We start from the raw sequence: 358,065 nt of genomic DNA on the forward strand, positions 1-358,065 counted from the left end.
GGTAGTGTGGGGTTTCCCCATGTGAGAGTAGGTCATCGTCAAGATTAAATTCCGAAACCCCTATCTGCGTATGCAGGTAGGGGTTTTGTTTTGTCCGCAGGAAAGTTCGTACAGCAGTACCGGATAGGTCCACGCTGTCACAGTCTCCCGACAATGCTAAGGTTCGGCCCTAGCATTTGTATTTTCCAAGGAAGCCTTTATGCCGGACGCGACACCCCTCAGTGCTGGTTTTATGGTGGTTCACGGCAACCGCCTGGACGAGTTGCGCAGCCTGGTGGTTAGCTGGATGCGGCGTTATCCGCTGGCTCCCCTGGAGGATGAGATCGCGCTGGTACAGAGCAACGGCATTGCGCAATGGCTCAAGCTTGCACTGGCCGAAGATGCTGAAGAAGACGACATGGGCGGCTGTGGAATCGCCGCTGCCATTGATGTGCAGTTGCCCGGTAGTTTCATGTGGCAGCTCTATCGCATGGTGCTTGGTCGCGACGAAATTCCGGCGAAGTCCCTGCTCGATAAAGCCCCATTGACCTGGCGTTTGATGCGCCTGCTTCCGCAACTGATCAATCAACCGCACTTCGAGCCCTTGCAGCGCTTCCTTACCAATGACACGGACCTGCGCAAACGCTATCAGCTCGCTGAGCGGCTGGCGGATCTCTTCGACCAATACCAAGTGTATCGAGCTGACTGGCTCGAAGACTGGGCAGAAGGCCGTCATCAGTTACGCAACGGTAGAGGCGAAGCCAAACCGCTGCCGCCAGCGAATTGCTGGCAGGCAGAATTGTGGCGTGCGTTGTTGCTGGATGTCGGTGAAGAAGGCATGGCGCAGAGTCGTGCAGGTGTCCATCAGCGGTTTATCGAACGTATCAACAACCTCGACGTAGCGCCCAATGGGTTGCCCTCCCGAGTGATCGTGTTCGGGATTTCCTCTCTGCCAGCTCAAGCCCTGGAAGCGTTGGCCGGATTAGCTCGATTCAGCCAGGTGCTGCTATGCGTGCATAATCCGTGTCGTCACCATTGGGCGGACATCGTCGCCGATAAAGACCTTTTGCGGCATCAATACAAACGACAAGCCCGCAAAAGCGGCATGCCGGTTGTGCTCGACCCGCAAACCCTTCATCAACATGCCCATCCATTGCTCGCCGCATGGGGCAAGCAGGGGCGCGACTATATAAACTTGCTCGACAGCTATGATGATCCAAATAGCTATCGCTCGGCGTTTCGCGACGGGCGCATCGACTTGTTCAGCGACAGCCTGCCACTGAACATGCTCAATCAGTTGCAGGATGACATCCTCGAGTTGCGTCCACTGAACGAGACTCGCGAACGTTGGCCAGCCGTAGATCCGCATACAGATCAGTCGATCCGTTTTCACATCGCTCACAGTGCACAACGTGAAGTAGAGATCCTTCACGATCAGTTGCTCGCGCGCTTCAGCGCCGATCCACAATTGCGTCCTCGCGATGTGATTGTGATGGTCCCGGATATCGACAGCTATGCACCGCACATTCGTGCGGTGTTTGGTCAACTCGAACGTCATGATCCGCGCTTCATCCCCTTCACCCTGGCTGATCAGGGGCAGCGGGGCCGTGATCCGTTACTGATCGCCGTCGAGCATCTGCTCAAGTTGCCCGACAGTCGATTCCCTGTCAGCGAAATCCTCGATCTGCTCGACGTTCCGGCGTTACGCGCCCGCTTTGGTGTAGAGGAGCGCGACCTGCCGACCCTGCACCGCTGGATTGAAGGCGCAGGCATCCGTTGGGGCATGAATGCCGAACAGCGTGCGGGCCTCGGTTTGCCACAGGCGCTTGAGCAAAACAGTTGGCGTTTTGGCCTGCGACGCATGTTGCTTGGTTATGCCGTAGGCAGTGCCAGTGCTTGTGGTGGAATCGAGCCTTATGACGAGATCGGTGGTCTGGACGCCGCACTTATCGGCCCATTGGTTGCGCTGCTGGATGCGTTGGAAATTGCCCATCAGGAACTCATGCAGCCGGCATCGCCTCAGCAGTGGAGCGTGCGCTTGCAGGCATTGGTGTCGCTGTTCTTCCTGGCCAGCAACGAACATGACGACTTCTTGCTGAGTCAATTGGAAGAATTGCGGGAAGCCTGGCTCGAGAACTGTGAGTCGGTAGGTCTACAAGACGAACTGTCGCTGACCGTAGTCCGTGAAGCCTGGCTTGCGGGTCTCGATCAGGGGCGATTATCCCAACGCTTTCTCGCCGGTGCGGTGAATTTCTGTACCTTGATGCCGATGCGGGCGATTCCCTTCAAACTGGTGTGCTTGCTGGGAATGAACGATGGCGATTACCCGCGTGCACAGCCACCCCTCGATTTCGACCTCATGGGCAGTGACTACCGCCCTGGCGATCGCTCACGACGCGAAGATGACCGCTACTTGTTGCTGGAAGCGCTGTTGTCGGCACGAGACCAGCTATACATCAGCTGGGTCGGCCGCAGCATTCGCGATAACAGCGAACGCCCTGCTTCGGTGTTGATCGGCCAGCTCCGTGACCATCTGGCCAGCGGTTGGCGATTGACCGGGTCCGACGAAGACTTGCTTGAAGTCATTACTCAGGAACATCCGCTGCAACCTTTCAGCGCTCGTTACTTTCATGAAGGCGATGACCTGTTCAGCTACGCCAACGAGTGGCAGGTGCTTCACCACTTGACCGAGCAAGTGACTGAATGCGAGATCCTTGATCCTCATGTTCAGGAGGAGCCACTGAGTCTCGGTCAACTCCAGGACTTCCTGCGCAACCCGGTGCGGCATTTCTTCAGCCAGCGGTTGAAGGTGTTCTTCGAGGCCGCCGAAGTGCCTTTGGCGGATGAAGAGCCCTTTGTACTCGACGCTCTGCAACGCTATAGCCTCAGCGACAGTTTGCTTGAAGCAGCACTGGCTGATGCGGACAACGCCGACCAGGCACTTGAGGCGCAGGCCCGGCGTCTGCAAAACAGTGGCCTGTTACCCATGGCCGGATTTGGCGAATGCCTTCAGCGCGAACTGATCGAGCCGCTGCCGGATCTGCTGCAGCGCTATCAGCAGCTTCTGGCTCTGTGGCCAACGCCATTGACCAGCGCTCTGCCGGTGAATCTGGAGTTGCATGACCTGCGTCTTGAAGGTTGGCTCAGTGGCCTGCATCAACGTGCCGATGGTGGCTTGTTGTCCATCACCACGATCCCCAACAGCATCGGTTCGATCAAGTCGCGCAAATGGCATCGCCTGACGCGGCCTTGGGTCAATCATCTGGTCGCCTGCGCCAGTGGTCTGGCGATGACCACGGCTTTGGTGGCCAGTGATGACAGTCTGGTGCTCGCACCAATGGAGGCGGACTCCGCGCAACGGATTCTGGGTGACCTGTTGCTGGCCTGGCAATCGGGTATGCGTCAGCCATTGCCGATCGCGGTCAAGACTGCCTTCGCCTGGCTGGGTCAAACCGAACCGGTCAAAGCCGAAGCGGCGGCTCGCAAGGCTTATGAAGGTGATGGATTGACCACTGATGGTGAGCGGCGCGAAAGCGTGGCGCTGGCTCGTCAGTTCGCTGACTACGATGCCTTGGTTGCCGACGAGACATTCGTTGACTGGTGCAACGCTCTGTACCGGCCATTGCTTGAAGCCCCTTGGCGTTCGATGTCCAGTGAGGAGGCGCGCCCATGACCGGCAAAACACCTTTGGCCCTGGCATTTCCGCTGCGGGGCAGCCAACTGATCGAAGCCAGCGCCGGGACGGGCAAGACTTTCACCATTTCTGCGCTGTATCTGCGCCTGGTCCTAGGCCATGGTGGCGAGGACAGTGGTTTCGGACGCGAGCTGTTGCCTCCGCAAATCCTTGTCGTGACCTTTACCGATGCCGCCACCAAAGAATTGCGTGAGCGAATTCGTACCCGTCTGGCGGAAGCCGCCCGGTATTTCCGCGATGAAACACCGCCACCTGACAGCCTGATTGCCGACCTGCGTGAGCAGTACTTGCCCGAACAATGGTCCGGTTGCGCAAACCGCCTGGACATCGCCGCTCAGTGGATGGATGAAGCGGCGGTTTCGACGATCCACAGTTGGTGCCAGCGTATGCTGCGCGAACACGCATTCGACAGTGGCAGCTTGTTTACCCAGACCCTGGAAACCGATCACAGCGATTTGCTCGGGGAAGTCCTGCGCGACTACTGGCGGCTGTTTTGTTATCCGATGCAAGGCGATGCGCTGAATTGGGTGCGTAACAATTGGGGTGGTCCGGCGGCATTGTTGCCACGGGTTCGCGGCCTGTTTGCCAGCGAGCGGGACAACGTCGAAGGCAAGGAGCCTGCTGAACTGATCACTGAGTGTTTGCAGGAGCGGCGGGCTGCGCTACTGGAACTCAAGATGCCCTGGCGTCAATGGGCGAATGAGTTGCTCGCCATCTGCCATGAGGGTGTCACCAGCAAGAGTGTCGACGGCCGCAAGATGCAGCCGCGTTACTTCGAACCCTGGTTCGAGAAGATCAAAGCCTGGGCCGAGGACGAAACCCTTGAGCAACTGGACATCGGAACCGGCTTCACGCGCCTGACCCCCGACGGCATGGCTGAAGCCTGGAAGAAAGGCGATGTTCCCAATCATCCAGGCCTGGACGCCATGCCTGGCCTGAAGGCCTGTCTTGATGGCTTGCCGACGCCTGACGCTGCCGTTTTAAAACACGCCGCCCATTGGGTGGGTGCACGCTTCGAGGAAGAAAAACGCCGCCGCGCGGAAATGGGTTTCGACGACATGCTTTTGCGCCTCGATGCTGCCTTGCAAGCCGAGGGTGGCGAGCGCCTGGCAAGCTTGATCCGTGAGCAATTTCCGGTGGCGCTGATCGACGAGTTTCAGGATACCGACCCGGTGCAGTACCGGATCTTCGAGAGCATCTATCGCATCGAGGACAACAATCCGGAAAGCGGCCTGTTCCTGATCGGCGACCCGAAGCAGGCGATCTATGCCTTCCGCGGTGCCGACATCTACACCTACCTGCGCGCCCGTCAGGCGACCGCTGGCCGCCTGCATACCCTGGGCACCAACTTCCGTTCGAGTCATGGCATGGTCAACGCCGTAAACCATGTCTTTGAGCGCGCCGAGACTCGTGAGGCCGGACGGGGGGCCTTCCTGTTCCGTGAAAGCAATGGCGATAACCCGGTACCGTTTTTGCCGGTCGAATCCCAGGGCCGCAAAGAGGTTTTGCACATCGACGGTCAGGTGGTGCCCGCGCTGAACATCTGGCACTTGTCTGCCGAGCAGCCGTTGTCCGGTGCGGTGTACCGGCAACAGCTGGCCGCCGCGTGTGCCAGTGAAATCACCGCATTGCTCAACGGTGGGCAACAAGGTCGTGCGGGGTTCGTACGGGACGGCGACTTCAAAGGCTTGCTGCCGGCGGATATCGCGATCCTGGTCCGCGATGGCAAGGAAGCGCAGGCCGTACGTGCCGAGCTTTCCGCCCGGGGAGTGCGCAGCGTTTATCTGTCGGACAAGGATTCGGTGTTCGCCGCCCAGGAAGCTCACGACGTGCTGACCTGGCTCAAAGCCTGCGCCGAGCCGGATATCGAACGACCACTGCGGGCCGCATTGGCCTGCATCACACTGGACCTGTCGTTGGCGGAGCTGGAACGGCTCAATCAGGACGAGTTGGCCTGGGAAGCGCGGGTCATGCAGTTCCGCCGTTATCGAGAGATCTGGCGCAAGCAGGGCGTGTTGCCCATGTTGCGATGCTTGCTGCATGACTTCCAACTGCCACAGGCACTGATTGCACGCAACGATGGCGAGCGGGTGTTGACCAACCTTTTGCATCTCTGCGAGTTACTGCAACAGGCGGCCGCCGAACTGGATGGCGAACAGGCTCTGATCCGTCATTTGTCCGAGCATCTGGCGCTGTCCGGTCAGGCCGGCGAAGAGCAGATCCTGCGTCTGGAGAGTGATGAACAACTGGTCAAGGTCGTGACCATCCACAAGTCCAAGGGGCTGGAATATCCCTTGGTGTTTCTGCCGTTCATTTGCTCGGCGAAACCGGTGGATGGCAGTCGGTTGCCGCTGCATTACCACGATGCCATGGGCAAGGCTCAGGTGTCCTTGAGCCCGACCGCCGAGTTGATTGCCCTGGCCGATGATGAACGACTGGCGGAAGACCTGCGCTTGCTCTATGTGGCCCTGACCCGCGCGCAGCATGCCTGCTGGCTGGGGGTGACGGACCTGAAACGCGGCAGTAACAACAGCTCGGTGCTGCACCTGTCGGCGCTGGGTTACCTGCTGGGTGGCGGCGCGGCCTTGACCGAGCCGGCGGGGTTGAGGCGTTGGCTCGAAGACTTGCAGCAGGACTGCCCTGCACTGAGTTACAGCGAAATGCCCGAAGCCACGGGCGAGCACTACCATCCGCCGCAAAACGAAGCAGCATTGCGCGCGCCGCTGGTTCCCAAGCGCAAGGCCAGCGAAAACTGGTGGATCGCCTCCTACAGCGCCTTACGCATGAGCGACATTCTGAGCATCGGCAGTGACGAGGCGCCGGAGAGCCCGCAGGCGCAGAAGCTCTTCGACGACGAGCGTCTCGATCCGCAGGCGCCTCGGGAAATGGCTGCGGGTGGCGCCGATATCCATCGATTCCCCCGTGGCCCGAACCCCGGCACCTTTCTTCATGGCTTGCTCGAGTGGGCGGGCGACGAAGGTTTTTCTGCCACGCCGCAAGCCGTGGAGGACGCCATCGCCCGTCGTTGCAACCGTCGTGGCTGGGAAGGCTGGATCACCACGCTGAGCGATTGGCTGCAGCATCTGCTCAAATCACCGCTGCCTGTGGGAGCTGGGCAAACCCCGGTGATTTTCGAGCGCCTGACCCAATACCAGGTTGAAATGGAATTCTGGTTCGCCAGCCATAAGGTCGATGTACTCAAGCTCGATGCGTTGGTGCGCGAACATACGCACAATGGAGTTGCCCGGGTGGCCGCCGAGCCGGTGCTGCTCAATGGTATGTTCAAGGGCTTTATCGACCTGACGTTCGAACACGAGGGCCGCTACTACGTCGCTGACTACAAATCCAACTGGCTGGGCATTGATGACTCGGCCTACACCGGGCAGGCCATGGAACAGTCGATCCTCGACAACCGCTACGACCTGCAATACGTCTTGTACCTTCTGGCCCTGCATCGTCAACTCAAGGCCCGGCTTGCCGATTACGACTACGACCGGCATGTCGGAGGTGCGTTGTACCTGTTCCTGCGCGGTACGCGTGCACCCAGCCAGGGCGTGTATTTTGCCCGTCCGCCGAGGGAGCTGATCGAGCGACTGGACCGACTGTTTCAGGGGAAAGCAGAACCGAAGGCCGAACCGGCATGGGAACAGGGAGTATTGCTATGAGCCGCACCTTCGCCGATTTGCTGCCCACCTCGTTAGCCGCTGAAAGCCTGGCGAACCTCGACCCCTTGAACAGTGCGGACGACTTGCTGCTGTTGCTCACGCGCTGGGTCGAACGTGGCTGGTTGCGGGCGCTGGACAAAGCCTTCGTTGCTTTCCTCCATGAACTGGCACCGGACGATGACCCGCTGGTGTTGCTGGCGGCGGCATTGACCAGTCATCAACTGGGCCACGGGCATGTCTGCCTGGATCTGTTCGAGACATTGAAAGAACCTGACTTCGCCCTGTCACTGCCACCGGAAGGCGATCTGCACAGTGGCGCGATGTTGCTGCCGTCACAGATGCTGGAGACCCTGGACGGTGCCCATTGGTGCAAGGTGCTGGCTTCGGGCAGCCTGGTCGCATTGGCCGCTGACAGGCGTGAGGCCGTGCAGCAGCGGCCGTTGGTGTTGTCGGGAAAGCGCCTGTACTTGCGGCGCTACTGGGCCTACGAGCGGCGTATCGATCATTCGCTGCGTCAACGCCTGGCCGAACAAGAAGCAGTGCCGAGTGATTTGCTCCAGCGCCTTACCGGCTTGTTCGGTGCGGCCAGGCCCGGTGAGGTCATCGATTGGCAGAAACTGGCGTGTGCCCTCGCGACTCGCAGTGCCTTCAGCATCGTCACCGGCGGTCCGGGCACCGGCAAGACCACGACCGTCGTGCGCTTGCTGGCCTTGCTCCAGGCGCCCGCAGTGGAGGCTGGCAAGCCGCTGCGCATTCGTTTGGCCGCGCCGACCGGCAAAGCCGCGGCGCGATTGACGGAATCCATCAGTCAGCAAGTCAGAACCTTGAAAGTCGCTGAAGCCATACGCAACAAAATTCCCTCGGATGTCACCACCGTTCACCGCCTGCTCGGCAGTCGCCCCGGTACGCGACATTTCCGTCATCACGCGGGCAATCGCTTGCCGCTGGATGTATTGGTGGTGGACGAGGCCTCGATGATCGACCTGGAAATGATGGCCAACCTGCTTGATGCCCTGCCGTCGCACGCCCGCCTGGTGTTGCTCGGAGATAAGGACCAGTTGGCTTCGGTGGAGGCCGGTGCGGTGCTCGGCGATTTGTGTCGGGATGCCGAGGCCGGATGGTACAGCCCGCAGACCCGTCAGTGGCTGGAGGCGGTCAGTGGCGAAAGCCTGGAGGCCAGCGGGTTGCAGGAGGATACCCAAGGCACTCATCCATTGGCGCAACAAGTGGTGATGCTGCGCCACTCGCGACGGTTCGGCGAGGGCAGCGGAATCGGCCAGTTGGCGCGTTGGGTCAATCAGCAGCAGCCCGAAGAGGCGCGTAAGTTGCTGGCGGCTCGAAGCCACGACGATGTATTTTGCCTGCCCCTCAAGAGTGAACAGGATCGGGCACTGGAGCGTTTGTTGCTTGAAGGTCATGGCGACGGGCCGCAGGGTTATCGGCATTACTTGAGCCTGCTGCGAAACCAGCGGCCCGAGCTCGACACGCCGCTGGAGGATTCGCGCTGGATGGATTGGGCTCGACAAATCCTGCAAGCCTTCGATGCTTTCCAGTTGTTGTGCGCGGTCCGCAAAGGGCCGTGGGGTGTAGAAGGATTGAACCAGCGAGTGACCGAGGCGTTGCTCAAGGCCCGGCTGATCGACAGCGACCAGCAGTGGTATGAAGGGCGACCCGTGCTGATGACGCGCAATGATTACGGACTGGGTCTGATGAACGGCGATATCGGCATTGCGCTCAAACTTCCCGAACATGATGGACCTGAAGCGGGTAAACAGGTACTTCGGGTAGCATTCCCGCGCAATGACGGGCAGGGCGGGGTACGTTTCGTTCTGCCGAGCCGGCTCAATGATGTCGAAACCGTTTATGCCATGACGGTACACAAATCCCAGGGCTCGGAATTTGCCCATACTGCGCTGATTTTGCCGGATGCCCTGAATCCGGTGCTTACCAAGGAGCTGATCTATACCGGGATTACCCGGGCCAAGCACTGGTTCACATTGATCGAACCGCGGGCCGGTGTATTTGAAGAAGCAGTGCGGCGAAAGGTCAAGCGCTTGAGCGGGTTGATGCTGGAGCTCAAAGAAGTTATCGATGCGCCCGATTGAAGGACGCGTCTGTATCTGTAGGAGCGAGCTTGCTCCGGGCGGCGTTCCGACGATGGACTCAAGAGCGCCGCGTTTATCCAGTAAACACGCGTTTTGAAATGCGACAAAAGTAAAGTTACCGACCGGTTCGGAAAGCCCGCCTGGTTTCAATCATTTTTACTGGCAAGGCCTTTCACTCCTTTATCGATACGCAGTAGGCGTCAATGACCCACATGAAAAAAATAATAAATTACTGCCGGAATTCTTTTTGGAAGCGATGGCTTCGCCAACGCAAATACAAATTGGCTGGCGGGGTGTCATCGCTTAACGCGAGAACTACTTTGGTTCTTGAAGAAGGTGTCTCGCTGGGGCATTTGGTCATCGAGGCCAGGCGTTTGAGCATCGGGGCCCATACCTATATTCGCAGCGGTTGTGTGCTGTCCACGGTAGCTTCAATTGGGCGGTTTTGTTCTATTGGCAATAACTGCCATATCGGGCAGGAAAAAAACACTCACCCTTCAAACTGGGTAAGCTCCCATCCCTTTCAGTACACCGATACAGGGCTGTCCTACGAGCCTGTCATCGCTGATGTCACTATCGGCGATGACGTATGGATCGGGCACAGCGCCATGATCATGGAGGGCGTCACGGTCGGTACGGGCGCCATTATCGCTACCCGTGCATTGGTTGCTCATGATGTTCCGCCCTATGCGATAGTCGCTGGCGTGCCGGCGAAAGTGGTCAAGTATCGGCATCCTCCAGAAATCACTTCCAGGTTGTTGAACAGCAAGTGGTGGGAATGTGAAGTCGAGTTTCTTCAGAACTTGCGTCTGGATGACCCGGATGCCGCTTTGCCGGAATTGATAAATAAGCGCCACGATAATCTGGCCAGCTACCAGCAGATCGAAGTAACCCGCAAGGGATGCCGTTCAATGCCTTCCATGCCCCGTGGCGAAGACAGTATCGAGTCCAGGCAAGCGCTCAATCAACAAACCGCAACTCCCGCGTTTCACCCAACAACAGTGGGCCATTCAGTTCAGTCACCTCGCGTATGTAATCCCACAGCAGGGTAATCCGCTTGAGCTTGCGCAGGTCTTCGCGGCAGTACATCCAGAACTGCCGGGTGATATTGATTTCGTCCGGCAACACTGGCAGCAGGCGAGGGTCCTGAGCCGCGAGGAAGCAGGGCAGGATCGCCAGTGATCGCCCTTGCTGCGCCGCCACGAACTGGGCTATCACGCTGGTACTGCGCAGATTGGCGCTGGCGCCGGGCAGGACGTTGGCCAGGTACAACAGTTCCGAGCTGAATGCCAGATCGTCGACATAACTGATGAATGAATGCTTGCCCAGGTCGGCCGGGCGGCGGATGGCCGGGTGTTTGTCCAGGTATTCCTGGGTCGCGTACAGCTGGAGTCGGTAGTCGGTCAGTTTGCAGCAGACGTACGGGCCATGTTCCGGGCGTTCCAGGGCGATAACGATATCCGCCTCGCGCTTGGACAGGCTGATGAAGTGCGGCAGCGGCAGGATGTCCACCGAGATCGCCGGGTAGGCATCCACAAAATGGCTTAGCTGTGGGGTGATGAAGAAACTGCCGAAACCTTCGGTGCAGCCCATGCGCACGTGACCGGACAGCGCCACTCCGGACCCTGAAACCTGTTCACAGGCCATGTGCAGCGTGCTTTCGATCGATTCGGCATAACCCATCAAACGCTGACCTTCAGCGGTCAGCACAAAGCCAGTGGTCCGGGACTTCTCGAACAATAACGTGCCCAATGAGGCTTCCAGCGAACTGATGCGTCGGGACACAGTGGTGTAGTCGACCGCCAGGCGCTTGGCTGCGGTGCTGGCTTTACGGGTCCGGGCGACTTCAAGGAAAAACTTGAGGTCATCCCAGTTCAACGAGCCTAACGAGGTGATATTTTTTTGCATGTTGGACCGGCTTTTATGTGCGTTCTTATCAGAAGTTTGCACATCTATACTCCAGAAACAGCCCGATAACCAATCGCGGCGCAAGGCTCCTCTCAAGGCGGCTATCCCGCCTTGACTCCCTGATAGCTCTCTTCCACAAGAATAACGCCCAGGAGACCCCCATGAACGCACCGATCACATCTAACGAAACCACCGTACAAAAGGTCAAATTATTGATCGATGGCGAGTGGGTCGAATCCAAGACCACCGAATGGCACGACATCGTTAACCCGGCTACCCAGCAAGTGCTGGCCAAAGTGCCATTCGCTACCGCTGAAGAAGTCGACGCAGCAATCAGTGCGGCCCATCGCGCCTTCCAGACCTGGAAGCTGACACCGATTGGCGCGCGGATGCGCATCATGCTCAAGCTCCAGGCACTGATTCGCGAACACTCCAAGCGCATCGCCGCGGTGCTGAGCGCCGAGCAGGGCAAAACCATTGCCGACGCCGAAGGCGACATTTTCCGTGGCCTGGAAGTGGTTGAGCACGCCTGCTCCATCGGCAGCCTGCAAATGGGTGAGTTCGCTGAAAACGTCGCGGGTGGTGTCGATACCTACACCCTGCGTCAGCCGATCGGTGTGTGTGCCGGCATCACCCCGTTCAACTTCCCGGCGATGATCCCGTTGTGGATGTTCCCGATGGCCATCGCCTGTGGCAACACCTTCGTCCTCAAGCCGTCCGAACAGGACCCGATGTCGACCATGCTGCTGGTGGAGCTGGCCATCGAAGCCGGCATTCCGGCCGGTGTGCTGAACGTCGTGCACGGTGGCAAGGACGTGGTGGACGGGCTCTGCACCCACAAGGACATCAAGGCCGTTTCCTTCGTCGGTTCGACGGCGGTCGGTACTCATGTCTATGACCTGGCCGGCAAACACGGCAAGCGCGTGCAATCGATGATGGGCGCGAAGAACCATGCCGTGGTGCTGCCCGATGCCAATCGCGAACAAGCGTTGAATGCGCTGGTGGGTGCCGGTTTCGGCGCGGCCGGGCAGCGCTGCATGGCCACGTCGGTCGTGGTGTTGGTGGGCGCGGCGAAGCAATGGCTGCCAGACCTGAAGGCGCTGGCGCAGAAACTCAAGGTCAATGCCGGCAGCGAGCCAGGCACCGACGTCGGTCCGGTGATCTCGAAAAAGGCCAAGGCGCGAATTCTCGATCTGATCGAGAGCGGCATCAAGGAAGGCGCGAAACTGGAACTGGACGGTCGCGAGATCACGGTTCCCGGTTACGAGAAAGGCAACTTTGTCGGCCCGACCTTGTTCTCCGGCGTGACCACCGACATGCAGATCTACACCCAGGAAATCTTCGGCCCGGTACTGGTGGTACTGGAAGTCGCCACCCTCGATGAGGCCATTGCTTTGGTCAACGCCAACCCGTTCGGTAACGGCACGGGCCTGTTCACCCAGAGCGGTGCGGCGGCACGCAAATTCCAGAATGAAATCGACGTCGGCCAGGTGGGTATCAATATCCCGATTCCGGTGCCGGTACCGTTCTTCAGCTTCACCGGTTCCCGTGGTTCCAAACTCGGCGACCTCGGCCCGTATGGCAAGCAAGTGGTGCAGTTCTACACTCAGACCAAGACCGTCACCAGCCGCTGGTTTGATGACGACAGCGTCAACGACGGTGTGAACACCACCATCAACTTGCGTTAAGGAGCCGGACATGAAAATCGCTTTTATCGGTCTGGGCAACATGGGCGCGCCGATGGCGCGCAACCTGATCAAGGCCGGTCACTCGCTCAATCTGGTCGACCTGAACAAAGCCGTGTTGGCGGAGTTGGAACAATTGGGCGGCACCATCAGCTCCTCGGCCCGTGACGCGGCAAAAGGTGCAGAACTGGTGATCACCATGCTGCCGGCCGCCGTGCATGTGCGCAGCGTCTGGCTGGGTGAAGACGGCGTACTCGCCGGTATCGGCAAAGGCGTGCCGGCGGTGGATTGCAGCACCATCGATCCGCAGACCGCCCGTGACGTGGCCGCCGCTGCGGCCAAACAGGGCGTGGCCATGGCCGATGCGCCGGTCTCCGGCGGTACGGGCGGTGCGGCAGCCGGGACGCTGACTTTCATGGTCGGTGGCACTGCGGAACTGTTCGCCACCCTGCAACCGGTGCTCGCGCAGATGGGCCGCAACATCGTCCACTGCGGCGAAGTCGGCACAGGGCAAATTGCCAAGATCTGCAATAACCTGCTGCTGGGGATTTCCATGGTCGGCGTCAGCGAGGCCATGGCCCTGGGCGATGCCCTGGGTATCGACACCAAAGTGCTCGCGGGCATCATCAATAGCTCCACCGGGCGTTGCTGGAGTTCGGAGATGTACAACCCGTGGCCGGGCATCGTCGAAACGGCTCCGGCTTCGCGCGGCTATACCGGTGGTTTCGGTGCCGAATTGATGCTCAAGGATCTGGGCCTGGCCACGGAAGCGGCACGTCAGGCGCACCAACCGGTGGTGCTTGGCGCGGTGGCCCAGCAGCTGTATCAGGCGATGAGTCTGCGGGGCGAAGGCGGCAGCGACTTCTCGGCGATCATCAATAGCTATCGCAAGCCGTTGTAACTGGCTGAAAACCTGTGGGAGCGAGCCTGCTCGCGAAAGCGGTCTGTCAGTCACATTGATGCTAAATGTGCCGGCGCATTCGCGAGCAGGCTCGCTCCCACAGGGTATTGAATAGGCGCATCGACATTTGCCGGGAAATCACGTCGGGTGATCTCCCGGCTTTTTTATGTCTGAAAGATCTCGCTCAGGTTCGTTCGCTCATCCGCACACTGGCAAAAGTCGATTCATTTCTCGCCTGCTCGAGGGCCGTCAGCGGCCGGGCCGATGCCGGCTGAGCAATGGCAAGCACCGCCGGCCTGCGACTCATTTCCGAACCGGCCCGCTCATCGCTCGGTGGAACGCCGAAGTGCTCGCGATAGCATTTGGAAAAGTGTGGCGTGGACACGAAACCGCAGACCGTCGCCAGCTCAATAAGCGACATCGATGTTTGCTTGAGCAATTGCCGCGCCCGGATCAGGCGCAATCTGAGGTAGTAACGCGATGGCGTGCAGTTCAGGTATTTCTGGAACAGCCGCTCCAGCTGCCGACGTGACAGGTCCACATACTCGGCCAGATTATCCAGGTCGATCGTCTCCTCGAGGTTGGCCTCCATCAACGCGACGATTTCTTGCAGCTTGGGCTGATGAGTGCCCAGTACGTGCTTGAGCGGTACGCGCTGATGGTCCTGCTCGTTGCGTATGCGCTCGTAGACAAACATCTCCGAAATGGCGGCCGATAATTCACGGCCATGATCGCGACCGATCAGGTGCAGCATCATGTCCATCGGCGCGGTCCCGCCGGAGCTTGTGAACCGGTTGCGGTCGAGGGTAAACAGACTGGCGCTCATGCTGACCCGCGGAAAAGCTTCCTGCATGGCTGCCAGAAATTCCCAATGCACGCTGCACTCGTATCCGTCGAGCAGACCGGCTTTGGCCAGTGCCCAGCTACCGGTACATATACCCCCCAGGCGCCGGGATTGACGCGCCAGGGCTTTGAGCCAGGTGATGTGCTCGCGGGTGACCACGCTCTGGATACCTACACCACCGCAGACGATCACCGTGTCTGCCACCCCCGGCTTGTCCCAGGAAGCATCGGGGGTGATCGGCACGCCGTCACTCGCCCAGACGGGCTGGCCGCCGGGGCTGAACGTATGCCAGCGATACAACTCCTGCCCCGATAACTGATTGGCCATGCGCAATGGCTCCACGGCGGAGGCCAGGGAAATCAGGGTGAATTGATCCAGCAGCAGAAAACCGACGCATTGGGTCGGCTTGCCGTCCAACGGGGTGGACCTTGATGACATCGTGGCCATGTCCTTACGAAAAGCGATGACGGCCAGCGGCACGGTAGCGTGGAACGCCATGCCGCTGGTATGCGCAACCGGTATCTCTCCCGGGTTATCCCACGGACGTCGCGCTTGCAGGCTGCGCAGGATGGCGCGAGGTGACCAGGCCGATAAAGGAAATTGCCAGTGCCAGGCCGATGGTCGTCGTCACTTCGGTACGGTGTTGCGGCGAGACCATCATCACTGCCAGCGCAGCGCAAATGAACACGATCACCAACCATGTCAGCCAAGGGAACAGCCACATGCGGAAGGTCAGTTCGACGTTCTGTCGACACAACATCCGGCGCATGCGCAACTGCGACACTGCAATGGCCAGGTACACCACCAAGGCAATCGCGCCGGAACTGGCCAGCAGGAACTCAAACAACCCGGCAGGCATGAAGTAGCTCCAAACGGTAATCGCTGCACCCAGCACGGTACTGGCGATGACCGCCGCCCGTGGCACGCCTTCGGAGGAGGTCGCCTTCAGCGCTTTCGGCGCATCCCCGCGCCGTCCCAGCGAGTACAGCATGCGCGAGGCGATGTAGATCGATGAGTTCATGCAACTGGCCACGGCGATCAGCACCACTACGTCCACCATGAACTTGGCGTGGGGAATGTTCATGATTTCCAGCGCTCGCTGGTAGGAACCCACCTCGGCCAGCAGCGGATCGTTCCAGGGCACCACGGAGATGACCACGAAAATCGACAACAGATAGAACACGCCAATACGCCAGATCACCGAACGCGTGGCCTTGGCGATGTTCTGCGAAGGATTGTCGGATTCGGCGGCGGCGATGGTGACCGCCTCGGTACCGATGAAGCTGAACATGATCGTGATGAAGGCGCCGACGACCGCCGACAGGCCATTGGGAGCGAACCCGCCGTGTTCGGCCATCAGGCCGCTCAAGCCGCTGACTTGCCGATCGGGAATCCAGCCCATCAACACCGCGAAACCCACGCCGATGAAACCAATGATTGCCACGACCTTGGCCATGGCGAACCAGAATTCGAATTCGCCGTACTTGGAGACACTGAACAGGTTGGTGATCACCAACGCAATGATCGACATCAGGGCGAACAGCCAGGCATCAATCTGGGGAAACCACTGGTTCAGCACATGACCGGCGGCCAGCGCTTCGATCGGGATCACCAGCACCCAAAACCACCAATAGAGCCACCCGATGGTGAAGCCCGCCCAACGGCCGATGGCCTGGTCGGCATAGGTGGAGAACGAGCCGGTGTCGGGATTGGCCACCGCCATTTCACCGAGCATGCGCATGACCAGAACGACCAGCAGACCCGAGAACAGATAGGCCAGCAATACGGCGGGGCCAGCGGCCGCGATGGCATGCCCCGAGCCTACGAACAAACCGGCGCCGATAATCCCGGCGATAGACAACATGGTGACGTGACGAGGCTTGAAGCCCTGCGCCAATTGGCCACTGGAATCCTTTGAGCTCGGGCTAATCATTATTTTTCTTCTCTGGTGAACGACATTTGAGCGTGCTGATGGGGGCGGGAGAGTGTCACGGTTGCCGGATGCCCTTTCTGAACGCCGCGCTCTCCAGGCGCCGCCATTCTTGTCAGACCCATCATCGCGATGAGGTTGTATCGGTGAAAAGCAGCGCCACCTTACCCGGCTTGTCCGACAAACCAGTTTCCTGATTGCGCCACCTCGGTGTCTGATATCGACACGGACAAGCTTTGCGTTCGTTATGAAAACCAATGGGTCACCGAGTGGCAAAAAGCAATCACCTGTTTTTTTCGAGCGTTCTGCCGATGTAGCGGCGAAGCGTATAGCGCGGGTGTTTTGAGCAGGGAGGGGGGGAGCAGGAGGGGATCCGAGTGCGGCTATGGAGTGCGTATTGCGCAATGAGTCGTTACTCGGGTAACGACTCATTGCGGGTGTCGCTTTTGTAACCGGGTGTCGTTTTGCTCAGGGATCAGGCAAACACAAAATACTTGCGCACGGTTTCCACCACTTCCCAGGTGCCTTTCATCCCCGGCTCGATGACGAAAATATCACCGGCGCGCAGGTGGATCGGCGCCATGCCTTCCGGGGTAATGATGCAGTAGCCTTCCTGGAAGTGGCAGTATTCCCACTTCACGTATTCCACATACCACTTGCCCGGCGTGCAGATCCAGGTGCCCATGATCTTGCTGCCGTCTTCGCTGGTGTAGGCGTTGAGGTTGACGGTATGCGGGTCGCCTTCGAGTTTTTCCCATTTGCAGGCGTCGAGTACGGGCAGCGGGTGGGTGTCGCGAAGAACGGTAATCGGTGCGGTCATGATGACTCCGGGCGTTGGTGGAGAGCTGAAGCCGCACCCTATCGGGCTTGGCCCGGTATCAGTTGTCTGTGCTCGACACTGAGGTATCCAGAAGCGCTCGATCATTTGCGCACCCCATGAAAAACGCCCCGGCATTCATCGAATGCCGGGGCGTTTTATTTTGCGGGGTTACTGAGCCACTGGCAGGTTTCGATGCCTGGCCATGCGCAACCGGTAGCAACCGTAGATGAGCAGCACCCACACCGGCATGGCGTAGACCGAGGCGCGTACCGGCGGAATCATCCAGATGACGCAGATGATCACGGCCATGAACGCCAGGCACAGGTAATTGGTGTACGGCGACCAGAACGCCTTGAAGCCGGGCACGATGCCGCGCTGGCCCATGGCCTTGCGAAACTTCAGGTGCGTCAGGCTGATCAGCGCCCAGTTGATCATCAGGGACGCGACTACCAGGGCGAACAGCAACTCCAGCGCTTCGTGCGGAGCGATGAAGTTGACCAGTACAACCAGCATCGTAATCAGCGCCGATACGCCCAGCGCCAGCAATGGCACGCCCTGCTTGTTAAGTTTCATCAGCACCTTGGGTGCGTCACCTTGCTCGGCCAGGCCGTAGAGCATGCGGCTGTTGCAGTAGACGCCACTGTTGTAGACCGACAGCGCCGCGGTGAGCACCACGAAGTTGAGGATTTGCGCGGCGGTGTCGCTGCCGATCAAGGCGAAGATCTGCACGAACGGGCTGCCGCTGTAGGCATCGCCCGAAGCGCCCAGGGTTTGCAGCAGTTGGTCCCACGGATACAGCGACAGCAGCACGGTGAGTGCGCCGACGTAGAAGATCAGCACCCGGTAAACCACCTGGTTGATGGCCTTGGGAATGACCTTGCGCGGTTCGCTGGCTTCAGCGGCGGTGATGCCGACCAGCTCCAGGCCGCCGAAGGAGAACATGATGAACGCCATCGCCATCAGCAGGCCGCTGTAGCCGTTGGGGAAGAACCCGCCGTGGTCCCACAGGTTGCTCACCGAGGCCTGCGGGCCGCCGGTGCCACTGAACAGCATGTAACAGCCCAGGACGATCATGCCGATGATGGCCACGACCTTGATGATCGCGAACCAGAATTCCATTTCACCGAACACTTTGACGTTCAGCGTGTTGATCAGGTTGACCAGCACAAAGAACACCGCGGCGCTGACCCAGGTCGGCACCTCTGGCCACCAGAACTGCACGTACTTGCCGACGGCCGTCAGCTCGGCCATGCCCACCAGCACATAGAGCACCCAGTAGTTCCAGCCGGACAGGAAGCCGGCGAAGCCGCCCCAGTAGTTATGGGCAAAGTGGCTGAAGGAGCCGGCGACCGGTTCCTCGACAATCATCTCGCCGAGCTGGCGCATGATCAGGAACGCGATGAAACCGGCAATCGCGTAGCCGAGGATCATCGACGGTCCGGCGGACTTGAGCACGCCGGCGGAGCCCAGGAACAGTCCCGTACCAATGGCTCCACCCAGGGCGATCAGTTGAATATGTCGATTTTTCAACCCCCGCTTGAGCGTCCCCTGTTGCACTATTTCATCCGCCATCTGGTTCCCTTCTGGTTGTTGTGGCCAGGCCTGATTTCAAAGGTCGAATATTACTCTGGCTCACCTCTTCGTCATACCGCCGCGCATTGCCGTGAACGCAGGTTTTCAAGGGGTTTCACGGCTGTTTGCGGTATGTAGGGCCTGAAGCAAGGCTTTGGCATAGCCTGGCAGGTGATCGAACGAGCGTGCGCACAACAGCAGTTTGCGCTGTGCCCATGGCTCTTTCAGCGCGAAGCTCTTCAAGGGTTGATCGACCGTCCGGCGTCGCAAGGCGGCCAACGGCACAATGCCGAGCCCGGCACCGTGAGCGACCATGCGCATCACTGCGTCGAAGCCTTCGGCACGGATGCGGATCTGCATGCGCAGGCCAGCGTGCAGGGCCTGTTCTTCCAGGTACACGGCCAAGGCGCTGTTGGCGGTCAGGCCGACAAAGTAATGCTGCAAGGTATCGGTGAAGCTCGGCGCTTCGCCTTCACCCAGGGGATGCCCGGGCGGCATGATCAGCACCAGCGGATCGTCGCGAAAGGGCAGGGTGTCGAGGGTGTGGGTGTCGACTGCATCGGAGACGATCCCCAGGTCCGCCGCACCCTGGCGCAAGGCGTGGGTGATGCGCGCGCTGGGCAGTTCCTGCAGATCGATGTCGAGGTTGGGATGGTCGCGCAGGAAATCGGCGAGCACTTCCGGCAGGTACTCGGTGATTGCCGTGGTGTTGCACAGCAATCGCACCTGGCCTTTAACGCCGTTGGCGTATTCGGCGAGGTCCTGCTGCATGCGCTCGGCGTGTTGCAGCAGGGTGCGGGCGTGCCGGGCCAAGGCCTTGCCGGCAGGTGTAGGCGTGACGCCGCGCCGCCCGCGCTCCAGGAAGTCGATACCCAAGGAGGCTTCCATGGCCCGGATGCGCGCACTGGCGGCTGCCAGGGACAAATGGCTGCGGGCGGCGCCGGCGGTGATGTTGCCAGTGTCGAGGATGTTCAGGTAGAGGCGCAGGTCGGTGAGGTCGAAGTGCATCGGTACAACCTTGAAAGTGATGTTGTCTGGGCGGGCGTCTTCGCGAGCAGGCTCGCTCCCACATTTGAAATGCATTCCCCTGTGGGAGCGAGCCTGCTCGCGAAGGGGCCGGTAGCCTCGGCCTAAATTTCAGCCTCTTGGCGGGTGAGAGGCACCCTCAGTATATGGCAGATTTTCAACCGACCCTGCCGGGCTCACCATAGCCCCATGAATACACTCACCGCGTTCTACCAAAACCTCGGTCTGGCCCTTTCAATACTGGTCATCGCCACCTTCCTGCTGGCCGGCATGATCAAGGGCGTGATCGGTCTCGGCCTGCCGACCATCGCCATGGGCTTGCTCGGTCTGGCTATGGCACCGTCGCAGGCTGCGGCGCTGTTGATCATTCCGGCAACGCTGACCAATGTCTGGCAACTGGCATTCGGTGGTCATTTGCTCGGGCTGATCAAGCGGCTGTGGCCGATGTTGCTGGCCATTTTCATCGGCACCGGTGCGGGCACCCTGTGGATCGGCATGGCGGGTGGGCACTGGGTGGTGCGGGGATTGGGGGCGGCGTTGTTGCTCTATGCATTGAGCGGGCTGTTCCTGCCGGCCTTGCGTGTCAGTGGGCGCAACGAAGCCTGGCTCGGTCCGTTGTGCGGGGGACTGACCGGTGTGATCACCTCGGCCACCGGCGTGTTCGTGATTCCCGCGGTGCCGTACCTCCAGGCGCTGGGTTTGAGCCGGGATGAACTGGTGCAGGCGCTGGGACTGTCGTTCACCGTCTCGACCCTGGCCCTGGCCGGCGGGTTGTTATGGCGCGGCGCCCTCGGTGGTGGTGAGTTGAGCGCGTCGCTGTTGGCGCTGATCCCGGCAGTGCTCGGCATGTGGCTGGGGCAGTGGTTGCGCCAGCGGATCAGCGCCGTGTTGTTCAAGCGCGTGTTCTTTATCGGCCTGGGGTTGCTCGGCGGCCATCTGTTGATCAGCGGCTAGCGGACGAGGCGCTGATCATCTCGATGGCGCGGATCTCGAAATCCCGCTCCAGGTACTCATCGCGCTGCTCAAGAAACTGCTTCATGTGAGGCAGGTTCGAATGCACATCGAGGTGGGCCTGGGACTGCCAGATCTCGTAAAAGATAAACAGGGTCGGGTCCTGTTTGTCGCGCAGCATGTGGTATTCGATGCAACCCGGTTCGGCACGACTCGCTTCCACATGACGACTGAAAAACGCTTCGAAGGCGTCGGATTTTTCCGGGCGGGTCTTGGCGTGCAGGATGAAGCCTTGCATTTCACTCATGAACAATTCTCCTCAAGTCAGAATTGGCCCCAGTCTAAGACAACAATCCCGTCCTGATTCGTGCGTATGGGTCAAATGAATTTTGTCCCGCGAGTGCTTATTCCGCGCGAGGCCGATCGTTACGCTGCCGCCATCCATTTCTGACCTTCCCGAGACCTCTCATGAAAAAAGTACTGTTGCTCAATGGCGGCAAAAAATTCGCTCACTCCGATGGCCGCTACAACGCCACCCTGCATGAAGCCGCGTTGAGCGTGCTGGACCGTGGTGGTGTGGACGTCAAAGCCACGTTCATCGACGAGGGTTACGACGTTGCTGAAGAAGTCGCCAAATTCCTCTGGGCCGACGTGATCATTTACCAGATGCCTGGCTGGTGGATGGGCGCGCCGTGGACCGTCAAGAAATACATCGACGAAGTCTTTACCGAAGGTCATGGCAGCCTCTACGCCAGCGACGGCCGCACCCGTTCCGACGCCTCGCAGAAGTACGGCAGCGGCGGCCTGATTCAGGGCAAGCAGTACATGCTGTCGTTGACCTGGAACGCACCGCAGCAAGCCTTCGACGACCCGACCGACTTCTTCGAAGCCAAAGGTGTGGACGCGGTGTACTTCCCGTTTCACAAAGCCAACGAATTCCTCGGCATGACCGGTTTGCCGACGTTCCTCTGCGTGGATGTGATGAAGCGCCCGAACATCGAAAGCGATGTGGTGCGTTATGAACAGCATTTGACCGAGGTGTTTGGCCTTAAGGCGTAACGCTCGGCTACTATCGAAAGCATGACCCAAAAAAACCGTCGCTGAATTTTCGATAAGGAAAGCAGGTGAAAGCCAGATCCGATGAGTTGCAGATTTTCGTCTGCGTGATTGAGTGCGGGTCGATTTCGGCGGCGGCCGAGCAGGTCGGGCAAACGCCGTCGGCGGTCAGCCGCACGCTGTCGCGGCTGGAGGCCAAGCTCGATACGACGTTGATCAATCGCACCACGCGGCGCATGGACCTCACCGAGGAAGGCAAGTATTTCTTCGAGCACGCCAAGCTGATTCTTGATCAGATGGACGAACTCGAAGAGCGCTTGTCCTCCCGCCAGCAAACACCGTCCGGGCGCTTGCGCATCAATGCCGCCTCGCCGTTCATGCTGCACGCCATCGTGCCCTACATCGATGAGTTCCGCGGGCTCTACCCCGATATCCAGCTCGAACTCAACAGCAACGACCTGATCATCGACCTGCTCGAACAGAGCACCGACATCGCCATCCGCATCGGCACGCTGACCGACTCGACCCTGCACGCCCGCTCCCTGGGCTGCAGTCCGTTGCACATCGTCGCCAGCCCGGCGTACCTGGAAAAGCACGGTACACCGACGGCGGTGGCGGATCTGTCCGGCCATTCGCTGCTGGGCTTCACGCATAACGAAGGCCTCAACCAATGGCCGCTGCGCCATGTGCAGGGTGATCGCTGGCCGATCCAGGCGTCGCTCGGTGCCTCCAGCGGCGAGACCATCCGCCACCTGGCGCTGGAGGGCCAGGGCATCGCCAGCCTGTCGCACTACATGACCATCGAGGACATTCGTGCCGGGCGCTTGAAAGTGTTGCTGGCGGAGTTCAACAGTGGTTATCGCCAGCCCATCAACGCCGTGTACTACCGCAACTCGCAATTGGCGCTGCGAATCCAGTGTTTCCTGGACTTCATCCAGAGCAAGTTGGCGCTTTATGCGAGCTCGGATTTCAAGGACTGATTCGTGATCCCTGCGCAAGAGTGAATTGGGTCAGCGGGGATTTTTCGTCACGGATCTCTCCCTGATACTCGTTGCATCACTTATCAACGCAGGGAGTTTCTCCATGAACGTATTCGTTACCGGCGCTGCCGGTTTTATCGGCGGCTCTATCGCCACAGGCCTGATCAAGGCCGGTCACAACGTCACCGGTCTGGTGCGCAACGCCGAACAAGCGGATGAGCTGAAAGCGCTGGGTATCACGCCAGTGATCGGCACGCTGGATGACAGTGCACTGCTGGCGGACCAGGCCCGGTCCGCCGACGCCGTGATCAACGCCGCCAGCAGCGACCATCGCGGCGCGGTGGAAGCTTTGCTCAATGCCTTGCGTGGCTCCAACAAGGTATTTCTGCACACCAGCGGTTCAAGCATCGTCGGCGATGCGTCGGGCGGCCAATCCAGTGACGTCATTTACTTCGAAGACAACCTGCCGGAGCCGACCGTGGACAAGGCCGCGCGGGTGGCAATCGATAACCTGATCCTCGCTGCGGCGAAGGACGGGGTGAACTCGGCGGTCATTTGCAACACCCTGATCTACGGCCACAGCCTGGGTGTCCATCGCGACAGCGTGCAACTGCCGCGCTTGCTGAAACAGGCGCGTAAAAGTGGCGTGGTTCGCCATGTCGGCACCGGCCAGAACATCTGGTCCAACGTGCACATCGAAGACGTGGTGTCGCTGTACCTGCTGGCGCTGACCAAGAATATCCCGGGCACGTTCTACTTCGTCGAAAGCGGCGAAGCGTCGTTCATCGACATGACCACTGCCATGGCGCAGGCGTTGAACCTGGGCGAGCCGCAAGACTGGCCGCTCAAAGACGCCGAGGCTGAGTGGGGCTACGAGATGGCCAACTATGGCCTGGGTTCCAACAGCCGTGTTCGCGGCAAGCATGCGCGGGAGTTGTTGGGGTGGGTGCCCAAACGCACGTCGGTGGTTGAGTGGATTCTTCACGAAATGGTGTGAGTTCGCTGTAGTCCGCGTTGCCACCTTCGCGAGCAGGCTCGCTCCCACATTTAATATCATCGCTCACGGATTTTGTGTTCGACGAAGATCCACTGTGGGAGCGAGCCTGCTCGCGAAGGCATTTCTGAAGTTCCAACAACTGGCCGGGCTGCCCTCGATTCCGTAACATCCGCACACTCTTTCTCGCTATTCCCTGCGGTCCCCCATGAAACCAAAACACCTGCGCGCCGATGTCCTGGCCGGCCTCACCACGTCTTTTGCCCTGTTGCCCGAATGCATCGCTTTCGCGCTGGTGGCCCATCTCAACCCGCTGATGGGGCTGTATGGCGCGTTCATCATTTGCACGCTCACCGCGCTGTTCGGTGGCCGGCCGGGGATGGTGTCCGGGGCTGCGGGGTCGATGGCGGTGGTGATTGTCGCGCTGGTGGTGCAGCACGGTGTGCAGTACTTGCTGGCCACTGTGTTGCTGGGTGGTTTGATCATGTCCGCCTTCGGTTTGCTCAAGCTCGGCAAACTGGTGCGCATGGTGCCGCACCCGGTGATGCTCGGTTTCGTCAACGGCCTGGCGATCATCATCGCGCTTGCGCAGTTGGAACATTTCAAGCGTGGTGATGCGTGGCTGAGCGGCGCGCCGCTGTACATCATGATTGGCCTGGTGGCTGTCACCATGGCGATTGTCTACGTGCTGCCGCGCCTGACCCGCGCGGTGCCGCCCGCACTGGCGGCGATTCTGGGGGTGGGCCTGGCGGTTTATCTATTGGGCCTGCCGACCCGCACCCTCGGCGACATGGCACACATTGCCGGCGGCTTGCCGACCTTTGCGTTGCCGGACATTCCGTGGAATCTGGACACCCTGCGCATCATTGCCCCTTACGCGATCCTGATGGCCTTGGTCGGCCTGCTGGAAACCCTGCTGACCCTGAACCTCACCGATGAAATCACCGAGAGCCGCGGTTATCCGGACCGAGAGTGCGTGGCGCTGGGGGCGGCGAATATGGTGTCCGGTGCCTTGGGCGGCATGGGTGGCTGCGCGATGATCGGCCAGACCGTGATCAACCTCAGTTCCGGTGGGCGAGGTCGTGTGTCCGGTGTGGTGGCCGGGGTGTCGATCTTGTTGTTCATCCTGTTTCTGTCGCCGCTGATCGAGCGCATTCCACTGGCAGCGCTGGTCGGGGTGATGTTCGTGGTATCGCAGCAAACCTTCGCCTGGGCTTCGCTGCGGGTGGTGAATAAGGTGCCGCTCAACGACGTACTGGTGATCGTCGCCGTGACGGTGATCACCGTGTTCACCGACCTGGCCACGGCGGTGCTGTGCGGGATCATCATTGCCGCGCTGAACTTTGCCTGGCAGCAGGCTCGCGAACTCTACGCAGACAGCCACGTTGAAGCCGATGGCAGCAAGCTTTACCGGCTGCATGGCACGCTTTTCTTCGCTTCGACGACACCGTTCCTCAATCAGTTCGACCCTGCCAACGACCCGTCGGTGGTGACGATCGATTGTCGTCATTTGAGTTTCGTCGACTACTCAGCCATTGCCGCACTCAAGACGCTGCGCGAGCGCTACGAAAAAGCCGGCAAACACCTGCGCGTGCTGCACTTGTCCGAGCGCTGCAGGAAACTGCTCAAGCGTGCTCGGGTGGACCACGATTGACGGCGCCCGGCGATGAAAATTCGCCGGTCCGATTTTCATTATTTGCGACACGGCATATCCCTCAGCGACATCACTTGCCTCTCTACGAAAATTACTTTCACCTCGTTTGATAATCACGCCTCGAAATGTTTTAAGAGTTTCACAACTATTTTGACGTGACCCTCTCGAGGAGTACCGCATGACCCTGTCCTTCGGCTATTGGCTGTTGGTGTACGCCGCCATCGCCATCATCGCGCTGATCGTGTTGATCGCCCGTTACCGACTCAATCCGTTCATTGTTATCACCCTGATTTCCATCGGTCTGGCGCTGGTGGCGGGGATGCCGCCGTCCGGCGTGGTCGGGGCTTATGAGGCCGGAGTCGGCAAGACCCTGGGGCATATCGCGCTGGTGGTGGCGCTGGGTACGATGCTCGGCAAGATGATGGCCGAGTCCGGCGGTGCCGAGCAGGTGGCGCGGACCTTGATCGACCGTTTCGGCGAGAAGAACGCGCATTGGGCGATGGTCTGTATCGCGTTCCTGGTGGGCCTGCCGCTGTTCTTCGAGGTCGGTTTCGTGTTGCTGGTGCCGATTGCGTTTACCGTGGCGCGGCGGGTCGGCGTGTCGATCCTGATGGTCGGTTTACCAATGGTTGCCGGGCTCTCGGTGGTGCACGCACTGGTACCGCCGCACCCGGCGGCAATGCTGGCGGTGCAGGTCTATCAGGCGTCGGTGGGGCAGACCTTGCTCTACGCAATTGCGATCGGCATTCCCACGGCGATCATCGCCGGTCCCCTGTACGCCAAATTCATCGTGCCGCGCATTCAGTTGCCGGCGGAAAACCCGCTGGAGCGCCAGTTCCTCGAACGTGAACCGCGTGACAGCCTGCCGGGGTTCGGCATCACCATGGCGACCATTCTGTTGCCGGTGGTGCTGATGTTGATCGGCGGTTGGGCCAACCTGATTTCTACACCGGGCACCGGTTTCAACCAGTTCCTGCTGTTCATCGGTAACTCAGTGATCGCACTGCTGCTGGCGACCTTGCTGAGCTTCTGGACCCTCGGCCTGGCCCAGGGTTTCAACCGCGAATCGATCCTCAAGTTCACCAACGAATGCCTGGCGCCGACTGCCAGCATCACCCTGTTGGTGGGCGCTGGTGGCGGCTTGAACCGGATTCTGGTGGATGCTGGTGTCACTGACCAGATCGTCGGCCTGGCCCACGAATTCCATCTGTCGCCGCTGTTGATGGGCTGGCTGTTCGCCGCGCTGATGCGCATCGCCACCGGTTCGGCCACAGTGGCCATGACCACCGCCTCGGGCGTGGTCGCGCCAGTAGCGATTGGCCTGGGTTATCCACATCCGGAGCTGTTGGTGCTGGCGACCGGCGCCGGCTCGGTGATTTTTTCCCACGTCAACGACGGCGGCTTCTGGTTGATCAAGGAATACTTCAACATGACGGTGGCCCAGACCTTCAAGACCTGGACCGTGCTTGAGACCCTGATCTCGCTCGTCGCCTTCGGCCTGACCGTTGGCCTTTCCTACCTGATTTAGCCCTGATTTAGCCGGAGTAGCCTGCCATGGACATCCTTTACCAGATTCGCGCCCGCCAGGATTCTTTCAGCGCCGGTGAAGGACGCATCGCCCGTCTGATGCTCGACGACGTAGGATTTGCCGCCTCCGCCAGCCTCGATGAGCTGGCGCAAAGGGCGGAAGTCAGTACCGCCACTTTGTCGCGTTTCGCTCGTACGGTCGGCTGCCGGGACTTGCGTGACCTGCGCCTGCAACTGGCCCAGGCCAGCGGTGTCGGCAGCCGGTTTCTCGACCCGGCGGGGACCCCAGAGCAGTCGGCATTCTATGGACAGATTGTGGGGGATATCGAATCGACCCTGCGCCAGCATCTGGCAGCGTTCGATGAGTCACGTTTCGCCGATGCGGTGAAACTGTTGGGCAAGGCGCGGATGATTCATGCCTTCGGCATGGGGGGCTGCTCGACCCTGTGCAGCGATGAGCTACAAGTGCGCCTGGTGCGGCTCGGCTACCCGATTGCGGTGTGCCATGACGCGGTGATGATGCGAATCACCGCCGCCAGCCTCAGTGCCGAGCACGTGGTCATCGTCTGCTCATTGACCGGCATCACCCCCGAGTTGCTCGAAACGGTGGAACTGGCCCGCAATTACGGCGCACGGATCCTGGCCATCACCCGCGGTGACTCGCCGCTGGCGCAACTGGCTGACATCGTGTTGCCACTGCAAAGTGCCGAAACCTCCTTCATCTACAAACCGACGGCGGCACGCTACGGCATGCTGCTCGCCATTGATGTGCTTGCCACCGAGCTGGCACTGGCCAATCCTGAAGACAATCAAGAGCGTCTGCGGCGGATCAAACTCGCCCTGGACGATTACCGCGGCGGCGACGATCACCTGCCGCTGGGAGACTGACATGCAGTACGACACGCTGATCCGCAACGCCCTGATCATCGATGGCAGCAACAGCCCCGGTTACCCCGCCGACGTGGCGCTACTCAACGGTCGCATCGAGCGCATCGGCGACTTGCGCGATGCCCGCGCCGCTGAAGAAATCGATGCGAAGGGTCACGTGCTGGCGCCTGGGTTCATCGACGTGCACACCCACGACGACACCGTGGTGATCCGCCAGCCGCAGATGCTGCCCAAGCTCAGTCAGGGCGTGACCACGGTGATCGTCGGCAACTGCGGGATCAGCGCCTCGCCGGTGAGTCTGCGCGGCGATCCGCCGGACCCGATGAACCTGCTCGGCACATCCGCTGCGTTTGTTTACCCTAAATTCAGCGATTACCGTGCCGCTGTCGAAGCGGCGAACACCACGCTGAACGTTGCCGCCCTGGTCGGTCATACCGCGTTGCGCAGCAATCACCTCGATGACCTGTATCGCACCGCCACGCCTGATGAAATCACCGGCATGCGTGAGCAACTGCGCGAAAGCCTGGAGGACGGGGCACTGGGCTTGTCCACCGGTCTTGCCTACGCCAGCGCCTTCTCGGCGTCCACCGATGAAGTCATGCAACTGACCGAAGAGCTCACGGCTTTCGGCGCGGTGTACACCACCCATTTGCGCAGCGAATTCGAACCGGTGCTGGAGGCCATGGACGAGGCGTTCCAAATCGGCCGCCACGCGAAATCCCCGGTGATCATTTCCCACCTCAAATGTGCCGGCGCCGGTAATTGGGGGCGCAGTCCGCAACTGCTGACATCGCTAGAAGAAGCGGCGAAAACCCACCCCGTGGGCTGCGATTGCTATCCCTATGCGGCAAGCTCCTCGACCCTGGACCTCAAGCAAGTCACCGATGCCCACCGCATCACCATCACCTGGTCCACGCCCCATCCGGAAATGGGTGGCCGCGACCTGATAGACATCGCCGCGCAATGGAACCTGTCCTTGCTCGATGCGGCCCGCCAACTGCAACCGGCCGGCGCGGTGTATTACGGGATGGACGAAGCCGATGTGCGAAGGATCCTCGCGCATCCGTTGTCGATGGTCGGCTCCGATGGCTTGCCGGAAGATCCGTTCCCACATCCACGGCTGTGGGGGGCATTCCCGCGAGTGCTCGGACATTTCAGCCGAGACGTAGGACTGTTTCCGCTGCACACCGCCGTGTACAAGATGACCGGGCTGTCGGCAGCGCGATTCGGCTTGAAGGGCAGGGGCGAGATCCGTGAAGGGCATTGGGCAGACCTGGTGTTGTTCGACCCGGCATCCATTCGTGATGTGGCCGACTTCAATGACCCGCAACGGGCAGCCGAAGGCATCGAAGGCGTGTGGGTCAACGGTGTGCTGAGTTACCGCGACGGTCAGGCGAACGGACGCAGGGAAGGGCGGTTTCTGGCGCGGGAAGGGGATTTGCGCGACGGCTTTCTGAGCGTTTTGGGGGGTGCGTCACAGTGATGGCATATTGAGATTAAAGAATGCCTGCACCAAGCCGATTCGCTGACGTACCGCCCGGCTACACTGTGGGCTACTTCTGTCTGGGAGCAACTCGATGAGCTTCGGCAAAACCACTCCGATCCTGCGGATCTTCGATGAAAACAAGGCGGTTGAGTTCTACGTCGACTTCCTTGGATTCAAGATCGACTGGCAGCACCGCTTCGAAGCCAACTTCCCGTTGTACCTGCAAGTGTCCCGTGGCGAATGTGTATTGCACCTGTCCGAACATCACGGCGACGCGACACCAGGCTCGGCCCTGCGCATCGAGACCGATGAACTGGAAGCCTTTCAGCAGCAGCTGCTGGCCAAGGATTATTCATTCTCCCGCCCGCAGATCCAGGCGATGCCGTGGGGCAGCCAGGACATGACCATCAGCGATCCGTTTGGCAATCGGTTGGTGTTTACCAATGCGATTAGCGTGTAAACGTTAGACCGCTTTCGCGAGCAGGCTCGCTCCCACAGGGTGTTCATTGAACCTGTGGGAGCGAGCCTGCTCGCGAATGGGCCTTTCATTCAATGCAGATTGAGCGTCAGACCCGGAAGTGACTCACCATCATCTGCAACTGATTCCCCAACCGCGCCAGTTCGACACTGGACTTGGCCGTCTCATCGCTGGCCGCAGCGGTCTGTTCCGAAACATCGCGCACATTGATGATGCTGCGGCTGATCTCTTCGGCCACGGCGCTTTGCTGCTCGGCTGCGGCGGCGATTTGCTGGTTCATCGACTGGATGTTGGACACCGTGCGGGTGATGCTTTCCAGTGACTCGCCGGCCTTGCGGGTCAGGGCCACGCTGCTGTCGGTGAGAACGCGGCTGTTGTTCATCACTGCCGAGACTTGTTGCGTGCCGTTTTGCAGACCGGCGACCAGGCCTTCGATTTCTTCGGTGGATTTTTGCGTGCGCTGGGCCAGGCCACGGACCTCGTCGGCCACCACGGCAAAGCCACGCCCGGCTTCACCGGCACGGGCGGCTTCGATGGCGGCGTTGAGCGCCAGCAGGTTGGTCTGTTCCGCCACTGCCTTGATCACGTCCATGACACTGCCGATCTTGTCGCTTTCCTGTTGCAGCACGCTCATGGCCTCAGTGGAACGCACCACTTCGCTGGCCAGGCGCTCGATCTGTGCAATCGCTTCGTTGACGACCTTGTCACCTTCGCGGGCTTCACCGTCGGCAGCGGCGGCGGCCTGCGAGGCCTGTTCGGCGTTGCGCGCAACTTCCTGAACCGTGGCCGTCATCTCGTGCATGGCAGTGGCCACCTGGTCGGTCTCGACCTTCTGGCTGTTGACCCCGGCGCTGGTTTGCTCGGTCACGGCCGACAGCTCTTCGGCGGCGCTGGCGATCTGGGTGACGCCGTCGCGGATACCGCTGATCAGGTCGCGCAGGGTCACGCCCATGCGTGCAATGCCTTGCTGCAATACACCGAGTTCGTCGCGGCGGGTCACCCTGACGTTATGGGACAAGTCACCGCTGGCGATGCGATCGACCACGGCCAGGGTATCGCGCAACGGGCCGGTGATCTGGCGGGTGATGAGGACGGCGGCAATGATGCCTACCAGCAGCGCCAGCAATGTGCTGACCAGTTGCAGGGTGCGCGCCTTGGCGCTTTCGGCATCGCGGCGGTCGAGCTGGATCTGATACAGCTGCTCGCTCAGGGAGACGATGGCAGCGCCCTCGTCGGTCATTTCCTTGCGCGCTTGCACCACATCGATGTTCGCGGTTTTGTAAGCCTGCAAGGCGTTGCGGTAGTTGCCCAGCGCGGTGACCAGTTTAGGCAGGGCGTCTGGTTGCACGTCGGCGAAATGCACGCTGAGCGGTTTCAGGCTGGCGATGGCGGCGTCCAGTTGGGTGACGGCTTTCTGCTCGGTCTCGGCGTTGGTGGAAGCGGTGTAGCCGCGCACTTCGTAGCGGGCCAGCAGGAACGCTTCCCGGGCGGCGGTGATGGCCTGGAACTGTTCGAAACGCTGATCGCCGGGCGGCAGTTGTTGCACACCGGTGTTCAAGGCGTTGATCAGCGTGTTGGCGGTTTCGGCATTGGCGGTCATGACATCCCGTGCGCTGTTGCCGGCGCGGTAGGCGCCACGCATTTTGTCCAGCGACGTCTTGTAGGCGTCGATGACGGCACCTTGCTCTTTGAGCAACTTGAGGTTTTCCGGGCTCTTGAATTTCACCAGCAGGGCCTGCTGTTGCGCGGAAAAGGCTTCCAGGCTGGTCTGGACGGTCTGGGCTGTGGTTTCGTCGCCGTTGGTCAGCATGTATTGCAGGCGAACCACACGCAGTTTGGTCAGCCCGGCATTGAGCTGGGTGATGTCGCTCATCCAGTTGCTGCGGTCAATCAAGCTGCCGAGGCTGGTCCAGCCGGTGAGGGCGAGGACGCAGGTCAGGGCCAGGACCAGGCCGAATCCCAGGCCCAGTTTCAGGTTCACGCTGATATTGCCGAACCAGCTATTCATCAAAATTCCTCCAGGAACGTGGTGCTTCTTTATCGTCGGTTGGCTGGAAGATTGTTGTTTTTAGGTGCCAGCAAGGTGTGTAGAAGGTCTGTATCGGCCGCGATCACCAGAGCTGAAAGGATTTTGTGGCCAGTTCTGTAACAAGACTTTTGCGTCTTTTGTGCGGCCCTTAAGCTTTTTTTCACAATCGTTTCACTGCCTGCCCACGCCCGTCTCTGTACCCTCAGCCCATCCAACGAAGTGGTGTATGCCGGCGAGGCGGCTTGATGTGGAATTGAGACTGAGTCTGTTCGGTATAAATCGCTCGATCGATCTGAGCCGTTTGGCCCGGCATCGCAAAGCAGTCGTGGTGCTGGCCTCGGCGCTGCTGGTGATCCCGTTGACCGTGTTCTTACTTCGTCCTGCCGCCGTGCCGGACCTGGCCCATGGCAACGTCGCCGGTGCCCGGGCGTTGCAGACAGGATGGGCCAAGGGTGACATCATTGTGCTGGTGCGCCATGTCGAGCGCTGCGATCACTCCCCGGCGCCTTGCCTGAGTGGCAACGACGGGATTACCGATCGCTCGCGCAGTGTGGCGGTGGACGTCGGCGCGCAGTTCGAACATTTGGGTATCGACAAGGCTGACATCTACAACAGCCCGATGATGCGCACGGCGCAGACCGCTGGTTTCATGTTCAACAAGGTCGGTGTGGGTGACGAGTGGTTGGTGAACTGCAAGGGCACCATGTTGCGCGACGCACTGGCGCACAAGGTCGCCGGGCGCAACCTGATCCTGGTGACCCATAGCGAATGCATGTCGGAACTGGAGAAAGACCTCAAGTTGCCGGCCTCGACCCTGGGGTACGGCGCTTCGCTGTTTATCGATGCCGAAACGCTGCAGAAGCCGCACATGCTCGGTTACATTGAAGCCTCGGACTGGCGTTCGATGACCTCTAAATAAATTCACTCTATGGATCAGGACACACGATTTTGACTTCCACCCGCTCCCGTTTTTACTGGATGAACTTCGGTATTCCGCTGGTCTGTGCCGCCGTAGTGTTCCTGATGTTCGACATGACAAAAATCGACATCGCCTTCAGCGATCTTTTTTTTGATCCGGTGACGCAGACCTTTCCGCTGGAACACGTACATCTGTTCGAAAAGATCACCCATAAATGGGCGCGGATCATCCCGAACTGGACCGGCGAAATTGCGATCATCGGTGCCTTGGTGTCGTTTCTGTGGCCGCGGCTGAAGGCGGAGAAACACACGAAGTTCATCGCGTTCCTGGAAAAAATCAGAGTCGCGCCCGTGCTGCGGTTTGCCACCAAACACCGGCGGGATTTTCTTTACGTGGTGTTCGCGTTTTCCATCTGTACCGGTGTCATCCATTACCTCAAGAGCCATACCAGCGTGTACTGCCCGATTGAAACGACGCAGTACGGGGGCAAAATCGAGCACAAGGAATGGTACGAGAATTTCGATTTGCTGAAGGAGGCCGGTGATGGCCGCTGCTGGCCCGGTGGGCATGCCTCCGGTGGCTTTACCATGTTGGCGCTGTACTTCGTCGCGCGCCGTTATCGCTGGCGTTATTCCAAGGCGCTGATGTACGGCTCGCTGGGGTTGGGTTTCGTGTATGGCACGACGCGGGTGCTGCAAGGCTGGCACTACATGTCCCACACCTTCTGGTCCGGAATCTTCGTGTGGTTGGCTTGTTTGCTGACGGCGCTGGCGTTTTATGGGCGGGCGCGGCTGGAGCAACCTGTGTTGAAAAAGCATGAAGGAACGCAGTTGGGGGCTCAGGCTGAGTCTGTGAACTGAAATATTTGTTGCATGGCGAAACCCGTCTCCTGAGTAAGGGGGCGGGTTTTTTGTTGTCTGGGATATCGCTTTCGCGAGCAGGCTCGCTCCCACAATGGATTGATGTCGTTCACGAAACCTGTGAATGACGATGTTCCTGTGGGAGCGAGCCTGCTCGCGAAGAACGATAACGCGGTCGTTCAGACTGAGTCCTGCGACTCACTGACCGACGAAGTAATATGCCTGCTGCCCCACCTTCATCGTCTTGAGCACCTTCAATGGTGCGACAGGTTCAGCATTGCCGGACAGGATCGCGACATGATCGGGCGATGCCCTCAGAAATTCATGAAGCTGCGCCTCGGTATCGAGCCCCTTGAGCAGGCTGCGGGTATAGAACACGCTGGCGCCGCCCACCCGTTCATTGGCCTGGAACAGCGCGACCTGTTGCCCATGGGCCTGCATCGACTGGATCTGTTCGATCAGGGGCAGGAAAGACAATTTGCGATCGGCATGGGGCAGCGCCCATTGCGCGGCCGCGAGGTAGCCACCGATGACCACGGTCAGCGTGCCGATGGCCAGGCCGTGGCGGTATCCGGCGAGGCGACCCAGCCAGGTCGAAGAGCCTTCCCGGGCCTTCAGGCGTTCGAACAGCACACTCGCGTATTCGGCCGCGATGACCGCAGCGGCGGGTGTCATCGACATCAGGTATACGGTGCGTTTGCTCGACGCCAACGTCAACATCACAAACTGCGCCAGTACCCACAGGGTGAAGAACAGCAAGTAACGGTTGGCCACCAGGCTTTTGCGAAAGTGCCACAGTCCCAGGTACACCAGAATGTTCCAGGGCAGAAATGCTTGCGGCAGTTTGGCCAGGTAGTAGTAGAACGGTTCGTAATGCCCGGCCTCGACGAAGGCGCCGCTGAACCGACCGACACTGTTGGTCAGCAACACGTCGGTCACCGCCTGGATGCCGTCGCGCCGATACAACACGGCGAGCCAGATCATCAGAGGCACCAGCCCCAGCAGCGTCAGTAGCCCTGGCCGCAACCAGTTCGCCAGCTTCACGCGTCTGTCCATCACGCTCTCGGCCAACAGGCACGCGAAGATCACCACTCCCGGCATGGCCAGGCCCAGTACGCCTTTGCTCAACGTGGCGACCGCGATGCCCGAGGCAAACAGCAAACCGTTGCCGACGCCCGCCTGACGTTGCCCGGCAAAAAACGCCAACAGGGCCATGCTCACGCCGAGGGCGAGCAGCGCATCCTCGCCGACACCGCGCACGTTGCTCCAGTAACTGGCCATGGTCGCCAGCAAAATGGCGGCGGTCCATGCAACGGTGACGGGCCGGCCATAGCGGCGCAGCATCCCGTACAGCAGCATCACGCTGAACAGCCCGGCAAACGCCGATGTCAGGCGCACGGCCCAGGGTGTGCCGCCCAATTCACGGATCGCGGCGGCATCGAGCCACAGGCTCAGGGGTGGTTTTTCCAGAAACGGTTCGCTGAACAGGCGGGGCGTCACCCAATCGTTTTCCAGCTGCATTTCCATGGCGATCCCGGCGACCCTGGGTTCGGTGGAGCCTTGTAACTGGTGATTGCCCAAGGCAAAGAAAAACAGCATCGCGGCAAGCAGCAAGAGCGAAGTGGCGGGGCGCGACATGGGCTTCTGGTGACCGAAGGAGGACCGGGAAAGCCCAGCATACGAGGCGATAACTTAACGAATCGTGAACGGCGAGTGAAACTTACGAAAGCTGTCGCGACCAGAGCTCGTCCGGGTTTTCGTAAACCTTGCTGACCAGCGCCGTCAGCACATGATCCTGCCAGCGCCCGGCAATGTTCAGGTACGCCTTGGCATACCCCTCGCGCTCGAAACCCAGGCGCTCCAGCAACCGCGCGCTGCGTTCGTTACCGGGGATGTAGTTGGCCATGATCCGGTGCAGGTTCATGGTTTCGAACATATAACCGATGCCCGCCTCGAGCGCTTCCTGCATCAGGCCCTGGCCCTGGCGGGATTGGCAAATGTGGTAGCCGAGATAGCACGCCTGAAAGGCCCCGCGAACGATACCGCTGAAATTGCACGCGCCGATCATCTGCTCGCTGTCGCGATCCAGCACCGCAAAATGCACCGCGTACCCTTCGTCGAAGGCCATTTCCTGCTGCGCCAGGCGCGAACGTATTTTTTCCGGGCTGTAGTAATCGTCCGGCCGAACCGGCGACCACGGTGCGAGATGTGCCTGGTTGCGTCGATAGAAATCGCTTTCCAGCACGGCCTGGCTGGGGCTCAGGATCGCCAGCGTCAGGCGTTTGCAGGGCAGGGTGAGGATCGTCATCTGGCGCTCCGGGCGCTATGCCCTATCGGTGGAGAGAGTGACGAGCAATCTACAGGCAAAAAAAAGCCCGCGGGAGGGCGGGCAAACCGTAGTTTCTTGAATGAGCGAGGCAAATGTACAGGGTGGGGCATTAAGGTGGGGTGAAGAAAAGTTCATGTCTCGGTCGATGAGCCAGGCTCAAGGCAAATGATCCGCCGCAAAGTCGGCGTCTGAACGTGCGCGTAACGTCCCCTTGCGGCAGGCTTGCTGGAAGCGTTCGAAGTCGCGTTCGTTCTGCTCGGTATAGCCTTGGGCATACGTGTAGAGCGCATCGGCCAGTGCGTCGCCTTTGCCGATGTAGCCGCTGATCACCGCGGCGTGCCCCGATGACTTGGCATGCGCGCGGGCCAATGCCCGCCCGCAAAGCCGCCCGTAGGCGGCAAAGGCTTCGCCATCGAAGGTTTCCAGTTCGGCCGAGATTTTCATGTCGCGCAATTGCCTTACATAAAAATGACGTCCGCTGGGGCCGGTGGTCCAACCGAGGAACAAATCACTGGCCGATTGCATGAGCCGCTGGCCATCGACGACGCGCTGGCCTTCATGTCGTACCCGTGACTTACGTTTAACGTAATTGGCCAGCACCGAGGGGCGTGCTTCCTTGAATTGCAGGAACAACGGGAAGTTCTGCCCGTCAGTCAGCAGGGCCACCAGGCAGCGGGTGCCGACGCTACCGACGCCCACCACTTTGAATGCCATGTCCTGAACCTCGAAGCGTGACAACAGTTCACGGCGATCGGCTTGCAGCGTGACGCGGTAATCGCGCATGAGTGTGTCGAACAGCGGTCGCCAGTCGGACAACCGCAGCCAGTCATCGTCGGCATCGAGCAGCGTGGTGCTGTTATGCAGGTGGAAGATTTCCGGCAGGTCATCGCGAATGATCAGGCGACCTTTGGCGTCGCGCTCGCTTATTTTGGGCAACAGTTCGGCGTGGGTGCGCCGCTCGGCTTTTTCGATGGCGCGCTGCACATGCTCCAGCGTGCTTTTGTTTGCCTGCTGCAGCAGATCGTCATAGCTGATGGATTCGTACCAGGTTTCCAGCGCGCTCTGTTCGGCGCACTCAAGCAGGGTCTTCTGATAGGCCCTCACCACTTCATGACAGATCGCTTCTTCAACCGAACCGCCATGACGCAGGTCGCGGGCGGCCACCAGAAAACTCGCGACCAGGCGTTTCAAATCCCACTCCCAAGGTCCGGGATGGGCTTCGTCAAAGTCGTTGACGCTGAACAGCAGATTGCGTTCGGGTGTGGCAAAGCCACCGAAATTCATCAGGTGACAGTCGCCGCAGATCGGCGACACCAGCCCCATGTCCGGTGTTCCCGCCAAGTCGTGTGCATGCAGCAATGCATTGCCCCGGTAAAAGGTAAACGGCGACACGAGCATGCGCCCGTAACGCAACTCGACCAGCGACTTGACCCGCCCCTGACTCGACGCCTTGATCAACGGAATCGGATCGCGATTGGCTTTTCCCAGCGAAGCCTGAGCGCTGCGCGGGCACTTCTTGCGCGCGTCCTTGCCTTGTTTGAAATCGTCTTTGAGGGAGGTCATGGGGGCTCATTTCGGCGGTTGTTTTAGGTGATTGCCGATTGAGTGTAGAAGGGCAGGGAGCAGGTGTGGTCAACGGCTGGCGAGGGACACGTGATAATCGTGGGCAACAAAAAAGCCGTAAAGCGTTGGCTTTACGGCTTTTTCGAGTCTTCCCGGGAAGACGAATTGGTGGAGCCGGGGGGATTTGAACCCCCGTCCGCCAGTACTCCGCTGTCGGTACTACATGCGTAGCCGTGTCTATTAAGTTAACCCTCAGCGACCCGACGGGCAGGGTGCTTTGGGCGAGTTGTGTAAGTTTTAGCCGCTTCGTCCACAACGTACTGCACGGCGATTCTGTTCTATATGACAATCATTTCGGGTTTACAGACATCCCCTAATGATTGCTGGACCCGAAGGTACCAGAAGCTCAGGATCTAAGGCTGCTTACGCAGCGATAGCGAATTCCTGGCCGTAGTTTTCGTCATTGGCAACTATAAGAAGTTGCAACAGTGGATTTACGAGTTCTGTTACCAACTCGGCATGCACCTAAAGTTTCGCAACCGGCGTCGAATCCTAAACGGCCCCGAACTCATTGCTCGTGAATCAAATGAGCAACAAGCCTGTACAGTCTACGTCAATGTGGCCCGGAAGGCCAACCCGAAGGTTGGCCTTGAGCCAAGAGTTACTTTCCGCCTTTGCTCGCGTTCTTGAGGTCCTGGATGGTTTGGTTGGTCTCGGCAATGCAATCATCAATACCTTGTTTGGTGCCTTTTGCCTGGTCGGCTTGGGCTTTCTCGACAGAGTCCGCTACCTGGTCAGTCATTTCGGGAGGAATCTGTGCCTTTGCGTTTTCGATGGTTTTCAGATTGAGCGCGCATTGATCTTTTTCGGCGGCAAACGAGGGGGAGGCCAGCATTGAGGCAGTAACGAACAGACCAAACAGTACAGAACGTTTCATGAGTATCTCCTTGAACTGAGTGGCCAGGCATCGCTGGCCATCAGGTCGGGCTGCCGAGTATTGGGAAAGGCCCGCATTGGCGGGACTTGATCGGTGGACTGCGGCGACACGTCAGGGTTCTGTTTTTCTGTGTTGATACCCGCAAGAAACTACTCAGCAGGCGCCTGAATGCGCCTTCCTTGAGGCCTTGTCATCAGGTCACCCTGGCCTGGGTAACGCGGTCCACCAGATAGACTAGCCCGTGGTAGTCGATTCCGCCGTGTTGTGTCAGGCCGATCTCACAAGTACGACTGGTGGATATTCCCTCGCTGCAATACTGCACCGCCTCCTTGAGTGTGCGCAGCGAATGGGCGTTCAACTGCGGCGTGGTGAAGCCCTTGTCGCCAGCGAAGCCGCAGCAGTGAATGCCTTCCGGAATGACCACGTTTTTGCTGCACTTGCGCGCCAGGTCGATCAGCGCCTGGCTTTCCCCCAGGTGTTGGGTGCTGCAGGTCACGTGTACGGCGATCGGTGCCTCCTGAGGTGTGAACTCCAGGCGATCCACCAGGTGCGTGCGGATGAATCGCACCGGGTCGTACAGGTCGAGGCGGGTTTCTCCCAGGTCTTGAATCAGGCGCAGGGTGCACGGGCTGGTGTCGCAGTAGATGGGGTCGAGGCCCCCTCGGCTGGCGTGGAGCAATGCGCCGATCAGCTCCTGGCGTTTGTGCTCGGCCTGTTCGGCGTAGCCCTTGGAGGCGAACGGCTGGCCGCAGCAAAGATTGTCCAGATTGTCCGGAAAGACTACTTGGTAACCGGCTTTTTCCAGCAGTCCGCGAGTTTTGTCGTACAGCGACATTTGTTCCTTGTCGCCGGCAGCCGGGCCCATGGCGCGTGAAACGCACGCGGCCAGGTATACCACTCGCGGTCGCTCGTCCGTCACGGGCGGGCTGAAGCGGATCGCCCGTTCAGGCTGCGGCATGGCGTTGGTCCACTGCGGGATTTGCCCTTTGGACAGTCGGGTCACGGCAGCGGAAAGCGTTGTCAGCCGCGGTGCCCCCAGCAACATCCGGGCACCGTTTGCCACATGCAGGGTCAGTCGCGCGCCCTGCAGCGCCGTGGCGAAATTTCCTTCGATCCAGTTGGCGGTTTTCGTATGGGTTGCGTGCTGGCCGCGAAGCTTTTTCACCAGCTCGCCGGTGTTAATTCCTACCGGGCAGCGTTGAGCACAAAGACCCGTCGCGGCACAGGTTTCGATGCCCTGGTATTCGTAGGCGGCTTCAAGTTCCCGGGTATCGACCCCGGCGCGTTTTTTCGCCTGGATGTCCCGCCAGATCACGATGCGCTGGCGCGGGCTCAGGGTCAGGCCTTTCGATGGGCAGACCGGCTCGCAGAAGCCGCACTCGATGCACTTATCCACAATCTCGTCGGCGGCCGGCAAAGGTTTGAGGTGCTTGAGGTGGATCTGTGGATCCTCACTGAGGACCACGTCCGGGTTGAGGATGCCGTTGGGATCGAGCAGGCGTTTGAGTTGCCACATCAATTGGTAGGCGTCGCTGCCCCATTCCAGTTCGACGAAAGGCGCCATGTTGCGCCCCGTGCCGTGTTCAGCCTTGAGCGAACCGCCAAACTCCACGGCCACCAACTGTGCCACGTCGTCCATGAACGCCTGGTAGCGTGCGATTTCTTCCGCGCTGTTGAAGCCTTGGGTGAAGACGAAATGCAGATTGCCTTCCAGGGCGTGTCCGAAAAGAATCGCTTCGTCATAGTGATGTTTGTCGAACAACTCGATCAGGCGATTCACGCCGATGGCCAGTTGTTCCACCGGGAAGGTCACGTCCTCGATGATCACCGTGGTGCCGGTCTTGCGCACTGCGCCGACGGCGGGGAAGGTGTCCTTGCGGATCGCCCAGAGGCGGGCGTTTTCCGTTGGGTCTTCAGTGAAGTCGACTTGTTTCTCCACCGGGAACGAAGCCAGTGACGCCATGATCTGCGCCAGTTGTTCCTGTAGCAACGTAGACGATGCCGCGCGGGATTCGATCAGCAAGGCGCAGGCATTGTTCGACAGGTGCTGTACGAAAGCGGGCATTCCGGGTTTGTTCTGCACCGAGCGCAGGCTGCGGCGGTCCAGCAGTTCCACGGCTGACACCGGCTGGCTTTTCAGCACGGTGACTGCATTGCAGCAAGTTTCCACGTTCGGGAAGACGATCAGCGCCGAGGCCTTGTTCGGATGGTCGATCACCGTGTCGTAGGTCACTGCGCTGATGAAGCCGAGGGTGCCTTCGGAGCCCACCAGCAAGTGGCTCAAGATATCCACAGGCTCGTCGTAATCCACCAGGGCGTTGAGTGACAGGCCGGTGGTATTTTTCAGACGGTACTTGTGGCGAATTTTTGCAGCGAGTTCGGTGTTGGCGCGTGTTTCGCGACCCAGTGTCGCCAGGCGTTCCAGCAGCGATGCATGGCTTTGCCGAAACGCAGAGACACTGGCGGCATCTTCGGTATCGAGACGGCTGCCATCGGCCAGTACCAGACGAATCCCGGCCAGGGTGTGATAGGTGTTCTGCGCGGTGCCGCAGCACATGCCGCTGGCATTGTTGGCGACGATGCCGCCGATTTTGCAGGCGTTGATCGATGCCGGGTCCGGGCCGATCTTGCGCCCGAACGGTGCCAGCCAGGCATTGGCCTGGGCGCCGATCACGCCCGGTTGCAGGCGGATTTGCATGCCCTGGCCTCGGATCTCGCGACCGTTCCAGTTATCCCCAAGGACGATCAACACCGAATCGCTGATGGCCTGGCCGGACAGGCTGGTGCCGGCGGCGCGGAAGGTCACCGGAACCTGATCGCGTTGCGCCAGTTGCAGCAGCGCCACCACTTCATCTTCGGACTCGACACGGATCACCAGTTGCGGAATCAGGCGATAGAAACTGGCGTCGGTCCCGAACGCCAAAGTCGACAACGGGTCGTCGAAGCGACGTTCCCGGGGGATCAGTTGCTGCGCATCGCGCAAGAAAGCGGCCGGTAGACTCATTGGTCCTCCAGGATCAACACCACCAAATCCTTCGGGCCATGGGCGCCGTAGGCCAGCACCTGCTCGATGTCGGCAGTCTTCGACGGACCGGACACCAGCAAAGCGTTGGTCGGCATGCCCTGGGCCCATTCGTATTCCTGCTGCACCTGATAGAAGTTATCGCGGATTTCGCTGGCCTTGAGCAAAGCGAAATGCACCGGTGGCGCCAGGCTCATCAAGCGCGGTTCTTCCCGTGTTGGCCAGAGAATCAGGCTACCGGTCGCCGCGATTGCGCCCAGGGTAGAGGTCAGGCTGGCCGGGGTGTCATTGAACAGCTCGGCTTTCCATTCTTCTACCGGACGGTCGTAGGCCTTGAGTGTCGGCAGGTTCGGATTTTTCGCCCAGTGCCGAGTGACGCATTGACCGTGAGGTGTCGTCGGTGCGATCAACAGGCTCGGCAGCTGACGATCCAGCAGCAGTTTCGCCAGCAAGGCCGGCCAGTCTTCACCCGAAGTCAGATGGATTTCCGTGTGCACCGCTTCCATCAGTTTGCGTAGTTGCGGGATGCGTTGTTCTGCGGTGTAGGTGTAAGGCTCGGTGACCAAATCGACATCGAAGTTGTCGGCCACGGGTGTAGTGCCTGTCAGACTTTTACGCAATTTGCCGAGGATATTTTGCTTGGCGCTCATCAACGATCTCCCTGTTTGGCCAGATGCTCGCGAGCCATGTCATGCAGTGAGCGGGCGGCGGGTTTCGGCGCGCTGTGGTTCTGTGTCCATGGGCCGACATTACTTGGCGTGAGTGCGCGCAGGCGCGTGGCGAAGAAACCGAACAGGCGATACAGCATCGGTGAGCTGTTGAGCCTGGCCCAGGCATTCCAGATGAACCGTTCCTTGCGCGAGTACTTGCTGCCCTGGCCGCGCATCGCTTGATGCGGGCTATCGGGTGCCTTGACGTTCTCTTCGCGCAGACGCCGCAGCAGGGAAGGGATCGGAATCTTGACCGGGCACACTTCGCCGCAGGCACCGCACAGCGAAGAGGCGCTTGGGTGGTCAGGGACTTTCGCCAGGCCGACCATGTGCGGGGTGATGATTTTTCCGATAGGGCCGGGGTAGACCTCGCCGTAGGCATGGCCACCGATTCGGGTGTAGACCGGGCAATGATTCATACAGGCGCCGCAGCGGATGCAGTTCAGGGTCTGGCGCAATTCGCTGTCGGCAAACGCCTGGCTGCGACCGTTGTCCAGCAGCACCAGATGCACTTCTTGCGGGCCGTCGAGTTCATGTTCCTTGCGCGGGCCGGAGATCATGTTGACGTAGGTGGTGATCGGGATGCCCAGGGCCGAACGGGTCAGCAACGACAACAGCGGAACCACGTCGCGCAGGTTTTCCACGACTTTTTCGATACCGGTGACGGCAATGTGCACCGGTGGCACTGTGGTCGTCATGCGACCGTTGCCTTCGTTTTCCACCAGCAGCAGGGTGCCGGTTTCGGCCACGGCGAAGTTGACGCCGGAGACGCCGATGTCCGCTTCGAAAAATTTCTGCCGCAGGACCCTGCGACCGATCTGAATGAGTTGGTCAACGTCCTTGGTGTATTCCACGCCAAGTTTGTCGTGGAACAAGGACGCGACCTGGCCGGCGTTCTTGTGGATCGCCGGCATAATGATGTGTGAAGGCTTCTCGTGGTCGAGCTGGACGATGTACTCGCCCATGTCCGATTCCAGGCATTCAATGCCCTGTTCAGCGAGGACATGGTTCATCTCCATCTCTTCGCTGACCATCGATTTGCCCTTGATCACTTGCCGCCCCTCGTGAGCGCGGATGATCGAGAGGACGATGCCATTGGCTTCGTCCACCGTTTCCGCCCAGTGCACTGTCACACCGTTGCGGGTCAGGTTCTGTTCCAGTTGCTCAAGCAGGTCGGGCAACTTCGATAACGCACGGGCGCGGACAGCATTGCCCAGTGCTCGCAGATGTTCTCTTTCATGGGCATCGCTGAAAGCCGTTGCCCGTTTTGTCATCAGTGAATCCATCGCCTTGCGAAAGTTGTTTCGCAATTGCGCATCACCCAGCGCCTCGTGAGCTCGGGTGCGAAAATCTTCTTCTACGGCGACCGTAGGAATAATCGCGGAAGCGTTCATTGTGCGCCTCCGGTTCTTTCCCAGAGAAAGCTGGCCAGGTGTTGGCCGCGCAACGCTTCCTTCTGTTTCTCCAGCGAACCGTTGATGTTCATCAGGCAACCGCAATCGGCACTCAATACCTTGTGCGCGCCGGATTCCTTCAACGATCGGGTCTTGTCAGCCACCATCGCCCCGGAAATGTCCGGCATACGGACGCTGAATGTCCCACCGAAGCCACAGCACTCACTTTCGTGATCGTGATTGACCCGTTCCACATTGCTCAGCTGCGACAACAGCTCGCGCCCGTGCAGGTGGGTGTTCATTTCACGGCGTGCCGAACACGACGTGTGCAACGCCACTTTCACCGGTTCCCCGCTGTCCTTGAGCTGTACCTTGCAGACAAACAGCAAGAACTCGGCGAGTTCATAGGTCCTGGCAGCCAGTGCTTGAACCTGTTTCAACATGTGCGGCTCGTCCTTGAACAAATCGGCATAGTGCTCGCGCAACATGCCGGCGCAGGAACCGGAGGGCACCACCACCGGATAATCCCCGGCGAACAGCGCCAGTTGCGAGCGCGCGACGGTCCTGGCCTGTTCGGTGTAACCCGAGGTGTAGGCCGGTTGTCCGCAGCAGCTTTGCCCTTGCGGGTACTCGACACGGATGCCTTCGCGCTCCAGCAAGTGGATCGCATCCATTCCGGCTTCCGGGTAGAACAAATCCACTACGCAGGTCCCGAACAGGTACACCCGTTGCGGTTTCTCGCTGGGGTATTGCCGAGGCTCGGGCAGTGGCGGGGCGACGCGGGTCGCATTCGGCACGGCGTTGTAAAAAAGCTCGCTCATCAGGCGTGTCTCTCGGCCGGTTGTCCGTCCGTTGAGGCTGCTGACTATAGCGATGCACGCTTTCAGCAGCCTTACAGACCAGGTGTGAATTGCTGACGCCGAAGTGGTGGTCCGGCGTCGGTTTTTTCAGATTGGCTGTAGGACTCAGTGCACCAGCATGCCGGTGAACCAGTAGGCCTGAGCCAGGGTGATCAGGCCGACGATGGTGGCGAAGAACAGGCTGTGCTTGAGCGTGAAGCGGAACAGATCCGATTCCTTGCCCACCAGGCCGGTCGCGGCGCAGGCCACGGCGATCGATTGTGGCGAGATCATCTTGCCGGTCACCCCGCCGCTGGTATTCGCCGCCACCAGCAAGGTGTCATTGACACCGATCTGGTGCGCAGTCGTCGCTTGCAACGAACTGAACAGTGCATTGGACGAGGTATCAGAGCCGGTCAGGAACACGCCCAGCCAACCGAGGAACGGCGAGAAGAACGGGAAAGCTGCGCCGGTGGCTGCCAACACCAGGGCCATGGTCGAGGACATGCCCGAGTAGTTGGTGACGAAGGCGAAGGCCAGCACCATGCCGATGGACAGAATCGGCCAGCGCAGTTCGTAGAAGGTTTCTTTTAAAGTGGTCAGACCAGTTTTTATGTTGATCTTCAGGATCAGCATCGAGATCAGCGCCGAGAAGAAAATCGCCGTACCGGTCGCGGAAATCGGATCAAGCTTGAACACCGCCGGAATGGCAGTCGGTGCGGCAACAATCGGCGCAACCTTGATCACCATCTGGTCCAGATGCGGTATGGCGAAGTTGAACACCCAGCTGTACATCGAACCGCCGGCGGCAAACATCGCCTTGAATGGTTTCAGGGTCCAGATAGTGACCAGCACGGTGAGGATCAGGAACGGCGACCAGGCCTTGAAAATTTCCCCCAGGCTGTAGGGCGAAGCCACGGTGCTGCGCTTCTGGCCGAAGCCACCGGCGCTGGCACTCACGACGGAAGCGGAGACGGCACCGACGATGTGTTGGCCGGCGGCACGTTTCGGCTGCCAGATTTTCAGGAACAGCGTCAGGGAAACCAGGCTGACGAGGGCCGACGTGATGTCAGGCAGTTCCGGGCCAATGAAGTTCGAGGTGAAGTACTGGGTCACGGCAAAGCTCAAGCCGGCCACCAGTGCGGCGGGCCATGTCTCGCGGACGCCACGCAGGCCATCCATCATGAACACCAGCCAGAACGGTACGAATAGCGACAGCAGCGGCAGCTGGCGGCCGGCCATGGCGCCGATCTTGAACGCGTCGATACCGGTCACCTGCCCGGCCACGATGATCGGAATGCCCAGGGCGCCGAACGCGACGGGGGCCGTGTTCGCGATCAGGCACAAGCCGGCGGCGTACAGCGGGTTGAAGCCCAGCCCTACCAGCAGTGCGGCGGTAATCGCCACCGGCGCACCGAAGCCGGCTGCACCTTCGAGGAAGGCGCCGAAGCAAAAGCCGATCAGCAGCACTTGCAGGCGCTGGTCGTCGGTAATCGACAGCACTGAGCTGCGGATCACTTCGAACTGGCCACTCTTGACCGTCAGCTTGTAGAGGAACACGGCCGCCACGATGATCCAGGCAATCGGCCACAAGCCATAGGCGAAGCCATATCCGGCGGCAGCGAATGCCATGTCCACCGGCATCTGGAAGGCAAAGATTGCCACCAAAATCGACAAGGCCAGTGTGATGCTGCCGGCCACGTGCCCTTTCAGGCGGAACACGGCCAGGGCCAGAAAGAAAAACACGATGGGAATGACGGCTGCGAGCGCGGATAAACCGAGGCTGCCGAGAGGGCTGTAGAGCTGTTGCCAGGTTTGCATATGGGGTGGCCCCTAATTGTTGTTGGTCAGGCACTGATCAGCGTTCTTGGATAATTGGTAATACCAATTTACAATCGCTGTTGGCTAGGGTAAAAGCCTTGTAGGCGGTGTGTCAATTTGCCGCCCTAAAACTTTTGTCGAATGCGTGATCCATTAGAGCATCCGGGGCGCACGGGTAATTGCTTACCGACAGGTGCCGACGCGCGGCGAATGGGCCAGAATAGAGCCCCGGCGAGCCGTCGGGTCGTGGAGAAATCGAGTTATGGGCTTTGATCAGATTCGTCAGCGCCGTTTGTCTGACGATATTGTCGAGCAGCTGGAGGGCATGATCCTCGAGGGCACGCTGAAGGCGGGTGAACGCCTGCCGGCGGAGCGGGCATTGGCCGAGCAGTTCGGTGTATCGCGTCCTTCGTTGCGCGAAGCGATTCAGAAACTGGTTGCCAAGGGTTTGCTGGTCAGTCGCCAGGGCGGCGGTAATTATGTGGTGGAATCGCTGGGCACGACCTTCAGCGATCCACTGCTGCAATTGCTGGAAAGCAATCCCGAGGCCCAGCGTGATCTGCTGGAATTTCGGCACACGCTGGAAGCGTCCTGCGCTTATTACGCTGCATTGCGCGCCACGGATGTTGATCGCGAGCGACTGACCGCGGCGTTCAACGAATTGCAGGACTGTTACTCACGGCACGATGAAGTCAGTCGGGCGGAAGAGGGCGCGGCGGATGCGAAATTCCATCTGGCGATTGCCGAAGCCAGTCACAACGCGGTGCTACTGCACACCATTCGTGGCTTGTTCGACCTGCTCAAGCGCAATGTGGTGACCAACATTGGCGGCATGTACAAGCAGCGTACTGAAACCCGCGACATGCTGATCACGCAGCACCGGGAATTGTATCTGGCGATTATCGAGGGCCGGGCGGAGGAGGCGCGGGAAGTCTCCAGCCGTCACATCCTGTATGTGCAGGAAGTGCTGGAAGAGGTGCGTCAGGAAGTGCAGCGCATGGCCCGGGCGGAGCGGCGCAAGGGGATGTAGTCAGTTTGAGTTGCGTTGAAGCATTCGCGGGCAAGCCTCGCTCCTACAGACGGGCGCATCTGTGGGGGCGAGGCTTGCCCGCGAAGAGGTAAGAAGAGACGTTAGTCCTCTTTGCCCTTGTTCCGCACCGCGCGCTGCAACTCGCGGCCGGCGTCGCGTTCGCGCTCGGTATCTCGCTTGTCGTATTCCTTCTTGCCCTTGCCCAGAGCGATCTCGCACTTGACCATGTGCTTGCTCCAGTACCAGGACAGGCAGACGCAGGCGTAACCCTTCTGCTGTACGGCGGCGGCCAGCTTTTCCAGCTCGCGCCGGTTGAGCAGCAATTTTCGGGTGCGGGTCGGATCGGCAATGACGTGGGTACTGGCCGTCGTCAGCGGCGTGATGTGGCTGCCGAGCAGCCAGGCTTCGCCGTCCTTGAGCAGTACATAACTGTCAACCAGTTGCAGCTTGCTTGCCCGCAAACTTTTTACTTCCCAGCCGGCCAGGACCAGACCAGCCTCGAACCGATGCTCGATGAAGTAATCGTGTCGCGCCTTTTTATTTTGCGCGATGGTCCCTGTGGGGTGTTTCTTCTGTTTAGCCATAGGGGCGGCATTATAGGGAGTTGCAAGCGAGTCGGCTACGGTGATGCTGCGTGCTTGAGCAGGTTGATTGAATCCCGGACAATGCGCGCTCTTTTTTGAACGCTTGGTCGTAATATCGATGTCGACAGACAAGGTTTCTGTCCACGGCAGTTGGGCTAGCCGCTGGGTTTTCATACTCGCCGCGACCGGTTCGGCCGTGGGGCTGGGCAGCATCTGGAAGTTCCCTTATATGGTCGGCGTCTATGGCGGCGGCGCTTTTGTGCTGATGTTTCTGGCGTGTATCGCACTGATCGGCATTCCGGTCATGTTGGCGGAAACCTTGATCGGTCGGCGTGCCAGGCAAAGTCCGGCCAACGCCTTGAAAGTGTTGGCGCTGGAAGCCGGACATTCGGCCAAATGGTCCTGGGGCGCCTTTGCCGGGATGATCACGGCGTTACTGATCCTGTCTTTCTACAGTGTGGTCGGCGGCTGGTCGCTCGATTACATCATCGATATGGGGCGTGGCGACTTCCAGGGTGCGACACCGGAGCAGGTGGGGGCGTACTTTGGCAGTGTCATTGCCGACCCGTGGCGCCTGACACTTTGGCACACGATTTTCATGCTGCTGTCGGTGGTTGTGATCGCCAAGGGGGTGGTCGCCGGGCTTGAGCGCAGCCTGCGAGTCATGATGCCGATGCTGTTCGTGATGGTGATTGTGTTGCTGGGCTACAGCATGACCACCGGATATTTCATGGAGGGCGTGCATTTCATGTTCGACTTCCATCCGGAAAAAGTCCTCGACGGCTTATTGCCGGCCATGGGGCACGCGTTCTTTTCCCTGAGCGTGGGCGTGGGGTCGATCATGATCTACGGTGCCTACATGCCGAAGAACTCGTCGATTTCCGGGACCATCGTCGGTGTGGCGCTGCTCGATACTTTTGTTTCCCTGGTGGCCGGCCTGGCATTGTTTCCGATTGTGTTCGCTGCGGGTCTGAACCCGAGCGAAGGGCCTGGGCTGATGTTTGTGAGCCTGCCGTTTGCCTTCGGTAACGTAGCATTCGGTCAGTTGATGGGCGTAGTGTTCTTCGTGCTGGTAGCGATTGCAGCCTGGAGTTCGGCGATCTCGCTGCTCGAGCCGATGGTGGCTTACCTGGTCGAGCGGACAAAAATCAGGCGCGCCTGGGTGACCTTCTGGCTGGCATTCACCTGTTGGTTTGTTGGTCTGGGCACGGTGTTTTCCTTCAATATCTGGAAGCAGGCCAGGTTTTTCGTGAGCGAAGGCGGTTTGTTCCACCTCTATCAATGGGGTGCTACGGGCGGGCTGGATTTCTTCGGTGTGATCGATTTCTTTACCTCGCGGATCATGTTGCCACTCGGTGGTTTGTGTTTCGTGGTGTTTGCGGGCTGGGTGATGAGGCGGGAAGCGGTGCACGACGAACTGTCGATCCGTCATCCTGCGTTGTTCGCCCTGTCTTTGTTCTTGATGCGCTATGTGGCGCCCATCGGCATTCTTGTAGTGTTTGCCGCCCAGCTGTGGAAGTGACGCTGACATGACGACACACATTTCACGTTCGGCCTTGCTGCCGTATCCGGCACAAGCCCTGTATGACCTGGTCAACGACGTGGCGCGATACCCGGAGTTTCTGCCGTGGTGTTCTACTGCCGAAGTGCTGGAAAGCTCGCCCGAGCATATGCGTGCCAGCGTTGGCGTGGCCAAGGGCGGACTCAGCCAGCATTTCGTGACGCGCAATACCCTGGTTCCAGGGAAGTCGATCGAGATGAACCTTGAGGAAGGCCCATTCACTCAACTGCATGGCAATTGGGTATTCAAGGCATTGACCGACAAGGCCTGCAAGATCAGCCTGGACCTTTCGTTCGATTATGCCGGGCCTATTGTTCGCGCGACCTTGGGACCGTTGTTCAATCAGGCGGCCAATACGCTGGTGGATGCATTCTGCCAGCGGGCCAAGCAAATATATGGCTGAGGCCGTGATCGAGGTCGAGGTGGTCTATGCCGCCGTTGATCGTCAGGTGCTTTTATCGGTGCAAGTACCGCCAGGATCAAGCGTTCGGGCGGTATTGCTTCAATCCGGTATTGGCAAAGCATTTCCTGAGCTGGATTTGGCGGTGTGTCCCGTGGGGGTCTTCGGCAAGGTGATCGCCGATCCGGACAGTCGCGCTGTTCAGGCGGGGGATCGTATCGAGGTCTACCGGCCGTTGCTGGCGGATCCGAAGGAAGTTCGTCGGCTACGTGCGGCCAAGGCTGCCGAGGCTCGGAGTCAGTGAGTCGAGTAAACGCCGGATAAAAAAAACCCGGACATGCCGGGTTTTTATTGAGTCGAAAATTATTGCGGCTTGGTATCCAATGGTTCTGGTGTCGGGACTGGAACAGTTTCTACACCGTCCACTTCCTTCTGGATCTGATCCAGCAGCGAACCCGGTTTCACTGGTTTTTCCGGTTTTGGCTGCTCGGCCTTTTCAGCCGGTGCGGTGACGTTAGTGCCGCTGTCCTTGCCGAGGATAGCCTCGTCGCGGCTCACGCCGGGCATGAAATCACCGGAGAGGCTGACAAGTTGATCATTTGGGTTGAAGATAACGCTGATGCGTTCCTGTTGGCGTTCACCGCCCCCCGGTTGCAGGCTGTACAGGTAATCCCAGCGATCGGCATGGAACGTGTCGGTCAACAGAGGGTTGCCCATGATAAACCGTACTTGCTTGCGGGTCATTCCCGGGCGTAACTGGTCTATCATGTCCTGCGTGACGACATTGCCCTGCTGGATGTCGATTTTGTAAACCCCGGGGAATGAACAACCGGCGAGTGCGAGCAGTCCCACAAAGGTGAAACTGGTTAGCAAGAGCTTGGTGTTTTGCATCGGTGGGCGACTTCCACTATCTTGGCTGGGACAACGTAAACGCCGATCATACCCGCATTAAGAGAAGCTGCGAAGCAGCATCGCGAGAAAGCTGACCATGGTTGAAAATAGCGAACTACGCAAAGCCGGCCTCAAAGTGACCCTGCCACGGGTCAAAATTCTGCAAATGCTCGATTCCGCCGAGCAGCGCCACATGAGTGCCGAGGATGTCTACAAGGCACTGATGGAGGCTGGCGAGGACGTCGGTCTGGCCACGGTTTACCGTGTACTGACTCAGTTCGAGGCAGCTGGCCTTGTGGTGCGGCACAACTTCGACGGAGGCCATGCGGTTTTCGAGCTGGACGACGGCAAGCATCACGACCATATGGTCAACGTCGAGACCAGTGAAGTGATCGAATTCTTCGACGAAGAAATCGAGCGCCTGCAGAAAGCAATCGTCGACAAGTATGGCTTCGAGATGGTTGATCACAATCTGGTGCTGTACGTACGCAAGAAAAAGTAAGCATGTCGCGCGAACACAAGGTTCGCGAAACGAACGAAGGCGACCCCAGGGTCGCCTTCGTGCTTTCTGCTCTACCTCAAGCTTTTGCGGCTACTACCATTTTTTTGGCGTGAGCCAGGGATTCCTTGGTCAGATCGATGCCACCCAGCATTCGAGCCACCTCTTCGACGCGATCGTTCCTGCTCAATTTGGAAACCGCAGTTCGGGTGGCATCCTCACCTCGTACTTTGTGCACAAATAGATGTTGATGACCTTGCGCCGCTACTTGTGGCAAGTGGGTTACGGTCAGTACCTGCCCTCGCTCACCAAGTCTGCGCAGCAACTGGCCGACGATCTCTGCGGTCGGACCGCCAATGCCCACGTCCACTTCGTCGAACACCAGGGTTGGTACGCGAGAGGTTTGTGCGGTGATCACCTGGATAGCCAGGCTGATCCGCGACAGCTCACCACCCGATGCGACTTTCGCCAGGGCTTTGAGCGGTTGCCCCGGGTTGGCGCTGACCAGCAGCTCTACCTGCTCGAGCCCGTTAGGCAGCAGTTCGTCGCCGCTGTTGGGGCGCAGTTCGATGGTGAAGCGACCGCCGGGCATGCCCAGGCGCTGGATTTCCTGTTCTACGGCGCTGGCCAGGCTGCTCGAGGCCTGGTGACGCAAGTCGCTTAGCTCGCGGGCCTTTTCCTGATAGTGGCGGGCATAGGAAGACAGCTCATCGCTCAGCCGCTCGATGGATTCATCATTGGCATTCAGGGTTTCGATTTCATCCAGCAGCTTTTGCTGCATCTCGGCGACTTCGGTCGGCTGGATGCGGTGTTTGCGCGCCAGGGTGTAGATCGAATCGAGACGTTCCTCCAGATATTGAAGGCGCGACGGGTCGGCGTCGAAGTTGTCGAGGAAGCGATTCAACTCGCCGACGGCTTCTTCCACCTGGATCTGCGCGCTGGTCAGCAGGCTACTGGCCTCGCCCAGTGCGCCGATCGAGTTGTTCACGCTCGACAGGCGGTTGAGGCTGGCAGTCAGCGCGTTGAGCACATTGCCTGAATCACTTTCGCTGCATTGCTCGACCACTTGCCGGCAGATACCCAGCAGGGTTTCGGCGTTGGTCAGGTTTTTGTGTTCCTGCTCGAGTTGTTCCAGTTCATTGTCGCCAAGACCCAGGTTTTCCAGTTCTTCCAGTTGGTAGCTGAGCAGTTGGTGGCGAGCGCGCTGCTCGTCACCGGAATTGGAGAGCCGTTCCAGTTCCTGGCGCGTCTGGCGCCAGCGTTGGGCGGCCAGATATACCTGGCGGGCAAGGTCCGTCGCGCCGGCATACTCGTCGAGCAGGCGGCGGTGGGTGTCGGTCTTGAGCAGGGATTGGTGTTCGTGCTGGCTGTGAATATCGATCAGCAGTTCGCCCAGTGCCTTGAGGTCGCCCAGCGGGCAGGGCGTGCCGTTGATGTAGCCGCGCGAGCGCCCTTCCGCCGTGATCACCCGGCGCAGGATGCACGGTCCATCGTTCTCGAGGTCACGTTCGGCGAGCCAGGCACTGGCCTCCGGGATGTCGACCAGGTCGAAGGTCGCCAGGATGTCGGCCTTTTCTGCGCCGGGACGGACAACGCCGCTATCGGCGCGATCGCCAAGGGTAAGGCCCAGCGCGTCGAGCATGATCGACTTGCCGGCGCCGGTTTCTCCTGTGATCACGCTCATCCCGCGATCGAGTTCGAGATCGAGATGTTCAACGATGGCGTAGTTATGTACGGACAGGTGCACCAGCATAAAGGCCGCTCCCAGGCATTAGGTCTGGTTATTTATACAGTGTTTTGTTTCGGGCTGACAATGCCCCCCTTTAGCTCGATTCGCTTGATCCGACGAAATCCTTAGTGCGCCCTGGAATGACAATGCAGGTGTTTTTTGTAGGGTTAATGCGTGGACACCCCTTGAAGGTTGATTTTGCGGCCCCATATAGCTGGGCAGAAGCGCGAGTCAGGCTCGCGGACGATCTTGAAAGGAGAATTCTATGGCTGACGAACAGACAGTGGATACGCAAAACCCAGACGCCAACCAGGCGCCCGAGGCTTCGGGTGAAGACCTGGCGGCTCGTGTACAAGTGCTCGAAGAGCAACTGGCAGGCGCGCAGGATCAAGCTTTGCGTGTGGCCGCCGATCTGCAGAACGTCCGCCGTCGTGCCGAGCAGGATGTAGAAAAAGCTCACAAATTCGCGCTGGAAAAATTTGCTGGCGACTTGCTGCCGATCATCGACAGCCTGGAGCGTGGCCTGGAGTTGTCCAACCCGGATGACGAAAGCATCCGCCCAATGCGCGAGGGCATCGAGCTGACCCTGAAAATGTTCCAGGACACCCTGAAGCGTTATCAGCTGGAAGCGATCGATCCGCATGGCGAACCGTTCAACGCCGTCCTGCATCAGGCAATGGCCATGCAGGAAAGCGCCGACCTCGAGCCGAACAGCGTGCTCAAGGTGTTCCAAAAGGGCTATCAGCTCAATGGCCGCCTGCTGCGCCCGGCGATGGTCGTGGTCAGCAAAGCGCCTGCGCCAGTTTCGCCTTCCATTGATGAGCAGGCTTGAAATTAGCCGCAAGGCCCCCATTTAGAAGTCAAGCGTTTAAGTGCTACCGCAGTTAGCCACCACTGCTGCGGCAACCAAATCCAAAGTTTCGGGAGAGTGAACATGGGCAAAATTATCGGTATCGACCTGGGGACTACCAACTCCTGCGTCTCCGTGCTGGAAAACGGCAAGGCAAAAGTTATTGAAAACGCCGAAGGCGCGCGTACCACGCCGTCGATCATCGCTTACGCCAACGATGGCGAAATCCTGGTCGGCCAGTCCGCCAAGCGTCAGGCAGTAACCAATCCGCACAACACCCTGTACGCGGTGAAGCGTCTGATCGGTCGTCGTTTCGAAGAAGAAGTGGTACAGAAAGACATCCAGATGGTCCCTTACAAGATCGTCAAGGCTGACAACAACGACGCCTGGGTTGAAGTGAACGGCCAGAAAATGGCGCCGCCACAAATCTCGGCTGAAATCCTGAAGAAAATGAAGAAGACCGCCGAAGACTACCTCGGCGAGCCTGTGACCGAAGCGGTGATTACCGTTCCGGCCTACTTCAACGACAGCCAGCGTCAAGCCACTAAAGACGCCGGCCGCATCGCGGGCCTGGACGTAAAACGTATCATCAACGAACCAACCGCGGCCGCTCTGGCCTACGGTATGGACAAGGCCAAGGGCGACCACACCGTGATCGTTTACGACCTGGGTGGCGGTACTTTCGACGTTTCCGTGATCGAAATCGCTGAAGTCGACGGTGAGCACCAGTTCGAAGTGTTGGCCACCAACGGCGACACCTTCCTGGGTGGTGAAGACTTTGACATTCGTCTGATCGACTACCTCGTCGACGAGTTCAAGAAAGAAAGCGGCATGAACCTCAAGGGTGACCCGCTGGCGATGCAGCGCCTGAAAGAAGCCGCTGAAAAAGCCAAGATCGAGCTGTCGTCCGCTCAGTCGACCGACGTGAACCTGCCGTACATCACTGCAGATGCCACCGGTCCTAAGCACTTGAACGTGAAAATCTCCCGCGCCAAGCTGGAAGCGCTGGTAGAAGACCTGGTTCAACGCACCATCGAGCCATGCCGCATCGCGCTGAAAGACTCCGGTATCGACGTTGGTTCGATCAACGACGTGATCCTGGTTGGCGGTCAGACCCGTATGCCACTGGTTCAGAAGCTGGTGACCGAGTTCTTCGGTAAAGAAGCCCGTAAAGACGTGAACCCGGACGAAGCCGTTGCCATGGGTGCTGCGATTCAGGGCGCCGTTCTGGCCGGTGACGTGAAAGACGTTCTGCTGCTGGACGTCAGCCCGCTGACCCTGGGTATCGAAACCATGGGTGGCGTGATGACCGCGCTGATCGAGAAAAACACCACGATTCCTACCAAGAAATCGCAAGTGTTCTCGACTGCCGACGACAATCAGGGCGCCGTGACCATTCACGTGCTGCAAGGTGAGCGTAAGCAAGCGGCGCAGAACAAGTCCCTGGGCAAGTTCGACCTGGCCGAGATTCCACCAGCGCCACGTGGCGTGCCACAGATCGAAGTGACCTTCGACATCGACGCCAACGGCATCCTGCACGTAGGTGCGAAAGACAAAGCCACCGGCAAGACTCAGTCGATCGTGATCAAGGCCAACTCCGGTCTGTCCGACGAGGAAATCGAGCGCATGGTGCGTGATGCCGAGGCCAATGCCGAGGAAGACCGCAAGTTCGAAGAGCTGGCCGCTGCCCGTAACCAGGGTGATGCACTGGTTCACTCGACGCGCAAAATGGTCGCTGATGCTGGCGACAAGGTGAGCGCTGAAGAGAAGACTGCAATCGAAGCTGCCGTAGTTGCCCTGGAAGCCGCTGTAAAAGGCGACGACAAGGCCGCTATCGAAGCCAAGGTTGAAGAGCTGTCCAAGGTCTCCGCGCCAGTGGCTCAGAAGATGTACGCCGAACAGGCTCAGCCTGCTGAAGGGGCGGCACCGCACGACGACAAGGCGGAAAAGGCTGACGACGTTGTCGACGCCGAGTTCGAAGAAGTCAAAGACCACAAGTAAGTTGTTGGTCGGCCGGTTGACTGCCTTTGGGCGGTGACTGGTAGGATGTCGCCGCGCGGGAGCTTGCTCCCGCGTTGGCGTGTCTGGAACACGCGAATTTTTACAGCATGCGACAAGGTTCGGGTGCTGGTGGCATGGCCGGGAATGCTCCTGCTTTCCGAGCTGAAAGTGCCAGATTGAAACAAAGACCAGGATCGTTGAATTGACGTGAGTTGGGTCCGGGCCTGTATTGGGGCTCAACGAGTTTGGCGAAGCTCAGGAGAGGTTGGCCGAACGTCCTCAAGAGTGCAGAAGACATATGGCAAAGCGTGACTATTACGAAGTATTGGGTGTTGAGCGAGGCTCAAGCGAGGCGGACCTGAAAAAGGCCTACCGCCGCCTGGCGATGAAGCACCACCCGGACCGTAATCCCGATGACAAAGCGTCGGAAGAGATGTTCAAGGAGGCCAACGAGGCCTACGAAGTGCTGTCCGATTCCAGCAAGCGTGCGGCGTACGACCAGTACGGCCATGCTGGCGTCGACCCGAGCATGGGTGGCGGCGGTGCCGGTTTTGGTGGTCAGAACTTCTCTGACATCTTTGGCGATGTCTTCAGTGACTTCTTCGGTGGCGGTCGCGGTGGTTCCCGTGGTGGCGCGCAGCGCGGCAGCGATTTGCGCTACACCCTGGAGCTGGATCTGGAAGAGGCGGTGCGCGGTACGACCGTGAATATCCGTGTTCCGACACTGGTCAACTGCAAGCCATGTGATGGCTCGGGTGCCAAGAAAGGCTCCTCGCCGGTCACCTGCCCGACCTGTGGCGGTATCGGCCAGGTGCGCATGCAGCAAGGCTTCTTCTCGGTGCAGCAGACCTGCCCGCGCTGCCATGGTCAGGGCAAGATCATTTCCGATCCGTGCGATTCCTGCCACGGCGAAGGTCGTGTCGAAGAGTACAAGACCCTGTCGGTGAAAGTGCCGGCGGGCGTCGATACCGGTGACCGCATTCGCCTGTCTGGCGAAGGTGAGGCGGGTGCTCAGGGTGGGCCTACAGGCGACCTGTACGTGGTGATCAATGTGCGCGAGCACTCGATCTTCCAGCGTGACGGCAAGCACCTGTTCTGCGAAGTGCCGATCAGCTTTGTCGATGCGGCGCTGGGTGGCGAGCTGGAGATTCCGACCCTGGATGGTCGGGTCAAGCTGAAGATCCCTGAGGGTACTCAAACCGGCAAGCAGTTCCGTGTGCGTGGCAAGGGCGTTGCGCCTGTGCGTGGCGGCGGTGCGGGTGACTTGATGTGCCGTGTAGCGGTTGAGACGCCGGTCAACCTGAGCCGTCGTCAACGCGAAATGCTGGAAGAGTTCCGCAGTTCGCTCGCGGACGACAACAGCCACTCACCGAAAACCACGGGCTGGTTCGAAGGCGTGAAGCGCTTCTTCGGCGATTTGTAAGGAGGCAGGCATGCGACGTATAGCTGTGATGGGCGCCGCCGGGCGCATGGGCAAAACCCTGATCGAAGCCGTGCATCAAGCACCGGGCGCGGGTCTGACGGCGGCGGTGGATCGTCCGGACAGCACGCTGGTCGGCGCTGATGCCGGTGAGCTGGCTGCGCTGGGTCGTATCGGTGTGCCATTGTCCGGTGACCTGGATCGTGTCGTTGACGAATTCGATGTGTTGATCGATTTCACGCACCCGACGGTGACCCTGAAGAACCTCGCCTTCTGCCGCAAGCACGGCAAGGCGATGATCATTGGCACCACCGGTTTCAGTGTTGAAGAAAAGCAGTTGCTGGTCGAGGCGGGCAAAGATATCCCGATCGTCTTCGCGGCCAACTTCAGCGTGGGTGTAAACCTCTGTCTGAAGCTGCTCGACACGGCTGCTCGAGTGCTGGGTGATGATGTCGATATCGAGATCACTGAAGCTCACCATCGGCATAAAGTCGATGCGCCGTCGGGAACGGCGGTGCGTATGGGTGAAGTGATTGCCGATGCACTGGGTCGTGACCTGAAGAAGGTGGCGGTTTACGGTCGTGAGGGCCAGACCGGTGCTCGTGAGCGCGAAACAATCGGTTTCGCCACTGTTCGCGCCGGTGACATCGTCGGGGATCACACTGTGCTGTTCGCCGCCGATGGCGAGCGTGTCGAGATCACTCACAAGGCATCCAGTCGCATGACCTTTGCCAAGGGCGCGGTACGTGCCGCGTTGTGGCTGGATGGGCGTGAGCCTGGCCTCTACGACATGCAAGACGTGCTCGACCTGCGTTAAGATGCGCCCGAAACCGGGCTCTAACCCAAGGTTTGAGCCCGGTTTTACTCCGCCAAGCGACGACCTGTCGCATTCTCCGGCCTTTCGGGCTCATTGGCGGTAGACCAAAAAAGCCTTTTTCTGTAAGCTACAGCTTTAGTGTGTCCACTAAAAGCGCGCAGAATAATTCAGTGAAGAAGCGGGGTGACGTGTCCATACGTCACTCCGCTTTTTTACAACCTGCGATCGCCCTTTCAGGCTTTATTTACGGGAGGTCTTCTTGACTAAGCCAGCCATACTCGCCCTTGCTGATGGCAGCATTTTTCGCGGCGAAGCCATTGGAGCCGACGGTCAGACCGTTGGTGAGGTGGTGTTCAACACCGCAATGACCGGCTATCAGGAAATCCTTACCGATCCTTCCTACGCCCAACAGATCGTTACCCTGACTTATCCGCACATCGGCAACACCGGTACCACGCCGGAAGACGCCGAATCGAACCGCGTCTGGTCTGCCGGCCTGGTCATTCGTGACCTGCCACTGGTGGCGAGCAACTGGCGTAACACGATGTCCTTGTCCGACTACCTGAAAGCCAACAATGTTGTGGCAATCGCTGGTATCGACACCCGCCGCCTGACGCGCATCCTGCGTGAAAAAGGTGCGCAAAACGGCTGCATCATGGCCGGTGACAACATTTCCGAAGAAGCCGCCATCGCCGCCGCCCAGGGTTTTCCTGGTCTCAAGGGCATGGACCTGGCGAAAGTCGTCAGCACCAAGGACACCTACGAGTGGCGCTCGACGGTCTGGGACCTGAAAACCGACAGCCACGCGACCATCGAAGCGTCTGAGCTGCCATATCACGTCGTGGCCTACGACTACGGCGTCAAGGTGAACATCCTGCGCATGCTGGTCGAGCGTGGTTGCCGCGTGACCGTGGTGCCTGCTCAAACCCCTGCGGCTGATGTGCTGGCACTGAATCCGGACGGCGTGTTCCTGTCCAACGGTCCTGGTGATCCGGAGCCTTGCGACTACGCGATCCAGGCGATCAAGGATGTGCTGGAAACCGAGATCCCGGTGTTCGGTATCTGCCTCGGTCACCAACTGCTCGCCCTGGCCTCCGGTGCCAAGACCCTGAAAATGGGCCACGGCCACCACGGTGCCAACCACCCGGTCCAGGACCTGGATACCGGCGTTGTGATGATCACCAGCCAGAACCACGGTTTTGCGGTTGACGAAGAGACCCTGCCAGCCAACGTCCGCGCGATCCACAAATCGCTGTTCGACGGCACCCTGCAAGGTATCGAGCGGACCGACAAGAGCGCCTTCAGCTTCCAGGGTCACCCGGAAGCCAGCCCTGGCCCGAACGACGTAGCGCCATTGTTTGATCGCTTCATCAATGAGATGGCCAAGCGACGCTGATCGCTCGCCCTGATGTAGCAAAGCTTGAGGGCGGTCCCGACACCGGCGGCCCCCTCAAGTCTTCAGAGATTGAACAAGACGGCTTGCCGACTGACCTGCGGATTTGAGTGACAAACCCATGCCAAAACGTACAGACATTAAAAGCATCCTGATTCTCGGCGCTGGCCCGATCGTGATCGGCCAGGCCTGCGAATTCGACTACTCCGGCGCCCAGGCCTGTAAAGCCCTGCGCGAAGAGGGTTATCGCGTCATCCTGGTGAACTCCAACCCGGCCACCATCATGACCGACCCGGCCATGGCCGACGCCACTTACATCGAACCGATCAAATGGCAAACCGTTGCCAAGATCATCGAGAAAGAACGTCCGGACGCACTGCTGCCGACCATGGGCGGCCAGACCGCTCTGAACTGCGCCCTGGACCTGGAGCGCGAAGGCGTTCTGGAGAAGTTCGGCGTAGAAATGATCGGTGCCAACGCCGACACCATCGACAAGGCTGAAGACCGCTCGCGTTTCGACAAGGCGATGAAATCCATCGGCTTGGCGTGCCCGCGCTCCGGTATCGCCCACAGCATGGAAGAGGCCAATGCGGTCCTCGAGAAGCTGGGCTTCCCGTGCATCATCCGTCCGTCCTTCACCATGGGCGGCACCGGTGGCGGTATCGCTTACAACCGTGAAGAGTTCGAAGAAATCTGCGCCCGTGGTCTGGACCTGTCGCCGACCAAAGAGCTGCTGATCGACGAATCGCTGATCGGCTGGAAAGAGTACGAGATGGAGGTTGTCCGTGATAAGAAGGACAACTGCATCATCGTCTGCTCCATCGAAAACTTTGACCCGATGGGCGTGCACACCGGTGACTCGATCACCGTGGCGCCGGCACAGACCCTGACCGACAAGGAATACCAGATCCTGCGTAACGCCTCCCTGGCGGTACTGCGCGAGATCGGTGTGGAAACCGGTGGTTCCAACGTCCAGTTCGGTATCTGCCCGAACACTGGTCGCATGGTTGTCATCGAGATGAACCCGCGCGTATCCCGTTCCTCGGCGCTGGCTTCGAAAGCCACCGGTTTCCCGATCGCCAAGGTCGCGGCCAAACTGGCTGTGGGTTACACCCTGGACGAACTGTCGAACGACATCACCGGCGGCAAGACCCCGGCGTCTTTCGAGCCGTCCATCGACTACGTCGTGACCAAGCTGCCACGTTTCGCCTTCGAGAAATTTGCCAAGGCTGACGCGCGCCTGACCACCCAAATGAAGTCGGTCGGTGAAGTCATGGCCATCGGCCGGACCTTCCAGGAATCCCTGCAGAAAGCCCTGCGCGGTCTGGAAGTCGGTGTTTGCGGCCTGGACGAGAAGGTTGATCTGAGCAACCCGGAAAGCATGAGCATCCTCAAGCGCGAGCTGACCGTGCCGGGCGCCGAGCGTATCTGGTACGTGGCGGATGCAATGCGCGCCGGCATGAGCGTTGAAGATATCTTCGGCATGACCATGATCGATCCTTGGTTCCTGGTGCAGATGGAAGATCTGATCAAGGACGAAGAGAAGGTCAAGACCCTGGGTCTGACCAGCATCAATCGTGACCTGATGTTCCGCCTCAAGCGCAAAGGCTTCTCCGATCAGCGTCTGGCCAAGCTGCTGGGCGTGACCGAGAAGAGCCTGCGTGCTCATCGCCACAAGCTGGAAGTGTTCCCGGTCTACAAGCGCGTCGATACCTGCGCGGCCGAGTTCGCTACCGACACCGCTTACCTGTACTCGACGTACGAAGAAGAGTGCGAAGCTGCACCATCGGGTCGCGACAAAATCATGATCCTGGGCGGCGGTCCGAACCGTATCGGTCAGGGCATCGAGTTCGACTACTGCTGCGTACACGCTGCACTGGCTCTGCGTGACGATGGTTACGAGACCATCATGGTCAACTGCAACCCGGAAACCGTTTCTACAGACTACGACACCTCCGATCGTCTGTACTTCGAGCCGGTAACCCTGGAAGACGTACTGGAAATCGTCCGTGTCGAGAAGCCAAAAGGCGTGATCGTCCAGTACGGCGGCCAGACTCCGCTGAAACTGGCTCGCGCCCTGGAAGCCGCCGGCGTGCCGATCATCGGCACCAGCCCTGACGCCATTGACCGTGCCGAAGATCGCGAGCGCTTCCAGCAAATGGTCCAGCGCCTGAACCTGCGTCAGCCGCCAAACGCCACCGTACGCAGCGAAGACGAAGCGATTCGTGCCGCTGCCAAGATCGGTTATCCGCTGGTGGTGCGCCCGTCCTACGTGTTGGGCGGTCGTGCGATGGAAATCGTTTACGAAGAAGAAGAGCTCAAGCGCTACCTGCGTGAAGCGGTTCAAGTGTCCAACGACAGCCCGGTGCTGCTGGATCACTTCCTCAACTGCGCCATCGAAATGGACGTGGATGCGGTCTGCGACGGCAAGGACGTGGTGATTGGCGCGATCATGCAGCACATCGAGCAGGCCGGCGTTCACTCCGGTGACTCCGCGTGCTCGCTGCCACCGTACTCGTTGCCTGCGCACATCCAGGACGAGATGCGCGAACAGGTCAAGAAAATGGCCCTGGAGCTGGGTGTGGTCGGCCTGATGAACGTACAGTTGGCCCTGCAAGGCGAAGACATCTACGTCATCGAAGTCAACCCGCGCGCTTCGCGTACCGTACCGTTCGTGTCCAAGTGCATCGGTGTTTCCCTGGCGATGATCGCAGCGCGCGTGATGGCCGGTAAAACCCTGAAAGAGCTGGGTTTCACCAAGGAAATCATCCCGAATTTCTACAGCGTGAAAGAAGCGGTGTTCCCGTTCGCCAAATTCCCTGGCGTTGACCCGATCCTCGGCCCAGAGATGAAGTCCACCGGTGAAGTGATGGGTGTGGGTGACACCTTCGGTGAAGCGTTCGCCAAGGCGCAAATGGGCGCCAGCGAAGTGCTGCCGACCGGTGGTACCGCGTTCATCAGCGTCCGTGACGACGACAAGCCACTGGTTGCAGGCGTGGCCCGTGATCTGATCAACTTGGGCTTTGAAGTGGTTGCCACTGCCGGTACTGCCAAGCTGATCGAAGCCGCAGGTCTGAAAGTGCGCCGCGTGAACAAGGTGACCGAGGGTCGTCCGCACGTGGTCGACATGATCAAGAATGATGAAGTCACTCTGATCATCAACACTACCGAAGGTCGCCAGTCGATCGCTGACTCCTATTCCATTCGTCGCAATGCCCTGCAGCACAAGATTTACTGCACCACCACCATTGCTGCTGGCGAAGCGATCTGCGAAGCACTGAAGTTCGGTCCCGAGAAGACCGTGCGCCGCTTGCAGGATCTACACGCAGGATTGAAGGCATGAGCATAACGAAGTACCCAATGACTGTTCAGGGCGCTCGCGCCCTGGAAGAAGAGCACGCTCACCTGACCAAGGTCGTTCGTCCGAAGCTCAGCCAGGACATCGGTACGGCCCGCGAGTTGGGTGACTTGAAGGAAAACGCCGAATATCACGCTGCTCGCGAGCAGCAGGGTATGGTCGAGGCGCGGATCCGTGACATCGAAGGTCGCATGCAAAATGCGGTGGTCATCGACGTCACGACCATTCCTCACACCGGTAAGGTGATTTTCGGCACGACTGTCGAGATCGCCAACGTCGAGACAGATGAGAGTGTCACGTACCAGATCGTGGGTGAAGACGAAGCTGACATCAAGCTCGGCAAGATCTCCGTCGGCTCGCCCATTGCCCGTGCCTTGATTGCCAAGGAAGAGGGAGATGTGGTCGCCGTCAAAACGCCAGGTGGCGTTATCGAGTACGAGATTGTCGAAGTTCGCCACATCTAAAGGCAGGCGCCCGCTCCGTGCGGGTGCCGTGCTTTGGCAGCTGGCCCAGATGTTATGGGTCGGCGGTCTGTGGCTGTTGCATATCGGTCTGCTGCCGGTGCTGGGGAAAATTGGCCTGGCACCGCTGCTGATCGACGAAATCGCAGGCATGCTGAATGCGCTGATGGTGGGATTTGCCGCAGCGTGCGTGGTTTTTCAGGCTTTGGTGCTGATTCAGGCCGAGGGCCTTGCCAGTCTATGGCGGGATATTCGCGGGCAACTGTTGTTGGTGGCGCTGTGTGCGTGTGCGATGTACTTCGCGGTGCGTATCGGTTGGCCGCAGGCAGTGCGTTGGCAGGTATTCAGCTATCTTGTCCTGGGTTTTTCCGGGCTGCTGCTGGTGTTGCAGCCGGTGCCGGGATGGAGTGGCAGGGTGCGCGAAGCACACCCTTGACCCTTGTCATCACTTGAAGCGATGGACGTTCGACAGCTGCTTGTTGACGCTGAAGTTTTTGCGGTAAATCAGTGCCATCTTGCCGATGACCTGAACCAGATCCGCTTTGCCGACCTTGCACAGTTCTGCAATGGACGCCAGGCGCGATTCGCGATCCAGGATGTTGAGCTTGATCTTGATCAGCTCGTGATCCGCCAAAGCGCGTTCAAGTTCGGCTAGCACACCTTCAGTCAAACCGTTGTCAGCCACAATCAAAACCGGTTTCAGATGGTGGCCAATGGATTTGTACTGTTTCTTCTGCTCTTGAGTGAGCGGCATAATCTGACCCTTTCGTCTGGATTCTGTAAAATGGCGGCCATTTTACCCGAGGGTTCGTGGATCCGCCCAACTAATCACGACCCTTATTATCGAGGTGCCCAATGGCGCGTTCCAAGACAAGCCTTGGTTGGCTGAAAAGACATGTCAATGATCCCTATGTGAAGCAGGCACAGAAGGATGGCTACCGCTCGCGTGCGAGTTACAAGCTTCTGGAGGTACAGGAGAAATACAAGCTGATCCGTCCGGGTATGACCGTTGTCGACCTGGGGGCGGCGCCCGGTGGCTGGTCGCAGGTCACTAGCCGTCTGATCGGTGGTCAGGGGCGTCTGATCGCCTCGGACATCCTGGAAATGGACAGCATTCCGGACGTGACTTTCATCCAGGGTGACTTCACCCAGGACGAAGTGCTCGCCCGGATCCTGGAGGCCGTGGGTAATTCGCAGGTGGACCTTGTGATTTCCGATATGGCCCCCAATATGAGTGGTACGCCTGCCGTAGATATGCCAAAAGCCATGTTTCTTTGCGAGCTGGCTCTTGATCTGGCTGCTCGGATACTCAAGCCGGGTGGTAATTTCGTGATCAAGGTTTTTCAGGGTGAAGGGTTTGATGCTTACGTGAAGGACGCTCGTCAGAAATTCGACAAGGTCCAGATGATCAAGCCGGACTCTTCCCGTGGCAGTTCCCGCGAGCAATACATGCTGGCTTGGGGCTACCGCGGCCGGAGTGAATAAAGCGGGTTTTTTTTGCGGGGCGATAGGTTTTTCGTATTTCGCCTTGTGGGAATTAGCGAATATTGTGTAGGAAGTGTTTCACAAAGGGTTACAGACGGCGCCTGCCAAGTTGTAGGTAATGTAGTAAGTTAGGCCGGTGAATATCATGCGAAGCGCGCGCCATTAGCGGAGCTTGCTTCAGAGGGTAGTTAATTGAACGATATGGCAAAGAATCTGATCCTGTGGTTGATCATCGCGGCTGTCCTGGTGACGGTGATGAACAACTTCTCCAGCCCTAACGAGCCGCAGACCCTCAACTATTCCGACTTCATCCAGCAGGTCAAGGATGGCAAGGTCGAGCGCGTGGCGGTTGATGGCTACGTGATTACCGGCAAGCGCAACGATGGCGACAGTTTCAAGACCATTCGTCCGGCAATTCAGGACAATGGCCTGATTGGCGATCTGGTGGATAACCACGTCGTGGTCGAAGGCAAGCAGCCTGAACAGCAAAGCATCTGGACTCAACTCCTGGTCGCGAGCTTCCCGATCCTGGTGATCATTGCCGTGTTCATGTTCTTCATGCGGCAAATGCAGGGCGGTGCCGGTGGCAAGGGCGGGCCGATGAGCTTCGGCAAGAGCAAGGCGCGCCTGCTCTCCGAAGATCAGGTCAAGACTACTTTGGCTGACGTTGCCGGTTGCGACGAAGCCAAGGAAGAGGTTGGTGAGCTTGTCGAGTTCCTGCGTGATCCGGGCAAGTTCCAGCGCCTGGGCGGTCGCATTCCTCGCGGCGTGCTGATGGTGGGGCCACCGGGTACCGGTAAGACCTTGCTGGCCAAGGCCATTGCCGGCGAAGCCAAAGTGCCGTTCTTCACCATTTCCGGTTCCGACTTCGTTGAAATGTTCGTCGGTGTCGGGGCCAGCCGTGTTCGCGATATGTTTGAACAGGCGAAGAAGCACGCGCCATGCATTATCTTCATCGATGAAATCGACGCCGTTGGTCGCCACCGTGGCGCCGGCATGGGCGGCGGTCACGACGAGCGCGAACAGACTCTCAACCAGTTGCTGGTGGAGATGGACGGCTTCGAAATGAATGACGGCATCATCGTGATCGCTGCGACCAACCGTCCTGACGTACTGGACCCTGCGCTCCTGCGTCCGGGTCGTTTCGACCGTCAGGTTGTGGTCGGTCTGCCGGACATCCGTGGTCGTGAACAGATTCTCAAGGTCCACATGCGCAAAGTGCCAATGGGTGACGACGTCGCTCCGGCAGTGATCGCTCGTGGTACTCCTGGCTTCTCCGGTGCTGACCTGGCCAACCTGGTGAACGAGGCGTCGTTGTTCGCCGCCCGTGCCGGCAAGCGCATCGTTGAAATGAAAGAGTTCGAATTGGCCAAGGACAAGATCATGATGGGCGCCGAGCGCAAATCCATGGTCATGTCCGAGAAAGAAAAGCAAAACACTGCTTACCACGAGGCGGGGCACGCTATCGTCGGTCGGGTCGTACCTGAACATGATCCGGTGTACAAAGTATCGATCATCCCGCGCGGCCGGGCATTGGGCGTGACCATGTTCCTGCCGGAAGAAGATCGCTACAGCCTGTCCAAGCGTGCGTTGATCAGCCAGATCTGTTCGCTGTACGGTGGCCGTATCGCCGAAGAGATGACCTTGGGCTTCGACGGTGTCACCACCGGTGCGTCCAACGACATCATGCGTGCCAGCCAGATTGCCCGGAACATGGTGACCAAGTGGGGTCTTTCGGAGAAGCTCGGTCCGTTGATGTACGCCGAAGAAGAGGGCGAAGTGTTCCTCGGTCGCGGCGGCGGTGGTCAGAATGCAAGTTTCTCGGGTGAGACGGCGAAGCTGATCGACTCCGAGGTGCGCAGCATCATTGATCAGTGCTACGGCACGGCGAAGCAGATCCTCACGGACAACCGTGACAAGCTCGACGCCATGGCTGATGCGCTGATGAAGTACGAGACGATTGACGCCGAGCAGATTGACGACATCATGGCGGGGCGCACTCCTCGTGAACCTCGCGACTGGTCGGGTGGTGCCGGTACTTCTGGAACGCCTCCGGCGGTACAGGATGAGCGTCCACAAACACCTATCGGCGGCCCGGCTGCTGACGTTTAAGGTTTGAAATGACTTCTGTTCAGTCCTCGACCCGGTTGCCTTGTGGCAATCGGGTTCTTGATTTGGCCCAGACGCATGTCATGGGTATTCTCAATGTCACTCCCGATTCTTTCTCCGATGGCGGTCAGTACAGCCAGCTCGATGCGGCCTTGCGCCACGCCGAAGCCATGGTGGTGGCTGGAGCGACGCTGATCGATGTCGGGGGTGAGTCGACGCGTCCGGGCGCCAGGGCGGTTTCGCCCCTGGAAGAGCTTGAGCGCGTTGCTCCGATCGTCGAGCGAATCCATCGCGAGCTTGATGTGATCATATCGGTCGATACCTCCACGCCAGCCGTCATGCGCGAAACCGCGCGTCTGGGGGCCGGGTTGATCAACGATGTTCGTTCGTTGCGTCGCGATGGCGCGCTGGATGCTGCGGCAGCCACGGGGTTGCCGGTCTGTCTGATGCATATGCTCGGTGAGCCGGGTGACATGCAGGATGACCCGCAATATCAGGACGTTACGAAAGAGGTGGGCGAGTTTCTTGCCGGACGCATGGCTGAATGCGCCTTGGTGGGGATTCCGGCTGAACGAATCATTCTTGATCCAGGTTTCGGTTTCGCAAAAACCTTGCAGCACAATCTAAGCTTGTTTAAGCATATGGAGGCTCTGCATGCCTTGGGGCGGCCCCTATTGGTCGGGGTTTCGCGCAAGAGCATGATAGGTCAGGCACTGAATCGCCCTGTGGATGAGCGCCTGTATGGTGGGCTCGCCCTCGCGGCGCTGGCTTCGCAAAAGGGTGCGCGCATATTGCGCGTTCATGATGTAGCCGAAACAGTCGATGTGGTGAAGATGATCGCCGCAGTGGATTCAGCCGAATAAGAATGATGGAGCACTTATGACTAGAAAATATTTTGGTACTGACGGCATTCGTGGTCGAGTCGGCGAATACCCGATTACTCCTGACTTCATGCTCAGGCTCGGCTGGGCTGCGGGTATGGCGTTCCGCAAGATGGGTGCCTGCAAGGTGCTGGTCGGCAAGGACACCCGGATTTCCGGGTATATGTTTGAGTCGGCGCTTGAAGCCGGTCTGACATCGGCGGGTGCTGATGTGATGCTGCTCGGCCCCATGCCGACGCCGGCTATTGCCTATCTGTCGCGTACGTTCCAGGCTGAGGCCGGTATTGTGATCAGCGCCTCGCACAACCCGCATGATGATAACGGCATCAAGTTTTTCTCTGGCAAGGGCACCAAGCTGCCGGATGAGCTGGAGCTGATGATCGAAGAGCTGCTGGACACGCCGATGACCGTGGTCGAGTCGAGCAAAATCGGCAAGGTCTCGCGAATCAACGACGCGTCCGGCCGTTATATCGAGTTCTGCAAGAGCAGCGTGCCGACCGGTACCAATTTCTCTGGTCTGAAGATCGTTCTCGACTGTGCCCATGGTGCGACCTACAAAGTCGCACCTAGCGTGTTCCGTGAGCTGGGCGCCGAAGTCGTGGTCATGTCCGCCCAGCCTAACGGTTTGAACATTAACGAGAACTGTGGCTCGACCCACATGGGGCAGTTGCAGGCGGCCGTGCTGGCTGAACACGCTGATATGGGTATCGCTTTCGATGGCGATGGTGACCGCGTACTGATGGTCGATCATACCGGTGCAATCGTTGATGGTGATGACCTGCTGTTTATCATTGCCCGCGATCTCCATGAGCACGGCAAGCTGCAAGGCGGCGTGGTCGGTACGTTGATGAGTAACCTGGGTCTTGAGTTGGCGTTGAAGGACCTTGCGATTCCATTTGTGCGGGCCAACGTCGGCGACCGTTATGTAATGGCGGATCTGATCGAACGCAACTGGTTGGTAGGTGGTGAGAATTCGGGGCATATCGTTTGCTTCCATCACACTACCACCGGTGATGCGATCATTGCGGCTTTGCAGGTTCTGATGGCGCTGAAGACGCGTTCCGAAGGGCTGGCTCAGGCCCGCCAGGCGCTGCGTAAGTGCCCTCAGGTGCTGATCAATGTGCGCTTCGGTGGCGGTGCAAATCCTCTCGAGCATGCGTCGGTCAAGGAGGCCAGTGAGCGTGTGACCAAGGCCATGGAGGGTCGCGGGCGTGTGCTGTTGCGCAAGTCCGGCACAGAACCGCTGGTGCGTGTGATGGTCGAAGGTGAAGACGAAAAGCAGGTTCGCGCTTATGCCGAAGAGCTGGCAAAACTGGTTACTGAAGTTTCTGCCTGAATTCGGCTTGCCAGCCATGATTGTGTTGGGTAACATCTGCGCCCACTTTGACCGACGAGGTACAGCATGCGTCGCCCTATGGTAGCTGGTAACTGGAAGATGCACGGTACCCGCGCCAGCGTCGCTGAGCTGATCGATGGCCTTCGAGAGTTGGCCTTGCCGAGCGGTGTTGATGTAGCGGTATTCCCATCTTTTCTGCATGTCAATCAAGTGATTGATGGCGTGAAAGGAAAGTCGATTTCGGTCGGCGCGCAGAATTCTGCGGTGGAATCCGGGCAAGGTGCGTTGACCGGTGAGATCGCGCCGAGTCAGTTGGTGGATGCAGGTTGTTCCCTGGTGCTTGTCGGGCACTCCGAGCGCCGCCAGATTATGGGCGAGCAGGACGGAATGTTGATCCGCAAGTTCGCAGCGGCACAGGCGTGCGGCTTGATTCCGGTGCTGTGCATAGGGGAGACCCTTGAGCAACGCGAAGCCGGGAAGACACTTGAGGTTGTCGGGCGTCAGCTGGATAGCGTCATCGAGGCATTGGGTGTCGATGTTTTTGCAAATGCAGTAATTGCTTACGAGCCGGTCTGGGCCATTGGCACCGGGCTGACTGCTTCGCCGCAACAGGCGCAGGATGTGCACGCAGCCATTCGCGCTCAGTTGGCGGGAAAAAATTCTGAAGTCGCACAAGGTGTGCGGCTTCTATACGGCGGCAGCGTGAAGGCGGCCAATGCGGTCGAACTGTTCGGCATGCCGGATATCGATGGGGGCCTCATTGGCGGGGCTTCCCTGAATGCAGATGAGTTCGGTGCGATTTGTCGCGCCGCGGGAAACTGAAAAAATGCTGGAAACAGTCGTAGTCGTTTTTCATCTGCTGGGTGCGTTGGGCGTAGTTGCTCTGGTATTGCTGCAGCAGGGTAAGGGTGCGGATGCTGGCGCGTCTTTCGGAGCAGGTGCTTCAAATACTGTGTTCGGAAGCCAAGGTTCCTCTACCTTTCTTAGTAAGTTTACTGCTATACTTGCCGCAGGTTTTTTTATAACCAGCTTGGGGTTAGGTTACTTTGCTAAAGAGAAGGCTCATCAGCTGACTCAAGTAGGTCTCCCAAACCCAGCGGTGTTGGAAGTTCCAAAGCAACAACCGGCTTCTGATGATGTCCCGGTGCTTCAAGAGCAAAAGTCGGCTACTCCAGCGACTGACGTGCCTCCAGCTCAAGAGCAGAAGTAAGAAGGGTTTCAAACGTAGTATTGCCGAGGTGGTGGAATTGGTAGACACGCAACCTTGAGGTGGTTGTGCCCATAGGGTGTAGGGGTTCGAGTCCCCTTCTCGGTACCAATTAGTCAGGAGAGCCCGCTGTTGCGGGCTTTCTTGCAGGTGGAAGGTTACATTGACCCTGTTAGGGATCGGTCGTATACTTCCGCCCCAGCTTTGTCGCGGGGTGGAGCAGTCTGGTAGCTCGTCGGGCTCATAACCCGAAGGTCGTCGGTTCAAATCCGGCCCCCGCAACCAGTTTAAGGAGCCCCTTTTAAGGGGCTTTTTGTTAGCTGGACACTTTCAACGCCGCTGTTCGACGGCGTTTCAAGGATGGGCGCTTCGCCCATTTTTTTATTTTGCATAGCATGCACATACATGCACTAGGGGGTTCAGGTGTCGAGCAAGCTAGAAGAGTTGCAGGCCTTGCTGGCCCCGGTGGTCGTGGCCCTAGGCTATGAATGCTGGGGTATTGAGTTTTCGGCTCAAGGTCGTCACTCAATGTTGCGCGTTTATATCGATAAAGAGGGCGGTGTACTGGTGGACGATTGCGCCATCGTAAGCCGTCAGATCAGCGGCGTCCTGGATGTTGAAGATCCAATCTCCGTTGAATACACCCTTGAAGTTTCCTCGCCTGGCATGGAACGCCCGCTGTTCACTCTTGAGCAGTTTGCAAAATTTGCCGGTGAACAAGTGAAGATCAAGCTGCGCTCGCCTTTTGAAGGACGACGCAACTTTCAGGGCCTTCTGCGCGGTGTAGAAGAGCAGGATGTCGTGGTGCAGGTAGATGACCATGAATTCCTGTTGCCGATCGATATGATCGACAAGGCCAACATTATTCCCAGTTTTGACTGAGACGCGGATCCCGCGGATCCAATGGCTTGCGAAAGGCGAGGCGTACGATGAGCAAAGAAGTACTGCTGGTTGTTGAGTCGGTATCCAATGAAAAGGGTGTACCGGCAAGCGTGATTTTTGAAGCGTTGGAGCTGGCTCTGGCCACTGCTACCAAAAAGCGCTTCGAGGACGAAGTTGATCTGCGTGTGGAAATCAATCGCCACACTGGTGCCTACGAGACTTTCCGTCGCTGGACGGTCGTCGAAGAGGCAGACCTGGACGATCCAGCCATCGAAACCTGGCCGAGCAAGGTCGCGGAAACGCACCCTGGCGCCAAGGTCGGCGACGTCGTTGAAGAAAAAATCGAGTCCATCGAGTTCGGTCGTATCGCGGCACAGACTGCCAAGCAAGTCATTGTGCAGAAAGTTCGTGAAGCCGAGCGCGCTCAGGTTGTTGACGCTTACCGCGAGCGCCTGGGTGAAATCATCTCCGGCACCGTGAAGAAAGTGACCCGCGACAACGTGATCGTTGATCTGGGTAACAACGCCGAAGCGTTGCTGGCTCGTGAAGACATCATTTCTCGCGAAACCTTCCGGGTTGGCGTGCGCCTGCGTGCACTGCTCAAGGAAATCCGCACCGAGAACCGCGGCCCGCAGTTGATCCTGTCGCGTACCGCGCCGGAAATGCTGATCGAGTTGTTCCGCATCGAAGTGCCGGAAATCGCTGAAGGCCTGATCGAAGTCATGGCTGCGTCCCGTGACCCGGGTTCGCGCGCCAAGATCGCCGTTCGCTCCAAGGACAAACGCATCGACCCGCAGGGCGCTTGCATCGGTATGCGCGGCTCGCGCGTCCAGGCAGTGTCTGGTGAGTTGGGTGGTGAGCGTGTCGATATCGTCCTGTGGGACGACAATCCGGCTCAGTTCGTGATCAACGCCATGTCCCCGGCCGAGGTTGCGGCAATTATCGTTGACGAAGATGCCCATGCCATGGACATCGCCGTCGGCGCAGACAATCTGGCTCAGGCCATCGGTCGCGGTGGTCAGAACGTGCGTCTGGCCAGCCAGTTGACTGGCTGGACCCTGAACGTGATGACCGAATCGGACATCCAGGCTAAGCAGCAAGCAGAAACCGGCGACATCCTGCGCAACTTCATCGACGAGCTGGAAGTCGACGAAGAGCTGGCGCAGGTGCTGGTTGATGAAGGCTTCACCAGCCTGGAAGAGATTGCCTACGTACCGTTGGAAGAAATGCTCAACATCGACGGCTTTGACGAAGATATCGTCAACGAGCTTCGCGCTCGTGCCAAGGATCGTTTGTTGACCAAAGCCATCGCTACTGAGGAAAAGCTGGCAGACGCCCATCCGGCCGAAGACCTGCTCTCGCTTGAGGGTATGGACAAGGATTTGGCGATGGAACTGGCGGTGCGCGGCGTAATTACCCGCGAAGACCTGGCCGAGCAGTCTATTGACGATCTGCTCGACATCGACGGCATTGACGATGATCGTGCCGGCAAGTTGATCATGGCCGCCCGAGCCCACTGGTTCGAGTAATTAGGCGCGGCCTGAGGAGAGAAGTGCATGACGCAAGTCACGGTGAAACAACTGGCCGATGAGGTCAAAACACCGGTAGAGCGCCTGTTGCAGCAGATGCGTGAGGCAGGTCTGCCGCACACCGCCGCCGAAGAAAGTGTGACTGACAGTGAGAAGCAATCCTTGCTGACTCACTTGAAAAGCAGCCACAAGGCGAAAGTGGAAGAACCACGCAAGATCACGCTGCAGCGTAAAACCACCAGCACCCTGCGGGTTGCTGGCAGCAAAAGCATCAGTGTTGAAGTACGCAAGAAGAAAGTCTTCGTACAGCGCAGCCCGGAAGAAATCGAAGCCGAGCGCAAGCGTGAACTGGAAGAGCGTCGCGCAGTAGAAAATGCTGCTCGTCAGAAGGCTGAAGAAGAAGCCAAGCGTCGCGCCGAAGAAGAAGCGCGTCGCCAGCCTGCTGCTGCGCCGACCGCTCCGGCCGAACCTGTTGCCGCACCTGTTGCAGTGGCCGAGCCTGTGCGTGAAAGCGCGCCGGTCGTGGCTGTCGCACCGGTTGCCGATACCCGCAAGCGTGACGAACCACGCCGTCCGGACAAACCACGTGCCGACGATAACAATCGTCGTGGTGGTGGCGATGGCGAGCGCAAAAACGCTCCGCATCGTGCTTCGGTCAAGGAAAAAGCGCCGGCTCCACGCGTTGCCCCACGTACTACCGACGAAGAAAGCGATGGCTTCCGTCGTGGTGGTCGCGGCAAGGCCAAGCTGAAGAAGCGCAACGCCCACGGTTTCCAGAGCCCAACCGGCCCTGTCGTGCGCGAAGTGAAGATCGGCGAGACCATCACTGTGGGCGATCTGGCCCAGCAGATGTCGGTCAAGGCTGCTGAAATCATCAAGTTCATGTTCAAACTGGGTACTCCAGCGACCATCAACCAGGTACTGGATCAGGAAACTGCCCAACTGGTTGCTGAAGAACTGGGCCACAAAGTGACCCTGGTCAGCGACACCGCCCTGGAAGATTCCCTGGCCGAGTCCCTGAAGTTTGAAGGCGAGGCCGTTGCCCGTGCGCCGGTCGTGACCGTAATGGGCCACGTTGACCACGGTAAGACTTCCCTGCTCGACTACATCCGTCGTGCCAAGGTAGCGGCTGGCGAAGCCGGCGGCATTACCCAGCACATCGGTGCATACCACGTTGAAACCGACCGTGGCATGGTGACGTTCCTCGACACCCCTGGCCACGCCGCGTTTACCGCCATGCGTGCCCGTGGTGCCAAGGCGACCGACATCGTGATCCTGGTGGTTGCAGCGGACGACGGCGTAATGCCGCAAACCATCGAAGCTGTTCAGCACGCTCAGGCTGCTGGCGTGCCGCTGGTGGTTGCTGTGAACAAGATCGACAAGCCGGGCGCCGATCTCGATCGCATCCGTAGCGAACTGTCGGTACACGGCGTGACGTCGGAAGAGTGGGGCGGTGACACTCCATTCGTACCGGTTTCGGCGAAGATGGGTACCGGTGTCGACGAATTGCTCGAAGCCGTATTGCTGCAAGCCGAGGTTCTGGAACTGACCGCTACCCCATCGGCTCCTGGCCGTGGTGTTGTCGTCGAATCCCGTCTGGACAAGGGCCGCGGCCCGGTGGCTACCGTTCTGGTTCAAGACGGTACTCTGCGCCAGGGCGACATGGTCCTGGTCGGTTCGAACTACGGTCGCGTTCGCGCCATGCTCGACGAGAACGGCAAAGCCATTAAGGAAGCCGGTCCAGCCATCCCTGTCGAGATCCTCGGCCTGGACGGTACTCCGGACGCTGGCGACGAGATGAGCGTTGTGGCCGACGAGAAGAAAGCCCGTGAAGTGGCTCTGTTCCGTCAAGGCAAGTTCCGCGAAGTCAAACTGGCTCGTGCTCACGCAGGCAAGCTGGAAAACATCTTCGAAAGCATGGGCCAGGAAGAGAAGAAGACGCTCAACATCGTCCTCAAATCCGACGTCCGTGGTTCGCTGGAAGCGTTGAACGGTGCCTTGAACGGCCTGGGTAACGACGAAGTGCAAGTGCGTGTTGTCGGTGGCGGTGTCGGTGGTATCACCGAGTCCGACGCCAACCTGGCACTGGCCTCCAACGCTGTACTGTTCGGCTTCAACGTGCGTGCCGATGCCGGCGCTCGCAAGATTGTCGAGCAGGAAGGCCTGGATATGCGTTACTACAACGTGATCTACGACATCATCGAAGACGTCAAGAAAGCGTTGACCGGTATGCTCGGCAGCGATGTTCGCGAGAACATCCTGGGTATCGCCGAAGTGCGTGACGTGTTCCGTTCGCCTAAGTTTGGCGCGATCGCCGGTTGCATGGTTATCGAAGGTGTTGTGCACCGTAACCGTCCAATCCGTGTACTGCGTGAAGACATCGTTATCTTCGAAGGCGAGCTGGAATCCCTGCGCCGCTTCAAGGATGACGCTTCCGAAGTGCGTGCCGGCATGGAATGCGGTATCGGCGTGAAGAGCTACAACGACGTCAAAGTCGGTGACAAGATCGAAGTCTTCGAGAAGGTGCAGGTTGCTCGCAGCCTCTAATTCGCGTACTTCAAGGGCCACGATGAGCCGCTGCATGCAGATGCGCGGCACAGCGTCAGGACTCTAAACGCAACGCCCGGTCTGGCTTTTGTCAGGCCGGGCGTTTGCCGCTTTCAGACCCTTCGGGTTTCACCGTGGGGCAGTAACAGGTAACAAGACATGGCAAAAGAATACAGCCGTACCCAACGTATCGGCGATCAGATGCAGCGTGAGCTGGCACAGCTGATCCGTCGTGAAGTCAAAGACCCGCGCGTCGGCCTGGTCACCATTACCGCAGTGGAAGTCAGCCGTGACGTCGGTCACGCCAAGATTTTCATTACCGTGATGGGGCAGGACAACGCCGAAGATATCGCGCAAAGCATCAAGGTGCTCAATTCCGCCGCCGGCTTCCTGCGCATGCAGTTGGCTCGCGAGATGAAGCTGCGTAGCGTCCCGCAGTTGCACTTCCACTACGACGAAAGCGTCGTGCGCGGTGCGCATCTGTCGGCACTGATCGAGCGCGCAGTAGCGGAAGACAATCAGCATCCGGTTGCGGCAGAAGCCGAAGACACCAAGGAGTAATCGGTGGCTCAGGTCAAACGTATCCGTCGTAACGTCAGCGGTATCATCCTGCTCGACAAGCCGCTTGGGTTCACCTCCAACGCGGCCTTGCAAAAGGTCCGCTGGCTGCTGAACGCCGAGAAGGCTGGACATACCGGCAGTCTCGATCCGCTGGCCACCGGTGTGTTGCCGTTGTGCTTCGGTGAAGCCACCAAGTTTTCGCAATACCTGCTCGATTCCGACAAGGGTTACGAAACCCTGGCTCAACTGGGCAAAACCACCACCACGGCGGATGCCGAGGGCGAAGTTTTGCAGGAGCGCCCGGTGACCGTTGGTCGCGCCGATATCGAGGCTGTACTGCCGAATTTTCGTGGGCAAATCAATCAGATACCGCCGATGTACTCTGCCCTCAAGCGTGATGGCCAGCCGCTGTACAAGTTGGCTCGCGCAGGCGAAGTAGTGGAGCGCGAACCGCGTTCTGTTACTATTACGCGCTTGGAATTGCTGGCCTTCGAAGGTGATACTGCGCGGCTTGCGGTGGATTGCAGCAAAGGCACCTATATCCGCACGCTGGTGGAGGATATCGGTGAGCAACTCGGTTGTGGCGCTTATGTCGCGGAACTGCGACGTACCCAGGCCGGGCCTTTCACGCTGGCGCAGACCGTCACCCTGGAAGAGCTGGAAGCGGTACATGCCGAAGGTGGCAATGAAGCGGTCGATCGCTTCCTGATGCCATCGGACAGCGGCCTGCTGGATTGGCCGCTGCTGCAGTTCTCGGAAGCGAGCGCGTTCTACTGGCTCAACGGCCAGCCGGTACGCGCCCCGGATGCACCGAAGTTCGGCATGGTACGGGTACAGGATCACAATGGTCGCTTCATCGGTATCGGTGAAGTGAGCGAAGACGGGCGTATCGCGCCACGTCGACTGATTCGGTCAGAATGACCGAACGAGGGTGGCTGTTAACAGGCACGGTCACTACTCATTTTTAGATACGGGGATTTGTCCCTGGCCTGTTGAAGCTGTTTCTTTGAAACAGTTTCCTGATAAAAGGATTGCCTCATGGCTCTCAGCGTTGAAGAAAAAGCTCAAATCGTTACCGACTACCAGCAAGCTGTTGGTGATACTGGTTCGCCAGAAGTGCAAGTTGCACTGCTGACCGCCAACATCAACAAACTGCAAGGTCACTTCAAGGCCAACGGTAAAGATCACCACTCCCGTCGTGGTCTGATCCGCATGGTTAACCAGCGTCGTAAGCTGCTGGACTACCTGAAAGGCAAAGACGTGAGCCGTTACAGCGCTCTGATCGGTCGCCTGGGTCTGCGTCGCTAATAAGCGATTGCGCTAGAGGTTGGTTGTCTGTCGTGCGTCAGCGGGTTTCCCGCCGGCGCATGGCAGGCTCCCAGCCTCAAGTTTTATCTGGCTTTCTGCTTTACCTGAGTGACACCTGGACAAACCGACCGGGCCGATTCCCGGCATTGCCCAAGAATTTCGCAAGAAACCCGTTTCCCCAAGAGCCACAAAAGAAGGTAGGACACCGTGAACCCGGTAATCAAAAAATTCCAGTTCGGTCAGTCGACCGTTACCCTCGAGACTGGCCGTATCGCCCGTCAGGCCTCCGGCGCAGTATTGGTCACCGTTGACGACGACGTCAGCGTATTGGTGACCGTAGTCGGTGCCAAACAAGCCGATCCGGGCAAGGGTTTCTTCCCTCTGTCTGTTCACTACCAGGAAAAGACTTACGCTGCCGGTAAGATCCCTGGCGGTTTCTTCAAGCGTGAAGGCCGTCCTTCCGAGAAAGAAACCCTGACTTCCCGACTGATCGACCGTCCGATCCGTCCGCTGTTCCCTGAAGGCTTCATGAACGAAGTGCAGGTTGTCTGCACCGTCGTTTCCACCAGCAAGAAGACCGATCCGGACATCGCTGCGATGATCGGTACCTCGGCTGCCCTGGCCATCTCCGGCATTCCTTTCGATGGTCCGATCGGCGCTGCCCGCGTTGCCTTCCACGAAAGCACCGGCTACCTGCTGAACCCGACTTATGAGCAACTGGCTGCTTCGAGCCTGGACATGGTCGTTGCCGGTACTTCGGAAGCCGTTTTGATGGTTGAATCGGAAGCCAAAGAGCTGACCGAAGACCAGATGCTGGGCGCCGTACTGTTCGCTCACGACGAGTTCCAGGCTGTTATCCAGGCCGTCAAAGAGCTGGCCGCCGAAGCTGCAAAACCAACCTGGACCTGGGCTCCGCAAGCCGAAGCCACCGAACTGCTGGGCGCTATCCGCTCCGAGTTCGGCGAAGCGATCTCCCAGGCCTACACCATCACCGTCAAGGCCGACCGTTACGCTCGCCTGGGCGAGTTGAAGGATCAGGTCGTTGCCAAGCTGTCCGGTGAAGAAGGCCAGCCTTCCGCCAGCGACGTTAAAGCGGCTTTCGGTGAAATCGAATACCGCACCGTTCGCGAAAACATCGTTAACGGCAAGCCACGTATCGACGGTCGCGACACCCGCACCGTACGTCCGCTGAACATCGAAGTCGGCGTTCTGCCGAAGACCCACGGTTCGGCACTGTTCACCCGTGGTGAAACCCAGGCTCTGGTAGTCGCGACTCTCGGCACCGCCCGTGACGCACAGCTGCTGGACACCCTGGAAGGCGAGAAAAAAGACCCGTTCATGCTGCACTACAACTTCCCTCCGTTCTCGGTGGGCGAGTGTGGTCGCATGGGTGGCGCTGGTCGCCGCGAAATCGGTCACGGCCGTCTGGCCCGTCGTTCGGTTCAGGCCATGCTGCCGGCCGCTGACGTGTTCCCGTACACCATTCGCGTTGTATCGGAAATCACCGAATCCAACGGTTCGAGCTCCATGGCTTCCGTTTGCGGTGCTTCCCTGGCGCTGATGGACGCTGGTGTGCCAATGAAGGCACCGGTTGCCGGTATCGCCATGGGCCTGGTTAAAGAAGGCGAGAAATTCGCTGTCCTGACCGACATCCTGGGCGACGAAGACCACCTGGGCGACATGGACTTCAAGGTAGCCGGTACCGCCAAGGGTGTGACCGCGCTGCAGATGGACATCAAGATCAAGGGCATCACCGAAGAAATCATGGAAATCGCTCTGGGCCAAGCCCTGGAAGCGCGCCTGAACATCCTCGGTCAGATGAACCAGATCATTGGCCAGTCGCGTACCGAACTGTCGGCCAACGCACCGACCATGATCGCGATGAAAATCGACACCGACAAAATCCGTGATGTCATCGGTAAAGGCGGCGCGACCATTCGTGCGATCTGCGAAGAAACCAAGGCTTCGATCGACATCGAAGACGACGGTTCGATCAAGATCTTCGGCGAAACCAAGGAAGCGGCTGAAGCTGCACGTCAGCGCGTTCTGGGCATCACCGCCGAGGCCGAGATCGGCAAGATCTACGTCGGTAAGGTTGAGCGCATCGTCGACTTCGGCGCATTCGTTAACATCCTGCCTGGCAAGGACGGTCTGGTTCACATCTCGATGCTGAGCGACGCTCGCGTTGAGAAAGTGACCGACATCCTGAAAGAAGGCCAGGAAGTGGAAGTACTGGTACTGGACGTGGACAACCGCGGCCGTATCAAGCTGTCCATCAAAGACGTAGCCGCAGCCAAGGCTTCGGGCGTTTAATCTGCCCTCAAGCCTGACTGTTCCAACGTTGTAAAAAAGGCCCTGCAGTGAAAACTGTGGGGCCTTTTTTTGCCTGCGGAAAAACGAAACGGTGGACGAAGTTGCCGGTAGGGCTTGGCGATGCTAGGTTTAGCCCACTGCCCGTGTAGCTCAGTCGGTAGAGCAGCGCACTCGTAACGCGAAGGTCGCAGGTTCGATTCCTGTCTCGGGCACCAGCGACACTCTGTTTTCAGATGATCCCGAATGGTTCTGAAGGCCAGAAAAGCCGGGCTTCAATCGGTTTTTTTGCGTCAGAGAGATCCTTGATGATCCAGATCCATCTTCCATTCCCCAGATCAGCGAGAACGCCATGACCGTTAAAGAATTGACTCAAGAAGCCAGACACGAAGAAGCCCTCAGGAAGTATGTGCTGGACGCGCCTGAATTGATGGACGAGATCAAGGACTTGCCAGCCGATGATCAGAAGGACCAGATCCAGTGGGCGTTTGAGGATGAAGCAGAAGCCCAGGGCTTGCAGCCGTGGGAACTGACGCTCAAGTACACCTCGAGCCCGGAAGAATACGAGGCCGAGCGCCTGAAGCTGCACAAGGAAGCGGCCGAGGTGTTGGGCGTCGAGTGGGAAGAGTACTGCGAGATGAACAATCTGGTGGTCTGATGCAAAAACGCCAGCCTTATCGAGGCTGGCGTTTTTTATTGCGCGCTGATCTCAGAGACTCAAGCGCATCGACAAGTCGACAGCTTTCACGTCCTTGGTCATCGCACCAATCGAAATGTAATCCACACCGGTTTCGGCGATCGGCAGCAACGTACTTTCGTTGATCCCGCCACTGGCCTCCAGTTTTGCCTTGCCGCCGTTCAGGCGTACGGCTTCGCGCATATCATCCAGGCTCAATTCGTCGAGCATGATGATATCGGCGCCGGCCGCCAAGGCCTCTTTGAGCTCGGCCAGGCTTTCCACTTCGATCTCCACCGGTTTGCCCGGTGCGATTTTGTGTGCAGCCGCGATAGCCTGGGAGATCCCTCCGCAAGCGGCGATATGGTTTTCCTTGATCAGGAAGGCGTCATACAGGCCGATGCGGTGGTTGTGGCAGCCGCCACAGGTCACCGCGTACTTTTGCGCCAGGCGCAGCCCTGGCAGGGTCTTGCGGGTGTCGAGCAATTTCACCTGAGTCTGGGCCACGAAGTCTGCCAGGTACTGCGCGCGAGTGGCCACGCCGGACAACAGTTGCAGGAAGTTCAGTGCACTGCGTTCACCGGTCAGCAGCGAGCGAGCGGGACCTTCGAGGTGGAACAGCACTTGATTGGGCTTGACCCGTTCCCCATCGGCGACCTGCCAGTGCACCGCTACTCGCGGGTCCAGTTGCCGAAACACGGTATCCACCCAGGCCGTACCGCAGATGACGGCGGCGTCGCGGGTAATGATGGTGGCTTTGGCCAGGCGTTCGGTCGGGATCAATTGCGCAGTGATGTCGCCACTGCCGACGTCTTCGAGCAACGCACGGCGCACGTTGGCTTCGATTTCGGCGGTCAAATCGGCGAGACGTAGATTCGGCATAACGGGCTCCACAAACAAAGTGGCTCGATTATAGGGCCATGGCGGGAGGCAACCCAAGGCATCCGCGATGTTCCTGGCATCCTGTAGCCTGCATTTGGTCGATTCCCGCGAGCCAGCCGGCGCCTGTGCGAACGCGGGTTCAGAGTCTTCTGGCACAAGAGGGGCCTTTGCAAGATAATTCGCCTTGCAATTGACGTCATGACTTTGACGAATCGAGGAATCGCCGTTTCAGGAGGCCGGATGTACAACGACGGGAATGTAGTGCCTTTGCGCAAGGCGACTACCGATCATGCGACTCGCTCGTCGCTCGCCCGCCTGCCCATGATTCTGCTTCAGGTTCGCGACAAAGCTGTGCAACAACTGCGGCAAGGTTTGCAGGAACTCTTCGACAATGCCGATGACACCCTCTTCGAAATGGCTGACCGGGCTCGCAATGACGTCGAGCAGAATGTTTTCTTCCAGGCGATGCGGGACCTGCGTCTGAAGCGCAAAAGCATCGAGCGGTTCTTTTTCGAACAATTCTTCGAAGCGTTCATTAGCCTCACTCAATACAGCGCCACGCACAGGGTATTGCCTCAGGCATCGTCCGCCGGGGCGGGCATCCCGTTGCTCAGTGACGAATGGGAACGTGATGTAGCGGTGGAGGCGATGGTCAATAAAGTGTTGGATCGCGACGGCCTGGCCCTCGACCAGCTCACTGCCCGTCTCAGTACCCTGCTGGGCAGGTCGCTGATGGAGCAGCACAATCCCATGGGGCCGACCCTGCTCTGCGCGTTTTTCTTGCAGGCCTGGCGTAACCTGGGAGTGGAGATCAAGGTCAAGCTGATCCTTCTCAAGCTGTTTGACCGCTATGTGCTGAGCGGGACCGATCAGCTATACGCACAAGCCAACCAACTGCTGATCGCCACCGGTGTACTGAACGGCCTCCAGCCCGCTCGGGCATGTCGGATAGTGGATAGGCTCGCCAGTGACCTGATCGAGCCTGACTCGCTTGAACGTCGTCGTAGTGAATGGTTGGAACAACGGACACATGATGTCGAGGAAAGCCGTGCCCAAACCGCAATGGCCCGTCGCCGTGTCGAATGGGTGTTAAACCAGGCACTGATCGGCAAGGTCTTGCCGCGAAGCGTGGTGGTGTTCGTTCACGAGGCCTGGAGCAAAGTGTTGCTGCTGGCCTTTCTCAAACATGGCGATCAGTCGACGCAATGGCATGTCGCTGTGCAGACGATGGAACAGTTGATCTGGAGCGTCCAGCGCCATGAGGAGCCTGACGCACGCTCACGCTTGTTGGTGCTGGTACCGGACTTGCTCAAAGGGTTGCGCGAGGGATTGCGTGGCTCGGCATTCGATCCGTTTACCGCCAGCGAATTTTTCACCGAACTGGAGGGTTTGCACCTTCAGTTGTTTGAGCCTGACCCGCAAAGCACCCATGCAAACCCGGCGATGGTCGAAGTGCTGGAAGAAGTCGTTTTGCCGTGCGCTGACGATGGCCCGTTCCGCCTCAATCGCGGCAAGTGATCGCGTCTGGAGGGGCTATCGCGGCATACTGGGCACCAACACAGTCGTCGTTGAAGGAATCGGTATGCAGTTGGACCCCGCGAGCGGTTGGTGTCAGGACGTACGTTTGTGTCCCTCACCCAACTTCAATGCGCGCCCCACGGGCGAAATTTCCCTGCTGGTGATTCACAACATCAGCCTGCCGCCGGCGCAATTCGCCACCGGCAAGGTGCAGGAGTTTTTCCAGAATCGCCTGGATGTCACTGAGCACCCTTACTTTGAAGGGATAGCCGACCTGCGGGTGTCTGCGCACTTTTTGATCGAGCGTGACGGCACCGTCACCCAGTTTGTCTCTTGTCTTGAGCGCGCCTGGCACGCCGGGGTGTCGAGTTTCGAGGGTCGGGAAACCTGTAACGATTTTTCCGTGGGCATCGAGCTTGAGGGCACGGATGATCTACCGTTCACCGATGCCCAGTACGATGCATTGATTGCCCTGACCCGACAGCTGCAAAGCGTTTTCACGGCCATTACTCCGCAGCGTATCTGCGGGCACAGTGACATTGCGCCGGGACGCAAGACCGATCCGGGGCCGGCATTCGACTGGACACGCTATCGTGCGGCCCTGGCCAAGGCCGCTGGGGAAAAAGAGGAACGACAATGAGTTTTCTGGTGTTGCTGCTGGCGGTGTGGATCGAGAAGTTCTCGGCCCTGCGCCATCAGGTTCAGCGAGATGGCGGTTGGGTGCGCGAGTTACACAAGCTTGAGTCCAGCCCGCGCCTGGCGAAAAGTCCATGGCTGGTTTTGGTCGTGCTGGTATTGTTCCCGGTCGCGCTATTGGGGTTGCTGCTGCTGGTGCTGGACCCGGTGGCCTACGGTCTGCTGACGCTGCCGGTGCACCTGCTGGTGGTGATTTACAGCCTGGGGCGGGGCGATCTGCTGGGGGGGCTGGGGCCGTTTCGCGATGCCTGGCGCCGGGAGGACTTGCAAGCCGCGGCCCTTGTCGCCAAACGCGACCTCGATATCTGCGCCGACAGCGGTGAGCAACTGCTGGAGCGAGTCGAAGGGCATTTGTTGTGGGAGGCCTACCAGAGTTTTTTCGCGGTGATTTTCTGGTACTTCCTGCTGGGGCCGGTCGCCGCCCTCAGCTACCGGCTGCTGGCCCTGGCTGAAGAGCATGGGCAAAACCCCATGGTAGTCGAGCGCGCTGCTCAACTGCGTCATGCTTTCGATTGGGTGCCGGTACGCTTGCTGGCGGCGAGTTTTGCCCTGGTCGGCAATTTTGTCGCAGTCAGTCGGGTGATGTTGCACGAGCTGCTGAACTGGAACATCAGCGCCGCTCAATTGATCGAGAAGGCCGGGCTGGTGGCCGCCGAAATCCCGGCACCGGTGGTCGGACCGGAAGGCATCATCAACCTTGACCGGATCTGGGAGTTGCTGCTGCGGGCGGCAGTACTCTGGTACGCGGGGTTTGCATTGTGGACGGTGTTGCCGTAACCCGTTGAAGCATATTCCATTGTGGCGAGGAAGCAGGCTCCCTCGCCACAGGGCGTTCATCAGTCCGACGATCTGCGTCCGCCGTTAACCTTATGTTACAAAACCCTCCCTTGATTTGAGCTATATAGAGACAGCGCCCAATAGTGGCTATCTGCTGTCGAGCTGCGCCTGCCAATAAAAATAAGAAATCAAAGGGAGACTTCCAGTGAAGAGCTTGCTCTATCCCGCCGTCGCGCTGATGAATCGCCTGAGCTTCGGCATGAAGTTCAGCCTGATCAGCGTTTTGTTCCTGGTGCCGATGCTGGTGACCAACTTTTATCTGGTGCGCGATTCCTATCGCGAATTCCAGGGCACCCGGGTCGAATTGCAGAGCCTCGACCTGTTGGGCAACGGCCTGACGCTACGGCGTGACCTGGAAACTCTGAACAACCTGGTGCTGATCAATGTCACCCTCGGTCAGTCCGGCAAGGCTGGTAACGTCGAATCGCAGATCAGCACCCTGGGACAAAGCGTGCTGAACCGCTTGCAGGGCCTGACGGCGATGACCACCGACCCGGAGCAAATCGCGGTTTTTGAGGGCAAGCGCGATGAAATGATCGCTGCGTTCAAGGCTCAACAGGCCGAAACCTCCCTGCAAAGCAAAAGTGCCTTGATCGCAAAGTTGCTGGGCAATGCGCAGATTTTCAGTCAAATCATCGCCAGTCAGGCAGGCTTGAGTCGCGATACCCAGAGCGACATGCGCCAGTTGAGCGAACTCATCACCAGCGTCACCCCGGCGGTCACCCAGCTACTGGGCGAAGGCCGTGCAATGGGCTCTTACTCGTTGGGGCAGGGCTTTCTCAATTCATCGTCTAGCACCCGTTTCGATGAACTGCTGGCGCAGATCGAAAAACTCCAGGGCGAATATGGCCTGAAGTTGCAGGATGCGCTGGCGTCCAGCAAAGCCGCACGAGAAACCCTGGCCGCGCAGGCCGACACCAGCAAGGCGACGCTGAAAAAAGCCAGTGAGTTGTTCGAAGAGCAAGTGGTCATGGCCGACACGCTGGATGCGCCGTGGCAGACTTTTTACGGTCAGGTCTCCGGCCTGATGGACCAGACTTACCAGCTCAACGAAGCCACCCTGAAGTTTCTTGGTGCTCAATTGCAGCAGCGCCTGGAGCAGAACCGCACCCACATGATCTTGCAAGCCGTGGCGTTGTCGGTGGTGTTCGTATTGATCTTTTACCTGTACGGCGGCTTCTATGCCTCAACCCGCACCACGCTCAAACGCCTTGGCGGGGTGATGGATAAAGTGGCGGCCGGGGACATGACCGTCACGTTCAGCGCCAACAGTCGTGATGAGTTGGGCGAGTTGGGTGAGGTGTTCAACGGCACCGTTAAAAAAATCCATGACCTGATCGAGCGAGTGGGACACACCGTCAGCGAGGTCGAGCGTCAGGCCGGGCAGGTGGAGAACGTTTCCGCGCAAAGTAACCAAGCCGTGACCGGGCAGCGCACGCAGATCGAGCAGGTCGCCACGGCAATGAACCAGATGTCCGCCACCTCCCTGGAAGTCGCGCGAAGTGCCGCCGCGGCGGTCAACAGTGCCCACAGTGTCAACGACGAAACCATCAGCGGCCGCGGGCTGGTGCAATCCCAGCAGGGCAGCATTGCCGCGCTGGCCAGCGAGATCGATCAATCGGTGCTGGTGATCAATCAGCTGGCCAGCGACAGCCAGTCCATCAGCCGTGTGCTGGAAGTGATCAAGAGCATTGCCGAACAGACCAACCTGCTGGCACTCAATGCCGCGATCGAAGCGGCACGGGCCGGGGAGCAGGGGCGTGGTTTCGCGGTGGTGGCGGACGAGGTCCGGACGCTGGCCAAGCGTACCCAGCAGTCGACCGAGGAAATCGAGCAGATGATCGCCAAACTCCACGGTGGAGTCGGCGCGGCGGTGAAGGCCATGGGTGTCAGCCATGAGATGGCCAACGGCACTGTAAGTCAGTCGGAGAAGGTCCAGCTGGCGCTGGAAAACATCCTCGGCGCGGTGGGGATGATCGTCGACCAGAACCAGCAGATCGCGGCGGCCGTGGAGCAGCAAACCGCCGTGGCCCATGACATCGATCAGAACATCGTCGAGATCAACCGCGCCGGCGAGCGCACTGCCGAAGGTGCGCACCGGACCGAAGATGCCAGCCGTGCGTTGTCGGCGCAGGTGGTGGAGCTCAAGCAACTGATCAGTGCGTTCCGGGTTTAACAGGCACCGCGGTAAAAAAGTGGGAGCGAGCCTGCTCGCGAAAGCGGTTAGTCAGTCACATTGATGTTGGATGTGGTGACGCCTTCGCGAGCAGGCTCGCTCCCACAGGTGTTTTGTGTTGTCGGTGATTACCAGTTGAACAAGTCGCAAGCATTGGCTGTGCTCGCGGCGGCCAACTGCTGCGGCGTGACCGCCATGATCCCGGCCAGCGCTTCACAGATCGCCGGCAAGTGCGCCGGGCTGTTGCGTTGCCCGGCAAACATGGCGGGCGCCATGTCCGGTGAGTCGGTCTCCAGTACCACCGATTCCAGCGGCAACTCGGCCAGAACGCGGTGCATGCGCAGTGCCTGTGGCCAGGTGGCGGCACCGCCCAATCCCAGTTTGAAACCGAGCTTGATGTATTCCCGGGCCTCTTCGCGACTGCCGGCGAAGGCGTGAATGATGCCGGCACGCTTCAGGCGAAACCGTTTGAGCGTGGCAATCACCGCCGCATGGCTGCGCCGTACATGGATCAGCGCCGGCAGATTGAAATCCGCTGCCAGTTGCAGTTGTGCGTCGAACAGCGCTTGTTGGTCTTCACGGTCGAGGGTTTCGATGAAGTAGTCGAGGCCGATTTCGCCCACCGCGCACAGTTGCCGATGACCGGCGAGCCGGGTCAGCCAATCCCCGAGTTCCGCCAGGTCTTCGGGGCGGTGATCGTCCAGGTACACCGGATGCAAGCCGAACGCGGCATGCAGGTCGGGATCGCTTTGCACCAGATCCCAGACCCGCTGCCAATTGCCTTGATAAACCCCCAACACCACCATTTGTCGCACCCCGAGGGCGCGGCTCTCGGCCAGCAACGCCTGACGGTCGGCGTCGAAGTCCGGGAAATCCAGATGGGTGTGGGTGTCGATCAGCTCCACGGTTCAGTCCTGGCGAATACGCTGCTTGAAGGTGCGGGCGATGGCCTGCACGCCGGGTCGGTAATCGGACTGCTCGATGGCGGCCAAGGCCAGTGCCAGGGCTTTGTCAGCGATCAATTGATGCTGCTGGGCCATGGCATTGACCGGCAACGGCAGAAAGTCCAGCAGCTGGGTATCGCCGAATGTGCCGAGGCGCAATGGGCGGGTTTTCAAAGGGAAGTCATGCAAGGCATCGAACACGCCCTGGAGTAATACGTAAGACGTGGTCACCAGTGCCTCGGGCAAGTGCCCTACACGCTGGAGCAGTTCTTCCATCAACTGTTTGCCACATTCACGACTGAACGATTCACCATGTTCGATCAGGACTACACCGTTGTACCCGGACAGCGCCTCTTTGAAACCGGCGGCCCGTTCCTGGCTGATGCTCAGTTCCGGGCGGGCGCCGATCAAGGCGATCTGTTTGGGCAGCGGGTCGAGCAGGCTACGGGTCAGGTGCAGGCTGGCTTCGCGGTCGTCACTGATCACCGAGCAGAAGTGTTCCGGCTCCATGACCCGGTCGATGGCAATAATGGGAATGCCTTTGGCCTGCAACTGGCGATAGCTGTCGTCGCCGGGCGGCAGGCAACTGGCGACGATCAGCGCGTCACAGCGCCGGGCGCGGAACAGTTTCAGCAGTTGCCGTTCGCTGTCCGGTGCATCGTCGGAACTGGCGATCAGCAACTGATAACCGCGAGCCCGTGCGCCTTGTTCCAGCAGTTTGGCGATTCGCGCGTAACTGGGGTTTTCCAGATCCGGCAGAATGAAACCCAGCGTGCGAGTGTGGCGACTGCGCAGACCGGCGGCCTGGGGATTGGGCGTGAAGCCATGCTGATCGACCACCGCGCGCACGCGCTCGACGGTGGCACTGCTGATGCGTTGCTGTTCGGCCTTGCCATTGATGACATAGCTGGCGGTGGTAACGGACACACCGGCCAACTGGGCGATATCACTGAGTTTCAACCCGTTATTTCCTTGTTTTTGCGAGCATGCCCGACATTTTCGTCAATCCTAACCGATTCAGGCAGTCGACCATTGTCGTGACGCATCCGACAATTGGACTTCATGCGGGCGAGATTATCGAGTAACGTGCCAATCATGCTAGATTAAACGTTTCAGCAGGCGTATTTTCTAGATAATTGGTCCCTTTGGCCGGTTCTGCCGCAAAACCGCCAAATACTGTCTTCAGACAAGCGCGTAAGCTGAATCATTCAAAACAATACCTGGTGCCCACAGGCGCCAAAAAGGAGAAAGCATGCTCGAGCTCACTGTAGAGCAGATATCCATGGGCCAGTCGGCTGTGGATAAGTCAGCCGCCTTGCAGTTGCTGGCCCGGCATCTGGTTGCCGACGGCCTGGTCGCCGAGGGTTACCTCGCCGGTTTGCAGGCACGCGAAGCCCAGGGCTCGACCTTTCTCGGTCAGGGTATTGCCATTCCCCACGGAACACCGGAAACCCGCGACCTGGTGTTCACCACCGGCGTGCGCCTGATGCAGTTCCCCGACGGCGTGGATTGGGGTGACGGGCAGATCGTTTATCTGGCGATCGGCATTGCCGCCAAATCCGATGAACATCTGCGCCTGCTGCAATTGCTGACCCGAGCCCTCGGCGAAACCGATCTGGGCCAGGCACTGCGTCGCGCCGGTTCCGCCGAAGCCTTGTTGAAACTGCTGCAAGGCGCGCCGCAGGAACTGGCGCTGGATGCGCAAATGATTGGCCTGGGCGTTGCCGCCGAAGATTTCGAAGAGTTGGTCTGGCGCGGCGCACGTTTGCTGCGCCAGGCCGACTGCGTCAGCAATGGTTTTTCCGCTGTGTTGCAACAGGTCGAGGCGTTGCCGCTGGGCGATGGCCTGTGGTGGCTGCACAGTGAACAAACGGTCAAGCGCCCAGGTCTGGCCTTCGTCACCCCCGACAAACCCTTGCGTTACCTCGGCCAGCCGCTGAGTGGGCTGTTCTGTCTGGCCAGCCTTGGCGAAGCCCATCAAGCCTTGCTCGAACGCCTGTGCGCGTTGCTGATCGAAGGCCGCGGCCATGAATTGGGGCGCGCCACCAGTTGCCGCGCAGTGCTGGAGGTGCTCGGCGGTGAACTGCCGGCTGACTGGCCGAGCGCGCGTATCGCACTGGCCAACGCCCACGGTTTGCATGCACGTCCGGCGCAAATCCTCGCTCAATTGGCGAAAAGCTTTGAAGGCGACATTCGTATCCGCATCGTTGATAGCCAGGACAGTGCAGTGTCGGTGAAGAGTCTGAGCAAGTTGCTCAGCCTCGGCGCCCGTCGCGGACAGGTGCTGGAAATCATCGCCGAGCCGAGCATCGCCGCCGATGCATTGCCGGTGTTGTTGAAAGCCATCGAAGAAGGCCTCGGCGAAGAAATCGAGCCATTGCCTGCGGTGAACCCGCCACGGGAAGACGTCGTCGAAGTGGCCGAAGTGCTGTTGGCCCCCGCGTCCGGCAGTTTGTTGCAGGCGATTGCTGCCGCACCGGGCATTGCTATCGGTCCGGCGCATATTCAAGTGCTGCAACACATTGATTACCCGCTGCGCGGAGAGTCCGCCGCCATCGAGCGCGAACGTCTCAAGCAGGCGCTGGCGGATGTACGTCGTGACATTGGCGGCTTGATCGAGCGCAGCAAGGCCAAGGCCATCCGCGAGATTTTCGTCACCCACCAGGAAATGCTCGACGACCCGGAACTGACCGATGACGTCGACACCCGGCTCAAGCAGGGTGAAAGCGCGGAAGCCGCGTGGATGTCGGTGATCGAAGCCGCAGCCCGGCAACAGGAAGCGCTGCAGGATGCGTTGCTGGCCGAGCGCGCCGCCGATTTGCGTGATATCGGTCGTCGCGTGTTGGCACAGTTGTGTGGTGTCCAAAGCCCAAGTGAGCCTGAGCAGCCTTACATTCTGGTGATGGACGAAGTCGGCCCGTCCGATGTGGCGCGTCTTGATCCGACCCGCGTCGCCGGCATTCTCACCGCCCGGGGTGGCGCCACCGCCCACAGCGCCATCGTCGCCCGGGCACTGGGTATTCCGGCACTGGTCGGCGCCGGCGCGGCGGTGCTGCTGCTGGCATCGGGCACACCATTGCTGCTCGATGGCCAGCGCGGTCGTTTGCACGTGGATGCCGATGCGACGACCCTGCAACGTGCCATCGAAGAGCGTGACACCCGCGAACAGCGACTCAAAGCCGCTGCCGAACAACGTCATCAACCGGCGCTGACCACCGACGGGCACGCGGTCGAAGTGTTTGCCAACATCGGTGAAAGCGCCGGCGTTACTAGCGCGGTGGAGCAGGGCGCCGAAGGCATCGGCCTGTTGCGCACCGAACTGATTTTCATGGCCCACCCGCAAGCACCGGACGAAGCGACCCAGGAAGCGGAATACCGCCGTGTGCTCGATGGCCTGGCCGGACGTCCGCTGGTGGTGCGCACTCTCGATGTTGGCGGTGACAAACCACTGCCCTATTGGCCGATCGCCAAGGAGGAAAACCCCTTCCTCGGTGTACGCGGCATTCGCCTGACCTTGCAGCGGCCGCAGATCATGGAGGCGCAGCTGCGCGCCCTGCTGCGGGCCGCCGACAACCGCCCGTTGCGCATCATGTTCCCCATGGTCGGCAGCGTTGATGAGTGGCGCCAGGCCCGGGACATGACGGAACGCCTGCGTCTGGAAATTCCGGTGGCGGACTTGCAGCTCGGGATTATGATCGAAGTGCCATCAGCCGCCTTGCTGGCACCGGTACTGGCCAAAGAGGTCGATTTTTTCAGTGTCGGCACCAACGACCTGACCCAATACACCTTGGCCATCGACCGTGGCCATCCGACCTTGTCGGCTCAGGCTGATGGCTTGCATCCGGCGGTGCTGCAACTGATCGACATCACCGTGCGCGCGGCCCATGCCCATGGCAAATGGGTTGGCGTATGCGGCGAATTGGCGGCCGATCCGCTGGCGGTGCCGGTGCTGGTCGGCCTTGGCGTGGATGAGCTGAGCGTGGGGGCGCGCAGCATTGCCGAGGTCAAGGCGCGGATTCGTGAATTGAGCCTGGGCCAGACCCAAACCCTCGCCCAAGCGGCACTCGCCGTGGGCAGCGCCAATGAAGTGCGCGCATTAGTGGAGGCCCTGTAATGGCCAGGATTTTAACGTTGACCCTCAACCCGGCACTGGATTTGACCGTGCAGTTGCCGCAACTGGAACCCGGTCAGGTCAACCGCAGCGATGCCATGCACACCCACGCCGCCGGCAAAGGCGTGAACGTGGCGCAAGTGCTGGCGGACCTGGGGCATCAACTGACCGTCAGCGGTTTCCTCGGCGAAGACAACCAGCAGGCGTTCGAAACCCTGTTCGCCAAACGCGGTTTTACCGATGCGTTCATCCGCGTGCCGGGCGAGACGCGCAGCAATATCAAACTGGCGGAAAGCGATGGCCGCATCACCGACCTCAATGGTCCGGGGCCGCAGGTTAGTGCGGCGGCGCAGCAGGCGTTGCTCGATCGACTCGACCAGATTGCGCCGGCCCATGACGCTGTCGTCGTCGCCGGCAGCCTGCCCCAAGGTGTCAGCCCGCAGTGGTTGCAGGCGTTGGTGCTGCGCTTGAAAAACCTCGGTTTGAACGTTGCCCTCGACACCAGCGGCGAGGCCCTGGCGGCCGCGCTCAAGGCCGGCCCGTGGCTGATCAAGCCCAACACACAAGAACTGGCCGAGGTGCTGGGTGGCGAGGTGATTTCGGTGCTGGCCCAGGCCGAAGCGGCGAGCCGCTTACACGCCCAGGGCATCGAACACGTGGTGATTTCACACGGTGCCGAGGGCGTGAACTGGTTCAGCGTCGGCTCTGCGCTGCATGCCACGCCGCCCAAGGTCAGCGTCGCCAGTACGGTGGGCGCGGGTGACGCGTTGCTCGCGGGCATGCTCCACGGGTTGCTCAGCGCCGACACGCCCGAACAGACCTTGCGTACTGCCACAGCGATTGCCGCGATGGCGGTGACCCGGATCGGTTTCGGCATCGACGATGCGGCGTACCTGGCGCAGCTCGAACAGGGTGTGCGCGTGCGTCCCCTGACAGAACAATAAGAGGGTTGGTCATGAAGTTAGCCATTGTTACTGCCTGCCCGAACGGCATGGTCACCAGTGTGCTGTGCGCCCGTTTGCTGGATGCGGCGGCCCAGCGACAGGGCTGGAGCACCAGTGTCGAAGTCAACGATGCGGCACATCCCGAGCGGCAAATGTCGGCGGCCACGATTGAAGCTGCCGAGTGGGTGTTGCTGGTGACCAGTGCACCGGTGGATATGTCGCGGTTCGTCGGTAAACGCGTCTTCCAGAGTACGCCGGCTCAAGCCCTGCAAGATGTCGAAGCGGTGCTGCGGCGCGGCACTGAAGAAGCTCAGGTTTACGCTGCCCCCGACGTCATCGCCGAGCCTGTGACCCTCGCTGAAAACACCCCGCGTCTGGTGGCGATTACCGCGTGCCCGACCGGTGTCGCCCACACCTTCATGGCTGCCGAAGCCTTGCACCAGGCAGCCAAGCGTCTGGGCTACGACCTGCAAGTGGAAACCCAGGGCTCCGTGGGCGCGCGCAATCCCCTGAGTACGCAAGCGATTGCCGATGCCGACGTGGTGCTGCTGGCTGCAGACATCGAAGTTGCCACCGAGCGTTTTGCCGGCAAGAAAATCTATCGTTGCAGCACCGGCATTGCCCTCAAGCAAGCCGAAGCGACGCTGAACAAAGCGCTGGCCGAAGGCGCGCAGGAAAGCGCGGCCACCGGTGCGAAAGGCCCGGTCAAGCAAGAGAAGACCGGGGTCTACAAACACCTGCTGACCGGTGTGTCGTTCATGTTGCCGATGGTGGTGGCGGGCGGTCTGATGATCGCCCTGTCATTCGTGTTCGGCATCACCGCGTTCAAGGAAGAGGGGACGTTGGCGGCAGCGCTGATGCAGATCGGTGGCGATACGGCGTTCAAGCTGATGGTGCCGTTGCTGGCGGGCTACATCGCCTATTCGATTGCCGACCGACCGGGCCTGGCCCCCGGGATGATCGGCGGCCTGTTGGCGAGCACCCTTGGCGCCGGTTTCATTGGCGGGATCATTGCCGGGTTTATCGCCGGTTACGCCGCCCAGGCGATCAATCGTTATGCGCGGTTACCGCAAAGCCTCGAGGCACTGAAGCCGATCCTGATCATTCCGCTGCTGGCCAGTTTGTTCACCGGTCTGGTGATGATCTACGTGGTCGGCAAACCGGTGGCCGGAATGCTTGCCGGGCTCACGCATTTCCTCGACAGCATGGGTACCACCAACGCGATTCTGCTCGGCGTGCTGCTGGGCGGCATGATGTGCGTCGACTTGGGCGGGCCGATCAACAAGGCCGCTTATGCGTTCTCGGTCGGGCTGCTGGCATCACAGAGTTATGCGCCAATGGCGGCGACCATGGCGGCGGGCATGGTGCCGCCGATTGGCCTAGGGATCGCCACGTTCATTGCCCGGCGCAAGTTTGCGCAAACTGAACGCGAGGCCGGTAAGGCCGCGTTGGTGCTGGGCTTGTGTTTTATCTCCGAAGGCGCGATCCCGTTTGCCGCCAAAGACCCGCTGCGGGTGATTCCGGCAAGTATTGCCGGTGGTGCGCTGACCGGTGCGTTGTCGATGTATTTCGGCTGCAAGTTGATGGCGCCCCACGGCGGTTTGTTCGTGATGATGATTCCGAATGCGATCAACCATGCCCTGCTGTATTTGCTGGCGATTGTCGCGGGGAGTTTGTTGACGGCGGTGGTGTATGCGCTGGTCAAGCGGTCTGAGGTGGTGGAGTTGGCAGTTGACCCCGTCAGTGCCTGACACCGACCCCCTTGTGGGAGCGAGCCTGCTCGCGAAGGCGGTCTGTCAGTAAAGTAGAAGTAGACTGACACGACGCCTTCGCGAGCAGGCTCGCTCCCACAGAGATCGCGTTTTCACACGGGCGTCATGCGCACGTGCTTCAGTTTTCCTTTTTCAGGGAGAACACCATGAGCGAATTCGACCTCGGCCGTCGTCGAGTCATGCAAGCCGTCGGCGCCGGGCTGTTGTTGCCGGGGTTGGCACCGGCGGTGATCGCTTCGGTCAAGGATCGGCCGCAACTCACCGACGGTGTGCAGTCGGGTGACCTGCTCGGCGACCGCGCAATGATCTGGAGCCGCTGTGATCGTCCGGCGCGAATGGTGGCGGAGTGGGACACCCGCAGCCTGTTTCCCAACCCCCGGCGATTCGTTTCGCCCCTGGCCGATGCCCGCACCGACTTCACGGCTCGGGTGGAGCTCACTGGGCTGCCCGCCGATCAGGCGATTTTCTACCGTGTGCAATTTGAAGATGCCCAAAGCGGCGTCACCAGCGAGCCCTGGTTCGGCCATCTGCGCAGTGTGCCCCAGACCCGCCGCGACATTCGTTTTGTCTGGAGCGGCGACACCGTCGGCCAGGGCTTCGGCATCAACCCGGACATCGGCGGCATGCGCATCTACGAAGCCATGCGCCTGCGTCTGCCGGACTTCTTTATCCACAGCGGCGACACCATCTACGCCGACGGTCCCGTGCCTGAGCAGATCGTCACCGAAGGCGGCCGGGTATGGCGCAACCTCACCAGCGAGGCCAAGAGCAAAGTCGCCGAGACCCTGGATGATTACCGTGGCAATTACCGCTACAACCTGATGGACGAAAACATTCGCCGCTTCAACGCCGAAGTGCCGCAGATCTGGCAATGGGACGACCACGAAGTGGTGAACAACTGGTCGCCGGGCAAACAACTGGACCAGCGGTACAAGAGCAAAGATATCCACAGCCTGGTGGACCGCGCGCGCCAGGCCTGGCTCGAGTACGCACCGATGCGCTTGCAGAGCGCCGATGGTGGCGGGCGGATTTATCGCCAGCTCAGTTATGGGCCCTTGCTGGATGTATTCGTGCTCGACATGCGCAGTTATCGTGGCGCCAATGATGACAACCTGGGTGCCACCAAACCTTTCCTTGGGCGTGAACAACTGGATTGGCTGAAGGCTTCGCTGAAAGCCTCCAAGGCCCAGTGGAAAGTCATTGCCGCCGACATGCCCATCGGCCTCGGCGTCCCCGATGGCGAGGTCAGCCCCGGTGTGGCGCGCTGGGAAGCGGTGGCCAATGGCGACCCCGGACCGGCTCAGGGGCGAGAGCTGGAAGTCGCCGAGCTGCTGGGTTTCTTGCGGGCGCAACAGGTGCGCAATTTCCTGTTCCTGACGGCGGATGTGCACTACTGCGCGGCGCATCATTACCACCCGGATCGCGCCGCCTTCCAGGATTTCGAACCGTTTTGGGAGTTCGTCGCAGGCCCCTTGAATGCTGGCAGCTACGGGCCTAATCCGCTGGATGAAACATTCGGCCCCGAGGTGGTGTTCCAGAAGGCACCGCCCGCGCAAAACATGTCGCCGTTTGCCGGGTTTCAGTTTTTTGGCGAAGTAAATATTGAAGGGCAGAGCGGGGAATTGAGCGTGGTGTTGCGGGATCTGGATGGAGTGGCGGTGTTTGAGCAGAAGTTGCAGCCGGCATAACAACACCGACCCTCTGTTGTAGGAGCTGGCTTGCCAGCGAAGGCGGCTTCACATCCAACGAAATGGTTGAACGTTCTGGTCCCTTCGCTGGCAAGCCAGCTCCTACAAGGGAAATGCGTTGTATCAGTAAACGTCGCGGCGGTAGCGACCCTGTTCGATCAGGCGCTCCACTTCCGCGACACCGAGCAGGTCGTTGAGTACTTGATCGACGCCAGCGGCCATCCCCTGCAAGCTGCCGCAGATATAGATCACGGCCCCCTCCGCCAGCCATTTCTTCAGTTCAGCGGCCGACTCGCGCAGGCGATCCTGTACGTAGATTTTCTCGGCCTGGTCCCTTGAGAAGGCCAGGTCCAGGCGCTGCAGATCGCCGGAAATCAACCATTCTTCCAGCTCGTCGCGACACAGGTAATCGTGTTCCCGATTGCGCTCGCCGAACAGCAACCAGTGACGTTGTTGACCCTCGGCAATCCGCGCCTTGAGCAGACTGCGCAGCCCGGCCAGTCCGGTGCCGTTGCCGAGCAGGATCATCGGCACCGGTTCGTTCGGCAGGTGGAAGCCGCTGTTGCGCCGAACCCGCAGGCTGATGTTGGAGCCCACCGGCGCGTGTTCCGTGAGCCAGCCGGAGCCGACGCCCAGGCGGCCATCGGGGTGCAGTTCCTGGCGCACGATCAGTTCCAGGATGCCGTCGGCGGCAATCGAGGCAATGGAGTATTCGCGCATGGCCAATGGCACGAGGGCGTCCACCAGCGCTTGCGCGTGCAGGCCGACCAGATGACTGCGGTTCTCGGGCAGTTGTCGGCGGGCGAGGGCTTGTTCCAGCGGTTGCGACAACCCATCGAGTGCAATCGTGGCTCGACCATCAATCCCCAGGCCATCGAGGAAATGCTCGATCGCCCATGGGCAATTGCGCGGCAGCACTTCCACCAGGTCACCGGCCAGCCAACTACTGGTGGTCGGCGCGGTGAGGCCCAGCAAGTAAACGGGCGAACCGCTGCTGTCCGGGTTGAGCAGCTCGCGACGGTTCAGGGTCCAGTTGTCGTAGCTCGGCGCTTGCCAGGTGTCCACGGGCGCCTGGCCGGTCAACAGACCGAGTTGCTGTTGCCAGTGACGCAAGGCATAGGGGTCGCCACTGTCGACCTCCACAGGGGCGAACAGGGTCTTGCCGCCGTGTTCGCCCAGCCAGGTGTGCAGGCGTCGGGCGAAGCCGCAGAAGTGCTGGTATTGCCGGTCACCCAGACCGAGCACGGCGTAGTTCAGGCGCTCCAGGCTCAACGTCCGGCCCAGGACCTTGCGCTCGAAACCCCGGGCACTGTCCGGCGCTTCGCCGTCGCCGAAGGTGCTGACCACGAACAGCGCGTTGCTCGAATTCCGCAGGTCCTGTTCGCTGACACTGGCCAGCGGCTGCACCTTCACCGGCAGGCCGGCAGCCTGTAATTGGCCGGCGGTCTGCCACGCCAGTTGCTCGGCAAAACCGCTTTGGCTGGCGAAGCCGATCAGCCACGACGGCGCATCGCTGCCCGGTTGGGCGAGGCCTTGGCGGGCGTCCTTGATCTGGCGCTTTTTGCGGCGACGATCGAGGTACAACATCCACCCGGTGATGAAAAACAGCGGCATGGTCAGGGCAGTGATCGTCAGGATAATGCGCCCGACGATGCCGAAGTAACTGCCGACGTGCAGCGCGTAGAGACTGGTCAGCAGTTGTGCCTTGAAACTCTTGTCGCTGTAGCGGTCATGCCGCTTGATCACGCCGGTGACCGGGTCGAGGGTGATCTGGTTCAGCGCGCGGTCGTGGGGAGAGTCTTTCAGCAGGTAATAAACCGTCGCCGGTTGCCCCGCCACCGGTGGCATGCGGGTGTTGTAGAAACTCAGCCCGGGGCCGGCCGCGCTATAGATGCTGCTCCACATGGCCGAGTAATCGGCGGTCGGAGCCGGGCCGTTTGGCGCCGGGCCACGACCGCCGCGAACGCGTTCGTTCTGCGGCGAATCGGAGAGAAGTCGTGTCAGGCCCTTGTTGTACCACTCGTAGGACCAGGACAAACCGGTCAGCGCTGCCAAGAGGTAAAACACCAGGCACCAGGTGCCCGCGACCGAGTGCAGGTCCCAGTTGAAGCTGCGACCCTTTTTCTTCCAGTCGAGGGTCAGCCAGGCGCGCCAGCTTTTCCACTGGCGGGGCCAACGCAGGTACAGGCCGGAGAGGCAGAAGAACACCAGGATCAGCGTACAGGCGCCGGTGATCTGGCGACCGGTGTCGCCCATGGCAAGGAAGCGGTGCAGTTGCAGCATCAGGCCGAAGAAGTCCTGGCCGGTGGCGTCGCCCATCAATTCGGCGGTGTACGGGTCGAAGAAGCGCATTGGCCCACGGCGCTCCCCCGGCGGCGGGGCGAAGAACACGCGTGCGGCGATGTCGCTGTCGATATCCACCGAAAGCATTGCGACTTTGTTCCCGGTGGCCGCTTCGATTTTCTCCACCAGTTCGGCGGGCGGCAGTACACCGGCGACCTGCTTGTGCACCTGCAACACGGAAGGGTTCAGCGCGTACAGGATTTCGTCCTGAAACGATACCGTCGCCCCGGTGATGCCCATCAGGGCCAGGACGAGCCCTGCGCTGATGCCGAAAAACCAGTGCAACTGGAACAGGGTTTTCTTCAACACGTCGCTCGCCTTGTTCGTTCAAAAATAGTCATCACGGCGCGCATTATGATGCCGTGGGTTGTCGAGAAACATTCTTTTTTACATACAAAAACTGTGGGAGCGAGCCTGCTCGCGATGGCGGCCTTACATCCAGCATAAATGGCGAATGTTATGACCTCATCGCGAGCAGGCTCGCTCCCACAGGGATTGTGTTGCACCGCCTGGCCTTTGTAGGAGCGAGCCTACTCGCGATGAACTCGAGAACGACGCGGGGTGTCAGGTTCCACGGATTATCGTTGACGACCATCGCAAACAGGCTCGCTCCTACAGGGGGCGGGTTTCACCCTTCTATCAGAAGTGGAAGTTGGTGCTCAGCAACGCAGTACGGCCCGCCGCCTGGTTGGCGAAGTGAGTCGAGAAAGCCTTGTCGTAGTAGGTTTCGTCGGTCAGGTTCTGCACGTTCAGTTGCAGGTCGATGTTTTTGCTCAGCTTGTAGGCCGCCATCGCATCGTAACGAACGTAGGAATCGACCATGGTGGTGTTGGCCGCGCTGCCGAACACATCGTCGACGTAGAACGCACCGCCACCGACGGTCAGCTTCGGCGTGACCTGATAGGTCGTCCACAGGCTGGCGCTGTTTTTCGGCGTGTTAGGCAGTTCGTTGCCGTTGTTGGCTTTGTTGGCCGGCAGGTCACCACCATCGACTTGCTCGCTGTCCATGTAGGCGTAGCCGGCGAAGACTTGCCATTTGTCGGTGAGCCTGCCGGTGGCCGACAGCTCGAAACCTTGAACGCGGGTTTTGCCGACGTTTTCGAACGACGTGGTGTTGGTTTGCACACGAGCGTTTTCTTTCTCGGTGCGGAAGATATCGGCCGTCAGCGACAGGCGATCATTCATCAGATCCCACTTGGTACCGATTTCGTAGTTCTTGGTGGTTTCCGGCTCCATGTCACTGCTCAGCTGGTTGCCGTTGCGATCAGGCGTGCCGCTCAGCGGGTTGCCGTCCATGCCTTCGCCGAGAGTGGAGCCCGGTGGTGTGGCGGACGTGGCGTAGGACGCATAGATGCTGCCGTTTTCCGCCGGCTTGTAGACCACGCCGAACTGACCGGTGACGAACTCGCTGGTGTCATCGCCCTTGGCCGGTATGCCTTTGTTGACCACCGTTGCCCCGGTACCGTCAAAGGTGCGGTACTCGGTATCGAAATGGTCGTAACGCAGGCCCATGTTCACCAGCCACTGCTCGGACAACTCCAGGGTGTCGAACACATACAGCGCATAGGTGTTGGCCTTGGTGTCGGTGCCGGCGTAGTTGCGCGAGATTGCACCGTTCCACGGATCGTTCGGGTTCGGGTTAGACAACGAGGTGCAGTTGTAACCACTCGGTGCGCCAATCAGCGCCGGCGAGCAGTTGGTGGTGGCGCCCGCTGTGCCAGGCGTGGTGTCGGTATCGACGTTGTACGAGGATTTCCTGCTTTCCTCGCGGCTCAACTCGATACCGGTGGCGAAGCTGTTCTTGAACCCGGCGATATAAACATCACCAAACAGATCGGTCTGGTTGGTGGTGGTCTCGGTGTTGCTCACGCGTGTGTTCGCACGGCGCCAGACGCTGCCATTGTTGACGTTGCCCTTGCTGTCGTCCGGCTGGGTCAGGATGTAATCCTGCATGCTGGTGCCGTGGCGCAGGGTGTTCTTGATGGTCAGCGCGTCATTCAGGTCGTGCTCGATGGAAATGGTTGCGGTGTCGGTGCGGCCCTTGCGGAAGTCGCGGTCATTCAAACCGTAGAAGTTGCTGCTGTTGCCGCCGTCGTCAGGTTTGTCCGGGTTGGACTTGGTGCGGGCGGCGGAGCCTGCGGTCGGGATCGAGTACGGAATGCCCGAATCCGGCAAGTCGTTGCTTTCCAGATGGTAGTAATCGAGGTTGACGCGGGTGTCGGTGCCCAGACCAAAAGCCAGGGAAGGTGCCACGCCCCAACGGTCGTAATTGACGCTTTGGCGACCGGCGACATTGCTCTCGTGGCTCATCAGGTTCAGACGGCCGGCAGCGGTGTCGGAGAACTGATAGTTGCCGTCCATGGTGTAACGCTGGGTCTGGTCCGAACCCCAGGTGAAGCCACCGTCGAGGGAGTCGCCCAGGTGCGCTTTCTTGCTCACCAGGTTGATGCTGCCGCCCGCCGCGCCCCGGCCGCCAATGGCGGAGTTCGGGCCCTTGCTGACTTCAATGGATTCAACGGCGAAGATTTCGCGGCTCTGCGAACCGGTATCGCGCACGCCGTCCAGGTAGGTGTCGCCCTGGGCATCGAAGCCGCGGATGAACGGACGGTCGCCCTGCGGGTTGCCGCCTTCACCGGCGCCGAAGGTGATGCCTGGAACGGTGCGCAATGCGTCCTGCATGTTCAGGGCGCCGGTGTCCTTGAGGACTTGTTGCGGGATGACCGTGATCGAACGCGGTGTGTCGACCAGCGGTGCGGTGTACTTGGGCGAGGAGGCTTTTTCGACGTTGTAGGTTGTCTCGTCCCGGGCTTCGCCGTTGATGGAGGTAGCGCCCAGCGAAATCGTGTTGCCCGGCGCTTTCTCTTCGGTTTTTTCAGCCGCGAAAACCATGTGGCCCGCAGAGCCGGCAGTGATTGCCACGCCAATGGCAGAAGCGAGCAGGCGTGGTGAACTGACCGGTGATTGTGGGTGTAGACGTGACATTTGATTCCCCTCCCCAAGGATTTGAGGCGGCGGAATATAGGGTAGACGCGTCTCTGTATCAATTGCGAAACTTTGCTATTTGCATCGAATTTACATTCTTTACAATTTGGCCTTACGGTTTTTACTGTTTCATCCGTCCAGCGGGTTTTACACAGGCAATAAGAATCAATACCATTAGTGCTCCTTGTTTTCAGGCGTCCTTCCCATGCTGCTGCACATTCCCGGCTTGTTCGATAAAGAAGAGGTGCGGCGCATTCGCGAGGCTCTCGAACAGGCCGATTGGGCCGATGGCAAGATCACCGCCGGCTATCAGTCGGCCAAGGCCAAGCACAATCTGCAGCTTCCGGAAGGTCATCCGCTGGCCAAGGAAATCGGCGCGGCCATGCTGGATCGGCTGTGGAAGAATCCACAGTTCATGTCAGCGGCGCTGCCACACAAGGTCTTTCCCCCGTTACTGAACTGTTACACGGCCGGTGGTAGTTTCGACTTCCACATCGACAATGCCGTGCGCCAGCCAAAGGGCAGCATCGAACGGGTGCGCACCGATCTGTCGGCGACCCTGTTTTTCAGTGAGCCACAGGATTACGACGGCGGCGAACTGGAAATCCAGGACACTTTCGGTACGCAGCGTGTGAAGTTGCCGGCCGGCGACATGGTGCTGTACCCCGGCACCAGTTTGCACAAGGTCAACGCGGTGACCCGTGGCGCACGCTACGCCTCGTTTTTCTGGACCCAAAGCCTGGTGCGCGAAGACAGTCAGCGTGCGCTGTTGTTCGAGATGGACGGTGCGATCCGGCAACTGACCCAGGATGTGCCGGACCACCCTTCGCTGATCCGCCTGACCGGCACCTATCACAACCTGCTGCGCCGCTGGGTCGAGGTATGAGTTTTCAATTGCGCCGCGAAGAGGTGCTCGACGGCGAACGCCTCAAAGCCATGCTCGATGAAAGCCCGGCCCGTGCCGCCCAGGCGATTCTGATGGCGGCTCGTGAAGGGCTCGTCGATGCCCAGGCGTTGCTCGGGCAAATCCTGCTGGATGGGCGAGGGATTGCGCAGGACCAGCCACTGGCGTTGCGCTAGTTCGAGATTGCCGCCCGACAAGGGCACCTGATGGCGCGCAACATGCTGGGCCGGTGTCATGAGCATGGTTGGGGTTGCGTGGCCGATGCTTCGGTCGCTGCGCGGCATTACCGGGTCGGGGCAGAAGCCGGGCTGGATTGGGCGATGTACAACTACGCCAACCTGCTGGCGACGGGGCGTGGTGTCGTTGAGGATCAGCCACAGGCATTAAGTTTCTATCAACGCGCTGCTGATCTTGGCCACGCTAAATCGATGAATCTGCTGGGGCGATATCTGGAAGAAGGGCGTATTTGCCCGGTAGATACAGAAGCTGCCCGCGACTGGTATCGACGCTCGGCAGTCGGTGGGGATTTTCGCGGGCAGTTCAGTTATGCCGCGATACTGGCGGATGAAGGGAACATTGATGAGGCACTCGTGTGGCTACGCAAGGCATTGGCCGGCGGCAATATGAATTTCCTGCGGGTAGCGAGCCAGACATTGTCGTGCGCAACCGATCCGCAAATCCGCGCGTTGGCAACGGCATATGTCCAGCGCTACGCCGAATTGGAGCTGGAAACCACACCCCTGTAGGAGCTGGCTTGCCAGCGAAGGCGGCGTAAAGTTCACCATCGATTCGCCAGCAAGCCGGCTCCTACAGGTTGGGCATCTTTTCAATTCCAGGCAAAAAAAAGCCCATAACACGTCATGGGCTTTTTGCTTTCTGCGTGTAGCGCTTACACGTAGAAGGATTTCAGCGGCGGGAAGCCATTGAATTCCACGGCGCTGTAACTGGTGGTGTAGGCACCGGTCGACAGCCAGTACAGGCGATCACCGATGGCCAGGTTCAGCGGCAGGCCGTACTTGTAGTTTTCGTACATGATGTCGGCACTGTCGCAGGTCGGGCCGGCAATCACGACTTCTTCCATTTCGCCTTTCTTCTCGGTCCAGATCGGGAACTTGATGGCTTCGTCCATGGTTTCGATCAGGCCGGAGAACTTGCCCACATCCGTGTACACCCAGCGCTCTACAGCGGTACGGGATTTACGCGCAACCAGCACCACTTCACTGACCAGGATGCCGGCGTTGGCGATCAGCGAGCGGCCCGGTTCCAGGATGATTTCCGGCAGGTCGTCACCGAAGTCTTCCTTGAGGAAACGGATGATTTCTTCGGCGTAGGTTTCCAGGCTGTTGGTGCGGGTAATGTAGTTGGCCGGGAAGCCACCGCCCATGTTGATCAGCTTCAGGTGGATGCCGTCTTCTTCTTTCAAGCGTTCGAAGATCACTTTGACCTTGGCGATCGCCGCGTCCCAGACGCTGATGTCGCGTTGTTGCGAGCCAACGTGGAACGAGATGCCGTAAGGCACCAGGCCCAGGTCGCGGGCGAGGATCAGCAGGTCCATGGCCATGTCGGTCTGGCAGCCGAATTTGCGCGACAGCGGCCAGTCGGCAGTGGTCGAGCCTTCGGTCAGGATGCGCACGTAGACTTTTGCACCCGGTGCCGCCTTGGCGATGTTGCGCAGGTCAGCTTCGGAGTCGGTGGCGAACAGGCGCACGCCCTTCTCGTAGAAGTAGCGGATGTCCTTGGATTTCTTGATGGTGTTGCCGTAGCTGATGTGGTCGGGGCTGACGCCACGGCCCAGTACTTTGTCCAGCTCATAGATAGAGGCGATGTCGAAGCTCGAGCCTTTCTCTTTGAGCAGGTCGATGATTTCCACGGCCGGGTTGGCCTTGACCGCGTAGTAGACCTTGGCGAATTCGAAACCGGCGCGCAGGTCGTCATAGGCCTGGCTGATCATCGCGGTGTCGATCACCACGAACGGGGTTTCTTGCTTGTCGGCGAATGCCTTCATCTTCTGAAAGGTTTCGCGCGCGAAATAGTCTTCGACCTGGATCGACATACTTGGGAGCTCCTAATGGCAAACGAGTAAAAACAATGGGTGCAAATGAACGTCCTCCGTATCCCCACTTTGGTTCGCCTACTTCCCAAGGCATGTCGCCGAAAGCAAAAAGGCCATGGGAAGTGCAGCTTTTCCCTTGGCCTTGCTGTCTCGTCGTCAGTACTTGAGCCGGATGGATCGTTTCCAGCATGGACGTTCGGCGCGAACTTTAGGGCGTGAGGGGCTTGAGATCAACAAAAAATGTCGCGTTTTTGCACGCTTCTGACGTGCGTCACGGAGATCACTCTTTGTAGCCGACCGAGATGACGGGCAGATGTTCCCCGATAATTTTCAGGTGTTAAAAATATCTGCACGTTCGACGCTTTTGCGTGCCAAGTCGTCGATAAGTACGATGGCTTCAACATCGGCGACGTTGGCCGCGAGAAGGTAGACTGAAAGAGGTTTAGGTTGTTTTGCGGGCTATTTCTGACGGTGTTTCAGGCAGTCAGGTGTTGATATTCTTTTCCGCCTTGTAACAGATGAAAAAAACACTCAGATCCTGTGGGAGCGAGCCTGCTCGCGAAGGCATTTTCACAATCAACATCATTGTTGACTGAAATTGCGCATTCGCGAGCAGGCTCGCTCCCACAGGTTTTGCATTTTTACGCCACTACAGCCTCGGCCGGCGACACGATATGGGTCTTCATCCCTCGCGAGCGACCGGAGCTCAAGTAAGCCGCAATCGATTCCTGAGTGACTTCGCCGAGGAACACCCGCTCGGCATCCATCACCGGCAACCACGCCCGATTGAACTCGTACATCCGCGACAACAGGATGCGCAAATGCTCGTCGTACGCCGCCGTGGCGTTGAACTCGCGCAGGTATTGGCCGCATGTGCCGGTCTGGCGGTGCAGGTCGCGACGCCTTACATAACCCAGGGCTTTGTTCTCGGCGCAGGTGACCACTACATAACGCCGGTCATGCTCGTCCATCAACTCCAGCGCTTCGGCCACCGGCGTTTCCGGGCGGACGGACGGCGCGTTGTCCGCCGCGTCTTCGGCCTTCACCAGCAGCAGGCGCTTGAGTGTGCTGTCCTGGCCGACGAAGTTGCTGACGAAGTCATCCACCGGGTGCGCCAGCAGGGTATCCGGGTGGTCGATCTGCAGCAGTTTGCCGGCGCGGAAAATCGCGATCTTGTCGCCCAGCTTGATCGCCTCGTCGATGTCATGGCTGACCATGATCACGGTCTTGTTCAGCGCCCGTTGCATTTCGAAGAACTCGTTCTGGATCATTTCGCGGTTGATCGGGTCGACGGCGCCGAAGGGTTCATCCATCAGCAACAGCGGCGCATCGGCCGCCAGCGCCCGAATCACGCCGATCCGCTGTTGTTGGCCGCCGGATAATTCCCGTGGGTAGCGATGCAGGTATTGCTTGGGCTCAAGCTTGATCATGCTCATCAACTCGCGGGCGCGGTCGTGGCATTTCTGTTTGTCCCAGCCCAGTAGCTTCGGTACGACCACTATGTTCTCTTCGATGGTCATGTTCGGGAACAGGCCGATCTGCTGGATCACATAGCCGATGTTGCGCCGCAGAGTCACGGCGTCGAGGTCGGTGGTGTCTTCACCATTGATCAGGATCTTGCCCGAGGTCGGTTTGATCAGGCGGTTGATCATTTTCAGGGTGGTGCTTTTGCCGCAACCCGATGGCCCGAGGAACACGCAAATCTCGCCTTCATTGACGGTCAGGCTCACCGAGTCCACGGCTTTCACGTCCTTGCCGTTGCTTTGGAAGGTCTTGCTGAGGTTTTGAAGTTCGATCATTTCAGGAGTCCTTTTGGAGTCAGCGAGCGTTGCAGCGCTTGCAGAAGCAGGTCGGCGAAGATGGCCAGCAGGCTGACCAGTACGGCGCCGACGATCAGCATCGACATGTCGCTGCGGCTGATGGAAGCGAGGATGAGCACGCCCAGGCCGCCAGCGCCGATGGTGGCGGCGATGGTCATGACGCCGATGTTCATCACCACGGCGGTACGTACCCCAGCAAGAATCACTGGTACGGCGATGGGCAGTTCGACCCTGCGCAGGCGCTGGCCGAAGGTCATGCCGATGCCGCGCGCGGCTTCGCGAATGCCCGGTTCGACGCTGGTCAGGGCCAGGTAGGTGTTGCGCATGATTGGTAGCAGTGAATACAGAAAAACCGCAGTGATCGCCGGCATTGGGCCCAGGCCCTGGCCGAATGTCGAATAGAACGGCAGCAGCAGGCCGAACAGGGCAATCGACGGCACGGTCAGCAGCACCGTGGCGCTGGCCTGCAAGGGGCCGGCAAGTGTCGGAAAGCGTGTCATCAGAATGCCCAGCGGCACACCGACGACAATCGCCAGGGTGACGGCGATGCCTACCAGAGTGATGTGCTGCCAGGTCAGGTGCAGCACCTGTTGCCAGTCGAGATGGGAAAAGGCGTTCAAGAATTCCATGACTTTTCCTCCTTAATTGAATGGATGCTGGCGCAGGAAGTCGGCGGCAACAGTGGAGGGGCTTTCATGATCGACATCCACCCGCGCATTGAGCTGGCGCATGGTGTCGTCATCGAACAATTCGGCCAGTGGTTTGAGTTGCTCGGCCAATTGCGGGTGAGCATCGAGAAACGCCTGGCGCACCACGGGGGCAGCGGTGTAGTCCGGGAAGTAATGCTTGTCGTCTTTCAGCAACTTGAGCTTGAAAGCGTTGAGGCGTCCGTCGGTGGTGTAGACCAGTCCGGCAAACACCTGGCCGTTGCGCAGGGCGGTGTAGACCAGCCCGGCGTCCATCTGGCGGATGTTTTGGCGTGTCAGGTTCATCCCATACAGCTGCACCATGCCGCCAAGTCCGTCGGAGCGATTGGCGAATTCGGTATCGAGCGCCACCAGGTGATGGGTCTTCGCCTCATCACGCAGCACTTTGTTCAGCTCGCTGATGGTGTTGATTTGCGGGTATTGGTCAGCGACGTTCTTCGGTAGTGCAAGGGCGTAGGTGTTGCTGAATTTCGACGGAGTAAGCCAGACCAGGCCTTTTTTCGCGTCGAGTGCTTTCACCCGGGCGTAGGACTGTTCGCTGTCGAGTTTTTCAGTGACGTGGTTGTAGGCCACCAGCGACACGCCGGTGTATTCCCAGAGCATGTCCAGTTGGCCGCTCTCGTGGGCGCTGCGGGCCAGGTTGCTGCCCAGTCCACCCGTGACCTGTGCGTCGTAACCCTTGGCACGCAGGTACTGCGAGGTGATTTCCGCCAGAAGGGTCTGTTCGGTGAACACCCGGGCGCCGATGCGGATCAGCGGTTTTTCAGCGGCTTGGGCAAATCCCGCGAACAGCAGGACGCAGCCTAGTAAAAAGCTTGATGTCTTCATGAGAATTCCTTTGCCGGGGCTTAAGACGGGCGCAAGCCGCGTTCGAGCCAGAGGCGGCTGGCCATTGTCACCAGGCCATCGAGCAGCAGGGCCAGCAGCGCCGTGCAGGCCGCGCCGAGCAATAGTTGCGGCTGATTGTTCAGGGCAATGCCTGGGAAAATCAGGCTGCCGAGGCTGTTGGCGCCGATCAGGAACGCCAGCGGCGCGGTCCCGACATTGATCGCCAGCGCCACGCGCACGCCGCCGATGATGATCGGCACGGCGTTGGGCAGTTCGACTTTCCACAGCACCTGGCGCGGGGTCATGCCGATGCCGACGGCGGCTTCCTTGAGCGAACCCTGAACGTTTTTCAGGCCTTCATAGGTGTTGCGCACGATGGGCAACAGCGAGGCGAGGAACAGGGCGAAGATCGCGGGACCACTGCCAATCCCGAGCACGCCCAGGGCGATGGCCAGCACCGCCAGCGGCGGAATGGTATTGCCGATGTTGAAGATCTGCATGAAGCGTTCGGCACGCGCGACCCGGGTCGGACGGCTGAGGAAGATACCGGCGGGGAGGCCCACGACAAGGGCGGCCAGCATGGAGACGAGGACGAGAAGCAGATGAGCTTGCAGGTAGAACAACAGATCGTCGCGGTAATGTTCGATCGTGTCGATGCCGATCCAGTGGATCAGCAGGGCCAGAAGGGCGATTACCAGCGCGCCTCCTATCAGCCCTTTGCCATGGTGGATAGCCACAGGCGGACTCCTTTTTTCAGTCGGCGAACGCAGTCCCGTGTGGCAGGCCATCATTGGCTGCCGGGCAAGACGTTCGCGAGAAGCAGCTCAATCCGAGCGCGTTCTACTGTAGGAGCGAGCTTGCTCGCAAAAAAAACGCCCAGACAACGCGGACATTCAGATACCCAGCGTTATCGTTGACGTTCATCGCGAGCAGGCTCGCTCCTACTGAGGGCAGACGCACAGCAATCGAGCCATGAGCACAGCCTCGTCAGGCCGTTTTGCAGGTGTTGCAGGCCCCCGACGAGTGGTCGTAACAGGGGAGTGGACGTCTCCGTGCTTTAAAAGGTTCCCATCTGAAGCAGCATTTGGCCACCCCTAATGTGCTCAACGGTTCGGTTCTTCGATCAACTTGGGCTATAATCTGCGCCCTTTTTTGAATCACCTGCCAGGCGATTTCCCATGACCAAACAGGCCGCCGAAGTCGCGAAACGCCGCACTTTCGCCATTATTTCCCACCCCGACGCCGGTAAAACCACCATCACCGAAAAGCTCTTGCTGATGGGCAAGGCGATTGCGGTAGCCGGTACGGTGAAGTCCCGTAAATCCGATCGCCATGCCACTTCCGACTGGATGGAGATGGAAAAGCAGCGGGGTATCTCGATTACCACGTCGGTCATGCAGTTCCCGTATCGCGAGCACATGATCAACCTGCTCGACACCCCGGGCCACGAAGACTTCTCCGAAGACACCTACCGTACCCTGACTGCGGTGGACTCGGCGTTGATGGTGCTCGACGGCGGTAAGGGCGTAGAGCCACGGACCATTGCCCTGATGGACGTCTGCCGTCTGCGTGATACGCCGATCGTCAGCTTCATCAACAAACTTGACCGTGACATCCGCGACCCGATCGAACTGCTCGACGAAATCGAAGCCGTCCTGAAGATCAAGGCCGCGCCGATCACCTGGCCGATCGGTTGCTACCGTGATTTCAAAGGCGTGTATCACCTCGCCGACGACTACATCATTGTCTACACCGCCGGTCACGGCCATGAGCGCACCGAAACCAAGATCATCGAGAAGCTCGACTCCGATGAAGCCCGCGCGCACCTGGGCGACGAGTACGAGCGCTTCATCGAGCAGCTTGAGTTGGTGCAAGGGGCCTGCCACGAGTTCAACCAGCAGGAGTTCCTCGACGGTCAGTTGACCCCGGTGTTCTTCGGTACCGCACTGGGCAACTTCGGGGTGGATCACGTTCTCGACGCCGTGGTGGACTGGGCCCCGCGCCCGCTGGCGCGCGTCGCCAACGAACGTACCGTGGAACCGGTGGAAGAGAAGTTTTCGGGCTTCATCTTCAAGATCCAGGCGAACATGGACCCCAAACACCGCGACCGTATCGCCTTCATGCGCATCTGCTCCGGCAAGTACGAGAAAGGCATGAAGATGCGCCACGTGCGTACCGGCAAGGACGTGCGCATCGGCGATGCGCTGACGTTCTTCTCCTCCGAGCGTGAGCAACTGGAAGAAGCCTTTGCCGGCGACATCATCGGTTTGCACAACCACGGCACCATCCAGATCGGCGACACCTTCAGCGAAGGCGAAACCCTGGGTTTCACCGGCATCCCGCACTTCGCCCCGGAACTGTTCCGCCGCGTGCGCCTGAAGGACCCGCTGAAATCCAAGCAACTGCGTCAGGGCCTGCAACAACTGGCCGAAGAAGGCGCGACCCAGGTGTTCTTCCCCGAGCGCAGCAACGACATCATCCTCGGCGCCGTCGGTGTGCTGCAGTTCGATGTGGTCGCCAGCCGCCTGAAAGAGGAATACAAGGTCGAATGCTCCTATGAGCCGATCACTGTCTATTCCGCGCGCTGGGTTGATTGCAGCGACAAGAAGAAGCTCGAGGAATTCTCCAACAAGGCGGTGGAAAACCTGGCACTGGACGGCGGCGGTCACCTGACCTACCTCGCCCCGACCCGGGTCAACCTGGCACTGATGGAAGAGCGCTGGCCGGACGTGAAATTCCGTGCGACGCGTGAGCATCACTAAACGCTGAGTTGCCGTACCCAAAACCCCGTTGCGAAAGCTGCGGGGTTTTTTATTGCCCGATCAACCTGTAGGAGCTGGCTTGCCAGCGAAGGCGGCCTGCCAGTCCCATAAGTGTCGACTGAAAGATCGCTTTCGCGAGCGGGCTCGCTCCCACAGGGGAAGTGGCGTTAGTGGGTTTGGTTATAGGTCTTATTCAAAACCAGTCTCGGCATCCACCGCATTCCGTCCCTTCGCCAGCGTCCTATCTGGAGAACCCGGCAGATCGGAACTAGATTTCACTCAGCGCCAGACAGGCACTTCAAGAAAGGATGGATTCGGCTATGAACAGGTTGCTACGTGTTTTATTGCTGTTGAAGGTCTTGGTCATGTTGTCCCTCGGCAGTGCGGCGGTGCTGGCCGAATGTGAGAATCACGATACGCAGGCGTCGAGCGGTCAGGCGGGGCAGGGTGAGTTGATGATTGCCGCGTCCGACTCCGAGGCGGGCGACAAGGGACAGGGTGGCAGCGAAGGCGACGATGATTCGACCACCGATGAGCCAGACTCCGATGATTCGGATGAAGGCGATAGCCAGACGTAGATTCGAGACAAAAGAAAACCCCTTCTGCCTCGACTGATGCGCAATCGGAGTGGAAGGGGTTTGGTTAACGCAAATCCCTGTGGGAGCGGGCTTGCCCGCGATGGCGGCGTGTCAGTGACAGTATCGCTGACTGACACTCCGCTATCGCTGGCAAGCCAGCTCCCACAGGTTTTTCACATCATTGTTACGCCGCGCCGTCGAGGAATTGCTCGGCGTAATGGCACGCTACCTGGCGGGTGTCGAGCTTGCGCAAGGCCGGCTCTTCGGTGCTGCAACGCTCGGTGGCGTAGGGGCAGCGCTTGTGGAAAGCGCAACCCGGCGGCGGGTTCAGCGGGTTGGGCAACTCGCCGACGATCTTGATTTTCGGCTTGGACGGGTCCGGGTGGATGGTCGGAGTGGCCGACAACAATGCCTGGGTGTACGGGTGCAGGGGGCGGGCATAGATGTCGTTTTTCGGACCGATTTCTACCGGGCGACCGAGGTACATCACCATCACGTCATCGGCCACGTGTTGCACCACGGCCAGGTTGTGGGAGATGAACACGTAACCGGTGTTGAACTCTTGCTGCAGGTCCATGAACAGGTTCAGCACCTGGGCCTGGATCGACACGTCCAACGCGGAGGTCGGTTCGTCCGCCACCAGCACCTTGGGTTGCAGCATCATGGCGCGGGCCAACGCGATCCGCTGGCGCTGACCGCCGGAGAACATGTGCGGATAACGCTGGTAGTGCTCGGGACGCAAGCCCACCTGCTTCATCATCGCTTGCACTTTCTCGCGACGTTCCGCAGCGCTCAAATTCGTGTTGATCAGCAGTGGCTCAGCCAGTTGATCACCAATCTTTTGCCGCGGATTGAGCGAAGCGTACGGGCTCTGGAACACCATCTGCACGTCTTTGCGCAGTTGCTTGCGCTGGGCCTTGTCGGCACCGGCGACTTCCTGGCCGGCGATTTTCAGGGAGCCCGAAGACGGCTCTTCGATCAAGGTCAGGGCGCGGGCCAAAGTGGATTTGCCGCAACCCGACTCACCTACGACAGCGAGAGTCTTGCCGGCTTCCAGTTCAAACGACACACCGTTAAGTGCGCGGACGGTGGCGTGACCCTTGAACAGTCCACGGGACACTTCGTAGTGACGGGTCAGGTCGCGGGCGGTAAGTACGACGGCCATTACGCCACCTCCTGGTTCAACGGATAGAAGCAGCGGGCGAGGCTGTTGCTTTTCGGGTCAAGGGTTGGACGCTGCGCGCGGCAGTTGTCCTGCACGTACGGGCAGCGTGGCGATAGCAGACAGCCCTGCGGACGGTCGTAGCGGCCGGGAACGATGCCCGGCAGGGTCGACAGGCGCGAGGCGCCCAGGCTGTGTTCCGGAATCGCCTTGAGCAGCGCTTCGCTGTACGGGTGCGCCGGGATGTCGAACAGTTGCGGCACCTGGCCGACCTCGACGGCTTGACCGGCGTACATCACACACACACGCTGGGCGGTTTCGGCCACGACCGCGAGGTCGTGGGTGATCAGCACCAGGCCCATGTTCTGCTCTTTCTGCAACGCCAGCAGCAGGTCCATGATCTGCGCCTGAATCGTTACGTCGAGGGCAGTGGTCGGTTCGTCGGCGATCAGCAGTTTAGGTTCGCCGGCAATCGCCATGGCGATCGCGACACGCTGGCTCATGCCACCGGACAGTTGATGCGGGTAGGCGTCCATACGGCTGGCCGCGCCCGGGATTTCAACTTTTTCCAGCAGTTCGATGGCGCGTTTGCGCGCGGCCTTGCCGGACATCTTCAGGTGCAGGCGCAGCACTTCTTCGATCTGGAAACCGACGGTGTAGCTCGGGTTCAGCGCGGTCATCGGGTCCTGGAAGACCATGGACAGGTCTTTACCGACGATTTGCCGACGCTGGCGATTGTTGAGCTTGAGCATGTCCTTGCCGTCAAAGCTGAGCGAGTCGGCGGTGACGATGCCTGGATGCTCGATCAGCCCCATCAGCGCCATCATGGTCACGGACTTGCCGGAACCGGACTCGCCAACGATGGCCAGTACTTCGCCCTTGTCCACTTTCAAGTCGAGTCCATCGACGACTGGCGTGGCGTTTTTGTCGCCGAAGCGAACGTTGAGATTCTTGATTTCTAACAGTGACATGGGAATCTCCTCAGGCGGCGTTCTTGAGTTTCGGATCCAGCGCATCGCGCAGACCGTCGCCCATCAAGTTGATTGCCAGCACGCTGAGCAAAATGGTCAAACCGGGCAGACTGACTACCCACCAGGCGCGTTCGATGTAGTCGCGGGCCGAGGCCAGCATGGTGCCCCACTCAGGGGTTGGCGGTTGTACGCCAAGGCCCAGGAAGCCCAGTGCGGCGGCATCGAGAATCGCCGAGGAGAAGCTCAGGGTCGCCTGAACGATCAGGGGTGCCATGCAGTTGGGCAGCACGGTCACGAACATCAGGCGTGGCAGGCCGGCACCGGCCAGGCGCGCGGCGGTCACGTAGTCGCGGTTCAGTTCGCCCATCACCGCGGCGCGGGTCAGACGAACGTAGGACGGCAGGGACACCACGGCAATGGCGATCACGGTGTTGATCAGGCCAGGGCCGAGGATGGCGACGATCGCCACGGCCAGCAGCAGGGATGGCAGGGCCAGCATGATGTCCATCAGACGCATGATGGTCGGGCCGACAACGCGCGGGAAGAACCCGGCGAACAGACCCAGCAGGATGCCCGGGATCAGCGACATCACCACCGACGACAAGCCGATCATCAGCGACAGGCGCGAACCGGTGATCAGGCGCGACAGCAAATCACGACCCAGTTCATCGGTACCCAGCAGGAATTGCAGTTGCCCGCCTTCGAGCCAGGATGGCGGCGTCAGCAGGAAGTCACGGAATTGCTCGCTCGGGTCATGCGGCGCGACCCACGGGGCGAAGATGGCGCAGAAAATCACCAGCAGCATGAACAGCAGGCCGGCGACAGCGCCCTTGTTCTTGGAAAACGCTTGCCAGAATTCTTTGTACGGCGACGGGTACAGCAGGCTTTGGTCCACAGCGGTGGCGGCGGTGGCTACTGAGGAAGTTGAAGTGTTCATGGGTATTGACCTCAGCGCTGATGACGGATGCGTGGGTTGGCAAAGCCGTAGAGGATGTCCACTACGAAGTTGACCAGAATCACCAGGCAGGCGATTAACAGGATGCCGTTTTGCACAACCGGGTAGTCACGGGCGCCAATGGCTTCAATCAGCCATTTGCCGATGCCCGGCCAGGAGAAGATGGTTTCGGTCAGGACCGCACCGGCCAGCAGCGTGCCGACTTGCAGGCCGACCACGGTCAGCACCGGAATCAATGCGTTGCGCAAGCCGTGCACGAATACCACGCGCGATGGCGACAGCCCCTTGGCCTTGGCGGTACGGATGTAATCCTCGCGCAACACTTCGAGCATCGACGAACGGGTCATCCGCGCGATGACCGCCAGCGGAATGGTGCCGAGCACGATGGCCGGCAGGATCAGGTGGTGCAGGGCATCGAAGAACGCGCTGACATCATCGGCCAGCAACGTATCGATGAGCATGAAGCCGGTGCGCGGCTCGATGTCATACAGCAGGTCGATCCGCCCGGATACCGGGGTCCAGCCCAGGGACACCGAGAAGAACATGATCAGGATCAGGCCCCACCAGAAGATCGGCATCGAGTATCCCGCCAGGGAGACACCCATCACCCCATGGTCGAACAGGGATCCTCGCTTGAGTGCCGCGATCACCCCGGCCAGAAGGCCCAGGACGCCGGCGAACAACAGCGCGGCCGCGGACAGTTCCAGGGTCGCGGGGAATAGGGAGGTGAACTCGTGCCAGACGCTTTCACGGGTACGCAGGGATTCCCCGAGATCGCCGTGAGCCAGTTTACCGATGTAATCCAGGTACTGGGCGTACAGGGGTTTGTTCAGACCAAGGCGTTCCATTGCCTGAGCATGCATCTCGGGGTCGACCCGACGTTCGCCCATCATCACTTCCACGGGGTCGCCGGGGATCATGCGAATCAACGCGAAAGTCAGCAAGGTGATGCCGAAGAACGTGGGGATCAATAACCCCAGTCGGCGGGCAATAAAACTAAACATCGTGTGGTGTACCTCATCAGCCGGTTAGGCGTGCCCGGCATGCCTGGGGTCAGGAATGCCGGGAGTTTCTTATCTACTTCACCTGGGTGGTGGCGAAGTTATTAGTGGTGAGTGGGCTAATGTGATAACCCTCTACGTTGTTGCGCATTGCAGTAAACATTCTAGTGTGCGCCATGCTGATCCATGGCTGGTCCTGGTTAAAAATAACCTGAGCCTGTTCGTAGAGCGCCGCCCGTTCGGCCGGGTCGGTTTTTTCCCGGGCCTGGTCGATCAGGGCCTGGAATTTGTCGTTGCACCAGCGTGCGTAGTTTTCGCCGTTCTTGGCAGCTTCGCAACTGAGCATAGGCGTCAGGAAGTTATCCGGGTCGCCGTTATCGCCCGCCCATCCGGCGGATACCATATCGTGCTCGCCGTTTTTCGCCCGTTTGAGCATTTCGCCCCATTCCATCACGCGAATGTCGATCTTGATCCCGACCTTGGCCAGGTCGGCTTGCATCATCTGCGCGCCGAGCATTGGATTAGGGTTGGTCGGGCCGCCGCCGTTGCGGGTGAACAGGGTGAACGTGGTGCCTTCCGGTACACCGGCTTCCTTGAGCAGGGCGCGAGCCTTGTCCAGATCGCGAGCCGGATTCTTCAGGCTGTGGTTGTAACCCAGCAAAGTATCCGGGTAAGGGTTGACCCCAACGGTCGCGTTGCCCTTGCCGAACAGTGCGTTGACGTAGGCTTCCTTGTCGAAGGCGATATCGATGGCTTTACGCACCCGCACGTCGCTCATGTACTTGTGCGTGGTGTTCATGGCGATGTACGAAACGGTCATGGCGTTCAGTTCATCGACACTCAGCTTGGCGTCTTTCTTGATGCTCGGGATGTCATCCGGCTTCGGATACAGCGCCACCTGGCACTCGTTGGCCTTGAGTTTTTGCAGGCGCACGTTGTTATCGGTGGCGATGGCCAAGATCAACGATTCAGCCGGTGGTTTGCCACGGAAGTAGTCCGGGTTGGCCTTGAAGCGAACCTGGGCGTCCTTGTTGTAACGCTGGAAGACGAACGGGCCGGTGCCGATCGGCTTGTTGTTCAGATCGCCGGTCTTGTTGGCCTTCAGCAGCTGGTCGGCGTATTCGGCGGAGTAGATCGAGGAGAACGCCATGGCGATGTCGGCCAGGAACGGCGCTTCGCGGCGGGTCAGGGTGAACTTGACCGTGTTGTCGTCGACTTTCTCGACGCTCTTGAGCAGCTCTTTGAAACCCATGCTTTCAAAGTACGGGAAGCCCACGCTCGACAGTTTGTGCCATGGGTGGTTCGGGTCCAGCTGGCGCTGGAAGCTCCAGACCACGTCGTCGGCATTCATGTCGCGGGTCGGCTTGAAGTATTCGGTGGTGTGAAACTTGACGCCTTTACGCAGGTGGAAGGTGTAGCTCAGGCCATCGTCGCTGATGTCCCAGGATTCGGCCAGCGCCGGAATCACCTCAGTGGTGCCGGGCTTGAAGTCCGCCAGTCGATTGAAGATGGTTTCGGCCACCGCATCGGCTGTGACTGCAGTTGTGTACTGGACCATGTCGAAGCCTTCCGGACTGGCTTCGGTGCAGACGACCAGCGGTTTGGCCGATACGCCCACCGCGACACTCAGCAACGCGGCCGCGATGGCCGCACGTAGGGGAAGCATTTTCATCAAGAACCCTCTGCAATCGGTTAGAAGGACAAAGCCGAACGGCCGATTCATCGCTGAATCAGCCGCTCGACCGGTGCATTACAGAATGTTGAACGGAACAGTGGTCACGAGACGGAACTCGTTGATGCTGCCGTCAGCCTGGTTTTCACTGGCGCGGTGAGCGGTGTAGGTCGCGCGAACAGTCGTGGCCTTGAGCGGGCCGCTCTGAATCGCGTAGGAGCCACCGATGCCGTATTCGTAATGGGTTTCGCCATCTTGCGACTGGATGCCGTCGTAGCCTTTGCCGGCCACGCCGCCGTTACCGGTGTAGTGCGTGCCGTCGATACCCCAGCCGCGAGCCTGGTAGATGTTGAACTTCAGGCCTGGTACGCCGTATTCAGCCATGTTCAGACCGTAGGCAATCTGGAACGATTTCTCGTTCGGGCCGTTGAAGTCCGACAGCAGGGAGTTGGCCAGGTAGATACCGTTGGTTTCGTGCAGGTAGTCGAAGTACTCGTTACCGTTCACTTCCTGGTACGAGAAGGTCAGGCTGTGAGCCTGATGGGTCAGGCCAAGCGACAGCGAGTAGGTGTCGTTGTCGATGTCGCCGATCAGGGCCTTACCGGTATCCTTGGTTTTGTAGTAGTTCAGGCCGGTGGTCAGGCTCAGTACCTGGCTATCGCCCAGTACGTGAGAGGCGCCGAAGTAGTACTGGTTCCAGATGTCTTCAGCCTGGGTCGCCCAGAGGCTGGTGGTCAGGCTGGCGAACGGGTTGTAGGTGATGCCGCCGGTGTAAATGTGGTCGGTTTCGACGATGCCATTGGCGTATTCGGTGCGGAATTTACGCTGGCTTTCTTCGGTACGCGGAGAGTTGCGATCGAAGGTGGCCAGGTCGAATGCCAGGTTGTTCAGCTCTTCGCTGTGGATCGCCACACCTTCGAAGCTCGAAGGCAGCGCACGGTTACCGATCACGTCGACCATCGGGCTGCTGAAGTTCATGCGACCGGCGGTCAGGGTGGTGTTGGAAACACGCGCCTTGACGTTGGCCAGGCCCAGTTTGCTCCACTGGCCAACAGCGTCGCCGCCTTCTTCGGTCAGGGTACGGTTGTTGCCTGCGCCTGGACGAGTGCCCGGTGCGCCGCCGTTGTTGGAAGCCAGGTCTTTGCGGTCGCGATCCAGGGCGATGGCGTTGTAGGCCGCCACTTCAGTGCTGAAACCGATAGCGCCTTCGGTGAAGCCTGAGTTGTACTTGACGATCGTGCCCTGAACCCAGTTGATGCGACGGTCGGTTTCGGTCGAGACGCCGTCTTTCTTGTAGGCGAATTTGCCACCCCGTTTCAGTTGTTCGTTGGCGTACCAGTTACGGGTAGTGCCGCTGATCGACTGGCCTTCGAGAAAGCCGGTGGCTTCGCTTTGGGCGCTTTTTTCGTTCACGGTAACCGGAGTGAACGCCTGGCTCTGGGTTTCAGCGTAAGCCGTGGCGGTTACGCTGCTGATGGCCAACGCCAGTATTGCGGTGCTGCTCAGTTTCATGGGTGAAGCTCCTTACTTTCTTTTATTAATGCCGGTCTTTTTTGGTGATCCGGCTATTTGCTTTGGAACTCATTTACGCATCGCAAACGTTTGCTGTGCGCCGGATTGGCGAATTGCGGCAATACGCTTGCGTGAGGGTGCAATGCACCCCCAGCGTTTCAGCTACACGGTTTTATTTATCGATACTGACACCCGAGAACACGTTGCGACCGAAAGGGCTGACCTTGAACCCTTCGATTTTGGCGCTCAACGGCTGGTTGACCGTCGAGTGGGCGATCGGCGTGATCGGCACCTGCTGCTTGAGGTACTGCTGCGCCTGTTTGTAGAGCACGGTGCGCTGCTCGCGGTCGGTCACGACCTTGGCCTGCTTGATCAGCTTGTCGTAAGCCGGATCGCACCACATGGAGTAGTTGTTGCCGCCAATGGCGTCGCAGCTGTACAGCGTGCCGAGCCAGTTGTCCGGATCACCGTTGTCACCGGTCCAGCCGATCAGGCTGATGTCGTGCTCGCCGTTCTTGGTGCGCTTGATGTACTCGCCCCATTCGTAGCTGACGATCTTGACCTTGAGACCGATCTTCGCCCAGTCCGCCTGGAGCATCTCGGCCATCAACTTGGCGTTGGGGTTGTACGGCCGCTGCACGGGCATGGCCCACAGGGTGATTTCGGTGCCTTCCTTTACGCCCGCAGCCTTGAGCAGTTCCCTGGCTTTTTCCGGGTTGTAGGCGGGGTCCGTGATGGTCTCGTCGTAGGACCACTGGGTCGGCGGCATGGCGTTGACCGCCAGTTGGCCGGCGCCCTGGTAAACGGCGTTGAGGATGCCTTGTTTGTTCACCGCCATGTCCAGCGCCTGGCGTACTTCAAGCTGGTCGAATGGCTTGTGGCGCACGTTGTAGGCGATGTAACCGAGGTTGAAGCCGGGTTTCTCGATCAGTTGCAGTTTCGGATCGTTTTTCAGTGCGGTTACGTCGGCAGGACGCGGGTGCAGGGTGATCTGGCACTCGTCCGCCTTGAGTTTCTGCACACGCACCGAGGCGTCGGTGTTGATGGCGAAAATCAGGTTGTCGAGCTTCACGCGGCTCGGGTCCCAGTAGTGCTTGTTGCCGGTGTAACGGATGTTGGAGTCTTTCTGGTAACTCTTGAACACGAACGGCCCGGTGCCGATCGGCTTCTGGTTGATGTCGCTCGGCTTGCCTTCGGCCAGCAGCTTGTCGGCGTACTCGGCGGAAAGAATGGCGGCGAAGCTCATGGCAATGTTCTGGATGAACGCGGCGTCCACGCTGTTGAGCGTCATGACCACGGTCAACGGCCCGGTCTTTTCGACCCTGGCAATATTCTTGTTCAGGCTCATGCCGTTGAAATACGGGAATTCGGTCGGGTAAGCCTTACGGAACGGTTGTTGCGGATCGAGCATGCGATTGAACGTGAACAGCACGTCATCGGCATTGAAGTCGCGGGTCGGGGTGAAGTATTTGGTTGTATGAAATTTCACCCCTGGGCGTAGGTGAAAGGTGTACGTGAGACCGTCCTCGGAAATATCCCAACTCGTGGCCAGGCCAGGTACGACATTGGTCGAACCCTTCTCAAACTCTGCCAGGCGGTTGTACAGCGGCTCGGCGGCGTCGTTATCGGTCGCGGTCGTGTACTGCGCGGTATCGAAACCGGCGGGACTGCCTTCTGAGCAGAACACCAGGCTGTTATTGGCGGCCTGGCTCATGGAGGTGGCGGCCAACAGGCCGGTGCCCAGCAATGCGGATAAAACCAAGGAATGGCGCATGACGCTCCCTCTTGTTCAGTGTTTTGCAATACGCCTTCGTCCGTCCGCAGACGTGGAAGGCGTCATTGCTCTCAAACCATGACGTGCAGCACAAAAACCGATGACCCACGCATGGACTGGTCGGATCCCGACGGTATGAACCGTGGGTCCGGCAGTAAATGCGTAAAGTCCGAAAGACTTGTGGGAAAAGACGACGCGTCCTAGTGGTCTGCTGTAGTCAGTAGACGATCTGGATGTAGGCGATTTCCTGCTTTCTCGGTAGATCAAGCAGCGGCGACGTCAGAAACGTCGCCGCTGCCAAACCTTACTTGCTGACGCTGACGCCGTAGAAGGAGTTCAAGCCAAATGGGCTGATCTTGAAGTCCTGCACTTCGGCGCGCATGGGTTGGAACACCGTCGAGTGAGCGATAGGTGTGTAGGGAACCGCGTCTTTCAGGACGTGCTGAGCCTGCTTGTACAGCTCGGTGCGCTTGCTCTGGTCCGAAGTACGCTTGGCTTGCTTGACGATGTCGTCAAACTTCTTGTCGCACCATTTGGAGAAGTTGTTGCCCTGCAGCGAGTCGCAGCCGAACAGTACGTTGAGCCAGTTGTCCGGATCACCGTTGTCGCCGCTCCAGCCAATCAGCATCGCGCCGTTTTCGCCGCCTTTGGAACGCTTGATGTACTCGCCCCATTCGTAGCTCTGGATCTTGGCCTTGATACCGATCTTCGCCCAGTCGGATTGCAGCATTTCTGCCATCAGCTTGGCGTTCGGGTTGTACGGACGCTGTACCGGCATTGCCCACAGAACGATTTCGGTGCCTTCCTTCACACCGGCTTCCTTGAGCAGCTCCTTGGCTTTCTCAGGATTGTACGGCGCATCCTGGATAGTGGTGTCGTAGGACCACTGGGTCGGTGGCATGGCGTTGACAGCCTTTTGGCCGGCGCCCTGGTAAACGGAATCGATGATCTGCTGCTTGTTGACGGCCATGTCCAGTGCCTGACGCACTTTCAGTTGGGCCATCGGGTTCGGCTTGTCGTCACCCTTGATCTTGTCCATCACGTTGTAGGCGATGTAACCCAGGTTGAAACCGGCCTGGTCAGGCACTTTCAGGGTCTTGTCTTCTTTCAGCGCCTTCAGGTCCGCCGGACGTGGGAACAGAGTGATCTGGCACTCGCCCTTCTTCAGCTTCTGGATGCGTACCGACGGGTCGGTGGTGATGGCGAAGATCAGGTTGTCGATCTTGACGTCTTCAGGCTTCCAGTAGTCCTTGTTCCCGGTGTAGCGGATGTTGGAGTCTTTCTGGTAGCTCTTGAACACGAACGGGCCGGTGCCTACCGGCTTCTGGTTGATGTCGGCGGCCTTGCCTTCCTTGAGCAGCTGGGCAGCGTACTCGGCGGACTGGATCGAGGCGAAGCTCATGGCCATGTTCTGGATGAACGCGGCATCAACGTCCTTGAGGGTGAACTTGACGGTGTTGTCGTCGACTTTATCGATCTTGGTGATGTTGGTGTCCATCCCCATGTCGGTGAAGTACGGGAATTCGGTCGGGTACGCTTTGCGGAACGGGTCATCCTTGTTAATCATGCGATTAAAGGTGAACAGCACGTCGTCGGCGTTGAAGGTACGCGTTGGCTTGAAGTACGGGGTGGTGTGGAACTTGACGCCTTCACGCAGGTGGAAGGTGTAGGTCAGGCCGTCAGGGGAGACGTCCCAGCTGGTCGCCAGGCCAGGAATTACGGCGGTGCCGCCGCGCTCGAACTGGGTCAGGCGGTTGAACATGGTTTCGGCAGAGGCGTCGAAGTCGGTTCCGGTGGTGTATTGACCTGGATCGAAACCGGCCGGGCTCCCTTCGGAGCAGAACACCAGGTTACTCGCAGCTTGGGCGAACGGTGCGGCGGCCAAAAGGCTGGCGCCGACTAAAAACGGAATGACCGCGTGTTTAAGCATGGTGGCCTCATGATTTGTTGTCATTTTTTGATTTTGAGGACGACCTCGTGAGTCGTGCCTGCGGATACTTATGCAGGGCCCATACCCAATGCAAGATCCAGAGCGACTACAAGCCTTAAACGGTGGCACGAACGTACCTTAATGTCGCATTTGTATAAATGTTGACGCATTTGACCGTTTGCGCGGCATTTTTGCAGTGCAACTGGCGCACTTTTATGGTGCGTGCGCGGTGTGGGCTGCCCGCGGGTGGGGCGCGGTGTTACCTATGTATACCCCGCCCTGTGGGGGTGTGTAGAGGGTGAATGGGAGTGGTTATCGTTGCACCGATAATGGGTTGATGGTCATGGGTTCTACCAAGTGCAACTGATGTCGTTTTCCGGGGTTTGACTGCCCCTCCCGGATTCAGCATAGACGCTGTTTGCAAAAAAAAAGGCGATCACCGGGGTGATCGCCTTTTTTTGCACGGAGATTATCGGTTCAAGGCATCAACACTTCAATCGAACCGTCGGCCGTCATGCCGACCTGGCTGGTGCCGGCTTCAACTTCCGGCGTCACGGGGGCGCTGTCCATGCCGGCGGCTTTCATCATCATCGGTGCGCGCATGTATGGTTGCGGGTAGCCGTTGCTGTTGAGGTTCATGGTGACGATCTTGTAGCCCTTGCCACCCAGTGCGTCGGTGGCGAGTTGGGCGCGGGCCTTGAAGGCGGTCACGGCGTCCTTGAGCAAGGCGTCTTCGCTGGCCTTGCGGGTTGGCGTGGCAATCGCGAAGTCCATGCCGCCCATCTTCAGGTCGGTGAGCAGTTCCCCGGTCAGCTTCGACAGCGCGGCGAAATCCGTACTTTCCAGGCGCAGCTCGGCGCGTTCACGCCAGCCGGTGATTTTCTGGCCCTTGGCGTCGTAGATCGGGTAGCTGTTGCGGCTGCTCTGGCGCAGGGTGATGTCCTTGACTTGCTTGGCCTGGGCCAACGCCTTGTTCATGGTGGTGCTGACGTCGGCGGCGAGTTTGGCCGGGTCGGTGTTTTGTTCTTCTGTATAGAGGGTCACGATCATCAGGTCGCGAGCCACTTCCTGACTGACTTCGGCGCGCAGGGAAATCTGGTTGTAATGAAGTTCGTCGGCAGCCAGGGCCGGGAGGCTGGCGAGCGTGCCGGCACTCAGGGCGAGGAGGGCGGCGCTGCGGCGGAATGTGTGCATGAAAGCTCCTTGGAGGGTGCGCAGGCAATGGTCCGGGCCTGCGTGAAACCATCAGACTCTAGCTTCAATGATCCGGTTCGCACAGTTACAACTTCTATACAGATGTATGGCATTTAACCGCGTCACGGCCAATCGCGGGCAAGCCTTGCTCCTACAGGCCCGAGGCGTGCCTGAAGCTTGTGGGCGACTCGGACCTGTAGGAGCAAGGCTTGCCCGCGATGACAATCTGACAGGTTCCAGGCATGTGGCGGTTTGCCGCACTTTTGCCTGTCAGTCCTCGTGCTTGGTTATACTCCCTGCGATCCGCCTGGAGCGCTCATCAGGAGAGCTCATGCTCGCCCCCGTTCAAATCACTTCCGCCACTCGCCAGAACCTCTGGCGGCTGACATTCATCCGCACGTTGGTGCTGGCCGCACAGGCCGGTTCCGTGGGCCTGGCCTACTGGCTCGAACTGCTGCCATTGCCCTGGTTCCAACTGGCGGCGACCCTCGGCTGCTCGATGCTGTTGTGCGCGTTCACGGCGATTCGCCTGCGCACCACCTGGCCGGTCACCGAGCTCGAATACGCCGTGCAACTGGCCTGCGACCTGTTTATCCACAGCGCCTTGCTGTATTTCTCCGGCGGCTCGACCAACCCGTTCGTCTCCTATTACCTGGTGCCGCTGACCATTGCGGCAGTGACCTTGCCGTGGCGCTATTCGGTGATTCTGTCGGGCATCGCGCTGACGATGTACACCCTGCTGCTGGCGCGGTTCTATCCGTTGCAGACCTTCCCGATCGCCAGGGAAAACCTGCAGGTGTACGGGATGTGGCTGAGTTTCGCCCTCGCGGCTGCGGTGATCACGTTCTTCGCGGCACGCATGGCCGAAGAATTGCGCCGTCAGGAGGAGCTGCGGGCGATCCGCCGCGAAGAGGGCCTGCGCGATCAGCAATTACTGGCCGTGGCCACTCAGGCGGCGGGCGCCGCCCATGAGCTGGGCACACCGCTGGCGACCATGAGCGTTCTGCTCAAGGAAATGCGCCAGGACCATCATGACCCGCTGTTGCAGGACGACCTGAGCGTGCTGCAGGATCAGGTCAAGCTGTGCAAGGAGACCTTGCAGCATCTGGTACGCGCCGCCGAAGCCAATCGCCGTCTGGCGGTGGAGATGCAGGACGTCACCGATTGGCTCGATGAAGCGCTCAATCGCTGGCACCTGATGCGTCCGGAAGCCAGTTATCGCTTCCAGCGCCTGGGCCAGGGCACGGTGCCGCGCATGGCGCCGCCGCCGGACCTGACCCAGGCCCTGCTGAACTTGCTGAACAACGCGGCGGATGCCTGTCCAGAAGGGCTGCAAGTGACCCTGGACTGGAATGCCGAGGACTTGACCATCAGTATCCGCGACCACGGTGCCGGTGTGCCGCTGGCCATCGCCGAACAGATCGGCAAGCCGTTTTTTACCACCAAGGGCAAAGGTTTCGGCCTGGGCCTGTTTTTGAGCAAGGCGAGCGTGACACGCGCCGGCGGCTCAGTGAAACTCTATAGTCATGAGGAAGGCGGCACGCTCACCGAGCTGCGCCTGCCCCATGGCGCCCGAGGAGACCAACATGAGTGACGATATCCAGGTTGAAGGCGAAGAACTGCCGCATTTGCTGCTGGTCGACGACGACGCGACCTTTACCCGGGTGATGGCCCGCGCCATGGCTCGCCGCGGCTTTCGCGTCAGCACCGCCGGTTCTGCCGAAGAGGGGCTGGCCCTTGCCCAGAACGATCTGCCGGACTACGCCGCGCTGGATCTGAAAATGGACGGCGATTCGGGCCTGGTGTTGCTGCCCAAGTTGCTGGAAATGGATCCGGAAATGCGCGTGGTGATCCTCACCGGTTATTCGAGCATTGCCACCGCCGTCGAAGCGATCAAGCGCGGTGCCTGCAACTACCTGTGCAAACCCGCCGACGCCGACGACGTGCTGGCCGCGCTGCTGTCCGAACACGCCGATCTCGACAGCCTGGTGCCGGAAAACCCGATGTCCGTGGACCGCTTGCAGTGGGAACACATTCAGCGTGTGCTGACCGAGCACGAAGGCAACATCTCCGCCACGGCCCGTGCCCTGGGCATGCACCGCCGCACGCTGCAGCGCAAACTGCAGAAGCGTCCCGTTCGTCGCTGAACCTGCGCTGAACGAATGCTGGCCGCTCCTCGCGACAATCCGAACCGATCATCTATGATCGGTTCGTGCCTGTACTTTTCTTTATCGAGCCTTATCCATGAATCAGAACGCTGAATACTCCGCGGTCAACGATGCTGTGCGCGGGCAGTTTTTTCGCAAAGTCTGGGCGATAATCACGCCTTACTGGCGCAGTGAGGAGAAGGTCAAGGCCTGGTCGCTGCTGATCGCGGTGATTGCCCTGTCGCTGATCAGCGTAGGGATCTCGGTGTGGTTCAACACCTGGTACAAGGATTTTTACAACGCCCTGCAACAGAAGGACGAAGCGGCATTCTGGCGGCTGATCCTGTACTTCTGCGCGATTGCAGCCGTCGCGATTGTCGGTGCGGTGTATCGGCTCTACCTGACACAAATGCTGACGATCCGCTGGCGGGCGTGGCTCACCGAGACGTATTTTTCCCGCTGGCTCACCGACAAGAATTACTACCGGCTGGAGCAGGGGGGCTACACCGATAACCCGGACCAGCGGATTTCCGAAGACCTCAACAACTTCACCTCGAACACCTTGGAACTGGGCATTGGTTTACTTCGCAACATTGTCAGCCTGGTGTCGTTCTCGATCATTCTGTGGGGCGTGTCGGGCAGTATTGAGGTATGGGGTTTCACCATTCCCGGCTACATGTTCTGGTGCGTGCTGGTGTACGCCGCGGTGGGCAGTTGGCTGACGCATTTGATCGGTCGTCGCTTGATCGGCCTGAACAACCAACAACAACGCTTCGAAGCGGACCTGCGTTTCTCCATGGTGCGGATTCGCGAAAATGCCGAAAGCATTGCGCTGTACAACGGCGAGCCGAACGAACATCGTCGCTTGAGCGGTCGCTTCGGGATGGTCTGGCATAACTTCTGGGACATCATGAAGGTGTCCAAACGCCTGACTTTCTTCACTGCCGGTTACAGTCAGGCCGCCATCATCTTTCCGTTCATCGTCGCTTCGCCGCGTTACTTGTCCGGCAAGATCGAACTTGGCGAGCTGATGCAAATCAGCTCGGCGTTCGGCAACGTCCAGGAGAGTTTCAGCTGGTTCATCACCGCGTACCAGAACCTCGCCTCATGGCGCGCCACCTGTGATCGTCTGCTGAGCTTCCGCCAGGCCATGGCCGACAACGAAGAGCGTGCTCCGGCCATCGATGTACAGAATCAAGGTGATGCGTTGAAAGTGCACAACCTTGGCCTCGACCTGGCGGACGGTCGCCATTTGCTGACCAATGCCGACATGACCGTGGAGGAGGGCGAGCGCGTCATGCTCAGCGGCCGCTCCGGCAGTGGCAAGTCGACCCTGTTGCGAGCGATGGGGCACCTGTGGCCGTCGGGCCACGGCAGCATTCGCCTGCCGGCGGCGCGATATCTGTTCCTGCCGCAAAAGCCTTATCTGCCGATCGGCACGCTGCGTGATGCCTTGAGTTATCCACAAGCCGGCGATACCTACCTGAACGAGCGCTATGTGCACGTCCTGGAAACCTGCCGTTTGCCGCACCTGGTGCCACGCCTGGACGAAGCCAATCACTGGCAGCGCATGCTGTCACCCGGTGAGCAGCAACGCCTGGCCTTTGCCCGCGCCCTGCTGTATGCGCCGCAATGGCTGTACATGGACGAAGCCACATCGGCGATGGATGAAGAGGACGAAGCATCGCTGTACCAGGCGCTGATCGACGAGCTGCCGGGACTGAGCATCGTCAGCGTCGGCCATCGCAGCAGCCTCAAGCGCTTCCATCCTCGGCATGTTCGAATCGAGAACGGCCATCTGGTGGACCAGGCCGTGACCGCATAACACCATAAACCCTGTAGGAGCAAAGCTTGCTCGCGATGAACGATGACACGGTCTCCAGTCGGAAAAGTGTAACGGCCATCGCGAGCAAGCTTTGCTCCTACAGGGCGAAGGTGATCGTACAACTGCGTTGAGCTATGATGCGGTTTCAGCCGAATTTTTCGAGACAGATGTTCACCATGGAAAACCCGAACGACGTACCACGCCTCCCTCGCAAGCGCCGCAGCCTCGCTCAGGAGTTGGTGACGGTGCTGTCCGAACAGATTCGCGACGGTCACCTCAAGCGTGGCGACAAGTTGCCCACCGAGTCGGCGATCATGGACGCCCATGGCGTCAGCCGCACCGTGGTACGCGAAGCGATTTCACGTTTGCAGGCGGCGGGGCAGGTGGAAACCCGCCACGGCATCGGCACCTTCGTGCTCGACACGCCGAGCCCGAGCGGTTTCCGCATCGACCCGGCCACCGTGGTGACCTTGCGTGACGTGCTGGCGATTCTGGAGTTGCGTATCAGCCTGGAAGTGGAGTCCGCCGGTCTCGCTGCACAACGCCGCAGCCCCGAGCAGTTGGGGTTGATGCGTGCAGCGCTGGATGCGTTGAATGAAAGTGTCTCCCACGCCAGCGATGCCGTGGCCTCGGACTTCCAGTTCCACCTGCAGATCGCGCTGGCCACCGGCAACCGTTACTTCACCGACATCATGACGCACCTGGGCACCAGCATTATCCCGCGCACCCGACTCAACTCCGCGCGGCTGGCCCATGATGACCAGCAGCACTACATGAATCGCCTGAGCCGCGAGCACGAAGAAATCTACGACGCCATCGCCCGCCAGGATTCCGATGCTGCGCGAGCGGCCATGCGGTTGCACCTGACGAACAGTCGTGAGCGGCTGCGCCACGCCCATGAAGAGGCCGAGGCGCAGCGGGGGTAAGTGTTCTGATCCAAGTGATTTAAAGTCTGTAAGACCGCTATCGCGAGCAGGCTCGCTCCCACAGGTGATCGCACACAGAACCTTGTGGGAGCGAGCTTGCTCGCGATTGGGGCAGAGGCCGCTACGCAGTGACTTCAGGCAGTCGTGAGAGTCGAACGATCCACCCTCACGGCCAACTCGCCAGTCCCGGGTTTGGCATTGAATGCCACCGTCCCATGCTCATCCACAACTCCCTGGGCAATCGGTACCCCACAGGCCAACAACTCCAGCGGCGCACCCTTCATTGATTCGCCAGAGGCCAGTTGCAGTTTCAATTTGATAGTCATTCTTGATCTCCTGATCAGACATTGCCAGTGGGGTTGTAGTCTTTGAGCAGCAGGTAGGTGCTCCAGCCCCACCAGTCATCGATGGTGGCGGTGTCGTTCAGATTGTTCACATCCTTGCGTCGCAGCACCTTGTTGCCATCGACCTTGAACAGCGGCGAGAAATTGCCTGTCGGGTTGAGTGCCGCTTGCAGGTCGGGGAGCTTTTTCAACGCAGCAAAGCTGCCCGGCGACGGGGTAATGCCACTCAGATACGCCGCAAAGATCTCGTCCGCAGAAACCTGAACCGCTTGATTGACCTGCGCCCGGTTAGCATTGTCGATCGCGTCGAAATAACGCTTGTCGCCGTAGGCACGCCATTGGTCGCCATCGCCGTTGCGCACGTTGAGGCCGAACTTGCTGTCTTCGTCGTGCATGAAACGGGTAATCAACGAGCCCAGGTCGCTGGGCGTGACCACCGCTGCCAACTGTTTGCGCGGCACGCGCAAATGGCCGGCGGAGAACAGGTCAGTCAGGTAATGGTCGGCAAACGCGTTCATCGCGTAGGCCAGTTCCAGCAACCGCTCATCGCCGCTGTCTTTTGCCAGCAGCGCTTGCTGCAATGCCGCCGTATGTCCGGCGACGTAGGCTGCCAGTGCCCCTTCGGCAAAATGATCGCTGTTGTTGGCCGCCAGTTTCAGATAACGGCCAAGCGGGAACAGGGCCGAGACGAAACTGCCGCCACCGGTGATCTTGTTCCACTCTTCCGACAACGTATCTCCCAGCGTGTCGTAAGCCTCATGGGCCTGTTTTCCATCCCGGATCGCCTGATTGACGGCGGCGATTTCCTTCTGCATGACGGCGAGGATTTGTTTGGCCTCGGCATTGGCAGCGGGCAGTACCGCGAGGGAATTGAAGGCGTTGGCGAAGCGCTGGATTCGATCGGCGGCTGTCGTGCCTTCGCTGATCGGCTGATCGGGAATTCCGTAGAAATCACCTCCCAGCGCAACCACCTGGCCATACCTCAGCGCCAGGCCATTGGGTAGATGCAGCTCGACCTGCGAAGCCGGGATGGCAGGCGCATCCTTGACGAAACGCAGCAGGGTGCTGTCGCCGATGGCGGTATGCTCACCGCCCTCGAACCTCAGCTGTGGCTTGCTTTTCAGGGCTTCTCCAGGCGCGGAGGCGGGAGGCCTGGACGGGTGAGTGTGATGCTCGCCAATACGCAGAACCAACGAGTCATTACCGGTGATGGCAATACCCTGCTCGGTAAAAAGATCATCCAGCGTGGCAAGGACGTGCCTGGTTTTTTCCTGCGGTTGTGTGTGTAGACCTGACATTTCTATCTCCTTGATATGTCGTCGGTATGCTTCATATTTAACTGTATGTATATACAGTTGTCTGGATCATAGATCAGAAACTTCCTACGTCAAGGAAATGTTTTTCCGAAGCAAAAATGGCGACGAGTGATGAAATGCAGTTGACGGTTGTATTTTAAGTTGTACGATGACCTACAACTTCGGCGCAGGCTGAACAGTCTTCTCACACAAACGTCGCAACCCAGGGTGTTCGAATAATGAATCCACAAGAACTGAAGTCCATCCTCTCCTCCGGTCTGCTGTCTTTCCCGGTGACCGATTTCAATGCCCAGGGCGATTTCAATCGCGCTGGCTACATCAAGCGTCTTGAATGGCTGGCCCCATACGGCGCCTCGGCGCTGTTCGCCGCGGGTGGTACCGGTGAGTTCTTCTCTCTGGCGGCCAGCGAATACTCGGAAATCATCAAGACGGCCGTCGACACCTGCGCGACCAGCGTGCCGATCCTGGCCGGTGTTGGTGGTTCGACCCGTCAAGCCATCGAATACGCTCAGGAAGCCGAGCGTCTGGGCGCCAAAGGCCTGTTGCTGCTGCCGCACTACTTGACCGAAGCCAGCCAGGACGGCGTTGCCGCCCACGTTGAGGCCGTGTGCAAATCGGTCAGCATCGGCGTCGTGGTTTACAACCGTAACGTCTGCCGCTTGACCGCGCCTTTGCTGGAACGCCTGGCCGAGCGCTGCCCGAACCTGATCGGCTACAAGGATGGCCTGGGCGATATCGAGTTGATGGTGTCGATCCGTCGCCGCCTCGGTGATCGCTTCAGCTACCTGGGCGGCTTGCCGACCGCCGAAGTCTACGCCGCGGCCTACAAGGCGCTGGGCGTGCCGGTCTACTCCTCGGCGGTGTTCAACTTCATCCCGAAAACCGCGATGGACTTCTATCACGCCATCGCCCGTGAAGATCACGCCACCGTCGGCAAGATCATCGACGACTTCTTCCTGCCGTACCTGGACATCCGTAACCGCAAGGCCGGCTATGCCGTGAGCATCGTCAAGGCCGGGGCCAAAATCGCCGGCTATGACGCAGGCCCGGTGCGTGCGCCACTGACCGATCTGACCGGCGAAGAGTACGAAATGCTCGCCGCGCTGATCGACAAGCAGGGCGCGCAGTAAATCCCGACATAACCAGAGCCGCTGAGCAGTCAGCGGCTTTTTGCGTGAGGAGTGCATCCCGTGACAAAGCGCTATGACAACTACATCAACGGTGAATGGGTCGCCGGTGCCGATTACTCGGCCAACATCAACCCGTCGGAACTGAGTGACACCATCGGCGACTACGCCAAGGCTGACCTGGCCCAGGTCAACGCTGCCATCGACGCCGCCCGTGCCGCGTTCCCGGCATGGTCCACGTCTGGTATCCAGGCGCGTCACGATTCCCTGGATAAAGTCGGCACAGAAATCCTCGCTCGCCGCGAAGAGCTCGGTACCCTGCTGGCTCGGGAAGAGGGCAAGACCCTGCCCGAAGCCATCGGCGAAGTGACCCGCGCCGGTAACATCTTCAAATTCTTCGCCGGTGAATGCCTGCGCCTGTCCGGTGACTACGTGCCGTCGGTGCGTCCGGGCGTCAACGTTGAAGTCACTCGCGAAGCCTTGGGTGTGGTCGGTCTGATCACCCCGTGGAACTTCCCGATTGCCATCCCGTCGTGGAAAATCGCCCCGGCCCTGGCCTACGGTAACTGCGTGGTGCTCAAGCCTGCGGACCTGGTGCCGGGTTGCGCCTGGGCGCTGGCAGACATTATCTCCCGCGCCGGCTTCCCGGCGGGTGTGTTCAACCTGGTGATGGGCAGCGGTCGCGTGGTGGGCGAAGCACTGGTCAACAGCGCGAAAGTCGATGGCATCAGCTTCACCGGTTCCGTTGGCGTGGGTCGTCAGATCGCGGTCAGCTGCGTATCGCGCCAGGCCAAAGTTCAGCTGGAAATGGGCGGCAAGAACCCGCAGATCATTCTCGACGATGCCGACCTCAAGCAAGCGGTCGAGTTGTCGGTGCAGAGCGCGTTCTACTCCACCGGCCAGCGTTGCACGGCCTCCAGCCGCCTGATCGTCACTGCCGGGATTCACGACAAGTTCGTCGAAGCCATGGCCGAACGCATGAAATCGATCAAGGTCGGTCACGCGTTGAAGACGGGCACCGACATCGGTCCGGTGGTCTCCCAGGCGCAGCTTGAACAGGACATGAAGTACATCGACATCGGACAATCCGAAGGTGCGCGCCTGGTCAGTGGTGGCGGCCTGGTGACCTGTGACACCGAGGGTTACTTCCTCGCGCCAACCCTGTTTGCCGACAGCGAAGCGTCGATGCGCATCAGTCGCGAAGAGATCTTCGGTCCAGTCGCCAACATTGTCCGCGTGACCGATTACGACGCTGCGCTGGCCATGGCCAATGACACCGAGTTCGGCCTGTCGGCGGGCATTGCCACCACGTCCCTGAAGTACGCCAACCACTTCAAGCGCCACTCCCAGGCCGGGATGGTGATGGTCAATCTGCCGACAGCCGGCGTGGATTACCACGTTCCGTTCGGTGGGCGTAAGGGCTCATCCTATGGGTCACGTGAGCAAGGCCGCTATGCGCAAGAGTTCTACACGGTCGTGAAAACCAGCTACATCGGCTCCTGACGCAATACCTGTGGGAGCTGGCTTGCCAGCGATGGCATCACCGCGGTGCAACTGAACGACCGAGGTATCCGCATCGCTGGCAAGCCAGCTCCCACAAAAAGACCAAAAAAGATTCACCCCGCATAAAAATAATCAGTGGGAGTACATCTACATGCAATCGACCCAGAAGCCGACTCACGTCCGCTATTTGATCCTGCTCATGCTGTTTCTGGTGACCACGATCAACTACGCCGACCGGGCGACCATCGCGATCGCCGGCTCCAGCCTGCAAAAAGACCTCGGCATTGACGCGGTCACCCTCGGCTATATCTTCTCGGCATTCGGTTGGGCCTACGTGGCCGGGCAAATTCCCGGTGGCTGGTTGCTGGACCGTTTCGGTTCGAAAAAAATCTATGCATTGAGCATCTTCACCTGGTCGCTGTTCACCGTGTTGCAGGGTTATGTCGGTGAGTTCGGCCTGTCCACGGCGGTGGTGGCGCTGTTCATGCTGCGCTTTTTGGTGGGCCTGGCCGAAGCGCCATCCTTCCCCGGTAACGCACGGATTGTGGCGGCCTGGTTCCCGACCGCTGAACGCGGTACGGCTTCGGCGATCTTCAACTCGGCGCAATACTTTGCCACCGTGTTGTTCGCGCCGCTGATGGGCTGGATCGTCTACAGCTTCGGCTGGCAGCACGTGTTTATCGTCATGGGCGTGATCGGCATGATCTTCTCGGGGATCTGGCTCAAGGTTATCCACAGCCCGCGCCAGCACCCGATGATCAATGATGCCGAGTTCAAGCACATTGCCGACAACGGCGGCATGGTCGACATGGACCAGGACAAGGGCAAAGGCAAAAAAGTCGACGGTCCGAAATGGGACTACATCCGCCAACTGCTGACCAACCGCATGATGCTCGGTGTGTACCTGGGCCAGTACTGCATCAACGGCATTACTTACTTCTTCCTGACCTGGTTCCCGGTGTACCTGGTGCAGGAGCGTGGCATGACCATCCTCAAGGCCGGTTTCATTGCCTCGTTGCCGGCGATCTGCGGCTTTATCGGTGGCGTGCTCGGCGGGGTGATTTCCGACTACCTGCTGCGCAAGGGCCATTCCCTGACCTTCGCCCGCAAGGCGCCGATCATTGCCGGTCTGCTGGTTTCCAGCAGCATCGTGGCCTGTAACTACGTCGATATCGAATGGATGGTCGTGGGCTTCATGGCCCTGGCGTTCTTCGGCAAAGGCGTGGGTGCGCTGGGCTGGGCCGTGGTGTCCGACACATCGCCGAAACAGATCGCCGGTTTGAGCGGTGGTCTTTTCAACATGTTCGGCAACCTCGCTTCGATCACCACCCCGATCGTCATCGGTTACATCATCAGCTCCACCGGTTCGTTCAAATGGGCGCTGGTGTTTGTCGGTTGCAACGCTCTGGTCGCGGTGTTCAGCTATCTGGTCATCGTGGGTCCGATCAAGCGTGTAGTGCTCAAGGAGCCGCCGGTCAGCGGTCCTGAAACGAACAACAAATTGTCTCAAGCGCATTCCTGAGGAGCGGCGTCATGCAGTTGATTGAACATTCCGACTCGCCGCGCTACATCCGCCTGCACGAGCGGGACAATGTAGTGATCGTGGTCAACGATCAGGGCGTACCGGCCGGCACCGAGTTTTCGGATGGCCTGGTGACCGTGGACTTCGTGCCACAGAGCCACAAGATCACCCTGGAAGACATTCCCGAGGGAGGCCAGGTAATTCGTTACGGCCAGACCATTGGCTACGCCTTGCAGCCGATTCCACGCGGCAGCTGGGTCAAGGAAGATCAACTGCGCATGCCGACCGCGCCACCGCTGGACAGCCTGCCGCTGTCCACCGAAGTGCCGGCCGCGCAAGCACCGCTGGAAGGCTACACGTTCGAGGGTTATCGCAACGCCGACGGTACCGTTGGTACGCGCAATATTCTGGGCATCACCACCACTGTGCAATGCGTGACCGGCGTGCTGGATCACGCGGTCAAGCGCATCAAGGACGAGTTGCTGCCCAAGTACCCGCACGTCGATGACGTGGTGGCGCTGACCCATAGTTACGGTTGTGGTGTGGCGATTACCGCCACCGACGCCTACATCCCGATCCGCACCGTGCGCAACCTGGCGCGCAACCCGAACCTGGGTGGCGAGGCGTTGGTGATCAGCCTGGGTTGCGAGAAATTACAGGCCGGGCAGGTGATGCACGAGGACGATGCCTCGGTGGATTTGAGCGAGCCGTGGCTGTATCGCCTGCAGGATTCCAGCCACGGTTTTACCGAGATGATCGAGCAGATCATGGCGCTGGCAGAAACCCGTTTGAAGAAGCTCGATCAACGCCGTCGGGAAACCGTGCCGGCGTCCGAGCTGATCCTTGGCATGCAGTGTGGTGGCAGCGATGCGTTTTCCGGGATCACCGCCAACCCGGCCCTGGGCTATGCCTCGGACCTGTTGCTGCGTGCTGGCGCGACGGTGATGTTTTCCGAAGTGACCGAAGTGCGCGACGCCATCTACTTGCTGACCTCGCGTGCGCAAACCCGGGAAGTCGCCCAGGAACTGGTGCGGGAAATGGACTGGTACGACCGTTACCTGGCCAAGGGCGAGGCGGATCGCAGCGCCAACACCACGCCGGGCAACAAGAAGGGCGGGTTGTCGAATATCGTCGAGAAGTCCCTGGGGTCGATCGTCAAATCCGGTAGCAGCGCGATCAGCGGTGTGCTCGGCCCTGGCGAGCGATTCAAGGAAAAAGGCCTGATCTTCTGCGCGACCCCGGCCAGCGACTTTGTCTGCGGGACGTTGCAGCTGGCGGCGGGGATGAACCTGCACGTGTTCACCACCGGTCGCGGCACGCCCTACGGGCTGGCCATGGCGCCCGTGGTGAAGGTCTCGACCCGGACCGAACTGGCACAGCGCTGGCCGGACCTGATCGACATCGATGCCGGGCGCATCGCCACCGGACGCGCTTCTATCGAAGACCTCGGCTGGGAGTTGTTCCACTACTACCTGGACGTGGCCAGCGGCAAGAAACAGACCTGGGCCGAGCGGCACAAGCTGCATAACGACATCACCCTGTTCAACCCGGCGCCTATCACCTGATACCGAATCGCCTGCATCGCGGGCAAGCCTTGCTCCCACAGGATCGGGTCGTACACATCTTCCGTGTATGACCCGATCCTGTGGGAGCAAGGCTTGTCGAATCGTCGCACCGCCGCGATGACGGACTTCCAGACGCCAAAGTGCCTGGTGGCTTATCATTAGCTAACTAACGACGCTCACCCAAGGTTCCCCCGGCATGCTGGCAATTTTCCTCGAAACCCTGAACATCACCGCGCCGGTGTTCGCCATGCTGTTTCTGGGGGTGTTGCTCAAGCGCATCGACTGGATCAACGACAACTTCATCCACACGGCGTCGTCACTGGTGTTCAACGTCACCATGCCGGCATTGCTGTTTCTGGGCATCCTGCATGCCGACCTGCATACCGCGTTGCAACCAGCCCTGCTGATCTACTTCTCCCTCGCGACCCTGGTGTGCTTTGCCATCGCCTGGGGCTGGGCGATCTTGAAGTGCCCGCGGGAAGACCGCGGGATCTACACCCAGGGCGCCTTCCGGGGCAACAATGGAGTGATTGGCCTGGCGCTGGCAGCGAGCATGTACGGTGATTACGGGATTTCCCTCGGGGCCATTCTCGCAGCGCTGGTGATCCTGTTTTACAACACGCTGTCGACTATCGTGCTGGCGGTGTACAGCCCGGTGATCAAGTCCGACCCGTGGAGCATCTGCAAAAGCGTATTGAGCAATCCGCTGATCATCAGCGTGATCGTGGCGGCGCCATTTGCCTACTTCAAGATCGGATTGCCGGGATGGCTGGAGACGTCCGGCCAGTATCTGGCGCAAACCACCTTGCCGCTGGCACTCATCTGCATCGGCGGCACCCTGTCGCTCGCAGCGATGCGTAAAAGCGGCTCAATGGCGCTCAGTTCAAGCCTGGTGAAAATGCTCGGCCTGCCGGTACTGGCGACGCTGGGCGCATGGCTCTGGGGCTTTCGCGGGGCGGAACTGGGGATTCTGTTTCTGTACTTCGGCAGCCCGACCGCCGCCGCCAGTTTCGTCATGGCCCGGGCGGCGGATGGCAACCATGAACTGGCGGCGGCGATCATCGTCATCACCACGCTGATGGCGGCGGTCACCACCAACATCGGGATCTTTTTGTTGCAGTGGGGTGGGTGGATCTAACTTCAGAAATTTCGGTGTTCTTCAGGGCCTCATCGCGGGCAAGCCTTGCTCCCACAGGTTTCGTGTTGTTCGAATAAGTTGTGTCCGACAGAAAACCTGTGGGAGCAAGGCTTGCCCGCGATGGCAATCTTATTGTCACTGCAAATGTTGGGTTGTTACTCCGGCTTCTGATAAGTGTCGATCACTTCCTGCGCCGCCCGAAACGCATCGATCGCCGCCGGCACGCCGGCATACACCGCGCAATGCAGCAGCGCCTCGCGGATCTCTTCCACGGTGCAACCGTTGTTCAGTGCACCACGCACATGACCCTTCAACTCCTGCGGACACTTCAGCGCAGTCAGCGCGGCGAGGGTAATCAGGCTGCGGGTTTTCAATGGCAACCCTTCGCGGTTCCACACACCGCCCCAGGCGTGTTCGTTGACGAAATCCTGCAGCGGCTGGGTGAACTCGGTGGCGTTGCCCAGCGCGCGATCGACGAAGGCATCGCCCATCACTTGGCGACGTACTTCAACGCCGGCTTTTTTATTCTCGGTCATGGCAATTCCCTCTTGTGGTGTTGGCGACGCCAGGCGCGCAGCGACGTGAACAGCAAGAACGCCACCAGCGCCGGCAGGACGAAAAACAGCATCAAATGTTCAAGCTTGCCCGCCAGCGGCATGCCGGTGGTGAACGACACCACGTGCAGGCCGTAAGCCAGGTACAAGCCCAAAAACAACAGGCCTTCGGCGCGGGTCACCCGGTAACCGGAATAGAACACCGGCAGGCAAAGCGCCGCGACGCCGAGCATCACCGGCAGGTCGAAATCCAGGGCGTTGGGCGACACCGACAGTGGCGATGGTGCAATCAATGCGGTGACGCCGAGCACGCCCAGCAGGTTGAACAGATTGCTGCCGATCACGTTACCCACCGCGATTTCCCGCTCACCGCGCAAGGCGGCGATCAACGAGGTGGCAAGCTCAGGCAAAGACGTGCCGATGGCGACGATGGTCAGGCCGATGATCCGCTCCGACAACCCCAGTTCGGTGGCGACCGATACCGCCGCACCCAGCAGCAAATGCCCGGCGTACACCAGTAGCGCCAGACCGACGAAGATCATCAGCAGGCTGCTGATCCACGGCGCCTGCTCGCCTTCGTGGCTGATCGAATGCGGGCGAGCCGAGTGCCGGGACTGACGCAGCAGCAAGCCCAGGTACAACACCAGTGCCGCCAGCAAAATCGTGCCGTCGGTGCGGGTCAGTTCTTCGTTCCAGGCCAGCACGAACACCAGCAGGCTGGCGCCGATCATCAGGGGAATGTCCAGGCGCACCAGTTGCCGTGACACCCGCAACGGGATGACCAGTGCGGATAACCCGAGGGTGACGAGGATGTTGAATATGCTGCTGCCGATCACGCTGCCGACGGCGATGTCGGCGTTATGCGCGAGGGTCGCTTGAAGGCTGACCGCCATCTGCGGTGCGCTACTGCCGAGGGCGACGATGGTCAGGCCGATGATCAGCGGTCGTACATGTAGGCGAGCGGCCAGGCGCACCGCTGCACGCACCATCAGTTCGGCGCCGGCAATCAATAGCACCAGCCCACTGAACAATTCGATCACGCTGATCAGGGGTAAATCGGCAAGTCCGAAAATGGTCGGGGCTCCGTGGTTCAGTCGTCGAGGGCTTGCACGCGAACCCGTGCGGTGCCGCTCTTGAGCATGCCCAGGCGTGCGGCGGCTTCATGGGACAGGTCAATCAGGCGCCCACGGGTGTGTGGCCCGCGATCGTTGATGCGCACCACGCAGGATCTGTCGTTGTTCAGGTTGGTGACCTTCACCCGCGTGCCGAAGGGCAACTGGCGATGGGCGGCGGTCAGGGAATTCTTGTCGAAACGCTCGCCACTGGCGGTGCGTTTGCCTTGGTGTTTGGCGCCGTAATAGGACGCTACACCAGTCCTGTCATAGCCGTGCGGATCGACGGTTTCGGTGCTGGCGCAACCGGCCAGCAGAGAGAGCAGGGCGCAGGCGCCAAGTAGACGTTTCATTTGAAGGCTTCCAAAAAGAACTGTGGGAGCGAGCCTGCTCGCGAATGCCATTCTGACAGCCAACTTTGTGTTGAGTGCCAAACCCCATTCGCGAGCAGGCTCGCTCCCACAGTAAATGGAGCCAGATCTGAAAGCTGGCTCCATTCTCATCAGCCTTCGAGCTTGCTTTTGAGCAGTTCGTTGACCTGTTGCGGGTTGGCCTTGCCTTTGGAGGCTTTCATGGCCTGGCCGACGAAGAAGCCGAACATCTTGCCGCGTTTGGCTTCGTCTGCCGCGCGGTACTGTTCGACCTGTTCGGCATTGGCCGCGAGCATTTCGTCCAGCACCGCCGAGATCGCGCCGGTGTCGGTCACTTGCTTGAGGCCGCGCTTGTCGATGATCTCGTCCGCACTGCCTTCGCCGTTGGCCATGGCTTCGAACACCACCTTGGCGATCTTGCCGGAGATGGTGTTGTCCTTGATGCGCAGCAGCATGCCGCCCAATTGCTCGGCGGAAACCGGCGACTCTTCGATGTCCAGGCCTTGCTTGTTCAGCAGGCTGCCCAGTTCAACCATGACCCAGTTGGCCGCCAGTTTGGCGTCACCGCCAATGCTCGCGACTTTCTCGAAGTAATCGGCTTGCTCGCGGCTGGTGGCCAGGACGCTGGCGTCATAGACCGACAGACCGAACTGCGCCTGGAAACGCTCGCGCTTCTGCGGTGGCAGCTCAGGCAGGGTGGCGCGTACGTCATCGAGGAAGGTGTTTTCAATGACCACTGGCAGCAGGTCCGGATCGGGGAAGTAACGGTAGTCGTTGGCTTCCTCCTTGCTGCGCATCGGACGGGTTTCGTCCTTGTTCGGGTCGTACAGGCGCGTCTGCTGGATCACCTTGCCACCGTCTTCGATCAACTCGATCTGACGCTGGATTTCGCTGTTGATCGCCTTCTCGATGAAGCGGAACGAGTTGACGTTCTTGATCTCGCAGCGGGTGCCGAACTCGACCTGGCCTTTCGGACGGATCGATACGTTGCAGTCGCAACGCAGCGAACCCTCGGCCATGTTGCCGTCGCAGATGCCCAGGTAACGCACCAGCGCGTGAATCGCCTTGACGTAAGCCACGGCTTCCTTGGCGCTGCGCATGTCCGGCTCGGAGACGATTTCCAGCAACGGCGTGCCGGCACGGTTCAGGTCGATGCCGCTGGCGCCGCTGAACTCTTCGTGCAGGCTCTTGCCGGCGTCTTCTTCCAGGTGCGCGCGGGTAATGCCGACGCGTTTGACCGTGCCGTCTTCCAGGGCGATGTCCAGGTGACCCTTGCCGACGATCGGCAATTCCATCTGGCTGATCTGGTAGCCCTTGGGCAAGTCCGGGTAAAAATAGTTTTTACGGGCGAACACGTTGTGCTGGCCGATCTCGGCGTCAATCGCCAGGCCGAACATCACCGCCATGCGCACCGCTTCCTGGTTCAGCACCGGCAATACGCCAGGCATGCCCAGGTCGATCAGGCTCGCCTGGGTATTCGGCTCGGAACCGAAGGTGGTGGAACTACCGGAAAAGATTTTCGACCGGGTGGTGAGCTGGGTGTGAATCTCCAGCCCGATCACGACTTCCCATTGCATGTGTGTCTCCTCAGAAGCCGGTTGGGGTGCGGGTGTGCCAGTCGGTGTTCAACTGGTACTGGTGCGCAACGTTTAGCAAGCGGCCTTCCTGGAAATACGGGGCGAGCAGTTGCACACCGACCGGCAGGCCATCGACAAAACCTGCTGGCATGGACAAGCCCGGCAGACCCGCGAGGTTGGCGGTGATGGTGTAGACGTCTTCCAGGTACGCAGCGACCGGGTCGCTGTTCTTGGCGCCGAGCTTCCAGGCCGGGTTCGGCGTGGTCGGGCCGAGGATGATGTCGACCTCATTGAAGGCAGCCATGAAGTCGTTCTTGATCAAGCGACGAATCTTCTGCGCCTTCAGGTAGTAGGCATCGTAGTAACCGGCGGACAGCGCGTAGGCACCGACCATGATCCGGCGCTGCACTTCAGGTCCGAAGCCTTCGCCACGGGAGCGTTTGTACAGGTCGATCAGGTTTGCCGGGTTTTCGCAGCGGTAGCCGAAACGCACACCGTCGAAACGCGACAGGTTGGAAGAGGCTTCCGCCGGGGCGATCACGTAGTACGCAGGGATCGCGTGCTGCATGTTCGGCAGGCTGATTTCCTTGACCACGGCGCCGAGCTTTTCCAGCTCCTTGACGCTGTTGTGGATCAGATCGGCGATGCGCGGATCGAGACCGGGGCCGAAGTACTCTTTAGGTACGCCAATGCGCAGGCCTTGCAGCGAGCCGTTCAGGCTGGCGCTGTAGTCCGGCACGGGCTCGTCGATGCTGGTGGAGTCGTTCGGATCGAAGCCGGCCATGCCTTGCAACAAAATTGCGCAGTCTTCGGCGGTGCGAGCCAGCGGGCCACCTTGGTCGAGGCTGGAGGCGTAGGCAATCATGCCCCAGCGCGATACACGACCGTACGTCGGTTTCAGACCGGTGAGGTTGGTCAGGGCGGCGGGCTGACGAATGGAGCCGCCGGTGTCGGTGCCGGTGGCGGCAGGCAACAGACGAGCGGCAACCGCAGCGGCCGAACCGCCCGACGAACCGCCTGGAACGTGCTCCAGGTTCCACGGGTTTTTCACCGCGCCGTAGTAGCTCGACTCGTTGGCCGAACCCATGGCGAACTCGTCCATGTTGGTCTTGCCTAGGGTCACGGCCCCGGCAGCGGCCAGCTTGGCGACGACGGTGGCGTCGTACGGAGCCTTGAAGTTGTCGAGCATCTTCGAGCCGCAGCTGGTACGGATGCCCTGGGTGCAGAACAGGTCCTTGTGGGCGATCGGCGCACCCAGCAGGGCGCCGCTCTCACCCTTGGCGCGGCGTGCGTCAGCGGCTTTCGCCTGCGTGAGCGCCAGCTCTTCGGTGAGGCTGATGAAGCTGTTGAGCTGCGGATCGAGCTGGGCGATACGCGCCAGCAAGACTTTGGTCAGCTCTTCGGAGGAAAACTTTTTATCGGCGAGTCCGCGGGCGATCTCGGCCAGAGTCAATTGATGCATTGCAGGCTCTTTCCCTTTAGTCGATGACTTTCGGAACCAGGTACAGGCCGTTTTCGACCGCTGGTGCGATGGACTGGTAAGCCTCGCGGTTATTGGTCTCGGTCACGACGTCCGCACGCAGGCGCTGGCTGGCTTCCAGTGGGTGGGCCAGCGGCTCGATGCCGTCGGTATTGACCGCCTGCATTTCGTCGACGAGCCCAAGAATGCTGTTGAGGGCCGAAGTGATGTGTGGAAGATCGGCTTCATTGAGGCCAAGGCAGGCCAGATGAGCGATTTTTTCCACGTCGGAGCGTTCTAGCGCCATTGGGATTCTCCAGTGGAAAACAAGACGGACGGCGTCCGTGTGTTAGATTGTCGGAACACTACCGCACTTCTACGGTCATAAGGCCGCGATTGTGGGGCTTGGTGCACAGAAAAGCGGCCAATTTAACATATTGGCGCCTTGCCCAAAATCCCTGTCGTTGTTAGAGTTTGCCGCACTTTTTTACCCACGCGTTGCCTAGGGTCCCTTTCCCATGTTCAAGAAACTGCGTGGCATGTTTTCCAGCGATCTTTCCATTGACCTGGGCACTGCCAACACCCTTATTTACGTGCGCGAGCGCGGTATCGTCCTGAATGAGCCATCGGTTGTGGCCATTCGGACACACGGTAACCAGAAAAGTGTCGTTGCTGTCGGCACCGAAGCCAAGCGCATGCTTGGTCGTACGCCGGGCAACATTGCTGCCATTCGTCCGATGAAGGACGGCGTGATCGCCGATTTCAGCGTCTGCGAAAAGATGCTGCAGTACTTCATCAACAAGGTTCATGAAAACAGCTTCCTGCAGCCTAGCCCTCGCGTGTTGATCTGCGTTCCGTGCAAATCCACCCAGGTTGAGCGTCGCGCCATCCGTGAATCGGCCCTCGGTGCCGGTGCCCGTGAAGTGTTCCTGATCGAAGAGCCAATGGCCGCCGCCATCGGTGCCGGCCTGCCGGTTGAAGAAGCTCGCGGTTCGATGGTCGTGGATATCGGTGGTGGTACTACCGAAATTGCCCTGATCTCCCTGAACGGTGTGGTTTACGCCGAATCCGTCCGCGTTGGCGGCGACCGCTTCGACGAAGCGATCATCACCTACGTGCGTCGCAACTACGGCAGCCTGATCGGTGAGTCCACTGCCGAGCGCATCAAGCAGGAAATCGGTACGGCCTACCCGGGCGGCGAAGTGCGTGAAGTCGACGTGCGTGGCCGTAACCTGGCCGAAGGCGTTCCACGCGCATTCACCCTGAACTCCAACGAAGTGCTGGAAGCTCTGCAAGAGTCCCTGGCGACCATCGTTCAGGCTGTGAAGAGCGCTCTGGAGCAATCGCCTCCGGAACTGGCTTCCGATATCGCCGAGCGTGGCCTGGTACTGACCGGTGGTGGCGCCTTGCTGCGTGACCTCGACAAGTTGCTGGCCCAGGAAACCGGTCTGCCGGTGATCGTCGCCGAAGACCCGTTGACCTGCGTTGCTCGCGGCGGTGGCCGTGCATTGGAAATGATGGATAAGCACACCATGGATCTGCTCTCCAGCGAGTAAGTCGCCGGATCGCCTCCATGCTGTTGAGCGCGCAGGCAGCACTTTGCAGTGCTGCCTGTTCGCGTTTATCTTCTGTCAGTCTGCATCCAGGCCAGTTTGATGCCGTATGAATAAAGAGAACATTTGCCTGGGAGGAGCGGCTTATTAAACCGCTTTTCACCAAGGGTCCCTCACTGGGCGTGCGCTTGTTGGTGCTGGTCGTGCTTTCGGTCGCACTGATGGTGGTCGATGCCCGCTTCACACTGCTCAAGCCAGTGCGTAGCCAAATGTCGCTGGTGCTGATGCAGTCTTACTGGATCACCGACCTACCGCAGCGGCTATGGCAGGGGGTGGCCAGCCAGTTTGGCAGCCGTACCGAACTCGTCGCCGAAAACGAAAAACTCAAGACCGAAAACCTGTTGCTGCAGGGGCGGATGCAAAAGCTCGCCTCCCTGACCGAGCAGAACGTTCGGCTGCGCGAGTTGCTCAACTCTTCTGCACTGGTCAACGAAAAGGTCGAAGTGGCCGAATTGATCGGCATGGACCCCAACCCGTTCACCCATCGCATCATCATCAACAAAGGTGAGCGTGACGGGGTGATCCTCGGTCAGCCGGTACTCGATGCCCGTGGCCTGATGGGGCAAGTGGTCGAGTTGATGCCCTATACCTCCCGGGTCTTGTTGCTCACCGATTCCACCCACAGCATTCCGGTGCAGGTCAACCGCAACGGCTTGCGGGCGATTGCCAGCGGCACCGGTAACCCGGAACGCCTCGAACTGCGTCACGTGGCGGATACTGCCGATATCAAGGAAGGCGATCTGCTGGTCAGCTCTGGCCTCGGTCAGCGTTTCCCGGCGGGTTACCCGGTGGCCACGGTCAAGGAAGTGATACATGACTCCGGCCAGCCGTTCGCCATTGTTCGCGCGGTGCCGACCGCTGCCTTGAATCGCAGTCGTTACCTGCTGCTGGTGTTCAGCGATGGCCGCACTGCCGAAGAGCGTGCGAACGACGCCGCGCAGGCTCAGGAGTCTCTGGATGCGCAAGGCGGTGGGCCAATCATCCCGGCGACCGTGCCCAAGCCTGCGGTTGTTCCGGCGGCCGTCGCGGCGCCAGCCACTCCAGCGGCCCCAGCGACTGCTCCGGCAGCTACCCCGGCCAAGCCTGCCGCCGCACGTCCTGCCGCTTCCAAACCGCCTGCGACTGCCCCGGCGACCAAGCCTCCAGCAGCGCAACCCGCGAAACGTGTTGCCAAACCGCCTGTCTCTGAGCCGGCTACCACTGGGAGGCAAGAATAATGGTCGGTGTCAAAGCCTCGCGAAACGGCTGGATCGTCTGGCTGACGTTTGCCATCGGCATGCTGCTCAGCGTTTCGCCGCTACCGCAATTCATGGAAATCCTTCGCCCGCTGTGGCTGGCCTTGCTGCTGGCGTTCTGGGCGTTGACCCTGCCGCAGAAAGTCGGGATGGTCACCGCGTGGTGCCTGGGGCTGGCTGAAGACGTGCTGTATGGCACGTTGCTGGGCCAGAACGCATTGATCCTGACCCTCATCACCTACCTGGTGCTGGCGCTGCAACAGCGCCTGCGGATGTTCCCGATGTGGCAGCAGAGCCTGGTGATCCTGGTGATCTTCGGCCTCGCTCAGCTGGTTCAACTATGGCTGAGCGCCCTGACCGGCAATCGTCAGCCAACACTGGCGCTGGTGTTGCCGGCTCTGGTCAGCGCGTTGCTCTGGCCCTGGATCAGCTTCGGTTTGCGCGGATTGCGTCGACGCTACAAAATCAATTAATTGGGTCAGGCATTTGCCCGAACTTGGACAGAGGGAGATGTCTTGATGAAACGGCTGTATCTTGCCTCTGGCTCGCCGCGTCGGCGTGAACTGCTCACGCAGATCGGCGTGCCGTTCACCGCCATCAGTGCGGACATCGATGAAACCCCTCTGACTAATGAATCCCCCTCGGCCTACGTCGAACGACTCGCGCGTGGCAAGGCTGCAGCCGGGCGCGATTCGGTGGTGAGCGACGATTCCTTCTGTGTGCTGGGCGCTGATACCGCCGTGGTGCTCGACGGCAAAATTCTCGGCAAACCGGTTGATGAAGCCGACGCTTGCGCCATGCTGAAGATGTTGTCCGGTAAAGAACATGAAGTCCTGACGGCCATTGCGCTGCTTGAAGGTGAGCGTTGCGAGTCGCGGGTGGTGCGCAGCGTGGTGCGTTTTCGCCCCATCGGCAGCGACGAGGCGGCGGCCTACTGGTCAAGCGGCGAGCCGCGGGACAAGGCGGGTGGTTATGGAATTCAAGGATTGGGTGCGGTATTTGTCGCCGGGCTCGATGGAAGCTACTCGGCGGTGGTTGGACTGCCACTGTGCGAAACCGCGGAACTGCTCGGCCATTTCGGCATACCCTGTTGGCAAACCCATAACGCGCGCTAAGCGTCGTACTGACCAGATGCGGCCATTATCGTGAACATGCCTGAACGAGATCCTGCCATGAGTGAAGAGATTCTGATCAACATCACGCCGATGGAATCGCGCGTGGCGGTGGTCGAAAACGGTGTCCTGCAAGAGGTTCATGTCGAGCGCACGCAAAAGCGCGGGATCGTCGGCAACATCTATAAAGGCAAAGTCGTGCGGGTATTGCCGGGCATGCAGGCGGCATTTGTCGATATTGGCCTGGATCGCGCAGCGTTCATCCATGCTTCGGAAATTTCCCTGCGTGAAGGCCCTGCGGTGGAGAGCATCAGTGCCCTGGTGCACGAAGGCCAGAGCCTGGTGGTGCAAGTCACCAAAGACCCGATCGGCTCCAAAGGCGCACGCCTGACCACTCAGCTGTCGATCCCTTCGCGCTACCTGGTGTACATGCCGCGCACCGCACATGTCGGCATTTCGCTGAAGATCGAAGACGAAGCCGAGCGCGAACGCCTCAAGCAAGTGGTCAGTGATTGCGTCGCCAAAGAAGGCATCCAGGAGGCCGGCGGTTTTATCCTGCGCACGGCAGCCGAAGGCGCCGGGGCTGACGAGATACTCATGGACATTCGCTATCTGCGAAGGCTCTGGGATCAGATCAATGTCCAGATCAAGACCATCAGTGCTCCCAGCGTAATCTATGAAGATCTCGGCCTGGCGCTGCGCACCTTGCGTGACCTGGTCAGCCCGAAGATCGAGAAGATTCGCATCGACTCACGGGAAACCTTCCAGAAAACCACGCAGTTCGTTGCCGAACTGATGCCGGAGATCGCCGATCGTCTGGAGCACTACCCTGGCGAACGACCGATTTTCGATCTGTACGGCGTCGAAGACGAAATCCAGAAAGCCCTGGAACGCAAAGTCCCGCTGAAGTCCGGCGGTTACCTGGTGGTCGATCCGGCAGAAGCCATGAGTACCATCGACGTCAATACAGGGGCGTTCGTCGGTCATCGCAACCTCGAAGAAACCATCTTCAAGACCAACCTTGAGGCTGCAACCGCCATTGCTCGCCAACTGCGCCTGCGCAACCTGGGCGGGATCATCATCATCGACTTCATCGACATGGAAGATGAAGAGCACCAGCGCCAAGTGCTGCGCACGCTGGAGAAGCAGCTGGAGCGTGACCACGCCAAGACCAACATCATCGGCATCACCGAGTTGGGCCTGGTTCAGATGACGCGCAAGCGCACCCGCGAAAGCCTCGAGCAGATATTGTGCGAGCCGTGCACCAGTTGCCAGGGCCGCGGCAAGTTGAAGACCCCGGAAACCGTTTGCTACGAAATCTTCCGCGAAATCCTCCGCGAAGCTCGCGCCTATCAGGCGGAAGGCTATCGTGTATTGGCGAACCAGAAAGTCGTCGATCGCCTGCTCGATGAGGAGTCGGGCAACGTTGCCGAGCTTGAAGGGTTCATTGGGCGCACCATTCGGTTCCAGGTAGAAACCATGTATTCCCAGGAACAATACGACGTGGTGCTGCTCTGATTCGCTGCATTTTGATTGTTTCTGAACGGCTGGCCTCAGCTTTTTGCAGGATTTTTTGCCATGGGAGCCAACTGACATGGAGCGTCTGACACGCATTTTGGCCGCACTGACCCGCTGGGGTCTGGGCCTGTGCGCGTTGGTTTTGGTGTTGATGGCGTTGTACGTCAGTCTGGGCCGGGAGCTGGCGCCCTTGTCGGCCGAGTACCGTGCTGAAGTCGAAGCAAAGGCCGGCGAGGCCTTGGGCATGCCGCTGCAAATCGGCGAGTTGAAAGGCAGCTGGAGGGGGTTCGCCCCTGTTTTGTCGGCTCACGATGTGACCGTGGGCGAGGGCGCTAACGCCCTCCACCTGGATCATGTGCAAGCAGTGCCGGACCTTTGGGCCAGTGTGCTGGCGCGTGACGTGCGCATCGCCCATCTGGAACTCAGCGGCCTGAAGATCAGCCTCAAGCAAGGCGACGACGGTCAGTGGGCGCTGGAAGGCTTCCCGGTCAAGGACGATCAGCCCCTCGATCCGGAACAGTTGCTCAATCGCATGCAGATGCTCCAGCAGTTGTCGTTGCTCGACAGCCAGATCACCTTGCAGCCGTGGGGAGCGTCGCCGCTGACCTTGACCTACGTCGGCCTGAATCTGAAAACCGGTGCCACCCGGCAACGGCTCGATGCCCGCCTGACCCTGCCTGATGGGCAACCGCTGGCCATGAGCCTGCGCACGCGCATTCGCGCGAGCGAGTGGAAGGACGGTTCCGCCGAGATTTACCTGAGCCTGCCGCAAAGTGACTGGTCGAAATGGTTGCCCGAGAGCATCAGCCAACAGTGGAATTTTTCCGAAATAAAGGCCGGTGGCGAGCTGTGGGCAACCTGGGGCCAAGGCATGCTGCAAAGCGCCGCAGTGCGTTTGAATGCTCCCCAACTCAAGGGTGCCTATGCCGACCGTAAACCGGTTCAGATCAATAATCTGGCGCTAAACGGCTATTTCCAGCGCAGTGCCGAAGGCATGTTGGTGACGGTGGACTCCCTGGCGATGAACCTCGGCGAGACCCGCTGGGAATCGCGTCTGCAAGTCAAGCAGTCTGTCGCTGACGACAAGTCCGGGGAACTCTGGCATTTGCAGGCCGACCGCTTCGAGCTTACCCCGCTCACGCCATTGCTCAATGCCCTGGCACCACTGCCGGAAGGATTTGCCACGGTGGTCGAGCGACTAAAGGTCACCGGCGGGTTGCGGAATGTGCTGGTCGATGTGCGGCCCGATGCCACGGATGACAGCAAATTCAGCTTTGCCGCCAACCTCGACCGGGTCGGTTTCGATGCCTATCACGGTGCGCCGGCGGCGCGAAATGTCACGGGCAGCATCAGCGGTGACCTTGGGCACGGCGAATTGCGCATGGACAGCAAGGATTTCATGCTGCACCTGGACCCGATTTTCGCCAAGCCATGGCAGTACATTCAAGCCAATGCCCGCCTGACCTGGAAGCTCGACAAAGAAGGTTTCACGCTGATCGCGCCATACCTGAAAGTGTTGGGCGAAGAGGGCAAGATTGCCGGCGATTTCCTGATCCGCCTGCATTTCGATCACACCCAGGAAGACTACATGGACCTGCGGGTCGGTATGGTCGAAGGTGACGGTCGTTATACCGCCAAGTACCTGCCGGCGGTCCTCAGCCCGGCGTTGGACGAATGGCTGCGCACGGCGATTCTCAAAGGTGCGGTGGATCAAGGTTTCTTCCAGTACCAAGGGTCGTTGAACCACGGCGCGGCCGACACCGCGCGCAGCATCAGTCTGTTTTTCAAGGTGCACGATGCCGAATTGGCATTCCAGCCGGGTTGGCCCCATGTCAGCAAGGTCACGGGTGATGTGTTCGTGGAAGACAGTGGTGTGAGGATTCTGGCCAGCAAGGGGCAACTGCTCGACACCCAGGTCAGCGATATTTACGTCAATATTCCCCATGCACCGGAAGGGCAAAGTCCTCACCTGTTTCTCGACGGCGCGTTCGCCGGGGGCCTGGGCGATGGCCTGAAAATCCTGCAGCAAGCACCCATCGGTACTGCCGACACCTTCGCCGGATGGGAAGGCGACGGTGATCTGCAAGGCAAGTTGAAGCTGGATATTCCACTGACCAAGGGCGAACAACCGAAAATCCTGGTCGACTTCAAGACGGCCAAGGCTCGCCTGAAGCTGGCCGAACCGCCTCTGGAACTGACTCAGCTCAAAGGTGATTTCCGATTCGACAGTGCCAAAGGACTGAGCGGGCAGAACATCACCGCCCGTGCGTTCGACAAACCGGTGAGCGCGCAGATCTTCGCCGATGGCCGCGAGGGCAAGCTCAATACACGGGTCACCGCTTCGGGGCAGGTCGAAGTCAAAAAACTCTCGGAGTGGCTGAGCGTAACCCAGCCACTGCCCGCCAGCGGCGTGATTCCGTATCAGCTGAAACTGACCCTGGATGGGGCTGATAGCCAATTGATGGTCAATTCCGATCTCAAAGGCGTTGCAATTGATTTGCCGGCACCTTTCGGCATGACAGCAGATGCGGGGCGCGATACGACGTTCCGCATGACCCTGCAAGGAGCGGAGCGTCGTTACTGGGTGAATTATGGCGAATTGGCCAACTTCACCTTTGCCGCACCGACCGGCAATTTTGCCGAGGGGCGCGGTGAGTTGTTCCTGGGCAACGGCAATGCGGTGCTGCCTGACGCAAAAGGCCTGCGGGTGCGCGGCGTGCTGTCGGAACTGGACATCGGTCCGTGGCAGGACTTGATGACCAAATACGCCGGGAAAGACCCCGGTGGCAGTGCCAAACAGCTGCTCAGCGGCGCGGATTTCAAGGTTGGCAAGCTCAGCGCCCTCGGCACCACGCTGGATCAGGCGTCGGTACAGTTGACACGCAAGCCGGCCTCCTGGGCTTTGCAACTCGACAGTCAGCAGGTCAAGGGCAGCGCCAGCATTCCTGATTCGAAAGTCGCACCGATCGTGATCAATCTGCAAACCGTACGTCTGCCGGCACCCGACCCCACGGTCCTGGCCGACGAGAATTCGCCGGATCCGCTGGCGTCTGTAGACCCGAGCAAGATCCCGGCGCTGGATATCACCATCAATCAACTGTTCCAGGGCAATGACCTGGTGGGCGGCTGGTCGTTGAAGGTGCGTCCGACGGGCAGGGGCATTGCTCTCAACTCGCTGGACATGGGCCTCAAGGGCATCCTGTTGCAAGGCAACGGCGGCTGGGAAGGCGCGCCCGGCTCCAGCACAAGCTGGTTCAAGGGACGGATCAACGGCAAGAACCTGGCGGATGTGCTCAAGGGCTGGGGCTTTGCGCCAAGCGTCACCAGTCAGGAATTCCGTATGGATGTCGATGGCCGATGGCCCGGCTCACCGGCCTGGCTAGCCTCCAAGCGATTCTCCGGCACCCTCGATGCTTCGATGAAGGAAGGCCAGTTTGTGGAAGTCGAGGGCGGTGCTCAGGCATTGCGGGTGTTCGGGTTGCTTAATTTCAACTCCATTGGCCGGCGTTTGCGCCTGGACTTCTCCGACCTGTTCGGTAAAGGCTTGAGCTACGACAGGGTCAAGGGGCTGTTGGTGGCAACCAACGGCGTGTACGTCACCCGCGAGCCGATCCAGATGACAGGCCCCTCGAGCAATGTTGAACTCAATGGCACCCTGAACCTGGTGGGCGATCAGATCGACGCCAAATTGTTGGTGACCTTGCCGGTGACCAACAACCTGCCGATTGCCGCACTGATCGTCGGCGCACCGGCCATCGGCGGGGCGCTGTTCCTGATCGACAAGTTGATTGGTGATCGTGTGGCCCGTTTTGCCAGCGTGAAATACACCGTCAAAGGCCCCTGGAAAGACCCGAAAATCACCTTCGACCAACCTTTTTGAAACGCCAGCCTTCGGACCTTTGGAGTAGCATGGTCAGAACGGCTCGCCCCCCTGCAGGAGCGAGCTTGCTCGCGAAGAATGTGAGAACACCGCATTCATCCAGGCAGTACGCGTTATCGTTCACGTCCACGGCGAGCAAGCTCGCTCCTACAGGTTTGTGCTGATTTCAATCAAGGAAAAACCCATGTCTGTTGCGGTGATTCAAATGGTCAGCCAGAGCGATGTGCTGGCCAATCTGACCCAGGCCCGTCGCTTGCTGGAGCAGGCTGCGGCCGCGGGTGCCAGGCTTGCCGTGCTGCCGGAAAACTTCGCCGCCATGGGCCGACGCGATATTGCCGACATCGGCCGCGCCGAGGCGCTGGGCGAAGGCCCGATACTGCCATGGTTGAAACGGACCGCATGCGACCTCAAATTATGGATAGTGGCTGGCACTTTGCCGTTGCCTCCGGTGGATCAACCGACGGCCAAGTCGCATGCCTGCTCATTGCTGGTCAATGATCAGGGCGAAACGGTGGCGCGCTATGACAAGTTGCATTTGTTCGACGTGGACGTAGCCGACAATCGCGGCCGTTATCGCGAATCCGATGACTATGCTTATGGCAGTGGGGTAGTGGTTGCGGACACGCCGGTGGGGCGAGTCGGCCTGACGGTCTGTTATGACTTGCGCTTCCCGGAGCTGTACAGCGAATTGCGTGCCGCCGGCGCGGAACTGATTACCGCGCCGTCGGCCTTTACCGCGGTGACTGGCGCCGCGCACTGGGACGTGCTGATTCGCGCGCGGGCCATCGAAACCCAGTGTTATGTGCTCGCGGCTGCCCAGGGTGGGACGCATCCGGGGCCGCGGGAAACCTGGGGCCATGCGGCAATCGTCGATCCATGGGGACGCGTGTTGGCGCAACAGGATCGGGGCGAGGCCGTGCTGCTGGCCGAACGTGACAGCAACGAACAGGCGTCCATCCGGGCGCGGATGCCGGTGTCCAGTCACCGGCGCTTTTTCTCGCAGGGCGCCCAGCGACCTGCATCAGAACGACGAATTTAAGGCGTAAAACATATGAGCGAGTTGTTGTCCTCAGTCAGTGAACACCTCCTGGCGCCCGGCGGCGTAACGATTGAAAGTCTGCAAGGTGTGCTTGGCGACCTGGCCGGTCCGGGTATCGATGCCGCCGACCTGTATTTCCAGGGGCAGATTTCCGAGTCCTGGGCGCTGGAAGACGGCATCGTCAAGGAAGGCAGCTTCAACCTTGACCAGGGTGTGGGAGTGCGGGCGCAATCGGGTGAAAAAACCGGTTTCGCCTACAGCAACGCGATCACCCTGGAAGCCCTGGGTGCAGCGGCCCGTGCTGCCCGTTCGATCTCCCGTGCCGGGCAAAATGGCACGGTGCAAGCGTTCACCACCCAGGATGTCGCGCAGTTGTACGCACCGGACAATCCTCTGGAAGTGCTGACCCGTGCCGAGAAGGTTGACCTGCTCAAGCGTATCGATGCCGCCACGCGCGCGCTCGATCCGCGCATCCAGCAAGTCACCGTGAGCATGGCCGGTGTCTGGGAGCGAATTCTGGTGGCATCCACCGACGGCGGGCTGGCGGCGGATGTGCGGCCGCTGGTGCGTTTCAATGTCAGTGTGATCGTCGAGCAGAACGGCCGTCGCGAGCGCGGTGGTCATGGCGGTGGCGGTCGCACCGATTACCGTTATTTCCTCGCCGAAGATCGCGCCATGAGTTATGCCCGCGAAGCGCTGCGCCAGGCACTGGTCAATCTGGAGGCTATTCCTGCGCCGGCTGGCACATTGCCGGTGGTGCTCGGTTCGGGCTGGTCCGGCGTGCTGCTGCACGAAGCGGTCGGCCACGGTCTGGAAGGTGACTTCAATCGCAAGGGCAGCTCGGCCTATAGCGGGCGCATGGGCGAGATGGTTGCCTCCAAGCTCTGCACCATCGTCGATGACGGCACCCTGTCCGGTCGCCGTGGCTCCTTGAGCGTTGACGACGAAGGTACCCCGACCGAGTGCACCACGCTGATCGAGAACGGCGTGCTCAAGGGTTACATGCAGGACAAGCTCAACGCGCGCCTGATGGGCGTGGCCCGCACCGGTAACGGGCGTCGTGAATCCTATGCACACTTGCCCATGCCACGCATGACCAACACCTACATGCTGGCCGGCGAAAGCGACCCGGCGGAAATCATCGCCTCGGTGAAGAAGGGCATCTATTGCGCCAACCTTGGCGGCGGTCAGGTCGATATCACCAGTGGCAAGTTCGTATTCTCCACCAGCGAGGCGTACCTGATCGAAGACGGCAAGATCACCGCCCCGGTCAAAGGCGCGACGTTGATCGGCAACGGCCCGGAAGCCATGAGCAAGGTGTCGATGGTCGGCAACGATCTGGCGCTGGATAGTGGCGTGGGGACGTGCGGCAAGGATGGGCAGTCGGTGCCGGTGGGTGTCGGCCAGCCAACGCTGAAAATTGATGCGATTACCGTGGGTGGCACGGGCTCGTAAGGAATGGAGCGGCGGGTGAGTCGCGTGGCGACTCACCCGGTCCGGGAATCAACGCAGACCGCGTTGAGTCTCGTCCAGCTCACGGATGTACTTGAAGATTTTACGGCTGGAAGCAGGAGGCTTGTTTTGCGCAACCTCGTGCTGGGCCTGACGGATCATGGAACGCAGCTGCTGGCGATCGGCGTCAGGGTAGTCGACGACGAATTTTTCCAGAACGGCATCGTCACCGGCAATCAGGCGATCCCGCCAGCGCTCCAGGTTATGGAAGCGCTCGTTGTACTGGCGAGTGGAGGCATCGAGTTGGTCGAGCAAAACCAGAATGGCGTCAGTGTCCTGATCGCGCATCAATTTGCCGATGAACTGAAGATGCCGTTTACGCGCGATGTTCGCGGTGTGCTTGGGGGCATCGGCCAGGGCCCGGCGCAAGGCGTCGGTCAAAGGCAGTTTTGCCACCAAGTCAGGCTTGAGTGTTGTAAGGCGCTCGCCAAGATCAACCAGAGCATGCAGCTCGCGTTTGACCTGGGATTTGCTTTTTTCTCCCGTATCGAGGGAGTCGTCGTAAGAATCAACCATGGTGGCCGTCCGCAAAGAAACGCCGCCATGATAACCAGTCGGGGGCCGCTTGTCCGGCCCGGTCGCTCGATGAGCGTCACCGAAAGCAGAATTTGAGTGGAGAACAGCATGAGTGCAGTTGAAAGCGTCGGCCCACAAGCATTGCCGGCACTGCAAGAACAAGTCGAGCAGATCATCGCTGAAGCCAAGCGCCAGGGCGCCAGCGCCTGTGAAGTGGCGGTGTCCCTGGAGCAGGGGCTGTCGACTTCGGTACGCCAGCGCGAGGTCGAAACCGTCGAATTCAACCGTGATCAGGGCTTTGGTATCACCCTGTACGTGGGGCAACGCAAGGGGTCGGCCAGCACCTCGGCCAGTGGTCCGGAGGCGATTCGGGAAACCGTGGCGGCGGCACTGGCCATCGCCAGGCACACCTCCGAAGACGAAGCGTCGGGCCTGGCAGATGCGGCACTGATGGCCAGGGATCTGCAAGATTTTGATCTGTTCCACGAATGGGACATCACCCCGGAGCAGGCCATCGAAAAGGCCCTGCTCTGCGAAGCGGCGGCATTCGATGCCGACGCGCGGATCAAGAACGCCGACGGCACCACCCTGAGCACCCATCAGGGTTGCCGGGTCTACGGCAACAGCCACGGGTTTATCGGCGGCTATGCATCGACCCGGCACAGCCTGAGCTGCGTGATGATCGCCGAGGCCGATGGCCAGATGCAGCGTGATTACTGGTACGACGTGAACCGTCAGGGCAACCTGTTGGCCGACCCGGTGAGCATCGGCCAGCGCGCCGCGCAACGGGCGGCGAGCCGCCTGGGCGCGCGTCCGGTCCCGACCTGCGAAGTACCGGTGCTGTTTTCCGCGGAGCTGGCCGGTGGTTTGTTCAGCAGTTTCCTGTCGGCGATTTCCGGTGGCAACCTGTATCGCAAGTCGTCGTTCCTCGAAGGCACGCTGGGGCAGAAGCTGTTTCCGGAGTGGCTGACCCTCGACGAGCGTCCGCACCTGATGCGTGCCTTGGGCAGTGCGGCGTTCGATGGCGATGGCCTGGCGACCTACGCCAAACCGTTCGTCGAAAAAGGCGAACTGGTGTCCTATATTCTCGGTACGTACTCCGGTCGCAAACTCGGCATGCCGAGCACCGCGAATGCCGGTGGCGTGCACAACCTGTTCGTCACCCATGGCGACGAAGACCAGGCTGCCTTGCTGCGGCGTATGGGGCGTGGCTTGCTGGTGACCGAGCTGATGGGGCAGGGCCTGAACATGGTGACGGGCGATTACTCCCGTGGCGCGGCGGGTTATTGGGTTGAGAACGGCGAAATCCAGTTCGCGGTTCAGGAAGTGACCATCGCCGGCAACATGCGCGACATGTTCAAGCAGATCCTCGCCGTGGGTAACGATCTGGAACTGCGCAGCAACATTCGTACGGGCTCGGTGCTGATCGAGCGGATGACAGTCGCCGGTAGCTGATCTTTCTCGCTGTAAACCAAGGCGCGCCACCCATCGGGTGGCGCGCCTTTTTTATGCGCCGTGCACTGGCCCCCTGTAGGAGCAAAGCTTGCTCGCGATGGCGGCGTAACAGTCAACATCGATGCTGAATGTTAATCCGTCATCGCGAGCAAGCTTTGCTCCTACAGAAGCGTATGTGCGCTGCGGTCCACTTGTTTTGGTTCTCATTATCATCTAATAATAAATCTCATTATCGAATGAGCCCGGATCATGAGTTCTGCCTTGCACGAGCAGCCTTACCTCGAAAGCTGGCGCTGGATGAGTCGCCAGATCCGTTGCGCGATGGATCCCGACGAACCTCGCCTGATCCAACATTACCTGGCGGAAGGCCGGTACCTGGCCTGTTGCACGGCAACTTCACCCTGGACCGTCGCTGAAACCTCTTTCCGTTTATTGCTCGATACCGCCGCCGATGTCGCACTGCCCTGGCACTGGCGCACCTACTGCCTGGACCAGGCCTGGCGTCCGCTGCGTGATCTGGAACGCCTCTCTCTGTGCAAATGCCGCCTCAAGCGCTGGCAAAGCTACACCTGGCAACTGGCGACCTGCGAGTTGCAACCCTCGATTCCCTTAATTGAACTGGTGCAAGGATTTTCAGATGACCAAGACACGTATTGAGCGCGACAGCATGGGTGAACTACAGGTCCCGGTAGATGCCCTCTACGGCGCGCAGACGCAACGTGCGGTGGATAACTTCCCGATCAGCGGCAAACCGATGCCGGTGCAGTTCATTCGCGCACTGATCCTGGCCAAGGCCGCGGCCGCCCGCGCCAACATCGAGCTCAAGCAGATCAGCGAAGCCCAGGGCAAAGCCATCGTCGATGCAGCGCAAGGCCTGCTTGAAGGCGATTTCATGCAGCACTTCCCTGTGGATATCTTCCAGACCGGTTCCGGCACCAGTTCCAACATGAACGCCAACGAAGTGATCGCCACGCTGGCCAGCCGTTTGCTCGGCGAGCCGGTGAACCCTAACGATCACGTCAACTGCGGTCAAAGCAGCAACGACATCATTCCGACCACCATCCACGTCAGTGCGGCGCTGGCATTACACGAGCAGTTGTTGCCGGCGCTGACCGGGCTGGTGCAGGTGATCGAGCGCAAGGCCGGACAGGTGCATCACCATGTCAAAACAGGGCGTACCCACCTGATGGATGCGATGCCGGTGCGCATGAGCCAGGTACTCAACGGTTGGGCGCAACAGCTCAAGGCCAATATCGGTCATTTGCAGGATTTGCAGCCAAGCCTGCAATCCCTGGCCCAGGGTGGCACGGCGGTGGGCACCGGGGTCAATGCGCATCCCGAGTTCGCCGCGCGATTCAGCCAGCAGCTGAGCAAACTGACCCAGGTTCAATTCACGCCGGGTGTGGACCTGTTTGCGCTGATCGGTTCCCAGGACACCGCCGTCGCTGTCTCCGGGCAGCTCAAGGCTACTGCCGTATCGCTGATGAAAATCGCCAACGACCTGCGCTGGATGAACTCCGGGCCGTTGGCCGGCCTGGGTGAAATCGAACTCGAGGCCTTGCAACCGGGCTCTTCGATCATGCCGGGCAAGGTCAATCCGGTCATTCCTGAAGCCACCGCCATGGTGGCTGCTCAAGTCATCGGCAACGACACCGTCATCACCATCGCCGGTCAGTCGGGCAACTTCGAGCTGAACGTCATGCTGCCGATCGTCGCCCAGAACCTGCTCAGCAGCATCGAATTGCTGGCCAATGCCAGCCGTCTGCTCGGTGAAAAGGCTATCGCCAGCTTCAAGGTCAATGACGCACGGCTCAAGGAAGCGTTGTCGCGCAATCCGATTCTGGTGACCGCACTCAACCCGATCATTGGCTACCAGAAGGCCGCGGAAATCGCCAAGAAGGCTTATCAGCAAGGCCGGCCCGTGATCGATGTCGCCCTGGAACATACCGACCTGTCGCGCAGCCAACTGGAAGAGCTGCTTAACCCGGAAAAACTCACCGCTGGCGGCGTGTAAACACCACCAGCGCTTTGGAGGTTCACCATGGAGCACTGGAAACGCACGATCGAAAGAGCCAATCGCTTTTTCATGTTGGGTGAACTGGTCGATGCTCGCGAGGCTTACTTGCAGGCATTGGCCCTGGCCCAAGTGTTGTTCGAGCGCTGGGCGAATGCCGATGAAGCGGTGGCGGCCTGCGTGATTTCCCATCACAACCTGGCGGACCTGCATTTGCGTTTGAACCAGCCGGAGGAGAGCGCCGAGTACCTGTGCGCGATTCACCAGCGGCTGTTGCAGGTCATGCAGGATCCGCGGCTGCCGCAGGCCTTGCGTGAAGCTGCGTTGCGCCAGAGCAGCAAAACCTACATCGAGCTGCTGAATTTCATCAGCGAACACGGCGAGTACCCGCGCACCCATCGCTTGCTGCACATCGATGCCGCCACGCCTGCGCCCCAACCACATGGAGTTCATTGAAATGGCTTTTACCTTGCCTGTCTTGCCGTACGCCTATGACGCCCTGGAACCGCACATCGATGCGCAGACCATGGAGATTCACTACACCAGGCATCACCAGACCTACATCAACAACCTGAACGCCGCGGTCGAAGGCACTGAGTTCGCCGAGTGGCCGGTGGAAAAACTGGTGGCCGCCGTGCAGCAACTGCCGGAAAAACTCCGCGCGGCAGTGATCAATCAGGGTGGTGGTCACGCCAATCATTCGTTGTTCTGGGAAGTCATGGCGCCCCATGGTGGCGGCAAGCCTGAAGGTGCACTGGCCAACGCCATCGATGAGCAACTGGGTGGTCTCGACAGCTTCAAGGACACCTTCACCAAAGCGGCGCTGACCCGTTTCGGCAGTGGTTGGGCCTGGTTGAGCGTGACGCCGCTAAAGACCCTGGTGGTGGAAAGCAGCGGTAACCAGGACAGCCCATTGATGAGCGGCAATACGCCGATCCTCGGCCTGGATGTCTGGGAACATGCCTATTACCTGCAGTATCAGAACCGCCGCCCGGAATACATCAGTGCGTTCTACAACGTGATCAACTGGCCTGAAGTTGCTGCGCGCTATCAGGCTGCACTGATTTAAGTCTTCATAAAAACAATCCAAGGCTGACTATGGGCACTCAAACACTGGCGATCGGAAGTGGACGAATGTTTCGTTACGCGTTTGGATCGCTGTTAATGCTGGCGGGCATGAGCTTGCTGGTGGCGCACGGGCTGGAGTGGCTGGAACTGGAACCCAGGTTATCGCGGGCGTTGCAGGGCGGTGCGATCTGCGCCCTCGGCACCGCGCTGGGTGCGGTGCCGGTGCTGGTGATCCGCCGCATGCCCCAGGCTCTGGGCGATACTTTGTTGGGGTTTGGTGCTGGCGTGATGCTGGCGGCGACCGCGTTTTCGCTGATCGTGCCCGGCATAGCGGCAGCAGAAAGCCTTGGCATGACCCCGTGGACGGCCAGTGGCCTGATCTGTTTGGGCATCATGCTCGGCGCGTTCGGTCTGTTTCTGGTGGATCGCAAAGTGTCCGGTGCATTACCGCAAATGCTCGTCGGCACGGTGGAGCATCCGGTGATTGCGCCGCGGATCTGGCTGTTCGTGTTCGCGATCATTGCCCATAACATTCCCGAAGGTATGGCCGTCGGCGTCTCGGCAGGTGGCGGTATGCCTGATGCCGACAGTCTGGCGATGGGCATTGCGTTGCAGGATGTGCCGGAAGGGTTGGTGATTGCCCTGGTATTGGCCGGAGCAGGGATGTCGCGGTTCAAGGCGTTCCTGATGGGGGCCGCATCAGGTCTGGTCGAGCCGGTGTTCGCCCTGTTGTGCGCGTGGCTGGTGAGCCTGGCCGAACTGCTGTTGCCTTTGGGCCTGGCATTGGCTGCCGGGGCCATGTTGCTGGTGGTGACCCACGAAGTCATTCCCGAGTCGCGTCGACACGGTCATGACAAGTTGGCCAGCCTTGGGCTGTTGATCGGATTCTGTCTGATGATGGTGATGGATACTGCGCTCGACTAGGCGAGCATTCACTCGCCTTCGTCGAAGAAGTTATTGATCAAGGCCACCAGCGCATCCATCGCTTCCTGCTCCTGCTCACCTTCCGTGCTCAGATGGATTTTGGTGCCCTTGCCGGCGGCGAGCATCATCATGGCCATGATGCTTTTGCCATCGACGGTGGATTCCGGCGTGCGTCCTACCCTGATCGTGCAATCCTTGAATTGGCCGGCGACCCCGACGAATTTTGCAGACGCCCGGGCATGCAGGCCCAGTTTGTTGATGATTTCGATTTCCAGAGCAGGCATCGCGATGTGAATCCTTTAGCTGAGGTCGCGGTGGCGGACCTGGACGTTCTTCAGGGATTGCTGCAGGGTCTTGCCCAAGCGTTCGGTCAGGTAGACAGAGCGGTGATGTCCGCCGGTGCAACCGATGGCAATGGTGACATAAGCGCGGTTGCTGGCAGCAAAGCGGGGTAGCCATTTGAGCAGGTAGGTGGAGATATCCTGGAACATTTCTTCGACATCCGGCTGTGCCGCCAGATACTCCGCAACCGGTTGATCGAGCCCGGACTGCGCGCGTAACTCCGGTTTCCAGTAGGGATTGGGCAGGCAGCGTACATCGAACACCAGGTCGGCATCGACCGGCATGCCACGCTTGAAGCCGAAAGATTCCACCAGGAAAGCTGTGCCGGGTTCCGGCTGGTTCAACAGGCGTAGCTTGATGGTATCGCGCAGTTGATACAGGTTCAGGTTGGTGGTGTTTACTTTGAGATCGGCCAGGTCGGCGATAGGGCCGAGCAGGTCCGTTTCATCATTGATCGCCTCGGCCAGCGAGCGATTGGCACTGCTCAGCGGGTGGCGACGGCGGGTTTCAGAGAAGCGTTTGAGCAGGGTTTCTTCGTCGGCATCCAGGTACAGGACATCACACTGGATGTGACGGCTGCGGACTTCTTCCAGCAGCTCTGGGAACCGCGACAAGTGGCTTGGCAGGTTGCGTGCATCGATGGATACGGCAACCAGCGGCTGTGACAGTTCAGTGTGAATCAACGCGCGTTCGGCCAGCTCCGGCAACAAGCCGGCAGGCAGGTTGTCGATGCAGTAGTAGCCGTTGTCCTCAAGCACATCGAGGGCGGTACTTTTACCTGAGCCGGAACGGCCGCTGACGATGATCAAGCGCATGATTAGTGCCCGTTTTGCTCGTCCAGGACAACCTGATACAAGGCTTCATTGCTCGGGGCGCTACGCAGTTTGTCGCGCACGTCCTTGCGGTCGAGCATGCTGGCGATCTGGCGCAACAGCTCCAGGTGCGCATCGGTAGCGGCTTGCGGGACCAACAGGACGAACAGCAGGTCAACCGGTGCGCCATCGATGGCGTCGAAATCGATAGGGGCGTCAAGGTGCATCAAGGCGCTGATGGGCGAGATACAACCCTTCAGGCGACAATGAGGGATGGCGATGCCGTTGCCAAAACCGGTCGAACCGAGTTTTTCACGGGCAATCAAAGCCTCGAAGACATCTTGCATCTCCAGTCCCGGCACTTCGCGGGCGATCAGATTGGCAATTTGCTCGAGGGCTTTCTTTTTACTGCCGCCCGGCACGTTCACCAGGGAACGGCCGGGGGTCAGGATGCTTTCAAGTCGGATCATGGGTTGGGAGTGTTAACGACCGGTAGCGCCCTGGAGGAGGCTCTGGGTCTTTTCCTTATGCTTTTTGAGTTGTTTATCCAGCTTGTCGGTCAGTGCGTCGATCGCCGCGTACATATCGGTATGTTCCGCGTTGGCGACCACTTCATTGCCGGGAATATGCAACGTGGCTTCGATTTTCTGCTTCAGCTTTTCGACCGTCATCGTGACCTGCACGTTGGTGATCTTGTCGAAATGTCGCTCCAATCGTTCGAGTTTTTCGCCGATGTAGGTGCGAAGAGGTTCGGTCACTTCCAGTTGGTGTCCACTGATGTTGACTTGCATACAGCTTCTCCTTCGTTGCCAGTGCATAAAGCGGTAGATCAGATGATCTACCACTGGAACGCTGTGGCGTGGCTCTACATCAACCGCTTGCGTTCGCTCGAAGGCGCGATCCCGAGGGATTCGCGGTACTTGGCGACGGTGCGGCGAGCCACCTGAATGCCTTGTGCCTCCAGTAAACCAGCGATCTTGCTGTCACTCAACGGCTTTTTCTGATTTTCCGCGGCAACCAGTTTTTTGATGATCGCGCGGATCGCCGTGGACGAGCATTCGCCGCCTTCAGAGGTGCTGACGTGACTGGAGAAAAAGTATTTCAGTTCATAGATGCCCCGGGGGGTATGCATGAATTTCTGTGTGGTCACTCGAGAGATCGTTGACTCGTGCATGCCGACCGCTTCAGCGATGTCATGCAGGACCAGTGGTTTCATGGCTTCGTCGCCATATTCCAGGAAGCCGCGCTGATGCTCGACGATCTGGGTGGCCACTTTCATCAGGGTTTCGTTGCGGCTTTGCAGGCTCTTGATGAACCAGCGGGCCTCCTGCAACTGATTGCGCATGAAGGTGTTATCAGCGCTGGTGTCGGCGCGGCGCACGAAGCCGGCGTACTGGGCGTTGACCCGCAGCCGTGGCACGGACTCCTGGTTCAGTTCCACAAGCCAGCGCTCATTGTCCTTGCGCACGATCACGTCAGGGACGACGTATTCGGCTTCGGTAGATTCGATCTGGGAGCCGGGACGCGGATTGAGGCTCTGAACCAGTTCGATGACCTGGCGCAGCTCATCTTCCTTGAGCTTCATGCGGCGCATCAACTGACTGTAATCGCGGCTGCCGAGCAGATCGATAAAATCGGTCACCAGGCGCTTGGCCTCGTTCAGCCATGGAGTCTTGACCGGCAACTGGCGCAATTGCAGCAACAGGCATTCACCCAGGTTCCGGGCGCCGATGCCGGCTGGTTCGAATTGCTGGATGCGGTGCAGGACGGCTTCGATTTCGTCCAGTTCGATGTCCAGTTCCGGATCGAAGGCCTCGAGTATTTCCTCGAGTGTTTCGTCCAGATAGCCCTGATTGTTGATGCAGTCGATCAGGGTTACGGCGATCAGGCGGTCGGTGTCGGACATCGGCGCCAGGTTCAATTGCCAGAGCAAGTGGCTTTGCAGGCTTTCACCGGCGGATGTGCGGGTGGTGAAATCCCACTCATCGTCATCGTTGCTCGGCAGGCTGCTGGCGCTGGTCTGGTAAACGTCTTCCCATGCCGTGTCGACAGGAAGTTCGTTGGGGATGCGCTCGTTCCAGTCGCCTTCGTCGAGGTTATCAACGGTTGGCGCGCTTTCCTGGTAGGAGGGTTCCTGAGTCTCGGTGTTGGGCTTCTGTTCGGCGTTGTCGGCCAAGGGGTCAGTGTTATCGAAGTCGTCGCCTTCTTCCTGGCGCTCGAGCATCGGATTGGACTCCAGGGCCTCCTGGATTTCCTGTTGCAGGTCCAGGGTCGACAATTGGAGCAGACGGATGGCCTGTTGCAGCTGCGGTGTCATCGTCAGCTGCTGGCCCATTCTCAAGACTAGCGATGGTTTCATGGCAGGGGCTTAACACCTTATTCGCCGGCGCACATGCGCCATCCACTACAGGGCGCCGGAGCGCCAAACATAAGCAAATTATATGCCCGAAGTTGCGGTGTTTGCCTAGAGCGCTGTAACAATAAAAAAGTGTTGATTTTTTATCGAGACAAGCGCTCGGTCGACTAGCCAGGCGCCTCAGTGCTTACAGGCGGAACTCATGCCCCAGGTACACTTCCTTGACCAGGTCGTTGGCCAGGATGGTATGAGCGTCACCTTCGGCGATCAGTTGGCCATCGTTGACGATGTAGGCGGTTTCGCAGATATCCAGGGTTTCACGGACGTTATGGTCAGTGATCAGGACGCCAATGCCCTTGGCCTTCAGATGGTGGATGATCTGTTTGATGTCGCCCACCGAAATCGGGTCCACGCCGGCGAAGGGTTCGTCGAGCAGGATGAATTTTGGATTGGTGGCCAGTGCACGGGCAATTTCCACGCGGCGACGCTCGCCACCGGACAGGCTCATGCCAAGGTTGTCGCGAATGTGGCTGATGTGGAATTCCTGCAGCAGGCTTTCCAGCTCTTTGCGACGGCCGGCCTTGTCGAGTTCCTTGCGGGTCTCGAGGATGGCCATGATGTTGTCGGCCACCGAGAGTTTGCGGAAGATCGACGCTTCTTGCGGAAGATAGCCGATACCGGCCTTCGCGCGGCCGTGCATGGGCTGGTGGCTGACGTCCAGGTCGTCGATCAGGACGCGGCCCTGATCGGCCTGGACCAGGCCAACGATCATGTAGAAACAGGTGGTCTTGCCGGCACCGTTGGGGCCAAGCAGGCCAACGATCTGACCGCTGTCGATGGACAGGCTGACGTCACGCACGACCTGGCGGCTCTTGTAGCTCTTGGCCAGATGCTGAGCTTTCAGAGTTGCCATTACTGGGCCTTTTGCTCGTCGGTTTTCTTTTTCGGCTGGATCACCATGTCGATGCGCGGACGCGCCTCGGTGACTTTACTGCCGGTGGCGCGACCGGCACTGGCCAGCTTCTTGACCGTGTCGTAGACGATTTTCTCGCCTTGGGTGGTGTTGTTGTCCTTGTCGATGACTTTGGCGCGATCGATCAGCACAACGCGGTTCTGCGTGGCGTGGTACTGGATCGTCACTCCCCAACCCTGGACGGGTTTGGTGTCGCCTTGGGTTTGCAATTGCTCGAAGTAAGCCAGGTTGCCCACTGAAGTCATCACGTCGATATCGCCGGCAGGAGTGCGGGTGACGGTCACGGTGTTGCCGGTAACCTTCATCGAGCCCTGGGTGATGATCACGTCACCTTTATAGGTGGCAATGCCATTCTTGTCGTCCAGCTGGGCATCGTCGGCCTGGATGCGGATAGGCTGCTCTTGATCGTTCGGCAGGGCCCAGGCGCTCACGCTTCCCAGTGCTGCGCCCAGACTGAGCAAAATAGGGAGGGTTTTAACGAGCCTCATACTGTCCTCTTACGTTCGAGAGCAGGTGTATCCTGCTTTCTTTCAAATACGCTTTCATTCCAATGCCTGTCGATACACCGCCGGCGCCGTCGATTCTAACGGGTTGCTCGGTCTGCGCATATTGCTGCTGCGGGAACACCGTCATGCGAGTGGTGGTGATCAGGGTTTTGCGGTTTTTCTCGTCGAAGCGCGTGATGCGTACCGAGTCGATCAGTTCAACCTGTGTGCCGTCGGGATTGACTTCACCCTTCTCGCTCTGGACGTGCCATGGAAATTCGGTGCCACGGAATATGTTCAGGTCGGGGTTGGTCAGCAATGTCACTTCGGTGGCTTTGAGGTGTTCGACCTTGTCCGAAGTCATGTCGTATTGCAATTTCCCGTCCGGCAGGAACTGCACGCTATGGGCGTTGGTGGCGTAATAGTCGATCGCGCTTTCGTCGACTTGCGCAACCGGCTTGTCGAGGAAGCGTTCCGGGCTGATGTTCCAGTAGCCGACCGCGGCAAAAATCGCCGCGATGCAACCGAAGATCAGGATGTTGCGAATCTTTTTGCTCAGCATGTCTGGCTCACAGGTACGCGGCGTTGGCCGCATCGAGGCGGCCCTGGGCGCGCAGGATCAATTCGCAGAATTCGCGGGCGGCACCTTCGCCACCACGGGCCTGGGTAATGCCATGAGCGTGTTCGCGCACGAAACTGGCGGCGTTGGCCACTGCCATGCCCAGTCCCACGCGGCGAATCACCGGCAAGTCAGGCAAATCGTCACCCAGGTAGGCGACCTGTTCATAGCTTAGGTTGAGTTGGCCAAGAAGCTCGTCGAGCACCACCAGTTTGTCTTCGCGACCCTGATACAGATGCGGAATGCCGAGGTTCTTCGCCCGTCGCTCGACCACTGGAGTCTTGCGGCCGCTGATGATGGCGGTCTGCACGCCGGCGGCCATCAGCATCTTGATGCCCTGGCCGTCGAGGGTGTTGAACGTCTTGAATTCGCTGCCGTCTTCGAGGAAGTACAGGCGCCCGTCGGTGAGAACGCCGTCGACGTCGAAAACTGCCAGCTTGATCTGTTGGCCGCGTTGCAGCAGGTCCGTGCTCATTACATTACCCCTGCACGCAACAAGTCGTGCATGTTCAAGGCGCCGACCGGGCGGTCTTCACCGTCGACCACCACCAGTGCGTTGATTTTATGGTCTTCCATGATTTTCAGGGCCTCGGCGGCGAGCATCTCGGCGCGGGCAGTCTTGCCGTGGGCGGTCATGACTTGATCGATGGTGACGCTGTGGATGTCGATGGTGCGGTCCAGGGTGCGGCGCAGATCGCCGTCGGTGAATATCCCGGCCAGCTTGCCGTCGGCTTCAAGGATTACGGTCATGCCCAGGCCCTTGCGGGTCATTTCCATCAGGGCGTCCTTGAGCAGGGTGCCGCGCTGAACCTGCGGCAGTTCTTGCCCGGCGTGCATGACGTTTTCCACTTTCAGCAACAGACGTCGGCCCAGTGCACCACCAGGATGGGAAAAGGCGAAGTCTTCGGCGGTGAATCCGCGGGCTTCCAGCAAGGCGACGGCCAGGGCATCGCCCATGACCAGCGCGGCGGTTGTCGAAGAGGTGGGCGCCAGGTTCAGCGGGCAGGCTTCATGCTCGACGATAACATTGAGGTTGACCTCGGCGGCTTTGGCCAGCGGCGAATCGGGATTGCCGGTCATGCTGATCAGTTGGATGCCCAGGCGCTTGATCAGCGGCAGCAGGGTCACGATTTCATGGGTGGAACCGGAGTTCGACAGCGCCAGGATGATGTCGTCGCGGGTGATCATGCCCATGTCACCATGACTGGCTTCAGCCGGGTGGACGAAAAATGCCGGGGTGCCGGTGCTGGCCAGGGTGGCGGCGATCTTGTTGCCGATATGCCCCGACTTGCCCATGCCGACCACGACTACGCGGCCTTTGCTGGCCAGAATCATCTCGCAGGCGCGTACGAAATCTGCGTCGATATGCGGCAGCAAGCCTTGTACGGCTTCCACCTCGAGGCGGATGGTGCGTTGGGCGGATTGAATCAGGTCGCTGGATTGGCTCATGTCAGAAATCATTTAGCCTGATGAAAAGGCGGCGATTATAACGGTTATGATCAAAACCCTCACGCAAGTTCGTCGCGCATTGTCATTCCCTGCTACCGAATCACACCAGGTAATGCTTTTGGCTGGTCATGTTGCTGCACATGGCCCGGCAATGACCTTGGGTGCCTGGGGTTTGCAGTGATATAGTTCGCCGCCAGTTCGGCCCGCCCGGGAATATGTGCTTTCGTCAGAAAGTCAGGCGTCCGAGTGAGAGGCTGCATCGCAAGGAGTTTAGATGAGTGCCGATAACGCCTACGCGGTCGAGCTGAAGGGACTGACCTTCAAGCGCGGTGCGCGCAGCATTTTCAATAACGTCGATATCCGTATTCCCCGCGGCAAGGTCACCGGCATCATGGGACCTTCCGGGTGTGGCAAGACTACGCTGTTGCGGTTGATGGGCGCGCAGTTGCGACCTACCCGGGGCGAAGTCTGGGTCAACGGCCAGAACCTGCCGAAACTCTCGCGCAGCGATCTGTTCGATGCCCGCAAGCACATGGGCGTGCTGTTTCAGAGTGGCGCACTGTTTACCGATCTCGATGTGTACGAGAACGTGGCCTTTCCGCTGCGCGTTCACACCGAGCTGTCGGATGAAATGATCCGCGATATCGTCCTGCTCAAGTTGCAGGCCGTGGGTTTGCGTGGCGCCATCGAACTGATGCCCGACGAACTGTCCGGTGGCATGAAGCGTCGTGTCGCGCTGGCGCGGGCGATAGCGCTCGATCCGCAGATTCTCATGTATGACGAGCCCTTTGTCGGTCAGGACCCTATCGCCATGGGTGTGCTGGTGCGCCTGATCCGCCTGCTCAACGATGCTCTTGGCATCACCAGTATCGTGGTTTCCCACGACCTGGCCGAGACCGCGAGCATTGCCGATTACATCTATGTAGTGGGCGACGGGCAGGTGTTGGGGCAGGGCACACCGAAGGAACTGATGAATTCGGACGACCCGAAAATTCGTCAATTCATGACCGGGGAGCCCGATGGCCCGGTTCCGTATCACTTTCCAGCGCCGGATTACCGCGCAGATCTCCTGGGGAAGCGCCGCTGATGCGCAGAATTACATTAATAGAACGCGTACGCCGGTTTGGTCGGGCCGGGATCGACACTGTTGCGGTGTTCGGTCGTTCAACGCTGTTCCTGTTTCACGCGTTGCTGGGCCGCGGCGGCATCGGCGGCGGTTTCGGCCTGCTGGTCAGGCAATTGCACTCCGTGGGCGTGATGTCGCTGGTGATCATCGTGGTCTCCGGCATCTTCATCGGCATGGTGCTGGCGCTGCAGGGCTTCAATATCCTGTCCAGTTACGGTTCGGAGCAGGCAGTAGGGCAGATGGTAGCGCTGACCCTGTTGCGCGAATTGGGCCCGGTGGTGACGGCTTTGCTGTTTGCCGGGCGTGCCGGTTCGGCGCTGACGGCTGAAATCGGCAACATGAAGTCCACCGAACAATTGTCCAGCCTGGAAATGATCGGGGTCGACCCGCTCAAGTACATCATTGCCCCACGCTTGTGGGCCGGTTTCATTTCCCTGCCGGTGCTGGCGATGATTTTCAGCGTGGTGGGTATCTGGGGTGGCTCGTGGGTGGCGGTCGACTGGCTGGGTGTTTATGACGGCTCCTACTGGTCGAACATGCAGAACAGCGTGACCTTCTCTGACGATGTGCTCAACGGCATCATCAAAAGCATGGTTTTTGCCTTTGTGGTGACCTGGATCGCCGTATTCCAAGGCTATGACTGCGAGCCCACTTCCGAGGGGATCAGTCGTGCCACTACCAAGACCGTGGTGTATGCCTCTCTGGCTGTGCTCGGCCTGGACTTTATTCTGACCGCCTTGATGTTTGGAGATTTCTGATGCAAAACCGCACCCTGGAAATCGGTGTCGGCCTTTTCTTGCTGGCCGGCGTCCTGGCTTTATTGTTGCTGGCGTTGCGGGTGAGTGGCTTGTCCCCGAGTCCGAGCACCGACACTTATAAACTTTATGCGTATTTCGACAATATCGCCGGTTTGACGGTCAGAGCTAAAGTGACCATGGCCGGTGTGACCATCGGCAAGGTCACGGCGATCGATCTGGACCGCGACAGTTTCACCGGTCGAGTGACCATGCAGCTGGAAAAGCGTGTGGATAACCTGCCCGCCGACTCCACTGCGTCTATCCTGACCGCTGGCCTGTTGGGCGAGAAATACATCGGCATCAGCGTGGGCGGGGAAGAAGCCCTACTCAAGGATGGCGGGACCATCCATGACACCCAGTCGTCGCTGGTGCTCGAGGACCTGATCGGTAAGTTTCTTCTCAATACCGTAAGCAAAGACGCCAAATGAGGAATTGCTAAATGATCTCTACCTTGCGACGTGGCCTGTTGGTGTTGTTCGCGGCCTTGCCGTTGATGGCTAACGCCGTGGCGGCGCCTTCCGCGCACGATCTGGTCCAGGACACCACCAACCGTATGCTGGCCGATCTGGCCGCCAACAAAGAAAAGTACAAGCAGGATCCGCAGGATTTTTATACGGCGCTGAACACCATTGTCGGGCCTGTCGTGGATGCCGAGGGCATTTCCAAGAGCATCATGACGGTCAAGTACTCGCGCAAAGCCACGCCTGCGCAAATGAAGACCTTTGAAGAGAACTTCAAGAAGGGCCTGTTCCAGTTCTATGGCAACGCCTTGCTCGAGTACAACAACCAGGGCATCACGGTTGAACCTGCCAAGGACGAGTCGGGTGACCGTACGAGCGTCGGCATGACCGTCAAGGGCAGCAGCGGCGCGATCTACCCGGTGTCCTACACCCTGGAAAAGGTCGGTGGCGAGTGGAAACTGCGCAACGTCATCATCAATGGCATCAACATCGGCAAGCTGTTCCGCGATCAGTTCGCCGATGCGATGCAGCGCAATGGCAACGACCTGGACAAGACCATCAATGGTTGGGCCGGGGAAGTCGCCAAAGCCAAGGAAGCCACCGACAAGTCTAAAGGGCAGCAGGCCCAATGAGTGAGTCGGCCATCATGATGGACGACTCCGGCGAGCTGCGGCTAAGCGGTGTGCTGGACTACCGCACCGGTCCTGCCCTGCGTGAACAGGGGCAGGCGCTGATCAAGGCCAGCGAGGCCCCGGCGCTGGTGGTCGATTGTTCTGCGGTGACCAAGTCCAGCAGTGTCGGTCTGTCGTTGCTGTTGTGCTTCATGCGCGATGCACGGGCGACCGGCAAGACGCTGAGCATCCGCGGGATGCCGGAAGACATGCGCGAAATCGCTCAGGTCAGTGAGTTGACCGAGCTGTTGGAGCAACCCTAACCCGCATCTATAAAGAAGCCCCCCGTCAGAGTCCTGCTTCGCGGGGTTCGCAGGCGCGGGGCTTTTTTGTATGATGTCCGACCCGCGCGCACAGGGCGCCGATTGAGGTTGAGCATGCAGGCCGTAGAAGTTAAAAGCTTCCTTGAAGGAAAGCTGCCAGGAACGCTGGTGGAAGTTGAGGGCGAAGGCTGCAATTTCCAGCTGAACGTGATTAGCGATGAACTGGCGGCATTGAGCCCGGTCAAGCGTCAGCAGCAGATCTATGCCCATTTGAACCCATGGATCACCGATGGCAGCATCCATGCGGTCACTATGAAATTTTTCAGCAGCGCGGCCTGGGCCGAGCGCACCTGAGCCCAAGGGCGTCGAGATTCTTATGGATAAATTGATTATTACTGGCGGTGCTCGTCTTGACGGCGAAATCCGCATCTCCGGGGCAAAGAACTCTGCCCTGCCGATCCTGGCTGCCACGCTGCTGTGCGATGGTCCGGTGACCGTTGCCAACCTGCCGCACCTGCACGACATCACCACCATGATCGAACTGTTCGGTCGCATGGGGATCGAGCCGGTGATCGACGAGAAACTGGCCGTCGAAATCGACCCGCGCACCATCAAGACCCTGATCGCTCCGTACGAACTGGTTAAAACCATGCGTGCATCGATCCTGGTGCTGGGCCCGATGGTTGCCCGTTTCGGTGAAGCCGAAGTTGCACTGCCTGGCGGTTGTGCCATCGGTTCGCGTCCGGTTGACCTGCACATCCGCGGCCTGGAAGCCATGGGCGCGATCATCGACGTCGAAGGCGGCTACATCAAGGCCAAGGCCCCTGAAGGCGGCCTGCGCGGCGCTCACTTCTTCTTTGATACCGTCAGCGTGACCGGTACCGAAAACATCATGATGGCAGCGGCGCTGGCCAAGGGCCGTAGCGTACTGGCTAACGCCGCGCGCGAGCCTGAAGTGGTCGACCTGGCGAACTTCCTGAACGCCATGGGTGCCAAGGTTTCCGGCGCCGGCACCGACACCATCACCATCGATGGCGTCGAGCGTCTGCACACCACCACTTACAAAGTGATGCCTGACCGTATCGAAACCGGTACCTACCTGGTTGCCGCTGCCGTGACCGGCGGTCGCGTAAAGGTCAAGGACACCGATCCGACCATCCTCGAAGCCGTTCTGGAAAAACTTCGGGAATCGGGTGCGGAAATCACCACCGGTGAAGACTGGATCGAGCTGAACATGCACGGCAAGCGGCCTAAAGCCGTCAACGTGCGGACCGCTCCGTATCCGGCGTTCCCGACGGACATGCAGGCGCAGTTCATCTCCCTCAACGCCATTGCCGAAGGCACCGGTGCGGTGATCGAGACGATCTTCGAAAACCGTTTCATGCACGTTTACGAACTGCACCGCATGGGCGCCAAGATCCAGGTCGAAGGCAACACCGCCATCGTCACCGGCACCGAAAAGCTCAAGGGCGCGCCAGTCATGGCCACCGACCTGCGTGCTTCGGCCAGCCTGGTGATTTCGGCGCTGATCGCCGAAGGCGACACCCTGATCGACCGCATCTACCACATCGACCGTGGTTACGAGTGCATCGAAGAGAAACTGCAGATGCTGGGCGCCAAGATCCGTCGCGTTCCGGGCTAGTCGTTGCAGATGGGGCACAGGGAGGTGCCCATTGGTTTTCAAGTCGAGCCGGTTTCCGGCTCGATGCGTGTCCGGCGCCGATTGTGACCGGGCATAAGATTCCTGATTAAGGGCTGACGTTTCCCATGCTGACTATCGCACTGTCCAAGGGCCGCATCCTTGACGACACCCTGCCGCTTCTGGCTGAAGCGGGCATTGTGCCGACCGAGAATCCGGACAAGAGCCGCAAGCTGATCATCCCCACGACCCAGGACGATGTTCGTCTGCTGATCGTGCGTGCCACCGATGTGCCGACCTATGTCGAACATGGTGCCGCCGACCTGGGTGTCGCCGGTAAGGATGTGCTGATGGAATACGGCGGCCAGGGCCTGTATGAGCCACTGGACCTGCAAATTGCCCAGTGCAAGCTGATGACCGCCGGCAAGGTCGGCGCGGTCGAGCCCAAGGGCCGCCTGCGTATCGCCACCAAGTTCGTCAACGTTGCCAAGCGCTACTACGCCGAACAGGGCCGCCAGGTTGACATCATCAAGCTGTACGGCTCGATGGAGCTGGCACCGCTGATTGGTCTGGCCGACAAGATCATCGACGTGGTCGACACCGGCAACACGCTGCGGGCCAACGGCCTGGAGCCCCAGGATTTCATTGCTGCCATCAGCTCTCGCCTGATCGTCAACAAGGCCTCGATGAAAATGCAGCACGCCCGTATCCAGGCGTTGATCGACACCCTGCGCAAGGCAGTGGAGTCTCGACACCGCGGCTGATTCACCAGCGCGACCTTGAGTCGCGCCCGTCTATCCGCCTCATAGCCAGAATTCTCAGGTGCCCAAGCGGAACGACTGCTAAGTTAGGGCGCCTGAGTTTTTTGCCAATTCTATGAGGCTCTCGCTATGACCGCACCGACTGCAATTCGCCGACTCAACGCTGCTGATCCGGATTTCGCACATCATCTGGATCATCTGCTGAGCTGGGAAAGTGTGTCTGACGACTCGGTCAATCAGCGCGTGCTGGACATCATCAAAGCCGTGCGCGAGCGTGGCGATGCGGCGTTGGTGGAATTCACCCGCCAGTTCGACGGGCTGGACGTCGCCTCCATGACCGATCTGATCCTGCCGCGCGAACGCCTGGAACTGGCGCTCACTCGTATCACCGTGGCGCAACGCGAAGCCCTGGAAAAAGCCGCGGCCCGCGTGCGCAGCTATCACGAAAAGCAGAAACAGGACTCCTGGAGCTACACCGAAGCCGACGGCACCGTGCTGGGCCAGAAGGTCACGCCGCTGGATCGCGCAGGCCTGTACGTGCCGGGCGGCAAGGCGTCGTATCCGTCGTCGGTACTGATGAACGCGATTCCGGCCAAGGTCGCCGGTGTGACCGAAGTGGTCATGGTGGTGCCGACTCCACGGGGTGAAATCAACGAACTGGTGCTGGCCGCTGCCTGCATCGCCGGAGTGGACCGGGTGTTCACCATCGGTGGCGCTCAAGCCGTCGCCGCGCTGGCCTACGGCACCGAAAGCGTGCCGAAGGTCGACAAGGTGGTGGGGCCGGGCAACATCTATGTGGCCACCGCCAAGCGCCACGTGTTCGGCCAGGTCGGTATCGACATGATCGCCGGGCCGTCGGAGATCCTTGTGGTATGCGATGGCAAGACCGATCCGGACTGGATCGCCATGGACCTGTTCTCCCAGGCCGAACACGACGAAGACGCCCAGGCGATTCTGGTCAGCCCGGATGCCGCGTTTCTCGACCAGGTCGCCGCCAGCATTGCCAAGCTGCTGCCGACCATGGACCGCGCCGCCATCATCGAAACCTCGATCAATGGCCGCGGTGCGCTGATTCAGGTCCGTGACATGGAACAGGCCATCGAAGTCGCCAACCGCATCGCGCCGGAGCACCTCGAGTTGTCGGTCGCCGACCCACAGGCCTGGCTGCCGCAGATCCGTCACGCCGGTGCGATCTTCATGGGCCGTCACACTTCCGAAGCCCTGGGCGATTACTGCGCAGGTCCAAACCACGTGCTGCCGACTTCCGGTACTGCCCGGTTCTCGTCGCCGCTGGGCGTGTACGACTTCCAGAAACGCTCGTCGATCATCTTCTGTTCCGAGGCCGGTGCCTCTGAGCTGGGCAAAACCGCCTCGGTACTGGCCCGTGGCGAATCGCTGAGCGCCCACGCGCGCAGCGCCGAATACCGTATTCTCGATGAACAGAAGGGGAACTGAACATGAGTAAATTCTGGAGCCCGTTCGTCAAGAATCTGGTGCCTTACGTACCGGGTGAGCAGCCGAAGCTGGCCAAACTGGTGAAGCTCAACACCAACGAAAACCCGTATGGTCCATCGCCGAAAGCCTTGGCTGCGATGCAAACCGAACTGAACGACAACCTGCGTCTGTACCCGGACCCCAACAGCGACCTGCTCAAGAACGCCGTTGCGAAATACTACGGCGTACAGAGCAATCAGGTATTCCTCGGTAACGGGTCCGACGAAGTCCTGGCGCACATCTTCCACGGGCTGCTGCAGCACGATCAGCCGCTGCTGTTCCCGGACATCAGTTACAGCTTTTATCCGGTTTACTGCGGGTTGTACGGCATCAAGTTCGACGCTGTGCCGCTGGACGAGCAGTTCCAGATCAACCCGGCGGACTACGCCAAGCCGAACGGCGGGATCATCTTCCCCAACCCGAACGCACCGACCGGTTGCCTGTTGGCGCTGGACGCCGTCGAGCAGATCCTCAAGGCCAGTCCGGATTCGGTGGTCGTGGTGGACGAGGCTTACATCGACTTCGGCGGGGAAACGGCGATCAGTCTGGTGGACCGTTATCCGAACCTGCTGGTGACGCAAACATTGTCCAAGTCCCGTTCTCTGGCCGGTCTGAGGGTCGGTCTGGCGGTTGGGCATCCGGACCTGATCGAGGCGCTGGAGCGCATCAAGAACAGCTTCAACTCCTATCCGCTGGATCGCATGGCGAATGTCGGCGCGGCGGCGGCGTTCGAGGATCGCGAATACTTCGACAAGACTTGCCGGTTGGTGATCGAGAATCGCCAATGGGTTGTCGCGCAACTACAGGCCAAAGGGTTTGAGGTGCTGCCGTCGGCGGCAAACTTCATCTTCGCCCGTCATCCGCAGCACGATGCGGCGGGGCTGGCGGCGAAGCTGCGTGAGCAGGGTGTGATTGTCCGGCACTTCAAGCAGCAGCGGATTGCGCAGTTCTTGCGGATCTCGATTGGTACGCCGGATCAGAATCAGGCGCTGATCGACGGCCTCGGCGACCTATGATCCAAAACTAACCCCTGCAGGAGCGAGCTTGCTCGCTCCTGCAGGGGAATGTATTAGCTGTTTACTCTTCTTCTTTCTCTTTGACCGGCGCGGGCGGCGGGCGCAGGCCGATTTCCGCCGTGAGCTTGAGTTCCTTGCCGTTGCGCATCACCTGGACCACAACCTTGTCGGTCGGCTTGATCCGTGCCACCTGGTTCATCGAACGGCGACCATCGCCCGCTGGCTCTCCGTCGATGGAGAGGATCACGTCCCCCAATTGCAGGCCCGCCTTCTGGGCTGGGCCGTCGCGGAAAATTCCGGCGACCACAATGCCCGGGCGCCCCGACAGACCAAAGGATTCCGCCAGCTCCTGGCTCAATGGCTGTACCTCGATGCCTAGCCAGCCACGAATCACCTGGCCGTGCTCGATGATCGACTTCATCACCTCCATCGCCAGTTTGACCGGGATCGCGAAACCGATGCCCTGGGAGCCGCCGGACTTGGAGAAAATCGCCGTGTTGATACCGGTCAGGTTGCCGTTGGCGTCCACCAGCGCGCCGCCGGAGTTGCCGGGGTTGATGGCGGCGTCGGTCTGGATGAAGTCTTCGTAGTTGTTCAGGCCCAACTGATTGCGCCCGGTGGCACTGATGATGCCCATGGTCACGGTCTGGCCAACGCCGAACGGGTTGCCGATGGCCAGCGCGACATCACCGATGCGGATGTTGTCGGAGCGACCGACAGTGATCGAAGGCAGATTCTTCAAATCGATCTTCAACACCGCGAGATCGGTTTCCGGGTCGCTGCCGATCACCCGGGCCAGGGTTTCACGACCGTCCTTGAGCGCCACCACGATCTGGTCGGCGCCAGTGGTCACATGGTTGTTGGTCAGGATGTAGCCTTCCGGGCTCATGATCACGCCGGAACCGAGGCTCGATTCCATGCGCTTCTGCTTGGGCGAGTTGTCACCGAAGAAACGCCGGAACTGCGGATCTTCAAACAATGGATGGTTGGGTTTGTTGATGACTTTGGTGGTGTACAGATTCACCACCGAGGGCGCGGCGGTAATCACCGCTTCAGAGTAGGACACCGGACCTTGCTGCATGCTCGTGGTTTGCGGGGCTTGTTGCAGATTGACGTCGAGGCTCGGAAGCCCGACCCACTGCGGGTAACGCTGGATGATTAACAGAGCGACAAGCACGCCGGCCAACAACGGCCAGCCGGAAAAACGCAGCGCCTTGAGCATTAAGCACGTCCTGAGAGGTTGCAGGCGGTTAGAGACCGCCCATAATGTCGCGCATTATACGAGGCCGCGCGCGCCTCTGAACGGGATATTTAGGAGTCTTTTATGGCCGTCGCCCTGAGCACACTCGTCGAAGAAGCCGACCGTTACCTGAACAGTGCAAAGATTGCCGATTATTGCCCTAACGGCCTGCAGGTCGAGGGTCGGCCGCAAGTGATGCGCATTGTCAGTGGCGTTACCGCCAGCCAGGCATTACTCGATGCCGCCGTCGAAGCCAATGCCGATCTGATACTGGTGCACCACGGCTACTTCTGGAAGGGTGAAAACCCGTGCATCACCGGCATGAAGCAGCGCCGCTTGAAGACCCTGCTCAAGCACGATATCAGCCTGCTTTCGTACCACCTGCCGCTGGACCTGCACCCGGATGTCGGCAATAACGTGCAGCTGGCGCGGCAACTCGACATCACCGTCGAAGGCCCGCTCGATCCCGACAACCTGAAAATCGTCGGCCTGGTCGGCTCGTTGAGCGAACCGATGACACCCCGGGATTTCGCCCGCCGCGTGCAGGAAGTCATGGGCCGCGAGCCGTTGCTTGTTGAGGGCAGCGCAATGATTCGTCGCGTTGGCTGGTGCACCGGTGGTGGTCAGGGTTACATCGACCAGGCGATCCTGGCGGGTGTCGATCTGTACCTCAGCGGTGAAGCCTCCGAGCAGACTTTCCACAGCGCCCGGGAAAACGACATCAGTTTCATCGCCGCCGGCCACCATGCGACCGAACGCTATGGCGTCCAGGCGCTGGGTGATTACCTGGCACGGCGGTTTGCCCTGGAACACATCTTCATCGATTGCCCCAACCCGATCTGACCTGAATTATGGGTGCACACCTGTAGGAGCTGGCTTGCCAGCGAAGACGGCCTCAGAACCGCTGCAAGACTTAAGGACGCTTTCGCTGGCAAGCCAGCTCCTACAGATAAGGGAAGGGCCAAACGGGCAGGCATATTCATATGCTCTTTCGATCTAGTTGGCGTCCTGATTAGAAGAGGTCGCTGTGCTAGGATCCCCGCTCGAACACGGCCCGCTGGCCGTTCATAAGAAAGCTTTCGTGAGTAGCCATGGTCGACAAACTGACGCATCTGAAACAGCTGGAGGCGGAAAGCATCCACATCATCCGCGAGGTGGCCGCCGAGTTCGACAACCCGGTGATGCTGTACTCCATCGGTAAAGACTCCGCCGTGATGCTGCATCTGGCACGCAAGGCGTTCTTCCCGGGCAAGCTGCCGTTTCCGGTGATGCACGTCGACACCCGCTGGAAGTTCCAGGAGATGTACGCCTTCCGCGACAAGATGGTCGCCGAGCTGGGCCTGGACCTGATCACCCACGTCAATCCGGACGGCGTGGCGCAGAACATCAACCCGTTCACACACGGCAGCGCCAAGCACACCGACATCATGAAGACCGAGGGCTTGAAGCAGGCACTCGACAAGCATGGTTTCGACGCAGCCTTCGGTGGTGCCCGTCGCGATGAAGAGAAATCCCGCGCCAAGGAGCGTGTGTACTCGTTCCGCGACAGCAAGCACCGCTGGGACCCGAAGAACCAGCGCCCCGAGCTGTGGAACGTCTACAACGGCAAGGTCAACAAGGGCGAGTCGATCCGCGTCTTCCCGCTGTCGAACTGGACCGAACTGGACATCTGGCAGTACATCTACCTCGAAGGCATCCCGATCGTGCCGCTGTACTTCGCTGCCGAGCGTGAAGTCATCGAGAAGAACGGCACCCTGATCATGATCGACGACGAGCGCATCCTCGAACACCTGAGCGAGGAAGACAAAGCCCGCATCGTCAAAAAGAAAGTGCGTTTCCGTACCCTTGGTTGCTACCCGTTGACGGGCGCGGTGGAGTCCGAGGCCGAAAGCCTCACGGACATCATTCAGGAAATGCTCCTGACGCGAACTTCCGAGCGCCAGGGCCGTGTCATCGACCACGATGGCGCAGGCTCGATGGAAGATAAAAAACGCCAGGGTTATTTCTAAGGGGTTGTCATGTCGCACGCATCTGATTTGATCAGCGAGGACATCCTCGCCTACCTGGGCCAGCACGAACGTAAAGAGCTGCTGCGCTTTCTGACCTGCGGTAACGTCGACGACGGCAAGAGCACCCTGATCGGGCGCCTGCTGCACGACTCCAAGATGATCTACGAAGATCATCTGGAAGCGATCACCCGCGACTCGAAAAAAGTCGGCACCACCGGCGAAGACATCGACCTGGCATTGCTGGTCGACGGCTTGCAGGCCGAGCGTGAGCAAGGCATCACCATCGATGTCGCCTACCGCTACTTCTCCACCGCCAAGCGCAAATTCATCATCGCCGACACTCCCGGCCATGAGCAGTACACCCGCAACATGGCCACCGGTGCATCCACCTGTGACCTGGCGATCATCCTGGTTGACGCCCGTTACGGCGTGCAGACCCAGACCCGTCGCCACAGCTTCATCGCCTCGTTGCTGGGCATCAAGCACATCGTCGTCGCCATCAACAAGATGGACCTCAAGGACTTCGATCAGGGCGTGTTCGAATCGATCAAGGCCGACTACCTGCAGTTCGCCGAAGGCTTGAAACTCAAGCCAACCAGCATGCACTTCGTACCGATGTCGGCGCTCAAGGGCGACAACGTCGTGAACAAGTCCGAGCGCTCGCCGTGGTACACCGGCCAGTCGCTGATGGAAATCCTCGAGACCGTGGAAGTGGCGGGTGACCGCAACTTCACCGACCTGCGTTTCCCGGTGCAGTACGTCAACCGTCCAAACCTGAACTTCCGCGGTTTCGCCGGCACCCTCGCCAGCGGCATCGTCAAGAAGGGCGACGAAGTCGTAGTCCTGCCGTCGGGCAAGAGCAGCCGCGTGAAATCCATCGTCACCTTCGAAGGTGAGCTGGAGCATGCCGGCCCGGGTCAGGCAGTCACGCTGACCATGGAAGACGAAATCGACATCTCCCGTGGCGACCTGCTGGTTCACGCGGATAACGTGCCGCCAGTCACCGACAGCTTCGAAGCGATGCTGGTGTGGATGGCTGAAGAACCGATGCTGCCGGGCAAGAAATACGACTTCAAGCGCGCCACCAGTTACGTACCGGGCTCCATTGCCAGCATCGTCAACAAGGTCGACGTGAACACCCTGGAGGAAGGTCCGGCCAGCGCGCTGCAGCTGAACGAAATCGGCAAGGTCAAGATCGCGCTCGACGCGCCGATTGCCCTCGATGGTTACGACAGCAACCGCACCACCGGCGCTTTCATCATCATCGACCGCTTGACCAACGGCACCGTCGGTGCCGGCATGATCGTCGCTCAACCCCTGGCCCATGGCACCAGCACGCACCACGGCAAACTGGCCCACGTCGCCACCGAAGAACGCGCCCAGCGCTTCGGCCAGCAACCGGCCACCGTGTTGTTCAGCGGCTTGTCGGGTGCGGGCAAAAGCACACTGGCCTATGCGGTTGAACGCAAGTTGTTCGACCTGGGCCGTGCGGTGTTCGTGCTCGATGGCCAGAACCTGCGTCATGACCTGAACAAAGGTCTGCCACAGGATCGTGCCGGGCGCACCGAGAACTGGCGTCGCGCCGCGCACGTGGCGCGTCAGTTCAACGAAGCCGGTCTACTGACTCTCGCGGCGTTCGTTGCACCGAGTGCCGAAGGTCGTGAGCAGGCCAAAGAGCTGATCGGCAAGGAGCGTCTGCTGACGGTCTACGTCCAGGCTTCGCCGACAGTGTGTGCCGAGCGTGACCCGCAAGGCCTGTACGCAGCGGCCGGGGATAACATCCCGGGCGAGTCCTTCCCGTACGACGTGCCGCTGGATGCCGATCTGGTGATCGATACCCAGTCCGTGTCGCTGGAAGAAGGTGTCAAGCAGGTGCTGGAGCTGCTGCGCAAGCGTGGCGCGATCTAAGCGCTAGCCAGAAAAAAGAAACCCGCCGATGAGTGATCACCGGCGGGTTTTTTGTTGCCTTGAAATTGCTATCGCTGGCAAGCCAGCTCCCACAGGTTTCTCCGCCGTACACAATATTTGTGTTCACTGAAGATCACTGTGGGAGCTGGCTTGCCAGCGATAGGGCCGGAACATTCACTGAGTTACTTTGCGGGATACTCCCGATGCATCTGCCCCAACAACGCATCCTTGTCCTGCCACAACTGGTTGATCCAACCCTGGAACTGCAAGCGGTACTCGCCATCCTGGTCATAGTTCTTGCCGATGAACTGCGGCGGAATGTTCAGTTCCTGAAAATGCACCACCACATCCCTCACATTCCCGCACAGCAGGTCCCAGAAGCCGGGACGACCCGCCGGATAATGGAGGGTCACGTTGACGATCGATTCCAGCTGCTCGCCCATCGCATCCAGCACAAATGCAATGCCACCGGCCTTGGGTTTGAGCAGATATTTGAACGGTGACTGTTGCCGGGCATGCTTGCCTTCGGTGAAGCGTGTGCCTTCAACGAAGTTGAAAATACCGACCGGGTTATTGCGGAACTTTGCGCAGGTCTTGCGGGTGGTTTCCAGGTCCTTGCCTTTCTTCTCCGGGTGCTTTTCCAGATACGCCTTGGAGTAGCGTTTCATGAACGGAAAGCCGAGTGCCCACCACGCCAGTCCAATCACCGGCACCCAGATCAGTTCTTGCTTGAGAAAGAACTTCAACGGCTGGATGCGCCGATTGAGCACGTATTGCAGCACCAGAATATCAACCCAGCTTTGATGGTTGCTGGTGATCAGGTACGAGTGCTGATAGTCGAGGCCTTGCAGGCCGGTGATGTGCCAGCGCGTTCGGCGGACCAGATTCATCCAGCCCTTGTTGAGACTGATCCAGGCTTCATGGGTATGGCTCATCAACCAGAGTGCCAGACGTTGGGTGGCGGCGAACGGCAATACCTTGACCAGCGCCACACAGAACAGAAACGAGCAGAGCAAAATCGTATTCAGCGCCAACAGCAGCGCGGCGATCACGCCGCGCACGGGGGCAGGGAGAAAATCCAGCATTTAAACATCCATGGGTCGGTTGGCTGCCTGAATCGCGGTCAGGGCGATGGTGTAGACGATGTCATCGACCTGCGCACCGCGCGGCAAATCGTTCACCGGTTTGCGCAGGCCTTGCAGCATCGGTCCGAGGCTGACGCAGTCGGCGCTGCGCTGCACGGCTTTGTGGGTGGTGTTGCCGGTGTTGAGGTCCGGGAACACGAACACCGTGGCGCGACCGGCCACCTGACTGTTCGGTGCGAGTTGCCGGGCCACGGTTTCGTTGGCGGCGGCGTCGTATTGCAACGGGCCGTCAATCAGCAGCGAGTGTTGCTGTTCATGGGCGAGCAAGGTCGCCTCACGCACCTTCTCGACTTCTTCGCCACTGGCCGACTCACCGCTGGAGTAACTGATCATCGCCACCCGTGGCGTGATACCGAATGCCGCCGCCGAGTCCGCGCTTTGCAGGGCAATCTCCGCCAGTTCGCTGGCACTTGGGTGCGGGTTCATCACGCAGTCGCCGTAGACCAGCACTTCTTCCGGAAACAGCATGAAGAATACCGACGACACCAGGGTGCAGCCCGGCGCCGTTTTAATCAGCTGGAGGGCGGGACGGATGGTGTTGGCGGTGGAGTGAATGACGCCCGATACCAGGCCGTCGACTTCATCCAGCGCCAGCATCATGGTGCCGATCACCACGGTGTCTTCCAGTTGTTGCTCGGCCATTGGTGCGTTGAGGCTTTTGCTCTTGCGCAGCTTCACCATCGGCTCGACGTAGCGCTCGCGGATCAGGTCCGGATCGAGAATCTCCAGCCCCGGTGGCAGTTCGATGCCCTGGGCGCGGGCGACAGCTTCGACGTCGGCCGGTTTGGCCAGCAAAACGCAGCGGGCAATGCCACGGGCCTGGCAGATCGCCGCTGCCTGTACGGTCAATGGCTCGCTGCCTTCGGGCAGGACGATGCGCTTGTTGGCGGTCTGTGCGCGCTGGATCAGCTGATAGCGGAACACCGCTGGCGACAGGCGCATTTCCCGTGGCGTGCCGCAGCGCTGGTGCAGCCAGTTGGCATCCAGATGGCTGGCGACGAAATCGGTGATGATCTCCGCGCGCTCGCGGTCGTCGATCGGGATTTCCTTGTTCAGGCCGTTCAACTGGTTGGCGGTGTCGTAGGAGCCCGTGCTCACCGACAGCACCGGCAGGCCGGCCTGCAAGGCGCCACGGCAGAGGTCCATGATGCGCGGGTCGGGCAGGGTGTCACTGGTCAGCAGCAGGCCGGCCAGGGGCACGCCGTTCATGGCCGCGAGGCTCACGGCGAGGATGATGTCGTCGCGATCGCCGGGGGTCACCACCAGTACGCCAGGCTTGAGCAGCTCCACGGTGTTGCGCATGGTGCGCGCGCAAATGATGATTTTGGTCATGCGCCGGGTTTCATAGTCGCCGGCGTTGAGTACCTGGGCGCCCATCAGATCGGCGACGTCGCGCGTGCGCGGGGCGTTCAGTTCCGGCTGAAACGGGATACAGCCCAGCAGACGGAAATCGCCACTGCGCAACAGTGGCGAATGCTCGTTCAGGCGTGCAGCGAAAGCCTCCATGCTCTCCTCGGTCTTGACCTTGTTGAGGATCACACCGAGGACTTTCGGATCTTTCGGACCGCCGAACAATTGCGCCTGCAACTCCACACGGCCGGACAATTCGGTCAGCACTTCGTTTTCCGGTGCCGACACCAGGATCACTTCGGCATCGAGGCTCTTGGCCAGGTGCAGGTTGACCCGTGCGGCGTAACTGGCGCTGCGGGTCGGCACCATTCCCTCGACGATCAGCACATCCTTGCCGATGGCAGCCTGCTGATAGAGGGTGATGATTTCTTCGAGCAACTCATCCAGCTGACCATCGCCGAGCATCCGCTCGACATGGGCCAGGCCCAGCGGTTGCGGTGGTTTCAGGCCGTGGGTGCGGGCCACCAGTTCGGTGGAGCGCTCAGGTCCCGTATCACCCGGATGCGGCTGGGCAATCGGTTTGAAAAAGCCGACCTTGAGGCCGGCCCGCTCGAGGGTACGCACCAGCCCCAGGCTGATGGAGGTCAGGCCCACACCAAAGTCGGTGGGAGCGATAAAAAAAGTTTGCATGCGGATTCTCTGGAGGTGCATGGCAAGGGTGACGGCCCAGGACGGGGCGACCACCGAAATTCAGTCGCCAAGGTTATCGCTAACCGAGCCTTGTGCGCACCAACCGCAATCAAAGGGTTGGCCTATTTTTTCATGGCGCTGCAAAGGGTCCATGACCCAGGCCCGGGATTGCCAGGGCGGCTGATGGCGCAGGTGTTGGGTATGGCCGCAGGAAAGTTCGGCCACCCAGTGGCCGTCTTCGTCCTGATGAAAGCCTGTGATCGTCGCACCCCGTCTGTCCGGGTTGTGTTCGCTTTCGGGCGATTGCTTCGCTAAACTGGGTCTTTCATCATTCTTTTGCAAAAGGTCTCGCCCCATGCTGATCGCCGCCAATAAGGCTGTCTCCATCGACTATACCCTGACCAACGACGCTGGTGAGGTCATCGACAGCTCCGCCGGCGGCGCGCCGCTGGTCTACCTGCAAGGCGCAGGCAACATCATCCCGGGCCTGGAAAAGGCCCTGGAAGGCAAAGCAGTCGGCGACGAGCTGACCGTAGCCGTTGAACCTGAAGATGCCTACGGCGAGTACGCGGCCGAACTGGTCAGCACCCTGAGCCGCAGCATGTTCGAAGGCGTCGACGAGCTGGAAGTGGGCATGCAGTTCCACGCTTCCGCTCCGGACGGCCAGATGCAGATCGTGACCATTCGCGACCTGGACGGCGACGACGTTACCGTTGACGGCAACCACCCGTTGGCTGGTCAGCGCCTGAACTTCCAGGTCAAGATCGTTGCTATCCGTGATGCCAGCCAGGAAGAAATCGCCCATGGCCACGTCCATGGCGAAGGTGGCCATCACCACTGATTTTCTGCGCTAAGCTCAGATAACTGGAGAGGCGCCCTGAGGGCGCCTTTTTAGTCTGCGGCTGTCCGAGGCGACACCGCCAAGTGGCTGTTTCGAGAAGAACACGGGAATCTGGAGTACGTCATGAGTGCTTTTCACGACCTTAATTTGACAGCCCTGAATGGTCAGGCGCTACCTCTGGCGCCTTTCAAGGGGCACGTCGTGCTGGTGGTCAACGTTGCCTCCAAATGCGGCTTGACCCCACAGTACGCGGCGCTTGAAAACCTGTACCAGCAATACAAGGGCAAGGGTTTCAGCGTGCTGGGCCTGCCGTGCAATCAATTTGCCGGGCAGGAGCCTGGTTCCGAGCAAGAGATTCAGGCGTTTTGCAGCCTCAACTATGGCGTGACCTTCCCGTTGTCCAGCAAGCTGGACGTCAATGGTCACGAACGTCATCAGCTGTACAAGCTGCTGGCGGGCGAGGGTGCCGAATTCCCTGGTGACATCACGTGGAACTTCGAAAAGTTCCTGCTGGGTAAAGACGGGCGCGTACTGGCGCGCTTCTCGCCACGTACTGCTCCGGATGATCCAAGCGTCGTTCAGGCGATTGAAAAAGCCCTGAGCTGACCCGCTCTTTGTGGGAGCAATGCTTGCTCGCGATGACGTCGGCACATTCAACCCAGATGTTGCCTGACAGACCGCTATCGCGAGCAAGCTTTGCTCCCACAAGCTTTTAACCCTTAATCACCCAAATCAATAGTACTGTTAAGTGCTTGCGAACCTCCATATTATCGCCGTCATAAAGTCTATTCCCGTGGAGCGCTCACATGCCCGTCAAAGCCCTGTTCAAACCGTTCCACCTCGGCACCCTCGAACTGCCGACCCGTGTCGTCATGGCACCGATGACCCGTTCGTTTTCGCCGGGTGGCGTACCCAATTCCAAAGTGATCGAGTACTACCGCCGTCGCGCCGCGGCTGGCGTAGGCTTGATCATTACCGAAGGCACCACTGTTGGTCACAAGGCTTCCAACGGTTACCCGAATGTGCCGCACTTCTACGGTGAAGCCGCGTTGGCCGGCTGGAAAAAAGTCGTCGACGCCGTACACGCCGAAGGCGGCAAGATCGTTCCGCAGTTGTGGCACGTGGGCAGCGTGCGTCGTATCGGCACCGAGCCGGACGCCAGCGTGCCAGGCTACGGTCCGTCGGAAAAAGTGAAGGATGGCAATGTCGTGGTTCACGGCATGAGCAAGCAGGACATTCAGGATGTAATCGCCGCGTTCGCCCAAGCAGCCAGGGATGCCCAGAGCATCGGCATGGACGGCGTGGAAATTCATGGTGCCCACGGCTATCTGATCGACCAGTTCTTCTGGGAAGGCAGCAACCAGCGTACCGACGAATACGGCGGCAGCCTGGCCAACCGTTCGCGCTTCGCCATCGAGTTGATTCAGGCGGTGCGTGCGGCGGTCGGTGAAGGCTTCCCGATCATCTTCCGATTCTCCCAGTGGAAACAGCAGGATTACACCGCGCGGCTGGTACAAACGCCCGAGGCGTTGGGCGAGTTCCTCAAGCCGTTGTCCGACGCTGGCGTGGATATTTTCCACTGCTCGACACGCCGTTTCTGGGAGCCGGAATTCGACGGCTCCGAATTGAACCTGGCCGGCTGGACCCGCCAACTGACCGGCAAGCCGACCATCACCGTGGGCAGCGTCGGCCTGGACGGCGAGTTCCTGCAATTCATGGTCAACACCGACAAAGTGGCACAACCGGCCAGCCTGGAAAAACTGCTGGAACGTTTGAACAATGATGAATTCGACCTGGTGGCGGTGGGGCGTGCATTGCTGGTGGACCCCGACTGGGCACAGAAAGTGCGCGACGGCCGCGAGGAAGACATCCTGCCGTTCAGCCGTGAGGCGTTGATGACGCTGGTTTAAGCAGCAACTGGAAAATACTTTCGCGAGCAGGCTCGCTCCCACAGGGTTTGTGTTTAACGCAGATCCACTGTGGGAGCGAGCCTGCTCGCGAAGACTGGCTCAACATCGCCGAAGATTTCAGAGGACGGTCGGTGCATTCGGGATCGCAACCTCACCCACACAAGCCCCCCGCAACTGCCCCTCGAACTGCTCGATAATCGCCGCCCAGCCCTGGCGACTGGCATGCTGGCGCGCATTGAGGCGCATGCAGCGCAATGTTTCGCGCTCCTCCAGCAACCACGCCGCCGCATCGCAGAACGCTTCTTCGTCCCCGGGCATCGCCAGCACGCCGTTGTAGCCATGGCGAATATGCTGCGCCGCCGCCGCCTGATCGTAAGCCACCACCCCAAGTCCGGAGGCCAGCGCCTCGAGCACTACGTTGCCGAAGGTTTCAGTCAGGCTCGGAAACAGAAACACATCTCCTGACGCATAGTGACTGGCTAGGGCCTCACCCCTTTGGCTGCCGCAGAAAATCGCTTCGGGTATTTCGCTTTCCATGAGCAGGCGTTGCGGGCCGTCGCCCACCACGATCAGCTTCAGGGTGCGTTGTGGATAAGTTGACTTCAACCGGTCGAAACAACGTTTGAGCAAACCCAGATTTTTCTCCGGTGCCAAACGTCCTACATGGATGACGGCAATGTCGTTCTCGCCCAGTCCCCATTGTTCGCGCAACGCATTCAAACGTTTGGCCGGATGAAACAACTGGCTGTCGACGCCGCGAGACAGCAGCGCCAGACGCTCGAAATGCCGCCGCTCCAGCTCCATCCGCTGGCTGACGCTGGGTACCAGCGTCAAGGTCGAGCGATTGTGGAACCAGCGCAGGTAGTGGGTCAGCAGGCGCGTCAGTAACCCGAGCCCGTACTGGCTGGAATACTGTTGAAAATTGGTATGAAAGCCGCTGACCACCGAAATGCCCAGGCGTCGTGCCGCGCGCAGTGCCGACAGCCCGAGCGGTCCCTCGGTGGCGATGTACAGGACATCCGGGCGGTGACGTTTCCAGCGTCTGAGCAGCTTGTGCATCGACGACTGCCCCCATTGCAGGCCGGGATAGCCCGGCAGCGGCCAGCCGCGGCACAGCAACAATTCATCGTCGCCGCCCGCCGAAGGATCACCACCCTGGCGCGGTCGCACCAGCTCGACCTGATGCCCGCGCGCGCGCAAACCGTCGCACAGGCGACCAAGGGTATTGGCCACGCCGTTGATTTCGGGAGGGAAGGTTTCGGTGATCAGGGTGATATGCAGAGCTGTCGTCATGACCTCAGTGTCAGCTGAGGCCATGTCGCCGTTGTGACGGTCAGATGATGGATTTATGAACGCTTTTGTGGGTATGGCTCAGCGCTGGCTCACCAGGTTCTCGGCCCCACGCTCGCGCACCCAGAACAAGGTCGCCCCGGCCACGGCAGCCGGCATCATCAGGATGTTGACCACCGGAATCAGCAGCACCAGATAGACGATCCCGCCGAAGCTCATGCTCTGCCAGCGCTTCTGCCGCAGCCAGGCGAGCATCTCGTTCCAGCCCAGCTTGTGGTTGTCCGCCGGGTAGTCGATGTACTGGATCGCCATCATCCAGACACCGAACAGTAGCCAGAGCGGCGCGGCGATGATGTTCACGACGGGGATGAACGAGAGGATGAACAGCCCGATTGCCCGCGGCAGGAAGTAACCAAGTTTGCGCATTTCCCGGCCCAGGGTCCGCGGGATCATGGCGATCAGCTCGCCCCAGCTGAAAGCCGGGAAGTCGTCGGTGCCGCGCACCACCACTTCGACCTTTTCCGCCAGGAAGCCGTTGAACGGTGCGGCGATGACGTTGGCGAGCATCGTGAAAGTGAAGAAAACCATCAATGTCACGAGTACCACGAACAGCGGCCACAGCACATAGCTGAGGAAACTCAGCCAGTCGGGCAGGGAAGGCATCAGCGAATCGACCCACAGGCTGAATTGATGGCCAGCCAGATAGATCAATCCGACGAACAGCACCAGGTTGATTGCCAGCGGCAACAACACAAACAAACGCAGGCTTGGGCTCAAGACCAACTTGAGACCTTCGCGCAGGTATTGCGGGCCGGACAGTACAGGGGCGGGCATAACGTGCTCCGAGCAGAGGGAAAACGCGCCGACCTTACCGGCTTTGCCTGACGGGCGAAAGCGCGGCAGCGGTATCGACATTAACTGTAACAAAGGCGCCTTGTTCATCGCGCCGACGGGATAGAGACCACCTATGAGCTGGATTGTTAAACCGTATTTCCTTAATCTTCGCCCCCTCGATACGCTGCACCCATTCTTTTACAGGACTGTCGAGTTCAAGCCTTCCCCAAGTGCTTTCAATGGTCCTTTTTTATTCCCGCCGGCAACCCGGCGTTCCGCGCCAGGTAATTCCGGGCCGGTCAACAGGAGCAGGTCATGTCTGAAGTCCGTCATTCGCGAGTGATTATTCTCGGTTCCGGCCCTGCCGGTTACAGCGCTGCGGTCTATGCCGCCCGTGCCAACCTCAAGCCACTTTTGATCACCGGCATGCAGGCCGGCGGTCAACTGACCACCACCACCGAAGTCGACAACTGGCCGGGCGATGTCCACGGCCTGACCGGCCCGGCGTTGATGGAGCGCATGAAAGAGCACGCCGAGCGCTTTGAAACCGAGATCGTCTTCGATCACATCAATGCCGTGGACTTCGCTTCCAAGCCGTACACCCTGATCGGTGACAGCGCGACTTACACCTGCGACGCCCTGATCATCGCCACCGGTGCCAGCGCTCGCTACCTGGGCCTGCCGTCGGAAGAAGCCTTCATGGGCAAAGGCGTTTCGGCCTGCGCCACTTGCGATGGTTTCTTCTATCGCAATAAGCCAGTGGCTGTGGTTGGCGGCGGCAACACCGCTGTTGAAGAAGCCCTGTACCTGGCCAACATCGCCAGCACCGTGACCCTGATTCACCGTCGCGAAACCTTCCGCGCCGAGAAAATCCTGATCGACAAGCTCAATGCCCGGGTTGCCGAAGGCAAGATCATCCTGAAGCTGAACGCCACCCTGGACGAAGTCCTGGGCGACAACATGGGCGTGACCGGTGCGCGTCTGAAGAACAACGACGGCAGCTTCGACGAAGTGAAGGTCGACGGCGTGTTCATCGCCATCGGCCACACCCCGAACACTTCGCTGTTCGAAGGCCAGTTGACCTTGAAGGACGGCTACCTGGTTGTGCACGGCGGCCGTGACGGCAACGCGACGGCCACCAACCTCGAAGGTATCTTCGCGGCGGGTGACGTGGCTGACCACGTCTACCGTCAGGCCATCACCTCGGCTGGCGCCGGTTGCATGGCGGCACTGGATGCCGAGCGTTATCTGGACAATCTGCAGAACGCTTGATTCTGTAGAAACAAGAAAACCGGCTTCGGCCGGTTTTTTTGTGCCCTCGATTCCATGTTCGATCAAATCTGTTGTAGGAGCGAGCCTGCTCGCGATCACGGTGATTCAGTCGACCTCAATGTTGAATGAAAAATCGTCATCGCGAGCAGGCTCGCTCCTACAGGGATTGTGCGTTCAAATCAGTTTTGCCAGGCACGCCTCAAGAATATCCAAACCCTCCTCCAGCACAGCCGCCTCGGTCGTCAGCGGCGCCAGCAACCGAATGATGTGCCGCGACTTGCCGCTCGGCATCAGCAACAAACCTGCATCCCGCGCCAGTGCCAGCAATTGCGTGAGCTGTGCTGGAGCAGGTGTACCGTCGGCGTTCGCCAATTCAATCCCACGCATCGCGCCAACGCCGGTCAAGCGCCCGAGGTACGGTGACAGGTTGCGATCACGCCAGGATTGGTAACGGCTGACAATCGCCTCTTCCTGCTGCGTGCCCCAGGCTTGCAGATGGGGATCGGTCATTTCATCCAGGGTCGCCAGCGCGGCGGCGCAGGCGATGGGGTTGCCGGAATAGGTGCCACCCAGGCCGCCCTTGGGCAAGGTGTCGAGCAGCGACTTGCGTCCAACCACCGCCCCCAGCGGCACGCCGCCAGCGATGCTTTTGCCGAGCAGGATCAGGTCCGGCTCGATGCCCAGTCGCGAGAATGCAAAGCGCTGGCCGGTGCGGCCGAAACCGGACTGGATTTCATCGGCGATCAGCACAATGCCTTTCTCGTCACACAAGCGCCGCAGTGTCTGGGCGAATGCCACATCCAAGGCGAGGAAACCCGCTTCGCCCTGCACCGGCTCGACAATAAAGCAGGCCACGTCTTCGATGTCGATTTCGACGCTGAACAGGCGCTCCATGGCCTTGAGCGCTTCGGCGCAGGTCACGCCATTGTCCTGGCTGGGGAAGGGCAGGTGATACACCGGCCCCGGCAATACGCCGACTTTCTGCTTGTAGGGTGCGACTTTGCCGTTGAGATTTAGGGTAGCCAGCGTACGGCCGTGGAAGGCGCCGTCGAAGGCAATCACTGCCGTGCGACCGGTCGCGCCACGGACGATCTTCAGCGCATTTTCGGCCGCTTCGGCGCCGCTGTTGGTGAGCATGCCGCTGACCGGGTAGTTCACCGGAATGAAGCCCGACAGGCGATCCATGAGTGCGATATAAGGCGTATGAGGCGCGGCGTTGAACGCATAGTGAGTCAGCCGCGTGGCCTGATCTTGAATGGCTGCGACAATGCGTGGATGGCAATGGCCGAGGTTCAGCACGCCGATGCCACCAACAAAATCGATGTAGCGTTTGCCATTCGTGTCCCAGACCTCGGCGTTTTTACCGTGGCTGAGCGTGACAGGGTGAACGATGTTGATCGACTGACTGATGGTTTCGCTGCTCATGGATGACCGGCTCGGAAGTGGGAGGACTTCTTTTTATCTAAGCCGTGAGCAGTGCTGGCCGGCAAACGAAATAAAGTCGCCGGGTCAATCTTAAAAGTGGGGATGTGTCGCAGAACATCTGTAGGAGCGAGCCTGCTCGCGATGATCGCCAGCGATAACGCTGGCTACCTGAAACCCCGCGGTGTTCTTGCGTCCATCGCGAGCAGGGTTCAGGTTCACAGCCGGGTTTGGTTCAACGGCGGGTCAGCGGTTGCTGGGTGAATTTCACCCCGGCCAGACCATGGGCCATCAACGCACGGATATTGCCGTGATCGCTGCCTTCGGGCGTGGCCAGCACCGAACGGTAATGCTCGCCGAAAGCCAGCAGTGCTTCGTCATCGCTCAGGCCTTCCAACAGTGCCAGACCCAGGGTCTTGCACGAGCCTTCGTTCTGCCCTGCCGCGTTTTCCACGCCGCCGTTGTTGAATGCCTGTGGCTGATAGTCGTAGCCGGCGGCAATGAACGCCAGGGTATCGGCAAAAACGTGTTCGCCGCTGTTGAAGCTGGCGCGCAGGGTATTCAAATCACTCATGGGTTTTTCCTTTGGCGAACGCCGCTTGTTGATCGGCGCTGGCTTCTTGCTGAAATTGGGCTTTCCACTCGGCGTACGGCATGCCGTAAACCACTTCGCGGGCTTCATCGAGGCTGACATCGATCTGGCGTTCGTCGGCAGCGGCCTTGTACCACTTGGACAGGCAGTTGCGGCAGAAACCCGAGAGGTTCATCAGGTCGATGTTCTGCACATCCTTGCGGCTGTCCAGGTGGGCCACCAGTCGGCGAAAGGCGGCGGCTTCGAGTTCGAGGCGTTCTTGATCAGTCATGGGGGTCTCTGCGAGACAGCTGCAAGCCACAAGCTTCAAGCTGCAAGATGGGTTTCGGTGGCTTGTAGCTTACCGCTTGAAGCTTGAAGCTTGAAGCTTAGCGGCTTGCCGCAAGCGTAATCGACACCGACTCTGCAAACCTCAGGGCGTGAGGCTTGTCGACTTCGACCTCGGCGTACAGCACCGACTCGTTGGCCATGACCAGGTCCAGCAGTTCCTGGGTCAGGCGTTCGAGCAGGGCAAAGCGATTGCCCTCGACATGCGCAATGATCGCCTTGGTGATGGTCCGGTAGTTCAGGGCATGGTCGATATCGTTGTCACGCACCGCGTCCTGGGCCGCGTAGAGGATGGTCAGGTTGATCAACACATCCTGCTTGTTGAGGATTTCGTCCTCATTGATGCCGATGTAGGTGCGCAGGCACAGGTCCTTGACCCGAATGCGTGCCATGCCTGGTTGAAGTTGTGGCATTACGTCTTGCTCCGTCCAATCAATTGCAGGAACTCCTGGCGGGTATTGCTCGACTCGCGGAAAGCGCCGAGCATCACCGAGGTGTTCATGGTCGAATTCTGTTTCTCGACGCCGCGCATCATCATGCACATGTGTTGGGCTTCGATGACCACGGCAACGCCAGCCGCACCGGTGACCTTTTGCACCGCCTCGGCGATCTGCCGGGTCAGGTTTTCCTGGATTTGCAGGCGACGGGCGAACATGTCCACCAGTCGTGCAATCTTCGACAGGCCCAGCACCTTGCCCGTTGGAATATAAGCCACATGCGCCTTGCCGATGAAGGGCAGCATGTGATGTTCGCAGAGCGAGTAGAGCTCGATGTTGTCGACGATCACCATTTCATCATTGTCGGAGGCGAACAGCGCACCGTTGACGATTTCTTCAACGCACTGTTCGTAGCCATGGCAGAGGTACTGCATGGCTTTGGCAGCGCGCATCGGGGTGTCGAGCAGGCCTTCGCGGTCGGGGTCTTCACCCACGCCGATCAGGATCTCGCGATAGCTTTCGGACAGGGCGTTCCGGGGCAGGGATAGCGTCATGGAAGATCCTCGCGGGGCACTATTTGATGTGCCTTCCGCCGTTGACGGTCAGGGTTGTGCCGGTGACATAAGGGTTGTCGAGCAAATAACGCAGGCTTTGGTAAATCACTTCGCTGCCCGGCTCGATGCCCAGCGCGGATTTGGCCAGCGCCTTGGCGCGGTAGGCCGCGTCGTCATCAGGGTTGAACATTAGCAGGGCCGGGGCGATTGCGTTGACCTTGATGCCAGGCGCGTACTTGGCGGCAAAGGACAGGGTCAGGTTTTCGAGTCCGGCTTTGCTGGCGCAGTAGCCGATGTGCCGGCTGCTGCCCTTGCGGGTCACGTCATCGCTGATGTGGACGATGTCGGCCGGGTTCGAGCGTTCGAGCAGATCAGCGCAATGCAGATTGATCAGATAGGGCGCCAGCATGTGCACATTGAACATGCGGGTGAATGCCGTCGCATCGGTGTCCGGGGTTTCGGCCAGCCACTCGGAGGCGTTATGGACAATCGCCCGCAGGCTGTCGGCATGGGTTTTCAGTTCGCCGATGAAGGCGAAGATCCCGGCTTCGGTGGAGAAGTCTGCAAACACCGCCGTCGCCCCCAGGTCGCGCAGGACTTGCACGCCGGGACGTTCACTGCGGTAGCTGAAGATCACGCGATGGCCGTCTTCGAGCAATCGCTGCGCACAGTGCAGGCCGACACGCTGGCCGGCACCGGTGATAAGGATTGGGGCTACCGAGGAATTCATGAACGGCTCGCGTCGCGGTGAGAGCAAAACTATACCAGCGACAACAGCGGACTACCTATGGGTGCAGCGTCCTCTGTGGGAGCGAGCCTGCTCGCGAAGGCGATTCTATTCGCGACATCTGTGGCCTGCGTAACAATCAATGTCTTGAATCATGACGGGGCGGCAGGGGTACAATGGGATCCAAACAAAAACACGGACGCCAATCCGCTGATGCCTGTCCTGACTGACGTTGCTACCGCTAAGTCGCCTATGCTCTCTCTTGAACGGGAAGAGCTCTTTCCCATTCGCGAAGTGGCGCGGCTGACGGGCGTCAACCCGGTCACGCTTCGCGCATGGGAACGGCGTTACGGTCTGATCGTTCCCACGCGTACCGAAAGCGGACATCGTCTGTACTCCATGGCCGATATCGAGCGTGTGCGCAGTATCCTCGAGTGGATCGAGCGCGGCGTGGCGGTGAGCAAGATCGGCAAGATCCTGGCCAAGGCTGCACCGCTTGAAGCACTGTCGCACTTCATCCCCAATGACCTGGTACACGCCGACTACGCGCAATGGCAGCAGCAAGTGCAGGCTGCAGTAAGTGCTTTCGACGATGTTCAGCTGGAGCAGGTCTACGGACAGATCTTTTCCACTTACTCCCAGCCGGTGGTGTTCCAGGACATCCTTGTCCCGCTGTGGAAACAATTGCTGCAACGCCAGGACTCATTCGGCCGGACCAGTGAGTGGCTGTTCCTGGACGGTTTTCTGCGGTCACGGGTTTTGCAGCGTTTGCTGTTGATCCGCGACAAGCAACCAAGGCGAGTTCTCGTCAGTGCCCTGGCAGGCCAGTGCCGGGAACTTGAGTTGTTGGTTGCCGCCCTGTTCCTGAGCAGCGGACATACCGGCGTGCGCGTGTTGACCACCGGCCAGCCGTTCGACGAATTGACGCTGGTCTGCGATCGAATCAAACCCCAGGCGCTGGTGCTGTTTTCCAATCATGTACCCACCCCTGATCTGTCACGGCGTTTGAATCGCCTGGCGATGAGCCTGGAGTGTCCGGTGATGCTGGCTGGCGATGCGTCCGATCTCGCTCAGGACAGTCTGGCCGGATCGTCGATTGGCTGCCTGGGGAACGAAGGCACGGTGATGCGCCAGCGACTGAAACAGTTTCTGGCGGGCAACCTGGATACTTGAAGTCAGAGATGCAGGGTGGGGTGGGTCAAGCGGTGCTGCTGCAGGATGTACTGGCGCAGGCGTTCGGTTTCATCCTTGTCGCTCTGGCTCAGTGTGTAGGCATAGAAGCCGTTCTCGGTTTCTTTCTCGAGCGTGCCACGCAAGGCAATCCGCTCGTAGCCTGACGGGCTGAACCATAATGCAAAGTGCTTCGGCGCCTTGGTCTTGTTGTGAATTTCCAGCAAAACCCCTTTGAACGACACTTCGTGCACCCACATCGTGCCAGGCTGGCCCTTGGCGTTTTCCAGTGCCACGGGTTCGTCGAGCACCAGGCGCCATGGCCGGACCAGAGGCCCGTCTTCATAAATGCTGGGGACACCCAGACGCAGATGCAGGGCATGAAACTCGTCTTCCACCAGATGCAGCGGGAAGGTCATTTGCTGGTTTTCGAAATTGGCGTGAATGGTGACTTGCTCATGGGCAGCAAGGCGCGTGAGCAAGTCACGGATTTGCGAACCACCGTTTACGAGCAGGCTCGACGTCGCGTCCCGCACATTGAGTTGCGGGTTGTGTTGCATGCTCTGAATGAAATCCAGTTCATCCTGGGTCAGGAGCGCGTCGCGTTGCATGGCTAGCTCGAAAGAAATAATTACAAAGTCATTGGTGATTGTAGTTAATGACAACTAATTCGCAGATTTGTTTGTACCGTTCGTCGCCTTGAGCGCAGCAAGTTCAGCCTGGACTTGCGCCAATTGCGCTTCAAGCTGCGCCACACGCTGCTGCGCCTTGACCTGCACGGTCACGTCTTTCTGCACGCCGATGAAATAAACCTGCCCATCATTCAGGTTTTTCACCGTTGAAAGGGACAGCTCATTCCAGAACGGTGTGCCGTCCTTGCGGTAGTTACGCAGGATTTCCCGGCAGGATCCTTCATTGTTCAACGCGTCACGGATCTTCGGCAGCGCGTCTTGATCGCGATCGCCGGATTGCAGGAAACGGCAATCCTGATAGAGGATTTCTTCGCTGGTGTAACCCGTCAGGCGTTCGAACGCCGGGTTGACGTAAATCAGGATCGTGTCTTGATCGCCTTCCTTTTCGGCAATCACGATACCGTCGTTGGAGGCATTGATGGCCAGTTGCAGCAGTTTGGCGTTGATCATGGGTGAACCTCTTCCTTGTTGGTTGTCTGGGGCATTCTAAAAGAACAATACAGGCCGTGCTGTTAATATCCCGGTCTTTTACTCAGCTTCAGGATCAGATTGATGAAAGTCGCCATCATTTCCGGCTCGGTGTATGGCACGGCTGAAGAAGTCGCCCGCCATGCCTCCAGTATTTTGAAAGCCGCCGGTTTCGAAACCTGGCACAACCCGCGTGCAAGCCTGGCCGATGTGCAGGCCTTTGGCCCCGAAGCCTTCCTGGCCGTGACCTCGACCACCGGCATGGGCGAACTGCCGGACAACCTGCAGCCGCTGTACTTCGCAATTCGCGATCAGTTGCCCGCTGCCTGGCGCGGCTTGCCGGGGGCGGTGATCGGTCTGGGCGATGCCAGTTATGGTGATACGTTCTGCGGCGGCGGTGAGTTGATGCGTGAGCTGTTCGCTGAGCTGGGCATCCGCGAAGTCCTGCCGATGCTGCGCCTGGACGCCAGCGAAAGCGTGACGCCGGAAGCGGACGCCGAGCCCTGGCTGGCGGAACTGGCGGGCGCTCTACGCGGCTGACCGGTCCGGTCGAAGCACCCGCGACCGGGCTCGTCATTGTTCTGGCGGGGCGGCTGAACGCGCGCCCCACCTCTTCTCTGGCGGCGGCTGTTTGACATGGATCCACTATCCCCTGTCCGCTGACTCGTTCGGCCATCAAGCTGGCTGCCAATGCAACTACGCGAACCCGGAGGGCTGGCTAGACTCGGTAGTTATTGGAAACACTCCATAATAAAAACCAGAGGTTCCTAGCCGTGAGCGTAGCCCCCGTCCAATCGCCACAGAGTGTCAAAGAGCTGGTCAGCCCCGCCGAATGGCAGACCCGCATCGACCTCGCTGCCTGTTATCGCCTGGTGGCCCAGCATGGCTGGGATGATCTGATTTTCACCCACATCTCCGCCAAAGTGCCGGGTACTGATGACTTCCTCATCAATCCGTTCGGGCTGATGTTTCATGAAATTACTGCATCGAGCCTGGTCAAGGTCGATCAGGCCGGCAACAAGCTGATGGACAGCCCCTACGAGATCAACCCGGCCGGGTATACCATCCACAGTGCGGTGCATGAGGTCCGTCACGATGTCGTCTGTGTGCTACACACTCATACGGCGTCCGGGGTGGCGGTGTCGGCGCAGAAACAGGGCGTATTGCCGATCAGCCAGCAGTCGCTGTTCGTCCTTTCGAGCCTGGCGTATCACGCCTACGAAGGCGTCGCGCTTAACCATGAGGAGAAGGCACGGTTGCAGGCCGATCTCGGCGAAAACAATTTTCTGATGCTGCACAACCACGGTCTGCTGACCTGCGGCAGCAGCATTGCCGACACCTTCCTGATGATGTTCACCTTCCAGCGCGCCTGCGATATCCAGGTCATGGCACAGACCGGCGGCGCGGAACTGATCGCCATCGAGCCACACATTCTGGCGGGTGCCAAGGCGATGATCGCCGGTGTCACCAAAAGTGCTCAAGGCATGGGCGGCGCGTTGGCCTGGCCAGCGCTGTTGCGCAAACTCGATAAACAAGACCCGGGTTATAAACTCTAATGGCCCTCGCCGAGATCCCGCTGTGTATCTGGCGCAAGCGCGGCCAGACGTTCGAGTTCCGTGGCCAGGCCATCCGTTACTGGACGGCGGGGCAGGGTGAGCCACTGCTGCTCATCCATGGCTTCCCAAGCGCCAGTTGGGACTGGCATTACCTGTGGCAACCACTGACTCAGCGCTATCGCGTGATCGCCTGCGACATGCTGGGTTTCGGTGACTCGGCCAAACCGATGAGCCACGCCTACAGCCTGCTGGAGCAGGCCGATCTGCAACAGGCGCTGCTGGAGCACCTGGATGTCGGGCAACCGGTGCATTTATTGGCTCACGATTATGGCGACAGCGTGGCTCAGGAATTGCTGGCCCGGCATTACGAATCGCAGATCAATATCGCCAGCTGTGTTTTCCTCAATGGTGGGTTGTTTCCGGAAACCCATCGCCCGGTCCTGATGCAAAAATTGCTGCTCAGCCCCTTGGGCTGGATGATCGGCCGTGCGTTCAGTCGTGACGGGCTGGTGAAGAGCTTTCGCCAGATCTTTGGTCCACACACCCGCCCCAGTGAAAGCGAGATGGATGATTTCTGGAGCCTGATCGAAAACAATCATGGCCCAAGGATCATGCACAAATTGATCACCTACATTCCCGAGCGGCGCGCACGGCGCGAGCGTTGGGTCGGCGCGATGCAACGCGGCGAGGTGCCACTGCGGGTGATCGATGGCGAGGTCGACCCGATCTCCGGGGCGCATATGGTCGCGCGTTATCGAGAGCTGATCCCCGAACCCGACACGGTGTTGTTGAGCGACATCGGCCATTACCCGCAGATCGAGGCGCCGTGCCAGGTGCTCAAGCACTACCTGGCATTTCGCGACCGGCTGATGTTGCCGCCACTGAAAGTAGCGTGTTCATAGTGCTGAGCCTGCTGTAGGAGCCGGCTTGCCGGCGAAGGCGACCTGATTGGCGGTGCAAGACTCCAGGCCGCCTTCGCTGGCAAGCCAGCTCCTGCAGAGGTCGGGGATGAATGAAGCATCTGCGGCTACATCATCCCCCTGCCTTATCGCACACCATTCAGCCTCCCCCCTGTTCATTGTGACCCGCGCCGCCGTGCCTGAAACTCCAAGGCAATGTCCCTGGCCTGCTGGAGTTCCCCATGAATGAATCTGTGCGCTTCGAAGATAAAGTCGTGATCATCACTGGTGCAGGTGGCGGCCTGGGACGGGCGCACGCACTGCTGTTCGCCAAACAGGGCGCCAAAGTGCTGGTCAACGATCTCGGCGGCTCGACCCAGGGTGAAGGCGCCAACGCTTCGGCGGCGGATCGCGTGGTCGCGCAAATCCGCGAAGCCGGTGGCACCGCCGAGGCCAACCACGACTCCGTCACCGACGGCGACAAGCTTGTTCAACATGCCCTCGATGCCTTCGGTCGTGTCGATGTCGTGGTCAACAACGCCGGCATCCTGCGCGACAAGACCTTCCACAAAATGGAAGATGCCGACTGGGACCTGGTTTACCGCGTCCACGTCGAAGGTGCCTACAAAGTCACCCGCGCCGCCTGGCCGCACATGCGCGAGCAAAACTACGGCCGGGTGATCTTCACCGCCTCCACCTCGGGCATCTACGGCAACTTCGGCCAGTCCAACTACGGCATGGCCAAACTCGGCCTCTACGGCCTGACCCGCACCCTGGCCATCGAAGGTCGCAAGAACAACATCCTGGTCAACGCCATCGCCCCCACCGGCGGCACCCGCATGACCGAAGGCCTGATCCCGCCACAAGTGTTCGAACAACTCAAACCGGAACTGGTCAGCCCGTTGGTGGTGTACCTGGCCAGCGAAAACTGCCAGGAAACCTCCGGGTTGTTCGAAGTCGGCGGCGGCTGGATGGGCAAGGTTCGCTGGGAACGCAGCCTCGGCGCCGGGTTCGACCCACGGGTGGGTTTCTCCCCGGAAGACGTGGCGGCGCACTGGCAGCAGATCTGTGATTTCGAGGGCGCGGCGCATCCGAAGGACAACATTGAAGCGCTGAAGGAAATGATGGGGAATTTGCAGAAGTATTCGCTCTGATTCCGCTTTACCCGGCAGGGCCTGCACGGGCCCTGCAATCCCTTCGATTTGCCCCTTCGCTTGAAAACCATCGCCCATAAAAAAGGCCGCTGCAAAAGCAGCGGCCAAAGCAAGACGTTGGATCCAGGAGCTACAAATCAACGTCGGTGTACACGGGGCGATGACTCGAAAGCTTCAAATCATCTGAAATCTGTCGCGAACGGCGTGGTGCATCAAACGCTGCCGCTTCGTGCTATCCGGCGGTTTCCCGTGAAAGCCCGGCAAGAATAAGTCTTTGCCGACAAAGGAAAAATAGCGATTCCGGACATGCACTGTTACGGGGCGCGCAACAGTGGAATGCACTGAAGGCTCTTTCACTGTAGCAGCTGGTTGTAGGAGCTGCCGCAGGCTGCGATCTTTTGATGTTGTCTTTAAAAGATCGCAGCCTCGTTTCACTCGACAGCTCCTACACAACTCCTACACAGCTCAGGTGTTTATCGCCCCCATGCGTTGCGCTGATAGGTCGCCATTGCGGGCATCCATGCACTGCGCAACACCCCGTACTCAGCGGCCAGTCATCCTTTGGAGGTACACCGCGAATACCTCCTTGGTGCGCTTATCGCCCTCGGCGGGCGGCAGTAGGGTGAGGCCTTCTGTCACTCACCGGGGAAGACGCATGACAAAAACAACAATGCGCGCCATCTTCAAACCGCAGGCGCTGGCCGCTGCGGTGGCCTTGGGTTGCTGTGCCCAGGCACAGGCCGTCTCATTCAACATCGGGGAAATCGAGGGGACGTTCGACTCTTCGCTGTCGATCGGTGCGAGTTGGGGCATGCGCGATGCCGACAAGTCGCTGGTGGGCATCGTCAATGGCGGGACTGGCCAGGCATCGACCGGCGACGACGGGCGTCAGAACTTCGGAAAGGGCGAAACCTTCTCGAAAATTTTCAAAGGCATCCACGACCTTGAACTGAAGTATGGCGATACCGGTGTGTTTCTCCGTGGCAAGTATTGGTACGACTTCGAGCTCAAGGATGAAGACCGGCCGTTCAAGCAAATCAGCGACGACAACCGCAAGGAAGGCGCCAAGTCCTCCGGGACCCAACTCCTCGACGCTTTCGTCTATCACAACTACTCCATCGCCGATCTGCCCGGCACGGTGCGCGCCGGTAAACAGGTGGTCAGTTGGGGGGAAAGTACCTTCATCGGCAACTCGATCAACAGCATCAACCCGGTCGACGTCTCCGCGTTCCGTCGTCCCGGCGCCGAGATCAAGGAAGGCTTGATTCCGGTCAACATGCTGTTCGCCTCCCAGGGCCTGACGGACAAGTTGACGGTCGAAGGCTTCTATCAACTGGAGTGGGACCAGACCGTCGTCGACAACTGCGGCACCTTCTTCGGCAACGATGTGGTGGCCGACGGCTGCAACAAGAACTACACCGTCGCCAGCCCGGCCATCGCGCCGTTGCAGCCGGTAGCCGCGGCTTTTGGCCAGGGCTTCGAGGTCACCCGGGAAGGGGTGGTCGTTCCTCGCGGCCCGGACCGCGATGCCCGGGACTCGGGGCAGTGGGGTACCGCACTGCGCTGGCTGGGGGATGACACCGAGTACGGCCTGTACTTCATGAACTACCACAGCCGCACACCCAACGTCGGTACGACGACGGCGGGCGCCTCCACGCTGGCGAGCATTCCCGGGATCGTCGCGGCGGCCAATCGTCTTGCACCTGGCAGCGGCTCGGGCCTGGCGCAAAGCGTGATGCTCGGCCGTGGCCAGTATTTCCTCGAATACCCGGAAGACATTCGCCTGTACGGCGCGAGCTTCTCCACCACGTTGCCCACCGGCACGGCGTGGACCGGTGAGATCAGCTATCGCCCCAACCTGCCGATACAGGTCAACAGCACCGACCTGACCCTGGCCATGCTCAACCCGATTGCCGGCGGCGCAGCGTCACCCATAGCCACCGCGCCTGGCGCCGACAACAAGGGCTATCGGCGCAAGGAAGTGACGCAGGTCCAAAGCACCCTGACGCACTTCGTCGACCAGGTTGCGGGCGCGGATCGCCTGACACTGGTAGGCGAAGCGGCAGTGGTCCATGTCGGTGGCCTGGAGCCCCGCAGCAAGCTGCGCTACGGCCGCGACTCGGTCTATGGCCAGTATGGTTTCGGCGGCGATACCAATGGTTTCGTGACCTCGACTTCGTGGGGTTATCGCGCCCGGGCGATCCTCGATTACAACAACGTCATTGCCGGGATCAACTTCCGCCCCAACCTGTCGTGGTCCCACGACGTCTCCGGTTACGGCCCCAACGGCCTGTTCAACGAGGGCGCCAAGGCCGTCAGCCTCGGCGTCGATGCGGACTACCGCAACACCTACACCGCAAGCCTCAGTTACACCGACTTCTTCGGTGGCAACTACAACACGCTCGAGGACCGCGACTTCGTGGCGTTGAGCTTTGGCGTGAACTTCTGACCTGTCTCGAGAAGGATGATTTCCATGCGCAAGATGATTCTGCAATGCGGTGTCCTGGCCCTCGGTCTGCTGGCCGCCAACGTCATGGCCGCAGTGTCCCCGGAAGAAGCGAACAAACTTGGCACCAGTCTCACACCGCTGGGGGGCGAGAAGGCCGGCAACGCCGACGGCTCTATTCCAGCGTGGACCGGTGGCATCCCGAAAAACGCCGGCGCGGTGGACAGCAAGGGTTTCCTGGCGGACCCGTTCGCCAATGAAAAACCGCTGTTCATCATTACGGCGGCGACGGTCGACAAGTACAAGGACAAGCTCTCCGACGGGCAGATCGCGATGTTCAAGCGCTACCCCGACACCTACAAGATCCCGGTGTATCCGACCCACCGCACAGCCGCACTGCCAGCGGACATCTATGAGTCGGCCAAGCGTAGCGCGTTGAACGTTACCCCGATCAACGATGGTAACGGCCTGGCCAATTTCACCGGCAATCGCTACTACGCCTTTCCGATTCCGAAGAACGGGGTCGAGGTGATCTGGAACCACATCACCCGTTATCACGGCGGCAATCTGCGCCGCACCATCACCCAGGCAACGCCGCAGGCCAATGGCGATTTCACCGTCATCCGCTTCAAGGACGAGGTGGCCGTGCCGTCGTTGCTGGGGGATTTGAAACCGGGCAGCGATGACAACGTGCTCAACTATTTCAAGCAGGAAGTGACGGCGCCGGCGCGGCTGGCGGGTAACGTGCTGCTGGTCCACGAGACCCTCGATCAGGTCCAGGAGCCGCGCAAGGCCTGGATCTACAACGCCGGTCAGCGCCGTGTGCGGCGTGCACCGCAAGTGGCCTATGACGGCGTGGGCACCTCGTCCGATGGCTTGCGCACCACCGACAACTTCGACATGTTTTCCGGTGCGCCGGACCGCTACGACTGGAAGCTGATCGGCAAGAAGGAAATGTACATCCCGTACAACAGCTACAAACTCGACTCGCCCGACCTGAAGTATACCGATGTGATCAAGGCCGGCCATATCAACCAGGACCTGACCCGTTACGAATTGCACCGGGTGTGGGAAGTCGTCGCCACGGTCAAGCCCAACGAGCGGCACGTGTATGCCAAGCGGCACATGTACCTCGACGAAGACACTTGGCAGGTGGCGCTGGCCGATCACTATGACGGTCGCGGCCAGCTCTGGCGTGTGGCCGAAGGGCATGCGCAGTTCTATTACGATCATCAGGTGCCGGCCTATACGGTCGAAGCACTGTATGACCTGATTGCCGGTCGCTACATCGCACTGGGGATGAAGAACGAAGAGAAACGCAGCTTCGAATTCAACATCGCCGCCAAAGCCGGGGACTACACACCGGCAGCCCTGCGGAGCACGGGGGTGAGGTAATCTTCCTACAAGCTCCTACACAAAAAGGTGACTTTACGGTCACCTTTTTTATGTCTGCAAATCAGCCTGCTGAATACTTCTTCAACAAGCGCTCCGGAGGGGGCTAGGGTGGCGCCACAATTATAAAAAGGCGCACCACTATGACTGCCATGACGACGTGTCTGGACCGTCCTGGACTTCTGCCTCGCTTGTGTTCCCATCATGTGTCCCGCGCGCGATTGGTCGAGCCATTGCTGGCCTCCACGGCACGGGTGAAATTGCTTTGCGCGCCGGCCGGCAGCGGCAAGAGTGCGCTGCTTACCGAGTGCCTGTTGCGGGCGCCGACGCACTGCCGGGTGTATTGGCTGCCGTTGGCCGGCGAGTCATTGAGTGTTGCCGATTTCCGGCAGCGGCTGGCGTACGTGCTGGGGCTGGCAACGTCGGATGAGCTTGCATTGCTGGAGCATCTGGCCCGGTTGCGAACGCCAACCTGGCTGTTTATCGATGATTACTGTCGTTTTTCCCATCCTGAGCTCGACCGTCTGCTCGATCGTTTGCTGGCCCTCACAAACCCGGTGTTGAGTTGGTGGCTGGGTTCGCGCAGGCGTCCGTCCTGCAATTGGCCACGGTTGTTGCTCGATGACGAGGTGTATGAGTGCAACGGTCCGGCGCTGGCTTTTACCGAGTCTGACGTCGAGCAGTTGCTCGGCCATGTAGAGCCTTCCCAGGCGGCCAGTTTGGCCAAACGCGTCGTTCAGCGCAGCGGCGGATGGGGTGCCGGTGTGCGCATTGCCTTGCTCGAGGGTTGTCCGTGGTCTGCCGGGCAGGACAGGCAGGGGCGCTCGACGACATTGCTCGATTATCTGCAGCATGAATTGTTCAACACCTTGCCGCCGGAGTTGGTGGAGGCGTGGCAGGTGCTGGCCCATCTGCCGCGCTTCAATGCCGGACTCTGCGAGCATCTGTTCGGTGCCGGAGAGGGCGCAGGATGGTTGCAGGCCTTGCAGGAGATGGGGTGCTTTATCGAACCCTGGGAAGATTCCGCAGAATGGTTTCGTGTGTTCGTACCACTGGCCCGGGCCATGCATGACGAACAGGGAACGGTGGGGCGCTCCTGGCATCGGCGCGCGTGCCAATGGTTCTGCGCCGAAGAGGATTGGCAGGGGGCGTTCGAGCAGGCGCTGCTGGCTGAAGAGTTCGAGGTGGCGGTCAGTCTGTTGCAGCACTTTAATTTCGAGCATTTGTTCCGGCGCGAGAACGTACGTCTGTTACTGAGTCTGCATGAGCGCCAGGGGCAAGAGTTGACCCTCGGTTCGCCACAACTGGTCGGTCTGATCACGGCGGCGCTGCTGTTTGCCGGACGCTTCGACCAGGCGGCGCTGTGCATCGAACAAATGGCGCGGTTTGCTCCGCAACCGACGGCGGCATCGCAGCGGCAATTGTTGGCACGCTGGCAGGCGCAGCAAGGCTGGTTGCTGCATTTGCAGGGGCGCATGCCGGCCGCTCGCGGACATTTCGTCGAGGCATTGGCCGAACTGGCAGCAGAGGCCTGGCCGGCACGCTTGCTGTGCCTGTCCGGGCTGACCCAGCAGGCGCTGCTCAATGCCGAACTCGATGCCGCGCAGGCCCTCAATCGTGAGGCGCTGTGTCTGGCGCGGGCACAAGGTTCGTTGCTGTTCGAAGGCTTGCTCGAACTCGATCACGCACAATTGCTCGAACATCGTGGCGCTCCCCGGCGTGCCGAGAGCCTGTTGGCCGATATTCATGAATTGTTGAGCCGGCAGGCTGATCGCCCGACACCGTTGCTGGGACGTATTGCCTTGCGACGCGGGCGTCTGGCGCTGTGGCAGGGACAGGATGGAGTAGCCGCCGAGTTCTTCCAGAGCGGCCTTCAGGATTGCCTGCACAGTCAGGACAAGCGGGCATTGTACGGCTTTCTCGGGCAGGCCCAGGTAGCGGCCAACCAACGGGACTACGCCCACGCGTTTGACCGCTTGCGTGAGGCCGAGCGGTTGATGCAACAGCGACAGATTCCCGACACCGTTTATCGCAGTGCACTGCTGCAAATCAGCGGTCACTTCTGGTTGCAGCAAGGTCGACCAGAGCTGGTCCACGAAGCACTGACTCGCGTGTTGCGCCATTACCGCGGGCCTCATGCCCGGCAGGCGCCTCCGGCCACGGTGGAGCTGCTTGCGCGGGTCGAGTACCTGCTGATCATCGCCGAGACCCAACTGCAATTGACGCAGACTCCGCTGGAGCAGCTCAAGGCTTTGCTCGATCACGCGCAACAGCATGGAATGCTGGCGCTGGAAACCGAATTGCAGTTGGCCATCTGCGAAGTGGCGGACATCGTCGGCGAAACAGGCCTGGCGACCTCGGCGTTACAAGCGGGACTGGCGTTAGTGAGGCGTTGTCATCTACAGCAGGCTTTGAATGAGTTGCGGCTGCGTCAACCGACCTTGCTCGGTCGCCTGGGCGTGGACGACGAACCTGCGGCGCTTCTGGACGCCAGTCCGTTGAGCGGGCGTGAACTGGAGGTGCTCGGCCTGATCGCCCAAGGCAACTCCAATCAACAGATCGCCGAGCAGTTGTTTATCTCATTGCATACGGTGAAAACCCACGCGCGACGTATTCACAGCAAATTAGGCGTTGAACGTCGGACTCAAGCCGTGGCCACGGCGAAGAAGCTGGGCTTGATTGCGCAAGGGTAGGAGAGCCGACCAGACTTTTGACTCGATCCCTGTAGGAGCAAAGCTTGCTCGCGATGGCGTCGTTACACTCAACAATGCAGCGCCTGACACACCGTCATCGCGAGCAAGCTTTGCTCCTACAGGTCGTCAGGCAACAGGTTTGCTATCCGGCTCAAAGCCCATTCGCCAACTGACCGCCCGCGTGGCGGCCAGTAAGCGTTGCGCCGCCGGGCCATCTTCATTGGCATGAAACAGCGACGTCGGGCCAACCACTGTCAGTACGGCCACGACATTGCCCATTGCGTTGAAGACCGGCGCGGACAAGGCATCGACGCCGGGCATCAGCAAACCATGTACATGGTGCAAACCGCGTGCGCGGATCTGCTCGCACATGGCGGCATAGGTCTGCTCGTCGGCTAGCGCATGGCCTGTGTGCGCCAGCAGTTCCTGCTCGCGTAATTCAATGGTTTCGCGCTTGGGCAGATAGGCGCCAAACACCAGGCCTGTGGAAGAACTGAGCAATGGCAACACCGAGCCCAATTGGGTCACCACGGTGACCGCACGCACCGCTGGTTCGATGTGCACCACGGTCGCGCCCTGATTGCCCCACACCGCCAAAAAGCAGGTTTCGTTCAGGTCGTCGCGCAATTCGGCCAAGGGCAGGGCGGCGACTTTCAGCACGTCCATACTGTTGAGTGCCGCCAGCCCCACGCGCAAGGCCTCGCGGCCCAGCCCGTAATGGTTGGTCGCGGGATTCTGCTCGGCAAAGCCGCTGGCGATCAGGGCCTGCAAATAGCGGTGAACCTTGCTCGCCGGCATCTGCACGTGTTCCGCCAGGCGCGAGAGTGACGTCGACGGCGACAACTCGGCCAAGGCCTTGAGGATGTCGGTACCCACCTCGGCGGAGCGGACTTTCTGTTTACCGTTACTGTCGCTCGCGGGCTTTTGCATGGTGGCGCCGTCTTTCAAGGGAGGAGTTCCGGGGATGAATGGGCGTCTTTATAGCTTGACGGTCATTACCAATCAAATTACGTTATTCGTAATTGAATTACGATAAAAACAACTCCGGCGTGCCGAGACCTCTTCCGCAGAGCGACAGGCCACGGCCAACTCCCTGTTCAGGAGGCTCCATGAACCTCGATTCAACGACACCTGCACTGGCTTATCAGTCAGGCTTCGGCAACGAATTCAGCAGCGAAGCATTGCCCGGCGCACTGCCGGTCGGCCAGAACTCCCCGCAAAAGGCCCCTTACGGCCTCTACACCGAACTGTTTTCCGGTACCGCGTTCACCATGGCCCGCAGCGAAGCACGACGGACCTGGATGTACCGTATCCAGCCATCGGCCAATCACCCGGCGTTCATCAAACTCGAGCGGCAACTGGCCGGCGGGCCGTTGGGTGAAGTGACCCCCAATCGCCTGCGCTGGAATGCCCTGGATATGCCCGCCGAGCCGACGGATTTCATCGACGGCCTGGTGAGCATGGCCGCCAACTCCGGCCCGGACAAACCGGCCGGGATCAGCATCCACCAGTACCGCGCCAACCGCTCCATGGAGCGAGTGTTCTTCAATGCCGATGGCGAGATGCTGCTGGTGCCGCAGCTGGGACGGTTGCGGATTGCCACGGAATTGGGCGTGCTGGAGCTGGAACCACTGGAAATCGCCGTACTGCCACGGGGTTTGAAATTCCGCGTCGAGCTGCTCGACCCACAAGCCCGCGGCTACATCGCCGAGAACCATGGCGCGCCCCTGCGCTTGCCGGACCTGGGGCCGATTGGCAGCAACGGCCTGGCCAATCCGCGGGACTTCCTGACCCCGGTCGCCCATTACGAACACCTGGCACAACCGACCACCCTGGTGCAGAAATTCCTCGGCCAGCTGTGGGGCACCGAGCTCGATCATTCGCCGCTGAACGTGGTCGCCTGGCATGGCAACAACGTGCCGTACAAATACGACCTGCGCCGTTTCAATACGATCGGCACCGTCAGCTTCGATCATCCGGACCCGTCGATCTTCACCGTGCTGACCTCGCCGACCAGCGTCCACGGCCTGGCCAACCTCGATTTCGTGATCTTCCCGCCACGCTGGATGGTTGCCGAGAACACCTTCCGTCCACCGTGGTTCCACCGCAACCTGATGAACGAATTCATGGGCCTGATCCAGGGCGAGTACGACGCCAAGGCCGAAGGTTTCGTCCCCGGCGGCGCGTCGTTGCACAGCTGCATGAGTGCCCACGGCCCCGACGGCGAAACCTGTACCAAGGCGATCAACGCGGACCTCAAACCGGCAAAAATCGACAACACCATGGCCTTCATGTTCGAGACCAGCCAGGTGCTGCGCCCGAGCCGTTTCGCCCTCGATTGCCCGCAACTGCAAACCAACTACGACGCTTGCTGGGCCACGCTGCCCGCCACTTTCGACCCGACCCGGAGATAACCCATGACGCAGACTTCCATCACTCGCAGCTGGGTCGCTTCCGCCAACGGCCATGCCGATTTCCCGTTGCAAAACCTGCCGCTGGGTGTGTTCAGCGTGAAGGGTTCGGCGCCACGCAGCGGCGTGGCCATTGGCGAGCATATTTTTGACCTGGAAGCCGCACTTGAAGCCGGCCTGTTCGACGGTGTGGCAAAAAACGCCGTCGAAGCCACCCGTGGGGGTCAGTTGAATGCGTTTTTCGAGCTGGGCCGCGAGGCGCGTGTTGCCCTGCGTGAACGCTTGCTGGAATTACTGAGCGAAGGCAGCACCCTGCACGGCAAGATCGAAGCCCAGGGCGCAAAATTGCTGCCACTGGCGGCGAATTGCGAGATGCACCTGCCGGCGAAAATCAACGATTACACCGACTTCTATGTCGGCATCGAGCACGCGCAGAACGTCGGCAAACTGTTCCGCCCGGACAATCCGTTGCTGCCGAACTACAAGTACGTGCCGATCGGTTACCACGGCCGCGCCTCGACCATTCGCCCGTCCGGCACCGACGTGCGCCGTCCCAAAGGCCAGACCTTGCCGGCTGGCCAGACCGAGCCGACCTTTGGTCCGTGCGCTCGCCTGGATTACGAACTGGAGCTGGGCATCTGGATTGGCCAGGGCAACGACATGGGCGACTCGATTGCCATTGGCGACGCCGCCGATCACATCGCCGGTTTCTGCCTGCTCAACGACTGGTCGGCGCGGGACATCCAGGCCTGGGAATATCAGCCGCTGGGGCCGTTCCTGTCGAAGAGTTTCATCACCAGCATTTCGCCATGGGTGGTGACCGCCGAAGCCCTGGAGCCGTTCCGTCGTGCCCAGCCTGCGCGCCCGGAAGGTGATCCGCAGCCGTTGCCGTACCTGTTCGACAAACGCGATCAGGCCGCCGGCGCCTTCGACATCGAACTGGAAGTGCTGTTGCTGACCGAAGCCATGCGCGAGCAGAATCTGCCGGCCCATCGCCTGACCCTGAGCAATTCCAAACACATGTACTGGACCGTGGCGCAAATGGTCGCGCACCACAGCGTCAATGGCTGCCAGTTGCAGGCGGGTGACCTGTTTGGTTCTGGCACGTTGTCGGGGCCGCAAAGCGGTCAGTTCGGCAGCCTGCTGGAAATCACCGAGGGCGGCAAAAAACCGATCGAGCTGGCGTCGGGCGAGGTGCGCAAGTTCCTTGAAGACGGCGATGAAATCATCCTGCGTGGCCGTTGCAACCGCGAGGGATTTGCCTCCATCGGCTTCGGCGAATGCCGTGGCAAAGTGTTGCCGGCGCGCTAAGGAGAACGGGTCATGGAACTCTATACCTACTATCGTTCCACCTCGTCTTACCGGGTGCGCATCGCGCTGGCGTTGAAGGGGCTGGATTACCAGGCGCTGCCGATCAACCTGATCGCGCCGCCCGGTGGCGAGCACCGCCAGCCACCGTATCTGGCCATCAACCCGCAAGGCCGTGTACCGGCCTTGCGCACCGATGAGGGCGAGTTGCTGATCCAGTCACCGGCGATTATCGAGTACCTCGAAGAACGTTATCCACAGGTGCCATTGCTGTCCAAAGACCTCGCCGCCCGCGCCCACGAGCGCGGCGTGGCGGCGGTGATCGGCTGTGATGTGCATCCGCTGCATAACGTCAGTGTGCTCAACCGGCTGCGTCAGTTGGGCCAGGATGAAGCGCAGGTGGTCGAGTGGATCGGCCACTGGATCAGCCAGGGGCTGACGGCGGTGGAGCAGTTGATCGGTGATGAGGGATATTGCTTTGGTCCGCAGCCGGGGTTGGCGGATGTGTACCTGATACCGCAACTGTACGCGGCCGAACGCTTCAGCATTTCCCTGGAAGCCTGGCCGCGGATTCGTCGTGTGGCGACGCTGGCCGCAGCACACCCGGCATTCGTCACGGCGCATCCCGCGAATCAACCCGACACCCCATAGCAACCACATACCAACCCCTGTGGGAGCGAGCCTGCTCGCGAAAGCGGTGTGTCAGTCACGCCAATTTTGGATGTGACTCCGTCTTCGCGAGCAGGCTCGCTCCCACAGGGGAGCTGTGTTTAGTGGACGATGGAGTTGGGCGGCAAATGCCCCAGCCGCTCGGTCAGGCGTATCCGCTGAATCGGATCGTCGCTGAGCAGCAAGGCATGTTCCAGGTCGAAGCGCTCGGCGTTCGGGCAATCCAGCCGTTGGTAGAGGCTGGCCCGGGCCAGGTAGTCGGCAGCGGTGCCGTTGCCCAGTTCCAGCACGCGTTCGGCGTCGATAAGGGCCCCGATGTAGTCGTCGTTGGAAAGGTGCAACTGACGCAGGTTGCGCGACAGGCGTTGCAGCATCTGTACGGGCTCGGCGGTGACCAGGTGTTCGGCGCTGAGCTTCAGGTTCGGGCCGTACTGGCGTTGCAGCAGTTCCCGGCAATCGTTGGGGTAGAGACGACGGCCGCCGCAGGGATCGAGCAGATGGTCGGCACCCGGTACGCGCAGTAGAAAATGTCCGGGGAAGTTGACCCCGACCAAAGGGATTTCCAGGCCTCTGGCCAATTCCAGCGCAATCAGACCCAAGGCCAGGGGTTGTCCACGTCGGCGTTCCAGCACGCGATTGAGCAGCGCCACTTGCGGGCGCAAGGGCGTGAAGTCGTCCTGGGCGAACCCCAGGTCATTCATGCGCCGCAGCAGCGGTTGCGCCAATTCGCTCACCGGCAGCATGGGCAGGCTGCCACTGATCCGCTGCTGCAGAGACTTGAAGTCCACCAGCAGCGATTCGAGGTTCATCTCGCTGTCATGTTCAGCGGCAATCCACAGTGCCGCCTCGAACAGCGCGGGCGGTGATCGTTGCAGACAGGCAAAAAACGATTGTCGCGGGGTCATCAAAATCTCCGGGCAATGCCTCGTTTTAGCCCCGTCTCTGCCATTCGTCCAGTGCTCCACAAGGGGGTGTGGCGGTTATTTCCGAATGTCTGAATAGACGATCTGTTTATTCCGGCGCGCTTCTGCAATTTTTGTGCGCAAGCCTATACTGGCGACTACAAGAAGTGATTCGGGAGCCTTACGATGTTCGCTCTCATGCAAAGCACTCGCCTTGAATCGCTGCATCTGAGCGTCGACCCGGCCACCGGGTTGAAGGCGGTCATTGCCATTCATAACAGTCGCCTGGGGCCTGCCCTGGGTGGTTGTCGTTACCTTGCCTACCCCAGCGACGAGTCCGCGGTCGAGGATGCCGTGCGCCTTGCCCAGGGCATGAGTTACAAGGCCGCACTGGCCGGCCTGGCCCAGGGCGGTGGCGTAGCGGTCATCATTCGCCCCGTTCACGTGGCCAATCGCGCGGCGCTGTTCGAAGCCTTCGGACGCTGCATCAATCAGCTCGACGGGCGCTACATCACTGCCATCGACAGCGGTACTTCGGTGGCGGACATGGATTGCATCGCCCAGCAAACCCAACACGTCACCAGCACCACGTCAGCGGGCGACCCTGCTCCCCACGCGGCGATGGGCGTGTTCACCGGCATTCGCGCCACCGCCATGGCGCGGTTGGGCAGCGACAATCTCGAAGGTTTGCGCGTGGCCATTCAGGGCCTGGGCAATGTGGGTTATGCGCTGGCGGAACAGCTGCATGCGGCCGGTGCTGAACTGCTGGTCAGCGACATCGACCACGGCAAGGTGCAACTGGCGATGGAGCAACTCGGCGCCCACCCCATTGCCAACGATGCACTGCTCAGCACGCCTTGCGATATTCTGGCGCCGTGTGGCCTGGGGGGCGTGCTCAACAGCCATAGCGTGACGCAATTGCGCTGCGCGGCGGTGGCGGGTTCGGCGAACAACCAGCTGACTCATCTGGACGTTGCCGATCTGCTGGAACGGCGGGGCATTTTGTATGCACCGGATTACGTGATCAATGCCGGCGGCCTGATCTATGTTTCACTCAGGCATCGGGGTGAAGCGTTGGCGACCATCACGGCGCATCTGTCGAAAATCAGCTCGCGGCTGACCGAAGTCTTCGCCCATGCCCAAGCGGAGAAGCGCTCGCCGGCAAGGGTGGCGGACGAGTTGGCGGAGAAGGTGTTGTATCGGTGAAGCAGCGCTTTTTCATCAAGCATTAAAAAGGCCCTGAGTCATTCGACTCAGGGCCTGTTCAATTCGGCTGTCACTTATTTTGCTGCTTTGGTGGCCTTGGCTGGCTTGGCCGGGGCAATCGACTCAACAACCGCCTCTTCAACAGGCGCCGCCACTTCAACCGGTTGCGGGACTTCGACGGGCGCGCTGAGCAACTCGGACAAGGCGTCCGGCTGGCTCTTGAATGCCTTGGCAAACACATCGCGATTCTTCGCCATGTAGATCCCGGCTTCTTCCACTTGCTGTTCGGTCAGGGACGGAACGGCTTTTTGCAACACTTCAGCCAGCAACTCGGCCAGCTCGAGCATTTTGTCATGACGGTCAGCTTCGGCTTTATCCATGAACAAGCGCTCCAGATCTCGGCTGCTGCGGTATACCACTTCGACGGCCATTCACCACCTCACATGCCTTCACATTTGGTTGTCTGATTCGACTACTGTATTTATATACAGCTAAAAGGATAAGCGAATCGCTGGAGTTTGGGTAGTGGCTTTTTAATGTAGACCGGATTTGTGGTTTGTCATTGGCTTGTGGGAGCAAGGCTTGCCCGCGATGGCGTCCTTCAAGCCACCAAAGTGCCTCATCTCAATCGGCCATCATCTCACCCATAAGCCACTGGCCTTGTTTCTGCATGCAGAACAATCGTCACGTCCAACCCGCATTATCCGGTCGAGCCGACCTGAGGAAGCATCATCGTGAAAATCAACTGGGCCGAAAACCTGCGGCAGACCGTGCATCATCTGGCAGAGTCGCTGGGCAACCTGTTCGTCGAGACCTTTCACTACCTGGCACTGTTCGCCATCGGCGCAGTGACCGCGTGGGCGGCGGTGATGGAGTTTCTCGGGATGATCGAGCAAGGACACATCAAGATCGATGACATCCTGCTGCTGTTCATCTACCTGGAACTGGGAGCGATGGTCGGGATTTATTTCAAGACCAACCACATGCCGGTGCGCTTCCTGATCTATGTGGCGATCACCGCACTGACACGCCTGCTGATTTCCAACGTGTCGCACCATAACCCGCCGGACCTGGGGATCATTTACCTGTGCGGCGGGATTCTGCTGCTGGCGTTTGCGATTCTGGTAGTGCGTTACGCGTCTTCGCAATTTCCGTCGGTGAAGATTGAAAACCCGCACCGCAAGACCGGTGCGGGCTCCAGTGAACATCCGGAAGTAGAAAAGGGCGAGATTTAAAGGCCCAAGGCAGGTCGGTGCCGGCCTTTGGCAGGTGGAGGCGGCGGGTTGCGCGTGCCGCCATCGGTCATGGCTTCGAGGATGGCCACCGCGCTGTGGCCCTGTTCGATGGCGATGCCGAACTGAATGCTTTGCACCAGGCGTTTGAGGCGCTCGGGGTCATTGCGTTGTTCGGCGCTGATCATGCGCTTTGCGACTACGTGGCCACAGTTGGACAGGGTCAGCATGATGCTGCCGTCCAGACCCTGAATGCTCAGGTTGATCTGATAGTCCGCTGCAAAGGCATCGGTAATGAGCTGAAAGGGGTTGTCCATGATGCGTCACCGCCTGATTGAACGTGCAATTGTTGACCGGTCGGGATCGGGATTAGTTCGCCACACCAGACCATCGGCCATTCCATGGCCACATCGCCATCAATGCTTGCATCAGGGATAAAGCAAGGGGCATGCCGGATAGATTTTCGGACAATGCTCGCGGCCTGCAAAACCAGTGGGAGCGAGCCTGCTCGCGATAGCGGACTGTCAGCCAAGCAAAGTTGACTGTGCAGCTGTCATCGCGAGCAGGCTCGCTCCCACAGGCCCGCATTATTTTTGCCTGCCCGTTTCAGGGCAATTAAATCCGACGTGCCTCCAAACCGGTCAGCATTCCACCCAACTCACCGCCAGGCCACCCCGTGACGTTTCCTTGTATTTGTCGTGCATGTCGGCGCCGGTATCGCGCATGGTGCGGATCACCCGGTCCAGGGAAATGAAGTGTTTACCATCGCCGCGCAGGGCCATTTGCGTGGCATTGATCGCCTTCACCGCGGCAATCGCATTGCGTTCGATGCACGGCACTTGCACCAGCCCGCCCACCGGGTCGCAAGTCAGGCCAAGGTTGTGTTCCAAGCCGATTTCCGCGGCGTTTTCCAATTGCTCCGGTGTGGCGCCCAGCACCTCTGCCAGGCCGGCGGCAGCCATGGCGCAGGCCGAGCCGACTTCACCCTGGCAGCCGACCTCGGCACCGGAGATCGAGGCGTTTTTCTTACAGAGAATGCCGACAGCCGCCGCGCCCAAAAAGAACGCCACCACGTCATCGTCCGACGCGTCCGGATTGAATTTCATGTAGTAGTGCAGCACGGCCGGAATGATCCCCGCCGCACCGTTGGTCGGTGCGGTGACCATGCGACCGCCCGCGGCGTTTTCTTCGTTCACCGCAAGGGCGAACAGATTGACCCACTCCATGGCCGACAGGGTCGAGGTGATGACGTTCGGCTTGCCGATTTCCAACAGGCTGCGGTGCAATTTCGCCGCGCGACGCGGCACATTCAGACCACCGGGCAGGATGCCTTCGTGGTGCAAACCCTGCTCGACGCACTCGCGCATCACCGACCAGATGTGCAGCAGGCCTGAACGGATTTCTTCGTCACTGCGCCAGGCCCGTTCGTTGGCCATCATCAATTCGGAAACCCGCAAGCCGTGCCGGTTGCACAGCTGAAGCAATTCGACGGCGCTGGAGAAGTCGTACGGCAACACCACGTCGCTCGCCGGGGGAATCCCGGACTCGGCTTCGGCCGCTTCGATGATGAACCCCCCGCCTATCGAGTAGTAGGTTTGCTCGAACAGCTCGCCGGTTTCGCCGAAGGCTGTCAGGGACATGGCGTTGGGGTGGTAGGGCAGACTCTCGTCGAGCAACAGCAGGTCACGCGTCCAGTCGAAGGCAATCGTCACCTGGCCGGCCAGGGACAGTTCGGCGGTTTCGCGCAGGGTGTGGATTCGGTCGTCGATGGTGGTGGGATCGATTCGATCCGGCCACTCGCCCATCAAGCCCATGACACAGGCGCGGTCGGTGGCGTGACCGACGCCGGTTGCCGACAGGGAGCCATACAGTCGGATTTCTACGCGCCGCACGTCAGACACCAAACCCTGATCGACCAGCGCCTGGGCGAAGGTCGCCGAAGCGCGCATCGGGCCAACGGTATGAGAGCTGGACGGGCCGATGCCGACTTTGAATAGATCGAAAACACTGATAGCCATGCTAAAGCCTATTCCCGCAATGGAGGATGAATCGCTGCCATTTTTGTAGGACAAGCGCACTATCAGCGATACTGCCAACCTCGGTCCTACGTGACCAACGAAACTTCCTAAGACAGCCTTTAGCAGGACTAAACGATGAGCCGTCAATTACACGCCCAGACTTATGTGTGGCTGCAGGTGTTTTCCTGTGCCGCCCGGCACTTGTCGTTCACCCGCTGCGCCGAAGAGCTGCACATCACACCGGGGGCGGTCAGCCAGCAGATCCGTCAACTGGAGGAACGCCTGGGTTTTCGCCTGTTTCATCGGCGTGCCCGGGGCGTGGAGTTGAGTGCCGAAGGCCAGCGACTGGCCATCACGGTCAACGAAGCCTACGGCAGCATCGACGCGGAATTGCGCCGACTGGACGCGGGCATGATCAGCGGGACACTGCGGGTGCGATCTATTCCGTCGTTCCTGAGCAAATGGCTGACCCCACGCCTGCCGCGCTTGCAGCAACGTTTTCCGGACATCCAGTTGCGCCTGGTGGCGGAGGACAGCAGCGTGCCGTTGCATGAGGGCGACTTCGATCTGGCCATCGACCTGAACGACGGCAGCTACCCCGGACTGTTATCCACAGCCTTGCTCGATGAACAGATTTTTCCGGTGTGTGCACCGGGCCTGTTGCGCGGTCGTCCTCCGCTGCATGGCCCCGCCGACCTGATGCATTTCCCGCTGCTACATGACATCACTGCCTGGCGCGGTAGCTACGAATATGCGGAATGGGAGTTCTATCTCAACGCCATAGGTTTTGAAGGCGCGGATGTGCGGCGCGGGCACACGTTCAATCGCAATCACCTGACCATCGAGGCGGCCATCGCCGGAATGGGCGTGGCGATTGCCCGGCGAACGCTGTTGAACGACGAGCTGGAGCGGGGAGCGCTGATCGTGCCGTTTGGCCTGGCGGTGCCCAATCACAAACGCTACATGCTGCTCTATGCGCCGGGTGCGCTGAGCCATCCGGGCGTACGTGCGGTGCATGACTGGCTGGTGGAAGAGGCGGGGATTTTTCGCGGTCTGCACCCGCTTGGGGAGCGGCAAATGTGAGAATTTGTGACAGAGGGGCGGGGCGAATCAACTCCCGACCTTAACAGCGCTTTTACCGGTTGTCCGGCTTTTTTTGCGATTACAAAATTATCTTTTTTCAGGGGTTGAATTGTTCAGCGTACAGACCGATTGTGTAACCAAGAGGTCACGGTGACGACGCCCAAGGGCTTAGCTGACCGGCCTCTCGCGAGCTAGCTGAAATAAGGGATGAACTATGCAAATCCAAGTCAATAGCGATAACCATATTCAAAGCAGTAAACGACTGGAGGAGTGGGTACGAACCACCATTGAGAGCACGCTCGAACGTTATGAGGAGGACTTGACCCGAGTCGAAGTTCACCTGCGGGACGAGAACGGCGACAAGCCCGGTCCCCACGATTTACGCTGCCAGCTGGAAGCGAGGCCAAAAGGCCACCAACCGATTTCTGTCACCCATAAAGCCGCCAACCTGGAACTGGCGATAGACGGGGCTGCCGAGAAGCTCGAGCATGCACTTGAACACCTGTTCGGCAAATTGCGCGGAAAACCACGCGCCGCCGTGGTCCCGTTCGAGCGCAGAGCTCACGCGGATGTGCTGCTGGAAGAAGAGTTTCTTGAAAACGAGCAGGCTGCGCAAAACGCCTGAAGCCTGATTCACCTTCCCAATGAAAACGGGCCTGCATTGCAGGCCCGTTTTATTTCCGGTGTCACCGATGCCCTGTAGGAGCCGGCTTGCTGGCGAAGGCGGTGCATCAATCAACATTGATGACGCCTGACACACCGCCATCGCCAGCAAGCCGGCTCCTACAGGTTTGCATTAATGATCTTTTGCGCATGAGAATATTTATCATTAGTATTGCGCCTCGCTGACCAGCCCGATTGCCCTTTGCGCAGTACTGAACCGATGATCACGAGTCCCCCCGAACCCCACGATCTTGCGCACGACGAACCGCGCGGCGATCGTGCGCATTTTCTCCAGGTATTCCTGTCGCAACGGTCGCAAATGGAAGCGCTGGTCAATCGCCGCGTCGGTTGCCGGGCGACGGCAGCGGACCTGGTGCAGGACTTGTTCCTGCGTTTCTGGCGGCGGCCGCTGGTGCAGGTCGAGGAACTCAGCACCTACCTGTTGCGTTGCGCCGGCAACATCGCCATCGATCACTTGCGCAGTGAAGGCACGCGCGCCCGGGCCAGCGAAGGCTTGATGGTGGAACCATCCGACGGTGTCGGCAGTGAGCCGCAAGCGGCGCTGGAGGCGGGCAACGATTTACGGCATGTCGAAGCCGCGTTGCGCGCCTTGCCTGAACGCACGCGGCAGATTTTTTTGCTCAACCGCATCCATGGCCGCAAGTACGCCGAAATCGCCAAGGCCATGGGCCTGTCCCAAAGCGCCGTGGAAAAACATATGATGCGCGCACTCGAAGCCTGCAAGGCCAGCCTTCGGGAACCGGAACCGCGTACGCCAGGGAAAGCACCGTGAACAACTTTCAAACCGTCACTCCGACGCCCGCTCAAGAGCAGGCCGCGTTGGCCTGGCTGAGCCTGTTGCATGACCAGCCGAGCAGTGGCGACCAAGCCACCTTCAGCCAATGGTTGAAGGCTGACCCGGCCCATGCCGAGGCCTATGCCCGCGCGCAAGTGCTGTGGGAGTTGAGCGAAGTGCCGGCGCGCACCCTGGCCGATGAAGACGCCTTGGCCTTGCAGCGTTACCTCAATGCAATGAATCGCTCGCGCCGCCACAGCGTCAGGCGCTGGTCCGGGGCGCTGGCGATGGCCGCTTGCCTGGTGCTGATGATCAGCCTCGGCACCGGTTGGCAGCCGTCGCGCTGGGTTGATGACCTGGGCGCCGATTATGTCTCGGCACCGGGGGAAATCCGCACCGTCACCCTGGCCGATCAGTCACAAGTCACCCTCGATGCCGACAGTGCCATCGCCGTGGATTTCAGTCGTGGTGAACGGCATGTGCAGGTGCGTCGCGGTGCCGGTTTCTTCAGCGTGACCCACACGGGCGAGCCGTTCGTGGTCGACGCCGAAAAGGGCCAGGCGCGGGTGCTGGGCACGCAGTTCGAAGTGCGCCTGCAGCCCCACGGCGCGCAGGTCACGGTATTGTCCGGTCGCGTCGCCGTGACGGCGGATAAAGACGCCACGCAGCAAATCCTCACCGCCGGCCAGCAAGTGGCCTATGGCGAAGGCACGGCGCAACCTTTACACGCGGTGGACAGTGAAGCGCAACTGGCGTGGCGCCAGGGTTGGCTCAACTACTACAAGGCGCCGTTGGCTGACGTGGTGCAGGACCTCGGCCGGTATTACCCGGGAAGGATCGTGCTGCTCAACGATGAACTGGGCAAGCGACGGGTCAGTGGCAGTTTCCCGAGCAAGAACCCGCAGGCGGTGTTGGGTTCGTTGCAAGGGGTGTTGGGGTTTGAGCAGCATCAGGTGTTGGGGCATCTGATTATTTTGCGTTGAAGCCGCCGGCCTCTTCGCGGGCAAGTCGGAACGCCGCCCGCTCGCTCCCACAGGATTGGGGGGGATCCTGTGGGAGCAAGGCTTGCCCGCGATGGGGCCAGATCAGGCGCCACATCCTTCAAGAAAAAATATTTTCAAATTTTTGCTGAGGTAAAACCGAACGCCATCCGTGTAGTGACTGAAACTGCGAGTCATTCGCATCCGTTGCGGTTCTACACAGGTCATGAGTCATGAAGTCCAGGGCAAAATCGGGTTCGGTCAAACAATGGTTGGGTGTTTCTGCCTTGAGCTTTTCGGCGTTGGCATTGCTGCCGCCGAGCGTGGCGATGGCCGCTGAGTCTGGCGGTAGCCAGCAGCGTGAGCAGTTCAGTTTTTCGATGGCCGCCAAACCCCTGCCCCAGGCCTTGAGCGATTTCAGTCGGGTGACCGGCATCAGCGTCGTCTACACCGATGAAGCGCCCTACGGTCTCAACGCGCCCGCCGTGAATGGCCAGATGAGCGCCGAACAGGCACTGCAGCGTTTGCTCGGCGGTTCGGGTTTAACCTTCCGTCGTACCGACGGCCACACCATGGCACTTGAGCCGCAGCCTACCGAAGGCGCCTTGAACCTGGGCGCGACCAACATCACGTCGGTGATGGACGAATCGACCAGCTACCAGCCACCGCCCGTCAGTTCGGTCATGCGCTCCTCGACCCCCATTCAGGAAATTCCGCAAACCATCAACGTGGTCGCGGCCCAGGTCATTCGCGATCAGGCGCCGCGCAATCTGGATGATGCCCTGGCCAACGTCAGCGGCATCACCCAGGGCAATACCCTGGGCAGCACCCAGGACTCGGTCATGACTCGCGGTTTCGGGGATAACCGCAACGGCTCGATCATGCGCGACGGCATGCCGATCGTGCAGGGTCGCGGCATGAACGCCACCGTGGATCGGGTCGAGGTGCTCAAGGGGCCCGCCTCGCTGCTCTACGGAATTCAAGACCCGGGCGGCGTGGTGAACATGGTCAGCAAGAAGCCGGAGCTTGAGCAGTACAACGCCATGACCCTGCGTGGCTCGACCTATGGCGAAGGCAAGAACGGCAGCGGTGGCACCTTCGACAGCACCGGCGGGCTGGGGGATTCCGGCCTGGCTTATCGCATGGTGCTGGACCATGAAGACGAAGATTACTGGCGCAATCTCGGTGTTCATCGCGAGAGCCTGGTGGCACCCTCCCTGGCCTGGTTCGGCGAAAGCACAAAGTTGCTGTTCGCCTATGAGCACCGTGAATTCCTGACCCCGTTCGACCGTGGCACGCTGATCGACCCTCGTGACAATCATCCTCTGAGCATCTCGCGCGAAGAACGCCTGGATGAACCGTTCAACAACATGGAAGGGCGCTCCGACCTCTATCACTTCGAGGCCGACCACGAGCTCAACGACAACTGGAAAGCCCACTTCGGCTACAGCTGGAACCGCGAAACCTACGACGCCAGCCAGGTGCGTGTGACGGCCATCGACACCAACAAAGGCACGCTGACCCGTAGCATGGACGGTACCCAGGACGCGATCAGCACCGACCGCTTCACCACCGCCAGTCTCGAAGGCAACGTGAATGTGCTGGGCATGCAGCATGACCTGTTGATAGGCGTCGATGACGAGTACCGCAAGATCTTCCGTGAAGACCTGATTCGCCAGAAAAGCCTGACCAACTTCAGCTACATCAATCCGGTGTATGGCCGTGAAGTGCCGGGCACTACCGTCAGTGCAGCCGACAGCGCGCAGACCGATGAACTGCGCAGCGACTCGATCTTCCTGCAAGACTCCATTCACCTCACCGACCAGTGGATTCTGGTGGCGGGCGGGCGTTTCCAGGCGTACGACCAGTACGCCGGCAAAGGCGTGCCATTCCACGCCAACACCGACAGCAACGGGCAGAAATGGGTGCCGCGCGCGGGCCTGGTGTATCGCTACACCGATGCGTTGTCGTTCTACGGCAGCTACACCGAATCGTTCAAACCCAACTCGACCATTGCACCGTTGAGCGGCAGCACCACTGTGCTGGACGGCAGCATCGCGCCGGAAGAAGCCAAGTCCTGGGAGCTGGGCGCCAAGCTGGATCTGCCGGGTCGTGTGACGGGCAATATCGCCTTGTTCGACATCAAGAAGCGCAATGTACTGGTGGCCAACGCCGAAGGCCCAACGACGGTTTACAGCGCGGCCGGTGAAGTGCGTTCCCGTGGTCTTGAAGTGGATTTGAGCGGCCAGCTCACCGATCGCTGGAGCATGATCGGCAGCTACGCCTACACCGATGCCGAGGTCACCGAAGACCCGCTTTACGAGGGCAAGAAATTGCAGAACGTCGCCAGGAACAGTGGCTCGCTGTCGGCGGTTTATGACTTCGGTAACGTCGTCGGTGGCGATCAACTGCGGGTCGGTGCGGGGGCGCGTTATGTCGGTGAACGGGAGGGCAATGCGGTCAATGATTTCGACCTGCCGGCCTACACCGTGGCCGATGCGTTTGCCACTTACGACACCCAGCTTGACGGGCAGAAAGTCAAATTCCAGCTCAACGTGAAGAACCTGTTCGATCAAACGTACTACACCTCTGCGGCGAGTCGGTTCTTCGTATCGATGGGCGATTCGCGGCAGGTGATCGTGTCGAGCACTTTGGTGTTCTGATCAAAGACTGCATTATCGTTCATCGCTGGCAAGCCAGCTCCCACAAATCCTGTGGGAGCTGGCTTGCCAGCGATGGCGGCGTGACTGGCGCCGAAAATCTCCGGTCTACCGTAGAAACGCCTGGCGATATTCGCCGGGCGTTCCTCCCAACGTCTGCCGGAACCGGTTGGTAAAGTGACTGGCACTGGCGAACCCGCAAGCCAATGCAATCTCCCCCAATGGTTGCGATGTCGTGCGCAGCAAATCCCGCGCCCGGCTCAAGCGGCGTGCCAATACATATTGATGCGGCGGCAAGCCGAAGCTTTCGCGGAACATCCGCGCAAAGTGGTATTCCGACAACGCGCACAGCGCCGCCAATTGCCCCAGGCTGATGGCGTCGGCCAGGTGGCCGTCGATGTATTCCACCAACAACCGCCGTTGATGCGCTGCCAGGCCACCCTTGAGGCGCAAGTCCGGACGGGTGCTGACCTGGCTGAGCAGCGCATGGCTGAGCATTTCGTGGGCCAGGCTGCTGGTGAGCAGGCGTTCACCCGGTTCGTCCCAGTTGAGGGCGATCAACTGTCGAAAACGCGACGCCTGCTGTGGGTCCTCCAGAAAGGTTTGCTCGCGCAACTGCAATTCCCGCGGCTCACGATCGAGCAGCGTGACGCAGCCAAGGGCAAATTGTTCGGGGCTGAAATACAGGTGAGCCAGGCGAATGTCACCGTTGATGACCCAGCCGGACTGATGATCGGCGGGCAGGATGCACAGTTTGTCCGGGCCACCCTTGGTGCCGGGCTGGTCGCGGCGAAAGGTGCCGGTGCCACCGGCGATGTAGCACGACAATGTGTGGTGGCTCGGCGCTTCGTAGTCCTGGGCATCGTGATGGTTGCTCCACAAGGCCGCAGACAGGCCGTCACCGAGCTCGGCGCTGTGCTCCAGGCGAGCATTGGGCGAGCGGTTGAGGGCTTGAAAGACTTGTAGGGTTTCCAGTGCGGCCATGATCGTTGCTCGTTAACACCTGCATCCAACGCCCTGCATCCTACTCCGTAGACGTTCGCCTGCCAGCCTGTCGCGCGACAAAAGCGCAAGTTTATGCAAGTGCGCCAAGGCCCGGCGCCGGACACTGGGCACCTATCGAGGAGCCTTTGCCATGAACCTTTCTTTGTACCTGCTGACCGTGCTGATCTGGGGCACCACCTGGATTGCCCTGAAATGGCAACTGGGCGTGGTGGCGATCCCCGTGTCGATTGTCTATCGCTTCGGTCTCGCGGCGTTGGTGCTGTTCGCGATGCTTCTGCTCAGCCGGCGTCTGCAAGTGATGAACCGGCGCGGGCATCTGATTTGCCTGGCGCAGGGGTTGTGCCTGTTTTGCGTCAATTTCATGTGTTTCCTGACCGCCAGCCAGTGGATTCCCAGCGGTCTGGTCGCCGTGGTGTTCTCCACCGCTACTTTGTGGAATGCCCTCAATGCGCGGGTGTTCTTCGGCCAGAAAATCGCCCGCAATGTGCTGATGGGCGGCGCGTTGGGCTTGCTCGGCCTGGGCCTGTTGTTCTGGCCGGAGCTGGTCGGCCACACTGCCAGCCCGCAAACCTTGCTGGGCCTGGGCCTGGCCCTGTGCGGCACCTTGTGCTTCTCGGCGGGCAACATGCTTTCGAGCCTGCAGCAGAAAGCCGGACTCAAGCCGCTGACGACCAACGCCTGGGGGATGGCTTACGGCGCGGCGATGCTATCGGTGTGGTGCCTGGTCAAGGGGATTCCGTTCGACGTGGAGTGGAGTGCGCGCTACATCGGTTCGCTGTTGTATTTGGTCATTCCGGGCTCGGTGATCGGCTTCACCGCGTACCTGACGCTGGTCGGTCGCATGGGGCCGGAGCGTGCCGCCTATTGCACCGTGCTGTTCCCGGTGGTGGCGCTGAATGTCTCGGCATTTGTCGAAGGCTACCAGTGGACCGCTCCGGCGCTGGTGGGACTGGTGATGGTGATGTTGGGTAATGTGCTGGTGTTCCGCAAACCCAGGGCGAGTATTAACCCGGTGGCGGGCAAGTTGGCATGAGAAACATGCTGTTTAATTATCCTTGGCTACCAGCAGAAATATCAGCCCGAGGAACATGTATTCAATGTTGCTTCTTGCCCATTCGAATGCATTGCGCTGAGCGGAGTACTCCATGTCGAACCATTCGTTGAGTATGGTGACGTATAAGGTCTGGTAAACGAAAATGGCTGTACTGAAACCAATGATGGCGAACTTCTTGGCTTCGTGGAATTCACGGCGTGGTGCAGAAAGTTTTCGGCACAGCTGATAAGTGCCTACCAGGAAACTGAAGGTGAATATGATCTCGAGGGTGATGATCGCCCAATAAAAGCGGTGATGGAAAATCATGGAAGTGACGGCTCTGTATCGACGGGAATCATTACCTGTTGTGTCGCTCATGCTGATGATTCGCCCGATATAGTCGGAGTACGCCGCGTAGTCAGTGAAGTTGTTGGTGAGCGTCATCAGTCCGAAAAGAGCCGCCATCAGGACGACCAGTATTTTGCTCCGCCTGATAACGCCGGCAGTGGTGAAGTTGTTCATGCCAATACGCTCCGAGTGCACGTCAGTGCTTTTTTGTCGTCGGAGTTTATCGGCGTTTTTTTGTAAAGTGGCCGGGCACTGAGTTGCGAGTTATGTCGTTACTTGCGCTTCAATAAAGTGTGTTTACAAGCGGCACGCCGAGCAAGGCGTGCCGCGGTTCAATCAACCTTTCCAGACCTGCGGATTGACCAGATCCTGCGGACGTTCGCCCAACAAGGCGCTGCGCAAGTTGCTCAGGGCGCGGTTGGCCATCGCTTCACGGGTTTCATGGGTGGCCGAGCCGATGTGCGGCAAGGTCACGGCGTTTTTCAGCTGGAACAGCGGCGATTCTGCCAGTGGTTCTTTTTCGTACACATCCAGCCCGGCACCGCGAATCCGGTTGCTTTGCAGCGCTTCGATCAGTGCCGGCTCATCCACCACCGGGCCGCGCGAGATATTGACCAGGATGGCGCCTGGTTTCATCAACGCCAGTTCGCGATGGCTGATCAGGTGTCTGGTTTTCTCGCTGAGCGGCACCACCAGGCACACGAAGTCGGCTTCTGCCAGCAATTCATCCAGAGTACGGAACTGCGCACCGAGCTCCTGTTCCAGCTCGGTCTTGCGACTGTTACCGCTGTAGATGACCGGCATGTTGAAGCCCAGGCGGCCACGGCGGGCAATGGCTGCACCGATGTTGCCCATGCCGACGATGCCCAGGGTCTTGCCATGGACATCGCAACCGAACAACGGTGCGCCGACGGTGGCTTTCCATTGCCCGGCCTTGGTCCAGGCATCGAGTTCGGCTACGCGGCGGGCACTGCTCATCAACAGGGCGAAGGCCAGGTCGGCGGTGCTTTCGGTGAGCACGTCGGGGGTGTTGGTCAGCATGATCCCGCGTTCGCTCAGGTACGCCACGTCATAGTTGTCATAGCCCACCGAAACGCTGGACACCACTTCCAGTTTGGCCGCGCTCTCCAGTTGCGCACGACCGAGTTTGCGACCGACGCCAATCAAGCCGTGGGCGTGGGGCAGGGCTTCGTTGAACTGGGCATTGATGTCGCCGTTTTTCGGATTCGGCACGATGACGTCGAAGTCTTGTTGCAGGCGTTCGACCATTTCAGGTGTGACGCGGCTGAAGGCGAGGACGGTTTTTTTCATGGATGCAGGCTCGTCGGTGCGGAGGAGAATGCTGAGCACGCTAACATTCTTGCCGGGATTTGTGCGAGTCGCTTAACAGCAGCTTGCGGCGCTTCATCCAGTTATACTGCCGCCTTTCGCGGCTCGCTGACCGGGCCCGACACATAACGCATCACCCGGAGCTTTCATGACTTCCCCGAAACAACCGCCGGTCGCCGACACCTTGAGCGACGAACAGGCAGAGCTGCCAGACAGCGTCGACTCCAGCGCCGATGGCGAAACCAAAGCCGCGATCCCTGCGTTCAAGTTCCCGTTCAAACCGGGAGAGCTGGCAGGCGCCAAAGGCTCCAACCAGCCGTGGTACAAGAACGGCGCCAAGAACGGTCACACCAAGACGCCAGGCATGGCGCCGCCGGGGACTCGGCGGTCGATGGGCAAGCGTTAAGCCCCAGTTTTTGTAGCGCCTGTGCGGGCCTCATCGCGAGCAGGCTCGCTCCCACAGTGGATCTGCGTTGCACACACAATCTGTGTTCACTGAAGATCCCTTGTGGGAGCGAGCCTGCTCGCGAAGGGGCCATCACAGGCAACACACTTTTTGGATCAGGCCGCCCGCAACGAAATGAATCCATAGTTCACAGGCGCATCCGTCACCACCTGTGCCCCTGCCGCCAAAACCTGCCCGGCAATATCCTCACCCGAAACATGAAACAGCCACTCGCTGCTCCACTGCGGCAATGTCTGGCCGTTCAGTTCATCGAAGATCCTGGCGAATTCGTTCATATCCGGTAGATAAGCGGTAAACCCATCACCCTTCAGCGCGGTCGTTCGGATCCCCAGCAGCGCGCAAATCGCGTCCTTCATCTGAATGTCATCGCGATCCGCCTGACGGGAGCGCTGGATCAATTCCGACAGGTCTCTGTCAACCAATTCACCACCGACTATCAGCTCCGGCCCTTTTTCCCACGACTGGGGCGGACATTCCTTCACGGCGGTGTTCAGGGGGATGTGCGGATTGATTTCCATCGGGTAGATGCGGCACACCAGCGGTCGGCGTTCATAGATGCGGCACAGGTTGTTTTCGTCAAGATTCCGGCAGGCACCCAGGTTGTAAGCGGCAAAGGTGATGGCGACATACGCCTCGGCGTCGGCGCTGCGGACCATGGCCGAACGACGTTCGGCATGTTCGCGTTGCTGCACCGGCAGGCCCAGGCCATTACTCAGGAAGGCTTCCACCAGCACGATCACTTGACCGCCGTCGGCTGCCCACATGCGGGCTTCGGGCAGGGTCAGGGGGACATGGTGGTCATTGCAGCATTTGCCACAGCCTACGCAGGAAAACGTCGTATTCATTGAGCGGTCAGTCGCATCCGGGAGCATGAAACGGCGACAGAATGCCACCGCAAAGACCCCAGCCGAAGCAAGTTATGCGCCACTCACTGCGCCTTGGCGGCCGCACGGATGGAGTCCCATTCGGTGACGTACGCGGTTTTGCTCTGTTTGTTGTAGAGGCACAGCTCGGTGCCTTGCGCGCCTTTCATGTGTTTTTGCGGGTACTGGCCTTGTAGCAGGAGTGCGGTGTAGCCGACGCGGTCATCGAACTGCGCGGCGTTGCCGACCGGTTTGGCGTTCTTCAGGCCACTGGCCTTGGTGCAACTGGCGAGCACGGCTTTGTCGTAGGCGGCCCAGGCGTCCGGGCTGGAGGCATGGGCGTGGGTGACGAGGGCGGTGAGGCAGAGGAAGGTCAGGGTCGAAGCTTTCATGGTTCGGGATCCTTGGGTGATGTCCAAGGTTGGAGTATGCCTGATGGTTTGATGGCGTTTGTAAGGGCCTCTTCGCGAGCAGGCTCGCTCCCACAAGGGAAACGCGATCCTCTGTGGGAGTGAGCCTGCTCGCGAAAGCGGTTTCAGATTGGAACCGGTTCGCGGCGGACTACACGCATCCCGACACTTTCATACAACCGCCGCGCCCGCAGGTTGTCTTCCAGTACCTTCAAATCCACAAATCCTTCCCGGCGCTGTTGAAACACCTTGAAAGCATGCAACAGCAGCGCGCGGCCCAGTCCTTGTTGTCGGACTCGCGCATGCACCACCAGATTCTTGATGTAAGAACTCGTCCAGCACTGACACACCGCAACCACGCCTTCGCTGTCCAGCAAGACGAAGCAGAGCTCGGGATCGTATTCGGGGTCGGTCTCGAACTGGCGTTGCCACAGCGCCAGGGCCGGCACGCGACCGCCACCGTCGCTGTAACCCGACTCCATCAAGTGATGCACGGCAGCGGCGAGTTCAGGGCGGTAGTGGGTCAACTGAATGCCGGATGGCCAGCGGATGGCGGGCACCACCTCGGCGAGGTCGCGCCGCATCAGCCAGCAATAGTCCCCGGCCAAGCCTCAATGTCCTTGTTCGGCCACAGCCTTGGCCGCGTCGATCAGGCATTTGGTCAGTTCCGGCGAAGAGAACTTGGTCAGTACCGCGTTCGCGCCGGCCAGGCGGGCCTTTTCGCTGTTCATCGCACTGTCCAGCGAGGTATGCAGCAGCACATAGAGGTGCGCGAAATCCGGGGTTTCGCGCAGGGTGCGGGTGAAGGCGTAGCCGTCCATTTCGGACATTTCGATGTCGGAGACGATCAGGTTGATCTGCTGGGCAGTACCTTGCAGATCCAGCAGGCAATCGATGGCTTCCTTGGCACTGCGTGCCGTGTGGCATTGCAGGCCGAGATTGCGCAGGGTGTGAACGGATTGCTGCAACGCCACCTGGCTGTCATCGACCACCAGAATCCGCGCATTACCCAGCACTTCGGCATCTTCCATGCTGAGCTCGGTCGGTGCCATGTCGATTTGCACCGGAGCGATGCCATGGATGACTTTCTCGATGTCCAGCACCTGCACCAGCGTGCCATCGACCGAGGTCACGCCGGTGATGTACGAGCGCACGCCACCAGAGCCGAAGGGCGGCGGACGGATGTCGGTGGTCAGGCAATGGACAATCTTGCTGACGGCCTGAACGTGCAAGCCCTGTTTGGAGCGGCTGACATCGGTGACGATCAGGCAGCCGCCGTTCGGATCTTCCAGCGGGCGCTCGCCGATGGCGCGACTGAGGTCGATCACCGACAACGAGGCGCCGCGCAGGGTGGCGATGCCTTTTACGTGGGGGTGCGACTCCGGCAATTTGGTCAGCGGCGGGCAGGGGATGATTTCACTGACTTTGAGCAGGTTGATCGCCATCAACTTGCCACTGCGCAAGGTGAACAGCAGAAGCGAAAGTGAATCCGCGCGGCCTTTGGTGGAAGACATAAGTACCTTCTGTGGAAAAAGGTGATGGGCGACCGCGAGGATCGCCAAAAGCTATCAATGCCGGGTTATCGACTTGTTGGGGGCAGGCTTTAGTTAATCGGTTGAATGGTAGTGCGCCTTCGCGAGCAGGCTCGCTCCCACAAAGGCAGCGACAATCCTTGTGGGAGCGAGCCTGCTCGCGAAGAGGCCCTCACTTCATCCCCAATCTTTTGGCCATCCGCCCAAGGTTCGCCCGATCCAAGCCTAGTTCACGCGCCGCGCTCGCCCAATTATGGTGATGCCGCTCCAGGCACGCACCGATCAACTGGCGCTGATAGTTTTCAGTGGCCTCGCGCAAATCCCCGGTCACCAACGCCACAGCGGCCGCAGCCGGTTGCTCGGCGGCGACTTCGACACTGCCGTTGGGCAGGTCCAGGTCGGCTGCGCTCAAGCTGAGGATTTTCGGCCGTTCCTTGCAGTTACCCAGGGCCTTCAACGCACTGCGGCCGATCAAGTGCTCCAGTTCCCGCACGTTGCCCGGCCAGTCGTACGCCAGCAACGCAACCTGGGCGTCGCTGCTCAGGCGCAGGCTGTTGAGGCCCATGCGCGAGCGATTCTGTTCGAGGAAATAACCGCTGAGCAGCAGTACATCGCGGCCACGGTCACGCAGGGCCGGCACTAATAAAGGGTAAACGCTGAGGCGATGATAGAAGTCGGCACGATAGCGGCCGCTGCGCACTTCTTCGGCCAGATCGCGGTTGGTCGCCGCGATCAGCCGCACATCGACCTGATGTTCCTTGTCCGACCCCAGCCGCTGCAACTGACCGCTTTGCAGTACGCGCAGCAATTTGGCCTGGACCGTCAGCGACAGCTCGCCGACTTCATCGAGAAACAGCGTGCCGCCATTGGCCAGTTCGAACTTGCCGCGTCGATCATTCATCGCTCCGGTGAAGGCGCCGCGCACGTGGCCAAACAACTCGCTCTCCACCAGCGTATCGGGCAGCGCGGCGCAGTTGAGGCTGATGATCGGCTTGTCGGCCCGGGGCGAGGCGGCGTGGATGGCCTGGGCCACCAGTTCCTTGCCGACCCCGGTTTCCCCGGTGATCAGCACGGTCAGATCACTGCCGCCCACCAGATGGATTTCTTCCACCAGCCGTTTGTGCGCCTTGCTCTGGCCGATCATTTCGCGGTTCTGCTGGCCGCTGGCCTGGCGGTAGACCTCGGCGCGCTGGTGTTCATCTTCGACGCGATTGTTCAGGCGCTCGATGCGCTCGGCGGCATTCACGGTGGCGGCGGCAAGGCTGGCGAAAGCCTCCAAGGCATCCAGCTCGATCGGTTCAAATTGCCCGGGATCGAGGGCGTCGAGGGTCAACAGGCCCCATGGACGCTCGTCGATGAACAGCGGGCAGCCCATGCAGTCATGGACTTCCAGATGGTCGTCCAGGCCTTCAACCAGACCGTCGTAGGGATCGGGCATGTTGCTGTCGGCGGCGAAGCGGGTCGGGCCGTGGCTGCTGAGCAACGCTTCGAAGCGCGGGTGTTCGCTGACCTTGAAGCGGCGCCCGAGGGTGTCGGTACTCAAGCCGTCGACGGCCAGCGGGACCAGCCACTCGCCATCGAGGCGCAGCAGGGCGGCCGCATCGCAGGGCAGCAGGGCGCGCATCGCTTCGAGCAAGCGTCGATAGCGCTCGCCTTCGGGGAGTTCGCGGGACAGGTCAGAGACCAGTGGCAGCAGGGCGGTAAGCAGGGATTTTGCAGTCATAGTGACTCCATGTAGTCGGTGTGACTATAAAACAGGCTGTGTCGATATGACTATCATGTTGTTAAGTTATTGATTTATATGAAAATAAATTCTGGCACGAAACCTGATAACCATAGGGCAACCGTTAAGAAACCCTCGTTGCTCTGGAGTCACCTTATGCTTAGCGTTCAAGACCGTGCCATCGTCAAATCCACCGTGCCGTTGCTGGAAAGCGGTGGCGAAGCGCTGATCACCCACTTCTACCGCATGATGCTGTCCGAGTACCCGGAGGTGCGTCCGCTGTTCAACCAGGCCCACCAGGCCAGCGGTGACCAGCCACGCGCACTGGCCAACGGCGTATTGATGTATGCACGCCACATCGACCAGCTCGACCAGTTGGGTGACCTGGTGGCCAAGATCATCAACAAGCACGTGGCCCTGCAGATTCTGCCGGAACACTACCCGATTGTTGGCTCCTGCCTGCTGCGTGCAATTGCTGAAGTATTGGGCGAAGAAATCGCCACACCAGAGGTGATCGCGGCGTGGGGCGCAGCTTACGGCCAGCTGGCAGATATCCTGATCGGTGCCGAAACCAGCATCTACGACCAGAAAGAACAGGCACCGGGCGGCTGGCGCGGGGCGCGGGATTTCGTCGTGGTGGCCAAGGTCGAGGAAAGCGCGGAAATTACCTCGTTCTACTTCGAACCTGCTGACAAAGGCCCGATTCTGGCGGCAGAGCCGGGCCAGTACATCGGCATGAAATTGATCCTCGATGGCGAAGAAATCCGTCGCAACTATTCGCTGTCGGCCTTGGCGAACAAAGGCCAGTACCGCATCAGCGTCAAGCGTGAAACCGGCGGCCGCGCCTCCAACCACCTGCATGATCAATTGCATGTCGGGGCGAGCATTCAGCTGTTTCCGCCTTCGGGGGAGTTCACCCTGACCGCGAGCGACAAACCGCTGGTGCTGATCAGCGGTGGCGTCGGCATCACGCCGACCCTGGCGATGCTCGAAGCGGCGCTGGAAACCGAGCGGCCGGTGCACTTTATCCACTGTGCCCGTAACGGCAGCGTTCACGCCTTCCGTGACTGGATCGACGGGCTGGCCGAGCGTCATCCGCAACTCAAGCGCTTCTATTGCTATGCCGAAGACGACGGTATGAGCCCGGCGGCGCACAAGGTCGGGTTGTTGAGCCAGGAGCAGTTGGGCGAGTGGTTGCCTGCCGAGCGCGACGTGGATGCCTACTTCCTCGGCCCGAAAGGCTTCATGGCCGCGATCAAGCGTCACCTCAAGGCGCTGGGTGTGCCCGAGAAGCAGAGCCGTTACGAGTTCTTCGGCCCGGCTGCGGCGCTGGAGTAAACATTGGTGGCGACTCGGGACACCGAGTCGCCTGCTTCGCGAGCAGGCTCGCTCCCACAAGGGATCTCCAGTGAACACAGGTTTTGTGTCTGGCGTAGATCCACTGTGGGAGCGAGCCTGCTCGCGAATGCAGCACCGCGGTTTCAATCCTGAAAAACGCTCGAAAGTTAATCCCTTCTTAACCCGCCTATTGTCTATTCCCCCCCGACATCCCCCCACCACGCGCCGGGCTCTCAAAGATCCAGGTCAGCGTGTAGACTGGCGGGCAATCGATATATTGAAGGGAAACGCGATGAGCGAGGAAACCATGCGGTTGGGCCGTGAACGGCGCTATCTGGTGTTGCTGGGCGTTATCTGCCTGGCGCTGATCGGCGGTGCGCTGTACATGCAAATCGTGCTGGGCGAGGCGCCATGCCCGCTGTGTATCCTGCAACGTTATGCCTTGCTGTTGATCGCGATCTTCGCTTTTGTCGGCGCGGCCATGCGCAGTCGTCGTAGCATCACGGTGTGTGAAACCCTGGTGGTGATCTGCGCGCTGGCAGGCGTTGGAGTGGCGGGGCATCACGTCTTTACGCAGTTCTATCCAGCGGTCAGTTGCGGCATCGACGTCCTGCAGCCGATTGTCGATGGCTTGCCGCTGGCGAAGATCTTCCCGCTGGGCTTCCAGGTCGATGGTTTCTGCTCCACGCCGTACCCGCCGATCCTCGGATTGTCGCTGGCGCAGTGGGCGCTGGTCGCCTTCGTGCTGGTGGTAGTGCTGGTGCCGCTACTCACTGTGCGTAATCGCAAAGCGCTGCGCTGAGGTCATCGGCGACCACGCCGTGACATCAAAAACGCCCCGGTCCTTGAACAGAGGACCGGGGCGTTTTTGCATTTTCAGAGGCCAGGTAAAAAGTCCGTGACAGGCGGCAACGAAGGGTGTGGCAAGTGTGCGACATGTTGTCACATCTTGAGTGTCGCACCGGCTTTCAGTGCATCGGATTGGTACGCGGGTACGCAATGAAATTGGCCTGCTTTTCAGGATGGCCACTTGACCCTCGTCACGCTGGAGCAGGCAGTTTTAACAGGCTCTGGCAATTTGCCAGAGCCCTTGCCATATGGGGCTCACGCCGTATCGGGCGCAGCCGCCGAGCCTTCGATGCTGTCTGAATTGCGGATGGTAGGCCTACTATTTTTGGTGTTTTTGTTGAGAATCAATTTCGATAACATGCGCCACTTTTACAAGTTGTGTTAAGGATTGTTGCGGGGCGGGATATAAATTATTTCGGGATGAGACATGGTTTAAAAAACGCTACATAACTACAATCGCCCGCACTGAATTCCCGGCTCTGCTCACGCCCACCAGGTGTTTGGGCAGGAACAGGGTGTCGAGAGGCCGGGCGGCTTCATGCGATGCCCAGGTGTCGGTGCCTCCAATTATCCGCACCAAATGGAATTGGTCTGTAACAAGGCCTTTGACCACGAATTCGAATAAGAACTCACGCTAGCCCAGGATTTGTCGAAACGCGTCTGACGCTCGACGGGCCAGCCCTTATTCAATCCAAGAAAAATGCCAACCCTTGGCAGGGTGAAGTGTTGGCGATCAAAACCCAACTGCATTGCGCAAGCTGCTTTAGAGGTCGTGAGATGAGTAAAAACAGGTACCCCAGACTACTAGGCTTATTGCCGCTGATGGGCACATTGCTGCTGTCAGGCTGCAACATGACCTTGCTCGACCCCAAGGGCCAGGTGGGCCTGGACGAGCGAAACCTGATCATCACCGCAACGCTGCTGATGCTGTTGGTCGTGATTCCGGTCATCGTGATGACCTTCCTGTTCGCGTGGAAATATCGCGCGTCCAACACCAGCGCTACCTACACGCCGAAGTGGAACCACTCCACCAAGATCGAGATCGCGGTGTGGGCTGTGCCAATCATGATCATCATTGCCCTGGGTTACGTCACCTACAAGTCGACCCACGCCCTGGACCCGTACCGTCCGCTGGAATCCGACGTGAAGCCGGTGACCATCGAAGTGGTCGCGCTGGACTGGAAGTGGCTGTTCATCTACCCGGAACAAGGCATTGCCACGGTCAACAAGATCGTGTTCCCGGCGCACACGCCAATCAACTTCAAGATCACCTCCGACGCTGTGATGAACTCGTTCTTCATCCCTGCGCTGGGCGGCCAGATCTACGCGATGGCGGGCATGCAGACCAAGCTGCACCTGATCGCCAACCAGAACGCTGAGATGGACGGTATCTCCGCCAACTACAGCGGCGCTGGCTTCACCGGCATGAAATTCAAAGCGACCGCGACTACCCAGGAAGAATTCGACGCCTGGGTAAGTGAAGTCAAAAAGGCACCTAAGAAGCTTGAACAGGCTGAATACGCAGCTCTTGCCAAGCAGAGCCAGAACAACCCAGTCGAGCTCTACTCCTCGGTTACGCCGAACCTGTTCCAGATCATCGTCGACAAGTACGAAGGCATGAAACCAGGTCCTAAGGTGCACCACGAGAAGAAAGAGAAAGAAGTGGCCGCTACGGACATGAACTCGCATTCAGCTGCCGGGGCAGAGGAGTAAACGATGTTTGGTAAATTAAGTTGGGAAGCGATCCCGTTCCACGAGCCGATCGTGATGGTCACCATCTCGATGATCGCGCTTGGTGGTCTGGCGTTGTTCGCTGCAATCACCTACTTCAAGAAGTGGACCTACCTGTGGACCGAGTGGCTGACGTCGGTCGACCACAAGAAAATCGGCGTGATGTACATCGTCGTCGCCATGGTCATGCTGCTGCGTGGCTTTGCCGACGCCATCATGATGCGTACCCAGTTGGCCATGGCCACCGAAGGTTCGCCTGGCTACCTGCCACCTGAACACTATGACCAGATCTTCACCGCTCACGGTGTGATCATGATCATCTTCATGGCGATGCCATTCTTCACCGGCCTGATGAACCTTGCAGTGCCGCTGCAGATCGGCGCGCGTGACGTTGCCTACCCGTTCCTGAACTCCCTGAGCTTCTGGCTGCTGGTTTCCGGCGTGGTGCTGATCAACCTGTCCCTGGGCGTCGGCGAATTCGCCAAGACCGGTTGGGTTGCCTATCCGCCGTTGTCGGGTCTGCAATACAGCCCTGGCGTGGGGATGGATTACTACATCTGGGCGCTACAGCTATCGGGTCTGGGTACAACGCTAACCGGGGTTAACTTCCTGGCGACCGTGCTGAAAATGCGTACCCCAGGCATGAAACTGATGGACATGCCGATCTTCACCTGGACCTGCACCTGGGCCAACGTCCTGATCGTGGCTTCGTTCCCGATCCTGACCGCTACCCTGGCTTTGCTGACGCTTGACCGTTACATGGATTTCCACATTTTCACCAATGAACTTGGTGGCAATCCAATGATGTACGTCAACCTGTTCTGGGCTTGGGGTCACCCCGAGGTTTACATCCTGATTCTGCCGGCGTTCGGTATCTTCTCCGAAGTCATCTCAACCTTCTCGGGCAAGAAACTGTTCGGCCACCACTCGATGATCTACGCATCGGGCGCGATCTCGATCCTGGGCTTCATGGTTTGGCTGCACCACTTCTTCACCATGGGTTCGGGTGCCAGCGTCAACGCCTTCTTCGGTCTGGCGACGATGCTGATTTCCATCCCGACGGGTGTGAAGCTATTCAACTGGCTGTTCACCATCTACCAGGGCCGTCTGCGCTTCACCAGCCAGGTAATGTGGACCCTGGGCTTCATGGTGACCTTCGCCATCGGCGGCATGACCGGCGTACTGCTGGCCATCCCGGGCGCTGACTTCGTTCTGCACAACAGCCTGTTCGTGATCGCGCACTTCCACAACGTGATCATCGGTGGTGCTGTATTCGGTTACATCGCCGGTTTCGGCTTCTACTTCCCGAAAGCGTTCGGCTTCAAGCTGCACGAAGGTTGGGGCAAGGCTGCATTCTGGTTCTGGATCACCGGCTTCTTCGTCGCGTTCATGCCGCTCTATGTACTGGGCTTCATGGGCATGACCCGTCGCCTGAACGCCACCACGAACCCTGAGTGGGTACCGTACCTGTACGTTGCCATGTTCGGTGCGGTGATGATCGCTGTCGGTATCGCTTGCCAGCTGATCCAGCTCTACGTGAGTGTGCGTGACCGCAACAAGCCAGAGAACATGTGCGAACACGGCGACCCGTGGAATGCACACACCCTGGAATGGTCGACTTCGTCGCCACCTCCGTTCTACAACTTCGCTGTACTGCCAAAAGCCGACGTGGTCGATCCGTTCACCGAAGCCAAGGAAAACGGTACTGCGTACAAGGCTCCGGCCAAGTACGAACCGATCCACATGCCAAACAACACTGCGACCGGTGTGGTCATGGGTGCTCTGTTGACCGTGTTCGGTTTCGCGATGATCTGGCACATCTGGTGGCTGGCAATCGCTGGTCTGGCCGGCACCGTGATCTACTTCGTGATCCACGCGGCCCGTGATGATCAAGGCTACTACGTGCCGGTCGACGTGATCGAGCGCATCGAAGCCGAGCAGCACAAGCGTCTGGTCAAGGCCGGGAAAGTCCCAGCCACTGCCACCCGTGTTGAAACCTCGTTGGAACAGGCTTAAACCATGTCGAACTTAGTGACCAATGCTGGACACACCCATGTCGATGGACATGGGCATGATGACCATCACCACGACTCGGGCGAGATGACCGTATTCGGTTTCTGGCTCTACCTGATGACCGACTGCATTCTGTTTGCGTCGATCTTCGCAGCGTACGCGGTACTGGTTAACAACGTAGCGGGTGGCCCGTCGGGCCACGATATCTTCGAACTGCCATACGTACTGGGCGAAACCGCTCTGCTGCTGTTCAGTTCGATCACCTACGGCTTCGCCATGCTGGCGTTCTTCCGTGGCAACAAGAAGCAGGTCCTGGGCTGGCTGGCCCTGACCTTCGTGTTCGGTGCCGGCTTCATCGGCATGGAAATCAACGAGTTCCACATGTTGATCTCCGAGGGCTACGGCCCTAACCGTTCGGGCTTCCTGTCCGCGTTCTTCACCCTGGTTGGTACCCACGGTCTGCACGTGACCAGCGGTCTGATCTGGATGGCGATCATGATGTATCAGGTGCAGAAAAACGGCCTGACGGCGACCAACAAGACCCGTCTGAGCTGCCTGAGCCTGTTCTGGCACTTCCTGGACGTCGTGTGGATCTGCGTATTCACCGTTGTTTATCTGATGGGGACTATGTAAATGGCTAACGCTCATTCCCACAATGGCCACGACGACGGCAGCCACGGCAGCGTCAAGTCCTACGGCATTGGCTTCATCCTGTCGGTCATCCTGACCCTGATTCCGTTCGGTCTGGTGATGTACCCGACGTTGCCGAAGTCGATCACTTTGTTGATCGTCGTGGCTTTCGCCGTGATCCAGGTGCTGGTGCACCTGGTGTACTTCCTGCACCTGGATCGTTCGCAGGCGCAGCGTAACAACGTGATTGCGTTTGTCTTTGCCGCGATCGTGATTGCCCTGCTGGTTGGTCTGTCGATCTGGATCATGTTCAGCATCCACACGTTCATGATGGCGAAGTGAGGTAAGTCCGGATGTCCTTTAAGCACTTTATCCAAATCACCAAACCGGGGATCATTTTCGGTAACGTGCTTTCTGTGGCAGGCGGATTTTTCCTGGCCTCCAAAGGGCATGTCGATCTGGCCATCTTCCTGGCCGCGATGATCGGCACGTCCCTGGTGGTCGCCTCCGGTTGCGTGTTCAACAACTGCATCGACCGCGACATCGACATTAAGATGGAACGCACCAAGAACCGGGTGCTGGTCCAGGGCCTCATCTCCCTGAAACTGGCCCTGGCCTATGCGACCGTCCTGGGTGTCGCCGGCGTTGCGCTGTTGTACAAGGTGGCCAACCCGTTGGCCGCGCTGTTCGCGGTCATCGGCTTCGTTATCTACGTCGGCTTCTACAGCCTGTACCTCAAGCGCAAGTCGGTTCACGGCACGCTGGTGGGCAGCCTGTCGGGTGCCATGCCGCCGGTGATCGGCTACGTCGCGGTGAGCAACACCTTCGACATGGCCGCGCTGACCCTGCTGGTGATGTTCAGCCTGTGGCAGATGCCGCATTCCTACGCCATCGCGATCTTCCGCTTCAACGATTACCTGGCCGCATCGATTCCGGTGCTGCCAGTGAAGCGCGGAATCCAGGTGGCCAAGAAGCACATCCTGATCTACATCCTGGCCTTCCTCGTGGCGACCTTGATGCTGACCTTCAGCGGCTACGCCGGCATGAGCTACCTCGCCGTCGCCGCGGCCATGGGCATGTACTGGCTGTACATGGCCTGGACCGGCTACAAGGCAGTGGATGACACGGTCTGGGCACGCAAGCTGTTCGTGTTCTCGATCTTCACCATTACCGCGTTGAGCGTGATGATGTCCCTGGACTTCAAAGTGCCGACCGAGCTGCTGCTGACGTACGCGCCTTAAGCGTCGGACGCGATAAAGAAAAACCCCGCCCTTTGAGAGAAGGTGCGGGGTTTTTTGTTGGGGGTTTCTGGTGGGCCGAGGTGCCGCTTTCGCGAGCAGGCTCGCTCCCGCGCTGGGTTCGTGTTGCCGCCAATTATCCGCACTACGCTGAACTCCTGTGGGAGCAAAGCTTGCTCGCGATTACGGTTGGTCAGCCGGCACTGATGCTGGATCGAACTCCGTCATCGCGAGCAAGCTTTGCTCCCACAGGGGAAATGCGTACAGACTCCCAAATAGGTCGGCTGTCATGCCGCCAGTCATCGGCGCACCGAATGGAGTCTTTGTGGGAGCAACTGTCTTTCCCCTGCCATTGATCACCGCCTTCGCGGGCAAGCCCGCTCCCACAGTTGCCGGCGTTATCCGTTATTTTTGAGGAGTGTCGAGCAATCGCAAAAACCGCTCGCGCACCTGGGTGTTGTCGCTGTGGGCGACGTTGAAGCGCAGGTACTGGCTGGCATCCGGCGCTTTGCTGAGCAGGGTGCCGGGGGCCAGCACCAGGTCGATTTCCAGACCTTTCCTCGCCAGTGTTTCGGCGTGAAACCCTTCGGGTAATCGCGTCCAGATGTACAACCCTTCATGGGGCAGCGACGACACCGAGCAACCGGCCTCCACCAGCCAGCTCGCCACCCGGCTGCTCGACTCGTAAAGCCTGTCCACCGTGCGCCGGGTATGTTTGGCATAGCTGCCATCGCTGAGCATCGTGCAGATAATCTGTTCCGCCAGCTCCGAGGTCATGCCGCCGCAGGCCATTTTCAGGGTGACCATCCGCGCCGCCAGTTGCGGCGAAAGCACCGCATAGCTGACTCGACAGTTCGCCGTCAGGGTCTTGGAGAAACCGGACACGTAGCTGACATTGTCCAGCCCGCCCGCTGCCAGGCGCGGTGACGTTCGTTGCTGCATGTCGCAATACAAATCGTCTTCAACGATGTGAAAACCATAACGGTGACTCAACTCCAGCAAGCGATAGACCTGGGCCGGGGAAAACGAGTGCCCGGTCGGGTTGTGCAGGGTGTTGTTGGTCATGTAGAGCACGGGACGATGGGCGATCACCCGTTGCTCGAAGGCCTCCAGGTCCATGCCGTCAAAACCCCGGTGGATGGTGATGACCTTCGCGCCATGCAGGGCCAGGTTGGTGTGCATGGTGAAGTAACACGGATCGTCGAGCAGTACCGTGTCGCCGGGTTTGACCAGCAGGCGCATCAGCATGTCGATGGCCTGCACGGTGTTGGCGGTGGTAACGATCTGCTCCACGGGCACTTCGATGCCCAGGGTCGCCAGCTTGACCCGCAATGCCTCGCGCAGCGGCAGGTAACCGGCGGCGACGCCGTATTCGCCCATGCGCAGGGAGGTGGCGCGAAGCGTGCCGCGCACGGCTTTGAGCAATTCGTCTGCAGGCAGCCACGAGGAGGGCAGGAAACCGGCGCCGGGGCGTAGCGCGCCAATGTCCTGCAGCACGGCGCGGCGGACCACGCTCAGCGTATCCTGAGGTTGCAGGTCAGGGACCGCATCGGTCTTGAGGGTGGTGCTGGAGCGGTGCACGTAATGCCCCGAGCCCTGTCGTGAAACCACCAGGCCCTTGGCCCGCAAGCGGTCCAGTGCATCCACCACCGTGGATTTGCCCACGTTCATCAGCTCGGAGAGTTCGCGAATCGGTGGCAGCCGCGAACCGTGGGGCAGGCCGCCCTGGCTGATCGCCACCGACAACTGATCGACGATCTGCTGGACCAGCGGCACTCCCGGCTGGAACTCGATGGCGGCGATCACTGCGCGCTGAACCTGCATTTTACTGGTCTCTCCGGCAGTAAAGTTCGTTTGATTCTATACGAACTTGCTCTGATGAAATCAAGCGTCCCTCTCTACCATCACCTTACAGACTTTCCTGATTGTTCGCGCCGGGCGCCTGAACAATCGCTGGTTCCAGAGGTGCTGCATGAGTGTTCAAACCACGGTTGCCGTTGCCAAACCGGTGATCAATATCCGCCTGTTCATGATCCGGATCATCACCGCCGTGTCGTTGTTCGCGGTGTTGGGCAAGGCCAACGTCTGGCTCGACACCGCGACCAACAGCATCCTGGCCCTCGGTTATCGGGCCTTGCTGCTGTTGCTGCCGCTGACCTTGCTGGTCCTGGGGCGCCGTTCCCTGAGCGTGACGCTGCTCTGCGCCGCCCTCGGGCTGGTGCTGCTGGCCGTCACCAGCAACCAGGGTGTTGTGATGTTCGCGGCGGCGTTGTTTGCCTACGGCATTGCGATTGCCGGTTACCTGATCAAGAGCGAAGCGGCGCAAACCAAGGAAGGCGCGGCGTACAACCGCGTGGCCATGAACATGGGCAGCCTGCTGGCCGGTCTGATCCTGCTGTCGCCGCTGCTGACTCCGACGATGTTCTTCCTCGGCGCCGCGAGCTTCGTATTGCTGTGCCTGCCCATCGCCATGGGGGCGACCTTCACCTCGGAGCCGGTGGCGGCCAGTCCCGTGCGCCACGACGGCAGCGGCTGGCGCAACAAACTGCCGTGGGTGATCGCCGGGATCATCATGGGCATCAAGTTGTTCGGGGTGTTCTCGATCCTGCCGCAAGCGATCCTGCTCAAGACCGGTGAGCTGCCGGCCTGGTACGGCCTGATGCTGATCCTCAACAGCGCCGTGGTGGTGTTCGCCCAGGTGCCGATGATGAAGCTGATCGAGCGCACCGGGCGCTTCAAGGTCGTCGCGGTGATCGGGATTATCGTCGGTGGTTTTGCAGTGCTGTCATCACCGGCCGCGTTCCATGTCGAAACCCTGGTCGGCGCGCTGATCTGGGTGGCGCTGCTGTCGCTCGCCGAATGCGCGTTCAGCTACCTCGATTACTTCTCGGTCAAGCAGAACAACATGTTCGTCAAGGAAGTATCCCTGGGCGTCGGTGCCGGGTTGACGGTGCTGGTCATGCGGGTCGTGCCGGCGCCTTACAACGCCCTGGTGCTGGCGGTCATCGGTGCCGGTGGGATCCTGGCCTGGTACTGGTTCAACCGTAAATCCAGTGCGTCGTTGCACGACTGAGTCATCGCAGCTTGGGTTTTCACTTTGCAGTTCGAGGGCATCATGAATACGACTTCATGTGTAGTAGTAGTCGGGTACAACGGCAATCGGGTTCACGACATCCAGAAATTGCGCGACCTGTGCAAGTCGCTCTACAACGCCCGGCTGATTTTGCTGGTCGAGCAGATTCAGCCCCATGACGAGCAGGTGGCCGATCACGTCTGCAGCACATCGCTGGCCGAAAAGGACGTGGCGGCCTCCCTTGAACTGGTGGTCGGCTGCCTGAGCGGCGACCGCTGGAAACTGATCGGCGTGCTGCCGTTTTCCGATCGCGGTGTATTGCTCGGTGCGGCCCTGGCCGGCCACTTCGGTTTGCCCGGCATCACCCGCGCCGAGGCGCGGGCAGGGTTGGACAAGCAGGTTTTCCGCCATCTCGAAGCGACGGCTGAAACGTCGCCGGAAGATTATCGCGCTGTGTTTTCCGGGCGGGTCGAGAGCCTGCCGGAGCTGCGCCAGCGGGTGGTTGAACTGGGTGGCAAGGCCTTCATCAAACCGGCCTGTGAAGGTGCCAGCCGCGGCTGCCGCGTGATCCATCACCCGTCTGAATGCGATGAGGCCTGGCACGCGCTCAAGCCTTACCGCGAGGGCGGCATTGTCCTCGAAGAGTTGATCCAGGACGCCCGGGAATACAGTTGGGACTGCGTGGCCGGCAGCACCTGGGTCACCGAAAAAACCACCACCGAAGGCGCCTATCGCGCCGAGATCCAGCAAGTGGTGCCCGCGCCGTTGCCGGCGGATGTGCAGACCCGATTGATGGCTGCCGGTCGGCATATGGCCGGCCTGGTCTCCCAGAACAACGGCGCGTGGCACAACGAAGTGTTCCACAGGGCCGACCAGTTGACCTCGGCCGTGGAAACCAACATGCGTCCCGGTGGCATGCACATCTGGGACCTGGCCAAGCGCGCCTTCGTCGATTTCAACCCTTGGGAGCGCTGGGTGCGCTGGGCCGTGGAAGGTCGGATCGAGCACCACGAGCCGGTACCGCGCGGCTATTGCGGCATTCGTCTGCTGAGGGCGCCGGCGGGTGGAATCCTGCGCTCCACGCCCGATATCGAAGCCCTGGCCCGGGCGCTGGACATCGAAGTGGTGGAAGCCACGTTCGCCAAGCGCGTCGGTGATTCGGTCAGTGCACTGGTGAAAGACAACTTCTCGTTTATCGGCCACATCGTGTTGTTCAACGAACACTACGGGCAGCTCAGCAATGACCTGTTACGCCTGGCCGATGCCATCGAAACAAGGGTCGGGATCACCAGCCTGGCACCGCCCGTGAGGGCTGTGGGTTAAGCCCCGGGGATCGATGTTTTTTGCAGTATTGATCAAGAGGATTTGGAAAATGATTGAACACATGACCTGTGATGAACGCTTCATCGCCCTGGCCAGGGAATTCGGTTATGACATCTACGGCGAGAACACCGCTGGCGGTCATTACGCCCCCCTGATTCGCCATCACGACGAACTGTATATCAGCGGCATGGTGCCGCGCATGAACGGCAAGATTCACTACCCCGGTCGGGTCGGGCTCGACCTCAGCCTGGCGGATGCGCAAGCGGCGGCCAGCATCAGCGCGATGCGCGGCCTGGCACTGATGGTCGATGCCATTGGCTCACTGGATAAAATCAAATCGCTGATCCGGGTCACGGTCTACGTGAAATCCACGGCAGACTTTGTCGATCTCAGTGAAGTGGCCAACGGTGCCTCGGATGTCTTCAGTCATGTGTTGGGCGATGCCGGGAAACATACAAGAACCACCGTGGGTGTTTATCAGTTACCGAAAAATGCTGCCGTGGAAGTTGATATGATCGCGGCGTTGCGGCCTTCGGTTCTGTAAGTGGCTTTACAGGGGGTTATTGTTTATCTAGTGTCTGCTTACTTAAATCGCCGGTAAGTCAGGATTCGCGGATGAATAATACTAAAGGTGAGTTTTTTTCTTATAAGGATTTTCGCGAGAGTTTGCAGCCCCCGCCTGTCAGTGCGCGGGTGTGGAAACAAGGTGAACTTGCCGACATGCGCCAGAGCCTTGCGCAAAGTGAGGTCGATATTGTCGCGCTGGCCCACGACAACAGCCTCGAAGGGTGCAGGTTGACGCCGGGAATGGCAGTGTCCATGCAATGGTTGATACCCGGCGCGGAGCTCATCGGCCATGCTCATTCCTGGTGGCACCTGTTCATCATTCAGTCCGGCATCGGCGCATTGACCCTGGGCGATGCCGATGCCGTGAACGTCGGCCCAGGCGACGTGTTGCTGGTGCCGGCCTGGACCCGGCATGGCTTCGTCAACACCAGTGCCACGGAGCCGCTGGCCATGCTGAACATGAGCAACATGCCGCAAATGGCGATGCTCTCCAACCTGGCAACCGCCACGGGCTGACCCTCCCCAAATTTCCCCCACCCCTGTAGGAGCGAGCTCTGCTCGCGATGAAATCGAAGACGCCGCGGGCTGTCAGGCTTCCCGCGTTATCGTTGGCGACCATCGTCGGAACGCCGCCCGGAGCCGAGCTCGCTCCTACAGGGGCGCAGATTTCCCTGCGTCATCAACTTTCTGTATCCGTAGAAACAGATAATTTCTGTATCTGTTCAGCGTTTATTCAACTTAATACGATCGCTTCCAATGCAACGGATTCATGTGGTTAGTGCAAGGGAGCGTTCTATGGAAAGTACGAAACTGCAATTGTATGTTGGCGCGGATTTTGTCAGTGCTTTTGCGATGTCGGCATTTGTGGCATTGAAAGAAAAGCAACTTTCATTCGAGTTGGTCACGGTGGATTTGAAAACACGGGAGAATTATAAAGCGACTTATCATGATCTTTCCCTGACCAATAAAATTCCAACGTTAGTTTATGAAGGTTTTGCCCTGTCGGAATCTTCCGCCATCGCCGAATACCTGGATGAACTATCACCAGGGTCCAAAAAGCTGCTCCCCCAAGACATCAGGCAGCGCGCCCGTGCCCGTCAGCTTCAGGCCTGGTTGCGCAGCGATCTGTTGGTGGTGCGTAAAGAGCGCCCGTTTGACCTGGTGTACTTCGGCAAGAAAGACAACCCGCTCTCCGACGAAGCCCGTGCCGCGGTCGACCGTTTGTTCTTCGTGGCGGACCGCTTGCTGCAAGAGGGTGCCGAGCATCTGTTCGGTGACTGGAGCATCGCCGACACCGACCTGGCAATCATGCTCAACCGACTGGTCGCCAATGGTGATCCGGTGCCTGCGCGACTCGTGGCCTATGTGCACCGCCAGTGGGATCGCGACAGCGTTCGGGCATGGATGGACATAGAGCGCGTAGCGCCAGCTATCCAGTGACAACTGCCAGCCAACACCAGGAGCGCTGCCATGCAGGGAATGTCGGAGCAGGAAAGATACAAACCCTATAACTCACGCACCATCCGCGACACGCCGTACTGGCACAAGCTGACGCCGGCCTTGCAGGAAGCCATGACCGTCGTGGCGCGGGTCATGCCGTTTCGCACCAACGAATATGTACTGGGGACGCTGATCGACTGGAACAACATTCCGGACGATCCGATTTTCCGCATGACCTTTCCCCACAAGGATATGTTGCTGCCGGACGAATATGCGTCCCTCAGGCAATTGATCGAGCAGGATGACGCCGTTGCCATCAAGCGGCGGATCGAGACGATCTGGCTGCGCATGAACCCCCATCCGGCCGGGCAGCTGACACACAACAACGCCACCCTCGACGGAAAAGTCCTACCGGGCATTCAGCACAAATACCGCGAGACCGTGCTGTTTTTTCCCGGTGCCGGTCAGACCTGTCATGCGTACTGCACCTTCTGTTTCCGCTGGGCACAGTTCATCGGTGAGGAGGAACTCAAGTTCAACGCACGGGAATCCCAGGCGCTAGTGAGTTACCTGCGGGTGCACACGCAAGTGACCGATGTGCTGATCACTGGGGGCGATCCGCTGATCATGAACACCCGTTCGCTGGCCGGATACATCGAGCCGTTGCTGGAACTGCCGCATCTGAAAAGCATCCGCATCGGCACCAAGTCCGTGGCGTATTGGCCGCAGCGGTTTGTCAGCGACAAGGACGCGCCCGAGTTGCTCGATCTGTTTCGGCGGATCGTCGCGGCCGGGAAAAACCTGTCGATCATGGGCCACTACAACCACCCGGTGGAGATCTGCCAGGACATCGCCCGGCAAGCCGTCGAACGCATTCGCTCCACCGGCGCGACGCTGCGTATGCAGGCACCGGTGATCCGCCACATCAACGAAAACCCCGCCGATTGGGCCGAACTGTGGACCGAAGGCGTACGGCTCGGGGCGGTGCCGTATTACATGTTCGTCGAGCGCGATACCGGCCCCAGCCATTACTTCGCGATGCCGCTGGCGCGGGCGTTCGAGATCTTTCAGGCGGCGTATCGCACGGTGTCCGGGTTGGCGCGCACGGTACGCGGGCCCTCCATGAGCACCTTCTACGGCAAGGTGTTGATCAACGGCATCGAGACCGTCGCCGGGGAAAAAGTCTTCGTGCTGCAGTTCCTCCAGGCCCGGGACCCGCAGTGGGTCTTGCGTACCTTCTATGCGCGCTTCGATCCACAGGCGACCTGGTTCGACGAGTTGCGCCCGGCGTTTGGCGAGCGAGCATTTTTCTTTCAGAACGAGCCTGAGTTGTTGCTGGCACCTAAGCCGGAATTGATACCGGTGCTGCTGCAAACGGCGTAGGACCGTTCTTGCATAAAGCGCTTGAATACTGGGGAGACAAGGACATGAGCGGTATCCCGTTTGATCAACGCGAAGGATGGATCTGGTTCGACGGCGAGTTCGTCGAATGGTCCCAGGCGCGCCTGCATGTGCTGAGCCACGGCTTGCATTACGCGAGCACGGTGTATGAAGGGGAGCGCGTGTACAACGGCAAGGTCTTCAAGCTGCGCGAGCACACCGAGCGGCTGTATCGCTCGGCGCAGCTGATGGATTTTGCCATCCCGTTCGAACCCGCCGAACTGGAAGCGGCCAGCCACCAATTGCTGCAACGCAACCAGGTGGTCGAGGGTTATCTGCGGCCGGTGGCCTGGCGTGGCAGCGAGATGATTTCCACCTCGGCACGTTTCAACCGCGTGCATGTGGCGATCGCCTGTTGGCAATGGCCGAGCTATTTCGACCCGGCGGCACGCATGGCCGGCATTCGCCTGAAGACGGCAACCTGGCGCCGTCCGCCACCGAGCAGCAGCCCCTTCGAAGCCAAGGCGTCGGGGCATTATCAGATCGCCACGCTGAGCAAGCACGACGCGGAAAACAACGGCTATCACGATGCACTGATGCTCGACTGGCGCGGCCAGGTCGCTGAAGCCACCAGCGCCAACGTGTTCTTCGCCAAAGGTCGGACCTTGTACACGCCGGTGCCGGATTGTTTCCTCGACGGCATTACCCGTCAGACCGTCATCGAACTGGCCAGGGCCCTGGATTACCAGGTGATCGAGACGACGATTTTGCCTACGCAACTGGGCGACTTCGACGAGTGTTTTCTGACCGGCACCGCCGCCGAAATCACTCCCGTGCAGAGCATCGATGAACAGCACTACCGACCGGGCACCGCTTGCCGCGAATTGATTGCCGCTTACACCTCAACCGTCAACGCCTGATAAACAGCCAGGAACCTCACCATGTCAGATCAAGGGATTGTTGCGTCCAAACCTTATGTTTCGCTGGGCCATCGCCATGAGGAATTGTCGAGCCGTGGCTGGACGGTGCTGACGTCGGGGGAGTTTGCCCACGACGTTGTTGGCACCCTGCACGAGTTCGGTCGGGTCATTCCGCAGTTCAACGGGCAGACGGCTTTCGCCATCACCCGCAAACCAGGCTACGAAGACCTGCCGTACTCCCAGAGCATGAACGGCATCGGCCCGCACACCGAAGCGCCGGTGTATGGCCCGCCGCCACGTTACCTGGCATTGCATTGCCATCGGCAGGCAACCTGCGGTGGCGGGCACACTGGCTTGGTGGATGGCTATGAGTTTCTGAAGTCGCTGGAGCGCACCGAGCCTGAGTTGCGCGAATGGCTGGATGATACCCCGGTGGAGTTCGTCGCCACCGCCAAACCCGGCGAACCTGCGCAGACTCGGGTCAAGGAATACATCCTGACGCCTACAGAGGACGGCGACATTTTCCGCTTCAGTTACAACCAGTTTCACTACGGCGATGTGAACCCGTCCAAGGAAGCCTTGCAGCAGTCCCTGGTCGCCAACAACGACTCGCCGCTGGCCAGATTTGCCGTGCTCGGCGAAGCGTATTTCGTCGAGCACAATGTTCCGGTGCTGATTCCCGACGGCTGCCTGCTGATTTGGGACAACTGGCGCATGATCCACGCCCGCAGCCGATACACTGACCCGGCGCGCCACCTGACCCGCTACTGGCTGGCCTGAACTCTCATTCCATCGGCGTACCCGTGAGCGGGTACGCGTCCTACAGGTATCGCGTCATGCAAACAGCAATCGAGATCGCCAAGGTCGATCATCAACTGATCGTGCGGCTCAATCAGGCCTGGACCCGGCGTGCCACGGTGTGCTCGCCGGAGAAGATGTCGGTCGACGAAGTGTTCGACCCGTCGCGCCCGGACTACCCGGAGCGCATGGTGCCGTTTTTTCACCACCCGAAATTCCAGGCCTTGAGCGAGACGCTCAAGAGCAGCGTGGTGACCTGGGGCTGGATCGGCTACAACCTGCGCACCGTGACCGCCGAGGAGCACGTGGTGAACCCGGCGCTGAGCGTCATTGCCAATCAATACCTGGGCAAGGATGACTGGCATTTTCGCGAGGCCATGCAGCAGACCTTGATCGACGAGCACTACCACACGCTCATGCACCTGCGGGCCATCGAGCGGACCAAACTGGAGCGCGCGCTCGATCAGGATCTGGACTTGCCGCCGTCAGTCACCTATCTGCGGCTGCTGGCCTTGCGAGAAACGCTGGCCGAGCAATGGCAGAAAGACCTGGCGGCAATCACCTTTGCGGTGGTGGCCGAGATCAGCGTCAACGCTTACCTGGATCTGTTGGCGGATGACCAGAGCATCCAGCCGCAAAACCGCCGCGTGGCTGAAATGCATAACCGCGACGAATACGCCCACAGCAAGGTGCTCGCCGAAGTCGCCAAGGTCATGTACGCCAACATGCAGCCCGTGCAGCGGGAATTTTTCGCACGCACCTTGTCGGTAGCGCTGAGTGCGTTTGTCGCCCAGGACTACTCGATGTGGGAGGCAATTCTGACCCAGCTCGGGGTTGATGAGGCCGAGTCGATCATTGCCGACACCCGCGAGAGCAATAAGAACGCGACGATCATGCGCGACTACAGTGGCCTGCATAAATTGGCGCAGGACCTGGGCATCAGCGATCAGATCGATTTCGATTTTCGCCCGACCTTGAAAGCCACTGCGGCGGCCTGAATCAGGAGGTGTGCATGTCTGTTCCCGTGTACGAAGTGTTCGCCATCCGTGTCGGCGCCAATGCCCAGCGCACCGCCAGGGAGAACTTTCTCTACGACGCCTGCTGCGGTGATCCGAATGCGCCGATGCCGCTGGATTACTACTTCTGGGTGATCCGTAACGAGCAGCAAGTGATCGTGGTCGACACCTGTTTTCAACCGGCCACGGCGGACCGGCGCAATCGTCAGATGTATCGCCTGCCAGAAGAATCCCTGCGGCAACTGGACATCGATCCGGCACAGGTCGAGCAGCTGATTCTCACTCATTTGCACTGGGACCATGCCGGCAACCTGGGGCTGTTTCCCAATGCCACGGTGCATTTGCAGGAAGCGGAGCTGCGCTTCTGCACCGGGCCGAAAATGGCCCATCGCACGGTGAACAAAACCTACGAGGTCGAGGACGTGATGTCGGCGCTGCCGCCTCTGTTCGAAGGGCGCATGCGCTTGCACAGTGGCATGGCCCAAGTGCTGCCCGGTGTCACTGTGCATGCGGTGGGCGGGCATACGCCCGGCAGCCAGGTGGTGCGGGTGAACACCGGGCGTGGCTGGATCGTGTTGGCGTCGGATGCCGCGCACCTGTGGGTCAACATCCGTCAGCGCAGCCCGTTTCCGATCCTCGATGACCTGGCACAAACCCTTGAAGCCTTCAGCGAAATCGACCGTCTGGCCGATAGCGAAGACCACGTCATCCCGGGCCACGATCCATTGATCGCCGAGCGCTTCCCGCACTGGAATGATGATCCGCATATCATCTGCCTGCACCAGAACCCAAGTTGACCAGTTCCCCCCTGTGGGAGCGAGCCTGCTCGCGAAGACGCCAGCACATTCAATATTCATGTGCCTGATACATCGCCTTCGCGAGCAGGCTCGCTCCCACAGGGTATATGTCAGCTCGGCCTTTTGAGCATTTGGCCAAGGGTTCGCAGGGCCTCGTCGATACGAGGCGAATACGGCGCGCCGCACCCTATCCGCACAAAGTGACCGAAACGCCTGGCATTGGAAAAGATATCCCCAGGGGAAATCAGGATGCCGACCTTCAGGGCCTCGTGAAACAACGCCATGGACGAATATTCACGGGGCAATTCTACCCACAGCAATGTCCCGCCTCGTGGGTTGGTCACGCTCGTGCCTTGGGGAAAGTAACGCTGGATTGCCTCGCTCATGTGCTGGCGCTGTAGCGTCAGGGTTTTGCGCAAACGACGCAGGTAGCGTTCGTAGGACGGTGTCCCCATGTAGGCACTGACCGCCAGTTGCGACAGGGCTTCGCAACCATGGGACTGGGTGTGCTTGAGCATCTCGACGCGCTCGTGCCATTTGCCGGCGCTGATCCAGCCCAGGCGCACGCCCGGTGCCAGGGTTTTGTTCAATGAAGCGCAATAGATCAGGCTATCGGTGCGGTCCCAGTGCTTGAGTGTGGACAAGGGGTGTTCGGTTTCCACCAGATCGCCATAGGTGTCGTCCTCGATCAGCACGGTGTCGTGCCCGGCGCACAGTTGTACCAGTCGCGCCTTGTTGGCGTCGGGCATGATGCTGCCCAACGGGTTGTGCAGGTTGGGAATGACGATCAACGCCTTGATCCGCTCGGGGCCTAGCAACAATTGTTCGAGGGCCAGCAGATTGATCCCGCTGTGGGGCGAGGCCGGGACTTCCAGTACCCGCAGGTTGAGGCTTTCGAGAATCTGCAGCAAACCGTAGAAGGTCGGCGACTCCACCGCCACGGTATCGCCTGGACGGGTCACCGCGCGCAACGCCAGATTGATCGCTTCGGTCGCGCCGTTGGTGATCACGATGCGCTCGGCGGTGAGGTGGGTTTTGGTCGTCAACGCCCGGCGCGCCAGGATGTTGCGCAGCGCGATGTGGCCGCAGGTCGAGCCCGTGGTATCGAGCAAATGCGGGTCCTGGCGCAACGTCCTGAGCATGTTGTCCTGCAGGGTCTTGAGCGGATAAAGCTGCGGCGCGCAGTAGGCGCTGGCGAAGTTGACCTTGATCGTCGCCCGCTGACTGGCCTTGAGCACCGATGACACCTGTTGGTGGATGCCCACATAGGCCTCGGCATCCAGCGGCGGGGGCAGGGCGAGCGGTGCCGGTCTGGCCGGCGTGTCGGGTTGGCGAATGTAGTTGCCGGAGCGTGGTCGCGCTTCCAGCACACCATAGTCTTCAAGTTCCCGGCATATCTGCACAGCGGTCGACAGGCTGACAGCGTGTTTCTCCATCATCAGGCGAATCGAAGGGAAGCGTTCACCGGTTTTCAGGGTGCCGCTGCGAATGGCGTCCAGGTAGTGGTTCGCCAACTGACGGTATAAAGGAGTCGTGTTCATGATGACCTCAGCAGTCGCACCACTGAGGTCTCTGGCTGGAAAGTGAGGTTGACGCTCCACGACCTTCATCAGAGCAGGCGGACCCGTGGTGCTGAAGGGTTAAGGGAAGGATGTTTCTGGCGTCGATACTGGAAGAGTAATCGCGGATTTGCCCGAATCACGGGCAATAAAAAGCCCCGCTCGGGGGCGGGGCTCTTAAGTGAGGCTGTGAGGTACCTGTGGCGAGGGAGCTTGCTCCCGCTTGAGTGCAGAGCACTCACCAAAATCTGCAATTGCTGTCAGATTTTTGGGGCCGCTGCGCAGCCCAGCGCGAGCAAGCTCACTCGCCACAGGGTTTCACGGTTACTGCGCGGCGATGCTGTAGCCGTCGAACGCGGTCTGCTGTTGCAGGGCGGTGATGATGTTCTTGCGGTTGGCGGCTTGTTCGGCGCCGGTGTTGTCCAGGAAGGTCTCGCTTTGCAGCTCGGCTTCTTCGCCTTCGCCAACAAAAGTGAAGCCAAGGAATTCCAGGGCTTCGCGGTCGACGTTCAGGCGCGAGCGCGGCGTGCGCAGCGGCAGGGTGACGCTCATGCCGTCCTTGCTGATGGTGAACACTTCGGCTTCTTTCTTGACCCGCGCAGCCTTGCTCTTGCCGCCGCTCGGGTTGCTGATCGCCTGATGCGTCTGGTTCAGTACCTTCAATGCCAGACCGTAGACGATTTCCTGAAACGCCGGGTCGTCCTTGAAGCTGGAGAGAATGCGGCTGATCGGGAACTTGCTGCTCAAGTCTTCCAGGGCGGCAATGTCGGCAGCCTCGGCATCCTTGAGCTGCTTGAGCTGGCCCATCAGTTCATAGGCTTTGTCGTCGTCGAAGCTGTCATGTGCCTGGCGGATCGCGGTGCGCAGTTCGCGGATCTGGTCGCTTTCGCGGCTCGACTGGAAAGCGTCCAGCACCATCTCGCTGATGGTTTTGGCCTGTGGCACGTGCTGTGAAAGATTGATGGAGTTTTCGTATTCCGCTTTGGACGACAAGGTGACTACGGATTCAGCGGTGTTGGAATCGGACATTGAAATTTCACTACTTCTTTAAACTTGAATTGAGGCGAGAAAGCACGGGGGCCTTTTCAGGCCGACTAATCTATTGGACCGGGACGGCATTGTCACGGTCCAACGGGCGGATGGGCAAAATCCTTGTGGGGTAGGAGCTGGCAAGCCAGCTCCTACAAAGGCGCGGCCTTGAGGAATCGGAACACCTGATAAAACCTGATCGCCCGTCCACAAAACAGGCCGCTGGCAAAGCCTGATGCACACGCCTTGAGCAAAACCATCGGCAGCGTCGCCGAGTATTGCGGATGCACTTCGGCCTGATAGGCAAAGTAATAGTTGATGAAAAAAAACAGCAGGTAGAGCGCCAGGGTCTTGGCTGTTCCCCGCAATATCAACCCGGATCCCCGTTCGTCCAGCACAACGCCCTGGCGTGAAAAGATCACCTGTGCCGCGACACTCGCCACGATCACAGCGGTTACCCAATAGCCCAAGGTCAGCAGTGGATGGTCCGTCAAATCCAGCGAATACAACGACCAGACCAGCAGAATCGGCGGGGTGAGCATCAACGAGATTTTGCTTTCGCGGGTCGGGAAGAGGGCTTTGATGCCCAGGTAACAGAGCAACAGAAAAACCGCGTACACCCATAACGGTGTGTTTTGCAGGGTATTGATCATCAGGCAGTATCCTTTGCCAACAATGTGTGTCCGGATTTTACCCATTTCACTGAGAACCGCCGCAAAAAAATGCCCCGTGTTTGTAACAAACACGGGGCATTTTCCATTCGGTCGCGAGATAGCGCGTTTAGGGGGGCAACAGCTTCTGCGCCCGTTTGTCCGCCAGGTGCTGAACCACCAGCCGCCCGATCAGCACCATCAGGGTCAGGGTGATCAGCAGCACCGAAATGGCCGCAACGCTCGGATCGACGTTATCGCGCAGGCCGCTCCAGATGCGTTTGGGCAGTGTGTCGACGTCGACGCTGGTGATGAACAGCGTCACCGCGACCTCTTCCCACGACAGGGCAAAGCCCAATAGTGCAGTGGAGGCCAGGCCCAGTTTCAGGTTCGGCAGGATCACCATGAAGGTGGTCTGCATCAGGCTGGCGCCGAGGTTGCGCGAGGCCAGTTCGATGCGTCGGTCAATCTGGCTGAGGGCGACCAGCATGGTCACCACGCCGTAAGGGACGACCATGATCACATGGGCAATCACCACGCCGGGAAGGGTGTCATAACCCATGCCCGGAGCGAATCGGCCGAGCTTGGTTTCCATGAAGTACAGGACCAGCGCGGAAATCACCGGCGGAATCGCCATCGGCAACAACACCAGGCCGATCAGCGCCGTGGCCAGTTTCGAACGCATGTACCAGATGCCGAGGCTGAAGCTGGCCGCCAGCAAGGTAGCGATCACGCTGGTGGCGAAGGCGATGGTCAGGCTCTGGCTGATGGCGTGGAACCAGTCAGGATTGCTGACCAGCGCTTCGTAGTGACGCAGCGACCAGTTGCCCTCCGGCATCGAAAGGAACCGCTTGCTGGTGAACGACACCGGAATGACCGTCAGCAGCGGGAACAGCATGAAGGCCATGGCGACCACGGCCAGCAGCCGGGTGCTCAGGCTAGTGCGATGAGTGTTCATAGTTATCTCAGCCTACCAGTCGGTTCACGCGGGTCATTTTCAGCAGCACCCAGATCAACGCGCTGACCAGGGCCAGCAACACCACGCTCAGTGCCGCGCCCAGGCCCCAGTTGCTGGTCTGGAACATTTGCAGGAACACATACTCAGCGATCATCACCGTTTGCCCGCCGCCCAACAGCACCGGGGTGATGAAGAAGCCCAGGCAGAACACGAACACCATGATGAACGCCCCCAGCATGCCCGGCAGGGTCTGCGGCAGCAGCACTTGCCAGAAGGTGCGCAAGGCACCGGCGCCCAGGCCGCGCGAGGCCATGAGCACCCGTTGATCCAGTTGACGCATGGTCGACAGCAGCGGGAACACCGCGTACGGGATCATCACGTGGAGCATGCCGATAACCACGCCGATTTCATTGCGGCTCAGTTGCAGCGGTTGATCGATCAGGCCCATGCCCATCAGGCCATTGTTGAGCACGCCGTTGCTGCGCAGGGCGATCAGCCAGCCGAAGGCCCGGACCAGCACGGAAATCCAGAAGGGAATGAAGATGCAGATCTCCACCACCCGCTGCCAGAACGGCGGGCTGAACACCCAGCAGTAAGCCAGCAAGTAACCGATCACCAAGGCCAGGCAGCTGACCGTCATGCACAGGCGCAAGGTGCGCCAGAGCATTTCGTGGATCGCGGGGTCGGTGGCGATGCGCTGGTACTGTTCGATGCCCGGCGTCGGCAGCGAGAAACTCCAGCCGACCACACCGAGAAACGGCAACACATAGAAAATCAGCAGCAACACGGGCAGCGGGAACAGCAGCAAGCCACGCTCCAGGCCCGGCGAGCTGAAGCGGGGCTTGGGGGCGCTAAGGGTAGTGGTCAGGGTCGTCGTCATGGTCGATGGCTCACTTGGACAACCGCGTCAGATACTCTTCGAGGGCCTTGGAGTAGTTGTCGGCGTACCACTGGGCATTGAGGGCGATCTGTTTTTTCAGGTTCGCTTCGGAGGCGCAGTTGGCTTCCAGCTGCTTGCCCGACATCAGTTTTTCGGTGGCGCTGTTCGACGGCCCGTTGCCCAGCAGTTCGAACAGTTTGAGCTGGCCTTCAGGCGCAAACGCATTCTGGATGAACTGCATGGCCGGTTGCGTGCCCGCCGGGTTGCCTTGCAACACGGCCCAGCTGCTGGAGTTGATGAAGCCATTGTCGAAACTCCAGCGCACGCGGTTGTCGGTGTCTTCGCTGAGCAGCTTGGCGCGGGTATGCCAGATCGCCCCCACCGAGACTTCGCCATCGACCATCAGTTGCTGGCTCTCGGCGCCCGAGCTCCAGAACGACAACACGTGGGGTTTGATCTCGTCGATCTTCTTCATCGCCCGCGGTACGTCCAGCGGGTAGAGCTGATCGGCCGGAACACCGTCGGCCAGCAACGCCGCTTCGAGCATCCCGTTCATCCATTTGTACAACGTGCGCTTGCCGGGGAATTTCTTCACGTCCCAGAAATCGGCCCAGGTCTTGGGTCCGTTGTCGCCGAATTTGGCGCTGTCCCAGGCCATCACGTAGCTGAATTGATAGCTGGCGATACCGAAGTCCGAGGCGAGCGCCGGGGCCACCTGATCGCGCTTGATAACGTTGTAGTCCAGTGGTTGCAGGATCTTTTCGCGGCCCAGCACGAGGGCGCTGTAGCTCTCGACATCGACCACGTCCCAGCTCGGTTGACCGCTGGCCAGTTGCGAGCGGATCGCGCCTTCGGTGGGGCCGGCGCCGTCGATGCGCACTTGAATGCCGGTGTTCTTGGTAAAGGTGTCGGTCCAGGCCGAGCGGAAGGCATTCAGGGCATCGCCACCCCAGTTGACCACCACCAGCGGCTTGTCGGCCGACCAACTGATGCCACTGCGCAGCGCCAGTGGTACCGCGGCCAGCAGGCCCATGGCCTGGATGAAGGTGCGACGGTTGATCTGACCGTCACGGGCCTTTTCGATCAGCACTTCAATGCAGTCTTGTTGGTGATTCTGGCGCATGGGCAAGTCCTCGTTCTGCGGGTGTCGCGACGGACACCAGCCTTTATTGTTGTCAGGGGAAGAGCGCTATTTCAGGCAAGTTCTTGCGGCTTCAGGCCGGCAGCAGGAAGCTCTGCTGCACCGGCCAGCTCAGCCACACGGGGGCGCCGCCGGGCATCAGGGCGCCCGGGTGATTGCCGGGCACGGACAGGTTGATCGGCAGGGTATCGCCACCGACCTTGAGCGCCAGATGGGTGCTTGAACCCTGGTAGACCTTGTCGGTGAGTTGCGCGGGCATCACGTTGTAGCCGTCGCGGGTCGGGCATTCGCTGTGCAATTCCATGTGCTCGGGACGCACGGCCAGCACAATAGGCTCCCTGCCCAAGGGCGCGGGGGCGAGGGCGTGCAGAACGCTGGTGCCGCAGCGCCCGCTGGCGGTCGGACCATTGCGGGACAAGTCGGCCAGCGGGAACAGGTTCATCTTGCCGAGGAACTCGGCGACGAAACGGCTCTCGGGGCGGTTGTAGATGTTTTCCGGGGTGTCGACCTGGGTCAGCTTGCCATGGTTGAAAATCGCGATGCGCGACGACAGCGCCAGGGCTTCGTTCTGGTCGTGGGTGACGAACACGAAGCTGGTGCCGACCTGACGGTGGATGCGTTGCAACTCGGTTTGCAGTTGTTCGCGCAGGTTCTTGTCCAGTGCCGACAGCGGTTCATCCAGCAACAGCAGTTCCGGTTCGAACACCAGCGCCCGGGCAATCGCCACACGCTGTTGCTGGCCACCGGACAGTTCGGCGGGCTTTTTGTGCATGTGTGCACCAAGGCCGACCACTTCCAGAATGCGCTTGACCCGGCGCTGGCGTTCTTCGGCTGCGACTTTTCTGATGCGCAGCGGATAGGCCACGTTGTCCTCCACGCTCATGTGCGGGAACAGCGCATAGCCCTGGAACACCATGCCGAAATTCCGCTTCTCGGCTGGGCGCCGGATGATGTCGACGCCTTGTTCCATCAGTTTGCCCGCGGTCGGGCTGAGGAAGCCGGCCAGGATCATCAGCAAGGTGGTTTTGCCCGAACCGGAAGGGCCCAGCAAGGTAAGGAATTCGCCTTGGCGAACGTCGAGATCGACGTTATCCAGCGCTGCGAAACGACCGTAATACTGGCTGATACCTTGTGCGCTGAGCTGAATCGCTGAACGGCTGGACACAATGAGGTTCCTCTTTTTATTGCCCACATGACGTACGAGGACGGATGTAAATCCGACATGGGCTTTGGGCTCATTATTGTTAAAAATATCGCTACATCAATGGAATTATTTTGCTCGTATTGGTTAGTTTTATTACTCAATCTCCCGCCTTCATTAAACCAACGCGACCTGTGGGGAAGCCGTGAACCTGTGGGAGCGAGCCTGCTCGCGAAAGCAATTTTTCAGACGACATCAATGTTGAATGTAAGGGCCCTTTCGCGAGCAGGCTCGCTCCCACAGGGGATGCTGTGAGTGTCAGAGGGGGTCCTGCCAGGTCTGGTGCGACGATTGCAGCTGGGTCTTGACCCAGTTACTGAACGCCTGGACCACCGCGCGCTCGGCCTTCTGCGGGTCTGCCGCCAGGTAATAGCCGCGGTGCAGGTCGATGCTGATGTCGAACGGGCGCACCAGCAAACCCTTGGACAAGGCATCGCCGCTGATCAGGTTGTCGCCAATGGCGATGCCCTGGCCGGCAATGCAGGCGGATTGCGCGCAGTGCGCATCGGAGAACAATATTCCGCTCGCCGCGTTGACCCCCGAGGCGCCGGCCGCGGTCAGCCAGACACGCCAGTCCGAATAGTCGGTCATGTGCAGCAGCGGGAAGTGACTGAGTTCCTGCGGGCTCTTCAAGCCGCTCAACGCATTGATCAAGCGCGGGCTGCACACCGGAAAGAAGCGCAGCGCGACGATCTCTTCAACCCTCATTTCTGGCCAGTCGCCAATCCCGTAGGCGATGAACAGATCCACGCCGGGGTTGTTGATGTCGTCCGGCGTGCGGGGGGAAATCAGCTGCAACTGCACCTGCGGGTACTGACGCAAGAACGCGCCGATGTGGTGGCACAACCAATAGGTGGCGAACCCCGGCGCGCAACTGACGCACAGGCGACCGGAGATTTCCTGGTCGTCAATGAGCTGCCCGGCGTCGAGCAGGTCCAACAAAATCCCATGCACCTCGCGCGCATAGCGTTCGCCTTGATACGTCAGGCCGATCCCCCGGCCGATGCGCTCGGTGAGGGCGAAGCCGACACATTCCTCAAGCTTGCTGATCTGGTGGCTGATGGCGCTGCGAGTCAGGTTCAGTTCACGGGCGGCGACCGACACGCTGCCCAAGCGGGCAACCGCGTCCAGCGCGCGAAGGGCTGTCATCGAGGGAAAGCGCATAAATCATTCCGCTGTGGGGTGAATGTGAAGGCGTATGGTGACGTAAATCGAACAGTCAGGCCAAAAAAAATCGATTGTTGTATCGGTTGATTCAACAATACTAACCTGACTTGTCATCGGGTCGGTCCGGCCCATCTTCAAAGAGGTGCTGCATGACCCGTTGTGCCCAGGCGCTCGTTCAGTTGCTCGAAAGCTATGGCGTTGAACACGTCTTCGGCATTCCCGGCGTGCACACCGTCGAGCTTTATCGTGGCCTGCACGGCAGCCGCCTGACGCACGTCAGCCCGCGTCACGAACAGGGTGCCGGGTTCATGGCCGACGGTTATGCCCGTGCCAGTGGCAAGCCCGGGGTGTGCTTCATCATCACCGGCCCCGGCATGACCAATATCATCACTGCGATGGGGCAGGCCTACGCGGATTCGGTGCCGATGCTGGTGATCTCCACCTGCAACCGGCGCGAACACTTGCGTCTGGGCCATGGTCACCTGCATGAACTGCCCGATCAGCGTGCGCTGGTCGCCGGGGTGTGTGCCTTCAGCCACACCGTGCAGCACCCGGACCAGTTGCCGGAAGTGCTGGCGCGGGCCTTTGCCTTGTTTGGCTGCACCCGGCCACGACCGGTGCATATCGAGATTCCGCTGGACGTGCTGGAAATGTCCGCAGACGGCCTGGACTTAAGTCCTCGCCCGTTGCCGGCTGCACCGGCCCCGGCGCCAGAGGCCATTGAAGCGGCGCTGGCCCTGATCCATGCCGCGCAACGTCCCTTGATCCTCGCCGGTGGCGGCACCCGTCGCTGTGCCGAAGCCCTCACATTGCTTGCCGAACGCTTGCAGGCCCCCGTCGCACTGACCACCAACGCCCGAGGCTTGCTGGCGCCGGACCATCCCTTGCTGCTCGATGGCGTGCAGTCGTCAGCTCATGGTCGCGAACTGTTCGCCGAGGCGGACGTGGTGCTGGCCATCGGCACCGAACTGGGTGAAACCGACTACGACTTTTTTGGCCTTGGTCCCTTGGCGTTCAAGGCGCCCTTGATCCGTCTCGACATTGATCCGATGCAAGTGCTGGGCGCCCAACCGGCCCGGGTCGGTTTGCTGGGTGATGCCGAACACGGTTTGCGTGCATTGCTGGCGCGACTGCCACAACGTCAGGCCGATCCTGCCTGGGCGAGTGAGCGGGTGACGCGGGTAAACGCGCTGGAACACGCCGGCTGGAACGCGAAGCAAGGGCGCCTTCAGGCGCTGCTCGACACGGTTCGCGACGCCTTGCCGCAGCCGCTGATCGTCGGCGACTCGACTCAACCGGTGTACCAGGGCGCCCTGGGTTATCGCGCGCCAACACCCAACAGTTGGTTCAACGCCGGCAGTGGCTACGGAACCCTGGGTTACGGGTTGCCCGCTGCCATCGGTGCCAAACTGGCCCGTCCGCAGCGTCCGGTGGTGGCGTTGGTAGGGGACGGTGGCCTGCAGTTTTCCAGCGCCGAACTGATCGCCGCCAAAGAGGCGGGCGCCGGTGTGATCCTGCTGTTGTGGAACAACGCCAGCTACGCCGAAATCCGCGATTACATGAACGCCCGGTCGGTGCCGTTGCTGGGGGTGGACATCCTTACGCCGGACTTCGCTGCCCTGGCGCAAAGTTGCCACGTGGCCCATCACCGGGCGCGCGATCTGGACAGCCTGCGCGAGTTGCTTGGCCGACTCGGCAGCGGTGGCGAGCCGGTGATGATCGAGCTGGATGCCGCGGATTTCCTCGAATAGAACAACAAAAATTTTCAGGTCCTCCAGCTGCGCAAAGCGCGAGGGACCTTTCTACTGCCCTGAACTCAAGGTGGCTTACATGGCTGAGTCCGACAACTTTTCCTCGACCCATTCCACACAAGGAACCCATGCCGATCTGATCCTCGGCAACGGTCGCATCTACACCCAGGATCCGGCGAACCCCTGGGCCGAGGCCGTGGCGATCCGCGACGGCAAGTTGATCGGTGTCGCCAGCCTCGGCGAGCTTGAGGTATTCAAGGGACCGAACACCCGGGTGCATGACTTACAGGGCGCGTTCTGCATGCCGGGCCTGCACGACATGCACACCCATCCCGACCTGGCCCTGGCGCCGCGCTACAGCGACGACCTGGACGTGGGTATTGAAGACCCGACCCCGGAGCAACTGCGCGCAAGCATCCTCGCCTACGCCGACAGCCATCCGGGCGACGGCTGGATCTACGGTCAGTACTGGGTGCGCTACACCTTCCGCGAAGCCGGCCTGACCCCGGGCCGGGCGTGGCTCGACAGCGTCATGCCGGACCGCCCCGTGGCACTGCTCGACCGCATGTGGGGCACCATGATGGTCAACTCCAAGGCCCTTGAACTGGCCGGCATCGATCGCCACACGTCCGACCCGCGCAACGGGTATTTCGAACGTGACGAACTGACCGGCGAGCCCACCGGCCTGATGATCGACGGCGCCTACGCGATGATTCACGCCGCGATGCCGCCAACTCCGGTCAGCGTGTTGCGTCGCGCCTATCGCGATGGCGTGCACTTCCAGAGTTCGCGCGGCGTCACGGCGAGCAAGTACGTGCACGTGTGTGAACAGCGCTTGCAAGCCTTGAAGGAACTCGACGACAGCGGCGAACTGACGGTACGGATCGAAGCCGCGATCAGTTGGCAGGACGATATCTTTCCGGTGCGTCGTCGCTGGGAACTGTTGGCAGGTGAACGTCACTACTACCGCAGTGCACGGCTGAGTGCCAACGCGGTGAAATTCCACTTCGACGGCACGGTCGAGCCGAAGTCTTCGTACCTGCTGACCCCATGGCCGCAGGAGTCGAGCTGGCGCGGCAAGCTCAACCTGACCCCCGAGCACATCACCGACATGGTGGTGGACATGGACCGCAAGGGCATCCGCGTGATCGCCCACTGCACCGGTGATGGCGCGTCCGACGTGTTCCTCGATGCCGTGGCCGAGGCCCGTCGTCGCAACGGTTTCAGTGGCGTGCGCCACCAGTGTGCGCACAGCACCTTGCTGCATCCGGGCAACCTGCCGCGCTTCAAGGAATTGAACGTCATCGCCGAATTTTCCCCGGCCGCCTGGTATCCGACGCCGTTCGCCAGCGGCGCGCGTTCGGGCTATGGCCAGGAGCGACTCAAGCGCATCTACGACTTCAAAGGCGTGCTGGAAGCGGGCGGTACTGCTGTCATGGGCACCGACTGGCCGGTGGCGTCCATCGACCCGTGGCTGGCGCTGGAAACCATGGTCACCCGCCAGAACCCCTGGAACGACGACCCGGCGTGCTTCGGCGAGCCGATCAGCCTCGAACAGGCACTGAACGTGGTCACCCGCAACGGTGCCGTGGCCATGGGCCTGGAAAAATCCACGGGCAGCCTGGAAGTCGGCAAGTCGGCGGACCTGATCGTGATCGACCGCGACCTGTTCGCCGAACCTGCGCGCAATTACATCCATCAGACCCAAGTGCTGCTGACGTTCGTTGAAGGGCAACTGGTTTACGACCGCCATTCGACACTGGCGTCGGCAGGGTTGAAAGCAGTCTGGCAGGGTGAACCGCCGGTGCTGGAGGGCAAGGCGTAATGGACACACAACGCATCGCAGTCACCGTGGTATCCGGATTTCTCGGTGCCGGCAAAACAACCTTGCTCAATCGCATGGTGCGCCGCGCCGAAGGCAGTCGGCTGGCGGTGATCGTCAACGATTTCGGCGAGCTGAACATCGATGCCGCCATCGTTTCCGAAGTCACCGATGCGGTGTACAGCCTGCAAAACGGCTGCATCTGCTGCACGGTGCAGGAAGACCTGCTGGCGCAGCTCGGCAGCCTGGCGCAGTTGCAGCCGCGGCTGGAGCGCATCGTTATCGAGTGCAGCGGCGTGTCCGATCCGCAGCGCATCGTGCAAACCCTGGCCTACCCGCAATTGCGCAGCCATATGCAGCTGGACATGGTCATCACCGTGGTCGACGCCACCCGTCATCTGCAACTGGAAGGCGAGTATGCGCGACTGGCTCGGGCGCAGGTGGCCGCTGCCGATCTGCTGTTGTTGAACAAGACCGATCTGGTTGACGAGCAACAATTGCGGGCGCTGCGCGAGGCATTGGGGTTGAGGACCCGGGTGCACGAAAGTGTGCAGGCCGAGTTGCCCGATGCGCTGTGGCTGGACACGGAGCTGGAGCTTGAACATCAGGCGGTGAAACCGTTGACGCGGGTGTCGCTGGACGATCACAGCGAGATGTTCAGCAGTTGGCTGTGGCAGAGCACTGCGGCGCTGGATGTCGAGGGGTTGCGAGGCTGGTTGCAGGCGCTGCCCAGCGATGTGTTTCGGGTCAAGGGGCTGGTGGTCCTGGCTCAAGGCAACAAGGCCCACTGGTTGCAACACGTCGGCACCCGCAGTCAGTTCTCCCCGGCAACCGATGAGGCGCAGGCCAGTGCGACGCGGTTAGTGTTTATCGCTCGCCGTGGTTTTGAGGGATGGGATGCATTGGGGCGTGGGTTGGATGCCTGTGTGACTGGGGGCGCGAGGACATGAACCCGACCGAACAACGGTTACGTGAAGAGCTGGCGGCCTGTTATCGACTGGTTGCGCACTTTCGCATGACCGACCTCATCTTCACCCATATCTCGGTGCGCCTGCCGGGGCCGGAGCATCACTTCCTGATCAACCCTTATGGGCTGATGTTCGACGAGATTACCGCATCGAATCTGGTGAAGATCGACTTGAAGGGGCAGGCGGTCGAGCCGTCACCTTATCCCGTCAATCCAGCGGGGTTCGTGATTCACAGCGCGATCCACGGCGCCCGGGAAGACGCGCAATGCGTATTGCACACCCACACCAAATCCGGCTGCGCGGTGGCTGCGTTGAAGTGCGGGTTGTTACCAGTGAATCAGATTTCCATGGAGTTCTATGGACGGGTCGCTTACCACGACTACGAAGGCGTGGCGCTGGACATGGGCGAGCAACAACGGTTGGTGCAGGACCTCGGCGACAAGCCTGTTTTGATGTTGCGTAACCATGGCTTGCTGACGGTGGGCGAGACGGTGAGCCAGGCGTTCATGCGCATGTACTACCTGGAAAAGGCTTGCGACATTCAGCTGGCCGCGCAAGCCGCCGGAGAGCTGGTGCTGCCGCCTGCCGAGGTGTGTGAACACACGGAGCGGCAGTTCAATGATCCGGGGCGGCCGCTGGATGACGGGGAACTCAGTGATCCGGATGCGATGCAGTTGGCCTGGGCGGCGCTGTTGAGGATGCTGGAGCGGGTGGCACCGGGGTATCGGGACTGATCCGGGCCCTGTGTTGTAAGGGCTGATGCCACCGCGGGCAAGCGTTGCTCCCATAGGGATTGTGTCGTTGTACAGATTCATGCCCGACACTGATTCCCTGTGGGAGCAAGGCTTGCCCGCGATGGCGGTGTGTCAGGCAGTGCTGATGTTGAGGCTGCCGGCCTCTTCGCGAGCAGGCTCGCTCCCACAGTTGAAATGCATTCCATTGTGGGAGTGAGCCTGCTCGCGATGGGCGCGCCACGGTCTTTCAGGCCTACCCCGGTGTATTGAGGTTCATCGAGCGCTCGGCCAGTGCCGAAGCCGTGGCTTCATCCACCGCCAGCGAGAAACGGAAAGTCGCCCCCCGCCCAGGCACGTCGATCAACTGAATCTCGCGACCATGCAATTGCAAAATGCGGTGCACAATCCTTAGTCCCAACCCGCCATCACGCCGCGCGCCGCCAATGTTGAACGGGCGCAGGAACAGCCCTTCGCGCAGTTCGGGGGCGATGCCGGGGCCGGTGTCGCTGACGGTCACTTCGATAAACGATCCCTGGGGCCGCAGGCGCAGTTCCACCTCTCCACCTGGCGGGGTATGGCGCAGGGCGTTGTCGAATAAATTGGTCAGCACCCGCTCGATCAACCCCAAATCAGCACAGGCCGCCGATACGTTGGGCGCGAACGTGGCCTTGAGTTCGACCTGCCGCGCTTCGGCGGTGAGTTCGAATTTCTGGAAAATGTCCTGGGCCAGGTCGGTCAGGGAAAATCGCTCCAGCACCGGTTGCACGAAGCCGTGTTCCAGGCGAACCAGTTCCAGCAACGACTGCGCCAGCCCACCGACCTTGCGGCTTTGATCCAGCGCGATGCCCAGGTAGCGGCGGCGGTCGGCGGGGGACAGCGTGGCGTCCTTGAGCGACAGGGTTTCCAGATAACCGTGCAAGGACGCCAGCGGCGTGCGCAGGTCGTGGGAAATATTCGCCACCAGCTCGCGGCGTTCCTGGTCCTGACGGGTCAACGAACGCCACTGCTCGCCGAGGCGCACCTGCATCTGCCGGAACGTGGCATCGAGGATGGCGATTTCATCGTGGCTGGCGGCTTTTTCCACCAGTGTGGTGGCCGCTGGCGCGACCGGGACGCCGTCAATGTCGAAGTGGCTGACGGTGTCGGTCAGGCGTCGCAACGGCCGGGTGATCAGGGCAAACGCCGTGAGACCGGCAATCAGGCACAGCAGCGCCACCAGGCCGATTGATAGCAGGGCGGTATTGAGCGCGGCGCTGGTGGCGCCGCGTTCGGCGATGCGGTCATGGTCTTCCCCGAGCAGGACCACGTAGAGATAACCGGCCGGCTTGCCATCGACCTTCAGCGGTGCGGCGCTGAACACCTTGCGCGCATCGACACTGCGCGGATCGTCGCCGAGAATCGGCAAGGCATCGCCCTTGAGCAGGCGCCGGACCGGTGCCAGGTCGACCTGTTCCCGACGTATGCGCCCCTCGGGCGCGGCGCTGCCGACGATCTTGCCCTCGGTGTCCAGCAGGTACACCTCGACACTGGGGTTGACCAGCATCAGTTGGCTGAACAGGTCACGCACTGCATTGGGCATCAGGCCCTGGGTGTCCATCAGCACCGTGTCGCGGGCGATGTGTTGCGCCAGATCCCGCGACAGCCCCTGCACCACTTCCTGTTCATGCATCTGGTTGGAGCGCACCTGCATCCACGCCGAGGTGCCGCAGCACACCAGCAGCAGCACGGCGAATACCAGCGACAGGCGTTGTGTGAGGGTCAACCTCATGGTTGCGGCTCCTCGCTGGCGGCGAATTTGTAGCCGCGGCCCCAGACCGTGAGGATGCGCACCGGTTGCGCCGGATCGGTCTCGATTTTCGCGCGCAGGCGATTGATGTGGGTATTGACCGTGTGTTCATAGCCTTCGTGGCTGTAGCCCCAGACGGCATTGAGCAGGTCCATGCGCGAAAACACCTTGCCGGGCTGGCGCGCGAAAAAGTACAGCAGGTCGAACTCCCTTGGTGTGAGGTCCAGGCGGCGACCGTCTAGGGCCACTTCGCGGGTGATCGGGTCGATGGCCAGGCCATCGATGTTCAGGCTGCCGGCGTCCATCTTCAGGTTGCGCGCCATGGCATCGACCCGGCGCAGCAGCGCCTTGACCCTGGCGACCAGTTCGAGCATGGAAAACGGTTTGGCCAGGTAGTCGTCGGCGCCGAGTTCGAGGCCGAGAATCCGGTGCACTTCGCTGGAGCGGGCACTGGTAATGATGATCGGGGTATAGCGGGCCATGGCGCGGGCGCGCCGGCAGATTTCCAGGCCGTCGACGCCTGGCAGCATCAGGTCGAGAATCAGTGCATCCCAGCTTCCTTGCTGCAGCAGACGCATGCCCTCGTTGCCATCGGCGCAATGCACCACCTCGAACTGCTCATCGCGCAGATGCAGGCAGATAAGGTCGGCGATATGCAGGTCGTCCTCGACCACGAGGACGCGTTTGTTCTGTTCCATCCACTCATCCTTTGGCTATTGCGATTGCGCTGTAGCTCTTTACCTGTAGGAGCGAGCCTGCTCGCGATGAGCTCAAGAGCGCCGCGTTCAGTCCGGTAGCCACGCGTCATCGTTAACGACCATCGCGAGCAGGCTCGCTCCTACAGGCATTGTGCGGTGTTTTCAGGCGTCGAGTTATCACGAATTGTTTAACTTCCCGTGAGGATTTGGCGATCACCCCAAGCTTAGGCTGAGTTCCATGAAAGGCCTCAGGACTTCGGAGATGACCATGTTCTCAAGACGACAATTTCTATGGGCGAGCGGCGGGCTGGGGGTTGCAGCCCTGGCGATGGGTGTATTGCCAAAATTTGCCGCAAGGACTGCGCTGATCAGCGATGCCGACGCGACGGAGGTTTTCGAAGTGACCCACAGCGACAGCGAATGGCACACCATCCTCAGCGATGAGCAGTATGAAATTCTCCGGGAAGAGGGCACCGAGCGGGCCTACAGCAGCCCGCTGAACAACGAGCACCGGGACGGTACGTTCGCCTGTGCCGGCTGTGACCTGCCGCTGTTTTCCTCGGCGACCAAGTTCGACAGCCGCACCGGCTGGCCGAGTTTCTGGGCGCCGCTGGACAAGGCCGTGGCCACCCGCCAGGACCGTTCCTTCGGTGTGGTACGTGAAGAAGTGCACTGCCGACGCTGCGGCGGCCATCTGGGCCATGTCTTCGACGACGGCCCGAAACCGACCGGGCTGCGCTACTGCATGAACGGCTTGGCGATGAAGTTCCAGCCGGTCTGATTCCTTTCACTCACTTTTTTGCAGGTAACCACCATGTGGCTTCTGGTCCTCGCCTATCTCGGCGGTGTTCTGACAATTGTCAGCCCGTGCATTTTGCCGGTACTGCCCTTTGTCTTCGCCCGCACCGGGCAGCCGTTCGTGAAGAGCGGCTTGCCGTTGCTCGCGGGCATGGCACTGACCTTCGCTTTTGTCGCCACGCTGGCGGCGGTGGGCGGTGGCTGGGTGGTGCAACTCAATCAGTACGGGCGCTGGCTGGCGCTGGTATTCGTGGCGCTGTTCGGTCTCACGCTGCTGTTGCCGCAATTGGCCGAGCGCCTGACCCGACCGCTGGTCGCGGCGGGCAGTCGTTTGTCCGAGGCAGCAGGTGCCGATGCCCGGCCACGTCCCGGCGCTTCGTTTTTGATCGGGGTCGCCACTGGGCTGTTGTGGGCACCCTGCGCCGGTCCGATTCTGGGCCTGCTGTTGACTGGCGCGGCGCTGCAAGGCGCCAGCATCGCGACCACGTTGTTACTGCTGGCGTATGCCGCTGGTGCCGCGACCTCGCTGGCGGTGGCGTTGCTGCTGGGCGGCAAGGTCTTCGCCGCGATGAAGCGTTCGATTGGTGCCGGGGAGTGGTTGCGTCGCGGCCTCGGCGCGGCAATGCTGGCCGGCGTGGCAGCCATTGCCCTGGGGCTGGATACCGGGGTTCTGGCGCGATTTTCGACGGCGTCTACCGGAGGCATCGAGCAGGCGTTGGTGGAGCAATTGGCCGGCAAATCGCCCCGCAATAGTGCGGCGATGATGGCGCAAAACCCGTCGCCCGAAGGCGCGGTACAAGTGGCCGAAAAAACGCCAGGCACCTTGCCAGTCGAAGGCAACCTTCCACCGCTGGAGGGTGCCGTGCAATGGCTCAACTCACCACCGCTCGATGCCCAGGCACTGAAGGGCAAAGTGGTACTGGTGGACTTCTGGACCTACTCCTGCATCAACTGCCTGCGTTCGCTGCCCTATGTGAAAGCCTGGGCCGAGAAATACCGCGACCAGGGCCTGGTAGTGATCGGCGTGCATGCGCCGGAGTTTGCCTTCGAGCGCAATGTCGACAACGTCACCAAGGCCATGAAAGACCTGGGCATCAATTACCCGGTGGCTATCGATAACGAGTTCAAGATCTGGCGCGCATTCAACAACGAATACTGGCCGGCGCACTATTTTGCCGACGCCCAGGGCCGCATTCGTTATCACCACTTTGGCGAAGGCGAGTACGCCGAATCGGAGCGGGTCATCCAGCAGCTGCTGCGCGAAGCCGGTGCCGGCAAAGTGTCGGATGGCCTGATCAACGCCAGGGCCGAAGGCGTGCAAATGGCGCCGGACAACAATGAAGTGCAATCGCCGGAAACCTATGTCGGCTATCAGCGTGCCGAGCATTTTGTACCCGAAACCGCATTGGTGCCGGACAAGGTGGCGGCCTACAGCCCGCCGGCGCAATTGGCCCTCAACGACTGGAGCCTTGGCGGGCAGTGGCACGTCGGCTCGGAGCGGGCCACGGCCAGTGCGTCGGCCAGTCGCATCGTCTACCGCTTCCACGCTCGCGATCTGCATCTGGTGCTTGGCCCTGGCGCGGACGGCAAACCGGTGCGCTTCAAGGTGCTGATCGACGGCAAGGCTCCCGGGAATGATCACGGCATGGACGTGGCGCCCGACGGCAGTGGCACGGTGACTGACCAGCGCCTGTATCAGCTGGTGCGCCAGAACGGCGGCGTGCAGGACCGGACCTTCAGCATCGAATTTCTTGATCCGGGTGCATCGGCCTACGCCTTTACCTTCGGCTGATCATCCCTTCAATCATTCAGGAGTGCGCACCATGAAAACCCTGTTCACCTGGCGCCGTACGTTGTTGGGGCTGATGGCTGCCGGCGTCATCGGCCAATGCACGGCATTCTCTTTCGGCCGAGCCGAAGAAGCGGTCATCATTCCGCCGCCAGCCCTTGACGAAACCACCCAGGCCCACAGCGAAACCGCCGTCTTTGCTGGCGGCTGTTTCTGGGGCGTTCAAGGTGTATTCCAGCATGTCAAAGGCGTGAAAAATGCCGTCTCCGGATATGCGGGCGGTGCGGCCAATACCGCCCAATACGAGCGTGTCAGCAATGGCGATACCGGCCATGCGGAGTCCGTGGAAGTCACGTTCGACCCGAGCAGGGTCAGCTACGGCACCTTGCTGCAAATCTACTTTTCGGTGGCCCATGACCCGACCGAACTCAATCGTCAGGGACCGGACACCGGCACCCAGTATCGTTCGGCCATTTTCACCAAAAGCAGCGAGCAGCAACGGGTCGCACAGGCGTACATCGCCCAGCTCGACGCCGCCCATTCGTTTAACAAACCGATTGTGACCAAACTGGAAACCTACAACGGTTTCTACCCGGCGGAGGAGGAGCATCAGGACTTTCTGACCGAGCACCCGAACTACCCCTACATCGTGATCAACGATTTGCCGAAGGTGGCGCAGCTCAAGCAGCTGTATCCGGATCGCTATCAGGAAAAACCGGTGTTGGTGAAGGCGGGGATGTAAGTGTGGGGGATGGCGGTTATACGGAGATCACATTCTTGCCGGCGATCTTGGAGCGATACAGCGCCTGATCGGCACGGGACATCAGGCCGGTCTGTTGTTCTTCATCAAAGCGCTGGACCACGCCAAAACTCATGGTTACCTGGAAGTCGCCCACAGGCAGCAAGTCCGCCAAGCCATGGCGGATGGCCTCGGCGAGGGTCCGGGCGTCGGCCAATGGGGTGTTGGCCAGGATCATGATGAATTCGTCGCCACCCCAACGGGCCAACAGATCGCCTTCGCGCACGAAACGTTTGATGTTTTCGACCACGTGCACCAATGCCGCATCACCCAGTGCATGGCCGTAATGATCGTTGATGTTCTTGAAGTCATCGACGTCCATGGCGATCAACGACAGGGGTTCGCGGAAACGCTGGGCGCGTTCGCAGGCCTGGGGCAGCACCTGTTCCAGGCGATAACGATTGGCGATGTCCGTCAGGGTGTCGGTGTGCGCCAGTTTGCGGTTTTCTTCGAGCTGGAGTTGCAGCTGCTGATTGACCCTGGACAGTTCCCGCGTACGCTCTTCGATCATCGCTTCCAGCGAGTGATTGCGCCGTTCGAGTTCTTCAACCAGGCGTCGCTTGTCTTCGATGCTTCGGTGAACGCCGACCATGCGCGCCACCGAGCCGTCGGCATTGCGAACCAGCACCTGACCGCGGTCTTCGATCCAGACGTAACTGCCGTCCTGTGTCCGACAGCGATACTCGACCTGATAAACAGGACTGCGCCCGCTCAGGTGATCATCGATCCGGGCCATGACCCGTGGATAATCTTCGGGGTGAATGACGTTTTCCCAGGCCAGCACCGTGTTGTCCAGGGCGTGGGGCGAATAGCCGAGCATTTCGTACCAGCGGGCGTTGCGGTAAACGAAACCGGTGTTGGCGTTCCAGTCCCAGATACCGTCGCTGACCAATTCGAGGAGGGTGTGCAGCATGCCGTCGTTCATGTCCGACACATTGAACTTCACTGGTTCGATGTTCGATGCGTCGCCCATCGCTGCTCTCCCTGCTGCCCTGATATCAAAATGACTTAACTGCCATGGAGATTAGATCATGGCGCATCCGCCCGGCTAGTGCTTGCCCCACATCCCCATGGCGAAATCGACGAAACGACGCAGTTTCGGCAGGCGGTAGCGATCCTGGGCATACACAAGGTGCATCGGTCGGCTCGGCAGTTGATAACGCTGCAACAGAGGCACCAGTGTGCCGTTCTTGAGATCCTGCTCTACCAGCGCATCGGGCACCATCACGATACCCATTCCGGTTCGGGCTGCTTGATGCAGGCCGGCTGAGCTGTTGATCACCATCGGACCGCTGACCGCCACCACGATTTCGCTCTCGGGACCATTGAGGCGCCATTGCCGTGCCACCGATTGCCAGTCATCGCCGGCCGGATAGGCAAACGCCAGGCAGTCGTGCTGTTGCAGGTCTTCAGGTTTTTCCGGGGTACCCCGGCGCGCCAGGTAATCCTTTGAGGCGCACATGGTCAGGGTGTAGTCGATCAGCGGGCGTGCGATCAGGTTGGAGGGTTCGAGTGCGCCCAGGCGAAAGGCCACGTCGAAACCATGATCCAGCAGGTCCGGACGCCGATTGGTCAGTACCACGTCCAGTTTCACCCGCGGATTGTTCAGGCTGAACTCACTCAGGGCCGGCGCCAGGCGTTCGGTGCCGAAGGTCAGTGGCGCGGTGATGCGCAGGGTGCCGCTCGGCTCATCCAGGGTCTGCTCCGCCAGGCGTTCCGAGTCCGCCACCAGCCCCAGCACTTCCAGGCAACGCTGGTAATACGCGCTGCCGAATTCCGTGAGGCGCTGGCGCCGCGTCGTACGGTTGAGCAGGCGTACACCCAGACGCTGCTCCAGCGCCTTGAGGTGATTGCCGACCATGGTCGTGGACATTTCGCACTGCTGCGCGGCGGCGGTCATGCTGCCGGCTTCCACCACCCTGACGTACACAGTCATTGCCTGGAACAGATCCATTATCAAGCCCGGCTTTTAAATGATCGAAGTTTTGCGCAGTTTATCCAGTTCAGGTGGCTAACCATACTGCCAAAACACCGACAATTGATGGAGCCTGATGTCATGACCGCCGCCTGCCTGATGAGCACTTACCAACCCCTGGCCTTGAGTTTCGACAGAGGCCTGGGCACGCGCCTGTGGGACCTGGCCGGTCGTGAATACCTGGATGCGGTGGCGGGGGTGGCGGTGACCAACGTCGGTCATTCCCATCCGAAAATCGTCGCCGCCATCAGTGAGCAGGCCGGGCTGCTGCTGCACACGTCCAACCTCTACAGCATCGACTGGCAGCAGCGGCTGGCGCACAGACTCACTCAGCTCTCCGGCATGGACCGGGCGTTTTTCAACAATTCCGGTGCCGAGGCCAACGAAACGGCGCTGAAAATCGCGCGGCTGCACGGCTGGCACAAAGGCATCGAACAACCGCTGGTGGTGGTCATGGAAAACGCCTTTCACGGGCGGACCCTCGGCACCTTGTCCGCCAGCGATGGCCCGGCGGTGCGGTTAGGTTTCAACAAGCTGCCGGGGGATTTCATCAAGGTGCCGTTCGGCGATCTCAAGGCGCTGGACAGGGTGCAGCAGGCCCACGGCCCGCGCATCGTGGCGATCTTGATGGAGCCTATCCAGGGCGAAAGCGGCGTTCAACTGGCGCCACCCGGCTATCTGAAAGCCGTGCGCGAACTGTGCACCCGGCGTGCCTGGCTACTGATGCTCGACGAAATCCAGACCGGCATCGGCCGTACCGGCCAGTGGTTCGCCTGCCAGCATGAAGGCATCGTCCCCGACGTCATGACCCTGGCCAAAGGCCTGGGCAATGGCATCCCGATCGGCGCCTGCCTGGCTCGCGGTAAAGCCGCCGAGCTTTTCACCCCCGGCAGCCACGGCAGCACCTTCGGCGGCAACCCTTTGGCGTGCCGCGTCGCCTGCACCGTGCTGGAAATCATCGAAGAACAGGGCCTGCGCGATAATGCCCGGCGCCAGGGCGAACGGCTGCTCGACCGATTGCGCACGGAATTGGCCAACCACCCGAACGTCCTGGCGATCCGCGGCCAGGGCCTGATGATTGGCATCGAACTCAAACAACCCATCCGCGACCTGACCCTGATCGCCGCCCGGGATCACGGTTTGCTGATCAACGTGACCCGGGGCCAGACGATCCGCCTGCTGCCGCCACTGACGATTGATGAGCGCGAGGTGGAGATGATTGTGAGAGGGGTGAGTCGGACGATTTCAGCGGCTTGAATCGCATCTCCTGTAGGAGCTGGCTTGCCAGCGATGATCGTTAACGATGTCGCGTTTCAACCGGGTAAACGCGGCGCTTTCGAATCCATCGCTGGCAAGCCAGCTCCTACAGGTGCCTGATGAAAGCTGTGATTTCAGGCTGCGCGATCAATTGGAGCTTCGAGCCGCCAAACGCATCGAACAGCCGCTGATGCGCCGCAAACCCACTAGCCCCGTCACGCGTGCGATAACTGCCGGCCCATTCCAGCAAGGCAACCAACAACTCATCGTTCTCGTCCCGTTTCGCCTCGCGTTGGCGAATGTTGGCAATGCATTCCTCATCCTCAACAGTCAGCCAGATCAATGCAGTCGCCCGGGGTAAGAGCTCGCTGACGATCCAGTCGTAAACACCCTCGATCACCCAACGCTCTTCACTGGCCGCAATGCGCGCCATGGCCAATGCTTCGTTTCGGGGACGGGCGATGCTGTGTTCGTCGGATAGCCAGTGGATTTGATCAAGATCGATCCAGGGAGCCTGCAACTGCTCGGACAGCCGTCGGGCCAACCAGCTTTTGCCGGAACCGGAGTTGCCGATGATCAGGGTTCGGGTGAGATCCATGGATGACACCAATCAACTGTGGGAGCGAGCCTGCTCGCGATGGCGGTATGACAGTCACCACTGCAGGGACTGACAGATAGCATTCGCGAGCAGGCTCGCTCCCACAGGTTTTGCGGGTCATGCCCTTAATCCGATTGCTCCGGCGCCACCATTCGCGTCCTCGGCGCACCGTTGGCATTGTGCTGGAAGATATCCCGCGGTTGCCCTTTTTCATTAAAGAACACCTGCCCGATCCCCGCCGAATTCCACAACCGCTCACCGGCCTCGGCATGTTCAGGGATGTGCGGCACGATGCGCATGCGTCGGCGTTTGGTCAGCCAGTTGAGCGGCGAGCGGGGTGAGTAGAGCCAGCGGTTGAGGCGGTCGAACCATTCCAGCAGGGTCGGCGGGAATTCGTTCTTGATGCCGCTGCTGGTGATCTGCCAGATGCGCGGCTTGGCCTTGCGGTGTCGGATCAGTACTTCATAGACGAAGGAATAATGCACATCGCCCGACAGCACCACGTAGTTACCCGGTGTACGTGAGTGTCGGAAAATGTTCAGGATCACCTGCGCCGCACCGCGATGGGCCATCCAGTTTTCCGCGTCCACCAACAGTGGATAACCGCACCAACTGAACACCCGTTGCACGGTTTCGATCAGCTTGACGCCGAACACCGGCGCTGGCGAAACGATGATCGCCGACGGGTGATCCAGCAGTTCCTGTTGCAGTTCGCTGAGGGCTTCCCAGTCCAGCAAACCCGAGGGTTGCTTGAGGTTCTCCTCGCTGCGCCAGCGCCGGGTGCGGGTGTCGAGCACGACCATGGCCGGGGTGGTGGGCAGCACGTAGTGCCAATGCTGAAACCTCAGCAGTTCGTCGATCAACGCATCCTGGACCCCACTGTCGAGGTACCGGTCGTTCCCGGTGGCACTCAGCGAGCGGGCCTTGTCCAGCACACCGCTGAAGGCGTCCGGGTTGTTGCCCCAGCCCTGGCACAGCATATAAGCCAACAGCGCGTTGCCAATGATGCGTTTGGAGAACGGATGGCCGTAGGCCGTTTCCTCCCATTGCGCGGAAAGATTCCAGTCATCGGTAATATCGTGGTCGTCGAAAATCATCAGGGTCGGCAAATGCGCCAACGCCCGTGCGACCTTGCCCAGCCCGGCCTTGAAGCCGTCGATGCGCGTTTGCTCCAGTGCGTAACGCTCGCGTCTTTGGGGTGACAGGGCTGGCGGCTGCGGAGCGATCAACGTCCAGGTCACCGGTGACCAGACCAGCAGGTACATCGCCATGACTTCGGCGAAGGTCACCAGATGGTTGTCGGCGCTGCTGCTGGTAAAAATCGGCTTACGCGCGCCGCCGAAAAATCGTTCTCGCAGGGTTTCGTTGCTCTCGAGCGCCGGTAACAAATCCGCGCGGTGGTAGTAACTGGCCGGATGTTCGTAGAGTTTGGCGCTGTCGCTGACCACGGCGCCTTCCAGGTGCTCGCCGAACAACCCCAGGCGCTCGATCAAGGCATGAATCGCTCGCAGCGTCGGCCCGGCCACATCGTCGGCGTAAACCTGATCGCCGCTCATCATCAGCAACGCCGGACGATCACAGGGCTCGTGTTCTTGCGCCAACAGGGCATCGACACACAGCAAACCGTCCGCTGCCGGGTGATGAGGCTTGCGACAGGAACCGTGCAGCAGTTGATCGATGCGTGAGCGCAGGACGAAGTTCGGCATGCGAGCATCGCCGTACAACAGATGTGGGGCCCAGTCGCCGATGCCGCTCCCGTCGGCGATCAGCAGGTCATACTCGATCAACTCATCACAGGGCAGGGCGGTATCCAGTACCACATCGATCAGGTGCACAAACGCATGAATGCCCACCGCAATGACCGTGCATTGCCCGGCATCCAGGCGAATATCGCCCATGCCCTGCAATCGCAGGGTCAACTCCAGCGGCCGGGAACCCACCAGCCACAGCACCAGGCGCGTGGGTTCCAGGCGCCGTAACAGTGGGCCGGCCAGCACAGGGGGCAATACTTGATGATCGTCGGGCAATGACTGTGTTACGGACATCCGGGTTCAAGCTCTTGGGGCGCAGAGGTGGGCGATGATAGCGCAGCTTGCTCAAGTAAATAGTTGACGACATGAGTTGGATTCATGCACATGACTGCCGTTATCTAACACCGTGCGTTTCCAGCAGATGTTGATCCTGTCAGCCAGTGATCGGTTACGTAGCGTGTTGATTTCCTGAAGCCATTCTTTGAGGATTTTTGCGTTAGCGAGGCCAAACCGTCGACTGATTCTGTTGCGGTGGGCATCTTTCAGTATCTCGAAATACTTCGAGGCGGTTCCAAAATCCCACGCTTCCACGACAACCCAAAAGGGCATGGCCTTATGCTGCTGGCGATGCCATTCGATGCTGTCTTCTCGGCTACGTTCGATTTGCTCGTTCTGACGTTTGAGCCATTCAGACCAAATGTTACGTTGGCGGCCCCGCTTGGTATTGAAAGTCTTCGTCTGCGATGGATTGATGAAGCTGATGTCTTGATAGACCATGGGGTTGTGGTAACCCACTTCATGCGCAATCACTGAGCGCACATGCACCTCAACGCGTTCAATGGCATCAAGCATGAGCTGTCGCAGTTTTTTGTCGAATAGATAGATTGCGAACGCGGAGTCGAACTGAGTACCCGGCACAAACTCATTCTGACGAAGCGGTTTTTTGCTGACCGTGCACATGACTACATTGTTGTCTGCGTCGCGAAGGAACTCACGGCACGGATACCAGAACCCGCTCAGACGGTAGTAACCGACCTGACTGAGTTTGCGTTCGGCGCGAGCAACGTCAGTGATTTCCATGCCTCGACGGGCGAGCAATGCGGACAGGTCGCAGTAGGATCGAAATGGCTTCGGCGGGGCTAATTGCTGCAACAGTCCATGTCCCAGAAAAAAGAAGGCCCAAACATAATGCCGGACTGAGCCAGCACCAGAGGTTCGGGCGCGATTGCGGTGATTGTCTGTGATGGGTACAGCCGAGTCAACACGACCGACACTATGTACACCCGCGTGAATGCTCCGATTATGTAACCGCGCTTCTATTCCCCCTTTTCCGACATCAAGACAGCGACCGACTGTCGGATTTCATGACGACTGCCTCTCCATTGGCCATCAACCAGCGAAGCAAATCACTCACCGACACCGTGTGATTGTGCTCGATCCAACTCTGCGCCGCCGGGCCGTAGTGCTCGGTATAGCTGCTGAGCACCAGTTGGCGACAGTCTTCTGACAGTCGCAGGGTAGTTTCCTGGCAGTGCAGATTGGTTGCGTCGTCCCGGCTCACCCATTGCTGCAAAATCAAGCCATCAGAAGCCATCGGTCGGCGTTCCTGTGCATTGAGGGTTGGACTTCTGCGTCGAGCCTTGCTTGCCATCGGCCACGTAAGCGGCGCGGCGCGCGGCGACTACATCGCGCAACGCGCTGTAATAATCCGGCAGTTGTTGCAGGCTGTCGGTCAGCGGCAAGGCTTGCGCGCGACCATCGACAACGCCGCCGACGGTATTGACGCTGGACAGTGTGTCCACGGTATCGCTGTTGTCGCCGAACGGATCGACCATGAAGCTCAGCACGCGACCGGTGGCGTCCCGGCTGTTGGACGTGCCGAGCAATGGCAGCTCGACAGTCGGGCCGTTGCCAATGCCCCATACGCCAAAGGTCTGGCCGAAGTCCGCGTTGTGACGGGGGACCCCGGCCTTGCCGGAAACATCAATCAGGCCCGCTACACCGAGCGTGGTGTTGAGCAGGAAACGCCCCATTGTATTGGCCGAGCGTCCCGGATTGCCCTGCAACAGGTCATTGATAAAGACCTTGGGTTCGCCGAAGTTCGCCACGAAGTTATGCACACCGGTCTGGAAAAAATCCGGGGTGTAGCGATAACCGCGAGCGACCGGCGCCAGGGCATAGTCGTCGACCACCCGGTTAAAGGCGAAGACACCACGGTTGAACGGTTCCGCAGGGTCGTACACCGAGTAGTCGGTGTCGGCGCAGGTCAGGGTAGTCGCGGGCGTTGGCTGGCTGCTGCAACCCGCGAGCCCAACGGCCAGCATGGCAATCGAGGTACGACGGGCCAGCCAGGGGGCACACTTCAAAGGCAACATGGACGCAAGTCTCGGGAAGAATTTGCCAGGATGCTGAGCCCCGAGCCTTGCGCAAAGATGTCTGGTTTATTGCGGCGCTGACGCTTTATTGCAGGATTGAAATAAATGACGCGCTGCCGCGAATGGTTTTAGATAACGGTTCCATTCGCCCCGTAAGTGACCTTTGGTGAACAGCCTTTTAATAGTCGACGACGACGTTGAAGTCCTCGATCTCCTGAAAAAATTCTTCGTGCAGCACGGCTACAGCGTCGAGGTCGCCACCGACGGCGCATCGCTGTGGGCAGCCATCGAGCGCCAGGCGCCCGACCTGATCATTCTCGACGTGATGTTGCCCGGCGACAGCGGCTTGATCCTCTGCCAGCAACTGCGGATTCGTTACACCATCCCGGTGATCATGCTCACGGCCATGGGCGAACTCAGCGACCGGGTAGTCGGCCTCGAACTGGGCGCCGACGATTACCTGACCAAACCCTTCGACGCCCGCGAGCTGCTGGCGCGGGTGCGCGCCGTGCTGCGCCGCGTGGACGAACGCCGTCCGCTGGCGCAGGAACGGCCACGACCGCTGATCGACTTCGCCGACTGGCACCTGGACGTCACCCGCCGTGAACTGCGCTCACCGGACAATGTGATGATCCCGCTCTCGGCCGGCGAATTCGACCTGCTGCTGGTGTTCGTCGAACACCCGCAACGCGTCCTTACCCGTGAACAGTTACTGGACCTGGCGCGCGGGCATTGCCATGACGCTTTCGATCGCAGCATCGACGTGCAGGTCAGCCGCCTGCGGCGCAAACTCGAGTCCGACACCAAGCGCCCGGCGATGATTCGCACCGTGCGTAATGGTGGCTACCTGTTCACCCCCAGCGTGACCCGGCGATGAACTGGCTGACGCGATTTCGCCGCGATACGGTGGGGCGCTGGATCGCGCTGACGATCATCCTGGCGATGCTCATTTCACTGGCGCTCAACGGCCTGTTTATCCAGGTGGCCGGCGTCTGGGCGCGCCCGCCGTTGACCGAAACCGGCCTGCTGGAAAAAGCCGCTGCCATCACCCGTGTCATCGAGGCCGCCCCGGTGCCATTGCGCAACCAACTGGCGCAAGCCGCCGGCGAGAATGGCTTCATCGTCAGCTGGCACCCTGACCGGCGGGATCTCGATTTGCCGGCTGTGGACGATGCCAAGTCGGAAATCGGCTCATCCATCCTGCAACCCATGCTCAAAGCCCCTGATCGGCGCATCGAGGCTTATGAACCGGCTGACTGGACCGAGCACAAGGCAGACGCCCATTACGCGCTATTGATCGAGTTGGCCGACGGCTCATGGGTGATGTTCTCCGCGCCCTCGCGCAGTTGGGGGCTCGACGAAGCGCCGCGCTACCTGATCGTCATCCTGCTGGTGTTGATCTCAACCGCCCTGGTCGCCCTGATCGCCACCCGCCGCCTCGCCACGCCGCTGCAACGCTTCACCGAAGGCGCCCGACGCTTCGGCACCGACTTCCGGGCACCGCCCATCGAACCCCTCGGCCCCCAGGAAATTCGCCAGGCCATCCTCGCCTTCAACGCCATGCAGGCCCAGTTGCAACACTTCATTCGCGACCGCACGCAAATGCTCGCCGCCATCTCCCACGACCTGCGCGCGCCCCTGACGCGGATGCGCCTGCGTGGTGAATTCATCGAAGATGCCCAGCAGCAGCAACGGTTGTTTCGTGACGTGGATGAAATGCAGGCAATGATCAACTCGGCGCTGGAATTCTTCCGTGACGACGCCCGGCTGGAACCCGCGACCCAGTTTGACCTGGCGGAACTGCTGCACACCTTGCTGGATGATTACCGGGATCAGGGGGTCGAGATTGCCTACAGCGGGCCATTGCGGCTGGTGTATTTCGGGCGGCCGTTGGGACTCAAGCGAGTGATGACCAACTTGCTGGAGAACGCGATCAAGTACGGTGCCGAGCCGGCGGTGGAACTGATGGCCGATGCCGGGCAGGTGCGGATCAGGATGCTGGACCGTGGGCCGGGGATTCCCGAGTCGAATCTGGAGCAAGTGTTCACGCCGTTCTTCCGTCTGGAAGGCTCGCGCAACAAAAGCACGGGCGGGGTTGGCCTGGGGTTGTCGGCGGCGCGGGCGATTGTTCTGGAGCATGGCGGGGAGTTGACGTTGCGCAACCGGTCGACGGGCGGACTGGAAGCGTTGGTGGTGTTGCCGGTGCATTCGAGTACGGGATTCGGACTACAGTAAGTGATCCATGCACCTTGCGGGCACTCGGCAAGGTACTGACCAGAGGATAGAAATAATGACCAGGATCATCCTGCCGGCACTGGCCATTTTTATCGCTACTCAATTGCCGGCCTACGCCATCAACGACAAGTACCGCAAACAGCTTGAGCAGTCTTGCCTGGTCCGTCTTCATATTCCAGAGCTTGTGCCAAGCTGATGGGGCGCCAATTCGCCGGTCGTTCAGGAAGCCATGACATGAAGCACGCCCATCCGTCGCACATCCGTCGAGAGTTCTACAAATCCGTCGGCTTCTACCTTCGACTGGCTTGGCCGATCTTTTCCACGATGCTGATAATCATCGTTACGGTTGGCTTGATCATCAGTTATCTGGAGGGCTGGGATCCGTTTGACGGCATCTACTTTGGCTTCGTGACCGGCTTGACCATTGGCTATGGCGAACTCGTGCCGAAACTGCCGCTTTCGCGGATATTGGCGATATTGCTTGGATTTAATGGCGTGTTGCTGACGGCGATCTTTGCGGCGATCAGCGTGCGGGCGATCGAGACGGCTGTGCGGGTGACAGAGGGAGATAAATAAGGCGGGCAAACACTACATACAACCCGTGTGGGAGCGAGCCTGCTCGCGAATGCAGAGTGTCAGCCAACATAATTGTGACTGACACACCGCTTTCGCGAGCAGGCTCGCTCCCACAGGTTTTCCACAGTTCCTCTTATCTAAGCCTCCCAACCCGCCCCACTGACCGCCGCTTGCGCCAGCGGATGCAAGTCCGCCGGGTGCTCCGTTTGCCAGGCCAGCAATTCCTTGCGCATCCCGGGCGTCCAGTACAGCTGCAGATGATTTCGCACCCCGAGCACGGCCTGTTGCTGGTCCGGCTCGCTGGCGAAGTACTGGGCGATCTGGTTGGCCATTTTGATCAGGTTGGCAGTGCTCATCGGCGTACCTCCGCTTTGGCAGCTTGACGGCGTTCCTTGAGCAAACGGTGCTGTTCTTCCGTGAACGCCTGGAAGCGTTTTTGCCACTCCGAAGGGTGGTAGACACGACTGACTTCCACGGCGGTGACCTTGTATTCCGGACAGTTGGTGGCCCAGTCGGAGTTATCCGTGGTGATCACGTTGGCCCCCGATTCCGGGAAGTGGAACGTGGTGTACACCACGCCTGGCGCAACCCGTTCGGTGACCCGCGCACGCAATACGGTCTGGCCGGCGCGGCTGCCGATGCCGACCCAGTCGCCTTCGTTGATGCCACGGCTTTCGGCGTCGGTTGGATGGATTTCCAGGCGGTCTTCGTCATGCCAGGCGACGTTGTCGGTACGCCGGGTCTGGGCACCGACGTTGTACTGGCTGAGGATGCGCCCGGTGGTCAGCAGCAGCGGATAGCGGCTGTTGACCTTTTCCTCTGTGGGCACGTAGCCGGTGAGCATGAAGCGCCCCTTGCCGCGCACGAACTGCTCGATGTGCATGGTCGGCGTGCCGTCCGGTGCGGCGGCGTTGCACGGCCATTGCAGGCTGCCGTGGCGATCCAGTTCGGCGTAGCTGACGTTGGTGAAGGTCGGTGTCAGGCTGGCGATTTCATCCATGATTTCCGATGGGTGTTTGTAATCCATCCGATAGCCCAGCGCATTGGCCAGGGCCACGGTGCCTTCCCAGTCGGCCTTGCCGCCCAGCGGCTCCATGACCTTGCGTACCCGTGAGATACGCCGCTCGGCGTTGGTGAAGGTGCCGTCCTTTTCCAGGAACGAAGCGCCGGGCAGGAACACGTGGGCGAACTTCGCCGTTTCGTTGAGGAAGATGTCCTGCACCACCACGCATTCCATGGCCGACAGGGCCGCGGTGACGTGTTGGGTATTCGGATCGCTCTGGGCGATGTCTTCGCCCTGGCAGTACAGGCCCTTGAAGGTGCCGGCCAGCGCCGACTCGAACATGTTGGGAATGCGCAGGCCCGGGTCGGGTTGCAGGGTGACGTTCCACGCCTGTTCGAACTCGGTCCGCACCGCCACATTGGAGATGTGCCGGTATCCGGGTAACTCATGAGGGAAGGAGCCCATATCGCAGGAGCCCTGAACGTTGTTCTGCCCCCGCAGCGGATTCACGCCCACGCCTTCGCGGCCGATGTTGCCGGTGGCCATGGCGAGGTTGGCGATGCCCATCACCGAGGTGCTGCCCTGGCTGTGTTCGGTGACGCCCAAACCGTAGTAGATCGCTGCGTTGCCGCCGGTGGCATACAGACGTGCGGCGGCACGGATGTCGGCAGCGGCCACACCGCAGATAGGGCTGATGGCTTCCGGCGAGTTTTCCGCACGGCTGACGAATTCGCTCCAGCGGGCGAAATCACTGCCCTCGCAACGGGCGTCGATAAAGGCCTGGTCTTGCAGGCCTTCGGTGATGATCACGTGGGCCAATGCGTTGAGCATGGCCACGTTGGTGCCGGGGCGCAGGGCCAAGTGATAGTCGGCACGGGCGTGCACCGTGTCCACCAGATCGATGCGTCGTGGATCGATGACGATCAGCCGCGCGCCTTCACGCAGGCGGCGCTTGAGTTGGGAGGCGAACACCGGGTGGGCGTCGCTAGGGTTGGCACCCATCACCAGCACCACGTCGGCCTGCATCACCGAGTCGAAACTCTGGGTGCCGGCGGATTCGCCCAGGGTTTGCTTCAGGCCATAACCGGTCGGCGAATGGCAGACCCGGGCACAGGTGTCGACGTTGTTGTTGCCGAACGCGGCGCGTACCAGTTTCTGCACCAGATAGGTTTCTTCGTTGGTGCAGCGACTGGAGGTGATGCCACCGATGGAGTCGCGACCGTACTTTTGCTGCAGCCGGCGGAATTCGCTGGCGGCGTAGGTCACCGCTTCGTCCCAGCTGACCTCTTGCCACGGGTCGCTGATGTGTTTGCGGATCATTGGCTTGGTGATGCGATCCGGGTGGGTGGCGTAGCCCCAGGCAAAGCGCCCTTTGACGCAGGAGTGGCCGTGGTTGGCCTGGCCGTTTTTGTCCGGAACCATGCGCACCAACTGGTTGCCTTTCATCTCGGCGCGGAACGAGCACCCCACGCCGCAATAGGCGCAGGTGGTAATCACGCTGCGTTCCGGCTGACCCATCTCGACCACGTTCTTTTCCATCAAGGTCGCGGTAGGGCAGGCCTGCACGCAGGCGCCGCAGGACACGCATTCCGAGTCGAGGAAGTTCTCGCCACCGGCAGCGGCCACGCGGGATTCAAAACCGCGCCCGGTAATGGTCAGGGCAAAGGTGCCCTGGGTTTCTTCGCAGGCGCGCACGCAGCGGTTGCAGACGATGCACTTGCTCGGGTCGTAGTCGAAGTAGGGGTTGGAGGTGTCCTTCACGTCGGCCAGATGGTTCTCGCCTTCATAGCCATAACGCACTTCCCGCAGGCCGACCTGACCGGCCACGGTTTGCAGCTCACAGTTGCCGTTGGCCGAGCAGGTCAGGCAATCCAGCGGGTGATCGGAGATGTACAACTCCATGACATTGCGACGCAGGGTCGCGAGCTTCGGCGTCTGGGTGTGCACGGTCATGCCTTCAGTGACCGGCGTGGTGCAGGACGCGGGGTAGCCGCGCATGCCGTCGATCTCCACCAGGCACATGCGGCAGGAGCCAAAGGCTTCCAGGCTGTCGGTGGCGCAGAGTTTGGGAATGGTGGTGCCCATCAATGCAGCAGCGCGCATCACCGAAGTGCCTTCGGGTACGGTGATGCTGCGGCCGTCGATGTTCAGGGTGACTTGCACATCGCTTTCGCGGGCAGGAGTGCCAAGATCGATGTCGGTTTTCGGATCGAATACAGTGATCATTGCTCGGCCTCCGAGGCTTGCAGACCGAAGTCGGCGGGGAAGTACTTGAGGGCACTGGCGACCGGATAGGAGGTCATGCCGCCCAACGCGCACAGTGAACCGTATTGCAGCGTGTCGCACAGGTCCTTGAGGATGATCACCTGCTCATCACGACTGGCCTGATCCGGCGCGGCCAGCAGGCGGTCGATCACCTCCACGCCGCGGGTCGAGCCGATGCGGCAAGGGGTGCATTTGCCACAGGATTCCTCGGCGCAGAACTGCATGGCGAAACGGGCCATGTGGGCCATGTCGAGGCTGTCATCAGCCACCACCACACCACCGTGACCGAGCATCGCGCCGATGGCGGCGAAGGCCTCGTAATCCAGTGGCGTATCGAATTGCGACGGCGGCACCCAGGCACCGAGGGGGCCGCCAACTTGCGCGGCCTTCAGCGGACGACCACTGGCGGTCCCGCCGCCGTAGTCTTCCACCAGTTCGCGCAGGGTCAGGCCAAAGGCCCGTTCCACCAGGCCGCCGTGACGGATATTGCCCGCCAATTGGAAGGGCATGGTGCCCAGCGAGCGGCCCATGCCGTAATCGCGATAGAACTGCGCACCCTTGGCCAGAATCAGCGGCACCGAGGCCAGGGTCAGCACGTTGTGCACCAGGGTTGGTTGGCCGAACAGGCCTTGCAAGGCGGGGATCGGCGGCTTGGCGCGGACGATTCCGCGCTTGCCTTCCAGAGAATCCAGCAGGGCGGTTTCTTCACCGCAGATGTAGGCACCGGCACCGACTCGGACTTCCATGTCGAAAGCCTGGCCGCTGCCGCCGACATTGGCGCCCAGATATCCGGCCTCACGGGCGATGTTCAGCGCTGCGCGCAGGGTTGCAACGGCGTCGGGGTATTCCGAACGTACATAGATGTAGCCGAAGGTGGCGCCGACGGTAATGCCGGCAATGGCCATGCCTTCGATCAGCAGGAAGGGGTCGCCTTCCATCAACATGCGGTCGGCGAAGGTGCCGGAGTCGCCTTCGTCGGCGTTGCAAACAATGTACTTCTGCGCAGCCTGAGTGCCTCGCACCGTTCGCCATTTGATCCCGGCGGGGAAGGCCGCGCCGCCACGGCCACGCAGGCCTGAATCGAAGACTTCGGTTGCGGTCTGTTCACCACCAACGGTGATGGCCCTTTTCAGACCCTCGAAACCGCCGTGGGCTTGGTAATCCTCAAGCGACAGCGGCCGGGTAATGCCGGCGCGGGCGAACAGCAGGCGTTGTTGGGATTTGAGATAAGGCAGCTCTTCCACCAGACCCAGGGCCAGGGGATGGCTGGAATCTTTTTGCAGCGCATCGAGCACTGAAGGCACATCGTCTGCGGTCAGCGGGCCGAAGCCAATCCGGCCTTGCGGGCTGTCCACTTCCAGCATCGGCTCCAGCCAATAAAGACCGCGTGAGCTGGTGCGCTGCAACTCCAGCGGCAGATTAAGCGCCTTGGCCTGAGTGATCAGGGCGGTGGACACCTCATCGGCACCTACGGCACGGGCAATGGAATCACAGGGCAGATAGAGAGTCGGCATCACACGTCCTCCCGGCAAGCGTCGAGCAGGGCATCCAGACGCTCAGCGCTCAGCCGCGCATGCACCCGTCCATCCAGCTCCAGGGCAGGCGAACAGGCGCAGGCACCGAGGCAATACACCGGACGCAAACTGATGCTGCCATCGGCACTGCTGCCGTGGTCATCCAGTTGCAGACGCTCGCGCAACTGCGCGGCCAACTGCTCGGCACCACGGCTCTGGCACGACTCGGCGCGGCACAAACGCAGAATATGGCGGGCCGGCGGCGAGGTACGGAAGTCATGGTAAAAACTGATCACCCCGCGAACCTCCGCCTGACTCAGGTTCAGCGCATGGGCAATCTCGGGGACGGCCGCATCGGGGACGTAACCGATGCGTTCCTGAATATCATGAAGAATGGGCAACAGCGCGCCCGGAGTACCCTTATGGCGCTCCAGCAGACTGTTGACCACAGGCAGGTGCAAACTCTCATCAGGCATTCAGCAATCCTCACGGTCACGGACACACCAGAAGGTCGTCGGTCGTCCGAAAGTGTCGGCTGCGGCATTCACACCACGTCACGGTATCGTGGCATTTTCAGGCCGTTGGCCAGGGGTGCCCTGAGTGGGCATCTTGTTGTGCCCGGCGCGGTCTTTGCCGCACATCGGTAAGGGCATAAAAGCCAGATTGCCACGCCGCCTTTGATTTATCCGCACCAGAGCGACGTGTTTGGTTCTGTCTACGACCTTGTATTGAGTCTAGAAGAACGCAGCATCAGGCGCCGCGCTTGAGGGGAGGTTGCTGGAGTTATGCACAGCGGATTGCCTGTGGAGAAGGTAACGATCAAGCCCACTGTAGGAGCGAGCCTGCTCGCGAAAAACGCAGGCAATCAACATCTGCTGTTGAATGAGCACCGTCATACTGCAAACAGCCTGAGAGGGATAATCCCCCGCTCCCACGTTATGCATGGAAGCGGGGAAAACCCTTAACCAAGCTCACCACAGAAAATATCGGGATTCCCGTCGGCCGGGCTTGTCCGCATCACCAGCGCGTATCCGCCGGACCGCAGCGAGTCATAAGCCAAAGGCACGCTCTTCCAGAGTTGGATGCCCGCCTGCTCGTTGAAGTTGTCAGTCACGATGCGATTGAGTGAATAGACCGGCTTGGGCTCGTGCCTGGCGCAGGTTCCCGAGTAGATATAGGTATACAAGTGCGCCGGAATTGCAGTGCCATTGGGTACACCGCCGACGAACAACGAGAGCGCCGTTTCACTACTGCTCAAGGGGGTCAGAATGGCCTGAGCGATATGCCCGGCATTGTAAGTAGTTGCATTCAAGGGAACGGCAACGATTTGCTTCGGGGCTGCACCAACCACTGAGATCCATCCTGCCGCTACCAGCAACGCCAGCGAAGTTACGACCTTCATCGTAAAACCTCCCGCCTTGTAAGGGCTCGTTGAAGAGATCCCCCACTGAATTTTAGTCAGCGGTCGGTCCAATCGCCATTGGGTTGTAGCAAACCCACTGTAGGAGCGAGCTCGCTCGCGAAAAACGCAAGACATCCACAAATCCCGCTGAATACCCCGGCCACCGCAACCAAGCCCGCTCTCACAGCGTCACGTCTGACTTTTGAAACCAAAAACCATTCTGGCGCCTCGCCCACTGCCCAGGCGTGGCGGTCGGTGTCTGTGGCGTAGGCAGCATCTTCAGTGAGAAGGGAAAAGGGGACGGATTTATTTTCACGCACTCGAGCCAAGCGATGCTTGTCGGATCATCACAATCTCTATGGGGCTAGCCTGCTCGCCAAAGCCGTCAGACCGGTTCCCCAATGCACCACCATTGTACTGCGACCTCATCATCAGGTTGAGTTACGTCATGCCCATGCTCGATGAAGTGCGATGGCTTTTGCAGTGCAAGAGCGTGGCTGATCCGCTCTGGCTTGAGCGTGTTGGTTTCTCCGAGAAAACCCAAATAGTAATTCCGGTCGTAGAAAATGGTGATCTCGCTCTGATGAACCCATGGCCACACCAGCAGGCAAGCGACGCGATAGTAACCCTGTGAGTGGTCAGCAGCGTTGGACAGGTGGCTAGCGGCTTCGAGCAGTTGTTGAATGCAGAAGGCTTGAACTTCAATCCTGGCTCGAGGGCCTTCGACCAGGGCCTCGTGCACCGGGATCTTCCAGTTTGTATAGCGCTCCATGCGCTCGGTTCGCGGGTGAAATTCGTCGCGAAAAGTGGAGGCCCAGTGTTCCAGAGCGCGGAGGCGGCGGGGAATGCCTCTGAGTGGTTTGTTGCTGAGGGCGATTTGCCGCATTGATACGTCCTTGTGAGCTGAAAGGGTCTTTCGTTGCTGTCTGCTGACGCAATTGAAAAGTGGGCAGATATACTTCCATATCAGCCAAAACCCTAGCCAGTATCAGTCGGTGTAAAGAGTTACCAAACGTTCCCTAACACGATCATTCACTGAATATCTTTCAAGTAATCCTTAAGTGCAATGAGCGGAGTATCGAGCTGCTCCAGCGTCTGCGCAGCACTGAAATCAGCTGACAATCTATTCAACTCTCGTCCCAATGGCTTACCGGCTCCACCTATGGCCTCAAGCGCCAGCCCCACGCATTCAGCTACTTTGCCCTTGATAGTCGCGACATCATCTCTGCGCACCAGCAACTCAAACACATCCCGCTGGTAATCCCCCATCACCAAGTCATCCCGCAAAATCGGACTCTGATCTTCCGTCTCATAAGCCAGCTTAAGAGAGAAGAGGGCGACGGTTTCCAGTTGCGATTCCATGGGTGAAGTCCTTGATGAGTGTCTGACTGACCGAGGGTGGGGAAAATCAAAAAAGCATCGCCAGCAGGCTGGCTCCTACAGGGCCGCGGGGTGTCAGGTGCTTTTCTGCAGGCGAAAAAAAAGGCCTTGCTAAGCAAGACCTTTCTTAATTTTGGTGCCCCGAGGGGGCAACGGTCGCTTTGCGGCAGTAACGTACCATATGCGGCAATCACCTGCGATGCCCGGCTATGCTGGGGATAGGCAGTGTTGGGTTGGGCTCTACGCCACCCCTGTCTTGATGGGCAATTCCTTCGGCAGTAATGCCGGGGCCTCGGCGGATCAAGCCAGTCATGAACTGGCTCCTTCCTCAGTGTTTTACCGGATGGTGGCTGACGGCGCCGTGGTGGCCAACGGTACGGCAAACGGTATCGAGGTGCGGACTGATGGCCATTATCCGCTGAACCCGAGCGCGCTCCTGCGCTGCCATATGGCCTACAGCACCTTTGTCAGTGGGGCGGGTTCATTCAGGCCGGGCGTGCGCCGAGAAGAAGCGCCCTGGACCGTGCTCAAACTGTCGCCGGTAATCACAACCAGCACGGGGGTGGAGGGCTATGTGCGTAGCTACTTCGATCTGGATGCCGGGGCGCGTGATGGGCAGCCGCTGGGCTTCAAGTGGGTGGTCCCGCAGCAAGCCGCGCTCACCGGCCCGTTCTTGAGCTACTTCATGCGGATTGAAGACGTGCTGAAAACGGCGGGTGTTTCTGCCCACACGCTCTATGGGGTGGGCGGTCAATCGCTGTGGGACATGAGCACACAGCTGAATGCGTATACCGTAAAGCAGCTCAGCAACTACTTTGCTGAGGTGCGCCGTCTTCAGGTCGAGAAAGGCGTTAAGCCGATCGTCGTGATGTACATCAATTCGGGCCTTAACGATCAGAACGAAACCAGTACCCCGTCACTGGGCTGGCGTGCCAGCACCGACCCAAGTTCGGCGACGGCATATATCGATAACCTGGAATCGATCAGTAAGCGCATCAAAGATATTTGGCAGGTGAATGGCTGGGACGAGCGGGAGTTGTTCTTTCTGTTTGTGCCGTCGCACCCGACTGCGAACCCGGACGCGGCCAAACTCAAATCGTATCGAAAGGCCGCGCAAGCCGGTCCAGGTTCAGCACTGCGAGCCAGCGTTGTCGATTTCGAGAATCTGACCAGCTACACCGAAATGTGGGCGAACGGGTGGTATCGGCAAGGCACTGATACGAGCCACCAAGAGTTGGTCGGCTACGAGACGCTCGCTGCGAGGATCGTAGCGCTGATCCCCTGATAAGGAAAAAAGTAGGCCTGCATTGAGCAGGCCTTTTTTTATGCTTGGTAATCACCAACTCGCTGAAGTACTCCATTCTCATCGGTTTCGTACTTGCCCCCTGGTGCGCTGAACTTCCCTCCGCACTTAGGGCAGGGTTGCTCACAGGTGATTGCTCCTGTGTTCAACGTCATCGAAGCCGGAAAATCGATTGTTCCCGTAAGTCCACACCCTTCGCACGTAACAGTTACCTTCGATCCCATTTCTGACTCCTTTCGACACGTGATATTTCGGCACACGATTATGGCATAGAGCCATTGCGAATAAGTTAACGCACTCGGCTAGCTACTCCTGGCTGCGATTTGTATGAGTCGGCAGGGTTGGATCTTGCCTTGGCGTAGTCACTCGCACCTGGTGCGACACGAATTCTGTCTCGATGGACGGCGGATGTTGAAAATCCCCGTCTGAAGAAAAAAACATCAGAAAAAGCACTTATCCCCCTCCCGCCGACGGGCTTTGTGTCCTTTTTTTGTGCAAATCCGGATGTAGTGCAAACGAACCTGCAGCCCAGGCGGGCCGTGGGCCTCTGCAGGGGGTTGGCCATTGCACAGAATGCAAAGTTTTGAAGGGAAGTGCAGCGCGGTTGCACGGCGCTACTCAGGGCAGTCCAGGACGGGATAGCGATGGAGTCCCCGGTTTCATTGGGCGAAAACTTTGAAAACGTGGGGTTCGGTGGATTTTCAAAAACGCGCACGATCTTTTTTGGGCGGGGACTGGCTGGGTGCAGGGAGAGGCTTAATTCACTGCAGGCCACGACTGGCGGGGGCTGTGCCGTGTTTGATGGATTTCACAGAGCTGAACACGATCTGCAACTTAAATCGCCTTTATGCTGCCAACCAAGGCGCCATGAAAAAACGTCGTTTTATTGAGATTAATTCTTAAGGGGAAGGTGGTCGTTTCAAAAAGAGCGATATTAGCTATACGGGGGTGGTAATGGGTCTGGAGGCCCCGTTTTTACTGGGCTTCGGGTATTACAAGGGAAGGTAATATGAAGCGATATGAAAAGTAATATTTCTGTCAAACCCCCGGATTCATTGGGTTTTAAAGAATGGAAATATAGCTTTTAAGAAAGGTAATAATATCGCCTTCCTATCGCTTAAATATCGCCTTTCCTCAAAAGCTCTGGAGGCCTTGATCTACGCGGGCTGTAGCTGATTTTCGGAGGGGATATTACTAATATTACTCTTTTTCCGACCCCCGCAGATTTTAGGATCTGTCCCCTAGGAGGGGCGGTGGGCCGGATCTCGACAGTCTGTTTGCAAGCGTGTATGGGACAGAAAATGCGGGTATCGAGTCCCACAGATTGTCACATGTGATTTCAAGCACCGCTTTCGACTTTCAGCCGAATTCAGATCCAATTGGTGACGCCGTACCGGACACGGAGTTAAGTTTCGAGAGCTTGGAATTAATTTCTTTTTGCTCAAAAACAAGCCTTTCAGCTTCGGCGCGAGCTTTCCAAGTCACGTACAGGGTCACCATATTTTGAAAGTATCCATCCTTTCTCGCAGTGAGAACAAAGGGCATGACTTTATCCATGTGATTAACAAAAGTCTTACCAACTGTACGATAGGCGACTGTTTCGTCAGCAAGTCTTGATACGAAATAAACGGAAAACGCTTCCATTTGGTTCAAGTGGCCGATGTCTAGCTTCGAGAGGTTTTGCATGTTTTGCGGAGTATTGCGATGCGCACGGACTTCTTTTCCCTGTATTTCGATGTTCCAGCCTTCGAACCAGGTGATGTTTGCGGCTTTTAGATGCTTATTAAAATCATTTTGCCCCGCAATGATTTTATCCATGTAAATGGCGCATTGTTCCGACGTCAGTCGCAAGGCGTCGCGTTTTGCTTGCGTCGCAGCAGTGCTCTTAAGAATTGCTATTTGCTGCAACCCTAAGTAGGCGAAGAATGCCAACCCAATGGATGCTATGAAGTACAGCAGCTCGATAAGGGGCTTAATGGTCGCTAAAAAACTGTTGAATGCATCCATGTTCATTCCTCGCTCGGACTGGAAAATTTTCTAGACTGCTCTAGCTGGGTTCACAGCATCCTCTGCTGCCTGTTGGCGGATAAGCTCTTCAGAAATTGAACTGCTGATCTGAGGGTGCATTACGCCATTTTTACGCCGAGCAAAAAAAAAGACCTTGATATTCAAGGTCTTTCTTCATTGTGTTGGTGCCCCGAGGGAGACTCGAACTCCCACTCCTTTCGAAAACGGATTTTGAATCCGCCGCGTCTACCAATTCCGCCATCAGGGCTCAATGGCGGCGAAGTATAGAGATGAGATAACCGTCGGTCAATCAGGTACATGGAGAATTTTTGATATTTCCGCTAGACTTCCCGGCCCTGCTAGACGAACCCCATCATGCGCGTTGCTGACTTTACTTTCGAGCTCCCTGATTCGCTGATCGCCCGCCATCCTTTGGCCGAGCGTCGCGGTAGTCGCCTGTTGACCCTGGATGGGGTCAGCGGCGCCCTGGCACACCGTCAATTCACTGATTTGCTGGAGCATTTGCGCCCCGGCGATTTGATGGTGTTCAACAATACCCGGGTGATTCCGGCGCGGCTGTTTGGCCAGAAGGCTTCCGGCGGCAAGCTGGAAATCCTGGTGGAGCGGGTGCTGGACAGTCATCGCGTGCTGGCCCATGTGCGTTCCAGCAAGTCGCCCAAGCCTGGGTCGAAGATCCTGATCGACGGCGGTGGCGAGGCCGAGATGTTGGCGCGTCATGATGCGTTGTTCGAGCTGGGCTTTGCCGAAGAGGTGTTGCCGTTGCTCGACCGCGTCGGGCATATGCCGTTGCCTCCTTATATAGACCGCCCGGATGAAGGCGCGGATCGCGAGCGTTATCAGACCGTCTACGCCGAGCGTTTGGGCGCGGTGGCGGCGCCGACGGCGGGGCTGCATTTCGATCAGGTGCTGATGGAGGCGATTGCCGCCAAGGGTGTCGAGACGGCGTTCGTGACCCTGCACGTTGGCGCTGGCACGTTCCAGCCGGTGCGCGTCGAGAAAATCGAAGACCACCATATGCACAGCGAATGGCTGGAAGTCGGCCAGGACGTGGTGGATGCGGTTGCCGCCTGTCGCGCGCGCGGCGGTCGGGTGGTGGCGGTGGGGACCACCAGCGTTCGTTCCCTGGAAAGCGCTGCCCGTGATGGCGTGCTCAAGCCGTTCAGTGGCGATACCGACATATTCATCTACCCGGGCCGGCCGTTTCATGTGGTCGATGCCCTGGTCACCAATTTCCATTTGCCTGAATCCACGTTGTTGATGCTGGTCTCGGCGTTTGCCGGTTATCCGGAAACCATGGCCGCCTATAAAGCCGCCGTCGACAACGAATACCGCTTTTTCAGCTACGGTGATGCGATGTTTATCACCCGTAACCCCGCACCACGTGGCCCTGAGGACAAAGAATGAGTCGCCAATGTCGTATGTCGTTTGAGTTACTTGCTACTGACGGCAAGGCTCGTCGTGGTCGCCTGACCTTCCCGCGCGGTACCGTCGAGACCCCGGCCTTCATGCCCGTGGGCACCTACGGCACGGTCAAGGGCATGTTGCCGCGGGATATCGAGGCCACTGGCGCTGAAATCATTCTGGGCAACACCTTCCATCTGTGGCTGCGTCCGGGCACGGAAGTGATCAAGAAGCACGGCGACCTGCACGATTTCATGAAGTGGAAAGGCCCGATCCTGACTGACTCCGGCGGTTTCCAGGTGTTCAGCCTGGGCGCCATGCGCAAGATCAAGGAGGAGGGTGTGACCTTCGCCTCGCCGGTCGACGGTGCCAAGGTGTTCATGGGGCCGGAAGAGTCGATGCAGGTTCAGCGTGACCTGGGCTCGGACATCGTGATGATTTTCGACGAATGCACGCCGTACCCGGCTGACGAAGACGTCGCCCGCGTGTCCATGGAGTTGTCCCTGCGTTGGGCCCAGCGCTCGAAAAACGCTCATGGCGACAATACGGCGGCGCTGTTCGGCATTGTTCAGGGCGGCATGCACCAGGACCTGCGCATGCGCTCCCTGGAAGGCCTCGATAAGATCGGTTTTGACGGCCTGGCCATCGGTGGTCTGTCGGTGGGCGAGCCCAAGCATGAAATGATCAAGGTGCTGGATTACCTGCCGGGCCAGATGCCGGCTGACAAACCTCGTTACCTTATGGGCGTTGGCAAACCGGAAGATCTGGTGGAGGGTGTGCGCCGCGGTGTGGACATGTTCGATTGCGTGATGCCAACCCGTAATGCCCGCAATGGGCATCTGTTCATTGACACTGGCGTGATCAAGATCCGTAACGCGTTCCATCGCCATGATGATTCGCCGCTGGATCCGACCTGCGATTGCTATACCTGCCAGAACTTCTCCCGCGCTTATCTGCATCACCTGGACAAGTGCGGCGAAATGCTCGGGAGCATGCTCAATACCATCCATAACTTGCGCCATTATCAAGTGCTTATGGCTGGTTTGCGCGAGGCTATTCAACAGGGTACATTGGCCGCCTTTGTCGATGCCTTCTACGCCAAACGCGGGCTTCCCGTTCCGCCTTTGGACTGAGTTTTCTGACCCCAAGATTCAACATTTGCAACTGGAGTGCTAAATGAGCTTTTTTATCTCTAATGCCATGGCCGACGCTGCTGCACCGGCAGCTGCTGGCCCTATGGGCGGCGGCTTCGAGTGGATTTTCCTGGTCGGCTTCCTGGTCATCTTCTACCTGATGATCTGGCGTCCACAGGCCAAACGCGCCAAAGAGCAGAAGAACCTGTTGAGCAGCCTGCAAAAAGGCGACGAAGTTGTGACCACCGGCGGCATCGCTGGCAAGATCACCAAAGTGGCTGACGATTTCGTTGTTCTGGAAGTTTCCGACACTGTCGAAATGAAGTTCCAGAAAGGCGCTATCGCCGCCACGCTGCCCAAGGGCACGCTGAAAGCGATCTAAGTTTCAACTTCTACTCAATCGACGGGGCGCGCAAGGCGCCCCGCGTCATAAGCGGGCGGCGTGATGCTGAACAAATACCCTCTGTGGAAATACATTCTGATCCTGGCGGTGCTGGCGATCGGTCTGATTTATTCCGCTCCCAATCTTTATCCTGATGACCCGGCCATCCAGGTCAGCGGTGCAAGCACTGCACTGCAGGTCAATCAGGCTGATCTGGACCGTGTGAGCGCTGCGCTCAAGGAATCCGGGATCGACGTCAAGGCTGCCACCCTGGCCGCTGGCGGCAAGGGCGGTCTGATTCGCCTGGTCAAGGCTGAAGACCAGTTGCCTGCCAAGGACGTCGTGCGCAAGACCCTGGGTGATGACTACGTCGTTGCCTTGAACCTGGCACAAACCACCCCGCAATGGCTGCGCAGCGTTGCCGCGCACCCGATGAAGCTGGGTCTGGACTTGTCCGGTGGTGTGCACTTCCTGCTTGAAGTGGACATGGAAAAAGCCCTCGATGCGCGCCTGAAAGTCTACGAAGGCGACGTCAAGAGCCTGTTGCGTAAAGAGAAACTGCGCTATCGCAGCCTGCCGCAACTGGGCGGTGCCATTCAGTTGGGCTTCTCCGATGAAGCGTCCCGCGAACAGGCCCGTACGATCATCCGCAAGAACTTCAACGATTTCGACATTGTTCCGGCCGACCTCAATGGTCAACCGGTGCTGCGTCTGGCGATGACCCCGGCCAAGCTGGCGGAAATCCGCGAATACTCCATCAAGCAGAACTTGACCACGGTACGTAACCGAGTCAACGAGCTGGGTGTTGCCGAACCGATTGTCCAGCGTCAGGGCGCCAACCGTATCGTGGTTGAGCTGCCGGGCGTGCAGGACACCGCGGAAGCCAAGCGTATCCTCGGCAAGACGGCCAACCTCGAGTTCCGTCTGGCGGCCGAGCCTGGTGCTTCGAAAGCCACTTCCGAGACCTTCGAGTTCCGTGAGGGCAAGCGTCCGCCGGCACAGATCGAGCGTGGCCTGATCATCACCGGCGACCAGGTGACTGACGCCAAGGCAGGCTTCGGCGAGCACGGCACGCCGGAAGTGAACATTCGCCTAGACGGTCACGGCGGCGAGCTGATGAGCCGTGCGACCCGTTCGAACGTGGGTCGCAGCATGGCGGTGATCTTCATCGAGCAGCGTCCGGTCACCACTTACACCAAGCAAGTGGTCGACGGCGTCGAGAAAGAAGTGGCGGTGCAGTCGTTCAAGGAAGAGAAGAAGATTATCAGCCTGGCGACCATTCAGTCGCCGCTGGGCGCGCAGTTCCGCATCACTGGCCTGAATGGCCAGGGCGAATCGTCCGAACTGGCGCTGCTGCTGCGTGCCGGTGGTCTGGCGGCACCGATGTACTTCGCTGAAGAGCGCACCATCGGCCCAAGCCTGGGTGCGGACAACATCACCAAAGGTATCGATGCATCGCTGTGGGGCATGTTGTTCGTCTCGCTGTTCATCATCGCCATCTACCGCTTCTTCGGCATCATCGCCACCGTCGCGCTGGCGGTGAACATGGTCTTGCTGCTGGCCGTGATGTCGCTGCTGGGTGCCACGCTGACCCTGCCGGGTATCGCCGGTATCGTATTGACCATGGGTATGGCGGTCGACGCCAACGTACTGATCTTCTCGCGGATTCGTGAAGAGATCGCGGCGGGCATGAGTGTGCAGCGAGCAATCAACGAAGGTTTCGGTCGCGCATTCACTGCGATTCTCGACGCCAACCTGACCACCTTGCTGGTGGGCGGGATCCTGTTTGCCATGGGTACAGGTCCGGTCAAGGGCTTCGCAGTGACCATGTCCCTCGGGGTCTTGACCTCGATGTTCACGGCCATCATGGTCACCCGCGCGATGGTCAACCTGATCTTCGGCGGTCGTGACTTCAAGAAGTTGTGGATTTAAGGGGCTGCCATGTTACGTACAATCAACTTCATGGGCGTTCGCAACTTCGCGTTCGGCGTCACATTGTTCCTTACGGCACTGGCCATTTTCAGTGTCTTCCACAAGGGCATGAACTGGGGCCTGGACTTCACCGGCGGTACGCTCATCGAGCTGACCTACGAGCGTCCGGCCGACGTGACCAAGGTGCGCGAGCAGCTGGTTTCGGCCGGTTATCACGAAGCCGTGGTGCAGAACTTCGGCGCCACCACCGATCTGCTGGTGCGCATGCCTGGCGAAGACCCGCAACTGGGTCACCAGGTGGCTGGCGCGCTGCAGAAGGTCGGCGGCGACAACCCGGCGACGGTCAAGCGTGTCGAGTTCGTCGGCCCGCAGGTGGGTGAAGAGCTGCGCGACCAAGGCGGCCTCGGCATGCTGATGGCGCTGGGCGGCATCCTGATCTACCTGGCGTTCCGTTTTCAGTGGAAATTCGCTGTTGGTGCAATCGTTTCGCTGATCCACGACGTGATCGTGACCATCGGTATCCTGTCGTTCTTCCAGATCACCTTCGACCTGACGGTGCTGGCGGCGGTACTGGCGATCATCGGTTACTCGCTCAACGACACCATCGTGGTATTCGACCGGGTTCGCGAGAACTTCCGCGTACTGCGCAAGGCCAGCCTGATCGAGAACATCAACATCTCGACCACGCAAACGCTGCTGCGGACCATCGCGACTTCGGTCTCCACCTTGCTGGCGATCGCGGCACTGCTGTTCTTCGGTGGTGACAACCTGCACGGCTTCTCCCTGGCGCTGCTGGTGGGGGTTCTGGCGGGTACTTATTCGTCGATCTACATCGCCAACGTGGTGCTGATCTGGCTGAATCTGAGTTCCGAAGACCTGATTCCTACGGTGAGTGCCGAGAAGGAAGTCGACGACCGTCCTTGAAGGCTCTCTAATCCAGAGCAGCTCTTCCAGAGATGTAGTCCAAAAAGGCGCGAGTTGAACTCGCGCCTTTTTTTGTGCTCCAAGGCTGGGAGAAGCGCGGGTTTATCCCGCATTTGATGGTCAGGAGGTTCATGTGAACAAGTCGATGCTGGTTGGTGCTGTACTGGGTGCTGTCGGTGTGACTGCCGGGGGTGCTTTGGCCACCTACAGCCTGGTTAAGAAAAGCGGCCCTGAGTATGCGCAAGTACTCGCCGTTGAGCCGGTCAAGACGCAAATCAAGACTCCACGTGAAGTGTGCAAGGATGTCGCGGTAACCCGGCAAGCGCCGGTTAAAGATCAACACCAGATCGCCGGTACGGTGGTCGGTGCAGTGGCAGGTGGTTTGCTGGGCAACATGGTTGGCGGTGGTAATGGCAAGAAGCTGGCCACTGTCGCGGGTGCGGTTGGCGGCGGTTACGCCGGCAACAAGGTGCAGGAAGGCATGCAGGAGCGTGACACCTACACCACGACCCAAACCCGTTGTAATACGGTGAACGACATCAGTGACAAGGTCGTGGGTTACGACGTGCGGTACTCGCTGGACGGCAAGGAAGGCAAGGTGCGCATGGATCGTGATCCGGGGAATCAGATTCCTGTGGATAAAGAGGGCAAGTTGATCTTGTCGGAGAATCAGCAGGCTCATTGATCCGCTGAAGGCAGATTCAAAAAAAAGCACCCTGCGGGGTGCTTTTTTTGTGCCTGAAATACAGCTTCGAAAACACTGTAAAAACCTGTGGGAGCGGGCTTGCCCGCGATGACGGTATCACTTGCGCCCTATGCGGCGACTGATCCACCGCTATCGCGGGCAAGTCGAATCGTCGCACCGCCGCTCCCACAGGGATCTACGGTGTTATTGAGGGCGAATCGCAGGCATAAAAAAAGCACCCCGAAGGGTGCTTTTTTCTGTCGCTGGAAGCTTAGCGCTTCAGCGAGGCCGGCAGGTGCGGCTGGATCGCCGTCAGCACTGCCTTGAAGCATTTGGTGTTGCCGGCAACGACGTGGCCTTTTTCAAGGAAGTCGTGACCACCGGTGAAGTCGCTCACCAGGCCGCCTGCTTCTTGAATCAGCAGGGCGCCTGCGGCCATGTCCCACTCGGACAGGCCTGATTCCCAGAACGCATCGAAACGACCGGCGGCCACGTAGGCCAGGTCCAGGCTTGCCGAGCCGGCGCGGCGGATACCGGCGGTCTGGCCAACCAGGGCGCGGAACATGCCCAGGTAGTTGTCGAGGTTGTCCATCTGGTCGTCACGGAACGGGAAGCCGGTACCCAGCAGGGCGCCGTCCAGGCTGGTGCGGCCGCTGACGCGCAGGCGACGACCGTTCAGTTGGGCGCCGCGACCACGGCTGGCGGTGAATTCTTCCTGGCGAACCGGATCCAGAACAACGGCGTGTTCCAGGCGACCGCGGTATTTGCAGGCGATGCTGACAGCGAAGTGAGGAATGCCGCGCAGGAAGTTGGTGGTGCCGTCCAGTGGATCGATGATCCACAGGTACTCTTCGCCTTCGATGCCGGTGCCGGCGTGCATGCCGGTTTCTTCACCCATGATCGAGTGATTCGGGTAAGCCTTGCGCAGGGCGTCGATGATTTTCTGTTCGGCGGCGCGGTCCACCTCGGATACGTAATCCTTGGCGTCTTTTTCGTCGACCTTGATGGTATCCAGGCGCTCGATGGAGCGGAAGATCAATTCACTGGCGCTGCGGGCGGCGCGCAGCGCGATATTCAGCATGGGCTGCATGGATGTGTCACCTAAGGTTGTTAAAGAAAGCCGGGCATTCTATCAGAAAGTTTCTACAGGAGAAGGACGACGTTCGCTTTCATGGCTTAACGGTAGTTTGAGCTGTAAGATTCTGCTCCCCCTGTCTATGTTCGAGAGCGCCTCCCTTGCTGCAAAACATTCGTGTCGTCCTGGTCAATACCAGCCATCCGGGCAATATCGGCGGGACCGCGCGCGCCATGAAAAACATGGGGCTGTCGCGGCTGGTGCTGGTCGAGCCACGCTTGTTCCCGCACCACGAGGCCGATGCACGTGCTTCCGGCGCCGGTGACATCCTTGAAAAAGCGCAAGTCGTCGCCACCTTGGAAGATGCCTTGGTCGGTTGCAATCTGGTGCTCGGCACCAGCGCTCGCGATCGTCGGATTCCCTGGCCGCTGCTCGATCCCCGCGAATGCGGTGCGAAGGTGGTCGAGGAAGCGGCGCAGGGCGCCGAAATCGCCCTGGTGTTCGGTCGCGAAGATTCCGGCCTGACCAATGAAGAGCTGCAGCGATGTCATTATCACGTGCACATCCCATCCGACCCTGAGTTCAGTTCGCTGAACCTTGGGGCGGCGGTACAGGTGTTGAGTTATGAAGTGCGCATGTCCTGGCTGGCGGCTGAAGGTCAGCCGAGCAAGGTCGAGAAGGAAGAGGTGGCATCGGTCAAAAGCGCTGAGCTGGCGACCATGGACGAACTCGAACGATTCTACGAGCACCTGGAGCAAACCCTGGTGGCGATTGAATTCCTCGATCCGGAAAAGCCACGGCACTTGATGGCGCGCCTGCGCCGGTTGTACGGACGCAGCTCGGTCAGCCGGGCGGAAATGAATATATTGCGTGGCATCCTCACGGAAACCCAGAAAGCGGCCCGTGGTGAGCTTCTAAAGCGGAAGGATTAATGATGTTTGAGCGTTTGCGTGAAGATATCCAGAGCGTATTCCATCGAGACCCGGCGGCGCGTAACGCTTTTGAAGTCCTGACGTGCTACCCGGGCATGCACGCCATCTGGATTCACCGTTTGTCGGCGGCCCTGTGGCGCGCAGACCTGAAATGGCTGGCACGCCTGGTGTCGAACTTCGGTCGCTGGTTGACCGGGATCGAGATTCATCCAGGCGCCAAGGTCGGTCGCCGTTTCTTTATTGACCATGGCATGGGCATTGTCATCGGCGAAACCGCAGAGATCGGCAATGACGTCACTCTCTATCAGGGTGTGACCCTGGGTGGCACCAGCTGGAACAAGGGCAAGCGTCACCCGACCCTTGAGGATGGCGTAGTAGTTGGGGCAGGCGCGAAGGTGCTGGGCCCGTTCACCGTCGGTGCCGGGGCCAAGGTCGGTTCCAATGCCGTGGTCACCAAGGCGGTTCCGGCGGGTGCGACTGTTGTCGGTATTCCGGGGCGGATCATCGTCAAGTCCGACGAAGAGCAGGACGCCAAGCGCAAGGCCATGGCCGAGAAAATCGGTTTTGATGCCTATGGTGTCAGCGAAGACATGCCTGACCCGGTGGCGCGCGCCATCAATCAACTGCTCGATCATCTGCAGGCGGTCGATGGTCGCCTGGAGGGCATGTGCGGGGCGTTGAAGGATCTGGGCAGTAATTACTGTGCCAAGGATCTGCCTGAGCTGCGCGAAGAAGATTTTGCGTGTGTGAAGGACAAGGATCAATCCCGGGCCAGCTGATGCCTTTGTAGGAGCTGCCGCAGGTCGTATTCAGGCAATGGCACAGCGCTAAGCGGTGTGCCATTAAGCCGCAGACCCTGATATCATGCGCCCGCTCTTCGCGGGTAAACCCGACTAAAGCACTAGGTCTAATAGTTGACTTAAATACTCGGGAATTGCATACTCGCCTCATTCCGAACTCCGTGGTAATTGTCCATGCGACTGACTACAAAAGGCCGATACGCCGTGACCGCCATGCTCGATCTGGCGTTGCACGCGCAGCACGGGCCCGTGTCCCTGGCCGATATCTCCGAGCGCCAAGGCATCTCCCTGTCCTACCTCGAGCAGCTTTTCGCCAAGCTGCGCCGCAGCAATCTGGTGTCCAGTGTTCGTGGTCCAGGCGGCGGCTACCAGCTGTCTCGCGACATGCAGGGTATCCAGGTCGCCCAGGTGATCGATGCGGTGAACGAATCGGTCGATGCCACCAAATGCCAGGGGCAGGGTGATTGCCATTCGGGCGACACCTGTCTGACCCACCACTTGTGGTGCGATCTGAGCCTGCAGATACACGAATTTCTGAGCGGTATCAGCTTGGCTGACCTTGTGACTCGCCGTGAGGTGCAAGAAGTAGCCCAGCGTCAGGATCAACGCCGTTGCAACAGCAAGGCGCCACGCCTGGACAAGATTGAAGCGTCCGCCGTCGAATGACAGCCATAGAGCTAACGGCGCGCCAGCCAGCCTGATTTAGGAGATAGTCCATGAAATTGCCGATTTACCTTGATTACTCTGCGACGACCCCGGTTGATCCCCGTGTCGCGCAAAAAATGAGTGAATGCCTGCTGGTCGACGGAAACTTCGGTAACCCGGCGTCCCGTTCCCACGTGTTCGGCTGGAAAGCTGAAGAGTCCGTCGAAAACGCCCGTCGTCAGGTGGCCGACCTGGTCAATGCCGACCCGCGTGAAATCGTCTGGACCTCCGGTGCCACCGAATCCGACAACCTGGCAATCAAGGGGGCGGCACATTTCTACGCCACCAAAGGCAAGCACCTGATCACCACCAAGATCGAGCACAAGGCTGTCCTGGACACCATGCGCCAGCTGGAGCGTGAAGGTTTCGAAGTCACCTACATCGAGCCTCGTACCGATGGCCTGGTCACTCCGGAAATGGTCGAAGCCGAACTGCGTGACGACACCATCCTGGTTTCGGTCATGCACGTGAACAACGAAATCGGTACCGTGAACGACATCGCCGCCATCGGCGAACTGACTCGTTCCCGGGGCATCCTGTTCCACGTTGACGCCGCTCAGTCCACCGGCAAGGTCGACATCGACCTGCAGAAACTGAAAGTCGACCTGATGTCGTTCTCCGCCCACAAGACCTATGGCCCTAAAGGCATCGGCGCCCTGTACGTGAGCCGCAAGCCGCGTGTTCGCATCGAAGCGACCATGCACGGCGGCGGTCACGAGCGCGGCATGCGTTCCGGTACCCTGGCGACCCACCAGATCGTCGGCATGGGTGAAGCCTTCCGCGTGGCCAAGGAAGACATGGCTGCCGAGAACGTGCGCATCAAGGCCCTGAGCGACCGCTTCTACAAGCAGGTCGAGCACCTGGAAGAGCTGTACGTCAACGGCAGCCTGACCGCCCGCGTTCCGCACAACCTGAACCTGAGCTTCAACTACGTTGAAGGTGAGTCGCTGATCATGGCGCTCAAGGACCTGGCGGTGTCGTCCGGTTCTGCCTGCACCTCGGCTTCGCTTGAGCCTTCGTATGTGCTGCGCGCCCTGGGCCGCAACGACGAACTGGCACACAGCTCGATCCGTTTCACCTTCGGCCGTTTCACCACCGAAGAAGAAATCGACTACGCCGCGCAGAAAGTCTGCGAGGCCGTTACCAAGCTGCGCGCTCTGTCGCCGCTGTGGGACATGTACAAAGACGGTGTCGACATTTCGAAAATCGAGTGGGCGGCACACTGATTTCAAGTCGCCGCGAACCGGCCCCGTGGACCCAGGTTCCGGGGCTCAAAGAGCGACTCTCTGATGAGTGAGGATTAAGCATCATGGCTTACAGCGAAAAGGTCATCGACCACTACGAAAACCCGCGCAACGTCGGCAAGATGGACGCGGAAGATCCTGATGTCGGCACCGGCATGGTCGGCGCTCCGGCGTGCGGCGACGTGATGCGCCTGCAGATCAAGGTCAACGACGCCGGCATCATCGAAGATGCCAAGTTCAAGACTTACGGCTGCGGTTCGGCTATCGCTTCCAGCTCCCTCGCCACCGAGTGGATGAAGGGCAAGACCCTGGACGAAGCAGAAACCATCAAGAACACCCAGCTGGCCGAAGAACTGGCCCTGCCGCCAGTGAAAATTCACTGCTCGGTACTCGCTGAAGACGCCATCAAGGCGGCCGTTCGCGATTACAAGCAGAAGAAAGGCTTGATCTGACTTTCAGGATTTGGCGACGAGTAAGGAGTCACCGATGGCTATCAGCATGACAGAAGCGGCTGCTCGACACGTGCGACGCTCCCTCGACGGGCGCGGCAAAGGTGAGGGGATTCGCCTGGGTGTTCGCACCACAGGCTGCTCCGGCCTTGCCTACGTGCTGGAGTTTGTCGACGAGGTGGTTGCAGAGGATCAGGTGTTCGAAAGTCACGGCGAGAAAGTGATCATCGACCCGAAAAGCCTGGCCTACCTGGACGGCACCGAACTCGATTTCGTCAAGGAAGGGTTGAACGAAGGCTTCAAGTTCAACAACCCCAACGTACGCGGTGAATGTGGCTGCGGCGAAAGCTTCAACATCTGAGGCTGCTCGTGGGTACTCCTTGTCATTTCGCTTTATTTGAGCTGCAACCGAGCTTCAACCTGGATCTCGATCAGTTGGCTTCGCGTTACCGCGAGCTGGCGCGCAGCGTTCATCCGGACCGCTTTGCTGACGCCTCCGAGCGTGAGCAGCGGCTGGCGCTAGAGCAATCCGCGAGCCTCAACGAGGCCTACCAGACGCTCAAGAGTCCCCCCAAGCGCGCGCGTTACCTGCTCGCCTTGAGTGGTGGCGAGCTGCCGCTGGAGGTCACGGTGCATGATCCGGAATTTCTTCTGCAACAGATGGAGTTGCGCGAAGAGCTCGAAGACCTGCAGGACAGCGCCGACTTGTCGGGTGTTGCTGCGTTCAAGCGCCGCCTGAAGACTGCCCAGGATGAACTGAACCAAAGCTTCGCAGCTTGCTGGAACGATGCCGCGCAACGTGAACGGGCCGAACGCCTGATGCGGCGCATGCAGTTTCTCGACAAGCTCACCTACGAAGTGCGCCAGTTAGAAGAGCGCCTCGACGATTAACCCAGTGCCGCTCCGGTCGCACGCCTGATATACAGATAAGTCCTGATAACGATGGCCCTACTGCAGATCGCCGAACCCGGCCAAAGTCCTCAACCGCACCAGCGTCGTCTGGCTGTGGGGATCGACTTGGGCACTACCAATTCGCTGGTCGCTGCATTGCGCAGTGGTCTTTCCGAGCCTCTGGCTGACGCAGAAGGGCGGGTCATCCTGCCGTCTGCCGTGCGCTACCACGCCGATCGCGTCGAGGTCGGCGAGTCGGCCAAGTTGGCTGCCGCCACCGATCCCTTGAACACCGTGCTGTCGGTCAAGCGCTTGATGGGTCGTGGTCTGTCCGACGTCAAGCAATTGGGCGACCAGTTGCCCTACCGTTTTGTCGGTGGCGAATCGCACATGCCGTTCATCGACACGATCCAGGGTCCGAAAAGCCCGGTCGAAGTCTCTGCCGATATTCTCAAGGTCCTGCGCCAGCGCGCGGAAGCGACCTTGGGCGGTGAATTGGTAGGTGCGGTCATCACCGTTCCGGCCTATTTCGACGACGCTCAGCGTCAAGCCACCAAGGATGCGGCCAAGCTGGCCGGCCTGAATGTACTGCGTTTGCTTAATGAGCCGACCGCGGCGGCGGTGGCTTACGGTCTGGATCAGCACGCCGAAGGCCTGGTGGCTATTTATGACCTGGGCGGCGGCACCTTCGATATTTCGATTCTGCGCCTGACCGGCGGTGTCTTCGAAGTGCTGGCCACTGGCGGCGACAGTGCATTGGGCGGCGATGACTTCGATCACGCGATCGCTGGCTGGATTATCGAGGGCGCCGGCCTGTCCGCCGACCTCGATCCAGGCGTGCAACGCAACTTGCTGCAAATCGCCTGTGCCGCCAAGGAAGCCCTGACCAACGCCGCGTCGGTAGAGGTCGCTTATGGCGCCTGGAAAGCCGAGCTGAGCCGTGAAGCCTTCAATGCGCTGATCGAGCCGATGGTCGCCCGCAGTCTGAAAGCCTGCCGTCGTGCGGTGCGTGATTCCGGAATCGAACTGGAAGACGTGCATGCCGTGGTCATGGTCGGTGGTTCGACTCGCGTTCCTCGCGTTCGCGAAGCCGTCGCCGAAGCCTTCGGTCGCCAGCCGCTGACTGAAATCGACCCGGATCAAGTGGTGGCCATTGGTGCTGCGATCCAGGCCGATACCCTGGCCGGCAACAAGCGTGACGGCAGTGAGCTGCTGTTGCTGGACGTGATTCCGCTGTCCCTGGGTCTGGAGACCATGGGCGGCCTGATGGAGAAGGTGATTCCGCGTAACACCACCATCCCTGTCGCCCGCGCCCAGGACTTCACCACTTATAAAGACGGCCAGTCGGCCATGGCCATTCACGTCTTGCAGGGCGAGCGCGAGCTGATCAGTGACTGCCGCTCCCTGGCGCGCTTCGAATTGCGCGGTATCCCGGCGATGGTGGCGGGTGCGGCGAAGATTCGCGTGACCTTCCAGGTCGATGCCGACGGCCTGCTGAGCGTCTCCGCTCGTGAGCTGGGTTCGGGCGTCGAGGCCAGCATCCAGGTCAAGCCGTCCTACGGTCTGACCGATGGCGAAATCGCCAAAATGCTCAAGGATTCGTTCCAGCACGCCAATGACGACAAGGTGGCCCGCGTACTGCGCGAGCAGCAGGTCGATGCCCAGCGCCTGATCGAAGCGGTGCAGGCTGCCCTGGAAGCCGACGGCGAGCGCCTGCTCGATGCCGATGAGCGCATGGTCATCGACATGCAGGTGCAGGAACTGGCCGAACTGATGAAAGGTACCGATGGCTACGCCATCGAGCAGCAGACCAAGCGTCTGTCGCAAGTGACCGATGCCTTTGCTGCCCGCCGCCTGGATTCGACGGTGAAAGCTGCGCTGGCGGGGCGCAACCTGAATGAGATTGAGGAATAACGATGCCGCAGGTCATTTTTCTGCCACACGAAAAGTTTTGCCCGGAAGGCATGGTCGTGGAGGCTGAGACCGGTACGTCCATCCTCGAACTGGCTCATGAGCACCATATCGAGATGGAAAGTGCCTGTGGCGGCGTCTGCGCCTGCACCACCTGCCACTGCATCATCCGCGAGGGTTTTGACTCGCTGGAAGAGGCCGATGAGCTGGAAGAAGACTATCTTGACAAGGCTTGGGGGCTGGAAGCTCAGTCGCGCCTGGGCTGTCAGGCAAAGGTCGGGACTGAAGACCTGACCGTCGAAATTCCGAAGTATTCGCTCAACCACGCAGCCGAAGCACCGCACTGATTCAAGGAATTGTCATGAAACTCAAGTGGACTGATGTGCTGGAGATCGCGATCCAGCTGGCAGAAAGCAAGCCCGACGTGGACCCTATGTCGGTCAATTTCGTCGATCTGCGTAAATGGGTGATGGAATTGCCCGAGTTCGACGACCACCCTGAGCATTGTGGCGAAAAGATCCTGGAGGCCATTCAGGCCCACTGGATCGAAGAACGCGACTGAGCCACGCCGCAGGTTAGGCAATACCCGAGAACCCGCGTATAATTCGCGGGTTTAATTTTTCGTAAATTACCGTTTCTGGAGTTACACCATGGCTGTTCAACGTACTTTCTCCATCATCAAGCCTGACGCCGTTGCTAAAAACGTGATCGGCGAGATCACCACTCGTTTCGAAAAAGCAGGCCTGCGCGTTGTAGCTTCGAAACTGAAGCAACTGTCCAAAGCCGAAGCCGAAGGCTTCTACGCTGAGCACAGCGCTCGTGGTTTCTTCAACGACCTGGTTGCTTTCATGATCTCCGGTCCGGTTGTCGTTCAGGTTCTGGAAGGCGAAAACGCTATCGCTCTGAACCGTGAGCTGATGGGCGCTACCAACCCTAAAGAAGCTGCTGCCGGCACCATCCGTGCTGACTTCGCTGACTCCATCGACGCCAACGCCGTACACGGTTCGGACTCCGAAGCCGCTGCTGCTCGCGAAATCTCGTACTTCTTCGCAGCTACTGAAGTAACCACTCGCTAAGCATTGGCTTAAGAGTGAAGGTGAATCCATGACTACATCGACTGTTAAAACCAACCTGCTGGGTCTCACCCAGCCGGAAATGGAAAAATTCTTCGACTCAATCGGGGAGAAGCGTTTCCGTGCCGGTCAGGTAATGAAATGGATTCACCACTTTGGCGTGGATGATTTCGACGCCATGACGAACGTCAGCAAGGCCTTGCGCGAAAAGCTCAAGGCTGTTGCTGAAGTTCGCGGTCCGGAAGTGGTCAGCGAGGACATCTCCAGCGACGGCACCCGCAAGTGGGTGGTGCGCGTGGCGTCCGGCAGCTGCGTCGAGACCGTGTACATTCCCCAGGGCAAACGCGGCACCTTGTGCGTTTCGTCCCAGGCAGGCTGTGCCCTGGACTGCAGTTTCTGCTCCACCGGCAAGCAAGGCTTCAATAGCAACCTCACCGCCGCCGAAGTGATCGGCCAGGTGTGGATTGCCAACAAATCCTTTGGCAGCGTCCCGGCAACCGTCGACCGTGCCATCACCAACGTGGTGATGATGGGCATGGGTGAGCCGCTGCTGAACTTCGACAACGTCATTGCCGCCATGCATCTGATGATGGATGACCTGGGCTACGGCATTTCCAAGCGCCGCGTGACCCTGTCCACCTCGGGCGTGGTACCGATGATCGATGAGCTGTCCAAGCACATCGACGTCTCCCTGGCGTTGTCCCTGCACGCACCGAATGACGCATTGCGTAACCAATTGGTGCCGATCAACAAGAAGTATCCGCTTAAGATGCTGCTCGAGTCGTGTCAGCGCTACATGTCGTCCCTGGGCGAAAAGCGCGTGCTGACCATCGAGTACACCTTGCTCAAGGACGTGAACGACAAGGTCGAGCACGCCGTTGAAATGATCGAGCTGCTCAAGAACATCCCGTGCAAGATCAACCTGATTCCATTCAACCCGTTCCCGCACTCCGGGTACGAGCGGCCGAGCAACAACGCCATTCGTCGGTTCCAGGATCAGCTTCATCATGCCGGTTTCAACGTCACTGTCCGCACCACCCGTGGTGAAGACATCGACGCAGCCTGTGGTCAACTGGTAGGGCAGGTGCTGGATCGCACCCGTCGCAGCGAACGTTATATCGCCGTGCGTGAATTGAACGCCGACAGCGATCTGGCGCAGAACGCCGCGAACAAGTAATCAAGAGAGGATCTCTATGTCCCTGCGCTTTGCGCTGCTTTTGCTATTGGCCAGCCTCTGTGCTGGCTGTGTGCTTTCGGGCGATTACAACCCGATGAAGACCAGCAAGGGCCGCGACGAAGCGCGTGAGGCATATGTGCAATTGGGCATCGGTTATCTGCAACAGGGCATGACCGAACGGGCAAAAGTGCCGTTGAAAAAAGCGCTGGAGCTGGATGATGCGGACCCGGACGCCAACGCGGCACTGGGGCTGGTGTTCCAGGCCGAGATGGAGCCGGAACTGGCTGACCAGCACTTTCGCAAGGCGTTGTCTTCCCGTCCCGCCGATGCACGGATCCTCAACAACTACGGCAGTTTTCTTTTCGAGCAAAAACGTTACAAGGAAGCCTACGAGCGCTTTGAACAGGCCGCCGCCGATACCCTGTATCCTGAGCGTTCGCGAGTGTTCGAGAACCTGGGCATGACCGCTTCGATGCTCGGCCAGCGCGACCTGGCCCGGCAGCAACTGGAAAAAGCCCTGCGTTTGAATCGCCAACAACCACGTGCATTGCTGGAAATGGCTGAGTTGTCTTACGAAGACAGGCATTATGTGCCCGCGCGTGACTACTACGATCGTTTTAGCCTGCTCGCCGAGCAAAATGCTCGTAGTCTATTGCTCGGCGTTCGGCTGGCAAAAGTGTTTGAAGATCGCGACAAGGCCGCCAGTTTTGGCCTGCAATTAAAACGACTCTATCCCGGTACACCGGAATATCAGCAATACCTGTCGGAGCAATGATGAAAGCGGCGCATCCCGAAGTTGTAGCAGCGAATCGCGTTAACCCCGGTGAGACCTTGCGCCAGGCCCGCGAAAGCAATGGCTGGTCGCTGGCCGAAGTGGCCCTCAAGCTCAACCTCACCGTCAGTTCCCTGAGCAATCTGGAAGCCGGCGATTTCGACAAGCTGCCCGGGCACACCTTTGCTCGCGGCTATATTCGTGCCTATGCCAAATTGCTCGGCATGGACCAGGCCGTTCTGGTCCAGCAGTTCGACCAATCCACCGGCACCGACTCCCAGGGTAGCAGCGTGCATAGCCTGGGTCGTATCGAAGAGCCGGTCCGGGTTTCCCACACTATCCTGCGCATTGTCAGCCTGTTGCTGCTGGTGGCGGTGATTGGCGGTGGTTTTGTCTGGTGGCAGGATCAAACCTCGCTGCGCACCAAGGACCTGGTCAGCCTGAGCCCTGAACACGTGGAAGTCGAAGGCGCGGACGGCACTACCCAGATTCATCCGCTGGACGAGCCGGAAGACCAGGCTGTCGCGGAAGGTCAGGCTGAAAGTTCCACTGCCTTGGCATTGCCACAGGCCGAGACTTCGGCTGAAGCACCGGCTGAAACTCAAGTTTCGGCACCTGCGGCTTCGGTGCCAACAGCACCGGTGCACAGCCCTGCTCCGGTTGTCGCGACGCCTGCGACTCCAGCCCCGGCTGTTCCCGCCGTACCGGCACCGACTGTGACAGCACCGATTGCCCCGAGCATTCCAGCACAAGCCGCTGCCACACCGGCTCCGGCAGCTGCTCCGGTTGCCGGCCAGGGTCAGGTTAAATTGCAATTCACCGCCGATTGCTGGACACAAGTGACCGACGGCGGTGGCAAGGTGCTATTTAGTGGTCTCAAGCGTAAAGGCGACAGCCTTTCCGTCAGCGGCAAGCCACCGTTTGCCGTACGCCTGGGCTTCGCCCGTGGCGCGCAGGTCAGCTACAACGGCCAGGCGGTCGATGTAGCTCCGTTCACCAGTGGCGAGACTGCTCGCCTGAAGTTGGGTCAATAACTCATGCACGGCGAATCTCCAATCAAACGTCGCGAGTCCCGCAAGATCTGGGTCGGTAACGTGCCTGTTGGCGGCGATGCACCTATCGCTGTACAGAGCATGACCAACAGCGACACCAATGATGTCGCTGCCACCGTGGCGCAGATCAATCGTCTGGAAGCGGCTGGTGTCGATATCGTGCGGGTATCCGTACCGGACATGGATGCCGCCGAGGCCTTCGGCAAGATCAAGCAACTGGTCAAGGTGCCGTTGGTGGCCGATATCCATTTCGACTACCGCATTGCGTTGCGCGTCGCCGAATTGGGTGTCGACTGCCTGCGAATCAACCCGGGCAACATTGGTCGTGAAGATCGCGTACGCGCCGTGGTCGATGCCGCCCGTGATCGCGGGATTCCGATTCGCATCGGCGTCAACGCCGGTTCCCTGGAAAAAGACCTGCAAAAGAAATACGGCGAGCCGACCCCGGCCGCGCTGGTCGAGTCGGCCCTGCGCCACGTCGAGCACCTTGAACGCCTGAACTTCCAGGACTTCAAGGTCAGTGTGAAAGCCTCCGACGTGTTCATGGCCGTCGAAGCCTATCGCCTGCTGGCCAAGGAAATCGTCCAGCCGTTGCACCTGGGCATCACCGAAGCCGGTGGTTTGCGTTCTGGCACGGTGAAATCCGCCGTGGGCCTCGGTATGCTGCTCGCCGAAGGGATTGGCGATACTATCCGCATCTCGTTGGCGGCTGATCCGGTCGAGGAAGTGAAAGTCGGCTACGACATTCTCAAATCCCTGCACCTGCGTTCCCGTGGCATCAACTTCATCGCCTGCCCGAGTTGTTCGCGGCAGAACTTCGATGTGGTCAAGACCATGAACGAGCTGGAAGGGCGCCTTGAAGACCTGCTGGTGCCGCTGGATGTTGCGGTCATCGGTTGCGTGGTCAACGGGCCGGGTGAAGCCAAGGAAGCCCATATCGGCTTGACCGGCGGCACGCCAAACCTGATTTACATCGACGGCAAGCCGTCGCAGAAACTGACGAATGACAATCTGGTGGATGAGCTTGAACGCTTGATCCGCCAGAAAGCGGCCGAAAAGGTCGAAGCTGACGCTGCCGTCATCGCGCGCGGCTGATCGAACGAATTAAGGAAATTTTGTGAGCAAGTCTCTGCAAGCCATTCGTGGCATGAACGACATCCTGCCCGAACAGACCCCGCTGTGGCGTCATTTCGAAGGCAAAGTTTCGCGCCTGCTGGATAACTACGGTTACAAGCAGATTCGTATGCCGATCGTCGAGTTCACCGAGCTGTTCAAGCGCTCCATCGGTGAAGTGACCGACATCGTCGAAAAAGAGATGTACACCTTCGAAGACCGCAACGGTGATTCCCTGACCCTGCGTCCGGAAGGTACCGCGGCCTGTGTGCGTGCTGTGCTGGAACACGGCATCACCGGCGGTGGCCAGGTGCAGAAGCTTTGGTACATCGGTCCGATGTTTCGCCACGAGCGTCCACAGAAAGGCCGTTACCGCCAGTTCCACCAGATTGGCGTCGAAGTGTTCAACCTCGACGGTCCGGACATCGATGCCGAACTGATCGTGCTGACCTGGCGCCTGTGGGGCGAGCTGGGCATCCGCGATGCAGTCAAGCTTGAGCTCAACAGCCTGGGCACCAGCGAATCCCGTGGCCGTTATCGTGAAGCCCTGGTCGAGTTCCTGTCCGGGCATCTGGACAAGCTGGACGAAGACAGCCAGCGTCGCCTGAAAACCAACCCGCTGCGGGTACTGGACACCAAGAACGCCGACACTCAGGCGATCCTGGTCGATGCGCCGAAAATGGCCGATTACCTCGACGAAGAGTCCCGCGTGCACTTCGAGGGCCTCAAGGCTCGTCTGGACGCCGCCGGTATTCCTTACGTGATCAACCCGAAGCTGGTTCGCGGGCTGGATTACTACAGCAAGACCGTTTTCGAATGGGTCACTGACAAACTGGGTGCCCAGGGCACCGTGTGTGCCGGTGGTCGCTACGACGGCTTGGTCGAGCAGATGGGTGGCAAGCCGACCACCGGTGTCGGTTTCGCCATGGGCATCGAGCGCCTCGTCCTGTTGCTGGAAACCCTGGAGCAGATCCCGGAAGAGATCTCCCGTCAGGTGGATGTCTACCTCTGCGCCTTCGGTGAAGAAGCCGAGCTGGCCGGTCTGGCCCTGGCCGAGCGTGTGCGTGACCAATTGCCCAACCTGCGCCTGCAAGTGAATGCCGGCGCGGGCAGCTTCAAAAGCCAGTTCAAGAAAGCCGACAAGAGCGGTGCGCTGTATGCACTGATCCTCGGTGACGACGAAATGGCCCAGCAAGTGGTAGGTTTCAAACCCCTGCGTGGCCAGGGCGAACAACAAAGTATTGCCTGGGATGCGCTTGCTGCACACCTGGCCACCTGCGTCGTGCAGGGTTGAAGCTGTCATAAACAGCCGAATTAGCGATTAAGGAGTATTGGGGTGTCGAGTACCGAAGAGGAACAGCTGGCGGATTTGAAGGACTGGTGGTCACGCAACGGCAAGCCCCTGGTCACTGGCGGCCTGTTGGCGCTGGTCATCGTGTTCGGCTGGCAAGCCTTTCACAAGTATCAGAGCAATCAGTCGCAAGGCGCCTCGATGCTCTATCAGCAATTGCTGGAAACCACGCTGACGCCTAGTGGCAAGCCTGATGCGGCCCGTGTTTCGGACCTGGCGGCCAAGCTCAACAGCGAGTTCGGCGGTAGCGCCTATGCGCAATACGGCAGCCTGTTCGTGGCGAAAGTCGCCGTCGACAGCGGCAAGCTCGATGACGCAGCCAGCGAGCTGAAAGCCATCATTGCCAAGCCGGCCAATCCGGCGCTGGGCGAAATCTCCCGTCAGCGCCTGGCACAGGTGCTGGCGGCGCAGAACAAGGCCGACGAAGCCCTGAAACTGCTCGAAGGCGATGCCGACAAGGCCTTCCTGGCTACTCGCGAAGAACTCAAGGGCGACCTGCTTGTGCAGCTGGGTCGTACCGATGAAGCGCACGCGGCGTATCAAAAAGCCAAGGCGGCACTGTCGGATGAAGCGGCGGTCGGTGGCCTACAAATCAAGCTGGACGACCTGGCCAAAGGGGATGCGTGACGTGATTCGTTGGAAACATGCAGCATTGCTGGCTCTGGCCATTCTGGCCGCGGGTTGCAGCAGCAACAGCAAGAAAGAACTGCCACCGGCCGAGTTGACCGATTTCAAGGAAGAAGTGGTTCTGAAGAAACAATGGAGTCGTTCGATCGGTGACGGTCAGGGCGAAACCTACAACATGCTGGTACCGGCCATCGATGGCGATACCATCTATGCCGCCGATGTGACCGGTGTGGTGATGGCGCTGAATCGCAGCAACGGCGACGTCAAGTGGAAGAAAGATCTCGAACTGCCTGTTTCCGGTGCCGTTGGCGTTGGTTACGGTCTGCTGACGATTGGTACGCTCAAGGGTGAAATCGTTGCCCTGGACGCCATCAACGGTGAAGAGAAATGGCGCGCTCGCGTGTCCAGCGAAGTCCTCGCACCACCCGCCAACAATGGTGATGTGGTCGTGGTCCAGACCCAGGACGACCGTCTGATCGGCCTGGATGCCGCGACCGGCAACCAGCGTTGGTTGTACGACAGCACGCCTGCGGTACTGACTCTGCGTGGCACCAGTGCGCCGATCGTCACCAACCGCCTCGCGGTGGCTGGCTTGTCGACCGGTAAAGTGGTCGCTCTCGACATTTCCAACGGCGTGCCGGTGTGGGAACAGCGTGTAGCGATCCCGCAAGGTCGTTCGGAGCTGGAGCGCGTCGTCGATATCGACGGCGGCCTGCTGCTGTCCGGCGACAAGATTTATGTCGCGAGCTATCAGGGTCGCGTTGCGGCACTGGACCTGCAAAGCGGTCGTCAGCTGTGGCAGCGTGATGCTTCCAGCTACGCTGGCGTCGCCCAGGGTTTCGGTAGCGTCTATGTGAGCCTGTCTTCGGGCACCGTTGAAGGCGTCGACGAGCGTTCCACCACTGCCCTGTGGAGCAACGACTCGCTGGCCCGCCGTCAACTGTCGGCACCGGAAGTGTTCTCCAGCTACGTTGCAGTCGGTGACCTGGAAGGTTACCTGCACCTGCTGAGTCAAGTGGACGGTCGTTTCGTCGGCCGCGAACGCATCGACAGCGACGGCCTGCGTGCCCGTCCGCTGGTGGTGGGTGACACGATTTATGTATATGGCAACAGCGGCAAACTGGAAGCCCTGACCATTAAGTAAAGGTTTGACTATGCTTGGGGTTAACCCCCAAGCGGCCCCGATATACGGGGTTTGCAGCGTTTGCATACGCTGCCCCGAGCACCAGCCGCTGCCTCGCAGCGGCTTTTGTATTTTCTGAAATAACGAAGTGGAGAGCCGCATGGTTCCCGTAATCGCCCTGGTGGGCCGACCGAACGTCGGCAAGTCCACCTTGTTCAACCGCCTGACCAGGACTCGCGACGCCATTGTCGGCGACTTGTCCGGTCTGACCCGTGATCGCCAGTACGGTGAGGCCAAGTGGCAAGGGCGTTCCTACATTCTGATCGACACCGGCGGTATCTCCGGTGACGAACACGGTATGGACGAAAAAATGGCCGAGCAGTCGCTGCTGGCCATTGAAGAAGCGGATGTTGTTCTGTTCCTGGTAGATGCCAAGGCCGGTTTCACCGCCGCCGACCAGATGATCGCCGAGCACTTGCGCAAACGTAACAAGCGTTCCCATGTGGTCGCCAACAAGGTCGACAACATCGACCCTGAAATGGCCCGCGCAGAATTCGCCCCGTTGGGCATGGGCCACGCGATTCCGATTGCCGGCGCCCATGGTCGTGGCATCACCCAGTTGCTGGAAGCGGCACTGAGTGAATTCCCGAAAGACGAAGACGAGCTGGAAGAAGGCGAGGAAGAGGATGTTGCCGAAGGCGAAGAAGCCAAGCGCATTCCTGGTCCGAGCGAAAAAGACGGGATCAAGATCGCCATCATCGGCCGGCCGAACGTAGGCAAGTCGACCCTGGTCAACCGCATGCTGGGTGAAGACCGGGTGATCGTGTATGACCAGCCCGGCACCACCCGCGACAGTATTTACATCCCGTTCGAGCGTAACGACGAGAAGTACACGCTGATCGACACCGCCGGTGTGCGCAAGCGCGGCAAGATCCACGAAGAAGTCGAAAAATTCTCCGTGGTCAAAACCCTGCAGGCCATCAAAGACGCCAACGTGGTGATCTTCGTGATGGACGCCCGCGAAGGCGTGGTGGACCACGACCTCAACCTGCTGGGCTTTGCCATTGAGTCGGGTCGTGCGCTGGTCATCGCGATCAACAAGTGGGACGGCATGACGCCGAGCGAGCGTGACTTCGTGAAAGTCGAGCTGCAACGTCGACTGTTCTTCGTTGACTACGCCGACATCCACTTCATCTCGGCACTGCACGGCACGGGCGTGGGCAACCTCTACGCTTCGGTGCAGAACTCATTCAAGTCCGCGGTCACCCGCTGGCCGACCAACCGCCTGACCCAGATTCTGGAAGATGCGGTCGGTGAGCACGCGCCACCGATGGTCAACAATCGTCGGATCAAACTGCGTTATGCCCACTTGGGTGGCGCGAACCCGCCGATCATCGTGATTCACGGTAACCAGATCGAGAAGGTGCCGAAGTCTTACGTTCGTTACCTTGAAAACACCTATCGCCGTGTCCTGAAGCTGGTTGGTACGCCGATCCGCATCGAATTCAAGGGCGGCGAGAACCCGTACGAAGGCAACAAGAACTCGCTCACCGACCGTCAGGTCAACAAGAAGCGTCGCTTGATGTCGCACCACAAGAAGGCCGACAAGAAGCGTCGCGACAAGCGCTGATTCAAGGCTTGCCTGCTTTCTGTGGGAGCAAGGCTTGCCCGCGATGAACGATAACGCGGTGTGTCAGAACAACCGCGGTGTGGCAATCGCGGGCAAGCCTTGCTCCCACAGGGTCAGGGTGAAAAAAGGGTGCCTCCGGCGCCCTTTTTTTATGGGCGCCGGATGGGCTATCCTCGGGCTCTCCCGCGCCGCCGTAGAGCCGGGTGTAGAGCAGGGAACCACCGATGATCACCAGTAAGCTGCCGAATGTCGGCATCACTATCTTCACTCAGATGTCTCAGCTCGCGGCTCAGACCGGCGCGCTCAATCTGTCCCAGGGCTTTCCGGATTTTGCTGCCCCGCAGGCCCTGTGCGATGCGGTCGGTCGGCATATCGCCAGCGGCCATAACCAGTACTCGCCAATGACCGGGCTGCCGGTGTTGCGTCAGCAGATCGCGGCGAAGATCGCCCGCAGTTACGGCGCGCAGGTGGATGTGGATACTGAAGTCACGGTCACCCCAGGCGCGACCGAAGCGATTTTCTGTGCCATTCAGGCGGTTATCCACAGCGGCGACGAAGTCATCGTGTTTGACCCGGCATACGACAGCTACGAACCCTCGGTAGAGCTGGCCGGCGGTCGTTGCGTGCACGTGCAACTGGGCCTGAACGATTTCAGTATCGACTTCGAGAAACTTGCCCAGGCACTGAGCCCGCGCACGCGGATGATCATTCTCAACTCCCCGCACAACCCTAGTGGTGCGCTGATCAGTCGTGCCGAACTCGATCAGTTGGCAGCGTTGATCCGTGATCGCGATATCTATGTGATCAGCGACGAAGTCTACGAACACCTGGTATATGACGGCGTGCCCCACGTCAGCGTGCTGGCTCATGAAGAGCTGTATCAGCGTGCCTTCGTGGTCAGCTCCTTCGGCAAGACTTACCATGTCACCGGCTGGAAAACCGGCTATGTGGTCGCGCCACCGGTACTGACGGCGGAATTGCGCAAGGTGCACCAGTACGTCAATTTCTGTGGTGTGACACCGCTGCAATATGCCTTGGCCGATTACATGGCCGAGCACCCTGAGCACGTCGAAGAGTTGCCGGGCTTCTATCAGGCCAAGCGCGATTTGTTCTGCGATCTGCTGGCGCCGTCGCGCTTCAGCTTCACCCGAGTGACAGGCACCTACTTCCAGTTGGTGGATTACTCGCAGATACGCCCGGATCTCAATGATGTCGAGATGGCGCTGTGGATGACCCGCGAACATGGCGTCGCGAGCATTCCAATCTCTGTGTTCTACCAGAAGCCGCCTGAAGGCCAGCGCCTGGTGCGGTTATGTTTTGCCAAGCGTGAGGAGACCCTGCGTGAAGCGGCGGAAAAACTATGCGTGATTTAAGTGCGTTGCCGAAGCTGACCGTTGCGCTGGTTCAGACTTCCCTGGCCTGGCATGACCGCCAGGCCAACCTGGAACATTTCGAGCCGTTGCTGGAACAGGCCCGTGGCGCCGATCTGATCATCTTGCCGGAAATGTTCACCACCGGTTTCTCCATGGAGTCGGAAACGCTGGCCGAGGCGGAAAACGGCCCCACCAGCAAATGGCTGCGGGCTCAGGCGTTGAGTCTCGATGCGGTGATCACCGGTAGCGTTATCGTTCAGGCAGCGGATGGCAGCCATCGCAATCGCCTGTTGTGGGCGCGGCCGGATGGCGAAGTGCTGCACTACGATAAGCGCCATCTGTTTCGCATGGCCGGCGAGCACCACCACTACACCCCCGGCGAGCGTCAGGTGCAGTTCGAACTCAAGGGCTGGCGGGTGCGACCGCTGATTTGCTACGACCTGCGCTTCCCGGTGTGGAGCCGCGACGCACAGGACACGGACCTTCTGCTGTACACCGCCAACTGGCCCGGTGCGCGGCGCCAGCACTGGAATCGTTTGTTGCCGGCCCGGGCGATCGAGAATCTGTGTTATGTGGCGGCGGTGAACCGTATTGGCACTGACGGCAAAGGCTTTGCGTATACCGGTGACAGCCAGGTACTGGATTTCCAGGGCGAGACATTGCTCAGCGCAGGGGAGGCGGACGGGGTGTTCAAGGTCGTGCTGGATGCGGCGGAACTGGCGGCTTATCGCACAAGGTTTCCGGCGAATCTGGATGCGGATACCTTCGAACTCACCTGAGGTTTTCGGCGTCTGAACCGGCCCCATCGCGGGCAAGCCCGCTCCCACAGGTTCTCTGGTGTACAAAAAACTTGAGTACACACTGATCATTGTGGGAGCGGGCTGCCCGCGAAGGGGGCGGAGCAGGTAACACAAAAACTGCAGGCAAACAAAAAGGCCCCGAGGTTCGCACCCCGGGGCCTTTTGCATTGCAGCGAAGGCTTACGCCGCTTTCGCTTCCGGCTGGCTCAACGAGCGGTTCAGCGCGCTGAACAGGGCCTTGAAGCTGGCAGTGGTGATGTTTTCATCGATGCCCACGCCGTGCACCGCGCGCTCGCCATTCACCCGCAGTTCAATGTAGGCCGCTGCCTTGGCGTTGGTGCCCGCGCCGATGGCGTGTTCGTTGTAGTCCATGATTTCCACCGGAATCGGCAGACCGGCCACCAGGGCTTCCAGGGCGCCGTTGCCCTTGCCGCGCCAGTGCAGGTTGGTTTCGCCCTGGCCTTTGCTGGCGACTTCCACTTCGACGGCGCTGTGACCGTTTTCTTCCTGCAGGCGATGGCTGACCAGCGCGTACGGGGTGTTGGCTTGCAGGTATTCGCTGATCAACAGCGAGTGAATCTGCTTGGCGGTCATTTCCAGGCCGAGGCGATCGGTTTCACGCTGCACGACCTGGCTGAACTCGATCTGCATGCGACGCGGCAGGCTGATGCCGTATTCCTGTTCCAGCAAGTAGGCGATACCACCCTTGCCCGACTGGCTGTTGACGCGGATGACCGCCTCGTAGCTGCGGCCGATGTCGGCCGGGTCGATCGGCAGGTACGGCACTTCCCACAGGGCGTCCGGTTTCTGCTGGGCGAAGCCCTTGCGGATCGCATCCTGGTGCGAGCCGGAGAATGCGGTGTGTACCAGGTCGCCGACGTACGGGTGACGCGGGTGAACCTGGATCTGGTTGCACTCTTCGACGACCTTGCGTACGCCGTCGATGTCGGAGAAGTCCAATTGCGGGTCAAGACCCTGGGTGTACATGTTCAGGGCCACGGTCACCAGATCGACGTTACCGGTGCGCTCGCCGTTGCCGAACAGGCAGCCTTCGACACGGTCGGCGCCGGCCATCAGGCCCAGTTCGGTGGCGGCAACGCCGGTGCCACGGTCGTTGTGGGTGTGCAGGCTGATGATCACGCTGTCACGACGATTGATGTGACGGCCGAACCATTCGATCTGGTCGGCATAGATGTTCGGGGTCGCGCATTCGACGGTGGCCGGCAGATTGAGGATCATCTTGTGCTCGGGCGTCGGGTTCCAGACTTCGATCACCGCGTCGCAGACTTCCTTGGCGAACTCAAGCTCGGTGGCGCTGAAGGTTTCCGGCGAGTACTCGAAGGTCCATTCGGTTTCCGGCTGCATGGCAGCGTATTTGACGAACAGCTTGGCCGCGCTCACGGCGATTTCCTTGATCCCGTCCTTGTCCTGGTTGAAGACAATGCGGCGGAAGGACGGGGAGGTCGCGTTATACAGGTGAACGATGGCTTTTTTCGCCCCGCGCAGGGATTCGAAGGTGCGGGCGATCAGGTCTTCACGGCCTTGGGTCAGCACCTGGATGGTGGTGTCGTCCGGGATGTGGCCGCCTTCGATCAGGGTGCGCACGAAGTCGAAGTCGGTTTGCGAAGCGGCCGGGAAGGAGGCTTCGATTTCTTTCACGCCCACCTGCACCAGGGTTTTCCAGAAGCGCAGCTTCTTGACGGCGTCCATCGGCTCGATCAGCGACTGGTTACCGTCACGCAGGTCGGAACTGCACCAGATCGGGGCGGCGGTGATGGTTTTCGACGGCCAGGTGCGGTCCGGGATGTCGATGGTCGGGAAGGCGCGGTATTTCGAAGACGGGTCTTTGAGCATGCTCATCGGGAAATCCTTATTGTGTGGGCCGAAAAAAGGCGGCCTGCCGGTGGATCGAATGTACTGGGTAAAGCGTAGGACGAGGCGCCGCGATTCAGCCCGGCAGTCGTGCGCTGACAAGGCACAGGCTGCGGTGCTGGCGGAGCTGAATGAGGGTGTGAGAGGTTTTCATGCCTTCAACCCTAACCGCGGGGGGGAAGGATGGCAAGCAGTCGAAAAAAATTGAGAGGAATACTCGTCGCGGCGCATTTATCGAGATTTTATTGCTTGGGATTTGTTTGAGGTTCAAGTTGTTTGCGCAAGGTTTGAGCGATGCGCAATCGGTTGTTTTAGCGCCTGATCCCCGCAGCGGGGCTATTCTTCTTTAAAGCCTCGACTGGCAAGCGGGAGTCGGCGATGAACGAGTCCGATTGGAAACAGTATTGCGTATTGCGTCCGGTGGCCCATGAGCGGATGTGTGCCCGGATCATGGCGGATGTCGAAAAGATCGTACTGGACAAGAGTATCGAGCCCTACGAACGGATCGAAGCCAGTGAGGAATTGCTTAAAGGCGCGCAAAAAGAGCTGTATTGGGCGTTTGGTGTTTTCAGGTTTTCGCGCCATGAAGCCCGCTCGCACTTGCTGGGTTTGTGTGCGCGGGAGTTGATTACGGCCGAGGAATTGACCTGGTTTTCAGCGGAGACGCAGGAGTGGGTCAGGCACTGTCTGGCGGACCGGGAAGTCCACGGGATTGAGGATCTGGAGGCAGAATAGGTGGTGTCTGTGATGCCGCTTTCGCGAGCAGGCTCGCTCCCACAAGGATCACCGAAAACCTGTGGGAGCGAGCCTGCTCGCGAAGAGGTCGGCAGCCAAACCGAAAACTAAGGCTGAAACGCCCCGATAAAAATCGCCGGATCCACCCGCGCATCATTCAGGCTGACATTCCAGTGCATGTGCGGCCCCGTCGCCCGCCCGGTAGCACCAACCTTGCCGACCACGCCACCGCGAGCCAGCTGCTGGCCAACCTTCACGTCAATCTTCGACATGTGGCAGAACATGCTGATGAAGCCCTGGCCGTGGTCGACAAACACGGTGTTGCCGTTAAAGAAATAATTGCCGATCAGGATCACCTTGCCCGCAGCCGGCGTCTTGATCGGTGTGCCAGCGGGCACGGCGAAATCAAGGCCCGAATGGGGATTGCGCTCTTCGCCATTGAAGAAACGGCGCACGCCGAACTTGCTCGACAGCGGGCCGTTGACCGGCTTGTCCAGCAGCAGGTTACTCGGCGTATTCGGGCTGAACGTGCGGTAGGCAGCGATCTGCTCGGCCAGTTCGCGCTCGATGCGCTTGAGGTTTTCCGGGTCTGGATTGACCTGTTGGGTGTTTTTCAGGGTGATGTGCTGTTCCGGGTATTTCTTGTTGCCGACGGTGAAACCCAGGTTACGGCCGCTGCTGTTGATGGACTGGGCACCGGGCTTGACCGTCAGTGGTACGCCGACAATGGCCAGCCAGTTGTTCTGCTCCTTGACCACCAGCACCGGTTTACCCTGATAACTGGCTTTCGGCGTTTGTGCGGAAGTGCCCAGGTCCACCACGGCGACGCCGCCGGGCACTGGTTTGTTCAACAGACGCGTAATGTAGCTGTCGGCGTAGGCATTGAAGGTCAGGCACAACAACAGACACGAAGCAAAAAAACGCGGCATGGATCAATCCAGTAAAGAAAGGGTGACGGGTGTCAGGTGATTGTCTTCGACCCGCACTTGCAGTTCGCCTTCACCCAGTTTGGCCTTCAGGCGCTGGCCGGTATGGGTTTGCCCGGCGCTGCGGATCGCGTTGCCGCGCTCGTCGAGCAAAATGCTGTAGCCGCGGCCGAGGGTCGCCAGGGGGCTGACCACATGCAGTGTCTGCATCTGGCTTTGCAGTTGCAGGCGACGGCTTTTCAATCCCTCGCGCATGGCGCGGGGCAAACGTTCGGCGAGGCTGTCGAGCCGTTGACGCAGCATCGCCAGTTGCCGGCCGGGATGCTGCGCGGCCAGGCGGGTTTCCAGACGGATCAGCCGTTCGCGGCGAGTATTGAGGCTGCGCTCGAAGGCCCGGCGCATACGCATGTCCAGATCGTCCAGCCGTTGCGCTTGCTGACGCAGGCGTTCGCCAGGATGACGCAATCGGCGGGAGATACCCTCCAGGCGCAGCCGATCACGCATCAGGCGGTCACGCATGCGCATCACCAACCGGCGGTGCAGGCTCTCGACCCGACGCAGCAAGTCGCTGGAGTCCGGCGCCAGCAGTTCGGCGGCCGCCGAAGGCGTGGGTGCGCGAACATCGGCCACGAAATCACTGATCGACACATCGGTTTCATGGCCGACGGCGCTGACAATCGGTGTCACGCAGGCATCCACGGCGCGGGCCACGGCTTCTTCGTTGAAGCACCAGAGGTCTTCCAGAGAGCCGCCGCCACGGGCCAGGATCAAGGCATCGAAGCCCCGGGCGTCCGCCAGTTTCAGTGCGCGGACAATCTGCGCGGTGGCCTCGCGGCCCTGCACGGCGGTGGGGATCAGCGTCAGTTGCACCTGCGGCGCGCGGCGGCGAAACACGCTGATGATGTCGCGAATCACTGCGCCGGTGGGCGAACTGATGATGCCGATGCGTTGCGGATGCGCCGGCAGCGGCACCTTGCGTTCGGCACTGAACAGGCCTTCGGCGCTGAGTTTTTCCTTCAAGGCATCGAAGGCCAGGCGCAACGCACCGTCGCCGGCGGGCTCCACGGTGTCGAGGATCAGCTGATAATCGCCGCGTCCCTCGAACAAGGAGACTTTGCCTCGCACCTTGACTGCCAGACCGTCCTTCAACGCCTGGCGTACCCGAGCGGCGTTCTGCCGGAAGAGTGCGCAACGTACTTGGGCGCCGCTGTCCTTGAGGGTGAAATACACGTGGCCGGACGCCGGGCGGGCGAGGTTGGAGATTTCGCCTTCGACCCAGATATTGCTGAACACGTCTTCGAGCAACACCCGCGCGCGGCCGTTGAGCTGGCTGACGGTCAGGACTTCGCGGTCCAGGCCGAGTCTTGCAAAGGGATCTTTAATCATGGGGCGCAGTTTAAAGGCATTCGGTGAACAATCTCCATGAGTCCGCATAAATCCCTTGTGGGAGCGAGCCTGCTCGCGAATGCATAGTGTCAGTCAACGAATGTGTTGAATGGAAAATCGCATTCGCGAGCAGGCTCGCTCCACAGGGGTTAGAGTCGTCAGTGATATTCAAGGAAGAAGGGGAAGTGTGTGTTTGATTTGTTGAGTCAGTGGCCATTCGGCGCAGTGGATTGGCTGGTGATCGGGACAGGCGTCGCCCTGGCCTACATCGTGTTCGGCATCGCCGGGTTCGGCACGGCATTGGTGGCGGGGCCGATTCTGATCCTGTTCATGCCGTTGTCCAAAATCGTGCCGCTGCTGGTGCTGCTGGATTTCGTCGCGGCGTTCGGCAATCTGTTGCCTTCGCGACGAAATGTGGCCAGGCCGGAGTTGCTGCGATTACTGCCGTGCATGGCTGTGGGCTGCACCCTGGGGGTGATTTTCCTGCTGAACCTGAAATCCGACCTGTTGCTGCTGTTGATGGGACTGTTCATCAGTGCCTATGCGGTCTACAGCCTGTGGATAAAGTCCCGTCCGGAACAATTGTCCGCCGTTTGGGCGCTGCCGATGGGCACTGTGGGCGGGATGTTTGGCGCATTGTTTGGCAGTGGCGGCTTTTTGTATGCGATCTATCTGAACAGTCGGCTATCCAAGGACGAAGCGCGGGCGACGCAAAGCGCGCTGATCAGTTGCAGCACGGTGGTGCGTTTGAGTCTGTTTGCGGTCGCGGGGGTGTATGCCGAACTGCCCTTGCTGGTACTGGCGCTGTGCCTGTTGCCGGCCATGGCGCTGGGGCTGTGGATTGGTCGGCGGTTGACCATGCGCTTGTCGCGCGAAGCCTTTGTGCGGCTGGTGACGTGGTTGGTGCTGGCGAGCGGGATTGCGCTGATTGGGCGTTATCTCAACACCTGACCATGGCCTGGCCTGTTTTTCTGTGGGAGCAAGCCTTGCTCCCACAGAAGAGTCGCACGCTGTAACAGTTCAATCGTTGTACTGACTCAACAACCGCTCCAGCCGCGCGCTGAGGCGGCGTTTGATTTCGGTTTCGATGTGCGGCGCGAAGTCGTCGATCACGTCTTGCATGATCAATTGCGCGGCGGCACGCAGTTCGCTGTCGAGGTATAGCAAGGCGTCGGCGTTCTTGCTGGCGCTGGGCGCCGGTTCGGCGGCAGGCTCGGGAGGTGTCGGCTCGACGGTCGGCGCGGGTTCGCTGACAGTGTCGAACAGCATGGGAATCTGTTCCTGATCACCTTCTTCGACCGTGTCGGTCAGCAGCGGTGGTTGCAGGTTGTCATCGCCGAGCAATTGGCGGATCGACTCAAGGTCGTCCAACAGGTGCGCGGACTTTTGCAGCGGTTTTGAAGTGTCCATCGGAAGGCTCAGAGTCGCTGTAAACGGTGATCTTGCAGAGGATAGCCCTGTTCGCGGTAGAAACGGAAACTCTCCCGCGCAGCCTGGCGGATCACCGGATCTTCGACCACCACTTCCGCCACGCGGGCGAAGCGTTGGGCAAAGGCCGGGACCTTCAGGTCGAGGTTGACCAGCAAATCCTGGTGCTGGCCGCAATCATCGCCAAACCCCAGCACGATCAGGCTGTCCGGTTCGCTTTCAGCGGGGCCGTGGGGCACGAAGCTTTCGCCCTTGAAGGCCCATAGGCGTGCGTCGAGATCATCGCGCTGGGTGGCGTCGCTGCAATGCAGATAGACGCGGTGGCCCATGCGCCAGGCTTTTTCGGTGAGCTTGCAGGCGAAATCCAGCCGTGCCGAAGGATCGGCGCTGGGCAGGATATAGAAGTCGACTTTGGTCATTGCGGTTCCTGAGCTTCAGGCGGCGTCACCCGAGAGTGACGCCGCCTGAAGTCATCGGTTTCAGGCTTTGGCGCGGTCCAGCAGGTATTGGGTCAGCAGGGGAACCGGACGGCCAGTGGCGCCCTTGTCCTTGCCGCCGCTGGTCCAAGCGGTGCCGGCGATGTCCAGGTGCGCCCAGTTCAGGTTCTTGGTGAAGCGCGACAGGAAGCAGGCTGCGGTGATGGTGCCGGCTTTCGGACCGCCGATGTTGGCGATGTCGGCGAACGGGCTGTCCAACTGTTCCTGGTATTCATCGAACAGCGGCAGTTGCCAGGCGCGGTCGTCGGCGGCCTTGCCAGCGCTCAGCAGTTGGCCGATCAGTTCGTCGTTGTTGCCCAGCAGGCCCGAAGTGTGGGAACCCAGGGCAACCACGCAGGCACCGGTCAGGGTGGCGATGTCGATGACCGCTTGCGGCTTGAAGCGCTCGGAGTAGGTCAGGGCGTCGCACAGCACCAGACGGCCTTCGGCGTCGGTGTTGAGGATTTCCACGGTCTGGCCGCTCATGGTGGTGACGATGTCGCCAGGGCGCGAAGCGTTGCCACTCGGCATGTTCTCGGCGCAAGCCAGGATGCACACCAGGTTGATCGGCAGCTTCAGTTCGAGCACGGCACGCAGCGTACCGAACACGCTGGCGGCGCCGCCCATGTCGTATTTCATTTCATCCATGCCGGCGCCAGGCTTGAGGCTGATGCCGCCGGTGTCGAAGGTGATGCCCTTGCCGACCAGTGCGTATGGCTTCTCGGATTTCTTGCCGCCGTTGTATTGCATGACGATCAGGCGCGGCGGCTGGGCGCTGCCCTGGCCGACGGCGTAGAACGAGCCCATGCCCAGTGCCTTGATCTTCTTCTCGTCGAGGACTTCGACTTTCAGATCCTTGAATTCTTTGCCGAGGTCTTTGGCTTGCTCGCCGAGGAACGTCGGGTGGCAGATGTTCGGCGGCAGGTTACCCAGGTTGCGGGTAAAGGCCATGCCGTTGGCGATTGCGGTGGCATGGGTCACGGCGCGTTGCACTTCAGCCTGGGCGGCCTTGATGGTCAGCAGGGTGATTTTCTTCAGGGTGCGGGGTTCGGCTTTCTGGCTCTTGAACTGGTCGAACTGGTACTCGCCGTCGACCAGGGTTTCGGCCAGCAGGCGGGTCTTGCCGTAGCTGTCACGGCCCTTGACCACGATTTCGTCCAGGGCCAGTACCGCGTCGCTGCCACCCAGGCCTTTCAGGGTGTTGAGCACGCCGGCGATGATTTTACGGAACGGGCGATCGCCCAGTTCTTCATCCTTGCCCACGCCTACCAACAGTACGCGCTCGGCTTTCAGGTTCGGCAGGCTGTGCAGCAGCAGGCTCTGGCCAACTTTGCCGGCCAGATCGCCGCGCTTGAGAACGGCGCTGATTGCGCCGCCGCTGAGCTCATCGAGTTGCTTGGCGGCAGCGCCGAGCTTGCGGCCTTCGGCGACGGAGACCACCAGCGTGGCGGTCTTCAACGTTTCCGGGTTTACGCTTTTTACAACCAGTTCCATGTCCGGGTCCCTGAATTGATGGTCAACTCGCAAGCGCTCGACTGCGGGTGCGCGTCGCTTGCGTGCATTTAAATAGAAAGGCGCCGATACCGATCGGCGACGAAGGCCGCAGTTTGAACCTCGCCGGAGGCGCCTGACAACCCTCGACAACATTAATGTAGGTGCGAGCCTGCTCGCGATAGACGTCCAGGCAACGCTGGCTTTCAGACAGTCCGCGACATTGTTGACGGCTATCGCGAGCAGGCTCGCTCCTGCATGGGGGAGATGCATTGCGCAGTGACAGGCGCACCCAATCACAGGATAATGCGCCATCTTTTTTCAGCGGCTCTGCTAGCGAGCTGTCTGATACGTTTGCTTGTTTGGCCGCCCTAGCCTGACAACCCTGGAGTGTCTGGTTTGATTGTCTTCCGTTATCTTTCCCGCGAAGTCTTGTTGACCTTGAGCGCCGTCAGTGCCGTGCTGCTGGTCATCATCATGAGCGGTCGTTTCATCAAATACCTCGCGCAAGCGGCCTCGGGTCTGCTGGATCCGGGCTCACTGTTCCTGATCATGGGCTTTCGCCTGCCCGGGTTTCTCCAGCTGATCCTGCCGCTGGGGCTGTTTCTCGGAATCCTGCTGTCCTATGGTCGCCTGTACCTCGAAAGCGAAATGACCGTACTCTCGGCCACGGGCATGAGTCAGGAGCGTCTGTTTTGCATGACGCTGTTTCCGGCCACGCTGGTCGCCCTCGTGGTGGCCTGGTTGAGCCTGAGCCTGGCACCACAGGGGGCCAATCAATTCCAGTTATTGCTGAACAAACAGGACGCCCTGACCGAATTCGATACCCTTGAGCCAGGTCGTTTCCAGGCCCTGCGCGACGGCACCCGCGTCACCTACACCGAGCGCATGTCGGACGATCGCGTCAATCTGGGCGGTGTGTTCATCTCGCAGAAAAACATCAGTTCCAACAACAAGGATCGCGGGATTTCAGTGCTGGTGGCCGAAAAGGGGCGCCAGGAAATCCGTCCGGATGGCAACCGCTACCTGATCCTCGATAACGGCTATCGCTATGACGGTAATCCGGGGCAGGCCGATTACCGGGCGATCAAGTACGACGAGTACGGTGTATTGCTGCCAAAGCCGGACGTCAGCGACGAAGTTACCGACCGCGATGCGATGACAACCCGCGCCTTGATGGGCAGTGATGACATTCGTCTGCGTGCCGAACTGCAATGGCGTATATCGTTGCCGTTGCTGGTGTTTGTCGTGACCTTGATGGCGGTGCCGCTGTCGCGGGTTAACCCGCGCCAGGGCCGGTTCCTCAAATTGCTGCCGGCGATTCTTCTTTACATGGCATACCTGACCATCCTGATTGCTGCTCGCGGTGCCCTCGATAAAGGCAAGATCCCGGCGGTGATGGGCTTGTGGTGGGTGCACGGGATATTCCTGGCCATTGGTCTGGGCCTGCTTTATTGGGAACCTTTGCGTTTGAAGAGGGCGAGTCGCCGCAGCGCGCTGGAGGTGGCCCGTGGTTAAGCTGGATCGCTACATCGGTAGCAGCGTACTCATATCGATTCTGGCCGTCCTGGGGATCATTCTCGGTCTGGCGACCCTGTTCGCATTCATCGACGAGATGGGTGAAGTCAGTGATACCTACACCCTGCTCGATGTCCTGAGCTATGTGACGCTGACCGCGCCGCGCCGTCTCTACGACATGCTGCCGATGGCGGCGCTGATCGGGTGCCTGATCGGTCTGGGTACACTGGCCAGTAACAGTGAGTTGACCATCATGCGCGCCGCCGGCGTGTCCATCGGTCGAATCGTCTGGGCGGTCATGAAGCCAATGCTGGTGTTGATGCTTGCCGGCGTACTGATTGGCGAGTACGTCGCCCCGCCTACCGAAAACATGGCTCAGGCCAATCGCTCGCTGGCCCAGGGTGGCGGCGATGCACAAAGCTCCAAGCACGGAATATGGCACCGCCAGGGTGATGAGTTCATCCACATCAACTCGGTACAACCAAACGGTATCTTGTACGGTGTGACCCGTTATCGCTTCGACAACGAGCGGCATATGCTCTCGGCGAGTTTTGCCAAGCGTGCGGACTTCGATAAGGATCACTGGCAGTTGACGGACGTCACCACGACGTTGTTCCACGACAAGAGCACTGAAGTGGTGTCTGCCCCGGTCGAGCGCTGGAACGTGGCGTTGAGCCCGCAATTGCTGAGCACCGTTGTGCTGACGCCGGAGTCGCTGTCGATCAGTGGCCTGTGGGGTTACATCCACTACCTGGCGGATCAGGGGCTGAGCAATGGCCGGTACTGGCTGGCATTCTGGGTCAAGGTTCTGCAACCCGTGGTGACGGCAGCCTTGGTGCTGATGGCCATTTCCTTCATTTTCGGCCCATTGCGTTCGGTGACCCTCGGCCAGCGGGTATTTACCGGCGTGCTGGTGGGCTTCACATTCCGTATTGTTCAGGATCTGCTGGGGCCTTCGAGCCTGGTATTTGGCTTTTCGCCATTGTTTTCGGTACTGGTGCCAACCGGTGTTTGTGCCTTGGCAGGGCTCTGGTTACTGCGTCGAGCAGGTTGATGACGGGTTTTTCCCGACCTTGCTCATGATGAAAAACGCCTCTGTCGCAAGACCGGGGCGTTTTTGTACGCGCCGTCTGACCTGTGAACGTGACGCTTGCGCCGTGGATCAGGTACAATTCCCGGCTATTTTTCGGCGGGCTATGCCTGCAGCCTTTTTGAGTGTTGATCCGTGAGTGATTTGAGTCATATCCGCAATTTCTCCATCATCGCCCACATTGACCATGGCAAGTCGACGCTGGCCGATCGCTTCATCCAGATGTGCGGCGGCCTGGCCGAGCGTGAAATGGAAGCCCAGGTACTGGACTCCATGGACCTTGAGCGTGAGCGCGGAATCACCATCAAGGCGCATAGCGTCACCCTGTATTACAAAGCCAAAGATGGTATCAACTACCAGCTGAACTTCATTGACACCCCCGGCCACGTTGACTTCACCTACGAAGTCAGCCGTTCGTTGGCGGCCTGTGAAGGCGCACTGCTGGTGGTCGATGCCGGTCAGGGCGTGGAAGCACAGTCGGTTGCCAACTGCTATACGGCAATCGAGCAGGGCCTGGAAGTGATGCCGGTGCTGAACAAGATCGACCTGCCACAGGCCGATCCGGAGCGCGTCAAGGAAGAAATCGAAAAAATCATCGGCATCGATGCCACCGACGCGGTCACCTGCTCTGCCAAGACCGGTCTGGGCGTCGATGAGGTGCTCGAACGCCTGGTGACCACCATTCCGGCGCCGACCGGCAACATCGAAGATCCGCTGCAAGCGTTGATCATCGACTCCTGGTTCGACAATTACCTGGGCGTTGTGTCCCTGGTTCGCGTGCGCCATGGCCGCGTGAAGAAAGGCGACAAGATCCTGGTCAAGTCCACCGGCAAGATCCACCTGGTGGACAGCGTTGGTGTCTTCAACCCGAAACACACCCCTACCGCCGACCTGAAGGCCGGTGAAGTGGGTTTCATCATCGCCAGCATCAAGGACATTCACGGGGCGCCAGTGGGCGACACCCTGACCTTGAGCTCGACGCCGGACGTCGACGTGCTGCCGGGGTTCAAGCGCATCCAGCCGCAGGTCTACGCGGGCCTGTTTCCGGTCAGCTCCGACGACTTCGAAGACTTCCGCGAGGCGCTGCAAAAGCTCACCCTCAACGATTCGTCGCTGCAATACACCCCGGAAAGCTCCGACGCACTGGGCTTCGGCTTCCGTTGCGGCTTCCTCGGCATGCTGCACATGGAAATCATCCAGGAGCGCCTCGAGCGCGAGTACAACCTGGACCTGATCACCACGGCACCGACGGTAATCTTCGAACTGCTGCTCAAGACCGGCGAGACGATCTACGTCGATAACCCGTCCAAGCTCCCGGACCTGTCCGCCATCGAAGACATGCGCGAGCCGATCGTGCGCGCCAACATTCTTGTGCCGCAAGAGCACCTGGGTAACGTCATCACCCTGTGCATCGAAAAGCGCGGTGTGCAAGTAGACATGCTGTTCCTCGGCTCCCAGGTACAAGTGACCTACGACCTGCCGATGAACGAAGTGGTGCTGGACTTCTTCGACCGTCTGAAATCCACCAGTCGCGGCTATGCTTCTCTGGACTACCATTTCGATCGTTACCAATCGGCCAGCCTGGTGAAATTGGACGTGCTGATCAACGGCGACAAGGTCGACGCCCTGGCGTTGATCGTGCACCGTGACAATTCGCACTACAAAGGTCGCCAGTTGACCGAGAAGATGAAGGATCTGATTCCGCGGCAGATGTTCGACGTGGCAATCCAGGCCGCCATTGGCGGGCAGATTGTGGCGCGGACAACCGTCAAGGCGCTCAGAAAGAACGTATTGGCCAAATGCTACGGTGGTGACGTCAGCCGTAAGAAAAAGCTGCTGGAAAAGCAAAAGGCCGGTAAAAAACGCATGAAGCAGGTCGGTAACGTGGAAATTCCACAAGAAGCCTTCCTTGCGGTGCTCAGGTTGGATAGCTAGGTCCTATGTCACTAAATTTCCCGCTGTTGCTGGTCATCGCCGTGTTCGTTTGCGGCCTGTTGGCGTTGCTCGATGTGCTGTTCCTGGCGCCGCGTCGTCGGTCTGCCATTGCCTCCTATCAGGGCAGCGTCAGTCAGCCTGATAGTGTGGTGGTCGAGAAGCTGAACAAGGAGCCGCTGCTGGTCGAGTACGGCAAATCGTTCTTCCCGGTGTTGTTCATCGTGCTGGTGCTGCGTTCGTTCCTGGTGGAGCCGTTCCAGATTCCGTCCGGTTCGATGAAGCCAACCCTGGATGTCGGTGACTTCATTCTGGTAAGCAAGTTTTCCTACGGGATCCGCTTGCCGGTGATCGACAAGAAAGTCATCGAAGTTGGTGATCCGCAGCGCGGCGATGTCATGGTGTTCCGTTACCCGAGCGATCCGAACGTCAACTACATCAAGCGTGTGGTTGGTTTGCCGGGCGACACGGTTCGTTACACCGCCGACAAGCGTCTGTTCGTCAACGGTCAATCGATTGCCGAGCAATTGGTCGGCTCCGAGCCGGGCACGCTGGGCAGCGCTGAGCTGTACAAGGAAAAACTCGGTGCGGTTGAGCACATGATCCGCAAGGAAATGAGTCGCTACCGCGCAATGCCGGATCATTCGTGGACCGTGCCTGCCGGGCATTACTTCATGATGGGCGACAACCGCGACAACTCGAACGACAGTCGCTACTGGGATGACCCAAACATTCCCAAGGATCTGCTGGGCATGGTTCCCGACAAGAATATCGTCGGCAAGGCCTTTGCAGTCTGGATGAGCTGGCCGGAACCAAAACTCAGTCACCTGCCGAATTTCTCGCGGGTTGGCCTGATCCAGTAATCAAACACGGCGCTGTTGAACACAGCGCCGAATGCATTTCTGGAGCCGGCACAATCGGCGACAGAAGCATGAAGCCAATGATATTCAGGACGTTATTTTTGAACACAGCGTTAATTGTCCCAAGCCTGCGTCGACTCCCGGCGATGGCGGTGGAATCCAACCACGAACTCAGCGTGGGTAAACCGTGAGCGTCTCCTTAAGCCGTCTCGAGCGTCAGCTCGGCTACACCTTCAAGGATCAGGAACTGATGGTCCTGGCCCTGACTCACCGCAGTTTTGCCGGGCGCAACAACGAACGCCTGGAGTTCCTCGGTGACGCCATCCTCAACTTTGTCGCCGGCGAGGCGCTGTTCGATCGCTTCCCGTTGGCGCGTGAAGGCCAGTTGTCGCGTTTACGCGCACGCCTGGTGAAAGGTGAGACCCTGGCCGTGCTGGCCCGTGGCTTCGATCTGGGCGAATACCTGCGCCTGGGTTCGGGCGAACTGAAAAGCGGCGGTTTTCGCCGCGAATCGATTCTGGCCGATGCCCTGGAAGCGTTGATTGGTGCGATCTACCTGGACGCTGGCATGGAAGTGGCACGCGAGCGCGTACTGGCCTGGCTGGCCGGCGAGTTCGAAGGCCTGACGCTGGTCGACACCAACAAAGATCCGAAAACCCGTCTGCAGGAGTTTCTGCAATCCCGTGGTTGTGAGCTGCCGCGTTACGAAGTGGTGGATATCCAGGGTGAACCGCATTGCCGGACGTTTTTCGTCGAATGCGAGATCATCTTACTGAATGAAAAAAGCCGAGGTCAGGGTGTGAGCCGTCGTATTGCCGAACAGGTAGCGGCCGCCGCAGCACTGATTGCCCTGGGTGTGGAGAATGGCAATGACTGATACAAACGCAACTCGCTGTGGCTATGTTGCCATCGTCGGCCGTCCGAACGTGGGCAAGTCCACGTTGTTGAACCACATCCTGGGTCAGAAGCTGGCGATCACCTCGCGCAAGCCGCAAACCACCCGTCACAACATGCTCGGCATCAAGACCGAAGGCGATGTGCAGGCGATCTACGTCGACACGCCCGGCATGCACAAGGGTGGCGAGAAGGCCCTGAACCGCTACATGAACAAGACCGCTTCGGCGGCGTTGAAAGACGTCGACGTGGTGATCTTCGTGGTTGACCGCACCAAGTGGACCGAAGAAGACCAGATGGTCCTCGAGCGCGTGCAATACGTGACCGGCCCGCTGATTGTCGCGCTGAACAAGACCGACCGCATCGAGGACAAGGCCGAGCTGATGCCGCACCTGTCCTGGTTGCAGGAACAGTTGCCGAACGCACAGATCATCCCGATTTCGGCTCAGCACGGGCACAACCTCGATGCGCTGGAGCGAGTGATCGCTGATCATCTGCCGGAAAACGATCACTTCTTCCCGGAAGACCAGATCACTGACCGCAGCAGTCGCTTCCTGGCCGCTGAATTGGTGCGTGAAAAAATCATGCGCCAGATGGGCGCCGAGCTGCCGTACCAGATCACCGTTGAAATCGAAGAGTTCAAGCAGCAGGGGAAAACCCTGCACATTCATGCACTGATTCTCGTCGAGCGTGACGGCCAGAAGAAAATCATCATTGGCGACAAGGGCGAGCGCATCAAGCGCATCGGCACCGAGGCGCGCAAGGACATGGAGCTGCTGTTCGACTCCAAGATCATGCTTAACCTCTGGGTGAAGGTTAAGGGTGGCTGGTCCGATGACGAGCGTGCGTTGCGCTCGTTGGGTTATGGCGACCTGTAAGCCAACATAGATCTACTGTGGGAGCGAGCCTGCTCGCGAAGAGGGTGTAGCATTCAGCATTGATGTTGACTGTCACACCGCTTTCGCGAGCAGGCTCGCTCCCACAGTGGTTTTTGGCTGTTTGAAAAATTGCGTTCTGTCATTGAGAGCTCCATGTCCCAGCCAATCGGCCAACCCGCCTACGTCCTCCATAGTCGCGCCTACCGCGAAAGCAGTGCCCTGGTGGACTTCCTCACGCCGCAAGGTCGGCTGCGGGCGGTGTTGCGCAGTGCGCGGGGCAAGGCCGGGACACTGGCGCGGCCGTTCGTGCCGCTGGAAGTGGAGTTTCGCGGGCGAGGCGAGTTGAAGAATGTCGGGCGCATGGAAAGCGCCGGCGTTTCCACCTGGCTCAATGGCGAGGCGCTGTTCAGTGGCCTGTATCTCAATGAACTGCTGATTCGCCTGTTGCCCGCCGAAGACCCTCTTCCCGGCGTATTCGATCACTACGCTGCGACTTTGCTGGCCCTGGCCGAAGGTCGTCCGCTGGAGCCGTTGTTACGCTCCTTCGAATGGCGATTGCTCAGCGACCTCGGCTACGGCTTTGCCCTTGATACCGATATGCATGGCGAGCCCATCGCCCCGGACGGCCTATATCGCCTGCAAGTGGATGCCGGGCTGGAGCGGGTCTACCTGCTGCAACCGGGGCTGTTCAATGGCATCGAGCTGCTGGCCATGGCCGATGCCGACTGGTCTGCCCCCGGTGCATTGTCTGCAGCCAAGCGTTTGATGCGTCAGGCGCTGGCAGTTCATTTGGGCGGTCGGCCACTTGTCAGTCGTGAGCTGTTTCGCAAGCCCTGATCACCCCGTATGCTGTGCACCGAACTTTCTCTTCTTCTGGAGCGCTTCCGTGACCACCAGCACCCGCATTCTTCTTGGCGTGAACATCGACCACGTTGCCACCCTGCGTCAGGCACGGGGCACACGCTACCCGGACCCGGTCAAGGCAGCACTGGATGCGGAAGAGGCGGGCGCTGACGGCATCACCGTGCATCTGCGTGAAGACCGCCGACACATCCAGGAGCGCGACGTGCTGCTGCTCAAGGATGTGCTGCAAACCCGCATGAACTTCGAAATGGGCGTCACCGAAGAAATGATGGCGTTCGCCGAGCGCATCCGGCCGGCGCACATTTGCCTGGTGCCGGAAACCCGTCAGGAGTTGACGACTGAAGGTGGTCTGGACGTGGCAGGGCAGGAAGCGCGGATCAAGGCTGCTGTGGAGCGCTTGTCGAAGATCGGCTCCGAAGTGTCGCTGTTCATCGATGCCGATGAGCGGCAGATCGAGGCTTCCCGTCGAGTCGGTGCGCCGGCCATCGAGCTGCACACCGGCCGATATGCCGATGCCGAGACGCCGACTGAAGTGGCTGAAGAGCTCAAGCGTGTCGCGGACGGCGTGGCGTTCGGTCTGGCCCAGGGTCTGATCGTCAATGCCGGCCATGGCCTGCACTATCACAACGTCGAGGCCGTGGCGGCGATCAAGGGCATCAACGAACTGAACATCGGCCATGCGCTGGTGGCCCATGCGTTGTTTGTCGGGTTCAAATCGGCGGTGTCGGAGATGAAGGCACTGATTTTGGCGGCTGCCGCCAAAGCCTAAGCGACAATACAAAACCAATGTGGGAGCGAGCCTGCTCGCGATTGCAGTCTGACATCCGGCATTGATGTCGACTGACACTCAGCCATCGCGAGCAGGCTCGCTCCCACAGTTTTGATTGGGGCGGCTTTAGAGCGGCGGGTTTTCCTGAGCGGGCTTGGTCTTGTCGATCCCCGGAACATGCAGGTTGCCCTCGGCGACCTGATCGCCTTCAAGCTGCGGCTGCGTGACCCAGGTCAGGATGTCGTAGTAGCGACGGATGTTCGCCACAAAGTGCACAGGCTCGCCGCCACGGGCGTAGCCGTAACGGGTTTTGCTGTACCACTTCTTCTCGGACAGGCGCGGCAGGATCTTTTTTACGTCAAGCCACCTGTCGGGATTGAGCCCTTCCTTGGCCGCCAGTTTGCGTGCGTCATCCAGGTGTCCGCTGCCAACGTTGTAGGCTGCCAGGGCAAACCAGGTGCGGTCAGGTTCCTGGATCGACTCGTCGAGCTGATCTTTCATGTAGGCCAGGTACTTGGCGCCGCCCATGATGCTCTGCTTGGGGTCGAGACGGTTGGACACGCCCATGGCCTGCGCGGTGTTCTGGGTCAGCATCATCAAGCCGCGTACGCCGGTCTTGGACGTCACGGCCGGTTGCCACAGGGATTCCTGGTAACCGATCGCCGCCAGCAGGCGCCAATCGACTTTTTCCTTTTTGGCGTACGCCTTGAAGTGCTGTTCATACTTGGGCAGGCGCTGCTGCAAGTGCTGGGCGAACGTGGTGGCGCCCATGTAGCCGAGGACATCGACATGCCCGTAATAGCGGTCTTTGAGGCGTTGCAGGGTGCCGTTTTTCTTGACCTTGTCGAGGTAGTCGTTGATTTCGTTGAGCAGGCTGTTGTCATCGCCGGCCGCCACCGCCCAGCTCTGTTCACTGGCGTCACCCAGGTCAAAGGCGACCCGGATGTTGGTGAAATACACCTGGTTCATCGCGACTTCGTTGGAATCGACCAGTGTCAGGTCGATCTGACCTTCGTCCACCATGCGCAGGAGATCGACGACCTCGACCGCGTCGGATTCTTCGTACTCGATGCCGGGAAACTTCTTTTTCAACTGCGCCAGTTGTTCGGCGTGGGTGCTGCCCTTGAGCACTATGATCTTCTTGCCCACCAGATCCTTCGCCTCGGTAGGGCGCGACTGGCCGTTGCGGTAGATGATCTGCGGAGTGACTTCCAGGTAGGAGTGGGAAAACCGCACCTGCTTCTTGCGTTCTTCGCTGCTGACCAGGCCGGCAGCCGCCAGCACCGGGCCATTTGGCTTGCCCACCTGATTGAATAGATCGTCCAGGTTGTCGGCGGTCTCGATCTTGAGCTCCACCCCCAGATCGTCGGCGAAGCGCTTCACCAGCTCGTATTCGAAGCCGGTTTCACCGTTGCGATCCTGAAAGTAGGTGGCGGGGCTGTTACGGGTAACCACCCGCAGCACACCATCCTCCTTTACGCGCTCGAGTGTGTTGGGTTTATCAACACAGCCACCGAGCATCAGGAAGAGTCCGGTTGCGATCAGCCATTTGGCGTACCGCGGACGTAAAGCCGTTGGGGAAAACATCTGCGCAGTATACGCAAAGGACCACGGGCGCCATATCTCGACAGCGAAGGGCTAGTCTGCTAGCGATCACAAAACCGACCGAAACCCCGCAGGAATGGGCCTTTTCTACATTTTGTTACGGTAAAAATAAGCTGTCGTCACACGCCCGGTTAACCTGACTTTCGAGGCAGAAACACAGATTGGCACCCGAGTGCAACCGTGCGTAGCGTTTCGGGTGATGTCGCGGGCTGTTTAGGCTAGAATGCACGGCCTCAAAGCACACCCCTTCCCGAGGCTGTCCCGAAGATGTTGATCCTGCGCGGCGCTCCTGCCCTTTCTGCCTTTCGCCACAGCAAGCTCCTTGAGCAACTGAGCCAAAAGGTTCCGGCTGTCAGTGGCCTGTATGCTGAATTCGCTCACTTCGCCGAAGTTACCGGCGTCCTGACCGGCGACGAACAGCAGGTGCTTGCGCGCCTTCTGAAATACGGTCCAAGCGTTCCGGTACAGGAACCGACCGGTCGTCTGTTCCTGGTGTTGCCGCGTTTCGGCACCATCTCGCCATGGTCGAGCAAGGCCAGTGACATCGCCCGCAACTGTGGCCTGGCGAAAATCCAGCGCCTGGAACGCGGCATTGCGTTCTACGTGGCCGGCCAGTTCAGTGACGCTGAAGCTCAGCTGATCGCTGACGGTTTGCACGACCGCATGACCCAGATCGTCCTGGGCAACCTGGAGCAGGCTGCCGGCCTGTTCAGCCACGCCGAACCCAAGCCCCTGACCGCCATCGACGTGTTGGGTGGCGGCCGCGCCGCGCTGGAAAAAGCCAACACCGAGCTGGGCCTGGCCCTGGCTGAAGACGAGATCGACTACCTGGTCAACGCCTTCGTCGGCTTGAAGCGCAACCCGCACGACATCGAACTGATGATGTTCGCCCAGGCGAACTCCGAGCACTGCCGTCACAAGATCTTCAACGCCAGTTGGGACATCGACGGCCAGAGCCAGGAAAAAAGCCTGTTCGGCATGATCAAGAACACCTATCAGATGCACAACGAAGGTGTCCTGTCGGCGTACAAGGACAACGCTTCGGTGATCGTCGGCTCCGTGGCCGGACGCTTCTTCCCGGACCCTGAAACCCGCCAGTACGGCGCGGTGCAGGAGCCGGTGCACATCCTGATGAAGGTTGAAACCCACAACCACCCGACCGCGATTGCCCCGTTCCCGGGCGCGTCCACCGGTTCCGGTGGCGAAATCCGCGACGAAGGCGCGACCGGTCGTGGTGCCAAGCCAAAAGCGGGCCTGACCGGTTTCACCGTGTCCAACCTGCAGATCCCGGGCTTCGAACAGCCGTGGGAAGTGCCGTACGGCAAACCCGAGCGCATCGTCACTGCGCTGGACATCATGATCGAAGGCCCATTGGGCGGCGCGGCGTTCAACAACGAGTTCGGCCGTCCGGCGCTGACCGGTTACTTCCGTACCTTCGAACAATCGATCTCCACCCCTCATGGTGATGAAGTTCGCGGTTACCACAAGCCGATCATGTTGGCCGGCGGCATGGGCAACATCCGTGAAGAACACGTCAAGAAAGGCGAGATCGTCGTCGGCTCCAAGCTGATTGTGCTCGGCGGTCCGGCGATGCTGATCGGCCTGGGTGGCGGTGCAGCCTCCTCCATGGCCACCGGCACCAGCTCGGCAGACCTGGACTTCGCATCGGTACAGCGCGAAAACCCGGAAATGGAACGTCGCTGCCAGGAAGTCATCGACCGTTGCTGGCAACTGGGTGACAAGAACCCGATCAGCTTCATCCACGACGTGGGTGCGGGCGGTCTGTCCAACGCCTTCCCGGAACTGGTCAACGACGGCGACCGCGGTGGCCGTTTCGAACTGCGCAACATTCCAAACGACGAGCCGGGCATGGCCCCGCACGAAATCTGGTCCAACGAATCCCAGGAACGTTACGTTCTGGCGGTCGGTCCGGCTGACTTCGAGCGCTTCAAGGCGATCTGCGAACGCGAGCGTTGCCCGTTCGCCGTGGTCGGCGAAGCCACTGCCGAGCCGCAATTGACTGTCACCGACAGCCACTTCGGCAACAGCCCGGTGGACATGCCGCTGGAAGTGCTGCTGGGTAAAGCGCCGCGCATGCACCGTTCGGTGGTGCGTGAAGCCGAACTGGGTGATGACTTCGATCCGTCGACCCTGAACATCGCCGACTGCGTCGAGCGCGTTCTGCATCACCCGGCCGTGGCCAGCAAAAGCTTCCTGATCACCATCGGCGACCGCACCATCACCGGCCTCGTGGCCCGTGACCAGATGGTCGGCCCGTGGCAGGTGCCGGTGGCCGACGTTGCCGTCACCGCCACCAGCTTCGACGTCTACACCGGTGAAGCCATGGCCATGGGCGAGCGCACTCCGCTGGCGCTGCTGGACGCTCCGGCGTCGGGCCGCATGGCCATCGGCGAAACCCTGACCAACATCGCGGCTTCGCGCATCGGCAAGATTTCCGACATCAAACTGTCGGCGAACTGGATGTCCGCCGCCGGTCACCCGGGTGAAGACGCGCGTCTGTACGACACTGTGAAAGCGGTCGGCATGGAACTGTGCCCTGAGCTGGGCATCACCATTCCGGTGGGCAAGGACTCGATGTCCATGGCCACCCGCTGGAGCGACGAAGGCGTGGACAAGTCCGTCACCTCGCCGATGTCGCTGATCGTGACCGGTTTCGCGCCAGTGACTGACATCCGTCAGACCCTGACCCCGCAACTGCGCATGGACAAGGGCACCACCGACCTGATTCTGATTGACCTGGGCCGTGGTCAGAACCGCATGGGCGCCTCGATCCTGGCCCAGGTTCACGGCAAGCTCGGCAAGCAGGCTCCGGACGTCGATGACGCCGAAGACCTGAAAGCCTTCTTCGCTGTGATCCAGGGCCTCAACGCCGATGGTCATCTGCTGGCTTACCACGACCGTTCCGACGGTGGTCTGCTGACCAGCGTGGTGGAAATGGCCTTCGCCGGTCACTGCGGCCTGAGCCTGAACCTCGACGGTCTGGCCGAAACCTCTGCCGACATCGCCGCGATCCTGTTCAACGAGGAACTGGGCGCCGTGATCCAGGTTCGCCAGGACTCCACCGCAGATATCCTCGCGCAGTTCAGCGCCGCAGGCTTGGGCGAGTGCGTGTCGGTGGTCGGTCAGCCAATCAACAACGGCGAGATCAGCATCACCTTCAACGGCGACACCGTGTTCGAAGGCCAGCGTCGCCTGCTGCAACGCCAGTGGGCCGAGACCAGCTACCAGATCCAGCGTCTGCGCGACAACGCCGACTGCGCCGATCAGGAATTCGACGTGCTGCTGGAAGAAGACAACCCGGGTCTGAGCGTCAAGCTCAGCTACGACGTCAACCAGGACGTCGCCGCGCCTTACATCAAGAAAGGCATTCGTCCACAGGTTGCCGTACTGCGTGAGCAGGGCGTCAACGGTCAGGTGGAAATGGCGGCGGCGTTCGACCGCGCCGGTTTCAACGCGATCGACGTGCACATGAGCGACATTCTGGCCGGCCGTGTCGATCTGAACGAGTTCAAGGGTCTGGTTGCCTGTGGTGGTTTCTCCTACGGCGACGTGCTGGGTGCCGGTGAAGGCTGGGCCAAGTCGGCGCTGTTCAACAGCCGCGCCCGCGATGCGTTCCAGGGCTTCTTCGAACGCAACGACAGCTTCGCCCTCGGCGTGTGCAACGGTTGCCAGATGATGTCCAACCTGCATGAGCTGATCCCGGGCAGCGAGCTCTGGCCGCACTTCGTGCGTAACCGTTCCGAGCAGTTCGAAGCCCGTGTGGCCATGGTGCAGATCCAGGAGTCGAACTCGATCTTCCTGCAAGGCATGGCCGGTTCGCGTATGCCGATCGCCATTGCCCACGGTGAAGGTCATGCGGAATTCGCCAGCGAAGAAGCGTTGCTGGAAGCCGATCTGTCCGGTTGCGTGGCGATGCGTTTCGTCGACAACCACGGCAAGGTCACCGAAAGCTACCCGGCCAACCCGAACGGCTCGCCGCGCGGGATCACCGGTTTGACCAGCCGCGACGGTCGCGTGACCATCATGATGCCGCACCCGGAACGTGTGTTCCGCGCCGTGCAGAACTCGTGGCGTTCGGATGACTGGAACGAAGATGCGCCGCTGATGCGCATGTTCCGTAATGCTCGCGTGTGGGTGAACTAAGAGCCGTGTACAAGCTCAGTTTTTTCGTTCCCGACAGTCATGTCGAGCTGGTCAAAAGTGCCGTATTCGCCGCCGGTGGCGGACGGATCGGTGCTTACGACCACTGTGCATGGCAAGTGCTGGGGCTTGGCCAGTTTCGACCATTGGACGGCAGTCAGCCGTTCATTGGCGAGGCGGGGCAGGTCGAGCAGGTCGAGGAGTGGAAGGTTGAGCTGGTGGTGGCCGATGAGTTGATTCGCTCGGTAGTGGCGGCTCTGAAACAGAGCCATCCCTACGAGACGCCGGCTTATGAGGTGTGGCGCTTGGAGGATTTCTGATCCTTCTGCTGCTGAAATGAAAAACCCGCTGAAGTGATTTCAGCGGGTTTTTTAATGCCCAGGATTTTGCGTTGATGATCAGGGTCTCATCGCTGGCAAGCCAGCTCCTACAGTGTTTTATGCCGTACACAAATGCTGTGTACATCCGAGAACCCTGTGGGAGCTGGCTTGCCAGCGAAGGCTGCGATCTTTTGATTTATTTTTTCGAGGGCGACGGAAGGTCGTCGTTACGGGCGAATCTCGATCATCGTGCCGTCCGGCACCAGGTTCCAGAGTTCGCGCATGTCCATGTTGCGCATGGCGACGCAACCGTCGGTCCAGTCCAGGGTGTGGAACAGGTCCTCAGGATTGTCTTCGGTGTCTGGTGTGCCATGGATCATGATCATGCCGCCAGGGTCGACACCTTCGCGACGGGCGCGGGCGGAGTCGCTGATGTTCGGGTAAGAGATGTGCATCGCCAGGTTGAAGCGGTCACTGGTCTTGCGCCAGTCGATCCAATAGAAACCTTCCGGCGTGCGTTTATCGCCCTCCATCAGTTTCGGCCCTTTGGGGCGTTTGCCCAGGGAAATGCGATAGGTCTTGAGCGGCTTGCCGTCATTGATCAATTGCAATTGGTGGGCAGACTTGAGAACCAGGATTTTCTCGATGACCTTGCCGTCCAGCGGCTCCACGGCAGAAGCCTGGGACACAGCGACGAAGGACAGGCAAAACAGGGCAAGCAACCAGCGCATTGAAACGATTCCCCAGGAGGTGTCGCGACTATTTATTTATAGATGTTTTTTAGTTGGCAGGCTGAGCAAGCGGCGGGATCGATTCGGACCTTACGGGGTAGACCTCGGCCCGCCGGTCAGCGAAGAAACATTCTAAGGTACGGCCCACTGTGCGGAAAGCCAGCTCGTCCCAAGGGATGTCCGCTTCGTCGAATAATTGCACTTCGAGGCTCTCGGGACCGGCGGCAAAGTCCAGATCCGCCAGTTCGGCGCGGAAAAACACATGCACCTGGCTGATATGTGGCACATCGATCAGCGTATAGATGCTCAGGTTGCGCACCCGGGCGCAGGCTTCCTCGGCGGTTTCGCGAATGGCGGCCTGTTCGATGGTTTCGCCGTTTTCCATGAAACCGGCGGGCAGGGTCCAGTAACCCCGGCGCGGCTCGATGGCGCGCCGGCACAACAAGACCCTGGTGCCCCAGGTCGCTACGCAACCGGCGACAATATTGGGGTTCTGGTAATGGATGGCGTGACAACTGTCGCAGACAAAACGCAGGCGCGAATCGCCTTCGGGGATGCGCTGGGTCACCGGGTTGCCGCACTGACTGCAAAATTTCATGCTTGGGTTCCTGAATGCTGCGCCTATCTTGGCGTGCGACGGTGTCTGTCGGCAAGTTGTCGTTTAGCGACACGCCGCTGTCCGGGGGGTTGGGCGACCGAAGCGATTGGTGCATGATGCGGGGTAAGGCACAGATCGAGAACACTCATGCTGGACGAGCTACTGCATCGGGTAAGTAACCACACACCGCGAACGCTGGAGACAGACCGACGTTTCCCGGAGGCCGCCGTACTGGTACCCATTACCCGCAGTGACGAGCCGGAGCTGGTACTGACATTGCGTGCCAGCGGGCTCTCGACCCATGGCGGCGAAGTTGCCTTCCCCGGTGGCCGGCGTGACCCCGAAGACCCGGACCTGATTTTCACCGCCCTGCGCGAAGCCGAGGAGGAGATCGGCCTGCCGCCGGGACTGGTCGAAGTGATCGGGCCGCTGAGTCCACTGATCTCCCTGCACGGCATCAAGGTCACACCCTATGTCGGGGTGATCCCGGATTTCGTCGAATACCAGGCCAATGATGCTGAAATCGCCGCGGTGTTCAGCGTCCCTCTGGAGTTCTTCCGCAAGGACCCGCGCGAACACACCCATCGCATCGATTACCAGGGCCGCAGTTGGTACGTGCCGAGTTATCGCTATGGCGAGTACAAGATCTGGGGCCTGACGGCGATCATGGTCGTCGAGTTGATCAACTTGCTTTATGACGCCAACATCAGCCTGCACCAACCGCCGAAAAGTTTTATCAATACCTGAAGCCATCACCCGAATGGCCTGAACACGCGATGCCTTGAGGACAACACCATGAAATACCGCCTGGGCGACGCCCGTGTCGAGACCCACCCACAAAGCTGGGTCGCACCTAACGCCGTGCTGGTGGGCAAGGTCAAGCTGGAAGAGGGCGCCAACGTCTGGTTCAACGCCGTGCTGCGTGGCGACAACGAGTTGATCCTGATCGGCAAGAACAGCAACGTCCAGGACGGCACCGTGATGCACACCGACATGGGCTACCCACTGACTATCGGCACCGGCGTGACCATCGGCCACAACGCCATGCTGCATGGTTGCACCGTGGGCGACTACAGCCTGATCGGTATCAACGCGGTGATTCTCAATGGCGCGAAAATCGGCAAGAACTGCATCATCGGCGCCAATTCGCTGATCGGCGAAGGCAAGGAAATCCCCGACGGTTCGCTGGTGATGGGCTCACCGGGCAAAGTGGTGCGCGAACTGACCGAACCGCAAAAGAAGATGCTGGAAGCCAGTGCCGCCCACTATGTGCACAACTCGCAGCGTTACGCCCGCGATCTGGTCGAGCAGGACGAATGAGCACGCCAGAACGCCCCGTGTTATCGCCCTGCGTGAACATCTGTGCACTGGATGACGATGATATTTGCACCGGTTGCCAGCGCACGGTGGAAGAAATCACCCGCTGGAGCCGGATGGACAACACAGAACGCCGCAAGGTGCTGGAGTTGTGTCATGAGCGGGCCAAGTCCAGTGGGTTGGTGTGGATGATCGGGGCAAAACCGCAAAATTGAGGCTGGACCATTGTAGGAGCGAGCCTGCTCGCGATGGACTCAAGAACAGCGCGGAGAGCCAGACTCCCCGCGTTAGCGTTGACGACCATCGCGAGCAAACGCGCTCCTACAGTATCCTGTGCGGCAAAATTGACAGGTATTCCTACGCCCCATGCTCTTCCTCATCGCCTACATCAGCAGCGTCGTACTGATCAACTACGCCTTTTCCACCGCCCCGCACCTGGACATCATCTGGTCGGCCTGGGGCGGACTGGTGTTCATCTTGCGCGACATGGTGCAAACCCGCTTCGGCCACGGTGCGATGGCGGCGATGCTGGCGGCGCTGGTGTTGTCCTACGTCACGTCCGATCCGTCCATCGCGCTGGCCAGCGCCACGGCGTTCGCGGTGTCCGAGTGCATCGACTGGTTGGTGTTCAGCCTCACCAAACGTCCATTGCATGATCGCCTGTGGATAAGTTCGGCCCTGAGCATTCCCCTCGATACCTTTATCTTCTTCGGCATGATCGATGCGCTGACCCCCGGCGTGATTCTCACCGCCCTGGGCTCGAAGTTCGCCGGTGTGACCGCCGTGTGGCTGATCATGGCCTGGCGCCTGCGCAAACAGGCTGTCGTCAGCTGAAGCCAAACCCCGCGGTTCATGTAAAATGCCGCGCTTTCTCCCCATGGATCGCGCCTATCGCGCCGTATCCTCGATGATCCGCTGCTTGAGGACCTTCAGATGACCCGTATCGGAACTCCATTGTCGCCCACCGCGACCCGCGTATTGATGTGTGGCTGTGGCGAGTTGGGCAAGGAAGTGGTGATCGAGCTACAACGCCTGGGCGTTGAAGTGATTGCCGTGGATCGCTACGCCAACGCGCCAGCGATGCAGGTTGCCCACCGCAGTCACGTGATCAACATGCTCGATGGCGCGGCCCTGCGTGCGGTGATCGAAGCCGAGAAGCCGCACTTCATCGTGCCGGAAATCGAAGCCATCGCCACGGCGACCCTGGTGGAGCTGGAATCCGAAGGTTTCACTGTGATCCCGACTGCCCGCGCCGCGCAGTTGACCATGAACCGCGAAGGTATCCGTCGCCTGGCCGCCGAAGAGCTGGACCTGCCTACTTCGCCGTACCACTTCGCCGACACCTTCGAGGATTACAGCAAGGCCGTTGAAGACCTCGGGTTCCCGTGCGTGGTCAAGCCGGTCATGAGCTCCTCGGGCAAAGGCCAGAGCCTGCTGCGCAGCGTCGATGACGTGCAGAAGGCCTGGGACTACGCGCAGGAAGGCGGCCGTGCCGGCAAAGGTCGGGTAATCATCGAAGGCTTCATCGATTTCGACTACGAAATCACCCTGCTGACCGTGCGTCACGTCAGCGGCACGACGTTCCTGGCGCCGGTTGGCCACCGTCAGGAGAAGGGCGACTACCAGGAGTCCTGGCAACCGCAAGCCATGAGTCCGATTGCCCTGGCGGAATCCGAGCGCGTGGCCAAGGCCGTTACCGAAGCCTTGGGCGGTCGTGGCCTGTTTGGCGTCGAACTGTTCATCAAGGGCGATCAGGTGTGGTTCAGCGAGGTCTCGCCGCGCCCGCACGACACTGGCATGGTCACGATGATTTCCCAGGACCTGTCGCAGTTCGCCCTGCATGCACGGGCGATCCTCGGCCTGCCGATCCCGGTGGTGCGCCAATTCGGGCCTTCGGCTTCGGCGGTGATCCTGGTGGAAGGGCAGTCTACCCAGACGGCTTTCGCCAATCTCGGCGCTGCATTGAGCGAGCCGGATACCGCATTGCGTCTGTTCGGCAAGCCTGAAGTCAACGGCCAGCGCCGCATGGGTGTGGCGCTGGCGCGCGACGAGTCGATCGAAGCCGCCCGGGCCAAAGCGACCCGTGCCTCTCAGGCTGTTGTCGTCGAGCTGTAAAAACAGCTGCGGCGGGCCTATACCTTCTAGGTGTGGGCTCGCCCCGATACCAATCTGTTGCAACTGAACTGTGGGAGCGAGCCTGCTCGCGAATGCTATTTCACATTCAACCCCCATGTTGATGCGAACTCCGCTTTCGCGAGCAGGCTCGCTCCCACAGGGATTGCGCTGGATTGGCCGGCAAGCCCCTTCATCAATGCTCCAGGCCTGTACCTCATGAATTCGCAAAGCATCATCGTCCCCAAAATCTCCACATTGCCGGTGCACGAGCCCCGGGCCCGGGCGATCGTGCGTTGGCTGGTGCGCAAAAACATCGTCAAGGAAGAACTCACCACGTGCGGCCGCACGGGCAACCGCATGGCCCACGCCATCGGCGAAGGCGCGCGGGACGTGGTCCTGCACCCGGATGCCCTGCCGTTCGGCGAGCCGATCAATGGCCTGGAGATCATCACCAAGCGCTGTATCTATACGCCGGCCAAGGGGTTTCTGGGCGAGGCGGGTTGCGCCGAGTGCCGCAAGGAAATCGGTGAAGCCTTGTTTGAAAGCCTGGAAGACTGGATGCCGGCGCGCACCGACAACTTCACCTGCCCCGAATGCGGGCATGAAGATGACATCAACGGCTTCCTGTTCCTGCAGGAATGCGGCTTTTCCAACTTGGGGTTCATCTTCAATAATTGGGCCGAGGCCGGGTTCAAGCAGGCATTTCTCGACGAATTCGCCGATTGGCTGGATCAGCCGGTCAGTTGGGTCAAAGTCGAGTTGTAATACGGCTGGATGACCGCGTTATCGTTTATCGCTGGCAAGCCAGCTCCCACAGGAGCGCACCGAATCTGTGGGAGCTGGCTTGCCAGCGATGCTCTTCAAAACACCCGTCGATCACTGCGTCGATAATAGACAGAGTTTTACATTGAACCCGAAGGGGTGTCTGACTATAATGGCGCGCTTCCATTTTCCCGCTCGGGAGCCCCCGCGATGCTGCGTATCAGCCAAGAAGCTCTGACATTCGACGACATTCTCCTAGTGCCCGGTTATTCCGAGGTGCTTCCTAACGAAGTCAGTCTCAAAACCCGCCTTACCCGTGGCATCGAGCTGAACATTCCTCTGGTTTCTGCCGCCATGGACACCGTCACTGAAGCCCGTCTGGCAATCGCCATGGCTCAGGAAGGTGGCATCGGCATCATCCACAAGAACATGACCATCGAGCAGCAAGCTGCCGAAGTCCGCAAGGTCAAGAAGTTCGAAGCCGGTGTCGTAAAAGACCCGATCACCATCGAGGCTGACGCCACGGTCCGTGACCTGTTCGAACTGACCCGCCTGCACAACATTTCCGGCGTTCCGGTGCTGCACGATGGCGACCTGGTCGGCATCGTCACTTCCCGTGACGTGCGTTTCGAAAACCGTCTGGACGCCAGCGTCCGTGAAGTGATGACGCCTAAAGAGCGTCTGGTCACGGTCAAGGAAGGCGCCGACAAGAACGACGTTCGCGAGTTGCTGCACAAGCACCGCATCGAACGCGTGCTGATCGTCGACGACAAGTTCGCCCTCAAAGGCATGATGACCGTCAACGACATCGAAAAAGCCAAGGCTTACCCGCTGGCCAGCAAGGACGATCAAGGTCGTCTGCGTGTCGGCGCTGCCGTCGGTACCGGTAAAGACACCGGTGACCGCGTTGCAGCCCTGGTCAATGCCGGTGTTGACGTGGTGGTGGTCGACACCGCCCACGGTCACTCCAAAGGCGTGATCGACCGCGTTCGCTGGGTCAAGCAGAACTTCCCTGAAGTGCAGGTCATCGGCGGCAACATCGCCACCGGCGCTGCCGCCAAGGCCCTGGCCGAAGCCGGCGCTGACGCCGTCAAGGTCGGTATCGGCCCTGGCTCGATCTGCACCACCCGTATCGTCGCCGGTGTCGGCGTCCCGCAAATCAGTGCCATCGCCAACGTCGCCGCTGCCCTTGAAGGCACGGGCGTTCCGTTGATCGCCGACGGCGGCATCCGTTTCTCCGGTGACCTGTCCAAGGCCATCGTTGCCGGTGCTTCCTGCGTGATGATGGGCTCGATGTTCGCCGGTACTGAAGAAGCGCCGGGCGAGATCGAACTGTTCCAGGGGCGTTCGTACAAGGCTTATCGCGGCATGGGTTCGCTGGGTGCCATGTCCCAGGCTCAAGGTTCCTCCGACCGTTACTTCCAGGACTCTTCGGCAGGCGCCGAGAAGCTGGTTCCGGAAGGCATCGAAGGACGTGTTCCGTACAAGGGCACCCTGAGCGCGATCATCCATCAACTGATGGGCGGCCTGCGTTCTTCCATGGGCTACACCGGTAGCGCCAATATCGAAGAAATGCGCACCAAGCCTGAGTTCGTGCGGATCACCGGTGCCGGCATGGCCGAATCCCACGTTCACGACGTGCAGATCACCAAGGAAGCGCCGAACTACCGCGTAGGTTGAGCCTTCAAGCAAATCGTTAAGCAACCGGGGCTGTTCTATTCAGCCCCGAGTTGTTTCTGAATCACGCCTGTTACTGAATGACTTAGACGAGACTGAATCATGGCCCTCGATATTCACGCTCACCGCATCCTGATCCTCGACTTCGGTTCCCAGTACACCCAACTGATCGCCCGCCGCGTGCGTGAAATCGGTGTGTACTGCGAACTGCACCCGTTCGACATGGATGACGAAGCGATTCGCGAATTCGCACCGAAGGGGATCATCCTCGCCGGCGGCCCCGAGTCCGTGCACGTGGCTGACAGCCCGCGCGCGCCGCAAGCCGTCTGGGACCTGGGCGTACCGGTCTTCGGTATCTGCTACGGCATGCAGACCATGGCCGAGCAACTGGGCGGCAAGGTAGAAGGGTCCGAGCTGCGTGAGTTCGGTTACGCCCGTGTCGACGTGGTCGGCAAGAGCCGTCTGCTGGACGGCATCGAAGACCACATCGACGCCGACGGCCTGTTCGGCCTCGACGTGTGGATGAGCCACGGTGACAAGGTCACCAAAATGCCGTCTGACTTCCACATCCTGGCCAGCACCCCGAGCTGCCCGATCGCCGGCATGTTCAGCGACGAGCGCGCCTACTACGGCGTGCAGTTCCACCCGGAAGTGACCCACACCAAACAGGGCGGCCGCATCCTGTCGCGCTTCATCCTCGACATCTGCGGCTGCGAAGCGCTGTGGACCCCGTCGAAAATTGCCGAAGACGCCATCGCCCAGGTGCGTGCCCAGGTCGGCACCGACAACGTGCTGCTTGGCCTGTCCGGCGGTGTTGACTCTTCCGTGGTTGCCGCGCTGCTGCACAAGGCCATTGGTGACCAGCTGACCTGCGTCTTCGTCGACAACGGCCTGCTGCGTCTGCACGAAGGCGAGCAAGTGATGGCCATGTTCGCCGAGAACATGGGCGTCAAGGTGATCCGCGCCAATGCCGAGGACCAGTTCCTCAACAACCTGGCCGGCGAGTCCGACCCTGAGAAGAAGCGCAAGATCATCGGCCGTACCTTCATCGACGTGTTCGATGCCGAATCCTGCAAACTGGACAACATCAAGTACCTGGCCCAAGGCACCATCTACCCGGACGTGATCGAGTCGGCTGGCGCGAAAAGCGGCAAGGCCCACGTGATCAAGTCGCACCACAACGTGGGCGGCCTGCCGGAAGAAATGAACCTCAAGCTGGTTGAACCCCTGCGCGAGCTGTTCAAGGACGAAGTCCGTCGTCTGGGCCTGGAACTGGGCCTGCCGTACGACATGGTCTACCGTCACCCGTTCCCGGGTCCGGGCCTGGGCGTGCGGATCCTCGGTGAAGTGAAGAAGGAATACGCCGACCTGCTGCGTCGCGCCGACCACATCTTCATTGAAGAACTGCGCAAAGCCGACTGGTACCACAAGGTCAGCCAGGCGTTCGTGGTGTTCCAGCCGGTGAAATCGGTGGGCGTGGTCGGTGATGGCCGTCGCTACGCCTGGGTCGTGGCCCTGCGTGCCGTGGAAACCATCGACTTCATGACCGCGCGTTGGGCACACCTGCCTTACGAACTGCTGGAAACTGTCAGCGGCCGCATCATCAATGAAATCGAAGGCATCTCCCGCGTCACCTACGACGTGTCGAGCAAGCCGCCGGCGACCATTGAGTGGGAATGATCCCACGCGAGCCTTGATGGCTTGAGTGCAGGCAATATCAAAGGCCGTGTGAAACGTTGTTTCACACGGCCTTTGTGTTTCTCTGAATCCAAATGACCCTGAGGCGCCTGTTTCAGGTTTCAGGTCTAAGCGGGGATGCGGCTTTGCAAAATCATTCCCATCCGATTAAGACCTCGGGACAACTGCTCCACGCTCGAAAAAGGAACACCGCTGACCTGAGTCCATGAAGGGCGATTGATAGTGCATTGGCCACCGGCCAGAGCCTCTACGGTGGTGCGGACAATTTCACTCTGATTGTTGCGGTGAACCAGGGTGTAGACACCGTCGGACTTCTCGAACAGGTACATCCCCGGACGATAAAGCAGCTTTGCAGTCTGTTGCTCGGTTCTGCTGACCGAGGCGGCTTCCAGTTGCAGGCGCAGGTCGGCGTGAAAGATCTCGACAGTCCCCCGTGATACGTCGTTTGGGGCTGCGAGGAAGGGGCCTCTTTCTATTTCAATACCGGGATCAACTGCGACACTCTGTCCTTCTCCCGGATTGACTTCTTCAACCCGTAAGCCAATGCCACCTTCCAGTTCGCTGAGCCCCGCGAGCCCTTTGAAAGTGTTGGTGTTTTCAACCCCGGTCAACACCACCCATTTGCCTGGGGCGTTCAGTGTTCTATCCGCGAACATGATATCGCTCGTCAGGTGGTTCGCCATCATCTGCTCATCCACCGGCAACAAGGCTGATGGCCTTTTGTAGAACGCGGCACAGTCGGTTGCCTGAACACGAATACCGTTTTGCCTGGCAGTCTTGATCAACTCCAGCTCATTGAATTGACCGGCAGGATCTGTACCCAAACGGATCAGGTACTCCTGCAGGTCATCGGACATGACGCCCGTGTTGAAGTAATCGTTCAGATCCGTCTGGGCAAAATCGCTGAGCAGGCGACGCACATAAATGGTTTTAACGCCTTGTTCAGCAAAGGACGGCATGTTCTCGATCATCAAACGCATGCTGGTGATCCGGTCCAGCGTTTCACCGATGACCAGGCCGGGAGCGGAACTGAAAATACGTTCAATCAGTGTATTGAGCGTTGTTGAACTGTTTACTGTCGGGATCGGCGGGCGCGGCGGCAGGTTGGCCCAGGGAAGATTTTGGTAGAAGCGCCGGGAAGATAACTGGAGTGTATTGGCTTTCTCGGCGAAATTCAGTGCATACCGATCCGGGGCAATCAGTCCTCCTTCCGGGCCAATGTGAAACTCAACATGAGTTTCGCGTATGCCCAACGCCCATTTTTTAAGCCCTCCCCTGGCTTGCGGCGCAACCTCATAGGAGGTTGTGACCAGTCGCGGCGCCGTCGATCTCGATGTGGAGGGTTGTGGTTCGGCTTCAGGCGCAGGCAGTTCGTCCACCACCACCTCAGGCTGCTGCGACCCACCTATCGCCCCCATTTCCAGTTCAACCGGACATCCCTTGCCCAGGCATTGCCCTCCTGCCTGCAACCGTAGTTTCACCATGCGCTCCCAAGTGCCTTCGGCATTCAGGCGAACCGGCAAAGCGTGGATGAACTGATTTGGTCTGGCCGGATCGACGATCGCCCAATATCCGCCACCCTGTGAGTCGGGGAAGTAGCGCACGTAATAAGCGGTGTCATTCATCAAGATGGCGTAGGGCGGATCGGAATCGAGCCGGTAAATGCCCTGGAATTTCCCCGGTTCGGCGATCGGCGTTTCTCCCTCCAGCAGTTCATTGCATTGGTACTTTTGTGGTATTTCAGGTGACTGAATGGAGGTGGGGTCCATTTCCGGAAGAGGGGATAACCGCGGCTCTGCCTCTTCAGGGACGGTTGCCGGCTCTTGCGGTGCTTTCACCGGTTTTTCCACTGGCGACAACTCGGCCATCTCAGCCGCTTCGGCGGCTTCGACTTCTGCACCGACCTCAGCCATCGACCCCACACCCGGCAGGAATGGCAAATTGAACAGCGCATCGATACCGCTGAAAATCGCCCCGATCACGCCTTGCATGCGTTCTTCTGCAGTCCTGGCATTGACTGCCTGATCGATATTGAGCCCCATGTTGATCAGGCTGGCACCAATGACCGGCAACGCCACCGGCCAGCCCACGGCCGCCATCGGACCAAACACTTTCAGTCCCGCGCTCAGGTAACCGATCCACAATTTTTTCCGCAAATCACCATTGGAGGTCAGTGACAGGTCCGCTTCGGCGAACATCGCGGACCGGGTCGAATCCCTCAGCCAATTGAAGGCATCGCCGGTCACGTTCAGGTCTTTCTGATTGATCATGTGATGGTCGGCATGACCCCAGGTACTGACCAGGCGGTTCATCAGGTCAGTGATGTTCTCATTGATTGCCTGACGTTCGGCCAAGGGGAAATGATTCAAGAATGCGCGACGAGGAGCCTCGAAGTTCATCTGATTCAAGACCCACAAATGCATGTCCAGCGGCGTTTCGATGACCTGAAAGGCCAAGGCTTCACCGGGCACGTAAAGGATTTGCCGGCCCTTTGGGTCAAGGATGCGCAAGATGTTTGTCGCTACGTGGCCATCGATATCCAGGGAGCAAACCCGTAGGTCAGAACCCAGCGACGTTTCGCGTTGCAGCATTTTCAATGTGACCGGCCAGGTCAGTGGGCCAATGACAGCGTTTACCGCTGTCTGAAAATCGACATCGCTCAGTTTTCCATTGTCCCGAGCCTCCACGGCCTTGCTCAGAAAATTGCATTTGGCCAAGGTGCGAAACTCGCTGGAGTAGTCATCCCAAAACCCTTGCAGCTTATTGCGGTAAAGCTCGCTGAAATTGATGTTCCAGAAGTCTTTCAATACCTCGTTGCCATGTAGATGCACTTCATTGGTGGCATCGAAGTTTTTTTCATCCGGCCCTGCGGTGTAGAAGCCGCCGTACAGGTCCAACAGGTCGGCATTATCCTGATCGGTGGCGCGGAATCGGTGAATGACCAGCTGTGTCAGGGTCAGGGATTCATAGGGCTTCTCGTCGTAATGCTGCCAACCGGTAAACGACGTCCCCACGCTCTGGGCGGTCTTGAACCGGTGGAAATAAACCTGGTCGGGGTCTAGATCGACGATGCCGTGCTTTACCAGCAGATTCGTCGCGACCTCGTGGGCGGTGTCCTGCAAACTCGGGCAGGCTTTGACCACATGGGCTGCGATGACCTTGAGCGCAGCCTTGTCCTCTGCGTTGGGCAGTGGACGGATTTCGATCGTGTTCATGGGCTCTCTATCCTTGAGAAATGAAGACCGAGAATGACCCGATCACACAGCAACAGTGCACTGCATATGTAGCCCCCGACTTGATTCGATCTCGTGTAGCGAGTGGCCTGAGTGTGACCATCCGCCACGCCGCCCTTACCGTTTCTCAATCGCAGGTGTATCGTATTCGCCTTTTTCAGGCCCGGTGCCTGTCGCTGATTCGTGAGGTAGTTGAGTTCATGTCCTTTACCCGTCGCCAAATACTCGGTGGCCTGGCCGGTCTTGTTGTCGTTGGCGTGGGGGCAGGTGGCGCGTCGCGTTACTGGCTGGGCAAGAGGGCTGATGCCAATGCGGGGCACGACTATGAACTGATTGCTGCGCCGTTGGACGTCGAGTTGGTGGCCGGGCACAAAACTGAAGCCTGGGCGTTCGGCCCATCGGCGCCAGGCACCGAGTTGCGGGTGCGTCAGGGCGAGTGGCTGCGGGTACGGTTCATCAACCACCTGCCGGTGGCGACCACCATCCACTGGCACGGCATTCGCCTGCCGCTGGAAATGGATGGCGTGCCTTACGTCTCGCAATTGCCGGTGCTGCCCGGTGAGTACTTCGACTATAAATTCCGCGTGCCGGATGCCGGCAGCTTTTGGTATCACCCCCACGTGAACAGCAGCGAAGAGCTTGGTCGTGGTCTGGTGGGGCCGCTGATCGTCGAAGAACGCGAGCCGACCGGTTTCAAGTACGAAAAGACCTTGAGCCTCAAGAGCTGGCATGTTGACGACGTGGGCAATTTCGTCGAGTTCAGCATTCCCCGGGAAGCGGCCCGTGGCGGTACGGCGGGGCGCCTGGCGACGATCAATGGCGTGGCGCAAGCGGTCATCGATTTGCCGGCCGGGCAGATTACCCGGGTGCGTCTGCTCAATCTCGACAGCACGCTGACCTACCGCCTGAACATTCCTGGCGTGGAAGCGCAGATCTATGCCATTGACGGCAACCCCATCGAGCCACGGCCTTTGGGCAAGGAATACTGGCTCGGTCCCGGCATGCGCATTTGCCTGGCGATCAAGGCCCCGCCGGCCGGCGAAGAGTTGTCCCTGCGCAACGGTCCGGTACGTCTGGGCACGTTGCGCTCGGTGGCCAACAGTGACGCGCCGGGCGAGTGGCCACCCGCGCTGCCCGCCAACCCGGTGGCCGAACCGGACCTGGCCAATGCCGAAAAACTCAACTTCAATTTCGAATGGGTGGGCTCGGTGTCGGTCAACGTCGACAACGGCAAGCCGCCCAGCCTGTGGCAAATCAATGGCAAGGCCTGGGACATTACCGACAAGACCTGCGCCGACCGCCCGATTGCCAAACTCGAGAAGGGCAAGAGCTACATTTTCGAATTGAAGAACATGACTCAGTACCAGCACCCGGTTCACCTGCACGGCATGAGCTTCAAGGTCATCGCCTCGAACCGGCACAAGATCATTCCCTATTTCACCGACACTTACCTGCTGGGCAAGAACGAGCGCGCGCAAGTGGCGCTGGTGGCGGATAACCCCGGTGTGTGGATGTTCCATTGCCATGTAATTGACCACATGGAAACCGGCCTGATGGCCGCCATCGAGGTGGCATGATGCGTCAGATTCGACCCGCCGCGATCATCGACCGCAGCCGTGACCGCGACTTCATGCGCGAAGCCCTGGCCCTGGCCGCCCAAGGTGCCGCGCTCGGCGAAGTGCCGGTGGGCGCGGTGCTGGTGCAGGATGGGGAAATCATCGGCCGCGGCTTCAATTGCCCGATCAGCAGCAGCGACCCCAGCGCCCACGCCGAAATGGTCGCGATCCGCGCCGCCGCCCAGGCCGTGAGCAATTATCGTCTGCCCGGCAGCACGCTGTACGTGACGCTGGAGCCGTGCAGCATGTGCGCCGGGCTGATCGTGCACTCGCGGATTGCGCGGGTGGTGTACGGCGCGCTGGAGCCCAAGGCCGGGATCGTGCAGAGCCAGGGACAGTTTTTTACCCAGGGCTTTCTCAACCATCGGGTGTTGTACGAAGGCGGAGTACTGGCGGAAGAGTGTGGGGCGGTTCTGAGCGAGTTCTTCAAGGCGCGCCGGGCAAAACCAGCCATTTAAGAAAACAACACCAACCCCTGTGGGAGCTGGCTTGCCAGCGATGGCGTCGTCACTTCAAATATTGAAGTCGACTGATTCACCGCTATCGCTGGCAAGCCAGCTCCCACAGGGTTATTCGGTGTCAGGAGGATTGGGTTACTTACGGGCGACGATGACCGCCCGCATCGGTGCCGGCAGGCCTTCGATGGTCTTGCTGTGATCCTCGGGATCAAGGAAGTCGCTCAGCGACTGATACTTCATCCACTCCGTCCCACGCTGTTCATCGACGGTTGTCACGCTCACATCCACGCATTTCACATCCGTGAACCCGGCACGACGCAGCCACAATTCCAGCGCAGGCACCGAGGGCAGGAACCATACGTTGCGCATCTGTGCATAACGGTCCTCCGGCACCAGCACCTGATGTTTGTCGCCTTCGACCACCAGGGTTTCGAGCACCAGCTCACCGCCTTTGACCAGGCAATCCTTCAGCGCCAGCAAATGCTCGATCGGCGAGCGGCGGTGGTAGAACACGCCCATGGAAAACACGGTGTCGAAACCTTCCAGATTCGGCGGCAGGTCTTCGAAGGGGAAGGGCAAGTGCCAGGCATTCGGTTCTGACAGATAGCGCTGAACGGCCTGGAACTGGCAGAAAAACAACCAGTTCGGATCGACCCCGATCACGCTGTCCGCACCGGCGCCGAGCATGCGCCACATGTAGTAGCCGTTGCCGCAACCGACATCGAGGATGCGTTTGCCTTTGAGATCCAGGTGCGGGGCGACCCGCGACCATTTCCAGTCCGAGCGCCATTCGGTGTCGACGTGCACGCCGAACAGATCGAACGGTCCCTTGCGCCACGGCGACAGGCCCATCAACGCCGTGCGCATTTGCGCGCGGGTTGTGTCGTCGCAATCGGTGTCCAGCTTCAAGCCATTGAGCAGATCGACTTCACTGGGCTGGATCTTCGGCAGGGCATCCAGCGCGCTTTGCCAGCGCTCCAGATCGCCATGACCCTTCTCCATTTTCTTGTCGAGTTGCGCTTGCAGGGTCTTGGCCCAATCAGCCAAAGGTGTGCCGGCCAGACGGCGGGCGAGGGGGGACAAATCAATCATGGCAGGGCAATCAACGAGGCAAAGTTAAGACACTGGAACCACGGCACGACTTTCGAGAACCCGGCGGCCAGCAGGCGCTCGCGGTGTTCTTCGAGGCTATCGGGCTTCATGACGTTTTCGATGGCGCTGCGCTTCTGGGCGATTTCCAGTTCGCTGTAACCGTTGGCGCGCTTGAAGGCGATGTGCAGGTCGGTGAGCAGCGCATGTTCTTCAGGGTCGTTGAAGCGCAGTTTCTCCGACAGAATCAGCGCGCCACCGGGTAGCAGCGATTGGCGGATGCGGCTTAGCAGCGCGGTACGCTGGTCGGGGGCGATGAATTGCAGGGTGAAGTTCAATGCCACTACCGAGGCAGGCTGGAAGTCGAGGGCAAGGATGTCACCCTCGATCACTTCCACCGGCAGCAATTCCTGGAACATCGAATCCTGGCCGTTGAGGTATTCGCGGCAGCGTTCGACCATGGCCGCTGAGTTATCCACAGCGATGACTCGGCAACCATCGGTGCGCACGTGCCGGCGCAGGGCCTGGGTCACGGCACCCAAGGATGAGCCGAGGTCATAGAGCACACTGTTGGGCTGGGCGAACTGCGCGGCGAGCACGCCGAGGTTTTCCACGATGGTCGGATAGCCCGGCACCGAGCGCTTGATCATGTCCGGGAACACCCGCACCACATCCTCGTTAAAGGCGAAGTCAGGCACCTGGGCCAAAGGCTGGGCGAAAAGGCGATCGGATTCTTTGCTCACGGCGGTTCCGGCGGTATCGGGGGAAAAGGCCGGCATTTTAGCCAAGTTGGCGCGGGGATGCGCGGATTGTCTGATAAAGCGGTGGGCAGGCCCCGGATTTTTCGTCGCCTGTGATATTGCTTTCGCGAGCAGGCTCGCTCCCACAGGTACAGTGCAATCCCTGTGGGAGCGAGCCTGCTCGCGAAGAATTCAGCGCGGTTTGGTGCCGAACGCCGAAGCGGTGATACCCCATTGCCCCAGCCAGTAGCTGAGGATGATCACATAAGGCGCGGCATCGAACGGCACCACAAAACGGCTGATACCAATCACGCTGTCCGAAAACACGAATGCCACCGCGCCTGCCGCCGCCAATAGCGCCGAGCGCTTGGGTACATCGGTGCCCAGCCGGGCCAACGCTCGCCAGAGCATGGCGCTGATGGCCAATCCATAGACGATAACCGGAATGAGCAACGGTCCCAGTCCGTGGGCGATCAAGATCCCCAGCAACACTGCACCCACACCCAAGGCGATGATCAGTGGCAACAGCGCCAACCGCCGGCAATCGCTCAAGTAAGCTTTCAGATAGGCCAGATGCGCGACCAGAAACGCCCCCAAGCCAAACACGAACAAATCTTCCGGCCACGCCAGCAATACATCGCCGAGCAGGGAGAAAATCAGGCCGAGGCTGATCCAGCGCCGATAGTCGCTGGGTGGCGCGTCGTGCAGCCAGCCGAGCAAGGCCAGTACCGGCAACGGTTTCACCAACAGGCAAAGCAGTGCGGCATGCACGCTCAGGCCGTAGAGAAACGTCACCGCGCCCATCAGCGCCAGAATCAGCCAGCCCACGGTCAGTTAACCGAGATCGCGCAGTCGAAGGACTCCACCGGCAAAACCTCCGGGGCCCAAGGCTGTTGCGAGGTCAGGCGCAAGCGCCCGGTACCGGGGGCGAACGCCTGGAAACGCCAGGTCGAGATTCCGGCGGCACCGACTACGCCTGCGTCTTCGGGGTTGCTGTAGACCTCGGGGCTCAGAGCCCGCAACACGCCACCGGCCGAATCCTGAATGGCCCAGCGGTAGCCCGTGGTCGGGTTGCTTGGCAAGGTCAGGATCAGGTTTTGCCCATTGGTGAGTTTCACCGGGCATTCGCTTTGTTTTTCCACGGTCACGTTCTGTTTCGGTTGCGTGGCGCAAGCGGCCAGCAGCGCGAGGGCGAGGGGGACAAACAGGCGGGTGGGGGACATAAGGTCAGTGGCTCCGGCGTTCACGACGAACGGCGAGCATAACCGAGATAAGACAAATTGTGACAGTTGCCGGAAGTGGGCGTTGTGAGTGCCGACGCCTTCGCGAGCAGGCTCGCTCCCACAGGGATTTGCAGTGAACACACAT

320 protein-coding genes, 4 tRNA genes, 1 other RNA gene and 4 pseudogenes are annotated in these 358,065 nt (G+C 59.8%); 199 read left to right on the forward strand and 130 right to left on the reverse strand.

Annotated features, from left to right (window positions below; translation table 11 throughout):
* Positions 1–199: 199 nt before the first annotated feature.
* The 4 genes from recC (at position 200) to BJ917_RS23775 (ending at position 10,495) form a co-directional block, all read left to right on the forward strand.
* On the forward strand, positions 200–3,652 hold the full coding sequence (gene recC, locus BJ917_RS23760) for an exodeoxyribonuclease V subunit gamma (RefSeq protein ID WP_121104884.1): 3,453 nt from the start codon (positions 200–202) through the stop codon (positions 3,650–3,652).
* On the forward strand, positions 3,649–7,338 hold the full coding sequence (recB, locus tag BJ917_RS23765) for an exodeoxyribonuclease V subunit beta (protein ID WP_121104886.1): 3,690 nt from the start codon (positions 3,649–3,651) through the stop codon (positions 7,336–7,338). The genes recC and recB overlap by 4 nt, the downstream gene beginning before the upstream one ends.
* The gene (gene recD, locus BJ917_RS23770; RefSeq protein WP_121104888.1) at positions 7,335–9,443 is read left to right on the forward strand and encodes an exodeoxyribonuclease V subunit alpha; all 2,109 of its coding nucleotides are present in this window, start codon (positions 7,335–7,337) and stop codon (positions 9,441–9,443) included. Before recB ends, recD begins: the two co-directional genes overlap by 4 nt.
* Before the next feature lie 212 nt (positions 9,444–9,655).
* A complete protein-coding gene (locus BJ917_RS23775) occupies positions 9,656–10,495 on the forward strand; it encodes a CatB-related O-acetyltransferase (protein ID WP_158602490.1) in 840 nt (279 codons plus the stop codon).
* On the opposite strand, the gene BJ917_RS23780 is transcribed toward BJ917_RS23775, so the two are convergent.
* On the reverse strand, positions 10,404–11,351 hold the full coding sequence (locus BJ917_RS23780) for a LysR family transcriptional regulator (protein WP_096515581.1): 948 nt from the start codon (positions 11,349–11,351) through the stop codon (positions 10,404–10,406). The genes BJ917_RS23775 and BJ917_RS23780 overlap by 92 nt on opposite strands.
* Positions 11,352–11,512: 161 nt before the next feature.
* Here BJ917_RS23780 and BJ917_RS23785 point away from each other — a divergent pair, with 161 nt between their 5' ends.
* Entirely contained in the window at positions 11,513–13,039 is a 1,527-nt protein-coding gene (locus BJ917_RS23785) for a CoA-acylating methylmalonate-semialdehyde dehydrogenase (protein WP_121104890.1), read from the forward strand.
* 10 nt (positions 13,040–13,049) lie between these two features.
* Positions 13,050–13,937: a 3-hydroxyisobutyrate dehydrogenase gene (gene mmsB, locus BJ917_RS23790; protein WP_121104891.1), complete on the forward strand. Its 888-nt coding sequence runs from the start codon at positions 13,050–13,052 to the stop codon at positions 13,935–13,937.
* A gap of 184 nt (positions 13,938–14,121) precedes the next feature.
* Here the strand turns inward: mmsB and BJ917_RS23795 are convergent, their stop codons facing one another.
* The 5 genes from BJ917_RS23795 to BJ917_RS23815 form a co-directional block, all read right to left on the reverse strand.
* Positions 14,122–15,219 carry a GlxA family transcriptional regulator gene (locus BJ917_RS23795; protein ID WP_177435611.1) on the reverse strand — a complete coding sequence of 366 codons (1,098 nt, stop codon included), beginning with the start codon at positions 15,217–15,219 and terminating at the stop codon, positions 14,122–14,124.
* A 94-nt stretch (positions 15,220–15,313) separates the two neighbouring features.
* Positions 15,314–16,714 (reverse strand): GABA permease, encoded by a 1,401-nt coding sequence (gabP, locus tag BJ917_RS23800; RefSeq protein WP_121104892.1) that lies wholly within the window; start codon positions 16,712–16,714, stop codon positions 15,314–15,316.
* Between the two features lie 472 nt (positions 16,715–17,186).
* The gene (locus BJ917_RS23805; RefSeq protein WP_007900627.1) at positions 17,187–17,531 is read right to left on the reverse strand and encodes a cupin domain-containing protein; all 345 of its coding nucleotides are present in this window, start codon (positions 17,529–17,531) and stop codon (positions 17,187–17,189) included.
* 168 nt (positions 17,532–17,699) lie between these two features.
* Positions 17,700–19,103, reverse strand: coding sequence for an amino acid permease (locus tag BJ917_RS23810; RefSeq protein ID WP_096513545.1), 1,404 nt, complete (start codon positions 19,101–19,103; stop codon positions 17,700–17,702).
* A gap of 105 nt (positions 19,104–19,208) precedes the next feature.
* A complete protein-coding gene (locus BJ917_RS23815) occupies positions 19,209–20,111 on the reverse strand; it encodes a LysR substrate-binding domain-containing protein (RefSeq protein ID WP_121104893.1) in 903 nt (300 codons plus the stop codon).
* A 207-nt stretch (positions 20,112–20,318) separates the two neighbouring features.
* Between BJ917_RS23815 and BJ917_RS23820 the strand changes: the two genes are divergently transcribed.
* Positions 20,319–21,083: a sulfite exporter TauE/SafE family protein gene (locus tag BJ917_RS23820; protein ID WP_121104894.1), complete on the forward strand. Its 765-nt coding sequence runs from the start codon at positions 20,319–20,321 to the stop codon at positions 21,081–21,083.
* On the opposite strand, the gene BJ917_RS23825 is transcribed toward BJ917_RS23820, so the two are convergent.
* The gene (locus BJ917_RS23825; RefSeq protein ID WP_121104895.1) at positions 21,073–21,387 is read right to left on the reverse strand and encodes a putative quinol monooxygenase; all 315 of its coding nucleotides are present in this window, start codon (positions 21,385–21,387) and stop codon (positions 21,073–21,075) included. The two genes, BJ917_RS23820 and BJ917_RS23825, sit on opposite strands and share 11 nt — an antisense overlap.
* A gap of 161 nt (positions 21,388–21,548) precedes the next feature.
* Between BJ917_RS23825 and BJ917_RS23830 the strand changes: the two genes are divergently transcribed.
* From BJ917_RS23830 to BJ917_RS23865, 8 genes are all read left to right on the forward strand, one after another.
* Entirely contained in the window at positions 21,549–22,139 is a 591-nt protein-coding gene (locus BJ917_RS23830; RefSeq protein WP_096513542.1) for an NAD(P)H-dependent oxidoreductase, read from the forward strand.
* A gap of 65 nt (positions 22,140–22,204) precedes the next feature.
* A complete protein-coding gene (locus BJ917_RS23835) occupies positions 22,205–23,116 on the forward strand; it encodes a LysR family transcriptional regulator (protein ID WP_121104896.1) in 912 nt (303 codons plus the stop codon).
* 103 nt (positions 23,117–23,219) lie between these two features.
* On the forward strand, positions 23,220–24,113 hold the full coding sequence (locus tag BJ917_RS23840) for an NAD-dependent epimerase/dehydratase family protein (protein ID WP_121104898.1): 894 nt from the start codon (positions 23,220–23,222) through the stop codon (positions 24,111–24,113).
* Between the two features lie 205 nt (positions 24,114–24,318).
* Positions 24,319–25,764, forward strand: a complete 1,446-nt coding sequence (locus tag BJ917_RS23845; protein WP_121104900.1) for a SulP family inorganic anion transporter — start codon at positions 24,319–24,321, stop codon at positions 25,762–25,764.
* Positions 25,765–25,942: 178 nt separating this feature from the next.
* Positions 25,943–27,292 (forward strand): gluconate:H+ symporter, encoded by a 1,350-nt coding sequence (locus BJ917_RS23850; protein ID WP_121104902.1) that lies wholly within the window; start codon positions 25,943–25,945, stop codon positions 27,290–27,292.
* A gap of 26 nt (positions 27,293–27,318) precedes the next feature.
* The gene (locus BJ917_RS23855; protein WP_096513538.1) at positions 27,319–28,179 is read left to right on the forward strand and encodes a MurR/RpiR family transcriptional regulator; all 861 of its coding nucleotides are present in this window, start codon (positions 27,319–27,321) and stop codon (positions 28,177–28,179) included.
* 1 nt (position 28,180) lies between these two features.
* A complete protein-coding gene (locus BJ917_RS23860; protein ID WP_121104904.1) occupies positions 28,181–29,662 on the forward strand; it encodes an amidohydrolase family protein in 1,482 nt (493 codons plus the stop codon).
* A gap of 94 nt (positions 29,663–29,756) precedes the next feature.
* Positions 29,757–30,125, forward strand: coding sequence for a glyoxalase superfamily protein (locus BJ917_RS23865; RefSeq protein ID WP_096513536.1), 369 nt, complete (start codon positions 29,757–29,759; stop codon positions 30,123–30,125).
* Positions 30,126–30,231: 106 nt separating this feature from the next.
* On the opposite strand, the gene BJ917_RS32860 is transcribed toward BJ917_RS23865, so the two are convergent.
* On the reverse strand, positions 30,232–31,095 hold the full coding sequence (locus BJ917_RS32860) for a methyl-accepting chemotaxis protein (RefSeq protein ID WP_372237759.1): 864 nt from the start codon (positions 31,093–31,095) through the stop codon (positions 30,232–30,234).
* Positions 31,090–32,151, reverse strand: a pseudogene (locus BJ917_RS32865) (methyl-accepting chemotaxis protein); the annotation flags it as partial. The gene BJ917_RS32860 and the pseudogene BJ917_RS32865, both read right to left, overlap by 6 nt.
* Positions 32,152–32,419: 268 nt before the next feature.
* Here BJ917_RS32865 and BJ917_RS23875 point away from each other — a divergent pair.
* Together BJ917_RS23875 and BJ917_RS23880 are read left to right on the forward strand one after the other, a co-directional pair.
* Positions 32,420–33,091 carry a histidine phosphatase family protein gene (locus tag BJ917_RS23875; protein WP_096515575.1) on the forward strand — a complete coding sequence of 224 codons (672 nt, stop codon included), beginning with the start codon at positions 32,420–32,422 and terminating at the stop codon, positions 33,089–33,091.
* Between the two features lie 26 nt (positions 33,092–33,117).
* Entirely contained in the window at positions 33,118–33,951 is an 834-nt protein-coding gene (locus BJ917_RS23880) for a phosphatase PAP2 family protein (RefSeq protein WP_096513534.1), read from the forward strand.
* A 198-nt stretch (positions 33,952–34,149) separates the two neighbouring features.
* On the opposite strand, the gene BJ917_RS23885 is transcribed toward BJ917_RS23880, so the two are convergent.
* The 10 genes from BJ917_RS23885 to BJ917_RS23930 form a co-directional block, all read right to left on the reverse strand.
* Positions 34,150–35,589, reverse strand: a complete 1,440-nt coding sequence (locus BJ917_RS23885) for a glycosyltransferase family 39 protein (protein ID WP_121104908.1) — start codon at positions 35,587–35,589, stop codon at positions 34,150–34,152.
* 82 nt (positions 35,590–35,671) lie between these two features.
* Positions 35,672–36,259, reverse strand: coding sequence for a ribosomal protein S5-alanine N-acetyltransferase (gene rimJ / locus BJ917_RS23890; protein WP_096513532.1), 588 nt, complete (start codon positions 36,257–36,259; stop codon positions 35,672–35,674).
* 177 nt (positions 36,260–36,436) lie between these two features.
* Positions 36,437–37,843 carry a DUF2252 domain-containing protein gene (locus BJ917_RS23895; protein ID WP_121104910.1) on the reverse strand — a complete coding sequence of 469 codons (1,407 nt, stop codon included), beginning with the start codon at positions 37,841–37,843 and terminating at the stop codon, positions 36,437–36,439.
* A 166-nt stretch (positions 37,844–38,009) separates the two neighbouring features.
* Positions 38,010–38,407: a transfer-messenger RNA gene (ssrA, locus tag BJ917_RS23900) on the reverse strand.
* A gap of 97 nt (positions 38,408–38,504) precedes the next feature.
* Positions 38,505–38,780 (reverse strand): hypothetical protein, encoded by a 276-nt coding sequence (locus tag BJ917_RS23905; protein ID WP_096513530.1) that lies wholly within the window; start codon positions 38,778–38,780, stop codon positions 38,505–38,507.
* 193 nt (positions 38,781–38,973) lie between these two features.
* Positions 38,974–41,784, reverse strand: coding sequence for an FAD-binding and (Fe-S)-binding domain-containing protein (locus BJ917_RS23910; protein ID WP_121104912.1), 2,811 nt, complete (start codon positions 41,782–41,784; stop codon positions 38,974–38,976).
* The gene (locus BJ917_RS23915) at positions 41,781–42,452 is read right to left on the reverse strand and encodes a lactate utilization protein (RefSeq protein ID WP_121104914.1); all 672 of its coding nucleotides are present in this window, start codon (positions 42,450–42,452) and stop codon (positions 41,781–41,783) included. The genes BJ917_RS23910 and BJ917_RS23915 overlap by 4 nt, the downstream gene beginning before the upstream one ends.
* Positions 42,452–43,906 carry a LutB/LldF family L-lactate oxidation iron-sulfur protein gene (locus BJ917_RS23920; protein WP_121104916.1) on the reverse strand — a complete coding sequence of 485 codons (1,455 nt, stop codon included), beginning with the start codon at positions 43,904–43,906 and terminating at the stop codon, positions 42,452–42,454. The genes BJ917_RS23915 and BJ917_RS23920 overlap by 1 nt, the downstream gene beginning before the upstream one ends.
* Positions 43,903–44,727: a (Fe-S)-binding protein gene (locus BJ917_RS23925; RefSeq protein ID WP_121104918.1), complete on the reverse strand. Its 825-nt coding sequence runs from the start codon at positions 44,725–44,727 to the stop codon at positions 43,903–43,905. Before BJ917_RS23925 ends, BJ917_RS23920 begins: the two co-directional genes overlap by 4 nt.
* Before the next feature lie 144 nt (positions 44,728–44,871).
* Positions 44,872–46,566: a lactate permease LctP family transporter gene (locus BJ917_RS23930; protein ID WP_096513525.1), complete on the reverse strand. Its 1,695-nt coding sequence runs from the start codon at positions 46,564–46,566 to the stop codon at positions 44,872–44,874.
* Positions 46,567–46,828: 262 nt separating this feature from the next.
* On the opposite strand from BJ917_RS23930, the gene BJ917_RS23935 reads away from it, so the two are divergent.
* Positions 46,829–47,596 (forward strand): GntR family transcriptional regulator, encoded by a 768-nt coding sequence (locus BJ917_RS23935; RefSeq protein ID WP_096513524.1) that lies wholly within the window; start codon positions 46,829–46,831, stop codon positions 47,594–47,596.
* A gap of 101 nt (positions 47,597–47,697) precedes the next feature.
* On the opposite strand, the gene smpB is transcribed toward BJ917_RS23935, so the two are convergent.
* Complete coding sequence (gene smpB / locus BJ917_RS23940) at positions 47,698–48,180, reverse strand: SsrA-binding protein SmpB (RefSeq protein ID WP_018929470.1); 483 nt, start codon at positions 48,178–48,180, stop codon at positions 47,698–47,700.
* 118 nt (positions 48,181–48,298) lie between these two features.
* Here smpB and BJ917_RS23945 point away from each other — a divergent pair, with 118 nt between their 5' ends.
* Genes BJ917_RS23945 through BJ917_RS23955 form a run of 3 tightly spaced genes read left to right on the forward strand, consistent with a single transcriptional unit; the run spans position 48,299 to position 50,445 of the window.
* On the forward strand, positions 48,299–49,702 hold the full coding sequence (locus BJ917_RS23945; protein ID WP_121104920.1) for a sodium-dependent transporter: 1,404 nt from the start codon (positions 48,299–48,301) through the stop codon (positions 49,700–49,702).
* A gap of 7 nt (positions 49,703–49,709) precedes the next feature.
* Positions 49,710–50,144 (forward strand): type II toxin-antitoxin system RatA family toxin, encoded by a 435-nt coding sequence (locus tag BJ917_RS23950; RefSeq protein WP_096513522.1) that lies wholly within the window; start codon positions 49,710–49,712, stop codon positions 50,142–50,144.
* Positions 50,137–50,445: an RnfH family protein gene (locus BJ917_RS23955; RefSeq protein WP_121104922.1), complete on the forward strand. Its 309-nt coding sequence runs from the start codon at positions 50,137–50,139 to the stop codon at positions 50,443–50,445. The genes BJ917_RS23950 and BJ917_RS23955 overlap by 8 nt, the downstream gene beginning before the upstream one ends.
* Positions 50,446–50,504: 59 nt before the next feature.
* Here the strand turns inward: BJ917_RS23955 and BJ917_RS23960 are convergent, their stop codons facing one another.
* Positions 50,505–51,032: an outer membrane protein assembly factor BamE gene (locus BJ917_RS23960; RefSeq protein ID WP_096513520.1), complete on the reverse strand. Its 528-nt coding sequence runs from the start codon at positions 51,030–51,032 to the stop codon at positions 50,505–50,507.
* Positions 51,033–51,129: 97 nt separating this feature from the next.
* Between BJ917_RS23960 and fur the strand changes: the two genes are divergently transcribed.
* Positions 51,130–51,534: a ferric iron uptake transcriptional regulator gene (gene fur / locus BJ917_RS23965; protein ID WP_003197684.1), complete on the forward strand. Its 405-nt coding sequence runs from the start codon at positions 51,130–51,132 to the stop codon at positions 51,532–51,534.
* A 76-nt stretch (positions 51,535–51,610) separates the two neighbouring features.
* Here the strand turns inward: fur and recN are convergent, their stop codons facing one another.
* Positions 51,611–53,284: a DNA repair protein RecN gene (gene recN / locus BJ917_RS23970; RefSeq protein ID WP_121104924.1), complete on the reverse strand. Its 1,674-nt coding sequence runs from the start codon at positions 53,282–53,284 to the stop codon at positions 51,611–51,613.
* Positions 53,285–53,525: 241 nt separating this feature from the next.
* On the opposite strand from recN, the gene grpE reads away from it, so the two are divergent.
* From grpE to BJ917_RS24010, 8 genes are all read left to right on the forward strand, one after another.
* On the forward strand, positions 53,526–54,092 hold the full coding sequence (gene grpE / locus BJ917_RS23975; protein ID WP_077046411.1) for a nucleotide exchange factor GrpE: 567 nt from the start codon (positions 53,526–53,528) through the stop codon (positions 54,090–54,092).
* A gap of 102 nt (positions 54,093–54,194) precedes the next feature.
* Positions 54,195–56,111: a molecular chaperone DnaK gene (gene dnaK / locus BJ917_RS23980; protein WP_096513518.1), complete on the forward strand. Its 1,917-nt coding sequence runs from the start codon at positions 54,195–54,197 to the stop codon at positions 56,109–56,111.
* Between the two features lie 298 nt (positions 56,112–56,409).
* Positions 56,410–57,534 carry a molecular chaperone DnaJ gene (dnaJ, locus tag BJ917_RS23985; RefSeq protein WP_007973132.1) on the forward strand — a complete coding sequence of 375 codons (1,125 nt, stop codon included), beginning with the start codon at positions 56,410–56,412 and terminating at the stop codon, positions 57,532–57,534.
* 10 nt (positions 57,535–57,544) lie between these two features.
* Complete coding sequence (dapB, locus tag BJ917_RS23990) at positions 57,545–58,348, forward strand: 4-hydroxy-tetrahydrodipicolinate reductase (protein ID WP_121104926.1); 804 nt, start codon at positions 57,545–57,547, stop codon at positions 58,346–58,348.
* Positions 58,349–58,607: 259 nt separating this feature from the next.
* The gene (carA, locus tag BJ917_RS23995; RefSeq protein ID WP_096513516.1) at positions 58,608–59,744 is read left to right on the forward strand and encodes a glutamine-hydrolyzing carbamoyl-phosphate synthase small subunit; all 1,137 of its coding nucleotides are present in this window, start codon (positions 58,608–58,610) and stop codon (positions 59,742–59,744) included.
* Positions 59,745–59,862: 118 nt separating this feature from the next.
* A complete protein-coding gene (gene carB / locus BJ917_RS24000) occupies positions 59,863–63,084 on the forward strand; it encodes a carbamoyl-phosphate synthase large subunit (RefSeq protein ID WP_096513515.1) in 3,222 nt (1,073 codons plus the stop codon).
* Between the two features lie 2 nt (positions 63,085–63,086).
* Entirely contained in the window at positions 63,087–63,563 is a 477-nt protein-coding gene (gene greA, locus BJ917_RS24005) for a transcription elongation factor GreA (RefSeq protein ID WP_096515573.1), read from the forward strand.
* A gap of 28 nt (positions 63,564–63,591) precedes the next feature.
* The gene (locus BJ917_RS24010; RefSeq protein WP_096513514.1) at positions 63,592–63,996 is read left to right on the forward strand and encodes an MFS transporter; all 405 of its coding nucleotides are present in this window, start codon (positions 63,592–63,594) and stop codon (positions 63,994–63,996) included.
* A gap of 9 nt (positions 63,997–64,005) precedes the next feature.
* On the opposite strand, the gene BJ917_RS24015 is transcribed toward BJ917_RS24010, so the two are convergent.
* A complete protein-coding gene (locus BJ917_RS24015; protein WP_007942889.1) occupies positions 64,006–64,314 on the reverse strand; it encodes a YhbY family RNA-binding protein in 309 nt (102 codons plus the stop codon).
* A 101-nt stretch (positions 64,315–64,415) separates the two neighbouring features.
* On the opposite strand from BJ917_RS24015, the gene rlmE reads away from it, so the two are divergent.
* The 17 genes from rlmE to BJ917_RS24100 all read left to right on the forward strand — a co-directional run bounded on the left by rlmE (position 64,416) and on the right by BJ917_RS24100 (position 80,373).
* Positions 64,416–65,045: a 23S rRNA (uridine(2552)-2'-O)-methyltransferase RlmE gene (gene rlmE, locus BJ917_RS24020; RefSeq protein WP_096513513.1), complete on the forward strand. Its 630-nt coding sequence runs from the start codon at positions 64,416–64,418 to the stop codon at positions 65,043–65,045.
* Between the two features lie 201 nt (positions 65,046–65,246).
* Complete coding sequence (gene ftsH / locus BJ917_RS24025; RefSeq protein WP_096513512.1) at positions 65,247–67,157, forward strand: ATP-dependent zinc metalloprotease FtsH; 1,911 nt, start codon at positions 65,247–65,249, stop codon at positions 67,155–67,157.
* 8 nt (positions 67,158–67,165) lie between these two features.
* Positions 67,166–68,017: a dihydropteroate synthase gene (gene folP / locus BJ917_RS24030; RefSeq protein ID WP_121104928.1), complete on the forward strand. Its 852-nt coding sequence runs from the start codon at positions 67,166–67,168 to the stop codon at positions 68,015–68,017.
* A 16-nt stretch (positions 68,018–68,033) separates the two neighbouring features.
* Positions 68,034–69,371, forward strand: a complete 1,338-nt coding sequence (gene glmM, locus BJ917_RS24035; RefSeq protein ID WP_096513510.1) for a phosphoglucosamine mutase — start codon at positions 68,034–68,036, stop codon at positions 69,369–69,371.
* A 66-nt stretch (positions 69,372–69,437) separates the two neighbouring features.
* Positions 69,438–70,193 carry a triose-phosphate isomerase gene (gene tpiA / locus BJ917_RS24040; protein WP_121104930.1) on the forward strand — a complete coding sequence of 252 codons (756 nt, stop codon included), beginning with the start codon at positions 69,438–69,440 and terminating at the stop codon, positions 70,191–70,193.
* A 4-nt stretch (positions 70,194–70,197) separates the two neighbouring features.
* Positions 70,198–70,581 (forward strand): preprotein translocase subunit SecG, encoded by a 384-nt coding sequence (secG, locus tag BJ917_RS24045; RefSeq protein WP_017336473.1) that lies wholly within the window; start codon positions 70,198–70,200, stop codon positions 70,579–70,581.
* Between the two features lie 22 nt (positions 70,582–70,603).
* A tRNA-Leu gene (locus tag BJ917_RS24050) sits at positions 70,604–70,689 on the forward strand.
* Positions 70,690–70,786: 97 nt separating this feature from the next.
* A tRNA-Met gene (locus BJ917_RS24055) sits at positions 70,787–70,863 on the forward strand.
* A 138-nt stretch (positions 70,864–71,001) separates the two neighbouring features.
* Positions 71,002–71,460: a ribosome maturation factor RimP gene (gene rimP / locus BJ917_RS24060; protein WP_007915250.1), complete on the forward strand. Its 459-nt coding sequence runs from the start codon at positions 71,002–71,004 to the stop codon at positions 71,458–71,460.
* A 47-nt stretch (positions 71,461–71,507) separates the two neighbouring features.
* Positions 71,508–72,989 carry a transcription termination factor NusA gene (nusA, locus tag BJ917_RS24065; protein ID WP_096513508.1) on the forward strand — a complete coding sequence of 494 codons (1,482 nt, stop codon included), beginning with the start codon at positions 71,508–71,510 and terminating at the stop codon, positions 72,987–72,989.
* 27 nt (positions 72,990–73,016) lie between these two features.
* Positions 73,017–75,536 (forward strand): translation initiation factor IF-2, encoded by a 2,520-nt coding sequence (infB, locus tag BJ917_RS24070; RefSeq protein WP_096513507.1) that lies wholly within the window; start codon positions 73,017–73,019, stop codon positions 75,534–75,536.
* Between the two features lie 159 nt (positions 75,537–75,695).
* Positions 75,696–76,097: a 30S ribosome-binding factor RbfA gene (gene rbfA / locus BJ917_RS24075; RefSeq protein ID WP_008149016.1), complete on the forward strand. Its 402-nt coding sequence runs from the start codon at positions 75,696–75,698 to the stop codon at positions 76,095–76,097.
* A gap of 3 nt (positions 76,098–76,100) precedes the next feature.
* Complete coding sequence (gene truB, locus BJ917_RS24080) at positions 76,101–77,018, forward strand: tRNA pseudouridine(55) synthase TruB (protein ID WP_096513506.1); 918 nt, start codon at positions 76,101–76,103, stop codon at positions 77,016–77,018.
* A gap of 117 nt (positions 77,019–77,135) precedes the next feature.
* Positions 77,136–77,405, forward strand: coding sequence for a 30S ribosomal protein S15 (rpsO, locus tag BJ917_RS24085; RefSeq protein ID WP_002555121.1), 270 nt, complete (start codon positions 77,136–77,138; stop codon positions 77,403–77,405).
* 207 nt (positions 77,406–77,612) lie between these two features.
* Positions 77,613–79,718 carry a polyribonucleotide nucleotidyltransferase gene (gene pnp / locus BJ917_RS24090; protein ID WP_121104932.1) on the forward strand — a complete coding sequence of 702 codons (2,106 nt, stop codon included), beginning with the start codon at positions 77,613–77,615 and terminating at the stop codon, positions 79,716–79,718.
* Positions 79,719–79,857: 139 nt separating this feature from the next.
* A tRNA-Thr gene (locus BJ917_RS24095) sits at positions 79,858–79,933 on the forward strand.
* Positions 79,934–80,067: 134 nt separating this feature from the next.
* Positions 80,068–80,373 carry a DUF6388 family protein gene (locus BJ917_RS24100; protein ID WP_096513504.1) on the forward strand — a complete coding sequence of 102 codons (306 nt, stop codon included), beginning with the start codon at positions 80,068–80,070 and terminating at the stop codon, positions 80,371–80,373.
* A 51-nt stretch (positions 80,374–80,424) separates the two neighbouring features.
* On the opposite strand, the gene nadC is transcribed toward BJ917_RS24100, so the two are convergent.
* A complete protein-coding gene (gene nadC, locus BJ917_RS24105; RefSeq protein WP_096513503.1) occupies positions 80,425–81,273 on the reverse strand; it encodes a carboxylating nicotinate-nucleotide diphosphorylase in 849 nt (282 codons plus the stop codon).
* 240 nt (positions 81,274–81,513) lie between these two features.
* On the opposite strand from nadC, the pseudogene BJ917_RS24110 reads away from it, so the two are divergent.
* The 4 genes and pseudogenes from BJ917_RS24110 to BJ917_RS24125 form a co-directional block, all read left to right on the forward strand.
* Positions 81,514–82,767: pseudogene (locus BJ917_RS24110) on the forward strand (DUF1631 family protein); the annotation flags it as partial.
* Positions 82,768–82,855: 88 nt separating this feature from the next.
* On the forward strand, positions 82,856–83,431 hold the full coding sequence (ampD, locus tag BJ917_RS24115) for a 1,6-anhydro-N-acetylmuramyl-L-alanine amidase AmpD (RefSeq protein WP_096513501.1): 576 nt from the start codon (positions 82,856–82,858) through the stop codon (positions 83,429–83,431).
* Positions 83,428–84,264 (forward strand): regulatory signaling modulator protein AmpE, encoded by an 837-nt coding sequence (ampE, locus tag BJ917_RS24120; RefSeq protein ID WP_096513500.1) that lies wholly within the window; start codon positions 83,428–83,430, stop codon positions 84,262–84,264. Before ampD ends, ampE begins: the two co-directional genes overlap by 4 nt.
* A gap of 205 nt (positions 84,265–84,469) precedes the next feature.
* A complete protein-coding gene (locus BJ917_RS24125; protein WP_121104936.1) occupies positions 84,470–86,500 on the forward strand; it encodes a methyl-accepting chemotaxis protein in 2,031 nt (676 codons plus the stop codon).
* 128 nt (positions 86,501–86,628) lie between these two features.
* Here BJ917_RS24125 and BJ917_RS24130 read toward each other — a convergent pair whose 3' ends face one another.
* Both BJ917_RS24130 and cra read right to left on the reverse strand, forming a co-directional pair.
* Positions 86,629–87,405: a TatD family hydrolase gene (locus BJ917_RS24130; RefSeq protein ID WP_121104938.1), complete on the reverse strand. Its 777-nt coding sequence runs from the start codon at positions 87,403–87,405 to the stop codon at positions 86,629–86,631.
* A gap of 3 nt (positions 87,406–87,408) precedes the next feature.
* Entirely contained in the window at positions 87,409–88,404 is a 996-nt protein-coding gene (gene cra / locus BJ917_RS24135; RefSeq protein ID WP_121104940.1) for a catabolite repressor/activator, read from the reverse strand.
* 292 nt (positions 88,405–88,696) lie between these two features.
* Here cra and ptsP point away from each other — a divergent pair, with 292 nt between their 5' ends.
* The 4 genes from ptsP (at position 88,697) to BJ917_RS24155 (ending at position 95,959) form a co-directional block, all read left to right on the forward strand.
* Positions 88,697–91,558 (forward strand): phosphoenolpyruvate--protein phosphotransferase, encoded by a 2,862-nt coding sequence (gene ptsP, locus BJ917_RS24140; protein ID WP_121104942.1) that lies wholly within the window; start codon positions 88,697–88,699, stop codon positions 91,556–91,558.
* Positions 91,558–92,499 (forward strand): 1-phosphofructokinase, encoded by a 942-nt coding sequence (pfkB, locus tag BJ917_RS24145; protein WP_121104944.1) that lies wholly within the window; start codon positions 91,558–91,560, stop codon positions 92,497–92,499. Before ptsP ends, pfkB begins: the two co-directional genes overlap by 1 nt.
* An 11-nt stretch (positions 92,500–92,510) precedes the next feature.
* Positions 92,511–94,250: a PTS fructose-like transporter subunit IIB gene (locus BJ917_RS24150; RefSeq protein WP_121104946.1), complete on the forward strand. Its 1,740-nt coding sequence runs from the start codon at positions 92,511–92,513 to the stop codon at positions 94,248–94,250.
* Between the two features lie 167 nt (positions 94,251–94,417).
* The gene (locus BJ917_RS24155) at positions 94,418–95,959 is read left to right on the forward strand and encodes an alkaline phosphatase (RefSeq protein WP_121104948.1); all 1,542 of its coding nucleotides are present in this window, start codon (positions 94,418–94,420) and stop codon (positions 95,957–95,959) included.
* A gap of 123 nt (positions 95,960–96,082) precedes the next feature.
* Here the strand turns inward: BJ917_RS24155 and BJ917_RS24160 are convergent, their stop codons facing one another.
* Positions 96,083–98,611, reverse strand: coding sequence for a sulfite reductase flavoprotein subunit alpha (locus tag BJ917_RS24160; RefSeq protein ID WP_121104950.1), 2,529 nt, complete (start codon positions 98,609–98,611; stop codon positions 96,083–96,085).
* Between the two features lie 330 nt (positions 98,612–98,941).
* On the reverse strand, positions 98,942–101,284 hold the full coding sequence (locus BJ917_RS24165) for a TonB-dependent siderophore receptor (RefSeq protein WP_121104952.1): 2,343 nt from the start codon (positions 101,282–101,284) through the stop codon (positions 98,942–98,944).
* A gap of 205 nt (positions 101,285–101,489) precedes the next feature.
* On the opposite strand from BJ917_RS24165, the gene BJ917_RS24170 reads away from it, so the two are divergent.
* Positions 101,490–102,170 (forward strand): Fe2+-dependent dioxygenase, encoded by a 681-nt coding sequence (locus BJ917_RS24170; RefSeq protein ID WP_096513490.1) that lies wholly within the window; start codon positions 101,490–101,492, stop codon positions 102,168–102,170.
* A pseudogene (locus BJ917_RS24175) lies at positions 102,167–102,934 on the forward strand (tetratricopeptide repeat protein). Before BJ917_RS24170 ends, BJ917_RS24175 begins: the two are co-directional and overlap by 4 nt.
* Before the next feature lie 143 nt (positions 102,935–103,077).
* Here BJ917_RS24175 and BJ917_RS24180 read toward each other — a convergent pair.
* The 5 genes from BJ917_RS24180 to BJ917_RS24200 all read right to left on the reverse strand — a co-directional run bounded on the left by BJ917_RS24180 (position 103,078) and on the right by BJ917_RS24200 (position 108,333).
* Positions 103,078–104,241, reverse strand: a complete 1,164-nt coding sequence (locus BJ917_RS24180; RefSeq protein ID WP_096513488.1) for a type III PLP-dependent enzyme — start codon at positions 104,239–104,241, stop codon at positions 103,078–103,080.
* Positions 104,242–104,882: 641 nt separating this feature from the next.
* Positions 104,883–106,040 (reverse strand): betaine/proline/choline family ABC transporter ATP-binding protein, encoded by a 1,158-nt coding sequence (locus tag BJ917_RS24185; protein ID WP_096513487.1) that lies wholly within the window; start codon positions 106,038–106,040, stop codon positions 104,883–104,885.
* Positions 106,037–106,690 carry an ABC transporter permease gene (locus BJ917_RS24190; RefSeq protein ID WP_121104954.1) on the reverse strand — a complete coding sequence of 218 codons (654 nt, stop codon included), beginning with the start codon at positions 106,688–106,690 and terminating at the stop codon, positions 106,037–106,039. The genes BJ917_RS24185 and BJ917_RS24190 overlap by 4 nt, the downstream gene beginning before the upstream one ends.
* Before the next feature lie 12 nt (positions 106,691–106,702).
* Positions 106,703–107,596, reverse strand: coding sequence for a glycine betaine ABC transporter substrate-binding protein (locus BJ917_RS24195; RefSeq protein WP_096513485.1), 894 nt, complete (start codon positions 107,594–107,596; stop codon positions 106,703–106,705).
* Positions 107,597–107,616: 20 nt separating this feature from the next.
* A complete protein-coding gene (locus BJ917_RS24200; RefSeq protein WP_096513484.1) occupies positions 107,617–108,333 on the reverse strand; it encodes an ABC transporter permease in 717 nt (238 codons plus the stop codon).
* Positions 108,334–108,774: 441 nt separating this feature from the next.
* Here BJ917_RS24200 and BJ917_RS24205 point away from each other — a divergent pair, with 441 nt between their 5' ends.
* The gene (locus BJ917_RS24205) at positions 108,775–110,358 is read left to right on the forward strand and encodes a peptide chain release factor 3 (RefSeq protein ID WP_096513483.1); all 1,584 of its coding nucleotides are present in this window, start codon (positions 108,775–108,777) and stop codon (positions 110,356–110,358) included.
* A 320-nt stretch (positions 110,359–110,678) separates the two neighbouring features.
* Entirely contained in the window at positions 110,679–110,936 is a 258-nt protein-coding gene (locus tag BJ917_RS24210; protein ID WP_096513482.1) for a hypothetical protein, read from the forward strand.
* A 184-nt stretch (positions 110,937–111,120) separates the two neighbouring features.
* Here BJ917_RS24210 and BJ917_RS24215 read toward each other — a convergent pair whose 3' ends face one another.
* From BJ917_RS24215 to BJ917_RS24255, 9 genes are all read right to left on the reverse strand, one after another.
* On the reverse strand, positions 111,121–112,101 hold the full coding sequence (locus tag BJ917_RS24215) for a peptide ABC transporter ATP-binding protein (protein ID WP_121104956.1): 981 nt from the start codon (positions 112,099–112,101) through the stop codon (positions 111,121–111,123).
* Positions 112,101–113,069 carry an ABC transporter ATP-binding protein gene (locus BJ917_RS24220; protein ID WP_096513480.1) on the reverse strand — a complete coding sequence of 323 codons (969 nt, stop codon included), beginning with the start codon at positions 113,067–113,069 and terminating at the stop codon, positions 112,101–112,103. The genes BJ917_RS24215 and BJ917_RS24220 overlap by 1 nt, the downstream gene beginning before the upstream one ends.
* 10 nt (positions 113,070–113,079) lie before the next feature.
* On the reverse strand, positions 113,080–114,006 hold the full coding sequence (locus BJ917_RS24225) for an ABC transporter permease subunit (RefSeq protein ID WP_096513479.1): 927 nt from the start codon (positions 114,004–114,006) through the stop codon (positions 113,080–113,082).
* 11 nt (positions 114,007–114,017) lie between these two features.
* A complete protein-coding gene (locus tag BJ917_RS24230; RefSeq protein WP_096513478.1) occupies positions 114,018–115,028 on the reverse strand; it encodes an ABC transporter permease subunit in 1,011 nt (336 codons plus the stop codon).
* Between the two features lie 73 nt (positions 115,029–115,101).
* Positions 115,102–116,697: an ABC transporter substrate-binding protein gene (locus BJ917_RS24235; RefSeq protein ID WP_096513477.1), complete on the reverse strand. Its 1,596-nt coding sequence runs from the start codon at positions 116,695–116,697 to the stop codon at positions 115,102–115,104.
* A gap of 78 nt (positions 116,698–116,775) precedes the next feature.
* Positions 116,776–118,209 (reverse strand): OprD family porin, encoded by a 1,434-nt coding sequence (locus BJ917_RS24240; protein ID WP_121104958.1) that lies wholly within the window; start codon positions 118,207–118,209, stop codon positions 116,776–116,778.
* Positions 118,210–118,381: 172 nt separating this feature from the next.
* On the reverse strand, positions 118,382–119,983 hold the full coding sequence (locus BJ917_RS24245) for an ABC transporter substrate-binding protein (RefSeq protein ID WP_121104960.1): 1,602 nt from the start codon (positions 119,981–119,983) through the stop codon (positions 118,382–118,384).
* Positions 119,984–120,287: 304 nt separating this feature from the next.
* Positions 120,288–121,913, reverse strand: a complete 1,626-nt coding sequence (locus BJ917_RS24250; RefSeq protein WP_096513474.1) for an ABC transporter substrate-binding protein — start codon at positions 121,911–121,913, stop codon at positions 120,288–120,290.
* Positions 121,914–122,390: 477 nt separating this feature from the next.
* Positions 122,391–123,107 (reverse strand): SIMPL domain-containing protein, encoded by a 717-nt coding sequence (locus tag BJ917_RS24255; protein ID WP_121104962.1) that lies wholly within the window; start codon positions 123,105–123,107, stop codon positions 122,391–122,393.
* A gap of 331 nt (positions 123,108–123,438) precedes the next feature.
* Here BJ917_RS24255 and BJ917_RS24260 point away from each other — a divergent pair, with 331 nt between their 5' ends.
* The 4 genes from BJ917_RS24260 (at position 123,439) to BJ917_RS24275 (ending at position 128,005) form a co-directional block, all read left to right on the forward strand.
* The gene (locus BJ917_RS24260) at positions 123,439–124,701 is read left to right on the forward strand and encodes an ATP-binding protein (protein WP_096513472.1); all 1,263 of its coding nucleotides are present in this window, start codon (positions 123,439–123,441) and stop codon (positions 124,699–124,701) included.
* Complete coding sequence (locus tag BJ917_RS24265) at positions 124,694–125,254, forward strand: response regulator transcription factor (protein WP_096513471.1); 561 nt, start codon at positions 124,694–124,696, stop codon at positions 125,252–125,254. Before BJ917_RS24260 ends, BJ917_RS24265 begins: the two co-directional genes overlap by 8 nt.
* Positions 125,255–125,351: 97 nt before the next feature.
* Positions 125,352–127,079, forward strand: a complete 1,728-nt coding sequence (locus tag BJ917_RS24270; protein ID WP_096513470.1) for an ABC transporter ATP-binding protein/permease — start codon at positions 125,352–125,354, stop codon at positions 127,077–127,079.
* 176 nt (positions 127,080–127,255) lie between these two features.
* Complete coding sequence (locus BJ917_RS24275) at positions 127,256–128,005, forward strand: FadR/GntR family transcriptional regulator (RefSeq protein ID WP_177409555.1); 750 nt, start codon at positions 127,256–127,258, stop codon at positions 128,003–128,005.
* A 134-nt stretch (positions 128,006–128,139) separates the two neighbouring features.
* Here the strand turns inward: BJ917_RS24275 and BJ917_RS24280 are convergent, their stop codons facing one another.
* Positions 128,140–128,331, reverse strand: coding sequence for a hypothetical protein (locus BJ917_RS24280; protein WP_096513469.1), 192 nt, complete (start codon positions 128,329–128,331; stop codon positions 128,140–128,142).
* A 14-nt stretch (positions 128,332–128,345) separates the two neighbouring features.
* Positions 128,346–129,647, reverse strand: coding sequence for a phospholipase (locus tag BJ917_RS24285; RefSeq protein ID WP_121104964.1), 1,302 nt, complete (start codon positions 129,645–129,647; stop codon positions 128,346–128,348).
* A gap of 236 nt (positions 129,648–129,883) precedes the next feature.
* Between BJ917_RS24285 and kdgD the strand changes: the two genes are divergently transcribed.
* The 5 genes from kdgD (at position 129,884) to BJ917_RS24315 (ending at position 136,520) form a co-directional block, all read left to right on the forward strand.
* Positions 129,884–130,795 (forward strand): 5-dehydro-4-deoxyglucarate dehydratase, encoded by a 912-nt coding sequence (gene kdgD, locus BJ917_RS24290; protein WP_060542957.1) that lies wholly within the window; start codon positions 129,884–129,886, stop codon positions 130,793–130,795.
* Between the two features lie 60 nt (positions 130,796–130,855).
* Positions 130,856–132,295, forward strand: coding sequence for an aldehyde dehydrogenase family protein (locus BJ917_RS24295; RefSeq protein WP_121104965.1), 1,440 nt, complete (start codon positions 130,856–130,858; stop codon positions 132,293–132,295).
* A 151-nt stretch (positions 132,296–132,446) separates the two neighbouring features.
* Complete coding sequence (locus tag BJ917_RS24305) at positions 132,447–133,817, forward strand: MFS transporter (RefSeq protein ID WP_121104967.1); 1,371 nt, start codon at positions 132,447–132,449, stop codon at positions 133,815–133,817.
* Between the two features lie 11 nt (positions 133,818–133,828).
* Positions 133,829–135,382 (forward strand): galactarate dehydratase, encoded by a 1,554-nt coding sequence (gene garD / locus BJ917_RS24310; RefSeq protein ID WP_096513464.1) that lies wholly within the window; start codon positions 133,829–133,831, stop codon positions 135,380–135,382.
* A 196-nt stretch (positions 135,383–135,578) separates the two neighbouring features.
* Entirely contained in the window at positions 135,579–136,520 is a 942-nt protein-coding gene (locus BJ917_RS24315; RefSeq protein ID WP_121104969.1) for an AEC family transporter, read from the forward strand.
* Between the two features lie 155 nt (positions 136,521–136,675).
* Here the strand turns inward: BJ917_RS24315 and BJ917_RS24320 are convergent, their stop codons facing one another.
* From BJ917_RS24320 to gatC, 6 genes are all read right to left on the reverse strand, one after another.
* Positions 136,676–137,056, reverse strand: a complete 381-nt coding sequence (locus BJ917_RS24320) for a carboxymuconolactone decarboxylase family protein (protein WP_096513462.1) — start codon at positions 137,054–137,056, stop codon at positions 136,676–136,678.
* Positions 137,053–138,114 carry a calcium/sodium antiporter gene (locus tag BJ917_RS24325; RefSeq protein WP_121104971.1) on the reverse strand — a complete coding sequence of 354 codons (1,062 nt, stop codon included), beginning with the start codon at positions 138,112–138,114 and terminating at the stop codon, positions 137,053–137,055. The genes BJ917_RS24320 and BJ917_RS24325 overlap by 4 nt, the downstream gene beginning before the upstream one ends.
* A gap of 50 nt (positions 138,115–138,164) precedes the next feature.
* The gene (locus BJ917_RS24330; RefSeq protein WP_096513460.1) at positions 138,165–138,539 is read right to left on the reverse strand and encodes a septal ring lytic transglycosylase RlpA family protein; all 375 of its coding nucleotides are present in this window, start codon (positions 138,537–138,539) and stop codon (positions 138,165–138,167) included.
* Positions 138,540–138,688: 149 nt separating this feature from the next.
* A complete protein-coding gene (gene gatB, locus BJ917_RS24335; RefSeq protein WP_096513459.1) occupies positions 138,689–140,134 on the reverse strand; it encodes an Asp-tRNA(Asn)/Glu-tRNA(Gln) amidotransferase subunit GatB in 1,446 nt (481 codons plus the stop codon).
* A gap of 10 nt (positions 140,135–140,144) precedes the next feature.
* Positions 140,145–141,596 (reverse strand): Asp-tRNA(Asn)/Glu-tRNA(Gln) amidotransferase subunit GatA, encoded by a 1,452-nt coding sequence (gatA, locus tag BJ917_RS24340; RefSeq protein WP_096513458.1) that lies wholly within the window; start codon positions 141,594–141,596, stop codon positions 140,145–140,147.
* 16 nt (positions 141,597–141,612) lie between these two features.
* Positions 141,613–141,900, reverse strand: coding sequence for an Asp-tRNA(Asn)/Glu-tRNA(Gln) amidotransferase subunit GatC (gene gatC, locus BJ917_RS24345; RefSeq protein WP_077045271.1), 288 nt, complete (start codon positions 141,898–141,900; stop codon positions 141,613–141,615).
* A gap of 211 nt (positions 141,901–142,111) precedes the next feature.
* On the opposite strand from gatC, the gene mreB reads away from it, so the two are divergent.
* The 8 genes from mreB to tldD all read left to right on the forward strand — a co-directional run bounded on the left by mreB (position 142,112) and on the right by tldD (position 153,445).
* On the forward strand, positions 142,112–143,149 hold the full coding sequence (gene mreB / locus BJ917_RS24350) for a rod shape-determining protein MreB (protein ID WP_002555108.1): 1,038 nt from the start codon (positions 142,112–142,114) through the stop codon (positions 143,147–143,149).
* A 143-nt stretch (positions 143,150–143,292) separates the two neighbouring features.
* Positions 143,293–144,423: a rod shape-determining protein MreC gene (gene mreC / locus BJ917_RS24355; protein ID WP_121104973.1), complete on the forward strand. Its 1,131-nt coding sequence runs from the start codon at positions 143,293–143,295 to the stop codon at positions 144,421–144,423.
* The gene (gene mreD, locus BJ917_RS24360) at positions 144,423–144,914 is read left to right on the forward strand and encodes a rod shape-determining protein MreD (protein WP_096513456.1); all 492 of its coding nucleotides are present in this window, start codon (positions 144,423–144,425) and stop codon (positions 144,912–144,914) included. The genes mreC and mreD overlap by 1 nt, the downstream gene beginning before the upstream one ends.
* A gap of 45 nt (positions 144,915–144,959) precedes the next feature.
* Complete coding sequence (locus BJ917_RS24365) at positions 144,960–145,556, forward strand: nucleoside triphosphate pyrophosphatase (RefSeq protein WP_121104975.1); 597 nt, start codon at positions 144,960–144,962, stop codon at positions 145,554–145,556.
* A 57-nt stretch (positions 145,557–145,613) separates the two neighbouring features.
* On the forward strand, positions 145,614–147,071 hold the full coding sequence (rng, locus tag BJ917_RS24370) for a ribonuclease G (RefSeq protein WP_096513454.1): 1,458 nt from the start codon (positions 145,614–145,616) through the stop codon (positions 147,069–147,071).
* 76 nt (positions 147,072–147,147) lie between these two features.
* On the forward strand, positions 147,148–150,951 hold the full coding sequence (locus BJ917_RS24375) for a YhdP family protein (RefSeq protein WP_121104977.1): 3,804 nt from the start codon (positions 147,148–147,150) through the stop codon (positions 150,949–150,951).
* Between the two features lie 184 nt (positions 150,952–151,135).
* On the forward strand, positions 151,136–151,990 hold the full coding sequence (locus BJ917_RS24380) for a carbon-nitrogen hydrolase family protein (protein WP_121104979.1): 855 nt from the start codon (positions 151,136–151,138) through the stop codon (positions 151,988–151,990).
* A gap of 12 nt (positions 151,991–152,002) precedes the next feature.
* The gene (tldD, locus tag BJ917_RS24385; protein WP_096513451.1) at positions 152,003–153,445 is read left to right on the forward strand and encodes a metalloprotease TldD; all 1,443 of its coding nucleotides are present in this window, start codon (positions 152,003–152,005) and stop codon (positions 153,443–153,445) included.
* Positions 153,446–153,493: 48 nt separating this feature from the next.
* Here tldD and yjgA read toward each other — a convergent pair whose 3' ends face one another.
* Positions 153,494–154,018, reverse strand: coding sequence for a ribosome biogenesis factor YjgA (gene yjgA / locus BJ917_RS24390; protein WP_008018722.1), 525 nt, complete (start codon positions 154,016–154,018; stop codon positions 153,494–153,496).
* Between the two features lie 108 nt (positions 154,019–154,126).
* Between yjgA and pmbA the strand changes: the two genes are divergently transcribed.
* The 6 genes from pmbA (at position 154,127) to BJ917_RS24420 (ending at position 159,479) form a co-directional block, all read left to right on the forward strand.
* On the forward strand, positions 154,127–155,473 hold the full coding sequence (pmbA, locus tag BJ917_RS24395; protein ID WP_096513450.1) for a metalloprotease PmbA: 1,347 nt from the start codon (positions 154,127–154,129) through the stop codon (positions 155,471–155,473).
* 249 nt (positions 155,474–155,722) lie between these two features.
* Positions 155,723–156,130 (forward strand): FagA protein, encoded by a 408-nt coding sequence (locus BJ917_RS24400; RefSeq protein ID WP_096513449.1) that lies wholly within the window; start codon positions 155,723–155,725, stop codon positions 156,128–156,130.
* Positions 156,111–157,487, forward strand: a complete 1,377-nt coding sequence (locus BJ917_RS24405; RefSeq protein ID WP_121104981.1) for an aspartate ammonia-lyase — start codon at positions 156,111–156,113, stop codon at positions 157,485–157,487. Before BJ917_RS24400 ends, BJ917_RS24405 begins: the two co-directional genes overlap by 20 nt.
* A 27-nt stretch (positions 157,488–157,514) precedes the next feature.
* Entirely contained in the window at positions 157,515–157,943 is a 429-nt protein-coding gene (locus BJ917_RS24410; protein ID WP_121104983.1) for a hypothetical protein, read from the forward strand.
* Position 157,944: 1 nt separating this feature from the next.
* Positions 157,945–158,556: a superoxide dismutase gene (locus BJ917_RS24415; protein WP_121104985.1), complete on the forward strand. Its 612-nt coding sequence runs from the start codon at positions 157,945–157,947 to the stop codon at positions 158,554–158,556.
* A 29-nt stretch (positions 158,557–158,585) separates the two neighbouring features.
* On the forward strand, positions 158,586–159,479 hold the full coding sequence (locus BJ917_RS24420) for a ZIP family metal transporter (RefSeq protein WP_121104987.1): 894 nt from the start codon (positions 158,586–158,588) through the stop codon (positions 159,477–159,479).
* An 8-nt stretch (positions 159,480–159,487) separates the two neighbouring features.
* Here the strand turns inward: BJ917_RS24420 and BJ917_RS24425 are convergent, their stop codons facing one another.
* From BJ917_RS24425 to BJ917_RS24470, 10 genes are all read right to left on the reverse strand, one after another.
* Positions 159,488–159,763, reverse strand: a complete 276-nt coding sequence (locus tag BJ917_RS24425; RefSeq protein ID WP_096513444.1) for an HPr family phosphocarrier protein — start codon at positions 159,761–159,763, stop codon at positions 159,488–159,490.
* Between the two features lie 15 nt (positions 159,764–159,778).
* On the reverse strand, positions 159,779–160,636 hold the full coding sequence (rapZ, locus tag BJ917_RS24430) for an RNase adapter RapZ (RefSeq protein ID WP_096513443.1): 858 nt from the start codon (positions 160,634–160,636) through the stop codon (positions 159,779–159,781).
* Positions 160,637–160,638: 2 nt separating this feature from the next.
* Positions 160,639–161,103 carry a PTS IIA-like nitrogen regulatory protein PtsN gene (gene ptsN / locus BJ917_RS24435; protein ID WP_096513442.1) on the reverse strand — a complete coding sequence of 155 codons (465 nt, stop codon included), beginning with the start codon at positions 161,101–161,103 and terminating at the stop codon, positions 160,639–160,641.
* Positions 161,104–161,115: 12 nt separating this feature from the next.
* On the reverse strand, positions 161,116–161,424 hold the full coding sequence (gene hpf / locus BJ917_RS24440; RefSeq protein ID WP_007941242.1) for a ribosome hibernation-promoting factor, HPF/YfiA family: 309 nt from the start codon (positions 161,422–161,424) through the stop codon (positions 161,116–161,118).
* 74 nt (positions 161,425–161,498) lie between these two features.
* The gene (locus BJ917_RS24445) at positions 161,499–162,992 is read right to left on the reverse strand and encodes an RNA polymerase factor sigma-54 (RefSeq protein ID WP_121104988.1); all 1,494 of its coding nucleotides are present in this window, start codon (positions 162,990–162,992) and stop codon (positions 161,499–161,501) included.
* Between the two features lie 184 nt (positions 162,993–163,176).
* A complete protein-coding gene (lptB, locus tag BJ917_RS24450) occupies positions 163,177–163,902 on the reverse strand; it encodes an LPS export ABC transporter ATP-binding protein (protein WP_096513440.1) in 726 nt (241 codons plus the stop codon).
* Positions 163,902–164,450, reverse strand: coding sequence for a lipopolysaccharide transport periplasmic protein LptA (lptA, locus tag BJ917_RS24455; RefSeq protein WP_096513439.1), 549 nt, complete (start codon positions 164,448–164,450; stop codon positions 163,902–163,904). Before lptA ends, lptB begins: the two co-directional genes overlap by 1 nt.
* Positions 164,437–165,009 (reverse strand): LPS export ABC transporter periplasmic protein LptC, encoded by a 573-nt coding sequence (gene lptC, locus BJ917_RS24460; protein WP_121104990.1) that lies wholly within the window; start codon positions 165,007–165,009, stop codon positions 164,437–164,439. The genes lptA and lptC overlap by 14 nt, the downstream gene beginning before the upstream one ends.
* Before the next feature lie 7 nt (positions 165,010–165,016).
* Entirely contained in the window at positions 165,017–165,541 is a 525-nt protein-coding gene (locus BJ917_RS24465) for an HAD family hydrolase (RefSeq protein WP_096513437.1), read from the reverse strand.
* Entirely contained in the window at positions 165,541–166,515 is a 975-nt protein-coding gene (locus BJ917_RS24470; RefSeq protein ID WP_121104992.1) for a KpsF/GutQ family sugar-phosphate isomerase, read from the reverse strand. The genes BJ917_RS24465 and BJ917_RS24470 overlap by 1 nt, the downstream gene beginning before the upstream one ends.
* A gap of 274 nt (positions 166,516–166,789) precedes the next feature.
* Here BJ917_RS24470 and BJ917_RS24475 point away from each other — a divergent pair, with 274 nt between their 5' ends.
* From BJ917_RS24475 to hisC, 10 genes are all read left to right on the forward strand, one after another.
* Complete coding sequence (locus BJ917_RS24475) at positions 166,790–167,602, forward strand: ATP-binding cassette domain-containing protein (protein ID WP_096513435.1); 813 nt, start codon at positions 166,790–166,792, stop codon at positions 167,600–167,602.
* Positions 167,602–168,399 (forward strand): lipid asymmetry maintenance ABC transporter permease subunit MlaE, encoded by a 798-nt coding sequence (gene mlaE / locus BJ917_RS24480; protein ID WP_096513434.1) that lies wholly within the window; start codon positions 167,602–167,604, stop codon positions 168,397–168,399. Before BJ917_RS24475 ends, mlaE begins: the two co-directional genes overlap by 1 nt.
* The gene (gene mlaD / locus BJ917_RS24485) at positions 168,399–168,866 is read left to right on the forward strand and encodes an outer membrane lipid asymmetry maintenance protein MlaD (RefSeq protein WP_096513433.1); all 468 of its coding nucleotides are present in this window, start codon (positions 168,399–168,401) and stop codon (positions 168,864–168,866) included. Before mlaE ends, mlaD begins: the two co-directional genes overlap by 1 nt.
* A gap of 11 nt (positions 168,867–168,877) precedes the next feature.
* Entirely contained in the window at positions 168,878–169,531 is a 654-nt protein-coding gene (locus BJ917_RS24490) for a phospholipid-binding protein MlaC (RefSeq protein WP_096513432.1), read from the forward strand.
* Positions 169,528–169,833, forward strand: a complete 306-nt coding sequence (locus tag BJ917_RS24495) for a lipid asymmetry maintenance protein MlaB (RefSeq protein WP_096513431.1) — start codon at positions 169,528–169,530, stop codon at positions 169,831–169,833. Before BJ917_RS24490 ends, BJ917_RS24495 begins: the two co-directional genes overlap by 4 nt.
* Before the next feature lie 114 nt (positions 169,834–169,947).
* Entirely contained in the window at positions 169,948–170,187 is a 240-nt protein-coding gene (locus tag BJ917_RS24500; RefSeq protein ID WP_007912386.1) for a BolA family protein, read from the forward strand.
* Positions 170,188–170,209: 22 nt separating this feature from the next.
* Positions 170,210–171,475 carry a UDP-N-acetylglucosamine 1-carboxyvinyltransferase gene (murA, locus tag BJ917_RS24505; protein WP_096513430.1) on the forward strand — a complete coding sequence of 422 codons (1,266 nt, stop codon included), beginning with the start codon at positions 170,210–170,212 and terminating at the stop codon, positions 171,473–171,475.
* Between the two features lie 125 nt (positions 171,476–171,600).
* On the forward strand, positions 171,601–172,236 hold the full coding sequence (gene hisG, locus BJ917_RS24510; RefSeq protein WP_007970278.1) for an ATP phosphoribosyltransferase: 636 nt from the start codon (positions 171,601–171,603) through the stop codon (positions 172,234–172,236).
* A gap of 126 nt (positions 172,237–172,362) precedes the next feature.
* A complete protein-coding gene (hisD, locus tag BJ917_RS24515) occupies positions 172,363–173,688 on the forward strand; it encodes a histidinol dehydrogenase (protein ID WP_121104994.1) in 1,326 nt (441 codons plus the stop codon).
* A gap of 2 nt (positions 173,689–173,690) precedes the next feature.
* Positions 173,691–174,743 carry a histidinol-phosphate transaminase gene (gene hisC / locus BJ917_RS24520; protein WP_121104996.1) on the forward strand — a complete coding sequence of 351 codons (1,053 nt, stop codon included), beginning with the start codon at positions 173,691–173,693 and terminating at the stop codon, positions 174,741–174,743.
* Between the two features lie 61 nt (positions 174,744–174,804).
* Here the strand turns inward: hisC and algW are convergent, their stop codons facing one another.
* Positions 174,805–175,965, reverse strand: a complete 1,161-nt coding sequence (gene algW / locus BJ917_RS24525) for a Do family serine endopeptidase AlgW (RefSeq protein ID WP_096513427.1) — start codon at positions 175,963–175,965, stop codon at positions 174,805–174,807.
* 102 nt (positions 175,966–176,067) lie between these two features.
* Between algW and BJ917_RS24530 the strand changes: the two genes are divergently transcribed.
* The 3 genes from BJ917_RS24530 (at position 176,068) to cysN (ending at position 179,900) form a co-directional block, all read left to right on the forward strand.
* Positions 176,068–176,826, forward strand: a complete 759-nt coding sequence (locus tag BJ917_RS24530) for a Nif3-like dinuclear metal center hexameric protein (RefSeq protein WP_121104998.1) — start codon at positions 176,068–176,070, stop codon at positions 176,824–176,826.
* A gap of 248 nt (positions 176,827–177,074) precedes the next feature.
* Positions 177,075–177,992: a sulfate adenylyltransferase subunit CysD gene (gene cysD / locus BJ917_RS24535; RefSeq protein WP_096513425.1), complete on the forward strand. Its 918-nt coding sequence runs from the start codon at positions 177,075–177,077 to the stop codon at positions 177,990–177,992.
* A 9-nt stretch (positions 177,993–178,001) separates the two neighbouring features.
* The gene (cysN, locus tag BJ917_RS24540) at positions 178,002–179,900 is read left to right on the forward strand and encodes a sulfate adenylyltransferase subunit CysN (protein WP_121105000.1); all 1,899 of its coding nucleotides are present in this window, start codon (positions 178,002–178,004) and stop codon (positions 179,898–179,900) included.
* 182 nt (positions 179,901–180,082) lie between these two features.
* On the opposite strand, the gene BJ917_RS24545 is transcribed toward cysN, so the two are convergent.
* Genes BJ917_RS24545 through BJ917_RS24555 form a run of 3 tightly spaced genes read right to left on the reverse strand, consistent with a single transcriptional unit; the run spans position 180,083 to position 183,472 of the window.
* Positions 180,083–180,985 (reverse strand): acyltransferase, encoded by a 903-nt coding sequence (locus BJ917_RS24545; RefSeq protein WP_096513423.1) that lies wholly within the window; start codon positions 180,983–180,985, stop codon positions 180,083–180,085.
* Positions 180,986–183,085, reverse strand: coding sequence for a phosphate acetyltransferase (gene pta / locus BJ917_RS24550; protein WP_096513422.1), 2,100 nt, complete (start codon positions 183,083–183,085; stop codon positions 180,986–180,988).
* A gap of 60 nt (positions 183,086–183,145) precedes the next feature.
* Entirely contained in the window at positions 183,146–183,472 is a 327-nt protein-coding gene (locus BJ917_RS24555) for a DUF3565 domain-containing protein (protein WP_096515570.1), read from the reverse strand.
* Here BJ917_RS24555 and BJ917_RS24560 point away from each other — a divergent pair.
* The 3 genes from BJ917_RS24560 (at position 183,441) to BJ917_RS24570 (ending at position 185,836) form a co-directional block, all read left to right on the forward strand.
* Complete coding sequence (locus BJ917_RS24560; RefSeq protein ID WP_007942189.1) at positions 183,441–183,926, forward strand: peptidylprolyl isomerase; 486 nt, start codon at positions 183,441–183,443, stop codon at positions 183,924–183,926. The genes BJ917_RS24555 and BJ917_RS24560 overlap by 32 nt on opposite strands.
* 123 nt (positions 183,927–184,049) lie before the next feature.
* Positions 184,050–184,532 carry a glutathione peroxidase gene (locus BJ917_RS24565; RefSeq protein ID WP_096513421.1) on the forward strand — a complete coding sequence of 161 codons (483 nt, stop codon included), beginning with the start codon at positions 184,050–184,052 and terminating at the stop codon, positions 184,530–184,532.
* Between the two features lie 200 nt (positions 184,533–184,732).
* Entirely contained in the window at positions 184,733–185,836 is a 1,104-nt protein-coding gene (locus BJ917_RS24570; RefSeq protein WP_096513420.1) for an NADH:flavin oxidoreductase, read from the forward strand.
* Positions 185,837–185,953: 117 nt separating this feature from the next.
* Here BJ917_RS24570 and BJ917_RS24575 read toward each other — a convergent pair whose 3' ends face one another.
* Both BJ917_RS24575 and cysZ read right to left on the reverse strand, forming a co-directional pair.
* Positions 185,954–187,153 carry a glycosyltransferase family 1 protein gene (locus tag BJ917_RS24575; protein WP_096513419.1) on the reverse strand — a complete coding sequence of 400 codons (1,200 nt, stop codon included), beginning with the start codon at positions 187,151–187,153 and terminating at the stop codon, positions 185,954–185,956.
* A 54-nt stretch (positions 187,154–187,207) separates the two neighbouring features.
* Positions 187,208–187,960, reverse strand: a complete 753-nt coding sequence (cysZ, locus tag BJ917_RS24580) for a sulfate transporter CysZ (RefSeq protein ID WP_096513418.1) — start codon at positions 187,958–187,960, stop codon at positions 187,208–187,210.
* A gap of 315 nt (positions 187,961–188,275) precedes the next feature.
* Here cysZ and trxB point away from each other — a divergent pair, with 315 nt between their 5' ends.
* The gene (gene trxB / locus BJ917_RS24585) at positions 188,276–189,232 is read left to right on the forward strand and encodes a thioredoxin-disulfide reductase (protein WP_096513417.1); all 957 of its coding nucleotides are present in this window, start codon (positions 188,276–188,278) and stop codon (positions 189,230–189,232) included.
* A gap of 174 nt (positions 189,233–189,406) precedes the next feature.
* Here the strand turns inward: trxB and BJ917_RS24590 are convergent, their stop codons facing one another.
* The 6 genes from BJ917_RS24590 to folM form a co-directional block, all read right to left on the reverse strand.
* Entirely contained in the window at positions 189,407–190,657 is a 1,251-nt protein-coding gene (locus BJ917_RS24590) for an aspartate aminotransferase family protein (RefSeq protein ID WP_121105002.1), read from the reverse strand.
* Between the two features lie 232 nt (positions 190,658–190,889).
* Entirely contained in the window at positions 190,890–191,228 is a 339-nt protein-coding gene (locus BJ917_RS24595; RefSeq protein ID WP_096513415.1) for a HopJ type III effector protein, read from the reverse strand.
* Positions 191,221–191,517 (reverse strand): DUF1244 domain-containing protein, encoded by a 297-nt coding sequence (locus BJ917_RS24600; RefSeq protein ID WP_096513414.1) that lies wholly within the window; start codon positions 191,515–191,517, stop codon positions 191,221–191,223. Before BJ917_RS24600 ends, BJ917_RS24595 begins: the two co-directional genes overlap by 8 nt.
* Positions 191,518–191,614: 97 nt before the next feature.
* Positions 191,615–191,986 carry a dihydroneopterin triphosphate 2'-epimerase gene (gene folX, locus BJ917_RS24605; RefSeq protein ID WP_096513413.1) on the reverse strand — a complete coding sequence of 124 codons (372 nt, stop codon included), beginning with the start codon at positions 191,984–191,986 and terminating at the stop codon, positions 191,615–191,617.
* Positions 191,986–192,564 (reverse strand): GTP cyclohydrolase I FolE, encoded by a 579-nt coding sequence (folE, locus tag BJ917_RS24610; protein WP_096513412.1) that lies wholly within the window; start codon positions 192,562–192,564, stop codon positions 191,986–191,988. The genes folX and folE overlap by 1 nt, the downstream gene beginning before the upstream one ends.
* Positions 192,565–192,583: 19 nt before the next feature.
* A complete protein-coding gene (folM, locus tag BJ917_RS24615; protein ID WP_096513411.1) occupies positions 192,584–193,294 on the reverse strand; it encodes a dihydromonapterin reductase in 711 nt (236 codons plus the stop codon).
* A 210-nt stretch (positions 193,295–193,504) separates the two neighbouring features.
* Here folM and BJ917_RS24620 point away from each other — a divergent pair, with 210 nt between their 5' ends.
* The gene (locus BJ917_RS24620) at positions 193,505–194,464 is read left to right on the forward strand and encodes a MerR family transcriptional regulator (protein WP_121105005.1); all 960 of its coding nucleotides are present in this window, start codon (positions 193,505–193,507) and stop codon (positions 194,462–194,464) included.
* A 2-nt stretch (positions 194,465–194,466) separates the two neighbouring features.
* On the opposite strand, the gene BJ917_RS24625 is transcribed toward BJ917_RS24620, so the two are convergent.
* Both BJ917_RS24625 and BJ917_RS24630 read right to left on the reverse strand, forming a co-directional pair.
* On the reverse strand, positions 194,467–195,072 hold the full coding sequence (locus BJ917_RS24625) for a hypothetical protein (RefSeq protein ID WP_096513409.1): 606 nt from the start codon (positions 195,070–195,072) through the stop codon (positions 194,467–194,469).
* Positions 195,073–195,126: 54 nt separating this feature from the next.
* Positions 195,127–195,603, reverse strand: coding sequence for a PAS domain-containing protein (locus tag BJ917_RS24630; RefSeq protein WP_121105007.1), 477 nt, complete (start codon positions 195,601–195,603; stop codon positions 195,127–195,129).
* A 102-nt stretch (positions 195,604–195,705) separates the two neighbouring features.
* Between BJ917_RS24630 and BJ917_RS24635 the strand changes: the two genes are divergently transcribed.
* From BJ917_RS24635 to BJ917_RS24665, 7 genes are all read left to right on the forward strand, one after another.
* On the forward strand, positions 195,706–196,161 hold the full coding sequence (locus tag BJ917_RS24635; protein ID WP_096513407.1) for a flavodoxin: 456 nt from the start codon (positions 195,706–195,708) through the stop codon (positions 196,159–196,161).
* A 233-nt stretch (positions 196,162–196,394) separates the two neighbouring features.
* Positions 196,395–197,177 carry a class II aldolase/adducin family protein gene (locus tag BJ917_RS24640; RefSeq protein WP_121105009.1) on the forward strand — a complete coding sequence of 261 codons (783 nt, stop codon included), beginning with the start codon at positions 196,395–196,397 and terminating at the stop codon, positions 197,175–197,177.
* The gene (locus tag BJ917_RS24645) at positions 197,177–198,079 is read left to right on the forward strand and encodes an alpha/beta fold hydrolase (RefSeq protein WP_121105012.1); all 903 of its coding nucleotides are present in this window, start codon (positions 197,177–197,179) and stop codon (positions 198,077–198,079) included. The genes BJ917_RS24640 and BJ917_RS24645 overlap by 1 nt, the downstream gene beginning before the upstream one ends.
* Positions 198,080–198,318: 239 nt before the next feature.
* A complete protein-coding gene (locus tag BJ917_RS24650; protein ID WP_121105014.1) occupies positions 198,319–199,230 on the forward strand; it encodes an SDR family oxidoreductase in 912 nt (303 codons plus the stop codon).
* A 655-nt stretch (positions 199,231–199,885) separates the two neighbouring features.
* Positions 199,886–201,679 carry a DUF1302 domain-containing protein gene (locus tag BJ917_RS24655; protein ID WP_096513403.1) on the forward strand — a complete coding sequence of 598 codons (1,794 nt, stop codon included), beginning with the start codon at positions 199,886–199,888 and terminating at the stop codon, positions 201,677–201,679.
* A 24-nt stretch (positions 201,680–201,703) separates the two neighbouring features.
* Positions 201,704–203,071: a DUF1329 domain-containing protein gene (locus tag BJ917_RS24660; RefSeq protein ID WP_096513402.1), complete on the forward strand. Its 1,368-nt coding sequence runs from the start codon at positions 201,704–201,706 to the stop codon at positions 203,069–203,071.
* A gap of 140 nt (positions 203,072–203,211) precedes the next feature.
* A complete protein-coding gene (locus BJ917_RS24665; RefSeq protein ID WP_121105016.1) occupies positions 203,212–205,761 on the forward strand; it encodes a LuxR C-terminal-related transcriptional regulator in 2,550 nt (849 codons plus the stop codon).
* Positions 205,762–205,887: 126 nt separating this feature from the next.
* On the opposite strand, the gene BJ917_RS24670 is transcribed toward BJ917_RS24665, so the two are convergent.
* Positions 205,888–206,691, reverse strand: a complete 804-nt coding sequence (locus BJ917_RS24670) for an IclR family transcriptional regulator (protein ID WP_121105131.1) — start codon at positions 206,689–206,691, stop codon at positions 205,888–205,890.
* Positions 206,692–206,870: 179 nt separating this feature from the next.
* Between BJ917_RS24670 and hmgA the strand changes: the two genes are divergently transcribed.
* Genes hmgA through maiA form a run of 3 tightly spaced genes read left to right on the forward strand, consistent with a single transcriptional unit; the run spans position 206,871 to position 210,131 of the window.
* A complete protein-coding gene (gene hmgA, locus BJ917_RS24675) occupies positions 206,871–208,175 on the forward strand; it encodes a homogentisate 1,2-dioxygenase (RefSeq protein ID WP_096513400.1) in 1,305 nt (434 codons plus the stop codon).
* A gap of 3 nt (positions 208,176–208,178) precedes the next feature.
* Positions 208,179–209,483 (forward strand): fumarylacetoacetase, encoded by a 1,305-nt coding sequence (gene fahA, locus BJ917_RS24680; RefSeq protein ID WP_096513399.1) that lies wholly within the window; start codon positions 208,179–208,181, stop codon positions 209,481–209,483.
* A gap of 12 nt (positions 209,484–209,495) precedes the next feature.
* Positions 209,496–210,131, forward strand: a complete 636-nt coding sequence (gene maiA / locus BJ917_RS24685; protein ID WP_121105018.1) for a maleylacetoacetate isomerase — start codon at positions 209,496–209,498, stop codon at positions 210,129–210,131.
* Positions 210,132–210,250: 119 nt separating this feature from the next.
* On the opposite strand, the gene BJ917_RS24690 is transcribed toward maiA, so the two are convergent.
* Entirely contained in the window at positions 210,251–211,054 is an 804-nt protein-coding gene (locus tag BJ917_RS24690) for a SirB1 family protein (RefSeq protein WP_096513397.1), read from the reverse strand.
* 183 nt (positions 211,055–211,237) lie between these two features.
* On the opposite strand from BJ917_RS24690, the gene BJ917_RS24695 reads away from it, so the two are divergent.
* Positions 211,238–212,257 carry a Glu/Leu/Phe/Val dehydrogenase dimerization domain-containing protein gene (locus BJ917_RS24695; protein ID WP_096513396.1) on the forward strand — a complete coding sequence of 340 codons (1,020 nt, stop codon included), beginning with the start codon at positions 211,238–211,240 and terminating at the stop codon, positions 212,255–212,257.
* 191 nt (positions 212,258–212,448) lie between these two features.
* Here BJ917_RS24695 and BJ917_RS24700 read toward each other — a convergent pair.
* Positions 212,449–212,688 (reverse strand): annotated as a pseudogene (locus BJ917_RS24700) (YebG family protein); the annotation flags it as partial.
* 303 nt (positions 212,689–212,991) lie between these two features.
* Here BJ917_RS24700 and BJ917_RS24705 point away from each other — a divergent pair.
* On the forward strand, positions 212,992–213,492 hold the full coding sequence (locus BJ917_RS24705) for a phosphate-starvation-inducible protein PsiE (RefSeq protein ID WP_096513394.1): 501 nt from the start codon (positions 212,992–212,994) through the stop codon (positions 213,490–213,492).
* Here the strand turns inward: BJ917_RS24705 and BJ917_RS24710 are convergent.
* Both BJ917_RS24710 and BJ917_RS24715 read right to left on the reverse strand, forming a co-directional pair.
* Positions 213,489–213,806 (reverse strand): DUF3509 domain-containing protein, encoded by a 318-nt coding sequence (locus BJ917_RS24710; RefSeq protein ID WP_096513393.1) that lies wholly within the window; start codon positions 213,804–213,806, stop codon positions 213,489–213,491. The genes BJ917_RS24705 and BJ917_RS24710 overlap by 4 nt on opposite strands.
* A gap of 324 nt (positions 213,807–214,130) precedes the next feature.
* Positions 214,131–215,507: an L-serine ammonia-lyase gene (locus BJ917_RS24715; protein WP_121105020.1), complete on the reverse strand. Its 1,377-nt coding sequence runs from the start codon at positions 215,505–215,507 to the stop codon at positions 214,131–214,133.
* 135 nt (positions 215,508–215,642) lie between these two features.
* On the opposite strand from BJ917_RS24715, the gene BJ917_RS24720 reads away from it, so the two are divergent.
* From BJ917_RS24720 to BJ917_RS24740, 5 genes are all read left to right on the forward strand, one after another.
* A complete protein-coding gene (locus BJ917_RS24720; RefSeq protein WP_096513391.1) occupies positions 215,643–216,590 on the forward strand; it encodes a LysR substrate-binding domain-containing protein in 948 nt (315 codons plus the stop codon).
* Between the two features lie 214 nt (positions 216,591–216,804).
* Positions 216,805–217,215 carry an HPF/RaiA family ribosome-associated protein gene (locus BJ917_RS24725; protein ID WP_096513390.1) on the forward strand — a complete coding sequence of 137 codons (411 nt, stop codon included), beginning with the start codon at positions 216,805–216,807 and terminating at the stop codon, positions 217,213–217,215.
* Positions 217,216–217,473: 258 nt separating this feature from the next.
* A complete protein-coding gene (locus tag BJ917_RS24730; RefSeq protein WP_096513389.1) occupies positions 217,474–218,046 on the forward strand; it encodes an RNA polymerase sigma factor in 573 nt (190 codons plus the stop codon).
* Complete coding sequence (locus BJ917_RS24735; protein WP_121105022.1) at positions 218,043–219,032, forward strand: FecR family protein; 990 nt, start codon at positions 218,043–218,045, stop codon at positions 219,030–219,032. The genes BJ917_RS24730 and BJ917_RS24735 overlap by 4 nt, the downstream gene beginning before the upstream one ends.
* Positions 219,033–219,262: 230 nt before the next feature.
* Entirely contained in the window at positions 219,263–221,692 is a 2,430-nt protein-coding gene (locus BJ917_RS24740; RefSeq protein WP_121105024.1) for a TonB-dependent receptor, read from the forward strand.
* 105 nt (positions 221,693–221,797) lie between these two features.
* Here BJ917_RS24740 and BJ917_RS24745 read toward each other — a convergent pair whose 3' ends face one another.
* On the reverse strand, positions 221,798–222,673 hold the full coding sequence (locus tag BJ917_RS24745) for an AraC family transcriptional regulator (protein WP_096513386.1): 876 nt from the start codon (positions 222,671–222,673) through the stop codon (positions 221,798–221,800).
* A 151-nt stretch (positions 222,674–222,824) separates the two neighbouring features.
* On the opposite strand from BJ917_RS24745, the gene BJ917_RS24750 reads away from it, so the two are divergent.
* Positions 222,825–223,727: a DMT family transporter gene (locus BJ917_RS24750; RefSeq protein ID WP_096513385.1), complete on the forward strand. Its 903-nt coding sequence runs from the start codon at positions 222,825–222,827 to the stop codon at positions 223,725–223,727.
* Positions 223,728–223,739: 12 nt separating this feature from the next.
* Here the strand turns inward: BJ917_RS24750 and BJ917_RS24755 are convergent, their stop codons facing one another.
* Positions 223,740–224,249 (reverse strand): DUF2165 family protein, encoded by a 510-nt coding sequence (locus tag BJ917_RS24755; protein WP_121105026.1) that lies wholly within the window; start codon positions 224,247–224,249, stop codon positions 223,740–223,742.
* 162 nt (positions 224,250–224,411) lie between these two features.
* On the reverse strand, positions 224,412–225,386 hold the full coding sequence (locus BJ917_RS24760; RefSeq protein WP_096513383.1) for a D-glycerate dehydrogenase: 975 nt from the start codon (positions 225,384–225,386) through the stop codon (positions 224,412–224,414).
* 166 nt (positions 225,387–225,552) lie between these two features.
* Here BJ917_RS24760 and BJ917_RS24765 point away from each other — a divergent pair, with 166 nt between their 5' ends.
* Entirely contained in the window at positions 225,553–225,810 is a 258-nt protein-coding gene (locus BJ917_RS24765; RefSeq protein ID WP_121105028.1) for a hypothetical protein, read from the forward strand.
* Between the two features lie 155 nt (positions 225,811–225,965).
* Here the strand turns inward: BJ917_RS24765 and BJ917_RS24770 are convergent, their stop codons facing one another.
* The 5 genes from BJ917_RS24770 to norR all read right to left on the reverse strand — a co-directional run bounded on the left by BJ917_RS24770 (position 225,966) and on the right by norR (position 230,398).
* Positions 225,966–226,715, reverse strand: coding sequence for a YkgJ family cysteine cluster protein (locus BJ917_RS24770; RefSeq protein ID WP_121105030.1), 750 nt, complete (start codon positions 226,713–226,715; stop codon positions 225,966–225,968).
* An 83-nt stretch (positions 226,716–226,798) separates the two neighbouring features.
* Entirely contained in the window at positions 226,799–227,125 is a 327-nt protein-coding gene (locus BJ917_RS24775) for a hypothetical protein (RefSeq protein ID WP_121105032.1), read from the reverse strand.
* A 143-nt stretch (positions 227,126–227,268) separates the two neighbouring features.
* Positions 227,269–227,727, reverse strand: coding sequence for an N-acetyltransferase (locus BJ917_RS24780; protein ID WP_121105133.1), 459 nt, complete (start codon positions 227,725–227,727; stop codon positions 227,269–227,271).
* 27 nt (positions 227,728–227,754) lie between these two features.
* Positions 227,755–228,657: a chemotaxis protein CheV gene (locus BJ917_RS24785; protein WP_096513379.1), complete on the reverse strand. Its 903-nt coding sequence runs from the start codon at positions 228,655–228,657 to the stop codon at positions 227,755–227,757.
* A 190-nt stretch (positions 228,658–228,847) separates the two neighbouring features.
* Complete coding sequence (gene norR / locus BJ917_RS24790; protein WP_096513378.1) at positions 228,848–230,398, reverse strand: nitric oxide reductase transcriptional regulator NorR; 1,551 nt, start codon at positions 230,396–230,398, stop codon at positions 228,848–228,850.
* A 156-nt stretch (positions 230,399–230,554) separates the two neighbouring features.
* Here norR and hmpA point away from each other — a divergent pair, with 156 nt between their 5' ends.
* The 7 genes from hmpA to cyoE all read left to right on the forward strand — a co-directional run bounded on the left by hmpA (position 230,555) and on the right by cyoE (position 238,200).
* Entirely contained in the window at positions 230,555–231,736 is a 1,182-nt protein-coding gene (gene hmpA, locus BJ917_RS24795; protein WP_096513377.1) for an NO-inducible flavohemoprotein, read from the forward strand.
* A 292-nt stretch (positions 231,737–232,028) separates the two neighbouring features.
* Complete coding sequence (locus BJ917_RS24805) at positions 232,029–232,538, forward strand: disulfide bond formation protein B (RefSeq protein ID WP_096513376.1); 510 nt, start codon at positions 232,029–232,031, stop codon at positions 232,536–232,538.
* A gap of 824 nt (positions 232,539–233,362) precedes the next feature.
* The gene (gene cyoA / locus BJ917_RS24820) at positions 233,363–234,298 is read left to right on the forward strand and encodes a ubiquinol oxidase subunit II (RefSeq protein WP_096513374.1); all 936 of its coding nucleotides are present in this window, start codon (positions 233,363–233,365) and stop codon (positions 234,296–234,298) included.
* 3 nt (positions 234,299–234,301) lie between these two features.
* Positions 234,302–236,332, forward strand: a complete 2,031-nt coding sequence (gene cyoB / locus BJ917_RS24825) for a cytochrome o ubiquinol oxidase subunit I (protein ID WP_096513373.1) — start codon at positions 234,302–234,304, stop codon at positions 236,330–236,332.
* A 3-nt stretch (positions 236,333–236,335) separates the two neighbouring features.
* The gene (locus tag BJ917_RS24830) at positions 236,336–236,962 is read left to right on the forward strand and encodes a cytochrome o ubiquinol oxidase subunit III (protein ID WP_096513372.1); all 627 of its coding nucleotides are present in this window, start codon (positions 236,336–236,338) and stop codon (positions 236,960–236,962) included.
* Positions 236,963–237,301 carry a cytochrome o ubiquinol oxidase subunit IV gene (cyoD, locus tag BJ917_RS24835; protein WP_096513371.1) on the forward strand — a complete coding sequence of 113 codons (339 nt, stop codon included), beginning with the start codon at positions 236,963–236,965 and terminating at the stop codon, positions 237,299–237,301.
* Positions 237,302–237,312: 11 nt separating this feature from the next.
* Positions 237,313–238,200, forward strand: a complete 888-nt coding sequence (cyoE, locus tag BJ917_RS24840) for a heme o synthase (protein ID WP_096513370.1) — start codon at positions 237,313–237,315, stop codon at positions 238,198–238,200.
* 402 nt (positions 238,201–238,602) lie between these two features.
* On the opposite strand, the gene BJ917_RS24850 is transcribed toward cyoE, so the two are convergent.
* Positions 238,603–240,021 carry a PLP-dependent aminotransferase family protein gene (locus BJ917_RS24850; RefSeq protein WP_121105038.1) on the reverse strand — a complete coding sequence of 473 codons (1,419 nt, stop codon included), beginning with the start codon at positions 240,019–240,021 and terminating at the stop codon, positions 238,603–238,605.
* 148 nt (positions 240,022–240,169) lie between these two features.
* On the opposite strand from BJ917_RS24850, the gene BJ917_RS24855 reads away from it, so the two are divergent.
* From BJ917_RS24855 to BJ917_RS24900, 10 genes are all read left to right on the forward strand, one after another.
* Positions 240,170–241,270, forward strand: coding sequence for a hypothetical protein (locus BJ917_RS24855; protein WP_096513367.1), 1,101 nt, complete (start codon positions 240,170–240,172; stop codon positions 241,268–241,270).
* Positions 241,271–241,312: 42 nt separating this feature from the next.
* On the forward strand, positions 241,313–242,593 hold the full coding sequence (locus BJ917_RS24860) for a biotin carboxylase (protein ID WP_121105135.1): 1,281 nt from the start codon (positions 241,313–241,315) through the stop codon (positions 242,591–242,593).
* A gap of 49 nt (positions 242,594–242,642) precedes the next feature.
* Positions 242,643–243,137 (forward strand): RidA family protein, encoded by a 495-nt coding sequence (locus BJ917_RS24865; RefSeq protein WP_096513366.1) that lies wholly within the window; start codon positions 242,643–242,645, stop codon positions 243,135–243,137.
* 71 nt (positions 243,138–243,208) lie between these two features.
* On the forward strand, positions 243,209–243,676 hold the full coding sequence (locus BJ917_RS24870; protein WP_121105040.1) for a cupin domain-containing protein: 468 nt from the start codon (positions 243,209–243,211) through the stop codon (positions 243,674–243,676).
* Positions 243,677–243,955: 279 nt separating this feature from the next.
* Entirely contained in the window at positions 243,956–244,600 is a 645-nt protein-coding gene (yfcF, locus tag BJ917_RS24875; protein ID WP_121105042.1) for a glutathione transferase, read from the forward strand.
* A gap of 30 nt (positions 244,601–244,630) precedes the next feature.
* A complete protein-coding gene (locus BJ917_RS24880; protein WP_121105044.1) occupies positions 244,631–245,983 on the forward strand; it encodes a KamA family radical SAM protein in 1,353 nt (450 codons plus the stop codon).
* A 44-nt stretch (positions 245,984–246,027) separates the two neighbouring features.
* Positions 246,028–246,900 carry a branched-chain amino acid aminotransferase gene (locus BJ917_RS24885; RefSeq protein ID WP_121105046.1) on the forward strand — a complete coding sequence of 291 codons (873 nt, stop codon included), beginning with the start codon at positions 246,028–246,030 and terminating at the stop codon, positions 246,898–246,900.
* Positions 246,901–246,921: 21 nt separating this feature from the next.
* Positions 246,922–247,680: a TauD/TfdA family dioxygenase gene (locus BJ917_RS24890; RefSeq protein WP_121105048.1), complete on the forward strand. Its 759-nt coding sequence runs from the start codon at positions 246,922–246,924 to the stop codon at positions 247,678–247,680.
* A gap of 56 nt (positions 247,681–247,736) precedes the next feature.
* Positions 247,737–248,696, forward strand: a complete 960-nt coding sequence (locus BJ917_RS24895; protein WP_121105050.1) for a diiron oxygenase — start codon at positions 247,737–247,739, stop codon at positions 248,694–248,696.
* 14 nt (positions 248,697–248,710) lie between these two features.
* Positions 248,711–249,511, forward strand: a complete 801-nt coding sequence (locus tag BJ917_RS24900; RefSeq protein WP_121105052.1) for an N-acyl homoserine lactonase family protein — start codon at positions 248,711–248,713, stop codon at positions 249,509–249,511.
* A 110-nt stretch (positions 249,512–249,621) separates the two neighbouring features.
* Here BJ917_RS24900 and BJ917_RS24905 read toward each other — a convergent pair whose 3' ends face one another.
* From BJ917_RS24905 to BJ917_RS24945, 8 genes are all read right to left on the reverse strand, one after another.
* Entirely contained in the window at positions 249,622–251,052 is a 1,431-nt protein-coding gene (locus tag BJ917_RS24905) for a PLP-dependent aminotransferase family protein (protein ID WP_121105054.1), read from the reverse strand.
* A 342-nt stretch (positions 251,053–251,394) separates the two neighbouring features.
* The gene (locus BJ917_RS24910) at positions 251,395–252,099 is read right to left on the reverse strand and encodes a hypothetical protein (RefSeq protein ID WP_096513357.1); all 705 of its coding nucleotides are present in this window, start codon (positions 252,097–252,099) and stop codon (positions 251,395–251,397) included.
* Between the two features lie 152 nt (positions 252,100–252,251).
* On the reverse strand, positions 252,252–252,752 hold the full coding sequence (locus tag BJ917_RS24915) for a hypothetical protein (protein ID WP_096513356.1): 501 nt from the start codon (positions 252,750–252,752) through the stop codon (positions 252,252–252,254).
* Between the two features lie 127 nt (positions 252,753–252,879).
* Positions 252,880–253,707 (reverse strand): ABC transporter permease, encoded by an 828-nt coding sequence (locus BJ917_RS24920; protein WP_096513355.1) that lies wholly within the window; start codon positions 253,705–253,707, stop codon positions 252,880–252,882.
* Positions 253,708–253,714: 7 nt separating this feature from the next.
* A complete protein-coding gene (locus BJ917_RS24925; RefSeq protein WP_096513354.1) occupies positions 253,715–254,587 on the reverse strand; it encodes an ABC transporter permease in 873 nt (290 codons plus the stop codon).
* A gap of 10 nt (positions 254,588–254,597) precedes the next feature.
* On the reverse strand, positions 254,598–255,710 hold the full coding sequence (locus tag BJ917_RS24930; protein ID WP_121105056.1) for an ABC transporter substrate-binding protein: 1,113 nt from the start codon (positions 255,708–255,710) through the stop codon (positions 254,598–254,600).
* Positions 255,711–255,801: 91 nt separating this feature from the next.
* Entirely contained in the window at positions 255,802–256,893 is a 1,092-nt protein-coding gene (locus tag BJ917_RS24935; protein ID WP_096513352.1) for an ABC transporter ATP-binding protein, read from the reverse strand.
* Between the two features lie 294 nt (positions 256,894–257,187).
* A complete protein-coding gene (locus BJ917_RS24945; protein ID WP_121105060.1) occupies positions 257,188–258,093 on the reverse strand; it encodes a LysR substrate-binding domain-containing protein in 906 nt (301 codons plus the stop codon).
* Between the two features lie 152 nt (positions 258,094–258,245).
* On the opposite strand from BJ917_RS24945, the gene BJ917_RS24950 reads away from it, so the two are divergent.
* The 4 genes from BJ917_RS24950 (at position 258,246) to BJ917_RS24965 (ending at position 263,371) form a co-directional block, all read left to right on the forward strand.
* Positions 258,246–259,847 (forward strand): 5-guanidino-2-oxopentanoate decarboxylase, encoded by a 1,602-nt coding sequence (locus tag BJ917_RS24950; protein WP_121105062.1) that lies wholly within the window; start codon positions 258,246–258,248, stop codon positions 259,845–259,847.
* Positions 259,848–259,926: 79 nt separating this feature from the next.
* Positions 259,927–261,672: an amidohydrolase gene (locus BJ917_RS24955; RefSeq protein ID WP_096513349.1), complete on the forward strand. Its 1,746-nt coding sequence runs from the start codon at positions 259,927–259,929 to the stop codon at positions 261,670–261,672.
* Entirely contained in the window at positions 261,672–262,619 is a 948-nt protein-coding gene (locus BJ917_RS24960; protein WP_121105064.1) for a GTP-binding protein, read from the forward strand. The genes BJ917_RS24955 and BJ917_RS24960 overlap by 1 nt, the downstream gene beginning before the upstream one ends.
* Complete coding sequence (locus BJ917_RS24965) at positions 262,616–263,371, forward strand: class II aldolase/adducin family protein (RefSeq protein ID WP_096513347.1); 756 nt, start codon at positions 262,616–262,618, stop codon at positions 263,369–263,371. The genes BJ917_RS24960 and BJ917_RS24965 overlap by 4 nt, the downstream gene beginning before the upstream one ends.
* Before the next feature lie 253 nt (positions 263,372–263,624).
* Here the strand turns inward: BJ917_RS24965 and BJ917_RS24970 are convergent, their stop codons facing one another.
* Positions 263,625–265,139, reverse strand: coding sequence for a HAMP domain-containing sensor histidine kinase (locus tag BJ917_RS24970; RefSeq protein WP_121105066.1), 1,515 nt, complete (start codon positions 265,137–265,139; stop codon positions 263,625–263,627).
* A complete protein-coding gene (locus tag BJ917_RS24975; protein ID WP_121105068.1) occupies positions 265,136–265,855 on the reverse strand; it encodes a response regulator transcription factor in 720 nt (239 codons plus the stop codon). Before BJ917_RS24975 ends, BJ917_RS24970 begins: the two co-directional genes overlap by 4 nt.
* 268 nt (positions 265,856–266,123) lie before the next feature.
* Between BJ917_RS24975 and msrB the strand changes: the two genes are divergently transcribed.
* The 3 genes from msrB to msrA are packed head-to-tail and all read left to right on the forward strand — an operon-like array spanning position 266,124 to position 269,184.
* Positions 266,124–266,636: a peptide-methionine (R)-S-oxide reductase MsrB gene (gene msrB, locus BJ917_RS24980; protein WP_121105137.1), complete on the forward strand. Its 513-nt coding sequence runs from the start codon at positions 266,124–266,126 to the stop codon at positions 266,634–266,636.
* A 33-nt stretch (positions 266,637–266,669) separates the two neighbouring features.
* Entirely contained in the window at positions 266,670–268,445 is a 1,776-nt protein-coding gene (locus tag BJ917_RS24985; RefSeq protein WP_121105070.1) for a cytochrome c biogenesis protein DipZ, read from the forward strand.
* A gap of 31 nt (positions 268,446–268,476) precedes the next feature.
* Positions 268,477–269,184, forward strand: a complete 708-nt coding sequence (msrA, locus tag BJ917_RS24990) for a peptide-methionine (S)-S-oxide reductase MsrA (protein WP_121105072.1) — start codon at positions 268,477–268,479, stop codon at positions 269,182–269,184.
* Between the two features lie 16 nt (positions 269,185–269,200).
* Here the strand turns inward: msrA and BJ917_RS24995 are convergent, their stop codons facing one another.
* Positions 269,201–270,214, reverse strand: a complete 1,014-nt coding sequence (locus BJ917_RS24995) for a sensor domain-containing diguanylate cyclase (protein WP_121105074.1) — start codon at positions 270,212–270,214, stop codon at positions 269,201–269,203.
* Between the two features lie 75 nt (positions 270,215–270,289).
* Positions 270,290–271,195 carry a LysR family transcriptional regulator gene (locus tag BJ917_RS25000; protein ID WP_121105076.1) on the reverse strand — a complete coding sequence of 302 codons (906 nt, stop codon included), beginning with the start codon at positions 271,193–271,195 and terminating at the stop codon, positions 270,290–270,292.
* 102 nt (positions 271,196–271,297) lie between these two features.
* Between BJ917_RS25000 and BJ917_RS25005 the strand changes: the two genes are divergently transcribed.
* Entirely contained in the window at positions 271,298–272,473 is a 1,176-nt protein-coding gene (locus tag BJ917_RS25005; protein WP_121105078.1) for an aspartate aminotransferase family protein, read from the forward strand.
* A 106-nt stretch (positions 272,474–272,579) separates the two neighbouring features.
* Here BJ917_RS25005 and BJ917_RS25010 read toward each other — a convergent pair whose 3' ends face one another.
* The 5 genes from BJ917_RS25010 to BJ917_RS25030 all read right to left on the reverse strand — a co-directional run bounded on the left by BJ917_RS25010 (position 272,580) and on the right by BJ917_RS25030 (position 277,197).
* Positions 272,580–273,071, reverse strand: a complete 492-nt coding sequence (locus BJ917_RS25010; protein ID WP_096513339.1) for an AAA family ATPase — start codon at positions 273,069–273,071, stop codon at positions 272,580–272,582.
* Positions 273,072–273,196: 125 nt separating this feature from the next.
* Positions 273,197–275,116, reverse strand: a complete 1,920-nt coding sequence (locus BJ917_RS25015) for an alkaline phosphatase D family protein (RefSeq protein WP_121105080.1) — start codon at positions 275,114–275,116, stop codon at positions 273,197–273,199.
* Positions 275,117–275,167: 51 nt separating this feature from the next.
* Complete coding sequence (locus BJ917_RS25020) at positions 275,168–275,974, reverse strand: Abi family protein (protein WP_121105082.1); 807 nt, start codon at positions 275,972–275,974, stop codon at positions 275,168–275,170.
* Between the two features lie 184 nt (positions 275,975–276,158).
* Positions 276,159–276,416 carry a hypothetical protein gene (locus BJ917_RS25025; protein ID WP_096513338.1) on the reverse strand — a complete coding sequence of 86 codons (258 nt, stop codon included), beginning with the start codon at positions 276,414–276,416 and terminating at the stop codon, positions 276,159–276,161.
* On the reverse strand, positions 276,406–277,197 hold the full coding sequence (locus BJ917_RS25030; RefSeq protein ID WP_121105084.1) for a VacJ family lipoprotein: 792 nt from the start codon (positions 277,195–277,197) through the stop codon (positions 276,406–276,408). Before BJ917_RS25030 ends, BJ917_RS25025 begins: the two co-directional genes overlap by 11 nt.
* Before the next feature lie 166 nt (positions 277,198–277,363).
* On the opposite strand from BJ917_RS25030, the gene BJ917_RS25035 reads away from it, so the two are divergent.
* From BJ917_RS25035 to BJ917_RS25045, 4 genes are read left to right on the forward strand one after another with little or no spacing between them, the layout of a single operon-like run.
* Positions 277,364–278,074: a response regulator gene (locus BJ917_RS25035; RefSeq protein ID WP_121105086.1), complete on the forward strand. Its 711-nt coding sequence runs from the start codon at positions 277,364–277,366 to the stop codon at positions 278,072–278,074.
* Positions 278,071–279,432: an ATP-binding protein gene (locus BJ917_RS25040; RefSeq protein ID WP_121105088.1), complete on the forward strand. Its 1,362-nt coding sequence runs from the start codon at positions 278,071–278,073 to the stop codon at positions 279,430–279,432. Before BJ917_RS25035 ends, BJ917_RS25040 begins: the two co-directional genes overlap by 4 nt.
* 55 nt (positions 279,433–279,487) lie before the next feature.
* Positions 279,488–279,628 (forward strand): hypothetical protein, encoded by a 141-nt coding sequence (locus BJ917_RS31930; RefSeq protein WP_157755745.1) that lies wholly within the window; start codon positions 279,488–279,490, stop codon positions 279,626–279,628.
* 38 nt (positions 279,629–279,666) lie between these two features.
* A complete protein-coding gene (locus tag BJ917_RS25045; protein ID WP_096513334.1) occupies positions 279,667–280,008 on the forward strand; it encodes a potassium channel family protein in 342 nt (113 codons plus the stop codon).
* A 137-nt stretch (positions 280,009–280,145) separates the two neighbouring features.
* Here BJ917_RS25045 and BJ917_RS25050 read toward each other — a convergent pair whose 3' ends face one another.
* The 7 genes from BJ917_RS25050 to BJ917_RS25080 all read right to left on the reverse strand — a co-directional run bounded on the left by BJ917_RS25050 (position 280,146) and on the right by BJ917_RS25080 (position 287,554).
* On the reverse strand, positions 280,146–280,364 hold the full coding sequence (locus BJ917_RS25050; RefSeq protein ID WP_096513333.1) for a formate dehydrogenase subunit delta: 219 nt from the start codon (positions 280,362–280,364) through the stop codon (positions 280,146–280,148).
* Complete coding sequence (gene fdhF / locus BJ917_RS25055) at positions 280,361–283,237, reverse strand: formate dehydrogenase subunit alpha (RefSeq protein WP_121105090.1); 2,877 nt, start codon at positions 283,235–283,237, stop codon at positions 280,361–280,363. Before fdhF ends, BJ917_RS25050 begins: the two co-directional genes overlap by 4 nt.
* On the reverse strand, positions 283,234–284,790 hold the full coding sequence (locus BJ917_RS25060) for an NADH-quinone oxidoreductase subunit NuoF (RefSeq protein ID WP_121105092.1): 1,557 nt from the start codon (positions 284,788–284,790) through the stop codon (positions 283,234–283,236). Before BJ917_RS25060 ends, fdhF begins: the two co-directional genes overlap by 4 nt.
* Positions 284,790–285,266: a formate dehydrogenase subunit gamma gene (locus BJ917_RS25065; RefSeq protein ID WP_121105094.1), complete on the reverse strand. Its 477-nt coding sequence runs from the start codon at positions 285,264–285,266 to the stop codon at positions 284,790–284,792. The genes BJ917_RS25060 and BJ917_RS25065 overlap by 1 nt, the downstream gene beginning before the upstream one ends.
* A 485-nt stretch (positions 285,267–285,751) precedes the next feature.
* Positions 285,752–286,192 carry a hypothetical protein gene (locus tag BJ917_RS25070; protein WP_121105096.1) on the reverse strand — a complete coding sequence of 147 codons (441 nt, stop codon included), beginning with the start codon at positions 286,190–286,192 and terminating at the stop codon, positions 285,752–285,754.
* Between the two features lie 385 nt (positions 286,193–286,577).
* A complete protein-coding gene (locus tag BJ917_RS25075) occupies positions 286,578–287,078 on the reverse strand; it encodes a DUF3916 domain-containing protein (RefSeq protein WP_096513328.1) in 501 nt (166 codons plus the stop codon).
* 146 nt (positions 287,079–287,224) lie between these two features.
* Positions 287,225–287,554: a hypothetical protein gene (locus BJ917_RS25080; RefSeq protein WP_096513327.1), complete on the reverse strand. Its 330-nt coding sequence runs from the start codon at positions 287,552–287,554 to the stop codon at positions 287,225–287,227.
* A 277-nt stretch (positions 287,555–287,831) separates the two neighbouring features.
* Here BJ917_RS25080 and BJ917_RS25085 point away from each other — a divergent pair, with 277 nt between their 5' ends.
* A complete protein-coding gene (locus tag BJ917_RS25085; protein WP_121105098.1) occupies positions 287,832–288,857 on the forward strand; it encodes a hypothetical protein in 1,026 nt (341 codons plus the stop codon).
* A gap of 1,377 nt (positions 288,858–290,234) precedes the next feature.
* On the opposite strand, the gene BJ917_RS25090 is transcribed toward BJ917_RS25085, so the two are convergent.
* Both BJ917_RS25090 and BJ917_RS25095 read right to left on the reverse strand, forming a co-directional pair.
* On the reverse strand, positions 290,235–290,882 hold the full coding sequence (locus tag BJ917_RS25090) for a hypothetical protein (protein WP_121105100.1): 648 nt from the start codon (positions 290,880–290,882) through the stop codon (positions 290,235–290,237).
* A gap of 183 nt (positions 290,883–291,065) precedes the next feature.
* A tRNA-Leu gene (locus tag BJ917_RS25095) sits at positions 291,066–291,150 on the reverse strand.
* Between the two features lie 107 nt (positions 291,151–291,257).
* Here BJ917_RS25095 and queA point away from each other — a divergent pair.
* The 6 genes from queA to BJ917_RS25125 all read left to right on the forward strand — a co-directional run bounded on the left by queA (position 291,258) and on the right by BJ917_RS25125 (position 297,360).
* Entirely contained in the window at positions 291,258–292,307 is a 1,050-nt protein-coding gene (queA, locus tag BJ917_RS25100; RefSeq protein WP_008020244.1) for a tRNA preQ1(34) S-adenosylmethionine ribosyltransferase-isomerase QueA, read from the forward strand.
* A gap of 14 nt (positions 292,308–292,321) precedes the next feature.
* Complete coding sequence (gene tgt, locus BJ917_RS25105; RefSeq protein ID WP_172901690.1) at positions 292,322–293,437, forward strand: tRNA guanosine(34) transglycosylase Tgt; 1,116 nt, start codon at positions 292,322–292,324, stop codon at positions 293,435–293,437.
* A 43-nt stretch (positions 293,438–293,480) separates the two neighbouring features.
* Positions 293,481–293,819 (forward strand): preprotein translocase subunit YajC, encoded by a 339-nt coding sequence (gene yajC / locus BJ917_RS25110; protein ID WP_007916913.1) that lies wholly within the window; start codon positions 293,481–293,483, stop codon positions 293,817–293,819.
* A gap of 63 nt (positions 293,820–293,882) precedes the next feature.
* Entirely contained in the window at positions 293,883–295,751 is a 1,869-nt protein-coding gene (secD, locus tag BJ917_RS25115) for a protein translocase subunit SecD (protein WP_096513324.1), read from the forward strand.
* A 9-nt stretch (positions 295,752–295,760) separates the two neighbouring features.
* Positions 295,761–296,675: a protein translocase subunit SecF gene (gene secF, locus BJ917_RS25120; RefSeq protein ID WP_096513323.1), complete on the forward strand. Its 915-nt coding sequence runs from the start codon at positions 295,761–295,763 to the stop codon at positions 296,673–296,675.
* Positions 296,676–296,808: 133 nt separating this feature from the next.
* Positions 296,809–297,360, forward strand: a complete 552-nt coding sequence (locus BJ917_RS25125) for a glycine zipper 2TM domain-containing protein (RefSeq protein WP_096513322.1) — start codon at positions 296,809–296,811, stop codon at positions 297,358–297,360.
* A gap of 271 nt (positions 297,361–297,631) precedes the next feature.
* Here BJ917_RS25125 and suhB read toward each other — a convergent pair whose 3' ends face one another.
* Positions 297,632–298,450: an inositol-phosphate phosphatase gene (gene suhB, locus BJ917_RS25130; protein WP_007982736.1), complete on the reverse strand. Its 819-nt coding sequence runs from the start codon at positions 298,448–298,450 to the stop codon at positions 297,632–297,634.
* Between the two features lie 146 nt (positions 298,451–298,596).
* Between suhB and trmJ the strand changes: the two genes are divergently transcribed.
* From trmJ to BJ917_RS25240, 21 genes are all read left to right on the forward strand, one after another.
* Positions 298,597–299,367, forward strand: coding sequence for a tRNA (cytosine(32)/uridine(32)-2'-O)-methyltransferase TrmJ (gene trmJ, locus BJ917_RS25135; RefSeq protein ID WP_096513321.1), 771 nt, complete (start codon positions 298,597–298,599; stop codon positions 299,365–299,367).
* Positions 299,368–299,369: 2 nt separating this feature from the next.
* The gene (cysE, locus tag BJ917_RS25140) at positions 299,370–300,146 is read left to right on the forward strand and encodes a serine O-acetyltransferase (RefSeq protein ID WP_096513320.1); all 777 of its coding nucleotides are present in this window, start codon (positions 299,370–299,372) and stop codon (positions 300,144–300,146) included.
* Between the two features lie 195 nt (positions 300,147–300,341).
* The gene (iscR, locus tag BJ917_RS25145; protein WP_003227911.1) at positions 300,342–300,833 is read left to right on the forward strand and encodes a Fe-S cluster assembly transcriptional regulator IscR; all 492 of its coding nucleotides are present in this window, start codon (positions 300,342–300,344) and stop codon (positions 300,831–300,833) included.
* Positions 300,834–300,883: 50 nt separating this feature from the next.
* Complete coding sequence (locus BJ917_RS25150; protein ID WP_096513319.1) at positions 300,884–302,098, forward strand: IscS subfamily cysteine desulfurase; 1,215 nt, start codon at positions 300,884–300,886, stop codon at positions 302,096–302,098.
* Positions 302,099–302,181: 83 nt separating this feature from the next.
* Positions 302,182–302,568 (forward strand): Fe-S cluster assembly scaffold IscU, encoded by a 387-nt coding sequence (gene iscU, locus BJ917_RS25155; RefSeq protein WP_007974006.1) that lies wholly within the window; start codon positions 302,182–302,184, stop codon positions 302,566–302,568.
* 34 nt (positions 302,569–302,602) lie between these two features.
* Complete coding sequence (gene iscA / locus BJ917_RS25160; protein WP_003227904.1) at positions 302,603–302,926, forward strand: iron-sulfur cluster assembly protein IscA; 324 nt, start codon at positions 302,603–302,605, stop codon at positions 302,924–302,926.
* 8 nt (positions 302,927–302,934) lie between these two features.
* Entirely contained in the window at positions 302,935–303,456 is a 522-nt protein-coding gene (gene hscB / locus BJ917_RS25165) for a co-chaperone HscB (RefSeq protein WP_121105102.1), read from the forward strand.
* A 51-nt stretch (positions 303,457–303,507) separates the two neighbouring features.
* Positions 303,508–305,370, forward strand: coding sequence for a Fe-S protein assembly chaperone HscA (gene hscA / locus BJ917_RS25170; RefSeq protein WP_096513317.1), 1,863 nt, complete (start codon positions 303,508–303,510; stop codon positions 305,368–305,370).
* Between the two features lie 2 nt (positions 305,371–305,372).
* Positions 305,373–305,714, forward strand: a complete 342-nt coding sequence (gene fdx, locus BJ917_RS25175) for an ISC system 2Fe-2S type ferredoxin (protein WP_085715824.1) — start codon at positions 305,373–305,375, stop codon at positions 305,712–305,714.
* Positions 305,715–305,728: 14 nt separating this feature from the next.
* Positions 305,729–305,929 carry a Fe-S cluster assembly protein IscX gene (iscX, locus tag BJ917_RS25180; RefSeq protein ID WP_096513316.1) on the forward strand — a complete coding sequence of 67 codons (201 nt, stop codon included), beginning with the start codon at positions 305,729–305,731 and terminating at the stop codon, positions 305,927–305,929.
* An 88-nt stretch (positions 305,930–306,017) separates the two neighbouring features.
* The gene (gene ndk / locus BJ917_RS25185; RefSeq protein WP_007903599.1) at positions 306,018–306,443 is read left to right on the forward strand and encodes a nucleoside-diphosphate kinase; all 426 of its coding nucleotides are present in this window, start codon (positions 306,018–306,020) and stop codon (positions 306,441–306,443) included.
* A 28-nt stretch (positions 306,444–306,471) separates the two neighbouring features.
* A complete protein-coding gene (gene rlmN, locus BJ917_RS25190) occupies positions 306,472–307,617 on the forward strand; it encodes a 23S rRNA (adenine(2503)-C(2))-methyltransferase RlmN (RefSeq protein ID WP_096513315.1) in 1,146 nt (381 codons plus the stop codon).
* A 16-nt stretch (positions 307,618–307,633) separates the two neighbouring features.
* Positions 307,634–308,392 carry a type IV pilus biogenesis/stability protein PilW gene (gene pilW, locus BJ917_RS25195; protein WP_096513314.1) on the forward strand — a complete coding sequence of 253 codons (759 nt, stop codon included), beginning with the start codon at positions 307,634–307,636 and terminating at the stop codon, positions 308,390–308,392.
* Complete coding sequence (locus BJ917_RS25200) at positions 308,392–309,423, forward strand: RodZ family helix-turn-helix domain-containing protein (RefSeq protein WP_096513313.1); 1,032 nt, start codon at positions 308,392–308,394, stop codon at positions 309,421–309,423. The genes pilW and BJ917_RS25200 overlap by 1 nt, the downstream gene beginning before the upstream one ends.
* Before the next feature lie 3 nt (positions 309,424–309,426).
* The gene (gene ispG, locus BJ917_RS25205) at positions 309,427–310,536 is read left to right on the forward strand and encodes a flavodoxin-dependent (E)-4-hydroxy-3-methylbut-2-enyl-diphosphate synthase (RefSeq protein ID WP_003185136.1); all 1,110 of its coding nucleotides are present in this window, start codon (positions 309,427–309,429) and stop codon (positions 310,534–310,536) included.
* A 22-nt stretch (positions 310,537–310,558) separates the two neighbouring features.
* Positions 310,559–311,848, forward strand: a complete 1,290-nt coding sequence (gene hisS, locus BJ917_RS25210; RefSeq protein ID WP_096513312.1) for a histidine--tRNA ligase — start codon at positions 310,559–310,561, stop codon at positions 311,846–311,848.
* Positions 311,849–311,890: 42 nt separating this feature from the next.
* The gene (locus BJ917_RS25215) at positions 311,891–312,532 is read left to right on the forward strand and encodes a tetratricopeptide repeat protein (protein WP_121105104.1); all 642 of its coding nucleotides are present in this window, start codon (positions 311,891–311,893) and stop codon (positions 312,530–312,532) included.
* Entirely contained in the window at positions 312,525–313,676 is a 1,152-nt protein-coding gene (gene bamB / locus BJ917_RS25220) for an outer membrane protein assembly factor BamB (protein WP_096513310.1), read from the forward strand. The genes BJ917_RS25215 and bamB overlap by 8 nt, the downstream gene beginning before the upstream one ends.
* A 139-nt stretch (positions 313,677–313,815) precedes the next feature.
* On the forward strand, positions 313,816–315,285 hold the full coding sequence (gene der, locus BJ917_RS25225) for a ribosome biogenesis GTPase Der (protein WP_095193769.1): 1,470 nt from the start codon (positions 313,816–313,818) through the stop codon (positions 315,283–315,285).
* 224 nt (positions 315,286–315,509) lie between these two features.
* Positions 315,510–316,658, forward strand: coding sequence for a pyridoxal phosphate-dependent aminotransferase (locus BJ917_RS25235; RefSeq protein ID WP_096513308.1), 1,149 nt, complete (start codon positions 315,510–315,512; stop codon positions 316,656–316,658).
* A complete protein-coding gene (locus tag BJ917_RS25240) occupies positions 316,646–317,437 on the forward strand; it encodes an amidohydrolase (RefSeq protein WP_096513307.1) in 792 nt (263 codons plus the stop codon). The genes BJ917_RS25235 and BJ917_RS25240 overlap by 13 nt, the downstream gene beginning before the upstream one ends.
* A 201-nt stretch (positions 317,438–317,638) precedes the next feature.
* On the opposite strand, the gene leuA is transcribed toward BJ917_RS25240, so the two are convergent.
* The gene (gene leuA, locus BJ917_RS25245) at positions 317,639–319,318 is read right to left on the reverse strand and encodes a 2-isopropylmalate synthase (RefSeq protein ID WP_096513306.1); all 1,680 of its coding nucleotides are present in this window, start codon (positions 319,316–319,318) and stop codon (positions 317,639–317,641) included.
* 164 nt (positions 319,319–319,482) lie between these two features.
* Here leuA and BJ917_RS25255 point away from each other — a divergent pair, with 164 nt between their 5' ends.
* Positions 319,483–319,680 carry a hypothetical protein gene (locus tag BJ917_RS25255; RefSeq protein ID WP_121105106.1) on the forward strand — a complete coding sequence of 66 codons (198 nt, stop codon included), beginning with the start codon at positions 319,483–319,485 and terminating at the stop codon, positions 319,678–319,680.
* Positions 319,681–319,708: 28 nt separating this feature from the next.
* Positions 319,709–320,065, forward strand: a complete 357-nt coding sequence (locus BJ917_RS25260) for a hypothetical protein (protein WP_121105108.1) — start codon at positions 319,709–319,711, stop codon at positions 320,063–320,065.
* A 107-nt stretch (positions 320,066–320,172) separates the two neighbouring features.
* Here the strand turns inward: BJ917_RS25260 and BJ917_RS25265 are convergent, their stop codons facing one another.
* A complete protein-coding gene (locus BJ917_RS25265; RefSeq protein WP_121105110.1) occupies positions 320,173–320,994 on the reverse strand; it encodes a peptidoglycan DD-metalloendopeptidase family protein in 822 nt (273 codons plus the stop codon).
* Positions 320,995–320,997: 3 nt separating this feature from the next.
* A complete protein-coding gene (xseA, locus tag BJ917_RS25270) occupies positions 320,998–322,377 on the reverse strand; it encodes an exodeoxyribonuclease VII large subunit (RefSeq protein WP_121105112.1) in 1,380 nt (459 codons plus the stop codon).
* 189 nt (positions 322,378–322,566) lie between these two features.
* On the opposite strand from xseA, the gene BJ917_RS25275 reads away from it, so the two are divergent.
* Entirely contained in the window at positions 322,567–323,328 is a 762-nt protein-coding gene (locus BJ917_RS25275) for a sulfite exporter TauE/SafE family protein (protein ID WP_096513300.1), read from the forward strand.
* Positions 323,329–323,397: 69 nt separating this feature from the next.
* On the opposite strand, the gene BJ917_RS25280 is transcribed toward BJ917_RS25275, so the two are convergent.
* From BJ917_RS25280 to BJ917_RS25290, 3 genes are read right to left on the reverse strand one after another with little or no spacing between them, the layout of a single operon-like run.
* Positions 323,398–323,787, reverse strand: coding sequence for a DNA polymerase III subunit chi (locus BJ917_RS25280; RefSeq protein ID WP_121105114.1), 390 nt, complete (start codon positions 323,785–323,787; stop codon positions 323,398–323,400).
* A gap of 8 nt (positions 323,788–323,795) precedes the next feature.
* Positions 323,796–324,224: a DNA polymerase III subunit chi gene (locus BJ917_RS25285; RefSeq protein ID WP_096513298.1), complete on the reverse strand. Its 429-nt coding sequence runs from the start codon at positions 324,222–324,224 to the stop codon at positions 323,796–323,798.
* 60 nt (positions 324,225–324,284) lie between these two features.
* Positions 324,285–325,775, reverse strand: a complete 1,491-nt coding sequence (locus BJ917_RS25290) for a leucyl aminopeptidase (RefSeq protein WP_121105117.1) — start codon at positions 325,773–325,775, stop codon at positions 324,285–324,287.
* Positions 325,776–326,171: 396 nt separating this feature from the next.
* Here BJ917_RS25290 and lptF point away from each other — a divergent pair, with 396 nt between their 5' ends.
* From lptF to pdxJ, 8 genes are all read left to right on the forward strand, one after another.
* Positions 326,172–327,290 (forward strand): LPS export ABC transporter permease LptF, encoded by a 1,119-nt coding sequence (gene lptF / locus BJ917_RS25295; RefSeq protein ID WP_096513296.1) that lies wholly within the window; start codon positions 326,172–326,174, stop codon positions 327,288–327,290.
* The gene (gene lptG, locus BJ917_RS25300; RefSeq protein WP_096513295.1) at positions 327,283–328,344 is read left to right on the forward strand and encodes an LPS export ABC transporter permease LptG; all 1,062 of its coding nucleotides are present in this window, start codon (positions 327,283–327,285) and stop codon (positions 328,342–328,344) included. Before lptF ends, lptG begins: the two co-directional genes overlap by 8 nt.
* 171 nt (positions 328,345–328,515) lie before the next feature.
* Positions 328,516–330,315: a translation elongation factor 4 gene (gene lepA, locus BJ917_RS25305; protein WP_008020289.1), complete on the forward strand. Its 1,800-nt coding sequence runs from the start codon at positions 328,516–328,518 to the stop codon at positions 330,313–330,315.
* A gap of 5 nt (positions 330,316–330,320) precedes the next feature.
* Positions 330,321–331,175, forward strand: coding sequence for a signal peptidase I (gene lepB, locus BJ917_RS25310; RefSeq protein ID WP_096513294.1), 855 nt, complete (start codon positions 330,321–330,323; stop codon positions 331,173–331,175).
* Positions 331,176–331,359: 184 nt separating this feature from the next.
* Positions 331,360–332,049, forward strand: a complete 690-nt coding sequence (gene rnc / locus BJ917_RS25315; RefSeq protein WP_018927089.1) for a ribonuclease III — start codon at positions 331,360–331,362, stop codon at positions 332,047–332,049.
* Complete coding sequence (gene era / locus BJ917_RS25320) at positions 332,042–332,944, forward strand: GTPase Era (RefSeq protein ID WP_053162286.1); 903 nt, start codon at positions 332,042–332,044, stop codon at positions 332,942–332,944. Before rnc ends, era begins: the two co-directional genes overlap by 8 nt.
* A gap of 153 nt (positions 332,945–333,097) precedes the next feature.
* Complete coding sequence (gene recO / locus BJ917_RS25330) at positions 333,098–333,781, forward strand: DNA repair protein RecO (RefSeq protein ID WP_096513293.1); 684 nt, start codon at positions 333,098–333,100, stop codon at positions 333,779–333,781.
* 49 nt (positions 333,782–333,830) lie between these two features.
* Complete coding sequence (gene pdxJ, locus BJ917_RS25335) at positions 333,831–334,577, forward strand: pyridoxine 5'-phosphate synthase (RefSeq protein WP_096513292.1); 747 nt, start codon at positions 333,831–333,833, stop codon at positions 334,575–334,577.
* Between the two features lie 126 nt (positions 334,578–334,703).
* Here pdxJ and mltF read toward each other — a convergent pair whose 3' ends face one another.
* On the reverse strand, positions 334,704–336,164 hold the full coding sequence (gene mltF, locus BJ917_RS25340; RefSeq protein ID WP_096513291.1) for a membrane-bound lytic murein transglycosylase MltF: 1,461 nt from the start codon (positions 336,162–336,164) through the stop codon (positions 334,704–334,706).
* 285 nt (positions 336,165–336,449) lie between these two features.
* Between mltF and purL the strand changes: the two genes are divergently transcribed.
* Together purL and BJ917_RS25350 are read left to right on the forward strand one after the other, a co-directional pair.
* Entirely contained in the window at positions 336,450–340,346 is a 3,897-nt protein-coding gene (gene purL / locus BJ917_RS25345) for a phosphoribosylformylglycinamidine synthase (RefSeq protein WP_096513290.1), read from the forward strand.
* 5 nt (positions 340,347–340,351) lie between these two features.
* Positions 340,352–340,663 (forward strand): YqfO family protein, encoded by a 312-nt coding sequence (locus BJ917_RS25350; RefSeq protein ID WP_096513289.1) that lies wholly within the window; start codon positions 340,352–340,354, stop codon positions 340,661–340,663.
* Positions 340,664–340,890: 227 nt separating this feature from the next.
* Here BJ917_RS25350 and BJ917_RS25355 read toward each other — a convergent pair whose 3' ends face one another.
* Both BJ917_RS25355 and BJ917_RS25360 read right to left on the reverse strand, forming a co-directional pair.
* Complete coding sequence (locus BJ917_RS25355; RefSeq protein ID WP_096513288.1) at positions 340,891–341,394, reverse strand: murein L,D-transpeptidase family protein; 504 nt, start codon at positions 341,392–341,394, stop codon at positions 340,891–340,893.
* Between the two features lie 49 nt (positions 341,395–341,443).
* Entirely contained in the window at positions 341,444–341,992 is a 549-nt protein-coding gene (locus BJ917_RS25360) for an NUDIX hydrolase (protein ID WP_096513287.1), read from the reverse strand.
* A 147-nt stretch (positions 341,993–342,139) separates the two neighbouring features.
* Between BJ917_RS25360 and BJ917_RS25365 the strand changes: the two genes are divergently transcribed.
* From BJ917_RS25365 to guaA, 8 genes are all read left to right on the forward strand, one after another.
* Positions 342,140–342,739 carry a CoA pyrophosphatase gene (locus BJ917_RS25365; protein ID WP_096513286.1) on the forward strand — a complete coding sequence of 200 codons (600 nt, stop codon included), beginning with the start codon at positions 342,140–342,142 and terminating at the stop codon, positions 342,737–342,739.
* A 48-nt stretch (positions 342,740–342,787) separates the two neighbouring features.
* Positions 342,788–343,312: a gamma carbonic anhydrase family protein gene (locus tag BJ917_RS25370; protein ID WP_090188034.1), complete on the forward strand. Its 525-nt coding sequence runs from the start codon at positions 342,788–342,790 to the stop codon at positions 343,310–343,312.
* Complete coding sequence (locus BJ917_RS25375; RefSeq protein WP_096513285.1) at positions 343,309–343,524, forward strand: DUF1289 domain-containing protein; 216 nt, start codon at positions 343,309–343,311, stop codon at positions 343,522–343,524. The genes BJ917_RS25370 and BJ917_RS25375 overlap by 4 nt, the downstream gene beginning before the upstream one ends.
* A 151-nt stretch (positions 343,525–343,675) precedes the next feature.
* Complete coding sequence (locus BJ917_RS25380) at positions 343,676–344,143, forward strand: VUT family protein (protein ID WP_121105119.1); 468 nt, start codon at positions 343,676–343,678, stop codon at positions 344,141–344,143.
* Between the two features lie 99 nt (positions 344,144–344,242).
* Positions 344,243–345,424, forward strand: a complete 1,182-nt coding sequence (gene purT / locus BJ917_RS25385; RefSeq protein ID WP_121105121.1) for a formate-dependent phosphoribosylglycinamide formyltransferase — start codon at positions 344,243–344,245, stop codon at positions 345,422–345,424.
* A 216-nt stretch (positions 345,425–345,640) separates the two neighbouring features.
* The gene (locus BJ917_RS25390; RefSeq protein ID WP_096513282.1) at positions 345,641–346,189 is read left to right on the forward strand and encodes a sugar ABC transporter ATPase; all 549 of its coding nucleotides are present in this window, start codon (positions 345,641–345,643) and stop codon (positions 346,187–346,189) included.
* Positions 346,190–346,396: 207 nt separating this feature from the next.
* Entirely contained in the window at positions 346,397–347,866 is a 1,470-nt protein-coding gene (guaB, locus tag BJ917_RS25395) for an IMP dehydrogenase (protein ID WP_077047833.1), read from the forward strand.
* A 99-nt stretch (positions 347,867–347,965) separates the two neighbouring features.
* Positions 347,966–349,543 carry a glutamine-hydrolyzing GMP synthase gene (guaA, locus tag BJ917_RS25400; protein WP_096513281.1) on the forward strand — a complete coding sequence of 526 codons (1,578 nt, stop codon included), beginning with the start codon at positions 347,966–347,968 and terminating at the stop codon, positions 349,541–349,543.
* Between the two features lie 125 nt (positions 349,544–349,668).
* Here the strand turns inward: guaA and BJ917_RS25405 are convergent, their stop codons facing one another.
* The gene (locus BJ917_RS25405) at positions 349,669–352,776 is read right to left on the reverse strand and encodes a membrane-targeted effector domain-containing toxin (protein WP_121105123.1); all 3,108 of its coding nucleotides are present in this window, start codon (positions 352,774–352,776) and stop codon (positions 349,669–349,671) included.
* Between the two features lie 218 nt (positions 352,777–352,994).
* Here BJ917_RS25405 and BJ917_RS25410 point away from each other — a divergent pair, with 218 nt between their 5' ends.
* Both BJ917_RS25410 and tadA read left to right on the forward strand, forming a co-directional pair.
* Positions 352,995–354,371 (forward strand): multicopper oxidase family protein, encoded by a 1,377-nt coding sequence (locus BJ917_RS25410; RefSeq protein ID WP_121105139.1) that lies wholly within the window; start codon positions 352,995–352,997, stop codon positions 354,369–354,371.
* On the forward strand, positions 354,371–354,868 hold the full coding sequence (gene tadA, locus BJ917_RS25415) for a tRNA adenosine(34) deaminase TadA (RefSeq protein WP_096515558.1): 498 nt from the start codon (positions 354,371–354,373) through the stop codon (positions 354,866–354,868). The genes BJ917_RS25410 and tadA overlap by 1 nt, the downstream gene beginning before the upstream one ends.
* Before the next feature lie 135 nt (positions 354,869–355,003).
* On the opposite strand, the gene cmoB is transcribed toward tadA, so the two are convergent.
* The 4 genes from cmoB to BJ917_RS25435 form a co-directional block, all read right to left on the reverse strand.
* Entirely contained in the window at positions 355,004–355,960 is a 957-nt protein-coding gene (gene cmoB / locus BJ917_RS25420; RefSeq protein WP_096513278.1) for a tRNA 5-methoxyuridine(34)/uridine 5-oxyacetic acid(34) synthase CmoB, read from the reverse strand.
* On the reverse strand, positions 355,957–356,736 hold the full coding sequence (gene cmoA / locus BJ917_RS25425; RefSeq protein ID WP_172901630.1) for a carboxy-S-adenosyl-L-methionine synthase CmoA: 780 nt from the start codon (positions 356,734–356,736) through the stop codon (positions 355,957–355,959). The genes cmoB and cmoA overlap by 4 nt, the downstream gene beginning before the upstream one ends.
* 153 nt (positions 356,737–356,889) lie before the next feature.
* On the reverse strand, positions 356,890–357,525 hold the full coding sequence (locus tag BJ917_RS25430; protein WP_121105125.1) for a lysoplasmalogenase: 636 nt from the start codon (positions 357,523–357,525) through the stop codon (positions 356,890–356,892).
* A gap of 2 nt (positions 357,526–357,527) precedes the next feature.
* Entirely contained in the window at positions 357,528–357,920 is a 393-nt protein-coding gene (locus tag BJ917_RS25435) for a protease inhibitor I42 family protein (protein ID WP_096513275.1), read from the reverse strand.
* Between the last annotated feature and the right edge of the window lie 145 nt (positions 357,921–358,065).

It is taken from the genome of Pseudomonas sp. WPR_5_2 (assembly GCF_003634475.1).
GTDB classification, from domain to species: Bacteria; Pseudomonadota; Gammaproteobacteria; order Pseudomonadales; family Pseudomonadaceae; genus Aquipseudomonas; species Aquipseudomonas izuensis.

What these genes read in the sequence shown, in the direction of transcription:
- recC (WP_121104884.1), top strand. Translation starts at nt 200, where the DNA reads ATGCCGGACGCGACACCCCTCAGTGCTGGTTTTATGGTGGTTCACGGC.
- recB (WP_121104886.1), top strand. Translation starts at nt 3,649, where the DNA reads ATGACCGGCAAAACACCTTTGGCCCTGGCATTTCCGCTGCGGGGCAGC.
- recD (WP_121104888.1), top strand. Translation starts at nt 7,335, where the DNA reads ATGAGCCGCACCTTCGCCGATTTGCTGCCCACCTCGTTAGCCGCTGAA.
- BJ917_RS23775 (WP_158602490.1), top strand. Translation starts at nt 9,656, where the DNA reads ATGAAAAAAATAATAAATTACTGCCGGAATTCTTTTTGGAAGCGATGG.
- BJ917_RS23780 (WP_096515581.1), bottom strand. Translation starts at nt 11,351, where the DNA reads ATGCAAAAAAATATCACCTCGTTAGGCTCGTTGAACTGGGATGACCTC.
- BJ917_RS23785 (WP_121104890.1), top strand. Translation starts at nt 11,513, where the DNA reads ATGAACGCACCGATCACATCTAACGAAACCACCGTACAAAAGGTCAAA.
- mmsB (WP_121104891.1), top strand. Translation starts at nt 13,050, where the DNA reads ATGAAAATCGCTTTTATCGGTCTGGGCAACATGGGCGCGCCGATGGCG.
- BJ917_RS23795 (WP_177435611.1), bottom strand. Translation starts at nt 15,219, where the DNA reads ATGTCATCAAGGTCCACCCCGTTGGACGGCAAGCCGACCCAATGCGTC.
- gabP (WP_121104892.1), bottom strand. Translation starts at nt 16,714, where the DNA reads ATGATTAGCCCGAGCTCAAAGGATTCCAGTGGCCAATTGGCGCAGGGC.
- BJ917_RS23805 (WP_007900627.1), bottom strand. Translation starts at nt 17,531, where the DNA reads ATGACCGCACCGATTACCGTTCTTCGCGACACCCACCCGCTGCCCGTA.
- BJ917_RS23810 (WP_096513545.1), bottom strand. Translation starts at nt 19,103, where the DNA reads ATGGCGGATGAAATAGTGCAACAGGGGACGCTCAAGCGGGGGTTGAAA.
- BJ917_RS23815 (WP_121104893.1), bottom strand. Translation starts at nt 20,111, where the DNA reads ATGCACTTCGACCTCACCGACCTGCGCCTCTACCTGAACATCCTCGAC.
- BJ917_RS23820 (WP_121104894.1), top strand. Translation starts at nt 20,319, where the DNA reads ATGAATACACTCACCGCGTTCTACCAAAACCTCGGTCTGGCCCTTTCA.
- BJ917_RS23825 (WP_121104895.1), bottom strand. Translation starts at nt 21,387, where the DNA reads ATGAGTGAAATGCAAGGCTTCATCCTGCACGCCAAGACCCGCCCGGAA.
- BJ917_RS23830 (WP_096513542.1), top strand. Translation starts at nt 21,549, where the DNA reads ATGAAAAAAGTACTGTTGCTCAATGGCGGCAAAAAATTCGCTCACTCC.
- BJ917_RS23840 (WP_121104898.1), top strand. Translation starts at nt 23,220, where the DNA reads ATGAACGTATTCGTTACCGGCGCTGCCGGTTTTATCGGCGGCTCTATC.
- BJ917_RS23845 (WP_121104900.1), top strand. Translation starts at nt 24,319, where the DNA reads ATGAAACCAAAACACCTGCGCGCCGATGTCCTGGCCGGCCTCACCACG.
- BJ917_RS23850 (WP_121104902.1), top strand. Translation starts at nt 25,943, where the DNA reads ATGACCCTGTCCTTCGGCTATTGGCTGTTGGTGTACGCCGCCATCGCC.
- BJ917_RS23855 (WP_096513538.1), top strand. Translation starts at nt 27,319, where the DNA reads ATGGACATCCTTTACCAGATTCGCGCCCGCCAGGATTCTTTCAGCGCC.
- BJ917_RS23860 (WP_121104904.1), top strand. Translation starts at nt 28,181, where the DNA reads ATGCAGTACGACACGCTGATCCGCAACGCCCTGATCATCGATGGCAGC.
- BJ917_RS23865 (WP_096513536.1), top strand. Translation starts at nt 29,757, where the DNA reads ATGAGCTTCGGCAAAACCACTCCGATCCTGCGGATCTTCGATGAAAAC.
- BJ917_RS32860 (WP_372237759.1), bottom strand. Translation starts at nt 31,095, where the DNA reads ATGGGCGTGACCCTGCGCGACCTGATCAGCGGTATCCGCGACGGCGTC.
- BJ917_RS23885 (WP_121104908.1), bottom strand. Translation starts at nt 35,589, where the DNA reads ATGTCGCGCCCCGCCACTTCGCTCTTGCTGCTTGCCGCGATGCTGTTT.
- rimJ (WP_096513532.1), bottom strand. Translation starts at nt 36,259, where the DNA reads ATGACGATCCTCACCCTGCCCTGCAAACGCCTGACGCTGGCGATCCTG.
- BJ917_RS23895 (WP_121104910.1), bottom strand. Translation starts at nt 37,843, where the DNA reads ATGACCTCCCTCAAAGACGATTTCAAACAAGGCAAGGACGCGCGCAAG.
- BJ917_RS23905 (WP_096513530.1), bottom strand. Translation starts at nt 38,780, where the DNA reads ATGAAACGTTCTGTACTGTTTGGTCTGTTCGTTACTGCCTCAATGCTG.
- BJ917_RS23910 (WP_121104912.1), bottom strand. Translation starts at nt 41,784, where the DNA reads ATGAGTCTACCGGCCGCTTTCTTGCGCGATGCGCAGCAACTGATCCCC.
- BJ917_RS23915 (WP_121104914.1), bottom strand. Translation starts at nt 42,452, where the DNA reads ATGAGCGCCAAGCAAAATATCCTCGGCAAATTGCGTAAAAGTCTGACA.
- BJ917_RS23920 (WP_121104916.1), bottom strand. Translation starts at nt 43,906, where the DNA reads ATGAACGCTTCCGCGATTATTCCTACGGTCGCCGTAGAAGAAGATTTT.
- BJ917_RS23925 (WP_121104918.1), bottom strand. Translation starts at nt 44,727, where the DNA reads ATGAGCGAGCTTTTTTACAACGCCGTGCCGAATGCGACCCGCGTCGCC.
- BJ917_RS23930 (WP_096513525.1), bottom strand. Translation starts at nt 46,566, where the DNA reads ATGCAAACCTGGCAACAGCTCTACAGCCCTCTCGGCAGCCTCGGTTTA.
- BJ917_RS23935 (WP_096513524.1), top strand. Translation starts at nt 46,829, where the DNA reads ATGGGCTTTGATCAGATTCGTCAGCGCCGTTTGTCTGACGATATTGTC.
- smpB (WP_018929470.1), bottom strand. Translation starts at nt 48,180, where the DNA reads ATGGCTAAACAGAAGAAACACCCCACAGGGACCATCGCGCAAAATAAA.
- BJ917_RS23945 (WP_121104920.1), top strand. Translation starts at nt 48,299, where the DNA reads ATGTCGACAGACAAGGTTTCTGTCCACGGCAGTTGGGCTAGCCGCTGG.
- BJ917_RS23950 (WP_096513522.1), top strand. Translation starts at nt 49,710, where the DNA reads ATGACGACACACATTTCACGTTCGGCCTTGCTGCCGTATCCGGCACAA.
- BJ917_RS23955 (WP_121104922.1), top strand. Translation starts at nt 50,137, where the DNA reads ATGGCTGAGGCCGTGATCGAGGTCGAGGTGGTCTATGCCGCCGTTGAT.
- BJ917_RS23960 (WP_096513520.1), bottom strand. Translation starts at nt 51,032, where the DNA reads ATGCAAAACACCAAGCTCTTGCTAACCAGTTTCACCTTTGTGGGACTG.
- fur (WP_003197684.1), top strand. Translation starts at nt 51,130, where the DNA reads ATGGTTGAAAATAGCGAACTACGCAAAGCCGGCCTCAAAGTGACCCTG.
- recN (WP_121104924.1), bottom strand. Translation starts at nt 53,284, where the DNA reads ATGCTGGTGCACCTGTCCGTACATAACTACGCCATCGTTGAACATCTC.
- grpE (WP_077046411.1), top strand. Translation starts at nt 53,526, where the DNA reads ATGGCTGACGAACAGACAGTGGATACGCAAAACCCAGACGCCAACCAG.
- dnaK (WP_096513518.1), top strand. Translation starts at nt 54,195, where the DNA reads ATGGGCAAAATTATCGGTATCGACCTGGGGACTACCAACTCCTGCGTC.
- dnaJ (WP_007973132.1), top strand. Translation starts at nt 56,410, where the DNA reads ATGGCAAAGCGTGACTATTACGAAGTATTGGGTGTTGAGCGAGGCTCA.
- dapB (WP_121104926.1), top strand. Translation starts at nt 57,545, where the DNA reads ATGCGACGTATAGCTGTGATGGGCGCCGCCGGGCGCATGGGCAAAACC.
- carB (WP_096513515.1), top strand. Translation starts at nt 59,863, where the DNA reads ATGCCAAAACGTACAGACATTAAAAGCATCCTGATTCTCGGCGCTGGC.
- BJ917_RS24015 (WP_007942889.1), bottom strand. Translation starts at nt 64,314, where the DNA reads ATGCCGCTCACTCAAGAGCAGAAGAAACAGTACAAATCCATTGGCCAC.
- rlmE (WP_096513513.1), top strand. Translation starts at nt 64,416, where the DNA reads ATGGCGCGTTCCAAGACAAGCCTTGGTTGGCTGAAAAGACATGTCAAT.
- ftsH (WP_096513512.1), top strand. Translation starts at nt 65,247, where the DNA reads ATGGCAAAGAATCTGATCCTGTGGTTGATCATCGCGGCTGTCCTGGTG.
- folP (WP_121104928.1), top strand. Translation starts at nt 67,166, where the DNA reads ATGACTTCTGTTCAGTCCTCGACCCGGTTGCCTTGTGGCAATCGGGTT.
- glmM (WP_096513510.1), top strand. Translation starts at nt 68,034, where the DNA reads ATGACTAGAAAATATTTTGGTACTGACGGCATTCGTGGTCGAGTCGGC.
- tpiA (WP_121104930.1), top strand. Translation starts at nt 69,438, where the DNA reads ATGCGTCGCCCTATGGTAGCTGGTAACTGGAAGATGCACGGTACCCGC.
- secG (WP_017336473.1), top strand. Translation starts at nt 70,198, where the DNA reads ATGCTGGAAACAGTCGTAGTCGTTTTTCATCTGCTGGGTGCGTTGGGC.
- nusA (WP_096513508.1), top strand. Translation starts at nt 71,508, where the DNA reads ATGAGCAAAGAAGTACTGCTGGTTGTTGAGTCGGTATCCAATGAAAAG.
- infB (WP_096513507.1), top strand. Translation starts at nt 73,017, where the DNA reads ATGACGCAAGTCACGGTGAAACAACTGGCCGATGAGGTCAAAACACCG.
- rbfA (WP_008149016.1), top strand. Translation starts at nt 75,696, where the DNA reads ATGGCAAAAGAATACAGCCGTACCCAACGTATCGGCGATCAGATGCAG.
- rpsO (WP_002555121.1), top strand. Translation starts at nt 77,136, where the DNA reads ATGGCTCTCAGCGTTGAAGAAAAAGCTCAAATCGTTACCGACTACCAG.
- BJ917_RS24100 (WP_096513504.1), top strand. Translation starts at nt 80,068, where the DNA reads ATGACCGTTAAAGAATTGACTCAAGAAGCCAGACACGAAGAAGCCCTC.
- nadC (WP_096513503.1), bottom strand. Translation starts at nt 81,273, where the DNA reads ATGCCGAATCTACGTCTCGCCGATTTGACCGCCGAAATCGAAGCCAAC.
- ampD (WP_096513501.1), top strand. Translation starts at nt 82,856, where the DNA reads ATGCAGTTGGACCCCGCGAGCGGTTGGTGTCAGGACGTACGTTTGTGT.
- ampE (WP_096513500.1), top strand. Translation starts at nt 83,428, where the DNA reads ATGAGTTTTCTGGTGTTGCTGCTGGCGGTGTGGATCGAGAAGTTCTCG.
- ptsP (WP_121104942.1), top strand. Translation starts at nt 88,697, where the DNA reads ATGCTCGAGCTCACTGTAGAGCAGATATCCATGGGCCAGTCGGCTGTG.
- pfkB (WP_121104944.1), top strand. Translation starts at nt 91,558, where the DNA reads ATGGCCAGGATTTTAACGTTGACCCTCAACCCGGCACTGGATTTGACC.
- BJ917_RS24150 (WP_121104946.1), top strand. Translation starts at nt 92,511, where the DNA reads ATGAAGTTAGCCATTGTTACTGCCTGCCCGAACGGCATGGTCACCAGT.
- BJ917_RS24155 (WP_121104948.1), top strand. Translation starts at nt 94,418, where the DNA reads ATGAGCGAATTCGACCTCGGCCGTCGTCGAGTCATGCAAGCCGTCGGC.
- BJ917_RS24165 (WP_121104952.1), bottom strand. Translation starts at nt 101,284, where the DNA reads ATGTCACGTCTACACCCACAATCACCGGTCAGTTCACCACGCCTGCTC.
- BJ917_RS24170 (WP_096513490.1), top strand. Translation starts at nt 101,490, where the DNA reads ATGCTGCTGCACATTCCCGGCTTGTTCGATAAAGAAGAGGTGCGGCGC.
- BJ917_RS24180 (WP_096513488.1), bottom strand. Translation starts at nt 104,241, where the DNA reads ATGTCGATCCAGGTCGAAGACTATTTCGCGCGCGAAACCTTTCAGAAG.
- BJ917_RS24185 (WP_096513487.1), bottom strand. Translation starts at nt 106,040, where the DNA reads ATGATCGAACTTCAAAACCTCAGCAAGACCTTCCAAAGCAACGGCAAG.
- BJ917_RS24190 (WP_121104954.1), bottom strand. Translation starts at nt 106,690, where the DNA reads ATGGAATTCTTGAACGCCTTTTCCCATCTCGACTGGCAACAGGTGCTG.
- BJ917_RS24195 (WP_096513485.1), bottom strand. Translation starts at nt 107,596, where the DNA reads ATGAAGACATCAAGCTTTTTACTAGGCTGCGTCCTGCTGTTCGCGGGA.
- BJ917_RS24205 (WP_096513483.1), top strand. Translation starts at nt 108,775, where the DNA reads ATGACCAAACAGGCCGCCGAAGTCGCGAAACGCCGCACTTTCGCCATT.
- BJ917_RS24210 (WP_096513482.1), top strand. Translation starts at nt 110,679, where the DNA reads ATGAACAGGTTGCTACGTGTTTTATTGCTGTTGAAGGTCTTGGTCATG.
- BJ917_RS24215 (WP_121104956.1), bottom strand. Translation starts at nt 112,101, where the DNA reads ATGGCCGTCGTACTTACCGCCCGCGACCTGACCCGTCACTACGAAGTG.
- BJ917_RS24220 (WP_096513480.1), bottom strand. Translation starts at nt 113,069, where the DNA reads ATGTCACTGTTAGAAATCAAGAATCTCAACGTTCGCTTCGGCGACAAA.
- BJ917_RS24225 (WP_096513479.1), bottom strand. Translation starts at nt 114,006, where the DNA reads ATGAACACTTCAACTTCCTCAGTAGCCACCGCCGCCACCGCTGTGGAC.
- BJ917_RS24230 (WP_096513478.1), bottom strand. Translation starts at nt 115,028, where the DNA reads ATGTTTAGTTTTATTGCCCGCCGACTGGGGTTATTGATCCCCACGTTC.
- BJ917_RS24235 (WP_096513477.1), bottom strand. Translation starts at nt 116,697, where the DNA reads ATGAAAATGCTTCCCCTACGTGCGGCCATCGCGGCCGCGTTGCTGAGT.
- BJ917_RS24240 (WP_121104958.1), bottom strand. Translation starts at nt 118,209, where the DNA reads ATGAAACTGAGCAGCACCGCAATACTGGCGTTGGCCATCAGCAGCGTA.
- BJ917_RS24245 (WP_121104960.1), bottom strand. Translation starts at nt 119,983, where the DNA reads ATGCGCCATTCCTTGGTTTTATCCGCATTGCTGGGCACCGGCCTGTTG.
- BJ917_RS24250 (WP_096513474.1), bottom strand. Translation starts at nt 121,913, where the DNA reads ATGCTTAAACACGCGGTCATTCCGTTTTTAGTCGGCGCCAGCCTTTTG.
- BJ917_RS24255 (WP_121104962.1), bottom strand. Translation starts at nt 123,107, where the DNA reads ATGCACACATTCCGCCGCAGCGCCGCCCTCCTCGCCCTGAGTGCCGGC.
- BJ917_RS24260 (WP_096513472.1), top strand. Translation starts at nt 123,439, where the DNA reads ATGCTCGCCCCCGTTCAAATCACTTCCGCCACTCGCCAGAACCTCTGG.
- BJ917_RS24265 (WP_096513471.1), top strand. Translation starts at nt 124,694, where the DNA reads ATGAGTGACGATATCCAGGTTGAAGGCGAAGAACTGCCGCATTTGCTG.
- BJ917_RS24270 (WP_096513470.1), top strand. Translation starts at nt 125,352, where the DNA reads ATGAATCAGAACGCTGAATACTCCGCGGTCAACGATGCTGTGCGCGGG.
- BJ917_RS24275 (WP_177409555.1), top strand. Translation starts at nt 127,256, where the DNA reads ATGGAAAACCCGAACGACGTACCACGCCTCCCTCGCAAGCGCCGCAGC.
- BJ917_RS24280 (WP_096513469.1), bottom strand. Translation starts at nt 128,331, where the DNA reads ATGACTATCAAATTGAAACTGCAACTGGCCTCTGGCGAATCAATGAAG.
- BJ917_RS24285 (WP_121104964.1), bottom strand. Translation starts at nt 129,647, where the DNA reads ATGTCAGGTCTACACACACAACCGCAGGAAAAAACCAGGCACGTCCTT.
- kdgD (WP_060542957.1), top strand. Translation starts at nt 129,884, where the DNA reads ATGAATCCACAAGAACTGAAGTCCATCCTCTCCTCCGGTCTGCTGTCT.
- BJ917_RS24305 (WP_121104967.1), top strand. Translation starts at nt 132,447, where the DNA reads ATGCAATCGACCCAGAAGCCGACTCACGTCCGCTATTTGATCCTGCTC.
- garD (WP_096513464.1), top strand. Translation starts at nt 133,829, where the DNA reads ATGCAGTTGATTGAACATTCCGACTCGCCGCGCTACATCCGCCTGCAC.
- BJ917_RS24315 (WP_121104969.1), top strand. Translation starts at nt 135,579, where the DNA reads ATGCTGGCAATTTTCCTCGAAACCCTGAACATCACCGCGCCGGTGTTC.
- BJ917_RS24320 (WP_096513462.1), bottom strand. Translation starts at nt 137,056, where the DNA reads ATGACCGAGAATAAAAAAGCCGGCGTTGAAGTACGTCGCCAAGTGATG.
- BJ917_RS24330 (WP_096513460.1), bottom strand. Translation starts at nt 138,539, where the DNA reads ATGAAACGTCTACTTGGCGCCTGCGCCCTGCTCTCTCTGCTGGCCGGT.
- gatB (WP_096513459.1), bottom strand. Translation starts at nt 140,134, where the DNA reads ATGCAATGGGAAGTCGTGATCGGGCTGGAGATTCACACCCAGCTCACC.
- gatA (WP_096513458.1), bottom strand. Translation starts at nt 141,596, where the DNA reads ATGCATCAATTGACTCTGGCCGAGATCGCCCGCGGACTCGCCGATAAA.
- gatC (WP_077045271.1), bottom strand. Translation starts at nt 141,900, where the DNA reads ATGGCGCTAGAACGCTCCGACGTGGAAAAAATCGCTCATCTGGCCTGC.
- mreB (WP_002555108.1), top strand. Translation starts at nt 142,112, where the DNA reads ATGTTCAAGAAACTGCGTGGCATGTTTTCCAGCGATCTTTCCATTGAC.
- mreD (WP_096513456.1), top strand. Translation starts at nt 144,423, where the DNA reads ATGGTCGGTGTCAAAGCCTCGCGAAACGGCTGGATCGTCTGGCTGACG.
- BJ917_RS24365 (WP_121104975.1), top strand. Translation starts at nt 144,960, where the DNA reads ATGAAACGGCTGTATCTTGCCTCTGGCTCGCCGCGTCGGCGTGAACTG.
- rng (WP_096513454.1), top strand. Translation starts at nt 145,614, where the DNA reads ATGAGTGAAGAGATTCTGATCAACATCACGCCGATGGAATCGCGCGTG.
- BJ917_RS24375 (WP_121104977.1), top strand. Translation starts at nt 147,148, where the DNA reads ATGGAGCGTCTGACACGCATTTTGGCCGCACTGACCCGCTGGGGTCTG.
- BJ917_RS24380 (WP_121104979.1), top strand. Translation starts at nt 151,136, where the DNA reads ATGTCTGTTGCGGTGATTCAAATGGTCAGCCAGAGCGATGTGCTGGCC.
- tldD (WP_096513451.1), top strand. Translation starts at nt 152,003, where the DNA reads ATGAGCGAGTTGTTGTCCTCAGTCAGTGAACACCTCCTGGCGCCCGGC.
- yjgA (WP_008018722.1), bottom strand. Translation starts at nt 154,018, where the DNA reads ATGGTTGATTCTTACGACGACTCCCTCGATACGGGAGAAAAAAGCAAA.
- pmbA (WP_096513450.1), top strand. Translation starts at nt 154,127, where the DNA reads ATGAGTGCAGTTGAAAGCGTCGGCCCACAAGCATTGCCGGCACTGCAA.
- BJ917_RS24400 (WP_096513449.1), top strand. Translation starts at nt 155,723, where the DNA reads ATGAGTTCTGCCTTGCACGAGCAGCCTTACCTCGAAAGCTGGCGCTGG.
- BJ917_RS24405 (WP_121104981.1), top strand. Translation starts at nt 156,111, where the DNA reads ATGACCAAGACACGTATTGAGCGCGACAGCATGGGTGAACTACAGGTC.
- BJ917_RS24410 (WP_121104983.1), top strand. Translation starts at nt 157,515, where the DNA reads ATGGAGCACTGGAAACGCACGATCGAAAGAGCCAATCGCTTTTTCATG.
- BJ917_RS24415 (WP_121104985.1), top strand. Translation starts at nt 157,945, where the DNA reads ATGGCTTTTACCTTGCCTGTCTTGCCGTACGCCTATGACGCCCTGGAA.
- BJ917_RS24420 (WP_121104987.1), top strand. Translation starts at nt 158,586, where the DNA reads ATGGGCACTCAAACACTGGCGATCGGAAGTGGACGAATGTTTCGTTAC.
- BJ917_RS24425 (WP_096513444.1), bottom strand. Translation starts at nt 159,763, where the DNA reads ATGCCTGCTCTGGAAATCGAAATCATCAACAAACTGGGCCTGCATGCC.
- rapZ (WP_096513443.1), bottom strand. Translation starts at nt 160,636, where the DNA reads ATGCGCTTGATCATCGTCAGCGGCCGTTCCGGCTCAGGTAAAAGTACC.
- ptsN (WP_096513442.1), bottom strand. Translation starts at nt 161,103, where the DNA reads ATGATCCGACTTGAAAGCATCCTGACCCCCGGCCGTTCCCTGGTGAAC.
- hpf (WP_007941242.1), bottom strand. Translation starts at nt 161,424, where the DNA reads ATGCAAGTCAACATCAGTGGACACCAACTGGAAGTGACCGAACCTCTT.
- BJ917_RS24445 (WP_121104988.1), bottom strand. Translation starts at nt 162,992, where the DNA reads ATGAAACCATCGCTAGTCTTGAGAATGGGCCAGCAGCTGACGATGACA.
- lptB (WP_096513440.1), bottom strand. Translation starts at nt 163,902, where the DNA reads ATGGCAACTCTGAAAGCTCAGCATCTGGCCAAGAGCTACAAGAGCCGC.
- lptA (WP_096513439.1), bottom strand. Translation starts at nt 164,450, where the DNA reads ATGAGGCTCGTTAAAACCCTCCCTATTTTGCTCAGTCTGGGCGCAGCA.
- lptC (WP_121104990.1), bottom strand. Translation starts at nt 165,009, where the DNA reads ATGCTGAGCAAAAAGATTCGCAACATCCTGATCTTCGGTTGCATCGCG.
- BJ917_RS24465 (WP_096513437.1), bottom strand. Translation starts at nt 165,541, where the DNA reads ATGAGCACGGACCTGCTGCAACGCGGCCAACAGATCAAGCTGGCAGTT.
- BJ917_RS24470 (WP_121104992.1), bottom strand. Translation starts at nt 166,515, where the DNA reads ATGAGCCAATCCAGCGACCTGATTCAATCCGCCCAACGCACCATCCGC.
- BJ917_RS24475 (WP_096513435.1), top strand. Translation starts at nt 166,790, where the DNA reads ATGAGTGCCGATAACGCCTACGCGGTCGAGCTGAAGGGACTGACCTTC.
- mlaE (WP_096513434.1), top strand. Translation starts at nt 167,602, where the DNA reads ATGCGCAGAATTACATTAATAGAACGCGTACGCCGGTTTGGTCGGGCC.
- mlaD (WP_096513433.1), top strand. Translation starts at nt 168,399, where the DNA reads ATGCAAAACCGCACCCTGGAAATCGGTGTCGGCCTTTTCTTGCTGGCC.
- BJ917_RS24490 (WP_096513432.1), top strand. Translation starts at nt 168,878, where the DNA reads ATGATCTCTACCTTGCGACGTGGCCTGTTGGTGTTGTTCGCGGCCTTG.
- BJ917_RS24495 (WP_096513431.1), top strand. Translation starts at nt 169,528, where the DNA reads ATGAGTGAGTCGGCCATCATGATGGACGACTCCGGCGAGCTGCGGCTA.
- BJ917_RS24500 (WP_007912386.1), top strand. Translation starts at nt 169,948, where the DNA reads ATGCAGGCCGTAGAAGTTAAAAGCTTCCTTGAAGGAAAGCTGCCAGGA.
- murA (WP_096513430.1), top strand. Translation starts at nt 170,210, where the DNA reads ATGGATAAATTGATTATTACTGGCGGTGCTCGTCTTGACGGCGAAATC.
- hisG (WP_007970278.1), top strand. Translation starts at nt 171,601, where the DNA reads ATGCTGACTATCGCACTGTCCAAGGGCCGCATCCTTGACGACACCCTG.
- hisD (WP_121104994.1), top strand. Translation starts at nt 172,363, where the DNA reads ATGACCGCACCGACTGCAATTCGCCGACTCAACGCTGCTGATCCGGAT.
- hisC (WP_121104996.1), top strand. Translation starts at nt 173,691, where the DNA reads ATGAGTAAATTCTGGAGCCCGTTCGTCAAGAATCTGGTGCCTTACGTA.
- algW (WP_096513427.1), bottom strand. Translation starts at nt 175,965, where the DNA reads ATGCTCAAGGCGCTGCGTTTTTCCGGCTGGCCGTTGTTGGCCGGCGTG.
- BJ917_RS24530 (WP_121104998.1), top strand. Translation starts at nt 176,068, where the DNA reads ATGGCCGTCGCCCTGAGCACACTCGTCGAAGAAGCCGACCGTTACCTG.
- cysD (WP_096513425.1), top strand. Translation starts at nt 177,075, where the DNA reads ATGGTCGACAAACTGACGCATCTGAAACAGCTGGAGGCGGAAAGCATC.
- cysN (WP_121105000.1), top strand. Translation starts at nt 178,002, where the DNA reads ATGTCGCACGCATCTGATTTGATCAGCGAGGACATCCTCGCCTACCTG.
- BJ917_RS24545 (WP_096513423.1), bottom strand. Translation starts at nt 180,985, where the DNA reads ATGCTGGATTTTCTCCCTGCCCCCGTGCGCGGCGTGATCGCCGCGCTG.
- pta (WP_096513422.1), bottom strand. Translation starts at nt 183,085, where the DNA reads ATGCAAACTTTTTTTATCGCTCCCACCGACTTTGGTGTGGGCCTGACC.
- BJ917_RS24560 (WP_007942189.1), top strand. Translation starts at nt 183,441, where the DNA reads ATGCTGATCGCCGCCAATAAGGCTGTCTCCATCGACTATACCCTGACC.
- BJ917_RS24555 (WP_096515570.1), bottom strand. Translation starts at nt 183,472, where the DNA reads ATGGAGACAGCCTTATTGGCGGCGATCAGCATGGGGCGAGACCTTTTG.
- BJ917_RS24565 (WP_096513421.1), top strand. Translation starts at nt 184,050, where the DNA reads ATGAGTGCTTTTCACGACCTTAATTTGACAGCCCTGAATGGTCAGGCG.
- BJ917_RS24570 (WP_096513420.1), top strand. Translation starts at nt 184,733, where the DNA reads ATGCCCGTCAAAGCCCTGTTCAAACCGTTCCACCTCGGCACCCTCGAA.
- BJ917_RS24575 (WP_096513419.1), bottom strand. Translation starts at nt 187,153, where the DNA reads ATGGCCTCAGCTGACACTGAGGTCATGACGACAGCTCTGCATATCACC.
- cysZ (WP_096513418.1), bottom strand. Translation starts at nt 187,960, where the DNA reads ATGCCCGCCCCTGTACTGTCCGGCCCGCAATACCTGCGCGAAGGTCTC.
- trxB (WP_096513417.1), top strand. Translation starts at nt 188,276, where the DNA reads ATGTCTGAAGTCCGTCATTCGCGAGTGATTATTCTCGGTTCCGGCCCT.
- BJ917_RS24590 (WP_121105002.1), bottom strand. Translation starts at nt 190,657, where the DNA reads ATGAGCAGCGAAACCATCAGTCAGTCGATCAACATCGTTCACCCTGTC.
- BJ917_RS24595 (WP_096513415.1), bottom strand. Translation starts at nt 191,228, where the DNA reads ATGAGTGATTTGAATACCCTGCGCGCCAGCTTCAACAGCGGCGAACAC.
- BJ917_RS24600 (WP_096513414.1), bottom strand. Translation starts at nt 191,517, where the DNA reads ATGACTGATCAAGAACGCCTCGAACTCGAAGCCGCCGCCTTTCGCCGA.
- folX (WP_096513413.1), bottom strand. Translation starts at nt 191,986, where the DNA reads ATGCCACAACTTCAACCAGGCATGGCACGCATTCGGGTCAAGGACCTG.
- folE (WP_096513412.1), bottom strand. Translation starts at nt 192,564, where the DNA reads ATGACGCTATCCCTGCCCCGGAACGCCCTGTCCGAAAGCTATCGCGAG.
- folM (WP_096513411.1), bottom strand. Translation starts at nt 193,294, where the DNA reads ATGAATTCCTCGGTAGCCCCAATCCTTATCACCGGTGCCGGCCAGCGT.
- BJ917_RS24620 (WP_121105005.1), top strand. Translation starts at nt 193,505, where the DNA reads ATGCCTGTCCTGACTGACGTTGCTACCGCTAAGTCGCCTATGCTCTCT.
- BJ917_RS24625 (WP_096513409.1), bottom strand. Translation starts at nt 195,072, where the DNA reads ATGCAACGCGACGCGCTCCTGACCCAGGATGAACTGGATTTCATTCAG.
- BJ917_RS24630 (WP_121105007.1), bottom strand. Translation starts at nt 195,603, where the DNA reads ATGATCAACGCCAAACTGCTGCAACTGGCCATCAATGCCTCCAACGAC.
- BJ917_RS24635 (WP_096513407.1), top strand. Translation starts at nt 195,706, where the DNA reads ATGAAAGTCGCCATCATTTCCGGCTCGGTGTATGGCACGGCTGAAGAA.
- BJ917_RS24645 (WP_121105012.1), top strand. Translation starts at nt 197,177, where the DNA reads ATGGCCCTCGCCGAGATCCCGCTGTGTATCTGGCGCAAGCGCGGCCAG.
- BJ917_RS24650 (WP_121105014.1), top strand. Translation starts at nt 198,319, where the DNA reads ATGAATGAATCTGTGCGCTTCGAAGATAAAGTCGTGATCATCACTGGT.
- BJ917_RS24655 (WP_096513403.1), top strand. Translation starts at nt 199,886, where the DNA reads ATGACAAAAACAACAATGCGCGCCATCTTCAAACCGCAGGCGCTGGCC.
- BJ917_RS24660 (WP_096513402.1), top strand. Translation starts at nt 201,704, where the DNA reads ATGCGCAAGATGATTCTGCAATGCGGTGTCCTGGCCCTCGGTCTGCTG.
- BJ917_RS24665 (WP_121105016.1), top strand. Translation starts at nt 203,212, where the DNA reads ATGACTGCCATGACGACGTGTCTGGACCGTCCTGGACTTCTGCCTCGC.
- BJ917_RS24670 (WP_121105131.1), bottom strand. Translation starts at nt 206,691, where the DNA reads ATGCAAAAGCCCGCGAGCGACAGTAACGGTAAACAGAAAGTCCGCTCC.
- hmgA (WP_096513400.1), top strand. Translation starts at nt 206,871, where the DNA reads ATGAACCTCGATTCAACGACACCTGCACTGGCTTATCAGTCAGGCTTC.
- fahA (WP_096513399.1), top strand. Translation starts at nt 208,179, where the DNA reads ATGACGCAGACTTCCATCACTCGCAGCTGGGTCGCTTCCGCCAACGGC.
- maiA (WP_121105018.1), top strand. Translation starts at nt 209,496, where the DNA reads ATGGAACTCTATACCTACTATCGTTCCACCTCGTCTTACCGGGTGCGC.
- BJ917_RS24690 (WP_096513397.1), bottom strand. Translation starts at nt 211,054, where the DNA reads ATGACCCCGCGACAATCGTTTTTTGCCTGTCTGCAACGATCACCGCCC.
- BJ917_RS24695 (WP_096513396.1), top strand. Translation starts at nt 211,238, where the DNA reads ATGTTCGCTCTCATGCAAAGCACTCGCCTTGAATCGCTGCATCTGAGC.
- BJ917_RS24710 (WP_096513393.1), bottom strand. Translation starts at nt 213,806, where the DNA reads ATGGACAACCCCTTTCAGCTCATTACCGATGCCTTTGCAGCGGACTAT.
- BJ917_RS24715 (WP_121105020.1), bottom strand. Translation starts at nt 215,507, where the DNA reads ATGGCTATCAGTGTTTTCGATCTATTCAAAGTCGGCATCGGCCCGTCC.
- BJ917_RS24720 (WP_096513391.1), top strand. Translation starts at nt 215,643, where the DNA reads ATGAGCCGTCAATTACACGCCCAGACTTATGTGTGGCTGCAGGTGTTT.
- BJ917_RS24725 (WP_096513390.1), top strand. Translation starts at nt 216,805, where the DNA reads ATGCAAATCCAAGTCAATAGCGATAACCATATTCAAAGCAGTAAACGA.
- BJ917_RS24730 (WP_096513389.1), top strand. Translation starts at nt 217,474, where the DNA reads ATGATCACGAGTCCCCCCGAACCCCACGATCTTGCGCACGACGAACCG.
- BJ917_RS24740 (WP_121105024.1), top strand. Translation starts at nt 219,263, where the DNA reads ATGAAGTCCAGGGCAAAATCGGGTTCGGTCAAACAATGGTTGGGTGTT.
- BJ917_RS24745 (WP_096513386.1), bottom strand. Translation starts at nt 222,673, where the DNA reads ATGGCCGCACTGGAAACCCTACAAGTCTTTCAAGCCCTCAACCGCTCG.
- BJ917_RS24750 (WP_096513385.1), top strand. Translation starts at nt 222,825, where the DNA reads ATGAACCTTTCTTTGTACCTGCTGACCGTGCTGATCTGGGGCACCACC.
- BJ917_RS24755 (WP_121105026.1), bottom strand. Translation starts at nt 224,249, where the DNA reads ATGAACAACTTCACCACTGCCGGCGTTATCAGGCGGAGCAAAATACTG.
- BJ917_RS24760 (WP_096513383.1), bottom strand. Translation starts at nt 225,386, where the DNA reads ATGAAAAAAACCGTCCTCGCCTTCAGCCGCGTCACACCTGAAATGGTC.
- BJ917_RS24765 (WP_121105028.1), top strand. Translation starts at nt 225,553, where the DNA reads ATGACTTCCCCGAAACAACCGCCGGTCGCCGACACCTTGAGCGACGAA.
- BJ917_RS24770 (WP_121105030.1), bottom strand. Translation starts at nt 226,715, where the DNA reads ATGAATACGACGTTTTCCTGCGTAGGCTGTGGCAAATGCTGCAATGAC.
- BJ917_RS24775 (WP_121105032.1), bottom strand. Translation starts at nt 227,125, where the DNA reads ATGAAAGCTTCGACCCTGACCTTCCTCTGCCTCACCGCCCTCGTCACC.
- BJ917_RS24780 (WP_121105133.1), bottom strand. Translation starts at nt 227,727, where the DNA reads ATGCGGCGCGACCTCGCCGAGGTGGTGCCCGCCATCCGCTGGCCATCC.
- BJ917_RS24785 (WP_096513379.1), bottom strand. Translation starts at nt 228,657, where the DNA reads ATGTCTTCCACCAAAGGCCGCGCGGATTCACTTTCGCTTCTGCTGTTC.
- norR (WP_096513378.1), bottom strand. Translation starts at nt 230,398, where the DNA reads ATGACTGCAAAATCCCTGCTTACCGCCCTGCTGCCACTGGTCTCTGAC.
- hmpA (WP_096513377.1), top strand. Translation starts at nt 230,555, where the DNA reads ATGCTTAGCGTTCAAGACCGTGCCATCGTCAAATCCACCGTGCCGTTG.
- BJ917_RS24805 (WP_096513376.1), top strand. Translation starts at nt 232,029, where the DNA reads ATGAGCGAGGAAACCATGCGGTTGGGCCGTGAACGGCGCTATCTGGTG.
- cyoA (WP_096513374.1), top strand. Translation starts at nt 233,363, where the DNA reads ATGAGTAAAAACAGGTACCCCAGACTACTAGGCTTATTGCCGCTGATG.
- cyoB (WP_096513373.1), top strand. Translation starts at nt 234,302, where the DNA reads ATGTTTGGTAAATTAAGTTGGGAAGCGATCCCGTTCCACGAGCCGATC.
- BJ917_RS24830 (WP_096513372.1), top strand. Translation starts at nt 236,336, where the DNA reads ATGTCGAACTTAGTGACCAATGCTGGACACACCCATGTCGATGGACAT.
- cyoD (WP_096513371.1), top strand. Translation starts at nt 236,963, where the DNA reads ATGGCTAACGCTCATTCCCACAATGGCCACGACGACGGCAGCCACGGC.
- cyoE (WP_096513370.1), top strand. Translation starts at nt 237,313, where the DNA reads ATGTCCTTTAAGCACTTTATCCAAATCACCAAACCGGGGATCATTTTC.
- BJ917_RS24850 (WP_121105038.1), bottom strand. Translation starts at nt 240,021, where the DNA reads ATGCAGGTTCAGCGCGCAGTGATCGCCGCCATCGAGTTCCAGCCGGGA.
- BJ917_RS24855 (WP_096513367.1), top strand. Translation starts at nt 240,170, where the DNA reads ATGAGTGTTCAAACCACGGTTGCCGTTGCCAAACCGGTGATCAATATC.
- BJ917_RS24860 (WP_121105135.1), top strand. Translation starts at nt 241,313, where the DNA reads ATGAATACGACTTCATGTGTAGTAGTAGTCGGGTACAACGGCAATCGG.
- BJ917_RS24865 (WP_096513366.1), top strand. Translation starts at nt 242,643, where the DNA reads ATGATTGAACACATGACCTGTGATGAACGCTTCATCGCCCTGGCCAGG.
- BJ917_RS24870 (WP_121105040.1), top strand. Translation starts at nt 243,209, where the DNA reads ATGAATAATACTAAAGGTGAGTTTTTTTCTTATAAGGATTTTCGCGAG.
- yfcF (WP_121105042.1), top strand. Translation starts at nt 243,956, where the DNA reads ATGGAAAGTACGAAACTGCAATTGTATGTTGGCGCGGATTTTGTCAGT.
- BJ917_RS24880 (WP_121105044.1), top strand. Translation starts at nt 244,631, where the DNA reads ATGCAGGGAATGTCGGAGCAGGAAAGATACAAACCCTATAACTCACGC.
- BJ917_RS24885 (WP_121105046.1), top strand. Translation starts at nt 246,028, where the DNA reads ATGAGCGGTATCCCGTTTGATCAACGCGAAGGATGGATCTGGTTCGAC.
- BJ917_RS24890 (WP_121105048.1), top strand. Translation starts at nt 246,922, where the DNA reads ATGTCAGATCAAGGGATTGTTGCGTCCAAACCTTATGTTTCGCTGGGC.
- BJ917_RS24895 (WP_121105050.1), top strand. Translation starts at nt 247,737, where the DNA reads ATGCAAACAGCAATCGAGATCGCCAAGGTCGATCATCAACTGATCGTG.
- BJ917_RS24900 (WP_121105052.1), top strand. Translation starts at nt 248,711, where the DNA reads ATGTCTGTTCCCGTGTACGAAGTGTTCGCCATCCGTGTCGGCGCCAAT.
- BJ917_RS24905 (WP_121105054.1), bottom strand. Translation starts at nt 251,052, where the DNA reads ATGAACACGACTCCTTTATACCGTCAGTTGGCGAACCACTACCTGGAC.
- BJ917_RS24910 (WP_096513357.1), bottom strand. Translation starts at nt 252,099, where the DNA reads ATGTCCGATTCCAACACCGCTGAATCCGTAGTCACCTTGTCGTCCAAA.
- BJ917_RS24915 (WP_096513356.1), bottom strand. Translation starts at nt 252,752, where the DNA reads ATGATCAATACCCTGCAAAACACACCGTTATGGGTGTACGCGGTTTTT.
- BJ917_RS24920 (WP_096513355.1), bottom strand. Translation starts at nt 253,707, where the DNA reads ATGAACACTCATCGCACTAGCCTGAGCACCCGGCTGCTGGCCGTGGTC.
- BJ917_RS24925 (WP_096513354.1), bottom strand. Translation starts at nt 254,587, where the DNA reads ATGACGACGACCCTGACCACTACCCTTAGCGCCCCCAAGCCCCGCTTC.
- BJ917_RS24930 (WP_121105056.1), bottom strand. Translation starts at nt 255,710, where the DNA reads ATGCGCCAGAATCACCAACAAGACTGCATTGAAGTGCTGATCGAAAAG.
- BJ917_RS24945 (WP_121105060.1), bottom strand. Translation starts at nt 258,093, where the DNA reads ATGCGCTTTCCCTCGATGACAGCCCTTCGCGCGCTGGACGCGGTTGCC.
- BJ917_RS24950 (WP_121105062.1), top strand. Translation starts at nt 258,246, where the DNA reads ATGACCCGTTGTGCCCAGGCGCTCGTTCAGTTGCTCGAAAGCTATGGC.
- BJ917_RS24955 (WP_096513349.1), top strand. Translation starts at nt 259,927, where the DNA reads ATGGCTGAGTCCGACAACTTTTCCTCGACCCATTCCACACAAGGAACC.
- BJ917_RS24960 (WP_121105064.1), top strand. Translation starts at nt 261,672, where the DNA reads ATGGACACACAACGCATCGCAGTCACCGTGGTATCCGGATTTCTCGGT.
- BJ917_RS24965 (WP_096513347.1), top strand. Translation starts at nt 262,616, where the DNA reads ATGAACCCGACCGAACAACGGTTACGTGAAGAGCTGGCGGCCTGTTAT.
- BJ917_RS24970 (WP_121105066.1), bottom strand. Translation starts at nt 265,139, where the DNA reads ATGAGGTTGACCCTCACACAACGCCTGTCGCTGGTATTCGCCGTGCTG.
- BJ917_RS24975 (WP_121105068.1), bottom strand. Translation starts at nt 265,855, where the DNA reads ATGGAACAGAACAAACGCGTCCTCGTGGTCGAGGACGACCTGCATATC.
- msrB (WP_121105137.1), top strand. Translation starts at nt 266,124, where the DNA reads ATGTTCTCAAGACGACAATTTCTATGGGCGAGCGGCGGGCTGGGGGTT.
- BJ917_RS24985 (WP_121105070.1), top strand. Translation starts at nt 266,670, where the DNA reads ATGTGGCTTCTGGTCCTCGCCTATCTCGGCGGTGTTCTGACAATTGTC.
- msrA (WP_121105072.1), top strand. Translation starts at nt 268,477, where the DNA reads ATGAAAACCCTGTTCACCTGGCGCCGTACGTTGTTGGGGCTGATGGCT.
- BJ917_RS24995 (WP_121105074.1), bottom strand. Translation starts at nt 270,214, where the DNA reads ATGGGCGACGCATCGAACATCGAACCAGTGAAGTTCAATGTGTCGGAC.
- BJ917_RS25000 (WP_121105076.1), bottom strand. Translation starts at nt 271,195, where the DNA reads ATGGATCTGTTCCAGGCAATGACTGTGTACGTCAGGGTGGTGGAAGCC.
- BJ917_RS25005 (WP_121105078.1), top strand. Translation starts at nt 271,298, where the DNA reads ATGACCGCCGCCTGCCTGATGAGCACTTACCAACCCCTGGCCTTGAGT.
- BJ917_RS25010 (WP_096513339.1), bottom strand. Translation starts at nt 273,071, where the DNA reads ATGGATCTCACCCGAACCCTGATCATCGGCAACTCCGGTTCCGGCAAA.
- BJ917_RS25015 (WP_121105080.1), bottom strand. Translation starts at nt 275,116, where the DNA reads ATGTCCGTAACACAGTCATTGCCCGACGATCATCAAGTATTGCCCCCT.
- BJ917_RS25025 (WP_096513338.1), bottom strand. Translation starts at nt 276,416, where the DNA reads ATGGCTTCTGATGGCTTGATTTTGCAGCAATGGGTGAGCCGGGACGAC.
- BJ917_RS25030 (WP_121105084.1), bottom strand. Translation starts at nt 277,197, where the DNA reads ATGTTGCCTTTGAAGTGTGCCCCCTGGCTGGCCCGTCGTACCTCGATT.
- BJ917_RS25040 (WP_121105088.1), top strand. Translation starts at nt 278,071, where the DNA reads ATGAACTGGCTGACGCGATTTCGCCGCGATACGGTGGGGCGCTGGATC.
- BJ917_RS31930 (WP_157755745.1), top strand. Translation starts at nt 279,488, where the DNA reads ATGACCAGGATCATCCTGCCGGCACTGGCCATTTTTATCGCTACTCAA.
- BJ917_RS25045 (WP_096513334.1), top strand. Translation starts at nt 279,667, where the DNA reads ATGAAGCACGCCCATCCGTCGCACATCCGTCGAGAGTTCTACAAATCC.
- BJ917_RS25050 (WP_096513333.1), bottom strand. Translation starts at nt 280,364, where the DNA reads ATGAGCACTGCCAACCTGATCAAAATGGCCAACCAGATCGCCCAGTAC.
- fdhF (WP_121105090.1), bottom strand. Translation starts at nt 283,237, where the DNA reads ATGATCACTGTATTCGATCCGAAAACCGACATCGATCTTGGCACTCCT.
- BJ917_RS25060 (WP_121105092.1), bottom strand. Translation starts at nt 284,790, where the DNA reads ATGCCGACTCTCTATCTGCCCTGTGATTCCATTGCCCGTGCCGTAGGT.
- BJ917_RS25065 (WP_121105094.1), bottom strand. Translation starts at nt 285,266, where the DNA reads ATGCCTGATGAGAGTTTGCACCTGCCTGTGGTCAACAGTCTGCTGGAG.
- BJ917_RS25070 (WP_121105096.1), bottom strand. Translation starts at nt 286,192, where the DNA reads ATGAAGGTCGTAACTTCGCTGGCGTTGCTGGTAGCGGCAGGATGGATC.
- BJ917_RS25075 (WP_096513328.1), bottom strand. Translation starts at nt 287,078, where the DNA reads ATGCGGCAAATCGCCCTCAGCAACAAACCACTCAGAGGCATTCCCCGC.
- BJ917_RS25080 (WP_096513327.1), bottom strand. Translation starts at nt 287,554, where the DNA reads ATGGAATCGCAACTGGAAACCGTCGCCCTCTTCTCTCTTAAGCTGGCT.
- BJ917_RS25085 (WP_121105098.1), top strand. Translation starts at nt 287,832, where the DNA reads ATGGGCAATTCCTTCGGCAGTAATGCCGGGGCCTCGGCGGATCAAGCC.
- BJ917_RS25090 (WP_121105100.1), bottom strand. Translation starts at nt 290,882, where the DNA reads ATGGATGCATTCAACAGTTTTTTAGCGACCATTAAGCCCCTTATCGAG.
- queA (WP_008020244.1), top strand. Translation starts at nt 291,258, where the DNA reads ATGCGCGTTGCTGACTTTACTTTCGAGCTCCCTGATTCGCTGATCGCC.
- tgt (WP_172901690.1), top strand. Translation starts at nt 292,322, where the DNA reads ATGTCGTTTGAGTTACTTGCTACTGACGGCAAGGCTCGTCGTGGTCGC.
- yajC (WP_007916913.1), top strand. Translation starts at nt 293,481, where the DNA reads ATGAGCTTTTTTATCTCTAATGCCATGGCCGACGCTGCTGCACCGGCA.
- secD (WP_096513324.1), top strand. Translation starts at nt 293,883, where the DNA reads ATGCTGAACAAATACCCTCTGTGGAAATACATTCTGATCCTGGCGGTG.
- secF (WP_096513323.1), top strand. Translation starts at nt 295,761, where the DNA reads ATGTTACGTACAATCAACTTCATGGGCGTTCGCAACTTCGCGTTCGGC.
- suhB (WP_007982736.1), bottom strand. Translation starts at nt 298,450, where the DNA reads ATGCAGCCCATGCTGAATATCGCGCTGCGCGCCGCCCGCAGCGCCAGT.
- cysE (WP_096513320.1), top strand. Translation starts at nt 299,370, where the DNA reads ATGTTTGAGCGTTTGCGTGAAGATATCCAGAGCGTATTCCATCGAGAC.
- iscR (WP_003227911.1), top strand. Translation starts at nt 300,342, where the DNA reads ATGCGACTGACTACAAAAGGCCGATACGCCGTGACCGCCATGCTCGAT.
- BJ917_RS25150 (WP_096513319.1), top strand. Translation starts at nt 300,884, where the DNA reads ATGAAATTGCCGATTTACCTTGATTACTCTGCGACGACCCCGGTTGAT.
- iscU (WP_007974006.1), top strand. Translation starts at nt 302,182, where the DNA reads ATGGCTTACAGCGAAAAGGTCATCGACCACTACGAAAACCCGCGCAAC.
- iscA (WP_003227904.1), top strand. Translation starts at nt 302,603, where the DNA reads ATGGCTATCAGCATGACAGAAGCGGCTGCTCGACACGTGCGACGCTCC.
- hscA (WP_096513317.1), top strand. Translation starts at nt 303,508, where the DNA reads ATGGCCCTACTGCAGATCGCCGAACCCGGCCAAAGTCCTCAACCGCAC.
- fdx (WP_085715824.1), top strand. Translation starts at nt 305,373, where the DNA reads ATGCCGCAGGTCATTTTTCTGCCACACGAAAAGTTTTGCCCGGAAGGC.
- iscX (WP_096513316.1), top strand. Translation starts at nt 305,729, where the DNA reads ATGAAACTCAAGTGGACTGATGTGCTGGAGATCGCGATCCAGCTGGCA.
- ndk (WP_007903599.1), top strand. Translation starts at nt 306,018, where the DNA reads ATGGCTGTTCAACGTACTTTCTCCATCATCAAGCCTGACGCCGTTGCT.
- rlmN (WP_096513315.1), top strand. Translation starts at nt 306,472, where the DNA reads ATGACTACATCGACTGTTAAAACCAACCTGCTGGGTCTCACCCAGCCG.
- pilW (WP_096513314.1), top strand. Translation starts at nt 307,634, where the DNA reads ATGTCCCTGCGCTTTGCGCTGCTTTTGCTATTGGCCAGCCTCTGTGCT.
- BJ917_RS25200 (WP_096513313.1), top strand. Translation starts at nt 308,392, where the DNA reads ATGAAAGCGGCGCATCCCGAAGTTGTAGCAGCGAATCGCGTTAACCCC.
- ispG (WP_003185136.1), top strand. Translation starts at nt 309,427, where the DNA reads ATGCACGGCGAATCTCCAATCAAACGTCGCGAGTCCCGCAAGATCTGG.
- bamB (WP_096513310.1), top strand. Translation starts at nt 312,525, where the DNA reads ATGCGTGACGTGATTCGTTGGAAACATGCAGCATTGCTGGCTCTGGCC.
- der (WP_095193769.1), top strand. Translation starts at nt 313,816, where the DNA reads ATGGTTCCCGTAATCGCCCTGGTGGGCCGACCGAACGTCGGCAAGTCC.
- BJ917_RS25235 (WP_096513308.1), top strand. Translation starts at nt 315,510, where the DNA reads ATGATCACCAGTAAGCTGCCGAATGTCGGCATCACTATCTTCACTCAG.
- BJ917_RS25240 (WP_096513307.1), top strand. Translation starts at nt 316,646, where the DNA reads ATGCGTGATTTAAGTGCGTTGCCGAAGCTGACCGTTGCGCTGGTTCAG.
- leuA (WP_096513306.1), bottom strand. Translation starts at nt 319,318, where the DNA reads ATGAGCATGCTCAAAGACCCGTCTTCGAAATACCGCGCCTTCCCGACC.
- BJ917_RS25255 (WP_121105106.1), top strand. Translation starts at nt 319,483, where the DNA reads ATGCCTTCAACCCTAACCGCGGGGGGGAAGGATGGCAAGCAGTCGAAA.
- BJ917_RS25260 (WP_121105108.1), top strand. Translation starts at nt 319,709, where the DNA reads ATGAACGAGTCCGATTGGAAACAGTATTGCGTATTGCGTCCGGTGGCC.
- BJ917_RS25265 (WP_121105110.1), bottom strand. Translation starts at nt 320,994, where the DNA reads ATGCCGCGTTTTTTTGCTTCGTGTCTGTTGTTGTGCCTGACCTTCAAT.
- xseA (WP_121105112.1), bottom strand. Translation starts at nt 322,377, where the DNA reads ATGATTAAAGATCCCTTTGCAAGACTCGGCCTGGACCGCGAAGTCCTG.
- BJ917_RS25280 (WP_121105114.1), bottom strand. Translation starts at nt 323,787, where the DNA reads ATGGACACTTCAAAACCGCTGCAAAAGTCCGCGCACCTGTTGGACGAC.
- BJ917_RS25285 (WP_096513298.1), bottom strand. Translation starts at nt 324,224, where the DNA reads ATGACCAAAGTCGACTTCTATATCCTGCCCAGCGCCGATCCTTCGGCA.
- BJ917_RS25290 (WP_121105117.1), bottom strand. Translation starts at nt 325,775, where the DNA reads ATGGAACTGGTTGTAAAAAGCGTAAACCCGGAAACGTTGAAGACCGCC.
- lepB (WP_096513294.1), top strand. Translation starts at nt 330,321, where the DNA reads ATGTCACTAAATTTCCCGCTGTTGCTGGTCATCGCCGTGTTCGTTTGC.
- era (WP_053162286.1), top strand. Translation starts at nt 332,042, where the DNA reads ATGACTGATACAAACGCAACTCGCTGTGGCTATGTTGCCATCGTCGGC.
- recO (WP_096513293.1), top strand. Translation starts at nt 333,098, where the DNA reads ATGTCCCAGCCAATCGGCCAACCCGCCTACGTCCTCCATAGTCGCGCC.
- mltF (WP_096513291.1), bottom strand. Translation starts at nt 336,164, where the DNA reads ATGTTTTCCCCAACGGCTTTACGTCCGCGGTACGCCAAATGGCTGATC.
- purL (WP_096513290.1), top strand. Translation starts at nt 336,450, where the DNA reads ATGTTGATCCTGCGCGGCGCTCCTGCCCTTTCTGCCTTTCGCCACAGC.
- BJ917_RS25355 (WP_096513288.1), bottom strand. Translation starts at nt 341,394, where the DNA reads ATGCGCTGGTTGCTTGCCCTGTTTTGCCTGTCCTTCGTCGCTGTGTCC.
- BJ917_RS25360 (WP_096513287.1), bottom strand. Translation starts at nt 341,992, where the DNA reads ATGAAATTTTGCAGTCAGTGCGGCAACCCGGTGACCCAGCGCATCCCC.
- BJ917_RS25365 (WP_096513286.1), top strand. Translation starts at nt 342,140, where the DNA reads ATGCTGGACGAGCTACTGCATCGGGTAAGTAACCACACACCGCGAACG.
- BJ917_RS25370 (WP_090188034.1), top strand. Translation starts at nt 342,788, where the DNA reads ATGAAATACCGCCTGGGCGACGCCCGTGTCGAGACCCACCCACAAAGC.
- BJ917_RS25375 (WP_096513285.1), top strand. Translation starts at nt 343,309, where the DNA reads ATGAGCACGCCAGAACGCCCCGTGTTATCGCCCTGCGTGAACATCTGT.
- BJ917_RS25380 (WP_121105119.1), top strand. Translation starts at nt 343,676, where the DNA reads ATGCTCTTCCTCATCGCCTACATCAGCAGCGTCGTACTGATCAACTAC.
- purT (WP_121105121.1), top strand. Translation starts at nt 344,243, where the DNA reads ATGACCCGTATCGGAACTCCATTGTCGCCCACCGCGACCCGCGTATTG.
- BJ917_RS25390 (WP_096513282.1), top strand. Translation starts at nt 345,641, where the DNA reads ATGAATTCGCAAAGCATCATCGTCCCCAAAATCTCCACATTGCCGGTG.
- guaB (WP_077047833.1), top strand. Translation starts at nt 346,397, where the DNA reads ATGCTGCGTATCAGCCAAGAAGCTCTGACATTCGACGACATTCTCCTA.
- guaA (WP_096513281.1), top strand. Translation starts at nt 347,966, where the DNA reads ATGGCCCTCGATATTCACGCTCACCGCATCCTGATCCTCGACTTCGGT.
- BJ917_RS25405 (WP_121105123.1), bottom strand. Translation starts at nt 352,776, where the DNA reads ATGAACACGATCGAAATCCGTCCACTGCCCAACGCAGAGGACAAGGCT.
- BJ917_RS25410 (WP_121105139.1), top strand. Translation starts at nt 352,995, where the DNA reads ATGTCCTTTACCCGTCGCCAAATACTCGGTGGCCTGGCCGGTCTTGTT.
- tadA (WP_096515558.1), top strand. Translation starts at nt 354,371, where the DNA reads ATGCGTCAGATTCGACCCGCCGCGATCATCGACCGCAGCCGTGACCGC.
- cmoB (WP_096513278.1), bottom strand. Translation starts at nt 355,960, where the DNA reads ATGATTGATTTGTCCCCCCTCGCCCGCCGTCTGGCCGGCACACCTTTG.
- cmoA (WP_172901630.1), bottom strand. Translation starts at nt 356,736, where the DNA reads ATGCCGGCCTTTTCCCCCGATACCGCCGGAACCGCCGTGAGCAAAGAA.
- BJ917_RS25435 (WP_096513275.1), bottom strand. Translation starts at nt 357,920, where the DNA reads ATGTCCCCCACCCGCCTGTTTGTCCCCCTCGCCCTCGCGCTGCTGGCC.